Below are 461373 nucleotides of genomic sequence, written 5' to 3' on the forward strand. Positions count from 1 at the left end.
TACTACTGTTAATTAAAATATTAGGATTATTTCCAGTCAGTATAGTTAAATTAACCTGACTTTCAATATTTGAATTAATTGAAGCTATTCCAAATGTGTCGTTTCTTAAAATGTTTCCTATAAAACCACTTACACTACATGCAATATTGATATAATCATCTTTTACTGCATTAGTTATAGGCGTATTGGTACAAGTAGGACAGGTCGGATTGGGCGCACAGGTTGTACAAGGTGTAGGATCAGAAGACGCCCCTGTAACGATAGGACCAGTTGGGGGATTTCCAGAAGCGGTTGCTAAATTGGCAACCATTCCCGCATTGATATCCGCTTGGGTTATAGTATGAACGGCTGTAAAAGCGGAGCTGTTGGACGCCCCTGGTGCAAGAGATGCCAAAGGCCCTCCGGTTACTGTGGCGTTATTATCCGTTACAGTGATGTTTGTCAGGGTTGTATTTCCCGTATTGGTAACCACAAAAGCATAAGAGATGGTATCGCCAACATTGGTCGTTCCCATTGGAGCCAAATCAGTAAAAGTACCTTCTTTGGTTAGGGCGATGGAATTTGATTGAGCAATAGGCGTATTGGTACAAGTAGGACAGGTCGGATTGGGCGCACAGGTTGTACAAGGTGTAGGATCAGAAGACGCCCCTGTAACGATAGGACCAGTTGGGGGATTTCCAGAAGCGGTTGCTAAATTGGCAACCATTCCCGCATTGATATCCGCTTGGGTTATAGTATGAACGGCTGTAAAAGCGGAGCTGTTGGACGCCCCTGGTGCAAGAGATGCCAAAGGCCCTCCGGTTACTGTGGCGTTATTATCCGTTACAGTGATGTTTGTCAGGGTTGTATTTCCCGTATTGGTAACCACAAAAGCATAAGAGATGGTATCGCCAACATTGGTCGTTCCCATTGGAGCCAAATCAGTAAAAGTACCTTCTTTGGTTAGGGCGATGGAATTTGATTGAGCAATAGGCGTATTGGTACAAGTAGGACAGGTCGGATTGGGCGCACAGGTTGTACAAGGTGTAGGATCAGAAGACGCCCCTGTAACGATAGGACCAGTTGGGGGATTTCCAGAAGCGGTTGCTAAATTGGCAACCATTCCCGCATTGATATCCGCTTGGGTTATAGTATGAACGGCTGTAAAAGCGGAGCTGTTGGACGCCCCTGGTGCAAGAGATGCCAAAGGCCCTCCGGTTACTGTGGCGTTATTATCCGTTACAGTGATGTTTGTCAGGGTTGTATTTCCCGTATTGGTAACCACAAAAGCATAAGAGATGGTATCGCCAACATTGGTCGTTCCCATTGGAGCCAAATCAGTAAAAGTACCTTCTTTGGTTAGGGCGATGGAATTTGATTGAGCAATAGGCGTATTGGTACAAGTAGGACAGGTCGGATTGGGCGCACAGGTTGTACAAGGTGTAGGATCAGAAGACGCCCCTGTAACGATAGGACCAGTTGGGGGATTTCCAGAAGCGGTTGCTAAATTGGCAACCATTCCCGCATTGATATCCGCTTGGGTTATAGTATGAACGGCTGTAAAAGCGGAGCTGTTGGACGCCCCTGGTGCAAGAGATGCCAAAGGCCCTCCGGTTACTGTGGCGTTATTATCCGTTACAGTGATGTTTGTCAGGGTTGTATTTCCCGTATTGGTAACCACAAAAGCATAAGAGATGGTATCGCCAACATTGGTCGTTCCCATTGGAGCCAAATCAGTAAAAGTACCTTCTTTGGTTAGGGCGATGGAATTTGATTGAGCAATAGGCGTATTGGTACAAGTAGGACAGGTCGGATTGGGCGCACAGGTTGTACAAGGTGTAGGATCAGAAGACGCCCCTGTAACGATAGGACCAGTTGGGGGATTTCCAGAAGCGGTTGCTAAATTGGCAACCATTCCCGCATTGATATCCGCTTGGGTTATAGTATGAACGGCTGTAAAAGCGGAGCTGTTGGACGCCCCTGGTGCAAGAGATGCCAAAGGCCCTCCGGTTACTGTGGCGTTATTATCCGTTACAGTGATGTTTGTCAGGGTTGTATTTCCCGTATTGGTAACCACAAAAGCATAAGAGATGGTATCGCCAACATTGGTCGTTCCCATTGGAGCCAAATCAGTAAAAGTACCTTCTTTGGTTAGGGCGATGGAATTTGATTGAGCAATAGGCGTATTGGTACAAGTAGGACAGGTCGGATTGGGCGCACAGGTTGTACAAGGTGTAGGATCAGAAGACGCCCCTGTAACGATAGGACCAGTTGGGGGATTTCCAGAAGCGGTTGCTAAATTGGCAACCATTCCCGCATTGATATCCGCTTGGGTTATAGTATGAACGGCTGTAAAAGCGGAGCTGTTGGACGCCCCTGGTGCAAGAGATGCCAAAGGCCCTCCGGTTACTGTGGCGTTATTATCCGTTACAGTGATGTTTGTCAGGGTTGTATTTCCCGTATTGGTAACCACAAAAGCATAAGAGATGGTATCGCCAACATTGGTCGTTCCCATTGGAGCCAAATCAGTAAAAGTACCTTCTTTGGTTAGGGCGATGGAATTTGATTGAGCAATAGGCGTATTGGTACAAGTAGGACAGGTCGGATTGGGCGCACAGGTTGTACAAGGTGTAGGATCAGAAGACGCCCCTGTAACGATAGGACCAGTTGGGGGATTTCCAGAAGCGGTTGCTAAATTGGCAACCATTCCCGCATTGATATCCGCTTGGGTTATAGTATGAACGGCTGTAAAAGCGGAGCTGTTGGACGCCCCTGGTGCAAGAGATGCCAAAGGCCCTCCGGTTACTGTGGCGTTATTATCCGTTACAGTGATGTTTGTCAGGGTTGTATTTCCCGTATTGGTAACCACAAAAGCATAAGAGATGGTATCGCCAACATTGGTCGTTCCCATTGGAGCCAAATCAGTAAAAGTACCTTCTTTGGTTAGGGCGATGGAATTTGATTGAGCAATAGGCGTATTGGTACAAGTAGGACAGGTCGGATTGGGCGCACAGGTTGTACAAGGTGTAGGATCAGAAGACGCCCCTGTAACGATAGGACCAGTTGGGGGATTTCCAGAAGCGGTTGCTAAATTGGCAACCATTCCCGCATTGATATCCGCTTGGGTTATAGTATGAACGGCTGTAAAAGCGGAGCTGTTGGACGCCCCTGGTGCAAGAGATGCCAAAGGCCCTCCGGTTACTGTGGCGTTATTATCCGTTACAGTGATGTTTGTCAGGGTTGTATTTCCCGTATTGGTAACCACAAAAGCATAAGAGATGGTATCGCCAACATTGGTCGTTCCCATTGGAGCCAAATCAGTAAAAGTACCTTCTTTGGTTAGGGCGATGGAATTTGATTGAGCAATAGGCGTATTGGTACAAGTAGGACAGGTCGGATTGGGCGCACAGGTTGTACAAGGTGTAGGATCAGAAGACGCCCCTGTAACGATAGGACCAGTTGGGGGATTTCCAGAAGCGGTTGCTAAATTGGCAACCATTCCCGCATTGATATCCGCTTGGGTTATAGTATGAACGGCTGTAAAAGCGGAGCTGTTGGACGCCCCTGGTGCAAGAGATGCCAAAGGCCCTCCGGTTACTGTGGCGTTATTATCCGTTACAGTGATGTTTGTCAGGGTTGTATTTCCCGTATTGGTAACCACAAAAGCATAAGAGATGGTATCGCCAACATTGGTCGTTCCCATTGGAGCCAAATCAGTAAAAGTACCTTCTTTGGTTAGGGCGATGGAATTTGATTGAGCAATAGGCGTATTGGTACAAGTAGGACAGGTCGGATTGGGCGCACAGGTTGTACAAGGTGTAGGATCAGAAGACGCCCCTGTAACGATAGGACCAGTTGGGGGATTTCCAGAAGCGGTTGCTAAATTGGCAACCATTCCCGCATTGATATCCGCTTGGGTTATAGTATGAACGGCTGTAAAAGCGGAGCTGTTGGACGCCCCTGGTGCAAGAGATGCCAAAGGCCCTCCGGTTACTGTGGCGTTATTATCCGTTACAGTGATGTTTGTCAGGGTTGTATTTCCCGTATTGGTAACCACAAAAGCATAAGAGATGGTATCGCCAACATTGGTCGTTCCCATTGGAGCCAAATCAGTAAAAGTACCTTCTTTGGTTAGGGCGATGGAATTTGATTGAGCAATAGGCGTATTGGTACAAGTAGGACAGGTCGGATTGGGCGCACAGGTTGTACAAGGTGTAGGATCAGAAGACGCCCCTGTAACGATAGGACCAGTTGGGGGATTTCCAGAAGCGGTTGCTAAATTGGCAACCATTCCCGCATTGATATCCGCTTGGGTTATAGTATGAACGGCTGTAAAAGCGGAGCTGTTGGACGCCCCTGGTGCAAGAGATGCCAAAGGCCCTCCGGTTACTGTGGCGTTATTATCCGTTACAGTGATGTTTGTCAGGGTTGTATTTCCCGTATTGGTAACCACAAAAGCATAAGAGATGGTATCGCCAACATTGGTCGTTCCCATTGGAGCCAAATCAGTAAAAGTACCTTCTTTGGTTAGGGCGATGGAATTTGATTGAGCAATAGGCGTATTGGTACAAGTAGGACAGGTCGGATTGGGCGCACAGGTTGTACAAGGTGTAGGATCAGAAGACGCCCCTGTAACGATAGGACCAGTTGGGGGATTTCCAGAAGCGGTTGCTAAATTGGCAACCATTCCCGCATTGATATCCGCTTGGGTTATAGTATGAACGGCTGTAAAAGCGGAGCTGTTGGACGCCCCTGGTGCAAGAGATGCCAAAGGCCCTCCGGTTACTGTGGCGTTATTATCCGTTACAGTGATGTTTGTCAGGGTTGTATTTCCCGTATTGGTAACCACAAAAGCATAAGAGATGGTATCGCCAACATTGGTCGTTCCCATTGGAGCCAAATCAGTAAAAGTACCTTCTTTGGTTAGGGCGATGGAATTTGATTGAGCAATAGGCGTATTGGTACAAGTAGGACAGGTCGGATTGGGCGCACAGGTTGTACAAGGTGTAGGATCAGAAGACGCCCCTGTAACGATAGGACCAGTTGGGGGATTTCCAGAAGCGGTTGCTAAATTGGCAACCATTCCCGCATTGATATCCGCTTGGGTTATAGTATGAACGGCTGTAAAAGCGGAGCTGTTGGACGCCCCTGGTGCAAGAGATGCCAAAGGCCCTCCGGTTACTGTGGCGTTATTATCCGTTACAGTGATGTTTGTCAGGGTTGTATTTCCCGTATTGGTAACCACAAAAGCATAAGAGATGGTATCGCCAACATTGGTCGTTCCCATTGGAGCCAAATCAGTAAAAGTACCTTCTTTGGTTAGGGCGATGGAATTTGATTGAGCAATAGGCGTATTGGTACAAGTAGGACAGGTCGGATTGGGCGCACAGGTTGTACAAGGTGTAGGATCAGAAGACGCCCCTGTAACGATAGGACCAGTTGGGGGATTTCCAGAAGCGGTTGCTAAATTGGCAACCATTCCCGCATTGATATCCGCTTGGGTTATAGTATGAACGGCTGTAAAAGCGGAGCTGTTGGACGCCCCTGGTGCAAGAGATGCCAAAGGCCCTCCGGTTACTGTGGCGTTATTATCCGTTACAGTGATGTTTGTCAGGGTTGTATTTCCCGTATTGGTAACCACAAAAGCATAAGAGATGGTATCGCCAACATTGGTCGTTCCCATTGGAGCCAAATCAGTAAAAGTACCTTCTTTGGTTAGGGCGATGGAATTTGATTGAGCAATAGGCGTATTGGTACAAGTAGGACAGGTCGGATTGGGCGCACAGGTTGTACAAGGTGTAGGATCAGAAGACGCCCCTGTAACGATAGGACCAGTTGGGGGATTTCCAGAAGCGGTTGCTAAATTGGCAACCATTCCCGCATTGATATCCGCTTGGGTTATAGTATGAACGGCTGTAAAAGCGGAGCTGTTGGACGCCCCTGGTGCAAGAGATGCCAAAGGCCCTCCGGTTACTGTGGCGTTATTATCCGTTACAGTGATGTTTGTCAGGGTTGTATTTCCCGTATTGGTAACCACAAAAGCATAAGAGATGGTATCGCCAACATTGGTCGTTCCCATTGGAGCCAAATCAGTAAAAGTACCTTCTTTGGTTAGGGCGATGGAATTTGATTGAGCAATAGGCGTATTGGTACAAGTAGGACAGGTCGGATTGGGCGCACAGGTTGTACAAGGTGTAGGATCAGAAGACGCCCCTGTAACGATAGGACCAGTTGGGGGATTTCCAGAAGCGGTTGCTAAATTGGCAACCATTCCCGCATTGATATCCGCTTGGGTTATAGTATGAACGGCTGTAAAAGCGGAGCTGTTGGACGCCCCTGGTGCAAGAGATGCCAAAGGCCCTCCGGTTACTGTGGCGTTATTATCCGTTACAGTGATGTTTGTCAGGGTTGTATTTCCCGTATTGGTAACCACAAAAGCATAAGAGATGGTATCGCCAACATTGGTCGTTCCCATTGGAGCCAAATCAGTAAAAGTACCTTCTTTGGTTAGGGCGATGGAATTTGATTGAGCAATAGGCGTATTGGTACAAGTAGGACAGGTCGGATTGGGCGCACAGGTTGTACAAGGTGTAGGATCAGAAGACGCCCCTGTAACGATAGGACCAGTTGGGGGATTTCCAGAAGCGGTTGCTAAATTGGCAACCATTCCCGCATTGATATCCGCTTGGGTTATAGTATGAACGGCTGTAAAAGCGGAGCTGTTGGACGCCCCTGGTGCAAGAGATGCCAAAGGCCCTCCGGTTACTGTGGCGTTATTATCCGTTACAGTGATGTTTGTCAGGGTTGTATTTCCCGTATTGGTAACCACAAAAGCATAAGAGATGGTATCGCCAACATTGGTCGTTCCCATTGGAGCCAAATCAGTAAAAGTACCTTCTTTGGTTAGGGCGATGGAATTTGATTGAGCAATAGGCGTATTGGTACAAGTAGGACAGGTCGGATTGGGCGCACAGGTTGTACAAGGTGTAGGATCAGAAGACGCCCCTGTAACGATAGGACCAGTTGGGGGATTTCCAGAAGCGGTTGCTAAATTGGCAACCATTCCCGCATTGATATCCGCTTGGGTTATAGTATGAACGGCTGTAAAAGCGGAGCTGTTGGACGCCCCTGGTGCAAGAGATGCCAAAGGCCCTCCGGTTACTGTGGCGTTATTATCCGTTACAGTGATGTTTGTCAGGGTTGTATTTCCCGTATTGGTAACCACAAAAGCATAAGAGATGGTATCGCCAACATTGGTCGTTCCCATTGGAGCCAAATCAGTAAAAGTACCTTCTTTGGTTAGGGCGATGGAATTTGATTGAGCAATAGGCGTATTGGTACAAGTAGGACAGGTCGGATTGGGCGCACAGGTTGTACAAGGTGTAGGATCAGAAGACGCCCCTGTAACGATAGGACCAGTTGGGGGATTTCCAGAAGCGGTTGCTAAATTGGCAACCATTCCCGCATTGATATCCGCTTGGGTTATAGTATGAACGGCTGTAAAAGCGGAGCTGTTGGACGCCCCTGGTGCAAGAGATGCCAAAGGCCCTCCGGTTACTGTGGCGTTATTATCCGTTACAGTGATGTTTGTCAGGGTTGTATTTCCCGTATTGGTAACCACAAAAGCATAAGAGATGGTATCGCCAACATTGGTCGTTCCCATTGGAGCCAAATCAGTAAAAGTACCTTCTTTGGTTAGGGCGATGGAATTTGATTGAGCAATAGGCGTATTGGTACAAGTAGGACAGGTCGGATTGGGCGCACAGGTTGTACAAGGTGTAGGATCAGAAGACGCCCCTGTAACGATAGGACCAGTTGGGGGATTTCCAGAAGCGGTTGCTAAATTGGCAACCATTCCCGCATTGATATCCGCTTGGGTTATAGTATGAACGGCTGTAAAAGCGGAGCTGTTGGACGCCCCTGGTGCAAGAGATGCCAAAGGCCCTCCGGTTACTGTGGCGTTATTATCCGTTACAGTGATGTTTGTCAGGGTTGTATTTCCCGTATTGGTAACCACAAAAGCATAAGAGATGGTATCGCCAACATTGGTCGTTCCCATTGGAGCCAAATCAGTAAAAGTACCTTCTTTGGTTAGGGCGATGGAATTTGATTGAGCAATAGGCGTATTGGTACAAGTAGGACAGGTCGGATTGGGCGCACAGGTTGTACAAGGTGTAGGATCAGAAGACGCCCCTGTAACGATAGGACCAGTTGGGGGATTTCCAGAAGCGGTTGCTAAATTGGCAACCATTCCCGCATTGATATCCGCTTGGGTTATAGTATGAACGGCTGTAAAAGCGGAGCTGTTGGACGCCCCTGGTGCAAGAGATGCCAAAGGCCCTCCGGTTACTGTGGCGTTATTATCCGTTACAGTGATGTTTGTCAGGGTTGTATTTCCCGTATTGGTAACCACAAAAGCATAAGAGATGGTATCGCCAACATTGGTCGTTCCCATTGGAGCCAAATCAGTAAAAGTACCTTCTTTGGTTAGGGCGATGGAATTTGATTGAGCAATAGGCGTATTGGTACAAGTAGGACAGGTCGGATTGGGCGCACAGGTTGTACAAGGTGTAGGATCAGAAGACGCCCCTGTAACGATAGGACCAGTTGGGGGATTTCCAGAAGCGGTTGCTAAATTGGCAACCATTCCCGCATTGATATCCGCTTGGGTTATAGTATGAACGGCTGTAAAAGCGGAGCTGTTGGACGCCCCTGGTGCAAGAGATGCCAAAGGCCCTCCGGTTACTGTGGCGTTATTATCCGTTACAGTGATGTTTGTCAGGGTTGTATTTCCCGTATTGGTAACCACAAAAGCATAAGAGATGGTATCGCCAACATTGGTCGTTCCCATTGGAGCCAAATCAGTAAAAGTACCTTCTTTGGTTAGGGCGATGGAATTTGATTGAGCAATAGGCGTATTGGTACAAGTAGGACAGGTCGGATTGGGCGCACAGGTTGTACAAGGTGTAGGATCAGAAGACGCCCCTGTAACGATAGGACCAGTTGGGGGATTTCCAGAAGCGGTTGCTAAATTGGCAACCATTCCCGCATTGATATCCGCTTGGGTTATAGTATGAACGGCTGTAAAAGCGGAGCTGTTGGACGCCCCTGGTGCAAGAGATGCCAAAGGCCCTCCGGTTACTGTGGCGTTATTATCCGTTACAGTGATGTTTGTCAGGGTTGTATTTCCCGTATTGGTAACCACAAAAGCATAAGAGATGGTATCGCCAACATTGGTCGTTCCCATTGGAGCCAAATCAGTAAAAGTACCTTCTTTGGTTAGGGCGATGGAATTTGATTGAGCAATAGGCGTATTGGTACAAGTAGGACAGGTCGGATTGGGCGCACAGGTTGTACAAGGTGTAGGATCAGAAGACGCCCCTGTAACGATAGGACCAGTTGGGGGATTTCCAGAAGCGGTTGCTAAATTGGCAACCATTCCCGCATTGATATCCGCTTGGGTTATAGTATGAACGGCTGTAAAAGCGGAGCTGTTGGACGCCCCTGGTGCAAGAGATGCCAAAGGCCCTCCGGTTACTGTGGCGTTATTATCCGTTACAGTGATGTTTGTCAGGGTTGTATTTCCCGTATTGGTAACCACAAAAGCATAAGAGATGGTATCGCCAACATTGGTCGTTCCCATTGGAGCCAAATCAGTAAAAGTACCTTCTTTGGTTAGGGCGATGGAATTTGATTGAGCAATAGGCGTATTGGTACAAGTAGGACAGGTCGGATTGGGCGCACAGGTTGTACAAGGTGTAGGATCAGAAGACGCCCCTGTAACGATAGGACCAGTTGGGGGATTTCCAGAAGCGGTTGCTAAATTGGCAACCATTCCCGCATTGATATCCGCTTGGGTTATAGTATGAACGGCTGTAAAAGCGGAGCTGTTGGACGCCCCTGGTGCAAGAGATGCCAAAGGCCCTCCGGTTACTGTGGCGTTATTATCCGTTACAGTGATGTTTGTCAGGGTTGTATTTCCCGTATTGGTAACCACAAAAGCATAAGAGATGGTATCGCCAACATTGGTCGTTCCCATTGGAGCCAAATCAGTAAAAGTACCTTCTTTGGTTAGGGCGATGGAATTTGATTGAGCAATAGGCGTATTGGTACAAGTAGGACAGGTCGGATTGGGCGCACAGGTTGTACAAGGTGTAGGATCAGAAGACGCCCCTGTAACGATAGGACCAGTTGGGGGATTTCCAGAAGCGGTTGCTAAATTGGCAACCATTCCCGCATTGATATCCGCTTGGGTTATAGTATGAACGGCTGTAAAAGCGGAGCTGTTGGACGCCCCTGGTGCAAGAGATGCCAAAGGCCCTCCGGTTACTGTGGCGTTATTATCCGTTACAGTGATGTTTGTCAGGGTTGTATTTCCCGTATTGGTAACCACAAAAGCATAAGAGATGGTATCGCCAACATTGGTCGTTCCCATTGGAGCCAAATCAGTAAAAGTACCTTCTTTGGTTAGGGCGATGGAAGGGTTTGGAGTCGGTTCGAAGCAAAGCGTGTTATTATAAATTACGCCTGTGCTGAAACCAATTGCTCCGCCAGTAGAAAGCATTCTACCTTCAAGATTTCCATTAGCTCCCATCGTGTTGGCACCATTATTCGCAATAAGAGTACCTTTCATAAACGTAAATGTACCCATTGAAATAGCTCCTTCGGCAATCCAAAATACATTACAACGGCGTACACCATTAGTCAAAACAACTTTAGACTGCGCTGCTGTTGTAAACGCTCCAGCAAATTTAAATATAAATAAGGCATTGGGATTTCCCTCTCCATTTAAAGTAATCGTTCCTGCCAATGATCCAGCTCCTCCTATAGAATAAACTCCAGCGGTTAACGTTTCTCCGCTTCCAAAAGCAGGCGTATGTGAAGGATGTGTTGTAGTAGTTGCATAAAGATGATCATATGCGGCTTGTACATCTATTTTTGCTTGTGCAGTTACTGCATTGGTATCATGAAATGAACCAATTACAGTAGAACTTGCAAAACCACTAATCGCTCCACCATTCGTTCCTATATCGCCAATTATTCCAGAAGTCGCTGTGTTAGCTACGGCCCCATCACTAGTAAATAAAGCAAAGTTAGCAGCAGTTCCTAAAATAGTATTGTTACAAGTATTAACGCAAGTTATAGGAATCGTAATAGGTCCAGTAGGTAGGGTTTCCGCACCAGGTCCAAAAGTAATTGCTCCATCACTAGAAAGCATTCTTCCTTCCAAGTCTCCTCCAGATCCAAATGATATGGCACCAGGGTGCGCTATAAGTGTTCCTTTGATAATTGCTGATGTTCCAATAGAAATAGCACCTTCGGCAATCCAAAACACATTACATGCACGGGTTCCATTAGACAAAATGATTTTTGAACCTGCAGCCGGAGTAAATGCGCCTTCAAATTTAATAACAAATGCCGCATCCGAATTTCCTTGGCCGTCTAACGTTACCGTTCCAGCTAACGATCCTGCTCCTCCAATTGAATAGACTCCAGGTGTAATGGTTTCTCCATTTCCAAACGCTGGAAGATGGGTAGTGTTAGTTAGAGGAAGATCACTGAGATGAATATAAACACGAAGTAAATCAATTTGAGCTTGCGCGGCTGTAGCATTACCATTGTGAATTGTACCAGCTGTAGTTGGCATGCCAAAACCACTGATAGCACCTGCATTCGTTCCAATATCACCTGTAAAAGAAGAAGGACCTGTATTAGAAACTGCTCCAGAAACGGTGTAGGCTGCAAATTTGTCAAGCGTTCCTAAATTAAGTGTTTGACTAAAACCTATATTTGAAAATGATAATAATGTGAGTATTAGTATGCTGTAAAGTAGTTTTTTTTTCATTTGATTTGGGTTCTAAAATTCATTTTAGAGATTTGAACTAAACGCATAACCCATTTGATAATTTCCGTAATTTTTTTGCAAAATACGATTTTTTTTATTAAAGAAATGGGTTTTGTTTATCTATTTAAAAATCAGTTTTTTAAAATGCTATTTCTCTGGGTTTATGATTCTTAAATTAATTATTTAAGCCTTATTAATCTTACTTTTTATAAAAGGTGTATTTTAATTATTATAAAATTCTTAAACTGATAAAAGTATTAGTGCTAATGAAATTTAAAATTAAATTTTATCAAAAACTCAATATTTTCATTAGAGCTGAATTTACGAACCATTTCTTATTATCTACGATTTAAATAAATGTTTAGTTTTTAAAACAATTTATTAGTTAACCTTTAATATTAATGTTTACTTATTTGTTTTTTAGTGTGCTACAGTAAAACAAATCGATTTACTCCCGAAAAAAATTATTTACAAGAAAAATATTTTGTAATTTATTCTTATAATTTTATAATTTATTGTAGGATGCTATTTTAATTAAACAAATTAGTATATAAAACTAGGTACATATAAATCCTACATACTATTTAATCTACGAATAACATAAAAAACTGTTGAAATGGAGCGAGTTGTTAAAAAAAGCTTGAAAAAGTGCGCTATCCTGAATTTTATAATGGGTGTTTCTCATAATGTTGAAAAATATATACTGTTGTATTCAGTTAATTGTTTCCCTATTATTAGATTTACATTGTCTTGTCACTGCCTAATTATGTCTTAATAAAAAGTTTTTAAATGAATATTGTAAAAATTAACTAATAATTTCATTGTTAAAAAATTTTGATTTAAAAATTATTTACATGGGACTAATTACTTTTATATGCATAAAAGTGCTATTAAAAAAAAGAATTATTTAATTATTAAACTCTAGATTTATAATACAATTGCTTCCTCAATTTATTGTAAAAAATGTACTTTTCATATTAAATAGGAATGTAAAGTTTAAGACTCTTTAGAAGGTTGTTTATATTAATTTTATCAAAAAAGGGTAATGATAACATTTATAGAGGTTATATGCGTTTTTGTTTTGTAAATTGTTACTAATTATTTTTTGCTAATTAATCACAAAATTATTTTCATAAATGAAAAACTTACTATTGGTTCGCCATGCAAAATCAAGTTGGGAAGCTCCAATGCATGATAAGGAACGGGGGCTGACTTGTCAAGGCGTAAAGGATGCTAATCTTGTTTCTACTCATGTAAAAGATTTAATTCCTAAAACATACATAATTTGGAGTAGTTCTGCCATAAGAGCAGCCAATACAGCTTTAATTTTTGCTCAAAATATTTTATATCCCATTGAAAATATTGTTTACAAAGACGATCTTTATACTTTTGATGAAAATGAACTAGAGAAAGTTATCAAATCATGTAATAATGTTTTTGAAAGTGTTATTATTTTCGGTCATAACGCAGCAATTACAGATTTTGTTAATAAATTTGGAGATATTTATATTGAAAATGTTCCTACAGCTGGTTTTGTTTCATTAAAATTTGATATTGATAATTGGAAAGATTTAAAGAAAGGTAAGATTAAAAAAATAATATTCCCCAAAGATTTAAGATGAATAAAGTATTAGAATATAAATATATTGACAGAGAAAAAAGTTGGTTGGCTTTCAACGCTAGAGTTCTTCAAGAAGCTGGTGATCACTCAGTCCCATTGCTAGACAGATTGCGTTTTTTAGGTATTTTTTCAAATAACTTAGATGAGTTTTTTAGAGTTCGTTTTGCGGCCATTAGACGATTAAGTTTGACTGGTATAACAGGGGAAAAATATCTAGGTGGTATATCAGCTCAACAATTAGTCAAAGATATTACAGAGATCGTTATTCAGCAACAATCAGAAAGTTTACGAATCTTAAATATTATTGAAAGTGAGTTAGAGACTAAAAATATCTTCATTATAACGGAAACCGATATTACTATTGAACAAGAAATTTTTCTAAAAGATTTTTTTATTCAAAAAGTAAGCCCGGAATTAGTAACCATTATCTTAAATGATTTGGCAGAGTTTCCAGTATTAAAAGATACTTCTGGATATTTAGCGATCAAATTGGTTATGAATAAAAATTCAGAAGTACGATATGCTGTAATTGAAATTCCTAAAACCATCAACCGCTTTGTTGTTTTACCGTCCAATAATGAAAAACAATATATCATCCTTTTGGATGATGTAATCAGGCATAACTTGAGCAATATTTTTAATATTTTTGATTATCAGAGTGTTTCGGCTCACATGATAAAAATCACTAGAGATGCTCAACTTGACATTGATAGTGATTTAAGTAAAAGTATGATTGAAAAAATATCATTAAGTGTAAAAGACAGAAGAATTGGTGAGCCGGTGCGTTTTATTTACGACCAGTTAATTGAAGAAGATACATTACAATTTTTTCTAGACAAAATGAAAATTGTATCAACAGATAGTATTATTCCTGGTGGACGATACCATAACAGAAGGGATTATATGAATTTTCCAAATCTTGGAAGATATGATTTATTATATCAAACGAATGATCCACTGCCAATTCCAGGATTAAGTCTAGAAGGGAGCATGCTGGAGAAAATAAGTAAAAAGGATTATTTATTAAACGCTCCTTATCAATCCTTCTCGTATCTCACCAAGTTTTTGCGCGAAGCGGCCTTGGATCCTAAAGTAATTTCTATAAAAATTACATTGTATCGATTGGCAAAAAATTCTCAAATCATCAGTTCCCTCATAAATGCTGCTAAGAATGGAAAAAAAGTAACTGTCCAAATCGAATTACAAGCTCGTTTTGATGAAGCTTCAAATATTTCTTATGCGGAACAAATGCAATTAGAAGGAATTGAACTTATTTTTGGAATAAAGGGTCTTAAAGTGCACAGTAAAATATGTGTCATAGAAAGAAATGAAAATGATAAAATAAAACGATATGGGTTTATTTCAACCGGTAACTTCAATGAATCTACCGCTAAAGTATATACTGATGTTACTCTTTTTACAAGTCATCAGCAGATTTTAAAAGACATTATGAGGATATTTGAGTTTTTTGATATTAATTACAGGGTGCATCGCTATAAACATCTCATTGTTTCGCCACATTATACCAGATTGCGATTTGTAAAGTTAATTGATAGAGAAATTATCCATGCACTCGCAGGAAGAAAGACGCATATAAAGTTAAAGATGAATAGTTTGTCTGACTTTGCAATGATAGATAAATTATATGAAGCCAGTAGTGCAGGTGTAAAAGTCCAACTTGAAGTGAGAGGAATATGCTCTTTGATTCCTGGAATCCCTGGAATGAGCGAAAATATAGAGGCAATAAGTATTGTAGATAATTATTTAGAGCATTCCAGGATTTATATTTTTGGAAATGCAGGGCAAACGGAGGTTTACATCTCATCGGCTGATTTCATGACTAGAAATCTCGATGGAAGGGTTGAAGTTACCTGTCCAATTTATGATCAGGAAATAAAAAATGAGCTTATTGATAATTTTGATATCGGTTGGAAAGGAAATGTAAAAGCCCGTTTTCATTCGTATAAATTAGATAATAAATACCGTCCTAGAAATCATAATTCTGTTTTTAGAGCACAATTAGAAACATATAAGTACTATCAAAATAAGCTGACAGTAGTATTGCAAAAAGAAGAAGATGTATAATTATTTATTCAAAATGGAGTGTAATGTGTTTCATTAATTTTATAGTTAATGATTGAATAAAATAATTAGTAAAGAAATAAACGAATTGAAACGAAGATGATTAAAATAAAAAGATATGCTGCAATTGATATAGGTTCTAATGCCATGCGTTTACTGATTGCTAATATTGTGGAGCAGGAGGGAAAAGAACCTCAGTTTAATAAAAGTTCCTTGGTTCGTGTTCCCATTCGTCTTGGTCAGGATGCTTTTACAGTTGGGGAAATTTCAGAAGAGAATATTGAAAGGATGTGTGATGCTATGAAAGCTTTTAATCTTTTAATGAAAGTTCATAAGGTGGAACGGTATATGGCATTTGCTACTTCAGCCATGCGAGAAGCATATAATGGAAAAGAAGTTGTAGCAATAATTAAGAAAAAAGCAGATATAAAAATAGAGATTATCGATGGAAAAAAAGAAGCAGCCATAATAGCTTCAACTGATTTGCATCATTTGTTAAAAACAGATGAAACGTACCTATTTGTAGATGTTGGAGGTGGTAGTACTGAATTTACCCTTTTTGCTAACGGAAGAATGATAAATTCTAGATCTTTCAAAGCAGGGACTGTACGGCTATTAAACAATATGGTTTGCGATGTAGTCTGGGATGAAATTGAAAAATGGATTAAAGTAAATACACAAGAATACGATGATGTTACTTTGATAGGATCTGGAGGAAATATTAATAAGTTATTTAAGATGTCAGGCAAAATACAAGAAAAACCCTTGTCTTACATATACATGAATTCTCAATATGCTTTCTTGAATTCTCTTTCTTACGAGCAAAGAATATCTGAACTAGGGTTAAATCCTGATCGTGCCGATGTTATTGTTCCCGCGATTAGAATTTATCTGAACGCCATGAAGTGGAGTGGAGCACGAAATATTTACGTGCCAAAAATTGGGCTATCAGATGGTATTGTAAAAGCGATGTATTATAATAAAATTTAATTTTTAATAATTAGATTATGCGTCTAAATCTAATCCAAATGTTGTTCGTAATAGTTCAATATTTGGATTTATTTCATGTAGCCTGTTGTATCTGTCCTGGTCGTTGAAGCTTCGTTTGTTTTCATAACTTTCATTTACAACAACAGCTATGGTAATATCATGATTGTGTAAATGACCTTTTAAATATCCTAATAGTCCGTTCAATTCTTTTTCAAAATCTAATTTTGAACCTTCATTAGGTAATTCAATTGTGATAGCATTTCCATTTAATTTAGGGTCGTTGATGAGTAATAACGATTCCATAATTTTATAACCCTTGTCTCCTAAACGTTGCGCATATTTGTTCCATTGTAATAACATTTCCGTCTCTGTAAAAGATTCAGTAGGCAAATGCAGCACTTCTTTTACAATTCCTTTATTGCTTTCTTCTAATGCTTTTTTGGCACGAATACTTGACAGCGAAAATGCAGATACCTTGGGTTCATTTGAAAACGGAAGATCAATTTTTACTAAAGGAATTAAAACTTCAATAGTAGGTACAATAATTGGAATTGTAGACTCTTTTTCTGTAACTGAAATCTTGATGTTACTTTCTACCTTAGCCTTTGGACTCTCCACAATAGAGTAATCGTTTTTTCTAAAATAAGTAGGCGGAATTATAAATTGGTCAACTTTTTTTTTTCTCCATCAAAAGTGATAGAGGCAAGTTGCATTAAACATAATTCAACTAGAAGACGTTGATTTTGGCTCAGTTTGTATTTTAAATCACAGTCATTTGCTATTTCGATACCTTTTAATAAAAAGTCCTGACTACATTTTTGTGCTTGAACACCGTACATGTGTTGCGCTTGTTCTCCCACTTCTAATAACGATAAAGTAACAGGGGTTTTAGAAACCAGTAAGTCTCTAAAATGCGATGCCAATCCAGATACAAAATGATGCGCATCAAAACCTTTGGCAAGAATATCGTTGAAAGCCATCAATAATTCCGGAATTTTGTTTTCCAGAACTAAATCAGTAATATTAATATAGGTTTCATAATCTAACACATTCAAGTTTTCCGTAACGGCCAGGCGTGTTAGGTCTTTACCACAAAATGAAACTACTCGGTCAAAAATAGACAAAGCATCACGCATGGCGCCATCTGCTTTTTGAGCAATGATGTGTAAAGCATCATCTTCAAAATTCACACCTTGACTGGTAGCCACTTCGGCAAGATGTTCTTTCGCATCTTTTACCGTAATTCTTTTAAAATCAAATATCTGACAACGAGAAAGTATTGTTGGAATGATTTTATGTTTTTCGGTCGTAGCCAAAATAAAAATGGCATGTTTTGGAGGCTCCTCTAATGTTTTCAAAAATGCATTGAAAGCTGCAGAGGACAACATGTGAACCTCATCAATAATATATACTTTGTATTGTCCTGTTTGTGGCGGAATACGAACCTGATCAATTAGATTTCGGATGTCATCAACAGAGTTGTTGGAGGCAGCATCTAATTCGAAAACATTAAAGGCAAAATCTTCATTCGGATCATCATAACCCGGTTGATTGATTTTTCGCGCTAAAATACGAGCACAAGTTGTTTTGCCAACACCACGTGGTCCTGTGAATAAAAGTGCAGAAGCAAGATGGTTGCTTTCTATGGCATTTAGCAGAGTATTAGTAATGGCTTTTTGTCCTACAACATCTTTAAATGTTTGAGGTCGATATTTACGTGCCGATACAACAAATTGTTCCATAGAAATTAATTCGACCACAAATATAGGTTTTGGTAAGTCAAATAACAAGTTCCCAATAACAAAAAATGTAATCTGAATTAAATGATTGAACATCAAAAATTAAAAATAGATTTTATAAAATTTAATCTTAGACTTACGCAATTATTTCTTTATCAAGTAGTTTGAGTAGCGCGTATTCTTCTGGTAGGAATTTAACATTAATTTTTTTGGATTTGTATTGCCAAATAGATCCTTTTTCGAATGCAGCAATAACTGTTGGATGAACATAATATTTTTTACAAACCGATCTTGTATTGCCCAGTTTTAATGCAACTTCATCAATTACTTCGATTATTTTGCGTTTAGATTCTATTTGATTTACAGGTGGTTTTAATTGTTGGAACGTACTTAATGCGTTTACGCTTCCGGACCAAACTCGAAAATCTTTGGCCGTAAAATCTTGGTTTGTGATACTTTTTAAGTAGTTATTTACATCTGCCGAACCAATTGTATGATGCTTTCCTTGCAGGTCATAGTATTGGAATAAATCTTGTCCGGGAATATCTTTACATTTTTGGACTAATGTTGCTAATTTTTTACTTATTAAATTGATTTTGTGCTTGACACCTTTTTTGCCTGTAAATTCAAATCTAATTTTTGAATTTTGAAAGCCGACATGTCTGTCTTGTAAAGTAGTTAGTCCAAAGGACCCGTATAATTTTTTGTATGTTTCATTTCCAATACGAATATTAGTAATCTCTATTAATTTTATTACCAGCGCAATAACCTTTTCGTAAGTTAAATTTTTATTTTTTAAATCTTGTTCCACCTGTTTCCGAATCAAAGGTAAGGCTACAGCAAAACTTTGAATGCGATAAAATTTAGACTGATTTCTAATTTTGTTCCATTGGTTATGATACCGATACTGTTTTCTTCCTTTAGAGTCAATGCCTGTAGCTTGTAAATGGCCGTTTTCATAAGGTGAAATCCATACGTTTTCCCATGCGGGCGGAAGTACTAATTTTGAAATTCGGGTTAAGATTTCAGGATCATTAATTGAATTTTTATTTTGATCAATATAATGATAGGTATTTTTATTTTTAATTCTAAAATACCCTTTACTATAATTTACACAATAGCGCAGGCTTACTGCTTTTGCTGTAATTATGGGATCCCTTCCTATTTTTTCTAGCTTAGATTGTAAGCGGTTCATTGTACTATTGTACTATTATTCAGGACGATTTTCTCTTCCTTTAATTGTCAGTTCATTTAAAACCATTGCGGCACTATTATCAGCAAATGAAGACAGTCCTGCTACAAAAACACCTTTTTCTCCAGTACTGGATTTTATGCCAAAAACGGTAGCTTCATCTCCAGGATCACTTTCTCCTTCATACCGATACAGATGCACAATTTCAAAATCATCTGGACTGTCAATTATCCTTTTTTCTTGAACGTTAAAATCGATTGTAAATCCCTTTTCTTTTAATTCTTCTAATGCTTTAGAAACAGTCGCATAATGATACATTCGCTTGTCCATGATATTTTTTTTAGGAGTTTATTTTATTTAATTAAAGATAAAGTGAGATTAGGTATAAATATTTATATAATTATAGGTAAGTATTGTAAAATTTTTTAGTTTTATTTTTTGGTTTTGTCATAATTAATTATGCGCTGTGAGAATGTTTATTTCATCATTCTCAATTGTAGAGGGTTGTTGATGAATTTAAAAACTTCAATCCAGATAAAGTGTGTTTCTGTACTTTTTTTTGTTGAATCAAAACTTTAAATTTTATCCCCATATCAACCAATAATCTGTAATTCATAAGTGCTTCATGGGCTGCTAACTGTAAATTATTTTGATGTTTCATTAAAGTAATATTTTGATACTCTTTGATGGCTAAACCTAATAAAAATTGTGCTTGATCTACTATTCCGCAACACTCAATTCCATATTCTAAACCCCATTGGGATAAAGCAGAAAAATTGACATGTGTAGTTATGTCTTGTTGTCCAATAAATTGATAGGGATTGTCGTTTTTTTGATGTTTGTGATAACACAATAATGTACCGCAACTTCGACGACTAGTGTATAATTCAGAGGATAGAGATCCATAATCGATGGTAATAATGTATCCTTTTTGTAAGCAACGAGAAACTTCTTTTATCCAAGATACGGCTTGTAAATTGACTTCTGCCCGAAAACCTTTAGGTAATTCTACCTTTAATGTTTCAAAATAATCAATTAGTTCTTTACTGGCAGGTTTTAAAACTTCAACAAAATCTTCTTTGTAATCTACAAATATTTCTTTAAGTTCTTCTTCCATAATAACCTGATGCACAGAAAAATTATCAATTAATTCATTTGATAAAATACAGCCGTTAATTGTAGGAATATCTTGAATAGAGTTGTACCAAATGACTTTTTCTTTCAAATGTCGCTTTTCAATTTCGCGCATGCTAACACTTTTTTCAATAATACAATAGCTTAATGAATTATATAAAGCATTATTATTTTTGAGATAATCTAAAATATCATGACACAACAAACCGGTACCAGCACCATATTCAATAATCTTAAATGGTCCTTTACCTAAATTATTCCACATCTCTTCAATTTGGCGCCCGATCATGGCTCCAAAATCAGCTGAAATATATGGGCTCGTGTAAAAATCTCCATCGGCTCCAATTTTATTTTGTGGGGCACTGTAATAGCCTAATTCTGGATAATACAATGCCATTTCCATAAAATTTTTAAAAGACAGTGGTCCTTCTTTTTTGATTCGCTGTATTATTATTTCGGATAAGTGCATCGCGCTAAAATAATTTATAAGAATTCAAAATAAATTTATGCTTAAAGAATTGATGTTGTATACATTAAAGTTTGCATTGTCCTGCTCCATCGATACATAATTTTTCTAAAAAAAGTGCTGCATCATTATCTGAATTAGCTGAAAATCCCGCTACAAAAACCCCTTTTATACCTGCATTTGAAGTTATTCCATAGACCACAGATTCTTCTGCTGGATCAGTATCACCTTCATAGCGGTATACATGATTTACTTCATAATTGTGTGGATTTGTTTTAATGTCTTCTTGATGAATATTAAAATCATAGGTAAAACCTTTTTCTTTTAAATCCTCTAAAGCTTCCAAAACGGTGGTGTAATGATAAGTTGGTTTCATAAAAAACGATAGATTAATTGTTCTATATAAAGGTAACTAATTTATTATTAAGTCATTATAAAAAGGTCGTTAAACTAAATAGCCTTAAATAGTGTTACACAAAAAAATAGTGTAATTTCGCAGCGCAGACCGCCTTATCGCCGTTTTGAGTAATCAAAAAGGAGGAAAGTCCGGACACCAAAGGGAAGCATAGCGGGTAATACCCGTCGGTACCGATTTATCGGGATTAGGACAAGTGCAACAGAAAGTATGTACAGGTAATGCTGTAGTGAAACCAGGTAAACTCTATGCGGTGAAATATCAAGTATATCAGCATTTAAGGGCTTCTCGTCCGTTGTTGAAGGGTAGGTAGCTTGAGTCTCGCAGTAATGCGGGATCTAGATAAATGATGAGGCTCTAATTTATTGGAGACAGAATCCGGCTTATAGGTCTGCATTTTTTTATTTAAATCCAAATCAAATTTTATTGGAATAAAAGGCTAATTTTTAAAATATTAAAATTAATCTATTGTCATTGATTTAAGTTTCGATCGATACGCTTCAAGTGCAATAGATTTGGATATAAACCCATAATACGTATCATTTTTGAGTACCGGAAGAAATGCAACTTTGGATTTTTCAAACTTATCCATGACGGTTTCCATACTGTCATCTGGAGTGACAATTTCGATAGGCTTCATCATAATTTCTTTTACCAGAGTGTATTTAACCCTATAAGTGTTAAATATTATTTCCCGAATGGTATTAAAATGTACAATTCCTAGAAGTTTATTTTCGTCATCGACAACTGCAAATATGACTTGATTGGAATGGGAAATTAAATCCACTAATTTTTCTAAATTCTCATCGGGAGCAATAGTCAAAAAATCAGTTTGAATGATGGAATTTGTCTCTAATGTAGAGAGGACATTGGTATCTTTATTACTGGTGAATGCATGTCCTTTTTGTGCCAGATTTTTTACATCCATTGAATGTTTCTCAAAACGTTTAGAAATAGCAAAACTGATTGAAGAAACAATCATAAGGGGGATCATTAAGTTATAGCCGCCCGTAATTTCAGCAATAAGAAAAATCGCTGTTAAAGGCGCATGAAACAATCCACTTAAAATCCCTGCCATCCCTACCAATGTAAAATTACTTACGGGTAATTTTGTAAGCCCCGTTAGATTTAAAAGTTTAGAAAAGAAAAAACCAACATACGAACCCAGAAAAAGCGAAGGAGCAAAATTACCACCATTACCGCCACTGCCTAATGTAATTCCTGTCGCAAAAACCTTTATCATCATTGTGCAACCCACAAAAAGTAAAAGGGCCCAACTGTTATTTCTAAAACTGCTGAATAATGTATTCTCCAATAATTGGCCCGGATCATTATCAGATAATGTTTTAATACTTTCATATCCTTCCCCAAAAAGTGTTGGAAAAATAAAAATAAGGATGGCTAAAATTGAAGAACCAAATAACGCTTTTTTATAGGGAGAGAGCTTAAGTCGGGCAAAAAAATGTTCTACTCTTTGAAAATTACGGGAATAATAAACTGAAATGAATCCAGTGAGCAGACCTAATACGATATAGAAAATAATATTGTGATAATCAAAATTTTGCTGTTGTTTGAAGGATAAAAGAATTGCTTCATCCAATGCAATGACAGAAACTAAAGCACCGGTTGCTGCTGCAATCATAATGGGTGTAAAGGCAGCAATACTTACATCAACCAATAACACTTCTATAGCAAACAATACTCCTGCAATTGGTGCATTAAAAGCAGCGGCAATTCCTGCTGCCACTCCACAACCTATCAGTAAAGTTCGGTCTTTGTAACTCAATTTATATTTTTGGGCATAATTAGATCCAAATGCGGCACCAGTAATAACAATAGGACTTTCTAAACCTGCTGAACCTCCCAAACCAACAGTTAATGAGCTTGTGATGATCTGGGCATACATTTGCTTTTTTGGAATAATACTCGCTTTTTTGGCTACGGCATATAAAATCTGTGAAGTTCCTTTTTGTATCGTGCCACCCAAAACTCTTTTGATAACAAAAACGGTAAGTAAAATTCCTATTATTGGTAAAATACTATTGATGAAACCTAATTTCAAAATACTACTTATGTAAGTAGCAAAAGAAAAAACCCAATGGGCAAAAGTCTTTAAAACGATTACGGCAAATGCAGATGAAATACCAACTAAAACGGCGGATAAAAATATAAACTGTTTTGGAGTTAATAAGGATTGCGCTACGGCGATTATTACTTCTAATTTGGATATATATTTTTTGAACATTATAATTTTTTAAAAGGGGTGCAAAACTACTATTATTTTAGTCCTAACAAATGTTTTTTAAAGCTTCTTTTGTGCTTAATGGTTTTAAATTATTTCTGAAAACAAATAGTTTCACAACTTCAGGATTGGTTTTTGCATATTCCCGTAATGCCCAGCCAATTGCTTTTTGGATAAAAAATTCTTTCGAATGTGCTTGTTTTAAGCATGCATAAAAGAGAAGAGCACCATCCGTTTTTTGTTTATACCCTAATTGAAATAAAATAGCACTTCGGTTCAACCACATATTCTCTGAATTTGAAAATCGTTCCATTACGTTTTTTGTCTCCAATGGAAATTCCAATAAATACTCTCCTAAAATGTATTTCGCAATGGTATCCACACTGTCCCACCATGAATTTTTCACAATCAGTTTTTCTATCAGTTGAATATCTTCTTTCTTATAATTTCCTTTGCGTTCTTTTATCAAAATTTCAATGGCACAATAATGAAATTCCCGTTCGTTTTTTGAATATAAAGTTACTGCAATTTCTGCCGTATTTGTTGCAACCTCTAGTTTGTTTTCTTTCCAAATTGCTATAAAAAGACGTCTTCGTTCTTCCGTTTTTATTCCAAAAAAAGAAAAATTATTCTTCATGTATTTTGCCATGGCAAAAGCATTTTCCGGATTCTTATTTTGTTTAAAAGCGTTTTCTAATGCTGTAATAAAATTCATAAATTTTAATTTCAATTCTTTTAAAAACCCATCGCTTTATCATCTCCTCTAAAATCAGCACCACCTTCGAGTTTTTGATTTGGTAAAACTAATATTGCATCTACTTTTCCTATAACAGGTGTCGTTTTTTCATTAATGAGATATCCTTTTGCTTTTAAGGTTTCTAAGGTTGTAGTATCAAATGTATTGGGTTCAAAAGTAATTAAATCCGGTAGCCATTGGTGGTGAAAACGAGGTGCGTTTACTGCTTGTTGCATGCTGAAACGATGCTCATAAACATTTAATATGGTTTGCAATACTGATGTGATAATGGTTGAACCGCCCGGCGAACCCACAACCATAAATAATTTTCCGTTTTTCTCCACAATAGTCGGCGTCATGGAACTCAACATTCGTTTTTGAGGTGCAATACTATTGGCTTCATTTCCGACCAATCCAAACATATTGGGTTCACTTGGTTTGGCACTGAAATCATCCATTTCATTGTTGAGAAAAAATCCCAATTCATCACAATAATATTTGGACCCGTACCCATCATTTAATGTTGTAGTTGACGAAACTGCATTACCAAACTGATCGACAATCGAGTAATGAGTAGTCTCTGTACTTTCATTATAAGTAACTTTTCCTTCTTTTATATCCGACGATAAAGTGGCTTTGTCAAAACTAAAATCCGACATTCTTTGTTTTAAATAATCATCTGCCATTAATGCTTTCAAAGGAATTTTTACAAAATCAGGATCACCCAGATAATAACTTCGGTCTGCATAGGCTCTTCTTTCCGCTTCTACAATAACTTGAATGGCTTCTGTTGAATTATGTCCCATTTTAGCCAAATCATAAGGTGCTATCATTTTGAATAATTCAGCCAGACATATTCCGCCACTGCTAGGTGGAGGCATAGAAATCACCTTTAGATCTTTATAATCAAAAGTGAGTGGCGTTCTCCATTTGGCTTCGTATTGAGCCAAATCTTCCAAAGTGATTATGGCTCCTTTTTCTTGCAGGTATTTAACTAATGTTTTAGCGGTTTCCCCTTTGTAAAATTCAGCTCTGCCATTTTTTGAAATCCTTTTCAACGTAGCAGCCAGCGCAGGATATTGTATAACATCATTTTCTTTAAAAGCAGTTGCAAATAGCGTTTTGTCACCATTTACTTTTATAATTTTATCTCGATAAGTAGCCAATCGGTCTTCTTGTTTTTTGGTAACAACAACACCTCTTTCGGCTAATGCAATCACCGGTTTGAGGATTTCTTCAATAGGCAATGAACCTAGTTTTTCATGAACAGCAAAAACGCCGGCTATGGTTCCGGGAACTCCTATAGCTAGGGGAGATTCAGTACTTTTTCCTTTTATGACGTTTCCTTTTTCGTCAAGAAACATATCTTTTGTAGCTGCCAATGGTGCTTTTTCTCGGTAATCTAATGACCCAATTTCTCCGTTAGCTTTTCGATACACCATAAAACCGCCACCGCCAAGATTTCCAGCAAAAGGGTACGCTACTGCAAGAGCCAATTCGGTTGCCACCATCGCATCAAAAGCATTGCCTCCTTTTCTCATAATTTCAACTCCAATTTTTGAAGCTTCTTCACGTGCCGAAACTACCATTGCTTTATCGGCAACCAATCCTGTGGGCTTAACCATAACGTTTTGGGTTTTACAACCAATAGTAAGAACACTCAATAGAATAATAATTTTTTTCATTCGAATATTATAAATTTAAAAACCAACGGCTTTATTATCTCCTCTTTTATCAGCACCACCTTCGAGTTTGCCATCCTGTAAAACTAATATTGCATCAACTTCACCAATAATTTCTTTGTTTTTTTCATTAATTAGGTATCCTTTTTTCTTCAAATTATTTAATAATTGTTTATCGAAGGAATTGGGTTCAAACGTAATTTCATCGGGTAACCATTGATGGTGAAAACGTGGAGCATTTACTGCTTCTTGCATGCTCATATTAAATTCATATACATTTAATATTGTCTGTAAAACCGATGTAATTATAGTTGAACCTCCCGGAGTGCCCAAAACCATGAACAGTTTATCATTTTTTTCGACAATGGTTGGTGTCATGGAACTCAACATTCTTTTTCCCGGTATAATACTGTTAGCGGTACTTCCTGTCAATCCATATAAGTTCGGCACTCCTGGTTTGGCACTGAAATCATCCATTTGATTATTCAAAAAGAACCCTAATTCGTCGCAATATATTTTAGAACCATAATTGTCATTCAAAGTAGTAGTTACTGATACTGCATTACCTTTTGAATCTACAATAGAATAATGTGTGGTTTGTTTGCTTTCGTAACCTTTAATTTCTCCATGGGCAATATCCGAAGATCTAGAAGCTTTATCGAATGAAAAATCACTCATTCTTTGTTCTAAATACGATGGACTTAGTAATTCTTTTATAGGAAGTTTTACAAAATCTGGATCACCCAAAAAATAATTCCTGTCGGCATAGGCTCTTCGTTCTGCTTCTGTAATTACCTGAATCGTTTTTAAGCTGTTGTGGCCCATTTGTGATAGGTTGAAAGGCTCAATCATTTTCATGATTTGATTCAAACAAATTCCGCCACTACTGGGTGGCGACATCGAGGTGATTTTTAAATTTTTATACTGAAAAGTAATTGGAGTTCTCCATTTTGCATCATAACTATTTAAATCCTCTAACGTAGCATTTCCGCCCTTTTTAACGAGAAAAGCTACTAACCTTTGAGCAGTTTCCCCTTTGTAAAATTCATCCCGACCGTTTTTGGCAATTCTTTTTAATGTTGCCGCTAAAGCGACGTATTTTATAGTGTCATTTTCTTTATATACTTTAGAAAATAAACTGTTTTTACCATTGCTTTTTATAAAGGAAGCTCTATAATATGCCAAGCTTTCGGCTTGAAATTTAGTGACAACAACGCCTCTTTCAGCCAAGGCAATTACGGGTTTTAGGATTTCACTTATCGGTAAAGAACCGTGTTTTTTGTGTACTTCGAAAATTCCTGCAACAGTACCCGGAATTCCGGATGCCAAAGCGGTTTCTCTGCTTTTTCCCTCGATTACATTTCCTTTTTCGTCCAGAAACATATCTTTTGACGCTGCCAAAGTTGCTTTTTCTCTATAGTCAATTGCACCGGTTTCACCATTTGCTTTTCTAAAAACCATGAAACCACCTCCGCCAATATTTCCCGCCTGTGGATGTGAAACCGCCAAAGCTAGTTCAGTGGCAACCATAGCATCAAAAGCATTCCCGCCTTTTTTCATGATTTCAAGCCCAATTTGCGAAGCTTCTTCTCGAGCGGAGACCACCATCGCTTTTGAGGCTACTAAACCAGTTGGTTCAACAGTTTTGTCATTCGATTTGCAACCCAAAACGGCAAAGGCAAGTAGAAAAAGTATTTTTTTCATAAAGTCATTATTTTAGTATTCGAAAATTGGATTAATTCTTGGAAGAAATTAGTAAACTCTTTTTCGAATTCTATATAAAATTCAGAAAGTTCATTGGTCGCAAATCGCATTTTCGATTCGTTTTTAGTGCGTTGGTCCATTTGTGTCAAAATTCGATTAATTCCGTCTACCGTTTGATAGCTCACTAACCAATTGTGTTCAATCATATAGGGCAACATTCCTTTAGTTCTTTCGGATAAATTGATATGGTTATCTTGTAAAGATCGGTAAAAACGTTGTACAAAATGGTCTAGTTTTTCATCAGAATAAATACTCCAGTTTTTAGCCAAAAAATGATCGTAAAAAACATCTACAATTACACCGGCATAATGGTGGTAATTTTCATGTAACCTTTTGGTACTTTGTCTAAAAACGGGATGCGCATCAGTAAAAGTATCAATGGCGCGATGCAGGATAATTCCTTTTTGAATTTCTAAAGGGTAACTTTCAAAATGTTTTCCACGAATTCCGTCAGCCATGAAATTGCCAATTTTGATTAAATCATTATCACCGGAAAGATAGATGTGTGCTAGAAAATTCATTCGCCTAATTTAGGTATTTAAATGATGAATTTTGAATTCTAAATGACTTTTATAAAGTGTCAATTATTATATTTGTAAGCAATTTATACTTTATAATACAAAATTTAAAACAAGAATCAATGACTTTAATAAAATCAATATCAGGAATTCGGGGAACAATAGGAGGAAAAGTTGGGGATAACCTGACGCCTGTTGACGCGGTAAAATTTGCTTCAGCGTACGGAACTTGGCTAAAAAAGTATATCGGAAAAGAAAAAATTACGGTTGTTGTAGGTCGTGATGCCCGGATTTCAGGACCAATGATTCACAACTTGGTGGTGAATACTTTAATTGGTTTAGGAATTGATGTGATTGATTTAGGTCTGTCTACTACACCTACGGTTGAAGTGGCAGTGCCTTTAGAAAAAGCCGAGGGTGGAATTATCCTTACTGCTTCGCACAATCCTAAACAATGGAATGCCTTGAAATTATTGAATGAAAAAGGAGAATTCCTGAATGGAGAAGAAGGGCTTAAAATTCTTGAAATTGCAGAAGCGGAAGCTTTTCATTTTTCGGATGTGGATGATTTAGGAGTCATTATGATTAACGATGCCTATATGGATATACATATTGATGAAGTCTTGAATTTACCATTAGTGGATGTGGATGCAGTAAAAGCAGCTAAATTCAAAGTAGTGGTTGATGGTGTAAATTCTTCAGGGGGAATTATTATTCCAAGATTACTGGAATTAATGGGCGTTGAAGTAGTAGAATTATACTGTGAACCTAACGGTCATTTCCCGCACAATCCGGAACCTTTAAAAGAACATTTGACGGATATTTCAGAATTAGTAGTTAAAGAAAAAGCCGATTTAGGTATCGTGGTAGATCCCGATGTGGATCGTTTGGCTTTCATTTGTGAAGACGGTGAAATGTTTGGAGAGGAATATACTTTGGTGGCTTGTGCTGATTATGTTTTGAGTAAAACACCAGGAAACACCGTTTCAAATATGTCTTCTTCTCGTGCCTTGCGTGATGTTACCAACTTACATAACGGAAGCTATGAAGCCAGTGCGGTAGGTGAGGTGAATGTAGTAGAATTGATGAAAAAAAATAATGCCGTAATCGGTGGTGAAGGAAACGGCGGTATCATTTATCCAGAATTGCATTACGGACGTGATAGTTTGGTAGGTGTAGCCTTATTTTTGACGCATTTGGCCAACAAAAAAATGACAGTTTCTGCTTTGCGAGCTTCGTATCCTGAATATTATATGAGCAAAAATAAAATTGAATTGACACCACAAATTGATGTTGATGCGATTCTTGTTGCCATGACAGAGAAATATAAAAATGAAGACATAACCACTGTTGACGGCGTAAAAATTGATTTTGCTGAAAATTGGGTTCACCTAAGAAAATCGAATACAGAACCAATAATTCGTATTTACACCGAAGCGGCTTCTCAAGAAAAAGCAGATACTTTAGCACTAAGAATTATAGACGAAATAAGAGCTGTGGCAGGTATATAATATCTCTTTTCTTTCAAGAACTAAACCCTTTCAAATTCCTTTTTGAAAGGGTTTTTTATAAAAACATAAGCTTTAGAATTAAAAATTAACTCTAAAGCTTATGTTTGGCGTTAAGCCCAGCGATTTGTTATTTACTTGAATAGCATCATTAGTATTATTTGGATTGACTTTGTAATACCTATTGATACTATTATCTTGATTGGTACTATTAATTACACCAGCAGTAACCGAAGCTTTAATAGATTCCGAAAGGTTAAAATTATAATTTAAAGAAGTATCTAAACGCATGAAATTATCAAGATTTTCATTGTTTGGAGCACCATAGTTTACCAGTGTAGTGTTGCCGCTTTGTATGGTTTCGTTTCCATCAATTGGTTTTGTATACGGCTGACCATTTCTCCACATACCACCAACCGCTATTTTTAGATTTTTAAGGATATTGTAATAAAATCCAATTGATACAGAATGTCGTATGTCTACATTATTTGGAAAAGCTGAGGGTGTAAAAGTATCAAATTCATAGTCGTTTGTACTAAACGTATAACTTACCCAAACGCTATAGTGACGCGCTGTTTTATTGGCTAAAAATTCAAAACCTTTTGCGGTGTAACTTCCATTCGCATTAGAAAACTGAAAGTTGTTATAAAAACCTTGATTAGAAGCTGTTATTCCATCTACTGTTTTATAAAATCCTGTAGCTTCAATATTGAGTTTGTTTTTATTAAATTCGACTCCAAAAGAACCTTGTTTACTGATTGCAATTGGAATGTCTTTATCGTTAACTAAAACCCAACGCCTTTTTTCGACTCCTAAAAAATCGTCTTCAAAGTCTACAATTTGTGTAGTTGTTTGATTTTTGAATTCGCCTTCTAATTTTAAAGCAAATTGATTTGATATTTGCTGTCTAATATTTATTCTAGGTTCTACTATAAATTTTTCAAATTTTTGAAAATAATTCAAACGCATTCCAACGCGTAAATACGTATTGTTCTTTTTGTATTCGGCTTCCGAAAATAAAGCATGATTCAGTAAAACATCTTTAATCGTACTGGAATAGAGTGGAGTACTAACAGTAGTTTGATTTAACATTCCCGTTTCATTAAATTGGTAGCCGAACAAGAAATTTAAATGGGCGTTTGTTTTGTAAATGGCATTTAATTTAACTCCAGTTTCCAGTACCTCATTAGCGTCTGTTAAAAGCTGATCCCTTTCAAGCCGGTAATCACTAGCGTTAATATTGTATCTGGAAAAGTAAGTAATAAAGTCTGTACTCCATTTTGAATTCCATATGGCTCTCCAATTTCCTCCGTAACCAATGTTTTTCTGGGATAAATTACTGATTTTAGATTCGGTTTGGTTTGAATTTGTAATGCGGCTTTCTGAATAATCCAACGCGTTATTGATACCAATAATATTTGCTCTAAATTGATGTTTTTCACTCCAGTCAAAAAGTAATTTAGCCGTATAATCATAAAAATAAAAATCAGAAGCCGTATTATTTTGATCACTATCCACATTGATTTCAGTATCTTGAAAACTACGATCAAAATATTTAGTGTAAGTTGGTGATTTAAACAAATCAGTAATGGAACGACGTCCCGAAATATGTAATTCTAATTTTTTAGTTATCGGAATTTCTAAAAAAGCATCAGTACTTATTAGGTTTATTCCTCCGCCACCTGAAAAAACAGTTGTAACATCGTCTTTGGTTTGCATGTTTATAGTGCTGGAAACCCCATCGCTATATGCTGCACTTGTTCCGTTTTTACTAACAATAACTTTACTGGTAAGATTGGGGTTGTAAGCGGATATTAACCCGAAGAAATGACCGGAATGATACATTTTAATATTATCCCAAAGCACTAAATTCTGGTCATTAGTTCCGCCGCGCACGTTGATATTTGCAATGCTTTCATTGGTGCTTTCAATCCCGGGAAGCGCTTGTATGGATTGCAAAATATCAGGTTCTATTAATCCAGGAAGAATTCCGAATTTTTTAGTGTTTAAAACGGTGCTTCCATCCAGGTATTTTTGTAATCCGGAGGTTAAATAAACAGGTATTAAAACTTGATTTAACTCTTCGTTTTTTGTGGAAAGAACAATTTCTTTGCAATTATTTTGTGTTGAAAATAACTCATTTGCTGAAAACTGTCTGGATTCAAAACCCAAATAGGATATGGTTAGCGTTGCATTGATAGGAATATTTTGTAAAATGAATTTCCCATTTTCATCGCTTATCTCTCTCTTTCCAATATTGTTTACAAGGATGGAAGCGCCACTTAAGCGCGATTTTTTTTCGTTGGTTACAACTATAGCGCAAATGGATATTGTTTTATTTATGATTGATACGGTAACATATCGATTGTCTAAAGCTTTGAAATTTAAAAGAGTTTTCGAGTTTAGGTAATCAATAGTTTCTTGTAATGTAAAAGAAGCATTTGGTTTGTCAATTTTAATGGTGGCAACATCTTCAACGGCGTAGGAGAACTTAATATTAAATTGTTTTTCGAGGGAAATAATAATGGCAGTCAAAGGTATTTTTTTAGCGGTATTTTGTCCGTGACAAATACTGCAAATGCAAATTAACAGTGAAATTAGCCATTTATTGAACACCATAGTTGTAAAATATAATAGTTTTTCCTTCAATTCTGTAACTTAATTTAAGTGGAATTGTGACCGCCTGAAGCGCTATTTCTTTGTCAGTATGTGTAAAACTTCCCGTAAAGAGTTTTGCAGTATCCACACCTTTCACTTTAATTTTTACATCATATTGACGCTCCAGTTCTGCAATAACCTGATCTAAAGGAATCTTATTAAAACTTGATTCTTGTTGAATCCACGAAGGGTTTTGGGTATTAAAATCTTCAACATTTTCAATAATACCATTTATAACCCGGAAGGTTTTTCCAGGAGGTAACGTAATAGTTTCGTTATTATACGTTACACTCACCAAACCTTCGTAACAATTTACTTCAAAATAGTTTTTGCGTTCTTTTACGTTAAATTGTGTCCCTAAAACGGTAACAACTCCCACAGGTGTGTTTACACTAAAAGTTTGCCCTTTCTCCACTTTAAAAAATGCTTCTCCTTCTAACGTTAAAGCTCTTTTTTCAGCCCAATTTTTTTCGTTAAAACTTAATTTTGAATCGGCATTTATTATCACTTCAGAATTATCCGGTAACGTTACTGATTTTGTTTGCGCAATTTTGGTCTTAAAAGAGGTAATGTTATTAAAAAACAAGAAATAAGAAGAGGTTAATAGAATAACTAGAACAGCGGCTACTTTGTAAAATGTTTTGAAATTTAAGGTTCGTACTTTTGTTTTCTTTTTAGAATGGTTTCTAATCTTAAAAGCTTCCAAAGCAGCGTGGGCATCTACTTTTGGAATTTCTAATTGTGATGCATAATGAGCAATCTTTTCAAGTGTTTTCAAATCTTCTGATTGTTTCAAATCTTCAATTTCTTCGCTTGAAAGCTCATTATTTAACCATTTTAATATCTCTTTCTCGTTTTTCATTTTATATCTCTATGTTTATAAGACAACTAACTTTTAAATTACCCTATAACTAAATAACTAATTATATATTCTCTATTTGGGTTCTTAATAGTTGTAGCGCTCCAGACATTCTTTTTTCTACTGTTTTTTGAGAAACACCGAGTAACTCCGCTATTTCTCGGTATTTTTTTCCGTCTATTCGATTTAATAAAAATACTTCCCGCTGTGCTTCACTTAATGATGCGATAGCTTTTGTGAGTTTAAGTTTGAATTCGTCTTCTTCGAATAGATATTCGGGACTTTGATTATTGGTGTCTAAGTTAGGCGCATCTTTAGCATACTTCAATACTACTTTTTGATGTTTTATGTTATTTAGAAATAAATTATTAATGCTGGTAAACAAGTAGGTTTTGACTTTACTAAAGTCGATTTTGGAACAATTCTCCCAAATTTTAGTAAACGCATCTTGTACTAAATCTAATGCAGCTTCATTATCACCACATTTGTAATATGCAAAATTATTTGCTGATTGTACGTGCTTTAGGTAAAAGTCTCTAAAATGATTTTCGTCGCAAAGGGTACTTTTTTCGTCGCTCATTGAGTATTAATTCTTTTTTTTAGGTTGTAAATGTAAATTATTTTTTCAAAAAGCAGTTGGGTTAATTATAATTGCTTTTTCCTGAAAAATATTTTAATTTTTAAGTTATTGATTTGTAGTATTTTATGATTTTATTTGTAAAATTTTTAATTTTTTTTTTAATTTTTTATAGGGTAAAAATAACCGTAGTTGTCTTACTAACAGAAAGGCGTAGAAAACATCGCTTGTGAATATAAAAATATATTAAATTTGAAAATTATGAAAAAATTTAAATTGGTTACAGGAATTGCATTGATGGCGATCTTAGGCTTAACATCATGCCAAAGTGAAATTGATGACGTACAAGGAGAAAATCCAAATACGAATTCAGCTAATTCAACTACAACAACTAACCTGAAACGTACTTCGATGTATGATGGTTCGTTTGATGATTTCTTAGATGGAGCATCATGTTCCTCTATTGTATTGCCGGCTTCGGCTAAAGTAAATGGTATTCAGGTTTCTATTTTAAGTCAATTGGATTACCAACAAGTTATCTCTATTTTTGGCCAGTCTAATAACGATCAAGATAAAGTGGTATTGCAATTTCCTTTAAGAGTTAAATTAAGTAACTATACAGAGGCTACTGTAAATAACCAAACGGAATACAATGCGATTCTTAATGCGTGCTCATCAGCTGAAGCTTCGGGTCAAGATGCTATTTCTTCCGTAAATATTAGTTTCCCAATTACAATTTTAACGTATAATTTGAGTTTACAACAAACAGGAAGCGTTGTCATTACATCCGAACAACAATTATATACGTATATGTCTAATGTAAGTAGCACAGAATTATTTTCAGTAAACTACCCAATTTCAGTTACAATTGCTGATGGAACGAAATCAACTGTTTCAAGTGATGCTGAATTGCAAGCAGCTATTAATGCCTCTTTAAAAACAGAAGCCACGATGGCAGAAGCAGTTCAAAATTCAAAAAAACTAGAAACAATTTTAGTTAATGGAAAGTTTAAAGTAGAATCATTTGTTACTGCGGGTGTCAATTCAGCTAGTAGTTATAAAGATTTTTCAGTAGATTTTGCAAATGATTTATCCGTAACAGCTTCAAATTTATTAAGCACTACTGTGAATGGTACGTATGCAGTAAGTTCACAATTGGATGTTTTTCTAAAACTAAATTTTTCAGGTAATGCAACATTTAATTTATTGAATAATACTTGGAAAGTAACTAGTTTTAATGCTTCGACTATCACATTACAAAGCTCAACTAATGCGGCATCAACATTAGTATTGAAACAAATTTAGGCATAGTTTGAATTGGTTAGTTTGTTCAAAGAACAGCTACTAAATCTTCTTGTAGCTGTTCTTTAAAATAAAACGTATAAATAAACAATAATAATGAAAAAAGTAAGTATTGCACTGATAATAGGTTTGTTTCTATTTATATCCTGTTCAAAAGAGGATGATCCAATTGATACTCCCGTAACTATAAATCCCAATACTAATAAGCAGCAAACTGGAAGTTCTTCTAACGATTTATTATCTGATAGAAAATTTAAAAGTATGGTTGTTGAGGTGGTTTATGTAGTTGGTTTTGAGCCAAGTAATACTGCAATCAATAATTTTGTAGCTTTTCTGGAAGCACGAACCTACAAACCAAATGGTATTAGTGTTATAAAACGATCGATTCCCGCTCCAGGGAATTCTCCTTACACAGATCAGGAAATTGTAGCTATTGAGGATGCAAACAGAACAAAATACAATACGTCGGATCAAATAGCAGTTTGGGCATTTTTTGCAGATGGTAAATCTTCTAAAGATACTGATACAGGAGTTATTTTAGGAACGGCGTATAGAAACACATCGTTTGTTATTTTTGAACAAACTATTCAAGGCTTAAGCGATAGTCCCTTTGAACCCAACAGAAGTTTGTTAGAAACCACTGTGATTACCCATGAGTTTGGACACATACTGGGATTAACTAATTTTGGTGCTCCTTTACAAAGTAATCATGAAGATGCAGCACATCCTAAGCATTGCAATATAAAAACCTGTTTAATGTATTGGTCTTCTGAAACAGGAAGTGGGATTGAGAACATGGTCTCAGGAGGAACAGCACCCCAACTGGATGCACAATGTATTGCAGACCTAAGAGCTAATGGAGGGAAATAAAAGTAGAATTTGCATAATTAAAAACAAAAAAGATGAAAGTAAAGTATATAACAATAGCTTTATTCTTTGGTGTCATAACATCAATGACTGCACAGGACAATACTATTCCTAAATCAAATGGAGGAATAAAAGGAGGTTATAATTTAGCAGCTGTAAGTTTTGACGGGGATGGCGAAACAGAACAACGACACGGTTTTCACATAGGAGTGTATGGCGAGTCATTTATTAGCGAAAGCTTTTCTATTCAACCAGAATTGATGTACTCGCAGCAAGGATACGAAATAACAAATAGTAGTGGGACTTTTACCCAAAAATTAGATTACATAAATCTACCCTTAATGCTTAAAGCATATCCATCTCAAAATTTCTTTTTGGAAGCTGGTCCACAAATTGGTTTGGCAATTTCACATAAGGAAGAATACGATGGACTTTTTAGTGGCACACAAGAATATGATCCCAGTAATTTTGATTGGGGTGTGAATTTTGGAGGTGGTTTTAAAACGGATTCAGGGATTAGTTTGGGAGTACGTTATCATTTAGGTTTAGGAGATTTATATGATGAAGGAAAGGCACAAAACCGAGTACTACAATTTTCATTAGGATTCGATTTATAATCGTAATCCGCTTTAAAATAAAATGCCCAAGAAGTTTTCTTGGGCATTTTTATATGATTTAGAGAGTAAAATATTTTAATTCACATTCTAAAAAGATACTTTATAAACAATACCTGCAGTAAATTTACGAGTTAATCCGTCAGGGCGAACTTCTCGAACTACAAACGGTGTGGCTAGAGATAATTCAATACTGTTTTTAGTATTAATGGCATACGCACCAATTATATTTCCGTTGATTGTTAATCCATCAGAATTTTTTATCGTTTCTCTTTTTCCAAAAGCATTTTCAAAACGATCTTCTCCTAAATGATAAATGAATAATACATTGGGCTTAAAAGTAAATTTTTTATTAGCAGTTTGAAACGTATATGTTGTTCGAAACAGAGCATCTGATTTTCTTTCAAATAAATTAGTGGAAGGAAAATCATTCGTATTAGAAAACTCCTTGAAATACGAATTTTTATTGTTGTTGAAGACGGGAATTTGGACAGCCGTATTAAAATCCCATTTTTTATAATTAAAATTCAATCCTGCAATCAAATCAAAAGTTCCCAAACTCGATTGATAGTCTAAAGGTAGAGAAAACTCATTTATTTTAAGATTTGAACTCGTAAACGGTATTTTAAAACCCAAAAGGGAACTCCATTGTGTATTTGTTTTTGGTTTCCAATTGTAATTCCCGATCAAGTAGGCATCGCCAAAAGCGCCTCGTTCACCAAAGCTTCCACTTGCAACAGAGTACGTGATTTTTGAACTTAATGCCCATTGGTCATTAATACTTCTTGTATAGGTTAAATACGGTGAAAAATAAGTTAGATCAGCTTCGCCGGCACCAAAAATCGCTCCTACTTCAATTCCGTTTTTTAATTCTTTATCTGCTGTCTGAAAACCGTTTCCGATAGAACAAATTCCGGCATCGCTACAGCCTTGAGCAAAGGAGTTAGAAAATATCCCCAGAACGATGATTAACAGTGTTTTTTTCATAATAAGATTTAATTTTGAGATAATTGCGCTACTGCAAAAAGATGGTTGTATTGTTGGCAGTGAATTAATACATATTTATATGTTGAAAGATTCACTTGAGATGGAATTGTGTATACCGTAGCAGATGTTACATTCCCTAAATTTACGAAATCTGTGGGTGTGGCATTTTTTGATAGGTATACTTTCAAATCCGGGCCACTGGAAACACTGAAATTTTCCAATCGGACTTCGTTTTGATTTCCATTCAGGTAAATTTTAGCAGATCCAGTCACTTTAATTCCTGAAGTAGGCATGAAATTTCCAGTAGCTATAGAAGGGGTGTTTTCAGGTATTGGTGTGCTTAAGTCAGGGTCACGTGTTAAATTACCTTCTACTTCACAGGAGAATAATAGTAAGGCGAGAGGTAGTATAAAAACAATTTTTTTCATGGTAAAACATTTTTTTAAATCAATAATCAAATATAAAACGAATCAAAATTACAGTTTGTCAGCTAGTTTACATTTGGATCAAGTTTATTCATTGATGCAAAAACAGTATTAACTAAATTTGAAAAACACTATTTAGTAAAAATTAATATCTTTGAACTCAAATTAATTAACAATGATTACTAAAGAAGCATCAACAGAATTAGAGCAATACTTTCAACAGTTTCGCGACAACATCATTGGTATAGATCAAGCGTTTGAATCTCCATACGGACCAAAACAAATTATTTATACGGACTGGACAGCGAGTGGTCGTTTGTATCGTCCGATTGAAGAGAAATTAATGAATCAATTTGGTCCTTTCGTGGCCAATACCCATACTGAAACTACCGTTTCTGGAACTGCCATGACCAAAGCGTATCATCAGGCAAGACATATTATTAAGCACCATGTGCATGCAACTGCTGATGATGTTTTGATTACTGATGGAACAGGGATGACAGGTGTAGTCAATAAATTTCAACGAATCCTGGGTTTAAAAGTACCCGAAAACTTAAAAAATTTCATCACTATTCCTGCAGAAAAAAAACCAATTGTTTTTATTTCGCACATGGAGCACCATTCGAATCAAACGTCTTGGCTAGAAACTATTGCCGATGTTGAAGTTATTCCTTCTTCGGAAGATGGATTGTTCAGCGTTGAAAATTTGGAAGTTTTATTAGAAAAATATAAAGAGCGACCTTTTAAAATAGCTTCGATTACCTCTTGTTCGAATGTTACGGGAATTAGAACTCCGTATCATGAAGTGGCCAAAATGATGCATCAACACAACGGACTTTGTTTCGTAGATTTTGCTTGCTCAGGTCCTTATGTACAAATTGATATGCATCCCGAAGATACTGAAAGTTATTTAGATGCTATTTTCTTTTCGCCGCATAAATTCCTTGGAGGCCCCGGAACTAGTGGTGTTTTGGTTTTTAATAAAAAATTATATCAAAATGTAGTTCCTGATAATCCGGGTGGCGGAACGGTAAGTTGGACGAATCCTTGGGGTGAGCACAAATACATCGATAATATTGAAGATAGGGAAGATGGTGGTACGCCTGGATTTCTTCAAGTGATAAAAACTGCATTGGCTATCCAGTTGAAAGAGCAAATGGGAATTGAAAATATCTTAAAAAGAGAGCACGAAATAGTAGATTATATTTTCTCGGAATTAGGAACTGTTTCCAATATTAAAATTCTTGCAGGGCAGCATCAAGATAGGTTAGGAGTGGTTTCTTTCTTTGTAGAAGATTTACATTTTAACTTAGGAGTGAAATTATTGAATGATAAATTCGGGATTCAAACCCGTGGTGGTTGCAGTTGTGCTGGAACCTACGGGCATTTTTTATTGCATGTTGATCAAGAAACATCCCATAAATTAATTGACGAAATTACTCTTGGCGATTTAATCAGAAAGCCGGGTTGGATCAGAATGTCAATTCATCCTACAACTACAAATGCAGAAATTGAATTTGTATGTAACGGCATCAAAGCATTGGCAGCAAATCATAAAATATGGGCTTTGGATTATGATTATAATGCTACAACCAATGAGTTTTTAAATAAAAATGCACAACCTGTAGAAGACGCATTAGTAAAAAACTGGTTTTCTTTATAAGACTGGGTATTTATATTATTATTTCAGATTATATTACTTATAATATTATAAAACTAAATTTCTATTATTAAGTTATATAAGGCCTTTTTATTCAATGTGTTGCGTACTTATCTTTGAATTATAAAATTCTATTTTAAGTTTATAAAACGAGTAGGAGTATTAACTGATATAAAAAGGTCTAATTTTGTAATTGCAATTTTTGTAGTCAATAAACTGAAATCGATACTAATTAATGATACTCTTTCGAAAACGATATGAATTATTTGGAAAAATCATTTTTGAGAAAGTGATTATTGAAGCCCCTTTTAAAATACCAAATCCAATGCCGGAGGAAGCCTGTTTTATCTATATGGTAGAAGGCAAAATTAAGTATGAAATTGAAAATGAAAGCATTACTATACCCGTTAATGATGCTGTAATGTTAAAGTGTGGTAATTATTTTAGCCAAATTAGAAATAGCGAATCATCAAAAAATCATCAGATTGTTATTGTTCATTTTCACCCTGAAATCCTAAAAAAAATTTACGATACTGATTTACCAAAGATTTTTCAACAGCCTGTAAAAAGAGATTTAAGTTTGAATTTAGGAAAAATCAATAATGATTTTCTTATTCAAAAATACATTGAAGGCATGTTGTTTTATTTTGACAATCCAACGCTTGTAAATGACGATATTCTGGTCATAAAGTTAAAAGAGATCGTTTTGTTATTGTGTCAGACAAAAAATGCTCCTGTGATTCAGCAAATTTTATCCCAACTTTTTTCTCCTACAAGTTATTCTTTCAAACAAGTTATTGAGAACAATTTATATTCTCATTTTACCACCGATGAATTTGCTCTAATGACAAATCTTAGTCTTTCCTCTTTTAAAAGAGAGTTCAAAAAAAATTATAACGATAGTCCCGCTAATTATATTCGAAATAAAAAGTTAGAAAAAGCAGCAGAATTATTATTGATTTCTGAAGAGAGAATTACGGATATTGCTTTTGATTGCGGTTTTAATGATCTAGCTAATTTTTCCACTCTATTTCATGATAAATTTAATTGTGCTCCTTCAACTTATAGATTGAACCAAATAGGCAAATTGTTGAACTAATTACAAAAGTTTTTTCGACTTATTAAAGCCAACTTTGTAATGTTAGATAACACAACAGTTATTTAGCTTAAACAAATAAAAAATGGCACATTTAAAATTAGAAAATAATTCAATTTCTCCAATCTCACAGGAAATTTTTGCTAAAACACAAAAAGGGTTAGGTTTTATTCCTAATATGTATACAAAAATGGGACAAAATCCTGCTTTATTGGATTCCTATATTTATGCTTACAATAGTTTTAGAGCTAATTCCGGTTTTAATGCTGTGGAACAAGAAGTTATTTTTTTATCAGTAGCCTTCGAGAATAATTGTGAGTATTGTGTTGCAGCTCATAGTTTTATTGCAGATAAAATGTCAAAAGTTCCAACGGAAATAACGGATGCTATTCGTGATGGAAAACAAGTTCCGGATGCAAAATTAGCAGCATTGTCTACATTAACACGAATTCTTACTTCAACGCGTGGTAACGCTGCACAATCCGACGTAGATTCTTTTTTAGCAGCTGGATATGACGAAGTGCATGTGTTGGGTATTATTGCAGGAATTGCAGTAAAATTAATGAGTAATTACTCCAATCACATTACTAATGCTGAGGTTGATGCAACATTTGCAGATAGAGTTTGGAAAAAATAAATAAAGTAATTTTATATTTTTGCAACTATTAAAACCAATAAAGATAAATTTCTTTATTGGTCTTTTTAGTGGCAGTAGTCTTAGCCTAAAACAGATCAATGAAAGTTATACATATAAAAGCATCATTACTTACAACTTTTATAGTTACCAGTTATATTTCATTTACCTTAGTCGCTGTAAATGTTGGTTTTACTGATGGTTTTGTTTTTATTTGGTTGCGTAGTTGGTTAATAGCTTTCTTTTTAGCTACACCTTCGTTACTTATTGTTGCTCCTTTTATTAGAAAAAAACTAAATTGTGAAAATTAAATAGGATTATCTTATTAATAGGGTTAATTGTAGGTTTCCTTTTTAATGCAAAATGAAAAACGAACTATATCATAGAAGCAATTAGGAATGGATTGAGTTATTCTAATTAAATAATTAAACTTTAAATGTATGCTACAAATAAATGTCAAACCAGTCATTCTCTTCGATGTAAACGAAACATTGCTGGATATGACACCGCTAAAAAAAAAGGTCAATATTTTACTTAATGATGAACAAGGATTCCGAATTTGGTTTGGGATGCTTTTGCATTATTCCCTAGTTGATAATTGTACTAATCAGTATCATGATTTTACAACTATTGCAAAGGCAACATTGCAAATGGCGGGACAATCTTTAAAAATAATACTTAATGAGGAAGAAATAAACAAAACGCTCAGTATAATTAAGGAATTAAGAACTTATCCAGACGTTGCGGTAGGTCTAAACTTATTGAAAGAGAACGGTTTTAGATTAGCTACTTTAACGAACACACCTGAAAGTACCTTAATTCAGCAATTAAAAAATTCTAATTTAATTCATTATTTTGAACAGACCCTGAGTATTGATGCAATAAAAAAGTATAAGCCAGCTCCAGAAGCGTATCTATGGGCTTCAAAACAATTGCAAGTTGATCCTGAAAATATAGTTATGATTGCTGCACATGGATGGGATTTAACTGGTGCAATGTTAGCTGGATTGCAAACTGGTTTTGTTGCAAGAGCTGGACAATCGGTGTATTTATTATCTGATTTACCTAATTATGAGGCTCTAGATATTTATCAAATGGCCAAAGTACTTGTAGCCCAATATTCGTAGGATATTACAAGGACAGAGTTTTGAATTAAAGTGCATCCTAGTGTGATCTAATCATTCATGGTAGTGGTTTTCTATATTCTCAGTATTGCTTCATTTCTAAGTGATTTATTTTTGATGGGTATGCATAATCCCAATTGAAGTGGCTGAAATGAATGATAATACATGGGTTTACTTTACAAAATTATAAACGTTTTTTAATGAAAATGAAATACGAGTTCGGTTATGTGTTCTTAGAAGAAGAAAAAGTGATCAACATAGTTTTCTAGAACTCTTAAACCGTATCAGTCAATAAAAAATCTTCTAATTGCTGTGTTGGCTTGCCATCGAGTAAAAGGTTTTTCAATCAGATCTCATTATACATATGGTTTCGTAAATGATTATTTTATAGGTAATTAAAGGTAAAAATAAGTGATGAAAACGTTGCTTAATGATTTCATGACAGTCTGGATTAATTTATATTTAATAATAGGACTGTTAGTAAATCCTGATTCAGCAAAAATAACTGCGAAAACCCTTTAAAAGCCTGCATTTGATTTTCCTCCATTCATTTTGTAATAAAAAAGACTGTCCAGAAAATTATTTTGGGACAGCCTTTTTTAGGTTAGGAGGTTGCTGACTTGGCTATTTGTTTTGCCAAATTCGATTGTTCTATTCCAAAATAAAACTTACACTTACAGTTGCTGTAATATTAATTTCTCCTATCGCTAAAGTTTCTCTAGGAACATTGGTATCACTCATTTCCATTGTTTTCATTGCTGCATACATCGGCTGTGGATAATGGGTTTGTGAAGTATCTGAAATTGTTATTGCGCGTCCCACTTTTTGTCCCAAAACCGATACGTAATCCTCAGCCTTTAATTTAGCTTCTTTCATCGCTAGTTTTCTAGCTTCGGATTGGTACTGTACTAATTTTGAAGATTGAAAAGTCACGGCATCAATTCTGTTAATACCTTCATCTACTAGTCCTTCCATCAATTCATCGTATTTAGATAAATCTTTCAATAGAATTTCTATGGTTTGCGTTGCATTATAGCTGTGTTTCTTTTTTTCATAATCATACTGTGGATTAAGTGAAACACGTTGCGTTTTATAATCTGCCGGAGCTAAATTCATTTTCTTAATAAATTTTAAAACAGCTTCAATTTTTTCGTCATTTTGCTTTTTAACATCTTTGGCATTATTTCCTTTTGTTTCAACGGTCACTGCTATAGTAACTTGGTCAGGAATAACTTTTACTTTACCTTCACCGTTTACGGTTATTTGAGGAATTTGTTTCATTTCTTGTCCATAGGACATTGTAATAAATAAAACCGATAGAAATAATAGTGCTTTTTTCATTTTATTTAATTTAAATATTTGTAATAATTCCTTTTCAAAAGTTGTGCCATTATAATTTACCCATCTTTTCCATTACAAAAAGTATAATAATTGGAATGGCTAATAAAACTACCATTAAAGTGTGGTCAATGAATAAACTGGGTTGCATTATTAATGTAATTAAATATCCACCCATTGCTCCACCAAAATGAGCGGTGTGGCCAATAGAATCATTTTTAGCTTTCATACCGTAAATGGAATACAATAAATAAAGGATTCCAAAAATATAAGCAGGCATTGGGATGATAAAAAAGATGCCTAACATCATATCCGGCTGTAATAAAATAGCAGAATATAATACTCCCGTTACGGCACCAGATGCACCAACGGCTCTATATCCATAGTCCTCTTTATGAAAAACCATTGTCAACAAACTCCCAAAAATTAAACTGCCAAAATAGATTAGAACAAAAGAAAAATTTCCTAAAAGGGCACTCACTACAGGAGCAAAAAACCAAAGAGTCAACATATTAAAAATCAAGTGGGTCATGTCAACATGAAGAAATCCGGAGGATAACATTCTAAGTTGTTCTCCAGCACGAATGCTCCCCACGTGGAATTCGTATTTTCTAAAGAAGGAAAGGTCATTGAATCCCTTGTAACTAATTAAAACATTTAAAACAATTATTGCTATTAAAACGATATTCATACGATCTGTTAATTTTGAATTGTAAATATAGTGATTCTCAAATACAGTCACAGGAACACCTGTAAATTATATCACTCTACATTTTTGACTTATATTTGCAAGAAAAAAGACTGCATGCAATTCCTTATTTTTATAGTAACCTTCCCTTTTTTATGGATTATTTCCATTTTACCCTTTAGGATTTTCTATTGGTTTTCTGATTTCATTTATTTAATAGTTTATTATCTCATTGGGTACCGTAAAAAAATAGTTAAGGAGAATTTAGCACTGGCCTTGCCTCATCTTACTGACCAAGAACGTCTTGTGATTGAAAAAAAATCGTATCACCATTTATGTGATATGTTTTTAGAAATGATAAAAACGATGACTATTTCGTCTGATGAAATGAACAGAAGATTCGTAGTTACCAATATAGAATTGGTAAAAGAATATGAAAGTAAAGGTAGAAGTACCATTTTGTTGGCCTCTCATTATGCGAGTTGGGAGTGGTTATTGTCTATCAACGAAAAAATAAAATTTAAAGGAATTGGGGTTTATAAAAAAATTGCCAATAGATATTTTGATAAATTAATTCGAGATATTCGCTCTAAATATGATGCACAATTAGTAGAGACAAAAAATGTAATTCCATTGATCGCCAAAAATCAAAAAAACGGAATTATCTGTATGTATGGATTAGCCAGTGATCAATCTCCAAAATTGGATCGGGCATTTCATTGGGATAAATTTATGGGTGAAGAAGTTCCAGTGCACACTGGTGCTGAAATGCTCGCGAAAAAGTACGATTTAACGGTGCTTTTTGTTAAAGTGATCAAAGTCAAAAGAGGGTTTTATGAAGCTACTTTTATTCCAATAACAGATCAGCCCAAATCAATTCCTGATTTTGGAATCACCGATATGTATTTAAAAGAAGTTGAAAAACAAATTCTGGAAGCTCCAGAATATTATTTTTGGACCCATAAACGTTGGAAACACAAGCGTTAGAAATAATGACCAATTTATTTATAAAAAAAGCTATTCAGAATAAATGGCTTTTTTTGTAATATGTTAGATTCTCTATACAAATCATATACAGATGTTTGTATTAACAAAAAGTACTCTGTATTTGTTACAGAGCGCTTTATGTTAATTTTATAAGAGTGATTTATAAAAATTCACCATGTTGTGAGATGTCTAAGCCTAGTTCTTCTTTTTCTTCACTTACTCTTAGCGGAGTTATTTTATTTACAATATAGAAAAGGAAATAAGAAGCAGAAAAGGCAAATATTGAAACGATAATCATGGCAGAAAGCTGGGTTATAAATAAAGTTGCATCACCAAAGATAAGTCCTTGATTGTCCCCAACAACAGGATTAATAGATTTTGAAGCAAATACGCCTGTTAAAAGCATACCCACCATCCCGCCTACACCGTGACAAGCAAAAACATCTAACGCATCATCAATTTTCCCTTTAGGAAATTTACTGACCACAATATTGCTTACCATACTTGCAAAAACACCAATGAACATTGCATGAGGAATACTAACAAAACCTGCGGCTGGAGTAATGGCTACTAAACCAACTACGACACCAATACAGGCTCCCATTGCAGATAATTTGTGCCCAAGAATTTTATCAAGAAAAACCCATGCCATTCCTGCTGCAGCAGCAGCAATTGTTGTAGTACCGAGCGCCTGTACAGCCAAGCCATTAGATCCTAATGCTGATCCAGCATTAAAACCAAACCATCCGAACCATAGTAAACCAGTACCTAATAATACATACGTTATACGTGCAGGATTTCCTTTTTGTGTTTTTCTTTTGCCAAGGAAAATAGCCCCTGCTAGTGCTGCCCATCCGGCACTCATATGAACGACTGTTCCTCCTGCAAAATCTAACACTCCCATTTTAAAGAAAATACCATCTGGATGCCAAGTCATGTGTGCTAGTGGTGTATAGACTAATAATATGAACAATACCATAAATAATAAATAAGCCCAAAAACGTATTCTTTCTGCAAAAGCTCCTGTTATTAATGCAGGTGTAATTATAGCAAATTTTGCTTGAAACAAAGCAAACAGCATAAAAGGGATTGTAGGAGCAAGGCTCCAAGCGGTATTTGTACCAACGCCTTGAAAAAATAAATTTGGAAGAGGATTACCTATTATACCGCCTATTGTAGGACCAAACGATAATCCGAAAGCGATAACAATCCATAATACGGTAACAATTATCATAGCCATAAAACTTTGTAACATTGTACTGATAACATTTTTTTTACCTACCATTCCTCCGTAAAAAAAACCTAAACCAGGAGTCATGATTAGTACAAGTGCAGTTGCCACAATCATCCAAGCTGTGTCGCCGGTGTCAAATTTGACAACATTAGTTGGAGCAGGGCTATCAATAAAGAAATAATTTGAAAAAAGAGTTAATATCAAAATTGAGATTAATAGTACACTTAAAATGATTTTTCGCATTGTTTTTAGTTTTAAATTTTGATAAAAATATAAAATTGATTCACAAACCCCTTTATAAAAACGATTCAATGTTTAATTTTTATCATTTTTCTAATCTTACCCCTATTTTTTTACGGGTATACTATAATTTAAAGTTAAAAATTGCAATTTGTTAATTCGGATTGTGTTGCAGTGGCATTTTAACGCATTAGTGGGTTTATATTTCTAAAGATCAATTTCATGGAACTTAATTTAAATTGCAAAACGAAGAATTAAAGTTTAGTTTAAAAAAAAACACCAACTGTAATTAATACAATTGGTGTCGTTATTTATAATCTGTTAGTTAATGTACCTATTTTAAAGTATGTTGGCCTAAAATTTTATAGACTTCATTGATATTATTCCCGCCTTTTCCGAATTGCTTTATAATTGGATTATTGTCATGATTCAACCAGATTTTTAATTCGGCATCCATATCTAATATTCCTGCACTTTCTTTAGAAAATTTTTTGATGCTCGAATAAGGAATTGACATGTACTCTACTTTGGTACCCACTAATTGTTTTTCAACTAGAATAAGTCTTCTGTTTGTAAAAATAAACATATCTCGGATAAGTTTATATGCTTTTTCGATAATTTCCCCATCAATTAAGATGGGCTCAAATTCATTCGAAACATTTTCAATGTTAACCTCTGACGCATTGCCTAAAATGGCATTAAATAGTCCCATTATGTAAATTTATTTTTGATTGTATTTGGCTTTATATCTTTCATTCAGCTTGGTTTGATGTGTTTCCAGACTGATCATTCTACCTTGAATAAAAGCATTAGTCAGTTTGTTTGTTCGCATATCCAATGCATCTCCTTCAGAAATAAATAGAGTAGCATCTTTTCCTTGCTCTAAGGTACCACATTGAGCATCAATTCCTAATATTTTAGCCGTATTTGATGTAATCAGTTGTAAAGCCTGTTCTTTGTCCAGTCCATAAGCAGCACATGTTCCTGCTAAAAAAGGTAAGTTTCTGGTATTCATTCTTTCGTGGGAGCCGCTATTTTCTAAGCCTACCAGTACACCTTTGTCTGTTAGTAATTTGGCTGATTTATAAGGCAAATCAATATCGTGATCATCGTTTTCTGGCATGTCGTGGACACGTCTCAGTAATACGGCAACATTATTTTTTTGTAATAATTCAGCTGTTTTATAGGCCTCATATCCGCCTACGAGCACCATTTTCTGAATACCGTTTTCTTTTGCAAATTGTACTGCATCAATAATTTGTTTTTCTTCATTGGCATGAATAAATAAGGTTTGATTTCCATCGAATATTCCTTTAGTAGATTCTAGAACTAAATTTCTTTCTTTAGAGCGATCTCCTATATAGGCTTTTGCACTCGATAAAAAAGCGGATAATTCTAAAATTTGTTTTGAGTAATCCTTATTAGTCTCAACATTTCCAGGTTCAAACCTAGAGCCACTTCTTCTAAAAGTAGTTGGAAAGTTAACATGGATTCCATCATTTTCTTTAATCAGCGCATCTTTCCAATTCCATGCATCGAGTTGTACAATTGAAGACGAGCCAGAAATTGTACCACCACGTGGTGTGATCTGAGCCATCAAAATTCCATTAGGTCTCACAGTTTCAATTACTTTAGAGTCCGCAGTGTAAGCGATAATACTTCTTACATGGGGTTTCATAGCTCCAATTTCGTCTTCATCATCAGAGGATTTTACGGCATCAATTTCTACAAGACCTAATGTGGAATTCGGTGCAATAAATCCAGGATAAACGTGTTTTCCACTGGCATCTATTGTAACATCATACGCGCCTTCAGCTAAGCGTATAGTTCTGGCATCGGCAACCAAGGTGATTTTCCCGTCTACAAAGCCTATAGCGCTGTTCTCAATTATTTCACCAGTACCCAAGTGTGCTGTAGCATTAAGGATCAAGACAGACTTTGTTTGCATGGCAACGGGTGTTTGTTGTGCTTTTGTATGTAGTGATAAACTAAACACAAGTATTAGAAGATATATTTTAGTATTCATCCTGTTTTTTGATTTGATTTTCGTTAAAGGTCGGGTCTAGGTATATTAAATCATTTTATTATTCCTCTAGAGTATCACAATGATCTTCTTTCTTTTCCGTTTTTTTTGCTTCTTGAGTTATCATGCCTTTATTTTTTTCTTGTAACAATTGACCAATAAGTTCACTTCGCTCTCTAGCAATTGCTATTCTGCTGTCTTCATCTTTCTTGCTGTCAAAATAAACGACACCTTCAATCAACGTTTTTTCAGCTTTTGCATAAATAGATAAAGGATTGGCAGTCCATAATACCATATCGGCATCTTTACCTACTTTGATGCTTCCTACTTTATCATCAATATGCAATAGTTTGGCTGGATTTAGTGTTACAAATTTCCAAGCTTCTTCTTCAGAAATATTTCCATATTTCACTGCTTTAGCTGCTTCTTGGTTCAATCGTCTTGACATTTCAGCATCATCAGAGTTGTAGGCTACTACAAGTCCAGCATTGTGCATAATTGGTCCATTAAAAGGAATGGCATCATTTACTTCAAATTTATAAGCCCACCAATCTGAGAAAGTGGAAGCTCCAACTCCGTGTTCTTTCATTTTATCGGCGACTTTATAGCCTTCAAGAATATGGGTAAACGTATTCACTTTAAAATTAAATTTTTCGGCTACATTCATCAACATCAAAATTTCAGATTGCACATAGGAGTGACAGGAAATGAAACGTTTATTATTTAATATCTCGGCTAATGTTTGTAATTCTAAATCTACTCTTGGTGCGTTTTCTTTATTTTTTTTACCTTTAGCCTTGTAATTTTTCCAAGCTAAGTCATATTCTTTAGCTCTTTGGAAATAATCCGTAAAAACTTGTTCTACACCCATTCTGGTTTGTGGAAAACGAGTTGGGTTTGTAATTCCCCAATTGGCTTGTTTTACATTTTCGCCCAAAGCAAACTTGATAAATTCTGGTTGGTCTTTATAAAGCATCTCTTCGGCAGAAGCGCCCCATTTCCATTTCACAATCGCAGATCGACCGCCTATAGGATTTGCGGACCCGTGTAATAATTGAGAGGTGGTTACCCCACCGGCTAAGTCTCTATAGATATTTATATCCTCCGAATTTACTACGTCCTGTATGGTTACCTCTGCACTGGAGTTGTGTCCACCCTCATTCACCCCGTTTGATATGGCTATGTGTGAATGTTCATCAATAATTCCGCTGGTTAAATGCTTTCCTTTAGCATCAATTGCTGTTGCTGAAGCGTCCGAAATATTTTTTCCAATGGATACAATTTTTCCATTTTTAACCAATACGTCAGTTTCTTCTAAAATACCTTCTTTTTCATTAGTCCAAACGGTAGCATTTTTAAAAAGTACCGTTTGCGCGGTAGGTTTCTTTAAATTACCGAAAGCAACATTTGGAAATGTTGTTGGGATAATGATGTTGTTTTTTTCGATTTTGGATGAATCAACTGCTTGTACAAAAGGAGATGTTTTTACAGCGGACCATTTTACTTCAGTTCCATTGAACAAAACAGCTTTGCCAGATAAGTTTTGCGTGTCTTCGATGTATCCAATTAATCTTGTAAAACTGGTTTTAGTAGAGTCATTAGGTTTAATAACTGTAGAAATCCAGTTATTAGTCATGGTAAGCTTGGATTTTATTTTTTTTGTATCAACAGTTGTTATTTCTGATTTTGGGGCAGTTATTTCACCATCAATTTTCCATTTATAGTTTTCGCTATTAATGGTTAAATCATAATTTCCACGGATATCCTTAATTGTTATGTCATTGACAACATATTTATTGCCTTGAACCCAGTTTTCATAAAGAATTGTTTTCTCTTCGAAAATAGCTCCGGATGTAATCACAAAATTTGCCAAACTTCCTGTTTTCAAAGTTCCCATTTCGTTACTTTTCCCCAAGATAGCAGCAGGAATAGTAGTTAATGCTTCTAAAGCCTTTGTTTGATCGAAACCATATTTAATGGCTCTTAAAAGATTGGTTCTGAAATCTTCTATTTTCTTTAATTTGTCCGTGGTCAGTGCAAAAACAATTCCATTATCGGACAAAACTTTAAGATTGGTAGGTGCTTGATTCCAAAAACGCAAGTCTTTCAATTCCATTTGATTGGCTTGATTTGGATCGGATACATCATACGCTTCTGGAAAATTGATTGGAATAATAAATTTAGAATTGGTTTTTTTGATTTCTTCCAATCTTTCAAATTCATTTCCGTTTCCTTTTAATACATAATTTAGTCCAAATTCTTTACCTATTTTGGCCGCTCTTAAACTGTTTAATTTATCTTCTGAAGCAAATATTTGGATCAGTTTTTCATTATTTTCTAAGGCTTCCAATGATAAATCTTTAGTTGCTGAATTTCCTTTTTTGTACCAATCCAGATCGAAATACATTTGACGTAATAATGCCATCATTCCCATTAGTGAACTTGGATAGGATTGATTAGTAGTGGCACTTTTTGTAAAGGCAAAGTGATTGGTTACTTTATCCGATAGCAATTGATTCTTTTTTTCAAAATTATTCAAAGCGATTAAGGTTCCAGATCCACGAGCAATTCCGTCAGGAACATGAGTTCCAACTACACCAAATCCAGCTTTCAATAATTCTTCCGCTTTGGCTTGGTCGTATTTGAAAGTTTCGTAAGCATTTACTTCTGAACGAATACTTTCATTCCAATAAAAACCAGTTCTTTTGGTATCATACAACGGATTTCTCTCGGTGCTTCCTTTCGGCTTTTCGATTCCAAAACTGGTATAGATGTCTATAAAAGAGGGATAAATTGATCTTCCCTCCAGATTGATTGTTGTACAGTTTTTGGGAATAGCAATGTTAGTTCCGGTACCAACCACTTTTCCGTTTTGAATCAGTAAAGTACCTTTTTCAATAACTTGTGTAGGAGTAACATAAATTTTGGCGTTTGTAAAAGCGGTAAAATTAGTGTTGGTATTGTGAACACTTTCATTATTAGGAAAGTATTCCTGTGCGTAGGTTTTTGGTAATAAAACGCATAAATAGAGTAGAAGTAGGATTTTTTTCATAGTATAGTTTATAATTATTTTCTAAAAGTAAAAAAATGAATATGGTAAGCCTTCCGTTTTTTAAATTTTAACATATGTTTTTTGCTAAATTAATTGAATTGTAAACTTAATTTAACCTGTTTAGGGTTCTTTTGACCTAATTATTGAGATTTTGTATCATTCTTTAAATATTGAACGATAAATACTAATAATTAAAAATGTTTATCTAATTTTAGATTCAAATAAACAAACATGCTAGTTAAAGTTTTTGGAAGTGCTGTTTTTGGAGTAGAAGCTACAACAATAACCGTAGAGGTAAATATTGATAAAGGAATTGGTTATCATTTAGTTGGTTTACCTGATAATGCTATTAAAGAGAGCAGTTATCGTATTGCTGCTGCACTTAAAAATAATGGGTATGCCATGCCCGGCAAAAAAATAACGATTAATATGGCTCCTGCCGATTTACGAAAAGAAGGATCAGCCTATGATTTGACGTTAACAATTGGGATTTTGGTAGCTTCAGGACAAATAAAAGCTGCGGATGTTGATAAATATATTATCATGGGAGAGCTTTCTCTTGACGGGAGCCTTCAACCCATACGAGGTGCATTACCTATTGCGATTAAAGCTAAAGAGGAAGGTTTTAAAGGTTTTTTTCTGCCAAAGCAAAATGTAAAAGAAGCCGCTATTGTGGCTGGTTTAGATGTGTATGGTATCGAAAATGTACAGGAAGTGATTGATTTTCTTGAAGGAAAAGGAACGCTGGAACCAACTACAATTGATACTAGGGCCGAGTTTTATAAAACCTTAGATTTTCCAGAGTTTGATTTTAGTGATGTGAAAGGACAAGAAAGTATCAAGCGGTGCATGGAAATTGCTGCTGCAGGAGGACATAATATTATTTTGATTGGTCCACCGGGAGCCGGGAAAACGATGTTAGCGAAACGATTACCCAGTATTTTACCGCCCATGACGTTGCGAGAAGCCTTAGAAACTACTAAAATTCATAGTGTTGCTGGAAAATTAAAGGAAGTAGGGTTGATGAATCAACGTCCGTTTAGAAGTCCGCATCACACGATTTCAAATGTGGCATTAGTCGGAGGAGGAAGTTATCCACAGCCCGGTGAAATTTCTATGGCACATAATGGCGTTTTGTTTCTGGATGAGTTGCCGGAATTCAAGCGGGATGTTTTGGAAGTGATGCGCCAACCACTGGAAGATAGAGAAGTGACAATTTCTAGAGCTAAATTTACGGTGACGTATCCATCGTCATTTATGCTGGTGGCCAGTATGAATCCGAGTCCAAGCGGTTTTTTTAATGATCCCGATTCGCCACAAACTTCTTCGCCACACGAAATGCAACGGTATTTGAGTAAAATATCAGGTCCTTTATTAGACCGAATAGACATTCATATCGAAGTTACTCCAGTTCCTTTCGAAAAATTATCGGATGACAGGAAAGCCGAAAGCAGCGTCGATATTCGCAAAAGAGTTACTGCTGCGCGAGAAATCCAAACCGAACGCTTTGAGCAAATGGAAAACATCCATTACAATGCACAAATGAATACCAAACATATTAGAGAATATTGTGCACTTGATGATGTTTCAAAACAATTACTAAAAACCGCAATGGAACGACTGAATCTTTCGGCTCGAGCCTACGATCGTATTTTGAAAGTAGCACGCACAATCGCTGATCTTGATGCCGCTCCAAAGGTTGTTTCTGGACATATCGCTGAAGCGATTCAATATAGAAGTTTGGATCGTGATGGTTGGTTGGGTTGAGATTTCAGATTTTTGATTAATGATTTTTGATTGCAGATATTTAACCTCTGCAAAATTAATGCGATTGCTAGCGCGAGCGTTCCGCTCGTACCTATTAAAAATTATAGTGATTTACTTTTGTTACTGTTCACGAGCGGGGAAAAAAGAAAAGTATAGAAATAAATAAGTCAAAAAAGAGATTTCGATAGAAATCTCTTTTATTTTTGCCAAATGTTAGAAATTCTGTACCAAGACGAATATATTATTGCCATTAATAAACCAAGTGGCTTATTAGTTCACAAATCATTTTATGCGCGCGATGCGAAAGTTTATGCGATTCAAGAATTGAGAAATCAAATAGGAGGGCAACACGTTTATCCTATTCATCGGTTAGATCGCAAAACATCAGGTGTCTTGTTATTTGCGTTGGACAAGGAGGTTTTGAAAATTATGAATGATCGTTTTGCCACACGCGAAGTCGAAAAAAAGTATTTAGCCATTTTACGTGGTTGGTCACCCGAAGAACTAACGATTGATTATGATTTAACCAATGATGATGGCATTATACAAAATGCAATAACCTATTTTCATCGATTGCAAACTACCGAAATTGAGTTAGAATTTAACAATAAACCTACGTCACGATATTGTTTGGTAGAAGCGATTCCTGAAACTGGACGGATGCATCAATTACGAAAACATTTCAAACATATTTTTCATCCCATTTTAGGAAGTCGGCCGCATGGTTGTAACAAACAAAATAAATTATGGTTGGAGAATTTCGAACTGAAAGGGATGATGCTTCATGCACATCAGTTAATTTTTAATCATCCAATAACAAATGAACAACTTATTGTGAATGCAAAGATTAACGAAGAGTTTAGCAGAGTAGGTACTATTCTTAAGCTAGATTTGAATACCTATGAATAAAATACTAGTTTGTAAAGTAATGCTTTAGATTATTGTTGTATTTGGAAAGAACAGTATTCAGTATTAAGGGGAGTAGATTTGAGATTTTTGATTGCAGATATTTAACCCCTACAAAATCGATAATGCGATTGCTAGCGCGAGCGTCCCGCTCATGCTTATTACAAATTTATAGTGATTTACTTTTGTTAGTGTTCACGAGCGGGACGCTCGCGCTAGCGGGGATTATGAATCTTTTATTTGTCTAGAAATAATAATTGATTTTTAAATTGAAATAAAGCATTGTGCTGCGTATCAATCATATTTTGAAAAGAGGCAATATTACTTAAGGTATATTCTTTATTATTTTTTAAGTCTTGATAAATTTTATCAGATAATCCTTTTTCATATTCGACTTTAGCAACATTCAGATATTGTTGAAAAGTTATATTAGGATATAGTAAATGTTCTGCTCCATTATTATCATCGATATACTTTTGAATTATGGATTGCACTTCTAAATGTAGTCTTTGAGTGGTTATAAAAACCGCTAATAAATTATTCCTTTCTTCAGTAGTATTAGGAATAGAATTGAAAGTTTTGTGATATGTTAACCACGCTATAAATAAACCTGCTATGCCTATTAAGATTTTCATTGAATTTCTTTTATAGACAAATATAAGTAAAAACTAAAGCCTTATAATTGAGGCTTTAGTTTTTATAATAGTATATTTTTAGCTTGAACATTATTAGGAGAAACATTTAGATATTCACTCTGATTTTACTAAACACATGGTGTTGGATAGCGCAGTTTTACAAACTGTATCCATAAACGAAAATGTCTTTGTTTTCCAAAGATTTGAAAAGAAATGTCTTTAGAAAGAAATTCGTAAATTATTGCCCCGATAGAAATGAAAAACCTAGTGAGAGCTGGTGTTCAGCTCTTACTAGGTTTGTAATGTATAGCGGGAAATACTTTCTAAAAAAACGAACTCATACTACTCCTAAAAAACAATAAAAATTAATTATCTATTAGAACGTCGGTCATTATTTTGTTGTGGACGTCTTGGACCAAAGCTATTGTTGCTGGTACGGTTTGTAGTTTCTGTTTTTGGTTGCTTTGGAGTCGAATTGCGTTGTTGTCTTCCTTGACCTTGTTTAATTGGTTCCGTTGAAGCGTTAGGATCTGGTTCAAAACCTCTAATGTTTTCTTTCGGCAATTTCAAACCCACCAATTTTTCTATATCGCGTAAAAAGACAGTTTCGTCTGGACTAAATAACGAAATAGCTTCTCCACTTGCTCCGGCTCTACCAGTTCTACCAATGCGGTGAACGTAATCTTCAGGAATATTAGGCAATTCAAAATTGACCACATGCGGTAATAACGGGATGTCTAAACCACGCGCTGCAATATCTGTAGCCACTAAAGCAGTCAAGCTTCCGTCTTTGAAACCAGCTAAGGCTTTGGTACGTGCGCCCTGCCCTTTATTGCCGTGAATGGCAGCTGCTTTGATTCCGGCACTAATCATGCTTTCCGTCAATTTATTGGCACCTTGTTTGGTACGGGTAAACACCAAAATCTGTTTCCAGTTCCCTTCCGTAATCAATTTAATAATCAATTCTGTTTTTTTCTCTTTGGCAACAGGATATACTTTTTGAATGATAGCATCCACGGTTGTATTTTCCGGAGTAGCTTCTACATGAACGGGATGGTGCAAAATGCCCATGGCCAATTTCTTGATGTCTGTTGAAAAGGTTGCCGAAAACATCAAATTTTGCCTTTTTGCAGGTAATACTTTTATAATGCGCTCAATGTCTCGTACGAAACCCATGTCCAGCATACGGTCTGCTTCATCTAAAACCAAAATTTCAACTTTTGCAAGCGATATTAATCCTTGGTTTTGCAAATCGATTAATCGACCTGGAGTCGCTACTAAAATATCGATTCCCTGACGCAATTGAGTCACTTGCGGATTCTGGTTTACGCCCCCAAAAATAACAGTACTTTTTAGGTCTAAAAATTCACTATACTCTTTTATATTAGCCAATATTTGTGCTGCTAATTCTCTGGTTGGAGTCAATATTAAGGCACGAATAGGTCGTTGTCGCAAGTGTTGACCTTGTGATAATATTTGTAAAATAGGTAATGTAAAACCAGCTGTTTTGCCTGTTCCTGTTTGTGCAGATGCTAACACATCTTTACCTTCTAAAATGGGTGGAATTGCTTTTTGTTGTATTGGAGAAGGTGTTGAATATCCTTTTTTGCTGATCGCTTTTAGTAAAGCATCAGATAAGCCTAATGAGTTGAATGACATAAATGGTGTTTATGAAGTAAGCACTATTTTTAGTGTACTTCTTTAAGTGGGCGCAAAGGTACTGCTAATTTTTTCGTTGTGCTTTTTATTGCTTCATTTTGTTCAAATAAATAGACTAGTTTATTTTAATCCGTATTAATAACAACGCTCAAATAGTAATAGCATCTATATTGAAAAAGGGGAATAGAAATACTTTTAGTTAATTTCTGCAAATGTATCTCCTTGTTTGATATCACCTGTTTTATACCCTTTCATAAACCAAGCTTTGCGTTGCGCAGAAGTACCGTGTGTAAAAGACTCTGGAACAATATGTCCTTGTATTTTAGCTTGAATAGCATCATCTCCTACCGCATGTGCAGCACTTAAAGCCTCATCAATGTCTCCTGCTTCTAAGAAATTATTCATTTTTTGATTGTAATGCGTCCAAACACCTGCATAGAAATCAGCTTGTAATTCAAGTGCTACAGATAATTTATTGGCGTCCGCCTGACTTTTCCCTTCTTGCATTTGTCTCATTTTATTGGAAGTTCCCAATAAGGTTTGCACATGGTGCCCTATTTCATGTGCAATAACATAAGCGGTGGCAAAATCGCCTCCTTGAGCGCCAAATCTTGTTTTCAACTCTTCAAAGAAAGCCAAGTCCATGTATACAATTTGATCAGCTGGACAATAGAAAGGTCCTGAGGCAGACGTTACATTACCACAAGCGGTTTCTACACCACCTGTAAACAATACTAATTTAGGATTTTGAAATTGCATATTATTTTCCTGAAATATTTTTGACCAGACATCTTCATTATCTGCAAGAATGGTTTTTATAAATTGTTGCTCTTCAATTTCTTGTGCGGTTAAGGCTCTTTGTTCAGTGGGAGCACTATTTCCTTGATTCATTTGTTCTAGTATTGGCGTAAGCATTTGCGCATTTTCGCCTCCAAAAAGATTCAGTAGTAAGATTATCACACCAATAATTCCACCTCCAACAATAGTTTTTCCTCCCGAAGACATTCCTCTTCGGTCTTCCATATTATCACTTTGACGTCTTCCTAACCATTTCATAATCAGTATTTTTTAGATTATAGATTAATTTAATATTATAAAATTACATAATTTAAAAGAATAATTATTGTTTTTTCTGAAGATGTTATTTTATCCATTTTATAAATGTTTCTTCAATAATTCCTTTAATTATGGGTTTTGAAATGTAATCACTCATGCCCGCTTTAAGACACTTTTCTTTTTCTTCTCTTTCTGTACCTGCTGTTATTGCAATTATTGGTACATTTTGCCCAGATTTTAAATTCCGAATAAGTTCAGTAGCTTCATAGCCATTCATGATTGGCATTTGGATATCCATAAAAATAATATCTGGATTTATTGCTTCAAACTGTTCTACGGCCTGCTTTCCATTTACAACTTCAAAAATAGTTGGATGTATGGGTAGGTGTTTAATAATGGTTTTGAGCAATAACATATTTACTTTGTTATCTTCAACAATCAAAACCGTAATTTTTTTAGTAGAAATATTCATTTTAGCCTTACGATCGTCAATAGAATCAAAATCAGTTATAGCCTGATTAACATTAATCGAAGCTTCATTGCTGGTTTTTAACTTCAAATCAAAATAGAAAGTACTGCCTAATTCGATGGTGGTATCCAGTTGTAAATGACTGTTCATCAAACCTAATAATTGGTTTGAAATAGTTAAGCCTAGACCTGTGCCTCCAAATTTTCTTGTGGTTGAGCTGTCTTCTTGAGAAAAAGCCCTAAATATTTTCTTTTTATTCTCTTCTAATATTCCAATTCCCGTATCAATTACAGCAAAGCGAATTATAGCATGCGAATCATTTATTTTTTTAATTACCGAAACATTTAATTTGATGGAACCCTTTTCTGTGAATTTTACAGCATTCGCTAATAGATTAATCAAAATTTGTTTTAATCGAACACTGTCTAGCCAAAAATATTTTGGAATATCGGATGCAATATTTAGTTCTAGATTTAATTTTTTTTGATTGGATTCATATAAAATTAAATCGATGACTTGTTTAAGCATTTCATGAATATCATATTTTTCAATATACAAGTCTAATTTTCCTGCTTCAATTTTTGAGAAATCAAGAATATCATTGATAATGTCAAGTAAGGAATGGGCGGATTGACTAATGGTCGTCATGTATTTTTCCTGAGTAGTACCAAGATTAGTTTTCATTAATAAATCAGTAAAGCCAATAATCCCATTTAGCGGGGTTCTGATTTCGTGACTCATATTTGCCAGAAATTCTGATTTGGCTTTATTGGCGGCTTCTGCTAATTCCTTTTCTTGAACTACGGTTTCCGACTGTTTTCTTTCTGTTATGTCAATAAAAATGCCCTCTAAGAATGCAATTTTTCCATCTTTGTATATGGTGTCACCAAATTCTTCCACCCATACAACCGTTTTGTCTTTGTGTATAATCCTGTAAATAATATGAATCGGAATTTTAGAGTCGATTGCCTTTTTTTGAGTAGCTATGGTTTTTAATTTATCTTCGGGATGAATTAAATCAATGAATGATAATTGATTCGTTAGAAAATCATTTTTTGGATATCCGGTAAGCTTTTCAATCTCATCATTAATATAAATTTTTGTATTGTTTTCATCATAATTTGATAAATAAACAGTTCCGGGAATATTATTGGCTAATAATCTAAATTTTTCTTCACTTTCATATATAGCCGTCTCGTTTGTAATACGTTCTATTGATGAGGCTATATTCCTGGCTAGTGTTTGTAAAATATTAACTTCATCCTCGGACCAGTGTCTTTCATTTTGAGTATCATCAAATCCTAAAAAACCATGAAACTTATTTTTCACGAAAATTGGAAAAAGGATTATGGAGACAACATCAAGATTTTCTAATTTATTTCGAACAGAAGCATTCTCAATTTTTGGAACTATTGCTTCATAAATTTTGTTATTTAAAAGCGGTGTCAATAACTCTTCAAAAAATTCATGTGGTAGATTTTGAAGTTTAATATTGTTTTCCGTAATTTTAATATTGTTAATTACCCATCTGTATTTTTGACTTATTAACCCTGTATTACTGTCATTTTCGTAGTAATATGCCCTGTGGGATTTGGTGGTTTTACCCATAATAATGAGCACATCCGAGAAAATATCGTTTATGTCACTGCTGCTCAAAAATTTCTCTGTACAAATTGCCATTGCAGATAAAAGGTCACTTTTGTATTCTAATTTTTTTTCAGTTTCATAGCGGCTGTGAGAAATCATAGTCAATGATAAAATATCCGAAATGGTTCTGGCAAAAATTATATCCTCATTGTCCCAGTTTCGTTGCGTTTTTGCAGTTTCAAAACTGATGGTTCCGGATAACTCTCCATTTATAAAAATGGGAATGTCAAGTTGTGACTTAATATCGTTTTTTAAGAAATAGTCTTTAACAAATTCAGATATTTCCCATTTATTAAAAACGTCAGGAGCACTAATCTGTGTTTTGTTTTTTATCGACTCAAAATAGATGGGGTAATTTTTCTTTTCTAAGATGTATCCTTTAGAATATGAATTATGGTCTAAGTCATATAAATTTTCACAGGTAATTGTATCTTCGGTGTATTTCCAATAACTTACTCGATTGCATTTAGATACTTTAGCTGCTAATTCAATGATTTGCATTACACTAACGTCTAAATTTTTATAATTGCTAAAGTTGGTTGTTGATAGTATTTTTATAGCTTCGTTATATTCTTCTACTTTTACTTGGCGTGTTTTGCTTTCAGTTTCGATATCTTTAAACTTAGTGATATCTCTAGCAATACCTGAATAGGCTATTACTTCTCCAAGTTCATTTCTCCGGATAATCACTTTTTGGGAAACCCACAATTCTTCTCCATTTTTTTTTATTAATGGAAATTCAATGGTAGGAAAATAATTTTCATTAAGCAATAAATTTTGATATAAATCTTTGATACTGACAAGGTAATCCTCCCGTACAAATTCGGAATAATTCCGATTTATGATTTCCTCGGATTTATAGCCCAAGCATTTAATAGTAAAGTCATTGACGAATATAAAATCACCGTCATTATTGACTTCGAAAATTAAATCAATAGCATTTTCAATTAAATTTTTATATTGATTTTGTATTTTAATTTCGTTGGTTACGTCTTGTCCAATGCCAATTATTAAATCATCTGAAAATTTCTTATCATTCCATTGAATGTGTTTGTATGTACCATTTTTACATTTAAGCTTACGGACAAAAACTCGATCATCTTTAAATTCAGTTCCATAATCTTGACTAAAAAACTCGGTATCTTCTGTTACCTTCCAATAGCCTAATCCCATGACCTGATCAACGGTATATCCTAAAATTGATTCTACATTTTCGCCACAAAACACAATTTCTCCTTTAGGGTTTGTTGCAATAATCAATGAGTTTCCTTTATTTACAATTTCATTAGCAAATCTAATTTTATCTTTAATGTTTACTAAAGACATGTGTCTTATGTGATTAATAATTAGAACTATTAACGAATAATTGAATAGTATAATATTAGATTTTAAGGGCACTAATTTAAAAATAAAAAGAATGCTCAAAAAAATAAAAATTAGAGAAACAAAAATCCAGTATAACTTGATAGGTTTAATAATATTAAAAGAAAAGAAAAAATAGGCTATAAAGGCAACTAGAGGTATAGTGTCTAAGGGAAATAAAATTACATTACGAGAGATTACACCAAAATAGAGTACGAATATGACAATAAATATATTTTGAATATTTCGATATATAAATTTTATCTTTTTACTTATAAAATACAAACACCAGATTGAAAAACCAATGCTACAATTTAAAATTAATAGGCTTTTAGATCTGATCTTAAATATCTCAAAACTAATTTCAAGAAAAGGCACTAAAATCCCTAAGAATAACAGATACAGTTGGTATTCTTTTTGAATAGCATCTAATTTATTGTAATTAGCCGTAATGTTTTTGTTTATAATAGTTTTAATTTTAAGAAAATTATAAACTAATACAGCACCTAAAGCGATCAAAAAGGATACTAATAGCCAAGTGGAGGAGGTAATGTTTATTCGGGAAGAGCTAAGCAGCAATAATTTATTTAAAATCAAAATAATTTGTATCCAAGAAAAAGTAAAATTCTGGAGTATTACAGCTGATAAGCTATAGTATAATACCATAGTCGATTTTTAGGAGGTTTTGTAAAGAGTAGATTTGGGATGCTATCTTTTGAGGGTCAATGTAGGAAAAAAAATTAAATAAAAACCAAAAGAGATTAGTATTTCTATCATGGTTTTTATTTAAAAAAAATTTGTTTTTTTTATGTGTTTTCTTCAAATTCAGGCTCATTTTCAAATCCAAGTATTTCACTGTAGATGGAATAATACAAAGAATACATAAAGGGTAAGGTAAAAAATATTCCGATGCAACATCCTATTAATCCGACTAATGTGCCAACTGATCCCACAACAATTAATCCTAGAAGTACCAGCGGTTGTTTTGAAACAATCAAGATACTAGTTTCTATAGCTTCAACAGCTTTTAAATTTCCAAAAATAATTAGGGGTATCATCAAAACACTAAATAGTGTGATTGTTATTGTAACAACAAATTCAATAAGGGGTATCTGGGTGTAATTAATTATTGCACTAAGTATGGAGCTAGTTACAGTAACGATAAAGGTTGCTATGAAAAGTTCTTTGAAATAAGGTGACCTATAGTACCCAAACATAGTCGATACATGAAATTCTTGATCTCTTTCAGCACAATACGCCATTTTTATTAGTCCCGCCGGAAAAGGACTTAACAAACAAGAAGTTAAAACAGATATTCCTGAGAAAATTAATAAGGTATTTAAGCCGAAATTTTCAGGTTTCAAATTTTCAGGTTTTAAAAAATCTAAAATTGCAGGACCTCCAAAAATTGCAATCAGTACTCCAAATGCTAAAATACTGAGTAGAACAAAAAACACAAAAATCACTAAACCACCATAGAGTGCAATCTTTTTATAATTTTCGAAGGCATGGTTGAAAACATCGCCGAAATCTAAGATATATCCATTTTTTTTTATTTCGTCAATTCGGTCTTGTGTATTTTTTTTCATTGGTTTGTAAATTGGTTCATTATTTTTTAAAATAAATTTCTTCAAACGGTATACGGAATCGTTCTCCATAAATACCAGTATCGTCTCTAATTCCACAACCTAAAATCATGTTTATTGCTGCAGAAGGAGGCAAATGTAATATTTTTTTAATTCTCAGCGAATCAAAACCTTCCATTGGACAGGTATCGTACTCTATGGCTGCCATACTAATCATAAAATTCTGAGCAGCAAGTCCCGCGCTTTTGTGAGCAACAATGCGCATGTCGCTTTGTCTGGCTTGTCTATAGATGGGTTTGAATAAACCAATGACTTGAAATACAAAAAATTTTAGCATTCCAATACTTCCTAAGAAATCAAAATAAAGAGCTGGAATAATTTTTTGATAATAATTCAACGCAAATTTTTCTCTTTTCGAATAGTCAGCATTTGGCTTATTACCATATTGCGTTTTTAAGTAAGTGATATTCGATTGTACTCTTTTACGCCACAAATCTTTCCTTACTACAACGACTACAATTTGTTGTGCTGTTTTTGCTGCATTTTGATTAAAACTGGCTTTAGCAATTTGTTGGATCAAGTCATGGGAAACGATGTGATAAAATTCCCAAAGTTGCATGTTGCTGCTTGTAGGTGCCAGAGTTGCTAACTCGATACATTCCTTAACTTTTTGTTCCTCAATATTTATGTTTTTAAAAACCCTAACGGAACGTCTGTATTTTATGGCTTCGCTTACCGTTTTTTCATTGGTTACAACCATTTTAATATTTTTTGAATGGTTTTTAATTTGTTTTTATAGGGAGCATAACGCAAAGGCAAATCAAGCCAAGTCCCTTTTTTTACGATGGCTTTTTTATGGGAAAAAATATCAAAACTTAATTTTCCGTGATATGCTCCCATTCCTGAATTTCCAACACCGCCAAAAGGCAGGCGATTGTTGACCAAATGGATCACCGTATCATTAATGCAACCGCCACCAAATGAATATTTTTGCAACACTTCATCGATAAAGGATTTATTTTGAGAAAATAAGTAGAAGGACAATGGTTTTTCGAAGCTTGAAATTATTTTTTCAATATCCGTTTTTGATTTATATGAAAGTATGGGCAGAATTGGTCCAAAAATTTCCTCTTTCATTACTAAGCTATCCATATTTGGTTCATCTAATAAAGTAGGGGCGAGGTATAGTGATTCGCTATTGGATTGTCCTCCAAAAAGGATTTTCTGATTTTCTAACAAGCGCAATTGTCGTTGCCAGTTTTTAAGGTTGATGATTCGGGCATAATCTGGAGATTCTTCTGGATTAATCCCAAGTGCTTTTTCAATTTCCTGAATTAAAAATTTCACGAAAGTATCCTTTATTTTATGGTGTACCATAATATAATCAGGTGCAACACAGGTTTGTCCGGCATTTATGATTTTCCCCCATACAATGCGTCGGGCACTTAATTCTAAATTGGCAGTTTCATCAACAATACATGGACTTTTTCCGCCCAACTCTAATGTAACTGGGGTTAGATTTTCAGCAGCTGCTTTAGCGACTATTTTTCCAACGGCAACACTTCCTGTAAAAAAAATATAATCCCAACGTTTTTTTAATAATTCCTGGGCAATAGTTGCATCTCCTGTAATGACCACAACATCTTTTACAGGGAAAGTTTCATTTATAATTTTAGCTATAATATTCGAAGTATTTGGGGTAAGCTCGGATGGCTTTAGAGTTACTTTATTGCCGGCAGCAACAGCAGCAATAAGCGGACATAAGGCCAGTTGAAAAGGATAATTCCAAGGCGACAGTATTAATACATTTCCATAGGGTTCACTGTAAATGAAATCAGATGACGGGAAATTTAAAAAAGAGGCAAAAACTCTTTTTGGCTTGGCCCATGAATCGATATTTTTTATGGTTTCTTTTAAATCACTGATGACATAATTAGTTTCGGTTAAAACAGCTTCAAAAGCCGGTTTTTTAAAATCATCATACAAAGCCTTAATAATTGCTTCTTCATATTTGGTGATGACGTGCAATAATTTTTTTAAGGATTCTTTTCGGTACTTTATATTGGTTCTATAATTCATTGGATGATTTTAAATTTAAAATTACATAATTATTATTGAATCCAACTTTCTGTGCCAAATAAAATTAATAAAAAAACAGGAAAAAAATTCTCCTGTTTTATAGGGTAAATGTATGGGTAAACGATATTTTTAGATGTTCTTTTTGTAAAAATGTACATTTGGGTTATACCGCATTCCATATCACATCATCTGGTGTAGGTGCGATGATTTCTATATTTTCTTTAGAAACAGGATGGATAAAAACTAATTTTCGGGCATGTAAATGAATCCCTCCATCCGGATTGCTTCGGTCAAAACCATATTTTAAATCGCCTTTTATGGGTGAACCAATAACTGAAAGTTGTGCTCGAATCTGATGGTGTCTGCCGGTATGAAGATTGATCTCCAACGCAAAATAATTATTGAGTTCTTTGATTATTGTATACTCTAAGCTAGCTAATTTGCTATCAGGAACTTCTTTTACATGTGCTTTTGAAGTATTGTTTTTTTCGTTTCTTTTAAGGAAATGAACTAATTTATCAGTAGTATTCAAAGGTTTATTTTTGACAATTGCCCAATACGTTTTTTGAGTTTCACGGTTGCTGAATAGTTCATTCATTCTTGTCAACGCTTTACTGGTGCGAGCAAAAACGACTATTCCGGTTGTAGGACGGTCCAAACGATGCACTACTCCTAAAAACACCTCTCCGGGTTTGTTGTATTTATCTTTGATGTATTCTTTAACCACATCCGAAAGTGGTTTATCACCTGTTTTATCCCCCTGAACAATATCACCTACTCGCTTGTTTACAACAATAATGTGGTTGTCTTCGTGAAGAACTTGAAGGTTATTTTTAGTAGAAACTATTTTCATTTTGGTTTTTAGATGGTTTGGTTTCTAGACTAGTTAATGATTTAGGTATTGGCTCTAAGAATCTTACTAATATAAAAAGCTAAGAAGTCTAATTTAGTATTGTTCGCTGGTATTAGGAAAATCACTTGATTTTACATCAGCAACATATTGACCAATAGCAGTTGTCATTTCGTCGTATAAATTCATATATCTTCTCAAGAAACGCGGACTAAATTCATTATTCATTCCTAACATGTCATGAATTACTAAAACTTGACCATCAACACCGCCACCTGCACCGATACCAATTACTGGAATTGAAATACTTTGAGCTACTTTCTCTGCTAAATGAGCGGGAATTTTTTCTAATACTAATGCGAAACAACCCAATCTCTCCAGTAATTTAGCATCTTCGATTAATTTATGTGCTTCTTCTTCTTCTTTGGCACGAACGGTATAGGTTCCAAATTTATATATTGATTGTGGTGTTAAACCTAAATGTCCCATAACTGGAATTCCTGCATTTAATATTTTCTTGATAGAATCTTTAATCTCTTTACCACCTTCCAGTTTTACGGCATGACCACCACTCTCTTTCATAATTCTGATAGCGGAACGCAAGGCTTCTTTAGGATCCGATTGGTAACTTCCAAAAGGCAAATCAACAACTACCAACGCTCTTTCTATAGCTCTTACCACCGAGGAAGCGTGATATATCATTTGATCTAAAGTAATAGGCAAAGTGGTTTCATGACCAGCCATCACATTCGAAGCGGAATCGCCCACTAAGATTACATCAATTCCGGCTGTATCAACAATTTTAGCCATAGTGTAATCATAAGCGGTAAGCATGGAAATTTTCTCTCCATTGGCTTTCATCTCAATCAGTGATTTTGTAGTAATCCTTTTATAATCTTTTTTTGCGACAGACATATTTGTTGTTTTAAGATTGTAAAGGTAACAAAATGTATATTTTTATCTTAAAAATGTAACAGTAAAGTTACTTGTTGTACCAATTAATTAAACTAGCAAATCATGAAGAATTTTTAATAATTTTAGGATTATTTATATCCGCTAATTCTCAAGCTCAACACCAAGAAATTCAAAAAGTAATTGAAACTTTTTTCGAGGCTTTTCATGCCAAAGACACTCTGAAACTGCATAATCTTTGTGATGACCAGATAATTTTACAATCGATTGCTGATAATGCCAAAGGCATTACATTATCCAATGAAAAACCTCAAGTTTTTTTTAAATCAATAGCTTCGATTCCTGTCGAAATAAAATTTCAGGAAAAAATACTGAGCTATTCCATTCAAGTCGATGGAAGTATGGCCCACGCTTGGACGCCTTATGAGTTTTATGTGAATGGAAAGCTTAGTCATAAAGGGGTGAATTCTTTTACACTTTTAAATAAAAATTGTTCCAAAACTTCAGAATGGAAAATTGTACATCTTATCGATACCCGAAGAAAGTAAAACCAATTATTTTTTATTTGCCAACATTAAAAAAGGTAATTTTGTGCTTTAATTGATACAAATGCTATTTTGAAAAACATACTCATTATTGACGATGAAGAAAAACTTCGTGGACTTCTGACACGAATAGTAAAGTCAGAAGGTTTTGAAGTTTTTGAAGCCTGTGATTTAAAATCAGGTTTCAAGAAATTAGAACACAATGATATTGATGTGGTACTTTGTGATGTCAAACTTCCTGATGGTAGTGGATTAGATTTTCTTGAAAAAATAAAAACTGTTTTTCCGCTTACAGAGGTTATCTTATTAACGGCCTACGGCAAAATTTCCGATGGGGTTCAAGCCATGAAAAACGGAGCTTTTGATTATATCGTGAAAGGGGATGATAATGATAAAATAATTCCGCTATTATACAAAGCACTTGAAAAAGTACAACTGCTGAAAAAAGTGCAACAACTCGAGAAACGAATTTCAGATAAATATTCCTTTGATACTATTATTGGAAAATCTAAAGGATTAGAACAAGTCATTGATTTAGCCCGAAAAGTAGCCAAAACAGATTCAACGGTACTTTTAACTGGCGAAACCGGAACGGGAAAAGAAGTTTTTGCACAATCGATTCACGAGAACAGCCATCGGGTTGGAAAATCATTCGTAGCACTGAATTGCAGTACTTTTAGTGTAGCAATTCTTGAAAGTGAGTTGTTCGGACACAAACAAGGGGCCTTTACTGGAGCGATAAAAGATAAAAAAGGATTTATTGAAGAGGCCAATGGTGGAACTTTATTTCTAGATGAAATTGGCGAAATGCCATTAGAATTACAAGCTAAATTATTGCGGGTTTTAGAAACCAACGAGTACATTCAAATAGGTGATACTACTCCAAAAAAATCTAATTTTCGACTGATTGCGGCAACGAACCGCAATTTGAAAACGGAAAGTGAAGCACATCGTTTTCGTTCTGATTTGTATTTTAGGTTGAACATTTTTGAGATTACAATTCCGTCATTACGCGAAAGAATAAAAGATATTGCTCCTTTGGCCTATTATTTTGTAGAACAATTTTCTGCTAAAACAAACAAGCAAAAGTTGACTATCGATGCTGAATTTCTACAAAAATTAGAGTTGTATCATTGGCCCGGTAATGTAAGGGAATTAAAGAATATTATTGAGCGATCCGTAATTTTGGTAAATGGGGAATCGCTCACTGCAGATCTTTTGCCTTATGAAATGCAACATCCAATTGAAAAAAATACTAAAATAATATCTGCTTTTTCTATGCAAAGTATTGAAAAACTCCACATTCAAAAAGTATTGAATTACTCCAAAGGTAATAAAGCAGAGACTGCACGCTTATTAGAAATAGGAATTGCAACACTTTATAGAAAACTAGAAGAATACAGCATTCAGTAATTTTAAAGCATAGCCATTAATGGTTTGAATCCTTAAGAGGGTATCAAAACGATAAAAGCCTATCATTATGATAGGCTTTTTTTATGGCAAATTTTAACTAAAAAAACATAAGTTATTAATTTACGGTGTTTTAGGATGAGTTGAGATTTCTTGGAATACATTTTGGCATAAGCGATGAAGAACATAAAAATTATTCTTATGAAAAATCAAGTCACCACGATTTACAAACAAGCAGAACGCTTTGCCGAAATAACTAAAAGAGCTATAATTTCAGGCAACATTGCCAGAGCTAAAAAGTGTCTTGCTTTGGCGGAGCGTCTATTTGCAACGGGAAGCAATGAAACAAAAAATGCGATCTCCAACGTATATGTTTTTTCGGTATCCTCTTTTATGGAATTGCGTCACTGCAACATTTCAAATTTGTTTCCAAAATCGTTGAAAGCGGAATACATCAAACAAATCAATGCTTCAGGAGTGTAATTGTAATATGGTTTTTGTGAAATGTAAAAACTAAACAACACCAGATTAAAACATTTTTCACTTCCTATATTTTACTTCTTAATATTTAAACCTTAACATTTTTGACTATGATCACTATTCTATTACTCGCATTAGCTGTTTTATTGTTTGCGATTTGCTTTAAATCCGTCGAATTTTTTGAAAAAATCTAAATTATGACTGCACTATTTATTGTCGCGCTTGCCGTTTTTGGCTATTTGGTTTATGTATTAATCAAACCCGAAAAATTTTAACTCAATTAAACTAATTTTTATGAACACAGAATTATTTGGCGTCATTAGTATTTTTATTGTTTCCATAGTTTTGGCTATTCCTTTAGGAAAGTATATTGCCAAAATATATTCAGGCGATAAAACATTACTTGATCCGATTTTCAATCCAATTGAAAATTTTATTTTCAAAATCAGCGGGATCAATGCCACGGAAGAAATGAACTGGAAACAACATTTAAAAGCGCTTTTGAGCGTGAATATGGTTTGGTTTTTTCTTTGCTTTTTTATTTTACTGTTTCAAGGTTCAATGCCTTTAAATCCGGATAACAATCCAAATATGTCACCTGATCTGGCATTTAATACTGCTATTTCATTTGTGGTAAACTGTAATTTGCAGCATTATTCAGGGGAAACAGGAGTTTCATATTTATCTCAATTGTTTCTAATGTTCTTGCAATTTGTTTCAGCTGGTGTTGGGATGGCAGCAGCAGCAATGGTTTTCACTGCAATGAAAGAGAGATCTACGGATACATTAGGGAATTTTTATACTTATTTTATCAAAAGTTGTACGCGTATTTTACTGCCTCTTTCAGCAATTGTAGCGATTGTTTTATTGTTTAGTGGTACACCCATGACTTTTGAAGGAAAAGATGCCATTACTACGTTGCAAGGCGATGCAGTAGAAGTTTCTCGTGGGCCAGCGGCAGCATTTATTGCCATCAAACATATTGGAACCAATGGTGGAGGGTTTTTTGGAGCCAATTCGGCGCATCCGCTAGAGAATCCTACTTATTTTACGAATGCGGTTGAATTGTGGGCACAATTAATAATTCCGTTTGCGATGATTTTTGCTTTGGGCTTTTATTTAAAGAAAAGAAAATTATCCTACGTAGTTTTTGGGGTAATGACCATTGGTTTTTTACTTTTAGTAATACCAACAGTGATTAGTGAACTCAATGGAAACCCAGCCATAGAAAAAATGGGAATTATGCAGGCTACAGGAGCTATGGAAGGCAAGGAAGTCCGTTTTGGCCCTGCCATTTCAGGTTTTTGGAGTATCGCCACAACAGTGATTTCTACAGGTTCAGTCAATAGCATGCATGACAGCTCGATGCCTATTTCAGGCTCGATGCAATTACTGGCAATGATGGTCAACGCCTTTTATGGAGGTTGTGGTGTTGGTTTTTTGAACTTTTATATTTTTATTATCCTCGCTGTTTTTATTTCAGGATTAATGGTGGGTCGAACCCCAGAATTTTTAGGGAAGAAAATCGAAGCTCGTGAAGTCAAAATTGCTGCTTTCATCGCAATTCTACATCCATTATTAATATTGTCAGGAACGGCTTTGGCATCTTATTTTGCTGCAAATGACACCGCAATGGGCTATTGGTTTAGCGGCAACGCTTCAGGCTGGCTCAACAATCCTGGGCATCATGGTTTTTCTGAAATGTTATACGAATATACTTCGAGTGCTGCTAACAACGGTTCCGGATTTGAAGGTTTAGGAGACAACAATCCGTTTTGGAACATCACCACTGGAATTGTGTTGTTATTGAGTCGTTTCCTTCCTATAATTGGTCCTTTGGCCATTGCAGGATTATTAGCGAATAAAAAATACATTCCGGAAAGTGCAGGAACATTAAAAACAGATACAACTATTTTTGGAATAATGGTTTTTGCCGTAATCGCCATTATTGCAGCGTTATCTTTCTTTCCAGCATTAGCTTTAGGACCATTGGCAGAATATTTTACATTAAAATAATATAAAAAATGACTCAAAATAAATCCAATTCATTGTTTGAGAGCAAGCAGGTAAAAGATGCTTTAGTGCAGTCTTTTGTTAAGCTTAATCCTAAAATAATGTTCAAAAACCCGGTAATGTTTACCGTAGAAATCGGAACGGCTATTATGCTTGCCGTTTGTATTGCCATATTATTTGGTGCGCAGGATCAAGGGAGTTTTGCTTATAATTTTATTGTGTTTTTAATTTTATTAGCGACACTTTTGTTTGCCAATTTTGCGGAGGCAATTGCCGAAGCCAGAGGAAAAGCTCAAGCAGACAGTTTAAGAAAAACAAGGGAAGAAACACCAGCGAGACAAGTTTTACCAAATGGTGAAATTAAAAATATCAGCTCATCTGAATTGAAAAAAGGAGATGTTTTTATCTGTGAATCAGGGGATTTAATAGCCACCGATGGTGAAATTATTGAAGGTTTAGCCACGATAGACGAAAGTGCGATTACGGGAGAAAGTGCTCCTGTAATTCGGGAAGCGGGCGGTGATAAATCATCCGTAACTGGAGGAACAAAGGTATTGTCTGATAAGATAAAAGTAATTGTTACAAATGAACCGGGCGAAAGTTTTCTGGACAAAATGATTGCTTTGGTGGAAGGAGCAAGCCGTCAGAAAACCCCAAATGAAATTGCCTTGACCATTTTATTGGCAGCCTTTACCTTAATCTTCGTGATTGTTTGTGTTACCTTGAAGCCCTTTGCTGATTATGCCAATGCGCCAATAACTATAGCTGCTTTTATTTCTCTTTTTGTGTGTTTGATTCCGACTACGATTGGTGGTTTACTATCCGCTATAGGAATTGCAGGAATGGACCGAGCTTTGCGTGCTAATGTCATTACCAAATCAGGGAAAGCAGTGGAAACTGCCGGTGATATTGATGTATTGCTTTTGGATAAAACTGGTACAATCACAATTGGAAACCGAAAAGCAACCCATTTTTATCCTGCAAAAGGTGTTTCGGAAGATGATTTCATTAAATCGGCAGTTTTAAGTTCACTTGCAGATGATACTCCTGAAGGAAAAAGTATTGTGGAATTAGCCGGAAATGAAGTGGCCAACAAACTGTCTATTGAAGGAGCCACTTTAATCAAATTTACTGCAGAAACAAGAACAAGTGGTGTTGTTTTACGAGACGGTACCAATATTAGAAAAGGCGCTCAAGATGCCGCAAAAAACATTACGCTCCAAGCTGGGAACATTTTCCCTGAAGATACCGCTCAAAAAGTAATTGACATTTCCTCTAAAGGAGGAACGCCATTGGTAGTCGTTAAAAATAATCAGGTGCAAGGCGTTATTGAATTGCAGGATATTATCAAAACGGGAATGAAAGAACGTTTTGACCGTTTGCGAAAAATGGGTGTGAAAACGGTTATGGTTACCGGAGACAATCCTTTGACCGCTAAATTCATTGCCGAAGCAGCTGGTGTAGATGATTTCATTGCCGAAGCCAAGCCAGAGGACAAAATGAACTACATCAAAAATGAACAACAAATGGGTAAACTTGTCGCCATGATGGGTGATGGAACAAATGATGCTCCTGCTCTTGCACAAGCCGATGTAGGTGTGGCGATGAACAGCGGAACGCAAGCAGCGAAAGAAGCTGGAAATATGGTTGATCTTGACAATGACCCAACCAAGCTAATTGAAATTATAGAGATAGGAAAACAGCTGTTGATGACTAGAGGAACACTGACTACGTTTTCGATTGCAAATGATGTTGCTAAATATTTTGCTATTGTTCCGGCACTTTTTATCACCGCAATTCCGGCTTTAGAAGGTTTGAATATCATGCGTTTACACAGTCCGGAAACGGCCATTTTATCGGCAGTGATTTTCAATGCGATTATCATTCCAATATTGATTCCGCTAGCCTTGAAAGGGGTTGATTATAAACCAATTGGTGCCAGTGCTATCTTACAAAGAAATCTTTTGATTTATGGACTTGGTGGATTGATTGTACCTTTTATTGGAATTAAATTAATTGATTTAGTTGTAGCATTATTTATTTAAAAAGTAAGAAGTGAAATGTGCGAAGTAAAAAGAGAATCTCATAATGTCAATTCAACATACTTCCACATTTCACATTTTTAAAATAACATTTAACAATAAAAAAATGAAAAATATATTTTCAATATTAAAATTTACACTCTTTATAGTAATATTGTTTGCAATCATTTATCCAATGGCAATTTTCGGAATAGCACAACTTGCTCCAAACAACGGAAAAGGAGAAACGGTTATGGTAAACGGAAAAGTTGTGGGGTATCAAAAAATTGGACAGAAATTCGATAAATCAAACTACTTTTGGGGAAGGCCTTCTGCTGTGGATTACAATGCAGCGGGAAGTGCGGGAAGTAACAAAGGGCCAAGCAATGCGGAATATTTAGCTTTAGTTCAAAAAAGAATTGATACTTTTCTAATCGTTCATCCGTATTTGAAAAAAGGAGAAATTCCATCGGATATGGTGACGGCTTCCGGGAGTGGTTTAGATCCAAATATTTCACCGGAAGGGGCTTTAATTCAGGTAAAAAGAGTAGCAAAAGAAAGAAAATTATCAGTGGTGAAAGTAAAAGCTTTAGTCGAAACTAAAATCAACACACCTGCAATGATGGGGACTTCAACAGTCAATGTTTTAGAGTTGAATGTCGCTTTGGATGCATTGAAATAAATAGAATTCTAATTTAAACAGTTTAGATTTTAATCCTTAAAGGGTTCTAAGGAGTTGATTAAAAATAGATTTTTTAATTATTGAATAATGCTTTTTAGCCCTGATAGCAGTGAAAATCCTTATATTTTTTTGTTTAAAAATATAAGATTGCAACGAATAGCGGGATTAGCTCTAAATAATAAATAATAAAAATGAAAAAATTAATAGGTATAGCATTGCTAGTTTTTGGTGGTACAACGATAAATGCTCAGGAAGTGGAGAAAGAAAAAAGTCCTTTCACGTTTTCGGGTTATATAGAAACATATTACAGTTATGATTTTGGCAAACCCGACAATCATGTCAGACCCGGTTTTTTTTACAGTCACAACAAACACAATGAAGTCAATTTGAATTTAGGAATGGCAAAAGTAAATTATGCCAAGGACAATATTCGGGGAAATTTTGCACTTATGGCTGGAACGTATGCCCAATACAATCTGGCTGCCGAACCGGATTTGTTGAAAAATGTGTATGAAGCCAATATAGGCGTGAAGATATCGGCAACACATAATCTTTGGGTTGATGCAGGAATTATGCCTTCACACATTGGGTTTGAAAGTGCCATTGGTAAAGATTGTATGGCTGTGACCAGAAGTATTTTAGCTGATAATTCACCGTATTACGAAACGGGAGTAAAAATTGGGTATACTTCAAAAAGCGAGAAATGGTATTTGGCGGCGATGTATCTGAACGGATGGCAACGCATCCAGAAAATTGACGGCAATCAAACCCCGGCTTTTGGCACGCAAGTGACTTTCAAACCTTCGTCTTCAGTGGCTTTGAACTGGAGTACGTATGTGGGGAATGAACAACCGGACACGGATAAAAAATGGCGGTATTTCAACAACTTTTATGCCTTGCTTAAAGTGTCTGAAAAAGTAAATATTCATACCGGTTTTGATATCGGAGCGCAACAAACGGCGGTGAAAAGTGATCGCTATGATGTTTGGTTTTCACCAGTTTTAATTGCACAATACAAACCGACCGCTAAAATTCAATTGGCAGCAAGAGGTGAATATTATGCGGATGAAAAAGGGGTAATCATTGCCACAGGAACACCAAACGGATTTAAAACCTATGGTTTCTCGGCTAACTTTGACTATTTAGTGGCTGAAAATTTAATTTTTAGAGTAGAAGCCAGAAATTTAAAAAGTAAAGATGAGGTGTTTTTGAAAGATAATTTGCCCAACAATCAAAACGTATTTTTAACAACTTCAGTAGCGATTTCATTTTAATTTTTTTTCTAAAATATAACTCTAATTGGACAACGAAAAAGAAAATAATGTAAAACACTTTCTTGATTTAATTCAGAAATCACGTAAAGGAAAGTTTAAAGTCTACATCGGGATGAGTGCCGGTGTAGGCAAAACTTTTCGGATGCTACAGGAAGCGCATACGTTGTTGAAAAACGGAATTGATGTTAAAATTGGGTATATCGAAACGCACAATCGCAAAGAAACCCATGAATTGTTAAACGGTTTGCCCGTCATTCCTAGACGTACTCTTTTCTATAAAGGAAAGCAACTCGATGAAATGGATGTTCAGGCGATTATCAATCTGCGACCTGAAGTGGTAATAATAGATGAACTAGCGCATACTAATATTGAGGGCAGCAAAAATGAAAAACGGTGGCAGGATGTTCTGGAGATTTTAGATGCGGGAATTAATGTGATTTCGGCAGTAAATATTCAGCATATTGAAAGTTTGAATGAAGATGTGAAACGCATTACTAATGTTGATGTTCAGGAACGAATTCCGGATAATGTACTGCGATTGGCTGATGAGGTGGTGAATATTGATTTGACATCAGAGGATTTAATTGCACGCTTAAGAGAAGGGAAAATTTACACTGCGGATAAAATTCAGACGGCTTTAAATAATTTTTTTAAATCAGATCAAATTTTACAATTGCGAGAATTGGCCTTAAAAGAAGTTGCGGGCCAAGTACTTAGAAAAGTAGAGAATGAAGTGCCTAAAAATAGTGCTTTAAGGCATGAAAAACTCTTGGCTTGCATTAGCAGCAACGACAAGACAGCTAAAATTGTAATTAGAAAAGCGGCTCGTTTAGCCAGTTATTATAATTGTAATTGGTATGTTTTGTACGTAGTTACACCAAAAGAAAGTAGTGACAAAATTGCATTGGACAAACAACGCCATTTGATAAATAATTTCAAATTAGCCATACAGCTTGGTGCGGAAGTAATCAAGATGGAGAATTCTAATATCACGGATACCATGTTGAAAATTGTGGAACAAAAAAACATCACAACGGTTTGCATAGGAAAACCACACTTCAATTTATTTAAAGTAATTTTATCAACAACGATTTTCAGACGCTTATTGAATAGTCTATCGTTATCAAATGTTGATCTAGTTATATTGTCTTAAAAAGTGTTGAAGACAAATTCATACGGGTGAAAAATAATAACTAATTAAATAAAGAGGATAAGATTGCTTCGCTCCTCGCAATGACAAAATGAGAATTAAAACCAAATTAAATTTAGGCGTTGGCCTACTTTTTCTAATGATAATTATTTTGTCATTAGTAGCTGCATTTTATATTTTTTCTATAAAAAAAGACACTGAAAATATTCTAAAAGCAAATTATAATACTCTAGAGTATTCTAGAAATATGCTTCTTTCACTGGATGAAATTAATATAGATGAAGAAAAAGCAATTGTTGTATTCGAAACGAATCTCAGAAAGCAAATTGCCAATATAACGGAGATTGGAGAGGATAAAGTAACATATAATTTGCAAAAAAGTTTTGATTTTTTGAAAAAAAATAGGACGGATGAAGCTGCGAAAAGCCAAATTCGTCAGGATATTTTCGAGATCATGAAATTGAATATGGTTGCGATTAAAGTGAAAAGTGACATTGCCAAACACACTGCAGAAACAGCTAATTTATGGATTGCCGTTACGGGTACACTTTGCTTCTTAATTGCTTTTAATTTATTGGTCAACTTGCCTAATAATATTGCTAATCCAATAAAAGAGCTTACGGGAAGTATTAAAGAAATTGCCAATAAAAATTACACGGAACGAGTACATTTCATGAATCATAATGAGTACGGTGATTTGGCCAAATCGTTCAATACAATGGCACAAAAACTGGAGGAATACAGCAATAGTAATTTGCATAAACTATCTTTTGAAAAGAAACGATTGGAAACGTTGATTAATAATATGCATGACCCGATTATTGGATTGGATAATGATGGTATTGTATTATTTGCGAATGATGAGGCATTGAAAATCATGGCGTTAAAAGCAGAGGAAGTGATTGGGAAACTGGCTTCTTCGTTGGCATTGACAAATGATTTGATGCGTTCTTTGATTATAAAAGAATTGGAAAACGACGCTAAAAATGCTGGACAAAAATCACTTCCAATGAAAATTTTTGCCGATGGAAAAGAAAGTTATTTCGAAAAAGAAACGGTGACCATTACTATACAGCCAACTGGTGAGGATCAAACGATTACTATTGGTGATGTCATAATTTTAAGGAATATTACTGTTTTTAAAGAATTGGATTTTGCCAAAACTAATTTTATTGCGACCGTTTCGCATGAGTTGAAAACCCCTATTGCTTCTATAAAAATGAGCCTGCAATTACTTGAAAAATCAGAAACTGGAATAATCAATAGCGACCAAAAACAACTCATACAAGGGATCAAAGAAGACAGCCAACGATTGCTTAAAATCACTGGAGAATTATTGGAATTATCCCAATTGGAAACAGGAAATATTCAGTTGAACATGGCAAAAACTAATCCCTACGAGATTGTAAATTATGCTGTTGAAGCAATAAAATTACAAGCTGAACAAAAGCAAATCGAATTGCGGATTGAGGCGGAACCTAATTTATCCGAAGTGAAGGCTGACAGTGAGAAAACAGCTTGGGTTTTAATCAATTTTCTAACCAATGCGATACGCTATTCTTCTGAAAACAGTAGCATTACGGTACAATTGAAAAAAGAAAATAATGAGGTTGTTTTTCAAATAATTGATACCGGAAAAGGAATTGACAGCCGGTATAAAACTAAAATTTTTGATAAATATTTTCAGGTTCCCGGCAGCCATAAATCAGGGACAGGATTGGGTTTAGCCATTAGCAAGGAATTCATAGAAGCGCAAGGAGGGACTATTGGTATTGTAAGTGAATTGGGACTAGGAAGTACTTTTTATTTTAAATTGAGCATGGTTTGATTTTAAATACTTAGGTCTAATTATGGATTGTTTTGATAATTTTTTATCCAACATGACTGTTCACTTTACATGAAATTAATTACGATATTTAATTTCATGTAAAGTGAAATAATTATTACCCCTTTTTTTAAAGTCTAGTAATACAAATTAATAGGTGTCGTCATTCATGTCAGACTCTTCTTCTTTAGCTTTTTTGAAATCATTGTTCAAGAAATGAATATACTTTTTTTTATCGTTTTGATTTTTTCTAATTAGAAATACAATCAAAATAACCAAACAAATAATTACAATACCGATTATTACCCAGTTGATTTCCATTTTATTATAATTTAACAGTTAGATTAAATGTACTGTAAATAATTTAATTTTTGATTATCAGTATTTTAAATTTAGGGTATTTACAAGGAGAACCTTTTTAGTAAAGTTATTGATAAGAAGAAATCATTCAATCGAATTAACAATCAGCCATATTTACGGCAATGGCTAATCCGCCTTCCGAAGTTTCTTTGTATTTGTTGTTCATGTCTTTGGCGGTTTGCCACATGGTATCCACCACTTTATCTAGTGGTACTTTTGCGTTTTTGGGGTCAGTTTCCAGCGCTAATTCAGCCGCATTAATTGCTTTTATGGCACCCATCGTATTTCTTTCGATACAAGGAATCTGAACTAAGCCACCAATAGGATCACACGTCAATCCCAAGTGATGTTCCATAGCAATTTCGGCAGCCATTAAAACTTGTTCTGGGGTACCGCCCATTAACTCGCATAAAGCGGCAGCAGCCATTGAGGAAGAAACGCCTATTTCGGCCTGACAACCACCCATTGCGGCTGATATTGTAGAACCTTTCTTGAAAATGCTGCCTATTTCTCCGGCAACCATTAAGAATTGTTTGATTTCCTTTTCTCCGGCATTATGGTTTTCAATTACTAAATAATACATTAAAACAGATGGAATGACACCTGCACTTCCGTTTGTTGGAGCTGTAACTACACGACCTAAAGCGGCGTTTACTTCATTAACCGAAAGAGCAAAACAAGAAACCCATTTCAGTATTTGTCGAAATTTCACTTCTGTTTTTCTGATTTCTTCAAGCCAGGTTTGTGGCGAATCATAATTGGCTAAGCCAATGAGGTTTTGGTGCATATCAAAAGCACGGCGACGCACATTTAATCCGCCTGGAAGAATGCCCTCTGAATGGCAGCCAATGTACATGCATTCGAGCATCGTATTCCAAATGCGCATTAATTCATGATCGATAGCTGCTTCGGTGCGCATCGATTTCTCATTTTCATAGACAATTTCCGATATGGATTTGTTCTCTTTTTTGCAATAATCCAATAATTCTGCTGCTTTCTCAATTGGATACGGAAAAGCACATTTTATGGCAATTTTCTTCTTGGCGTTGATGCGTTCTTCTTTGACCACAAATCCGCCACCAATTGAATAAAAAGTGGAAACGTATTCGCTATCATCAGTCATATAGGCTGTAAAAGTCATTCCATTGGCATGAAAAGGAAGAAAGTTTTTATTGAAAATAATGTCTTGGAGGAAATAAAAAGGGATCGATTTTTCGTTTCCTAAATTGATTTCGTTTTTTGATTCAATGGATTTAATAATTACATCAATATTTTCTACGGGAATGTATTCAGGATCTTGTCCGCTTAAACCCAGCATTACGGCTAAATCTGTCGCGTGTCCTTTTCCGGTCAAGGATAGAGAACCGTATAAATCTATTTTTACCCTATGTACTGTATGAAGTAAATTTTCGGTTCTTAATTCGCTAAGAAAGCGTTCGGCAGCTCTCCAAGGTCCAAGTGTGTGTGAACTCGAAGGTCCAACACCAATTTTTAACATGTCAAAAACGGAGATACATTCTTCCATCTGTAGTGTGAATTTTGTTGTCTGCAAATATAATAGAATGTAGCAAGGGTACTATTCAAAATTAGAATAATATTGTTTATTTAATAATGAATATTACTGTATTGTTGTTATTCTTCAACAAATATGAATTAATAAAAGCTAGAGGTTTGGTAAAATCAATATTTAATTATTCCAAAATTTACCTTGTGCAATACTTCCTAAATGGCTATTTTTGAAGTATAACTAACCCGTAAAACATGAAAAAGACCGTTTTTCCTTTTTTTTTAATACTACTTTGTGTGCTAAGTGTTCATTCACAAGTACAGAGTCCTTCAGAATTTTTACCCAATTATGGAAAACAAATAACCTACTACCATCAAGTTGAAAATTACTTCAAACAGCTTACTGAAAAGTCTACTTTTATCAAACAGCAGAAGTATGGCGTAACACCGGAACAAAGAGATCTGAACGTGTATTTTATTTCAAGTCCGGAGAATTTAGCTAATTTGGAACAAATACGAAATAATAATTTAGCAGCCATTGGCTTATCCGAAACTAAATCCCAGCTGATTGGTGATAAGCTAATCGTATGGTTGAGTTTCAATGTTCACGGAAATGAATTTGCAGGAACGGAAAGCGCCATGACAGTAGCTTATGAATTGATAAATCCTTCGAATCTAGCAACCAAAAAGTGGTTAGAGAATACAATTGTAATCCTTGATCCGTGTATCAATCCTGATGGATATTCAAGATACGGAAATTGGTTAAGGGAAATTTCAGGAAAAAAAATGCATCCGGAATTATCAGACAGAGAACACATGGAAGCATGGCCAGGAGGTAGGTACAATCATTATATGTTTGATTTAAATAGAGATTGGGCGTGGCAAACCCAGCCTGAAACCCAACAGCGTATTATATTGTACAATCAATGGATGCCACAAGTGCATACAGATGTGCATGAAATGGGATACGATTCTCCGTATTTTTTTCCACCATCTGCGGAACCTTTGCACGAGTACATTGAGAAGTACCAAAAAGATTTTCATTACACTTTAGGTAAAAATATTTCAAAAAAGTTTGATGCTCAAAACTGGATGTACAATACTGGAGAACGCTTTGATTTGTTTTATCCAAGTTATGGTGATACATATCCTACTTACAATGGAGCGGTAGGAATGACATTAGAACAAGGAGGAATAGGCGCTGGGAGAGCAGTTACGATGAGTAATGGTATCAATTTGACGATACAGGATCGATTAACCCATCACGCAACGGCAGTTTTGACGGTTGTAGAATCGGCATCAGCTCAAGCAGAGGTTTTACTCAAAGGATTCAGAGGTTTTATGAATAATTCCCGAAAAACAGTGAAGGGAAAGTATAAAATGTATGTAATGAAAAGCAATCCGAAGTTAGTTCAAATGGCGGATTTGTTGAAAAAAAATAATGTAGCGTTCAGTTATGCCGATGCCAGTCAAAAAGCATCGGGATTCAATTACAACACAAAGGCAGAAAATGGTTTTACGATTGAACCGAATGATTTGATTGTAAAAGTAGACCAACAAAAAGCCGTTTTTGCCCAAGTGCTTTTTGAACCGAATCAAAAACTAAATGATAGTTTATCGTATGACATTACTTCATGGGCTTTGCCTTTAGCGTATGGCGTAGAAGGATATGCATTGAAGAATAGTTTAGACATCAAAACAAAAGCATCAATCGAAGCGAAAGAAAAAGTAATTCCTCAAAATGTATATGCATTTCATATTCCGTGGAATAACAGAATTTCAGCCCAGGTTTTGTCTTTGTTGCATCAAAATAATATAAAGGTGCGATCAGCAATGAAGAAAGCTGTTTTTGGGGATGTAACTGTTGAACCTGGTGGTTTGTTAGTGACCAAAGCAGATAATCCTAAAGTGGTGGATTTTGAAAAAACGATTAGTGAACTGGTAAAAGTAAAAACTGATTACAGTTATATAGCTACAGGTTTTTCTTCTAATTCTAAAGATGTTGGCGGTGAAAATTTCAGTTTATTGAAAGCACCTAAGGTCGTTTTGTTATCTGGAAAAGGTGTTGGTTCTACAGAGTTTGGTGCCGCTTGGTATTTCATGGAAGAAACTATAGGATACCCCATAAGCGTAGTCGAAGTGAATAATTTTAATAGACTAAACCTATTCAATTACAACACGATTATTTTAGCGGATGGGTATTATGATTTAAATGAAGACCAGCAAAAGAAAATAGGAGAATGGATTAAGAATGGAGGAAAAGTGATTGCAATGAATAGTGCGCTTACTCTTTTTGAAGCTAAAGAGGGCTACGCACTGAGTCCTTTTGCTACTGAGGAAGATAAAATTAGTTCTGAAAAAGAAGCTGAAGAAGAGGAATTGAAAGAGCGCTTCTTAGATTTTCAAGATTCAGAGCGTAGGTATATCTCTAAATCGATTCCGGGAGCTATTATTGAAAATCTTCTTAATAAAACCCACCCAATGTCTTTTGGTTTAGGCGATAAATATTTTAGCCTAAAAACGGATGACAGGCATTATTCGCTATTGAAGAAAGCCACGAATGTTGTATATGTTCCTAAAGATTATAAGAGTTATGGTTTTGTGGGTAATGAAATCAAAAAGAAACTGAATAACACAGTAAGTTTTGCAGTAGAAAAAAAAGGGAATGGTTCTGTAATTTACATGGTTGATAATCCTTTATTTAGAGGTTTCTGGGAAAACGGAAATTTGTTATTTAGTAATGCTTTGTTCTTAGTAAACTAAAGAGTGAACTACTTAATACAAAAGAGCACGATATTGATCGTGCTCTTTTGTATTAAAATTGTATTATGATTAAAAAGGATATCCAATAGCTAAATTAAAAATTAAATTTTCTCTGCGCCAAGGTCCGCTTCCAAAATCAATTTTATCCAAAACCCAACGATTACCCTCCGGCAAATATGGTTTGCGTAATGGGAAGGCCAGATCCGTCCTTAAGATTAAAAAAGAGAAATCGAAACGCAATCCGGCTCCAGCACCAACAGCAATTTCGTTTAGGAATTTTTTAGTTAATTTTGCACCTGGTTTTTCGGCATTTTCTTTCATCAACCAGATGTTTCCAGCATCTATAAACAAAGCGCCTTTGACTAATCCGTAAATTTTTGCTCGGTACTCCGTATTGAATTCTAATTTAAAATCACCGGATTGATCAGGCAAAAAAGAGCTCGTATTAGTAGCAGCACCATCAAAACTTCCTGGACCTAATGATCGCGCTCTAAAGGCCCGTAAACTATTGGTTCCACCTATAAAAAACTGCTTAATAAAGGGCAACTCTGCTGAATTGCCATAAGCAAATCCAGCGCCTACGATTATGCGACTGGCCAGCTGGGAATCAGGGCTTAATTTTAAATAATGCCTAAAATCATTTTCTATTTTGACAAATTGGCTAAAGGGAACATCAAAAAATTTAATAGTATCTCCTTTTTGGATATTTGCCCCTGAAACTAATCCTGCAATATTTCCTGCTAAATCAATTGTACCTTTATAGTAAAAGGTGTTTTTCTTTCTTAGTTGTAAAGTATTGGTATACGTATAGGAATAAGTTGGTCCGAAAATCAATTGTTTTTCAATTACTTTTCCTAAAGACTCATTTGCTAGAATTTGTTCTTGGTATAATGGAGTGACATTTTGTGGACTAGCATACGTAATCTCAGTAACATTCAATAAATGTTCCTTTCGCTCATTTTCTTTCCATAAATAGCCAAAAGACCCTTTAAAGGTTTGCAAGGAATACAATTTGGTTCTGTTTTGAAATTCATATCCCAATGTTGCTTTCGTTTTGGGCACAAAGCCACTAGGAGAATTTAGCTTAAAAGGGGCAAGAAATCGCGGCCAAACTAAATTAGCTTCGGTACCAAATCTATAAACATTAAATCCATTGTTTTGTCCGGAAACTTGTACTTCAACACCCCCAAAAGCAGAGATAGTAAGCAATTCAGCACCTCTAAAAGTATTTCTGTTACTCCAGTTTAAATTGAGTTCAGTTCCTGTATAATTAGCTGAATTTGTTTTGGCCAATACCTCCAATCGAATTGATTTTTTTGGTAATGGAGTTAGGTAATAATAAGCATCGAGGTAATTTCCGGTAGTATCCGAAACTCTAAATTGATTTTTTACGAATTTGAAAGTTCCAAGATTTACTAATCTATTTAAGGATAGATTATGATTAGTACGGTTGTATAAATCTTCTTTTTTGAAATACAATGCCCGATCAAAAATCCGGGGCTTAAATAAGTTTTCCTGATCGATGATGGTTAAATCATTGTATTTTTTGATAGAATCCATATTGTTTTTCACACTATCGATACCAACGGAGTAGTTGGGATACACAATAATTTTATTGATTTTGAATGGGGTCTCTGCTAATTGTGGGGTTTCGTCTTTTACTTTTACAATAAGATCTACTTGATGATCAGCAACAGTTGTATCTACTTGAACTTTAAGATAATCAGGGTTGAAATAGAAAAAACCTTTTTCTTTTAATCTGGAATCAATACGAACTCTTTCTTCTTTAATGACATCAAGGCTATACCCTTCGTCTTTCTTTAACAGAGTTCTGCGTCTGGTATTGCGAACAGCTGTAGCGATCACCGAAGAATCCTTGGGGAACTTCACTTCTCTAATTTTATATTGTTTTGCGGGGTTTACCAGATATGTAGCGCTCGCTTTTTTACCTTTTCGTGTTGAGTCAGCTGCTGTTTTAGCGTTGAAGTAGCCACTGTTTTCTGAAAAATTTTGTAAAACACTTTTGTTGTATTCTAAGTCAACTTGACTATATAAAACGGGAGGTTCACCTACTTTGTTTTTCAACCAGTAGCGCCATCCTTTATCTTTTTTTGGTGTTCCCGCTAAATTATAAATATACAATTTTGGTTTCAACCCCAAAAAAGAGGAGTTGGGTTTGGGCCTCACAATATCTTCCAACTTATTTTTTAATGCTTTATTTTCTTTCTTGGTGGTTTTTTTTCCTTCTACTTTTATTTTTGCACCTGTATATAGTAGCTCCCCTTCGGGCAAAAATCGGGTATTACTGCACGAGGAAACAAACATTCCTAAAAAAAGAAAATAGAGTGCAAGAGTCTTAGTCATCAATTTTAGTATTTATTAAAAATTAGACTATTGAGAAATTATGGCTCATTAGAAAAAATTAATTCCTAAATTTTCTTAAATGCTCAACAGTTCAAAAACTTTTATTTATTTATCACAAAAATAGTTAAAACTATGCACTTTGATACATTTCGTTAGAAGCTTCTAAAGTGAATATTTCAAATATGGATTTCTAAAGTGAAAATGGACTTACAGAATCAAGATTGGTCTTTACCATAGTTTGGGTTACAATATATAAATGTGTATTTTTAAGCAATGATATTAAAATTCAACACAAAGTTATTTTTATGTAAATATTAGAAGTGTAATTGACTAAAATATTAACCGAGTATTCCAAAAAGACTATGTCTACCTTAATTATCTTCAAATTTTTATTATAATATATATTGCAGTGAAAATAAATATCATTTATAGGAATTAGATATTCGTTAATAGTTTATCAATCCTCAATGATTATATTTTCTATTTTTCGTGTGATTTGTCTTAAACAAAGGTTATTTTTTTATAAGTTTTAACCACTTCAGTAGTGCTGTTCGTTTCTTCATCGGGAAAGGCTTCGAGGCATAAAATAAATTAATCATAATTCATTAAATTTATTTTTTATAAAGGTATTACAAATAAATGATTTTTTATTGAGATAAAAATTTAGAAATGGAGGCACTTCGCGCAGCGGGGATTTTATGGTATTTTAGTTTTAATGGTAAGTTTATAAAATTGTACAAATTTCTCTGACTTCGTGCAATTTTTAGTAGCTGTTTTAAATTATTTGCGTCATAAAAGTCTCTGACTTTTGAATACTTTTTTAGAAGAACACTTTGCAGAGCGGGGGCGGGAACCTTATAGCACTGGATATAATTTTTTAATAATACAATCTGAAATCGAGTAGTTTACAAAGCGCATAATGTTTTTTATATAATTCTTCTACAATTTCGACGAGATCATCTTGTTCTTGACACAAGCTAAAGAAAGCTTTATCGATGGGACCACTGGTTAAGTTATGAAATGCCGCTCCATAACCCGAAATAGCACGCGCTCCTGTAATATCTAAAAAATACTGCGCTTCATCCGGACTTAAATCTAAAACTTTTGAATTGGCAAAATGCAAAATTTTTCCAGTCATTTTCCCTTCAAAGAGTTCGGCAATTTCTTCTAAGCTATAATAATACTCATTGAGGCAAATATTGTTTCCTTCACCTTGCATGACTAAGTAGATGATTTCATAATCCTTAAAATTATGGTCTTCATAGAGCAAGGCATTTAAACTTTCGTCTAATCCTTCTATAGTATCACACGTTTTATAAATGCTTGTAATACCTTGTTCAAAGGCTAAATTTTCTAAGTTTCTGACCACTTCAGTAGTGGTGTTCGTTTCTACATCGGTAACGGCTTCGAGGCAGAAAATAAATTGATCATAATCCATGAAATTTACTTTTTATAGAGTTATTACAAATAAATGATTTTTTATTGAAAAAAAATCGGAAATGGCGACATTACGGGGAGTTGGCACGAATGCGTAACACGATAACGTTTGTACTCTTCTAAGATCTTAAAAGATTTTCGAGCAATTAAATTCGATATTAAATTATTGAATAATAGACATATAGTATTAATGAAAAAATTGAAAGAATTAGAAGAATAAAGGTTATTATTTCGAATATTTTTAAATTTCCTGGGTCTAAATGGCTAATTTGAACATCCTCTTTTTTATCTGAATCTAAATATTCATTTAATTGTTTTTGGCGAACCTTAATTTCTTCACGATATTTTTTAGTCTCATAAAATAAACATATTGACAAGAAAAGTATTCCAAAAGCAATTAAGGTTATTGTTACCAAGAAAAAGACTTTTGAGTTCTGATTTGGTAGAGTTTCGGGTTTCAAACCAATTAATAAACCTAAAAAGCCAATTGAAATTGTCGCTAAATGTCTTAAAAATGAAAAATAGGATTCAGTTTCTTTTTTTTCGGTATTTATAATATTATTTAAATGATTTTTTATATTTTCATCAATCATAGTTTTCGCTTTATTATAAAGTAAACAACAACTTGTATAACCTAACAATAAAATGACTTCAATCCAACCAATATAAGGTGTCTTTGTGAGATAAAATGGCTTTTTGTTATTTTATAAATATAAATAAATTATTGCAAATAATTTAATGTTTTTATAAAGTGTAACCAAAAAAAACGGCGTTTAAATGGATTTTAAACGCCGTTTTGATATTATATGAAAGAAGTAGTTTATCGAATCGCTTTTACAAACTCTTCAATTTTCCCAGTACCATTTTCGGTTAAATGCTGAATGAAGGCACTCCCTATAATCGCTCCTTTGGCAAATTGCACAGCTTGGTTAAACGTTTCCTTGTTGTTGATTCCAAAACCAATTACTTGCGGATTTTTTAAATTCATGTCGGCAATGCGTTTGAAATATTCCTCTTGAGCACTTCCAAAACCAGTTTGTGATCCTGTAACACTTGCTGAACTTACCATATAAATAAATCCATCAGATACGCTGTCAATAAAATGGATGCGCTCGTCAGACGTTTGTGGCGTAATCAAGAATATATTTTTCAATCCGTATTTCTCGAAAGTTTCCTTGTATTCATCGGCATAGACAGCAACGGGAAGATCAGGAATGATTAATCCGTCGATGCCTATTTCGGCACATTTTTGGCAGAAATTCTCTATTCCATATTGTAACATTGGGTTGAAATAGCCCATAATCACTAGAGGAATAGAAACCGTTTTGCGAATGTCTTTTAATTGGTCAAACAACACTTGTGTTGTCATACCGTTGTGCAAGGCTTGAGTTGAACTCGCTTGAATGGTTGGTCCATCCGCTAATGGATCGCTAAACGGCAAACCTATTTCAATCATATCTACGCCGCTTTTCTCTAAATCCTGAATGATTTGAACTGTGTCGGTTAAATTAGGGTATCCTGCCGAAAAATAGATAGAAAGTATCTTTTTAGTTTCTTGTAATTTTTGATTTATTCTGTTCATTGTTTTATTTTTTGTCTTAACAGATTTTTAAAAGCTGTTAGGTGTATGTTTTTATATTTACAATTATTAATTTTCCATATAAATCCATGCCACAATTCCGGAGTTCAATGTTATTTGAACTCTTTTATACGCATTAGATTCGAATTGATCTGCTTTAGTCAGATCTTCACTGGAAACAGTAAAAACAATACCATTTATTTGATCCGAAGGATTTTCGCTTGGTGTTGCTACAAAATAATCTGCCATTCCAAATTCTTCTTCTATTTTTAGATCTTTTAGTTTATAGCCTTTGAGTTGGTCTAGTGTTCCAGTCAATAGCTTCTTAAAAACCTGTATTTGAATTTTTTTAGACTGTAATGTTCCGTAAGAGAATATATGTTCCATAATACTATTTTTTCTCGTTATTTATTGCGTTAGGGATAGGAACGGCATCCTTTTTTGTGGTTTTTTCTACCACAAAAAAGATATAGTGTACAGCCCGACCCGATTTTTTTTGGGGAGGGTAACGCCCAAATTATTCTTCTGTTATAATTTAAAATAATCGATATACGTATTCAAATCTTTGTCACCACGACCAGAAAGATTAATGACTACAATATCCTCTGGTTTGAATTTCATTTCGTCTAAAACGGCAAAGGCATGTGCACTTTCGATAGCAGGAATCAGTCCTTCCATTTGGGATAATTTTAATCCCCATTGCATGGCTTGATCATCCGTAATGGAGATGAATTGCGCTCTACCAGTAGCGAATAAATTAGCGTGCATAGGGCCTACGCCCGGATAATCCAGTCCTGCCGAAATAGAATAGGGCTCGGTGATTTGTCCATCAGGAGTTTGCATCAATAAGGTTTTACTACCGTGAATAACGCCTACTTTTCCCAAGGCTGATGTAGCGGCACTTTCGCCTGAATTGACTCCTAAACCTGCTGCTTCGACTGCAATAATATGTACGTCTTCGTTGTCCAGAAAATGATAATAGGTACCAGCAGCATTACTACCACCACCCACACAAGCAATCAGATAATCAGGGTTTTCGCGACCTTCTTTTTCTAATAATTGTTCTTTGATTTCTTTAGAAATAACACTTTGGAAACGCGCCACCATATCCGGATAAGGATGTGGTCCCACGACAGAGCCAATGATATAATAGGTATCTACAGGATTGTTAATCCAGTCGCGAATGGCTTCGTTTGTGGCATCTTTTAATGTTTTTGATCCGGAGAGCGCAGGACGTACTTCGGCACCAAGCATTTTCATTCGAGCCACATTTGGCGCTTGACGTTTTATATCAATTTCACCCATGTAGACAATACATTCCAATCCCATTAATGCGCACACAGTTGCGGTTGCTACGCCATGTTGTCCAGCGCCGGTTTCGGCAATGATTCGTTTTTTACCCAAACGCTGAGCCAGTAAAATTTGTCCGATTGTGTTGTTAATCTTGTGTGCACCAGTATGACATAAATCTTCTCTTTTTAAGTAGATTTTTGTATTGTATTGTTCGGATAGCCGTTTGGCAAAATAAAGTGGCGTAGGGCGACCTACATATTCTTTGAGCAAAGCGTCAAATTCAGCTTGAAATTCGGGCTCCGCTGTAATTTTTAAATAATTTTGACGTAATTCTTCCACATTTGGATATAGCATTTCAGGAATGAAGGCGCCTCCAAATTCTCCGTAATAGCCTTTTTCGTTGACGTTGTATGACATAATTTTATTTTTTTATTTTGTTATCTGTAGAGACGCACATTGTAGAGACGCACTGGAGTGCGTCTCTACATAATTGTATGTTTTTTAAACCAGGTTCTATCTCAAATTTACTATTTACATCAATAGCGTAAAGCGGTAAATTGGTTTTTAAAATTTCATTTACAGCACCCATTTCATTAATTCCGATTCCGCCACTTAGGAAAAACGGTTTGCTAGAAGGATACTTTTCTAATACTTTCCAATCGAATGCAATTCCGTTTCCACCTGGTAATTTTCCTTTGGTATCAAAAAGAAAATAATCACAAACTGTTTCAAAGGGTTTCAGTACTTCAAAATCAAAAGAATCATCAACAGAAAATACTTTTATAATTTCAATCTGAACTTGTTTCCCATTCTCATCTTTCAAAACTTGCTTTAAATCCTGACAAAATTCAACTGATTCCTGTCCGTGCAATTGAACGGCTTGCAAATCGTATTTTTGAACTTTCGCCAAAATAACGTCGGTACTTTCATTAACAAAAACCCCTACTTTCTTGATTGATTTTGGTAAATCTGGAATGCTATCTTCAAAATATCGAGCTGATTTTCCCCAAAAAATAAAGCCCATATAATCGGGTAGGAGCGAACCTACTTCGAGTATATTATCGGGATATTTCATACCGCAGATTTTTATCCCAACCCTATCCCTTACCGAAGGAGAGGGAGCCGAAGTGTCTTGATTATCTGTTTTTTTTTTCATTTCCAGGTTTTTTTAAGTTCAATCTTTTTAAGGTTTTGAATCCTAAAAGAGTCATTTTACAGTTGACTGATAAATTCGGTTGCAGCTTTACCGGCATTGTCGGTTTTCATGAAGTTTTCTCCAATTAAAAACCCTTTATATCCGTAAGGCTTTAATTCATTTATCGCTTCAATAGAGGATATCCCACTTTCGGAAATTTTCACAAAATCATTTGGTATTTGCGCTGCCAATTGCTTGCTGAAATCTAAACTCACTTCGAATGTTTTTAGGTTTCTATTGTTCACACCAATCATATCTAAGGTAGGCATAATTGATTTTTCCAGTTCTTCTTGGTTGTGCACTTCCAGTAAAACTTCCAATTCTAAACTTTTAGCAAATTCGGATAAGGATTTAATTTCCTCTCTCGTTAAAACCGCAGCAATAAGCAAAATTAAATCGGCTCCGTAAGCTTTGGCTTCCAAGATTTGGTATTCATCAACGATAAATTCTTTTCGTAATAATGGAATGTTGACTGTGGCTCTTGCCAAAAGTAAATCGTCTAAGGAGCCACCAAAGTATTTCCCATCCGTTAATACCGAAATTCCACAAGCACCTGCATTTTCATATCCTTTAGTTACTTCTTCCACCGTAAAACTGTAATTTATCTCTGCTTTGGAAGGCGAACGACGTTTGTGTTCCGCAATAATTCCGGAGGTGCTGTTTCTTAAATTATCGCTCAAAGAAATAGTTTTTTTTCCAAAGAAAACGGAAGCCTCCAATTGCGAAACGGGAATGATGGTTTTCTTGAGAATGACTTCTCTTTTTTTGTCAACTATTATTTTATTTAAAATATTCATTATTAGCTGTTTAGTATTTTATTTGTTTGACGTTTAAAGTTGCTCATCGTTTGTAATAATCCATTTGCACAACTTTAAACCTTAACCTTTAAACTATTTTATTTACTCAATTCTTGTAATTTTTTCAAAGCTACAAGTCCTTTACCAGATAATAAACTTTCTTTTGCTATTTGAAACCCTTCTAAAGGAGAACATTTTGTAACGGTTGCAATAGCCATGGCCGCATTGGCACAAACCACATTGTTTTGCGCTTCGGTTCCTTTTCCAGAAATGATATCCGTAAATAGTTGCGCTGATTCTTCGATGGTGTTGCCACCTTGAATTTCGCTTTGCAACAAAAGACGAACACCAAAATCTTCTGGGGTTAAAATTCCTTCCATTGTAGGAGTAATCGTTTTTGTAGGCCCGGTTAATGAAACTTCGTCATACCCGTCAAGCGAATGTAAAATGGTAAAATTGACATCAGTATTCTGATATAGGTAAGCATACATTCGGGCTAGTTCCAAATTAAACACTCCTACTAATTGATTTTTAGGAAACGATGGATTTACCATGGGACCCAGCATATTGAAGAATGTTTTAACCGCCAATTCTTTTCGAATAGGTCCTACGTTTTTCATCGCTGGATGAAATAATGGAGCGTGTAGGATACAAATTCCTGCTTTATCAATACTTTTTTCTAAGAAATCAGAATCATTACTGAATTTAATGCCTAATTTCTCCATTACGTTACTTGAACCTGAAATAGACGAAACACCATAATTCCCATGTTTTGCCACTTTAATTCCTGCACCCGCTGCCACAAAAGAAGCCAAGGTTGAAATATTAAACGTGTCTTTTCCGTCACCACCTGTACCGCACAAATCGATGGTATCATAAGCAGATAAATCTACACGAATACACAGTTGTAACAAAGCTTCCCGAAAGCCGGCAAGTTCATCAATACTTACACTTCGCATCATGTAAACGGTCAGAAAAGAAGCAATCTGACTGGTGTTATAACTCCCGTGAGAGATATTTACCAATACGTTTTTAGCTTCTTCTTGCGAAAGTATTTCGTGATTTATCAGTCTGTTTAATATGTTTTTCATTTTTATATATGTCTTAAAGTTGAAAGTCTTAAAGTCTTAAAGTCTTTCGACATTATGACATTTGACATTATGACTAATTTTTCACCCAATTCTCTAATATCTTTTTCCCATTAGGAGTCAAAACACTTTCCGGATGAAATTGTACACCGCGTACATCATACATTTTGTGACGCAAGGACATTACTTGTCCATTTTCGTCAAATGAAGTGGCTTCCAGCACATCTGGTAAATTAGTGTCCACCACCCAAGAATGGTACCGTCCTACTTCAAATTCGTTTCCTAATCCTTCGAATAAAAGTTCATCATCAACCACAGTTTTTACCATAGTTGCAACGCCATGGTATACTTTGTCCAAGTTGGATAGCGTTCCCCCGTAAACTTCGCCTATTGCTTGCTGGCCTAAGCAAACGCCAAAGATACTTTTTGTAGGTCCGTATTTTTTAATGACTTCTTTCAACAATCCTGCTTCATCAGGAATTCCAGGCCCTGGAGACAGAAGGATTTTATCAAAAACTGCAATTTCATCAATATCAAATTCATCGTTTCGATACACGGTTACTTCGCAATCTAAATCTTCGAGATAATGCACCAAATTATAAGTGAAACTATCGTAATTGTCTATGACTAGTATTTTTTTCATGTTTTATTATTGAAAAATTGAAAGATTTAAAGGTTGAAAAATTCTTGTGTTTTAGCAATCTTTAAATTCTTAAATTATTGAATCTTTAAATTATTTTATATTGTTTCGGCTAAATCTAATGCTTTATTCAGCGCTAATAATTTATTGTATACCTCCTGCATTTCGCTTTCTTCGTCTGAACTGGCTACGATGCCGGCTCCGGCTTGGGAATGCAATTGATGATTTTTACTTAGGAACGTCCGAATCATAATAGCATGGTTAAAATTGCCTTCAAAATCCATGAAACCAATAGCTCCACCATAAAAATTTCGATTGGTTTTTTCGTATTCTTCAATTAATTGCATGGCTCTGTGTTTGGGAGCACCACTCAAGGTACCTGCAGGGAAAGTATCCGCTACTACTTGCATGGTTGTAGCATTCTCATGTAAATGCCCCGTTACTTTTGAGACTAAGTGAATGACATGGGAGAAAAATTGTACTTCACGGTACTTTTCTACCTTGACGTTGTGACCGTTTCTGCTTAAATCATTTCGAGCTAAGTCTACTAGCATTACATGCTCACTGTTTTCTTTTTTATCTTCGGATAATTGTTTGGCGAGAACGGCATCTTTCTCGTCATCACCAGTTCTTTTAAAAGTTCCAGCAATAGGATGAATTTCTGCTTTACGGTCTTTCACAATGATTTGAGCTTCCGGTGAAGAACCAAATATTTTGAAATCACCATAATCAAAAAAGAATAAATAGGGAGAAGGATTAATGCTTCGCAATGCTCTGTATACATTAAACTCATCGCCTTTAAAACCTTGGGTAAATCGTCGGGACAAAACTAATTGGAACACATCACCTCTAAAGCAATGTTTTTTTGCTAAAGTCACATTGTGTTTGAATTCCTCGTCGGTTAGATTTGAAAATCCGGCTCCTTCTTTCGAAAATTTATAAGAAGTAATATTTCTAGATTGTAATAATTGTTCGATTTCTGAAATGTTGTTCCTTCCGTCTAAGCTATGGCAAAAAATATAGGCTTCATTCTTGAAATGATTGATAGCAATTATGTTTTGATACACTGCATAATACACATCGGGAATGGTATTGCTATTTTCTTTTTTGGCAATAACCACTTTTTCAAAATAACGTACGGCATCGTAAGCTATATATCCAAAAAGCCCATTATTAATGAATTTAAAATTATTTTTCTCGGATTTAAACTGACCCGAAAATTCTTGAATTACTTCTGGAATATTGGTATTGGCATCGATTAATATTTTTTCAAAACCCCCATCAGGAAAGGTCTTGTAGATAATTTCATTTTCTATTTTTATAGAGGCAATTGGATTACAACAGATGTACGAAAAACTATTATCATTGCCGTGATAATCACTACTTTCTAATAATAAGCTATTGGGGAATTTATCACGAATTTTGAGATAGACACTTACTGGAGTAATAGTATCTGCGAGGATTTGCTTGTAATTTGTATTTAGTATAAAAGGTTTCAATTTATATGTTTTTAGTGTTGTGTGATAGAGATAAAACAGGCATAAAAAAAAGGCCTGTCGTGATGACAAGCCTTTCAAATTTATAGTTTAATAATACTATAGGAAGCTTAGTTCACGACGACTGACGTAAATTGTTCCACCACCAAGTATTGTTTATTTTTGATTTCATGATTTATTTTATTGCAACAAATATATAAATGTAATTTGATTATTCAATATCATTGTGCGTTAAAAAACATTAAAATTCAATAATTTTTGTTAAATAAATTTTAGTCGTGATTTTTATTAAAAAAACAAAACCCTAACGATATGTTAGGGTTTAATTATGGGATTTTAAATGAAATTTAGAATTTCAATGCAACCGCTAATTCAAATTCATCAGAAATAGCTTTGTCTCCTAAGTTGTCAAAGAAACTTCCAGAACCATATTTAATATCGTACTTTGTTCTGTCTATTTTTAATTTAGTTGCTGCGGTAGTTGCAGTTGTAGCAAGATCAAAAGTAATAGGATTTGTTTTTCCTTTAATAGTTAAATCTCCGGTTACAGTATAAATATTTGCAGATTTTAAAATTGCTTTTTTGAAAATCAAAGTAGCTGTTGAAAATTTATCTGTTCCAAAAAAATCATCAGCCTTCAAGTGGCCCTCCAATTTTTCTTTACCTTGACCAGCTTTTAAGTCTGTAACGATTATAGAAGTCATGTCTACATTAAATGTACCACCTACTAATTTTTTTCCTTTAAAAACTAAGGCACCATCTTTTAGGTTGATTGTTCCTTCATGTTGTCCCGTTACTTTTTTCCCAGTCCAGTTGATAGTACTTTTTGCAGTATCTACTTTTTTTGTTTGAGCGGTTACTGATAAGGTAGATAAAACCACTACTAATGCGAATGCGATTGATTTAAAATTTTTCATGTTTTTGAGTGTTTGAATTTGATTAATAATTAAAGAGTGATGAATAATTCTTCGTTTGATTTCCTAACTTTTTTGTAATGTTGCGTTGCATCCTCATCGTGTCTGTATCCCAGAGTTGCGATTAATGTTGCGTTCAATCCTAACTTATCCAGACCCAATATTTCATTTACTTGAGCAGGGACAAATCCCTCCATTGGTGTAGCGTCAATTTTTAGATCAGCGGCAGCATTTAATAAATTTCCTAAAGCCAAGTAAGTTTGTTTTGCTGTCCAGATATTTCTAGCTTCTTCAGGAAGAGATGTTATGTTTGTTGTCATAAAATCTTTGTATCCTTGCATGCTTTCTAAAGAAATTTGTCTGGTTTGGCTTGTATTGATAAAATAATTATCGATTCCATTTTTACCAAAGTCTATTTCATTTGCAAAAACAATTAGGTGTGAAGCTTCTATAATTTGTGATTGTCCCCAGGCAGAAGGTTGAATTTTAGCTCTTAATTCGGGGTTTTCAACTATAATAACTTTATAAGGTTGTAATCCAAAGGAGGACGAACTCAAACGAATCGCTTCCTTTAATATGTTTAAATCTTCAGCTGTTATTTTTTTAGTGATATCAAACTTTTTTGTTGCATATCTCCAATTTTGATTTTCTAAGAAAGTATTCATGTTGTATTTACTATTTATTGGTTTCTGTATTTTTCTAATAATTGATTTAATTGAACTATTTCCTCTGCACTCAAATTTTTTGAAAAGAATTCCTCATGCGATATAACCTTTGGGTCTAATTCTTTCAAAACATTCAATCCTTTAGGCGTTATCGATACTTCAATTTTACGACGGTTATCAGGACAAACTTTACGAGTGACTAGTTCTTTTAATAATAACTTATCTACTAATCGAGTCGTATTGCTCGTTCTGGCTAACATTCGTTCTTGAATTACGGACATGTTTGCCGGATTTCCTTTTTGGCCTCGTAATATTCTAAGTACATTATATTGTTCTCCAGATATTTCATGAGGTTTTAATAATTCATTAAAATTTTCTGTAATTACATTTTGTGTATACAAAACATTTAGAATAATTTTTTTAGAATTATCCATTGTTACAGTTGATTTTAAAATGTCTTCAATTTTCATATTTGTATATATGTAATTTGTTGGTACAAATGTAACGTTTTTTATAGTTGTATATACAAGTGTAGGTTATTTTTTTGTTAAAATAATTTTAAGATACTGTAAAATGATTTGATTTTGTTTTTTTATGTGTTTTAACTCTTGTAAATCAAATGTTTGACTAATTTTGAATCTCAAAATTAAATTATTGTGAGGGTTGCTCGTGTTGGTTTAAAAATTTATTTATTTTTAAAGTATACTCAAAACTTGTACCAAAACACGATGAAGCAAAAAGTGTATGTATGGCGAGTGTCTGATTTTGTTAAATTGTATGGCTTTCCACAAATGGTTTAATCTGATTGCAGTAATTAGAGTTCAAGTGTTTAAATATTTTAAAAAGTAAATTATCAAGAGTTGGAATCTGTTTTTACCATCAAGTAAGCGTTGGTAGAGTCTGATAAGTTTAGGATTTAGACTAACTACCCATTGCTCTTATTTCATAAGTAATTTAGTTTTAATCATCAACTACTTTTTTTAACTTTTATTCAAAACTTATGGATTATATTCAAATACTCGGTTTGATAGCAGCTACATTAACAACTGGTGCTAATTTCCCACAGACCTACAAAATTATAAAAACAAAATCAACAAAAGACATTTCTAAAGTTACTTATGTGATGCTTTTTTGTGGAGGAATGATGTGGCTTATATATGGGATTTTACAAAATGACATTCCTATTATCATTGCAAATGGCATTTCAGGCGCAATATGTGGAATTATTCTTATCCTTAAATTTTCTTCAAAAAAAGTACTCGAAAATTTGGATAAAAAAATCTAGTGTTCTGTAATACAGTGTAGTGTGGTTTGTTTAAATCGTGATTTTATAAATTTTAAATAAGATTATGTAAAAATTTTATCTTTAAAAGTGTAAATTTATAATGATTTAAAAAAGTGTTACAAAAACTAATAAATTATTACAATGAAAAACACGAAAACAAAATTAAATGATTCTGAAAATCAGAAACTACAGGATTTAGCTATTGACAAGTCCGATGCAGCGAATCAGTTTATGACCACTGATCAAGGACTTAAAATTAACGATGATACTAATTCTCTAAAAGCTGGCGAACGTGGTCCATCATTACTGGAGGATTTTATTTTAAGAGAAAAAATCACCCATTTTGACCACGAAAGAATTCCAGAAAGAATTGTACATGCGCGTGGTTCTGCCGCGCATGGTTATTTTCAGGTTTATGAATCTATGGAAAAATATACCAAAGCAGGATTCTTGCAGAATCCACATATTAAAACGCCTGTATTTACACGGTTTTCTACTGTTGCTGGATCAAGAGGATCAACGGATCTGGCACGAGATATTAGAGGATTCTCAGTAAAATTTTATACCGAGGAAGGAAATTATGATTTAGTGGGGAATAACGTGCCAGTTTTTTTTATTCAAGATGCGATTAAATTTCCAGATTTGATTCATGCAGTAAAGCCTGAGCCCAATAATGAAATGCCACAAGCAGCATCGGCACACGATACTTTTTGGGATTTTATTTCCTTAATGCCAGAAACGATGCATACTATAATGTGGGTTATGTCAGACAGGGCCATTCCTAGAAGTTTAAGAATGATGGAAGGTTTTGGAGTTCATACTTTTCGGTTTGTAAATGCTAAAAATGAATCTCATTTTGTGAAGTTCCACTGGAAACCAAAACTAGGAACACATGCTGTAGTTTGGGATGAAGCACAAAAAATATCAGGAAAAAATTCTGATTTTCACCGTCAGGATTTATGGGAAGCCATTGAGAACGGGCAATTTCCGGAATGGGAGTTAGGAGTGCAAATTATTCCAGAAGCAGATGAACACAAATATGAATTTGATTTATTAGATCCTACTAAAATTGTTCCTGAGGAATTAGTTCCTGTAACATTAATAGGAAAAATGATCTTAAACCGAAATCCAGATAATTTTTTTGCTGAAACAGAGCAAGTTGCTTTTCATCCAGGCCATATTGTTCCAGGAATTGATTTTACTAATGATCCCTTATTGCAAGGACGATTATTCTCTTACACTGATACACAATTATCCCGTTTAGGAAGCCCAAATTTTCATGAAATACCAATCAATAGAACCATTGCACCAATGTATAATAATCAGCGTGATGGACACATGCGTCAGGAAATCAATGTAGGTAGGGTTAGTTATCACCCAAATTCTCTTGGTGGAGGCTGTCCTTTTCAAGCAAAAATTGAAGAAGGTGGATTTACCAGTTTTAACGAAAGGATTGATGCTCAAAAAGTGCGTGACCGAAGCGAAAGTTTTTCAGATCATTTTAGTCAAGCTACATTATTCTTTAATAGTCAAACCCAAACTGAAAAAAATCATATTATAAATGCTTTACGTTTTGAATTAGGGAAATTAGAAACTGTAGCAATTCAAATCCGTATGTTGGGATTATTATCTCAAATAGATTTAGGATTAGCGACAAAAGTAGCTGAAGGTCTAGGAATGAAAGTACCCAAAAGTCCAGAAAAGCCAATGAATCATGGCGTTGGTGCTAATGCCGATAAACAGAAGTATGAACCTAAAAAAGTAATTCAAAGTGTGGCAGCTTCGGATGCATTGAGTATGCTTAAAAACAAAACAGTATCCAAAACGATTGTGACACGACAGGTGGCATTTTTATGTTCAGAAGGAACTGATAGGGCTTCGATCAATGCCTTGAAAGCTGCTTTAGAGAAAGAAGGTGCAAGCATGAAAATTATAGCGCCACATTTAGGAACGATAAAAGCAAATGACGGAAGCGAAATAAAAGTAGATCAAAGTTTTCTAATTGCTTCATCTGTTTTGTTTGATGCTGTATATATTCCTGGAGGAAAAAACACTGCTTTCCTGAGTTCAAAGCCTGAAGCAATTGAGTTTATTAATGAAGCCTATAAACATTGTAAAGTTATTGGTGCTGATGAAGCCGAGATATTTACTAAAACGAATGTTAAAGATGTGTTAGATACTAAAGATAGTAAAGATGGAATTATTTTGAATGGAAGTAAAGAAGATAAAAATTTCACAAAATCTTTTATAAACGCTATGGAGCAACATCGTTTTTGGGATCGAGAAGCAGCACTTTAGTGGCACGGGTTTTATTTTAAAAAAACTCCCATAAACATTAAAAATCGAAATTTTAATTTCAATTTTTAATATTTATGGGAGTTTAAATATGTACTTATTCAAAACTGGTTTTGCTCCTGTTTAATTATGAATTTTTACTATTTAATATTTTTAACAGTATTTAATTTATCGAAATGATAATACAGCCAAATTTTACCTATAAACGGAACTAATTAAAAGTAACCGATTGTCAAATATTAAATTTTTAAAATGATTGTAGAACATTGTTTTTAGAAATAAACGGAATGATATTATGGTTATTCGATAGTAAGACTTTTTCAGATTTTATAAGTATAAATTGTTATATTTAAAAATAATTTGAATTTAACGAATATGCACAAATCAAAACCATCCTATGACGATCTACTAAGTATCCTAAAAGATCGTGAGATAGAAATTAATAGATTATTAAAAAAAGAACAGTCTATTAATAATTTTGAATTTTACTTAAATGAATCTCAAGATTTAGTGTGCACGATTGGAAGTGATGGCTTTTTAAAAGAACTTAATTCTGCGTTTTGTACAATATTAGGTTACACAAAAGAAGAATTACTATCTAATCCTGTTTTGTCCTTTATTCATCCTGATGACAAGGATAAAACAAGTAAAGAATTAGAATTATTATCTCTTGGCGGTTCTATAATAAATTTTGAAAATAGATTTATAAAAAAAAATATAGCAATTGCTACTATTCAGTGGACTATAACAGCATCTCCGTCAAGAGAAGTTGTCTATGCCATTGGTAGAGATCTTACTGAAAAGAGAGACATTGAAAAAAAAGTCAAAGCTCAGGAAATAGTTGAAACTAATTATAAGATGAAGCTTATACAAGAGGAAAGTAATTTGAAATTTAAAAATTATATCAAAAATGCTCCTGATGGGGTTTTTGTTATGGATCAGGATAGGAATTACATAGAAGTAAACGAGGCAGCGATTAGATTAACAGGATATTCTGAACAAGAACTTTTAGGGATGAAATTTGGAGATTTATCCTTAAAAGATAAAGTAGCTGATGCTTTAAATTTTTTTGAGGTATTAATAGCTACAGGAGTAATTCGGGGCGAAATAAAAATCAGGAATAAAAGCGGAGCCGAAATACATTGCTTTATAGATGTGGTAAAACTTTCTGAAAATAGATTTCTGGGTTTCGTGAAAGATATTACCCAACGTAAAAATGCAGAAGCAAAAATTGAAAAAAGCGAAAAACAATTTCGTGCCTTAGTCGAAAACAATGATGGTGTAATAACTGTTGTTGATAAGGATTTAAATGTAATATTTCGAAGTCCTTCTTCGGCTCGAGTTACTGGATATACTGATGATGAGTATGATGAAATTATGGATGTAGATTATTTTCATCCAGACCATTTAGAGTATGTTAGACAAATGGTACAAAAAGCATTAGATAATCCAGGCTTGCCAATAGCGGTTATTTTTCAGGTTAAACATAAAGAAGGAAATTATATATGGTTGCAAGGAATGCTCAATAACATGATTCATGACGATAGTGTTGGAGGTATAATTGCCAATTTAAAAGATGTAACAGAAAATAGAAAAGTAAATGAAACGCTTTTAAATGAAAAGAATAAGTTTGCTAAAATTGCAGCTACCGCACCGGGATTAATTTATTCGATGCGTCAGAATAAAGATGGTTCTTTATGCTATCCTTATGCGAGTAATGCTATTGAGGGAATTTATGGATTTTCTTTTAGCGAAATAGAATACAATCCCAATGCCATTTTTTCGCTCATTCATCCAGATGATTTAGATTTTGTAACACAAAGTATAATTGCAACTAAAACACGATTAGTGCCTCTAGTGTGTGAATACAGATATTTTCATCCTACTAAAGGCTTAGTATGGCACAATGTAAATTCGTTACCAGTTGTGGAACCGGAAGGAACTGTAATTTGTCATGGAATTGTAACGGATATTACTGAACGTATTAAAGCGGATCAAAAACTCATTAAAGCGAACAGACTGCATCTATTTATAAGTCAAATTAATCAGATGATTGTTCGAACCACTGATGAAAAAAACCTTTTTTATGAGGCTTGTAAAATAGCCGTAAAATTAGGTAAGTTTGAAATGGCTTGGATAGGAATGATTGATGAAAATACTAAAAAAATAATTCCTGTAACTATTGCTGGAGAAAATAGCGATTATTTAACTTTTATCAAAAGCATTTCAGTTGCGGATATTCAAGAGAACCGTGATTCAGTTGGTGTTGCAATTATAAAGGGTAAATATTTTATTTGCAATGATATTGAGAATGATTTAACGATGCAGCCTTGGAAAGAGGAAGCTTTATGTAAAGGATATCTGTCTGGGATGGTATTACCTATAAAAAAATTCGGAAAAGTAATTGGAAGCTTTTCCTTTTATGCTAAAGAAAAAAACTTTTTTGATGCTGAAGAAATCGCTTTATTAGAAGAGGCTACAGGCGATGTCGCTTTTGCGCTAGAGGTTTTTGAGAAAGAGACTTTGCGGAAGAAAGCCGAAGAAGCAGTTATTGAAAGTGAATCACGCTACCACATGCTTACTGAAGTATCACCTGTGGGTATTTTTCGAACAGATGCAAATGGATTTACTACTTATGTTAACCCGTTTTGGTGTCAAATTTCAGGCTTGTCATTTCAAGAGGCAATAGGAAATGGCTGGTTAAGAGGTGTTCATGAAGAAGATAAAAGCTCACTATTCAGAGGGTGGGAGAATGCTACAAATAATGAACAGAATTCGTTATCTGAATATCGATTTGTGCGTAAGGACGGTTCTATTGCATGGGTGATGGGACAAGCTTTGCCTGAGAAAAACATAAAAAATGAAATTGTAGGGTATATAGGTACCATAACTGATATTACACAACGCAAAAATGCTGAAACAATAATTCTGAGAGAAAAAAAACTTTCGGAATCCTTAATTAATAATCTTCCTGGTATTTTTTATCTGTACGACGAAAAGGGGAAATTTTTGAAATGGAATAAGAATTTTGAAGATGTCACGGGGTACAGTAAAACGGAAATTGCAAAAATGAATCCTATTGATTTTTATTTATCAGATGGTGAAGAAGGTTTAGGTGAAAAAATAAAAAAAGTATTAGATAAAAACACATCAGGTGTTGAGGTAGAGTTGGTTATAAAAAACAAAACTAAAGTTTCTTATTACATTAACTCTCACGTAATTGAGTATGAAGGAAAAATGTGTTTGTTGGGAATGGGAATAAATCTTACTGAAATAAAGAAGGCAGAAGAAAAAATAAAAATCGCAAATGAACGCTATGAAATGATTTCGATGGCTACTAATGACGCTGTTTTTGAAGTCGATTTATTGACAGGACAAAGCTGGAATAATAAAGCATTTATTGATCTATTTGATTTTGGGAGTAGCGAGCCAAACGGAATTGAAAATACTACAATATGGCGATCAAAACTTCATCCGGATGACAAGGAAAGAGTAATAAAAAAATTAGAGGATTCGTATGTAGGATCTACAAATTTATGGTCCGATGAGTTTCGTTTTCAAAAGAGTGACGGAAGCTACGGTATCTTTTATGATAGGGGTTTTATAACAAGAGATGAATCTGGCAAGGCAATACGATTAAACGGAGCATTAACTGAAATCACGGAACTAAAGAATGTTAAGGAGCAACTAATTAATACTGAAGAAAAGTATCGCAGCCTCATAGAACAAGCATCCGATGCTATTTTTATCAATAACGCTAATGGAGATTTACTAGAAGTAAATGAAAGCGCTTGTGAAATGCTTGGCTATACTAAAGAGGAGCTTTGTACAAAAAATTTAATGGATTTATATACCAATGATAGGCTTAAATCGAGCCCAATTATTATTAAAGAATTACTTAGTGGCAAGCAAACATTAATTGAACGCAGCATGCTGCATCGCAATGGGACTTTGATTTCAGTTGAAATCACGGCTAAAATGATTACTGATGGGCGTATTGTTGCGATTGTTAGAGATGTAAGCAAACGAAAAAAATCCGAGGATGACTTCAAGAAAATGAATAAAAAACTAGAAGCTATACTCGGAGCCATACCAGACTTATTGTTTGAAGTTGATATTCAAGGTAGAATTTTTAACTACCATTCTCGTAGGGATGATTTATTAGCCCTACCTCCAGAAGTGTTTTTGGGAAAAACATTTACTGAAGTGCTACCTACTGATGTAGGAAATTTATGCCTATCCGCCATTCGAGAAGCTTCGGAAAAAGGATATTCAACTGGTAGACAATATTCATTACAGTTGGCAAGTGGTTTGCATTGGTTTGAACTTTCAATAGCACCAATGAAAGAAAGCGATGAGCATGAAATACATTTTATTTGCCTTTCAAGGGATATTACAGCAGCTAAACAATCGGACAATGCACTATTGAAAAGCGAGGAAAGATATCGCGGACTGTTAAACAATTTGGATGCAGGGATTATCGTCTATGCTCCGGATAAATCCATTATCGTAAATAATATTAAAGCGGGAGAATTATTGGGGCTAAGTGAAGAACAAATGAAAGGGAATGCATCCATTCATCCGGATTGGAATTTTTTAAATGAAGATAATTCCGTGATGTCTATTACTGAATATCCTGTAAACCAAATTTTTGCCCGTAAAGAACCTCTCAAAAATTTCACAATTGGTGTTAGTAGACCAATAACTGATGATATTGTTTGGCTCTTAATTAATGGTTTTCCAGAAATTGATTCTTCTGGAGAAATATATGAAATTGTAATTAGTTTTTTTGATATTACAGAACAAAAAGAGATGGAAATGGAGCTGGTTAAGGCCAAAGAGTTGGCTGAGGCAGCAAATAAAGCTAAAACTGATTTCCTTGCCAATATGAGTCATGAGATTAGAACACCACTCAATGGGATAATTGGTTTCACCCATTTGTTGATGAAATCAAATTTAAAAAAGGATCAATCCGCATATATGAAAACCGTCAATGAATCTGCAATGTCATTAATTGAAATTGTAAATGATGTGTTGGATTTCTCTAAAATTGAATCTGGAAAATTAGAGTTGAATATTGAAGAGACCAATCTCTTTAAATTAACGAATCAGGTTATTAATTTATTTAAACACCAAGCTAACCAGAAAGAAATAAACTTAATATTAGATATTGATACGAACACCCCACAATATGTTTTAGCGGATTCGGTTCGATTAAAACAAATATTAGTCAATCTATTGAGTAATGCGGTAAAGTTCACCAATTTTGGAGAAATTCGTCTCGATATCAACGAAATTAAATCGTTAGATAAAAAATGGGTAACCATTAAATTTTCAGTTAAAGATACTGGAATTGGAATAAAAACGGGTAATAATGAAAAAATATTCAATTCATTTGTTCAAGAAGATAATTCAACCAACCGAAAATTTGGTGGTACAGGATTAGGTTTGGCAATATCGAATCAGCTGTTGGATTTAATGGGAACCAAATTGCAATTAATAAGTAAATATGGAGATGGAAGTGATTTTTATTTTGTCATTAAATTTAAGAAAGCAAAACATAAAAAGAACAAAGATCTGTTGTCTTTAGAAATAGTTTCTGAAAATTCATTAATTCAGGATACTATTTTAATAAATAAGAAGGTTCTGATTGTAGAAGATAATAAAATCAATATGCTTTTAGCCAAAACGTTAGTCAAGAGAATTATATCGAATTGTACAATTATTGAAGCTATTGATGGAAATGAAGCAGTAGCACTTTATAAAAAAGAATTACCAGACATTATTTTAATGGATATTCAAATGCCAAATAAGAATGGTTATGAAGCCACAAACGAAATAAGGAAATGTAAGAATGCGGAACATATTCCTATAATTGCAATCACTGCCGGAATCATGGTTGGTGATAAAGAAAAATGTATCGAAGCAGGGATGAGTGATTATTTACCGAAACCCATTATTCAAAAAGATTTAGAAATGATGTTGCATAAGTGGTTGAATAAAGAGTGATTCCTCTAGTATTAACAAGTGTTTATTGATTTAAACACTTTTTTTATGCAAATTTTTGAAGGAGGTTACATATAATAGTTCTGTTTTTATGTGTTTTAGAAGTTGTTACACTTGTAATAATGTGTTTTTTTTATTAAATTTAACATGCGTTAATCTGTAATTTAGTTAAATATTTTGTTTTTCATAACATATTAGTCTTTTTGGACCTGAGAGTCTTTTTTTTTGCTTGTTAAATTTAACTTTTTAATAAAAATGATAAACAAGTGTTAAAATAATAGATATTTTGGTAATAGAGTAATCTTTTATTTAATCCATAAAAAAAGGATTAGACAATTTAAACATATTAAATTAGCCATTTATTAATTGTCAAATTTAAAAAACAATACTTAATTGTAGAATACTACTCAACAAAAAATAGTTAAATGAAAATCTAGCTTTATAATGATAAAATATAATCAAGTCAGTCTTGAAGAAGGCGAAATTTTAGATTTGAAACCAAATTTAAGTTTATCTCTATCCGATATTAAAGACTTTCCAATTATTGGTATTGGAGCTTCTGCGGGTGGGCTAGAGGCTTTAAAATTATTTTTTGAAAAGATGCCCATATCCACTGGTATGGGATTTATAGTAATACAGCATCTAGATCCAACACATCCTGGAATAATGCCTGAACTACTGCAAAGAATGACAGAGATGAAAGTTTATCAGGTAACAGATATGCTTCCGGTAAGACCTAATTCTGTTTACGTAATTCCACCAAATAAAAGCTTATCAATTTTGAACGGTAGATTGCACGTATTTGATCCCAAAGAGCCTCGAGGGTTGCGATTACCAATTGACATTTTTTTTAGATCATTAGCATCGGATCGAATGGAAAAAAGTATTGGAGTTGTTCTTTCTGGAATGGGATCTGATGGTAGTTTAGGACTAAAAGCCATCAAAGAAAAAAACGGAATAGTAGTGGTACAAGACCCTACCTCTGCAAAATTTGACAGCATGCCACGTAATGCAGTTGCATCTGTTACAGCTGATATTGTAGCGCCTGTTCAAGAATTACCTGACAGGATAATTGCATTGCTCCAATATTTTCCAAAAATCAATAGCGTATCTGATTTTTACATTAAAACTAAAAGTAGTCTTGATAAAATTATAATCTTGTTACGGGAACAAACAGGGCATGATTTTTCGATGTATAAAAAAAGTACTTTACTGCGTCGTATTGAAAGACGAAAAGGAATACATCATATTGACAAAATAGAAACGTATGTACGTTTTTTAAAAGAAAATCCCCAAGAAACGGAATTGCTTTTCAAAGAATTACTAATTGGTGTAACGAGTTTCTTTAGAGATCCTCCTGTTTGGAATAAACTGAAAGAGGAAATTATTCCAAAAATGTTACAAGGAATGTCTCCTGAACATATTGTACGAGTATGGATTCCTGCCTGTTCGACGGGTGAAGAAGCGTATTCTTTAGCAATGATTTTTGAAGAGGAAAACTATAAAAGGGAAAAAGATAAAAGAATAAAATTACAAATTTTTGCAACTGATTTAGATGTTTTATCTATTGAGAAAGCAAGGAAAGGTTTTTTTTATTCTAACATAACAAAGGATGTATCACAAGAACGTATCAATAAGTTTTTCACACCCGAAAAAGAAGGGTATCGGGTAAACACTTCCATACGAGAAATGATTGTTTTTGCGCCTCACAATGTTATCAAAGACCCTCCATTTACAAAGTTGGACTTATTAACTTGTCGGAACATGTTGATATACATGGAACCTCAATTACAAAATAAATTAATAATGCTGTTTAATTATAGCTTAAACCATGGTGGTATAATGATGCTTGGAACTGCAGAAACAATTGCAAGCAGTATTACAGGATTTGAAGTAGTGGATTCAAAATTGAAGTTTTTTAAGCGAATTTCAAAATCAATTTCCCCTAAATTCTCAAATTTTCCAAGTTCTTTTTCCCAAATTAAAAGAGAAACTATTGATATTATGAAAGAAAATAAGGCCGTTGAAAACATACAGACTCTTACGGATCAAATTTTACTACAACGTTTTTTACCTGCAAGCATACTGGTTAATAATAAAGGGGATATACTCTATATTACTGGGAGAACTGGGAAATATTTAGAACCAGTAGCTGGTAAAGCAAACTGGAACATTCATGCTATGGCTCGGGAAGGTCTAAGAAATGAATTGCCAAAAGCGTTCCGTAAAGCGATGCAAAATTTCGATCCAGTGCATGTTGATTCCATAAAAGTAAATGAAAATGGAACCAATCATCTAATAAACTTGACAGTCCAGCAATTAGAAAGTCCGGACGCTTTAAAAGGGATGATAATGGTGGTATTCACGGATGTTATCAATACTAATAGTAGCAAGGAACCCGGTTTAGGTACTTCTAAATTAATAAAATTGAATGCTACTAGTAAAGAGAATGAACTAGAAGCGGAACTCATTCGTAGTAATGAAGATTTAAACAGTGTTCGTGAAGAGATGCAAGCTTCTCAAGAGGAACTTAAATCAACAAATGAAGAGCTTCAATCAACAAATGAAGAGCTTCAATCAACAAATGAAGAATTAACAACTTCAAAGGAAGAGCTTCAAAGTTTAAACGAAGAATTACAAACAGTTAATACGGAGTTACAGAGTAAGTTAATTGATTTTGAGCAGGCAAATAATGACATGAAAAACCTGCTTAATAGTACGGAAATTGCAACTCTTTTTTTAGATAATGAACTAAATATACGACGATTTACAGATCCCGTAACTAAAATATTTAAATTGCGTGCTACGGATACTGGAAGACCTTTTACAGATTTAGTTTGCGATTTGAAATATCCTGAAATGGTTGATAATGCGCTAGAAGTAATACGAACACTTACACCCATCCAGAAAGAAGTGCCAACAAATGATAACAGGTTTTATTATGTTCGTATAATGCCATATCGTACTTTGGATGATCGCATAGATGGACTTGTAATCACATTTACTGATATTACAGCAGCAAAACAAGCTGAGGAATCTCTTAAACTAGAAAATCAATACCGTCGTCTTTTTGAATCTGCCAAAGATGGGATTCTAATTCTTAATTTTGAGTCTGGAAAAATAATAGATGTAAATCCATTTTTGGTAGGTATGTTGGGTTTTTCATATGATCAGTTTATTGAGAAATCGATTTGGGAAATAGGTTCTCTAAAAGATATTGTTGCTAACAAGGATAAATTTTTAGAGTTACAAAAAAAAGAATTTGTTCGGTATGAAAATTTGCCCTTAGAAACTGCAAAAGGAAGAAAAATACATGTTGAGTTTGTAAGTAATGTTTATCTGGTAAATAATAAAAAAGTGATTCAGTGTATCATACGCGATATTTCTGATCGTGTCTTTGTTCAGGAAGCATTAGTTAATGCTGAAACGCGTTACAAGCACCTTTTCGATTCTGTAAAAGACGGAATTGTATTTGTGGATGGAGCATCAGGAAAGATAAATGCTGTAAACCCTTTTTTTATAGATTTAACGGGTATTCCCAAGGAAAAATTTATTGGAAAAGAAATTTGGACTGTTGAATTTCTAAAAAACATCATAATAAATAAAGAAACTTTTAAGGAATTGAGTCACAACGAATCATTTCGATCAATTTATAAAGAAATTGAAACAGGGCATAAAAAAAGAATTAATATTGAATTTATCAGCACAGTTTATTTTATTGGTAGTCAAAAAAACATTCAATTTTTTATGCATGAAATAGTATTATAAGAGGAATTTTTGGTCAAAGATAAAAGGCTTTATAATTTCCAATTCTAGGCAATTAAAATAGTAGTATTTAAAAATGTAGTACTCATGGGAAATATTGAAAATAAAACTGAAGCTCGCTTCATCATTAGACAAAAAGCAGAGGAATTACAAAGGATAAAAGAGTCAAAAAGTAATTCCAAACTTTCAGAAGTGGAAACATTAAAACTGATTCATGAATTAGAGGTACATCAGTTAGAGTTGGAAATGCAAAAAGACGAACTCATGCTTGCTGTAAATGAGGCCGAAAAGGCAAAGCAAAAATACACTGAATTGTATGATTTTGCGCCCACAGGCTATTTTACGCTTACAAATTCAGGTAAAGTGACTCATCTTAATATAGCTGGGTCTCAACTTTTAAAAAAAGACAGATCAAAATTGATAAATAGTCAATTTGGATTTTTTGTTTGTGATGGTTATAAGCCTGTTTTCAATGAATTTATAGAGCGTATATTTGAAGTTGAAAAAAAGGAATGTTGTGAGGTTAAATTAGTTTTAGAGGATCAAACAACCATAAATATATATCTTACCGGAATTCTTTCTGAAAATAAAAAAGAAGCACTGATCACAGTTGTAGACATTACAAAACATAAATTAACGGAATCAGCACTTAGAGAAAGTGAAGAACGGTATCGGGATTTATTGAATAATCTTGATGTTGGTATAATTGTGCATGATAAGAATTCTGCTATTCTTTTTTCAAATCCTAAAGCCTCTGTGTTAATAGGTTTGAGTAAGGAAAAAATAAAAGAAAAACACAGTCATAATCCACTATGGAAATTTATAAAAGAGGATTATAAATCGTTGTCCATAGAAAATTATCCCGTTAACCAAATTATTAGTTCTCGAAAATCAATTAAAAATTTTATTATTGGAATAAAAAAACCCTATATCACATCTATTAAATGGCTTTTGTTTAATGGTTTTCCTGTTTTTAATAGTAATGGAGAAATTGATAAAGTGATCATTAGCTTTGTTGAAATAACGGAGTTTAAAAAATTAGAAATTGCGCTAACAAAAGCTAAAGAACAAGCTGAAGCGGCCAATAAAGCCAAATCTAGTTTTCTGACAAATATGAGCCATGAAATTCGCACTCCCTTAAACGGAATTATTGGATTTACGGATTTATTAATGCGGACTAGTTTAGATGGAAACCAGAAGGAATACATGAATACGGTTAATGAATCTGCTACTATTTTAATTGAAATAATTAATAATATTTTAGACTTTTCCAAAATTGAATCGGGAAAATTAGAATTGAACGTCGAAGAAATTAATCTTATAGAACTTACGCATCATGTAGTTGATATATTTAAATATCATGCAGATTTAAAAAAAATAGATTTAATTCTAAATATAGAAGACACTGTTCCCAATTTTGTTTTTGCAGATTCCATACGTTTGAAACAAATTTTAGTGAATTTAATAGGTAACGCATTAAAATTCACAAAAATAGGGCATGTTCAGTTAGATATTAGTTGTGAAACTAATTCTGAAGATGAAAATCGATGCCACTTAACGTTTTGTGTAAAAGATACAGGTATTGGAATAAAACAAGAAAATCAAGAGAAAGTATTTCAATCTTTTATGCAGGAAGATTGCTCTATAACACGCAAATTTGGTGGAACAGGACTTGGATTAGCTATTTCAAATCAGCTTTTATCCTTGATGAACAGTGATTTAAAATTAAAAAGTAAATTTGGACAAGGAAGTGAGTTTTATTTTAATATTGAATTAGAAAAATCTAATCATGAAACTATTTCCATAGGCCAAGAGGAAAAAATTACGAGAAATAACGAAGCCAATTATTCAATGGATTTTTCTGGGAAAAATATATTGATAGTTGAGGATAATAGAATTAATATGCTCTTAGTAAAAACGTTACTGAAATCGATTCTACCAGGTAGCACTATTTTAGAAGCATCAGATGGTGAAAAAGCAATTAAAATGTACAAAAAAGAGAAACTGGATTTGATTTTAATGGACATCCAAATGCCTCATAAAAACGGATATCAAACTACTGCGGAAATAAAACATTTAAAAAAATACAATAACATTCCAATAATTGCCTTGACTGCAGGCATAATGTTAGGTGAAAAAGAAAAGTGTTTAGAATCAGGAATGGATGATTATGTTTCCAAACCTATTATTAGATGTAAATTGGAAGAAGTTTTATATAAATGGTTGCAAAAGGGATCGTTAAATGAAAATAATTAAATTTAAAAAAAGATCTTCAAATTTATAAGTAAGTCTGGTTATATTAATTGTCAATCAAGGAATGCTTTTATTTTGTTCTTTTTAAACCAAATTTTTTGATAGCATGTTTTTTGAGGTGTTCTATGACCTCCTCTACAGAGTCAGTTACAAAAAGGAGCTTCATGTCTTCAGGACTGATACTCTCATAGTCTACCATTTTTTTGATATGATAGGTTAATTCTTTGTGATAAACAGAATCAAAAATTACAACTGGGAAATTGCTGATTATTTTATTTTGAATTAAAGTCAAAGCTTCAAATAGTTCGTCTAATGTTCCTATTCCTCCTGGCATTACTACAAAAGCATAGGAATATTTTATTAAAATTACTTTTCTTACAAAAAAATAAGGAATGTAAACCCACTTGTGTAAATAAGAATTTTGTTTTTGCTCTACAGGAAGCACAATATTGCATCCTACGGAATATCCGCCTGCTTGATAAGCTCCCTTATTTGCGGCTTCCATTAATCCAGGTCCACCTCCTGTCATTACTGTAAATCCTAATTTTGCTATTTCGGAACCAATTTTTTCGGCGCTTTTATAATGAGCAGTTTCCGGACCAAAACGGGCTGATCCAAAAATCGTTACACAAGGACTTATAGCATGCATTTTTTGAAACGCTCTTATAAAATTATATAGGACCTTAAAAATGAAAGTTAAGTTTTTTATCCGCGTCATCGGTCCTCGTACAAATAAAGATTCGGATCTTGAAAGTTTGTATCTACGAGGCTTTTTCATAATGATTGTAAAAAAATAGAAATTAATACAGAGTTTTTATGAAGTTTTAAATAAATTTTCGAGTAAAATAAATAATGAATTTTTCAAAAAATAAAAGTTCATCAGTTTGTAACGTAATTACAGTAAATTTAATTTTAGAATTAATACTGACAGTTAAAAATTATTTATTACTTTTTTCCAAAATGATTTTAATAATTTCCTCTTTACTCAACACCCCTGATTGTCTCCACAACTGTTTGCCATGTTGAAATAAAATCATTGTAGGAACCCCACGAACCTGATATTGATTTGAAATTTGCTGGTTTTTGTCCACGTCAATTTTAATGATGGAAATGGTCTCTCCCAAATGGTCTTTTACTGCTTTTAAAATTGGAAAGAGCGTTTTACATGGTCCACACCATGTAGCAAAAAAATCTATTAATACCGGTTTTTCGGATTTGATAATCGTATCGAAATTACTCATCTCTATTGTATTTGTAGTTAAGAAATAGTGCTATTTTAAAAAAAAATAAAATCAACTTACTAAAAGAAACAGCCCATAGCCAATTAAATATTTATATTTTAAAAAGCGATTCAAGCAAAAATTATTAAGGTAACTATTAGAAAAATCTAAAACTTAAGGTGTTATTTTATAAATAAAGAAACTTCCATTATTTTGAAAAAAAACTGGTATTATTGTTTCAATTTTTCAATTCTATACTTTTCATCATATGAAATCACATCCTGTAATTCCTTGAGGATGATTTCATTTTTACTGACAATTAAAACTTCAGCAAAATTACTACTGATATTTACATTTAAGATAGTATCTATTGCTGCTAATTTTTGTGAGATAGTTTTCATACAGTCACTACAAGTAATACCATCAAATTTATAAAGAGTAACAGCTATTGGATTGTTTTTTTTTAGTTCGATAAACAATTCTGAATTGGCTCTTGCTTTTATGGATTTTTTAGACAAATTCATGCTCAAAAAGTCAAAAGCACCTGCAAAAAGCATTCCATATTCTTGTTTACTTCCGCCAAAAGGAGGGCTGGTTTCAAAAGTTCGGTTGAATAATACTCCAGCCAAAATTCCTTCATCAGCTAAAAGATGATGCATTTTCCAAACGTACTTTTGCCGCAATACAGGTGGTAAAGCGCAGAAAAAGGTTTGCTCAATTATCAAATCATATTTTCCTTCGTGTTCAAAGAAATCACCTAATATAATTTGAATATTAGAATTGTTTTTAAACTTTTCTTTTAAATCCGCAACAGGAGTGGGTGCAATATCTATAACAGTTATGTTTGTAAATCCTTGCTCGAAAAGATAGTCTGCTTCATAACTATTTCCACAGCCGGGAATTAAAACACGAATGTTCTTGTTTTTTAAGGTGTCCACATACGCTTGTATGGGAGGAGATACTTTACCTAAATCCCAATGGGTTGTCTTAGCTTTGTATTGGGCTTCCCAATAGGTTGCGTCAAGCGTTGACTCACAAGAAACTAGACAACATTTTAACTCTGACATTTTATTTTATTTTTTAAATTGTGAACATAATGTACAAAGACGTTCAAAAGAGGGACGGGTAAAATACTTTTATAATTGATATAAAAAACACCAATAATTTTGATACTCAGCTTCCTTAATTTTTGTGTCAATTATTTTAAAACTTTGCTTTGACAAACGAAATCAGTTTTTGGTATATTTGTTTTTGCAATTGCATTAAATCCACCTTCAATTTCTGTAAAATTTCTAAAACCACGAGCTTCTAATATTGAAGCGGCAATCATACTGCGGTATCCCCCCGCACAATGTAGGTAAAAATGTTCTTTCGGATTTATATCCTTCACCCATTCATTAATAGCTGCTAATGGTTTATTGTAGGCTTCTTGTACATGTTCAGCTGAATATTCATTTTCTTTGCGAATATCAATTATAGTGCTTTCACCTATTTTTACTTTTTCTACAAATTGTTTGGCTGTAATTCTATTTACCGTATCAATTTCTTTTCCGGATTTTGCCCAGGCATCAAAACCGCCATCTAGATGACCTATTAAATTATCAAACCCTACACGACTCAAACGCGTTACAGTTTCTTCCTCTTGTCCTACTTCACAAACAATTAGAATGGGTTGTTTTACATTGCCAATTAAAGCGCCCACCCAGGGAGCAAAGTCCCCGTCAATTCCTATATTTATAGCTTGCGGAATAAATCCTCTAGCAAAATCTCCATTTTTTCTCGTATCTAAAATCAAGGCACTGGTTTCTTCAGCAGTTATTTCAAATTCGACCACCGATAGGGCACGCATTCCCAAATGCAATACCTTTTCAAAACTCTCATATCCTTTTTTATTCAGGGCTACATTCATGCCAAAATAAGCCGGTGGAGGCAATAAACCTTCGGTTACTTCTTGTACAAATTCGGCTTCAGTCATATTTGCTCGCAATGCATAATTTGATATTTTTTGATTGCCGATAGTAGATATTGTTTCTTTGCTCATATTTTTTCCACAGGCACTTCCTGCACCATGAGCTGGATATACAATAACATCATCTGCCAAGGGCATCACCTTATCTCTTAAGGAATGATATAAGAGCGCAGCTAAGTCTTCCTGTGTCATCGAAGCTGCTTTTTGGGCTAAATCCGGTCTTCCTACATCTCCAATAAATAAAGTATCTCCAGAGAAGATTGCGTGATCTTTTCCGGTTTCATCAATCAGTAAATAAGTAGCGCTTTCCATAGTGTGGCCAGGAGTATGCAAAACTTTTATTTTGATGTTTCCAATAGTGAATTCTTGTCCGTCTTTAGCAGAAATACATTCAAATTCACAGGTTGCATTTGGACCATAAACAATAGGAGCGCCAGTTTCTTTACTCAAATCAACATGGCCAGATACAAAATCAGCATGAAAATGGGTTTCAAAAATATATTTTAATGTAACGTTATCTCTTTCTAATCGGTCTAAATACGGTTGGGTTTCACGTAATGGGTCAATTATAGCTGCTTCGCCATTAGAGGTAATATAATAAGCACCTTGGGCTAAACATCCTGTATATATTTGTTCAATTTGCATGATTGCGTCTTTTAATTTCATGGTACAAATGTAGTTCTGTTTTTTAGGATAAACAGTGATAATTGTTACATTGATTTTTTATTTCAGTAAAGATTCTTTGATTATAATATAAATACCCATGCTTAGTACAAACCATCCAAAAGCGGGTTTTAATCTTGCTCCATCAATTTTTTTAGATAAATAAGTACCAATAAACATTCCAATTATGGCAATTGATGAAATAGTAAAAAGCAGTTTGTAATTGATTGGGTTACCATTACATACATCCCCGCCAAATCCAATTAATGAATTAATAAAGATAATCAATAATGAAGTGCCAATAGCCTGTTTTATAGGTAAGTTTGCAAAAAAAAGCAATGCTGGAATGATTAAAAACCCACCACCGGCCCCTAAAAATCCTGTGATGAACCCCACCAGAAGACCTATGTAGGCAATACGAAAAAAGTTATCTTGTTTCACATTCTTTTTTTGACTAGTTTTTTTAATCATTGATATTGACGTAATAATCATTAGTATAGCAAAGATTATCATTATCAAAAGGTTTTTTGATACTTCAAAAGCATTTAATGTAAAAAGAACGGAAGGGATTGTGGGCAATATAATATCCCGAACAAAAAGTAAAGAAAGGACAGAAGGTATTGCGAAAATTAGTGCTGGTTTTAACTTTAAATTTCCAAGTCTGTAGTGACTGTAACTACCAATCATGGCTGTTATTCCTACTATAAATAAGGAATAACTTGTTGCCTGTTCTGGATTGATATTAAAAAGGTATACTAAAATAGGAACAGCAAGAATTGATCCTCCGCCACCTATTAGACCTAAAGAAAGTCCAATGATAATTGAAGCAAAATAACCTAAATATTCCATTTGAATTTTTTTTAATACAAAGGTTGTCTGTAAATCATTTGTAAACGGTAACATTTGTCACATTAGTGATGTTTTATTTTAAAATTTCAATGTTGTTACGGTGCAGGGATACCAAGCCCCTTTGTTCCATCTTTTTTAAAAGACGAGAAATCACTTCTCTGGAGGTATTTAATTCGGAGGCAATTTCCTGATGAGAAAGTTTCAATTCTTTACAGTGGCAAGCCTCGGCATGGCGTTTTAAATAAAATTCTAAACGTTCATCCATTGCTCTAAATGCAATGCTGTCAATGACTTCTAGGACTTCCTCAAAACGAGTGCGATAGGAATTAATTACAAATTCAGACCAACTGCGGTGTTGCATCATCCATTTGTCCATGAATAGAAGAGGAATTAACACGATGTCAACATCTTCAACAACCTTGGCCATTATTTGACTTTTTTCATTTTTGGTAGCACAAATCATAGAAATAGCACAGGCTTGACCGGGTTGTAAATAATACATGAAAAATTCACCTCCATTTTCATCTTCGCGATAAATTTTTATTTTTCCACTGATCACTAATACAGTGTTTTTTATATATTGGCCGGTTCGTATTATTATATCACCGTTTTGGTAGGAATGTAAAGTGGCGTTTGTTGCGATTTCTATACCTAATTCTCTTGAAAATGAAGGAAATATATTCTTGATTGATTCTAACATTTTAGTATAATTACTATCGTTTATAATGTAAAAGTAATCTAAAAAAAATAAAAAGAGGAGGCTGTTTTTAATTAGGAAATTATGGGCAAGTGGTTGATTTATTGCATCTTATTTTATTTATTGCCCATGGATTTAATAGGCTTTTTCAGCAAAATAGATGGCTGATTTATAATTCTTTGATACAAACTGTTTTGCGAAAACGTTTTCTTATAAATATTATCTAATTTACAATTCATCCGTTTATTATTAGTTAAAAACGTTGTATTTTTACAAAAAACATCATTATGAATTTAACACAAGAAGATTGGATTTCTCAATTTGAAGCTGATGAAAATGCAGTGATTTTAGATGTGAGAACTGAAGCAGAATTCAATGAAGGTATTATCACTAATGCCATCAATATTGATATTCACCGAGGTCAGAATTTTGTAACTGAAATAGAAACATTAGACAAGAGTAAAAATTATTATGTGTATTGCCGTTCCGGTATGCGAAGTGCAAAAGCATGTGAAATTATGAATCAACTGGGTTTTGAAAATGCTTATAATCTGGTAGGAGGTATTACAGAATGGGATGGCGAAGTAGTTACTCCCTAATAAATAAAGAGGCAATTGCCTCTTTATTTATTTTAAAATAAAAATAAAATTTAATATACTTTAGTATGAATGTAATACCAGAAGAATTTAAGATCACCACATTATTGAATCAAGATACATATTTAATAGATGGTGAGTTAAAAAAATGGGAAGGTCAAACTACCGCGGTTTTCTCGACAATCTCATCCTCGGAGGAATACGGACCAACTATATTAGGATCTATTCCCTTTATGGGAGAAACAGAAGCTAATGAAGCAGTAAATGCGGCTAGCATAGCTTACAATAATGGTCAAGGTTTGTGGCCTACCATGAAAGTTTCGGACCGTATCAAATGCATGGCAAATTTTGTTACGCAGATGAAAGCGACTCGAACAGAAGTTGTTAAACTTTTGATGTGGGAAATTGGAAAATCATTGGGTGATTCTGAAAAGGAATTTGACAGAACGGTAGAGTACATCTACGATACTATTGAAGATTACAAACTGTTAGACAGAGACAGTTCCCGTTTTACTAAGAGCCAAGGGGTTAATGCCATGGTACGTCGCGGTCCACTTGGTGTTGTACTGTGTCTTGGGCCATACAATTATCCTTTGAATGAAACTTTTTCTTTATTGATTCCCGCTTTGATTATGGGTAATACTGTAATTTTCAAACCTGCTAAGCATGGTGTTTTGTTAATTTCTCCTCTATTGGAGGCATTTAGGAACAGTTTTCCAAAAGGAGTTATTAATATTGTTTATGGAAGAGGACGTGAAGTAGCTTCGCCAATAATGAAATCTGGAAAAGTAGATATTCTGGCTTTGATTGGTAATAGTAAATCAGCTATTGCGTTGCAGGATCAACATCCTAACAAAAACAGATTACGGTTGATACTAGGCTTAGAGGCTAAAAATCCAGCGATTATTTTACCTGATGCCGATTTAGATTTGGCTATTCAAGAATGTATTGCAGGTACCTTATCATTTAATGGTCAACGTTGTACGGCCTTAAAAATTTTATATGTTCATGAGACGATTGCCGATGAATTTAATCGTCGTTTTGCTGCCAAAGTAGATGCGCTGGTTTTTGGAAATCCATGGGATCAATCAGTACAGTTAACTCCGTTGCCCGAAAAAGACAAGCCTGCCTACATCCAGGAATTAATTGATGATGCGACTCACAAGGGAGCGAAAATAATTAATGCTAAAGGAGGGGAGCACTCTCCTAATTATATCTTTCCTGCAGTTTTATTTCCAATAAACAAAGAAATGAGAGTGTATCATGAAGAGCAGTTTGGTCCTGTTGTACCCATTATGACTTTCAAAGACATTCAAGAACCATTGAATGATATGGCGGAGTCAAATTACGGACAACAAGTAAGTTTGTTTGGAAAAGACATCAAAACTATTGCGCCACTTATTGATACTTTAGTGAATCTAGTGTGTAGAGTAAACCTAAATAGTTCTTGTCAAAGAGGTCCTGATGTATACCCATTTACAGGCAGGAAAGACTCTGCTGTGGGAACGTTAAGCATTCATGATGCCTTGCGTTCGTTCTCTATCAGAACTTTTGTAGCATCAAAAGACAATGATTATAACAATAGTATTTTGCAGGAATTATTAAATAGCAAAGAATCTAATTTTGTCAATACAAATTATACATTGTAATCTATATGGATTAAAAAAGTACAGCCGTCTCGTTTTTTATGAGTCGGCTTTTTTTATGTTTTTTTTTATTTGAGACAAGTGTCGCATCTATTTGAAAATTAAGTGTTTAAAATATATATATTATGAAAAATCGTAAAATAATAGAAAAGTATTATGCTATATTTGTAAAAGAAAGATCTTTTTTCCTACATGAAATGATTTTGAACGTGGTTAATTTAAAATCCAGCTATGAAACACTATTACAAAATTATTTTCCTTTTTATTTTAATATTTTTAATTAATAATTTAAATGCAAAAAATAATAATCTACATTCAGGAATAGATACGATAAGTGTAAAAAAAGATGCTAAAAACGTAGTATTACCCATAGCAACAATAACAACGAATGTAACGGCGGTTTGTATTAATGGGATTCAGCCTGTAGTAACTTTTACTGGTGGTGGAGGGGTTGCTCCTTATACATTTATTTATAAAATTAATGGTGGTGCAGATATTGTAAGTGCTCAATCAATAGGGGATATTCTAAAAATTAACATACCTACTACAGTAACCGGAAATTTTGAATATACATTGGTTAGTATCAAAGATGATTCTAATGCTTCACAAGGGCAAACTGGTACAGTAGGAATAAAGGTAAATGATTTGCCAGTTGTTGATTTTTCATTTGCCAATGATAATAATTGTTCAGGGACTACTGTTCCGTTTATTTCTAATGCAGTAGGATCCGGGACATATACTTATACTTGGGATTTTGGAGATGGTTTTATTTCCACAAGTAAAGATCCAAACCATTCATTTATAGCATTGGGTTGTAGTACACAAACATTTATAGTAAAATTAATTGTTACGGATACTAGCGGAGGATGTTCAGTTTCTACAACCCGCAATGTAACTGTAAAACAAAAGCCCGATATAAATTTTAAAGATAATAACAGTTCATTCGCTGCCTTTAGTAACTGTCAGAATGCTTCAGCATTAATTCCTAGCTATAGTATATCTGTAGGAAATAATTCTGTTTCTACTTGTATTACTTCTTATACAATAGATTGGGGCGATGGTAGTTCGGCGTCAAATTTTACTACTTTTCCACAAACGCATACTTACATTAAATTAGGAGCCTATAATATGATTATTACAGCTCTAGGCGATAACGGATGTAGTAACTCTAAGACGTATGTTGTTAAAAATGTTACCAATCCTTCTGGTGGAATTGTAAGTCCGGGTAGTACCACTAATTTATGTGCTCCAACTGCAAATATAGATTTTGCAATTTCAGCTTGGGGAAATAATTCTATAGGGACCGTTTATGACATTGATTATGGTGATAATTCAACAATTGTGCATCTTACACAAAGTGAATTAGAAACTTCTTTGCAATATAATGCTGCAAATCCTTCCGCATCAGCCAATTATTTGATTCCACATTTATATACAACTTCAAACTGTCCCAAAAGTGAATTTATAGTTAAATTATCGGTAACAAATGCTTGTGGTTTTACTACAGCTACAGTTTCTAATATTAGTGTATTTTTAAAACCAGTCGCAAATTTTACAGTTCCAGCTAACGTTTGTTCGAATACAAATGTCTTATTTACAAATACTACGGTATCAGGGTTTAATCAGAATTGTAATCAGGATTCTATTTATACATGGAATTTTGGCGATGGTTCTCCTGAACAGCAATCAGTTAAAAATAGTAATCATATTTATACAACTCCGGGGAATTATACAGTAACCCTAACGGCGGAAGGTTACTGCGGTAAATCCACCAAAACCCAACAGATTTGTATTGAAAGTCCTTTAGTTCCACAATTTACAATAAATACAAATTCAGGTTGCTCACCTTTAGTAGTAACGACTACCAATACTACCAATATTACTAATGCCTGTGTTCCCCCAACCTATTTATGGAGTGTTACTTACACCGCAGCAAATTGTGGTATAGTTTCATCTTATACATATACTGGTGGAACAACTGCAACGTCAGCTAGTCCATCTTTTAATTTTGTAAATCCAGGAACCTATACTTTAAAATTAACTGTAACTAATTCTTGTGGAAGTACTAGTGTTAATCAAAATATAACTATAAAAACCCCACCAATAGTAATCCTAAATACGATTCCAAATGCTTGTGGGACAGCAATTATTTCACCAACGGCTGTAGTACAAGGATGCGCACCTGTTTCTAGTGTATTATCTTATGCTTGGAGTTTTCCTGGTGGTACTCCAGCAACTGCAACCGCTGCTATTCCTGAACCTATTACTTATAATACTTCGGGAAATTATACGGTTTCATTAACAGTAACTAATGAATGTGGTGTTTCTACAACCGCTACTAAAATGTTTTCAGTAAGTACAGCCCCGGCTTTAACGAATACAGCCCTAACTGAAACTATTTGCTCAGGTTCTCAAACGACTTTAGTAAATTTAACTGCTGATATTGTTGGGACTACTTTTTCTTGGACGGCAACAGCAACTGCAGGAATCACCGGTTTTATGGCTTCCGGTACAACGAATACAATTCCTGTACAAACTATTTCAACAACAAATACTACAGTAGGGACCGTTACTTATGCCATTACTCCCATATTAAACGGATGCTCAGGAGCAGTAGTAAATTATGTTGTTACTGTAAACCCAGCTCCCAATATCACAACCCAGCCGTCTTCAAGTACTATTTGCCAAAATGGAACACTTAATGTATTATCGGTTGTTTTAAATACTTCATCAGGGACACCAACGTACCAATGGTATTCAAATCTAAACAATAATACAATTACCGGAAATCCAATTTCAGGAGAAACTAATGCTTCTTTTCAGCCATCGAATGCATCAATTGGAACAATTTATTATTACTGCATTATTACGTTAGGCGTTTCAGGAGGCTGCTCTAGCATCACTTCTACTATTGCAAATATTACAATTACAGCTGGTGCAACAATTACTTTACAGCCAACTACATCGCAAAATCTATGTGTAGGAAGTACAATAAGTACTCCATTAAAAATAAGTTATTCTGGTGGTACAGGAATTCCAAATTACCAATGGTTTTCAAACACAACCAATGGAAATAGTGGAGGGACCCTAATTCCGGGTGCTACGAATTCAAGTTACATTCCGGCAGTTTTAACTTTTTCAGGAATAAATTACTTCTATGTTGTCATAACATTATCAGGAAGTGGATGTGGTCCAATAACAAGTAATCCAGCAGAAGTAAAAATTGTTTCAGCCCCCATTATTACTTCACAACCATTGCCAATGCAAACGTTATGTCAAAATGTTATCCCAGCAGATTTATCAGTGATCGCCTCTGGAGACGTTAGTGTTGGTATTGTAAATTACCAATGGTTTTCGAATGTGACAAATTCAAATACCGGCGGGACTTTATTAGTTGGAGCAACAAATGCTGCTTTTACACCACCTACAACAGTATTAGGGACACTATATTATTATTGTGAAATTTCGCAAAGTAGTTTGGGCTGTAATACTTCAAGTAATGTTGGAACCATAATTATAAATCGTGCACCCACAATTACTTTGCAACCCTCCTCCAGTATATTATGTTTAGGAGGCACACCAACACTTTTAAAAGTAGCTTACAGTAATGGAGTTGGTCCGCCACAATACCAATGGTATTCTAATACTACTAACTCTACAATAGGGAGTTCTGCAATTTCAGGAGCAACAAATGATAGTTTCAATCCACCCGCTATAGCAGTTGGAACAACGTATTATTATTGTATTATTACTTTGTCTACTGGGGGATGTTCTGTTTTAGGCTCTGCTATTGTTGAGGTTAAAATTAATCAAAATATTGTAATTGCTAACAAAAGTGCAGTAATATGCAGCAATAAAGCCTTTACAATTACGCCAGATAATTTAAACGGAGATACCGTGCCAAGTGGAACCACGTATACTTGGTCAGCTCCATTAATTAATCCTTCTAATGCAGTTAGTGGAGCTCTTGCAATGACCATACCTCAAAACAATATCAGCCAAACATTAATTAATACTACAACTAATCCGGCAACAGTCACTTACACTATTACACCCACTTCAGGTACTTGTGTTGGCACTGATTTTATTATTATTGTAACCGTAAACCCATTGGTAAGCCTTAATAGTAACATCACAAATAGTAGTTGTTTTGGTATTAATAATGGTTCAATTAAAATTGATTTAACTGGAGGAGTTCCTTTTAACATTGGTGACCCTTACTTAATTTCCTGGATAGGGCCAAACGGATTTACAGCTAATACAGCAAGTATTTCTAACCTGCAGGCAGGAGATTATATTCTTTCTGTTAACGATGATGGGGGTTGTACTTTTTCAAAAAATTATAAAATTATAGCGCCAGATGCCATCGTTATTACTACCGATTTAGAAAAAGACATTACCTGTTTTGGTAATGCCAATGGAGCAATAGCAATTACAATAACGGGAGGAACTGTAAATTATAAGTATATTTGGACTAAAGATAATTTACCATTTGCTAACACTGAAGATTTATCGAGTTTAAGTCCGGGCGTATATGCTGTTTCCGTTTCTGATAGTAATAATTGTGGGCCAGTAATAGCTACTTTTACCATTACTGAGCCACCTATTTTAGTTTTAAATTTAGTAAGTCAGACTAATGTTTTATGTTTTGGAGCTGCGACTGGAGCTGTTGATATTGATGTAGTTGGAGGGTCACCAATCCAGATTTCTGCGGGTGTTTTTGATTATAATTATGCTTGGACAGGACCAAACGGATTTACAAGTACCAATAAAAATCTAAGAGCTGTTTTCGCAGGGACTTATGTCTTAACAGTAACGGATAATTCAAGTTGCACCAAAAAGCTATTGGTTAACGTAAAAGAATCTTCAGAAATCATAATAAGGGCAACAACTACCCCAATTAAGTGTTATGGTGATAATAATGCATCAATTAAAATTGATGTGTCTGGAGGTAATACCCCTTATAAAATTGAATGGAGTAACTTAGCAACCAGTCTATTTCAAGACAACCTTTCGGCGGGGGATTATCAAGTGACAGTTACTGATGCTTTGAATTGTGTTACTACATTAAATGTAAACATAGCCGAAGTGCCCATTTTTACCATCAATCCAATAGTGAAACAAATTTCTTGTTTTGGAACGAATGACGGCAGTATAAATCTAAATTTAGTAGGAGGGATTACTCCACTAAAACTGGTATGGAATGATGGAAGTACGGCTGGTTTGACTAGAAATAATCTGGGCCCCGGTTCTTATACTGTAACCATAACCGACAGTAAGCCTTGTATCATAACTCGAACATTTGTAATAATGGAGCCACAAAAATTAGCTCTTTCTGCAAATGTTACTCAAGCATTTGATTGCGATAACGCTAATAGTGGTGCAATCAATTTGGTGGTTGCTGGTGGGACCCCACCATTTACTTATTCATGGTCAAATGGAACTACAACCGAAGATTTATTTGCAATTACAGCAGGAAATTATTTGATCACGGTGACTGATAACAGGGGCTGTTCAAAAACTGCCGAGTATGTTATTAACAGGCAACTACCAATTACGATTGGAGTAGAAACAAAAACTGATTTTAATTGTGAAGCAAAATCGGTAAAACAGATCTTTAAAGCACAAGTTTCAGGCGGAGTACCTCCATATCAATTACTATGGTCAAGCGGAATAGTAAGCGGACTCAATAATGAAATGATGAATACGAATCAAAATGGAACTGTTATTCTGGGCGTTACGGATAGTTTAGGTTGTAGGGCAAATTATACGTTAAATGTTGCTATTCCAGTACTAGGATCAACTTCTTATATAACAAGTTCTTATGCCTATTCAACATTTGGAGTTTTCTCTATTATTGATCCGATTCAATTTACTAATACAGCTAGTGTTAATCATATTAATATAACTTGGGATTTTGGAGATGGAAGCTTTTCCAGCGAGGAAAATCCACTTCATACTTTCGTTAAAGAAGGAAATTATGTAGTTAAACAAATGATTACAGATAAGTTTGGATGTATTCATACCTATATAGTAACATTAATAATTGACAAAGGTTATAAGTTACAAGTTCCCAATGGTTTTACTCCAAATGGAGATGGAATAAATGAAACTTTCAAGCCTGTTTTTGAAGGGTTGAAATCACTTCATCTAGATGTATACGATACTTGGGGAGAATTGATTTATTCAGAAAAAGGGGAAACTTTATACGGCTGGGACGGTAGAATAAAAGAAAAGAATTCGGAGAATGGGAATTATTATTTCAAAGTAAAAGCAATTACCTTTTATGGAACTGCGGTAAACGATGATGGTGCTTTTATACTAATTAAATAAGGATGTTGTAATGAAAATAAAAACAGTAATGGTAGTCATTTTCTTGATTTTTTCTTTGAATGTAAAAGCACAGGATCCCATTTTTACCCAATATTTCATGGTCCCAGAAACTTTGAATCCAGGATTTACCGGATTTTTAGAAACCACTAAAGCAGGAATATTACACAGAACACAATGGCCAGATTTGAATTTTAGAGTAGATACGGATTACGGTTTTATAAACACATGGTTGGAAAATGCAAATAGCGGGATTGGAATAAGTGTTTTAAATCACAGAGAGAAATTTACAGATTATAACTTCACTCAAGTCAATCTCGATTATGCGTATCGGGTACAGTTGTCAGATGAATGGTTTTTTAGACCCGCAATTGAAATTGGTTTTGGAAATAAATCGTTTGGTTTTCAGAATATTATTTTAGAGGACCAAATTAATATAGGTTTAGGAACTATAAATTCTTCCAGTGTAGATCCATTAGTTTTAAATGAAAAAGTAACTTTCTTTGACTTTTCGGCAGGAATGCTTTTCAATAATGAAAACACTTGGTTTGGCCTTTCTCTAAAACATCTTAATAAGCCTAATATTTCATTTTCTACCTTTGGTAATGTCCCACTGGAACTCTTTTTCTCTGCAAATGCAGGATATGAATTTAAACTCGGGGATTATATTGACATTACAGCTTTGCCTTATGAAACAAAAATGCTTCTTACGTCTAATTATATGACTCAAGGGGAGTATAGTAGATTTGATTTAGGTACAGGCCTAGTTTTTGAAAAGTTTTTCTTTGGAGCCAGTTTTGCAACAAATCCTGGAAAAAAAGTCAATAACAGTCACTTTTTAACCTCTATAAATGCTTTTGGAGGTTTGCAATATGAACATTTTAAATTTGGGTATTCCTATGATTTTAATACTTCTAAAATAGGAAAAACAGGTGGAATTTTTGAATTATCAGTTATATATCAATTTGATTTGGTGATTAAATGTTTTGGGTGTCCCAACTATTATTAATTTTAATGTTTTTCGATTGTATAAAAAACACTTTTTTAAATTTTACTAACGATTTGTAGCTTTTAAGAGACAGTACAGCCTTTAAGATTTAGCTTTGTAGAATTTATGATTACTTTGATATTAATTTTTTTGATATCATTATTCTAAGACATGATAATTTTAAAAATAAAAAGGAGATCTGTTGCCAGATCTCCTTTCTTAACAAATTATAAAATCTAAAATTAAACTAAGTCAAATCGGTCAAGGTTCATCACCTTAGTCCACGCAGCAATAAAGTCTTTAACAAACTTTTCTTGTGAATCTACACAACCATAAACCTCAGCAATGGCTCTTAACTCTGAGTTAGAGCCAAAAATAAGATCTACTCGAGTTCCAACCCATTTAATTGCACCAGTTTTGCGATCTGTACCTACAAATGCATCGTCAGATTCTGAAACTGCTTTCCAAGTTGTACCTAAATCAAGTAAGTTTACAAAGAAATCATTCGTTAAAGCCTCTGGGCGTTTTGTAAAAACTCCAGTTTGGGAGTGATCAAAATTTGTGTTTAACACACGCATACCACCAACAAGAGCTGTCATTTCAGGTACTGTTAATGTTAACAATTGTGCTTTATCGATAAGTAGTTCTTCTGCTGAAACCGTATATTTTGTCTTAACATAATTACGGAAACCATCTGCTTGTGGCTCAAGAACTGCAAATGATGCTACATCAGTTTGTTCTTGTAAAGCATCAGTTCTACCCGGAGTGAATGGTACTCTAACATCATAATCAGCATTTTTTGCTGCTTGTTCTATTCCTGCACTTCCACCTAAAACTATTAAATCAGCAATTGAAACTTGCTTACCGCCAAAATTAGCACTGTTGAAATCCTTTTGAATTTTATCAAGTGTATTTAATACTTTTTCTAATTGAGAAGGATTATTTACTTTCCAATCTTTTTGAGGTTCTAAACGAATACGTGCACCATTAGCACCACCACGTTTATCGGAACCACGGAAAGTTGATGCAGAAGCCCAAGCAGCTGATACCAGTTGAGAAACTGATAATCCTGAGGCCAAAATAGTTGCTTTTAAAGAAGCAATATCTTGATCATTTATCAATTCATGTGTTACTACTGGAATAGGATCTTGCCAAATTAATTCTTCAGCAGGAACTTCAGGTCCTAAATAACGAGTTTTTGGACCCATATCTCGGTGTGTAAGTTTGAACCATGCTCTAGCAAATGCATCATTAAATTCTGATGGATTGGCTAAAAAACGTCTTGAAATTTTTTCATAAGCAGGATCAAATCGTAGGGAAAGATCTGTAGTTAACATAAACGGCTGATGACTTTTTGAAGCATCATGTGCATCTGGTACTAAACCTGCACCTGCGCCATCTTTGGGTCTCCACTGATGAGCACCTGCTGGACTTTTAGTTAATTCCCACTCAAATCCAAATAAATTTTCAAAATAATTATTACTCCATTTATTCGGAGTAGTAGTCCATGCACCTTCTAAACCACTAGTAATTGTATCTCCACCATTACCAGTCCCGTAACTGTTTTTCCAACCTTGACTCTGTTCTTCGATAGTTGCTCCTGCAGGTTCAGCACTAACATATTTCTCTGGATCTGCTGCGCCATGAGTTTTACCTAGAGTGTGACCACCCGCACTTAATGCAACCGTTTCTTCATCATTCATTGCCATACGGGCAAAAGTTTCACGAATATCATGAGCTGCTAATACAGGATCTGGGTTTCCATTAGGTCCTTCCGGATTTACATATATTAATCCCATTTGAACTGCAGCAAGAGGTTGTTCTAATTCACGTTCTCCATTGTAACGATTGTCTCCTAACCATTCACGCTCTGAACCCCAATATATATCCTCATTTGGTTCCCACACATCTTCACGTCCGCCAGCGAAACCAAAAGTTTCAAAACCAGCTGACTCTAGAGCACAGTTACCTGTTAAAATAAATAAATCAGCCCAAGAAATTTTTCTGCCATATTTTTGTTTAATTGGCCAAAGCAACAAACGTGCTTTATCTAAATTAGCATTATCTGGCCAACTGTTTAATGGTGCAAAACGTTGTGTTCCAGCACCTGATCCTCCGCGTCCGTCAGCGATGCGATAGGTTCCTGCACTGTGCCATGCCATTCTAATGAATAATCCTCCATAAAATCCATAATCTGCTGGCCACCAATCTTGCGAAGTTGTCATTAAATCTAAGATATCTTGCTTCAAAGCAGCAAAATCTAAAGATTTGAACTCTTCCGCATAATTGAAAGTTTCTCCCATTGGGTTTGATAGTGCAGAGTGTTGGCGTAAGATGTTTAATTTTAATTCATTTGGCCACCAATCACGATTTGCGGGAGCAGAACCAGCGCTTTGCTTTGCAGGAGTACCAGCACTTGCACCATGATTAAATGGACATTTACTTTCACTGTTCACATTGTAGGACGTTGTACCTGCATTTGTGTTATTTTCCATATTATACTTAATTTTAGTTTTCTTGACAGCGAAATTACATATAAAGATCCGTATCTAAATTATTTTTTAATAGATAAAAACTATACAGATAGTTGACGTTAGCTAAGCGATGAACAATCGAAAACTATAATTAAGGATATTAAAGTTCTATAAATCAAATATTGAGCATTAATAGGAATAAGTTGGTAATTAGTTTGATATTGATAAATTTTTTAAATTCAATTTCAACAACGGCTTATCGAATTATTTTTATGTTTGAGATACTATTAATATATAATGGTTTGATTTTCAATAGTTTTTTTAAAATTTAGTACCTTTAAATTTTTTAATTATCTCCAAAGAAGTAAGTATTTATAAAAAGACTTACTTCTTTACATTCTGGATATGATTAATACAATAGTAAATCAAGCTTAAGTATTATAAAAATCTATTTACTGCTGGAAGCAATAATAAAAATTTTTATAAAGGGAATATCGTGTTATTAGTTAATTGAGCAACTCAAAATAAAGCAGAGTGGATAGTAAAGGTCATACAACAATCAGTAAATTGTATTACATTGGGAGAATAGACAGTAGATATAGCGATGATTGTAAATAGAGTTCTACTATTAGATAAATATACTATAGATTTTACAGGAGCATTCGAATTAATCCAAATGATAGCAGCGTTTAGCGAAACGGATTGAGAATTGATTATTTAGTAACATAAAGCACTAAAAATTGCATTACTGATTTATATGTATGGTACGCTTTAAAAATAACTATTTGCCCCATCAATAGCTTAGCAGAATTAAGGGTTTAGGTTGTGTTAGTTTAATACTTATAAAATTATTTAGTAATTTTTTATATTTTATTGTAACAAATTAAAGACGAGGTGTCTAATCAATAATTTAGGAATATTTATACCCTTTTTAAAATTAATTTTATGAAAAAATATAACTTAATTATTTTACTTTATCTATTACTTCCCATATCAATACTTGCCCAAAATAAATCCATACATGAAGAAAAATTTATTACGATTGGTGGCATTGAACAATGGATTACAATTAATGGGGATGACCATTCAAAACCCGTTATTTTATTTCTTCATGGTGGTCCAGGTAGCACGATGAGTCCATATGATAATACGATATATGGCGGTTGGGAAAAAAACTTTATACTAGTGCAGTGGGATCAAAGAGGTAGTGGGAGGACTTTTGGACGAAATGCGCCTGTGGAAATTAATGAAGACTATTGGGTAGAAAATCCATTGTCAGTCGAGCAAATGACGGATGATGGGATTGCACTTTCAAAATATCTCATCCAGTATCTTGGAACAAAAAAAATCATAATTTTAGGAACATCATGGGGTTCCGTTTTAGGAACTAAAATGGCTTTGAAAAATCCAGCTCTTTTCCATGCATACGTGGGGCACTCTCAAATTGTTAATCCAAGCGAAAACTTACTGGTTAGTTATGATAAAATATATAAAATGGCTCAAAAGGCTTATGACCAAGAGTCCATTGATACGCTTCGATCTATTGGAATCCCTCCTTATACTAATGCTAAAAACGCAGGCCAACTTTTTCGAATTATAAAAAAATACGAAAGAAAAAATTCAATTCCAGTTCCTAATTCTTGGTGGAAAATTGCCTCAAAATATGATAATGCAATGGATAGTAAGGATAGGGAAGATGGGGATGATTATTCCTTTATAAATTATATTGGCCATAAACAAATCGGGATTAAAGGAATTATTGGTTCTATAAATTTTTTAGAAAGTGGTTTAAATTTTAAAATTCCAATATATTTGATTCAGGGAGAGGAAGATATTTTAACTCCAAAGGAAATCACCATATCTTATTTTGATAAAATAAAAGCTCCAAAAAAAGAATTCTTTTTAGTCCCAGGAGCTGCACATGGCTGCAACCAGTCGATTATTGACACTCAATATAAAATTATAAAAGAGCACATTGTTTCCTTAATAGATAAATAGTAATATTCTTGTCATGAATTTTTAATGAATTTAGTTAATTGTAAATCATAATTTATTACTAAATTCAATGTTCCTTGGGGATGTTAGCTGTAACTTTAAAAAAAAATAAAAACATGAGCTCATTTCAAAATATTAATAATAGTGAACATAATCCTGTAATCTCAGAGTTTGAAGCTTGGGTTGGCATTTTATATTCTTGTATTTCTGCTGACAATCAAATAACAGATTCGGAAACAGCAACATTATCAAGAGTGTTACATTCCAAAGAAAAATTTATTAAAGTAGACATCGCGCCTCTTTGCGCTAAAGCATTCAATTTAAGAGCAGAATTAGGGCAATTAAAATATATTTCTGCGTGTTGTGAATTAATTGAGGATGGTGATAAAGAAACGGTGTTTGCTCTTGCACTTGAAGTATTACTTGCTGACGGTACACTAGAGAAAGAAGAAAAAAATGTAATTGAAGTTTTATCTAAACAACTAAAATTAGATGCTGGAATGACTAGTAAAATAATTGAAGTCATTTTCTTGAAGAATAAAGGGAATATTAGAGGAATTTAAACAATTACCTCAAATTAAGGATATAATTATTAACAATAATAATTTTAATAAATTAAAAGAGTATTTCAATTCGAAATGCTCTTTTTTTATTTTAGAATCTATTTATATTGAATTTATTATGTAATTTAGAATCACATTAGAAAAGAGAAGAAATATTTACTAACCTTTTTCTTTAAATCATAATAGGCTATCAAAAAGAAAATCAAAAAAGTAAAGGAAAATATCTACGAAAGACTACATCGGGAGCCATTAATCACACATCCTCGCTTGAAGTTTATTCCTAATATTTTATTAAACCTGATAAGTTGTATTGTTACACTTGCTGTAGTAGGAACGTTATTGTATTTACTTCTGAATTATTTGATAATTAAATTTTATCACTTGGAATAAAGTAGGTTTTCATTAACTAAAAAAATGTAAAATATTAATTTATAAAGAGTTATAATTTTTTTAATTGCACTAAATAAAAAGAATATTTTTTATTTTGTTTTTTTAAATGATTTTTTTTTGTTTTTAAATTTCACTTGCACTGAATTAGTAGCTTTATATTTGCGCATTCAAGCTATACATCGTTACTGGATATGCAAATAAAAATCACACGTTAAGTCAAGCTACTTTTTTATAATTAATTTTTTCCCTTTCTGTGAAGTGATCAGTCTCATAACCCAATTTAACAACTTTACTTTAAAAGCTAAGCCATAAATTTCACATGCTTTTTTATAATTTAAAATTAAGATTTTGTTCTTAACTTTTTACATCGATAAAATTAGCACATTCATATTTAGTCGAATATGATCTTACTTGTTTGAAGATAATACTACCATTTTTCGACATACTATCATTGATTACTTATAGCAGCCTGATCGGTCAAAAACAACAATTTTCCATCAATAGGTTTAATTAATTGCATCGGGTATTTTTCGGGATTGTAATCTCCATATAAAACTTGGTTTAAGGCATGCGCTTTATTTTCTCCAAAAGTTACAACCACAATTTCCTTCGCTTTATTGATGATAGACGCCGTTAGCGTTATTCGATACATACTTTGCGACTCAAGATAATAGGCCGATACCCATTTGTCATTTTCTTGTAATACGGCTTCACCCGGAAAAAGTGAAGCGGTATGGCCATCATCGCCCATTCCTAATAAAATAAGGTCAAATTGCCCTTCTTCTCCTGTAAGACTTTTAATTAATTTTTCATATTCTAAAGCATATTCCTCAGGTGAAAAACCTTCCTTATACATAGGAAATACGTTGCTTTTTGGTATACCAACATGACTGAGCAGGTAATCGTAGGACATTTTTGCGTTACTGCGTGAATCATCAAGCGCCACCCAACGCTCGTCACCCCAAAAAACAAAAACATTATCCCAATCTATTTTTGTTTTGTATTGGGGTGTTGCCAAAAGCTTGTACATGGATACAGGAGAAGAACCGCCAGTAAGCACCACTAAAAAGCGTCCCCGATTCTGTATTGCCTTTTGTGCAGCAGCTATAAATATATTGGCTGCGTAGGGTGCTATTTCTTCTTTATTATTAAAAATACTTACCATTTGTTACTTTTTTTTCTTCTTGTTCTATGTCATTAAGTGTGTTTGATGCCCAAGCATGACCCTGTCGGGCTAGTAATTCATTTGCTGCCTCAGGTCCCCAGCCGCCGGCTTCATATTTATATAAACTTGAAAATTTATCATTTTCCCAGGCTTCCTGAATGGTTGTTACTACATCCCAAGCTTCTTCAACCTGATCCGAACGCATAAATAATGTGGGGTCTCCCTGCAAAGCATCCAGTAATAGTGTTTCATAAGCTTCAGGTGATTGTGTAGAGCATGAAAAATAATCAAACACCATCTCAGCAGGTTTTAGCGAAAGAGACAGGCCCGGTTTTTTTGTCATAAACTGCAACCGAATATCCATAGCTGGCTGAATGTTTATAATTAAGCGGTTTGGCATCATATTTTCTTTTCCAAAAGAAAAGGTAGAATGGGTTACCGGATTGAACTGTATGACGATAGAGGATTGTTTTTCTTTCATTCTTTTGCCCGTTCGAACATAAAACGGAACACCCTGCCAGCGCCAGTTATCTAGGTAAAATTTCATCGCTACAAATGTTTCTGTATTAGAATTGGATGCAACTCCTTTTTCTTGCAAATATCCAGGTACAGATTTGTCTTTTATTAATCCCTTATCATACTGACCCCTTACTGTGTAATGTTTTACTTCCTCAGGAGTTATGCGACGTATCGCTTTTAAAACGTCAGCTTTGCGGTTTCTGATTTCATCTGCTTGCAATGAATTGGGGGCTTCCATCGCTACCATGGTTAAAATTTGCATCAGATGGTTTTGTATCATATCCCTTAATGCTCCGGCACCTTCATAAAAACCGCCACGGTCTTCAACCCCAACTTCTTCTGCAACAGTAATCTGTATAGAATCAATAAAATTACGGTTCCAGAGTGGCTCAAACATTGAATTTCCAAAGCGGAAAGCCAGAATATTCTGCACAGTTTCTTTGCCCAGATAGTGATCTATTCTGTAAATCTGTTTTTCTTCAAAGGTTTCTGACAATAGCTTATTTAGTAACTCTGCAGAACTTTTATTGTAACCAAAAGGTTTTTCAATAATGATGCGATCCTGTTCCGGATTAGCGGCAAGGTCTAATTTTTTAATATTGTTAGAGATCGTTGCAATTAAAGAGGGTGCTATTGACAGGTAAAAAAGCCTGTTACCACGTTCTCCAAAAGACAAATCTATGGCATCCAACCTTAATTTCAGTATCTGAAATGATTCTTCTTGGTCGATATCATTTTGTAAATAAGTGATATGAGAAGCAAATTTCTGATAGGCTTTATCAGAGGTTATTTTATTTCTGGAAAACGCTGTTAGGTTATTACTCACATCGCTTCTATAGGTCTCATCGTCTTTTTTTGCTCTTCCAAGCGCAATGATCTCAAACTTTTCTGGCATTCGACCATCAAGATAAAGATTATAAAAGGCAGGGAAAAGCTTTCTTTTTGCTAAATCGCCTGTTGCCCCAAAAACAAGAATGATGGTTGGCCTTATAGTATCGAGATTATTCATTTTATTCCATTTAAAATTTAGTCATTCCACTCTGTGTGAAATATACCGTTAGTGTCAATGCGCTCATACGTATGTGCTCCGAAATAGTCACGCTGCGCTTGTATAAGGTTAGTAGGAAGTGTTTCAGATCGATAAGCATCAAAATAAGCTAAGGAATTCATTAAACCCGCAATAGGGATCCCTTTTTGAACTGCGAATTGTACCGTAGCTCTAATGCTGGATTGTTTCTCATTTATGGCCTTAGCAATAGTATCATCGAGCAGTATATTTTTTAGTTCTCCGTTCTTGGCATAAGCCTGTCTGAAATCTTCAAGTACTACCGAACGAATAATACAGCCACCACGCCAAATTTTAGCTATGGTCTCCAGGTTTAGATTGTAATTGTACTCTTGAGAAGCTTTGGTTAACAATGCTAATCCTTGAGCATAGGTTATTAATATAGAAAAATGTAACGCTCCTTTAAGCGCTTCTATAACCAAAGGCAGGTCAGTGTTACTTTGTTCCGTATTCCAAACCAATTTTGTTGAAGCTTGAATTCTTTCTGGTTTGTTTTTAGACATATTACGCAGGGTTACTGCGGCGTCTATAGTAGGAAGCGGCACTTCTAAATCCATCCCATTTTGGGAGGTCCATTTTCCGGTTCCTTTAGATTTTGCCCAATCCGATATTACATTTATAAGCTTTTGGCCGTCGGCATCTGTTTTCTTTAAAATATGTCCTGTAATTTCAATCAAGTAGGATTGAAGTTCGGTGTCATTCCAGTCTTCAAATACTTTTTGAATTGTAGTATCGTCAAGACCATACCCTCGTTTCATAAGATCATATACCTCAGAAATAAGTTGCATGATACCGTATTCGATTCCGTTATGAGCCATTTTTACGTAGTTTCCTGCAGATCCGTTGCCTAAATATGCTACACAAGGTTCTCCATCCACTTGGGCTGCTATGGATTCAAAAATAGGACGTAGTCTTTCATAGGCTTCTTTATTTCCGCCGGGCATAAGGCTTGGACCAAATCGGGCTCCTTTTTCACCACCAGAAATACCCATTCCAAAAAAGTGGATTCCTTTGGCTGATAATTCTGTAAATCTACGGTCGGTATCTGTAAAATAAGTATTGCCTCCGTCGATAAGAATGTCTCCTTTATCTAAGTAGGGCAGTAGGCTTTGAATAACTGTATCCACAGGTTTTCCTGCGGGTACTAATAGCATAATTGCTCTTGGTTGTTTAAGAAGTTCGAGAAACTCTTTTACTTCAGTTGTGGCCTTAATTTGGTGTTGGGGATTAGCTTCCTGTGTCAGGGATAAAACTTTTTCCGTATCCAAATCCAAGCCTGCTACTGCATGTTTCTGGTCCGCCATATTTAAGAGAAGATTCCGACCCATTACCCCTAAGCCCACTATACCAAAATCAAATGTTTTCATAATTAATTATCTAAATTTATTATACAAAAAAAAAGGCTGGAATTTATTTGTAAATTCCAGCCTTAATCCAATAATTACGCTACAGTTACACTGTTTATAGCTTCTTTTAATGCTTTAGCAGCAGCAGCGGGATCTTCAGCACCATATATGGCACCACCTGCAACAGCTACATCTGCACCTGCAGCTACAACATCTTTAATTGTATCGATGTTTACACCACCTGCAACAGAAAACGGAACTTTTGCTAGTTTTCCTTCGCTAATAAGTGTTTGTACTGAGTATCCGGCTAATGTTTGTTCGTCAAGACCAGCATGTAACTCTACAAAAGCAACTCCAAAAGCAGTAACCTCTTGCGCTCTTTCTACTCTATTTTTAACTCCAATAGTATCAACTACTACCTTTTTACCGTGTTTTTTTGCAGCTTCTACCGCTCCTTTTATCGTAGCATTATCTACAGCACCCATAACTGTAACTAAATCTGCACCTGCTAAAAATGCGATTTCTGCTTCTAGGAAACCAGTATCGGCAATTTTCATGTCTGCAAAAATTAATTTGTCAGGGAAAGCGGCTTTCATTGCTGTTACAACTTTAAGGCCTTCTGATTTAATTAGTGGTGTGCCTAATTCTATAATGTCCACGTACGGAGCTACTTTGTGTGCCAATTCTAATGCTGCTTCTGTAGTAAGTAAATCAATTGCGACTTGTAATTTTGTCATGTCTAAATGTATAAAAAAAATTAATAATAAATAATATAAAAAATCGTTATTCCAGGTTGGCGTGTTTGGGCCATAAATCTTCTTTGGTCAAACCAGATTCTTGCCATAAGGTCATAAAAACACTTTCTAGGACAAATAAGGTAAACTGTTCAAAAAGGCTACCCGCATATTGCTTAGAGACAGAAACACCGAAGTCAGTTTTTGTAGCAGCGTTAACCAATATAATAGTGTCTGCCAATACGGCTAATTTGCTTTTTGCATCGGCAGTAATAGCAATAATTGTTGCTTGTTGACTCTTCGCTTTCTCTGCAGATGATAGCACTGACGATGTAGTTCCTGAGCCCGATGCCAGAAGTAGTAAATCTCCTTTTAGAATAGCAGGTGTATTGGTTTCTCCTACAATAAATACTGTATAGCCTAAATGCATAAAACGCATGGCCGCCATTTTTAATGCAAGTCCGCTCCTGCCAGCTGCCATAACAAAAATTCGTTTGGCTGCTTTAATTTCGTGAATCAAAACCTTTATCTGTTGGGGATTTATCTGATTTGCTAATTGTCTGTTTTCCTCTAAAATAGCAAGCAGATTATTGTTTGTAAAAGTATCCGTGTTCATTTTTGTTTATTTAAGTAAAGTCATGCGTTCCTTTAACCATTCCCATTCATACTACTACGATTGGGTAATTGTGCATGCTGTTCACGAGTGTTAGTCTCTGGATATTGTGCAATTAAATTACAATACTCTTTTATTTCCTCCACAACAGCATTAAACTAAACAATAAAGCTGAAATCGCGTTTTAGCAACAGCATTGGGTCTTTATTTTAATAGTATTAATTGCTGATACAAAGATATTGTAGCAGTGAGGGTAAGATGTTATATAAACAAGACTATGCGGTATAAATTTGTGCCAGTTCGTTTTGTAGATCTGTTGGCGTTTCCTTTAGTTTAGCTTTTACAAATTTATTAAGTGCAGATGGGGAACTGAACCCAAGGTCAAATGCGATTTGTTTGTGTGAGAGATCACTAAACAGTAATTGTCGTTTAATTTCTGTAAGGATTCGGTTGTGGATAGCATTTATAGCCGTTTCGCCTGAATATTTTTTATTTAGCGCATTGAGTTTTTTAGTACTGATAGCCAGTTTTGAGGCATAGTATTGTACAGTACGCTCACTTTTATAGTGATGGTTCAAAAGTTTTTTAAAGTCAATATAAGTTTGCTGGTCTGGTCCTTGCGCATCAGGATGTAGGACTGGATGTTGACCATGTATGGATTCTATAAGTCCTAAAAGAAAAATCTTAATATAAAAACGAGCTTGTTCCTTTTTAACAAGGCTGGGAGTGTTGTAGATATCTTGTATGTTCTTTATAATTGGAAGCACCTGTTCAAATTCAAGGTTAGAAAGTGCGGTACAATTCAGGTGTGCCGATAGGTTAACATTATAAGCACTTAGCTCATTCTTTAATATATCCGAACAAAACAGCACTTCTTCAAATAATATAATTTTACCAGTCAGATCTGTACTCTGATTTAACAAAAAATGAATTTGATCCGGAAATATAACGGCTATTTTTCCTGAATTTAATAAATATATTTTGTCTTCGATATGTATTTTAATAGTTCCAGACTCCACTAAAATAATACAAAAATGATCTTTTTTATGTGGTTTCAAATAATCTTGAATACTTTGTGTCCCGAGGTCAAAAACGCGGAAAGACAAATTTTTATCATCCGTTTTTTGAATATTTTTCTTAATCTCAAACCTTTTTAAGTCCATGTGATATTTTATATTTAACTGCATAGCGCGCTCCAATTACCAACTTTAAGCAAACGATAATACTTGTAACTATAATTTATTAAATTCAATTAGCTTATTGGACACAAGTGTTTTTCTAGTTATAATATGTTAATAGATTTATAATCGATGTATAGTATAAAAAAACGCAGTAGAAGAAAATTTATTTAAAAAAGATAGATGTCAAATATACGCTTTTCTCAATTTATGAGAATGATTTAGCTTAAAATTAGGCTTAAATTAGATTCAATACAATTATTGAATCAGTAGTAAGAATTTTTATTTTACCTTTTTAATGAAAAATGGTTAAACTCAGCAAGCTATTCAAGTGCAACTGGGGTACTATTGGTTTTTGTCTTCAGGGATTTTTTTGTCATTACCCTACTGAATTGAATTGAGCAGATACAACTTTTTTATATAATAAGATAATTCTAAAAAGAAAGAATTATTAAGACTTAAATATTAAGTAAAACCATTGAATTAAAATAAAAATAGCCTGTATGTTTATTGATTACAGGCTATTTCGTGGAGTCGCCGAGAATCGAACTCGGGTCCAAACAAGCAACTAAAAAGCTTTCTACGCGTTTATTTTCTGATTGAGTTTTCGATATTGTGCTAGGCCAGAAACAGCCACACGATACGTATCTTCTTAATTTTGAAATCCACCCGAAGCTCATGGAAATCTAGGTTTATTTTTACGGTTCCCCTGAACTGAACGCCACAAACCAAGGCTTTCAAGGGGAATCCAGCTTTCCTATCTGATAGGAACGTGGCTTAATCGTACTATAATTCGGATTATGCAGCTAAAGCGTAGTTATTTTCGCCGTGTAAAATTGTAAGATCTTATATTTACGAGCAAGGTCTCAATGCTCGACGTGCTTACTTATCAATTCGACTTGCTGTCAAAACCAGTCGACCCCTTTTTTATTTCAAAATACGGATTTGAATTTTGAGTTTGCAAATGTACACTTTTAAACTTGAATTTGGATCGCTAAATATGCAAGTCAATTATAAAAAGGATTTTTATTTTAATTATCTCTTAATTTGAATGGGTAGTCACCAAATAAAACAGCTAATTTCCTTACGTCATAGGTTTTTCTAGTAAATTTATTAGATAGTGCTATTATGGTAACGCCTTCTTTTCTTAAAGTAATATAAGCTGATGTGTTTCCATGCCACCAACCGTTGTGAAAATAAAAATTTTGTCCCGTCTCCCAGTTTATCATTCGAATCCCAAGACCATAATTTTTAGTTCCTTTGCGTTCATTACTATACCCTTTGTATACTTGACTTTGTAGTTCAGGGGTTAAAAAAGTAGAACTGTTTCTCGCTCTATCAAATTTCAATAAATCCCGTGGTGTTGAATAGATATTCTTATCTCCATAAACCGCATCCAAGTAATCTTTACCAATTTCCACTTTGTTCCCTTTATAAGAAGTAACAGCAGTGTCCTTATCTTTTTCATAATCAAATACATAGGTGTTTTTCATCCCAAGGGGCTTGAAAATGATTTGTTTCATGGCTTCTTTATAGGAGAGTTTTGTTATTTTTTCAATGATTAGTGCCAACATCGCATAATTAGTATTGCAATAACTAAAACGGGTGTCGGTCTTGAACTCTAAACCAATTTCTTTAGTAGCCATAATTGTCAAGATATCCTGATTACTGAGGATGTTGTTTCTATCCCAAATTGTTTTGTCTCGATCTGTAAAATAGGCGTAATTACGCATACCACTTCTGTGATTCAATAAGGTCTTTATTGTAACATCTGGATAAGGAAATTCCTTTAGAATTGTATTTACTTTTTGATCTAATTCGATTCTTTTGGCATTTACTAATTTCAAAATTGCAGTTGCAGTAATTACCTTACTGACAGATGCGATGTGAAGAGGCGTAAAGGGCGTAATTAATGTTTTGTCCCTGAAATTAGAGTTTCCTTCGTATTTTTCATAAATAATTTGGCCGTTTTTTGCTACCAGAAAACTGCCGTTGGCACTATTATTTGGCCAGTTTTTTTTATAAAAAGAGTCGATTTGAAGTTTTTTTGCATTGATGTATTCCGCCGTTAATTTGGGCTCAGCTTTTGTTAACGGCTTCATCTTCGGGAGTGTACTCTTTGGAAGTTCAGCATCTTTTAATTCAACTTTCTTTTTCTCTTTGTCACAAGAGCTTAAAACCAAAAAGAGGATAAATATATGTAGTATCTTTGTTTTTTTTATAAAGTTCATTTCAGTAGTGCTAGTGAGGCAAATATATAGAATCAATGTGTTTTGATACCTTGTTTTTTTAAACCTTAACACTATTTTATTAATGGTTAATTATCAAAAATTTTGTATCATTTTGTGCATCAGTCAATAGTAGTTTTCAAACTATTAAATTTAATAAAAAAAATAAATTGAATTTAGTTTAAATTGTTATATTTGTAACAAATAAACTTAATAAAGTTATATTAATATAAATCATAAGCATTCTTTACACATGAAATTTGGAATTTTAAAAGAAAGAAAAAGCCCGCCAGACAGAAGAGTTGTTTTCTCTCCTAATGAATTAATAAAGTTAAAACAACAGTATCAAAATGTCTCAGTACACGTGGAGCGCTCTGATATTAGGGTTTTTACAGATAAGCAGTATGAAAATCTCGCGATTGAATTGATTGACGATTGTAGTGATTGCGATATTTTGTTTGGAGTAAAAGAAGTACCCGTAGAAAATTTGATTGCTAACAAAACATATTTCTTTTTTTCTCATACTATAAAAAAACAGCCATACAATAGAAAGTTGTTACAAGCAATTTTGGAAAAAAATATTGATTTGTACGATTACGAAACTATTGTAGACGAACAAAACCGCAGGTTAATTGGTTTTGGAAGATACGCTGGAATTGTGGGAGCTTACAATAGTATTCGTGCTTTTGGTGTCAAATTTGAATTGTTTAAATTACCAAAAGCGGAAACGCTTGAGGGTAAAGAAGCACTGATTACGCATTTGAAAAGAGTGGTATTGCCGCCTTTAAAATTGGTTATTACTGGAACAGGTAAAGTGGGGAACGGTGCTAAAGAAATTCTGGATGCTATAAAAATAAAGGAAGTTTCAGTAGAAAATTATTTAACCAAAAACTATTCACAGCCCGTTTATACTCAAATAGATGTTTTAGAATATAACAAGCGCAAAGATGGGCAAATTTTGGATTTCACGGATTTTTATCAGAATCCAACAGAATACGTTTCTGATTTTGAAAAATTTACAAGAGTATCTGATATTTACATTACGGGACATTTTCATGCAAATGAGGCTCCGGTGATTCTTACTCGGGAAATGCTACAATCGAACGATTGCAAGATCAAAGTAGTTGCTGATGTTTCCTGTGATGTTAATGGCCCGATAGCCTGCACGCTCCGGTCATCTACAATTGCAGAACCATTGTACGGGTATTTACCAAACGATCATAAAGAAGTAGACGTTTTTCATCCTGCAGCAATTGTGGTTATGGCAGTCGATAATTTACCCTGTGAATTGCCTAAAGATTCTAGTGAAGGTTTTGGAGAAATGTTTATGGAACATGTTATTCCTGCTTTTTTTAACGAAGATAAGGACGGTATTTTAGTAAGAGCAAAAATTACTGAAAACGGAAAGCTAACCCCAAGATTTAGTTATTTACAAGATTATGTGGATGGTAAATAAATCCTATTCGTTTAAATAGATTCTAAACCTGTACTGTAAATTACAGGTTTTTTTATGGATTTTTGAATGCTAAATGAATACGCGCTTTGTCAAACATTATAATTCAATTAACACCACATAATTTTTGGCTCAAAGGGAAATGACTAATTTTGAGCAAAACTTGACCTTGATAATGAAAAAAAACATTCCAATTTCTATATTAGAATTAGCTATAATTACACAAGATAGTGATGCAAAAGAAACATTCCAAAAAACAACAGCACTTGCTCAACAGGCAGATAGTTTAGGGTACAATAGATTTTGGTTAGCGGAACATCATAATATGGCACATGTAGCCAGTACTGCAACGGTAGTCCTTATTGGCTATATCGCTAGTCAAACTCAAAATATTAAGGTAGGTTCCGGCGGAATAATGTTACCCAATCATGCTCCGTTAATTGTAGCAGAACAATTTGGAACTCTTGAAATTCTATATCCAAACCGTATTGATTTAGGATTGGGTAGGGCACCTGGAACGGATGGATTAACCGCACAAGCTATTCGAAAAGATTTCTTCGAGCAATCGCAGCGCTTTCCTCAAAATGTTGCAGCACTTCAAGAATTTTTCTCAGAGGAAAATGCTACTGCAAAAGTTCGCGCCTTTCCAGCAGAAGGAACGAATGTTCCCATTTGGATTTTAGGTTCTAGTATGGATAGTGCTGCTTTGGCTGCTTCTAATGGATTACCGTATGCTTTTGCAGGACATTTTGCTCCAAAACAAATGTATCAGGCTTTTGAGTTTTATCGAGAAAATTTTAAGCCTTCTAAATTTTTAGAACAGGCTAAAACGATGGCATGTGTCAATGCAATAGCGGCTGATACAGACGAGGAAGCCGAGAAATTAGCAACTAGTTTGACTCTAATGTTTCTGAATTTGATTCGGAATGACAGAAAGCCATTGCAGCCTCCTTTAGATTCTATGGATGGAATTATGAGTGAAGAAGAACATTTTCATGTAAACCAAATGACTTCTTGTTCGTTTGTGGGTAGTAAAAAGAATTTAGAAACTGAATTGAAGCAATTTATTGATTACACACGTATTGATGAATTGATGATTACCAGCCCCATTTTTAACCAGAATGATAAATTAAAGAGTGTACAACTAATGAAGGAAGTTATTGATAAAATCAATATTACATAGCATTTGTACTTTTTTTTAAACTTAAATAACGTATATTTTGAGAAATTTAAACCGTACAAGTCTTGTAGGTGGATCTAAGAAGCTCAATTCTAGATTTTGTTATGAAATAAATTAAACAATAAACCCTGCAATGTAAGTTGCAGGGTTTATTGTTTATAACGCATTAAAAATTAAGTATTAATAATTAATTATTTATTTATTTAAGGCTTCCAACCATATCTTCTGGTTTTACCCAAGCATCAAAATCTTCTGGTGTGACATACCCTAGACGTACCGCTTCTTCTTTGAGCGTTGTTCCGTTTTTATGGGCTGTTTGAGCAATTTCAGCTGATTTGTAGTACCCGATTTTCGTATTTAAAGCAGTAACTAACATCAATGAATTGTCAACTAATTCTTTAATTCGCTTGTAGTTTGGTGCAATTCCTTGAGCGCAATGTTCATCAAACGACAAACAAGCATCACCTAGTAAACGGGCTGATTGTAAAAAGTTTGCAGCCATTAATGGTTTGAAAACATTCAATTCATAATGTCCTTGCATTCCACCAACAGAAATGGCAACATCATTGCCCATTACTTGTGCGCAAACCATAGTCAAGGCTTCACATTGTGTTGGATTTACTTTTCCTGGCATGATAGAAGAACCTGGCTCATTTTCAGGAATAATGATTTCTCCAATTCCTGAACGAGGTCCAGAAGCTAGCATACGTATATCATTGGCAATTTTATTCAATGAAACGGCCAGTTGTTTTAAGGCACCATGTGTTTCTACGATGGCATCGTGTGCTGCTAAAGCTTCAAATTTGTTTTCGGCAGTAACAAACGGATGTCCAGTAAATTCAGCGATATATGCGGCTACTTTTACGTCATATCCTTCTGGAGTATTTAATCCAGTTCCTACTGCAGTTCCTCCTAAAGCTACTTCTGATAAGTGTGCCAACGTATTTTTAACTGCTTTTAGACCATAGTTTAGCTGAGCTACATATCCTGAAATTTCTTGACCTAAGGTTAGTGGTGTTGCATCCATTAAATGGGTACGACCAATTTTTACCACAGTATTAAATTCAACTGCTTTGGCATGAAGCGTATCTCTTAATTTCTCAACACCAGGAATTGTAACTTCAACAACTGCTTTATAAGCAGCAATGTGCATTCCTGTTGGGAAGGTGTCATTTGAAGATTGTGATTTATTTACATCGTCATTGGCTTTAATAAATTGTTCGCCTTCGCCAATGTTGAACCCTTTTAAAACTTGTGCACGATTCGCAACTACCTCGTTCACGTTCATATTACTTTGCGTTCCGGAGCCGGTTTGCCAAATGACCAAAGGAAATTCAGTGTCCAGTTTTCCGGCTAAAATTTCGTCACATACAGCAGCGATAGCATCTCTTTTTTCGATTGGCAATACTCCTAAATCGCAATTGGCGTAAGCCGCAGCTTTTTTAAGATAAGCGAAACCTTCGATAATTTCTTTTGGCATCGAAGCTGATGAACCTATTTTAAAGTTATTGCGAGAACGTTCTGTTTGCGCGCCCCAATACTTGTCAGCAGGAACTTGAACTTCACCCATGGTGTCTTTTTCTATTCTAAATTTCATTTTGTGTATATTTGAGTAAGTGATTATTGGCTTTTTAACTTGTAAGTTCGTTTATAATAATTTTTATGAGCCCCGATACTAATGAAAATCCTTTTCTTTTTGTTACCAAAAACAAAAGATGAAGTAAATAGCAGGAAATAACTCCAAATTACGAGTTCAAAACTACGGATAATTCCTTTTTTATAAAAATTGATTGGTAGTTTTTATGTTTTTTTATTGGTAAGAAAAGGAATTAAACTTACATTTGTGGCTACATTCAAAAATTCCGGAAAACATGTTTGAATTTTCACAGTATTTAGGCTTTTTACTTTTCTTAACCATTCTTACTATAGGATTTTGGTTAATGTTTTTTCTTGTAGGTTTCGTTCAATATTGGATTGGCGGTGCTTTATGGGAAATGTATAAAGAAAGAAAAGCAAAGAAAGAACAATCAGTTTAATCTGTTTGTTAAATAAAAAAAGGACTCATGAAAATGAGTCCTTTTTTTATGCATATTTTTTTAATGATCTAAGGGTGAGTAAAAAAGACCCATTTTCAGGAGTCTTTACATTATTATCCTTGGTAATCCCCTTCATTATCATTTTGCGTTTTTCTAGGCTGTTTTTCTTTTTCGTTTTTTGGTTTGTTAAAACGATATGTAAAGGATAAACTAAATTGTCTTTCTCTCCACTGCATTTCACTGTAAGAACTTGCAAATCCTGGAAGGAATGTTTCCATCATTCTTTTTCTTGAATTGAACACATCACTAATATTGAATGAAAGGGTTCCTTTGTCTTTCAGTATGTCTTTGCTAAAGGCTAAGTTTGCACTAAATATACCTAAACTTCTGCCTTGAGCATTGTTTTGAGGGCCATTATAAGTAGCATTTGTTTGCCAGTCAATTTTATATGGTAAGGTAACTTTTGAAGTGATCCTAGTAAACCATGAGGTTGCGATGTTGTCAAAATTTTGTGTAATTACGTTATTGTTAAAATCAGTATAGACAAAATCTCCTTGTGTTTCGTTTCTGAAGAAATTGAAATTTCCGTTTAATTTCCACCATTTATATGGGGAATAATTTAAGGTAAATTCAAACCCTGCTCTGAATTCTGTAGCTAGATTAATTGGGGAACTAATTGTTACGGGAATTCCATTGACAAAATCTCCCGATTCTCTTCTGGCAAATTGAAAAACATCTGTTGTTTTATTTACATACAAGGAAGTATTAAAGGTTAATTTTTCCCATCTTTTGATATAACCAAAGTCAATAGCATCTGAAAATGCCGGATCTAAATCTGGATTTCCAACAAAAATATTGATGTTACTGGATAAGTTGCTGAAGGGGTTTAACATTCGGCCTCTTGGTCTTTGTATTCTTCGGCTGTAGCTTACAGAAGCACTGCTTTTATCTGAAATCTCATAAGTGAAGAAGGCACTTGGAAAGAAGTTGTTGTATTTTTTAGTATTAAAATCATTCGTAGCCAATTGATTGATGTCAATGTTTGAATCTTCAAAACGCAATCCGAATAATGCTGAGAATTTATTTATTTTCATACCATATTGTGTGTATACAGCATTTATTTTTTCATTGTATTCTAATGTATTTGTGAAATTAGTATTAATGACTCCGTCATTTTTAACTTGGTAATCCGTTAATAATTTTGAAAAGTCACCACGATAACCTGCTTCAAACTGACTTCCTTTTCCAAAAGGCAAGACATAATCCATTTGTAGTAAATTTCTGCTTTGATTTTGGTTATTGATGGTGTTATCAAATTTTACCACATTAGTATTGGTGGCTCTATCTGTAATCACGGCATTATTAATATCATCACTTGTAGAAAACGAACCGTCAATAGTTAATTTATGGCCATCTTTTTTAAACTTTTTAGTGAAATTAGTGGCAAACTCTACATTTTCACTATCACTACTTTCTAAATTGATTCGATTGCGGCTGTAATCAAAAGTATTGTCTCCTTCAAAATAGTCTTGAAAAACGTTATCACGATTATCCCCTATACTTTTTCGATAATTGAAGGTATTTGTCCAAGCAGTTGATTCGTTTAAATACCATTCCATTCCAAAATTTCCGTTATAGCCTTTATTGTATCGATCATTTACTCTGCTTTCATCTACAGAATTATTAATCGAGTTATCAGAATTTAAGTAATCGGTATTAGTAATTGCATTACCAGGACTGTTGCGTTTATTATATCCTTGTGTTGTGAAAAGATTAAAGTTTTTTGATTTGTAGTTTAATGTTCCGCTCAAACCATTATTTTCAGGGTATCCTGTTGAAGCAATAAAAGTTCCATTTAGCCCTAAATTTTTTCCTTTTTTCAAAATAATATTCAATAAACCTCCTCCGCCTTCAGCATCATATCTTGCAGAAGGATTTGTGATTACTTCTACTTTTTCAATTGCATCCGCAGGAATTAATCGCAATGCTTCAGCAATATTGATGGCATTTGAAGGTCTGCCGTCAATTAAGACCCTAACATTTTCATTGCCACGAAGGCTTATATTTCCTTCAACATCTACTGAAACAGACGGAATGTTGTCTAAAACGTCACTCACGGTTCCACCTTTTACCATAAGGTCATTCCCTACGTTATATACTTTTTTATCTAATTTTATTTCAACTGTGGTTTTTTCGGAACGAATAATAACCTCATTCAATTGATTGGCATCTTCTTCCAAGCTAATTAAACCTAAACTTAAACTTGACTGAAGATTTTTTTGTTTAATTTCATTTACTTTAAAAGATATAAATTCAATTTTTATATCATAAACACCGGGTTTAATTTCAATGTCAAATTCTCCCTTTGGGTTTGTAATACCACCGGCAACTGGTTTAGGATTGTTGGGAGTTAAAAAAGTTATGGTAGCATATTCAAGCGGTTGTTTGCTTATTTTTTCGATTACCTTTCCTGTAATTTTAATTTTTGGTACAATTGGACCTTCTTGGGCAAAACTGAATAGGGTTGTAAAAAAGAGAACAAGAATTAAAACGGGATTTATTTTTTTCATTTTTAAAAAAACTATGGTTACAGGTATTAGAATATAAAAAAAGGATTTGGTTTAATCTTACAAATCACAAATAAATGTTAATTTGAGAAAAATAGATCTAAGATATGAAAACAGCCACTTTTTCTAAATCTCTTCCTATTATTGCTTTATTCCCACGGAGAACAATAGGTCTTTCTATTAGAATAGGATGAGAAATCATCGCTTGAATAATTTGTTCACTACTCATTTTTTGGTCTTTAAAATTTTCTATCCAAATTTTTTCTTTTCGGCGTACCAATTCCCCAGGTGCGATATTTAGTTTTTGAAGGATATTGGATAACTCTTCAAATGAAGGTGGGGTTGTCAAATAATTTATAACTTCAAATTCTTTTTTTGTTTTCTCTACAAGTGCTAAGCAACTTCTAGATTTTCCGCAGCGTGAATTATGGTATATTTGTATCATCTTTTATTGTATTTATATTAATACTAATTAAAATTGTAGGGTTGTTTCAAGTGTAACAAAAATAACATTTGTTAAACTAATCAGGTATAAAATTAAACTAAAAATTCATGTTTATAGAACAAGGTTTTAAATCAGAAAATAAATTTTGGAAATATATTTTAGGATCAGTACTCCTGATTTTTGCGTCATTTATTGGTCAGATGCCAATATTGATTGCTATTATGTACGAAACATTTTTCAATGGCAAACCGTATCCTACAAATGATAAAGCAGTAATGCAATTTTTCGAGCCCAATTTAACTTTATTTTTGATACTGATTTCATTCGTTGTTACTATGCTTGGAATTTTTTTAGTAATGCGTTATCTTCACCATCAGACGCTTCTTTCTGTAACGACATCAAGAAATAAAGTAGATTGGAAAAGAATTGTATTTTCATTTTCGATTTGGGCTGTATTTACAATTGTAACCACAATGTTATTCTATTTTTATAATCCAAGTGATTTTATAATCAACTTTAAACCCATCCCATTTGCTATTTTGGCTGTAATAGGAATCCTTCTCATTCCTATTCAAACCAGTTCTGAGGAGTACATTTTTAGAGGATATTTAATGCAAGGATTTGCTAATTTGGCTAAAAACAAATGGTTTCCCTTGCTAATGACTTCCCTTATTTTTGGTGGAATGCATTTTTTTAATCCTGAGGTAGCTAAGATTGGTCCTATTGTTTTGGTTTATTATATAGGGACGGGTTTGTTTTTGGGTATTCTTACTCTGATGGATGAGGGAATGGAACTCGCTTTGGGATTTCATGCCGCTAATAATTTAGTGGGGGCTTTGCTTGTAACTTCGGATTGGTCTGCTTTTCAAACACATTCAATATTAAAAGATATTTCAGATCCATCAGCAGGATTGGATGTTATTTTTCCGGTTGTAATAATTTACCCAATTCTTTTATTTATCTTTAGTAAAAAATACAACTGGACCAACTGGAAAGAAAAGTTAACTGGTAAAATCTAAGGATTATAACTTTAGATAATTTTAAAAACACACACCATCATGACCAATACCATCACCTATCATAATGTGCATAATCTATTTAAATTGAATGGATTTCATTTAGATCGAAATGATTTATGCCGAGTAGCTTATAGTTTTATTAAAGAAGGAGAAGAATATGAAAAATCCGTTGGCGATTTTATACTGGATTGGTTTGACAATAAATCTTTTCTTGAATTGAATACTTCAGGGACAACAGGAAAACCTAAACTAATACGAATTGAAAAACAAGCTATGGTTAATTCTGCAATTGCCACGGGCGATTTTTTTGATTTACAACCGGGTGATAAAGCATTACATTGTTTACCAACCAAATACATAGCTGGAAAAATGATGTTTGTGAGAAGCTTCATTCTGGGACTTGATATTGATTTTGTAGCGCCAAGTTCACATCCTATGTTACACAATGATAGTAAGTATGATTTTGTAGCCATGGTACCATTGCAAGCCCAAAACTCGTTAGAAGTACTAAACAATGTAAAAAAGATGATCATTGGAGGTGCAAAGTTGAGTAATGGATTGGCGAAGGGACTTTCTAATCTAAAAACAAAGGTTTATGAAACCTATGGAATGACTGAAACGATTACTCATATTGCTGCAAAGCAAATAGGAGAGGAAGCTTTCTCTGTCTTACCGGATATAAAAATCACTAAAGACGATCGAAATTGTTTGGTTATTGATGCTGCTAAAATTTCAAATGAATCTATTATAACCAATGATTTAGTAGAATTAGTAGGCGAGAACCAGTTTGTTTTTTTAGGCAGAATGGATAACATAATTAATAGTGGAGGCATTAAACTAATACCAGAAAAAATTGAGGATAAATTGTCTCATAAAATTAATTCCAGATTTTTTGTAACGGGAATTGAGGATGTTGATTTAGGCGAAAAATTAGTTTTAGTAATAGAGGGTCAGAATCAAACGTTAGATGAAAATATTTTTGATTGTTTGGATAAATATGAAAAACCAAGACACGTATTTTATGTAGCAAATTTTGCCGAAACCGAAAACGGAAAAATAAAAAGGAAAGAAATTTTAGAAAGCATTTAATGGTTGTTAAAAATAGAAATGGATTATAATTTAGCTATCTCTAAGTTTATCATTGCTCCATTTTAAAATAATAATCAGCAGAATTTTTGCCACTTCCATAAAATAAAAAAGCAATACATATCCCTAACGTGAGAACTGCCAGCAGTAAATTGGGCAAATTTTCTCCCAGAAAATTTACAATTATAGCTCCTATTAATATAGGCAATTGTGCTAGTATTGCCCAGCGTGTAAGTAAACCAAATCCGATCATAATTCCTCCTACCAAATGTGCCGGAGCTATGTAATGAATAAGGAACATTCCTCCCCCAATAGTATCTATTGGGGATATTAAATCATGTAAATATTTAATGTTTGTTATAAAATAAATACCTTTCATAAATAAAAAGATGCCAAGTGCTATTCGGGCTAAATCTACTGTTAAATACGTATGGCCATTAGCCCACTTATTTAAGTTTTTCACATTGTTCATGATTTTGAAGTTTTAGATATTTAACACTAAGTTACTGATTTTTAATTAAATGGATTTATTTTTTTTAATAATTATAAGCCATTATTTTTCTAATTTAAGAAGCGATAATTGATTTTCAGACCAAGGCTATTTTCTGCATGACCATGAGCTAAAAATTGAGTTAGATTCATTGACAACCCTAATTTATTCTTATTGGGATTAATCATAAAATACCTCCCCAAATATAAGCCTGAACACCATCCAAATTGCTGGTCACTGGCGTATTCTGATACAAACCCCAGCCCAATCTTACTGTCTTCATCAGATAGTGCATATCCAATCCCGGTTTCGGCACCCCAAAACCATTTTGAATTCATGTTAAACTGGACATTAGGCTTAAGGCAAAAGAGACTAAAGTTGTTGTGACTGGCTCTTTCTTGTAATGTGCTTTCAGAGGTAAGTATTCGAGTATTTTTCCGGATAAAACGGTAATCATAATCCAATCGAATTCCCAGTTCTAATTTTCTAGAAATTATTTTCCCTATTCGTGTATTGAAGCCTATTCCCAGCCTATGGGTACGATACATTTCTATATGAACCGGCAAAGAGGCATTGATTCCTGCTTCAAAATAAACTGGTTTAGCTTCCTTTGAAGTAATGGGGTTTTCAGGTTTAATTTGTGCACATATAGACTGACCTATAAATATTACAATACTTAGTAGTGGAACCAAAATCTTTTTCATTTGTATCAATTTTAGATTAGTAAAATGAATTAAGTGAAGATTTTTAGGTGTTAAATAATAAATAAGGCTGTTTTACAACTACTATAAATGTAGTTGTAAAACAGCCATAAATTTACAAAATATTATTTTAAATACTTGATAACGAGTGTTAAACCTGTATTACGCCTAAGTTGAATTTTTTTTCAATAGGCGAGTGGTTAGCTGCTTCAATTCCCATAGAAATCCAAGTTCTGGTGTCTAAAGGATCAATTATAGCATCTGTCCACAATCTAGAGGCAGCATAGTAAGGTGAAACTTGTTCATCATATCTAGCTTTTATCTTATCAAATAATTCTTTTTCTTTTACTTCATCTACCTCTTCTCCTTTTGCTTTGAGTGAAGATGCTTCAATCTGTGCCAATACTTTAGCGGCTTGGGTTCCGCCCATAACAGCTAATTCTGCACTTGGCCAGGCAAAAATTAATCTAGGATCATACGCTTTTCCACACATGGCATAATTTCCAGCTCCATAGGAATTCCCTACAATCACCGTAAATTTAGGTACAACTGAATTTGATACTGCGTTCACCATTTTTGCACCATCTTTTATAATTCCGCCATGTTCTGATTTAGATCCCACCATAAACCCAGTTACATCTTGTATAAAAACTAAAGGAATTTTTTTCTGGTTGCAATTAGCGATGAAACGGGTGGCTTTGTCTGCACTATCCGAATAGATCACGCCTCCAAACTGCATTTCGCCATTTTTAGTTTTTACTACTTTTCGTTGGTTGGCAATGATTCCCACTGCCCAACCTTCAATTCTGGCATAACCGGTAATAATAGTTTGACCGTAACCCTCTTTATACGCTTCAAACTCGGAATTGTCAACTAAACGATTGATGATTTCCATCATGTCATATTGTTCATTTCGAGCTTTTGGTAAAATACCATACATTTCCTTTTCGTCTAATGCTGGCTTTTCTGCTTTAATTCGGCTGTAACCGGCTTTATCAAAGTCTCCTATTTTGTCAACTATGTTTTTTATTTTATCTAACGCATCTTTGTCATCTTTGGCTTTGTAATCCGTAACTCCTGAAATTTCACAATGCGTTGTTGCTCCGCCTAATGTTTCATTATCGATGCTTTCGCCAATAGCTGCTTTGACTAAGTAGCTTCCTGCTAAGAAAATACTACCCGTTTTTTCAACAATTAAAGCTTCATCACTCATGATTGGCAAATAGGCACCTCCGGCAACGCAACTTCCCATTACGGCAGCAATTTGGGTAATTCCCATGCTGCTCATTTGGGCATTGTTTCTAAAAATACGTCCAAAATGTTCTTTGTCCGGGAAAATTTCATCTTGCAAAGGCAAATAAACGCCAGCACTATCCACTAAATAGATAATTGGTAATCTATTTTCCATAGCAATTTCTTGAGCGCGCAGGTTTTTTTTAGCAGTGATTGGGAACCAAGCACCTGCTTTTACAGTAGCATCATTAGCAACAACGATGCATTGCTTACCTCTAATATATCCAATTTTAACTACAACACCACCTGAGGGACAACCACCATGTTCGGCATACATTCCTTCCCCAACAAATGCCCCAATTTCAATACTTTTCGCTTTTGGATCCAATAAATAATCGATTCGTTCGCGTGCGGTCATTTTGCCTTCGCCGTGTAATTTTTGGATGCGTTTTTCACCGCCGCCCAATTTAACAATGCTTAGTTTTTGACGTAAAGCGGATAGTAAAAGTTTATTGTGGTCTTCGTTTTTGTTGAAGTTCAAATCCATGATGAAATAATATTAAGAAAGTTTGCGCTAAAATACAAAATCCAACTAAATATTTTTTATTAATTTAAACTGTAAACGACGAAAATCGATTTATGTTTACTATTAAAACAAAAAAACAGAAGCGAACTCCTGTTTTTTTATGAATTTAATAAAAAAGACACGTTTATTTTTTAGATTCATTGACGAGTCTTTTTAAAATTGCCCATTGTTTCAATGCATCACGTGCCTCGACAGCAGGGTATCCTAACATGGTTTTTCCAGCAGGAATATCTCCTGTTACACCAGATCCAGCACCTACAATGGCACCGTCACCTATAGTTGTGTGGTCTTTTATTGAAGCACTTCCACCAATTATAACACCGTTACCCAACGTTACTGAACCTGCCAATCCACTATTTCCAGCCATGATGCAAAACTTTCCGAGTTTACTGTTATGACCAATTTGGACTAAATTATCAATTTTACAACCGTCACCTAAAACGGTAGAGCTAAATTTCCCTCTATCAACGCAAGTATTAGCGCCAATTTCAACACTATTGCCAATAATCACGTTTCCAATTTGCGGTATTTTCACCAAACCTCTTTGCGGATCAGGGCGAAAGCCAAAACCATCGGCACCAATAGTAGCATTGGGATGTACTATGCAATCATTACCTATATGGCAACGTTCTCTAATAACGGTTCCAGACCAAATAACCGTGTTTTTTCCTATGGTACATTCATCAAGAATAGTCACATTGGGATAAATTGTAGTGTTGTCGCCAATTACAACTTTAGGACCAATATAAGAACCTGCACCAATTCGGGCTCCATTGCAAATAGTGGCAGTTTGATCTATTGTTGCGGTGGGATGAATGTCAATGTGAAATAGAGGAGTAGGAGGCGCAAAAAGCTCCAATACCTGTGACATGGCTAAATCAGCATTTTTTACCTTTATAAAAGCCTTGTTTTCTCCCGGTTCGATACTGATATCTTCATTAACAACCGCTACGCAAGCATTTGATGTAGTCCATAATTTTTCATATTTTTTGTTTCCAATAAATGAAATTTCGGTGGTATTGGCCATTTCTAATTGTTCTGGAGCTGTAATTTTTTGGGTTGTGTTCCCTATAATTACTCCATTAAGAATCGTGTTGATTTCTTGAATTGTGTAGGATTTCATTACGTATTTATTGGATTTGGATTTGTTATCGTTTCCAAATAAAATCATTTAACGTTGAAATTGCAAATGTTTTTTTGCGTTGGGAAAAAATCATTCTTTAATACCATTAAAAAATCCCCACAAACCTTTCCATAAAGGAATGCTGAGGGGACTTTAATTATTTTTAAAAGTAGTACTGCCTACATTGCTATTCTTCTTCTTTCTGCCCCATCATCATCAAATAGGCTTTCAAGAACTCATCAATCTCCCCATTCATCACGCCGTCAACATTACTGGTTTCATAACCGGTTCGTACATCTTTGACTAGCTTGTAAGGTTGCATTACATAATTCCTGATTTGGGATCCCCATTCTATTTTCATTTTTCCTGCTTCGATATCCGCGCGTTGTGCTTGTTTCTTTTTTAACTCAATTTCGTATAATTGAGACCGTAACATTTGCATGGCGCGTTGTCTGTTGTCTTGTTGCGATCGGGTTTCGGAACATTGTATTTGAATTCCGGTTGGTTTATGAAACAATTGTACTTTAGTTTCTACTTTATTTACATTTTGTCCTCCAGCACCACTGGATCGCGACGTTGTAATTTCAATATCAGCAGGATTAATATCAATTTCGATACTATCATCTACCAGCGGATACACATAAACGGAGGCAAATGACGTGTGTCGCTTGGCATTACTGTCAAATGGTGAAATACGCACCAATCGGTGTACGCCATTTTCTCCTTTTAAATAACCAAAGGAATAATCGCCTTCAAATTCGAGTGTTACGGTTTTTATACCGGCAGCTTCTCCTTTTTGGAAATTCAGTTCTTTTATTTTGTAATTGTATTTTTCACCCCACATCATGTACATGCGCATGAGCATTTCGGCCCAATCACAACTTTCAGTTCCACCGGCACCAGCAGTTATTTGTACAACAGCACTCAAAGTATCGCCTTCATCCGAAAGCATATTTTTGAATTCTATTGCTTCAATGTGCGCTTGAGTAGCAATGTAATGTTCGTCTAATTCTTCTCCGGTAAGTTCTCCTTCTTTATAAAAATCATAGGCAAGTTGCAATTCGTCCGTCATTTCGACTGCTTTATTGTAATCTTCAATCCATTTTTTTTTATTCCGAAGATTCTTTACAATGATTTCAGCATCTTTTGCGTTATTCCAAAAGTCTGGAGCAAAAGTTTTTTCTTCTTCGTTTGAAATTTCAATTAATTTGGCATCAACGTCAAAGATACCTCCTCAACGCACCAAGGCGCTCTACAATACCTTTAATTTGTTCGGTAGTTGTCATAAATTATGTAATTTTGTCGGACAAAAATAAACAAATTTAGCTAAGAGACAAATTGCAACTAGTTTCTGGCACAAATAAAATAGCACAAATAAAAAATAAAATGGAAATAAATTTAATTAGCGATACAATCACAAAGCCTTCAAATGAAATGTTACAGTATATGTTCAAAGCCAAAGTTGGAGATGATGTATACAAACAAGATCCGACCGTTATTGAACTTGAGGCCAAAGTTGCAGCAATGTTTGGAATGGAAGCCGGACTTTTCTTCCCATCGGGAACAATGGCAAATCAAACGGCTATAAAATTGCATACGCAACCTGGAGAACAGTTAATTGCGGATAAATATGCGCATGTATATCATTACGAAGGTGGAGGCGTTTCTTTTAACAGTGGTGTTTCCTGTTGTTTGTTAGACGGAAATCGCGGAATGATAACTGCAGCACAAGTGGCTGGAGCAATTAATGATCCGGAGTTTTATCACAGCCCATTAACGAGTTTGGTTTGTGTAGAAAATACGACTAACAAAGGCGGTGGTGCTTGTTATGAATTAGAGGATTTACAAAAAATAAAGCAGGTTTGTGATGCAAATAACTTGAAATTTCACTTGGATGGTGCTCGAATTTGGAATGCATTAGTAGCCAAAAATCAAAATCCAAAAGACTTTGGGAAATTATTTGATACCATTTCGGTTTGTTTGTCTAAAGGTTTAGGGGCGCCAATTGGTTCGGTGTTATTGGCAGACAAAGCTACTATTCACAGGGCATTGCGAATCCGAAAAATATTAGGTGGAGGCATGCGTCAAGTAGGGTATTTGGCCGCAGCAGGAATTTATGCTTTGGATAATAATATAGAACGTCTTGCTGAAGATCATAGAAGAGCCAAAGAAATTGCCCAAGTATTGAAAAAGGTGAACTGGGTAGCTTCAGTAGAACCAGTAGAAACTAATATTTTAATTTTTTCATTAGTTCCACATTATGACGAAAAGAATTTAATTGAATTATTGAAACAAAAAAATATCTCAATTAGTTCTATGGGGCACGGAAAACTCAGAATAGTGACGCATCTGGATTACAGAGAGGTAATGCATACCTATGTTTTAGAAACGTTGCAAAAAATGGTACTATAGTTTAAAAAATTTGTTTAGGGTTTAACGGTTTAGGATTGTCAAAAACGTTAAACCCTATACTTTATTTATTTAAACAAATCATCCATTCCAGGAATCATTGGCATATCCATTTTTGCAACAGCATCAAGTTCAGCTTGATTAAGGTCCGTTGCTTTTTCAATTGCTTTGTTCAACACTAAAATTAAATAGTCTTCCAATTGATCTTTATCTTCTAATAAAGTATCATCTATAGTAATTGACTTAATTTTTCTATTGGCAGTTAACGTTACTTTTAATAAGGTGTCGTTACTTTGTTCTTCTACAAGAACGGTATCCAAACGTTTTTTTGTTTCTTCTATCTTTTGTTGGGTCTCTCTAAGTTTTCCCATCATTCCCATTAAATCCATGTCTAATTTTTTTAAATTAAATTAATATACAAAATTACTATATTGCATAGTCAAAATCAAAAAAATATACATGAAAAATAAACTGATGATAAGTTGTCTTTGTATTATTTTTGCAGCATCAATTACTAATATCAAAGCACAACAAATGTCAAAAAATAGTCCTACACCAATAGCTAAAATCATTCCTAAAACTTTAGAGAAACACAACGAAAAAAGAATAGACAATTATTTCTGGTTAAACGACAGAGAAAATCCGGAAGTAATAGAGTATTTAAATCAGGAAAATACCTACTACGATACTATGACTGCGGATACTAAAGGTTTCCAAAAGGAACTGTATGAAGAAATGAAGGGGCGTATTAAGGAAGACGATCAATCAGTTCCTTATTTATACAATGGTTATTATTATATTACCCGTTTTGAAACTGGAAAAGATTATCCTATTTATTCTCGAAAAAAAGGTAGCCTTTTTGCCAATGAAGAAATTTTATTCAATTGCAATGACTTGGCAAAAGACCATTCTTACTTTCAATTAGGTGGTTTAAGTGTGAGTCCAGATAATAAATTTGCGAGTTTTGGTGTGGATGCAGTTGGCAGACGTATTTATACAATACAAATAAAAAACTTGGAAACAGGAGAAATCCTTTCGGATAAAATTGAAAACGCTACTGGAAGCTCTGTTTGGGCCAATGATAATAAGACGCTATTTTATACCAGACAGGATAAAATTACATTGCGATCAGATAAAGTTTTCAAGCATAAATTAGGGACTGATACGGCAGAAGATGTATTAGTTTTTGATGAAAAAGATGAAACTTTTAATGTTTCAGTGGGTAAAGAGAAATCAAAAAAATACATCGTAATTGGATCTGGGAGTACCTTAACAACAGAGTACAGGATATTAAATTCAGACACTCCGGATGGAGAATTTGTAATTTTTCAGCCCAGAGTTAGAGGCTTAGAATATAGTATTTCCCATTTTGGAGATTCCTTTTACATCTTGACCAATAAAGATAAGGCAACTAATTTCAAGATGATGAAAACGCCGGAGAGCGCTACTGCAAAAGAAAATTGGAAAGATGTCATTCCACACAGAAAAGAAGTCTTATTAGAAGATATAGAAATTTTTAGAAATTTTTTAGTTGTAGAGGAACGCTCTAATGGATTGAATCACATTCGGATTATGCCTTGGAATGGTGATGAGGAATACTATTTGCCTTTTGGTAGCGAAACCTATAGTGCGTATACTACAACTAATGTCGATTTCGAAACGGACATTTTGCGTTACAGTTACCAATCATTAGCAACGCCATCTTCAGTTATTGATTTTAATATGAAAACCAAAGAGAAAGAAATCAAGAAGGAGCAACAAGTGCTTGGCGGCAAATTTGATAAAAATAATTATATCGAAGAACGCATTTGGGCTACAGCTACTGATGGAACTAAAGTGCCAATTTCGATGGTATATAGAAAAGGATTAAAAAAAGATGGAAAAAATCCATTACTGCTTTATGCCTATGGTTCGTATGGAGTTACAATGGATGCTTATTTTTCATCGACCCGCTTGTCTATTTTGGATAGAGGTTTTGTTTTTGCAATAGCACACATACGCGGAGGTGAGGATTTGGGAAGACAATGGTATGAAGACGGTAAATTATTAAAAAAGAAAAATACGTTTACTGATTTTATTGACTGCTCTAAGTTTTTAATTCAAGAAAAATATACTTCTCCTCAACACTTGTATGCTGAAGGTGGCTCTGCGGGTGGGTTGTTGATGGGAGCGGTTGTCAATATGGCTCCAGAATTATACAATGGTGTAATTGCTCAAGTCCCATTTGTCGATGTGATTACTACAATGCTGGATGATACTATTCCGCTTACCACAGGAGAGTATGATGAGTGGGGAAATCCAAACCAGAAAAAATATTATGATTATATGTTGTCGTACTCCCCTTATGATAATGTAGATGCTAAAAGGTATCCTAATATGTTTGTTTCTACTGGACTTCATGATTCACAAGTACAATATTGGGAGCCTGCAAAATGGGTTGCAAAGTTAAGAACAAAAAAAACTAATGATACTGTTTTATACTTGAATACTAATATGGATGCTGGTCATGGTGGCGCTTCAGGACGGTTTGAAGCACTGAAAGAGCTAGCTAAAGAATATAGTTTTTTATTAGATTTAGAAGAAATAAAAAACTAATTAGATTATTTTTGTTAAATTTGCAACGTTCGTGGTTTAATTAAAAATTGCTGCGACTAACTATTTTTTTATGAAAAAAGAAATAACTGCTTATAATAATGTCTTAGAATTAATAGGTAATACTCCACTTATTAAGCTCAATAAAGTCACTGAAGACCTAGAAGGAAATTTCTACGCAAAGGTTGAGGCTTTTAATCCAGGACATTCCTCCAAAGATAGAATCGCATTATATATAATTGAAGAAGCTGAAAAAAGAGGTATTCTAGCACCGGGTGATACCATAATAGAAACCACTTCTGGGAATACGGGTTTTAGTCTGGCAATGGTCAGTATTATTAAAGGATATAACTGTATTCTTGCGGTTAGTTCTAAATCCTCTAAAGATAAAATTGACATGTTACGCAGTTTGGGAGCTAAAGTTTATGTATGTCCCGCACACGTATCTGCTGATGATGAACGATCCTATTATAATGTTGCTAAACGGTTGCATGAAGAAACGAAGGGGTCGGTTTATATCAATCAGTATTTTAATCAATTGAATGTTGATGCGCATTATAAATCAACAGGTCCGGAAATTTGGAAACAGACGAACGGTAACATTACCCACCTGATTGCATGCAGCGGAACAGGAGGAACAATTTCAGGAACAGCGAAGTATTTAAAAGAACAAAATCCAGGTATTAAAATTCTAGGTGTTGATGCTTTTGGTTCAGTGTTAAAAAAATACCATGAAACACGAGAATTCGATAACGATGAAATTTATCCTTACCGAATTGAAGGATTAGGTAAAAATTTAATTCCATCTGCAACGGATTTTGATATTATTGACAAATTCATGAAAGTAACTGATGAAGAAAGTGCACATGCAGCCAGAGAAATTGTCAAGAAAGAAGGGCTTTTTGTAGGTTATACGTCCGGAGCTGTTATGCAAGCTATCAGGCAATATGCTGAAGAAGGGGAGTTTGATAAAAATAGTAATGTAATTGCCATTTTTCCAGACCACGGTTCTCGTTACATGAGTAAAGTGTTCAGTGATGACTGGATGAACGAACAAGGTTTCTTTGACAGTATTAACGAAGAAGAGGTTCAGAAAATTGAATTCATAAAATAGATCTTTTAATTTCTTAGATTGTTAAACTTTAAAAATTTATCAAAAACTCCAAATTTTTTTTGGAGTTTTTTTGTTTTAATAAATAGCAATAGCAAAAAAAAGACTCCAAAGTATCACTTTGAAGTCTTTATTCTTATTTTCTCTTTTGGAAGAAGTCTAAGCTTCTTCCATTGTATGGTATACATTCATCACATCGTCATCTTCTTCTATTTTTTCAATTAACTTCTCTACATCAGCTACTTGTGCTGCTGTAAGTTTCTTTGTTATTTGAGGGATTCTTTCAAAACCGGAAGAAAGAATTTCTAGACTTCTATTTTCTAATTCTTTTTGGATGGTTCCAAAACTTCCAAAAGGGGCATAGATTAAAATACCGTCTTCATCTTCAAAAACTTCTTCAGCACCAAAATCGATTAGTTCTAATTCTAGTTCTTCAGGATCAATTCCATTTGCCGGAATTCTAAAATTACATGTATGGTCAAACATGAATTCAACCGAACCTTGTGTTCCCATAGTGCCATTGCATTTATTAAAATAACTACGAATGTTTGCAACCGTTCTATTGTTGTTGTCAGTTGCAGTTTCTACAAGAATTGCTATTCCATGAGGTGCATATCCTTCAAATAAAACTTCTTTATAGTTCGCTGTATCTTTGTCAGTAGCTTTTTTAATCGCTCGCTCAACGTTCTCTTTTGGCATATTCACTGCCTTGGAGTTTTGAATAACAGCTCTTAATCTGGAATTGGCATCAGGATTGGGACCGCCTTCCTTTACTGCCATTACAATATCTTTACCAATTCTGGTAAATGCTTTGGCCATTGCAGACCAACGTTTCATTTTTCTTCCTTTTCTAAACTCAAACGCTCTTCCCATTTCTAATTTATTATTTTGAACTGCAAAAATACAGTTATTAGTTATTTTTTCAAATGTTTTTACTATTCAATTGGAACATGTTTTGAAATAAAATTGGTAGCTGTTGTGTTCCAGCTAGTGATGAGATTGGTGCGTTCTGTATTAAACTTTGTATTGAGTTTATTATAGGTACCAACTTCTTTGTTCAATTCGTTTACCAGCTTATTAAAAGTATCAATTTCTTCTTTTGATCTGGCGTTTGGGGATTTGTTATCCATTGTTTTTTTACTTTCCTGAAACTTTTGATTCAACATCATAAAAGAAACTACACCGGGAGCAAATTCTAATGCTTCTTTTTTATTGAATTCCAATATTTTTTTAGTAGCATTTACCAATATCAAATCGTTTTTGTATGCCTGGAATGTTTTTAGTTTATCCAATCCTTCTCTCGAATATTGGTCTAATGCATTGCTGTTTTGTTGTATGGCATTCAAATTTTTATCGGTAATGGCTTTCATTAAAACAGATTCTGTAAAATTCACTTTAAAAAAGATCAGGAATAATTGGGTGTGGTTTTCAAAAACTTCATTGGAGATTTTCATCTTTTTACCCAGTTCACTTTTGTCTTCGCCAATTTGGATACCATATTTATTAGCAAATATTTTTTGGTTGGCATTCAATTTATTAACTTCCTCATTGATTTTGTTGTTGACTAAATCCCTCGCTAGGATAAAAGCTTCCATAAAATCATAGGATTGTTCTGCTACTTCTTGCATGTTTATAATTTTCTCATATTCCTGATTGATTTGTTTTTCAGAAATGGATAAATATGCGAGCAATTGATTTTTATATTCCACATCGCCTTTATATCCATCTTTTAAAAGTTCAATTTTTTTAGCCGTATTTTGAATGCTTTTCACCAAGTTTTTTCGGGTAACATCAATTTTTCTAGCATTTCTGCTGTGTGCAACCGCTGAGGTGTATTTCCAGGTAGTTCTTGAAATAACATCTGTTTCTTTGCCTATGAAATTTAAATAATCCACGGGTGTTTTAAATTCTTGGGCTGAACAAATGGTTATAGAAAGCAAAAACAGGAGTACAGTAAAGTTTGGTTTCATATTTTTTGGGTTATTTAGTTAAAGTATTATAATCAGTCAGTATTGCAATTGCTTCTTCTAAATAAGGACTGTTTTTTAGATTCTTAATTTTATACGAATTTAGATCTTGCTGGAAAGGATCAAATTTTAATTTTTCTAAATCATAGGAAGTATTAGATAGGGTAAAATTACTTTCACGATCCACTATTTTTTTAATCTTTTTCCAAAGAGGGTCAATTTCGTGAACATCCTCAAATACATCTTTGAATGCTAATCGAGTCGGTTTTTTAGGATTGTTATACAGCGCATTTATTTGTTTATTAAGCAAACTTATTTCATTAAAACGAGAAGTGTTTTTTAACCGGGAAGTACTTAATTGAATGACTTCAGAGAAATGGGTTTTAGGCAATGGATTAAATCGGGCTTTGGTACTGATGACGTCATTTTTGAAAGCTGTTTTATAGCTGATTTCACGGTTAATGATACTGTCAAATAAAACTGGGAGTACAATATCCGGTATAATTCCCTTTATTTGATGGCTCTTACCAGTAATTCTATAAAATTTTTCAATCGTAATTTTTACGAAATCTTGTTGGTTTTTTTCATCCAAAGGTAAAATAGACTGCATCGTAGCTTTTCCTAATGAGGAACTTCCAATGATAATTCCTCGGTTGTAATCCTGAATAGTAGCCGCAAAAAACTCGCTTGCCGATGCTGAATTGCCATTAATTAATAATACCATAGGTCCAGTATAAACAGTACCTCGATTGTAATCTTTTAGGATAGTTTGATTGTCTTTGCTGTCTACTAAAACGGATAAGGGACCAATATCTATAAACATCCCCGCTAATTTAATCGCTTCTTCAATGGAGCCACCTCCATTATTTTGAAGATCAATTACTAAACCTTTAATATTTTCTTTTTGAAGTTTTGCAATTTCTTTTGCAACGTCGTCCGCACAACCTTGAACGGTATGTCCATCAAAATTAGAGTAAAAACTTGGGATGTTGATGTAACCAATTTTCGTTTCTTTTTCGGCAATATAACTGTAAACGGCATTTTCAGTTGCTTTCATCAATTGTTTTCGAAGAAAAACATTTAAAATTGTCCCATTTTTTTTTTGAATGGTCAGTTCAATCTCAGTATTCGAATCTAAAAAAATCAATTCTCCAATTTTTTCAATTGAAGCACAGGAAACGGTATATTCTGTTCCTTTGGCATTGGAAACTTTCAGAATTAGATCTTCTTTGTCAAATTTATTTGTTTTTGCTGCAGGACCGCCAGGAACAATTTCTTGTACTACAAGTTCCTCTTTATCATTAAAACCAACATTCAATCCTAACGAGAGTGTACTGGTTGACAAACCGGACATGAAGCTCGATTTAGCAGCTAATGAAAAATAATTAGAATGTGGGTCAAAATAGGTGCAAAATAAATTTAGAAAACTATTTTGAAGATCGTCTTCTATTCGATTTTTGGTTTCTAAAATGCTGTTAACTTGACATAAATTAGAATCAAAGAGTTTTTCTTTGGTTGTTTTTTCGAGTGCTGTAAAATTTTGGGTCAATGAATCTAAATTAGTGCTTAACTTTGAAATATCTTCCAGAATATCATACCGAATTCTCTTTTTCCAAACGCGTTCTAAATCAGTTACCACTAAATCAAAAGGAAAGTTTTTCTTTGAGAATTTTACAGAGTCATTCGTAGAATAATCAAAAGATTCTTTTTGAATTTTCTCTAAAACTTTTTTCTTTCTGGTTAGCGCTAATTTATAAACAGAAACAAAATCATTCATAAAGGAACAATTGTTTTGTAAAATAGAATTATCCAGTAGAAGTCTATGCTCACATAGTTTTTGATATTCTATTTTCGTAAATAAATTTCGATTAGAATCCAAAACATCCATAAAGCTATCAAATACAAAAACCGATAAACTATCGTCTATCGGTTTTGGTTGATAATGCTCCCGCTGGAGTAACGTATTTATTTTAGAAACCAATTCACACGTTTTTGCATCATTTTGACTCAAAAGTGAAAATGTAGTCAATAAAAAGACGAGTAAAAGTTTCTTCATTTATTTTTATTTCTTATAAAAAGGTAATTTTACTACTTTGGCAGGAACGTCATTTTTACGAATTCTGATAAAGATATCACTCTCCAAAGCACTGTTTTCAATCGTTACATAACCTAAACCAATTCCTATATTCATCGATGGCGACATAGTTCCTGAGGTTACAATTCCAATTGTATTTCCAGCTGCATTGACAATTTCGTAATCGTGTCTTGGCACTGCACGTTCTTGCATTTCAAAAGCAACTAATTTTTTAGTAACACCCACTTCTTTTTGCTTTTTTAGGTTTTCTGAATTGGTAAATTCTTTTGTAAACTTAGTAATCCATCCTAAACCCGCTTCAAGAGGAGAAGTAGTGTCGTTGATGTCATTTCCGTACAAACAAAAACCCATTTCTAATCGTAACGTATCACGAGCTGCAAGACCAATTGGTTTAATTCCAAATGGCGCACCTGCATCAAATACTTTATTCCATATTTGTTCTACTTCTGAATTTTTACAATAGATTTCAAAACCTCCAGAACCGGTATATCCTGTTGCCGAAATAATTACATTTTCGATACCTGCAAAATCGCCTACCTCAAAATGGTAGTAAGGAATAGCAGATAAATCTTTTGATGTAAGGGATTGCATCGCTTCAACCGCTTTAGGGCCTTGAATTGCTAGTAAGGAATACTCTTCGGAGATGTTTTTCATCTCCACGCCCATATCATTATGAGCTGAAATCCAATTCCAATCTTTCTCAATATTTGAAGCATTTACGACCAATAAATACTGATCATCCTTCATTTTATAAACAATCAAATCATCTACAATTCCACCGTCATTGTTGGGTAAACAAGAATATTGTGCTTTGCCAATGGTCAAAGTTGAAGCATCATTCGAAGTCACTTTCTGAATCAAAGCCAAGGCATCTGGACCCGTAAGCAAGAATTCGCCCATGTGGGACACGTCAAAAACACCCACGGCATTGCGCACGGTTTCATGTTCCGCATTTACTCCTTCATATAAAATGGGCATGTTGTATCCGGCAAACGGAAGCATTTTTGCTCCCAAACTCTCGTGTATGTGCGTAAGTGCAGTATTTTTCATTATATTTTTGTCTAAAATTTGAAGTGGCTAATTTATTGATTTTATTTTGGGTAACAAAGTCTTAGTCAAGCAAAGTTTAAAGATTCAAACGTTTTCGGAACAATTCGGGATCTAGTATTTATTGCCTTTTTTAGGAGCTATTTCCTGCTATTCGCTCTATCTTTATCTAAAGCTTACAGCCTTATTAAGTCTGGAAGCTTTAGATAAAGGATGTCGCTTTATCAGAGCTAGGGAATTTCGGTTCCATTAACGAATTTGTTTCCTATTAAATTCGTAATTTTAAATAAACAAATTTCCATGACGAATTTCATTTACATCGACCAAAACGAAATCCTGAAACGGTACAAACGACCAGACAAGCAAACGCACAAAGGAATTCAGGGACACGCTTTAATCATAGGCGGAACTTATGGAAAAATAGGAGCAATCAGTTTGTCTTCGAAGGCTTGTTTGAAAACGGGTTGTGGGCTTGTCTCCGTTTTTATTCCAAAATGTGGATATAACATTCTTCAAACAGCTATTCCAGAAGTAATGGTTTTGACGGACAGTCAGGAAAAATTAATCTCCGATATTACTTTTGATATTATTCCACAAGCCATTGGAATTGGTCCCGGTTTAGGTCAGGCAGTTGAAACTCAAAACGCCTTGTATCAATTTTTAAAAATAAATGTGTCTCCATTAGTGATCGATGCCGATGCATTAAATTGTATCTCTAAAAATAAAAAACTACTCGCTTTGATACAGCCTAAAACAATCTTAACACCACACCCAAAAGAACTGGAACGGTTGATAGGAAAATGGAATACTGAAGAGGAGAAAATGACTAAAACAGTTTCTTTTTCAAAACAATACCGTATTATCATCATAATGAAAGGTGCACCCACTCGTATCATTGATGGTGATACTGTCTATGAAAATACAACAGGAAATCCGGCTCTTGCAACCGCTGGAACAGGCGATGTTCTAACGGGAATGGTTACCAGTTTATTGGCACAATCGTATGAACCCATTAATGCTGCAATTCTTGGAGTTTACCTTCACGGTCTGACGGCTGATATTGCGCTACCCGAAACAGGTTATCAGTCTTTTATTGCGTCAGATGTTATCGCGAATATTGGAAAAGCGTTTTTGAGTTTAGAAAATATAAAGTAGCTGTTGTTTCTAATTCTCCTTTTTTAACTATCTCTTTCTAGCTCCATTTCTCATTGTGATTAAGTACAAATATCTTTATTGTTAATGATATTCAATTCATTGTTAAACTGGCATTTTATTTTATGATACGGATAATATCCAGTAGGGTATAAAAATAGTTGAATGTGATTCCTCTTACATTGGAACAACAAACTGAGAGTAATTATTCTTTAAAATTGTATTTAAATTCATCTCACTTAGTTGTAAGTTTGTGTCCAAGCAAATTCAGATTATGAAAACCAGTCTCAACCTTAGAACCGTAAATGTTACGCGATACATCACTCCTTTGCGGGAAGGTGGTTCCTTGCCTGCGCTCGCTGAAGCCGATGATGATTTTAAATATGTTTTGAAATTCAAAGGTGCCGGACACGGTGTAAAAGCCTTAATTGCCGAATTAATTGGCGGAGAAATTGCCCATGTTTTAAACCTAAAAATGCCAGAACTCGTTTTTGCAAATCTTGATGAAGCTTTTGGGCGTTCAGAAGGCGATGAAGAAATTCAAGATTTACTTCAAGGCAGTCAGGGGCTTAATTTAGCACTTCATTATTTATCTGGGGCCATTAATTTTGATCCAGTTGTAACGGTGGTTGACCCAAAATCAGCTTCTCAAATTGTTTGGCTAGATGCTTTTATTACTAATGTAGACCGAACATTTAGAAATACCAACATGCTGATTTGGCACAAAGAGTTATGGTTAATTGATCACGGTGCTTCACTTTATTTTCATCATTCGTGGACCAATTGGCGAACACATGCACAGAGTCCTTTCGCACTAATTAAGGACCATGTTTTATTGCCTCAAGCTTCTATGCTATCGGAGACAGATGCAATATTTAAAAAAATATTGACTAACGATGTATTACATGATATTGTGAACCTAATACCAGAGGATTGGTTACAATGGGAAGATATTGATGCAACTCCTGAAGCACTTCGAGAAGTCTATTTTCAGTTTTTATCCATACGTCTAAACCATTCCGAAATTTTTATAAACGAAGCACAAAATGCAAGAGAAGCACTTATATGAATATGCCGTAATCCGGGTTGTACCAAGGGTAGAACGCGAAGAATTCCTTAACGTGGGCATTATTGTCTTTTGTAAGAAAGCGAAGTTTATAAAAGTCCTTTATTCGATGAACGAAGCCAAACTGCAACTTTTTTTAGCCGATTTAGATTTAGAACAATTACACCTAAACTTACAGGCATTTGAAAACGTGGCGCATGGCGAAAAATCAGGTGGGCCAATAGGAGAATTTGATATTCCATCGCGTTTTCGTTGGTTGACAGCACTTCGCAGCTCCGCCATTCAAACCTCAAGACCGCATCCGGGATTGTGTGATGATTTGGAGCAAACCACACAACGCTTATTTGAAGAAATGGTATTGTAAATAAATTTTAAAACTGTTTATAAGTCAGTTAGATCAATAAAAATACTTTTACAAAAATTATAATTAAGGAAGAGTATTTAGGTGACGCGCAAGATGCATGCCCATACTAAAGCAAGCCTGCAGCAGATAACCGCCAGTGGGCGCATCCCAATCCAGCATTTCGCCAATACAATAATTGTGTTTTTTATTTTTCAATTGAAAATTTTCATCCACGGCAATTAGTTGAACACCGCCTGTGGTAGATATTGCGTCGTTTAAAAATGCAGAACCGGTTATTTCGAGACTTAATTTTTTAATGTTTTGGGCTAATAATTCCGGATTTAGGTAGGTTTCTTTCGAAAGGTATTTTTTCAAAAGACCAATCTGGGCAGGACTCAATTTAACTTCTTTTTGTAGTGTTTCGCTCGTCTTTTTAAAAGTTGATTTTTTGATCTTTTGAAGCAAATCATCACACCGCAACGTTGGTTTCATATCCAGAAATACAGTTGCCTTTTGTTGCCTCTGCAATTCCTCTCTGATTTGTGGACTAAGGGCATAAATAGCATTCCCTTCTAAACCGAAACGCGTGATAACCGCTTCACCTTTTTGCTTTTTATTCAAACAGCTAATCGCAATATTTTTGAGCGGACTGCCTTCATGTTCCAAAATAAAATCTTCCGGCCAGTTCACACGATACGCACAATTCGAAGATTGAAAAGGAACGATAGGAATACTTTGCTTTTCGAATAAGCTAAGCCAAGTGCCATCAGAACCGGTTACTTTCCAGCTCCCACCGCCTAGTGCAAAAATAGTGTAATCTGATTTTATTTCGGTATCTGCATTGAAAACGATAGCATCGTTACTTGTCCAACTTTTCCAAGTATGTTGGTATTGTATAATAACCCCTTGTTTTTCGAGAACATTCAGTATTGCGTTGAACACCGTTATGGGTTTGATACCACAGTCAGGATACACGCGTTTGCTGCTGCCGATGTATGTTGCAATACCGATGGAATCAATCCACTTTCGAAAATCGTTGTTATCAAAATCAAGGAGTGCTTTTTCCAGAAAATGAGGTGGTGTATAACGCGCGATCATTTCAGCAATGGGTTCTGAATGGGTAAGGTTAAATCCTCCTTTTCCGGCCACCAGAAATTTTCTCCCCAGCGTTTTGTTTTTCTCGTAAATGGTCACGGTAAATTTCTCACAATCCAAAAAAGCTGCGAGTAAAAGTGCTGCTGGTCCTCCTCCAATAATTGAAACTGATTTCTTCACACCACAAAAATAGGTTTTGTTTTACCTATTATCCCTGATATGGGGTTTTATATTAGTTATTGTATTTGTATAAAAAAAGCTGTTTAAAATCATTAAGAACAGCCTTTTTTATAAAAGTACTACCGAACCTAATATTTTGCCGATTCTCCGGCTTTAGGTAAAGATTGTTTTATGAATTGTCTGATATCTTCGTTAGCAGTTTCTAAATCTACTTTTCTTAAGTACATCATGTGGCCGCTTCTATAGCCTTTCCAGGACATTCTGTCTTTTAGTCTTCCGCTTGGGTCCATTTGCCACATGTTGTATTTCGAGTTAAAATAATCACAGGCTCCGTCATAATAACCGGACTGAACCATTACATGCAAATATGGATTTTGTGCCATGGCTTGACGCAGATTTTCTCCGGTTTTATCATTGGAATCGTCCCAAGGTCTAACAGAACCAAACATGTTGTATTTGAAATCGGTTTTGTAGTTTAAATTATTACGCAAGTACATATTGATGGCAGGAGTAAAGGAGTGGAGCCAAGAAGTAAGTTCCGCATTAAAATCAGGTCCGTCACCAGCCGCTTTGCGGTCAATTCCTTTGTAGCGGGAATCTAATCTTCCTACCGTAAACCCTTGATCGCGTAACAATTCTTTCCAGAAATAATCATACGGAACATCTAAATTATTTTGCAAAACTACTTTTTCCGAAAGTCCGGAATAGCGCGCAATTTTAGCAGCCATTTCTTTTCTTTTTTGATCGTCTAATGCGCCTCCTTTGCTCATTGCGGGTAGCAATTCATTTATTGTAAAGTCTTCCACTTCCGGTAACATGGCTGTTAAATCTTTGTTCTGTAAATCAGTAGGTAACATTTTATGATACCAAGCCGTAGCAGCAAAATAAGGTAATTTCAGTGCCGCTTCCGAAGCAACTCCGCGAGCGATTCCCAACTCAGTTGGCGATACCAGAATAACACCGTTCAGATACATCCATTCGCTGTTTTGTAATTCTAGTGCTAGTCCGGAAACGCGGGTTGTACCATAACTTTCACCGATCAAATATTTAGGCGAAGCCCAGCGATTGGTTCGGGATACAAATCCATTAATCCAATCGGCAAGGTATTTAATGTCGGCATTTACTCCAAAGAATTTTGTAGTTGGTATTTCTTTGCTCGTTGCTCTTGAATACGCGGTATTGACCGGATTTACAAAAACAATATCGGCAACATCCAAAATTGAATACGGATTTTCCTTGATTCCATAAGGCTGTAATGGGTAGCCTTCATCATCAATATTAATCAAACTTGGACCCGTATACGCAATTTGCATCCACACCGAAGCCGAACCCGGACCACCATTAAAAGAAATAACCAAAGGGCGGGCGGCACGATCTTTTACATCGGAACGTTCGTAATACGTGTAAAATAAACCGGCAATTGCTTTTCCGTCTTCGTCCCAAACCGGCATCGTCCCAGTGGTGGCTTTGTAGGACACTTTCTGACCTTTGATGGTCGTACTATGTTCCGTCACCACTTGCGAATCTGGATTGAAAGTAAGATTTGCGGCTGAACTTTCTTCTTTTGGAGCGGCAGGAGTTGTAGGTGGTTTTGAAGGTTGGGCATGCAAAGCGGTAAAAAATCCAACGAAGAGCAAGGATAGTACTGTTTTTTTCATAAAGAGATTAGTTTGATATATTTCAATGCTGTTTTTTTTGGAAGCAATTGTAACAGCACTAATGTATTGCTTTTTTAATAGAGTGACAAAAAGCAGAAAGCAGAATTGTAATTACCCAACCATGAAACGGTATTTGGGCGTAACCCCAAAGCAGAAATTTCCCTTTTCCATTCCAATATCTGCAGCTCTGGGGTCGGGCTTTTGGCTCTATCTTTATTCTTTTAAAGAAAAAAAATAAAGGATGCCGCCGCAATCCCTTACGCCAGCCACCCGTAAATAAATAGAAATTTTGGAAATCGTTAGATTTTATTTTCTTGAAATAACGTTTCTAATTGCTCCAGACAAGCGGTAATGCCCTGTTCAAAGCCCATTTCAATCATGGTTTCAATCTCTTTTTCATTAGAATAAAACATCTTGAATTCTATCAAAGTTCCCGATGCTGTTTTAGTAAAAGTAATAGTTCCTGAAGAAACTGGTAGGGAAGGGTTGATATTTCCGTCTTCATCACAAAAGCTGTCTTTAATTTCAAAACTTATTTGTGGTGTTATAGCTGTATAATCCATTCGCCCCCAATGTTTTTCATTATCAGGTCCAACCATAGCGTATAGCCAATAATTGCCAACCGAAAAATTCATTATTTTGGTTTCGGCTTTCCAAGGTTTCGGCGCCCACCATTGTTCCAATAACTCACTTTCAGTGTACGCACGCCAAACTTTATCGAGTGGAGCCGTGAATGTTCTGGATACAAGAATTGATTTCTCTTTTAAATCTTTTACAACAAGTGTTTTGGGATTAGCTGCCATTTTATTTTGATTTAACATTGATTAAATTGATTGTCATTTTACTCGTTTTATTTTTGAAAAAATAAACTATTAAAGGTAGTTATTTTTCTCAAATTCATCAAAATTAAATTCTTCAAAACGATCCAATACTTTTTTCTAATACAATAAATTCTAAGAGTTGTTTTGTTATAGGAATATGAACGTTGCTTGTTGGGAAGGGTTCTCTTACCCCGGTATCTGCATAGCCATTGCGTTTGTACCATGCGATTAATTCTTCCCGAACAGATATGACAGTCATTACAATTTTAGATAAGCCCAATATCGAAGCATGAATTTCAGCCTGTTCTAATAATTTTTTGCCAATGCCACTATTCTGCAATTCTGGGCAAACCGTAAGCATCCCTAAATACAATTGATTCTCTTTTTCTATCAACAGTACACAACCTATAATGTGTTCATTCTTTGTAAATTTTAGGATAGTGTTTTTAGGGTCAACAAGAGTTTCGGTTAGTTCTAGTTCAGTAGTTCGGAGTCCTTCTAACAGATTGGCTTCAGTGGTCCATCCTTTTTTAGAGGATTCACCGCGATAGGCTGAATTTATTAAAATATTTAATAAGGAAACATCTGTATGTGTAGCTTTTGTAATCATGAATAATAGGGTATTCGGATGTTATTATTTATTTCAAAGGTAGAAAAAAGGATATTAAAACAGGATTTTATTTTTGTTCGTATTCGTGTTTTTCCATTGTTACCACCACTCATTTCACAATATAAAATACATCTTCTTATCCATAATAAATCAATTAAAAAAAACGTATAACATTGATAATCATGTAGTTTTTATTATTGTATAATATTTTTTTTTATCTTTGAGTAAAGAAATTATTTAATAATTAAATACATATTAGGATGAAAAATTTAAATATTATTTGGGTACTAATTATGGCTTGTGTGTTGAATATAGCACCTGTTTTTGGACAGTCTTCTGTTAAAAAAAATAAAATTATTGCTGACAGCCAAACAGCAAAGTCAGAGTTCATAAAGAGTGATGGTCTCATGAAAGGGATTTTTGATAAAGCATATGGCTATGCTATATTTCCCAATGTAGGTAAGGGAGGATTTGGTATTGGGGGTGCGGCTGGTAATGGAGTCGTTTATGAACAGAACAAGCTTGTTGGTATGGCAAAATTATCGCAAGTGAGTATAGGATTCCAGGCAGGGGGCCAAGCGTATCGTGAAGTGATATTTTTTGAGTCAAAAAACGATTTGGAGCGCTTTAAAAATAGTCGCTTCGAGTTTTCTGCACAAGCTTCTGCAGTAGCCGTAACCGCAGGTGCATCAACTAACGTAAAATATACGGATGGCGTTATGGTGTTTACTATGCAGAAGGGCGGGCTTATGTACGAGGCTTCGATTGGCGGGCAGAAATTTAAGTTTAATAAATTGTAGTCGTTTATTGTAGTAAAAATTGAGGGGTTTGAGTTCGGTTATTTTCAAGAGTAATACTTACCATTTTATTGAGCATTTTTATCTAATATAATTCGATGTGACGGATTTATTTGTGAAATTTATAAAAAATAAGCATTTTAGATCTTTATTTATAGTTTGTTTTTTAGTCGAAGTTCAAATATGATTTGATATTTTTTTTGGTTTTATCGAGAAAGGCTAAAGCTTTATAGTTTTTTTATGTAGATTTATATTAAAAAATAGCTATTACGCTACAAAAAAAACAATATTTTTTAATTCTATTTTTTTATAAATTAAAAAAATGCATAATTACTTTTATGTTTAGTAGCTTTTAAATTACAAATAGTTTGATATTAATTACATGAAATAGGTATATTTGATAAACATTAAAAAATAGTTTATGGATTATTTTGAAGAAACTAAGGCATTATTAGATAAATCTGTTTTGTTTTATGCAATTACCACCAGTATGGATGGAACGTACTCTTATGTTAATGAGTACTATGCCAAAAATTTTTCACATATAGAAAATAATCTGGTAGGCCAACCATATTACATTACAATGCATCCTGATGATAGGAATACTTGTATGGAAGTTTCTACTAAATGCTTTGAAAATCCTGGTGAGTTATTTCCTGCAACAATTAGAAAACATGATGGGCAAGGAGGATATATTTATACTCAATGGGAATATAAAGCAATATTTGATGAACAAAAAAATCCAGTAGGAGTTTTTTGTCTAGGATATAATATAACGAAGTATGTTGCTGAGGAATTACAACTGCAAAGTGTCCAACAAGAGAATGAAAAAAAATCAGCGATTATTAAAAAAATCATATTTCAGCAATCGCATCTTATTCGAGCACCTTTGAGCAATATAATTGGGCTTAGTAGTATTATAGATAAAACATTACTGGATAGCAATACAAGTAATATTTGCGATATGATTCTGGAAAGTTCAAACCAACTGGACGAAGTAATTAAAGGGATAGTAAAAACGGCCACAACGTAGTTTTATAAATTGAGAAATACTATTTATGAATTGTATTTTCTTTACCTAAACTAAAATTTATTTTGCACACTTAAATAGGTTATCTACTTAACGCTAGAATATTTTACTATTAAAATATAAATTTTCAATTTAATAAAGGTTTAAATAATACATTTAATCGGTCTTTATTTTTATATGAAAATTAAAAAAAAATTATGCTGTTTCGGTTTACTATAAACGCTATTGCAAAAAAACGATTTTGGATTCATCCAGTTTAATTTTTCGATCGATTAGCTTGAACGATCAGTACTTTGATTTTGCTAGATTTCAAACAGCAAATCACATTTTTATAAAAACAAATGTAGAATTTTACCAGCTATTTTGTATTTTAAAATATTTGTACAAATAATATCCTTAAATAGCATCAATTCCTTCTAAATCTTAATTTGTTCACTCTCATTTTCTTCAGACTAAATAGTATGGATTATTACCATTAAATACTATTGATTTTTAGAATTGGTTCAAAAAAAGCACTAAAAATAATCGTTTTCTTTGGTACTTTCTTGGTTGTTTTTAGTATTTTGGCACCAGAATCATTTATAATTAACTGATTAGTATGAAATATAGAGTCACTTCCCCGTCATCAAATCTCAGAGATTTACCGGCAACGCAAAATAATTCCAAAATTTTAATACAAATACCTTTTAGGCATACCGTAAAATTAATTGAGAAAACGACACCAGATTGGTGGAAAGTAAAACTTTTAAATACTGAAAAAGAGGGTTTTGTGTTTTATAAAGATATTGAAGCCGTTGTTGAAACCAACGTAAAAAGTATAGATATTGAAATTCCTAATTTTGAACTAAGTGCTAAAGCAAGTCTAAACAATAAAGAAGAAACGTACAAACCTATTGATGATCCGTCCATCCCTTTTAGGGATATAACAAGTACGGAATCTAAATTGATTTCAATTGGAAACATAATAAAGGCGCTGGATGTTTCAAATAGTTTCAGGTATCAGAAAGATGCTTCGGATACCTATTGTAATATTTACACATTTGACTATTGTTTTTTTGCAAAGGTATATATCCCCAGACTCAGATGGACTGATAAGGCAATTGCGCAGCTTGAGAAAGGGAACGAAGTTGCATTGGTTTTTGATGATACTGTAAAGCCTTTTTATTCAAATTACATTTATGATTGGTTTATACAATCTGGGAATGAGTTTGGATGGGTAAGGATTGAGGATGTAGACGAACTTCAAAAGAAAGTAAATGCTAACGGTGGAGTAGGTATTATTTGCGCCAAAAGACTAATTTTGAATAAATCGGGACATATTGTAGTGGTAGTGCCAGAAACTGATACAGACAAGGCCTACAGGAAAGACGGCAAGGTGATTTATCCATTACAGTCCCAAGCAGGCGCTGATAATTATAATTATTTTTCAGAAATAAGAAAAGATTGGTGGAACAATAAAGAGCAGGAAAAAGGATATGCCTCTGCTATTTTTTATTATCATGACTAGTAAAAAACCTTTAAATAGTATACTTCTTGCTGTCATAGGGCAACAAGAAGTATAGTGTTTGTCACTTATTTTTTAATTAACAAAGAGCTGCAAAAACCTTCTTTGTAATAGGTATCATGTAAGCTGCTGTATATTTGTTCGTAAATTAGTATAGGATCATTAGATTCTATTTTAATAGACAACATGTCTTCTAAAAGGAGAATAAGGTTTGATGGTACACAGGTTTCTTTGCCATGTATTATAGATTCATAGACAAAGTTATTCCACTCCAAATCACAAATTGGATTTTCGATTTCGTTCAATAAGGCATGATCCATTATAAAAACAAGAAAATTCAAAACTTCTTGTAAGTATTTTTCGTTGAAATAATCAAATATTCTAAACTCAATGCCATGATTTTTGTGCTTGTGGAAATTGATATCAAGCCCAATTTTATCAATTTTTTCGTAATCTGATATTTCAGAATAGCGGTTCACCCACCACATTGGATTCTCATGCATGGGGTGTTCATTAAAATTCATCTGAACAATTTTCCCGGTTTTCATTACATTGGTATCATATGTACCCACCCCAATGTATCTTGACATTGCACATCTTTGAGATGCTTTAGTTAAATTGACACTGCTGTCATGATGGGATAAATAATCGGATGAACCAAATTTTATCATAAACAAGGGGCTCAACCATTGAAATAATCGAATAGCTCTCTGATGTTTTTTTATAAAATCTATTTTGTCTTTAATTTCACCTTCCTTATTTAACTCAGTTGGAATAGTTAAATTGAAATGATAGGTCATATTATTAAAAACAGAATAATTAGTGTTGTTTGAAATAAATATAGCAAAGGGATGGTTTTCAGAACATATTTTTATAGCGCCATATTCCGTAAAGATTTTATCTTTTTGAAAGGCATTTTGTAAATTATTTATAAAGCCTTGTTTAATTGTAGCAAGTTCAGTAATAACGGAATCAACATCTGTTTTGTAAAATTTTTGCGTAACAAACTCGACAGTATCACCATCAAAAATGAATTCTTTTTGAAGTTCATCTATAAAATAAGGATTGCTTTTTTGTAGTATTTCAAAGATACTTTCCCCTGAATATTCTGGATTTGGTTCGTTATCAATGGGGTCAAAAGTTTTATGATGATTATTGATGTCCGTTTTTGTAAACGAATGGGAGTTCATTAGCACTGGTAAATAGTATTCTTTATCGGATAATATTTTTTGTAATGAAGTATTGAATATGTTTTCTTTGTAATTGTTAAAATGATTTACACTATATTTTTCACGAAGTCCTCTGTTTAGCAAAAAATGTTTGTCCACCACGCGATGATTTTCAAACTCTAAGTAACATTCGTTTTCGATTCCTACGCCCCAATACAAATCATTTGATTTATATTGATTCCTATAATCTTTGTGCTTATCCAATAATTCAATTTCAAAACTAACAGCATTCATGCTATGATCCGTCATAAACTTTTTTCTCCTTCTTTTAATAAATTATGTTGATATGGGAAGCTACTTTATCAGGTAGTTTTTTGAAGTATTTTTAATTCATTGAATTTTATAGATAAGATTCAAATAAGGTATTAAATACTTAGTCATTTTTTTGTGTGGTTTGTATTTTTGTATTCATACAAGACCTAAAGATATACCACTTAATTTTCGTGCAAAACTAGGTATAATATAAATCATATTCAAAGAATATTTTCAGATCTGGAATTTTATTTTTTTGCCTCGAAATTTATTGTTTTTGTTACCCCTAAATTACTCATAATTATATATTTAAAATTGGAGACTAAAATGGGCAAGATTACTATTTGTTATTCTAAAACTCATTCTTATGGTCACTCTATTAATAGGTTTATTTAAGTATAAACAAACAGTTGAAATGGATTTTGTCATTTTTTCAGTAGACAAAAATTACAATTCTTAAAAATGGCTTTAAATACTAAAATTTCGTGTCAGCTTTCTGAATTATTTGTTTCGTTTGGAAGAATTTAATTTTTAAATCTGCGGTTTAATTTTTAGTCTTATTTTGACCTTGTTACTTTAAAATTTATCAAATCATACTAGTGTTAATTTAGGAGAATTTTTACGCCAAAAAAGCTTTTAGTTCCTGATAATTTTTAATTTTCACGCTTACTTTTCTCTTTCCTAAAACACTTTTAATTTGCGAAGGAATCGGCAATTTTACGTTTAAGATTGGTTCTACCGTATCCAAAAACTTAATAGGGTGCGCAGTTTCTAAGAAAATACCAATTGCATTCGGATGGTTTTGTAATTCTTTTTGTAATCCCAAATAACCTATTGCTCCGTGGGGTTCTGTGATGTAACCGTCGATATCGTATATGGTTTTCATTGCATTAATAGTTTCCTCATCAGAGAACGTAAATGAAGAAAAATCTTTTTTGAACTGTTTTACATCATTTTGATACATTTCCTGAATTCGGATAAAATTACTTGGATTTCCCACATCCATCGCATTCGAAATAGTGGCAATAGAAGGCTTAGGGTCGTAAATTCCGTTTTCTAGAAATCGTGGTACGGTATCATTTACATTTGTAGCGGCTACAATATGTTCAATAGGCAATCCCATTTTTTTAGCAATGATTCCCGCACAAACATTTCCAAAATTACCACTTGGGCAAGAGAATACAAATGTTTTGTTTTGCTTTTTTAAAGCCTTATAGGCAAAGAAAAAATAAAACATCTGAGGCAACCAGCGCGCAATATTAATTGAATTTGCCGAAGTTAGATTTCTATGTGTTAAACTTTCGTCAAGAAAAGCTTTTTTCACCATATCCTGACAATCATCAAAAACACCATCTACTTCAAGTGCTTTAATATTTTGACCTAATGTGGTCAATTGCCGTTCTTGAATATCACTTACTTTTCCTGAAGGATACAGGATAATTACTTCAACGCCTTTTACGCCAAGGAAACCGCTGGCTACCGCACCACCTGTATCTCCAGAGGTAGCTACGAGAACTGTGTTTTTACTATCTTTATTATCTTTATTGAAATAACCCAGACAACGTGACATGAATCGTGCGCCTACATCTTTGAAAGCCATGGTCGGACCATGAAACAATTCTAAGGAATACATATCTTTTTCGACTTCGATTAAAGGGAAATCAAAGCATAATGTTTCGGCAATGATTAGTTTTAAAGTGTCTGCTGGGATTTCGTTACCCACAAATTGTTTGATTGCCTCAAAAGCGATTTCTTCATGACTTAAATTTTCGATAGTGTCAAAAAAAACAGAAGTTAAAGGGGTAATTGTTTCTGGAAAATATAATCCTTTATCAGTTGCTAATCCCTGGATTACGGCTTCTCGGAAAGAAACTTTGGGTGCGTTATGGTTTAAACTGTAATATTTCATTAGTTATATTAATTTTAGAATCCCCAACCTAACCCTTCCCAAAGGGAAGGGAGACGAAACTGGATTTAGAACGTGTTTATTGTAATTTTAAAATTACTATTTTTATTTCTTTTTATTTCCCCTTCTCTGATCAAGGAATTATATTATTTTCATTCCTTCATCATTTACCTTAGAAACGTGAATTTCGTATGGTAAATTCATTGCATCGTATACTACACTCATAGCTTTTGCGATCTTATCAGCAGTTTCTTTTCCTTTGCTTAGCGCAAAAATTGAAGGGCCTGAACCCGAAATCCCGGAACCTAAGGCTCCGTTTGCTAATGCCGTATGCTTGATTAAATCAAATCCGGGAATCAAGACACTGCGCAACGGTTCGACAATTTCGTCATGCAACGAGCGCCCGATTAATTCGTAATCTTTAGTATAAAGACCAGCAATTAATCCTCCCACATTTCCCCATTGCACAATCGCACTTTTCAAGGAAACAGTTTGCTTTAATACGGAACGAGCATCCGAGGTTTTCAACTCAATTTGAGGATGTACTACAGTAGCATACAATTCAGATGGACTTTCAATTTTGATAATATCCAAAGGATTATAACTTCTTACCAACGTAAATCCGCCTAAAAGGGCTGGAGCCACGTTATCAGCATGTGCATTTCCGCTGGCTAGTTTTTCACCTTGCATTGCAAATTGTACTAATTCTTTTCTTGTAAATGGGCGTCCCAGTAATTCATTGATTCCAAAAACAGCACCAGCTGAACTTGCGGCACTGCTACCAATTCCGCTACCTGCTTTGATGTGTTTGTAAATTTCAATTTCGAACCCAAAGTCGGTTTCTATCGCTTCTAGCATTGCCAAAGCAGATACGCCAGCTACATTTTTTTCAGTTTCTAAGGGCAAGTCAGCACCTACAATTTTAGTGATGCGAATCCCTTTTTTATCTGATTTTCGGATAATCATTTCGTCACCCGCAGTTTCTAAGCACAGTCCAAGGACATCAAATCCACAGGAAAGATTAGCGATTGTGGCTGGGCAAAATATTTTTATTTCATTCATAATACGAGTCTTAAAGTCTAAAGTCATAGAGTGGTAAAGTCTTTGGAATGAATATAAAATCAAGAGGCTCCTTTTAGACTTTACAACATTCGACTTTACTACTTATTTATATGTTTCCAATTCTAATCACATCAGCAAATATACCCGATGCGGTAACTGCAGCTCCTGCACCGGCTCCTTTTATAATTAATGGTTGGTCTAGATAACGATCTGTAAAGAATAGTACGATATTATCTTTTCCTTCCAGATTGTAAAAAGGATGGTCTTTCGGGATGAATCGTAGACCAACATTTGCTTTTCCGTTTTCGAATTGCGCTACATATTTTAATCGAGAATCGTTACTTGATGCTTCGTTATAAATAGTTTCAAAATGGGGCTCATGCTTCAATAAGGATTCAAAAAAAGCTTCATTTGAGGTCGTATTTAAACATTCTGCTGGTAAGAACGATTCGTTAGTTATTTCGTCAATTTCCATTTTGTAACCGCTTTCTCGTATCAGAATTAATATCTTTTTTGCTACATCAATTCCACTCAAATCAATCTTAGGGTCCGGCTCTGTAAATCCTTGTACACCAGCTTCTTTAACAACGTCATGAAAAATAGTGTTTTTATCAAAATTATTAAAAATAAAATTTAGGCTTCCAGATAAAACAGCTTGTATTTTATTGACCTTGTCTCCTGAGGCAACAAGATTTTTTAACGTATCTATTATTGGTAACCCAGCTCCAACATTAGTTTCAAAAAGAAAAGGTGCATTGAATTGTCTGGATAATTTTTTAAGGTTTTTATAATTGTCGTACTCGGAGGCGCAAGCGATTTTGTTGCAAGTTACTACGGCAATGTTTCGTTTTAAGTACTGCTCGTACGTTTTCGATACGCTTTCATTTGCAGTGATATCGACAAAAATACTATTGCGAAGATTGAGTTCTTTTACATTAGAAATAAATTTTTCTTTATCTGCGGGTTCCCCAGTTTCTAATGCAAATTGCCAATCTTTAAGAGAAATTCCATCTTCGTCGAAATACATTTTCCTAGAGTTTGACAAAGCAATGACACGTAGGTTTATTTTTAGATTGTCTTTTAGGAATTTTTTTTGTTGGTGAATTTGTTCAATGAATTTCTCCCCCACGTTTCCAACGCCCATCACAAATAGATTCAATTGTTTGGTGTTTTCTTCGAAAAAGTTTTCATGTAATGAATTCAATGCTTTCTTTACATCTCTTTCATTGATTACTGCCGAAATATTTCTTTCGGAAGCTCCCTGAGCAATCGCACGGATGTTCACGTTATTTTTGCCCAAAGTACTAAACATTCGACCGCTTAAACCTTGATGATTTTTCATATTTTCGCCAACCAAAGCAATGATACAAAGGTTTTTTTCAACAATACAAAGTTCTATTTTATTTTGTGAAATTTCCACTTCAAAAGCTTTGTTAATTGCATCTTCGGCTACATTTGCATCTGAATTTAGAATTCCGATACAAATTGAATGTTCAGATGAGGCTTGAGTAATAAAAATCACATTAATATTTTTATGTGATAATACCTCAAAAAGCCTTTTAGATGAACCGGAAACTCCAATCATTCCTGATCCTTCAAGTGTAATCAATGTAATGTGATCAATATGGCTAATTCCTTTTATAGGATTAGATTGGACTATTTCTTGATTTGAAATATATGTTCCTACGGCTCCAGGTTCGAAAGTGTTTTTGATTAAGATTGGAATATTTTTTTTCAAAACCGGTTGAATCGTTGGCGGATATAAAACCTTGGCACCAAAATGGGATAACTCCATCGCTTCCTGATAGGAAATAAACGCAATGGGTTGCGCTTGTTTTACAATTTTTGGATTGGCTGTAAACATTCCATTGACGTCTGTCCATATTTCCAAGTCATTTGCATGCATTGCTCCAGCAATAATGGCTGAAGTATAATCGGATCCACCGCGACCTAAAGTGGTATTAATACCGTCCAAGGAGGCAGCAATAAATCCGGGCATGACCACTACCTGATTTTCATTTGAAGCAAAAAAATCAACGATTAATTTATTAGAAATGTCAAAATTAACCACAGCTTTTCCAAAACGATTGTTGGTTTTTATCAGTTCGCGACTGTCTTTATAACTACAGTTTTTTAGATTTTGTTTTAACGCCTCGGCAATAATATAGGACGACAATAATTCGCCAAAACTTAAAATTGTATCGGAAGTTCTGGTTGATAACTCTCCTAAAAGATAACATCCATCCAATAAGGTTTCCAAATGATTGATAATTCTTTTGATATGGCTCAAAAGGCTACTTTGTTGGTTTATGGGAATAAGTTCTTTGAGAGCGTCTAAATGTTTTTTCTCTATATCGGCAAGAATATCTTTAAAGCCTTCGTCTCCAGCTGCTGCTTTTTGGGATGCAATTTGGAGTAAATCAGTAACTTTACTGAAAGCAGAAACCACAACTATTAATTTTTCTTCTTGTGCTTTATGGCTAATAATAGCTAAAACTAGTTTTATGTTTTGTGCATTGGCAACCGAAGTTCCGCCAAATTTTAATACTTTCATACGAAGTTATTTATTTTTTATGTAATAGGGAATCGCCATTTTTTATTTGTAACAGGCTGACAATTTAATTGTATGTGTTGTTTTTCTGAAAAAACAATCGTTTGTTATACACCCAAGAACTTTCTTTCTTCAGAAAAAATAGATAATTAGGATTATATGTGAAAGGTTTACCCCAATGGGGTAGTAGAAGTAGTAGTAGACTTAACAGCAGTATCAACCCAAATTTGAGTTGTTATCGAAGTGTGATATGTTGTTTTCTTGTTTACCATTTTGATAATCCAAAAGTACAGTTTTTCGCAAAAAACTAGAGGTTTAATTGTGTTTTTGCGAATATTTTAAAATTATAAGTGCTATTTGCGGATAATTAAATATTGAGTGATTTATGATGTGCGTAATGGAGTTATTCGTATAATTTAGTTCTTTTTACAAAGGTTGAATATAATTCAAATATAGTTTTATTTTAGTCAATTGATTCAATTGATGCTTGTGTTGCATTCAAATTAGGCTGAACTTGTCTATATTTAAAAGGTGAAGGTTTGTATAATATTTTAAAGAAGAAAAAAGGGAGCAATTAAAATTATAGCTATTCTAGGTCCCATGTGAATATTTACATGAAATTTATTATTAGGTTTTGTTTAACTGTAAAGTTTAAATTATTATCAATAAATGTTGCGTATTTATAAAGATTTATTCATTTTTACTTTTTAAACACGATCAAAATGGATAACATACATTATATTAGTACTGAATTACTTAGCCTTGAAGCATTAGAAGAAATTGTTTCGCATCATAAATCTTTGGCACTGTCTGAAGAAGCAAAAATTAATATTGAGAAATGTCGTGATTATTTAAACAAAAAATTGGCTTCGCATTCGGATCCCATTTATGGTATAAATACAGGTTTTGGATCGCTTTGTAATGTTAAGATATCTAGCGAAAATTTATCAAAATTACAGGAAAATTTAGTAAAATCGCATTCGTGCGGAACAGGTGATGAAGTACCTGTCCAGATTGTGAAACTGATGTTATTGCTAAAAATTCAATCATTAAGTTATGGTTATTCCGGAATTCAATTACAAACGGTAGAGCGCTTGATTGCGTTTTATAATAATGATATTCTGCCCGTAGTTTATACACAAGGTTCGCTTGGGGCTTCAGGAGATCTAGCGCCTTTGGCTCATTTATCGTTACCATTATTAGGGGAAGGAGAGGTTTATTTTGAAGGAAAGAAAGTGCATTCTAGTGACGTTTTAAAGCATTTTGATTGGGAACCAATAGTGTTACAATCTAAGGAAGGATTGGCCTTATTAAACGGAACACAGTTTATGAGTGCCTATGGAGTACATATCTTAATTAAAGTCAGCAAATTTTCTTATTTGGCTGATTTAATAGGAACAATTTCCCTTGAAGGGTTTGATGGAAGAATAGAGCCTTTTAATGAATTAATACATTTTATTAGACCTCATAAAGGTCAAATTGTAACTGCAAACCGCATTAAAGGCTTTCTGGACGGTAGCGAAATTATTGAACAGCCCAAAACGCACGTTCAAGATCCTTATTCTTTCCGATGTATGCCACAAGTGCATGGTGCTTCAAAAGATGCAATCGAATATGTAAGAAAAGTGTTTAAGACAGAAATCAATTCAGTTACCGACAATCCCAATATATTTATTGAAAGTGATCAAATCATTTCAGGAGGAAATTTTCACGGACAGCCTTTGGCTTTAGCCTTAGATTTTATGGCAATTGCTTTGGCAGAATTAGGGAGTATTTCCGAAAGAAGGACCTATCAGCTGATTTCGGGCTCCAGAAGTCTTCCGGCTTTCTTGGTAGATAATCCAGGATTGAATTCCGGGTTGATGATTCCGCAATATACAGCAGCTAGTATTGCAAGTCAAAACAAACAATTAGCAACTCCTGCGAGCATTGATAGCATTGTATCTAGTAACGGACAAGAAGATCATGTGAGCATGGGAGCAAATGCCGCAACAAAAGCTTTGCGAGTTTTAGATAATTTAGAGCGAATTTTAGCGATTGAGTTGATGAACGCCTCACAAGCAATCGAATACAGAAAACCATTATTATCCAGTGATTTTATTGAAATGTTTTTAGGAGCGTATCGCAAAGATGTTCCATTAATCAAAGAAGATCGGATTTTGCATTATGATATTGAGAAGACGGTTTTGTTTTTAAATACTTTTCAAATAGAGAGTGATTTGTTAATATTAGCTTAACATTAGCCGTTAATAATCAAGTAATTTTGCCTAACTAAATTTTAATGAAATGAACATAAATAATTTTTTCCAATTTTTGGTTCCTAAAGATAAAAAGTTTTTTCCACTTTTTGAACAAGCATCTAGCAATTTAATTGAAATAGCGACAAACCTGCACGAAGCTGTAAATCTTCCTTTGAAGGAACGTGAGGATCTTTTTCAAAAAATTGATACCCTAGAGCAAAAAGGAGAGGATATAACTCGTCAAACGAGTCTTGAATTGAGTAGAAATTTTATTACTCCATTTGATAGAGAAGATATACATTCTTTAATTACTTCTATTGATAATGTGGCGGATAATCTTCATGGTGCAGCAAGCAGAATGAGATTGTATCAAGTTGATAAAATTACAAAATCAATACGTAAATTAACCGAAATCAATCTTGAAGCCTGTCAAAATATTGATGTTGCTGTGAAAGAATTAAGGGATTTGAAAAAAATAAAAAATATCACCGACGCATGTGTCAGAATCAACAAATTAGAAAATAAATCAGATAATGTTTATGATAAAGCAGTTCTGGATCTATTTGAAAATGAAACGGATGCTAAAAACATTATAAAGTACAAAGAAGTATTGTCAGTTTTAGAAACTGCTGCGGATAAATGTAAAAGTGTAGCGAGTGTTTTAGAATCAATTGCTGTTAAACATTCTTAATTCAATCGGTTTTATTCTGAAATTATAATTATGGAATTTACTTTACTTATTGTTATTATAGTCCTGGCCTTAATTTTTGATTACATTAATGGTTTTCATGATGCGGCTAATGCTATTGCAACCGTTGTTGCCACAAAAGTTTTAAGTCCTTTTCAAGCAGTGGTTTGGGCTGCTTTTTTTAACTTTTTGGCCTATTGGGTTTTTGGTTTTGGTGTAGCAGATACAGTTGCAAAAACGGCTAACACCATGGATATCAACTTGGTTGTTATTCTGGCTGGTGTAATTGCGGCTATTATTTGGAATTTATTTACATGGTGGCAAGGAATACCTTCCAGTTCTTCTCATACACTCATAGGCGGTTTTGCTGGTGCAGCGATAGCTCACGCTGGTTTTGGTGTAGTTTCTTGGTACAAAGTAGGAAGTGATGGAGGAATGCCAACAGGTGTTTTAATCATTATTGCTTTTATTATATTGGCTCCATTGTTAGGTGCTTTGATGTCTTATTTGATTTCGATTTGGCTGCTTAATGCGTCCAAAAAGAGTATTTATCCAAAAATTTTCACAGCTTCTTTAATGATTTTAACGATTTGGTTCGTAGAAAGTCAAATGGTTTATTACAATGAAATTGTGAAACCTCGTTTTGATTCTCATTTCTGGAGCGTTGCTTTTGAAGCACACAATATTAAATGGTTTTTGGTTGCCTTTATTATTCTTTCAATAAGCTTTTTTTGTTTGATTTTTAGTAGTTTAAATTTAACTCAAGCTACTGCGTGGTTAAAAAAAATGCAACTATTATCGTCTGCAGCCTTTAGTTTAGGTCATGGTGGGAACGATTCTCAAAAAGTAATGGGTATTATTGCAGCAGCAGTAGCGGTATACATTCATACCAGCGGGGTAGCGCAAGAAAGTTTACCTAGTTGGCTAGACGTTGTTCTTCCAAATGATGAGGGTGCTTTTAAAATGCCTACGTGGATTCCTTTGGCTTGCTATTCTGCTATTGCCGCAGGAACATTAAGTGGTGGTTGGAAGATCGTCAAAACAATGGGATCTAAAATTACAAAAGTGACTTCTTTTGAAGGGGTTGCCGCAGAAACTGCCGGCGCATTGACACTATATTTTACAGAACATTTTAAAGTGCCCGTAAGTACAACACATACTATTACAGGATCTATAATTGGAGTAGGACTTACTAAAAGAGTATCTGCAGTTCGATGGGGGATGACCGTAAGTTTATTATGGGCTTGGGTTTTAACAATTCCAATATCGGCAATTTTGGCAGCAATAATTTATTATATCTTTAGTATTTTTATTTAGAAGTTATAGAGAAGCATAAAAAAACCATTCTTAAATAGAATGGTTTTTTTATGATCTAAAAAATTGATTTTTTTTAAAACTGTAGAGCTTTTATATCTTTAGATTCAGCAAATACGCTTTTAGAAAAGTATAGTAGGATACAATTTCAAGATTGTTTTTCTGTACTTCCTACACTGTTTTTATTGCTATTTTTTGCTTACACTTTGTTCTGAATATAAGACTAGCTTTCAAACAAATGAGTCAGGGCAGAAAGTCTTATTTGTGGTTGTGATGGAGTGTCTAAATTTTTATAATTACTAATACCTATTGGTTTCATGTGTTTAACGAATGTAAAGGGAACCATTATTTTTTAGAAAGGGCAATCAATCGCCCAACTGCAAAGTTGCTATTGCTTGAATGTTAATTTGTTATGATTTTATTTTAGAGATTTTTTCTCTATAAATTTGAGCGTATTACTCTTCCAAGTATCCAAATTTACCGGTATTCACATCTTCAAATGCTTGTCTGATTTCGGCCTGAGTATTCATTACAAAAGGACCGTGTGCGGCAATAGGTTCCTGAATTGGTTCACCACTTAAAATTAAAACAATTGTGTTTTCAATTGCTTCAATTGTAAATTCTTCTCCTTCATTTTCAAATAATACAAAATGGTCTCCAGAAATATGTTCCGTATTGTTGACTTTTAGACTTCCTTCAATGACCAATAAGCAGGTGTTGTAAGTGGCTGGAAAATGAAAAGAGGCTTTTGCTCCTTTATTTAATTTTGCATTTAGTAAATGCACTGGTGTAAAAGTTGAGGCTGTACCTTTAACATTTTCGTATTGTCCTGCTATAACCTCAATTACGCCTCCATTTTCAGGAAGCTTAAATTTGTTGATTTGGTCGTTAGTAATTCCCTGGTATTTTGGTGTAGACATTTTGTCTTTTGCGGGAAGATTGATCCAAAGCTGTACCATTTGAAAATCACCCCCATTTTTACTGAACTCTTCTTCATGGTATTCTTTATGTAATATTCCCGAAGCAGCAGTCATCCATTGTACATCACCTTCGCAAATGATACCACTATTTCCGGAACTATCATGATGTGCTACTTTTCCTTTGTAGGCAATTGTAACGGTTTCAAAACCTCTGTGAGGATGAACACTAACGCCTCTGGGTTGGTCCGTTGGCGGAAAGTAAAATTTAGAATTATAATCCATCATAATAAATGGACTCATTCTTTTCATGTCTAAACCAGGACCACTTGGGATAAAATTGTGTACTCTAAATCCGTCACCGACCATGTGTGGTGGAGGTGGAGCCAATACTAATTCAATGTTTTTTGTTTTCATTTGGATGTCTTCTATTAATATCAATACAAATTTATTATAAATTAAATTCAAGTGCCTTGATGTAGGATAAGAAATGAATTTGGAAAACTAATAAGGCTTAAAATTTCTCTTCGCCAATTCCTTGCGCACCCTACTCAATGTTTCGGGTGTAATTCCTAAATAGGAGGCAATCATCCATTGTGGTATGCGTACTGTTAGACTTGGGTAAATAGTTATAAAATCCATATAGCGTTGCTCAGCTGTTGCTCCTAGTAAAAGATTTACTCTTTTTTGAAGTTGGCGAATGTGATTGTGTAAAGCAATATTATCCTGTTCTCGAAAGGAAATACTGATTTCAGCTGCGGCATTAATGAATTTTTTGTCGATAAATACAATTTCAGTATCTTCAATGGCATCAATAAACAATTCAGAAGGCTCATTGAAATATGAACTGCTTCTATCGGAAATAATCCAATTCTCAGGTGCAAATTGAATGATATGCTCTTTTCCGGTTTCGTCAATGGTGTACGAACGCAATAATCCTTTGGATACAAAAAACGAATGATGACAAATAGCGCTCTGATGCAGTAGGATGGACCCTTTTTCTACTTTTTTGGATTCCAATGTACCAGTAATTGAAAGAAATTGTTCGTCTGTTATATTAGTTTTGGATTGAAAATAGGTTTTGAAAGAATCGAGCATAATTATTTAACGGTTGGATTGATACTATACTTAATCTTTTTATAGTGACTTTATCTAGTTTATTCCGTCTAAATTTTTGTGATTGTGTCTGCGCTTGTAATGGGTTTGACGAAGACTATTGTCACCGGATATAATACTGATATTTCCATCTATTTCTAACATTGCTAATTTCACATCTTTAAAATATTCAATGCCATGTTCCCGCATAGCTTCTTTTAATTCATCCGAAGAAATATTTAATTTGCTTAATACTTTAAAATCCAATGTGCCATTATGAATTAGAATCTCTGGTTTTTCTTGCATAAAAGCACCAAATTTATTGTATTTGTACATCAATTTTTTTAAAATAAAATTGATGGTAAACAATACAGTTGCCGCAGCTATACCTCCATAAAGACTGGTATTATTGCCTACCATTGCATTTTGAACAGAATTGCTTATCAGCAATATCAGTATTACGTCAGCTGTGTTCAGTTGAGATAGTTCTTTTTTGCCAAAAATACGTAAGGCGATAACCATAAAAAAATAAACAGCAGTACTTCGAAGAATTATATCAAGATATTCGTTCACTTTTTTTCTGAATAAAGTTTAAAGTACAAATTTTTCCCACTAACAAAAAATAGGAGTGATCACTGGTCATTATTTTAGTTTAAAATTCTTCTCAATGGCTTTTATCATTTCTCCAGCAATATCTTTATTGGTGGCGCCTTCAATCCCTTCTAAGCCGGGTGAAGAATTTACTTCTAATAATAATGGTCCTTTAGCAGAACGGATAATGTCAACTCCTGCGACTTTAAGATCCATTGCTTTGGTCGCTTTTATGGCAATACGCTTTTCTTCGGGAGTTACTTTTATAATAGATGCCGTTCCTCCAAGATGGATGTTAGCTCTAAATTCTCCGGGCATTGCTTCACGCTGAATGGCTGCAACTACTTTTCCATCAATTACAAAACAACGAATGTCTTTGCCATTCGCTTCTTTTATGAATTCTTGTACTAATATGTTGGCATTCAAGCTTTTGAATGCATTTATAACGCTTTCCGCAGCTTTTTTTGTTTCCGCCAGTACTACTCCTTTTCCTTGGGTTCCTTCCAGTAATTTTACAATCAAAGGAGAGCCCCCAACCATTTTTATCAAGTCATCAGTGTCCAATGGAGAATTTGCAAAGCCCGTAGTAGGGATATCGATGCCGCTATGCAAAAGCAATTGTAAGGAATATAATTTGTCTCGAGATTGTGTAATTGAGGTAGATGAATTTAAACAAAATACATTTAATGCTTCAAATTGTCTGGTCAAAGCACAACCGTAAAAAGTAATACTAGGTCTTATTCTTGGTATAATGGCATCAAATTGATTTAGTATTTTACCGCCACGATAATGTATTTCTGGTGTCTTTGCATCCAGTTTCATGTAGCATTCCTTAATATTTAAAAAATGCATTTCGTGACCCCGCATTTCTCCCGCCTCCATAATACGCTTGTTGCTGTACAATTCAGGATTGCTGGCTAAAAGACCAATACGTAAACCAGAGCTCGCTTTTTCTGAATTCTTATACAGCTCTTTTAAAATATCAGAAGTGGGTTGTCCCAAGAGATATTTTTGTTCTGGATCTACAAGTACTCTTCCGCTCATGGCTTCGCGGCCTAAAAGCATTCGAAACCCCATAGAATCTCGATTGGTCAACGTCATTTCAATAGGCCACTTGGAGCTTCCTATTTGTAGGTTAGTTTGAATAACATAACGTTGTTCTCTGAAACCACTGGAACTTTTAACAATGCGTTTGTCGATTAAAGGCGCTTCACAATGAATTACCGTTTTTAAATTATTTTGTATTGGGTTAATGTCAAATTTCACCCAGTTGCTTTCATTTTTAATAAATGGAGCAATGTTTATAGCATGTAAAGCAGATGTTTTTGCACCGGAATCCACTCGGGCTTTGATAGTAGGAATTCCTAATTCTGGAAAAGAACACCATTCTTCACTACCTAAAATAACTTTGTTATCTGACATAAATTAATTTTAATTAACCTTTTTTATAAAGACCAAATGTAAATATTTGTTTTCAAAAAAAGTGTGTTTACTGTAAAGAATAAACCCGTTATGTTATAAAAACGTAACGGGTTTATTTTACTATAGTTGCTTATAAATTTATGGATTTGTAGGTTCTCCAGCCTTATGAATTTCTACCGTTAACTCTTGTGAGCCTTCTTCAATATCCATAAAAATTTCGTCACCCATAGTAATTTTCGAAGTGATAATCTCTTCGGCAAGGGCGTCTTCTACATATTTCTGAATCGCTCTTTTTAATGGTCTTGCGCCAAATTGTCTATCAAAACCTTTCTCAGCAATAAATGCTTTTGCTTTGTCAGAAAGATTCAACTGATAGCCTAATTCAGCAACACGTGCGAATAATTTTTTCAATTCGATTTCAATAATCAAATCAATATCATGTTTTTCTAAAGCATTAAACACAATGACATCATCAATTCGGTTAAGGAATTCAGGAGCAAAAGTTTTTTTCAATGCGTTTTCAATAATGCTTTTTGAATTGTCATCTGCTTGAGCCACTTTGGCAGCAGTTCCAAAACCTACTCCTTGTCCAAAATCTTTTAATTGTCTGGCTCCAACATTAGAAGTCATAATAATTATTGTGTTTTTGAAATCAATTTTTCGACCTAAACTGTCCGTTAAATAACCGTCATCTAAAACTTGTAAAAGCATATTGAAAACATCAGGATGCGCTTTTTCAATTTCATCTAGTAGGACTACACAATAGGGTTTTCTTCTCACTTTCTCAGTTAATTGGCCACCTTCTTCATATCCTACATATCCTGGAGGTGCTCCAACTAATCGAGAGATTGCAAATTTTTCCATGTATTCACTCATGTCAATGCGAATTAATGCATCTTCAGAATCGAATAATTCTTTAGCCAATACTTTAGCTAATTGGGTTTTACCAACTCCGGTTTGTCCTAAGAAAATAAAAGAACCAATTGGACGATTCGGATCTTTCAACCCAGCACGATTTCTTTGTATCGAACGCGCTATTTTCATTACGGCTTCTCTTTGTCCAATTACTTTTCCTTCAATCAGTTCTGGTAATTTAGCGAGCTTATTACTTTCGGTTTGAGCGATACGATTTACAGGTATTCCACTCATCATAGAAACTACATCAGCAACATTGTCTTCCGTAACTTCAATTCGGTTATTTTTTGCATCCTCTTCCCATTGTTCTTGGGCAATTGCTAAATCTTTTTCAATGCGTTTTTCGTCATCACGAAGTTTAGCGGCCTCTTCGTATTTTTGTTTTTTTACCACAACATTTTTCAGTTCTCGAACATCTTCTAATTGACGTTCTAAATCTAGAATTTGTTTTGGAACTTCAATATTGGTGATGTGAACTCTAGAACCTGCTTCGTCTAAAGCATCAATAGCTTTATCCGGTAAAAAACGTTCCGACATATATCTATCTGTTAATTTTACACACGCTTCGATTGCTTCTTGTGTATAGGTAACATTGTGATGGTCTTCGTATTTGTTTTTGATATTATTCAAAATAGTAATTGTTTCAGATACGGATGTAGGTTCCACAATTATCTTTTGAAAACGTCTCTCTAATGCTCCATCTTTTTCTATGTATTGTCTATACTCGTCTAATGTGGTTGCACCAATACATTGAATCTCTCCTCGGGCCAATGCAGGTTTGAACATATTAGAAGCGTCTAGTGATCCTGTAGCACCACCAGCACCTACTATAGTATGAATTTCATCGATAAAAAGAATGATATCATCATTTTTTTCTAGTTCGTTCATAACTGCTTTCATGCGCTCTTCAAATTGTCCTCGGTATTTTGTTCCGGCAACAAGACTGGCTAAATCTAAAGTCACTACACGTTTATTGAATAAAGTACGAGATACTTTTTTCTGAATAATTCGCAAAGCTAAGCCTTCAGCAATTGCTGATTTTCCCACTCCAGGTTCCCCTATAAGTAATGGGTTATTCTTTTTACGACGACTCAAAATTTGAGAAACGCGTTCAATTTCTTTTTCACGTCCCACAACGGGGTCTAGTTTTCCTTCTTCAGCCATTTCTGTTAAATCCCTTCCAAAATTATCTAAAACAGGTGTTTTAGATTTTTTGTTGGATTTATTAGCAGGATTATTAAAAGTACCTTCTTTTAGACTGTCATCTTGTCCTGAATCGTCATTGTACGATTCATTTCGTGGCAAATTCTCTATAAAATCTTCTTCGTTTGGAGTCATGTTTAGGTATTGTTCTTTAGCTACGTCATAATCAATTTTCAATTTATTCAATAGCTTGGTTGTAGGATCGTTTTCGTTTCGTAAAATGCACAACAATAAGTGTGCAGTGCTAATGGATGTACTTTGAAATACTTTAGCTTCAAGAAAAGTTGTTTTTAAGGCTCGTTCCGCTTGTCGGGTCAAGTGTAAGTTTTTCTTTTCAACATTTACTTCCAGGCTTGGGCTTGCCGGACTTAAAATTTCCACTTTTCTGCGTAAGTGGTCTAGGTCAACAGCGAGGTTGTTCAATATTTGAATAGCCTTTCCGTTACCGTCTCTTAAAATGCCCAGCATTAAGTGTTCTGTTCCTATAAAGTCATGACCTAACCGCAAAGCTTCTTCTTTGCTGTAAGTGATAACGTCTTTTACTCTTGGTGAAAAATTATCATCCATAATATATATTTGATATCGTAAATTTAGTGAATTAGTAATTTAAAAACAAAAACCATTCCTATAAGTAGTAGTGTCAGCTAATAGACAAAAATAATAGTAATAATGAAGTTAAATTTTACTTAAATTATTAACTAAAAGAGCGGTAAAATTTGTTAATAAATCGTTGAAATAACTAGAGTCAAATAGATAAAAAAAAATCAAAAAATCGTATATTGGCACGTTTTGAAACTAATATAATTATTTAATATAACAACTTATGTCTGAAGGAGAAAAGTTAATTCCCATTAACATAGAAGATGAAATGAAAACAGCTTACATCGATTATTCGATGTCGGTAATTGTATCAAGAGCACTTCCAGATGTTAGAGATGGCTTGAAACCAGTACATCGAAGAGTACTATTTGGTATGCATGATTTGGGTGTTAACTCAAGATCAGCCCACAAAAAATCAGCAAGAATTGTCGGAGAAGTTCTTGGTAAATACCATCCTCATGGTGATACTTCCGTTTATGATGCCATGGTTCGTATGGCTCAAGAATGGAGCATGCGTTATTTATTGATTGATGGTCAGGGTAATTTTGGATCGGTAGATGGAGATAGTCCTGCAGCGATGCGTTATACAGAGGCTAGAATGCGAAAGATTTCGGAAGAAATTTTGGCAGATATCGATAAAGAGACAGTTGATTTTAAATTAAATTTTGATGACACGCTCGAAGAGCCAACTGTCATGCCGACTCGTGTTCCTACCTTATTAATAAATGGGGCAACAGGAATTGCAGTAGGTATGGCAACCAATATGCCTCCTCACAATTTAACTGAGGTGATTAACGGTACATTGGCTTTCATGGATAATAATGACATAGAGATTGATGAGTTAATGAACCATATCAAAGCCCCAGATTTTCCTACTGGAGGTATAATATATGGATATGAAGGGGTTCGGGAAGCATTCAAAACTGGTAGAGGGCGCATTGTAATGCGTGCTAAAGTTGGTTTTGAAGAAGTGGATGGTCGCGAGTGTATCATCGTTACTGAAATTCCGTATCAAGTCAATAAGGCAGACATGATTAAACGTACTGCTGATTTGGTAAATGATAAAAAAATAGAGGGTATTGCTAATATCCGAGATGAATCGGATAGAAACGGGATGCGTATCGTTTATATATTGAAACGTGATGCTACGCCAAATGTAGTTTTAAATACACTCTATAAATTTACGCAATTACAATCTTCATTTAGTGTAAACAATATTGCCATTGTAAAAGGGCGTCCGCAAATGTTGAATCTAAAAGATCTGATTCACTATTTTATTGAACACCGTCATGATGTAGTGACTCGCAGAACGCAATTTGAATTAAAAAAAGCGGAAGCAAGAGCACATATTTTGGAAGGTTTAATTATTGCCTCGGACAATATTGACGAAGTAATTGCTTTAATTAAAGCTTCAAAAAGTACCGAAGAAGCCAGAGAAAGATTAATTGAAAGATTCAAATTATCTGATATTCAATCTCGTGCCATTGTAGAAATGCGTTTAAGACAATTGACAGGTCTGGAACAAGACAAGTTAAGAACTGAATACGATGAAATCATGAAGTTAATCGAGCATTTGAAAGCTTTACTAGCGGATGTAAACCTGAGAATTGCTTTGATTAAAGAAGAACTGACTGAAATTCGAGATAAATATGGAGATGAGCGTCGTTCTGTAATTGAATATTCAGGAGGAGATGTAAGTATTGAAGATTTAATTGCCGATGAGAATGTGGTGATTACCATTTCTCATGCGGGTTATATAAAACGTACTAATCTTACCGAATACAAAACTCAGAATAGAGGTGGAGTTGGACAAAAAAGTGCTGGAACAAGAGACCAAGATTTCTTAGAACACATGTTTGTGGCAACGAATCACCAATACATGATGTTCTTTACCCAAAAAGGTAAATGTTTCTGGATGCGTGTTTATGAAATACCAGAAGGAAGTAAAACGGCTAAAGGTAGAGCAATTCAGAATCTTGTTAACATTGAAAGTGACGATAAAGTAAAAGCATTTATTTGTACTCAGGATTTAAAAGACAAAGAGTACATCAACAGCCATAACCTTATTATGGTGACTAAAAAAGGTCAGGTTAAGAAAACGTCTTTAGAGAAATATTCTAAACCCAGAGTAAATGGTGTAGCAGCAATAACAATCAAAGAAGGAGATGAATTATTGGAAGCAAAATTAACTAACGGAGAAAGCCAAATTATTTTGGCTGTAAAATCTGGTAAATTAGTTCGTTTTGAAGAAACAAAAACGCGCCCCATGGGAAGAACAGCCTCTGGAGTTCGTGGGATTACCCTTAAGGATGATACGGATGAAGTTATTGGCATGGTTACTGTAAATGATATGAGCAGCGAAATTTTAGTTGTTGCCGAAAACGGTTACGGAAAACGTTCAAGCCTTGATGAATATAGAATTACAAATCGTGGTGGTAAAGGAGTAAAAACCTTAAATATTACGGAAAAAACGGGTAAGTTGATTTCTATAAATTCAGTTACAGATGCAGATGATTTGATGATTATCAATAAATCTGGATTGACTATCAGAATGGCAGTCGAAGATTTGAGAGTTATGGGTCGTGCAACACAAGGAGTTAAACTGATCAATATCAAAGGGAATGATTCTATTGCTGCAGTTACAAAAGTAATGAAAGACGATGTGGCAGAAGTGGTGGTTGATGAAGAAGGAAATATTGTTGAATCTGAAGCTATCGAAAGAGTGAAGCCTGTTCTAGAAATTCTAGAAGATGAAGGAATTGAAGATGATGACGATGACGACGATTCTGAAGAAGCAGAAGACCTTGATGAGGAGACTGAAGAAGATGATTCAGATGAAGAAGCTTAAAATTAGAAATATAAAAAGAAGAATAATTATTAAACTAAAATAGAATATATGAAAAGTAAATATGTATTACTAGCATCAGCGTTATTGATATCAGTTGCTACTTTTGCTCAAAAAGATCAAATTAAAGCAGCGGAGAAAGCATTGAAAGGTGGTAAGTCACAAGAAGCTGTTACCATTTTAATGGGTGCAGAATCTTTGATAGTAAATGCAACTGAGGCTGAAAAAGCGCAATTTTTCTTTGTAAAAGGCAATGCTTTACTAGATTTAGCTAACAAGAATATTGATGCTAATTCAAATCTTTCACTGGCAGCAAAAGCGTATCAAGATTTAATTGCTATAGAAAAAACTTCTGGGAAAGTAAAATTCTCAACTCAGGCAGCAACTTCAATTACCGACATAAAATTTAAATTAATTAATGCTGCCATTGCTGATTCAAAAGTAGATAAGCAAGCTGATAGTGCTAAAAAATTATATGATGCGTATTTGTTAGATAAAAAAGATACTATAAATTTATATTACGCTGCTTCTACTTATGTAAATGCAAAAGAATATGATACGGCTCTCAAATTGTATGATGATTTGAAAATACTAAACTATTCTGGTATTGGTACGAGTTATTTTGCAGTTAATAAATTAACGAACGAAGAAGATCTTTTTACAACAGCTCAAGAAAGAGACAGAATGGTAAAATTAGGTACTCATGAAAAACCTAGAACAGAAGTAATTCCATCAAAAAGAGGAGAAATCTATAAGAATATAGCTTTGATTTTAGTTGAAAAAGGTAAAACTGAAGAAGCTAAAAAAGCAATTTCAGAAGCTAGAAGAGCAAATCCTGAAGATACTTCCTTGACTTTAACTGAAGCTAATCTTTATTTGGAGACAAAAGATTTTGACATGTATAAAAAATTAATTGCTGAAGTATTGGAAAAAAATCCCAATGATGCTGATTTAATTTTTAACTTGGGTGTCTTAAGTGCAAATGCTAAAAATGTAGCAGATGCTGAAAAATATTATAAAAAAGTTATAGAAATTAATCCAAAATATATTAATGGATATATTAATTTAGCAGCCTTAAAATTAGAAAATGAAAAGGCCATTATTGACGAAATGAATAAGTTGGGTACTTCTGCTAAAGATATGAAGCGTTATGATGAACTGAAAAAGAAAAGAGAGGATTTATTCAGAAGTGCAATTCCTTTTCTCCAAAAAGCGGTTGAGTTAGATCCTAAGAACACGGATGTTTCAAAAACTCTTTTAGGCGTTTATAGTGCTTTAGAAATGACAGCAGAGTATAAAGCGTTGAAAGCAAAGTTGTAATAATTTTAGTTTTTATAAAAAAACCTATCAAGAGTATACTTCTTGATAGGTTTTTTTTATATAATTTTTTTAATAACTCTTAACTTGTGCGTGTGCTTATTAGTCTCGGCATTGAATATTCCTAAATGGTCCAGTCGGTCAATACGTACTTTTCCACTAGCATGAATGATGTAATTATCATCCATTATTATTCCTACGTGGATGATTTTACCTTCGTCGTTGTCAAAAAAGGCCAAGTCTCCTGGTTCGCTTTCTTCAATAAAGCTTAGGGCTTCTCCTAGTTTTGATTGCTGTGATGCATCGCGGAGTAATTGGTATCCATTTAATTTATACACCATTTGAGTAAAACCAGAACAATCAATACCAAAAGGTGTTTTTCCTCCCCAAAGATAAGGGGCGTTCAAATACATAAAAGCGGTATTAATTAAATTTGACTTATTCTTTATACCACTGATTTTAGTTCCTTCAAAATCAAAATTTGAAGTGTTTATATCAGTATGATGGATAAATGATATCGAAGACCCAAGAGGAATAGGTATTAACAGATTGTTTGGCCCTGTTATATATTCTAATAAATCAGCATTAAGAATGATGGCTTCGGTAGATAAATAATTAAAACTAGATTCAGAAATCAGTTGTAATTGTTTGGTGTCAATCCAGCCTTCATAATCGTCATATTGCATACGGATCCTAGACCATTGTTTTAATTGTTCTAAAATTTCAAAATGTTCACCAAATAAAACTTGAGAAACAATTTCGCTTCGATCACTGGGTTCAAAGCGGAGTGGGATTATGGCTAGATTACAAATTCCGAACATTCAGGTTCATTTTTTGAGTTAAGAACTATGAGTCATACGTTTTTAAACCTATAACTCATAGCTTATAATTATTTAGGCTCTTTCAATAACAATTGCTGAAGCACCTCCACCACCGTTACAAATTGCAGCGGCACCAATTTTTCCGTTGTTTTGTTCTAAAACATTTAATAAAGTAACAATTATTCTTGCACCGGAACAACCTAAAGGATGTCCTAAAGAAACAGCGCCACCATTTACATTTACATTAGTATCCTTTAGCCCAAGAATTTTTGAATTTGCTAGACCTACTACTGCAAATGCCTCGTTGAATTCAAAATAATCAACATCATTTATTGCTATTCCTGCTTTTTCTAATGCTTTAGGAACTGCTTTAGATGGAGTAGTTGTGAACCATTTTGGTTCTTGAGCTGCATCAGCATATCCTTTAATATAAGCAAGAGGCTTAAGGCCTAAAGCAAGTGCTTTTTCTTCACTCATTAGTATTAGAGCTGCGGCACCGTCATTTATTGTTGATGCATTGGCTGCGGTTACCGTTCCGTCTTTTGTAAAAACAGGATTTAATGTAGGGATCTTATCTAGTTTTACGTTTGTAAATTCTTCGTCTTTAGAAACGATGATTGGATCTCCTTTTCTTTGGGGAACTGCTACCGGAACTATTTCGTTATCAAATTTACCGGCCGTCCATGCTTTTGCACTTCTCTCATAAGACTGAATTGCGAAATTATCTTGGTCTTCACGTGTAAATTCATATTCTGAAGCACATAAATCAGCACACACTCCCATAGCGCTGTTATCGTAAGCATCTGTAAGTCCATCTTTCTGCATTCCGTCAATCATGGTTGCAGGACCAAATTTAGTTCCATTTCTCAAATGCATGTAATGTGGAATTAAACTCATGTTTTCCATTCCTCCAGCTACTACGATTTCAGCATCACCACATTGAATGGCTTGTGCGCCTAACATCACCGCTTTCATTCCAGAGGCACATACTTTATTTATAGTGGTACAAGCAACAGTGTTTGGTAAACCGGCATAAATAGCAGCTTGTCGGGCAGGAGCTTGTCCTACACCAGCCTGCACTACATTGCCCATAAATACTTCATCAATTAAATTTGGGTCTAATTTTATTTTGTCTAAAGCACCTTTAATGGCTATTGCGCCTAATCTTGGAGCAGTAACTGTAGATAATCCCCCCATAAAACTTCCGATAGGTGTTCTAACGGCAGAAACGATAACAACTCTTTTGTTCATGACTTTCATAATGTTAGTTTATCTAGCAAATTTAATCTTTTTTAAACAATTTCATATTTTGATATTGAGATTATCTTTTTTAAATTTATTTTAATTCTATATGTTTGATTGTGAAGTGTTTTTATAAAAATGATAAAAAATATTAAAAAAAAGCCTTTAAATAGTTGTGAGAAACGTAAAGATGTCTTAAATTTGCAACCGCAAAACAGGACACGTTTCTTGAGCTTGGAGGGGTGCCAGAGTGGTAATGGAGCAGTTTGCTAAACTGTCACCGAGTAATCGGTGCCAGGGTTCGAGTCCCTGTCCCTCCGCTTTATAATTTTGTTTTTTCGGGGTGTAGCGTAGCTCGGTTATCGCGCCTGCTTTGGGAGCAGGAGGCCGCAGGTTCGAATCCTGCCACCCCGACTAGATTTTTTACACGAGCAATGGAGGCATAGCTCAGCTGGATAGAGCACCTGCCTTCTAAGCAGGCGGTCGAAGGTTCGAATCCTTCTGCCTTCACTTAAATTCCCCTTATAAGTTACTGATTATCAGTGTTTTAAGGGGTTTTTTTATTATTTTTATTTTTAAAAAGCACAACTTTTATATTGTTTTACTTATAAAAAATAGCTGTTTTTATATCTTTTGACACAAATTTGACACGATAAAATTTTGCGTGTCCAAAAAATTCAAACAACAGCTAGTGGGAAGCACTTATTTATAGACTACTCACATCACTATATAATATTTTAAGGTGGTTTAAAGACATATCGATCAATGGTTCATACATGAACGCATTTATGTGGATATTTTCCGGTGTCATTAACACTACCCTGTCAAGTACTTCAACCTTATTTCCTGTCTTTCTTAGTCTAAATTCATTAAATAGACCTCGAGTCTGATTTGTTTTAATTCTTGCTAAATCAAAACCCTGCAATTCGTTAATCATGAATCTTTCTGCTTTAAGGCGAATTGAAATTGCCAATACAATTTTGTTTTCAAGTAAAATATCGCTTACATTGATTTCTTTGTTAATAGATTCGGCAATTTCATGTATAAATTCTATAATGTTTTTAGAACCAAAAGTGATAGAGTTATTTTCGCATTTAGATATCCTGGCTTTATAAATTGTGAAGACATCATCTGCTTTAATGTTTTTGGAATTCTCTTTTAAGTGAAGACATTCTGTCAATGTTTCATAGTCTTTACATTTATTATCGTCACAATACTCTATAAGATTTCTAACAAATGCAATCAAGCTGATAAATTGTTTTGGTTCTTCAACCTTCGATCGAAATTGCTTAAATACATCTTGTGTTGTATATAACCCCTCTAAAAGCTCAATTTCTCCAGATTCATTTTTTGTAGCCATTAGAACTGCTTTTTTTAAATTAAGTCTGGAAGATAATGTTCGATAAAAATCAAAATTATGTGTAAGAACAATCATTTTGAAATTTTGCAAAGGTAATCTTAGTAAATCTCTTATGTATTCGATGATTGCATATTTATTTTTATAATCAAAAGAATCTGCAACATCGTCAAAAATTATAAGATTGGAAACATTTGCTTTTCGGGATTCAATATCGAATAATAATTGGAGTATGTAGTAAGCCCTTTGTTCGCCTTTACTTAGAATGTGAAGAAGACTTTCTTTATTTTGACTAATAGGTTTATCTTTTCTATCGGTATAATGAAATTCTAAATTTGCTGTTTTCTGTTTTAAAACAATATCATCTTGATTTGATATAGATACTTTAAAGGGAACATAAAATCGTGAATTAAAAGTTATAACAATATCTTTCCAAATTTGAGTCTCTTTTTTTGCTTCTTCAATTATCTTTTCTAAAGCATTTTTTTTCGTTTGAAATAATTTTACTAATTCGTCTGTTTCAGTTTTTAATTGTACTAAGTATGACAACCAAACTTTCTCTTTAAAACTTTCGTATTTGTCGAGTTCTATTAGAATCAGGTTATCTTTTTCTATTACATTTTTGAACGCTCTTAATTCTGCATTTGCTCCAATTGCTTTATCAACTTTATCAAACGTTTCTTTTAGTTTTACATCATTTAAAATTTTAGAGATTTCTTGTTCAACTAAATTTTTTAATTTTTCAGTAGAATCAATTTGTAATTTCCCATCAATAAGAAATTTGTGTCCTGCTTCAAAAAAAGAATTGTCCTCAGTTGATTTTAAAAGTTCGTTTGCTTGCGAAGTTCCAAACGAATTTCCTGATTTTTTAAAAAAAGATGACTTAGTTAATAGATTTTGATATTTATCAACGTATGTGTCTAATAAAGTTTTATTCTTTTGTAGAAATCTGTCTACGTTTCCCTTTTTATCAAAAACATCATTATACTTGAAATTATATTTTGGAAAGTCATTTTCAAGTTGATTATTTATTAATTCTAATGATTCGTAAAAAGAATAATTGTTTGTTGAAAACGTATTAATAAATTCACTTTCGCAGTCTGAACTTGATGAAACAATTTTAAGTTTTTTAATGAAATCTATTTTTTGAGAATCTAACTCATTGTAAATTTTATCATATTGCTCTTTAAGTTCTTTACTAGCTATAAAGTTTGTGATTTTATGGGACGCATCAAAATTTGAATCTTCGGCATCTACGACCAAAATTGCATTTGGACTAATTGGAGCGCCATCAACAAGGATCTCAAAATGAGTTTTTCTCTCTTTATATATTCTATCACAAGGGATAACTTTCTTGTCATTTTTTGATATATCATTGAACGTTCTTGCAAGAGAACTTTTCATAGTTCCATTTGGAGCATAAACTAAATAACATAAATTATTAGTAAAGTCAAAAGAGTGATTGAGTTTTCCAATTCCATAACAATTTTCTAAATCAAGATTAAGTTCCTTCATATTATGATTACTTGTAGAGTTGGCATTAACTTGAATATTTATTTATCACAAGATTCAGTTAGTATTATATTTCAAATATATAAATAAATTATTACAAGAAATGACTTAAAGTTTTATTATTATTTATGTCACAACCTTCATATATTTGTCGTGAAATTAATAAAAACAACACCTAAAAATCAATAAAAATAGCCTCCATTTGGCACGATTTTGCCACGGAGAAATAAATAATTCAATAATAGCGTGCGCTTCGGGTGGTTTAAGTAATCCTTCTGCCTTCACTTTAAACCGATACTTTCACTAGTATCGGTTTTTTTGTTTTAAGAACTGTTGTAAATTCTAAAATAATCTTATTTTTATAAAAAATAGTTTTATGACTCCATCGTTTAAATCCCTTGTATTGCTTTTTTTTGTTTTTTCCTGTAAGTCACAGACTATGATTTCTATAGCTCAGGAAAAAGATAGTTCACATATCAGTGATACTACTTTTGTGAATTTAAAAGATTACAGCCAAGATTTTGTCTTTGATATGAAGTATGCCACAGACGATAATTTTTTAAAGGAAAAAGTGTACGATTGTGCCGAATGTTTTTTGCGTTTAAAAACGGTAAAAGCACTTGTTGTAGCAAATAAAAAGTTTATTAAAAAAGGGTATAAGATTAAAATTTTTGATTGTTATCGCCCTTTAGATATTCAGAAAAAAATGTGGAAAATTGTATCAAATCCGGAATATGTTGCCAATCCTGCAAAGGGTTCCATCCACAACAGAGGAGGAGCAATAGATATTACTCTGGTTGATGGTATTGGGAAAGAATTGGATATGGGAACTTCTTTCGATTTTTTTGGTAAAGAAGCAAGCCATAGTTACCTAAATGTTTCGAAAGAAGTAAAAAAGAACAGAGCCTTGTTGAAAACAATTATGACAGGTAGCGGTTTTAATTCTTTTGATTCTGAGTGGTGGCACTACAATTTGAAGTCAAGTCAGAAGGATGCAATATCTAATGCTAAATGGGATTGTAAATAGACTCACTCAATACATTGTAAGGTATTGATAAAGTAGGTTTCAGGATTATAAATCTCATTGTTTAATTCGGATTTAAACTCTTTTTTGAAGATGTAGTCTTCCGTATCGGTTAAATATTTAATACGCATCATAGATACTGGAGAATTTTTTAAGTCTTCAAAACTGTCTTTAATGAACATGAAAATACCAGAATTAACTCTGTTGTCAAACCCTTTTTCATCACGTAACATCGTACCACAATTTTCTTGATCGATATGTATTAATGTGATTATTTTTCCATTATTAAGCTGTAAGTATAATTTGGAATTTTTATCAAAGCAATTTGCTTTCAAAAAATCTTTACTTTTTTGAATAAATTGCACACTTAGTGTTGGTAAGCCATCCGTTAATGCCAGGGAATAAAAGATATAACTAGAATTGCCACCAAAATGTTTCTCACTAATCATGTATTCTTTGGTTGCTTTATAGGTTCCAATAGAGTCAGTTACATTGGAGCTGTACTCGCAAGGTTTCTGAGCAAATAAAATACTAGTAAAAAGAAATAAAGAGAGTGCAAAGCAGTGTTTCATCGTTATGATATTTTGGTGCAAATTAAAACTATTTTATGATTATTTTCATTAGTTGTAAAAAAACAATAGATATTACCACCGTCTTTTATTTTCCATTTTTTTCGAATATTTTCTACACTATCTGGGAAATTTCGAGTTGTAATATTGGCTTGGGTATTTTCTAAAAAAGATTTCATTTCTGTTTTGTTGTACCCAAAACAATTTTGTATTTCAAAACAACGTCCTGGAAAAGATATTAAATCAACAGAAGTGTATAAATGGGAATGCTTGTGTAATTTGTCTAAATTGAAAAAAGCTCCAACTTGATCAAAACCACCTGATTTCATTATGGCGCTATTAGGCTCGTAAAGGTATTTTTGTGGTAAACCAATTGAAGTAGTTGTAATCTCCTCATTCAGAATAAAATCAAATGTTTCAACTTTATCCTTTACTATATTAATTGTTTTTATTGTTACAGGTCCAGAATAAGTTGCATGTAATTCCCATACTAATTCTTTTACTTCACTCTCAATAGCAACGATATGTATTGTTTTTACGTGTTGCAATTCAGATAATCCAGCTGATAGATCAAGTAAAGGTGCTGTTTTAATTAAAATGTGTTTGGAATGATTAAAATAAAAAGTAAGATTTTCAGGGACATTAGGTAAACAATCGTTAAGCATAAAAACTTTTCCTTTGGCATCATTTCGTCTGGAAGGATCTATGTAAATCCAGTCCCATTTTGAATTTAAAGTGTTCAATGTGTCAAAACTATCTCCTGTATAACATGAAATATTTTGAATATTTAATTGTTTAAAATTATGTTGAACGATAGTAGATAATGCTGGATTTATTTCGCAATGGGATACTTTTTCTATCTTTTTCGCAAAATAAGAATCGTCTACTCCAAAACCTCCAGTTAAATCAATTAGAGATTTTCCCGATACAATTGAGGCTTTATAGGAAGCAGTTGTTTCAGATGATGTTTGTTCTATCGAAATTTTACTTGGATAAATTATATTTTTGGTTGCAAACCAAGTCGGTAGTTTGTTTTTTGCTTTTGTCTTTGCTTCTATTTGGCTCAAAACAGTAATCCAATTGGACTCTGGAAATGGATTTTTTTGAAGTGCTAACTTTGATATGTTTACACCAATATTATCATCTATAAAAGTTTGTATTGCTGGATTTAATAGTGCTGTGTCCACAATTAAATATCTTTAGTCAACAACATGATTATTTTGTTTTCAGGGAAGAATTCTTTACCAATGACCTTTATTATTGTATAAAGAGGAACTGCTACCACCATTCCAAGAATTCCAAAAAGGAAACCTGCAATAAGAATTACTAGGAAAATTTCTAAGGGGTGTGAACTTACACTTTTAGAAAAAATGATGGGCTGAGAAAAATTATTGTCAATTATTTGTACCATCCAAAAACCGATTAAAACGTATATTGTTGTTGGTAAAATTTCAGATTGAAAATCACTGCCCAAATTACTTAGCATTGTCAAAATTGCGGCTAAGACCGAAGCAATTAACGGGCCGATATAGGGAATAATGTTTAACACAGCACATAGAAAAGCAATAACAAGCGCATTAGGTACTCCAAAAATAAACAGTACAATCATATATAATATAAATACGATGAACAATTGAAGTAATAAGCCAATAAAATAGCGCGACAATAAGTGGTTTATTTTATCTAAAGAATGTAAGATTTGATCCTCATGGCTATTTGGAATTAATTTTTTGGCACCAACAACAAACATCAACCGGTCTTTTAGAAAGAAGAAGGTTATGAATAGAATCGATCCTAATGCTACTCCTAAGCTGCTAATGGTATTCAGGATTGTGTTTAAAAAATTAGGAATAAAATTAAAGTTTACCTTAGAGGTTACGTTAGCCTCCTTTAAAAGTTGTGCAGAATCAATTTGATGGCTTTCAAGGAACACACTTATTTGCTCCATTAATTGAACAATATTTTTTTCAATTTCTACCGTATTTAGTAAGGAAAGATTTTGTCCCTGTGATAAAACCAACGGAACAAACATCATTATAAAACCGAAGATAATTAATATAAAAATGAATAAAACTAGTATTGTAGCAAAGATATGATTGAATTTTAGTCGTCTTTTAAAAAAGTCTAAAATGGGATTTCCAATCAACGTCATTATAAATGATATTACCAGATATATTAAGACCGATTGAATTTGGTAAAAAAATAATAAAATTAAACCGCAGAAAGCTAAAGTCAATAGCGCTCTCAAAATACCGTTGGAAATCGTCTGTGATGTAATCATCTTTTATTTTTAGTCGGTAAATATAAAAAAAAACTCGCTAACAAGTAGCGAGTTTTGAATTCTTAAAAAACTAAAAAACTACAATCTGAAACTTGCTCTTGATCCACCAGAAACAAAAACGGCAGCCATTCTTGATTTTTGACCGTTAGAGAACATATACATTCCTCTATCATCAGTATAATCCATATAGTTCATTGTCATTTCAACTGGGTTACCAGAACAAGTACTGTAATGTGGATATGCTGGAACTCCAGAATTTGCTGCATTGTGAGTAGGTGTATCAGATACTAAATCACTACCACAAGTTGCATCACCCCAAATATGGCGTAAGTTCATCCAGTGTCCTACTTCATGAGTTGCTGTTCTTCCTAAGTTAAAAGGGTAAACGGCTGTGCCAGTATTTCCTAAATATTTTGAATCAATTACAACACCATCAGTAGAAGAAGACCCACCAGGAAATTGAGCATAACCTAAGATTCCACCGCCAATAGTACAAGCCCAAAGGTTCATCCTAGTAGTTGGAGTAGTTGGAGCAATTCCACCTTGAGAAGCAATTTTCATAGCGTCGTTAGTACCCCAAGAAGTTTTTGTAGTAGCTTTTCTATAAACAGCTTCTAGTACAAAAGAGATTTCTACGTTCGCTTTAACACCGGCAAATAAAGAAGGAACTTGATTAAAATCCGAATTTGCTGCGTTAAAATCTTTATTTAAAACATCAATCTGGGATTGAATTTGTGCTAAGGAAATATTTTCAGCAGTGGTTCTGTAAAGAACATTCACTACAACCGGAATTTCAATTTTTCCATTTACTAAACGACCTGTCAAAATTGATTTTTGTGTGAATGCTTCAATTTCATTCATTTTTAACGCTAAAGAAGGATCTGCCTTCATTTGGGCTGCTAGGACTTCTTGAGATGCGCAACCACGTTTAGCAATAGCATCTGCTGATGGAGTAATTTCTGTTGTGTCATTTTGACAAGAAAAAAGCATTAATAATGCCACAGCAGATAAGAGAATTTTTTTCATAATAAGGTTGATATAAATTAATAGATTTGGTTAATTATTTAAAAATAAATTTAGAAAATTTGTTACAATTGTAACTTTGTGATGCTAATTGTAAATACAACAGCTCAGGAATAAATAACTGCTGAACTGCTACTGAAATAAGATTTACATAATTTGAGATACTTTATAATTATGTAAAAACGAAAGGAGCTTATTGATCAATAAAAAGAGGTGACTATTGATGACACCTCTTTTTGTAATATAGGAAAGAAAATTATATTCCGAAACTAGCTCTTGCTCCACCGGAAACAAATAAAGCATCCATTCTTGATTTTTGACCGTTAGAGAACATGTACATTCCAGCATCATCAGTATAATCCATATAGTTCATTGTCATTTCTACCGGAGTTCCTGAACAAGTACTGTAATGTGGATAAGCAGGTATACCGTAATTAGCAGTGTTGTGTGTAGGTGTATCAGATACCAAGTCACTTCCACAAGTTGCATCACCCCAAATGTGACGTAAATTCATCCAGTGACCTACTTCATGAGTAGCAGTTCTTCCTAAATTAAATGGAGCTGCAGCAGTACCATTAGTTCCAAAAGCATTATTGTCAATTACAACCCCATCAGTTGCAGATGCTCCTCCAGGAAATTGAGCATACCCAAGGATACCACCACCCATATTACATGACCACATGTTTAAAACAGTTGTAGGAGTTGTAGGAGTGATCCCTTTTGGTGCTTTTTTCATAGCATCATTGGTAGACCATGAAGTTGTAGTAGTAGACTTTCTAACAACACTTTGTAATACAAAAGTAATTCCAACATTCGCTTTATCACCTGAAAATAATGCAGGAACAGAAGAATAATCAGAGTTTAAAGCATTAAAATCTTTATTCAATACATCAATTTGCGATTGAATTTGTGTCAAAGAAATATTTTCAGCGGCGGTTCTGTAAAGCACGTTTACTACAACTGGGATTTCTACTTTACCATTTACTAAACGATTTGTTAACATTGCTTTTTGTGTAAAAGCTTCAATTTGATTCATTCGAATTGCTAATGTAGGATCTGCTTTCATTTGTGCCGCAAGAACTTCTTGTGAGGCACAACCCCTTTGAGATACTGCACTTGCTTGTGGAGTATTGTCTGTTACATCATTTTGACATGAGAAAAGCATTAAAAATGCTGCAGCAGATAAAAGAATTTTTTTCATAATAAATTTGTTATAAATTAATAGATTTGGTTAATTATTTCACAATTTTATAACAATTTATTTAAAAAAAAAATTTTTTTTAATTTTTTTTTTAATAAAAAATACTACTTATTAGATTTTGTTGATGTTACGGGATTATTATTTATTTTGATAAACAAGTAGATTCATACAAATTTTTTAAGTTAAAGAGTTTAAAACTAAAACTTATATATTAGTAAGTTATTTAATATTTTTAATATCAAAAAAATATTAATTATCACAATTTTATAATAATTATTAAAATTATTGATTTTAACCTCTTTTTTAAAATAAAACAAATTTTCGGTAATTGGTTCTATTGAAGTAATTTATAATTTTTTTTAGGAGTATGTTCTGAAAATCTAGTCTTAAAAAAACGACTAAACACAGTTTTTAAATAGGATATAGACATATACGCTTATAAGTTTGGTGTCGCTTTAATAAATATACCTTATTAGATTGAATTATTAACCTAGAAGTAGTTTGCCCGAGAATTATTTGGCCTTGATAAATTTAGTAAAATAGAGGTTCTTTACTTTTATTTTTTTCGAAAATTAAAATGGTTTCTAAGGGAAACAGGTATACTGATTTTAATTAAGGAAGCGGTTTTAGCAAAGCTAATATTAATTATTAAAGAGATAATTAATGATATTAGCACCCATTTTCAATGCTTTTTCACGAACTTCTTTTGGATCATTGTTAACTTCAGGATCTTCCCATCCGTCACCTAAATCGCATTCATAGGTATAAAGTAAAACTAATTTAGTTTTTACAAATATTCCAAAGGCCTGAGGTCGTTTTCCATCATGCTCATGTATTTTGGGTAATCCATTTGGGAAAGAGTTTGGTCTTTGAAATATGGCATGACTTGCCGGGATTTCAACTAAATCAGTGTTTGGGAATATTTTTTTAATTTCTTTTTTAATGTATTGATCCATCCCGTAATTATCATCAATATGAAGAAATCCGCCAGCAAGGAGATAATTTTTAAGGTTACTTACATCAGCATTACTAAAAACGACATTTCCATGGCCGGTCATGTGAACATAAGGATACGAAAATAAATCAGGGCTACTAGGTTCTACAGTTGCTACTTTGGATTTAATTCGGGTGTTAATGGTAGTATTGCAATATTTAATTAAATTAGGAAGCGAAGTAGGGTTTGCATACCAATCACCACCACCGCTGTACTTTACCAAAGCAATTTCTTGTGCATACGATGGGATAGAAAGTAGGAACAGCAGATAAAATATTTTTTTCATAGGTAATAAATAAGACATCCTTATTCTTCATTGAAGAAAACAACACTGTGACAGGCAACAATTGCAGCTGTTTCTGTTCGTAGTCTAGTGTTTCCTAACGAAACAGGTGTAAAATTATTTTCTAGTGCCAGAGCAATTTCTTTTTCGGAAAAATCGCCTTCTGGGCCTATAAGCATGGTAATATCCTCGTTAGGTTTTAAAACTGATTTTAAAGTTCTTTTATCTGTTTCTTCACAATGGGCGATTAATTTTAAACCTCCATTTTTAAGTTTAATGAATTCTTTGAATGTAATGGCATTGTTTAATTTTGGAAGATACAATTCATTAGATTGCTTCATTGCAGTTAATAGAATTTTATCAAATCGTTCCGCATTAACAACTTTTCGTTCGGAGTGGTCACAAATAATGGGCGTAATTTCATGTACTCCTATTTCTGTTGCTTTCTCCAGGAACCACTCAAAGCGATCATTCATTTTAGTAGGAGCTACAGCCAGATGCAATCGGTATTTTGAAGGCGCCTTTTTTTCAAATGAAAGTATTTTTACAGTACATTTACTGTCAGAAGCCAAGGTGATTTCCGTCTTGAATAAATCTCCTAAACCATTAGTGACATATAATATATCAGTATCTTTTTTTCGTAAGACTTTGATAATGTGTTTGCTTTCTTCTTTGTCAAAAGAAAAATTTTGCGTAGAATCTGTAATATTTGGATTGTAAAATAATTGCATAATTTAGAATTGTATTCTTGCTTTAGAAACTACTGCTGAAGTTTCAAATGTTTGTGTTAAAAATTTTTGATAACCCACAATTCCAATCATTGCAGCATTATCAGTCGTGTATTCAAATTTAGGAATAAAGGTCTTCCAACCGTATTTATGCTCTGTTTCTTTTAGTGTATTTCGAATTCCAGAATTTGCGGAAACCCCACCTCCAATGGCAATTTGTTTTATTCCGGTTTCTTTTACCGCTAATTTTAATTTGTCCATTAAAATTTCAATAATTGTATGTTGTATCGATGCGCAAATATCATTTAAATTTTCATCAACAAAATTTGGATTTTCTAATTTTCTCTTTTGAATAAAATATAGAATCGCCGTTTTTAATCCCGAAAAACTAAAATCCAATCCAGGAACTTTTGGTTTGGTAAATACAAAAGCTTTTGGATTTCCCAACTGTGCATATTTATCGATCAAAGGACCTCCTGGATAGGGAAGACCTAAGATTTTAGCACTTTTATCAAAAGCTTCGCCAACTGCGTCATCTGTGGTTTCGCCAATTACTGTCATATCAAAAAAGTCAGCTACTTTAATTATTTGAGTGTGTCCCCCGCTTATAGTCAAGGCCAAAAATGGAAAACTAGGTTTCTCAAAACCATCTTCTTTAATAAAATGAGCTAATACATGTGCTTGCATGTGGTTTACCGCAATCAGAGGAATTTGTAACGCCAGTGCCAATGATTTAGCAAAAGAACTTCCTACTAAAAGGGAACCCATAAGCCCCGGCCCTTGTGTAAAAGCAATTGCAGATAATTGTTCTTTTTGTATATTTGCATTTCTCAGTGCTGCAGCTACCACAGGAACAATATTTTGTTGGTGCGCACGAGAAGCTAATTCAGGAACTACACCACCATATTGATTGTGAATTAGCTGATTTGCCACAACATTTGACAACACTTTATCGTTTTGTAAAATGGCAGCTGCAGTATCGTCACAGGAACTTTCGATGGCAAGAATAAAAACCTCAGGATTTTGCATAAAAAGGCACAAATTTTGAATTATATTTGACAGATAAATTATGTAAATAACTTTTTGTAAACAGGCAAAATTAGATAATTTTTATCAAAGGCACCTTGTTTCTAAAGGCAAAATAAAATATTAGAAAATTTAAAGAGTAAATAGGTATCAAAAAAATTATTAAAATAGCATTTCGTTTACTTTTGGGGCTGATCCTACTATTATTAGTGCTTGGTATTGCACTAACTATTCCGGTAGTGCAAACTAGAATTGCTCAGTATTTTACCAATAGTATCAATAAAGATTTTGGAACTAATATTACCATAGATGGAGTTGCTATTTCAGTTTTTGGTGGAATAAAATTCAAAAAAGTATTAATTCTGGATCATCATAAAGATACTTTGATTTATTCGGAACGGATTGCCACCACAATTTTAGAAGGTAAAAAATTACTCGACGGGGATTTGATCTTTGATGACTTAGATGTGCATGGATTAGTTTTAAACTTGAAAACATATAAAAATGAAAAGGAATCTAATCTTGACAAATTCATAAAAGCTTTTGAAACAGGAAAACCCTCAAGTAGAAAATTTTTGCTTAAAGCAAATAAATTACAAATCTACAATGGACGTTTTATTGTAATGGATTTCAATAGAGAGAATCCAAAGGATCTTGATTTTACTAAACTGAATGCCTCTGTAGATGATTTTTTAATATTTGGGCCAGATGTAACCACCCAGATCAACAAAATGTCTTTTCTTGACTTTCGTGGATTGTATGTTAAAAATTTGAAATCTAAATTCACCTATTCAAAGAAAAATATAAAGCTTGAAAATCTGGATTTATTAACCAAGGAATCCACTTTGAATGGAACAGTTTTATTGAATTATAAAATAGAAGATTTCTCCAACTTTACGGATAAAGTGCTGTTTGATATCCAACTGAATTCGGCTTCCATAGCCTCGAATGATATTCGCTATTTTTATAAAGAAATTGGTAAAAACCAACATTTTTATACAAAAGCAAGTATCAAAGGGACTCTTAATGATTTAAAGTTTAAAAATTTGGAATTAGTTGATGATCGAAAAACACAAATTATTGGCGATATCAATTTTAAAAATTTATTTGCCAAAAAAGGACAGAAATTTTCGATGTATGCAAAGTTTGACAAGTTGACTTCTAGTTATGAAGATTTGGTCGTCATTCTACCTAATATTTTGGGAAACAAGTTGCCTACATCGTTAAAAAAATTCGGAAGATTTTCAGCTTCAGGAACTTCTAATGTTTCTACGACTGCCGTTAAAGCTGATTTTTCAATGATAACCGCATTAGGAAGAGTAACTTCTAATTTAGAGATACAAAATATAAATGTAATTGATAAGGCGTCTTATTTAGGAAATGTAGTTTTAGAAAACTTTGATATTGGGACTTTATTGGATCAAAAAGAGTTAGGAAGAGTTAGTTTGAATATTGATGTGGATGGCAAAGGTTTTAAACAAAAATATTTAAACACTGCGATCAAAGGCGCTATTAGTCAAATTGACTATAAAAATTATAAGTACACCAATATTGTTGTCAATGGTACTCTAAAAAGTCCGAATTATAAAGGTCAGATTTCAATTAATGATCCAAATTTGGTAATGACTTTTGACGGTTTATTAGATCTTAGTCAAAAAGACAATCGATATGATTTTCATATTAATGTTGAAAATGCTGATTTGAATAAATTAAAATTAGTTAAAGATTCTGTTTCTGTATTTAAAGGTGATGTTGTGGTTCAGGCAACAGGAAATAACATAGAAAATTTTCAAGGAAATGTATATATCAATAAAACGTCTTTTAAAAACGCGAAGGATACTTATAATTTTGATGATTTTACAATAATTTCTTCTTTTGACCCAAATAGGGTACGAACTATAACGGTGAATTCTCCTGATATCGTTGAGGGTGAGATTATAGGTAAATATGAATTCAATCAATTAGAAAATTTAGTAAAGAATTCTTTGGGAAGTTTGTACACCAATTTCAAACCCAGCAAGGTAAAGAAAGGCCAGTTTCTTAAATTCAATTTTTCAATTTACAACAAAATAATCGAAATATTTTATCCCGAAATTTCAATCGGGGCTAATACGATTGTTAAAGGAAATATCAATTCTGACAATCAGGAATTTAAACTCAATTTTAATTCACCACAAATTATAGCTTCTAATACTACATTTGATAATATTAGGGTTTCAGTTGATAATAAAAACCCGCTTTATAATGCCTATGTTGAATTAGATAGCATCAAAACAAAATACTATAAAATACGCGATTTTAGTCTTATAAATGTTACGATGAAAGATACATTGTATTTTCGTTCGGAATTCAAAGGAGGACCAAATGCAGAGGATTATTATAATCTAAACTTATACCACACGATAAATAAGGACAATAATAATGTTGTGGGAATTAGTAAATCAGAAGTTAAATTCAAGGACTATCTTTGGTTTTTGAATGAAAAAGAAACACCGGATAATCAAATCGTTTTTGATAAGTCATTTAAAAATTTCAATATTGATAATATAATTTTATCTCATGAAGATCAGTCCATTTCATTAGGTGGAGTATTTAAGGATACCACTATTAAGGATTTGAAGTTGAGTTTTAAAGATGTTGATTTAAACCAAATTACGCCTACCAATGAAAAGTTTATTGTGCATGGAAACATAAATGGAGCAGTAAATTTTAAGCAGAATAAGGATGTTTACCAACCTACTTCCTCTATAGTAATTGATAATTTAAATGTAAATAAAACGGATTTAGGTACTTTAAATTTTGATATTGAAGGTGATGAAAGCCTTAGGAAATTTACTATAAATTCGAATTTAGAAAATGATAATCTAGAATCATTTAATGCTGACGGAAGTTTTGAAATTGTTAATAAAGAGACTATTCTTGATTTAAAATTAAATTTCGAAAAATTTAATATCGCCACTTTAAACTCACTCGGCGGAGAAGTGTTATCTAACATTAGAGGCTCAATAGCAGGAAACGCTACAATTGAGGGGAATCTCAAAAAGCCGAATATCAATGGACGTTTATTTTTGGATGATGCTGGAATAACAGTGCCGTATTTGAATGTAGATTATGCCTTAAGTAACAACACAATTATTGACTTAACAGATGAGCGATTCTTGTTTAGAAATAATACTCTAACGGATACTAAATACGGGACTAAAGGGAATTTAAATGGAAGTATTCAGCATAGTAATTTTACAGACTGGAAATTAGATTTAGCAATTAGTTCAAAAAGACTAGTAGCGCTAGATACTAAAGATAGTGAAGATGCCGCTTATTATGGGACAGCATTTATTGATGGTACAGCAACTATAAAAGGGCCTACCAATTCCTTGTTTATAAAAGTAAATGCAAAATCTGAAAAAGGGACTGCTGTCAAAATACCGATTAACAATGCAGAGAGTGTCAGTGACAATATCTTTATTCATTTTGTAAGTGCCCAAGAGAAATATAATTTAGAAAAAGGAATTGTTGATAATACCAGGAATTATAATGGACTTGAATTAGAATTTGATTTTGATATTACTCCAGACGCAGAAGTAGAAGTTATTCTAGACCGGAATACTGGTCATGGTATGAAAGGTAAAGGGTTTGGATCGTTATTGTTTAAGATTAATACTTTAGGAAGATTCAATATGTGGGGGGATTTTCAGGCTTATGAAGGAACGTATAATTTCAAATATGGGGGACTTATCGATAAGAAATTTGCAGTTAAAAAAGGTGGCTCTATTTCCTGGGAAGGCAACCCGATGAAAGCCCAATTAAATCTTGAAGCGGTATATAAAACCTCTGCAAATCCTGCAGTTTTATTGGATAATTCTTCGTTTAATACTAAAGTTCCCGTAGAAGTGGTAATAGGACTTCGTGGCGATTTAACAAGTCCAGAACCTGATTTCAATATTGAATTCCCAACGGTTAGTAATGTATTAAAGTCAGAAATTCAATATAAATTAAATGATAAAGATGTACGACAAACACAAGCCTTGTATTTGTTGTCTTCTGGAGGGTTTTTAAGCCCCGAAGGAGTAAGTCAATCTGATTTTTCTGGAAGCTTATTTGAAACAGCATCTAGTATTTTAGGCGGTATCATTCAATCGGACGATGAAAAATTTAAAGTTGGGCTCAACTTTATTGGTGCTGACAGAAGAATAGGGAAAGAAACTGATGGACGATTTGTTGCTACAATTTCATCTAAAATTAATGAAAGGGTTACTATTAATGGTAAATTGGGAGTGCCTTTTGGAGGAATAAACGAATCGGCAATTGTTGGGGACGTTGAAGTACTTTATAGAGTAAACGAGGATGGGAGCCTTAATTTAAGGCTTTTTAATAAAGAGAATGATATTAATTATATTGGTCAAGGGATAGGTTATACACAAGGTTTAGGAGTTTCTTATGAAGTAGACTTTGATACTTTTAAAGAATTTGTCAATAAGATTTTTAAAAACCTTAAATTTGATAAGGTCACTACTCCAGCTTCTGAAGATCAAGATTCTAATTTATCTCCAGATTACATTAATTTTTCTAAATCCAAGAAAACGAATACTGTAAGAATTAAAAAAAATCAAGAAGGTTTAATTCCGGAGGAAAATTAATTTTTTAATTTTAAGTATTAATTTTAATTTACGATAATCACAAACTAAGATTAAATTAAATACCACTTCCAGCGCTGGTCCTATTTTAAGTTTTTTGTTAAAATGTAAAAGCAAAATTTCCTAAGATTTGGTATCCATAAATAATGCAGTGTTTGCCCTGTTTTTACAATTAAAAAACAGATCAATTGTTAATTGTTAAATAAAAGTAGACTATTTTTTAATTTTGTTAAATAAAATTTAATTTATTTTGATTTTTCAAAAACTTATTAACGAAAACGTTTGAATTCATCATGCTTTACTAATTTATTAAAAACACAGCCTTGAAAGTGGTTAATGTTTGCTAGTTTTACACTTTAATACTTAAATAATGCCAAAAACAATAAAAAAAGTTGGTGTTCTAACCTCGGGAGGTGACTCACCAGGAATGAATGCTGCTATTCGATCGGTTGTTCGAACTTGTGCTTATCATAACATAGAATGTATAGGAATTTATAGAGGGTATCAAGGAATGATTGAAGGTGACTTCAAAGAAATGGGACCTCGAAGTGTAAACAACATTGTCAATAAAGGAGGGACGATTTTAAAATCGGCTCGATCTTTAGAATTTATAACTCCCGAAGGAAGAAAAAAAGCTCACGAAAACCTTACCAAAGCAGGAATCGACGCTCTAGTAGTAATAGGTGGTGACGGCACTTTTACAGGAGGTTTATTATTCAATACTGAATTTAATTTTCCAGTGATGGGAATTCCAGGAACTATAGATAATGATATTTTTGGAACGAGTCATACCTTAGGATATGATACGGCATTGAATACTGTAGTAGATGTAATTGATAAAATTAGAGATACAGCAAGTTCACACAACCGTTTATTCTTTGTAGAGGTAATGGGGAGAGATGCAGGACATATTGCTTTGAATGCAGGTATTGGTGCAGGAGCAGAGGAAATTCTTATTCCTGAAGAAGATTTAGGTTTGGATCGATTACTAGAATCGCTGCAAAAGAGTAAGGCATCAGGAAAATCTTCGAGCATAGTTGTTATTGCAGAAGGCGATAAAATAGGTAAAAACGTATTCGAATTAAAAGATTATGTGGAAGCTAATTTACCGGAATATGATGTTAGAGTTTCTGTATTAGGTCACATGCAGCGTGGTGGATCACCGTCTTGTTTTGATAGAGTTTTAGCAAGTAGATTAGGTGTGAAAGCAGTAGAATCATTGTTAGAAGGGAAATCAAATTACATGGTTGGATTGCAGAATGATAAAGTTACCTTGACACCTCTGGAGCAAGCAATTAAAGGGAAAACTGAAATTGATAGAGAATTATTAAGAGTTTCAGACATTATGTCTACATAAGTGGTTAAAGTTTATTGTGAGGAAATTAGACTTTATATTGAGTTAATAAAAATGAACAAAAAAATTAAAGTAAAATGTCAAAAGTAAAATTAGGAATAAACGGTTTTGGAAGAATTGGAAGAATTGTTTTCAGAGAATCTTACAACAGAGATAATGTAGAAGTAGTAGCAATTAATGATTTATTAGACGTTGATCATTTAGCTTATTTGTTAAAATACGATTCAGTTCACGGACGTTTTGCAGGAAAAGTAGAAGTTAAAGACGGGAAACTTTTTGTAAACGATAAACATATCAGAATTACTGCAGAAAGAGAGCCTGCAAATTTAAAATGGGATGAAGTAGGAGTAGATGTTGTTGCTGAATGTACCGGTTTCTTTACCACTATTGAAACTGCAAGCGAGCACATCAAAGGTGGTGCTAAAAAAGTAATTATTTCAGCGCCTTCAACTGATGCTCCAATGTTTGTAATGGGAGTAAATCACGATAAAGCTTTAGCAACTGATACTGTTGTTTCAAATGCATCTTGTACTACAAACTGTTTAGCTCCATTAGCTAAAGTAATAAATGATAACTTTGGAATTGTTGAAGCGTTAATGACTACTGTTCACGCAACAACTTCAACACAAATGACTACAGATGGTCCTTCTAGAAAAGACTGGAGAGGTGGTCGTGCAGCTTCATGTAACATCATTCCATCTTCTACAGGTGCTGCTAAAGCAGTAGGAAAAGTGATTCCTTCATTGAACGGAAAATTAACAGGGATGTCAATGCGTGTTCCTACAACGGATGTTTCTGTAGTTGATTTAACTGTAAAAGTTGAAAAAGAAACTACCTACGAAGAAATTATGGCTGTGTTAAAAAATGCTTCTGAAACGACAATGAAAGGTATCTTAGGATATACGGAAGATTTAGTTGTTTCTCAGGATTTTGTTTCTGATTCAAGAACATCTATCATTGATGCTAATGCTGGAATTGGATTGAACTCTACTTTCTTCAAAATCATCTCTTGGTATGATAATGAATATGGATACTCTAGCAAATTAATTGATTTATCTGTGCATATTGCAGGGTTAAAATAATTCTCTATATTTACAAATCCCGTTAACTTTGTTTTACGGGATTTTATTTTTTGTTGCTTTTCTTAATTAAATAATTTTTAAAGAGGCAACCCCAAAACCCAAAAAACCATAAAAATGAGATTAATAGTTGATAGTGGTTCTACCAAAGCCGATTGGATTGCGATAGATGACAATGGAAAAGTATTATTTACAACTCAAACATTAGGATTAAACCCTGAAGTGTTAGAAGCCGATGAAATTATTGAACGTTTAAACGATCGTTTCGATATTTTACAGAACAAGAAAAATGCAACCCATTTATTTTTTTACGGAGCAGGTTGTGGTACCGATAAAATGAAAATTACACTTTCGCAAGTTTTTCAAACGTATTTTGCTAATGCTATTATAGATGTTAAAGAGGATACGTATGCTGCTGTTTATGCAACCACTCCCAAAGGAGAAAAAGCAATAGTTTCTATTTTAGGTACGGGGTCAAACTGTAGTTATTTTGATGGAAAAGAATTGCATCAAAAAGTACAATCTTTAGGTTACATCGCCATGGATGATTGTAGTGGAAACGTTTTTGGAAAAGAATTAATTCGAAAGTATTATTTTAATAAAATGCCAAAAGAATTGGCTGTTGAATTTGAAAAAGAATACGATTTGGATCCGGACGCTATAAAAAGCAAGTTGTATAAAGAACCCAATCCAAATGCTTATTTAGCCACTTTTGCCAAGTTTTTAATTCAGCATAAAGAAACAGAATTTTGTAGAAAAATTATCTTTAAAGGGATGAAGTCTTTTGTAAAAAATTACATTAAACAGTATGACAATTGCAAAGAGGTACCTGTACATTTTGTAGGATCAATTGCTTTTTATCTAAAGGAAGAATTAAAAGAAACTTTTGATAAATACGAACTACAACTAGGAAATGTTTTAAGAAGACCTATTGATGGACTAATAGCCTATCATATTGCTAATAAATAGTTTTACGAAGACCTTCGCCTAATCAAAAAATCACTAGTCATTTACTTTTAAAAAGGAAAATGACTAGTGATTTTTTAAATATATATAATAAAGCAGATGTTCAAATAGCATCAAACGGATTGCTTACTGGTATGCGTGAATACAGAGACCGATTTTAAAGTATAGCTATCATCGAAATTTCAACATTTACATTTTTTGGCAAACAAGCCACTTGAACCGTTTCACGGGCTGGAGCGGTTTTTTCATTGAAATAAGATCCATAAATACTATTGATTTTTGTAAAATCATTCATATCCATAATAAAAATGGTTGTTTTTACAACATCATCAAATGACATTCCTGCAGCTTCTAATACTGCTTTCATGTTTTGCATGACTTGTTCGGTTTCGGTTTCAATGGTGCCCGTAATTAATTCCCCGTTTGCAGGGTTTATCGCAATTTGTCCCGAAGTGAAGAGTGTATTTCCTTTAAGGATTGCTTGGCTGTAAGGTCCAATTGGAGCTGGAGCTTTCTCTGTAAAAATTATTTTTTTCATATAGTGGCGGTATTTTTTAATTCAAGAAGGTAATGCTAAGTATTATTTAACCTAAAATCGAATTATCGATTGATCGTACTTCGTTTATCCCATTTGATATCACTAAGCACACCGGATTTTATTCCGATGAAGAAACCCCAGTTTGCATTAGTACCAAATGGAGACCAGTTAAAATCCATTCTCCAGCTTAACAAATCTCTTTCAAAACGAAGCTGTGTAAAAGTAACTCCTTTTTGAACAAAATCATAACCAGTAGAAACACCTGCTTTCCATTTTGGGGTTATATCGGCATTTGCTGAAATCATTATGGAATTCCCTATAATTTTATTTTCTCGGTTGTTATTACCGTATGTTAAAGAATAGGCGAAAGTCATGTCCCATGGTAATTTAGAGTTAAAAAATTCTGAAATTTTATCTTCACCATCATCTTCGTCCTCATCCTCAAACTGACTTCTCCTGTTGTCGCCTAGGTCTGTATTAGTACCAAATAAATCATCTCCGCGTCCGCCGTTTCGTTGACTTTGAACGTTTTTATCTTTTTTGGTATCTTCTTTACCTTTACTTGAAATAGAATAATTTAGAGTCATATTGGAACTGGTCATTCTAAAAAGGCTACCACCGTTATCAATATTAAAAACATTAATTCGGTTTCCAGAATTGTCAATGGCATACGGATCTAATGTAGCTCCAAAATTGACATTCATTTTATTATTCAATAATTGAGTACCTCCACTAAGTCTAATAGGCGAGAAGGCAAGTGACGTAACACCATCGGCATCAATATTATAACTAGTAGAAAGGTTTAAGTTGTTAAGTAACATTATCTTTTTTGGTTCTACTTTTGTGCTGTCTTTATCAGTAACTTTTGCTTCAAAAGTGTTACTCAAATCAAAGCCTAACGTATTAGAATTGTTTAAACCTGGTGCACCAAAAATCCCACTTTCAAATCTAGAATATTGTTTGATCATTGTTCCGGTGGCATCTGACGCATAGGTGTCATAATATTTTTCAAAACTAGGCGTATATCCGTAGGATACTGAGGGTCTCATGACGTGTCTTATTGATTTAATTTTTTTGTCATTTCCAAAATTAAAAGTTCCATAAATTGTAGTTCCTACGCTAGAGGAGAATGAGTAGGTTCTAAAAGCATCAAAACCATTGATAGTTTTATCAACAACTCTGCTTTGGTCTTGATCATATCTTCTTTCAATTGTTTTGGTATACCAGATTTCTTCGTAATTCATAGATGTACTAGCACTAAAATATTTGAACAATTTAAAATTAGTACTTAATGGAATGCTGTGCTGAAACCCAATTTTCGCATCGCGGAACATTTGGGGTTTAAAAAATAACGAATCTGTAGTAACGATGCTGTTGCGGCCGTTTAAATTATACTGTAAATTTATATTTTTGAAAAAACCTTTCTTCATACCATCTTTTCCCACAAAAGGATAGATTCGATCTACACTCAATTGTAATGTTGGCAATGTCATGTTTATCTCTTGAGTCTGGGTGTTTTGCGAATGTGTTGCTGTTAGTGACATCCTAACTTGAGGAACTGTGGTGAAATTTTTAGAATACGATATCGAAGAACTCAATGTATTATTGAGGTTTGATCCAATATTGACTTGATTGATGGATTGCTGAAAATACCTACTGCTTCCAAGATTGACAGAAGCTGAAAAACTGGAGTTAGGATTGGATTTTGAATCTTTAGAATGGGACCATTGGATGTTATAAATATTTTGTTTTGAATAATCCGGATACCCCCTTTCACTGTTTATTAAATTTTCAAATCGAATGTTTAAATTACCTCTATAATTGTATCTTTTTGCATAACTAGATTCAAAACGCATTCCGTAACTGCCATTGGTATAATAGTCCCCTAATACGGTTAAATCATAATTATCGCTAAGTGCAAAATAGTACCCTAAATTTTGAAGTGAAAATCCTCGGTTATTAGAGTCGTTATAACTGGGTAATATTAATCCCGAAATACTAGTCTCTTTGCTCATTGGAAAAAAAGCAAAAGGCAAAGCAATAGGGGTAGGAACATTGGCAATAACCATATTGGTCAATCCAGTCACCACTTTTTTGCCAGGGATAAACTTTACTTTATCAGTTTGAAAATAATATTCTGGATTGTCTATATCTTTTGAAGTTGTAAATCGGGCTCCTTTTAAAAAATAAACGGAATCATTTTCTTTTTTGGTTATTGTAGCTTTTATTTTAAATTCTCCTTGATCGGATCTTGAATTCCAAATTAGCGCTTTTTTAGTTTTAAAATTAAAGCGTATCGAATCGGGTTCGATTACATTAGCACCTTGTTTGAAATTTGGAAATTGAGTATAGGCACCAGTAGAATCTTTGATACGTCCTGCATATACCTCGTTTTTTTCATAATCCATAATGATTATTCCAGACTTCAATTCAACGTCTTGATAATACAATTCGGCTTTATCGTAAAGCGTAATGATTTTTTTCTTCTGATCTATTTTAGCATACTGATTCGCTTTGTATTTTACTTTACCGTCAAGGAAAGCCTTTTTAGGTTTAAGGGTGTCCGTTTTTATCGTATCGCTTTCTTTTTCAAGAGTTAAAACAGGTCTTGGATCTTTAGTGTCACTTTTTTTAGTGCTATCTATTTGTCTGTTAGAGGGTATAGCTGTCTTTTTTTTGGGTATGTCTTGAGAATATAATTTACCAGAACCTAATGATAGGAAAAATGATAATAAAACGATATTAAATAAGTTTGTATACAAAGGTTTAAATGCTATTTTTGTAAAAGTATGGCCTGTTTTTTGACATGTCAAACTTACATATAATTTTTTGTCAAAAATAGTCAAATAAAAAATTTTATGACAGTAGTGTTTTAATTAAATTAACTTTTGGATTTATGCATATTACATATAAAATAAAAACAATATTAACTTTTTTTTTGACGATACTTTCTCTAACAAGCTTTAGTCAATCCAATATCTTCAAAGTAACTTTAGATGCGGGTCATGGAGCACATGATTTTGGAGCTGTTTATGAAGGTCGTGTTGAAAAGAACATTGCTTTGGCAGTAGTTTTGAAGGTGGGCAAAATACTAGAGTCTACAAAAGAAATAGATGTCAATTATACCCGAAAAACTGATGTTTTTATTGATTTGATTGAAAGAGCAAATATTGCAAATAGATTCAATGCCACTATTTTTGTATCTATACATTGTAATGCCAATAGAAATACTGCTGCAGATGGTACGGAGACTTACGTAATGGGTTTGAGTAAAGTGGCATCAAATCTTGAAGCTGCAAAAAAAGAGAACTCTGTAATTACATTAGAAAAAGATTACAAGCAAAAATATGAAGGATTTGATCCTAACTCTCCTGAAACCATGATAGGTATGACCTTGATGCAGGAGGAATATTTAGACAATAGCATTTCTCTGGCAAGTAAGATTGAAGATTCTTTTGGAGATTTAGGAAAGAAAATACGTGGAGGTGGAGTCAAGCAAGCCCCTTTTATGGTGCTTCATAAAGCATATATGCCAAGAGTTTTAATAGAAATGGGTTTTATTTCGAATACAATTGAAGGGAATAAGTTGAATTCAGAAGATGGACAGGAAGAAGTAGCACGAGCAATAGCAGATGCAATTATCAGCTATAAAAAAGAATATTTTGGTAATGGAGAGGTTGAAATTTTTGAAGAAAAACCGTCACAAAAAATAAATGCAAAACCAATTAAAGACTCAGTTGCACCTGCTAAACCAAAAATGATTTCTCAAACAGCTGGATCCTTCCAAGCAAAAAATTCTGTTGATACTTCTAAAACGTTATTTAAAGTACAGCTTTCTGCCAGCAGTAAAAAATTAGAATTAAATCCGAAAAATTTTAATGGTTTAAAGAATATTTCTGTAACACGTGAAGACAGAATGTATAAGTACATGTATGGAGAAACATCTAACTATGAAGAGGCTAAAAAACAACTAAATGAGGCCAAAGAAAAAGGATATATTTCGGCATTTTTGATAGCGTTTAAAAATGGAGAAAAAATCAATATTCAAGATGCTATTAGATAAAAGTATTTCTATTTTAGAGTGTTTTTTCTGCCAAACATCCCTTTATTTCTCAATATGACAAGAGAACTCAGACCCTTAATTTTAATAATCATTCTATTTTTTAGTTTGAATATTTTCCCTCAATCTAATTCTAAGTTTACAGTTATTTTAGATGCTGGTCACGGAGGTAAAGATCCGGGTAATTCCTATCATGGTTTTGTTGAAAAGGAAATTGCGCTTAAAACTACCCTAAAACTTGAAAAATATCTAAAAAAAGAGACTGATATTCAGGTTGTTCATACCAGAAAATCGGATGTTTTTATTGAATTAAAAGATAGACCTAAAAAAGCGAACAGTATCGACGCTAATTTATTTGTCTCGATCCATTGTAACTCTGTTAAAAACCCAATTCCGTATGGCACAGAAACATTTGTTATGGGTTTGGCTAGAAGTAAAGGAAATTTAGAAATTGCAAAACAAGAAAATTCCGTTATTTTACTTGAAAAAGATTACAAACAAACGTATAAAGGTTTTGATCCTAAGAACCCAGAAACATTAATTGGATTAAAGATTTTGCAAGAAGATTATTTAGACCGAAGTATACGTTTAGCTTCTAAAATCGAAAATAATTTTAAAAACAAACTAAATCGAAAATCAAGAGGAATAAAACAGACTCCCTTATGGGTTTTAGACGCGGCTTATATGCCAAGTGTATTGATTGAATTAGGTTTTTTATCCAATAACGAAGAGGGGCTTTATTTAAACTCTGAAGAAGGACAAAATAATATGGCAGAAGCAATTGCCTCGGCTATTATTGCTTACAAAAAAGAATATTTTGGAACGCAACCCAATGAAAAGAATCATGAACTTTTGTCTGAAAAAATAAGTGAAAAAAGAATAAAAGATACTTCGAAGAGTACTAAATTTAAGCAAATTACAGAAAAACAAGTTTTTAACAAACAAGAACAAAAAACACAAAATTCTGAAGTGGTTTTTAAAGTTCAATTTGCCGCTGGTTACACAAATATTAAATTAGATTCATCCAATTTTAAAGGATTAAAAAAGGTTTCAGTAAGAACAAACAATGGTTTTTTTTATAAATACGCCTATGGCTCCACAACGGATTATAATTTAGCTAAAGAAGATTTAAAAAAAGTCAAATCCAAAGGGTATTCTTCCGCGTATATAATTGCATTTAGGGATGGAAAAAACATTAGTGTCGAAGAAGCGCTTAAATAATAACAACAAGTCAAATATTTTATATTAAATTTGTAAAAAATACTTAAATTTTGAAAATAACACGAGAAATTAAAACTGCAATTTTAGTCATTGCATCTATTTTATTATTTATTTGGGGCTACAGTTTTTTGAAAGGAAGAGACCTTTTTACCAATTACAAAACTTTTTTTGTAGAATATAAAAGTGTAGAGGGTTTAGCCACTTCTGCTCCTGTGACGCTGAACGGTTTAGTCATAGGTAAAGTTAGCCGCATTACCATAAATGAGAACACAGGCGTATTATTGGTTGAATTACAATTAAAAACGGATTTTCCAATTTCTAGATCCAGCATCGCTTCTATTTATGAGCCAGGATTTATTGGGGGTAAACAAATTGCAATTGTTCCTAATTTTAATGATAAGAACTTAGCCGTTGATGGTCAAAAATTATTAGGTGGCATAAAATTAGGTCTTACAGATAAAGTGGGGGATCAATTAGCTCCTCTTCAGGAAAAATTAGAAAAGCTGTTGGGCAGTACTGATAAATTAATATCGGGGTTGAATAACGTTTTGGACCAAAAAGGGCAACAGGATTTAAAGCTGACTTTGGCTGAGTTAAGTAAGACTATTGAGCAATTTCACAAAGTTTCTTTAAATGTCAATACCTTATTAGATACTAATAGAAATCAAATAAATGGTGTTGTTACCAATTTCAATAAAATATCCGGAAATTTTTCTAAAATTTCAGATTCATTAAATAAGGCTGATTTAGGTAAAACTGTTAAAAATTTGAATGCAACATTAGGAAGAGTAGATGTTATAATGAGTGGTTTGGAAACTGGAAAAGGTTCAATGGGTAAATTGTTAAACGATGATGCTTTCTACCAAAACATTAGAACTTCAACAAAAGAATTAGAATTATTATTACAAGATATACGACTTTATCCAACTAGGTATGTGAATATTTCTGTGTTTGGAAAGAAAAATAAGCCTTATGTAGGTCCTGTAAATGATTCAACCGCTACTGTAAAAAATTAGTCACCATGAGCTACTTAGACAATATTTTATTTGCCATACTTTTAGTAATTGGTTTCGGTTATTTTGTCATTAATGTTAAAAAAATTAGACGAAATATTAATCTTGGAACTGATGTGTATCGTTTTGATAATCCTAAAGCTCGCTGGACCAATATGGCCATGATTGCTCTTGGACAATCTAAAATGATAAAAAGACCGATTGCTGGGGCACTTCATGTAGTCGTCTATGTAGGATTTATAATTATTAATATTGAATTATTAGAAATAATTATTGATGGTATTTTTGGAACACACCGTGTTTTTGCTTTTTTAGGAACAACCTACGATATTCTAATAGCTTCTTTTGAAATTTTAGCATTTTTAGTTTTAATTGCTGTCATGGCTTTTTGGATTAGGCGTAATGCTATAAAATTAAAAAGATTTATGAGTTCGGATTTAAAAGGCTGGCCGAAAAATGATGCGAATTATATCTTGTATTTTGAAGTCGTTTTAATGACTTTATTTTTATTAATGAATGCTTCGGATTTGCACTTGCAGAATGTACCCGGTGGTTTTTCTCATTTTATAAAAGCAGGTTCGTTTCCTATCAGTCAATTTATTGAGCCTATTTTCAATGGAATGTCAAATGAATTAGTAATGCTTCTTTCTGAAATATTCTGGTGGTTACATATTACTGGGATTTTAATTTTCATGAATTATCTTTATTTTTCTAAGCATTTACACATTCTGCTAGCGTTTCCAAATACGTATTTTGCAAATCTAAATCCTCAGGGACAATTTGATAATTTAGAATCCGTTACTAAGGAAGTAAAACTAATGATGGATCCTAATGCCGATCCATTTGCAGCTTCACCGGTTGATGAAAGTGTAGTGCCAAGTAAGTTTGGAGCCAGTGATATTCAGGATTTAAATTGGGTTCAATTGCTGAATGCCTATACCTGTACAGAATGCGGTCGCTGTACTTCATCTTGTCCTGCGAATATAACAGGTAAAAAATTGTCTCCACGTAAAATCATGATGGATACAAGAGACAGGATGGAAGAAGTAGGCAGAAATATTGATGCCAACAAAGGGATTTTTATACCGGATAACAAAACATTATTGAACGATTATATTACTCCTGAAGAACTTTGGGCTTGTACATCATGTAATGCTTGTGTTGAGGAATGTCCGGTAAATATTAGTCCGCTTTCAATTATTATGGATATGCGTCGTTATTTAGTTATGGAACAAAGTGCTGCTCCAATGCCTATAAATGCAATGATGACTAATATAGAAAATAATGGGGCACCTTGGCAATACAATCAGCAAGATCGATTGAATTGGAAAAACGAATAGTTAACCGATTGACTGTTTAATGGATTATTAGTGATACTAAATAACCGATTTATAAATTAAGAATTTGTGATTAACCGAATCAACAAAATAGTATGTCAGAGAAATTAATAGTGCCAACTATGGCCGAAATGTTAGCCCAAGGGAAACAACCAGAAGTTTTATTTTGGGTAGGTTGTGCAGGAAGTTTTGACGACAGGGCTAAAAAAATAACCAAGGCATTTGTACAAATATTAAATCGTTCAAATGTCTCTTTTGCCGTTTTAGGTACTGAAGAAAGTTGTACTGGGGATCCTGCAAAAAGAGCGGGTAATGAGTTTTTGTTTCAAATGCAGGCCATGATGAATATAGAGGTTTTAAACGCATATGAGGCTAAAAAAATTGTCACAGCTTGTCCCCATTGTTTCAATACGATCAAAAACGAATATCCTGAATTAGGTGGAAAATACGAAGTTGTTCACCATACGGAATTTTTAAAATCACTCTTGGATGATGGAAGACTAACTATTGAAGGAGGACAATTCAAAGGAAAACGGATTACTTTTCATGACCCTTGCTATTTAGGAAGAGCTAATAATGTGTATGAAGCACCAAGAGATTTGATTCTTAAATTGGATGCTGAATTAGTTGAAATGAAGCGTTCTAAAGCTAACGGTTTATGTTGTGGTGCAGGTGGTGCTCAAATGTTTAAAGATGCTGAGCCTGGAAATAAGGAAGTCAACGTTGAAAGAACCGAGGATGCATTAGAAACAAAACCAGAAATAATCGCTGCGGGTTGTCCTTTTTGTAATACGATGATGACAGATGGTATTAAGAATAAAGAGAAAGAAGGGGAAATAAAAGTCATGGATATTGCTGAATTAATAGCCAACGCACAGGATTTATAAATAAATTTAATATTACGAATTTTGATTTCTAATTCAAAATTCATAACTCATAACTCATAATTAAGATGTTTATTCCTTTTGAAGACTTACCTGAAGATTCCAAAATCTGGATTTATCAATCGAATAGAAAATTTTCGGATACTGAATTTTCTGAAATAGAAACTGCTTTGCAATCATTTCTTAACAGTTGGGCTGCGCATGGTACTAGTTTAGAATCCGCTTATCAATTGAAATACAACCGATTCATTATTATCGCCGTAAACCAAGATGTACAAGCAGCTACGGGTTGTTCTATTGACTCTTCAGTAGAATTTATTCAAAGTTTGGAACAAAAATATACAGTTGATTTATTGGATAAAATGAATGTTACGTTCAAACTTGGAGAGCATATTGCGCACAAGCCCTTGATAGACTTTAAAAAAATGGTAAAAGACAAGGCAGTTACTGAGAACACTATAGTTTTTAATAATTTAGTTAACTCTATAGAAGAATATAATGAATCTTGGGAAGTACCAGCCATCGACAGCTGGCATAGTCGCTTTTTTTAATAAAATAGTTAAATGAAAAAGATAAGCATCAAAAACGGTTTTTTTTATGTCTTATTTCTTTTTGTTGCTGCTGGTTGTGTTGGTACAAAAGTAAATAAGAATAAAGTAATTCTAACCAACAGTCCGTCCAAAACAGAAAATTTGGACAGTATAAATCGGAGTAATACACCAACTCTTTTTGATTTACTTCCTGATGGAAATAAATGGGTTGACAGTGTTTACAATGTTATGACTTTAGAGGAGAAATTTGGGCAATTATTTATGGTAGCCGCTTATTCTAATAAAGATTCCGTACATATCAAAGCCATTGATAAACTCATCCAAGAAAGCAAAATTGGAGGACTGATTTTTTTTCAAGGTAGCCCTGTTCGTCAAGTAAAGTTAACCAATCGTTTTCAATCGAAATCAAAAATCCCTTTGTTTATAGGTGCCGATGCTGAATGGGGTTTAGGCATGCGACTGGATTCGACCTACAGTTATCCCTGGAATATGACACTTGGAGCCATCCAAGATATGAAATTATTAGAGAAAGTTGGTGTTCAAATTGGGCAACAAAGCAAACGATTAGGATTGCAATTTAACTTTGCTCCAGTTCTCGATATCAATACAAATCCAAGAAATCCCATAATAGGTTTTCGTTCTTTTGGTGAAGATAAATTCAAAGTTACGGAACGTGCCATTGCTTTGATGAAAGGTGTTCAGGGTCAAGGAATTTTTTCTACAGGTAAACATTTTCCGGGTCATGGTGATACCGAAACGGATTCTCATAAAGGATTACCAACGATTGGTTTTTCAAAAGAAAGACTTGAAGCGGTTGAGTTATATCCCTATAAAAAAATGTTTCATGAAGGACTTTCTTCGGTCATGGTAGCTCATTTAAACGTGCCCAGTTTAGAGCCAAGACCTAATTACCCATCTTCGATTTCCTATAATGTGGTCACTACTATTCTTCAAAATGAGCTAGGTTTCAAAGGGCTTATTTTTACCGACGCTTTGAATATGAAAAGTGTGAGTGCCTTTAAATTACCAAGCGAAATCAACTTTGAAGCTTTTATGGCTGGAAATGATGTATTGTTATTTCCTGAAGATGTTCCTGCTGCTATTGAGAAATTTAAGCTTGCCTATTCCTTAAATTTATTTACTGATGAACGATTGGCTTTTTCGGTAAAGAAAATTCTAAAATTTAAGTACAAAGCAGGTTTAAACAACTTCAAACCTATTTTAACGGATAATTTATACACTGATTTAAATGCAGTTGAAAATGATGCTTTACACTATGAATTGTATGAAAATGCCATTACGGTTCTAAAAAATACGGCTGCTATTCTGCCTATTAAAAATTTAGAAAAGCAAAAAATTGCGTATGTTAAAATTGGAGACGACACGAATAATTCGTTTGTTGCAACACTTAAAAAATATGCTGAAGTCACAGTAATTGAAGACACTATTATAGATAGTTTACAAATAAAGTTAACGCCATTTACGACTGTTATCATTGGGTACCACAAATCAGATGTTGCTTTTAGAAACGATGATTTACGAACGGACGAGTTGGCTAAAATTAAATTTTTAGCCCAAAATAATAATGTGATTTTAGATGTTTTTGCGAAACCCTATTCCTTGTTGCCCATTACGGATTTTACAGATATCGAAGGATTGATAGTTTCCTATCAAAACAACGCTATTGCTCAAATAGTTTCTGCACAACTAATTTTTGGGGCTATAGAAGCCAAAGGGAAATTACCGGTTTCTATAAATACAAGCTTTAAAGTAAACGATGGATTAGGCACGGAGAGACTGAATAGATTAGGGTTTACAACTCCAGAAAATGTTGGTATGAATTCAACTATTTTGTCAAAAATTGATGCGATAGCCAATAAAGCGATTAATACTAAAATGACACCTGGAATTCAAGTTTTGGTAGCCAGAAAAGGTAAAGTTATTTATCAAAAATCATTTGGGCACCATACCTATGATAAAATGATTAAAGTTCAAGATTCAGATATTTATGATGTTGCTTCCTTGACAAAAATTTTGGCTACGTTGCCCAATGTAATGTTGCAATACGATCAGCAAAAGATAAATTTGGAAACTACATTAGGAACAATGTCACCCATTTTTAAAGATTCCAATAAAGCAAATATTAATTTTAAGGATTTATTGTCACATTACGCAGGGCTTGCTGCAGGAATTCCATTTTATAAAGCAACAATGGATAAATCTAAATTTCCTTCCGAAGTCTATTTTAGAAAAACATCTGAAGAGCAGTTTTCTAAACGATTGGCAGACAGTCTTTTTATAAGAAATGATTTTAGTGATACGATTATGAAAATGATTGTAAAAAGTAAGGTGTCACTAAAAAAGGAATATAAATACAGTGATCTTACTTTTATGATACTAAAAGATTATTTAGAGAAAACAACGGGTAAAAGCTTAGATGTTTTGATTCAAGAGAATTTCTATCGTTCCATTGGAATGAATAATTCCAGTTTTAATCCTTTAGAAAAATTTGATAACAATAGAATTCCACCAACAGAAACAGATTCCTATTTTCGCCATCAACTTTTACAAGGATATGTTAACGATTTATCAGCAGGTTTAGAAGGCGGGGTTTCCGGTCATGCCGGTGTTTTTTCGAACGCTATGGATGTGGCTAAAATAATGGAGCTTTATCTGCAAAAAGGAAATTATGGCAATCAACAGTATTTTTCTGAAAAGACATTTGAAGATTTTAATACGTGTTATTTTTGTGCGGCAGGAAATAGGAGAGGTGTAGGTTTTGATAAGCCTCAACTAGGTACTCAAGGACCTACATGCGGTTGTGCTTCGATGACTAGTTTTGGTCATACTGGTTATACCGGAACAATGGCTTGGGCTGATCCCGAAACACAAATTGTCTATGTGTTTTTATCTAACAGAACTTTTCCAATAGCAGCTGAAAATCGATTATCAAAAGAAAACATTAGAGAAGATATTCAAAAGGTGATTTATGAAGCAATTATAAATTAACCAAGTTTTATAAAAATGGTTTTTTAATATTTTTAGTAACACTATTTCAGTACAAATTTCGACTTGTATTATAGTATATTTAGATAAAAAGAGGTTAATGAGAAATAAGAATACCGTTTCTGCAAAAGTCTATTTAATTGGATTGTTTTTTTGCATGACCTTTGTAAATGCTCAAAATAGTGATATAAATATTCTGCGGGATATCAATGTTCATAGAAATAAGAATTTAGATCCTACTTTTAAATTAGTAACAAATAGTGCTGTTCCAGTCAGTGTTGCAACTCCCATTATTCTATATTCTGTTGCTTTAATAAAGAAAGACAGTACCATCAAGCAACAGGCAATTTTTATAGGAGAAGCATTCTTAGTAAATGCATTTATTACCACTGCATTGAAACATACTATAAAAAGAAACAGACCATTTGAAACCTATCCGAATATTGATCAAGCAGCATCTTCTGTAGGCAATTCATTTCCATCAGGACATACTTCTTTAGCTTTTGCAACAGCAACATCACTAAGTATGGCTTATCCCAAATGGTATATTATTGCCCCATCATTTGTTTGGGCAGGGGCTGTTGGATATTCTAGAATGCATTTAGGGGTTCATTATCCAAGTGATGTATTTGCAGGAGCAATTATTGGTAGCGGTTCAGCATATTTAAGCTATAAAATGAATAAATGGATTAATAAGGAGAAATTAAAAAAAGAGAAGCACTATTCTAAATAATTTACTAATTGCTTGAATAATGGTATGCCTTCATTGATGATTTTGATTAGAAAAAGAATTCTGTACATTAAGTTTTACGACACCTTGTATTTAATTTAAATTTCCACAAAAGACATTCCTATTTTTATTAATTTCGTTTTACAAAAATAGATACATGAAAATCGCAATAGTTTGTTATCCTACCTTTGGTGGTAGTGGTGTTGTCGCCACAGAATTAGGTCTTGAATTAGCTCGTCGTGGGCATGAAATACATTTTATAACTTATAGCCAGCCTGTTCGTTTGGCGCTTTTAAGTCCAAACGTGCATTACCATGAAGTGAATGTTCCAGAATATGCATTGTTCCATTATCAACCGTATGAATTGGCTTTGTCAAGTAAATTGGTAGATATGGTAAAGTTGCATAAAATAGAATTGCTTCATGTACATTATGCCATTCCTCATGCTTACGCCGGTTATATGGCAAAGCAAATGTTGAAAGATGAAGGGATTAACATTCCAATGGTAACTACGTTGCATGGAACCGATATAACTTTAGTAGGGAACCATCCATTTTATAAACCTGCTGTTACCTTTAGCATCAATAAATCTGATTTTGTTACTTCTGTTTCCCAAAGTTTGAAAGAGAATACTTTAAAATTATTCAATATAAAAAATGAAATTGAAGTTATTCCAAACTTTATCGAATTAGATAAAAACGTTAATGAACTTAATACTCCTTGTCAACGTTCAGTAATGGCAAAGGATGATGAACGGATTATTACACACATAAGTAATTTTAGAAAAGTAAAACGTATTCCGGATGTAATTAAAATTTTCTATAAAATTCAACAAGAAATTCCGGCGAAGTTGATGATGGTAGGAGACGGTCCTGAAAAAGAAAAAGCAGAATATTTATGTCAGGAATTGGGTATTGAGGACAAAGTTATTTTTTTTGGTAACAGCAATGAGATCGATAAAATTTTATGTTTGACAGATTTGTTTTTGCTTCCCTCAGAAACGGAGAGTTTTGGTCTAGCCGCTTTAGAAGCGATGGCGTGTAAAGTTCCTGTTATTTCAAGTAATTCTGGTGGCTTGCCAGAAGTAAATTTTGAAGGTGTTTCAGGTTATTTAAGTGATGTTGGGAATACGGATGAAATGGCTCAAAATGCCTTAAAAATTTTAAAAGACGATGTGGTTCTTAATAAGTTTAAAGAAAATGCATTAACTGTTGCTAAACAATTTGATATAAAAAATATACTTCCGCTTTATGAGGAATTGTACAAAAAAGCGATTAATAAATATTTATAAATCACTAAACAGAAAGGTTCTTTAAACGGATCAATTTAATACGATAAAAATGAAGAAAATAATTATATCATTATTTATTATGACTCTTGCTTCATGTAGTGTTACTAGTTTAAAAAGTTCAGATACATCCAAATTGTATGAAGTATTGACCCAGCAAACTTATGGTGGAGCAAGTATTCGTTTTTTTGAGATTCTTTCTGAACCAAATGAAATAAAGATGCTACAAAATGACGAAAATTTAAAAAATAAGATTAGTTCTGCAGATATTCAAAATTCTAATTTTATTGTTTTAAATATGGGTGAGAAAACAACTGGAGGATACAATATTGGAGTTGATAATGTTGTTGAAACAGATAAAAATATTATCATAACAATTAAAGAAACGAATCCTGAGCCTGGAAGTATGGTAACACAGTCGTTTACTTATCCGTTTTGCGTTATTAAAATAAATTCAAAAAAAGAGATTATAATCAAATAGAAAAAGGCCACTAAATAGTGGCCTTTTTTTATATTATAAAGAAATACTAAAATTGATATCTAAGCGCTAAAGCTACATCAGATCCATAATTATTTTCATAATATCCATTTCCACCAAATTCAGGTCTAAAATCTAAAGATATTAACAAAGGGAAATCAAAGTTATATTCAATACCAATATCTCCAGCAGCAAATGCAAAAACATCATTGTTATAGTTTCTGTTGTCATAATAATCTCTATTATAACTTCCTACACCACCTCCAACACCTGCATACCAGTTAAGACCACCATCAATATTCCAAACCCATTGGTACAAACCTGTTAATTTGATCGCATTATCGTCATAACTGTCGTTTTTATAATTATTTCTGTTTCTCCATCCTAAATCTAATTCTAAACGATTGTTGTTAGATAAGCCTCTTTGGTATGTGATTTCAGTACCAAAACCACCGCTATCTCCAAAACGAAGACCTAATGCATTTTTTGAAATATCTTGAGCTTGTGCTGTAAATGCTAACCCAATTAGCATAATTGCTGATAAAATAATCTTTTTCATAAGTGTGTTTTTATTGGTACAAATATAATACTATGTTAAATTAGCATGTTTATAGAATTTGATTGAAAAGTTATATAATTTACATATTTCAGAATCTCAAAATTTTAAAAAAGTGAATTACAATAAAATATTTTGTTTAGAAAAAAGTACTGAAGCTACGATTTGGTTGCTCAAAATATCTTCCATCTCAAAAAGATTTTCTTCTTCAATATAATTCATTTCAGAATATCTAAATATTTTCCAACGTTTTTTATTGTATTCTAGCGCAGTTAGATTTTCTACCCAATCACCTGAATTTAAATAAAGTGTGCCTCCGTTTTTAGTTTCTTTATGAATCATTTTTGGTTCATGAATGTGACCACATATTACATAATCGTAGTTGTTCTCTATTGCCAATTCAGTAGCCGTTTTTTCAAAATCAGAAATATGTTTTATAGCTTTTTTTACACTTGCTTTAATTCTTTTAGAAAAAGAATACGGTTCTCTTCCTACTTTTAACAAACACCAATTGACCAACCGATTGGACAGAATCAGATAATCATATCCTAATCCGCCTAGTTTTGCTATCCATTTTGAATGCTGAACCGAAGCATCAAAAACATCACCATGAAATATCCACGCTTTTTTATCATCCAGATTCAATACTAATTTATCAACTAATGCAAAATTACCCATATTCATATCGCTAAATTTTCGAAGCATTTCGTCATGATTTCCGGTAATGTAATAGACTTTAGTACCCTTTGAAGCAAAACTGATTATTTTTTGGATTACTTTTAAATGGGCTTTTGGGAAATAGGATTTTCTAAATTGCCACACATCGATAATGTCACCGTTTAATACTAAAATTTTAGGTTTTATGGAAGATAAATAATTATAAAGTTCTTTAGCGTGGCTTCCAAAAGTTCCCAGATGTACATCTGAAATGACTACCAACTCGACTTTTCTTTTTTTCAAGGTATTAGAATTTTAATTGATTCAAATTAAATAAATTAGGATGAAATAAAAGGGTATGAAAGGTTAAGAAATGACATTTAATATTAATTAAAAGTCAATAAATACGTAATGCCATTCAAAACTTTAAGGGTTAAACTTTTGAACTTTAAACTAAAATATTACATTTGTTCAAAACTAATCAGTATGGCAGGAAATAGCTACGGAACACTATTTAAAATAACAACTTTCGGAGAATCTCATGGTGACGCTTTAGGCGGAATAATAGACGGTTGTCCTCCTGGTATAACAATAGATTTTGAAGCAATTCAATTTGAAATGTCGCGCAGAAAGCCTGGTCAATCGGCGATAGTTACTCAAAGAAAGGAGCCTGATGCTGTTCAATTTCTTTCTGGAATTTTTGAAGGGAAAACAACAGGAACACCTATTGGTTACATCATTCCTAATACCAATCAAAAATCAGACGACTATTCTCATATAAAAGACAATTATAGGCCCAGTCATGCAGATTATGTGTATGAAAAAAAATATGGAGTTCGCGATTATCGTGGTGGCGGGCGAAGTTCTGCTCGTGAAACTGCAAGTAGAGTAGTGGCTGGAGCTATTGCAAAACAAATCTTGCCCGAAATAAAAATTAATGCTTATGTTTCTTCAGTTGGACCTATTTTTTTAGAAAAACCATACCAAGATTTAGACTTTACAAAAACGGAAAATAACCCAGTACGCTGTCCTGATGAAGAATTAGCAATAGTTATGGAGGACTACATCCGCGATATCCGCAAACAAGGTGATACGGTAGGTGGAACGGTAACGTGCGTGATTCAAAATGTACCTATTGGTTTAGGAGAGCCTGTTTTTGATAAATTACATGCTGAACTTGGTAAAGCCATGCTTTCTATAAATGCCGTAAAAGGATTTGAATTTGGAAGTGGGTTTTGCGGTGCTAAAATGAAAGGAAGCGAACATAACGATCTCTATTATCCTGATGGAACTACTAAAACTAATCTTTCTGGCGGTATTCAAGGGGGTATTAGTAACGGAATGGATATTTATTTTCGAGTAGCTTTTAAACCTGTAGCTACCATTATGCAAAAACAAGAGTCTTTAGATAATAAAGGGAATATTACTGAAATGACGGGTAAGGGACGTCATGATCCTTGTGTAGTTCCCCGTGCAGTTCCTATTGTTGAAGCAATGGCCGCTATAGTGCTAGCAGATTTTTATTTGATTAACAAAACGTATTAATACTAATTTTTAGATCTTATTCCTTTTTATACAGTTTCCTTTTTTGATTTGTAAATAAGAAAAATGGCTATTGTTATACTTTGAAATATTCCTAAAACCAAATAATCTATTTAATGAATACCGATACAACAAAAAAACCATCTTTTTTCTCAGGATTAACAGGTCAAATATTAATTGCGATGGTTTTGGGTGCCATTCTAGGAATAATTATACACAATTCGATTTCTGCGGAAGCAGCTCAAGGATTTAGTAATAAAATTAAAATACTGGCGACTATTTTTATTAGATTGGTTCAAATGATTATTTCTCCATTGGTTTTTACCACTTTGGTGGTAGGAATTGCAAAACTCGGTGATATTAAGGCAGTAGGAAGAATAGGTGGCAAAGCAATGGGTTGGTTTTTTACAGCCTCATTTATCTCGTTATTGTTAGGAATGTTTTTTGTAAACATACTTGAACCGGGAGTAGGTCTTAATTTATCAAATGTTGATTTAGGCGCTGTTTCTGAAGTAACGGCTAAAACTCAAAATATTTCTTTTGAAAATTTTATTGAGCATATAGTGCCTAAAAGTATTTTTGAAGCAATGGCAACTAATGAGATTTTGCAAATAGTAATTTTCTCTATATTCTTTGGTTTAGCTGCAGCTGCTTTGGGAGATTATGTTAAGCCGGTTACAAATGCTTTTGATAAAATATCTCACATAGTGCTTAAAATGGTAAACTACGTAATGAAATTTGCACCGATAGGCGTATTTGGAGCTATTGCGGGAGTATTTGCAGTTAGAGATTTTCAAGAATTAGCAATTACCTATTTTAAGTTTTTTGGATCGTTCCTGATTGGAATTTCATCACTTTGGGTAGTATTGATTGTAGTAGGTTATATTTTTTTAAAAAGCAGAATGACTGTTTTACTTAAAAGAATTGTTAGTCCATTAATTATTGCTTTTGGGACAACAAGTAGTGAAGCTGTTTTTCCAAAATTGACAGAAGAATTAGAGCGTTTTGGGGTAAAAGACAGGATAGTATCCTTTATGTTGCCGCTTGGATATTCTTTTAATCTGGATGGTAGCATGATGTATATGACTTTCGCTAGTATTTTTATTGCTCAAGCTTATGGCATAGATTTAGATTTAGGTACGCAAATGACAATGTTATTGGTTTTAATGCTTACCAGTAAAGGTATTGCAGGTGTTCCAAGAGCCAGTTTAGTAGTTGTTGCGGCAACATGTGGGATGTTTGATATTCCTATTGAAGGAATTGCATTAATATTACCAATTGACCATTTTTGTGATATGTTCCGTAGTGCAACGAATGTTTTAGGAAATGCTTTAGCGACATCAGTTGTAGGACAATGGGAAGAAGGCGATGAGGAAATTGATACAGTCAGTATTAATTAAGATAAAAATCAATGGTAGGATTACCTCTATAACCTGTTCAATTTAATGAACAGGTTTTTTTATTTAAAGGTTATAGAGTATCATATTTTAAAGTATAGTTTATATCTATTTAATTTTAAGACAAAATAGATGCTTTTCTTCTTTTTTTTAGTAATAAAATGTATATTTGATAAAATCTAATTGTTTATGTATCAGATGCGTATTGTCTTGTTGGTATTGCTAGCGTTAAATTTTTTTAACAATAATTCATTCGCACAAACAAAGCTCTTATCTGAAAAAGAAATTATAAAATTAACGAATCAAGCTTCTCACTACTTAAAAGCCGCTAATTTTGAAAAATCACTTGAAATTTCTAAAGTAGCGCTACTAAGATCCATAGCTGTTAATAACATTTCTTCAATAACGATTTCCTATATTATAATCGCTGCAAATTATGCTGAATTGGCTGAATTTGATAAAGCTATTTTTTTTTATCATAAAGGACTTTCATACGCTAATAGAACGAACAATGACACTTTAAAAAACAGGATAAACAATAATTTAGGAAACATCTATTGTTTTGAAAAAAAACAATATTTAAAAGGCATAAATTTCTACGAAAATTCTCTAAAGTATAGCCAGAAAATAGCGGATACCAGTCAGATTTTTATGACTAATCTTAATATGGCTTGGGCATATTTTGATGTTGGTCATTTTGAAAGCGGATATCCAAACTTGAACTTCATCAATAAGCACAATCTAAAATTCGGAAGTAAATCAACTGTGGGAGCCATAAATATGCTCAACGGAATGTATTATGCGCATCAAGGTAAAGATATAAAAGCCAACGCTTCTTTTATCAGTGCTATAAAACTTGGAAAGGAAACAAATGAAAAATCAGATTTATCCTTTGCACATCTGGAATATTCTAAATTTCTATTAAACAAGGGCAATTATAAAAAAGCTTATGAGAATCTTTCTAAATATCATGAAATTAAGGAAGAATTATATAATAAAGAAAAACTGGAAAAAGCAAGTATAGTAGGATTAAATGTTGAATTAGATGAATACAAAAGAGAAGTTGACAAATTTGAAATTGAAAAGGAAACCCAACTTCAGATTTTAGAAAAATCCAAAATTATTGTTTTTTTATTTACGGTAATTTCACTTGTATTGTTGTTATTGCTCTATACGTTATTAAAAAATAATAATTTTAGAAAAAAATTAAATGCTGAACTTTCTAAAACTAATAAGCAACTGATACTTGCAAAAGAAAAAGCAGAGGAAGCTTCTGTATTAAAATCACAATTTGTTTCTACGATAAGCCATGAATTACGAACTCCTTTATATGGCGTAGTAGGAATCACTAATATGTTGTTAGATGAACATAAAGAGTTAGCTAATAGCCCGCATTTAAGTTCACTCAAATTTTCAGCCAGGTATTTACTCTCTCTGGTAAATGATATTCTTCAAATCAATAAGATTGAGGATAATAGAATGATATTAGAGCACTTAACATTTAATATTTCGGATGAGATTAATATGGTTAAAAGTTCACTTGCGTTTTTAGCTAAAAGCAATAATAATTGTATTTCAGTAAAAATGGATTCTAATATTCCAGAATATTTAATTGGAGACAAATTAAGACTTTCTCAAATTATAATGAATTTAGCTAGTAACGCATTGAAATTCACAACTAATGGCGAAGTAAAGATTATTGTGAATTTAGAAAAAGTAGAAGGAAAATCGTATTTTATAGAATTTAAAATTCAAGATAACGGAATAGGAATTGCGCTGGATGATCAGGAAAAGATTTTTGATAAATTTGTTCAAGTAGGCAGGAAAGAAACGGATTATCAAGGAACTGGTCTTGGGCTTTCCATAGTAAAACAATTGTTGGGACTATTCAATAGTACGATAACTTTACAAAGTGCCATTGGTGAAGGCACTGAATTCAAATTCACAATTGCATTCGAATACAATCCAGAGAAAACAATTGAGATTATCAATAATATTCAAGTTGATATTGTCTCTCCGCAACCCATAAACGTCTTAGTAGTTGAGGATAATCACATTAATCAATTAATTACGAAAAAAACCATAGAAAAGAACAATTATAAGTGCAGTGTGGTTGATAACGGCTATGCAGCGCTAGAAATACTCAATAAGGAAACTTTTGATATAATATTGATGGATATCAATATGCCGTTGATAAATGGCTTTGAAACTACAAGAAAAATTCGTTCTTTGGGAATAGAGACACCAATAGTTGCATTAACAGCATTTGATAAAGCTGAAATTACTGAAGAGGCACTTTCATCCGGAATCAATGATATCATTATAAAACCATTTGACTCTGTTAAATTGTTTAAAATAATAACGATTTTGATTTCTAAAAACTAGAAATAAAGAACGAGTTATTTAGTTTTAGTGCATATTTAAAATCGTTAAACCTTCAAAGCCTATAACTAGCTTGAATGATTTAACGATTTTTATGTATACTATAATAATGCAGTAAAAAATTTCTATTTAATGGCTATCGTTTTGTATGCTTTTTTTTTGCCGTTTTCTTTTTTAGCAATGGCTATATGCAAAATTCCATCTTTATAACTGGCTTCAACTTTACTTTCATCAATGTATTCAGGTAACGTAAAAGTTCTGCAAAATGATTGATAATTAAATTCTTTTCTAACGTAATTATCTTTTTTTCTTGTTTCCTCTTTTTCTTCCTTTTTTTCTGATGAAATCATGAGCATGTTGTTATCGATCTCAACCTTAAAATCTTCTTTTTTCATTCCCGGAACTGCTAATTCAACCTGTAATTTATCGTCTGTTTCTTTTAAGTTTACTGAGGGTAAATTACTACCAATAGCAGTAAAATTTTTGTCATTCCAATCGAAAAGATCTCTTGAAATAAAATCATCAAAAAATGTATTTACTGTGGGAAATAAGCCGTTTCTTTTAACTAAGGTTTCCATAATTGTGTATTTAAAGTTGTTTATAATATCTTAAATCAAATTTAATATTATAATTTATTGTACAAACAATATTTAACTTTTAAAACGTTGAAAAACAATATATTAACGGTAAAAAGTTATTTTTTTATTAGTCTAAAAAGATATTTCTTACAGCTTAAAGAGATAGTTAAATCAGCATTAGTACCAGCGTTTTTTATTTTGTTTAGAAGCATCTGATTTTCTTGATTTATGAGCACCACCACTTCTATTAGAATTTTTTTGTGCAGCGGATGCAGGAGCTGTTTCAGGGCTGCCTGAATGCCATGGATAAGGGTGATCATTCACGATCTTAACCTCTACTTTGATCAATTTTTGAATTTCTTTCCAGTAGGTATGTTCGTCTTTACTACAAAAAGAAATAGCAATTCCTCCATTTCCTGCACGACCGGTTCTACCTATTCTGTGGACATAAGTTTCTGGGATATTTGGTAAATCAAAATTAATTACAAATGGTAATTGGTCAATATCAATACCTCTTGCTGCGATATCAGTCGCTACGAGAACACCAACTTCTTTATTTTTGAATGCATCTAAAACGCGTTGTCTCGCATTTTGTGATTTATCACCGTGGATGGCTTCTGCGGCGATATTATTTTTTCGTAATGCTTTGACAACATTGTCAGCACCGTGTTTCGTTCTCGAAAAAACCAAAACATCGGATAAATTTTCATTCTTTATCAAATGATACAATAAATTCCTTTTCTCAGTTTTTTCAACAAAATAAACGCGTTGTTCTACATTTTCAGCAGTAGAAGAAACAGGCGATACGGTTACTGTTGCAGGATCTGTCAGAAACATTTCTGCTAATTCTCTAATGGCCATTGGCATTGTAGCAGAGAAAAACAATGTTTGTCTGTTCTTTGGTGTAAGCTTTACAATTTTTTTCACATCGTTTACAAATCCCATGTCCAGCATTTGATCTGCTTCGTCCAGAACCAATGAGTGTAAATGATCAAGATCTATAAAACCTTGTTTGTGTAAATCAAGAAGCCTTCCTGGTGTTGCAATCAGAATGTCTACACCGTTTTTTAAGGCATCAACTTGAGGATTTTGAGATACTCCACCGAAAAGTGTCAGTTGAGTCAAATTAGTGTATTTAGCATAAGTATCAAAACTTTGGCCTATTTGTACCGCTAATTCTCGAGTGGGTGTTACAATTAAAGACCGAATGACTTTGGCTTTTTTGGAAGAACCTACAATTCGGTGTAATTGATGTATAATTGGTATTGCAAATGCTGCTGTTTTTCCAGTTCCAGTCTGAGCACAACCGATTAAATCACGTCCAGCTAATACCAGAGGAATGGATTGTTCTTGTATGGGGGTAGGGTTGGTATAGCCTTGTTCAAATACGGCTTTTTGTATACTTTTTGAAAGCGATAAATCTTCGAATAACATATATTGGATATTAAATATCTTGTATTAGGTACATAGATAGTGTCGCAAAGATAGTATTAATATTTTTGATGATTAATTATATGGGATTACAGGATTCTAAATTAGGGTATTTTTACTTAAGAAATTCACTGCTTCAACGGGTTGAATAGTATTAGACTTAATAAAATCAGTTATTAGATAACCGATCAGTTTACCTATTAGATGATTGTTTTTTTCTTCTCCTAAATCGGGAGCACCCTCACAAATATGTAAATAGGAGGCATTTCTATATTTCCCAAAAAACGAAATAAATTGACGAAGTTGTTCTACTGAAAAGCCACTCATTGTCATTGCGCTACAGGCAATATTAGGAATGGCATCTAAATCAATTTCAATTCCAAAAAAGTCATCATTTATAAATTCTAAAGCCAGCGCCATTTCTGACTCAAATGCTTTTTCTTTCCTTATACTAATACTGTCATAAGTGGTATATCGTACTCGATCTTCAATTTTTTTGATGATGTCTAAAACACTTTTTGAGGTATAATTCTCATGCAGACCAAAGATGAAATATTTTTTCAAAAAACCTTCTTCAAAAGCATATGAAAAGCCATTGCCACTGTGGCGTCCTTCCAAAATTCTAAAATCAGAATGGGCATCAAAATTTATTGCATTTATAGGTTTGCCTTTAGCTAGAGCGGTTCCTTTTATGTTACCATAGGAATTATTATGTCCACCTCCAATAATTATTGGAATTTTACCTAATTTTATGATGTTAAAAATAATGTGTGAAACATCTTTATCTATTTTATTGACTAGCTGACTTAATTTTGAACGGTCATCAATATCATGAAAATCTAAAAGTTCTACGTTTTTCATGAGCTCACTCACATCTAGTTGTCCTAAAACTATTAATTGACTGCCTTTGCAAAAACGATTGTGTTGGATATTTGCTATACTTTTTATTGCACTTTCCCATGCAGATGCAGCACCTGGTCTACCATAGTTTGCTCTCACACCGATATCTTCAGGAATTCCAAATAGGACGTATTTAGCGTCACAAATTTTTATAAATTCAATAGGATCAGTGTCTTTGGGAATAGTTATCATTTTTTCTCCAAACTTTATTTCTCCACTTCTGTGGTTCGTTATTTTCGCAAGATCGTTGATTGTGAACGGGATAATTTTTTCCATTAAAAAAATATTTTTATTCAAAAATAATATAATTGTGTTAACTTACGTTAATAGGTGGTTATATATTGTTAAATTTGTAAATAAATAAAAAAATTAAATCGAGATGGAAAATCAAAAAAGCAGTTCAAGTCTTAAGGCGGTAATAGCAGTATTAGCTATTTTATTAGTAGGTAGTTTGATATACATTTTTAAAATGACTTCTGACGCAGATACCGTTAAAACAGAATTGAAAACTACATTGACCGAAAAAGAATTGGTAATGAAAGATCTACAGGAATTAAAATCGACTTATGATGCTGCCATTGGTGAAAATACGTCTATGTCTGATGAGTTAATTCAAGAAAGAGATAAAGTAGTAAACTTAATGTCTGATCTAAGTAAGTCTAAAGGGGATGTTGCTTCTATGTCGAAATATAGAACTCAATTTATATCTTTACAGGGAAACATGAAAGTTTTAATGGCAGAAAATGAAGGCTTGAAAAAACAAAATACGACTTTAACAACACAACGTGACAGTACAGTGGTTGTTTTGGGAGAATCGAAGAAATACAATGAAGTTTTAGTGGGTCAGAATGAAGAATTATCGAAAGCGGTTGAAATAGGTTCTAAATTAACAGTTTTAAACACAAGAGGATCGGCTTTTAAATTAAGAAGTTCAGGAAAGCAAATTGAAACCGATAAAGCAAGTAAAGCTGATGTTCTAAGGGTTAACTTTACAATTGCTGAAAATGCTATTGCTAAATCAGGTGATAAAACGTACTATGTACAAGTAATTGATAGTAAAAATAATGTTCTGGGCGATAAGAAAACAGAAAATTTTGGAGAAAACACGTTGACTTATAGTTTTTTAACGAATGTTAAATATGAAAATAAAACCATTCAAATTTCAGAAGATTTAAGAGGAAAAGATTTTGCTAAGGGAACGTATTTTATCAATATTTTTGATAGAGATATTTTAGTTTCTAAAACAAGTTTTGTTTTGAAATAGTCTATTAAAATAATTTGCATAAAAAAAGAGGAACATTTTGTTCCTCTTTTTTTATGCAAAAATTCTACCTTCTATAATTACTGTGTCAATTAAGTTACTACCAAAAGCATACGGTAATTGATAGAAGGAAGGTATTCGTTTTGTAATGATAAGATTTGCTTTTTTACCCACAGTGATACTTCCGTGGGTATTAGAGATTCCCATTGCATAGGCTCCGTTTATGGTGGCCGCATTTATGGCTTCTTCGGGAGTCATTTTCATTTTGATACATGCCGTAGCCACTACAAAGTTCATATTTCCGGATGGAGTAGAGCCAGGATTGTAATCAGTTGCGAGAGCCAGAGGGAGCCCTGCAGCGATCATTTCTCGAGCAGGAGTATAAGGAATACTCAAGAAATAAGAACACGAAGGTAAAGCAACCGGCATTGTTTCAGTATTTTTTAAAGCTTCAATATCTTCTGGTTTCATGATTTCTAAATGGTCTACAGATAGTGCATTGCATTTTACTCCTATTTGAACTCCTCCAATAGAATTAAATTGATTGACATGTATTTTTGGCTTTAAGCCAAAACGGATTCCAGCTTCTATAATTACTTTTGTTTCTTCGACAGTAAAATAACCGGTTTCACAAAATACATCAATGAAGTCTGCTAGTTTATTTTCAGCAATTTCAGGAAGCATTTTATTGATTATTAAATCAATATAGCCTTTGTGGTTGTTTGTATGATCTAATGGAAATGCATGTGCTCCCAGAAAAGTAGCTTTTATGGTGATTGGATAATTTTGAGCCAATCGCTGGATCACGCGCAGCATTTTTAATTCGCCCTCTAAAGTCAATCCGTATCCTGATTTGATTTCAATGGCACCAGTTCCTAAACGCATGACTTCTTCCAATCTAACTTTTGATTGATTAAAGATTTCGTCTTCAGTAGATTCGTTGAGTTTTTTAGCCGAATTTAAAATTCCGCCACCACGATTGGCAATTTCTTCGTAGGTCAAACCGTTAATACGATCTACAAATTCTTGTTCTCGATTTCCTGCATATACTATATGTGTATGACTGTCACACCAAGAGGGTAAAATTATTTTTCCAGTGACATCAATGGTTAAATCAGCATTTGTTTCGGGTAGATTGTCCATAGTACCAAAAGCAGCAATTAAGTTGTCTTTAATTACTAAATAGGCATTTTTGATGGTTGGAAGAATCGCCATTTCAGCACCGGAAACTTTAGCAACAGCTGTTTCCCGAACCTGGAGTAATTCCTTTATATTAATAAGTAGCGTTGTCATTTTATACGATAATTACTCTGAAACTTTAATTTCAAACATTTTGTTCCAGTTTTTACCGGTTACAAAAATGGTTTTAGTTTTTGGGTTGTAGGCAATTCCGTTTAACACCTCAGCAGTACTGTTTGTTACAAATTTTCGTAAACCAGATAAGTCTAGAATGCCCTCTACAGCACCAGTTAATGGGTTTACAACAGCAATAGCGTCTTTTTGCCAAACGTTAGTATAAATCTTACCATTAATCCATTCTAATTCATTTATGCTAGGTATTTTTGAACTCCCTGAGTACACATTGATGTAATCAATCATTTTTTGGGTTTCGGGATCCATTTTCCAAATTTTTTCTGTTTTGTCTGTTTGATAGATATATTTTCCATCATTTGTCATACCCCAACCCTCAATGTCTTTATCATAGGTAAAAGTTTTTTCTAATTTCAAAGTGGTGGCATTGTAGATAAAACCTGTTTTTTCTTGCCAAGTCAATTGATACATTTTATTATTCACAAATGTAATTCCTTCTCCAAAATATTTCGAATCAAGATCAACTTGCTGGAATATTTCTCCTGTTTTGTAATCGTATTTTCTAAAATAAGAAGCTCCTTTTTGTCCTGTACTTTCGTATAAAGTATCATTGTAAAATTCTAATCCTTCAGTGAAAGATAGTGTGTCGTGTGGAAAAGTATTGATAATGGTGTAATTCAATAATTTAGGTTTAATATTTGAAACTAGTTCTATTCTAGTAGTAGCTTCTGAGTTTTGGCCTTCATAATACACTAAGGCTTTCAGGTTTTGATAGCCCAATTTTTGATCTTTTAATTCAAAGGTTAATTTCTCTGCTCCTTTTTTTGAACCAATTTTCACATCATTTACATAGTAAATAATGCTGTCGATAGTTTTTGAATTGGAGTTCAAAATTCCCAAAGAAAGGGCTTCTTGTGGTTGATATTGTTCTTTATATTTAGAATTATCAAAGGTAAATAAAGAATTTTCACCTTTTTTTGTATCACCACAATTAATAAATAGGGCTGCTAATAAAATGATAGATAGTATGTTATAATTTTTCATAGTATGAATTTTGAATGCCCCAATATACAACGTTATTTTATAGGTGCAAAGGACTTGCAAAAATATAAAAAGTTTGTATATTTGCACCGGCAAGTCCTACACGACCAGCTCCTGCAGACTCCCCCAGGATGGGAACATAGCAAGGGTACGTGGTTGAGCGGTGCGATGTAGGTCGCTTGCCATTTTTTAATTCTCAATTATTTCAGCTTTTTTCAAAATTTACGCAAATAAGTAGTCTTCCTTCGGGAGGATTTTTTTATTTTTGGACGTTTCATATCCTAAATATTAATAACCATGAATAAAGTAGTCTTAATCACAGGTGGATCCTCAGGAATAGGCAAATCTATCGGAGAGTTTTTGCATCATAAAGGTTTCGTTGTTTATGGTACCAGTAGAAATCCGGAACGGGTTTTAAATTCGGTTTTTCCTTTAGTTACTTTAGATGTTCGAGATACTAATTCGATTCATGCGGCTGTAACCAAAGTAATTGCTGCATCTGGAAGATTAGATGTTGTAATTAATAATGCAGGTGTTGGAATTACAGGGCCTCTGGAAGAAATTCCAATGCTTGAGATTAAGAATAATTTTGAAACTAATTTCTTTGGACCAATTGAAGTGATGAAAGCGGTGTTGCCACAAATGCGTTCCCAACAATCGGGTTTAATCATTAATATTACTTCAATTGCTGGGTATATGGGTTTGCCTTATCGAAGTGTTTATTCGGCTTCTAAAGGAGCTTTAGAACTCATCACGGAAGGCTTGCGCATGGAAGTAAAGTCTTTTGGTATTCATATTACGAATGTAGCCCCGGGCGATTTTGCCACAAATATTGCTTCAGGACGTTTTCATGCTCCGGTTATTAAAGATTCTGCGTATGAAATCCCGTATGGGAATACGTTAAAAACTATGGATAATCACGTGGAAAGCGGTAGTAATCCAAATGAAATGGCCGAAGCGGTGTACCGGATTATCCAAACTCCGAAGCCAAAAATTCATTATAAAGAGGGTGTTTTTATGCAAAAGTTCTCAATTGTTTTGAAAAGAATACTTCCTGATAAAGTGTATGAAAAAATGCTTATGAAGCATTATAAATTGTAATTTTGCACCAAATTTTTGGTTTTATCCTTGCGTAAGATTTTAGATTTAGGAGCGATCAGCCAGCAGTTGTAAGGTATTTTAGGTTGCTTGATGGATTATTTCACTTAACTCTTATTTTATTGGAGTTCAGTGAATTTCATTTGTAAAGAAAATCCTTTTATTTTTTTTTAAAATAAAATATTGTAACACAAAGCCCGACCCTTAGGTCGCGCCCAAAGAATTAGAAACACACAATTAAATTATATAATATGAAATTTTTTATTGACACGGCTAATTTAGCTCAGATTAAGGAAGCACAAGCATTAGGCGTTTTGGATGGGGTTACAACGAATCCATCATTGATGGCTAAAGAGGGTATTACGGGTAAAAACAGCATTCTGAAGCATTATGTTGATATTTGTAATCTTGTAGATGGTGATGTAAGTGCCGAAGTAAATGCTTTGGATTATGACGGAATGATCAAGGAAGGGGAAGAATTAGCGGACTTACATGAGCAAATAGTAGTAAAATTGCCTATGACTAAAGAAGGCGTTATGGCAGCTAAATACTTTTCGGATAAAGGAATTAAAACCAATGTAACTTTAGTATTCTCTGCGGGACAGGCTTTATTGGCTGCTAAAGCAGGTGCTACTTATGTTTCACCGTTCATTGGTCGTTTAGATGATATCTCTACAGACGGTTTGGCTTTGATTGAAGAAATCAGATTGATTTATGATAACTATGGGTATGAGACTCAAATCCTTGCTGCTTCAGTGCGACACACAATGCACATTGTAAACTGTGCAAAAATTGGTGCTGATGTCATGACTGGACCACTTTCTGCTATTTATGGATTGTTGAAACACCCATTGACTGATAGTGGATTGGCACAGTTTGTTGCTGATTTCGAGAAAGGGAATAAATAATATTGTAATACCTCTTTTTATATTTATAATTCTGAAAAAATATAGAATTAATAAAAATAAGAGTATAATTTTGGACAGTAGTAAGCAACCGTTTACTACTGTTTTTTTTATAAATTAACCTGTTTTCGTTCTTTATTTAGTGTGATTCTGTAATGTGATCTGTTTCATTTTCAAACAGGTATATTGGCAGAACACCTTATATACTTACAAGCCCATTCTAGGGATTGTTGCATTCTAGCCTAATGGCCTTACACCCATCCATTCTTATAACTTAAAGGTTTTATTTGCCTCGGGGTCAGGTTGGGTTTATGCTCTAATTCACTTTATATATTTACTCACTTTATAAAAGATAATTTTTATAACTAGTACTTAGCTCCCACTAGTACCGCGCTACTAACAATTCATTAACAATATCGTGTCGATTTGATGGTATTGAAAACTAGGGGTATTTCTCTTATTTTGACTCCTATAAGCAAAGCGAACTATTTATGTTGAATGTTAGTCAGAAGGAAAAAAAATGTGTGCGGTATCTTGCCTATGAAATGTCAAAAGCAGAGCGATCCGTATTTGAAATTGAATTATCTCTGGATGATGATCTCCTTGCTGTTTTTGAAAATTTTAAAAGTATTTGGATTAGTTATCCCAATAGTGCATTACCAAAAAAAACTATTTCTTTTGAAGAAATCCTTACTACACATAACAAACCAGCAAAGGTAAAATCTGTAAAAGTTTCCATAAAAAAGAAGGCGATTTTTTCTATGGCTTTCCTTATGGTTATTTGTATGAGTTTTTATTTTACAGGAATGACAGAATCCGAATATACCAATCATAAAATTGCACCTAAAGGCCAACGGCTTACTTTCATTTTACCGGATAGCAGTACTGTCATTTTAAATTCGGGCAGTGAAGTAAAATATTCCAGCGATTTTGGAAAGCGAAGAGATATTTGGTTACACGGAGAAGCTTTCTTTAAAGTCACAAAGAATATTAATTTTCCTTTTATCGTCCATACCAATGATTTTAATGTGAAAGTTTTAGGAACGGAGTTTAATATTAACAGCAATGTCGTTAATCAAACTGTTTCTCTAGCAAAAGGAAAGGTAAATGTATGGCTTAAAGAAAATAATGATGAAATTAACCTAATCCCAAATGAAGAGTTAGTATGGAATTCTAAAACCAAATTAATGATCAAAAGAAATTTTGATTTTAATAAAGTTTGTGCTTGGAAAGATAATATACTCCTTTTAAATGATGAGAAATTCAAAGACGCACTTCCAAAAATCAATCAATTCTATGGAGTAAATTTTATTATTAAGGATTCGGCTATTGCAAATCAACATATAAAAGGAGCTTTTAAAAACCAGACAATTGATGAATTTATATCTTCTTTAGAATTTATTTCAGATGTGAATATAAAAAAAACCATTCAAAACAACATTGAAATAACCAAGTACAATGAAAATTAATCAAACAAAAATGGGTAGCAGTGATTGTTTTTCAGACGATTATTTATTTCAGCAAATTCGTAATGGTCAATACGAAGCGATGAACCTTTTTTTTAATAGGTATTATACCCCGCTGTGTCGTTTTGGAATGAGTTATGAATCGGACTCTTGTCTCGTTGAAGAAAAAGTGGCTGATATTTTTATTCAGTTGTGGACCAATAGAAATATTCTTGATACCATTAAAAATCCTAAATCCTATATCTATGTAATAGTAAAAAACAGTTTAAAAACAGTACGAAAATCAGAACCGTTTCACCAACAAATCGATGAAGAAAAAACTATAAATTTTATGTTTTCGCCAAGTAGGGAACAGGAGATTATTGAAAATGAACAAAAAGAAATAAATACCAACTTAATTCGTAAAATATTAGATGTTATTCCTAAAAAATCGCGTCAGGCCTTTGAACTCAGTAGAATTGATGGTCTTAAATACAAAGAAATTGCTGAAATTTTGAACATTACTCCAAAAACAGTTGAAAATCACATCGCTATTGCACTTAAGTACATAAGCAAAACCTTAGAATCCTATAAAAAAAGAGGGGCTTTACATCTCTCTAAATAATTATAAAAAATCAGCCTTTTTTAAAGCCGTTAATTATTTAAAACAATAAATAATCACACAAAAATGAAACAAAAAATTATACTAACCTTATCCTTATCGCTACTGTTGTGTATCGGGGTCATGTATTCGAATACTTTAAAAACAAGTATTATCAAAGAGAATATAACTATAAAAGACAAAATCAATTTAAACCTAAAAGACGCCTCTATAAAACAAATTTTTACTCTTATTGAACAGCAAATAAACAATAAGTTTATTTATATGTCAGACCAAAAATTTCTTCAAAAGAAAATTTCTATTACCATAAATAACCAGGAATTAAATCAAGTATTAGCGGTTTTGAAAACAAAAGTGAGTATTGATTTTAAGATTACTAAAAATGGTGTTTTAGTAAAAGAAATAATCGAAATTGCTCCAAAAAACATTCTAAAAAAGAATCAGGAAAATCGAAAAATTACAGGAGTGGTTTTGGATGAAGCTACTTTGCCTATTCCTGGAGCTTCTGTTTTTATAGCAGGCACTACTATCGCTACGACGACAGACTTTGAAGGAAAATTCACGATTAATGTCCCTGGAAATACAACGATTTTGTCTGTTAGTTATATTGGATTTGTGACTAAACTAATTAACATAGAAAACCAGACCGAAATTAAAGTAATGCTTTCGGAATCAGCTTCTGAATTAAATGAAGTTGTAGTTATGGGATATGGTACAGAACAAAGACGAAATGTTACTGGTTCCGTATCGTCTGTAAAAATGAAAGAAATCGTATCACAACCTAAAGCGAATGTAACTGAAATGCTAGAAGGCCGTTTGCCTGGTGTTCAAATTATGAGTGATAACAGCCCAGGCGGAGGCTCTTCTATTCGGGTACGCGGATTTAGTACTATTAACAATAATGATCCTTTAGTAATTATAGATGGCGTTCCAGCTTCCAATGGTTTAAATGGGATCAATCCATCCGACATAGAAACTCTTCAAGTATTAAAAGATGCTGCCTCGTCTTCTATCTATGGTTCTCGTGCGGCTAATGGAGTTGTTGTTATAACCACAAAAAAAGGAGGGAAAAGTGGTAAAACTGAAATGCAATTTGATGGGTATTCAGGTGTTCAATCTGCCTTTAATCTACCTATTATGTTAAATGCACAACAGTATGGAGACTTACTATGGCAAGCGACTAAAAATGATGGAAAAGTACCTGCAAGCGGCATTTATGGCAATAATCCTAACTCCCCAACTATTCCAGCGTTTTTGAATGCAGCCAATACGATTCCGAGTGGTGTTGTTAAATGGATTAATGAAATCATGAGGCCTGCTGCGGTTCATTCCTATAATTTATCTCTGTCAAAAGGAGATGAAAAAAGTCAACACGCTTTTACACTTGGTTATTTTAATCAGGAAGGAATTATAAAGCACACGGGATTTGAGCGATTTTCTGCACGATTTAATTCTAGTTACAAAGTAAAAGATTTTCTGACTATTGGCGAAAACTTTACGGCTTCGTATTCAGAGCAAGTTGCAACAGGTACTAATAGCTCTTTGGGAAGTATTGTTTACAATGCTTTACAATTTCCTTCCATTGTTCCGGTATATGATATAAACGGAAATTTTGCCGGAAACCCAATCAATGATATTTCGAATCCATTAGGTAGTTTAACAAGGGCCAAAGACAATATACAAAAGAGAATTCAGGCTTTAGGAAATGTATTTGCCAGTGTAAAAATTAGTGATTTTACTTTTAAAACTTCTCTAGGATTGGACTTTCAAAGTTTTAATTCCAGAGATTTTTCACCTGTTTTTAATGAGATTCTTTCGCAAAATGTAAAAAATGCGTTAACGACTAGTAACAATTTTAATTATCAACTTACAATATCCAATACATTAAATTACCAAAAACAGTTTGGTCAACACAATCTGGATGTTCTTCTAGGACAAGAAGCAATTAAATATTATTATGAAGGTTTTGGTGCTTTCCGTCAAAATTTTCTTTATGAAGATCCAAATTTCAGATATTTAAGTTATGGCACAGAAAATCAATTGAACACGGGAACTGCAAATGAATGGGCTTTAAACTCCTATTTTGGTAGAGTGAATTACAATTTTAATCAAAAATATATTTTAAGTGCTACCGTTAGAAGGGATGGAACTTCAAGATTAGCCAATAATAACTGGGGTACTTTTCCGGCGGTTTCTGGTGGATGGAGATTGGACAAGGAAGAATTTTTTGATTTTGGAAATACGTTTACTTCGTTTTTACTTCGTGCCAGTTGGGGACAAACCGGGAATCAACAATTACCTTCTTATTCTACGGTTGATAGTTATTCCAATAACAATAATTATTCTGATTATGCCATTGGAGGTCAAAATGTAATTTCAACGGGATTAACACAAACGCGAGTTTCGAATGCGAATTTATCTTGGGAAACTACGACTCAAAAAACAATTGGATTGGATCTTGGTTTTTTTAATAATAAATTAAATGTTACTGCAGAATATTACAACAAAGAGACCAATGATATTCTGGTCTATAATGTAATTCCTTTAACTTACGGAGGTACAAATGACGGGCAATGGATAAATGACGGGCAAATGAAAAACCGCGGTTTTGAATTGGATTTAAGCTATGCCGATAAAATTAATGATTTCTCCTATGATCTTGCTTTGAATTTAACGGGATACAAAAATGAGTTGACCACTTTAAATAGTGTTGCTTATTTGGGAATTCCTAGTTCTTCTTTACATACAGTAAATTTTGGTCAAGAAATATCTAGAAGTGCCGTTGGACAACCTATTGGATCTTTTTATGGATTTGTTGCCGAAGGCTTGTTTCGTAATCAACAAGAAGTTTCGGATTACAGAATGCAACCTAATGCACAAGCAGGAGATATTAAATTTAAAGATGTTAACGGTGATGGAGTAATTAACAGTAACGACAGAGCTTTCATCGGTTCTCCACATCCGGATATCATGCTAGGTTTTAATATTAATCTTAAATACAAACAGTTTGATTTAGGAATGTTTTTTAACGGAAGTTTTGGGAATGATATTTATAATCTAACAAAATACAAAACCAATTTTTTTAATCAGGCTGCTTACAATAAAGACAGTGCATTATTAGGAGCTTGGACGGTTGATAATCCTAATTCTTCTATTCCTAGATTGTCACTAGATGATAGAAATAATAATATTCGACCTTCATCCTATTATATTGAAGATGGTTCGTATTTTAAATTAAACAATTTACAATTGGGCTATACTTTTGCTCCTGAAGTTCTAACTGGAATGAAATTACGTTTGTATGGACAAGCGAGTAATGTATTTACTATTACTAAATATAGTGGTTTGACACCACAAATTGGGTTGCAAAGTTATTCTTCAAGCAACCGAAATCTAGATATCGGTATCGATAGAGGAATTTATCCCACTTCAAGAACATTTACTTTTGGTTGTAATTTAAACTTTTAAATTTAAAAATGATGCGAATAAAAAACACAATAAAAATAGTAGCTATTCTGGCTTTAGGATTTCAAATGAGTTCTTGTTCTGATACATTTCTAGAAGAAGTTACTTATGGTGAAGTCGATCCTTCCGAAATGACGAAGCCGGCTAATGTAGAACGCGCTGTTATATCTGCGTACAGCGTTTTAAACGGACAAATTGACGGAGCCACGAATGCACTTAACTCACCGAGTTCCAATTGGAGTTTTGGCGATGTCACTTCGGATGACAGTTATAAAGGCGGGGGAGGAACTGGAGATCAGAACAATATTCACCAAATGGAGATTTACAACGAAAACTCTACCACGCTGGATATAGAACGTAAGTGGGTCGCGCTTTACGAAGGGGTGAAACGGGCTAATGAAGCCATGCGTTTATTAAATGCATCGTCTGATTTTGAAGCCAGTTTGAAAGTCAAACGTATGGCAGAATTGCGATTCTTGAGAGGTCATTTTTATTTTGAGTTGAAAAAAATATACAATCGAATCCCGTATATTGATGAAACGGCAGCTACTGTGGCTGATTACGCCAAATCCAATACAACTTTTAGCTCAGATGAATTATGGACTAAAATAGAAACCGATTTTCAAATGGCCTATGCTGATCTACCCGTTACACAAACAGAGTTAGGACGACCAACCAAGATCGCAGCTAAATCGTATCTGGCTAAATGTTATGTTTTTCAAAAAAAATGGCAACTGGCTTATGATGCTACGACTGAAATAACGAATAGTAATTATGGCTTATTGGCTGATTTTCAGCAAATATTTTTACCAGAAAATGACAATAACAAGGAAGTTATTTTTGCAATACAGCATTCGGTAAAAGATGGACAACCTAGCTCCTATAACGGAAGTATCGGGGATCGTTTATCAGCACCCGGAGGGCCATTTTATTCTCAATATGGTTTTCACCGTCCTACGCAGAATCTTGTAAATGCCTTTAAAACGGATGCTAACGGTTTACCATTGGAAAACAACATCAACGTTGTATCCAGTGACAATGTAGATCCACGTATCGATGTCACAATAGGACGTCCAGGAATTCCGTATAAAGATTTAGGTATTTTGTACCAAGACAGCTGGGCGAGAGATTTGGCAACCTATGGTGCCTTTGCTCCTAAAAAGAGAATTGTTTCAGCTAAATCTGCTTTTCATGTAACCGTTTGGCCTTATGTAAATGCTTTGAATTATTATATAATTCGATATGCTGAGGTTGTTTTATGGCGAGCAGAGGCCGCTATAGAAATTGGAAAAATAGATGAGGCGCGAATTCTAGTGAATCAAATTCGGAATCGTGCTGCTACCTCAACTTATGTAAAGACTTTAGATGGAAGTGCAAACGCCGCAAACTACAATATTAAACCTTATAACGCCATTTGGACAGATAAAATTACTGCTAGAGCAGCAGTACATTTGGAAACCCGTTTAGAATTGGCAATGGAAGGTCACCGTTTCTTTAATTTAGTTCGATGGGGAGAAGCAGATACTGTTCTTAATGCTTATTTATCAGTCGAAAAAACGAGAAGAACACATTTGGTCAATGCCGTATTTACAAAAGGTAAAAATGAATATTTCCCTATACCACAACGCTATATTGATGCCTTGCCAACAGGTACGGTAACCCAAAACAGCGGTTTTTAAAAAAATAAAATAAATTGGGCAGTTGAAACGATTGCCCAATTTTAATAGAAAAAGATGAAAAAAATAATTTTTACTGTACTTGTGCTGGTTTCTATTTCAGGTTACTGCCAAAAAGAAAAAGGATTCGAATTAGGGTATTCTCCGTCTAAATCAGAATCCATGATTCAGGATAAGAATTTTTATTTGTTGACAGCCATTCAAAATAATAAAGCCGTTAGCCAGCTTCTAGAAAACAATGTTGTTTTGAAAACGATTTTTAAGAGTCATCAACAAGAAATTGGTTCCAAACTAAAGTCTTGTAAAGACAGTCTTTCCTGTCTGATTACAGGTTATCTGTTTAAAGACAAAGAACTCAAAAGTATTGATGAAGAACTTCGAATTTTGATGAAAGACGAAAAGGTTCTGCAAGATTTTGTAAAAAATAATTTGCGCCTCTCCGGAAAATACGAGAATTTTAAAAATAGTACGGATACCGAATTATTGCTTAAAGCCTGGCAGGTTTGTGCTAAAGGAATGAACCGCATTATGAAGGTGTATGGTCTTGGCGAAGCCGCCCAATATGCTAAAATGGATTCTGTTTCCTATGATGTACGGTTAAAATTTTATAAAGGCTCTGTTTTTATGTGGTCCGATTTTCTTCACAATAAAAAAGTGATAACAAAAAAATTATTTTTTCAGGAAAGTATGGATTTCAGTTTGTCGCTTTTATACCTGAACCATCGGGATGAGGTGGCGCGGTACGAACCTTTGGAGGAAAAGGAGAACAAAAAGGCTATTGCGCATTTAAAGCAAGTTAATTTTGATGCTTTTGATTATGCTTCTATTTTAATTTTGGGTAACGGGCCAGAAAATTATCAAGACCGTTTGTCTGCTATTGGAAAACTAAATTTACAATTGGGAGTATTGGAATATCAAGCAAAGAAAGCTCCTATAATTATTGTTTCGGGAGGTCATGCCCATCCTTTTCGAGCAGCTTATTGTGAGGCGATTGAAATGAAAAAAGAATTGATGGATGTGTATCATATCCCTGAAGATAATATCATTATTGATCCTTTTGCCAGACATACCACCACTAATTTGCGCAATGCCACTAGGTTGATGATTGCGTATCAAATGCCTCTTGACAAGAAAAGTATTGTAGTAACGAATGCGAATCATAGCGATTATGTTGGAAATCCAAACTTTAATGTGCGTTGTATGGAGGAATTGGGTTATTTGCCTGCAATTATTTTAAAAAGACTAAATTCGACTGCGCTAGAATTCCTACCCAATATAGAATCCTTGCATCAAAATCCAATTGATCCCTTAGATCCGTAAATGTATAGCATGAAAAAAATTCTTCTTTTAGGACTTACTTTGTTGATAGTAGCCTGCCAGTCTTTGAAAAATAATAGTATCCAAGAGGAATCCTCAGTAGAAAAAGTAAATGTTTTTTTGGGCAGTTCAGGAGATCATGGACAAATGTCTCCATCTGCTTCTTCTCCCTTCAATATGATGAGTATAGGCCCGCAAACCTATCCTCATATTCATTCGGGTTACGAGCACCTGGCCAAAGAATTTTTGGGATTTACCCATAGCCGTATGGAAGGAGTGGGTTGTTTGGGAAGTGGAGGAAATTTATTAATCAAACCAATTTTGAATCATGATGCCCGCACTTTATTACTAAAGAAAGAAGAATCAGCTTCTCCGGGTTTTTATCAGGTAGCATTCGAAAATGGAATCCAGGCCCAAATGAGTGTTAAACATAATTTTGGAATTCATCGTTATGAATTTCCGAGAAAGGGAGCAGGACTTCATATTGATTTATCGCACGCTTTTGTCAATCGATTTGTAGCTGAAGAGCATGAAATAGGAAATAATAACATCAGTGGCTGGATTGACACCCAAACCACTTGTGATAAAGGAATATATCGTATTTATTATGTGTTGGAATTCTCTAATTTGGGAACGATAACAAAAACTGCCAACCATCAATATCATATTTCTGCCCTTGCGGATGCTACAGAAATGGAAGTTCGTGTTGGTTTTTCTTCAATAAGTACGGCTTACGCCAAAGCAAAAATAGAAGCTATGTCTCTGGAAGATTTGGTTGCGCAAACAACAGCAGCATGGAATCATCATTTAAACCGAATAGTAGTTAGTGGCGAAAAAGATCGGGAAGATTTATTCTATTCGCTTTTATACCGAGGATTACAAGCGCCGTTTTTAGTTTCGGAAACTGATGGTACCTATAAAGCTATTGACGGTTCCATTCAAAAATCCAGTAGTCTTACATACAACGGTTGGGCTATTTGGGATAATTATCGAGAGCAATTGCCTATGCTTTCGCTGGCTTATCCGGAACGTTTTGGCCCCATTGTGCGCTCTATTGCTAATTTGTATCCGTATGGGAAAAATAATTGGGCAACAAAGCACGAATCCTCACCAACAGTCCGCACAGAACATGCAATTGTTGTTTTATTGGATGGCTATAAAAAAGGATATCCAATCGATTTTAATGCCATTAAAGATTCCTTAATTGCGGAAGTAGATCGATTAGAATACAATACGCCAGATAAGGCTTTGGAATCTTCTTATGATAGTTGGGCGCTTTCTGAAATCCTGAAAATCACCAAAGACCCTTTGTTGAGTGCCAAGTATTTGAATAAAGCGTTAGAATACAAACACTATTGGGAAAAAGATTTCGCTGATTTATCCCAGAAAGATATTGATAAAATGCCCGCTCGCGGAATGTATCAGGGCACTGTATGGCAGTATCGGTGGTTTGTTCCTTTTGATGTGTTGGGTCTAAAAAAATTAATAGGAGGCGAAACTCCTTTTTTAAGGCAATTGGATCAATTTTTTGCAGAGGACAATTACAATCATGCAAATCAACCGGACTTGCAAGTTCCGGGACTCTATAATGCGAGTTCCCAACCCTGGAAATCACAAAAATTGTTTCGGAATATTCTGTTGGATACGGTCGTTCAAGCTTATTTTAATGATAATAGTAAAGGGATTGATTCCTATATTGGAAGAATTTATAAGAATGAACCCAAAGCCTATTTGCGCACCATGGATGATGATGCTGGTACAATGTCCTCCTGGTTTGTGATGCGAAGTATAGGGCTCTCTCCTGCAAATATTGGAAGCCCCATTTACTATTTAACGGCTCCAATCTTTGAGTCTGTAAAATTGAATTGGGAAAACGGAAAATCATTTCATATTAAAGTTCGTAATTATGATAAAGATCACTTTTATATTCAATCGGCTCGTTTAAACGGTCAGTCTTTATTTAGAAATTGGTTGACACAGGAAGAGATTAGCAATGGTGGTACCCTAATCATTGAAACTGGGGAATTCCCTAATAAAAACTGGGGAATTGAGAATCAGTGGATTTCAAAAACAGGAAATATAATTGATTAATAAATTACCCTAATCCTCTGCTAAATCTTATTTTCTAGTATTTGTTGCTGCTGCTTTTGGCATAATTTTTTTTATTTAAATAATGCGGTTTGAAAGTAATCATCGTTTAATATTTTGTTCCTTTCTATCATATATACTATCAATTCAGTAAGTAATTTGAAAGATTTAACTATAGCTGTCTCCATATCAGAATCTTTTAAATTTGAACGATGAACAACCTTAGAGCGTAATCCATATGATTTTTTAATCTCCTTGATTTTTTTAATTTTCTAAACTCCTCTTTCATATAAGATTGCTATTGCCCTTTTAACATCTACACAGTATCTCCAATAGTTGATTACTTGAAGTACATACCTGAATTTTTCAAATTCAAAAGCTAAAGTATTTGCATTTTCATACTAGTCTTTTATCCATTTGATATCTTCTTTGTCAACATTTAATTCATTCAGACTTTCAATTTTTTACATTTTAACATGGTAGCTTTTACATCATCAACGTTCTTTAATTTGTTCCAAGATTGGTCGAGAAGAGTAATAGAACTGATGCTAGTTTTTTTTCTTAGAACTAATAATGTATTTAATAGCTAAGTCTATTTAAAATATCATACCCAAAACTTGATTCGTTATCAGAACTTACAATGTAAAAATTGTTTTTTAGATGATAAAATGGTTCAATTAGTGAACACTGATTAAAACCTTTCGCCCCCAAAGCTGCTAGGTCAAAAACGGACAATTTGTTAACCTTTCTAATTTTTAAATATGACAATATTTCAATTTCATTACCCTTGAAAGTAATTCCATTTCCTAATATGTACTATGTTTTCTTGATTATCACTTTTGAGGTATTTAGTATTTGCATTTAACTTTTTTATACAACTATAAAATGGTTTCAGTCCGCTCAGATAAAGTTGTGTTGTGCCATAATAGCCTTTTTGTAGTTTAGCTATCATATAGTCAATATACTACAAATTTTTAAAATAGTTTTTCATTTAGAAATGATTGATTAAAGATTTAATTCTTTATCAAAGCACTTTTTTTGAAAACTTTATTCTGGAAAAAACTCGTTGTCAAATAGCCCTGATGGGAGGAAGTATCCTTTTTTATAAATGTAACCCGACAGGGTTGCGCTTATAAAAAGATACTGCGGACAGCGGGACAACTCGTCTTGAAAAATTATAAATGTTCTGCTCCTAAAAAGTCATAAAAAAACACCAGTCTTTCGACTGATGTTCTCCTAGTTTTTAAATTATACAGCTAAAGTGTATTCAATTACGGCTTATTTTTTGCCAATGATCTTTTTGAACAGGGTTACAATTCCCAAAACAATTCCCCCGAATACAAGGCCGATTATAAATTCAGTTATAATGGATGGTATTTGTGGTAGTATATCGTGTAGGAACGGAATTTCATGAACGAATATTCCACCAGCCACTAATAATAAAGCGATAGTTCCTATTACGGATAAACTTTTGATGACCTTTGGCAGTGCTTGCACTAGAATAGTACCGATCGTTTTTGTAAAACTATGCTCTTTGGAACTCAGTTGAATCAGTTTTAAACCTGCTTCATCCATTCGGACGATTAAAGCTACAATGCCGTAAACACCAACTGTTGCGATTATTGCAATGATAGATACAACAAGTATTTGTGATGTAATGGGTTTTCCAATAACGGTACCTAGCGCAATAATTACGATCTCTACGGATAAAATAAAATCAGTGACGATGGCTGATTTTATTTTTCCCTTTTCGAAAGTTAAAATTTGTTCTTCGGTCATCGGTTCCAACGATATTTCGTGCTTTGCATGTTCATGCGGAAAGAAGTACTCGTATATTTTTTCGGCACCTTCGTAAGCTAAATAAAGCCCGCCAAGCACTAAGATTATGATTACAGCTACAGGAAAAAAAGCACTCAGCAGAAAGGCGATGGGTAATATGATTACTTTATTAAGGAAAGAACCTTTTGCGATTGCCCATAATACGGGGAGCTCTCTTGAAGAGATAAATCCAGAAGCTTTCTCGGCATTTACGGCTAAATCATCGCCTAAAATACCAGCCGTTTTTTTAGCTGCAATTTTACTCATTACTGCAACATCATCCATAATTGCTGCTATATCATCTAATAGTGCGAAAAAACCTGATGCCATTTTGATTGTTTTAGAAACTGCGTTGCTTTTGGAATTGCTTTGCCAAAATTTGATTAACGCGTTTTGTTTGTTTATTGTTGCGAAGCTACTACTTTTTGATTTACTCTATTTATAAAACGAGTGAATTTTTAGTTACTTTTTACCCAAAACCTTTCGGTAATAGCAGTACTGTTTTTAATTACTTTTGAAAAAAAATAATATGGGATTCAAACATGTATTTAAAGCTAAATTAGATTGGCTTTTTTCTAAAAAGGAAGCAGCGACGTATACTAAAAGTCATACCATAACGATTGACGGTAAGGCCGTTTTAAATGTTTCGGCTGCTAAAGCTTTCAAAGGGAATCCTGCTTTGTATAATCCTGAAGACCTTTTATTAAGTAGTGTAGTTTCCTGTCACATGATGTCGTATTTATATGTTTGTAAACAAAATGGTATCGACGTGGTATCCTATACAGATGAAGCGGAGGCAACTCTGGAGGTTTTGGCAGATGGTAGCGGCCGTTTTATTGCAATTAAACTAAATCCTAAAGTTCGGATCAGCAACAACGAAAAAATTGCTGAGGCGCTTAGCTTGCATAAAAAAGCAAACCAACTCTGTTTTATAGCCAATTCGTGTAATTTTCCAATTATTCACGTTTCAACTTGTGAAATTGCAGCTATAAACTAAAGGGATTACGCATTTTACTTTTTTGGAGAATAATTATAAAATAGCAATTAAATCAGCCGGTTGGTTTAATACATGTTTTGCTCCATTTGAAAGTAATTCTGCTTCGGGTCTATAGCCCCATGAAACCCCTACGGCATGCATCTTGGCATTCGTTGCCGTTTGCATATCAATACCGGAATCGCCTATGAAAATAATTTCTTCGGCTTTTAGTCCAAAGTGCTTACTTATTTCTACTGTTTTAAACGGATTTGGTTTTTTTAGTGATTCTGTGGTCAAACCCAATATTGGATTAAAATAATCAGGAAATAGGGCTGCCATAATTTCCTTTGTCAGGTCATCTGCTTTATTCGAGAACACACTTAGTTTTATATTGCGTGATTTTAATTCGTCTAATAATTCGAAAATCCCATCATAGGCTTTTGTTTTATGCGTACAATTATCACGATATACTCCAAACATTAACTGGTAACACTGATCAATTTGTGTTACATTATTATGGGTTGCCGGCAAGGCTTTACTGACCAAATTTCTTAGACCGCTGCCAATAAAATATTGATAAGCATCATAACTGTGAGTAGGGAATTTGAGGCCTTGAAGGACACTATTCATAGCATCTGCAATATCTTCCAATGAATTCACTAATGTTCCGTCTAAATCAAAAATAATTCCTTTAAATTTCATTTTTTTATTTTTATAAGAATCGAAAAATTCAGCATTTCGATTCTTGTTTGGATATCATATCCAAAGATAGGGATATTGTTTTTTTAATGTAGTAGTGGGTATGAAATTGGGAGACTTGGTATAGCGGGTCATATCAAATGTTCAAAAATATACCTTTCATCAAACGGCACTTCAAACTTTTCTAAAAACGCCAAATATTCCTCTTTGAAGGTTTGTTTCTTATGATGCTCTTCTTGATTGGCAATGTATTTATAAACAGTACCAACTTGGGAATGGCTATACGAAAAAACTCCGTAACCTTCCTGCCATTCAAATCGTGATTTTGTCAGTTGATGGTCATTGATATATTTGGATGATTTTGCTTTAACGGTTTTCATCAATTCTGAAATAGAAACTACTGGTTTCAATCCCAAGAAACAATGTACGTGATCTTCAACACTATTAATAATAATGGTTTTGCACCCAGTTTCATTAATCAAATTACCAATTACGCCCATTAAAATAGATTTCCATTCCTTACTAATTACGGCTTCTCGATACTTTACTGCAAAAACTACTTGAATGTAAACTTGATGATAGGTATTTGCCATTTTTATATTTTAGATGAATCTGTGTTCGTTTTTATTTAGATCAACGGATTAAAATCCGTTGCTACAATAGGTGCCGTTCCTATGGAACTTTTGTATGCGTTTTTTTTTAACATTAACGGATTAAAATTCGTTGCTAGAATATGTACCGTTCCTATAGAACTTTTATATACGTCTGAGAGCCATCGGCTCGATCTATTTTGTAAGGCTGGACTTTAGTCCAGTTGACATAGGAAGTCCAGCATCACAAAGAGCCATCGGCTCGGCACATATCATTACTACACCATAAATTAGCTTTTTTATAGTTCTGCTAATATATAAACAATATACTACAAATATTAATCACTGTCGTCATTTGGAAAGAGGTGATAAAAGATTTAATCTTTACCGAAGCAGTTTGTTTATCAAAATTTTATTCTAGAAAAAGGTTGTTGTCACTTAGTCCCGATGGAAGCAAGTATCCTTTTTTATAAACGCTTTTAACCTTATTAAAGTTTTGAACTGGGTTAGGGTTGCGTTTAAAAAAAGATACTGCGGACAGCGGGAGAACACGTGATGAAAAACAAAATCGTCTGCTCCTAAAAAAAATAAGATGACATAAAAAAAACACCAGTCTTTCAACTGATGCTTTTCATTATTTTTAAATTATTCTGATTAAGAAGCTAACTCGCTTTGATTTCTAAAAACGAGTTTCCCATCAAATGCATCAATCAAAACAATGCTGTCTGTAGTTATTTTCCCAGATAGAATTTCTTTGGATAATTCATTGAGAACGTCTCTTTGAATCACTCTTTTTACGGGTCTCGCTCCAAATTGTGGATCATATCCCTTTTCGGATAAATAAGCAATGGCTTCCGGAGTTGCGTCCATCGTAATGCCTTGTTGCGCCAGCATTTTGGTCACATTTTTCAGTTGCAACCCTACAATTTGAGCAATATTTTCATTAGTCAATGGCGTGAACATTACGATTTCATCAATACGATTGATGAATTCAGGACGAACTGTTTGTTTCAATAATCCCAGCACTTCGACTTTTGCCAATTCGGTGGCGGCTTCCACACTTCCTTTTAGATTTTCGAATTTCTCCTGAATAATCTGGCTTCCCATATTAGAAGTCATGATGATAATTGTGTTTTTAAAATCGGCAAGACGTCCTTTGTTATCGGTTAAACGTCCTTCATCCAAAACTTGTAGTAAGATATTAAAGGTGTCAGGATGCGCTTTTTCAATCTCATCCAATAAAATAACGGAATAGGGTTTTCTACGAACGGCTTCGGTCAATTGTCCTCCTTCATCATAACCCACATATCCCGGAGGCGCACCCACCAAACGGCTCACACTGTGGCGTTCTTGGTACTCGCTCATGTCAATACGCGTCATCGCATTTTCATCATCAAACAGGTATTCGGCCAAGGCTTTTGCCAATTCGGTTTTACCAACACCTGTTGTGCCAAGGAAAAGAAAGGTTCCCACCGGTTTTTTCATATCCTGTAATCCGGCGCGGCTTCGGCGTACGGCATCACTTACCGCCTGAATGGCTTCTTCCTGTCCTACGACTCTGTGATGCAATTCATCTTCCAATTTTAGTAGTTTTTCTCGTTCGCCCTGAAGCATTTTCATAACCGGAATTCCAGTCCATTTGGCTACGACTTCGGCAATGTCTTCCCGCGTAACTTCTTCTTTTATCAACGAAGTTCCAGATTGGTTTTCTTGCAATTCCTGGAGTAAAATTGCCAAACGTTCTTGTGCTTCCTTGATTTTACCGTACCGAATTTCGGCTACTTTTCCATAATCACCATCACGTTCGGCACGTTCGGCTTCGTATTTGAAGTCTTCAATTTCCGTTTTTACGCTTTGAATGTTATCGACTACATCTTTCTCTGATTTCCATTTGGCGTAGATTTCGTTGCGATCTTCTTTGAGATTCGCCAAATCCATACCCAAAACTTTGAGTTTGCTTTCGTCTTTTTCTCGTTTAATGGCTTCAATTTCAATTTCCAATTGCATGATTTTTCGATCCAAAACATCCAGTTCCTCCGGTTTCGAATTGATTTCCATTCGCAGTTTCGAAGCTGCTTCATCCATTAAATCAATCGCTTTGTCCGGAAGAAAACGATTGGTAATATATCGTTGCGATAGTTCGACAGCGGCAATAATAGCGTCGTCTTTGATTTGGACTTTATGATGGGTTTCGTATTTTTCTTTAATTCCACGTAAAATAGAAATAGCACTTTCGGTATCCGGTTCTTCGACCACTATTTTTTGGAAACGTCTTTCGAGTGCTTTGTCTTTTTCAAAATATTTTTGATATTCGTCCAATGTTGTGGCTCCAATGGCGCGAAGTTCTCCACGAGCCAACGCCGGTTTCAGAATATTAGCCGCATCCATAGCGCCTTCGCCTCCACCGGCTCCCACGAGTGTATGGATTTCGTCAATGAATAAAACAATATCACCTTCGGCAGAAGTCACTTCTTTCACCACGGATTTTAATCGTTCTTCAAATTCCCCTTTGTATTTAGCGCCGGCAATCAACGCTCCCATATCAAGGGAATACACGATTTTATCTTTCAGATTATCAGGAACATCTCCATCTACAATTCGATGTGCTAATCCTTCGGCAATGGCGGTTTTTCCCACTCCTGGTTCTCCCACGAGCATTGGGTTGTTTTTAGTTCTTCGGGTTAGAATTTGTAATACGCGTCGAATTTCCTCATCACGACCAATAACGGGATCTAGTTTTCCGGCACGGGCTAATTCGTTTAGGTTTTTGGCGTATTTATTTAAAGAATTATAGGTTTCTTCGGCAGATGCCGAAGTCACTCGTTCTCCTTTTCGCAATTCTTCTATGGCGGCTTTTAATCCTTTTCCAGTTACTCCCTGATCTTTTAATATTTGAGCAGCCTTTGTTTTAGAATCAAAAATGGCTAAAATTAAATGCTCCACAGAAACAAATTCATCATTCATTTTTTTGGCAATAATCTCGGCCTCGTTTAGTGTTGTGTTAGCAGTTCTAGAAAGCATAATTTCGCCACCGGAAACTTTCGGAAAACTCTGAATTGTACTGTCTAATATTTGAAGAAACAAGGGCACATTTACATTCAGTTTTTTCAAAATAAAAGGAGCCACATTTTCATCGACTTCAAAAATAGCCTTGAAAATATGTTCGTTCTCTATTTGTTGCTGCCCGTGGCTTTGCGCCAATTGTTGAGAAAGCTGAATGGCTTCCTGGGATTTGATAGTAAATTTATTTATGTTCATGATGGGATATTATTTTTGGGTTATTTGACTAACTTTGTAAATTAATATTCAATAGATATTCCAATACAATAATACAGACAAATTGACGGAAATTTCATGATTGTTATCATATTTTAAAGTCAAATTGTCTTAAAATAAGACAATTATGAGTTTTTTTAAAAATATTTTTAATAGTTCAGACGATAAGGATTTAAAAGAAACCAAAATCAACTGGAATGAACTAACCGATTTAGGGCAACTGAATGAAATTATTGCTATTTCGAATGAAAAACCGGTAGCCATTTTTAAACACAGTACCCGATGCAGTGTAAGTAGGATGGCACTGAAACAGTTTGAAAATGAGTTTAATAGCTCAGATAAAGTTACGCCTTATTTTTTAGATTTAATAGCATATAGAGCTATTTCTAATGCTATTGCGGATCAATTTGGTGTAATGCATCAGTCCCCGCAATTGATTTTAATTAAAGACGGAAAAGCCATTTACAATGTTTCGCATAGCGATATTGATGCGGAAGAATTAAGTACAAAGGTATAAGAAACAACAGTTTAAATTTGGTATATAAAAAAATCCATCAGTCGCGGCTGATGGATTTTTGTGTAACAATTATTTTGGTTTTGAATTAATAAGAATCGTTCATTTTCTTTTTTATGGCATCCAAACAAAGGTTGTTAATACTTCCTTCATGCGTATGTTTTGTCTCTTTTGGCGATTGAAATGTGCCGTTTTCTAATTGCTCAGCAACGATTTTATACGCATCTCTAAAAGGCATTCCTGCTACCACCATTTCGTTTAAGGAATCTACCGTAAATAAATAATTATATTTTTTATCGTCTAAAATATGTTCTTTTACCTTAATGTCTTTAATGGCAAAAATGGCAATGTCCAAGCAGGCCTTCAGGCTTTGAATCGCTGGAAATAATCCTTCTTTCAGCAATTGTAAATCCCTGTGATATCCGCTTGGTAGGTTGTTGGTGATTAAAGTGATTTCATAAGGCAATGCTTGAATTTTGTTGCATTTTCCACGAATCAATTCAAAAACATCCGGGTTTTTCTTGTGTGGCATTATGCTCGAACCTGTTGTAAGATGCGAAGGTAAAGTGATAAAATCAAAATTCTGACTCATATACAAACAAACATCCATCGAGAATTTTGCCAAAGTTGCCGCCACGCTGCTCATAGCAAATGCAACCGTTTTTTCTGATTTTCCACGGCTCATTTGTGCCGCAACCGAATTGAATTTTAAGGTTTCAAAACCCAATTCGGCTGTAGTGAATGTTCTGTTGATAGGGAAGGAACTTCCATAACCTGCAGCCGAACCCAAAGGGTTTTGGTCTACTATTTTCAAAGCCGCATTCAACATCGTTATATCATCAATTAAAGTTTCGGCGTAAGCGGAAAACCACATTCCAAAAGAAGACGGCATTGCAATTTGAAGGTGTGTGTAGCCTGGTAATAAAATATTTTGGTGTTTTTCGGCTGATTCCATAAGCAAATCGAACAATGCTTTTACTTGCTCTTTAAATGCTCCAACGACATCTTTCAGGTATAAATTAACGTCTACTAAAACTTGGTCGTTACGGGAACGGGCAGTATGGATTTTTTTTCCGGCATCGCCTAATTTTACCGTTAACAGATACTCGATTTTAGAATGTACGTCTTCAAAACTATCTTCGATTTCGAAATGCCCTTTTTCGGCATCAATAATAATATCTTCTAAGGCCAGCACTAAAGAATCCGTTTCAGAAGTTGTCAAAAGCCCGATTTGGTGCAACATTTTGGCATGAGCAATAGAGCCTAAAGCATCGTATTTGGCCAGCACTAAATCCAGTTCTCTGTCGTTTCCAACAGTGAAATGTTCGATTTGTTTATCGGTTGGTATTCCTTTTTCCCAAAGTTTCATATATGGATAATTAGATTTTTAGACTGTTAGATTAGCCCCGATAGCAGTGGAAATCCTTTTATTTTTTTTCTTTAAAAAAATAAAAGATTGCAACGAATAGCGGGATTAGCTCCAAATTATTTTATTGTTTGAAAAAATCAGTTAGTATTTTGATATACAATTGAATTCCTTCTTCTATTTCGTTTATAAATATAAATTCATCTGCTGAATGAGACCGCAGGGTTTCTCCAGGTCCTAATTTTAACGATTTACAACTCAAAACCGATTGATCCGAGAGGGTAGGCGAGCCGTACGTGATTCTACCCAGTGCGATTCCGGCTTGTACTAATTCGTGTGCAACAGGAATCGATGACGCATTCAAATGCATGGAACGCGGATTGACTTCGGCGGTCAAATGTCTTTTTACAGTTTCTAAAATTTCGGGATTGCTGTAACAATCATTAACGCGAATATCGACAACCAAATGACATTCCGCAGGAACTACATTGTGTTGTTTTCCAGCAGATACTTGTGTTACGGTCATTTTTACGGGACCTAAAACCGCCGATATTTTTTCGAATTGATAGCTGTTAAACCATTCAATAACGGGTATCGCATTGTAAATAGGATTGTCAGGATTGTTGTGTGCTGCATGACTGGCAGTACCTTTTACGATGACATCCAATACCAATAACCCTTTTTCGGCTACGGCCAATTGCATCAAAGTAGGTTCTCCCACAATGGCACATTCCAGTTCCGGTAAATGTTTCAATACGCTGTTTAATCCATTTTTTCCGCTGCTTTCTTCCTCGGCTGAAGCTACCATTACAATATTGTAAGGCAGATTTTCATTCGAATAAAAATGTACAAAAGTGGCTAAAAGTGAAACCAAACAACCACCCGCATCATTACTTCCCAATCCAAATAACTTCCCGTCTTTTACTATAGCTTCAAAAGGATCGTTGGTATAGCCTTGGTTTGGTTTTACGGTATCGTGATGCGAATTGAGTAAAAGTGTTGGCTTGGTTTTATCAAAATTCTTATTGAAAGCCCAAATATTATTATTCTCTCTTTCGAAAGGGATATTATTTTGTCTAAACCAATTTTCGATTAAAAGTGCTGTTTGGTCTTCTTCACTTGAAAATGAAGGCGTTACAATCATTGCTTTTAATAACGAAATGGCTTCTTGTGTAAGGATTTCTATACTCTTCATAGTGTAATTGTAGTGTACAACGCCGTTTTATCTTGCAACATCCTGTGATGACCAATTTTTATTTTTTGAACTCCTTTGGATAAACTATTGAAACAGTTGTCTAATTTAGGAATCATACCAGAATGTATGGCGCCTTCAGCTTTTAAATTGGAATATAATTCTTGATTTATGTTCTCAATTACGGATGCATCATCTTCGGCATTATATAAAACGCCGGGTTTTTCGAAACAATAATTCAAAGTGACATCAAAAAATTCTGATAAAGCAATTGCTAATTCGCTAGCAATGGTATCGGCATTCGTGTTTAATAATTGTCCTTTTCCATCGTGTGTTATCGCGCAAAATACAGGAACTATACTCGTTGAAAGCAACGTTTCCAATAATTGTGTGTTTACTTTTTTCACATCGCCCACAAAACCGTAATTGATAGTAGGATGGTTTCTTTTATCCGATAGAATTAAATTTCCATCCGCACCGGAAAATCCCATCGCATTGTTGGAATTGGCTTGTAATTGAGCAACAATATTTTTATTGATTTGACCTGCATAAATCATCACAACTACATCAAGCATAGCGGCATCGGTAATGCGTCTTCCATCAATCATTTGAGGAACTAAACCAATACTTTCGGCCATTTTGCTAGCTGATTTTCCACCGCCATGAACGAGTACTTTATAGCCTTCAATCTGAGAAAAATCAGATAAAAATTGTTTTAATTCCGTTGGGTTGTCAATAATGTTTCCTCCAATTTTTATTAGAGTTACGGGTTTTTTATTTTCCATTTTCCAATATTTTTTGCAACACTAATTGTGCGGCATAGGTTCTATTATTGGCTTGTTCGATAACAATGGAATTTTCACTGTCGATCACTTCATCCGTTACAACTACGTTACGTCTTACTGGCAAACAGTGCATGAATTTAGCATTATTAGTCAGTTTCATTTTGTCGGCAGTTACAGTCCAATTTGGATCTGAATTTGTAATCTGACCATACTCGTTATAATTGCTCCAGTTTTTGGCATAAATAAAATCGGCGTTTTCGAAAGCTTTGTCTTGGTCGTATTCAATCTTGGAATCTTTTGTGATTTCAGGATTCAATTCGTACCCTTTCGGATGCGTAATTACAAAGTCCGCATCTTGTAACTGCATCATTTGCACAAAGGAATTAGCAACTGCCTGAGGTAACGCTTTAGGATGTGGAGCCCAAGTCAAAACTACTTTTGGACGGTGTTCTGTTTTGTGTTCGGCCATTGTAATTGCATCGGCTAGCGATTGTAACGGATGTCCTGTGGCACTTTCCATATTAACAATTGGCACCGTGGCATATTTTAAGAAACCTGAAAGTACGGTTTCGGCATTGTCTTTTTCTTTGTCTACCAATCCGGCAAAGGCCCTGATAGCAATAATATCGCAATATTGAGAAACAACTGCTGCCGCTTCTTTAATATGTTCCGAAGCACCGGAGTTCATGATGGCTCCATCTTCAAATTCTAATGTCCAACCTTCGCTGGTAAAATTCATTACCATCACGTTCATTCCTAAATTCAAAGCTGCTTTTTGTGTACTCAAACGTGTTCTCAAACTGGAATTAAAAAACAACAATCCTAAGGTTTTGTTCTTACCCAGTTTTTTATTTTTAAGTGGTTTTTTCTTGATTTTCAATGCTTGTTTCACCCATTTATCGAGTGAATCTATGTTTTGTATGGAGATATAGTTCATTGTAGTTGTGAATTATGAAGTATGAATTATGAATTGTCCAAAAATCTAACAATCTAAAAATCCAATATTCGAATTAAATTATTTTAGTAAATGATATTTCGTTTTTTAAAGCTTTCAAAATAAAATTGTCTTCCAAGCCATTGACAATCCAGGTTTCGATATTGGCGGCTTTGGCAATTGCCGAAGCTTCTATTTTAGATTGCATTCCACCTGTTCCATGAGAAGATTTAGAATCGCCAATTTCTTTTTCCAATAGTTGCAAATCGGTTACCAAAGAAATGGTTTCAGGAACGGCATCATAAATGGATGATTTGGTGTAAATCCCGTTCGTATTGGTAGCAATAATCAGAAGGTCAACATTTAATAAAACGGCAGTTAAAGCAGCTAATTTATCGTTATCACCAAACTGAATCTCATCCGTAGCCACAGTATCGTTTTCATTGATAATCGGAATGTAATTATTTTTGACCAACACATTGATGGTGTTCACGATATTTACTTTGGATTGTTCTTTTTCGAAATCAGAATACGAAAGCAAACACTGCGAAATCAGTAATCCTAAATCGCTGAAGTTTTCATGATAAATCCGCATTAAATGGGGCTGACCAATAGAAGCCAATGCTTGTTTCACAAAAACATCTTTGTCTTGATTTTCCAGTTTTACAAATTGTTTAGCTGCGGCAATCGCACCTGAACTTACAATGATGAACTCGTAATCGTCTTGTAAAGCGGCTATTTGCATCCCAATATCTTCAATCTTTCCTCTCGAAATGTGATTGGTTTCTTTGGTTAACGTATTGCTGCCTAACTTTAATAAAATTCTTTTTTTACCTGATTTGTCCATTTCCGTAAATATACCACTTATTAGTAACTAAATGTTGCAAACCAATTGGTCCACGTTGGTGTAATTTGTCTGTGCTAATCGCCAATTCTCCTCCTAAACCAAATTGTCCTCCATCAGTGAATCGGGTAGAGGCGTTTTGATAAACGGCTGCCGTATCCACGTTTTCCATGAATTCCTGAGCAATTGCATCATTCTTTGTGATTATCGAAGCGGAATGTCCGCCACAATATTTATTTATTTTGTCAATCGCTTCTTGATCTGAATTGGTTGTTCCAATAACAATTTTATAATCTAAAAACTCTTCGTACCAAATTAAATCCGATTCAATCTGAGGAATATTTGTTGCTTTTGAAATGCTTTCATCACCCAAAACCATAACGTTTCTTTGTTGTAATTCGGAAATCATTTTCTTTGCAAAAGCTTCCCAATTGTCAAGATTTGTATCAATTAAAATTTTATCTAAAGCATTACAAACTGATATGTTTGAGGTTTTTCCGTTAATAATAATGGCAAGTGCTTGGTCTAAATCAGCTTCCTTATTTACATATACAAAATTATTTCCTCGTCCACTTATAATCACTGGACAAGTGGCGTGTTTTTTTACAAAAGCAATCAATTTCTCACCACCACGAGGGACGATTAGATCCACTTTTTGCATTGGTTTCTCTAGAAATGCCTGAGTTTCTTCTCTATTATAATTCAAATATTCAACCCATTCTGTAGAAACATTATTTTCTTTCAAAGCTTGATGCCACAATTCCACAATTTTCAAGTTGGATTGCAAAGATTCTTTTCCACCTTTCAATAGAATTTTATTTCCGGATTTAAAAGCGATTCCGCCTGCTTCAATAGTAACATCGGGTCTGGATTCATAAATAATCATTATGGTTCCAAAAGCTGCTGTTTTATTGATGACTTTCATTCCGTTTTCATGGTCGAAATTAAAACGTTTTACACCAATAGGATCTTCTAGACTTGCTAATTGTTGCAGGGATACAATCATTCCGTCAATTTTGGAATCATTAACCAATAAACGTTTTTTCATTGCCAAGTCATTTCCAGAATAATGATACAAATCTTGTTGATTTATAGTCTTAAGATTGGCTCTTTCTTTTTCAAGTAGCTCGGCCATGCAGCTTAAAACTGCGTTTCGTTTTTCTATTGACAACAGCGTATTCATAATTAAGACTGTATTTCTTTCAATGTTTCTTTTAAAGCTATAATAAAGATATCAATTGCTTCCTTATTGATTGTCAATGGAGGAAGAATTCTTAATAAGTTTTTATTGTTCGCATTTCCTGTAAAAATATGTTTGTCAAGAATCATTTTTTTACGAAGATCACTTACGTCAAAATCAAATTCTACACCGAGCATTAATCCTCGTCCTTTTACTTGAATCACTTCAGGAACTTGTTTGATTGCTTCTAAAAAATAGGCGTAAACGTCATTTACGTTATCCATTAATTTTTGACTTTCAATCACATCTAAAACAGTAATTCCAGCGGCACAAGCCAAATGGTTTCCACCAAAAGTAGTTCCCAATAGTCCATAACTGGCTGTGAATTTTGGCGAAATCAAGATTCCACCAATAGGAAATCCGTTACCCATTCCTTTCGCCAGACAAATAATATCCGCTTTGATGTTATGATGTTGGTGTGCAAAAAACTTTCCGCTTCTTCCGTATCCTGATTGTACTTCGTCCAAAATCAAAACGGCATCGTATGCTGCGCATAGTTTTTCTAATGCCTGAAAAAATTCAGTTGTACCTTGGTCTAAACCGCCAACGCCTTGAATTCCTTCAATTATAACAGAAGAAACATCTCCTTTTTTTAGTTCGTTTTCTACCAATTCGATGTTATTCAAGGGTAAAAAAGTAACGATTTGTTGTGCATTGATTGGCGCAACAATTTTTTTGTTATCTGTAACTGCAACTGCTGCCGAAGTTCTTCCGTGAAAGGAATTATCAAAAGCAATAACTCTCGTTTTATTGTTGTGAAAAGAGGCTAATTTCAAGGCGTTTTCATTGGCTTCAGCTCCAGAACTGCACAAGAATAAAGTATAGTCTTCCAATCCGGAAAGTTTCCCTAGTTTTTCTGCTAATTCTACTTGCAATGGATTCTGAATCGCATTGGAATAAAAACCAATATTATCCAATTGATTTTTTAATTTGGCGACATAATCAGGTTGTGTGTGTCCAATGGAAATTACTCCATGACCACCATATAAATCTAAATATTCTATTCCTTTTTCATCTGTAATAGTACAATCCAGTGCTTTTACAGGAGTGATGTTGTATAATGGGTAAACGTCAAATAAGTTCATTTTTTAAAGTTTAATCGGTTAATGGGTTATTTGTTTAATCGATTAACCGAATTAACGATTAACCAAATAAACATCTAGAACCCGCTTGGTTTCAAATGCAATCCCGTACTTTCATCCAATCCAAACATTAAATTCATGTTTTGAATGGCTTGACCAGAAGCTCCCTTTGTTAAATTGTCAATTACTGAAGTAATCAATAGCCGGTTTCCTTTTTTCATTAAACTAATAATACACTTGTTCGTTTGAACCACTTGTTTCATATTGATTCCAGTTGTTGTAATAGTTACGAAAGGTTGATCTTTATAAAAAGCCTCATATTTTGCCACCACATCTTCCAAGTTTTCTTCGATTGTTGTGTATAGTGTTGCGAAAATTCCTCTGGCAAAATCCCCTCTGTTGGGTACAAAAATCAATTCATTTTTATAATCCGCCTGCAATTGACTGACGCTTTGGTTTATTTCTCCCAAATGTTGGTGTTCAAAAGCTTTGTAATGCGACATATTGTTCGATCTCCAGCTAAAATGCGTCGTTTCCGAAGGGAAAACTCCAGCTCCCGTGCTTCCGGTTGTGGCATTAATATGAACATCGGTCGTAAGCATTTCGTTTTTGACCAATGGTAATAATGCTAGTTGAATCGCTGTCGCAAAACAACCTGGATTAGCAATAAATTGAGCGTTTTTGATATCCGCTTTGTTCAATTCGGGCAAACCGTAAACGAAAGATTTATTATCGAAGTCTTTGTCTTTTGTCAATCTGAAATCATTTCCTAAATCGATGATTTTGGTATGGCTCGCAAATTGATTGTGTTCTAAAAACGATTTTGATTTACCATGACCTAAACACAAGAAAACTACATTCACATTTGGATTTACAGTATCGGTAAAATTCATTTCGATATCGCCCATCAAATCGTGATGCGCAATCGAAAGTGGTTTTCCGGCGTTTGTTGTGCTGTAAACAAAATCAAGAGTAGCACTAGGATGGAACATCAATATTCTGATAAGTTCCCCCGCTGTGTAACCCGAACCACCAATTATTCCAATATTAATCATGTGTTAGTTTGTTTACAGATGAAAATATGTTTTGGGCATTTCCCAGAATTTTGATAAATCCTTTGGCATCGTCAGAGGTCCAAGCGTTGTTCATTTCTCCATATTGACCAAAAGAGGTATTCATTAAATCATTTTCAGATTCAATTCCGTCCAATGTGAAGTGATATGGTTTTAGCGAAACGATAACGGTGCCGTTTACAGTCGTTTGAGTGTCTTCCAGGAAAGCCTCAATGTTTCTCATTACAGGGTCCAAGAATTGTCCTTCATGAAATAACATTCCGTACCAGTTCCCCAGTTGTTCTTTCCAGTATTGTTGCCATTTACCCAGCGTATGTTTCTCTAATAAATGGTGTGCTTTGATGATGATTAAAGGCGCAGCAGCTTCAAAACCTACTCTTCCTTTAATTCCGATGATGGTATCGCCCACGTGTGTATCTCTACCAATTGCATACGCACTGGCTAATTTTTCTAATGCAACGATGTTTTTTGTCGGTATGTCCAATGTCCCGTTGATACCTACTAATTGTCCTTTTTCAAATTGTAGCGTTACTTTCTCTTCACCCTTTTTTTGCAATTGTGAAGGGTACGCCTCACTTGGTAACGATTGATTTGAGGTCAATGTTTCTTTACCGCCTACGCTTGTTCCCCACAATCCTTTATTAATGGAATATTGTGCTTTCTCCCAAGAATAATGAACTCCATTTTTAGATAAATAATCCACTTCTTCCTGTCTGGATAATTTTAAATCTCTGATTGGAGTAATGATTTCAATTTCGGGAGCAATGGTTTGGAAAATTAAATCAAAACGAATTTGGTCATTTCCTGCACCGGTACTTCCGTGAGCAATTGCTTCGGCACCAACAGATTTTGCATATTTAATTGCTTCGATAGCTTGAAAAACACGCTCTGCGCTTACGGATAACGGATAGGTATTATTTTTTAATACATTTCCATAAATCAAATATTTAATGGCTTTGTCATAATATTTATCTACAATGGTAAGATTTGCATGTTGTGCGCTTCCTAATTCGTAGGCTCTTTCTTCAATAGCGGCTAGTTCCTCTTCATCAAATCCGCCTGTATTTATAAGAACGGTATGAACTTCATATCCTTTTTCGTTTTTTAAATATTTTAGGCAATAGGACGTATCTAATCCTCCACTATAAGCTAATACAACTTTTTTCATGATATTATTTTTTTAAGAACAAGGCTTCTTTAATTGATTTTAATCGGTTTAACACTCTAACGTTAAATGGGTGTTTAGGTTGTGCTTTGGGTGTTTCTTTTGGATCATAAAGCATTCCGGTGCACAAGCACATCTTGTTGTCTTTGCTTTTTAGGATTTCATAATTGGTACAGGTTTGACATCCTTTCCAAAAACTCGGATCATTGGTTAATTCTGAAAAAGGGACAGGTTTGTAACCCAAATCTGAATTAATTTTCATTACCGCTAAGCCAGTTGTTATTCCAAATACTTTAGCATCCGGATATTTTTCCAATGAATAGTCAAAAACAAATGATTTGATTTTTTTAGCTAAACCTAAATTTCTGTAATCAGGATGTACAATCAAACCAGAATGTGCTACAAATTTCCCGTGTTGCCAACTTTCGATATAACAAAAACCAGCAAATTTTCCATTGTCTAATGCAATGACGGCATCTTTGCTTTCCATTTTTTTCTGAATGTATTCAGGAGTTCTTTTAGCAATTCCCGTACCTCTCAAAAGGGCGGATAATTCTATAGTTTCGCATATTTCCTGCGAATACTTATAATGTTCTTTCTGAGTTGTTAGGATAGCAATATTCATTTCAAAAGCTGAATTTTTGAGTTATAAAATGATTTGTATATTTGTTTATGAAATGTATTTTCACCAAATTCAAATATAATACTAAAACAGTCCAATGTTGTGCAATAAATTGAACTACAGTATGATAGTAGTAAATAGGTATTGATTTTTAGATGTGTTAATCCAATAAAAGATAGCGGTAATTTCAAAACGGAAAAAATGAAGAATGAATAAAGATACGAAACAGCTTTTGGGTACTATAGAGATAGCATCCGTACTTCGGGAGAAGTAGTAGGTCTGTTTGTCCGTGACAAAGAAGTTATATGTAAACTTGTTTTATTCATTGGTACAAAAGTACACATATTTTTAAAATACAACACTAATTTTGTATTTTGTAACAAAATTTTAATCGATTGTTGATTTTTTAAATCGAAAAAATAATTTATAATCTTAATTATCAAGAAGTTATATGTAATAGTATTAATTTAAAATATTAGTTTCTAAACCTGTTACTGCTGATTACATCTTTTATTTTGGCTTTTAAATCGTCTCCGGTATCATAAACCATTTGTTCATTGCTTGGAAAAGCTACCGCTCTTTTGTCAAAATAAGAGTAATAATTATCATCTGAGGCGCGTCGATCTCCTTTGTAAGTGGCATAAATATTTTCGAAAATAAACTCACTAGTTATTGGGAAAGATTGCAATAATTGATTGCTCTTAAAATTGATGTAGTCAACTTTAGCGGTAATTTGACAGGATTTAAACTGTTTGAATTCATAAATGCGTACTGTAGCATTTCTCATATTATCCACCATCACGACTTTGCCTTTTTCGTCCAAAACTTCTTTTCCGTTAGCATCAATTAGTTTTTTGACACCATCTTTTATGATGCGATCTTTTACAAACTCTCTTTCTTTTATTTGCTCAGGCGAAATATAAATATGTCTAAAATTGATTACCATTCCATAATCATAATCAATTCCTTTCTGTTTGTTACTGTGGTAAACGGTCCATTTATCATTTAAACCATAAGTACTGAAATCCAATAAGTCATTTTGCAGGCGAGAAGGAATAATCATATTTGTTTCGTTTTTGGTGTAAATCAAAACATAATCAGAACCTTTAAATTTAGTTTCATCCATGAGTTGTAAAACGTTTTTATAATTTGGAGTTATTTGGTTTAAATATTCCATATCATCATACGCTTTTCGATAATTCATTTTATCTGAAGTTTCCATTAATTTTTTGGCATTAGCATACAAATAAGCTGATAATGCATTTTTACTAGCAATGATTTTGTCGTTATAATTGTCAAATGGAAAAATCGCATTTCTTTCTTCTATAAGTAGTTTCAAAGGAAGTAACGGTTTGATTTTTTCCTGACGGGAATTCAGTTGTAAATACGTATGATACATTTTCTCTAATTGAGCTGGATTTGCCTCTTTTTCCAATACGTTTACCGTATTCAAATCGCGTTCTTTAGCTTTGGCGAAAGCCTCTTCCAGTAAATAAATGTATTGTTGCTTCCCTTTTTTGTTTTTATTAGTTCGTAAATTAGAGATGGCATTGTCAATTGCTGGGTCGTAATTTCCAGAACTTAATAAATTTTGAGTTTGTTTTACCCCGCAGGACGAAACAAGAATAAACAACGATATTAAAAGAATGATTTTTTTCATAAGCAAAAAAAGTAAGGAGTGTTTTTTTGAAGCTGTAATCTTGTTTTATGAATTCAAATTTAAAAAATAATCCCATAAAAAAAACCTAACAAAAATAGAATAGATGTTAGGTTTTGAAAAGTATAGGTTTAATTTTTTATTTTCTCACGAATGGAGGGAGTAGTTTACTGGAAACTTCACCAAAACCAATCCTTACATGCCCGTTTTGACAAAATCCTTTCATGATCACAGTATCGTTATCATTTATAAATTTACGTTCCGTACCGTCTTTTAATTTTATTGGAGTTTTTCCGCCCCAAGTTAATTCAAGCATAGAACCATAACTATCGGGAGTTGGTCCTGAAATAGTACCTGAGCCCATCATGTCTCCAGAATTTACGCGACAACCATTAGAGGTGTGATGCGCTAATTGTTGGCACATTGACCAGTATAAATATTTGAAATTCGAATGAGAAATCACAGTCGCTTCTGAGTTTTCAGGTTGAATGGCGACTTCTAAATTGATATCGAAAGAATGTTTTCCTTTTTGTTGCAAATAGGGAAGTGGTGTTGGTTCTTGTTTTGGCCCTTTCGTTCTAAAAGGTTCCAAAGCATCCATTGTAACAATCCAAGGTGAAATTGAAGTCGCAAAGTTTTTTGCTAAAAATGGTCCTAGGGGCACATATTCCCATTTTTGAATGTCACGGGCACTCCAGTCATTCAATAAAACCATTCCGAAAATATAATCTTCAGCTTCGGTTACGGCAATGTTTTCTCCCATTATATTTACATCGGTCGTAATAAACGCGGTTTCTAGTTCAAAATCAACTGAACGAGAAGGACCAAAAACTGGCGTAGATTCTCCATTTGGCAGCATTTGTCCCATTGGTCTGTGTACTGGAATCCCAGAAGGGACAATGGTAGAACTTCTTCCATGGTAACCCACAGGTATGTGAAGCCAGTTGGGTAATAATGCATTTTCAGGATCACGGAACATTTTTCCTACATTAGTTGCGTGCTCTTTACTGGAATAAAAGTCCGTGTAATCACCAATTAGTACTGGTAATTGCATTTCTACATCTTCCATCTTGAAAATTATAATGTCTCTATCTTTAGCATTATCTTGTAATTTTGAATTTTTCACATCAAAAAGTTCAGCTATTCGGTTTCGAACCAAACGCCATGTTTTTTGACCATCAGATATAAAATCATTCAAAGTATCCTGCATGAACATATCATCGGTCAGTTCAATGCCTTCAAAATAACTTAATTGTTGTAAAGCTCCTAAATCGATTGCAAAATCTCCTATTCTAGTGCCTACAGTCACTATGTTTTCTTTAGTAAGAAAAACACCAAAAGGAATATTTTGTATGGGGAAATCACTATTGGCAGGTACTTCTAGCCATGATTTTCTATTGGTATCGTTAGCTGTTATTGGCATATTTTGTTAATTATTTTAATAAAAAATTACTCATCAAATATATTATAATCTAACTATTAACCAAACGTTTTTTTGTATTTTTGCATCAAATTAACGAAAATCAAAAAAATGCAACGCGACGAACAAATTTTTGACCTTATTCTAGAAGAACAAGAAAGACAAATTCACGGATTAGAACTTATTGCTTCAGAGAACTTCGTAAGTGACGAAGTAATGGAAGCAGCCGGTTCTGTTTTAACCAATAAATATGCTGAAGGATATCCTGGCAAAAGATACTACGGCGGTTGTGAAGTAGTTGATGTTATTGAGCAAATTGCTATAGATAGAGCCAAAGAGCTCTTTGGAGCTGCTTATGCAAATGTGCAGCCACACTCTGGCTCACAAGCTAATACAGCGGTTTACCACGCTTGTATCAAGCCTGGAGATAAAATTTTAGGTTTTGATTTGTCACATGGAGGGCACTTAACTCACGGTTCTCCAGTTAACTTTTCAGGACGTTTGTACACACCTTCCTTTTATGGTGTGGATAAGGAAACAGGACTTTTAAATTATGATAAAATTCAAGAAATAGCAACTAGAGAACAACCAAAATTAATCATTGCAGGAGCCTCGGCTTATTCCCGTGATATGGATTTTGAGCGTTTTAGAGTAATTGCGGACAGTGTTGGTGCTATTTTATTGGCTGATGTTTCTCATCCTGCAGGTCTTATTGCCAAAGGTTTGATGAATGATCCATTGCCTCATTGTCATATAGTTACTACAACAACCCACAAAACGTTACGTGGTCCTCGTGGAGGATTAATTTTGATGGGTAAAGATTTTGAAAATCCGTTTGGTTTAACTACACCAAAAGGAGAAATAAGAATGATGTCATCATTATTAGACTTAGCAGTTTTTCCTGGAAATCAAGGTGGCCCCTTAATGCACATTATTGCTGCAAAAGCAGTAGCATTTGGCGAAGCGTTAAAAGATGAATTTTTCACATATGCGTTACAATTGCAAAAAAATGCTAATGCTATGGCGGATGCTTTTGTAAAAAGAGGATATGAAATTATTTCTGGCGGAACAGATAATCACATGATGTTAATTGATTTAAGAAATAAAAATATTTCTGGAAAAGATGCTGAAAATGCATTAGTCAAAGCAGAAATTACCGTAAATAAGAACATGGTTCCATTTGATGATAAATCACCATTTGTAACTTCAGGAATTCGTGTAGGAACTCCGGCTATTACCACTCGTGGTCTTGTTGAAGAAGATATGGAAACGATTGTCGCTTTAATTGATCGAGTATTAATGGATCACACGAATGAAGATGTTATCGAGGCAGTAGCAAATGAAGTAAACGAAATGATGAGCGAAAGAGCTATTTTCGTATACTAATAAATCGTATTAAAGTTTTTAAAGTCGAAAGTCGAAAGTCTTGGAATAGAATTTAATATTCTGTCTTAGTTTTGGCTTTCGACTTTATGGCTTTCTAACTTTAAGACTAAAATTATGTCTGTACTAAGATTAAAATTACCAACGGACCCAAGATGGGTGAATATTGTAGAAAAAAACATTGAAGAAATCCTAACCGATCATGCTTGGTGTGAACAAAAAGCTGCTACAAATGCAATTACAATTATCACTAATAATTCAGAACATCAGGATTTAGTAAAGGATTTATTGGCTTTGGCCAAAGAGGAAATTGATCATTTTGAACAAGTACACAACATTATCATTAAACGCGGCTTGAAGTTGGGGCGCGAACGAAAAGATGATTATGTCAATGAATTATACTTGTACATGAAAAAAAATGGAAATGGAAGCAGAGTTTCAAGCTTAGTGGAACGTTTGTTGTTTTCTGCGATGATAGAAGCGAGAAGCTGTGAACGTTTCAAAGTACTTTCGGAGAATATAAATGATGAAGAATTATCAGTTTTTTACAGAGATTTGATGGAGAGTGAAGCAGGACATTACACCACTTTTATCACCTATGCTCGGAAATACGGAATTGGGATTGATGTTGAAAAAAGGTGGCGAGAATGGCTTGAATTTGAAGAGGCTGTTATTGCTAATTATGGTAAAAACGAAACCATTCACGGATAAATATAAGCTAGTTTTACTAAAGCATTTTTCTTTATCCATAGATTTTGAAGTTAGTTATAAAAGAAGTTATTGGATTAAATCATAGCTAAAAAACAGTACCTTTTACTTGTAAAAAACTAAATCTTCGAATGTTTGAAACTTAAATTTTTATATATTTTTCAAGTGATTTGCTTCACCTGAGTAAAATAAATAATTACTTCATGTGTCTTTAATGATTCGCTTCTCTAACGCATTTAGTAATAAATGGTTTGTAAATACCGTGTCCTCAGACGAGGAATCTTTAGTTAAAATAGACACCGCGATGCATTTTAAATTATAGTAGCCATTCCTTTGGTAGTATTCTATTTTAGTCATTAGGCTATAGGATACTCCTGTAATTTTACAGTTAAATGTTCCGGTTGTTAAAAATTGTGTTTCAGGTTTAATTGTTGATACTTCGCTATTTGCCAGCATTTTATAATAGTTGCGTTACTCCAATTCTCTTAGGAATCCTTCTAGCTGCAAATAGATTTGAACCATTCGTTTTTCGATTTTTTAATTTCGTCAGGTTTTTTGTATTGCATATTGTGAATCCTTGATTCTGGATCAATTATTATACTGTTAGACTTATTAATTTGTTGAAAACAGGTACTGTTTGTGTAGTAATGTGTATTGAACTAATCATTTGACTATTAAATCATGCTTAGCCAAAAGACCATTCAATCCATTTAAAGAAAAAATAGCTTTCTTTAATTTTGTCGAGGTAGGATCAATAGTATAATTATAACTTGTCTTGAAATCCGCCTTATTGGCAATTGCTTTAGCAAATTCAGAACGGTATAAATCACAATTGTCAAAAACCACAGCGGTCAAATCAGTATTCATGAAATCTACTGCGATAATACTACAATTGGTAAACGATGTTCCTTTGATTTTTAACGTGTAGAATTTAGAAAAATCCAGATTACAATTGGTAAAAGCGATTTCGAAAATTAATTTATCGCACATGGCAAAATTGACTTCTTTGATTTCGCACCGATTAAAAATTACAGTTCTAAAAGCGACATAATTTATTTTCGCGCCGCTAAAGGTGCAATCATTGAAAATACAGTCAATGAAAGTAACCGCAAGAAATACACATTTTGAGAAATTACAGTTCGTAAAAGTGCAACATTCAAATTCCTTAAAATTAACTTCTTCTTCGTTATAAGAGATGCTATCGTATTCGACATCGAGGAAATATTCTGGCATTTAGGGGTTTTAAATTCGGATTAAGTGTAAAGTTTACCACAACAAAGAAACGAAATTCTGAATCACAATAAGTTTGAAAGAGAAGTAATATTTTATGAATTTTTAAACTCTTTCATAATCACCTTTCCAATTGATAATCGCTTTTTTGATTGCTTTTCCTGAAAGGTTTTCATTTAGTGTTCGTTCAATTAGCATTGGAAGCTCTTCATCCGGTGCAAACCGTAAGGCAAATAATTGATCATCAGTTAACGTATGTTCGAAACTCTCGAATCTTTTTCCAGTTATTGTAAAATAACGGTAGCGTAATTCTATACGTACAATGCGGTTTTGTAAAGTTAAGGCATAATGTTGGCGCAACATAAATGCTAAGGAAAATAGTGCTGTAAAGAGAATACTAATAAAAACCCAAATTAATTGATCAGCAGTTGTAAAACTAAAATACACACTAATGCTCAGGAATGTCATTATAATTGGATAAAAGATAAAATGGTGGGGTGTGTAAAAGCGAATATGGTTTTTGTAGGATTGTGTTTTCATCACTTTGTATTTTTATATTTTTTTAAAGATAGTTAAAACTGTCTATTTCAAAGTCAGTATAATTTTTAATTATCAGAAAATCAAAACAGTATAAATTTGTATGCTGGTTGCATAAATATGAATTCCTCTTTTTTACAGATTAAAGGATAAACAGTGCGAAATTTTGTGAAAACCTTTGGTTTTTATATGGCAAGTAAATGGTATTAATTCCATAATTTTATAAAAAAATAAAAAATATGATACCTACTAAAGGATACGCAGTACAGGATTCAAAAACAGATTTAGCCCCTTGGAATTTTGAAAGACGAGAAGTTGGGCCACATGATGTACAATTCGATATTCAATTTTGTGGCGTTTGCCATAGTGATCTTCACCAAATAAAAGATGATTGGGGAGGAGCAATATTCCCAATGGTTCCCGGACATGAGATTGTAGGGAAAGTGATAAAAGTAGGAAGTCATGTCAAAAAGTTTAAAGTAGGAGATTTGGCAGGTACAGGATGTTTGGTAGATTCTTGTAGAACTTGTGAGAACTGTCAAGAGGGATTAGAGCAGTTTTGTTTAAACGGAAGTACTGAAACGTACAATGCTTTAGGACAAGACGGGAAAACGCCCACTTATGGTGGATATTCCAATACTATAGTGGTTCATGAAGATTTTGTTTTGCAAGTTTCTGATAAATTAGATTTAGCGGCTGTTGCGCCATTGCTTTGTGCTGGAATTACTACTTACTCTCCATTAAAACATTGGAAAGTAGGGAAAGGACACAAGTTAGCTGTTTTGGGTTTAGGCGGTTTGGGACATATGGCCGTTAAATTTGGTGTTGCTTTTGGAGCAGAGGTTACTGTATTAAGTACTTCTCCGGATAAGGAAGCTGATGCTAAAAAACTAGGAGCTCATAAATTTATTGTTACCAAAGATGCAGAACAACTAAAAAGTGTAACTGGATATTTTGATTTTATTCTGGATACTGTTTCAGCTCCACATGATTTGAATGTGTACATGTCTTTATTAAGAGTAAATGGAGTGCATATTTGTGTTGGAGTACCGCCAACGCCTTATGAGGTTCGTGCCTTTAGCTTAATAGGTGGCAGAAAAAGCTTAGCAGGTTCGTTGATTGGTGGTTTGCCAGAAACTCAAGAAATGCTTGATTACTGTGCTGAACATGGTATTGTTTCTGAAATTGAAATGATTGATATCAAAAACATTAATGATGCATACGACAGAATGATTAAAGGCGATGTACGTTACCGTTTTGTAATTGATATGGCAACTTTATAAAAAGTAGTTTTAAGATTGGTAAAAGCCCTAAACATTCTAAATGCTTAGGGCTTTTTTATTTCCTAAATTTAAAGTTTATTTGAAAACTGTAATTAATAGTTGTGATATGATTGCGAAAGCAAGGTAGAATATGGAGCTAATAATCTTTGATTATTTCTTTTTTTAATTTACTAATTACAAATTGGTTGTTTGTAAAAAAAAACTCTTCAATTGCTTGAAGAGTTTTAGTGGGGAGAGCAGGATTCGAACCTGCGAAGTTTACACAGCAGATTTACAGTCTGCCCTCGTTGGCCGCTTGAGTATCTCCCCAAGACTCAATAAGCATTGCTTATTGTGCTAACTGGGTGCAAATATAAAAACTGTTTTGATGTTTCCAAACTAAATTTACACTTAATTTCAGTATTATTTTTAATACATTGGTATTGAATAAAATATAAAAATCTCCACTAGGGAGATTTTTATATTTGTACTAAAGCAAGCTGCCTATTTAGCTAAAAGTTCTAATATTTTTGCTCTAAGAGCATCGCCTCGCAAATCTCTTGCTACTACATTACCTGATGCATCAAGTATAAAAGTTGCGGGAATAGACTCTACTTTATACTGTGCTGCAATTGGCTCATCCCAAAATTTTAAATTCGAAACCTGATTCCAGGTTAATTTATCTTTAGCTATGGCTTCTTTCCAGGCTTTGGCGTCTTTATCTAAAGACACGCCAATAATATTTAGGCCTTTACCATGTAATTCTTTGTAAAGAGCTACGACATTTGGATTTTCCTGACGACATGGGCCACACCATGAAGCCCAAAAATCGACTATCGTTACTTTACCTAAACTTTCTTTTAAGGAAATTATTTTCCCTTGAGGATTAGGACCTGAAAAATCTGCTCTTCATTTAGCTTCACCAGCTGGTGCAGCTGGAGCTGCTCCTACAGCAGCAGGCGCTTTCATTTCAGCAAGTTTAGTTTTGATGGCTAATCCTGGCTTTGTTTTTTTTAATGACTCTTCTAAACTGTTGTAAAGTTTTTCTGATTTTGTAATATCGGCTGTAGGATCATTTAGCATACCTTGGATTATTAAGGCAGTGATAAATGATTTAGGATGAGTCTCTGCATAAGTAACGTATTTTGCTTTTGAAGCGACACCAACTTCTTCCTGTATTTTTGAAAATTCTTTCATCAAACTATTAATAACTACTGTATCTTTAGATTGTTGAGCAGCATTCATTGCTTGCATGTTTTTGTTTTGGAAATCCATTAGTTTCTTTTGAACTTTAGTGATTTCCTCATTGAAAGTTACGTACTCATCATTATTGTAAGTTCCTGAAACTTTAGATTTTTGAATACTATCTTTATTAATGGCGATGGTTACTTCTCCATTTTCTAATATAAAAGGTATTTTTGCTTGCGCTCCTTCTAATTGAATCGTGTAGAAAGCAGGTTCTGTTATAGTTCCTTTCATTTCAAACTTACCATTTTCAACTTTTACAGTGTCTTTTGGTAACATCATTCCAGTTGCATCTTGTGTTTCCAAGATTATTGTTTTTCCATTATCAATTCCTGTAGCAGTTCCAGAAATGATATATTCATCTTTGCCAACTTTGCTGCAAGAAATTAAAAAAACACCTGCCGAAAGTAATAAAATTATTTTTTTCATTATTAATTAGTTAATTGAGTTAAGTGTGCAAAAGTATTTAAAAAATCTAAAATACAAATAATTTTAGAACCTAAATTTTTGTTATAATTTGTTATTAATTATGTATGTTTCATGTTGATTTAGAAACGAGTGCTTTTACTATTTTGGGCTGTCGATAATAATGGTAAAGATTGCAGTATTAAAAAGTTAGGTGTTTTTTTAATTCTACTCTTTAATTAGAAAAGATTAAAACATTTTAGGAGTTAAAAATAGTTTTGTTTGAATTTGTAAATAATATATTTTTCCTAAAATTCTTTTTTTAAGAAATTCGATCCTTAGATGTATTGATGATAATTTTTCTAAAATAAATTGGATTTAATTAAAACTTAAAATCAATTTCATTATTCGAATTCTTATATGAATGGGTTGAAATAAAAAAAGCATCCGTGTAAGGGATGCTTGAGTATTTTTAACGATGAGAAATTAATCTTGATTGATCGTTTTTCTCCAAGTAAATGAATTGAGAATGTGTCTTTTAGCAAATCTTCCAGGAGAATCAGCATTGACCATTTTTACATATGTTGCTTTAGGAACACTAATATATTCGTAAACGCTACCATTTGAAAAATTGATAATTAATCTGCCTTCCACAAATTTGTAATCTGAAATTGTAGCTGTTGCAATTGTTTCAGTATATTCTGGTAAGTTTTGTTTTAAAGTTTCAGGATTGATGCTGACCAAAAAATGATATGCTTCAATAATTTTTTTACTGTTTTCTTCTGCAGCCTTTAATCCATCTTCATCTCCCTGAAATTTGTCAGGATGCGCTTCTTTCATCGCATTACGATAAATCGTTTTTAAATCTTTCAGCTCTGCAGTTTTATCTACATTTAGCAGTTTGCGGTATTCAACTATTTTTTTCATAAATATGGTAACTACTTGTCTTTTATTATAGAATCAATATAATTTGATTTCAAAATCGACAAATTTTTTGCAAAGGTACACTTTTTTTTATTTTTTTGGATTATGACCCAAAAATTTTAAGAAAAAAGTATTTTTATAAAAAATTCTTTAAAGTATAAAACATTAAATAGTTCTATTGCTGCGGTTTGTTATTTGCTTTGTCAAAGTTTTTTGACTTTTTTTGGTATTTATTATAGCTTATATCACTGGGATTTTCTATAATTGATTTTATAGTTATCCAATCTCCAACATTATGTTTTTGAGCCATTTTATAATCTAAAAGATATTCGCCACAGAAAAAGTTGTTGTTTTCGTCTTTTTCCATAACTCCGGTGAAAACACCTTTTTGTAACATTCTTTCTTCGGAAGCTTTAGTCATAATCAATTTATTTAAAATAATTCTACCGTGCAAAGTTAATCAAATATAATTTCTCTTGCTACGATTTGGGCTTTCTGATTACCTTTGTGTTATGGAAAATATTTTTCGACCAAACCCAAATTCCTTTAAAAACACTTTCTGCGTATTTAATGAGGTATCTATTGAAGCCATAAATAAATTAAAAATACAATATGACAGTAAATCGGGTAGTAAATATTATTATACTAAAATAGGGATGTTTCGTTTGTCGAATCATTGGGGCCGCTTAGCCAATAGCAAATGGCGTTTAGAGCCTTTAGAACCTGAAACGAGGTCTAAAATTAAATTGGGTTTTGCCTCTTGGGATAGTTTCTACCCGGATAATGCTTTGGAGGAACTGTATTATTTAGAAGTTAATTTCCTAAACAACACAATCAATTATCAACATAGAGATACTCCAAGGTATGATAAAAAAGTACTATTAAGAACGAGTAGCGAAACTACTAAAAGGATTAAGCAAGCTCGAAACATATTAAACTTGACGTCATGGGCTAAATATTTTGAGAGTGACGATATTGAGCTTCTGAGACGAAAAATCATCAATGCACTTATTTATACCAATAAAACTTTAGAAGAAATAAAAAAAGAAATCATTTAATATTACTCAAGCAATAATTTTTAAACTCTTTTAATCATTTGAAGCAATTAATAATAAATCGTTTACTGTAACTGGTTTTGATAAATAGCCTAAAATATTTTCATAAGATTTGGATCTGTTTTTATCTTCAATGGCAATTGATGAACTAACAATATACACAATAATTTCTTTATCAAATTGAGGTTTTAACAATCCCATTGCTTCCATAAATTCCCAACCGTCCATAACGGGCATGTTAATATCTAATAATATTATATCGGGAAGGGTTGTGTTGTTTTCTAAGGCATCAAGTGCCTCTTTTCCATTCTTGAAAGAGGAAATAGCAGAGAACATTTCGGATTTATGAATTATTTTATTTACGATTATTTGGTAAATAGCATCATCGTCTACTATCCAGATTGCTTTTTTTATCATTGAATATAGATTTTAAAAGTAGTTCCTATATTGGGTTCGCTTTCCACGGTAATAGTACCTCCCATTGCATCAATTTGATTTTTTGTAATAAATAATCCTATTCCTTTTGAGTCAGAATTATTTGTAAATGTCTTGTACATTCCGAAAATTTTGTCAGCATTTCTAACCAGATCAATTCCTATACCATTATCAGAAATTTGAAGGACTTTCATCTCGTTTTCTATAGCCAAATTAATTTTTATAATAGGTTTTCGAGCAGGATGCCTGTAGCGTATAGAATTTGAAATAATATTATAAAGGATACTTTCGAGGTAAGCAGGATTATAATTAATCATTGTTTCATCAGGTATTTCTGTAAAAATTGTAACTTCATGGGATACAATTTGTTCCGTAAGGACATTTTTAACGGTTGTAATATATCGTTCTAAGTTTAACGGCTCTGATACCAAGCCGATGTTTGTTCGTATGTTAATGACTTCGTTCAAATGAAGCATCGTTTCGTTTAGGGAACTAGAAACAGTTTTTAAAAGTTCCATCATTTGTTCTCTTTCTTCTTCAGATTCAGAGGATTCAATCAAAGCAACAATAGAAGCAATATTGCTCGTATGTGATCTTAAATTATGTGAAACGATATAGGAAAAATTCAGCAGTCTTTTATTTTGTTCAGTAACGAGATTAAAGGATGTATTTAAATCTTTTTCGGCTTCTTTTGCTTTAGTAATATCAATCATAATACCACGTAAACTCGTGACTTTACCATTTTCCAAAACTACATTTACAATATCTCTTAACCAAACAATGGACCCATTTTTAGCCACCATTCTATATTCAAAATCATGGTCTAAACTTTCATTTGTTTTTACTTTACAATAATTCTGAACCCATTCTTTGTCTTCGGAGTAAATGTGGTCACGCCAGAAAGAAGAGTTTCCTAACCATTCCTCTTGAGTGTACCCTAATATGTTCTCTACTTTTTGGCTAATAAAATTAAAAGAAAAACTGGATGCATCACATTCCCAAACAATTCCATCAATTGTATTTATTAATGATTCAATTCTTCTTTGCGAATTAAGAATTGTTTTTTCTGATGATTTTCTATCTGTAATATCTTCGGTAGAAACTATGATTCGTTCTAATGTTTTCTCATAACCACGAATTACATTCCATCTTAAGTTTACATTGCGATATTCACCTGCAGTATTTTTTATTTTAGTGTCAATAATTAATTGTTTTTCTCCTTGTGTTATAGCAATCAATTGTTTGGTAAAATCAGAAATTGAATCATTATCGATGATTTGTGAAAGCCCTAGAATTAATTCTTTTTTTGTTTTAACCTTATGTAGGTTTAAACACATCTTATTTACATTAATAATTTTTACTAAAGAAACACATTTATGAATGACGTCAGGATGCATTTTTAAATAAAGCGAAACTGTTTCGGGACTTTCATTAAGAAGATTTAATTTGTGAAGATAACTTTTTACTTTAGAGAAATCTTCTTCCCACAAAGGTATCGGAGAATCTTCAAATAAACTTTTAAATCGAATTTCACTTTTTTTAATTAATTTCTCTGCTGCTTTTTTAGCAGATATATCTTCAACAATTGAGATGTGTGTAGTGACTTTTTTGTCCTTTTTTAATAAGGGCGAGACCGTTAGATTTACCCAAACAATATCTCCGGATTTAGTAAAGTACCGTTTTTCCATAGAATACTCTCTGATTTTTCCATCTCTGAGTTTTTCAAGATTCAATAAATCTTCTTCTAAATCTTCCGGGTGTGTTATGGACTGAAAATTTCTCTCTTTCATTTCTTGTTGTGTGTACCCTAGTAACTGGCAATATTGGTTGTTAATTTCAATAAAATTACCAGTAAATGAATCGATATGAGCAATTCCTACTGCTGCCTGATCAAAAATAGCTTCAAATTTTATTTCTGAATTTAATAGTTTAGTGGCTTGGATATTAACCAATGATTGTAATTCCTTGGGTATTTTTAGTAGTGTAAATATTAAAACGCCAAAAAGTGCCGCTAGAATAATTCCAATAATTCCAGGAATTAAAATTTGTAAATAAAGATAATTTTGATGTTTTGATATCAGGTATAGTTTCCAGTCTCCATCTGGAATAGTGGTAGAGATATTGTAGTTTTTTGAAAAATCTCTTTTATTTGGTAAATAAAAAATTTCTTTTTGGTCCTCAATATTGTATTTTGAAAACTGAAAATAATATTTTGAATCATCTACGTTTTCTATTCCCGAAGCTTTTAAAAAAGCATCTAATTTAATAATTACAGCAGAAAATCCCCAAAAACGATTATTTCTAAAAATAGGAAACCTACCTACAATTCCTACCCCGCCTTGTTTTAACTTCAAGGGTCCTGCGAAATACATTTTCTGGTTAGTAATTGATTTTAAGGCTTCTTTTTTAAGACTAGGCGTTGTTAGAATATTTAAATTTAAAGCTGCTTCATTGCCCGCCAATGGATATATATACTTAATTATCCCTTGAGGAACCAATTGCACAGCGCTAATATTGGTATTTGATTCTATTAGTTTTTGACTAACGTAATCAAAATTTTCAGGAATACCTTTATCATTAATAGTTAGGGCTAGGGTTAATGTGGTGGTATAACAATTTTTTAGTGATTGTTCAATGTTTTGATTGACAACATTAAGGATACTATTCATTTCCCGTTGTTCATCTTCTTTTATTAGTTTGTATTGTTGAGAAACAATAAAACCAGCAATGTAACTTAAAAAGAGAAATGTTAATAAACCAGTTGTTTTCGGTCTGTCCAAGAACCATTTAATGAATTTAGTATTCTTTTTTTGAGGCTTCATGTATTGTAATAAGTAGGTTTTTGGGCAATATAGTTCAAAAAAATAAATATATAAAAAAATAATAGATGTGCACACTAATTTTTTGGATTATAGTTCTCTCTATTTTTTTTATAAATATATGGCTAGAAGAGATTAGACTTATTAGCGTTTTGTACCTACTAAAAAAAAGCAATTATCAAATGGGAAAATTATAATTCTGAAATTTTAATCTAATTATGGAATGTTGTTATGCAATTGTGTACGTGATTTTATCCTATGAAATAAATTATTTGAAACTAAAAACAATTTTAATTTCAATAATTAAGCCGAACTTTGCAGTATATTTTCAATCAATTAACTAATTGGTATTTAAAGAAAACAGATGAGTAGAAATAACGAAAGGAATATTAAGAAACATAACGATAAATTACACAAAGCTCAGGACAAAGTGAAACAGGCTGAAATTCTTCGTAAAGAAAAACTTAAGCAAATAGCTAAAAAATTTAACGAAGATCAGGCTTCACAAAAATAGTTTACAATATTGACAAATGGAAAACGATAAATTTATTGAATTAAAAAATGGAGTTCAGGAAATAATAGACTTTATAGCGATTAAAAATGCTAATGCAGCTAATAATAAACTAGTAGCGGTCAGTGCTGATCTAGATGAATTATTAGATTTTGCTGAGGAAGATGAAGACCTCATGGAAATAAGTCGTTATCAAGTATTGCTGAATCAATTACAGCAAAAAATAGTTGGGCTCAACGGTCAGGCATCAAGTTCAGTTTAAAAGTTTCTTCAATATTCAAATGACTGAAAATAAATGTTATTGTGGTTCTGATATAACTTTCCCCAATTGTTGTGAACCTTTTATTAAAGGCGATGCAAATGCATCAACTGCTGAAACTTTAATGCGTTCCAGATATTCAGCTTATGTAAGTCATAAAGCAGTTTATTTATGGGCTACAACTCATATTTCAGAAAGGGAAAAATATACTCAAGAAGAAATTTTAAATTGGGCAATAAATAACCATTGGTTGCAATTAGAAATTATAAATACTACAGAAAATACAGTAGAGTTTAAAGCTTATTTTTTAGACACTAATCTTCAAAAACATATTCATCATGAACTTTCTACTTTTAAATTTGAAAATGGTAGTTGGTTTTATGTTAATGGAAAATTCTTTAATTAGTTTTTAGGGTTAATAATAGGACTTGATTTATTGAGGAGTGTTTTTAACTAAAAATTAATAAACGTTTGTCCAGAGTACATTTTAAATTGATGTAATTTTAAAGTCTATGAAAAATAACATTAAAAAAGGTTTTTATTTCAAGCAATATGAAACGCCATTTCAGTCTCCGTTTGATAAGCTCTTTGGTATTTTCAAAGAATTAATTACACACACTTCTGGAGATTTTGATGAGGCTATCGATTGGTTACGGGAATTGGACAAAGAATATAAACTCACCGATGAACACTACAGCATCGATGATTTTATTGAAGATTTAAAGAAAAAAGGATACATTAGAGATGAACTCAAAGAAGATGGGACTTCAGGAATTGGGATTACTGCCAAAACAGAACGTGCCATCCGACAACAGGCTTTAGACAATATTTTTGGTAACTTAAAGCGTTCAGGAAGCGGAAATCATAAAACGAAACATTCCGGAAACGGAGACGAACACACAGGTGAATTTCGAGAATTTCATTTTGGTGATGGATTGGAGCGCATTTCTTTGACCGAGAGTTTGCGCAATGCCCAAATAAATAATGGTGTAGCAGATTTTATGTTGACCGAAAATGATCTGGTTGTTGAAGAAACACAGTACAAATCACAGATGAGTACGGTTCTGATGATTGATATCAGTCACAGCATGATTTTGTATGGTGAAGATAGAATTACGCCCGCCAAAAAAGTTGCGATGGCTCTTGCTGAGTTAATTACGACTCGTTATCCAAAAGACACCTTAGACATTCTTGTTTTTGGGAATGATGCCTGGACGATTGCAATCCGTGATCTACCTTATTTAAAAGTCGGGCCGTTTCACACCAATACGGTGGCGGGTTTACAACTTGCTATGGATTTACTCCGTAGAAAACGAAATACCAATAAGCAAATTTTCATGATTACCGATGGAAAACCTAGTTGTGTTCGCGAAAAAGACGGTTCTTATTATATGAACAGCAATGGACTCGATGAATATATTGTTGACAAATGTTACAATCAGGCACAACAAGCTCGAAAATTACATATTCCGATAACTACTTTTATGATTGCGAATGATCCTTATTTACAGCAATTTGTCAATCGTTTCACTGAAGCCAATCAAGGGAAAGCTTTTTACACTGGTTTAAAAGGACTTGGTGAAATGATTTTTGAAGATTATGAAACCAATCGCAAAAAGAGAATAAAGTAGTCGTCAATTGTCAGTTAGAGCGCAGTCAAGAACAAATGTAAAAGTAATAACATGAACACTTTCAAAAATAATATGAAAATAGAAAATATAAATACACTCGGAGAATTAAAAAAATCAGGTTACGAAAGCAAAAGCATCAAAGAAGAGTTGCGTTCCAACTTAAGAGAAAAAATAAAATCTGGAAAACCGACTTTTGAAGGCGTTCATGGTTTTGAAAATACTGTAATTCCAGAATTGGAAAGAGCCATTTTATCGCGACATAATATTAATTTATTAGGGCTTCGAGGTCAAGCGAAAACACGATTGGCTCGTAAAATGATTGAATTACTAGACGAATACATTCCGTTTGTGACAGGGTCAGAAATTAATGATGATCCTTTGCAGCCTATTTCGCGTTTTGCTAAAGACATAATAGAAGCCAAAGGAGATGAAACTCCTATCTCATGGTTGCACCGAAGCGATCGTTTTTTTGAGAAATTAGCTACTCCAGATGTAACTGTTGCAGATTTAATCGGGGATGTGGATCCGATAAAAGCCGCTAATTTAAAATTGTCCTATGCAGATGACCGTGTGATCCATTTTGGTATGATTCCGCGAGCAAACCGCTGTATTTTTGTCATTAATGAATTGCCCGATTTACAGGCAAGAATCCAAGTAGCATTGTTTAATATTCTACAAGAAGGTGATATTCAAATTCGGGGTTTTAAGTTGCGTATGCCACTCGATATGCAGTTTGTTTTTACGGCAAACCCGGAGGATTATACGAATCGTGGAAGTATTGTAACACCCTTAAAAGATAGAATTGGTTCTCAAATCTTGACGCATTATCCTGAAAGTATTAAAATTGCAAGAACCATTACTGAACAAGAAGCAAAACTGGATGCAACGCAAAATGAGATGGTTTATGTGCCTTCATTAGCCAGGGATTTGTTAGAACAAATTAGTTTTGAAGCAAGGGAAAGTGAATACATTGATAATAAAAGTGGCGTAAGTGCTCGATTAAGTATTACGGCTTTAGAAAATCTATTAAGTACTGCCGAAAGAAGAGCATTGAAATCTGGAAGTGAAAAAACTACGTTACGTCTGTCTGATTTTATGGGAATTATTCCTGCTATTACCGGAAAAGTAGAGTTGGTTTACGAAGGAGAGCAGGAGGGAGCTGCAGCAGTAGCGCAGCATTTATTGGGCGATGCGATTCATACTTTTTTCCCAGCTTATTTTCCAAAAATTGAAAAACTAGAGAAAGAAGGCGTCAAAAACGCCTATACGGATATTATTGAATGGTTTTTTGCCGAAAGCGGTTTTGAATTATTAGATGATTGTTCTGATGAAGACTACGAAAGAATCTTGGGAAGTATTGTACCGCTTGAAATTTTGATCAAAAAATACCAACCCCAATTGGAAAATGAAGATAAGTTTTTTATGAAAGAATTTATTCTTTGGGGATTAGTAGAATACAAAAAACTGAGTAAAGATCGCTTTTCAGAAGGCTATCAGTTCAAGGATATTTATGGAAGTTTTATCAGTAAATTATAACTAATAAAAAAGGGTTTGGATTCATTTCTAAACCCTTTTTTATTATCTCTTATTGCAATATAAAAACAAATTAGTAATAAATAATTTTATTTATTACATAATGAGTCCCTAGCGGGTTTTATTAGTCTACCTTGTCCCGTTGGTAGTAAATACAGTCAATTAAAACAAATATGGAAAATAGTTTCGAGGCCTTGATTGCTACTTATATTAAGAATAAAGTAGGGATATCCGAAGATTTTTTGAGTACCCATTTAGCCAATAATCTAAAGCAAAACTTACTTGTTTTGAATCAGAAAAGCCTATTGATGGAAGCTGGAATTGGGAATTCAGAGAAGGTTTCTTATGATGGTGCGATACGAAGCGATTCCATTTATTGGCTTGACAAAAAACACAATAACGCATTCGAAAATGAATTCTTTACTCAAATAGAAGCCTTTATTGTTTATTTAAATCAAAGCTGTTATGCAGGAATAACGGGCTATGAGTTTCATTATTCGTTGTATGAAGCAGGGGATTTTTATCTGAAGCATTTGGATCAATTTAAGAATAATCCCAGTCGAAAATATTCGATGATTAGTTACTTAAATAGTAATTGGCAAGAAAGTGACGGTGGTGAATTGCTGATACATCAAGCTGACAACAATCAAAAAATTGCTCCTACTCAGGGTAAAACAGTTTTTTTTAAAAGTGATGAATTGGTTCATGAAGTTTTAGTGACTCAAAATACTAGAATGAGCATTACTGGATGGCTTAAGAGTGATTAAAATTCTATTTAAAAACGAAATAAAGTAAGTATATTTTTAAGTACTTGTTTATCGGAGGTATATTTCAAACACTCAGAACTCAGTTTTAAATAATTTATTAGATGGTAGTATTTTTTACCACACGTACATTTTCTAACTTATAATTATTAAAAGTCAACGGAAGATTTATACAGTTTATAAAATTCGTCTGACTTCTGAAAATTCTATACGGAGTGAAGACGAATTTAAATTAAATATAAACTATCTTGTAAGATCATAAATAAAACTAGTTATGTATAAAATTCATACTATTGATTTACACTTTCAATCTGAAAAACACTCCATAGGCGCTTTTTTAATTGAAACCGAAAAAGGTCCGATACTTATCGAAACCGGACCAGAATCTACTTGGGAATATCTTGAAAAAGGGATTCAGAAAATAGGATACCAGATTATAGATATTCAACATGTATTTCTGACCCACATCCATTTTGATCATGCGGGAGCTGCATGGAAGTTTGCACGAAATGGAGCTAAAATATACGTACATCCAATTGGAATTCCGCATCTAGCCAATCCCGAGAAATTATGGAATTCAGCCAAGATGATATACACAGATGCGATGGAGCTTCTTTGGGGAAAGATGGAATCCATACCTGAACAACAATTAATCGGGGTAACTGATGGAGATAGTGTAGACTTTGGAGATGTACGAATAAGAGTATGGTATACTCCGGGACATGCCGTACATCATAATGCCTACCAAATTGGTGACGCGATATTTACAGGTGATGTGGCTGGTGTAAAAATAGGAGAGGGTCCAGTAGTACCACCTTGTCCGCCACCTGATATTAATATTGAATTATGGAAAGAATCCCTAAAAAAACTTAAAGATTTAAAGCCAAAAGCCTTGTATTTAACTCATTTTGATTTACAAACAAATCCCGATGAATTATTGTCAGAACTAGAATTAGTTCTCGATGAATGGGCAAATTTCATAAAACCATTTTATGATAATCAAACTCCACCTGAAATAATAGTACCACAATTTATAGAATACACTAGAAAACAGTTTGTGAATAAAGGATTAAAGGCGGAAGAGATCCAAACTTATGAGTTTGCTAATCCAAGCTGGATGTCCGTAAATGGTTTATTGCGCTATTGGAAACTAAAAGAACAAGGAAGAATTTAAGATTTTATAATTTTTACTGTTTTTATTTTAACCACTGAAACCCTATTAATACTTTTTTTGAATTGTTGCTTTCTTTAACTTTATAAAAGAGTAATATAAAAGAAAATAAATGGTAATTTTGAACGCTAAAATTCATTATGTTATTTCTGATTTTAAGTGTTATTTGCAGTGTTACCGTAGGAGCGTTATTTAAAGTGGCTCGCGGGTACGCAATCAGCGCTATTCAAATCGTTGCTTGGAATTATGTATTTGCTTTAATTCTTTGTTATTTGTCCTTTAGTCCAGCTTTTAATAATATAGGATATTCGGCACCATGGAGCATTTATGTATCGATCGGGATCTTGTTACCGACTGTTTTTCTTTTTTTGGCAGCTTCGATAAAACAAGTAGGTATCGTTAAAACAGATGCAGCCCAAAGACTTTCTTTGTTTATTCCCATTATGGCTGCTTGGCTGCTCTTCAAGGAAGATTTCAATATGTTAAAAATCACTGCACTTTTGGTAGGATTTCCTGCATTGTTGCTTATTCTGGCTAAGCCTTCCCAAAACACGAATAATAATTGGATTTATCCAGCAGTAGTTTTGCTAGGATTTGGAATTATAGACATTCTTTTTAAACAAATTGCATTGTATACAACTCTGCCCCATACAACATCATTAGTTATAGTTTTTGCAATAGCTCTGCTTATTATGATTGGTGCTGTCGTTTATGAGGTGATTGTGATTAAAATACCGTTTAATTTAAAGAATATTATTTTTGGAGGTTTAGTGGGTATTTTTAATTTTGGAAATATTCTTTTCTATTTAAAAGCACATAAAGTCTTCGCAGAAAATCCTTCAACAGTTTTTGCTGGGATGAATATGGGAGTCATTGTAATAGGTAGCCTTGTTGGCATCTTTGTTTTTAAAGAAAAACTAACCAAAATGAATTTTACAGGTCTTTTTTTGGCTCTGATAGCAATTATTTTAATCGTGATCTCACAGATCATTTAATAAACTAAAATGTTACAACCTCATTAAAGAAGTCAATTAATTACTAAACTTTGTAGAAAATTTGCCGTCATATTATACGTAATTGTGGTTTGTTTTATAATTGTCCGTAAACACGTATTATATAATTTCCATTCAAAAATTGTATTGGATCTATTTGGCTTTGCAGGACAACTCCGTGATGAGGGTTTTCTAGTAATAGTTGGGCTGCTTGAGCCAAGGGCGCTGCCGTGGTTGTTTGAATGGCTCTCAATTGATGTTTCCCTACTTTTTGAGGATCTATGAGTTTAGCAATTTCTCGTCTGCGCAAAATTCCAGATGCGTCCATACCTTCTACTGCTGCATACAAAACGATTTGGTCATCTTCAACATGAGGCACTAATGCTTCCATTTTTTCTTGCAATCCTTTAATTGCGTCTGGAGCATTTTCTAAATCAATAAGTTGTTCCTGTATCCAACCATAATGTCCTGGATGACGTAAGGTCTTATAATCGAGCGAGCGTACTTTTTCTGATAATGCATCTGGTAAATCAGCAGCACCTCCAGAAGTAAGGTCTTCCTCATAAGTGATTCCATCAATAATAATAGTTGCTCTTTCGGATAATGCTGGTAGGTTAGTTTTTTTAAAATCCCGAAGTACAACAGTATCTTTTATGTACTCAGTAGCAACACCCACCGGACTCCATGTAAAACCATAATAATGAGGGGCAACTGCATGATTGGTTAGAGCTCCAACTTTAAACTCTAATTTGTCGGCTTTATCTACTTCATAATCCTTACAAAACTGTTGAAAAAGCCCATTGGCAAGTAAATCAATATAACCAGGTGCTAAACCAGTTTGAAGTAGAAAACCAGTTTGAGCATCTTTTGCTAAAGCTATTATTTCTTCGGTTTCTGCAACATATTCTGTGAGATTAGCGTAATGCAACTTATAATCCTTTGCAAACTGGGCGATTCTCGTTGCTTGACTACCCGGTAGGCAGTCTAGAATAATATCTCCTTGAAGCAAGATTCTTTTCATATCATCTGTTAAGCCCTTTTCAGCAAGATAAAAGTCCTGAACAAATTCGGATTTTGTTGTTCCTTCTTGAATCCACTGTGCTACTTTTTTTGCTTTTGAATGGGTTCTGTCACCAATAAAAAGAGTAGGTGTTACTTCGCTCCATTCCATCAATAACAAACCAACAGCTTCTGCAATTCCTCCTGCTCCTGCAATAATTATAGTGTGATGCTTTTTCATATCTTAAAGATACTATTTTTTATTGGTTAAGCATTTAGGGTTCTAAGTTAAAAGAGGTTTGATCCCCTGATTAAATGGTACTAGTTCAGATTATTGCATTCAAGGGGCTAATATCAGTAGTCAATTTTAGTGCTACTGGGATAGTTTTTTTAATATCAATCAGTAAATATTTAATATAGCCGATAATTTGATATTACTAATTTTCTATTTTTAAAATCAAATTATTTTATATTTAAGATAGTTTATTTGGTATACCTGCTACTTTCCGATACAGAAATTAGCAAATATATTTCCTAACAATTCATCATTCGTAACCTGACCGGTGATCATCCCAAATTGGTACAGCGCTTCCTTGATATCCAAAGCCATCAAGTCGCTTGATAGGTTGGTTTCCAGTCCGTATTTTACTTTTTTTATTTCGTCTAGTGCTTTTAGTAAAGAATCGTAATGTCTTGTATTAGTGACGATTGTTTCATTATTTCGTAATGCGCCAGTATTAACAAATGAAAGTAACTGATCTTTTAAATCTTCAACGCCTAATTTTTCTTTAGCAGAAACAAGTAAAATTTCGGGTATTTCAGATTTTAAATTTAGGATTTCATTTTCTTCTAATTTATCGGCTTTGTTACCAATAATTACTAACGGCTTCAATGGAAACTGATTCTTAATTTTTTCTAATTCCACTTTCAACTTTAAACCGGAAACTTTAAACTCAGAACTATCAAAAAGAAAAACAACTACTTGTGCCTGTTCAATTTTTTCGAATGTTTTTCGGATTCCAATGCTTTCCACCACATCTTCAGTTTCGCGAATCCCAGCAGTGTCTATAAATCGAAATCCGATGCCACCAATGACCAATTCATCTTCAATTGTATCTCTTGTTGTTCCCGCAATTTCCGAAACAATGGCACGCTCTTCATTTAATAATGCATTCAATAGCGTTGATTTCCCCACATTTGGTTCTCCCACAATGGCTACAGGAATTCCGTTTTTAATTACATTTCCTACTGAAAAGGAATCGATTAAACGTTTAAGTACAAATTCAATTCTATTTAATAATTCATAAAACTGCGTTCTATCTGCAAATGCTACATCTTCCTCAGCAAAGTCGAGTTCAAGTTCGATCAATGAAGCAAAATTTAACAATTCTTCTCTAAGTTTGGCAATTTCATTAGAGAAACCTCCACGCATTTGCTGCATGGCAATTTGATGTGATGCTTCATTATCTGATGAAATTAGATCGGCAACAGCTTCTGCTTGGGATAAGTCTAGTTTTCCGTTTAAGAAAGCTCGTAATGTAAATTCACCAGGATTAGCCATTCGACAGCCTTTTCTTAGCAATAACTGAATAATCTGCTGTTGTATGTAAGTTGAACCGTGACAGGAAATTTCAATCGTATTTTCTCCGGTGTACGAGTTTGGACCTTTGAAGATCGATACTAGGACTTCATCCAAAGTTTTCAAGTCATCCTTAATGTGCCCTAAATGCAAAGTATGCGTTCTTTGTGTTCTTAAGTCTTTGTTTTTGATAGATTTAAAAACAGTATTTCCAATAGTAATGGCATCTTCGCCGGAAATTCGAATTACTGCTATTGCTCCAGCTCCGGAAGGAGTTGCAAGAGCCACAATGGAATCGTGAGGTATCATATATATGTAGTCAATTTTATGCAAAAGTAAGTAAAATTGACAATGGGACAAGACTTGGATAATAAAGCATTGCCTTTAGTTTTGTTAAAAATCAGTAAAACTGATAAATATCATACTACTTTGTTTTTTGTTTTGTAAATTTATAGTATGAATTGATTTGCAACTAATGAACTATGCTATGAAAAAAATTCTATTTCCTACCGACTTTTCTATGGTGTCCAAAAATGCTTTTATATATGCATTGAAATTGGCAGAATCCATCAATGCTGAAATAGTTACAATGCATGTTTACCAATTTCCTCAAACCAATTATATTAATGTTTCAGAATATTTACATGAAATATATGATGTCACGGAACTTAGTAATTTTGAAAATTATAAAGATGAGGTTCCTATTTTAAGAAATATTGCTGATGAGAATAATTTGAATCATATCAAGATTAGTCATGTTTTAATCTCAGGGAATCTCGTTGCTGAAATAAAAAAAATCACTGAGAATGAAAATTATGATTTTGTGGTTATGGGCACAAAAGGAGCGACTAGTGTTAAAGAAACTTTTTTTGGCACAACAGCTACAAAAGTGATGAATGATATCAAAGCATTAGTTTTAGCAATACCGGAACACTGTCAATACCATACAATCAAAAAAATACTTTTTATTACGCAGTATAGACCAGAAGATACTGAATCCTTTTTACGGGTTATGTCTTTAGCCAGAATCTTTCAAGCTCACATAGATTGTTTGCGTATAGAGTCGCCGCATCATGAAGTAAAAAATGACTGTATGGAAGAATGGAATGGATTGATTGATAATCAAGAAGTATTATTTCACTCGATTATAGAAGAAGATGTGGAAGGAACTATTTTAAAATTTATAGATCTATATGAAATTAATTTGATTGCGATGCATGTGTATCATCGAAATTTTTTTGAAAAACTATTCGAAATAAGTCTTTCAAAAAAATTGACTTTCCATATTAATGTCCCCATTCTTGCTATCCACGGATAAAAAAAATCGGATGTGATGTTGTTTACCAAACGATTTTAACACCTAATAAAATGAAAAAAATTCTATTTCCTACAGATTTTTCCGAAGTGGCGACAAATGCTTTTGTCCATGCTTTAGAATTTGCAAAAATAGTTCATGGTGAACTCATTTTATTACACACCTTTGAATTGCCAATATATGACAATCAGTTTTTTCCAGAAAATTATGCCGTCATTTATGATTCTTTGCAGTTGGCTAACCTTAATATGTTTAAGGATGAAATTCCAAAACTTCGCGCTATAGCTCAATCACATAATCTGGATAAAATTAAGATTTCTCATAGGCTTATGGATGGTGATTTACTTTATAATATTAAGAAATCTATAAAAGAAGACGCAATAGATTTTGTGATAATGGGTACATCGGGAGCCAGTGGTTGGGAAGCGTTTTTTATAGGTACTAATACAGGATCTGTTATTTCAGGAATTCAAGTTCCTATGTTGTGTGTCCCAGTGGAGGCTAAATTTAAAAAAATTGAAGTCATAGGCTTTACAACCCGCTTCCGCGAAAAAGATAAAATAGCGCTGAAAATGGTTTTAAAAATTGCAAAAAAAACAAATGCAAAAGTAAAGTGCCTTTATGTAAAAACAAATGAATCAGATGTAACCAAAGAAACTATTACGAATTGGGAAGAAGAGTATTCCTTGGAACCTATCGAGTTCTTTGTTATCAATAGTAATGAGGTGAAAGAAACAATTATTGATTTTATTATGTACAAAGAGATTGATATTTTGACAATGCTTACCTATAAAAGAGGCTTTTTCGAAGGGATATTTAACCCTAGTTTAACTAAAAAAATAGCCACTAAATTTGATATTCCAATTTTAGCTATTCCCATTGATTGATACAGTTTGAATTTTGAATTCTATTTAGTACGGCATTGCCATTGCCTTTTAATTTAGACTTCTTAGCGCAATCTATTTTGTTATATTTGCATTTCATTAATTGAATTATGGAAATATACAAAGCAAAAAAAATACGCTTTTCAACAGCTTTACATGCAATCAATAAAAAGTACAATAGTATAAGTATTCTAAGACTTTTTACTATTGTACTTTTTTTAGTTTCTATTTATTATTACATTAAAACTAGTGCGATCATCTTGATCGCCGTATCCATTTTTATTTTTGGAGTATTTGTAGTATTGATGAGCATTCATTCTAAATTAGTTTTTCAGAAACAAGTCAATCAAGCCTTATTCGATATTAATGAAAATGAAATTTCTTATCTGGAAAGAAACAAAGTGCCTTTCGAAAACGGACAGGAATTTAATGATTTTCATCATCCGTATGCGTATGATTTAGATATCTTTGGGGAGCATTCCTTGTTTCAAAACTTGAATAGGACGGCAACTTATATTGGTAAAAAAACATTCGCAAACCAACTGCTAACAATACTGCCAAATGATGAGATTGCCAGAAATCATCAAGCGATAATAGAATTATCAGAAAAATTAGATTGGCGTCAAGAATTTTTGGCTAACGCCAAAATAAGCGATGACAATCAATTGAATTATGAGACTTTGCTTAAATGGAGTACGTTCAATAGTACACCTTTGTCCAAACTGAGTGTTTTTATTTCTTATTTTTTACCATTTCTTTTTCTGGGAGTTTTGATCACCTATTTAGGGACTTCAAATACTATTTATGCAACTGTTTTATCATATTTATTTGTTGTCAATTTAATCATTTTAGGTCGTTTTATAAAACGAATTCAAATCGAAATTGCTAATTCTACTAACATTGATAAAACCATTCATCAGTATAGTTTGTTATTGCAAAAAATTGAAGAAGAATCTTTTCAGTCTAAAAAGTTAATCGATCTGCAGCAAAGACTAATGTTTAAAAAAGAAAATGCCAGCATTCATTTTAAAAAATTGGCCTCGTTGTTTTCTAATATGGATACCATCGGAAATTTTGTGACAGCACTATTATTCAACGGAACTTTTCTATTTAATCTTCATGTTTTAAAGGCGTTGATTCAATGGAAAAAGGATCATTCCGAAGCCTTAGAAAATTGGTTAGAAGTTATAGGAGAATTCGAGATGCTAAACAGTTTGGCCAATTTATCGTATAATAATCCAGAATTCGTTTTTCCTACATTAAATAAAAATTTCCAAATTGATTTCACAGATTTAAGCCATCCTTTATTGAATAAAAAAACAAGAGTAGGGAATACCGTAAGTTTTTATCCCGAATCCTTTATGATTTTAACTGGTTCTAATATGTCAGGAAAAAGTACTTTTCTGAGAAGTTTGGGAATCAACATGGTTTTATCAGGAATGGGTTCGCCGGTTTGTGCCAGTAAGGCAAATGTGCATCCGTTACCGGTTTTGGTTTCCATGCGATTGTCGGATTCATTGTCGGATAGTGAATCGTATTTTTTTGCTGAGATTAAACGCTTAAAGCAAATTATGGACGAATTGGAAGACAGACCGGCTTTTGTTTTATTGGACGAAATATTACGTGGAACTAATTCTGATGATAAGCGAAACGGAACAATAGAAGTGGTCAAAAAAGTGATTGGTAAAAAAGCAATTGGAGCCATTGCAACTCATGATATTGAGGTTTGCTTGACCACCAATGACTATCCAAATATATTAACCAACAAATGTTTTGAAGTACAAATTATCAATGACGAACTCCATTTTGACTACAAACTTCGGGATGGAATTTGTAAAAACAGAAGTGCTACATTCCTGATGAAAAAAATGGGGGTGATTTAGAAATTCGTTTTTATAAAAAAATATTAAAATAAATAATAAACATTAATTTAAATTACTACTTTCATAATTCAAAATAATGATAAAATTTATGAAAAAAAATATATTTGTATTTTTGTTATTTGCTTTCACCTCGGCGATTTTTTCTCAGCATAAACAATTTACTTCGCATAGTAAAGTTATTTACATGGAATACAAAAATTATAAAGCATTGAAAAAAAGTGGTAATAAAGCTATAGATTCAATTGGATTTAATATTATTAAGAGTGATACTTTAATAATTATTACTGGATACGAAGAAAAAGGAGTAAAAGTTCTGTATGAAGAAAAAGATTCCATATTTTTAGAACGCTATAAACAATTGGTTTTCAATAAAAAACATCAAAAAAAAGAAGAGAGATTAAAACCAAGAATGAAAATTTGGAAAGAGGAAGTGAAAATTTATTTTGACAAATCCGTCAGCAAATATAATAGTAAAAAGCTTAGTGAATTTATTAATTATCTCGATAAAGAAATTGATTCATTACATATTACTGTCGTAAAAGATAAAGATAAGTCAAACTATTTTATTTATTCCATAGACGATAGGAATGATGTAAATTTAGATACAAGAATACGAGGAAATGACGGTTATTATCTTTTATGGAACAACAAACAAAATATTTATAGTTGTTCCTTAAAAATTAATGCGAAAAACAATTTAAATGAAAAACAGATATTAACTAATTTGAAGGTTAATTTTATACGATCGTTGGGTTATTTTTATCAAGAAGTTGATTATTCAGATTGCAATAGTTATTTTTCATTTTGTAAATCAGATAAAAAAGAATTCGGAAAGAAAGATCTTGAAATTTTAAAATATCATTATTCCTATGGAATTTGCAAAGGAACTAATATAGAAACATTTGAAAAGAATCATAAAGATGCCAAAGAATCAATAAAAAAAGGAAATACAAAGTTTTATTTTAGTCATAGTGAATAAACAAAAAACCGTCCCGATTTATAGGGACGGTTTTTTAAATATAAAAATGGTTTGGTTAATAGCGTATTTTTAAACCGAACTAGCTGTTCAGCATTACTGGCATTACAAGCATTGTAACGGTTTCGCCTTCTTCTAATCCATCAACAGGAGTAAGGATACCGGCTCTGTTGGGCAATGACATTTCAAGCATAATCATATCCGATTGCAAGTTGGTCAACATTTCAGTTAAGAAACGAGAATTGTACCCTATTTGCATATCGTCGCCTTGATAATCACAGGTCAATCTTTCTTCAGCTTTGTTTGAATAGTCAATATCTTCGGCAGAAACATTTAATTCAGCACCAGCAATTTTCAAACGGATTTGGTGTGTCGTTTTATTCGAAAAGATGGCAACACGACGTACAGAACTCAAAAACTGAGAACGGTCAATCATTAATTTATTTGGGTTTTCTTTTGGAATTACAGCTTCGTAATTTGGGTATTTTCCATCAATTAAGCGACACATCAAAACATAATTGTCAAAAGAAAAAGTAGCATTCGAGTCGTTGTATTCAATTTTTACTTCAGCATCCGAAGTGCCTAAAATATTTTTTAAGATGTTTAGAGGTTTCTTTGGCATAATAAAATCAGCCACTTGAGAAGCCGTTACATCAGTACGGGCATATTTTACTAATTTGTGTGCATCCGTTGCCACAAATGTCAAACCCTGTGGTGAAAACTGAAAAAATACACCAGACATTACCGGACGCAAATCATCGTTTCCTGCAGCAAAAATAGTTTTGCTAATAGCAGTTGCCAACACATCAGAAGGAACAAGTGTTACGGATGGATCGTCTAAATTTACTGATTTAGGGAATTCATCCCCAGGGGCATAAGCCAAAGCATATTTACCAGAATTAGAACTGATTTCAATCGTACTGTTTTCTTCAACTGTGAACGTTAAGGGCTGCTCTGGAAATGTTTTAAGGATTTCCAAAAGCAATTTTGCAGGGACAGCAACACTTCCTTTACTTTCAGAATCAATTCCTAAAGTAGCAGACATTGTGGTCTCTAAATCAGAAGCAGAAACCGTAAGTACATTATGGTCTAAATCAAATAAAAAATTATCTAAAATAGGTAAAGTATTACTGCTGTTGATTACGTTTCCTAAAACTTGTAATTGCTTTAATAAGTATGAACTCGATACTATAAATTTCATCTGTCTTGTTTTATTTTTTAAAGTATTTCTTTAAATCCGAAATACGATACATTTTACAAATATATCGTAAACTATTCTAGTTTGGAAACTTTTTTATTAACATCTATTTGCTGTATTTTCTTTTTCGAAGGAAAGTAAATACGACACCAAAAAGCACTAAAATAAGAATTGGTAGTCCGATAGTTAGGATTTGTGTTCGGGTGTAGTTTTGATAAACTTTTTCTTTATCCAATAAAGGTAAATCAAGATCTTTGCTTCGAATGTTAATAAGTCCAGTATCATCCAATAAGTAATTGACACAATTTATTAGAAAATCTTTATTATCATACAAATTTCCAGACCTTTGGTCGTAACCCAATTCTATCGGTTGGAAGTTTTTATCCAATTGATTTTTAATTAAATCTCCATCAGCAATCACAATCATTTTATTGTTTTTTCCTACAGCTTGAAATGTTTTTTGATCAAATGGCAATACCCGATTTTCGAACATAGAATGAAACGAGCCTTCTAATAGAACCGCTAATGGAATATTCCCTTTATTCAAGTAATCATTTGGCGAAGTTTCTTCGGCAACAATGTTTAAATTTATCTCTGTTGGAGTTCCTATTTTTTTCGAATAGGGAGACGATTGCAACAAAATAGTTTTTTTTATTCCGTTTTTCAAGGTATCAATAGGATTCGCAAAATCAAATTTGATTCCGCCTAAATTTTTAACAATTGGATGTAAACTATTTGGATACACCTGAGGCGCAAATTTCCAGTTGAATTCTTGAAATTGGGTAGCACTTCCTTGTTCTCCAGTAGCTAATTTTATGGGACTTCCTTGTTCGTCTTTTACTACATCAGGATTGATTCGGATGCCGTATTTGAAGAGCATATCATTCAAATTTAAATCTCTTGGATAGACCAAAGTGGAGCCTGAAGTATTATATAAACTGTCCATTTCAGCAGAAACTTGGTCAATCAGCCACAATGTTTTTCCACCGTTGATGATAAATTGATCCAAAACTTGTTTCTCCACATCTGTAAATGTTTCGGTAGGTTTTGCAATAACTGCCAAGTCATATTTCTCTAATGCTTCCAGACTTCCAATCTGATCTTTGGCAACTGAATCTAAAGTAAAAGGGCCGATATGGTAGCTCTCCCGTACTTGTAGCAGAAATTTAGCCATCAAAATATCTTGCAGTTCTCCATTTCCCTTGATAACAGCGATTTTCTTTTGTTTGGCTTTGGTAATTTTATTCAACCCTTCGGCAATAGAATATTCCAGATGCTGAACAGAACCAATCACTTTTTGGGTTGTTGAAGCTCCCATAATATTTTTTAATAATGGAATATTAACTTCCTTATTGTCATAAATGGCAATTGCCCAAGGAAAAACCATCGCTTGGGATTGCTTTCCTTTGTCGTCAACGGTTATGTTTATTGGCGTAAGTCCTTTTCGATACAAGTCTTTAATATTATCCATACTGGCCTCTTGGTTCTCCAATGGATCTACGAATTCAAAAATAATATTGGTGTTATACGCCTGAAATTCTTCTAATAATTGCTTTGTTTCTTGTTGTAAACGTTTGAATTCAGGCGGTAAATCCCCTTGCATGTATACCTTTATAAACAGCGGATTTTTTACCTGGGTAATGATATTTAAAGAAGTAGGGGAAAGGGTGTACCTGTTGTCTTTTGTTAAATCAAACCGATGGAAAAAGAAACTTCCAATTACATTCAGAAGCACTAGAAATGCAAGGATAATCAAAACTGATTTAAGGTTATTTTTCTTAGAAGTTGTCATTACGATTGGAATGATTTTAGATTGTAAACAGTAAATAAAAGAAAGCCAACGGTTATGCTTGTAAAATAAAGGATATCCCTTGTGTCTAATACGCCTCTGCTCATACTTTTGAAATGCTCTTGCATTCCTAATGACGCAATTACAGCTGATACATTTGGAATAACCCCAGCTAATCCTTCAAATCCAAAATAGAAGAAGAAACTTAGAAATACGGCAACAATAAAAGCTACAATTTGATTATCAGACAACGTTGAAGTGAATATTCCAATGGCTGTATATCCAGCAATCAGGAATAATAATCCAAAATAAGATCCTATCGTGCTTCCCATATCGATATTTCCCTCCGGCATTCCTAAACTGGAAATAACAGCTACATAGCTGAATGTTGGGATAATCGCCATTACAATCAACAGTAACGCTCCAAGAAATTTTCCATTTACAATTTGCCAAATACTTAACGGCTTCGTCAGTAATAATTCTATTGTTCCTTGTTTTTTTTCATCCGAAAAACTGCGCATGGTTACCGCGGGAATCAAGAATATTAAAATCCAAGGAGCCAAGGTGAAAAACGGAGTCAAATCGGCAAAACCGGTATTCAAAATATTATAATCTCCTTCGAAAACCCAAAGAAATAATCCATTAATAATTAAAAAAATGGCAATAACTAAGTAGCCTATGGGCGAACCGAAAAAGGATTTTATCTCTCGTAGTACTATTGATTTCATGTTTTTTATTTGTTTAAAGGTTAACGTTTTTTAGTTCAAAGTTGCTCAACTTTAAACCAAAGTAACTAACTTATCAACGCTCCACGCTTCCGGTTTGTCATTGAATAATTTCTTGGTGAATGTCCAAACATCATAAAAAAGTTCAGAATTCCTGTAATTTTCTAAATCTGCTTCGGTTTCCCAATAGCTATATGTAAAGAAAATGCTTTTGTTATTTTTGTCTTGATACAATTCTAAGAAACGATTTCCAGGTGCATTTCGTATTTTATCTTTCATTAACTCAAAGTTCTCTAAAAAAGCAGGAATATGCTCCTCGTGAAAACTCAATTTTACAATTCGTACAAACATTTAAATTTATGATTTAAGATTAACGATTTAAGATTTCAGATTTTTAACTAATTACTAAATACAATTAATTAAACACTACATTAATAACATCTCTATAATTCAATCCCAATAAACTAGTAGCAGATCCAACTTTGGAAGGATTGCTTCTAAAAATGGCAATTTCAAGAAAGCCAGCTTCGTTGAAAATAGCTAATTTTTCGCCTTCGTACGATTTGATTGGGTATTTACTAGAACTGGCAATCGCAGAATAATTAGGTAAAATTGTTTTTATATTTTTGGTTTTCAATACAATTTCATACGGTCTTCCTTTGGACACTTCTATAAAATATTTTTTAGAAATATTAGTTACTACATTCCCAAAATGATCAATGTATATTACATGACCTACTAATGTATTTCCATCAACAGTCATAATTGGATTCAAGTCAGTTATTTCTTTGATAGTGTTAATTTCTTTACCGATTACGTTCATCAAACCACCTTTAGCTAAATGGCACGCCACTTTTACAAACACGTCAAGGTCAGCAGCATCACTAGGCAAACGGTCATGTATAGTAATCATGACTACTTTTTGCGGAACAATTTTTTGCGAAAGCATGCTTAAAATACCATTATCTGAGGCAATAAAATAGTGATCGTTCCATTGCATAACAATATGTTGATTCTCTTTATTGGATTCCATATCGACTCCAATAAGGTGTACAGTTCCTTTAGGGAAGCTTGCATAAGATGCGCTAATTATGTAACTTGCTTCTAAAGTATTGAATGGGTCGATATCATGAGAAATATCAATAATTTTAGCCTCTGAATACTCTGATATAATTTTACCTTTCAACGCACCCACAAAGTGGTCTTTCAAGCCATAATCGGTAGTAAGGGTAATTATTGACATAAATTTGTTTATAACTATTGGTGTTATGTAAACCTAATTTTATTAAATTTGAGAAGTGCAAAGCTAATAATAGTAATCTCAAAAACCGAGAAACAAAAAACAAATTCTATTTAAAAACTATAAATATACCCGACAACCAATTGATTTATCAAAAAATTAATTCTAATTTAAAACTACCTCATTTGAACGAAAGAATAATCGAGCTCATAGACATCGCTCCAAAAGACTTTTGGGGCGCTCAAGACACTCATCTTGAAACAATTAAAAAGTATTATCCGAAATTGAAAATTGTCGCTCGGGGAACAACATTAAAAGCTTTTGGAGAAAAAGAGGTTTTAGACGAGTTTGAAAAACGATTTCAACGGTTGATGCTCCATTTTAATAGGTATAATAATATTGATAATAATGTAATCGAGCGCGTCATACTGGGAGATATTCAGGAAGAAAGAAAATTTCAAGGTTTAGACAAGATTTTGGTACATGGAGTGGGTGGAAAGATCATTAAGGCCATGACTCCAAATCAACAATTGTTGGTGGATACGATGGAAAAAAACGATATGCTTTTTGCCGTTGGGCCTGCTGGAACAGGAAAAACGTATACCGGTGTTGCAATGGCTGTTAAGGCATTAAAAGAGAAAAAGGTAAAAAAAATAATTCTTACAAGACCAGCAGTAGAAGCAGGTGAAAATCTAGGGTTTCTTCCAGGAGACATGAAAGAAAAATTGGATCCCTACATGCAACCTCTTTATGACGCTTTACGCGATATGTTGCCTAATGAGAAATTAGAAGATTATATTTTGAAGGGAATTATCCAGATTGCTCCATTAGCATTTATGCGCGGAAGGACTTTAGATGATGCTTTTGTAATTTTGGATGAAGCACAAAACACTACTCATTCTCAAATGAAAATGTTTCTTACCCGTATGGGGAAAAGTGCTAAGTTTATGATCACGGGAGATCCAGGTCAGGTCGATTTACCCAGACGTACTATTTCAGGACTTAAAGAAGCAATATTGGTTCTAAAAGACGTTGAAGGAATTGGTATTGTTTATTTGGATGACAAAGATATTGTACGCCACCGATTAGTCAAAAAAGTGATTGATGCCTACAAACAAATTGAGAACAATGATTAAATAAAAAAGGTGTCCCTAATGGGGCGCAACTAAAAGTGAAAATAAATTTATAATTAATTTTAAGGAGAATGAACTCGATACTATATAGAACTCATTTTCTTTAAAATTAATTGTAAATTTATATTTATTAGACCTTCAATACCCTCTATCAGGAATAAACCCGCTAATTAATAAAGTATTAACTTAAATAGATCTACTTAAGAATCTATCTTTATCTTAAATTTTTGAGAAAATAAAAATAGCTTTTTTTGATTGATCTTATATTCTAATGAAGGTTATGAATTTCATAAAAAAATAGTTATAAAATAATATTCTGTATCAATATATAAAATCAGCAAATAGACATAATTTAATTGCTTTTAAATCAGATATTTTCATGGACTCTAATTCATAACTGCTTAAACTTTAATTAATTTTCATACACATATAAATATTGTTTGTTTACATATTTTCAAAGTCAATATTTGAAATTAAACTTCAGTGAATCGTACGATTTTAAAAAAGTTAGTTGCAATGGTATCAAATATTTACACTTATTTTATGATTTTTTTGTAATTTTGAGATAATCACTTAATCAAAAGTTACGCTTACAAAATTCATAATATATTAAAGTGATTTGTTTTGAAACAGTTTGGGAATTCAAATTTCAACATAATGATTTAAAAAGCAACAATTTTTTTGCTTAAACTGTTCAATTATTTAGTTTCTTCATCCAATACTTGTTTTATAAAATCAATATTCTTTGTAAAAGGTTATAGGTAGAAATAATTCGGAGTACGAATAGATAATTTTCAATCAAATATACTAAAGTTGATTCTTTTAAACAGGATCTAACATCAAAGGAGCATGCTTCAAAATCTTCTTATACTTCATGAAAAAGCGTACTTATTTATTATAATTTAAAAATAAAGCTATGAGAGTTCCTGTTATCCGAAAAAACATAACATTTACCCCTGATTCCAGAAGGGTAGTAGCCCGGTATTTTATGAATGGTGAGCAACGGACTCAAAAAATGGTGAGTCACATAATGATGTTAGATGAAAAACAAGTAGTAGAAACCTTGGAACATACACTTCGAGAGTTTGCTAGAAGACACAGAAATATTTCAAGTATCTTTTTTAGACATTGCGAAAAAATTAGAGGCATTATTGAAGGCATGCAAATCAACTATGACGCACTATCACAAGAACGAAAAATGCTTATTGGTTCTTATTGTACAATGGAATATGCTATAGAATCGGCAGCAATTTTTAACCCTTCCATTGTTGAAGATTTTGATCAATCAGGTCTCGAAAAGGGCGAAAAGCGTGTCATTATTTCTTTCCGTGCTACAGGCGAAGGTCATATTTCCTCAATTGTTTTTAGAAGAGGAATTCTGGATAAGAATAACAATCTTCAGGTAATGAAAATTGGTAGTAACATTGACAAAGCAGAGATTGTTCATAAAACGCTTTATAATAAAGAACGCTTTTTGATTAAATTGGCAGAAATGCATACTTCAGATAAATACTCAACACGCATTATGCAGGATCTTCCAGATGAATTTGAGTATGCGGTATTAAAAAGTTTGGTAAATAGAGCATTAAGCGATCCCTTGATTCGGCAGGAGCGGAGAATTGCACTCGAAGAAGTGATCTGGTTAGCTGATTCATTTTATGATTTACAATTCAAACATGATTCCGATATCACTGAACGTGTTATATTTCCGATATCAGATTCTGAAAGCCGTGGTATTGAAGATGCTCGTTTTGTGCGTTTTGTGGACGATGATGCCTCAGAGCGTGTTATGGCTACCTATACGGCTTATAATGGTCATGTGATTCTTCCTAAACTTATTTCTACTGAAGATTTTTATACGTTCCGTGTAATGCCTTTATATGGAACTGGTGCTCAAAATAAAAATCTAGCATTATTCCCAAGAAAAATCAAAGGAAAGTATGCTATGCTATCTAGAATTGATGGTGTGAATAATTACCTCATGTATTCCGATAGGCCTACGCAATGGAATAATCCTGTTATTATTCAAGAGCCTCGTTACACTTGGGAATTTACACAAATAGGAAATTGTGGATCGCCGCTTTGGACTGAAGAGGGATGGTTGGTTATTACGCATGGTGTTGGAGCTATGAGGCGGTATTGCATAGGAGCTTCGCTGTTTGATTTAGACGATCCTTCAAAAGAAATAGGAAGATTAAAAGAACCCTTACTCTCACCGCTCGAGGATGAACGGGAAGGCTATGTTCCTAATGTTGTGTATTCATGCGGTTCTATTATTCACAACTGCAGTCTAATATTACCTTATGCGGTATCGGACTATTCATCTACTTATGGCGTAGTCGATTTAATAGAATTAATCGAGGCCTTGAAGAAAAGTAAATAATACTTTAATGATCCTCAATTTTATCATTATAAAATGGTGTAATAACGGTGAGACTTTTGATCTTTGTATCTAAAATTTATAGTTGTAACCCAATCGAATTACTTGTGTTTCGTAATAATCAGAACTAGTGTAGCTAAATTGCTGTCCTTGAATTTGTTTTTTGATTACCAAAGTATTAAAAAGGTCAGTGGCATTCAAGAAGAATTCTCCTTTACCCTTTTGAACTGTTTTTTTTATTCCTAAATCAATTGAAAAACGTGATCTTATTTTGCCTTGCGGAATAATATCCGGTGCTAAATAAATTCCGGTTACTTGAGCATCTACTTTTTTAGATAAATGCAATGTATTGTTCCACTTTATATTTCCAGAGAAAACATCTTGTTTCCCAGCTGAAAATGTATTGGGTTTTGGATATAAATTTTGAACAGTAAAGGCATCAATCTGATTGTAATACGCATTAAAGTTCAGATTGAACGAATACCATTTTGCAATATTTTGTGAAAGAACCATTTCGGCTCCTGTATTGGAACTTTTATTTAGGTTTTGAAAAATGGCATAAATGAGATTGCTATCAGGAATTGTAGACGCAATGCGTGTAATAGTTGCATTGGCAAAACGATGGTAAAAAGCCGTATAAAAAGATCCTTTTTCTAAATTCCTTCTGAAACCTAACTCTAATAAATTAGTAAATTGTGGTCTCAAAGCGGGATTACCAACTTTTATAATTTCTGCATCGTCATACTTTGGAAATATTCGAATATCCACTTCGTTTGGTCTGTCAATTCGGCGGTTGTAAAATAGAGATATTTTGTTGTCTGCATTAATTTTGTAGGCAAAACGAAAATTTGGGAACGGTTCAAAATAGGAATAACCATTAGTTTTGTATGTGGGATGATTTGAGTTTACCTCATAGACCAAATCTAAATATTCCATTCGAACCCCAATTTCTGCCTCAATGGTACTAGTTTCATAAATATAGTTAGTATACAACGCCGGAATAATTTCTTTATACGTTGCTTTTCCTCCAGCATCGGCATCCAAAGGAGAATTTGTTCCTGGGAAGAATTGCATATTGGTTGGGATAATTCGATTACGCAATTTAAAACCAGTTTCAATTCGTCCATATTTTAAAGGTTTACTATAATCAATATTAAAATCCATTACTTTTTCATCCGACAAAAGTTTGAAAGCGTCTTTACTGGAATATGTTGGTAAAATATTATCAAAAAAATATTTTTCATCCTCTCTATGAAAAGTATAATTAAAGCCCATATTTAGTAAATGTCCCGCTTCTTTGAATTTATGTTGATAGGCAACAGTACCCATAAACGTTGTTTTTAATTCATCTTCCAAAAATTGCCACAGTCGTAATCTTTCACTAAAGTCAGCATTAAAGAAAGGTTGATCACCATTGTCTATAATTTTTTCTGTCCCAAATAAACCTGAAACAGTCAGTGTGTTTTGGTCATTAATATTCCAGTCGATTCCAGATTTTATAGTAGTAAAATGGGTGTTTCTATTTCTTTTTAATTGTTGGTTTATACGAGTCCCATCCTCATATGTACGTGTTACAAACTCATTTTTATTTAGTGTTTCGGTATACAAATAATCGCCTTGAAAAAAAGCATTAATTTTGTTTTTACGATAGTTTAGGGACAGTGTAGGATTTATTTTTGGCGTTACCGCATATTGAGGTCGTATTGTAGGTAAATTTTGTTTTCGTTCCCATAAAGCTCCTATTCCTGAGGTAAAACCAGCTTTTCCATTAAATCCTTCTTTTTTGTTTTTCTTATAAATGATATTAATTATTCCAGCGTTTCCGTTAGCATCATATCTTGCGGATGGATTATTTATAATTTCAATTTTTTCTATAGCTGAAGCCGGAATGTTATCTAAACCAGATTGATTCCCAAAGCCTGTTAATGCAGTTTGTTTTCCTTCGATCAATACCGTAACTTTATCATTGCCTCTAATTTGTACTTTTCCGTCTTGAACTGTAACTCCGGGTAAATTTTGCATGGTTTGTAATACAGATCCACCACTTTGACTGATATTATCCGCCACAGAAAATGTTTTTTTATCCATTTTTTCACTAATTCCATTTCGATTAGCAACAACTACGACCTCGTCTAATGTTGTGGAATCTTCCTCTAATTCTATAATTCCTTGATCTAAAAATTCAGAAAGAGAACCAATATATACTGATTGTACCTTTGTTTTGTATCCAATGTATGAAAATTCCAAAATATACGTATCCGATTTTATATTGGATAACGAAAACCGACCTTCTTCATTAGTTATTGTGCCCATAATTAAAGTATTACTTTCGACTGTCTTTAAGGCAACGTTTACAAATGGTAAAGCTGATTTTGTTATTTTATCTTTAGTAATTCCAGAGAGTGTAACTGTTTTATTTTGTCCTAATAGACTTGTTACGCTCAACAGTAGAATAGAGGTTATCAGATTGATTTTAATTCGCATTGCAAGTATCTTTTTTAATTTAATAGTACAAACGTCTAAATAGAATTTGAAGAAATGTTGAATTTTAAAACTGAATTTCAAAAATATGAAGATTGTCTTTGAAGTGATAAGAAACTTTCCAAGTATTATTTTCTGCAATTTTCTTAATTATTGATAATCCCAAGCCATTTCCCTTTGAAGAGGGATTGACTTTAGAAAAACGCTCAAATAATGTATCCGTTTCCAATGATTTTGGTATTCCTGTATTAGAGAAAATTAAGGAGTTTTCATCTAGAAATACTTTTATACTGCCATTTATAATGTTATGATTAATAGCATTTAAGAATAAATTTTTAATCATTATTTCAGATAAAAAAGCATTAGTATTTAATAGAACATCGGATTCTAAATGTGTAGTTATAGCAATGTTTTTTGCAATCGCTTGTTCTTTAAAAAAGTCTAATTGACTGGTAATAGTGTTTTTTATAGCAACCACCTCGGGAATGTTATACATTTTACTTTCAATTTTAGACAGTAACAAAAGATTTTTATTTAATCGGTTTATTCGTGTAATAGTTTGATTTAGTGCATCTAGTATTTCAAATTGTCCTTTAGTTACGTCTGATCTTTGCAACAATACTTCTATTTTACCCTTAAAGATCGCAATAGGTGTTTGTAATTCGTGTGCGGCATTCTCGATAAACTCCTTTTGACTTTTATAGATTAAAGTATTTTTTTCAATCCATTTATTTAAAACTGTATTTAAACGATTAAATTCCTCAATAGTATTTAGAGCTAATTGAGGATTGAAATTTCTGTCAATTTCAAATTTTTCAATTTGTTGTAACGTTTCGTAAAAAGGTTTCCATAGGGTTGTGGATATTCTTTTAGTAATACTAAATAACCCCAACAGGAGAATTAAAATTATTAGAGTAAAGACGCACAAAATACTAATTATTAAATCTGAATTATCTATGAGATTAATTTTTGCAGAAAAAACATAGGGTTTATTGTTTATGAACACGGGAGTTTTCAATACACGATAAGGCTCGTTTTCCTTTTTTAAAATGTTATAAAAACTTTTCTTGTAGAATGTATCTTTTGAAATCTTTGTTTGTTCTTTTTCTATTTTTAAATCCCTGTTTAAAGTATTAAAAGCATAAATTTCATTGTCTTTAATTTGAGTAGCATAGAACAATATAAACTCTTTTTTTTGAACAATCAGGGCTTCATCTGTTTCGTGAAGGTATAATAATTGAATTATAAAAAAGAATAAGGGAATACCCAATAGCATTACCATCAAAGAAAATGTAATGTAATAATTAAGTGTTTTATGTAATAATTTTTTAGTCATTTTCCCATTTGTACCCCAATCCATAAACGGATTTTATATAATCATAACTTCCTGATTCGTTCAGTTTTTTCTTTAAATTTTTAATATGAGCGTAAACAAAATCGTGATTGTCTAACATATCCGCCATGTCTCCAGAAAGATGTTCTGCAATAGCACTTTTAGACAATATTTTCTTATTGTTGCCGATCAAAAATAACAACAAATCGATTTCTTTTTTAGTACAATCGATTTTTTTCTCTTTAATTTTGACTGTTTTAGCTAAAGTATCAATCTCAATTTCATTGAATACGATGATATTATTCCCATTGAATTTTTTTCTTCGTATTAAAGATTGAATTCTTACGAGTAACTCCGAAAGATGAAACGGTTTGGTCAAATAATCATCTGCTCCTAAATTGAATCCTTCTATTTTTGTTTCTAAGGTTTCTTTTGCTGAAATAATAATTACGCCATCCGATTTCTTTAATGCTTTTAGCTCTTTCAATATACCAAAACCATCTCCGTCGGGAAGCATTAAATCTAATAAAATACAATCATAATCGTAGCTAGTAATTTTGTTTAAAGCACTCTGATAATTACAGGCTGTTTCACAATGAATATCATTTGTTTTTAAATAACTTTTTATGCTTGATGCAATTTCTATTTCGTCTTCGATAATTAAAATTTTCATTCTGCAAATTAAGAAATGAATTTTGAATGAAAATTGAATTTTAGGATTTAAATTCTTTAAAGCATAAAAATCCACATGTTCCTAAATTTGCAAAAAATAGAAGTTTTAAGATTTATACCATATTTCGTTTCTAAATGTGTTATCCACTATCAGATACTTTTGAGCTTTTGTGCTATAGATTTGCATGCAAAAATTGCACATTAGATTGCGTTGCATTTTCACAATATTTTTTTTTTATTAATTAATAACTAATGATAATGAATCAAATCCTTTAATAGGACGCAACCCGTTCATAATATGACATAAAATAGGTACTATTGGATAATAAATTCATTTTCAATTAAAATTAATTAAGTTTTATTAATGTACATAGGTTCAGAATTTAAGCCAAAATGCCAAACTTTATACTTTTATTTGAGGACTTATTCTTAAATAATTTTCATACTTTTGAACCTCATAAAAAAACAAACACAATGGCTTCAATAACATTAGGAGGAAATCCAATACACACTTCAGGGGAATTACCAAAGGTAGGTTCTAAAATGATTGATTTTAAATTAATTAAAACGGATCTTTCTGTAGCATCGCTAAATGATTTTGCTGGTAAAAAACTAGTTTTAAATATCTTTCCAAGTATTGATACTGGAACTTGTGCAGCATCAGTAAGAAAGTTTAACGAAAATGCCAGTAATTTGCAAAATACTAATGTACTATGCATTTCAAGAGATTTACCCTTTGCACAAAAACGTTTTTGTGGTGCTGAAGGGCTAGAGAATGTTGTGAATTTATCGGATTTTCAAGGTGGTGATTTTGGTAAAACAAATGGTTTAGAAATGACTGATGGTCCTCTGGCAGGATTGCACTCAAGAGCTATTATTGTTGTTGATGAAAACGGGATCATTATCCATACAGAACAAGTTTCTGAAATTGCTAATGAGCCAAATTATGAAGCTGCATTAGCAGTACTTTAATAATTTCTTGATGGAATTTCAAAAAGACAATACTTTCTTTACCGGTAGATTAAAAAGTGTCTCTTATGCTTTTAAGGGGGCTTTAAAATTAATCACAACTGAACACAGCGTTATGGTTCAATTCTCAATAGGAATTTTTATTTCTATTGCAGGTTTTTATTTTGAGATATCTAAAACAGAATGGCTTTTTCAAACATTAGCTATTGGACTTGTCATGAGTGTTGAAGGTTTAAATACTGCTGTTGAAAAAATAGCCGACTTTATTCATCCTAATTATCATGAAAGAATTGGTTTTATCAAAGACATTGCTGCAGGAGCGGTATTTTTTGCTGCTTTGACGGCAATAGCAATTGGTTTAATCATATATTTACCCTTATTTTTTTAGGTATTATTACAATTAAGAATGGCAAAAATAACAAAAACAGTACCTTCAACTAAAAAAAACGAAACTACTGGAGAGACAAAAACTACAGCAAAAATAACTAAGCAGCACAAAGTTGTTTTTGGTTCTTTGCTTGTGTTGTTTTCCATTGCGTTGTTGTTAGCGTTTGTATCCTTCTATATATACGGACAACAGGATCAAAGTGCAGTTCAGGAATTAACAAATCGGTCTGAAACTGTTCAAAACTGGTTAGGGAAATTCGGCGCTTTCTTAGCTGATTTATTAGTTTATAAAGGCTTTGGTGTTGCCTCATTTATATTTATACGCCTATTTTTCCTTTCTGGAATTTATTTAGTACTTGGTATTCCGTTACATAAATTGAAAAATATTTGGTTTTGGGATCTATTTGTAATTATTATTTTATCCATTTTATTTGGATTTTTTGCTACTTCTGCTCCTGAACTAGGTGGGACAATAGGGTATGAGCTTAATTTATTTTTGCAAGATTACCTAGGAAAACCGGGTACGTTATTGGTTTTATTATTTGGATTAATCATATATGTTATTTTCAAAATTAAACTTTCACCAGAAAATATTCAGTCCTTTTTTGACAATACCAAAAAAGAACTCAAAGCAGTTTCAATCACTAATCCTTTAAAGAATACTGAAAATAATTATAATCTGGAAGAATTTGCTGTTTTAGAAGAAGCAGACGAAGTAGATCAAATCCATTTAAAAACGAATGGCTCTCAATTTGAAATTAATAAAGAGGCTTTAAAACCAACAATTAATAACGCATCTGATATTAATAGAGATCCAATAGCAAAGACACTTGCAATGGAAATAACACCCGTAGTTGCTCCAGAAACTATTTCAAATACAATTGATACTTTTGTAATTGAAACGGCTCCAGAAGAAGATATTCTTGAAGAAAACTTAGCTTCTAGACTGGTTGCTGATTTTGGATTATTTGATCCAACTTTAGATTTGTCAAATTATAAGTTTCCTACAATTGATTTACTGAAAGAATATTCAACAGGAGGTATTACCATCAATCAGGAAGAATTAGAAGAAAATAAAAATAGAATTGTTGATACATTGCGCAATTACAAAATTGAGATTGCTCAGATAAAAGCTACCGTAGGCCCATCAGTTACCTTATATGAAATTGTGCCAGAAGCCGGAATTCGTATTTCAAAAATCAAAAGTTTAGAGGATGATATAGCCTTATCACTTTCGGCATTAGGAATTCGTATTATTGCTCCAATTCCAGGAAAAGGAACTATAGGAATTGAAGTTCCTAACAAAAATCCAACAATGGTTTCCATGAAAAGTGTAATAGGTTCAGCCAAATTTCAAGAAGCTGAAATGGAACTACCTATAGCGCTGGGAAAAACAATTTCAAATGAAACTTTTGTTGTCGATCTAGCCAAAATGCCACACTTATTGATGGCAGGTGCTACTGGTCAAGGAAAATCAGTTGGTTTGAATGCCGTTTTGACGTCACTTTTATATAAAAAACATCCTGCAGAAGTTAAATTTGTTTTAGTGGATCCAAAAAAGGTAGAGTTAACCCTTTTTAATAAAATTGAGAGGCATTATTTAGCTAAACTTCCTGATATGGATGATGCTATTATTACTGATAATGCTAAAGTAGTGAATACATTAAATTCGCTTTGTGTAGAAATGGATAACCGTTATTCTTTACTTAAGGATGCGATGGTTCGTAATATTAAAGAATACAACGATAAATTTAAGGCTAGAAAATTAAATCCAGAAAATGGACACCGATTTTTGCCGTACATAGTTCTGGTTGTAGATGAGTTTGCTGATTTGATAATGACAGCGGGTAAAGAAGTAGAAGTGCCAATTGCGAGATTGGCTCAGTTAGCAAGAGCTATAGGAATTCACTTGATTATAGCCACACAAAGACCTTCTGTAAATGTAATTACAGGATTGATAAAAGCCAATTTTCCAGCCAGAATTGCTTTTAGAGTTACTTCAAAAATTGATTCAAGAACCATCCTTGATACTCAGGGCGCAGATCAGTTGATAGGACGCGGAGATATGCTTTATACAAACGGAAATGATGTTGTGCGGGTGCAGTGCGCCTTTATTGATACTCCCGAAGTAGAAAAAATTACAGAATTTATTGGTTCTCAAAAAGCGTATGCAACTGCTTATTTACTTCCCGAGTTCGTTGGAGAGGAAACTGGCATTAATCTTGATATGAATATTTCCGACAGAGATACCTTATTTAAAGAAGCTGCAGAAATTATAGTAAATGCGCAACAAGGGTCGGCCTCCCTATTACAAAGAAAACTGAAGCTCGGGTACAACAGAGCAGGTCGATTGATTGATCAACTAGAAGCTGCTGGTATAGTAGGCCCTTTTGAAGGAAGTAAAGCACGTAGTGTAAACATTTTGGATATGAGTTCTCTTGATCAATTTTTCAACAATGAACAAAATAATTAATACCATGAAATCAAAAAATCAAGCATTTAAAAAAAAGAATTCACAACGAATGGGCAAAACACTCCTTTTAATAACCGCATTATTTCTTTTTAGTTTTTCAATCCAAGCACAAGATAAAAAAGCAAAAGATCTTTTAGATCAAGTTACTGCTAAGGTTAAAAGTTATAATAACATAGCCATTGATTTTAAATATTCTTTGAATAATACTAAAGAAAATATCAATCAAGACAGTAAAGGAAATGTAACAATGAAAGGAAATCAATATGTTTTGAATTTTATGGGAGTTACTAAAATTTTTGATGGAAAAAAAACATATACTATTGTTCCTGAGGATGAAGAAATTACTATTTCTACTGTAAATGAAAAGGATGATAATGCAATTACACCTTCTAAAATGTTAACTTTTTTCAATTCTGGTTATAAATATACTATGGATATTCTACAAAATGTAAAAGGTAGAAAAATTCAATACATTAAATTAATTCCTTTGAACACAAAAGACCAAAGAAAAGAAGTGTTATTGGGAATTGATGTTCAAACAAAACACATTTATAACTTGATAGAAATGGGGAAAAAAGGAACAAAAACTACATTAACGGTTAATTCTTTTAAAACCAATCAACCTTTGTCAAAAAATCAATTTACATTTGCGGGGAGTAAATATCCAAATTACTACATCAACAAATTAGATTAAGGTATTAGGTGAAAATTCTTGACAAATACTTATTAAAAACATTTTTGACTACATTTACTACCGTATTTGTAATCCTATTTTTTATATTTATACTTCAAACAGTTTGGTTATTCATATCCGAATTGGCAGGTAAAGATTTGGATTTATTAATGATTATTAAATTTTTGGCCTTTTCCATGCCAAGAATTGTTCCTTTGGTATTGCCACTTTCGATACTGTTATCCTCCATAATGACTTTTGGTAATTTAGCTGAAAACTATGAATTTGCAGCAATGAAATCTTCTGGAATTTCACTGCAAAGAGCGATGAGAAGCTTAACTGTATTTATAATATTATTAAGTATAGTAGCCTTTTTCTTTTCAAATAACGTCATCCCTTATGCTGAGTACAAGTTTATCAATTTTAGAAAAAATATTGCACAGGTTAAACCTGCTTTGGCCATAGCAGAAGGACAATTCAATGATGTTGGGTTTTATAATATTAAAGTCAATAAAAAAAGTGGAACCGAGGGAAACACTCTTACCGGAATTACTATTCATAAAAAATCAAAAATTGGCGATGGAAGTAAAACGGTAATTAAAGCAAAAAATGGAGAGTTAATCAGCAGTGAAGAATCGAGTATCCTACAATTAGTATTAAATAACGGGTATTATTATGAAGATATTGTCCCAAAAAAATATGAAGACCGGAGTAAATTGCCTTTTGCAAAAAGTTCTTTCAAAAAGCAAATTATTAATATTGATTTATCTGAACTCAATAATGTTGACGTAAATGATGAATCTGTTGCTAATACCAATACAATGCTTACCGTTAATGAACTCAATTATACATTAGATTCATTAAATAAAAGTATGAAAACTGATATCATTTCGTTTACAGAAAACAGCAACAGTAGAATTGGATTCCCTGTAAAAAAGATAGTGACTCAAGCCAAGAATAAAAAAACACTTCCAAAAGATATTTTATCATTGTATACCAATGAACAAAAATCAGATATTTTAAAAATTGCAATAAGTAATGTAACCAGTACTTCTTATTCAATTGATACATCTAAAACGGAATTGTTAAATAAGCAAAAAAATATTAATAGACACTTACTTGCTTTCTATGATAAATTTGTAATTGTATTTGCTTGTTTTTTGATGTTTTTCATTGGAGCACCTTTAGGGGCAATTATTCGAAAAGGTGGATTAGGCCTTCCAATTGTTTTTGCAATTTTAATATTCATCACCTTTCACTTTATAAATACCTTTGGAAAAAGAATTGCACAAGAGGATGGAATGACACCATTTATGGGTGCTTGGCTATCGTCCTTTATTTTAACCCCTCTGGCTATTTTATTGACATACCGAGCTACAAACGATATTGGATTAATTAACATGGATGTTATTTTAGCTCCATTCCAAAAAGTAATAAAAAAACTATTCCCATCACAAAACTAATACCCTAAATGGACTTAAATAAAATACAACTCAACACAATTGAAGAAGCAATAGAAGATATACGCCAAGGAAAAATTATTATTGTTGTTGATGATGAAGATCGAGAAAATGAAGGGGATTTTTTAGCCGCTGCTGAGAAAGTGACTCCTGAGATGATTAATTTCATGGCCACACATGGTAGAGGATTAATTTGTGCTCCACTTACAGAGAGTAGATGTAAAGAATTAGGATTGCACGTAATGGTGACTAATAATACAGATCCAATGGAGACTGCTTTTACTGTTTCGGTAGATTTAAGAGGTAATGGAGTAACAACAGGAATATCTGCAGCAGATAGAGCAAAAACGGTTTTAGCACTGGTAAGTTCAGAAACAAAACCGCACGATTTAGCCAGACCAGGGCATATCTTTCCTTTAATTGCTAAACAAGGAGGAGTTTTAAGAAGGACTGGACATACTGAGGCAGCAATTGATTTTGCTCGTTTAGCTGGGTTTAAATCAGCAGGGGTAATCGTTGAAATAATGAATGAAGATGGATCAATGGCACGTCTTCCTCAATTAGTAGAAGTAGCAAAAAAATTTAATTTAAAACTAGTTTCCATAGAAGCTTTAGTTGCGTATAGAATGCAACACGACAGTTTAATTGTTAAAAAAGAAGATTCTGATATTGAGACCCGTTTTGGCACTTTTAGACTCCGAGCGTACCAACAAACAACCAATAAGCAAATACACATTGCTTTGACTAAGGGAACATGGAATTTGGGGGAATCTATTTTAACCCGAATCAATTCATCACAGGTCAATAATGATTTATTAGGTACTTTGACAAACAATGCCGACCAGCAACTTGATGATATGTTCCAAGTGATTAATGAAGAAGGCAGAGGTGCTGTTATTTTTATTAATCAGGACATGCAATCGGTTAATTTACTGAATCGTATAGCTGAACTCAAATTGTTACAAAGTGAAGGTGTAATGAAGGCTCCAAAAATTATCATTGACAGCAAAGATTTTGGTATTGGTGCTCAGATATTGCATGATATTGATATCTCAAAAATAAGATTAGTATCCAATACTGAGGGTACAAAACGAGTAGGAATGATTGGATACGGGTTAGAAATAACAGAATATGTAAAGTATTAAATTTATTTTTTAAAATACTTTATATCTAAAGTAAAGAAAATGAAACCTTTAAAGAGCAACGCTAAAAATAGATGCTTTTTTTATAAAAATAGATTTGAATAACCAAAAAAGGTTCTTATATTTGCACTCGCAATCAGATAATGAAAGCGACATATTGGAGAAATGGCAGAGCGGTCGAATGCGGCAGTCTTGAAAACTGTTGACTGTTACAGGTCCGGGGGTTCGAATCCCTCTTTCTCCGCGAAATTAAAACCCTAAACACTGTTAATCAGTAAGTTAGGGTTTTTTGTTTTTAGTCTTAGCCCACATTCATTATATATACTATCAAAACTTGTTTACAATAGAATACAATCCTTTTAAGTCGATTTTAGCTTGTAAATTCCATTCTTGATACATTGGAAGTATTTCATGAAAAAGCCTCCTAGTTGGCTTTGCATACCTTGGAAAGGTTAATAAAAGCAGCAGGCATAATTAAGCTTCATTTTGTATTTAATTTGATAGTTAAAATCTTCAATAGTTTCATAATTCAAAGTGAAAGCAGAAAATCTACTTTATCTATTCTAGTAAATTATAATGTATTCAAAGATTTCTAGTTTTTTGTACTTTTGGAAATAGTTTGGCTCACTTAAATTAATTGCTTCGCCGCTTTGAACGGAATGCTCTGGTTAATATAAAAAATGAACAAAATTTTTGTTATCGTAATACTCAAGCAATTTTATTAAGGACTATATTTGGAATTGTTTATTCATAGGAATCAAGAACATTTACAAAATTTATGGTAAAATATTATGTAAAAACTTCTCTCAAAATAAAAATCAAATATTCTCCTACATTTCGATTTTTAATTACGATTTTAAAAATCTGAGCGTAATTTGCTTCACCTCTTCGCTATCGCTAGAGTCATGTTTACTTATTGCTTTATTAAACTCAAGCTGAAATTATAGGAGGTATTATCACATAATTGTGATAAAAAATACAGATATATCTTAAATTACAATCTAAATAATATTAAAAGCCGAAGTTTTCAAAGGAATTTATACAACAAACGCCTTGTTTAATATGTTTTTGACGATTAAATAAATATAATTAGAGAGTTATGTTCTTTTAATATTACGATTTAATCTACTTCATAATCTTACTACTTTATATATTTTAAGATATTTTAATAAGTTAAAATTAAGTTGCATTATCATATCCTGGATCTAAAACACTCAATTATAGTATTTTATCAGTACAATCACTATCTTTTCTTTTAAAATATATTTACAATAAACTGTTTTTTAATGTATTATATTCTATTTGTAATTCCGTGCAGGCTTGTAAACAGATTTTTTCTAACTCGACTACTAATTCAAAGATTTCGTTTGTTTTTTCTTGTCCAATTGCAAATTCCTGAATTTTTTTAGCCATATTTTCAAATTTTGTACTCATACCCATTATAGCAAATGAAGGAATGATTTTGTGTGCAGCAGCTCCCAATAAGGACCAATTTTTTTCGGACAAACTTTGTTTAATAGTATCAATTAAAGGAGGGATTTGTACTAAATAAAGCGATATCATTTCCATCATTAAAGTAGGATTTGATTTAGTCCTTTGGTTTAAATACAGTAAGTCAATACATTTTATTCGAGTAGTACTCGTTTCTTTTTTTTCAAGATTTTCATAAAGTTTTGTAGGTTTTGTTTTTTTCAATACACTTATAATTTTACTGTAAAGAAGTCTTTCATCGACAGGTTTTGCCAAATAATCATTCATTCCCAGTGTTTTACATTTGGCGAAATCTGCCGTAGTCACATCAGCTGTTAAAGCAATAATAGGAATTTTTAAATTCATTGTATTCCTAATGTATTCCGTAGCTTCAAAACCATTCATTTCGGGCATTTGCAAGTCCATCAGAATAATATCATATTCTTTCTCTTTTAATTTTTCAATCGCTACTTTACCATTCTCGGCAATATCCCGATCAAATCCAAAATCATCTAAAAGAGTCTTCATAAGTAATTGATTCAAAGGAATATCTTCAACTACTAGAACTTTCACATTTTTTATTTCAGTATCCAATTCAATAATCTCATTTTCAAATTCCGCATTGGCATTTGTTTTTTTAAAAGGTAATGTAAAACTAAATATGGAACCCTTATTAATAGTGCTGCATACACGTATCGTTCCACCCTGTGGTTCTATTAATTGTTTTGCAATGGCAAGACCTAGTCCTGTTCCGCCATATAATCTTGAAGTTTCACTAGTTGCCTGTTGAAAATTTTCAAATATTGTTTTTATTTTTTCTTCTGGTATTCCAATTCCAGTATCTGAGATGGCAAATTCAATAATTACTTTATCTCTATCTTCATGTACTAAAGTAACACTTACAGTAATTTTTCCTTTGAATGTAAATTTGACAGCATTACTGACTAAATTTAAAATGATTTGATGCAAACGAACCGGATCACCTATAAGTACATCAGGAATCTTACTGTCGTATTCCTTTACTAATTTTAAATTTTTTTCTTGAATTTTCGTTTCAAATAAATGAAGCATAGCGGATACGGACGATTTTATTTTGAAAGGTGTTTTCTCAAAAGTCATCTTACCTGAATCTACTTTTGCTAAATCTAGAATATCATTGATAAGAACAATTAATGAATCACCACTTAATTTTATGGCATTTAAATATTCTTTTTGTTTTGGAGTTAAATCGGTTCTTAAGACTACTTTTGTAAAACCGATTATAGCATTCATCGGTGTACGAATTTCATGACTCATATTCGACAAGAATTGCTGTTTTGCTTTAACGGCATTTTCAGCAATAGTAGTTGCGTTTTCAGCATTTATTTTTTCTTCCTCGGCAATTTCAGTTGCTAATTCTGCAAAAACTTTAGCTTCTATTAATTCAGTTTCAATTCTTTTTTGATCGGTTACATCTCTTGCTACAATTGCTACTCCCAGAACATTTCCTTTATCATCTTTGTACACTGATCCATTAAATAGGACATGAACTAATTTGCCTTTTTTATGCCGAAGGATTAGTGGAGAATCAGCAACAAATCCTTTTTCAAACACTTTTTGGTATACTTGACTTGCTTTGTGTGGTTCAGTAAAATAATCAAAAAAATTGGTTCCTATTAATTTTTTACGTGCTATACCCGTTACTTTTACAGATGCATTATTCATATCGGTTATTTTCCCTTCAGGGCTAATGGCAAATAATGGATCATGACTTGCTTCAATAAGACTAAGAGAATATTCAGAAAGTAATTTTTGGGCTGTAAGATCGGTATTGAGTTTTTTCAGTTGTTCTGCTTGAACTAATAATTCTTGATTTTTTGTATGTAAATCCACAAAAACTGCCACTTTTGCTTTTAATATTTCAGGTGATAGCGGTTTTATCATATAATCTACGGCACCTGCTTGATATCCTTTGAAAATTTGGAGCGAATTATCCATGCTCGCCGTTAAAAAAATGATTGGAACATGTTTGAGTTTTTCAATTTGGCGAATTAATTCTACGGTTTCAAATCCATCCATCATTGGCATTTGAACGTCAATTAATATGATGGCAAAATCTTGTTGGTGCAGAAGAATTTTTAAGGCTTCATTACCAGAATTTGCTTTTACACATAAATAATTTTCGTTGGAAAGTATTACTTCTAAGGCAAACAAGTTTTCAGGTAGATCATCAACCAATAAAATTTTAACGGGGCTATTTATTTTCATTTTTAATTCTAAAATAAAAGTTTGAATGTTGAGTATCCATTATCGAATATTAAATACCAACAAGAAATTTAATTTAATCATAAAGATGGTATGTCCACCTTTATTATATTGTTTAAATACTTACTTACTTAACCACACGCGCATCAATGATAGCAGGCGTTCAACATCAATAGGTTTAGTGATGTAATCATTTGCACCAGCATCAATACATTTTTGTTTGTCGTCTTTCATTGCTTTTGCAGTAAGGGCAATTATAGGTAAGTTTCTAAATTTAATCTGAGATCTTATCCGTATCATTGCTTCGTAGCCATCCATTTCCGGCATCATAATATCCATTAATACCAGATCTATATCACTATGTAAATCCAGCATATTTAATGCATTTTTTCCGTTTTCTGATTTTATGACGTCCATTCCTCGTTCTTGTAATATTTTAGATAATGCAAACACATTTCTCATGTCATCATCTACTAATAATATTTTTTTGGAATGAAATATGGCTTCTTTGTCATGCAAGTTATTAATAATCATTTGTTTTGATTTTGGTAAATTGCTTATTGTTCGGTGAAGAAAAAGGGCAGTTTCATCTAGCAATCGTTCTTCGGATTTTATACCTTTTATAATTATGCTCTCCGCATATTTGTGAAGCAGATTATTTTCCTCTTTTGTAAGTTCTTTTCCCGTATAAACAATAATAGGAGGTAGGTAATGGCCTCTAATATCCTCCAGTTTATGAATAAGTTCAAAACCGGTCATATCAGGCAATCCAAGATCCAATATAATACAATCGATATGATTTTGCTCAAATAAGTCTAATGCTTCTTTTCCCGTAGCTGCTTCATAGCATTTTACATCACCATTACCAATGAGTACTTTCATTGCTTTTCTAGAATTCTCACTGTCTTCAATTATCAAAAGGTTTTTTATTTTCCTATTGACAAAATTTTCAATTCTATTAAAAGCTTCTTCAAGTCCATCTTTAGATATTGGTTTCATCAAATATTCCACTGCACCTTCTCTAATTGGTTCTAGTGAGCGATCGTTTGCCGAGATAATATGTACTGGTATATGCCTTACTGAAGGGTTTACTTTTAATTCATGCAATACTTGTTTCCCTTTAATTCCTGGTAAACCCATGTCGAGAATGATTGCTTGTGGTTTGTATTTTGAAGCAAGCAATAAACCATCTTCTCCAGAAGCAGCTGACAAACATTTGAATCCTTTTATATTGGCTTGTTTTAAAAGAATCATTGCAAAATTTTGATCATCTTCAATGATGAGCACTATTTTATCTTCGGCCTTTATTGTATCTCTATCGTCTTTTATAGTTGGATAATTTAGATAATCACTCTCATTTTCAGAGCGTGGTGCATACGAAATAGGTTTTAACGGAATTTCACTAACAGCGTCTTGTGTTGGATGTATTTCTATTGGAATAATGAGCGAGAAAGTAGAACCTTTATCTAAATTACTGTTTACTTTTATTTCTCCTTCCAGTAATTTTGCAAGTTCTCTAGAAATAGAAAGGCCTAGTCCCGTACCTCCATATTTTCTGGAAGTACCACCCTCTGCCTGCTGAAAAGCTTCAAATATAGCCGTTTGTTTGTCTTTTGAAATTCCAATACCTGTATCAGTAACAGAAATATTCAAAGTAGTATCAGTATTTGGGTCAATACGTATAGTTACACTTCCTTTTTCTGTAAATTTTATAGCATTGGATATAAGGTTTTTTAAGATTTGGTTCAAACGTTGTGAATCAGTTTGAATAAATTCTGGTAAAGCTGATGACAAAAGATAAGTTATATTTAATCCTTTTTGTTCCGCTTGATGTTTAAAATCGCGTAGGAGGTTAGCTGTGAAATTTTTAAGTGATACTTTTTCAATATTGATAGCCATTTTTCCTGCTTCAATCTTAGAAAGGTCTAGTACTTCATTAATTAACACAAGCAGATCATGGCCACTTTTATAAATTATTTCAGCACTTTCAACCTGAATATCATCTAGATTTTTTTTCCTGTTTTCTGATAAATCTTTGGATAAAATAAGCAAACTATTAAGTGGAGTTCTTAATTCATGAGACATATTTGCAAGAAATTCTGATTTATACTTACTACTTATTTCCAGTTGTTTTGTTTTTCGTTCAATATCATTTTTTGAAGCTTCAACTTCTTTATTTTTCTCCTCTAATGATTGGGTCTGCTCTTCCAATTCCTCATTCGTCATTTGCAGTTCTTCTTGCTGTTGTTTAAGATTTTGCGCTTGTTGTTCTAATTCTTCATTGAGCTGTCTAAGTTCTTCCTGTTGTATTTGAAGTTCTTCTGCTTGATTGGACAGCTCTTTGTTGGCAAAACTTAATTCTACAGCCCGCTTCTCTTTTTCGTCATTTTGATACGCAAGTTCTTTGTTGGCAATTCCTAATTCTGCTGCTCTTTTTTCTTTTTCGTCATTTTGATACGCCAGTTCTTTATTGGCAATTCCTAATTCTGCTGCTCTTTTTTCTTTTTCATCATTTTGATAGGCCAGTTCTTTGTTTGCAATTCCTAATTCTGCAGCTCTTTTCTCTTTTTCGTCATTTTGATACGCTAATTCTTTGTTAGCAATTCCTAATTCTGCTGCCCTTTTTTCTTTTTCATCATTTTGGTAGGCAAGTTCTTTATTGGCAATTCCTAACTCTGCTGCCCGTTTTTCTTTCTCATCATTTTGATAGGCGAGTTCTTTATTGGCAATGACTAATTCTGCAGCTCTTTTTTCTTTTTCTTCCGCTTGTTGAACCGTATTAACGCTAATAGCAATACTGTTCATAGAAACATTGATAAATTCTTTTTCGGTTTCATTAAAATCAGTAAGCTTTCCTATTTCAATTACCCCTATTGTTTTACCTTCAAGTAAAAAAGGAGTGATGAGCAAATTTTTTGGTTTTGCATCCAGAACAGATGAAGTAATACGGATTTGATTTTCAGATATATCAGTTAAAGAAATCTGTTTTTGTTCCCAAGCGGCTTGACCAATCAATCCCTCATTTAATTTAAAATTTTCTTTACTATCCTTTACTGACGAGAAAGCAAATTTTCCACTAAGTATTAAGATCTTCTCTTTTTCATTAAATAGGTAAACGGCCCCTATATTTGCCTTCAGATAGGTACATAAAAAACTGATAGTACTATTGGCCAATTGTGCTATACTTTGGTCTCCAATTAATTTTTTATTAAGTTCTGAGTTACCTGTAAGTAACCAGTTTTTACTTGCCGTTTCTAATTCAGAATTTTTTAGCGCTCTTAGATTTGTAACAACTATAGAATATACAACAATTAGGATAAGAACGATGACTAACAATAAAACACCAAAAACAATATTAAATTTACTGGCATCATCAGCACTGTCCTGTATTCTTTGAACGAGTAATGTCCGTTCTAATTCCTGTGCTTTATCAATTATTTTTCTTATTTCATCTTGTATTTGTTTGCCCTCTCCTGAAGCAATAAACATTCTTGCTTCTTCAAAATCTTTTTTACGAAGGCTAATGCAAGTGTTTAAATTTTCAAAACGCATTTTAAGTTCTTTCGCAAGTTCCTCAATATTGTTTTGCTGATTGGGATTTTCTTTTGTTAATTCCTTTATTTTTTCAAGTTTATCAATTGCTTTTCTATTGGCAGTTTTGAAATGTTTCAAAAAATCATCATTTCCTGTAATAACATAACCTCGTACGCCCGTTTCAGCATCAACGGAAAACTGGAGTATTTGTTCAAATTCATACAATACCTGATTTGAAATATTTACCAAAGTATTTGAAGCGACAAATTTCTCACTATTTTTAAAAGAGAAAACAGCAACTCCTAAGAGTACTAAAGCACACGCTATAAATCCTATTACTATTTTTCTTCCTAGAGTTATTTTCATGTTGTTATTTGTGAAATTTATGCTGATTATCCTTTTTCTAGATCAATTTTTATTAATATCTCGATTATATCCTCCAGCGATAAAATATAATCAGGTTCAATAGCAGCAATTGCTGACCTAGGCATGTAATCAGAGTCTGCCGTTTTTGGATCTTGAATAATTGCTAGACCTCCAGATTCCTTTATTTTTTTAATTCCTTGGGTACCGTCACTATTGGATCCTGTAAGCACAATTCCTATTAATTTATTTTTATAAGCTTCAGCAGCCGTTTCAAATAATACATCGATTGATGGTCTTGCAAAATTTACGCGTTCATCTATAGTAAGAGAAAATGTTTTATTCTTTTCAATCAGCAAATGATAATTAGGAGGGGCAATATAAATGTAGCCTTTTTCAATTTTCTCTTTTTCATCTGCTTCTTTTATATTCAGGTGACTTTTTTCATTCAATAGTTTTATCCAATGACTATCAGAATGAGCACTCAAATGCTGTACAATAATAATTGGGATAGTAAAATAGATCGGTAAGGCTGAGGATATAATTTTTAAAGCACTCATGCCTCCTGCGGAAACTCCTATTACAATTGCTTCGTAATGCATTTTCAATATTTCTTTTTGAATATTCGTTGTTTGCTGTCTAACTCTATATATTGTTCATACAAATCACAAAAACGTAAACTTTCCTTAGAACCTAAGCATAAAATACCACCATTTATTAGGCTGTTATAAAAAAGAGTCTGAACTTTATTTTGTAAATTTTTATCAAAATAGATCAGTACATTTCTACATAATATCAAGTGTACTTCTGCAAAAACACTATCAGTAACTAAATTATGATTAGCCCAAACTATATTTTTTTTCAACGATTGATTCATAATCACATTATCATAATTAGAAGTATAATAATTCGAAAAGGATTCTTTTCCTCCTGCTAATTGATAATTAGAAGTGTACTCTTTTATCATTTTGTTTGAAAAAATTCCTTCTTTTGCACGGTTTAAAGCCATCTGGTTAAAATCAGTTGCATAAATCGTTGTTCGGTCATACAAACCTTCTTCTTGTAAAATAATAGCTACAGAATACGCTTCTTCACCTGTAGCGCAACCCGCATGCCATATTTTTATAAATGGATATGTCTTCAAAATAGGAATAACATTTTCCCGCAATGACTTATAAAAAACAGGGTCACGAAACATTTCAGTCACTGTTATTGATAGATCTTGTAAGAGTTCTGATGCAAATGTTCCATCATTCAAAACCTTAGATTGCATTTGAGAAACATCTTCAAAACCCGATACTGCCATTCTATGCATAATCCTGCGCCTGATATGGGCTTGAGAATATTCTCTGAAATCATAACCGTATTTCCGATAAATAGCTTCTAATAATAATGAAATTTCTAAATCTGATGTGTCTTTGTACCGCATTTCTTTGATAATTTTGGTCTTAATTTTGACCATATCAGGGGAATTAATTAAATAAAATATAGATTACATGCGATCCATGTACCAATTTAATTCCTTTTCCATTTTTTGGTACTTAAAAATAGCAGTAATTATTTTTTGCAAACGAACAAAAGCAGTTTCACTTTTTACTACATAATCAAACGCCTTGTGATGCATGCAGTTTATGGCTACTTCAATTTTATCTTGAGATGATAGCATCACCACTGGAATTTCGGAATTAAAAGCTTTTACTTTATCCAAAGTTTCAAGACCGTTCATCGCATTTTCTACAATGCCATCAAGTTGATAGTCTAATATTACTACATCCGGATTATGGGATAAATTTGCAATACACAGTTCACCAGTAGGATAGGTTTCAACTATGAAATCAGCATTGTCTAAAAATTCAATTTCCAATGATTTTAGAAATAAGGCATCATCATCTACCAGAAATATTTTTATTTTATTGTCGTTGTTCATTATATGGTATTTTTAATTATGTTAAATTCTTCTTCTAATTCAGTACAGGCTTGTAAACAAATTTTTTCTAATTCAAATACAAGTTCAGATATCCCTTCTGTTTTTTCTTGACCAGTTGCAAAATTTTGGATTCTTTTTGCCATATTTTCAAAATCGGTACTTATACCCATTATGGCAAATGAAGGAATCATTTTGTGTGCAGCTGCGCCTAATAATGACCAATTTTTTTCAGCTAAACTTTGTTTAAGAGAAATAATTAAAGGGGGCGTTTGCACTAAATAAAGTGATATCATCTCCATCATTAATGCTGGATTTGATTTTGTTCTTTGGTTTAAATACACCAAGTCAATACATTTTATTTTTTTAGTACTATTGTCTTTTTCCTCAAAGTTATCATTGAGTTTGGCACTACGTTCTGCGAGTTTTGGTTTTTTTAAAATCCCTACAATTTTACTGTATAAAAGTTTTTCATCAACAGGTTTTGCAAGATAGTCATTCATTCCCACAGCCTTACATTTTGTTAAATCTGCCGTAGTTACATCGGCAGTTAAAGCAATTATGGGTATTTTTGAGTTCATTGTTTTTCTTATGTATTCTGTAGCTTCAAACCCATTCATCTCTGGCATTTGTAAATCCATTAGAATTATATCATATTCTTTTTCTTTTAATTTTTCAATCGCTACTTTACCATTCTCGGCGATATCACGATCAAATCCAAATTCATCTAAAAGTGTTTTCATAAGCAATTGATTCAAAGGAATATCTTCTACTACCAGCACTTTTATATTTTTTATTTCAGTATCCAATTCGACAAGTTCATTTTCAAATTCTGCATCAGAATTTGTTTTTTGAAAACTTAATGCAAAACTGAAAGTAGAACCGATACCTATTGTACTTTTTACACGAATTGTGCCGCCCTGAGGCTCTATTAATTGTTTTACTATGGCAAGTCCGAGTCCTGTTCCACCATACAATCTTGAAGTTCCGCTAGATGCCTGTTGGAAATTTTCAAATATTTTTCCTAATTTTTCTTCAGGTATTCCAATTCCAGTATCAGTTACGGCAAATTCAATAATTACTTTGTCTTCATCTTCATGTACTAAATGAACGCTAACAGTTATTTTTCCTTTTAATGTAAATTTAACGGCATTACTGACTAAATTTAAAATGATTTGATGCAAACGAACTGGATCACCTACAAGTAGATCGGGTATTTTAGTGTCATATTCTTTGATTAATTCTAAATTTTTCTCTTGAATTTTAGTTTCAAATAAATGAAGCATTGCGGATATAGACGATTTCATTTTGAAAGGAGTTTTTTCAAAAGACATCTTACCAGAATCTACTTTTGCCAAATCTAAAATATCGTTTATAAGGACAATTAATGCATCTCCACTCATTTTGATAGCATCTAAATATTCTTTTTGTTTAGGAGTTAACTCTGTTTTTAGAACCACTTTAGTAAAACCAATTATTGCATTCATTGGAGTACGAATTTCATGGCTCATATTCGACAAAAATTGTTGCTTAGCTTTTACAGCATTTTCAGCTATTATTGTAGCACTTTCAGCGCATCTTTTGGCCTCTTCTGCGATTTCAGTAGCTAACTCTGCAAAAACTCTTGCCTCAATCAATTCGGTTGCAATTTTTTTTTGTTCAGTCACATCTCTTGCAACGATTACAACACCCTGAACATTTCCTTTATCGTCTTTATAAACAGAACCATTAAACAAAACATCCGTTAATTTACCTTCTTTGTGACGGAGTGTGAGTGGTGAATCACAAACAAATCCTCTTTCAAACACCTGTTGATAGACTTCTCTGGCTTTTTGCTGCTGGGTAAAATAATCAAAAAAATCAGAATCCGTAAGATCCTGCCTAGTCATACCCGTAATATTTACTAAAGCCTCATTCATATCAGTAATTTTCCCCTTGGTATTAATGGTAACCAGAGGATCTTGACTTGCTTCAATTAAACTGCGGGAATACTGAGAAGCTAGTTTTGTAGTATAGTTAAGCGCTATTAGCTCTTTATTTACAATTTCACGTTTTTGTTTTTCGTAGTTTTGTATAATTAACTCTTTATTAGCAATGATTAATTCATTCGCACGTTTCTCTTTTTCGTCATTTTGAAAAGCAAGTTCTTTATTTGCAATAACTAGTTCAGCTGCTCTTTTTTCTTTTTCATCATTTTGAAAAGCAAGTTCCTTATTGGCAATAATTAATTCATTAGCTCGTTTTTCTTTTTCATCGTTTTGAAAAGCAAGCTCTTTATTGGCATTTTTTAAATTTACAGCCCATTTTTGCTCTGCAGTATCCCTTGCCACAATGACTATTCCTAATATATTTCCGTGATCATCTTTATAGATAGAACCATTAAAAAGCAGATCAGTTAGTCTACCTTCTTTATGACGAAGTGTAAGGGGAGAATTAGTAACTGACCCATTGGCAAAAACTTCTAAATAAACTTCTTTGGCTTTTTGTGGTTCAGTAAAATAATCGAAGAAATCAGAAGCAATTAAATCAACGCGATCTACACCAGTAATATTGACAGTTGCATGATTCATATCCGTAATTTTTCCAGCAATATTGATCGTAATTAATGGATCTAGACTTGCCTCAATAAGACTTCTAGCATATTTTGATACTTGATTATTTATGATTTCTATTTTTTATTAAATTTTTTTGAAAGCATCGATTAAATTATAGGCTGTGAATTGCCTATTTCTTCAATCGGATTACGTCTTTTATCTTTTAATTTTTTGAAATGTGAAGGGGAGAGACCCGTTACTTTCTTAAACTGACTTGATAAATGCGCAACACTACTGTAATTCATTTTCCATGCAATTTCAGTGATATTCAATTCCCCATAAATTATTAATTCTTTTATACGTTCCGTTTTGTGGGAAATTATAAATTGTTCAATTGTAGTTCCTTGTACTTCTGAAAATAAGTTGGACAAATAAGTATAATCGTGATTTAATTGTTGACTCAAATGATCCGAAAAATTAATTTTGATAGGTTCAGTTGAATGATGGACCATTTGAATAATTACATTCTTAATTTTTTCGATTAACATGGATTTTTTATCGTCCATCAATTCTAGCCCTGAATCTAAAAGTGCCGTTTTTAAAAGTTGACGTTGCTCCATAGAAATATTTTCCATAATTTCAACTTCTCCTAAATCAACAACCATAAAGTGAAGCTTAAGCTTTTTCAATTCTTCTTTAACCGCCATTTTACAGCGATTGCTTACCATGTATTTTATGTATAGTTTCAAATATTTTTATATTATAGTTTTACACAAATGTAGCTTTTCGCAATAAAGGTACATTATAAAATTTTACAAATAAGTTATAAAATACACTGTTATTAAGTGCCATGGGTTATGAGATTAAGCCAATAAATTAAATTATATTTCATTTGATCTGCTTTTTTAAGTACTGAAGTAAATGGAAACTCTAATTTTATTCGATTTATATATAACTTTAATCTGAAGAAAATACATTTTTAAACCTATTAAAAAAGCTCCTTTACAGATTATTTTAACGAATTTTAAAAATTAAGAAGAAGAATTTTAAAAGATCAAATTGTTATTCTGATTCAATCAAATCAAGATATCTTAAGAAAATCTATTTTATAAATTGTAACGTATAGTTTAATCCTCGTATCCGTTTTTTATAGTTGTTGAAATCATTTTGAATTGTACATTCGCATTAAAAGAGTGTGTTGAATGGGCGGGTATGATAATTCCGTTACCTAATTTAAGAGAGTGTTTAATTCCTCCAATAAATATTTCTGCGGAACCATCTATTATTTGTACATAATTATCAAATGGGGAGGTTCTTTCTGCTAATTCTTCTCCAGCATCAAAAGAGGAGGCAGTAATATTACCCGTTGTTTTTTTTATTATAGTTCGACTTAAAACAGCATTGGGTACATATTGAATAATTTCAACAATAATGTGAGATTGTGATTTTTTTAGTTCACTATTATCTACAGATTTAAATTTGAAAGACATATTTGGTTTATTTACTTTTTAGGTTTAAAATGGCGTTTTTTTATAATTAAAATAGAGGACTAAAATTAATTCATAGGAAAAGAGTTGACCCAATCTAATGATTTTATAGAAGACACCTTATTTTCTTGATTCATTGTAACACGAAGTTCTTTATTGGCTACTTTTTTTGAATAGGAAGCTTTATATCGAAAAACAGTAGTTTTGTCAAAATTATTTCTATACGCTTCCACTAATTGTAGATCAATAAAAGTCCCATAATATTGGCGAAATCGAGTACATGTTTTTGTCAATCTTTCCTCAGTAGTATTTTTAATTACTGAAGGAGTTGCTTCATTTAGTGTGAAAGGTTTAAATTTAGATGTATTACAGGTCATCAAAACTCTTTTGCCTAATTCATACGCTTTACTCTTTTGGATCTCACTTATTTCAGATATACCAAGCCTTTCGGTTTTAATTACTTCAGGCTCTGGTGTGGTTACAACATTTTTTGATTTACATCCAATAAGTAAAAAAATACTAAAAAAAAGAATTATTTTATTCATGATTTATTTTATTTTTAATAAAAGATTAGGATCTGGACAGTTTTCTAAATAATATTTTAGATCATTTTCACTACAAACACCAGGATAATCACCAAACGTATTTGAAATTTCTTTTATAATTTGAAAATGCAAATGCGGAGCATAATCGCCATTTACGGTTGCATCGCCTAAAGTAGCTAATTGTTGCCCTTTTTCGAACACATCACCAATTTTGATGTCGCTGATACTATCCAAGGATAAATGTCCATATAAAGTATAAAATTTTTGATTCTCTATTTTATGTTCTAGAATAATAGTAGGGCCATAATCACCCACGCCAGTATTGTAATTAAAACTATGAACAAAACCATCAACTGCTGCTAAAACTTTAGTTCCTGCTTTAATCCATAAATCTAAACCTATATGAATATTGCGCTCTTCAGTTTTAGAATCGTTAAATATTTGACTTCTTTTGTATAAGTTTCTAATTTCATTGTAACCACCATAAGCTACTTTTGCATTTTTTTCAACTAGATAATGCTCAATATAATCTTCAAAATCAATTGCATTATCGATATTTAAACCGCTAAAAGCTTTATTTGTAATAGATAAATTCAAAGGAATATACTGGTTGTAATCAATTTTTGCTTCTATCACTTTTACGTTTTGGATGTCGTATAAGATCGTTTCTAGTGCTGTCATTTAGTATAAATTTTAATATCTTCTAAAATTAAATAAAAAATCCCAACATAAAAATTTTACGCAATCATTATAACTTTTAATTTTGATTCTTACACCCAATTTTTAATATAAAAAAGCTGATGAAAAATTTTATCTCTGATTTTTTATTTTTTTTTACAATTAAATTATTCTGATGTTTCTGATTTTAGTATGCAAGTATAGATTCTTTAAAAAAAGTTACTGTGTTTAATAATGAAAGATCTGTCATTTTTCCAGTAGATTAATCCTTACATTCTTCTTCTCTTTCGAAAATAGTAAAGATTAAAAATACATATTAATTAATTGTTACTAAAAAGGTAATGCTCAATATTTTTTCTATAACTATAATGTTTTTTTGGTTTAATGTCAAGAATTATAAGAGAAGGCTTGCTTTTAAAACAGAAAAAGTGAATCATTATAATGGAACGGGATTAGCGATAGTTAGACTTAAACTGGGAGGTTTTTTTTAGAATTATCTTTTGTAAAAATGTTATTTATTTTAATAATTATTATCAAAATAAAAAACAATACATCTGAAAGATGAAAATTAAAAGATCCCAATCTTAGGATTGGGATCTTAATTTATAGATGACTTTATTTTAGTATAAACTGGGGTATTTGGATGGATTTACTTCATTCATCATTCCGTAAACTTTCTCAAAGATATCTTCAGTAGAGGGTTTTGAAAAATAATCACCGTCCGTACCATAAGCAGGTCTATGTGCTTTTGCTGTTAGCGTTTGTGGTTTGCTGTCTAAATAATTATAACCATCTTGATGCTCAATAATTTGTTGTAAAATATATGCCGAAGCACCACCAGGAACATCCTCATCAATTACCAGAAGACGATTTGTTTTAGCAATACTTTTTACTACATCTTTATTTATGTCAAATGGGAGTAAAGATTGCAAATCGATAATCTCGCAATCAATACCTACTTCAAGTAGTTCTTTAGCGGCTTGTTGTACTAATCGTAAAGTTGAACCATAAGAAACCAATGTAATATCTGTTCCCGTTTTAAGGGTTTCAATAACTCCAATCGGAGTTTTGAATTCGCCGTAATTCAAAGGCATTTTTTCTTTTAATCGGTAGCCATTCAAACATTCAATAACTAAAGCAGGTTCGTCACATTCTAACAAACTGTTGTAAAAACCAGCTGCTTGGGTCATATTTCTAGGAACCAAAACGTGAATTCCTCGAATCGCATTTATGATCATTCCCATAGGAGAACCAGAATGCCAGATCCCTTCTAAACGATGCCCACGAGTACGGATAATTAATGGTGCTTTTTGTTTGCCTACGGTTCTGTATCGCAACGTAGCCAGATCATCACTCATAATTTGGATAGCATACAATAAATAATCTAAATATTGAATTTCGGCAATAGGACGAAGGCCTCTTAGAGCCATTCCTATTCCTTGACCTAAAATAGTTGCTTCCCGAATTCCTACATCTGCAACGCGGAGTTCTCCGTATTTTTCCTGCATTCCTTCTAAACCTTGATTGACATCTCCAATAGCTCCAGCATCCTCACCAAAAATTAATGTTTCTGGATATTTGGTGAAAATTGCATCAAAATTATCACGAAGAATCATTCGTCCATCAGTATCTTCTTTGGCATCTTCAGCATAAATAGGCAGAACTTTTTCAACAGAAAACACATTTAAATCCGTTTCTGAAAATAAGTTACTACTAAAATTCTTTTGAGTTTTAGCAGTATAAGATGATATCCATTGTGAAAGCTCTTGTTTCCCATTTTCATTAAGAATTAAACGCAATACTTTACGTGCAGTAACCAGAATTTCTTTTTTCAAAGGAGATTTGATTTCACTTAAATCAGCAATATATTTTAATAGTACTTGTTTGTTATTACTTGTATCTGCTATTTTTTGCAGTAAAGTGACGAGTTCTTTTTGTTCTTCAATAATTGGTTCTATAAAGGCATTCCAAGCAGCTTTTTTACCCTCTAAAACATCTTTTTTAGCTTGATTATCAATAGCGTCGATTTCGTCAGGAGAAGCAATGTTAATAGCAATCATCCATAATTTCATTTGACGAATGCAATCAAATTCTCTTTCCCAGGCCAATCGATCAGCGTTTTTGTATCTTTCATGAGAACCTGAACTGGAATGTCCTTGTGGTTGCGTCAATTCATTTACGTGAATCAAAACAGGAACATGATTTTCTCGGGCAATAGCCGCGGCTTTCTCATAAGTGGCAATTAAGTCTGCGTAATCCCAACCTTTCACTCTAAGGATTTCAAAACCATTCGTGTTGTGTTCTCTTTGATAGCCTTTTAATATTTCAGATATATTTTCTTTTGTTGTTTGGTGTCTTGCATGTACTGAAATTCCATATTCATCATCCCAAACACTCATTACCATAGGTACTTGTAAAACACCTGCGGCATTTATGGTTTCAAAAAATAATCCTTCGGATGTACTTGCGTTTCCAATAGTACCCCAAGCAATTTCATTGCCTTCAGTAGAAAAATTAGATGCATTTGGTATTCCTGAAACTTGTCTGTATATTTTAGATGCTTGCGCCAGACCTAATAATCTTGGCATTTGTCCTGCTGTTGGAGAAATATCAGCACTTGAATTTTTTTGTTTGGTTAAATCTTTCCAAGAACCATCTTCATTCAAACTATGCGTAGCAAAGTGACCACCCATTTGTCTTCCTGCTGACATTGGATCTTGATTAATATCAGTATGACCATATAATCCGGCAAAAAATTGTTGAATAGTAAGTTCACCAATAGCCATCATAAAGGTTTGATCACGATAATAGCCAGAACGGAAATCGCCATTTTGAAAAGCTTTTGCCATAGCTAGTTGTGGTACTTCTTTTCCATCTCCAAAAATGCCAAATTTGGCTTTTCCTGTCAATACTTCTTTACGTCCTAACAGGCTGCATTCTCGGCTTATTATGGCTGTTGTATAGTCATTCAGAACTTCGATTTTGAAATCTTCAAATGTCAATGTAGTATTGGTTTTTTCTTTTATCATAATTGAAAAGTATAACTTTATGAAGCAAATTTACTTAAAAACTAGCTATTTTCATAATTCATTGAAAAAAATAGAATTTAATTATTGCAATTAATTCTAATAAAAAGAACTTTATTTTTTCACTATATGTAATTTTATATTTGATTTAATAAGAATAGTTTAATAAATAATGATAATAATATTGGATTAGAACCATTTTCGATTAAAAAGATTGATTAATGTTTTAGGTGAAAAAGTTACTATAAAACGTATTTTTTCATTATAATTATCTTGAGAAACTTCCCATCCGTTGTTAGAGTAGACCGGAAAATACAATTCAAAATAGTCTGTAACCAGATTTAAACGAATTCCACTGTCATAAACAAATCGTTCTTTTAGCCCTTTATTTTTTATAAAACCAACATCGCCATACACTTCAATCCAATTCCATATGCTATAACTTGCATTCAAGCTAGTGATCCATCGATTGGCATAAGGCGTAGTAATTTTTGATTTAAAACCGCCTTCGGCTACTACATATTGTTGGCTAAAAAGTCCTGTACTTTCGGATCTACCAAAATAATTATAATCAAAAAGATAGTCTGTAGGCCGGTCTAATGCAAAGCTAAAGAAATCCGATTGCGTTTTATTGTATAAAAAATTTCCTGCATATAAGCGTAAATTAATTTGACGATTGTTTTCAAAGAGTTTTCGATACTCTATTTCACTAGTAATTTTTCCGAATTTCCCAGAAATTTGTAAATCCGTAGTAAAATTAAAATGATTCGTTACCTCTGTTTTTGTATTTACATATCTCGCATCAAAAACCGAATAATTTTCAGGAGAATTGTCGAGCACCAAGGCGCTTTTTTCCTTATTGACAATAACTTGTCGGAATAAAAACAGTTGTTTTCTGTTGTCTCTGAAATTGGGTTCACGAATGCGCAATTGTAGTGCCGGATTTAGTCTAAAATAAGCAGCATCCTCAGCATAATGAAAATAGGATCCACTTACTGAATAACGGGCATTGTAAAGGGTTGTGTTTCTAAAATTTTGGTTGACTACAAAAACGGCTGAACCTGATAAATTATTTGATTTAGTAGAGTAAGAAGGATTAACATCAAAAATAAAAGGCTTTTCCAAAATGGTTTTATTATGCAATCTAATTCCTGGAGTTAAACCATCATATAAATTGTAATATATTGATGGAACATACAGTACTTGGTTGTAATAAGGATCCTCTAAATCTTTCATGAAAACAAACTTTACAGGGCGATTATTAGGAAAAAAACCTTCTAATTTCTTCCAGTTATTTCTTAAATTATATTCTGGAACTTCATTTTTTAAATTTAAAATAATTTTGTCAGCATTATTTCTGGGTATCTTGAAAGTAGTGTCGGTTTCATTAATATCAAGCCATTGTTTAAAAACAATTTGACCTTTTTTAGTACCATAAACTGGAATGGGAATAAGAGTTCCAGTTCTGTTTTTAATTGAAAAAGTGATGCTGTCTTGAGTTTTTAATACCCTTGAAAATTTATAATCAATGATGTCTCTTGAATTAATAATTGTATTAAAAAACCAACTGATATCTTTAGTTGTATTTGATTTTAATAAAGTTTCAAAATCGGATCTTGACACTTGTTGCAACTGATTTTTTTTATATAATTGTTGAATGCTGGTCTTTACAGTATTATTTAACAAATAATCATCCAGAAACCGCATGCTTAATCCCGCACGGTATTTACTGGCAATTTGTTCATTGAATTTTATTAAAGTGTTCTTTGAATCGCCTAACGGCTGATCTAGATTTTTACGAGCCATCAACATATAGAAATAACTGTATTGTCCATTAAAGTCAATATTAGTCAAATTGTAACTTTTTAGCAATCTAATGTTTGATGCGCTACCCATCATTTTAGCTTTGGGATGATTTTCATCCATATATTTCATCATCGCATAAACTTGAATCCCATCATAAATCCAATTGTCTTTTCTAGGATCCAGATGTAAACTCTTTTTTAAATATTCGTTTAAATAGGTTTTCAAAAATTTAATTTCGAAAATAAATTCATCAGAAAAAGGACTTATAAATGAGGGAAGCTGATTCAATCCATAAAAAGGATTTTTTTCATAATCCGTTTGGGAAACCACAATTTTTTGATAAGGATATTTCCCAATCAAATCACTTGCAAAATTAACAATTCGGTCAATTACAATTGCTTTTTGAATGTTATTTAATTTGTTGTTTTTCATATCCGTCAGTACTTCAACGAAACTATTTTTGTAACTCTCAAAATTCAATTTAGGCTCAATGATCAAACTAAAATCAGTTCTGTTATTTCCCCATAATTTGTAGTTTGAGAAGCCATTATTATCAGTTGTTTTCTCAGTGTTTAAATCGGATGTTGCCTTTAAAGTATTGGGTAGTTTAAGATCAATTTCAAAGTCAGATACAGCATTGGCAATATCATCCAAGTTATTATTACTATTATTTATGAAACTATGGTTTTCATAACGGGCAGGAGTAATATACCAATTTTTGAGGCTTAAAGTCCCATTGTTGTGGTACCCATATTTGGTAAATTTTTCGCTAGGAATTTTAGTGATGTACGAAAGATGCAAAGCTACTTTCTGATTTGGAAGTAACGGATTTTTAAGTTTAACAACAATATAATCAGGGTTTTTTTCGGTCCTTTGCCAAGACAAAAACTGCTCTGAATCATCAATCATAATTAAATTTATTGTGCTTCCACGCTCTTCTTCTTTGGCTAAATGAAATCCTCTATAAAATTCATCCGAAAATCGTTTGGCTAAAGGTGTGTTTTTGTTGGAGAAAGCGTGATTCCAGTCATTAAGAACAATCGATGTCAACGTATCTTCTGATTGGTTTGTAAAAATAATTTCCTGCTTGATATCTAATGTCTTTTTTTCAGTATTAAGCACCGCCGAGATAGTAGAATGCTGTTGTGCGTATTGATTTACTGAAGCTAATAAAACAAGAATATAAAAGATTATTTTAAGGTATGATTTCAAATTTTGGTATGTTTATTAAAAAAATAAATATACCTCATAATTAGATATAATTCTTACTATGAACCTTAAAAATTAAACAAAAAAAAAGCTGCTTTGCGGCAGCTTCTTTTTTTGTTTAAAAATTTGGAGACAAATCGTATTTCTTATAAAAGGCATTTAGTACTTCAACTACTTCATCTTCGGTGTCTACAATTTTAAATAAATTCAAATCTTCGGCATGGACAGTACCTTCTTTTTCAACTAGAACAGTTTTTATCCACTCAATTAATCCTGCCCAAAAGCTAGAACCAACAAGTATAATTGGGAATCTAGCAATTTTTTTAGTTTGTATTAAAGTCATCGCTTCAAACAATTCATCCATCGTTCCAAAACCGCCCGGCATCACTACAAAACCTTGAGAATATTTGACAAACATCACTTTTCGAACAAAGAAATAATCAAAATTAAGGTTTTTATCACTATCAATATATGGGTTGAAATGTTGCTCAAAAGGCAGTTCAATATTCAATCCCACTGAGGTTCCACCGCCCAGATGTGCGCCTTTGTTTCCTGCCTCCATAATTCCTGGACCACCGCCAGTAATCACCCCATAACCAGCTTTACTGATTTTATATGCAATTTTTTCGGCAAGTAAATAATAGGCATCTTCAGGCTTTGTTCTGGCAGAACCAAAAATGGTTACACACGGACCTATGCGTCCCATACTTTCGTAACCATTAACAAATTCGGCCATAATTTTAAAAATCGCCCAACTATCATTCGTTCTTATTTCGTTCCAGGTTTTTCTTTTTAGACGATCTTGTATTACTTTATCTTCGTCATTATCAAAATCTTCTAATCTCATAATCAAAAATATAATTTAATTGCTTTTTTTTTTTCGGAGCTATTTCCTGCTATCCTTTTCAATCTTTATTGTAAAGAAAACAATAACGGATTTTCATTACTATCAGGGCTACGTATATCTAATATGTTTGTTCTTCAATTGATTTTGTTATTTTGGATATAACTTTACCAGTGTGTTCAGTAGTTTTTGATTCGATAAGCAGTATTAAACATTCGTCGGTTGACGAAACTCTATGGTTTATACCTTTTTTTACTACAAATAAATCTCCTTTTTTCATAAAGAATTTGGGCTCGTTTTCAATTTCCATTAAAAGTTCTCCTTCTACAATGTAAAACAATTCATCTTCATTTTCATGATTATGCCATGGTAGATCTTGGCCTTTAATTTTAGCCAGTTTGATAAATTGATCATTAACTTCGCCAATTATTTTAGGTGAAAAGTAGTTTTCAATACTACTGAAGGCTTCTTTTAAATTCATAATTTTCACAAATTATTTTTTTATTTTTTATTGATACTAAAGTAATTCTTTTTTCAAAAACTGGGCCGTATAGCTTTTCTTATTTTTTATAACTTCTTCAGGCGTTCCTTTGGCAATCAGTTGTCCGCCACCTTTTCCGCCTTCGGGACCAATGTCTATAATATAATCGGCCAGTTTAATTACATCCATATTATGTTCGATAATCAAAATCGTATTTCCTTTATCAACGAGTTTATTAATGACTTCCATCAATACTCTTATGTCTTCAAAATGCAAACCAGTTGTGGGTTCATCCAGTATATAAAATGTGTTTCCAGTATCTTTCTTGGATAATTCTCCCGCCAGTTTAATGCGTTGTGCTTCACCGCCGGAGAGTGTGGTACTTTGCTGTCCAAGGGTAATATAGCCCAATCCAACATCCTGAATGGTTTTTACTTTTCTATAGATCTTCGGAATCATTTCAAAGAACGGAACCGCTTCGTCTACGGTCATATTCAACACATCCGAAATGGATTTTCCTTTGTATCGAATTTCTAATGTTTCTCGGTTAAAACGCTTTCCTTGACAGGTTTCACATTCTACATACACATCAGGCAGGAAGTTCATTTCAATCGTTCGCACACCGGAACCTTCGCAGGTTTCGCAGCGTCCGCCTTTTACATTAAAACTAAATCGTCCCGCTTTATATCCCCGAATCATACTTTCAGAAGTCATTGTAAACAGATTTCTAATTTCTGTGAAAACTTCGGTATAAGTTGCAGGATTCGAGCGTGGCGTTCTACCAATCGGGCTTTGGTCAATATCAATTACTTTATCAATATGTTCTAATCCTTCAATTTTTTTATATGGTTTTGGTTTTTTGACACCATTGAAATAATAGGCGTTCAAAATAGGGTAGAGCGTTTCATTAATCAGTGTCGATTTTCCACTTCCGGAAACTCCAGTCACGCAAATCATTTTGCCCAAAGGCAATTCTATCGAAACGTTTTTCAAGTTATTTCCTGTAGCTCCGGTTAGTTTTAGGAATTTTCCATTTCCTTCGCGACGTTTTGCTGGAACCTCAATTTTCATCTCCCCATTCATGTACATCGCCGTTATGGTATGATGTTTCAAGATTTCGGCTGGTGTGCCTTTACTGATGATTTCACCGCCATATTTTCCTGCTTTTGGACCAATATCAATCACATAATCGGCACGTTCTATCATGTCTTTATCATGTTCCACCACAATTACCGAATTCCCAATATCGCGTAATTGTTCGAGAGAATGAATCAATTTATCATTGTCTCTTTGGTGTAAACCAATACTGGGTTCATCCAGAATGTACAAAACACCAACGAGTTGAGAACCAATTTGAGTGGCCAATCGAATGCGTTGTGCTTCACCACCCGAAAGTGATTTTGAGCTTCGGCTTAAAGCCAAATAATCCAAACCTACATTCATTAGGAAGTTCAATCGATCCTTAATCTCTTTGATTACTTCAGTGGCGATACGTTTTTGTTTGTCAGATAAATAGCTATCTAAATCATAAAACCAAGCAGTCAAATCCGAAATGTCCATATCGCACAATTCGGTAATATTCTTTTCATTGATTTTAAAGAATAGTGCTTCTTTTTTTAAACGGGAACCGTCACAAACAGGACATTTTATTTCGTCCATAAACTCCTTTGCCCAACGCTTGATAGTTGTAGAACCACTTTCGTCATGCTGATTTTTTATGAAATGTGAAATCCCTTCAAAATCAATTTTATATTCTCTTGCAACCCCTAGGTCTTTGGAGTTAATAGTGAATTTTTCTTTTCCGCCATTCAAAATCATTTCCATTGCTTCCTCTGGAATGGTTTCTATGGAATCCGTCAATTTAAAACCATATTTTTCGCCTATGATTTCCAATTGCTTAAAAATCCAGGATGATTTATATTCGCCCAAAGGAGCAAAACCACCATTTTTTATGGATAATTTCGGGTTTGGAATAATCTTTTTAGTATTGATTTCGTTTACCGTTCCCAAACCGTTGCAATGATCACAAGCGCCTTTCGGGGAATTAAAAGAGAATAAATTCGGTTCGGGATTTTGATACGAAATTCCAGTACTTGGACACATCAAATTCCTGCTAAAAAAACGTATTTCATTAGAATCTTGGTCCAAAACCATCAATACATTTTCTCCGTGATGCATCGCCGTATTGATACTTTCAGTCAAACGTTTTTCATTTTCTGGAGTATCATCAATAACCATTCGGTCCACAACTATTTCTATATCATGGGTTTTGTAACGGTCTAATTTCATTCCTAGAGTAATGTCCAGGATATCACCATTCACTCTAACTTTAAGAAATCCTTGTTTGGCTATTTGTTGAAAAAGCTCGGCATAATGCCCTTTTCTAGCCCGAATAACCGGAGCTAAAATATTGATTCGTTTTCCGGTAAAATCCTGGATGATCAAATCTTTAATTTGTTCATCATTATAACTCACCATTTTTTCGCCAGTATTATAGCTGTAGGCATCGGCACCACGAGCGTAGAGTAAGCGTAGGAAATCATAAATCTCCGTAATGGTTCCTACGGTTGAACGCGGACTTTTACTGGTCGTTTTTTGTTCAATGGCAATTACAGGAGAAAGGCCGTCAATTTTATCGACATCAGGCCGTTCTAAGCCACCGAGAAACTGTCTTGCATAAGCAGAAAATGTTTCCACATAACGGCGTTGCCCTTCGGCATAAATGGTATCAAAAGCTAACGAGGATTTCCCAGAACCTGAAAGACCAGTTATTACCACCAGTTTTTCACGAGGAATAGAAACATCTATATTTTTTAAGTTATGAACGCGAGCGCCTTGAACTTCAATGGTATTGTCTTTGTCTAACATAATTTTTGCAAAAAGCAAAGTTACTATTTTGATTTATTCTTTCGATACAACAGTTTAGAAGATTGTGTTAAAGATTTTGGTACTTTTGATGAAAATATGAGTACGATTAGAATAACTAAAATGCAGTATTAAATTTATTTTATGAAAACAAGAATAGGGATTTTAGGATTGGGTGGAGTAGGTGGTTATTTTGGAGGATTATTGGCTAAAGCTTATTTTGATTCGGATGCAATAGAAATCGTATTTATTGCTCGTGGTGAAACCCAAAATGCAATAGCTCAAAATGGACTAAAAATTATTTCTGATACGAATGAAGCAATTGTATTTCCTAGTTTGGTTTCGAATAATCCAGATGAAATCGGGAATCTCGATTACCTAATTTGCGCGACTAAAACCTATGATATCGAATCTAGTTTTGAATCTATAAAAAACTGTATTAACAACAAAACGATAATCCTCCCTTTATATAATGGTGTAGATGCCACGGAACGTATTCAGACTTTATTTCCTAAAAACACTATTTTACAAGGTTGTGTGTATATTGTTGCAATGATTGTTTCTCCGGGAATTATAAAGAAAATTGGTCCTTACGAAAAATTGTTTTTTGGTTCTAAAACGGCACCAATTTCAAAATTAAATGAGCTACAATCCATTTTCGAAAAAGCTGCTGTCGAAAGTTATCTCGTAGAAAATATTGAAGAAACGGTTTGGGAAAAGTTCATTTTTATTTCCGCTTTAGCTTCAGCAACTTCCTATTTGAACCAAAACATTGGTGGAATTCTAAACCATCCTGAAAATAAAGCAGTTTATATCTCATTGCTAAACGAGATTACTACTGTTGCTTTCGCAAAAGGGTTAGTTCTACCAGCTGACATTGTTGCTCAAACTATTGCTAAATTAGAGAAATCACCACAAGACAATACATCATCTATGCACAGAGATTTACTTGCTGGACATAAAACAGAAGTGGTTTCCTTGACGGAATATGTGGTAAATGAAGGTCTAAAATATGGTGTTACAACTCCTGCCTATCAGAGGATATTAGAAAAATTATCAAAATAATATTAAATTCAGATTATTCTTCTTCACCATCGTTTTGGTCAGATTCGTTTTCAGAATTTTCAACTTCATTACTGGAGCCTATTTCAAAGAAACTAAAGATAGAACCTCCATAACTTTTCTGAAATGAAAAGTGAATCATGTGATCAAGTTTGGTATATTTTGAATGCTCGATGACCATCATTCCGTCTTCATTAAGTAATTCTTTTTCGAAAACTAATAAGATGATTTTTTCGAAAGTTTTTTGGTCCAAAGCATAGGGTGGATCTGCAAAAATGATATCGTACGAGGTTTTACATCTTTCTAAATACGTGAAAACATCACTTTTAGTAGCTGCAATATTAAAATCATATTCGGCAGCCACTTGCTTAATGAATTTTACACATCCAAAATCGCCATCAACAGAAGTAATTGGTGTGCTTCCGCGAGAAGCAAATTCATAACTGATATTTCCGGTTCCTGCGAATAAATCTAATATTTTAAGTCCTTCAAAACTGAAATGGTTATTTAAAACATTGAATAATGCTTCTTTAGACATATCGGTAGTGGGGCGAACGGGCAATCCTTTTGGTGGGAAAATGCGTCTTCCTTTGTATTTTCCTGAAATGATTCTCATGAGTTAAAAAGTATAAAATGATTTCTGTTTTCGGCCTCAGAAAAATAATTGTTCCATCGTAAATCTTCCACATCAATAAGGGACACGTTGCGAATGTATTTGTAAGCGATTTTAAAATAATCACTTTCAATATCAATATTTCCGATTAGTTCCAATGGGAAGTTTTCGGGGTTTAAATTCAATTGTTCAGCCGTGAATAATATGTAATATAAGAAATCTTCGGGCGTATTGTAATCAAATGAATTGAAAAGGAGTAATTTTTGGTTTTGAACCACAATGATTTCAAAATGGTCGGTGTTTATATGTACAAACATCTTTTTATCATCCTTATTTTTGGAGGCGACCAGAAGTTTGGTAACCAAAATACTGTTGGCATGCTTGTATTCAAAAGTACCAAATTGGTCAATAAAAAAATTATTAATATTCATATACGGAATATAAACTGCATTCATTTGATAGTTTGGAACTTCATCAAATGCAAAAAAATCAGTTTCAAAAACCTTCGTATTGTATTGTAAATAACTGCCTAAAAAGTTCTCATCAAAAAAAGCTGTAGGAACAAAAGTAGAAAGGTTATTATTGTGAATTAACAAAACTTCATCATACGAGTCCTTTAATTCCGGATGATTACGAAAAGCATCGGCAAACAAATCTTCAATTTTTGCGTTCTGGTGTAAGTTCTCAAAATGTACATCGTTAAATGAAATTACCGTGTTGTTTAGCGTATCAAAACAACAAAAAGAAAGTCCGGTCAAGGAAACTTGAATGGAAAGTTTTTTATAATCTTTTTCAGTAATGTTCGTATTTTGTAGTGACATAATTTGATTTTCAATCCATTTCGACATTAGAATCAGTAATGAATTAAATGCGATGACAAACTTACAATTTTTTTTGATTCTAATGCCAATTTATACGATTCCCTCGATTATCATACTTATATTTGAGGTTTATTTATAGCAATCAACTCCACATGAATTCCTCCTTGTTTTACAGTCTTTTACAGAAAAAATTTCCTTTTCAGCCCACCTATAAACAAGATATTTTTTTTCAAAAAATTGCTATTTTTTTAACCGAAGCAGATAATAATACCATTTTTGTGCTAAAAGGATATGCAGGAACGGGAAAAACGACTGTAATTTCTACAATTGTAAACAGTTTATTGGATATCAATAAAAAATATGTTTTGTTAGCACCAACAGGTCGTGCGGCAAAAGTAATTGCCAATTATTCGAATAAACCGGCTTTTACGATTCATAAAAAAATCTACTTTCCCAAGAAATCTTCTGGGGGAGGTGTTTCATTTACCTTGCAACAAAACAAACACAAGAACACCATATTTATAGTCGATGAAGCTTCGATGATTTCGGATACGAACTCGGATTCTAAGTTATATGAAAACGGTTCCTTGCTTGATGATTTGATTTCGTATGTATATTCGGGAACTAATTGTAAGATGATATTGTTGGGTGATACCGCTCAGTTGCCTCCGGTGAATTTAGATATTAGCCCCGCTTTAGACATTCGTACTTTAGGAATGAATTATGATAAGGAAGTAGAACATATTGAGCTAGACGAAGTCATGCGTCAGGAAGAAAATTCCGGAATTTTGCATAATGCAACTGAACTTCGGGAGTTATTGAAAGATTCCTTTATCGATGAATTCAAATTTGATGTGAAGAAATTTAAAGATATTGTTCGCTTGACCGATGGTTATGATATTCAGGATGCCATCAATTCTGCCTACAGTAATTACAGTATTGAAGACACCGCTTTTATTGTTCGTTCCAATAAAAGGGCGAATCAATATAATGAGCAAATCAGAACCAAAATCCTGGATAAAGAAAGTGAACTTTCCACAGGCGACTTTCTGATGGTGGTAAAGAATAATTATTTTTGGTTGAAAGATTCGGATGAAGCCGGATTTATTGCCAATGGTGATATTATCGAAATATTAGAAATTTTCAATATCAAGGAATTGTACGGATTTAAGTTTGCCAAAGTCAAAATTCGGATGATTGATTACCCCAATCAGATTCCGTTTGAAACGGTTTTACTTATGGACACTATAAAAAGTGAATCGCCATCGTTAACCTATGAAGAATCCAACCGATTGTATCAGGAAGTGTTGAAAGATTACGAAGGCGAAACCAAATTCAAGCAATTCCAAAAAGTAAAAGCTAACGAATATTTCAATGGTTTACAGGTTAAATTCTCGTATGCAATAACGTGTCATAAATCACAAGGAGGGCAATGGAACACCGTTTTTATAGAACAACCGTATTTACCGGATGGTATCAATAGAGATTATATTCGCTGGTTGTACACCGCAATGACCCGGGCCAAAAATAAATTATATTTGATAGGTTTTAAAGATGAGAATTTTGTGGAATAATTTTTTTAAAAATAGAAATGAACACATTAAACGACTTACATAAAATTTTAAGTTCTTTCTCAAATACCGAAAAAATGCCGGTTTTGTTTTTGGGACATGGAAGTCCGATGAACGCGATTGAAGAAAATCAGTTTGTGACTGGTTTTAGAAACTTGGCTAAAACCTTACCACAACCGAATGCCATTTTGTGTATTTCGGCGCATTGGTTTACCAAAGGGACAAAGGTAACCGCAATGGAAATGCCTCGAACGATTCACGACTTTGGAGGTTTTCCACAAGAATTATTTGAGGTGCAATATCCAGCGAAAGGAAGTCCGGAATTAGCATTGGAAACAAAAAAATTATTGATACCATTAGAAGTAGAACTGGACGAACATTGGGGTTTGGATCACGGTGCTTGGAGTGTTATTAAACATTTATATCCCGAAGCGAATGTTCCCGTGATTCAGTTGAGTATTGATTACACAAAATCTGGGCAATACCATTTTGAGTTGGCTCAGAAACTAAGTGCCTTGCGAACCAAAGGAATCCTGATTGTAGGTAGCGGCAATATTGTGCATAATTTGAGATTGGTCGATTATTACAATTTTGATAAAGACAATTACGGGTACGATTGGGCAATTGAAGCAAGGGAAACGATAAATAATTATTTATTGGAAGGGAATTTTCAACCGCTGATTGATTTTGAGAAACAAAGTAAAGCGTTTCAATTAGCGATTCCTACGCCGGAACATTATTTACCTTTACTATATACCTTGGGATTAAAAGGTAAATCAGAAGAACTGAGTTTGTTTAATGATAAGTTATTGGCGGGTTCGTTGAGCATGACTTCAGTTAAGATTATGTAGATTTATTTATTGGTTTTTTGTAAAACAAATTTAAGCGTATCTACAAAAGCTCCATCAACACCATTATCGATCTCAAAAGTCTGGTAGGAGGAATCTGCCATCATCTGTAAATTTTTTAATTGCAATGCATCTATTTTTGCAACATATTGCCCAGATTTTAAACCCAAGAAACTAAAATAACCATCTGGTTCCGAAAGAATACTGGTGATTAATGTATCGTGCAGATCATAAATAGAGACTTTTAAACCTCCAGTTCCCAGGAGTTGCTTCTTTTCTTTTTGATACACCATTCCGGAGACTTCTCCCATAACGACAACCGGAATTTCAATTATTCTTAATTGGTTGGGATTTAGGGTACAATTTAAAGTTTTGTTTTTTATGCGCCAAGCAATAGAATTAACTTGGTTGGTATTAAGCTCCATATAATTTTTAATATAGGGTTCTAATCCGGTTATAATGGTGGTTCCATCGGGATTGACAAGCTGACGGTCACCGCCCATAAATACAATATTTACTCCTTTTACCAAAGGTTCTTTAGTATCTCTTTTTCCATTTCCATTGATATCTAAAAACGGAATAAATTTTACACTTGCTCTTCCCACACTTATTCGGTTATTAAAACGTACAAAATCAGATTGGGGTTCGAAGATTAAGCTTCCGCTGGCAGATTGCGAAAAAGAAGCACTATTTTTATAAAAAATACTGGAAAATCCGGTATTGATATGATCAAAATTATGCGTGAAACTAATTTGAAAACTACTATTTTGATTTTTAAAATTATAATCTAATGAGGCCTGAATATAGCCTTTTTTAAAAATTGGTTTTCTCAATTGTGTTTGCAATGTTGTCATGGCATCATCATCATATCCATACCGCAACTGTGGAACAAGGACGAATCTTTTAGGAAGTTGGAATGATGTTGAAAAAGTACTGAATGCCAATGTTTTATGGTTTGTTGTAAAAAAGGCATTGGTCGTAAAATTAAAATTAAAACCAAATGAATTTCCCGAGAGTAAAAATTCGGAAGTGGTGAATTTAGTTGTGCTAAATAGGTTTTGTTGAATGGTAAATCGGGAATTTCCTGAAAAAAAAGAATTGCGAATCGGCATTGAAATACTTGCTTTCCGAATTTCGGAATAATTGAATCGAAAGGCTTGTTGTTTCCTGTCGTATTTGCTATAATCAAAGTCAAATCGAAGGTTTTTGGGAGTAGTATAGTTCAAATTTAGCTCATAAAGCACTTTAGCATAATAACTCCCCGTAAGAAACAATTGGGAAGCCAATCGAATGGAAGAATTCAAAAACGGAATAATTTTATTAGATTGAATAGAGGAAACATATTCTGCTCCTGCGCCCAAAGTAACATGATTAGAAAGACCATAGTTTACAATAGCATTACTAAAGACACTCCCTTTTCCATCCTCAATAATCCCGGAACTAATAGTGTATTCTATTTCTTTTTTCGGAAGGAAAAGAGCTGGAACTACAAGTTGATTGCTAAAAAACTGCTCTTCGCCCCAAGGTCCATAATACCTTAGTGTAACTTCGGTTCGTCCATACAGCAAAGGAACATTAAACGAAAAAAAACCGTTTGTATCTGCCTGGAGATAATCGATTAACACATTGTTGATGTAGAGTTCAACCGTCCAATTGGCTTGGGTATGATTGCTCAAAATATAGGTGCCAAACGATTTTCGGATTCGAGTAGAGGCATTTGTTATCTGTGCTCCGATAATGGGAAATAAAATTGTCGCTTTAGAAGGAGCTGAAATTTTCCCTAAGGTAAGCTGCTTAATATATTTGTTTTCATTATTCACATACCGCCATCGATAAAACTGGTTTTTAGTTGCAATGGCTTGGTTGCTGGTGTAATTTAGGGAAGTGGTCAATTCGCCACCAGCTATAATTCCGCCTAAATTGAGGAGCATCCTTTCCGAATGACTTCCTTCTGATTGCTGAATTGTAGTAACGGCCCAATTTGCTGTTCCCAAATGAAGTAATGGTTTGTCTCGTACTACTGTCGTATCTGCTATAAATTCCAACTTCATTTTGTTTAAATTATCCCGCATACCTTGCAAACGGGCTTCTCTAATGGCGGGAAGTTCTAGTTTTGAAGACATGTTAACTGATAAACTTCTAATGCTGAAACTATTTTCCAGATCAAATACTTCATTAAAATAGGTAGCTTTCAAGAATAAATTGGTGCTGGTACAAATTAAATCATCTGATTTTAGACTAAAAATTTGTTCCTTGTAGGTAATTGTGTTGGTACTTTGATCAATTTTGAAGGGATGCTTTTGATTGATAAAAAAACCGTCAATAACATTAAAATTAGAATTCGGTGTATTTTTTATTTTTATAAAATCGAAGACTTCGGGTATCGAAAAATAGACTTCGGATCTGCATATTATAGAAGAAATTTCGATGTCTCCCATATATTTTACCTTGAGGAGTACTAAAACTTCGTCACACTCTTCCTCTTGTGCCACACCAGAAAAAGGGATCGTGCAGAACAGTAAAAGGTACAGGATAGAAGACAATTTAGTCATAAAGAGCGAAGAGAAAGGAAGTCCTTGTGTTAAAGGAAATTAATTTTTAAGTACGGGTTGCGGTTCGGCACAGTTGGAGATTTTAATCAAAAAATATTGATACTAAGCACTTGGTTGCCGCTTTAGCTAAATAGCTGTTAGGTATTAGGGCTTTTGTCCGCCTGCTTGTAAATCATTGTCCTTAATGAGCTCTCGCGTATATATTATTAATTAGAATCTGCTTGTACATAAGAATTTTCAATTCGAATCTTAACTAAAAAATCGGTCAAAGTTCTTGTGAAGGTGTCAAGTTCAGTGACTGAATCTTTTAAATAAATACTTATATTTTCTAACTCTTCTTTAGATATATTTTGAGAATCCACATGATTAATCAAACCTTGAATTCTACATATAGGACTTCGAACTTGATGGGATACTTTAAAGAGCACCTCAGTAATGGAATTTAGGTATTTCTCTTTTTCTCTATCTTTTTGTATCCTTATGTCTTTGTATCGAAGAATTATAAAGTAAGATATCCAGATCGTAAGAATTGATAAGGCTCTGTTAGCAAAAACACTATAGTGTACCTCGGTATTATAATAAATGGCTATGTCAATTATTGTTAAAAAAGTAGATATTATAGCAAATGTAATTATTTTATTTTTGCTTAGTGTATAGGAAATAACTAGAGGAATTATATACAAAACTGCAATTGCTATACCTAGAGGAACTATCAAGTCTATTACGCATATAAGTAAAATTATACTTATTATCAGCAATTTTGTTATTTTTAATTTTTTAATATTATTCAATAGTTATTAATTTAAAGGTTGTAAATTTTGCGATCTTTTCCGCAGGCAACCTAATTCTTCGGCTTGCTATATTTTATGAAATGTAAATGGAGTAATCTTTTTAAGTCCGTTTTAGAAAAAAAGTAGTTTTATTATTTGTTTCCTGTTGGATACAATTATTCAAAACGTCAGCTCGAGTTTTTTTGGACTACAACGGAACAAATAATGTATCGATAACCCTTTTTAATAATATTTCCCAAGTTCTAGGTGCAATTATTTTTCAAAAATTTACTCTATCCCACAAAATTAGCATCAAAAAATAATTAGACCTAATGGATTTTAGATTGCTAATTTTAACCGTTACTTTATAAAAATCGAGAGAAAATTATAAAAAAAAAGATTCTTATTTGGATCCATTAAGAACCGTATCAAGTACATAATCTTTTTTAGCTGACAAATCCAAAAAAGACTCGGCGTAAACAGCCACTTGATTTAATGTAAAATAAAGCACCTGTAGTTTTCCCTTGGAAAAATCAATATTTGGAATAGTATTGAGTTTAATTTTGGTTTTGCGTATATTTCCCGGAGCATATATTGCAAAGCCTTTTATTAGTCCTACATTAGTGCTGCCTCCCTCTGGAGAAATATAATTGACATTCAGTTCCCCATATGCCGATTGATTGCCTGTGCGGTTAATATCCAAGCATAGATCCTGGGATTCAATCAATACTAAATTAGATAAAGACACTACCGTGTTTGCAGTTCCTATCGTAATAATATTTGCAATTGAAATCCCATAAACAGGCGTTAATTGAATATCTAAACTCTTTGGTTTGAGTGTATCTGTTGCGGTTTTTTCGATTTCTAAAAGTTTTGTTTTAGGAACAGCACGGAAATAAAGATGGGAACGGTATTCACCTTCTTTTAATTCGCTAGTTTTAATGAGTTGAATTTTTACTACCTGTGATTCATTGGGCGCCAATGTTATAGTGCGCGGATAATAACGAAGATAGGGTGAGGCGAAATTTTGATTTTCTTCTGGTTCTTCAATCGTATTGAATTTACCAGTTTCATCCATTTGAATCTGATTGTATGATAATCTATACGTTGTAGTATCCTTACCGGTATTGGATAAATTAACATTTTGAACCCGGCTTTGAATTCCGTCAAAGACAATACGTTTTGGGAATACCATTAAATCGCCTTGTGCCAGTAATGGAAACGTAAAATTTAATAATAGGACAAGAATAAGAACCCATTTTTTAGTCATGAGAGTATTTTATTTTATAATATTTTGCTTTTTTATTCAACAGAATAAGCAACCTTAAATAATATAAAAAAGGGTGCTTATTTCTAAGCACCCTTTTTATTTATTTTAGTTATAATTTACTGTAACAGTAAAACCGGTAGCGTTCTCATATAAGCCAACAGCTTGATCAGTTCCAACATTTAGCGTAGCTCCAACAGTGAAGTTTTGGGTACCACTAGCCAAAGCACCTATACCATTGGCAAGTGAGCTTGTAAAAGTATCAACTAACATAGTTTTGGTTGTTCCTGTACCTGTAGCTGCAGTTGTAAGTGTAAGAGAAGTTGGTAACGTAATAGTATAACCATAAGATCCTTCACCTGTTACTGTAAATGCAGCAGCGGTAGGAGATCCAGTAGATGTAGTTAATTTAACTCCGCCAGTTGGAGTTCTAACAGCTAAAGGACTCATAACTAATGTACCTGCAGTACCTGTTGCAAAAGAACCGAAAGCCATAGCGGCTGTTTTACTAATTGCAATTGGCGCAACAATAGTTGTACTTGCAGAAGAAGTGGCAGAAGCACTTTGTTGTGCCAAAACGCTTGAACTAAACACAGTAGACATAGCCACAATAGATAAAAGTAATGTAATTTTTTTCATCGTAAAAGAATTTGGGGTTGAGATTAAGAAGCAAATACAGGTTTTGTCCAGATCCTTAATCAGTTTAAATAATTTGTTTTGTACTGGATAAAACACCAATTACGTTGCAAATGTATTTAGTCAATTGATATCTGTAAAACGAGAAGTAACAAGTGATCTCTACTACGGTATAAGTGAAAAATAAGAAAGAAAAAGACTTTCGATATACATTAAGAAAAGCTTTATTTTTTTGGAGTACTTGTTTTTTAACGCTAAAAAAACGTTAAAAATTTAAATTTAACTAAAATTATTTGAATATTCAATAATTTAAAGTTTTTATAAAAAAGTGTTTTTTATGACTTTTTTAATTTTCTGTTTTAAAAAAGTTTAAATTGAATTTACTTTCATTTTTAAAATTAGAAAAAGAATATTAATCGGGTATAATTCGATCCAGAAATTCTTTTGTAATGGGTTTTTGATGAAAAGAAACCACATTTGGAGTTCTACAAACCCTGGCAATATCGAGATCATCAATTGTGTTTGAAATAATAAATACTTTAGACTTATTTTTCACATTCGACGGCAGTTTGTCATAAGCTTCTAGGAATTCAAAACCCGAAAAATGGGGCATGTATAAATCTATAAAAATTATCTGAGGTATCTGGTTCGTGTTTTCCTGATTTTCTTCTAAATAAGCTAATGCTTCGCTTGCAAGTGAAAACTCGATGACTTTTTTTCCAAAATTATTATTGAGAATTATTCGAGAAGAACAGTAGCGTTCGATGGGATTATCATCAACAATTATTACTTTTTCGAATTTTGGTTTTAATTCCTTTTTCATAGTTTTTGTTTGTAAGTGCAATCATAAAGGGAATATTCATCGTTTTAAAACAAATAAATCTCCATTATTTTAGTATGAAATTGTTATTCTTTTAGCTTAATAAATTTATTAAAATCCTCTTGACGTCTTTTGGCAACGGCTAAAAGCACGCCATTAGGAAATTCGCAAAAATAGCCTTCTTTTTTAGAAATTTTCACAATATGACGCAAATTAATAATATACGAGTGGTGAATTCTAAAAAAATAGTTAGGATCTAGAATCGCACTGTATTCTCCTAAATTTTTACTGGACATAATCTTCTTCCCATTCTGGAGAAAAAAAGTAGTATATCTTCCTTCGGCCTGGCAGTAAATAATTTCTGCTTTAGTAATGAGTTCAATTTTATCTAAAGAGGATACAGCAACATAATCGTTTGGCTGGTTTAAAGAGTTTAACAGCTCAATGGCCTTAATTTTCTGATTTTGATAAGATCGCTCCATTTTAATTCTTTTAATTACTTTGTATAAAGCTAAAATTAGAGAATTAAAATCGACGGGTTTTAAAATAAAATCAATCGCGTTTTGCTTAAATGCTTTTACAGCATCTTGTTTATTGGCGGAAATGAATACCAGTTTAGGAATACTCAGTTCTAATTCATTGAGCATATCAAAAAAAATATCATCTTTAAAGGAAATATCTAATAATACGAGATCTGGTTTTTGTAATTGTATACTATTGATTCCTTCGATTATAGAGGTAGTTTCGTTTACTATTTTAAGAATCATAAAGTTTTCTTTTTCAAATTTTTTAATGATTTGTAAAGTGTCTTTCTCTTTCGTAATAATTACGGCATTAATGGGGATCATAGGTGTGTACTTAAGGGATAATTTATCTTTAAAACCGACGAATATCATTAATTTTAATGTAGAGTATTCATTTTGAGTTTAGTAGGAAAAAGATAAAATGATAATTTTGTGTTTCGAAAATAAAACAATAAACAGCAATATTATGAAGTAGTTCTTTTAAAAAAAATAAAAGTAATAATCGTTATGTTTCCTGTATTAAGTGTTATTAAAAAGGTTGTTTTGCTAAAACAGTAATAATTTTTTTAATTTAATTTTGGTGTTTGTATTAAAGCAATGAGATTTACATTTCTTTATTTTTTATTTGAGCTCATAAAGGATTAAGAATTCACAATTAAGTACTAGTCTTTTGATCCGTTTGAAATAAATTTTAGAATTCATCCATTTTAATGCTTTTAAGCAAGATAGCATTGATTCTTGATAAAAAGAACTGTTTATGAAACTATGTTTTTTATTTTGCATTCTCACAACGGATTGTGAGTTTATTATTGGTGATGCTACCTTAGTAATTTTAGAAAGTTAAGAAATTCAGAGTAACAACCAATTCAAAACATAATTATTCAATTTTTAGGAATACATTAAAAAAAGCCTTTAATGTAATATTGCGTTCAAAAGCTTGGTTTTCGGTTGCATAAGAGTACCTAATTTTTCGGAAGAGCACACCTTTAAAATTATCTTACAATGATAGTTAACACATTTTAAAAAAAAATAACAGCAATATAAATTATAAAGAAATTCGAATGTTTAGAATAATATTGCTTTTACCATTGATCTCGATAATAATTCCTTGTATTTGCTAAAAAAAAACTACTTTAGAAAATTAATTTCAATAAAATATTCTCAACTAAATAATTCAGTCAATGAAAAGAAGATCTTTTTTAACCACAGCTACACTTGCTTCAGCAGGACTAACCACGCTTTTGATTACAGGCTGTACTTCGAGCACAAAAAAAAATGATAAAGAATCAGCAACTGTTGGAAACGCAACTGTAGCCTTTGAACTGGATGAAGAAACAATAGGCAGTTTAAGAGAAAAATTAGCATCCGGAAAATACACTTCAGAACAATTAGTCCAGTTGTATTTAAAACGTATTGAAACTATTGATAAAAATGGACCACAGTTGAATTCGGTTATTGAAGTCAATCCCGATGCTGTTTCCATTGCTCAAGAAATTGATAAAGAAATAAAAGCGGGTAAGTCTAGAGGCCCTTTACATGGTATCCCAGTTTTGATAAAAGACAACATTGATACCGGAGATAAAATGCAAACAACTGCAGGATCTTTGGCCATGGAGGGAAACATTGCTTCAAAAGATGCTTTTGTAGTTAAACAACTCAGAGCTGCTGGAGCTGTAATTATAGGAAAAACAAATTTAAGCGAATGGGCAAATTTTCGTTCTACTCAATCGTGCTCTGGATGGAGTAGCAGAGGCGGTCAAACAAAGAATGCCTATATTTTGGATCATAATCCCTGCGGATCTAGTGCGGGTTCAGGAGCTGCGGTGTCAGCGAATCTTTGTGTAGTTGCTGTTGGCACTGAAACTGATGGTTCAATTGTTTGTCCTGCATCTGTAAATGGTGTTGTAGGGATCAAACCTACAGTAGGTTTAGTTAGCAGATCTGGAATTATTCCTATTTCAAAAACGCAAGATACGGCCGGTCCAATGGCAAGAACTGTAACGGATGCCGCGATTTTACTGGGCGTTATGGCTGCTATCGATAGTGAAGATTCAGTAACGCTTGAAAGCAAAGGAAAAACTCAAAAGGATTACACAACGTTTTTAGATGTAAATGCTTTGAAAGGCAAACGCATCGGAATTGAGAAAAAACCGCAAGGAAATAATAAATACATGAATCAACTTTTAGATGACGCTAAAGAGCTATTAATAACGAAGGGAGCGACTATTATCGAAATCGACTATTTGGATAAAATTAATGCATTGGGTCAAGCTGAATTTGAAGTTTTGCAGTACGAATTTAAAGACGGATTGAATAAATATTTAGCTACAGCTAATGCAAAAGTAAAAACATTAAAAGAGGTAATTGATTTTAATAACGCTAATGAAGACAAGGCAATGCCTTATTTTAAACAAGAAACATTGGAGAGTTCTAATGCCAAAAAAGGATTAGAAGATAAAACATATAAGGAGGCTTTAACAGTAAGTTTTGCAGGAACCAAGGGTGTTTTAAATGCTGTTTTTGAAAAAAATAAGTTAGATGCTATATGTGGGATTACCATGGGGCCGGCTTGTAGTATTGATATGATTTACGGTGATCGTTGGGGAGGATATTCTTTGACTTCTCCCGCTGCTGCTAGTGGTTATCCACATATTACAGTTCCTTGTGGAATGGTTTATGATTTACCTGTTGGATTATCTTTTTTTGGAACTTCCTATACGGAGGGGAAATTAATAGGATTGGGTTACGCATATGAACAAGCATCTAAAAAGCGAGTTACAGCCACATTAAAAGCTTCTTTTTTATAAAATAATAATTTTAAAAAAAATAAAAGGGCAAAAGTAAATCGCTTTTACCCTTTTATTTTTTTATAATAGGCACATATTTCAGTAATACAACATTCGTGACATTTAGGTTGTGGTCTACAAATTTCTCTTCCTAAGAATGAAATAGCCATTCCAATTTCATCCCAAATTTCCCTAGGTAATACTTCCATGAGTTGTTTTTCAGCTTTAATTCCATCTTTGGTTTCGGGTATTAATCCAACTCTGGGGGCCACTCTAATAACATGTAAATCGGCAATAATTCCTTTCGTTGGAACTTTTGCTTCCCGCATAATCACATTAGCTGATTTTCTTCCAATGCCTTTTAGTGCAACTAAACTTTCCATAGTAAGCGGAATGTTTTCATCTTTTTGGATGGTCTGCGCTATTTCTATAAGCCAGTTGGCTTTGATACTAAAATTCCTGACTTTAGAAATATGAGGAATCAATACCTGGATATCAGTAGTAGCTAAACGCTCTATATTTGGATACGATTTAAATAGATTAGGGGCAATTTTATTAATATTTGTATCGGAATCTTGTGCAGATAAAACAACCATTACGACAAGTTGGTATAAATTATGGTATTCTAACGGGTGTTTTCTCCCTTGATATTTTGTTAGAATAGGTTTTAATTTTTCAGCCCAGTCAATAGTATTTCCAAATAGATCCATGGTATTATTCTTTAAAATCCACAGATAAAGAATTTACACAATAGCGCTGTCCGGTTTTGGTTGGTCCGTCATCAAACACATGTCCGAGGTGACTACCACAATTGGCACACAAGATTTCAGTACGTTTCATTCCGTGTGTTACATCTGAAATATATTCAACTTTTCCAGGAATAGATTCATCAAAGGAAGGCCAACCGCAATGTGCATCAAACTTGGAGTTGCTTTCAAACAAAGGCTCACCGCAAGCTCCACAGCAATAGGTTCCCTTTTCATAGTGCAAATTGTATGTTCCGGTATGCGGATATTCAGTTCCTTTTTGTCGAAGAATTTTGTAGCGTTCCTCTCCCAATTGCTCTTTCCATTCTTGTACTGTTTTTTCTAAAGGGTATTTCATGATTTTAAGTTTTTTATAGTATATAACGTTACTTATCAGTTATTTGTTTTGGATAAATTGAACCGTTCTTTCAATTACATTAGTGTTACCTAGAATTTTTCGATGTCCTAATCCGTTAGTGAGCAGTAAAGCGCCGTTTTTCAAATATTTATGAATGTGTATTCCTGCTTTTACCGGAACTTCAGTGTCATCATTATCATGGATAACCAATACAGGAATTCTAATTTCTTTTGCAGCCAGAGAAGCAGAATAGCTGTTCATTTTTTCGCCGTATTTTTTTTCAAAATGCAAACGCAGAAGGGTACTTATATTTGGTTTCAATTCTAATTTAGCCACAAAATCATCCATAATATCTTCAACAATATCGCCACTGCCAATAAGTACAGCATGCTCTACTTTTAACCCTTTTTTTACAGCATTCAAAACAGACATTCCTCCCAATGAATGGCCAATCGCAGCTTCAAAAGGTCCAAATTGTTTGTCTATTTCTAAAATTGAAGCAATAAAGTCGACCATAATAGTGGTTTTTCCAGGTGATTTACCATGTGCTGGTGCATCAAAACTAATAGTTGAATATCCCACTTTAAGTAATTCATCCGCTATTTTGAATAGTTGTGTGCCTCGGCCAGACCAACCATGAACCAGTAAAATTTTCTTTTCACTTTTCCCATACTCATATAAGATAACCTCTTTATTAATTGTAGGAATCTTAATTAGTTTTTGGATACTATTTAGCTCCATTTCTAATTCTCTTTTTGGAATTTTGTGTTTTATAGGTGTAGTAAATAATTTGGCAGCAAATAGGGTTATTAGTTTTGGCGAAATAAAAGAGATTAATTTACTCGTTAATAAGATAATCTTAGGAATTTTCAATGATTTCGTATGAATAGAAGTTTTTTTTGTCATTTCAATAAATTTTCATGCGAGTAATATTGTTAATTTTTTTTTACTAAATTTAGAAAACATAAAAGTAGTATTTTTTATAAAGTTTTTATTGGTATTTACATAAAAGGCGAAAATAATAGATACTTTACGGTATTCAAATTAACTGAAAACAACAAAATTTCATATATGGAAATATTTCATATCAGTGCAGAGTGTTATCCTGTAGCAAAAGTAGGTGGTTTAGCTGATGTGGTGGGAGCATTACCAAAATATCAAAATAATGCGGGACATTCAGTGCGAGTCATCGTGCCTTGCCATGATACAAAATTCAAGAAAGACCATGATTTTGAATGTGTACATTGGGGTCATGTAAAATTGGGAGACTTTAATTTTGCTTTTAATATTCTAAAAGAAAAAACTGATATACTTGGATTTGAGTTGTATTTAGTTGAAATTCCGGAATTATTTGACCGAAAAGATGTTTATGGTTACGAAGATGATATAGAGCGTTTTTTATCTTTTCAAATTGCCGCATTAGATTGGATATCAGGTAGAAATGAAGTTCCGGATGTTATCAATTGTCATGATCATCATTCCGGATTAATTCCTTTTATGATGTTGTATTCACATAAATATGAAAAACTACGCAACACGCCTTCCATGATTACCATTCATAATGGTTTGTATCAAGGACAGTTTGGGTTTGATAAATTGCATTATATACCGGAATTTGATTTGTCTCATGTGAAAGTCTTAGAATGGGATAAGTGCATTAATTCATTGGCTGTAGCGATCAAATGTGCTTGGGCGGTTACGACAGTCTCACCAAATTATCTAAATGAAATTAACTATTCAGCCAATGGATTAGAATCATTATTTAATCTGGTACGTTATAAATCCAAAGGAATTTTGAACGGAATTGATATCGAAGTTTGGGATCCGGAGCAAGATGCAATGTTGGAAAAAAATTATTCAATTAAAAATTTCGAAAACGGCAAACAGGAAAACAAAGAAAAATTGTGTAATCTTTTTAATTTAGATCCAACTAAACCACTTTTTAGTTTTATTGGAAGATTATTAGAAGAAAAGGGAGGCGATTTATTGCCACAGGCTGCAGCTCTTTCATTATCCGAGAACTATCAGCAAATTAATATTTTGATTTTAGGTTCCGGAAATACTTTGATTGAAAATCAATTGAATTGTTTGTTGAAAGATTACAAAGGGAATTATAATACGTTTATTGGCTATAATGAAGAATTAGCACACTTGATTTATGCGGGTTCTGATTTTCTATTAATGCCTTCCAGAGTAGAACCTTGCGGGTTGAACCAAATGTATTCTCTACGTTATGGAACTATTCCTATTGTGCGACGAACGGGAGGGTTGAAAGATACTGTAGTCGATTTTGGTGATAATGGAAATGGGATTTGTCACGATCAGGCTACTGTTGGAGATATTTGTTATTCAATCCAAAGAGCTATAAACGTTTACGATGACAAGGCACATCTCAATAAAATCAGAAAAATAGGAATGAACACAGACCATTCTTGGGAGCGTGTTTGTCTGGAATATATAGAAATGTACAATCTAATAATTAACAAGAAATGAAAGCTAAAAAGAAAAATGTTATTGCAATTATTTTAGGCGGAGGACAAGGATCCAGATTATATCCATTGACAGAAACAAGATCTAAACCTGCAGTACCAATAGGAGGTAAATATAGATTGGTTGATATTCCTATTTCAAATTGTATGAATTCAGATATTTATAGAATGTTTGTATTGACACAATTTAACTCAGCTTCTCTAAATGCACACATTAAAAATACCTATAATTTTAGTATTTTTAGCCATGCTTTTGTTGATATTCTAGCTGCGGAACAAACTCCTGATAATCCAACGTGGTTTCAAGGTACTGCGGATGCTGTCAGACAATGTATGCCACATTTTTTGAATCATGATTTTGATTACGCTTTGATACTTTCCGGAGATCAATTGTATCAGATGGATTTTGATGCAATGTTAGAAGAACATATCAAAAGAGAAGCTGATATCACAATTGCTACTTTACCGGTGAATGCTAAAGATGCGCCTGAATTTGGAATATTAAAGACAAATTCTGAAAATTGTATTGAGTCTTTTATTGAAAAACCAGCTAAAGAGCTTTTGCCGAATTGGGAATCCGATGTGAGTGAACAAATGAAAAACGAAGGCAAGCATTATTTAGCCTCGATGGGAATCTACATCTTCAATAAAAAATTGTTGGTAGACATCATGTCTAATACAGAAACCAAAGATTTTGGTAAAGAAATTATTCCACAAGCTGTAGGGAATAAAAAAATATTAAGCTATCAATACGAAGGATATTGGACTGATATTGGTAATATTGATTCCTTTTTTGAGGCTAATATAGGATTAACAGAAGACTTGCCTAAATTTAATTTATTCGATAACGACAACAAAATTTATACAAGACCTAGATTATTGCCTCCTTCTAAATTCCAAAAAACAATGGTTGATAAATCATTAATTTCTGAAGGTTGTATATTGAATGCTAAAGAAATCAATCATTCCGTGATTGGTATTAGATCCAGAATAGGTGAGGGAACTATAATTCAAAATTGTTATGTAATGGGAAATGATTTCTATCAGAATATTTGTGATATGAATGAAGATCTCCAAAACAACAAACAGTTAATAGGTATTGGCGAAAGATGTTTTATAAACAATGCCCTTGTGGACAAAAATTGCCGCATTGGTAATGATGTTTACATCAATGGAGGCAATCATTTAGAAGACTTTTCTAATGAATTGTACGCTATAAAAGATGGAATTGTTGTCATTAAAAAAGGAGCAGTTATACCAGATAATTACATCATAAAGTAAATTTACAAACTGTTTTTTCTTAAACTAATATTCTATTCTTTTTAGAAAAATAGAATTATATAATTGTTATATGAGCAAAGTTATTTCGCATTCTCTTTTTACAGATTTTGATATCGATTTATTTAAAGCAGGCAAACATTTTCGGCTCTACGAAAAATTGGGAGCACATCTCATTTCAGTTGATGGGGTCGAGGGTGTTTACTTTGCGGTTTGGGCTCCCACAGCTCATACAGTTTCAGTTGTTGGGGATTTCAATTTCTGGACTCAAGGAGAACATCCGTTAGCAGTTCGTTGGGATTCTTCCGGTATTTGGGAAGGGTTTATTCCTAATGTTCAAAAAGGAACAACTTATAAATATAAAATTGAATCCAATAATAATGGAATTGTCACGGAGAAAGCAGATCCATTTGCTTTTTACTGTGAAAAACCACCACATACTGCTTCTGTAGTTTGGGATTTGGATTATAAATGGAAAGACAATAACTGGATGGAAACACGTCAAAATCATAATGGTTTGGACAAACCCTATTCCGTATATGAAATACATTTAGGATCTTGGAAGCGACATACCGAAGAAAATCGATTTTTGACCTATTTAGAATTTGCCGAAGACTTAGTAAACTATGTAAAAGAAACAGGCTTTACTCATGTAGAATTTATGCCTATAATGGAATATCCGTACGATCCTTCTTGGGGGTACCAGTTAGTGGGATATTTTGCGCCAACTTCCCGTTTCGGGAATCCGCAAGAATTCATGTATCTGGTAGATAAATTACATGAAGCGGAAATTGGAGTTATTCTGGACTGGGTTCCATCGCATTTTCCAGATGACGCACATGGTTTAGGTTATTTTGATGGTTCAAATCTTTTTGAGCATCCTGATCGTAGAAAAGGGTATCATCCGGATTGGAAAAGTTTAGTATTTAATTATGGACGGAATGAAGTGCGTTCCTTCTTAATCAGTAATGCTTTATTTTGGTTGCATCATTATCATGCCGATGCGTTGCGTGTAGATGCCGTTGCTTCGATGCTATACTTAGATTATTCTAGAAAGGAAGGTGAATGGGAACCAAATATTTATGGTGGCAGAGAAAATCTAGATACAATTAGTTTTCTCAAGGAATTTAATGAAGCAGTGTACTCTAATTTTGAAGGAGTACAAACCATTGCTGAGGAAAGTACTTCTTTTCCTATGGTTTCAAGACCTACATCCGTTGGTGGTTTAGGTTTTGGTATGAAATGGATGATGGGCTGGATGCACGATACTTTAGAGTATTTTCAAAAGGATACCGTGTATAGAAAATACCATCAAAACGATTTGACTTTTTCGATGACCTATACTTTTTCAGAAAATTTTATGTTGCCGCTTTCGCATGACGAAGTGGTATATGGAAAGAAATCTATCGCGGGGAGAATGCCCGGCGATGAATGGCAGAAATTTGCAAATTTAAGATTGTTGTATGGTTATATGTTCATGCATCCCGGAACTAAATTATTGTTTATGGGAAGTGAATTTGGACAAAGTAGTGAATGGAATTTTGAAGGAAGTTTAGATTGGCATTTACTGCAATATCCGTTTCATGCGGGTGTCAAAAAATTGATTACTGATTTGAATAAATTGTACAAAACAGAACCTGCTTTGCATGAAAAACAATTTAGTCCGGAAGGTTTTGAATGGATTAACTACTCTGATCATCAAAATGCTGTGATGTCTTTCATTCGAAAAGGAAATGACGCAAAGGATAATGTAATAGTAGTTTGTAATTTCACACAAGTGGTGCGCTCTAATTATAGAATTGGTTTACCTAAAAAAGGTAAATTGACAGAAATTTTTAATAGTGATGCTTCAAATTATGGAGGAAGCGGAGTTTCTAACGCTAAAAAAATAGCCATTGAGGCCATGCCTTATGATGGAAGAGATTATTCTATAGCGTTGCTTTTGCCTCCTTTGAGCGTTACTGTTTTTAAAATTTCATAGGTATAAAATAGTTAAATTTTGAATTATGTATAACTAATGGTTTTCATTTATAATGGAAACCATTAGTACATATAGTTGATTGTTATATTAAAATATACTATATCGTTTTCGAGAATAAAACCCATATATATAACTGTTTACAAAGTAATTTTGTAAGTTTGAGTTCTAGAAAAAGATTAAAATTAATACCATATAAAATGATTACAAATACAGAATTAGAATATAAAGGTGATTTATATCCCACAAAAATAACTTCTTTTGAGCATGAAGTAGATTCAATATTTTTTCATACTGATAATAGTGTCATCTTAAAAGTAACCGTATTAAGAGATAGTTTAATCCGGTTTCGATTTACGACAAAAGGGTATTTCAGCAACGATTTTTCTTATGCAGTTGATAAAAATCATTCACATGGATATAATTTTCTTGAGGTTTCAGAAGAGCAGGATTATTACCAGATACAAACCAGTAAAGTAAAATGTAGAATTCAAAAAACGGATATGAGATTGTCTATTTTTGATTTAGAAGACAATATTATTTTAGAGGATGAATTGGGTTTTCATTGGGAAGAGAGCTATGAATACGGTGGGAATATCGTAAAAATGAGCAAGGCATCAAAAGATGGGGAATGTTTTTACGGACTTGGCGATAAAGCAACTCAACTAAATTTGAAAGGAAAGAGACTGGAGAATTTTGCGACAGATCAATATGCTTTTCAAAAAGATCAGGAACCGTTGTATAAAGTAGTTCCGTTTTATATTGGGTTACAAAACAAGCAATCATACGGTATTTTCTTTGATAATACGTTCAGAACCTATTTTGATTTTTGCCACGAAAGAAGAAATGTAACCAGTTATTGGGCAGAAGGTGGAGAAATGAATTACTATTTTATTTACGGGCCAGAAATGCAGGATGTTGTTACCACCTATACACATTTGACTGGAAAACCTGAATTACCGCCACTTTGGGCACTTGGATACCATCAATGTAAATGGAGTTATTATCCGGAAAGTAATTTAAAAGAAGTTGCTGCCAAATTCAGAGAGTTAAAGATTCCGTGCGATGCGTTGTATTTGGATATTGATTACATGGAAGGTTTTCGATGTTTTACTTGGAACAAAGAATATTTTCCAGATCCAAAAAGAATGGTGGCTGAATTAGCAGAAGATGGTTTTAAAACTGTTGTAATTATTGATCCAGGAATTAAAATTGACAAAGAATACGCCATTTATAAAGAAGCCTTAGAAAAAGATTATTTCTGTAAAAGAGCTGACGGTCCATACATGAAAGGAAAAGTTTGGCCAGGAGAATGTAACTTTCCGGATTATACAAATCCTGCAGTACGAGAATGGTGGGCTGGTTTGTTTAAAGAATTAATTTCGGAAATTGGTGTAAAAGGAGTGTGGAATGATATGAATGAACCCGCAGTAATGGAGGTTCCTAATAAAACATTTCCTATGGATGTGCGTCACGATTACGATGGGAACCCTTGCAGTCATAGGAAAGCACATAATATTTATGGTACCCAAATGGCTAGAGCTACCTATCACGGTGTGAAACGATTTGCTTATCCAAAAAGACCTTTTGTAATCACAAGATCCGCATACGCTGGAGCACAACGCTACACGTCTTCTTGGACTGGTGATAATGTTGCCACTTGGGAACATTTATGGATTGCCAATATTCAGGTACAACGTATGTCTATTTCGGGCATGGGTTTCACTGGTTCTGACATCGGAGGATTTGCAGAACAACCTTCGGGTGAGTTGTACGCCCGTTGGATTCAATTAGGTGTTTTTCATCCTTTTTGCAGAACGCATTCGTCAGGAGATCACGGAGATCAGGAACCTTGGGCTTTTGATGAAGAAGTGATAGATATTACTAGAAAATTTGTAAATTTAAGGTACCAATTATTGCCTTATTTATATACCATGTTCTGGCAATATATAGAAGAAGGAATTCCAATGTTGAAGCCTTTGGTGTATTATGATCAGGAAGATATTCAAACACATTATAGAAATGATGAATTTGTTTTTGGAAATCAAATATTAGTTTGCCCCATTTTAGAGCCAAATTCGTTAGGAAGAAGAATGTATATTCCAAGAGGACAATGGTATAATTATTGGACCAATGAAGTAGTAAAAGGCGGAAAAGAAATTTGGGTTGATACTAAGTTTGATCAAATTCCAATTTTTGTAAAAGCAGGTGCAATCATTCCTAAATATCCTGTTCAACAGTATGTTGGGGAATTAGAATTTGATGAGTTAACTTTAGATATTTATTATAAAGAAGGGAAAGAGAAGTCAGTGGTTTATGAAGATGCTCAGGATGGGTATGATTATAAAAAAGGGCGGTATAGTTTTTTATCGTTTCAAGCCACGGGTAAAGAAAAAGAACTAATTATACAGCTTCATAAAGAAGGAAAATTTGACACTACTTATTCTAAGTATAAAATAAATCTTATCGGATTACCGTTTAAAGTTAGTACAATCGAAATTGACAACGTAGAAGTTTCATTTGATAGCAGTACTTTAGAAAAGGACGGCTATTTAATTGTTGATAAAGAGTTTACAGCTTTACATATTATTGGTGAATAACAATAATGTTGATACTTTTATATTTAATTATATAAATATAAAAGTATATAATACTTGTATTTTTGTGTAATATTTAAAATCTAAAATTATGAAAAAGCAATTATTAATAGGAGTTTTTGCAGTAGGATTAATCTATTCGTGTGCTACAAATCCTCTTACAGGGAAGAAAAGTCTAAATTTTGTTTCTAATAGCGAACTGTTTCCAACATCTTTTCAACAATATGGTACTTTTTTAAAGGAAAATAAAGTAATTACTGGAACTGCAGAGGCTAGAAAAGTGGAAGCAGTTGGGATGCGAATTAAAGCGGCAGCAGAAAAATATTTAACCTATTTAGGCCAAACACAATATCTGCAGGATTACCGTTGGGAATATAAATTAATTGACAATAAAGAAGTTAATGCTTGGTGTATGCCGGGAGGGAAAATTGTTGTTTATTCAGGGATTTTGCCAGTAACATTGAATGATTCTGGTTTGGCTACCGTAATGGGACACGAAGTATCTCACGCATTAGCTAATCATGGTGCTCAACGTATGAGTGCTTCTCAATTGCAACAATTAGGAGCGGTAGGTGTTGCAGTAGCGACTGGAGGTAAAAGTGAACAAACACAACAAATATGGGGTCAAGCATATGGATTAGGATCTCAGTTTGGTGTAATGCTTCCTTTTAGTAGAAATCATGAAACGGAAGCAGATAAAATTGGTTTGACTTTAATGGCAATTGCAGGTTATAATCCGGAGGAATCTATTACTTTCTGGTCTAGAATGGCTGCAAAATCTTCAGGTCAAGCACCACCAGAATTTATGAGTACGCACCCATCTGATGCCACAAGAATTGCTAATTTAAAAGCATTAATTCCTGAAGCTAAAGCTTTAGCAGGTAAAGTTGGTATCATTTACAAATAAGAATTTGAAAATATAAGATTAAACATTTAATAGGCTATTCTCACTTGAGGATAGCCTATTTTTTAATTTTATATTTAAGTTCAATACAATAAGATTGACATTAAAGAGCAATTTGTTAATATCTAAATTTTTTATTTTTAATAGTTAATCAACAAAAAATAAATAAATTCGCATTACAAAAATTTAATATGGCAGATTTACCAAAAGGCAATAAGAAATTGCTAAACGCTTGGGCATTTTATGATTGGGCAAATTCAGTTTATACCTTAACCATTGCATCAGCAGTATTTCCAATTTTTTATGAAGCTTTATTTTCGGAGCGTGACCATTATATAACTATTTTTGGTTTATCTCTAAAAAATTCAGCTTTAATAAGCTTTGTAACTGCCTTAGCCTTTTTAGTAGTAGCTTTTATTTCCCCTTTATTGTCTGGTATTGCTGATTATGTAGGGAATAAAAAATCATTCATGAAATTTTTCTGTTATTTGGGTGCGCTCTCCTGTATGGGACTATATTGGTTTAATCTTGAAAATATATACATTGGATTAGCTTTTTATTTTCTTGGATTGATTGGATATTGGGGGAGTTTGGTTTTTTATAATTCCTATTTACCAGACATTGCTTACGTAGCTCAACAAGATAAAATTAGTGCCAAAGGATATTCATTCGGTTATATCGGGAGTGTTCTTTTATTGATTATCAATTTAACGATGATTATGAAACCAAAACTTTTTGCAATTACAGGAACAGATGGGGAAGCTGCCATGAAAGCCATGCGATATTCATTTATTATGGTAGGAGTTTGGTGGATATTATTCAGTCAGTATACCTATTATTTTTTGCCAAAAGGGAATAAGAATGCTAATAGTAAAGTAACACACCATATTGTGTTTAATGGTTTTAAAGAGTTAAAAAAAGTTTGGATTTTATTGAAAGACAATGTACCGTTAAGACGGTATTTAGGAAGTTTTTTTGTTTCCAGTATGGCCGTACAAACGGTGATGCTTGTTGCCACTTATTTTGGCGCACAAGAAATCACTTGGTCTTCAAAAGCTGAAAGTACCACAGGTTTAATTATTTGCATTTTAATTATACAATTAATAGCTGTTGTTGGTGCGGTGCTAACTTCAAATGCTTCTAAGAAATTTGGAAATATTCCAACTTTAATTGTAATTAATTGTATTTGGGTGGTATTTTGTGCCCTTGCATTTTTTATAACCTTACCAATACATTTTTATGTTATGGCAGGGATGGCGGGGCTTGTAATGGGAGGAATTCAAGCTTTATCGCGTTCAACGTATTCAAAATTATTGCCAAAGACCCAAGACACAGCTTCTTTTTTTAGTTTTTATGATGTTGCTGAAAAAATCGGAATTGTTATTGGAATGATTATTTATGGAGTAATAGATCAAATCACCGGAAGTCCAAGATTAGCAATTGTATTCCTTGGTACATTCTTTGTTTTGGCAGTTTTATTATTAAGAAGAGTTCCAAAAAAAGGTGTTTTAAATTTATAAAACACCTTATATAATTTACTTTTTGGAGAATTAAGTTCTTGATATAGCACCTGAGCCATTCACTTTGGTGTCTTTTTTCTTTGGATCACCTGTGTATTCAATATCTCCTGAACCAGAGACTCTGGCGTGTAGGCTTTCGCTGCAGAAAACTTTACTGTCTCCCGAACCATAAACTGTAATCTTTGCGTTTTTAGCTTTCAAATCACTTGCATCAATGTCACCAGAACCATTTAAATCACTATTGAAATTTTCCGTTTTCCCGGTTAGAACAATATCTCCTGAACCACTTAAATTAACATTAAAGTCATTAGTTTCAACATCTAATTTCATATCACCTGAACCGGTTAATTTAGCTGAAAATGATTTCGATTTAATACTGTTTTTAGTTAGGACATCACCTGAGCCAATCAAAGAAACTTGATTAATGTTTTCGAAAGGGACAGTTATGATAATTTGGCTTCCTTTGCTGGTACTGATATATTTGTTCTTTTCTGTAGAGATTTTTAATACTTCATCAACAACTTCAACTTTAATGTAAGGCAATAAATTATCTTCTCCTTTTATAGTAATGTTTCCTTCCTTTCCAGAAACTAATTCGACATCAAAAAAACCTATTATTGAAATTCCATCATAAGAAGCCGTTGTTCTTTTTTCAGAAATTACTTTACCATTTCCTTTTATTTTTTGATTAGACGGCCCTTGCGCATAAGTCATTGTCGTTAGTAATAGTGAACAACTAACAAATAATTTGATTGAAATTTTCATAAGTTAAGATTTAAGATTATTGTTTTTTCAGTAGTATTACATTTCCGTATTCTGAAAGTATAGATACATTATTGACTCCTTTTTTCTTATAAAAACCACTGTATTTTTTTAAGTTATTTGAGTCTTCTTTAGAATTTAATTCTAAATCATTGTCATATTTAAAATTGGCATATTTTACGGTCACATAAAAGTCAAAAGCATAATTAGCATCAAATCCAATGTTCAATCCGGTGTACCCCGCCGCAATAGTTACAGTATTGGCTTTTGCATTTATAGTTCCAATAGTAACATTGCTGTATTTTGTGGACAGTTTTAAAGTATTGGATAATTCACCTATTTTGAGTGTTAGATAATTTCCGGTTGCGTCTAATGATTTTACATTCTGAATTTTAATATTTCCATATTTACTGATGTATTTAATAATATCACTTTCTTGAATGTCTACATCCGTATAATCAGAAGCCAAATCGAGTTTTGTTACTTCTCCAATTTTTAAATTCGAATACTTTGCCGTAATAGTTGCATTTTTTAAAAATGAAATACTTGAGTTAGAACAATATTCTACTAGGATGTTACTGGAGTTTCCAGTTAATCTGCCTAGAGCTATTTTACCATATTTACATTTAATTTCTGCTTCAGCGAACAAATCCGATGTAGTGATATTTCCATATTTATTATGGAGTTTTACACTTCCATTTTTTGGTATTTTGAGCGTATAATTGATCTGAAAACTATTGTTTTTACCATTACTCTTATAACTGGAGTTTCCTAAAATAGTTTTTGCAGTAATCATCCCTTTCAGCGGAATTATAGCAACATCAATATCGTTGATGCGTTGGTTGACCCAGTTTTCGTTGTCACCACTCACTTTTATGATAATATCCAATTCGGTTTTATCTTCATCCCAAGTTGTTACTGAAATAGTACCGTATGAGTTATCGATATAAAGACCCGCATCCGAATTTACGAAATAGGTTTTTTTAATGGTTTTTTGTTGAGTATGGATGTAATCCGGATCATTTGAAAATCCTACAAATGGAATTAAGACTAATAATAGGAGTAGTTTAAACTGTTTTTTCATCAAATATGTTTTTTAATTTTTCATTGTTTTCAATGTGTAACAATACATTTTGTAAAAAAGAAATTCGTGTTTGAAGATTGCTGATCATCGCATAAATAATTTGTTTACTTTCTCCATTTGTTTCTAATTCCTTAATTATTTTTTCATAATCACTATCTAATTTTCTCATTTGTATGAGCGCATCTGAAATTATTTTTTCATTTTCAGGAGATTTTTTCGCTCTTATTTTCTCTAATTCATTTTCAATTAAAACGGTAAAAATAGAATCTGTTTGTTTAGTTTCTTTCGACGCAAATTGCAATTCTTCTGTTTTCTCAGGAGTAGTATTAAAGATTGAAAGTCCTAACATAACTACAATAGATGCAGCGATTCCAATAGAAACGAAACTTTTCCAATGCGATTTTTCGGATTTTAATTTTTTTACAAATCGTTCCTCATGATTGCTTTCAAGAGTCTCGATATCCCATTGATTCTCAAATTTGTCAAATAATTTGTCTAGTTTTTTATTTTCCTTTTTCATATTTCCTCTAGTTTTTTTCTTAAACAATCCCTGGCTCTGCTCAGTGTAGTTCTGCAATTAACATAACTGATATTAAGTATTTCGCTGATTTCTTCCTGATCATAACCTTCGATAAAAAAAAGAGTCAGTACCATTCTGTAATTGTATTTTAGGGAGTTTATGACCTCTAAAATTTGTTTTACTTTTAGCTCATTGAAATTTATAATTTCAGTTAAAGCGCATTCCTTTTCTTCAATATTATAAAGTATAGTATTAAAGTCTTCTGGTTTGAATTGATTGTTTTTTTTGTAAAAATCGATACTACAGTTCACCACTATTCTTTTTAACCAAGCCCCAAAAGCAACTTCTTGTTTATAGTCATTAATCTTAGTGAATGCTTTTAAAAAACCTTCCTGCATTACATCTTCAGCAAAATGAACATCTTTGACAATCCTAAAGGACACATTATACATCGCTTTTGCATAGCGATTGTAAACTTCACACTGTGCTTTTTGATTTTTTTGCCTGCAAAGCAAGATTAATTCTTCGATATTATAGTTGGTTAAACTCAAACAGCTGATTTTAGTTTATTACAAAGACTCTATGTTTTTACGTTTGTTACACTTTTATAAAATTAAACTATATTTTTTCTTTTGATGTGTTCTGAACTGTTTTATTAGGCTATTGTTTGTTGTTTCTTAAATATCACTTTCTAAAGGGAAATAGGATGAAAATATTATATTTTGGCACAGAGATTGACTTATTTATGGTTATTCAAATATTGAGGATTAAAGATAGATTTTATATAAAAAGACTACTTTGAAACCATATATTTGCTTAAATAATGAAATTTTTAATGACAAAAAGACTCAAATAATTATATGTCAAATCATAAAATACTTACTATTGACAATCTGTCACTTCAAGAATTTGATTCGGAAGCAGATTTAATTCCCCTTTTGACTCCTGAAGACGAGGAGGAAATGAACAATGAAGCATTACCGGAATTATTAGCTATTTTACCACTTCGAAATATGGTTTTATTTCCCGGAGTTGTGATACCCATTACTGCAGGAAGGGATAAATCAATCAAATTAATCAATGATGCTAATGCCGCTGGCAAAATTATTGGTGTTGTTGCTCAAATAAATGAGGAAGATGAAGATCCAACTAAAGATGATATTCATAAAATAGGTACTGTAGCCCGTATTTTGCGTGTGCTTAAAATGCCTGATGGAAATGTAACCGTAATTCTTCAAGGAAAAAAACGGTTTGAGATTGATTCTGTTATTGGAGAAACACCTTATATCACTGCTAAAATTAAGGAAGTCCCTGAAAAAAGACCTAAGAAAAACGATACTGAATTTGTTGCCATCCTTGACTCAATTAAAGAATTAGCGATTCAAATTATTAAAGAGAGCCCAAATATTCCTAGCGAAGCAACTTTTGCAATAAAAAATATTGAAAGTCAATCGTTTCTGGTCAATTTTGTGACATCAAATATGAATTTGTCTGTTAAAGAAAAACAAGACTTATTAGCAATTAATGAGTTGAAAGAAAGGGCTCTAGAGACGCTTCGATATATGAATATTGAGCTGCAAAAGCTCGAATTAAAAAACGATATTCAATCAAAAGTTCGATTCGATTTAGACCAGCAACAACGCGAATATTTCCTTCATCAACAAATGAAAACTATCCAGGAAGAATTGGGTGGCGTTTCTCAGGAAGAGGAAATGGATGAAATGGTGCAAAAATCTTTAACCAAAAAATGGGACGAGAAAACCAAGAAACATTTTGACAAAGAACTGTCTAAAATGCGTCGCATGAATCCACAAGCACCTGATTTTGGGATTCAAAGAAACTATTTAGAGTTGTTTTTAGAACTGCCTTGGGACGAGTACTCCAAAGATAATTTTGATTTAAAGAGAGCACAAAAAATTCTGGACAGAGATCATTTTGGTCTTGAAGATGTTAAGAAAAGAATGATAGAACATTTAGCGGTTTTAAAATTGCGAAATGATATGAAGTCTCCCATTATTTGTTTGACAGGACCTCCGGGAGTAGGAAAAACCTCCATTGGTCGATCTATCGCAGAAGCATTGGGTCGAAAATATGTTAGAATTTCCCTTGGTGGTTTGCGGGACGAAGCGGAGATTCGCGGACACAGAAAAACATACATTGGTGCTATGCCGGGTCGAATCATTCAAAGTTTGAAAAAAGCGGGAACCTCAAACCCAGTTTTTGTTTTGGATGAAATCGATAAACTATCAAATAGTAATCAAGGCGATCCATCATCAGCATTACTGGAAGTTTTAGATCCGGAACAGAATAATTCTTTTTATGATAATTTCCTTGAAATGGGGTATGATTTGTCAAAAGTGATGTTTATTGCTACGTCTAATAATATGGCTGCCATTCAACCTGCGTTGAAAGACAGAATGGAAATCATCAAAATGTCAGGGTATACAATTGAAGAAAAAGTAGAAATTGCGCGTCAGCATTTGTTTCCAAGACAATTGAAAGAACATGGTATGACTACAAAAGATTTGACTATTGGAAAAAAACAACTAGAAAAAATTGTTGAAGGATACACGCGTGAATCTGGGGTACGAGGTTTAGAAGCTAAGATTGCTCAAGTGATTCGTAATGCGGCTAAATCTGTTGCGATGGAAGAAGAATATAACAAAAAAGTAACAGACGCAGACATCATAAAAACATTGGGTGTCCCAAGGTTAGAGAGAGATAAATACGAGAATAATGATGTTGCCGGAGTAGTAACTGGTTTGGCTTGGACCTCTGTTGGAGGTGACATTCTTTTTATAGAATCGTTGCTTTCGCCAGGAAAAGGAACCATGACCATAACTGGAAATTTAGGTACGGTTATGAAAGAATCTGCAACCATTGCTTTAGAATATATCAAAGCTAATGCGAAATTTTTAGGGTTGGATTCAGAGATATTATCAAAATATAACATTCACTTACACGTTCCAGAAGGAGCTACTCCTAAAGACGGGCCAAGTGCGGGAATTGCAATGTTAACTTCATTAGTATCATTGTTTACACAAAAAAGAGTGAAGAAAAACCTTGCCATGACAGGAGAAATTACCTTGCGTGGGAAAGTGTTGCCAGTAGGCGGAATCAAAGAAAAAATTCTGGCAGCTAAAAGAGCTAATATTAAGGAAATTATTCTGTGTCAGGAGAATAAAAGTGATATTGATGAAATAAAACCAGAATACCTTGAGGGGCTTTCCTTTCATTATGTGAAAGAAATGAGTGAAGTCTTGAAATTTGCTTTGACTGATCAGAAAGTCAAAAATGCTAAGGATTTGTAATAGAAACAAGTTCTGAATTTAAAAATCCAACTTCCAAAACTTGATATTCAAGAAAAGGGATTTGGATTTTTTTATTTGTAATTATAAGTTTCAAAGTTGCAATTTATTTTATTTATAATTTTATCTTCGCCTTTGCGTTTTACCATTCGTAAACTGCACTACAAAGCATGCTCAAAAAACTTTTATTATATTCGTTTCTTTTAGTCTTTGCTGTGTCTTACAGCCAAATAGGAGGGAAGTATGCCTATCAGTTTTTGAACTTAGTGACTTCGCCAAGACAAGCAGCATTGGGTGGAAAAGTGATTACAATTTATGATGATGACGTTAATCAAGCTCATTTTAATCCAGCAACCATAAATGCAGAAATGGACAATCATTTGGCTTTAAATTATGGAAGTTATTATAAAGAAGTCACATATGGTACCGCATCCTATGCTTACACATACGATCGTCATTTACAAACCTTTCAGGCGGGAGTAAATTATGTTAACTATGGTAATTTTGAAGGATATGATGAAAATGGACAGCCTACAGCATCATTTACCGGGAGCGAAATAGCGCTTTCTGTTGGGTATGCCTATAACATTCCTTACACCGACATTCATATTGGTGCCAGTGCAAAATTGATATCTTCCAGCTTAGAAACCTATCATTCATTTGGAGGAGCTTTAGATATAGGAGCTTTATTTATAGATGAAAAAAATGATGTAAACTGGGCATTAGCCATTCGAAATATTGGAACTCAATTTTCTACATACAATGGTACCAATGAAAAACTGCCGCTAGAAATTATTGCTGGAGTATCTCAGGAATTAGAGAATGTACCCATTCGCTGGCATCTTACGGTAGAGAATTTGCAACAATGGAATATTGCTTTTTCGAATCCTGCCAGATCAGAATCGTCCTTTAATGGAGAATCAACTGAAGAGAACGTTTCATTTGTAAATAATGCGTTGCGACATGTAATTGTTGGGGTAGAACTCTTTCCTAAGAAAGCATTTAACTTGCGAGTGGGATATAATTTTCGACGAGCCGAGGAACTACGATTACTGGAACAACGCAATTTTTCAGGCGTTTCATTGGGATTTGGTCTTAAATTAAATAAATTAAAATTCAATTATTCGTATTCCAGATATACATTAGCTGGAAATACAAGCCTATTTGGATTAACGGTTAATTTTCAATAATGATTTTGATATAACACAGAACTTTAAATTTTATATTTTGAATAAAAAAATTACTATCGCCATTGACGGTTTTTCATCCACAGGAAAAAGTACTTTAGCCAAACAACTAGCAAATCATTTAGGATACGTCTTTGTAGATACCGGAGCGATGTATCGTGCCGTAACATTTTTTGCGATGCAAAACGGATACATCAGTACTGAATTCTTTGATAAACAAGCCTTAGTTAGTACTCTTTCAAATATAAAAGTGCAATTCAAATTCAATATGGATTTGGGTTGTGCCGAAATGTATTTGAATGATGCAAATGTTGAAGCTGAAATCAGAAGGATAGAAGTTTCTAATTTTGTTAGTAAAGTAGCCGAAGTCTCTGAAGTTAGAGCCAAACTGGTGGAACAACAAAAACAAATGGGGAAAGACAAGGGAATTGTAATGGACGGAAGAGATATTGGTACTGTAGTTTTTCCCGAGGCGGAACTTAAAATATTTATGACGGCCAGTGCAACTACAAGAGCAAGAAGGCGTTATGATGAGTTGGTAAAAAAAGGAGATTGTGTCACTTTTGAAGAAATATTGACTAATGTAGTAGAGCGTGATTACATTGATACCCATCGAGAAGATTCGCCTTTAGTAAAGGCAGAAGATGCGGTAGAAATAGATAATTCACATTTGTCGCGTGAGGAACAATTTGAGCTCGTTTTAGAATTAGTAAACGGAATTACTAAAACGATATAATTAGTTGCCAATCTCATTTTTAATAGTAGATTTACGCCCTGTTAATTTTTAAAAAATAAAACAATTCATCTCATGGGAATTAAGAATAGATTGATAATAATGAACTTCCTTCAATTTTTTATTTGGGGATCATGGTTACTCACTATTGGAGCTTATTGGTTTAATAATAAAAACTGGTCAGGAACTGAGTTTGGAATCATTTTTTCAACTATGGGAATTTCATCTGTTTTTATGCCTGCACTAACAGGAATTATTTCAGATCGATTTATAAATGCTGAAAAATTGTATGGTTTGCTTCATTTTCTAGGCGCATGTGCTTTGTTTTACTTGCCGCAAGTTGATAATCCTACTACCTTTTTTTGGGTAATGTTAGTCAATATGTTTTTCTATATGCCAACGATTTCTTTATCTATTACAGTTGCTTACAATGCCTTAATTGCTAAAGACAGGGATGTGGTGAAAGATTATCCACCAATTCGGATTTGGGGAACAATAGGTTTTATTGTTGCACTTTGGGTAGTTAGTTTGACCCACAATGAGACTTCAGCGAATCAATTTTATATTGCTGGAATAGTTTCATTTTTATTAGGAATTTATGCTTTTACACTGCCTAAATGTCCGCCGATGTGCAAAGGGGAGAAAACAACATCATTTGTAAATGCTTTAGGATTGAATGCTTTTGAACTGTTTAAACAACAAAAATTTGCTATTTTCTTTATCTTTTCGATGTTATTAGGAGCTGCTTTACAATTGACAAACGCCTATGGAGATACTTATATTCATGACTTTGCTACTGTTGATGCGTATAAAAATACTATTGCAGTTAAGTATCCTGCTATAATCATGTCGATTTCACAAGTTTCAGAAACCTTATTTATATTAGCGATTCCATTTTTTCTTAGAAAATTTGGTATTAAATATGTGATGTTGTTCAGTATGTTGGCTTGGGTGTTGCGTTTTGGACTCTTTGCTTTTGGGAACCCTTCAGATGGATTGTGGATGATTATAATGTCTTGCATTGTTTACGGAATGGCTTTTGATTTCTTTAATATTTCTGGATCTTTATTTGTAGAAACACAAACCGATTCGAAAATTAGAGGCAGTGCGCAAGGGTTATTTATGATGATGGTGAATGGTTTTGGTGCCTTGATAGGCAGTTTTGCCAGCGGATATATTATACAGAAATATTTTACTTTAGCAGATGGAAGTAAAGAATGGCAGAGTATATGGCTAACATTTGCTGGATATGCATTGGTGCTGGCTTTAGTTTTTCCTTTTGTTTTTAAATACAAACACGATCCAAAAATAGTTGAAAAATTAAATCACTAAACATTTTTTTTAAATAATTCTTACCCGATACCAATCCCAAGCTATCGGGTTTTTTAGCTAAAAATTATTGTAAAATTTGAATAATACCTTTAAATTATATGTGATCATAGTAGTGTGAGGAGATTATTACATAAGGGATAGCGATACTATAAAAGTGATGTAAAGCTTTGTTGCTGGAAGTCAATTGTTTATTGTTTTTTAATTATTTGTTTTCTTGTTTAAAAAGCTTGACAAGTAAATAAAGATATAGTATCTTTGCAGACCTTTTGGTGAATAGGAGTTTCCTTCAGGGTTCAATTAATTATACAAACAACTTCTGTTGTTTTCTATCACAGTAAGAAACTCGAGAGAATACAGAATACAAATTTTAATCAGCATGTCTGAACAAGTAAAATCACAAGAAGAGTTTTTAGCAAATTTTAACTGGCACAATTTCGAAGAAGGTATTGATGCAGTTGATCAAAAAAACTTAAAAGAATTCGAAGAACTAGTTTCAAAAACATTTATCGCTACAGATCAAGAAGAAGTAGTTGATGGAACAGTTGTTAGAATTACTGATAGAGACGTTATCGTTGATATCAACGCAAAATCGGAAGGTGTTATCTCATTGAATGAATTCCGTTACAACCCAAACTTAAAAGTAGGTGATACTGTAGAAGTATTGATTGACATCCGTGAGGATAAAACAGGTCAATTAGTATTATCTCATAGAAAAGCACGTACTATCAAATCATGGGATAGAGTTATTTCGGCTAACGAAACAGGAGAAATCGTTAATGGTTTTGTAAAATGCAGAACTAAAGGGGGTATGATTGTTGATGTTTTCGGAATTGAAGCTTTCTTACCAGGATCTCAAATTGACGTTAAGCCAATTAGAGATTATGATGTATACGTGAACAAAATGATGGAATTCAAAGTAGTGAAAATCAACCACGAATTCAAAAATGTTGTTGTATCTCATAAAGCGCTTATTGAAGCAGATATTGAAATCCAGAAAAAAGAAATCATCGGTCAATTACAAAAAGGACAAGTATTAGAAGGTGTTGTTAAAAACATTACTTCTTATGGTGTCTTTATTGATTTAGGTGGAGTTGATGGATTGATTCACATTACTGACCTTTCTTGGTCAAGAATCAACCACCCATCTGAAGTATTAGAATTAGACCAAAAATTAAATGTTGTAATCCTTGATTTCGATGACGAAAAAACAAGAATACAATTAGGATTGAAACAATTAAACGCACACCCTTGGGATGCTCTTGATGCTAAATTAGCAATTGGAGACAAAGTAAAAGGAAAAGTAGTTGTAATCGCTGATTACGGTGCTTTCATCGAAGTTGCTGAAGGTGTTGAAGGTTTAATTCACGTTTCTGAAATGTCTTGGTCTACTCATTTACGTTCTGCTCAAGATTTCGTAAAAGTAGGTGATGTTGTTGAAGCTGTTATCTTAACATTAGATAGAGATGATCGTAAAATGTCATTAGGTATCAAACAATTGTCTCAAGATCCTTGGACTGATATCATTTCTAAATACCCTGTAGGTTCTAAGCATTCAGGTATTGTTAGAAACTTTACAAACTTTGGAATTTTCGTAGAACTAGAAGAAGGAATTGATGGATTAATTTACATCTCTGACTTATCTTGGACTAAGAAAATCAAGCATCCATCAGAATTTGTAAATGTTGGTGAAAAACTTGATGTAGTTGTATTAGAATTAGATGTTGATGGTCGTAAATTATCTTTAGGTCACAAACAAACTACTGCTAATCCTTGGGATCAATATGAAGATTCTTTCGCTGTAGGAACGATCCACAACGGTGAAATTTCTGAAATTGTTGACAAAGGAGCTACTGTAGAATTCGGAGATGATATCGTTGCTTTCATTCCTACTCGTCACCTTGAAAAAGAAGACGGAAAGAAATTAAAAAAAGGTGATTCAGCTGATTTCAAAGTAATCGAATTCAACAAGGAATTCAAAAGAGTAGTTGCATCTCACACTGCTATCTTCCGTGAAGAAGAAGAGAAAAATGTGAAAGCAGTTTCTGAAAACACTTCATCGAACTCATCTAATAATGCACCAGCTGCAACTTTAGGAGATAACAATGATATGTTAGCTGCATTGAAAGCTAAAATGGAAAAATCAGAGAAAAAATAATTTCTTCAAATTTTTTTAATATAGAAAGCTCCGCAAATTGCGGAGTTTTTTTTTGCTTTATTTTTAGGAGCTGAACATTTCAATTTTCCATTCCGAATCTTCCGGCTATTTGCAGTATCTTTTTATTGTGTACAAATTCTATTTTAAGAATCAACCTTTGAGTAATACAATAAAAAGGACACTAGCTGTCATCGGGGCTAATCATAACTAATATCTATTTCATCTCATTCAAAAAAATTAAATTTTAAAAATAACATCATTTTTTAAAACCAAACGTAATTAAACACCGTAAATGAAATATATAACTTAAAAAATAGATTTTATGAAAACTAGAAAATTATTATCAATTGCATTATTTACAGTAGTTTTAGGAGCAACCTCATTCGCTCAAAAAAGTGTTATGGTAGGTGGAGCAGCAATGTATCCCTCTAAAAACATTGTTGAAAATGCGGTAAATTCTAAAGATCACACAACTTTAGTTGCGGCAGTAACTGCAGCCGGTTTAGTTGAAACATTACAAAGTAAAGGACCATTCACCGTTTTTGCCCCAACAAATGCCGCGTTTGACAAATTACCAAAAGGTACAGTTGAAACATTATTGAAACCTGAAAATATTAAAATGTTGCAAACAATACTAACATACCATGTTGTTGCAGGAAAAATGAATGCTTCAGATATTGCAAAAGCTATTAAAATGGGAAAAGGAAAAGCGACTTTAAAAACAGTTAGTGGTGGAACTTTAACGGCTTGGATGAAAGGTAAAGATTTGTATATTACTGATGAGAACATGAACAAAGCTAAAGTAACAATTGCCGATGTAAACCAATCTAATGGTGTAATTCACGTTATTGATGCAGTTGTTTTACCAAAAAAATAATTTTTGATTAGAGGTTGCTATTTTGTTAATCGAAAAAGCCTTGCAAAATGCAAGGCTTTTTTGTGTTTCAAACGAAAATTTGAAAATTATTCTGCTTATTTTCTTCCAAAAATCTTGCTGATAATAAAAACGATTATGGCAATAACTGCTACAACTATAAATATACCAACACCTACGCCGGCTTTAAATATTCCTTCTATTAGGGAACAACTTGAAAATGCTATTAATACTATTAGAAGCATCAATAGACGGGTTATTTTTTTTTGCATAATTATTAAATTTAGGTTAGAATGTAAAATTAATATTTTAAGTAAGTTATTTGTTACACAATTATTTGATTTTATTATGAAATTTAGACCTTAAAAATTTTGAATTTTTTTTAAATGCAATAATTAAAAATAAAAGTAATACAAAAAAAATATATTTTTTAATTTACTTGTTTTTATTTAATTCAAAATTTTGAATATGATTGCCGTACTTTTAATTTGAAAAAAAAACTATTAAAATAGCTTAAGGCTTTTTTAGAAAGTCGGAGCACTTTTTGGTTATTGATGGGATTTACACTGTAACTATGCAATCTTGATTCTGTAAATAGTGGCTTAAAGAACCATAAGCAACTGCCTTTAAAATAAATTTGCGTAAACTGACGGTCATTTCATTGAGTAAATACTAAATGGTGCTATTTTGTCATGTTATAATTATAAAATCATAAATTGGAATTTGTATATTTGCCAAACCAAACCACATAATTACTATGAGTCAAAAAGTATTACTTACTGCAAAAGAAGTTACTATCATATTACATCGTTTGGCCTGTCAATTAATCGAAAAACACTTAAATTTTTCAGATACAATATTAGTTGGAATTCAACCCAGAGGTGTATTTTTGGCGGAACGCTTGAAACAAATTTTAGAAAAAGAATACCAAACTCCTGAAATCCAATTAGGGTATCTTGATATCACCTTTTTTAGAGATGATTTTCGAAGAACCGATAAACCATTGGAGGCAAATAAAACCAAAATTAATTTTATTGTTGAAAATAAAAAAGTAATTTTCATTGATGATGTTTTGTTCACGGGACGCAGCATTCGATCCGCTTTGACTGCAATTCAATCATTCGGAAGACCTTCTGAGATCGAACTTTTGGTTTTAATAGACAGACGTTTCAGTCGTAATTTACCAATTCAACCAGATTATAGAGGAAGACAAGTAGATGCAATAAACAATGAGAAAGTGAAAGTGAGCTGGAAAGAAAATGATGGCGAAGATGGCGTGTATTTAATTACAAGTTAGATTGAATTAAAAAGCCAACTATTAAAAATTATAATCGTAAATAAAAATGAAAGAATTAAGCGTAAATCATTTATTGGGGATAAAATACATTAATGCGAATGATATTGACCTGATTTTTGAAACTGCCGATCATTTTAAAGAAGTCATCAATCGACCAATTAAGAAAGTACCTTCGTTACGAGATATTACCATTGCTAACATTTTTTTCGAAAATAGTACTCGAACAAAACTTTCTTTTGAATTAGCCCAAAAACGGTTATCTGCTGATGTAATAAGCTTTTCTGCGGCACAATCTTCTGTCAAAAAAGGAGAAACATTAATCGATACTGTAAATAATATTCTTTCGATGAAAGTAGATATGGTAGTTATGCGGCATGCAAATCCCGGAGCTGCCTATTTTTTATCCAAAAACGTAAAAGCTAGTATTGTAAACGCAGGCGATGGTGCACATGAGCATCCAACACAAGCCTTATTAGACAGTTATTCCATTAGGGAAAAGCTAGGTGAAGTGAGGGGTAAGAAAGTAGTTATAGTAGGTGATGTTTTGCATTCTAGAGTAGCTTTATCTAATATTTATGCTTTACAAATGCAAGGTGCCGAAGTTAAAGTTTGCGGACCTAAAACACTTATCCCAAGGTACATAGAATCACTTGGTGTTACTGTAGAACCTGATTTAAGAAAAGCACTCGAATGGTGTGATGTTGCAAACATGTTGCGGGTACAAAATGAGAGAATGGATGTTAATTATTTCCCGTCTACAAGAGAGTATGCACAACAATATGGAGTGGATAAGACCCTTTTAGACTCTCTTAATAAAGAAATTACAATCATGCATCCCGGACCAATTAATCGTGGCGTTGAGATTACTAGTGAAGTAGCTGATTCACACCAATCGGTAATTTTAAATCAAGTAGAAAATGGTGTAGCAATTAGAATGGCAGTTATTTATCTTTTAGCATCAAAAATTCAATAAATTAATATAAAACTTTGTAAATTAGCTATTTATAAATTAATCTGTTGCAGTACAGATTTTGAAATCTAATCCAATGAAAGTAGATCAAAAAGGACACACAATAACTATAAGGGATACACAGGGTGATTTTACTTCTTTTTTAATGAAGGTTACCCATCAATATAAAACATTTGAAAAGCACAATATCATGATAGATCTTTTGTTGCATAAAGACTTATCGGCAAATGATATTAAGCTATTTATGCCTTTATCTAAACAGCATAAAAAATCTAAAAAGTCATTTGTTATTATTACTTCAGATTTTGATTATAACGCCGTTCCTTCTAAATTAACAGTTGTTCCTTCTTTATTGGAAGCCCGTGATATTATTGAAATGGAAGAGATTGAAAGAGATTTAGGTTTTTAAATTGCTGTAAACCCTTCAATTAATTCATCTAATTAATTACCCAATAACCGATCAAGCGGTGAAACAAATAACCGAATATTTAAAAATTGAAACTAACAATCCTTGGTTGCTATGCCGCAACGCCCCGAACATTTACTAATCCTACTTCCCAGGTTTTAGAAATAAAAAATAGACTTTTTCTAATTGATTGTGGAGAAGGAACTCAAGTGCAATTGCGGAAGAATAAAATTAGATTCTCTAAAATAAATCATATTTTTATTTCTCATTTGCATGGTGATCACTTTTTTGGATTAGTAGGACTGGTTTCTACATTTACTTTATTAAATAGAACTACTGATTTGCATATTTATGGACCAAAGGGAATCAAAGAAATCATTAAGCTTCAATTGCGATTGTCTAATTCCTGGACGAATTACGGTTTATTTTTCCATGAATTAGAATCTCTAGAAAGCGAAATTATTTTTGAAGATGAAAAAGTTTTAGTAAAAACGATTCCATTAAAACATCGTGTCTACACCAATGGTTTTTTATTTCAAGAAAAAATTGGCGATCGAAAACTTAATTTAGATGCAGTTCAAAATTATGAAATCGATACCTGTTACTATCAAAAAATAAAAAATGGAAAAGACATCACGCTAGAAGATGGAAGAATTATTCAAAATGCGGACCTAACATTTGATCCCATCCCAGCCAAAAATTATGCTTTTTGTTCTGATACGGTTTTTAATGAAGCCATGCTAAAACATATAGAGGATATAGATGTTTTGTATCATGAATCTACTTTTCTACAATCTGAGGAGAATCTCGCAAAAAAAACATTACACTCTACTGCTAAAGATGCGGCAACGATTGCTTTGAAAGCGAATGTAAAGCAATTAATTCTAGGACATTATTCCACTCGATATGAAAGTATTGAATTGTTTAAGGAAGAAGCTGAAACTATTTTTCCACAGGTTCTTTTAGCTGATGATGGAAAAAGTTTTGAGTTTTAAACAAAGAAGCCAACTTTCAGCGTGTAAAATTTAAAATTAGATCTTATATTATTTAAAATCAAATATTAATTTTAAATTTTCTGCTGTTGTCTAGTTATCTATTGTGTGATAAATAATAAATTAATGAAGAAACAATTTTACAAATGGATATTTTTCAGGCTGATGGGTTGGAAAATAGTTGGTTCTATTGATGAAGGCATCAAAAAATGTGTGATGATGGTAATGCCTCACAGTAGTGCACATGATTTTTATTTGGGAATTTTTACCCGTGGAATAACCGGATTAGAAATGAATTGGGTTGGAAAAAAAGAATTGTTTCGTTTTCCATTTGGATTTTATTTCAAATATATGGGTGGAGAACCATTGGATCGATCTGGGGGATTGAATAAGGTAGAGTCTATTGCAGCTATTTTTCAAAGAAGAGAAATTTTTCGCTTGGCTGTTGCTCCTGAAGGAACTCGTAAAAAAGTAAAGGAACTTAAAACGGGATTTTATTACATTGCCTTGAAAGCAAATGTTCCAATAGTTCCAGTAGCTTTTGATTTTGGTAAAAAGGAAGTTAATCTAGGAAGCCCAGTACATCCCACAGGAAACTTAGAAATGGATTTAATGGTTTTAAAAAAGCATTTTAAAACAGTTATTGGAAAAATCCCTGAAAACGGATACTCATTTTAAAAAAGTCTATAAGGAGTAAAAAAATAAAACTAAAAGCATTCTTTTTTCGGAAGTATAATTAAATCTCTAGAGCGTATACTGTAAAGAATTTATTTATTTTCTTTGCTTTTTTGATACTCTTTTTTACTTGCTGCCATAATAATGATACTGATAGCGCTCCTTCATAAGCTTCTTTAGTAACATCAAGTAACTCATCAGGAAAAATAACATATTTAAATCAATTGGCTACTACACCAATGGTTAAATCGTTTACAGTAGGATCCCTCGATGCAGAGGGAATTTCGTATGATAGTCAGAAAGATGCTGCTACTTTAGCTTCAAGAACGAACAATCGACTAGAAACGTTTACTGGCTTAAAAACAGCACTTACTGCTAGTACCGATAATTTGATGTTATCATTAAGTAGTCTAATGGGCGAATTTACAAACGCACGTGAAACTGCTTTATCAGGCGATATAGTAGTAGTAGGCCAGGATCAATTAGCTTCTAATGAATTAATAAATAAACTTTTTTTTGTAAAAAAAGTACTGCATAATATTCATTACTAAAAACATTCACAACTGATTTTAAACTTTGGGGCATTCACATGGATGGGAGTGATTTGTATGCTGTAACTGATTTAACAGGTGATATTATTCAATTTAAGAACTTTATGTCTAATGTGTCAGGTTCTATTTCAGCAACAAAACGCGTAACTGTTGCAAGTTTGACTCGTACACATGGAATTACATATTCAAATTCAGATGATGTTATGATTATAACAGATGTTGCAAGCGCAACTTCAGCAACCGATTGAGGGTTAGTAATTATAAAGAATTTCTCTAGCGTTTTTGCTTCAACTCTAGCAGCTGGAACAATTGGATTAACTAATCAAATTAAAGTTTACGGATTAAATTCACTTTTGGGGAATTCAGTAGATGTTGCTTATAATAGTGTTACAAAATATATTTACGTAGCGGAAAGGCTTAATGCTGGTGACCAAGTATTTACGTTAGCTATCCAATGGCATCGGGCGATTTTGCACTGCTAAATGTTAGAGCTGAAGCAGGTGTGACTTCAGTTTTTATTCTTATAAAATAAAAATAGACTACGCCTATAAAAACCCTCAATTTGAAAATCTGAATTGGGGTATTTTTATTCTGGAATGTAACTTTTAAAAGTCCCATCTTTATAAAAGATCACAATTTTATCAATCGCTTTAGAGGTAGATTCTTTTATTATATTTTGGCTTTCAATCTTTTTATTTTCAAAAGAGGGAATTTTAATGCTATTTTCTATTTTTGAGAATAAATTTTGAGAAACATTTTCAGTATTTAATGAATCAGGAATATTTCCTATTGTAGATTCCTCAATTTTTTTTTCTTTTATATCAAACTCTTCCTGATTTTTTGGAAAGGTCCCTTTTCCATTTAAAATCCAATACAAATCTACATCAGGAAAAACATCTAAAATTTTAAGAATGAAATCCAGACTGGGCTTATTTCTTCCAGATAGGAGGTGAGACAAACTGGAACGTTGTACGCCTATTTTATCCGCAAAAGAAGAAGCATTTAAACTGTAATAATCCAGTATAATTTCTAATCTTATTATGAAATCTTCTATGTTTACCATTGTAAATTAATGTTAAAGGTGTTCTATTTACAAATGTAATCATAATACTTCGTATTAGCAAAATTACAAGTGTAAATCGTATTTAAATTATTAAAAAATATAAAGTAATATAGTATGTAATAATACTTAAGTTTCTGATATATAATTTAATAAACTACAATTTTAATATGTATAACAATTGTCAATTGGGAGGGTGTGTTTAAAGTGGTAGGGCGGTAGTTAGGTGTTTACATCGTTAAATAATTTAAATAACTGTCGATTTACAAATGTAATTATAAAGATGTTTACTTTTGTAAATCAAATAAAACATCATGAATTTAGAACAAGTATTTAAGCAATATAAAGAAGAATCAATTTATGGTCGTTACATTACTTTAGATTCGATTGAACCATTATTACAAAAGCTAAATTCTAATAATCAACTTAGAATTGTTGGAAGATCGGTTTTGGGAAAACCTATCTATTCGTACGTGATTGGTGAAGGTAAAACTAAAATTTTACTATGGTCACAAATGCATGGAAATGAAAGTACTACTACCAAAGCATTAATTGACTTTCTGAATGTATTGAATAGCGGTTCAGAAATAGCCAGGCAATTTTTAAATGCTTTTACTTTTTGTATTATCCCAATGCTAAATCCTGATGGCGCAATTTTATATACTAGAGAAAATGCCAATAAAGTAGATTTAAACAGGGATTCTCAAGATCTTACACAGCCTGAGAGCAAGGTGCTACGAGAAGTTTTTGAAACTTTCAAACCCGATTATTGTTTTAATCTTCATGATCAACGTACTATTTTTGGTGTGGGTGATACAGGTAAATCTGCTACTTTATCTTTTTTAGCGCCTTCCTACAACCAAGAAAGGGAGATAAATGAATCTAGATTGAAAGCGATTGATCTCATTGCTGGAATTAATGAAAAAGTACAAGAGTACTTGCCGAATCAAATAGGGCGTTTTGATGATTCGTTCAATATAAATTGTATTGGAGATACCTTTCAATATTTAGGAGTTCCTACATTATTGTTTGAAGCAGGGCATTTTGCACATGATTATGAAAGAGAACATACACGTAAATACGTTTTCATGGCATTGGTTTCTAGTTTTACTTTACTTTGCGAAAACGTTATAGTTAGCAATGGAATTAATAAATATTTGAGTATTCCTCAAAATAAAGTCGTTTTTTGTGATTTTATGTATAAAAACATCAAAATAAATTATGATGGTATCGAAATTATCACCAATTTTGCGGTGCAATACAAAGAAGAGCTAATTGATAATCAGATTGTTTTCAATGCCTATGTTACACAAATAGGAGATTTGGATAATTATTTTGGTCATTTTGAATATGATGCGAAAGGAGCTTTATACAAAGATGGCCGAGATGACATTCCCAAATTGAATCAAAAAGCTGATTTTTATTTAGATAATGACATAAAAATTGTTAATGGGATGATAAAAATATAATATTTTTGTCTTTTTGTTGTTTTTATGTATATTTTTATACTTTGTTTTAGTGATTAATAATATTAATTTAAGAATTATGAGTAAGTTTCGTTTAGATGAAGTAGATCACCAGATTTTAGATATGCTGATAGACAATACAAGAGTTCCATTTACGGATATTGCTAAGAAATTATTAATTTCAGCAGGAACCGTACATGTTAGAGTAAAAAAAATGGAGGATGCGGGAATAATTATGGGATCTTCATTAGTACTTGACTATGACAAATTAGGATATTCTTTTATTGCTTACGTAGGTGTTTTTCTAAACAATACGTCTCAAACAAAATTTGTTTTAGAACGAATTAACGAAATTCCGTTTGTAACAGTGGCTTCTGTGACAACTGGAAAATTCAATATATTTTGTAAAATTAGAGCGAAAGACACTAAACACGCCAAAGATGTTATCTTTATGATTGATGATATTGATGGGGTTTATAGAACAGAAACTATGATTTCACTTGAAGAGAGTATAAATGACAAGAAGCGTTTGATGCATACTATTTTTAAAAATATGTAATTAATCTTGAATGCGCTATATTTTAAATATAACCTCAAGTTAATTCTTGGGGTTTTTTTATGACAAATTAACTAAACCAACTACAACCAAATTATTATGTATACATTACCTAAAATAGAACGTTTTAATCAAGATGTTCTCTCTAAATACCATATTTATAATAGTGTCTTTATTACATTGCCTTTTGATTCTATAGATAACACTGGAGTTCTACTTCCATTGTTTACAGATGTTTGTGAAATGGGTTTTAAAAAGCAAGAAACGCCTAAAGAAATTGTAAATTTCTTTGCTCAAAGATACTTGCAAAGTGCCTCTGAAACAGAAAAAATAGATTTGATGTTTCGGTTTATTCAATATATCGAACGTCAAATTGTCCTGTTTGATGCGATTGAAGATGCGGCTTTTCCAGTAGTTAATAATATGGAAGGAAGAGGTTCGCTTAGAGATATTAAAGAAAAGTCAGATGCTAAAGATAAAGAAGAGGAGTTAATTGATTTTCTGGAGGGTTTCAATGTAAGAACGGTTTTAACGGCTCATCCTACTCAGTTTTATCCAGGGGCTGTTTTAGGTATTATAAATGATTTAACGGATGCTATCCGTAAAAACAACCTGCTTGATATTAAGCAATTATTAGCTCAATTAGGTAAAACCCCTTTTATTCAAAATGAGAAACCAAATCCGTATGATGAAGCAGTAAGCTTAATCTGGTATCTTGAAAATGTGTTTTACCATACTTCTGGAGAAATGGTACATTACCTTCAGAAAAATATTTTTAATGGAAATTCTATAAAAAACCCATTGATAAAACTTGGATTTTGGCCAGGGGGTGACCGTGATGGGAACCCATTTGTAACAACGGAGATAACTTTGAAAGTAGCAGAACGTTTGCGAACGTCTATTTTAAAGTGTTATTATATAGAAATGAGAAGTCTAAAAAGAAAGTTAACTTTCTATGGTGTAGACACTTTGGTAACAGAGTTAGAACAAAAACTTTACAGGTCTGTTTTTTATTCTAAAGGTGAAATTTTCATCACTTTGGATGAATTTAAATCACAGTTGAATAAAATTAAACAAATAATAATTGATCAACATCAATCGTTATATTTAGATGAAATCGAAGGACTTCTTATAAAAGTTAATCTGTTTGGATTTCATTTTGCGTCTTTAGATATTCGACAAAATAGTAAAATCCACGACGCTGTGTTTAGCGATGTTGTTGCATTTTATTTAAAAAATAATACTACTGTTTTTCCTGAAAATTACTTTGAGTTGACGGAAGAAGAAAAATTCACTGTTTTATCTCAAGTAAGTGGGAATCTCGATTCAAATATTTTTGAAAATGAAATGACCCGTTTGACAATTGAATCCATTCAGGCTATTAAAACTATTCAGGGAAACAATGGTGAGTTTGGGGCGAACCGCTACATTATAAGCAATAATGAAAGTGCGCTTAATGTAATGGAAACCTTTGCGTTATTTCGTTTGAGCAGTTGGGAAGATCCATCGGTAGATATTATTCCGCTTTTTGAATCTGTTGATGATTTACAAAATGCGCATGAAATCATGGAGAAATTATATACGAATCAATCATACGCAAAGCATTTAATCAATAGAAATAATAAGCAAACAATCATGCTTGGTTTTTCTGATGGCACAAAAGATGGGGGGTATTTAATGGCTAACTGGAGTATTTACAAAGCAAAAGAAGCGCTTACTGCAATTTCTAGAAAATATGGTATAAAAGCAATTTTCTTTGATGGTCGTGGCGGACCGCCTGCACGTGGTGGTGGTAAAACACATAAATTCTATGCTTCGTTGGGTCCAAATATTGAAAACAATGAGATTCAGGTTACCGTACAAGGACAAACGATTAGTTCTAATTTTGGAACTTTGGATTCTTGTCGCTATAATTTAGAGAATTTATTAAGTGCTGGTGTAACCAATCAAGTATTTAGTAAGGGACAAAATGAATTGACTGCTGACGAAAAAGATATTTTAGATCAATTGGCAGGTTTGGGTTACGAGAAGTATTTGAGTTTCAAAAATCATCCTAAATTCATTCCTTATTTGGAGCAAATGAGTACTTTAAAGTACTATGCTAAAACAAATATAGGAAGCCGCCCTTCTAAAAGAAGCAAATCAGAACATTTAGATTTTGCGGATTTAAGAGCGATTCCTTTTGTAGGCTCTTGGAGTCAATTGAAACAAAATGTACCAGGATTTTTTGGAGTCGGTACGGCGCTAAAATATTTTGAAGATACCAATCAGTGGAGTAAGGTTCAAGATTTATACGATGATTCGTTGTTCTTTAAAACCTTACTGGAAAACAGTATGATGTCATTGGCAAAATCATTTTTCCCATTAACAGCCTATATGAAAAAGGACCCTCAATTTGGAGAATTTTGGCAAATTATTTATGATGAATTTTTAGAAACGAAACGATTGCTTTTAAAAATTGCAGGTCATAAAGAGCTTATGGAGAATTATCCTGATGGTAAAGCATCGATACAAATAAGAGAGCGTATTGTATTGCCATTGTTGACTATACAGCAATATGCTTTGTTGCGTATAAATGAAATAAACAAAGAAGAACAACCGGATGAAGCATTAATAAAAGTGTATGAGAAAATTGTTACCCGTTCTTTGTTTGGAAACACAAATGCTAGTAGAAATTCAGCTTAAAAAATAAAAAATGATATCAACACAACTACCAATAAATGAATATGCTGCTTTTTATTCTCCATATATAGAAGCTTTGGGAGAAGTGCAATTGATGGAAGAATTAGAAATTTCTTTACATGATTTTATCCGTTTTGTACAAAATATACCAATGGATAAATTTGATTACCGATATGCTGAAAGCAAGTGGACAATCAAGGATATTATTCAACATATAATTGATACAGAACGAATATTTGCTTATCGTGCGTTGCGTATATCTAGGAATGATACAACACCATTACCTGGTTTTGATGAAAATCATTATGCAATAAATACGGATGCCAATACTAGAAATATTCAAGAGTTATTAACCGAATTTTCAGCAGTTCGCCATGCGACTTTATATCTCTTTAAAAGTTTTTCGGAGGAACAATTTAAGAGAATGGGTATAGCCTCAAATGCAAGTGTGTCAGTAAGAGCTATTGGGTTTATTATGATTGGACATCAAAAACATCATCAAAAGATTTTTGAAGAAAGATATTTGTAATTTATTTAAAACAAGTTGACCAGATTTTTAGCTTGTTTTCAAAAGGCATTGTATTAGCAGGGCTAGTAGAAGGCATCACATAATACGTGATGCCTTTTAATTGTCCAAATTTTTTTAGAAAATATTTATGACTTTCTTTTCCGTTAAAAATGATGGTAGTAATTCCGGGGAATTTTTTAAACAATGTTTCAAAATCATTTTCTTTTTGATTTTTAATATGAATATCCAGACTTCCTTTTCGTTCACAATTTTTTAGAACATCCCAAAGTCCAATATTATTTGCCTGGAGGAATTGTATTTTTTCTTCGAAAACTTCTGCAATTGGTAAGTTATCTAATAGCGCATACATTATTTTCCAAAAATGATTTCTTTGGTGCGCATAATATTCCTGTTTTTCCAGTGATGCGATGCCAGGAATTGTTCCTAAAATCAAAATTTCGGTTTGAGAATTTACGAAAGGTGGAAATGAACTAATCATATAATATTTTTAAAATACTGCATTTTCTTTTTCTAATATCGCCAATGCTAACCGGATTTTTCCATAATCTATTTTTTCTTCAAAATAATCAAAATAGGGCTTTAAGGTATTGGGTGATTCCAGTTTTACTTGCGCTTCGGCAACTTGCACAACTTCTTCTTTAGAGACAAATGAATCCAAATCTATTTCGGCTCCATCAACATAGAGTTTTGCTAAATGAGACATGATCGTACTTAATCCTAATTTTCTTTTTTGCGCAATTTCATCGACTGACAGTCCGTTTTTGTAAAGTTCTAATGTTTCTTTGTAAGTAGTGGCTTCTTTCTTTTTTCTGACAACTTTAGAGGTATTAAAATCAATAATCGCTTTGATAAAAACAGTCCCATATTTTTCCATTTTTGCTTTTCCAACACCATCAATTGCGAGTAATTCGGTATCGCTCATAGGTCTTTCAGTTTCCATTTGACGTAAAGCAGCATCACTAAAAATTACATATGCAGGAACCGATTCGTCTTTAGAAATTTCGTAGCGCAATTTCCGTAAGGTTTCAAAAAGTGAATTTGTTACTGATTTACTTTTCGTTTCTTTAACTTCTTGTTTCTGAATATTGATTTTTTGAACCGTGGTTAGTTGTACTTTTTCACCTTCAAATAAAACTTTTTTCGCAAAGGCTGTTAATCTGATTTTGTTTTGTTGATGAAAAGCGATTTCACAATAGCCTAAATTGATCAATTGTATCAAATATTGATTCCAATCATACCAAGAAAGATCAACTCCAACGCCATACGTTTTTAGGTTTTGGTATTCTTTTTCGTAAATGTATGCATTTTTGGATCCACGTAAAAAGTCAATAATTACAGGAAGTGGTTCTGTTTCCTGTAAACGTATCACTGCAGATAATGCTTTTTGAGCAATCACAGTTCCGTCAAAAAATAATGGCGGATTCTTGCAAATATCGCAATTCCCACAGTTTTCTGTAACGAGTTCTCCAAAATAGGAAAGCAGTATCTTTCTGCGACAACTCAAGGCATCGGCGTATTGTTTCATTCGCTCCAGCTTGGCCAATTGTACTTCGGCATTCAAACCTTGAGAAGCAAATTTTTGCAATTGAATTACATCTCCATAACTTTCAAATAATACCGTTTCTGATGGCAGACCATCGCGACCGGCACGACCAATCTCTTGATAATATCCTTCAATGTTTTTAGGTAAGTTATAATGAATTACCCAACGTACATTTGATTTGTCAATTCCCATACCAAAAGCAATTGTGGCACAGACTACTTTACAATCGTCGTTGATGAACTGATCTTGGGTATTGGACCTTATTTTAGTATCTAAACCTGCATGATACGCTTTAGCACTAATTCCCGATTTTTGAAGTTTATCAGCGAGTTCTTCAGTGGTTTTTCTGCTTAAGCAGTACACTATTCCAGATTCATTTGGCTTTTCTTGGATAAAATCTATTATTTGTTTTACACGGTCTAAAGCAGGACGTACTTCTAAACTGAGATTTTTTCTATCAAACGAAGCTACAAATACCTTAGGATTTTTTAAATTTAATTGTTGGCTAATATCCTTACGCGTAGCTTTATCAGCTGTAGCAGTTAAAGCTAATATTGGAGTAGAAGGGAAGCGGTTTTTGAGATACCCTAAATTAGTGTACGCGGGACGAAAATCATGTCCCCAAGTCGAAATACAATGTGCTTCGTCTATAGCAATCAGACTTATTGTTAAGCTATTGAAAAGATTGTCCAGAAAGGACAAGCTTTCCGGGGCAATGTAAACTAACTTAATTATATTGGATTTTAGATTTTCAATATAAAATTGTCGTTCTTCTTCGGTTTGACTGCTGTTGATATAACAAGCTTCTATTCCATTTGCTTTTAAACCATCAACTTGATCTTTCATCAAAGCAATTAGAGGTGAAATTACGATTGTAATTCCTGGAAAAATAAGTGCAGGCAATTGAAAGCAGATTGATTTACCGCCACCAGTTGGCATTATTGCTAAAGTATCGTGCCCGGAAAGCACACAATTAATTATATCTTTTTGGTTGGGTCTAAATTTTTCAAAACCAAAGTTTTCTTTTAGTTTGGCGTGTAAACTTTGATTTGTCATTTTGGCGTATATTTAAATCTTAAAGTAAAAAAAAAGGAACTCGTTTTTGGAGTTCCTTTTGATCATTTATTTAAAAATTGGATTAATTAATCCTCATCCTCGTCGTCATCTTCTGAAAAGTCTTTTTCCTCAGCATCCTCGTCCTCGTCATCGTCTCCTAAATCAGAATCGGGTTTATCAATGGCATCATCCTCTTCGTCATCATCCATATCGTCGTCTAAATCCAGACCTTTGATAGGTTCAACAACTTCATCAATGATTATTTCATCATCCTCATCATAATTTTCAATTCTATCAGCCAGTTTTGTACTCACTTTCACTAAATAAATAGTATCCTCAGTTCGTACTTCAACAGCTTCAACCAATTCATTTTTAGCGTTTCTAAAACTAATAATGTTTGAATCATCATACCCATCTGGAAATTTATCCACTAACAGGTTTAAAATTTCATTGGTAAGTTTTGCGTAATCAACAATTACTCTTTTCATAAATATGCTATAAATCTAATAAATAAGCGAAAATTAAAGGTGCTACAATAGTAGCATCTGACTCAATAATAAACTTGGGTGTTTTAATGTCTAATTTTCCCCAAGTAATTTTTTCATTTGGAACTGCTCCTGAATAAGATCCGTAACTAGTTGTTGAGTCTGAAATTTGACAGAAATAACTCCAAAAAGGAATATCATGCATTTCCATGTCCTGATACAACATTGGGACCACACATATTGGAAAATCGCCTGCAATACCTCCTCCAATTTGAAAGAAACCTACGCCATTAGTACTGTTTTTTGGATACCAATCGGATAAGAAAACCATATACTCAATACCCGATTTCATTGTTGAAGCTTTCAGTTCTCCTTTGATTACATAGGAAGCGAATATATTTCCCATAGTACTGTCTTCCCAACCCGGTACAATAATAGGTAAATTTTTCTCAGCAGCTGCATACATCCAGCTGTCTTTTAAATCAATTTCATAATATTCTTCTAGGACGCCAGAAAGTAGCATCTTGTACATAAATTCATGTGGAAAATAGCGCTCCCCTTTGTCATCTGCATCTTTCCATATTTTGTAGATGTGCTTTTGCAAACGACGGAATGCTTCGTGCTCCGGTATACAAGTATCGGTAACGCGATTTAAACCTCTCTCTAATAAATCCCATTCGTCCTGAGGTGTCAAATCACGATAATTTGGTACTCTTTCATAATGAGAATGAGCTACTAAATTCATGATGTCTTCTTCTAGATTTGCACCAGTACAAGAAATAATATGAACTTTGTCCTGACGAATTATTTCGGAAAAAATCTTTCCAATCTCTGCTGTACTCATTGCACCAGCCATGCTCACCATCATTTTTGCACCATTGGCTAATTGTTGTTCGTAAGCCTTAGCTGCGTCAACTAAAGATGCAGAATTAAAATGCAAATAATGCTTTTCAATAAACTGACTGATTGGTCCTTTGCTCATTTTTGTTTTAATTTAAAGATCTAAAAAACATTAATTTAAAAATCATATTTCAAATTTAACGAATTTTTAAATTGACTTATTTAATAATTGTGAATTTATTTTTTCTTGTCGTAACCTAATATTTTCAACACGTCTTCAGAGGTTTGTTGTTCTGAGAAAACCTCAGTAGCTAAAATACCGTTCTCATCTCTGTCAATCAGTATGTGTTTAGGTTGTGGAATCAAACAATGGTGTAAACCGCCATACCCACCAATGGTTTCCTGATAGGCTCCCGTATTGAAAAATCCAATATATAAGGGCTTTTCTTTGTTGTACTTTGGTAAGTAAATCGCATTCATGTTCTGCTCTGAATTGTAATAATCATCGCTGTCACAAGTCATTCCGCCTAATAAAACCCGCTCGTATGTATCATTCCAGCGATTAATCGCTAACATGATAAAACGTTTGTTAATTGCCCAAGTATCCGGTAAAGTAGTGATAAAAGAGGAATCGATCATATTCCATTTCTCTCTGTCATTTTGTTGTTTTTGATACAAAATCTGGTAAATAGCGCCGCCACTTTCTCCTACTGTATACGAACCAAATTCAGTAAAAATATTCGGTACAGCAACTTCGGCTTCATCACAGGCAATTTTTATTTGATTGATAATTTCGTCAATCATATATTGATAATCGTACTCAAAAGCTAATGAGTTTTTTATCGGGAAACCACCACCTATATTTAACCCATCTAGAGTAGGACATTCTTTTTTTAATGCTACATATACTTTGATACATTTTACCAATTCGTTCCAATAGTATGCATTATCATTGATTCCAGTATTGATAAAAAAATGCAACATTTTAAGTTCCAATTTCTTATTTTCTTTAATCTCCTTTTTGTAAAACGGAACAATGTTTTTGTAACCGATTCCCAATCTTGACGTATAAAACTCAAATTTTGGTTCTTCTTCTGCAGCGATTCTAATTCCTATCTTGAACTTGTTTTTAATCTGACCTTGAAGTAAATCGAGCTCTTCATAATTATCAATAATTGGAATCGTATTTTTATGACCATTATTAATAAGTCGTGCTATATTCTCGATATATTGGTCTCTCTTAAAACCATTACAGATTACATAAGTACTTTTATTAATTTTACCATTGGCTAATAAATTTTCTACAATATTAATATCAAAGGCAGATGAAGTTTCGATATGAATGTTATTTTTGAACGCTTCATTCATAATGTATTCAAAATGAGAACTTTTAGTGCAATAACAATAAAAATATTTTGCCTCATATTTATTTTTTTCCATCGACTTACGAAACCAACTTTTGGCTTTATTGATGTTGTTGGAAATTTGCGGTAAATAAGTAAATTTTAATGGGGTGCCATATTTTTCTACCAGTTTCATCAAATCGATATTGTGAAACTGAAGATTGTCTTTGTTTAAAGTAAATTCTTCTTGCGGGAAGTAGTACGTTTGATTTATTAAATCAGAATATTTTGTGTTCATTAGGTTTTAGTATTATAGATTAGAATAGGGTAAATAAAATAATCTAAAATTCAAACCCGGATATTTGCATAAATGATCTGAAGCTTTTCGTAGTCCGCCTTCATGTATTGGAAAACGTCAAAACTAAAGTTGCCTTTAATAGAATAAAAACGTTTCAATATTCTTAAAAAAGACATATTGTTACTGGTTTTTTTAGAGCTATAAATTCGTTTGTTTTGACTTTTTTTCATCGATACAAATGTAAAAAATATTATATACGGAATGCAATCCTTTTTATAAAAAAAGAATTAAGATTTATAATCTTGAAACGCTTCAAGAATTAATTCATTTTCAACTGATTGATTGATTTTTATTTTTCCGATACCATCTATTAAAGCAAACTGAATAGTCCCGTACTCATTTTTCTTGTCATGAATAAGTAATTCTAGTATGGGTTCAATATCATTTTTGTTAAAAATAATATCTTCATAAATAGACTTTATACTTGATTTTATTTGAAAATATTCGTCTTTAGTGATGAGTTTTTTATTCCAAGAAATATAACTTTCTAATATCATCCCAACAGCAATTGCTTCTCCATGCAATAAAGTAGTTTTATTTTTATTCTCCAGAAAATAACTTTCAATAGCATGACCCAATGTATGACCGAAATTTAATGCTTTTCGGATGTTTTTTTCAGTTGGATCCTGTAGCACAATTTCATTTTTTATTTCAACTGAACGGTAAATTAATGCATCAAAATCTGCAAAATCTATAACTTTCAAATCTAAAAATTGCTCCCAATATTTTTTATCATATATCAAACCGTGTTTCAACATTTCGGCAAGACCGGAACGCATTTCTTTTTGGGCCAGCGTTTCTAGATATTGTGTATCGATAAGAACCATTTTAGGCACATTGATAACACCTATCTGATTTTTTAAATTTCCTAAATCTATGCCGTTTTTTCCACCTACAGAAGCATCGACCATCGAAAGTAGCGTAGTTGGAACGTGAATAAAATCAACTCCGCGTTTGAAGGTCGAGGCTACGAAACCACCTAAATCAGTAACAACGCCACCTCCCAGATTGATTATAAGACTTTTTCTGTCAGCTCCAAGTTCCGTGAGTACATTCCAGATTTGAATGCAGGTTTCAATATTTTTATTTTCTTCACCGGCATCAAATTCAATAATTTCAATTGTTAAGTCTGTTTCCAGATAAGGAAGGAAATTAGGCAAGCAAAACTCGTTTGTAATATTATCTAAAATAATAAATAGGTTTGAATATTTATTTTCTTTTAAATGAAGGTTTAACGCTTCGTATGCTTTTTCGTTGAAATGTATTGGGTAACTGTTGGCTTGAATTGACTGCATCGTTGTTGATTAATTGGAACCGCAAAATAAGGTAATTTTTGCTAAATAATATTCAAAACTCTGTCTATATTTGTACAAAAATTTAACAAATAATGAAAAAAATATTCAATAATACACAAGTTGCCTTTTCATTAAAAAGTGATACCGAACTCGATAGAGCTTATTTTCTTTTCAAAATGATTGCTAATCAGCCTCTAGTTCGTATTGGAACTGCAGTTACTAATTTTGCTTTGAAAGCTAATCTACCTGTTGAAGGTTTGATTCGTGCTACAGTTTTTGACCATTTTTGTGGCGGAGTAAATGAAGTGGATTGTCTTTCTGTAGTTGATAAAATGTATACCAAGGGTGTTTCATCCGTTTTGGATTATTCTGTAGAAGGTAAAGAGGAAGAAGAACAGTTTGATGCTGCGCTTGAAATGACTTTAAAAACCATAGACTTTGCCAAAAAACGTCAAGCGATTCCTTTTGCTGTTTTTAAACCAACCGGTTTTGGTCGTTTTGAATTGTATGAAAAAATAGGAGAAAAACAAGTGTTAACTCCAGAAGAACAAGCAGAATGGAATAGGGTAGTGGCCCGTTTTGATTTGGTTTGTAAAGATGCTCATTCAAAAAATGTTGCACTGCTGATTGATGGTGAAGAAAGTTGGATGCAAGATGCAGCGGATGATTTAGTGACCGAAATGATGCGTAAATATAATACAGAAAAAGCGATTGTTTTCAATACGTTGCAAATGTATCGTTGGGATCGTTTGGATTACTTGAAAAAATTACACGAAGAAGCCAAAAAAGATGGATTCTTCATCGGAATGAAATTGGTTCGTGGTGCTTATATGGAAAAAGAAATTGCACGTGCCGAAGAAAAAGGATATCCATCGCCAATGTGCGTTTCAAAAGAAGCAACTGATGAAAATTATGATGCTGCAGTTCGCTACATGATTGAGCACTTAGATAAGATGTCAATTTTTGCAGGAACCCACAATGAGTTAAGTACATATACTTTAATGGAATTGATGCAAGAAAAAGGAATTAAAACGAACGATGATAGAATTTGGTTTGGTCAATTGTATGGAATGAGCGATAATATCAGTTACAATCTGGCTGCTCATGGATACAATGTTGCTAAATACTTGCCTTTTGGTCCTGTAAAAGATGTTATGCCGTACTTGATTCGTCGTGCTGAAGAAAATACTTCAGTTGCCGGACAAACCAGTCGCGAATTAGAAATGATAAAAGCGGAACGCAACAGAAGAAAAGGGAAATAGAAATCAGTGTTTGGTTTCTGGTATTCAGTTGCATTTAAATCTATAAAAAAACTCCATTCAGCATACAGAATGGAGTTTTTTTATGTCAAAATTAGTACTGAAATTTAAGAGTTGCTAAACTGCAGATTACTTAAATTTTTATAAATTCCGTTTTCCAATGCTATTAATTCCTGATGTGTTCCTTGTTCTGTGATTTTTCCTTTATCCAGAACCAAAATTTGATCAGCACTGCGAATGGTTGAAAGACGGTGCGCTATAATAATGCTGGTTCTTCCTTGCATCAATATTTCTAAAGCTTCCTGAACCAGTTTTTCACTTTCGCTGTCTAATGATGACGTAGCTTCATCTAGAATCAAAATACTTGGATTTTTCAATAATGCTCTGGCAATGGCAATACGTTGTCTTTGTCCTCCGGAAAGTTTAATTCCTCTTTCACCCACGATCGTTTCAAATTTTTCAGGAAAACTTTCGATGAAATTATAGGCATTGGCTTGTTTTGAAGCGGTAACAATTTCTTCTTCGGTAGCATTTGGTTTTCCATAAGCAATATTTTCTCTGATGGTTCCTCCAAATAATATGACATCCTGAGGTACAATACTCATGTTTCCGCGAAGGTTTTCTAAATCAAAATCATAAATATTTTTCCCATCTACCAATATTTCTCCTTCATCAATATTATAAAAGCGTAATAAAAGGGAAGCAATAGTCGATTTTCCGGTTCCACTTGGACCTACAATAGCTATTTTTTGTCCAAAATTAGCAGTAAAACTGACGTCTTTCAAAACTTTTATTTCTTTTCTCGAATGATAACTGAAGGCTACATTCTTGAACGTAACGTTTCCTTTTATTTTCTGATTTTCAGCAATATCTTGAACTGAATTAATTTTTTCAGGAGTTTCATCCAATAATTCAAAAACTCTTTCTGTTGCGCCAATCGCTTTTTGGATTTGAGCATAAAGTTCTGCAATACCACCAAAAGAAGCGCCAACGAATGTGGAATACAATACAAACGAAATCAATTGGCCAACACTCATTTCCCCGCTGATACTCAATCGAACACCAAACCAAACAACTGCTACAATGGCTCCAAAAAGACAAAAAATAATAAATGAGGCAAAATAACCTCGGTATTTCCCCCCTTTGATGGCGATTTTAACGACTTCCTTTATTTTTCCGTCATAACGGGCAATTTCGTACCATTCATTGGCGAAAGCCTTAACAATACTAATGCCTTGCATGGTTTCTTCAACAATCACTTGACTTTCAGCAACTTTATCTTGAACATTTTTTGAGTATTTCCTAATGAATCGTCCAAAAATAACTGCGGCCACTGCAACAAGCGGAACTACGGATAACATCAATAAAGTCAATTTAATACTTTCATTCGCCAATAAAAGAACACCACCAATAATTAAAATGAATTGCCTTAAAAATTCAGCTATTGTGGATGTTAGGGTGTCTTGAATTTGGGTTATATCAGAACTGATTCGGCTGTTTAATTCGCCAACACGCTTTTGCGAGAAGAAAGACATGGGGAGTTTTACCAAATTGCTGTAAAGCGATAATCGAAGATTAGCTAAGGTATTTTCTGTAAAATTTACAAATAAATACAATCTAAAAAATGAAAAAATAGATTGAAGAAATAAGATTACAATTAGTCCTCCAGCAATCATGTTAGCCTGGGAGTTGTCTTTGTTTTTCACACAATCGATAAGCATTCCCATTAATTTTGGAAAAGCCAAAGCGGTTGCTCCAGTAAATAATAAAAAAATTAAACCTACGTAAAATTTCCAACGGTGATTTCCTGCATATTGAAATATTACAATTGCTTTTTGGAGTGAACTTGCAGTAATTTTTGATTTTGGTAAATCGTTTTCTTTGAACCTGGCCATTATCTATTGTTTATGTCGCAAATGTAAGACTATAACGAATCAATACAAAAAAATAGTAGCGTTTCATGTTTAACATAAAGTGCTATTATAGAGCTTAAAAGCAAATAGAGTCAATATTTTATTAATTTTTTTTACTGTTTTGCTTGTAGATACAATTTCTAACTGTATATTTGCACTCGCAATAAGGAAATGAAAATATCTAAATTGTACAAGGGCGATTAGCTCAGCTGGTTCAGAGCACCTCGTTTACACCGAGGGGGTCGGGGGTTCGAACCCCTCATCGCCCACAAAAATTACAAACCTCCAAAGTCATTTGATTTTGGAGGTTTTTTATTAGAAAATCATTTTTTTTCGCGCTTTTTCGTATGCGTTTTATTGTAGTTTCCCTTTTAAATATTAAAATTGTTGCCATAATAAGCACAACCAACTATTGTCAAGTTTAAGAACCTTTTTTCTTTATACACCGTCCTCTAGGCTCATCTGCTTCATGAAGCACAATTTCAGAATGAAGGAACTTTGCGGCTTCTGCTGAATCGTTCACTTTGGTAGCACTACGATCTAACATTTCTGCTTCAAAATCAGTTAATACACTTTCCCTTATTCCAGCTTTTCTCCATTGAGATAAAGGTCTGCATCCTCTTGAAATTCCGCGGGCTAGTGCGAGTGCATCCAACAATGCTTGATTTGCTCCCTGTCCTTTGAAAGGACTCATGGGGTGAGCCGCATCGCCAATTAGAGTTACTTTTGCTGCTTTCGCTAGTAATTCTGAACGGAGTAATTCTCGGTCATAAACGGGATAACCAGAAATTTGAGCTTTTTGGGTTGCCTTTAAAATCTGAGGAATGGGATTGTGCCACTGAGTTCTTCGGCATGCTTCTTCTTTGAGTGCTTGAGGACCTTGAGCACTTAATGCCATAGCTTGTTCTTCTGACATTGGGAAACTCAATTGCCACATTACGGAGTCTGAAGTATAAGGCATGATATAAATCCGCTCATTCCCATTGGCGGTTTGAAATACAGTAGCCGAGTCCAATAAAGGATTATTAAGATCTTCTAGAGCATTTAAAGGGCAAATACCCAATATTACTATACAATCTAGGTACCGTAAAGGGTTGATATCGGCACCAATCAACAACCTTCGCACTGAACTGCGAATACCATCGGCTCCAACTACTAGATCCGCTTTGCTATGCTTGATCTTTCCATTCACTTGAAAGCTTAGATCAACACTGTTGTCCTCACATTCTTTATAATCTAATAACTGATGTCCCCACTGTACAGCATCCCGTCCGCCAAGCTGCTTAAGTAGCGCTAAGCGCAAAGATTGCCTTGCAATATGCACATTTGTACGTCTCTGAGTGGTTTTCGCATCTGACTGCGTCCATTTTCTGACTCCCCATTCCCCAATAACTTTTCCATCTGTAGTATGAACTACATGTCTTGTTGAAATCACCCCTTCTTCCAGCGAGAAAATACCCAATCCTTCGATCGCTTTACTAGCTTGCTGTAGAGTGAGTCCGTAGCCCTGAGACCTGGCTTCGAAATTATTATCGCGCTCATATAAGGTAAAAGGAATTCCACGGTGTAAACACGCCACAGCAAGAGCCACACCTCCAATACCGCCACCAATAATGGCAATGTGTGGATAGTTTGCTGCATCCGCTATAGTAGGACTCAAAGAACGAAACAGCCCAGATCCGGAACATTTCGGGCAGGAGTGAAGGTGACCTTTAGGCGGAACTGGAGCTGTCCCTTCGCCATTCGTCTTTTTAAATTGGTCTAAAGCTTGCTGGTATTTTAGTCGTGCTTTCTTGGTTAGTCCTCGACTTTTCTTGCCTCTTCCTTGACATTCTACGCACATAGTCCAGCTTACTTCTTCATTTTCTACTTTTTTCACTTCATTATTAAATTAACTAATGCTGGTCCTAATTATTAACTTCTATATACTGTAACGGCATAAACTTACATTTTTCAGGGTTTTACACCTTGTAGCAGTTGCGTAACTTTAGGATAAAATATTTGCAGCACAAAACTACTTTTTCAAATTGAAATAGAAAGGATTTCACAGTGCTATTTTCTTTAAATCCTGCAAAAAAAGGTTTATAAACAGGTTCGGAAGTAAGGATAAGACAAACTTCATTAGAAACAATGGAGTTATTTATTTCTTAGAGTTTGGGAAATATAAGTATTAAAAAAAGCATCATAAAAATTAAAGGTTTCTTAAATTGATTTGAATGCATTTTTACTTATCGTAAATTAGCAATACGATAACCTAAATATGGAAACCATGAAAAGGAAAATCACCTTAGTCGCATTTATACTGGGTTTTGTATTATCGGCGAGCGCTCAAAAGAGAATCGAAATAACTGAATTACCAATAGCAGCAAAGGATTTCCTTCAAAAATATTTTAACCACACCTCTGTTAAGATCGTAAAGAAAGATGCTGAATACGGTGAAAAAGGTTACGAAGTCAAGCTTAAAGATGGTACTGAAGTAGAATTTTGGAAAGACGGTTCCTACCGAGAGGTTGATGGACGGAACAAACTCATTCCAACCACTTTTATTCCCGCATCAGTCATAGATTATGTGGCAAAAAATTACCCGAATGAAAAAATCACACACATTGATTATGGGCATAAAAACCTTCACGTTGATTTAACAAACAATATTGATTTAGAATTTACAAAAGAAGGAAAAATTTTAAAAGGAAAAAAACGAAACTAAAAAAAGGGTTTATAATTAACCATTTTTAAATATATAAAACTCCATTTGAAATAACGAAGTTTTCCATTTCTTAATAGTCTATGATTTAAGCTAATTATTCTAAATCCATCATCAATAGTTCTATTTTATTGAACAATTCACCCACGCCTAACGCCGCCCAAATGATAAAAAGACCCAATAAAATCTTTATTACAAGCGGAATTGAAAAACCTGTTATTTTCTTAAAAATTATATTTGTAGGTGGAAAATAAACGACAGAAAGTAAAATGAGGAAAACTCCAAAACCCAGATCATTTCCCCAAAAAGTATTTATAAGTCCGATTGCCAAAACAACTATTCCAAATAGCCAACTCATTATATTCCAAACATTTGATTTAGTATCCATGATTCTTAAATTATTAATGTTTAAATTTTTTTTCGTTTTTTTAAATTACTTGTTTAATGCTATGTTATAAAAGTACTTTGTATTTCAAAGTTAAATAAAATATTTTCTTTATTTAACTTTTTTAAAAATATTATTTTGTGTTGGTAATATTACATAGTAAAAACAGGATATAGATCATATTACAAGATTTTACAAATAATATTTTTTATTTAAAAAAATACATTTAAGACTATTTTAAATGCCTAACTTTTAAATAGTCTTAAATGTATTTAAATAGTTCTGTTTTAACTTTAAAAACGCGTCATTTATTGGAGGATTTTTTTAATTTTTTTGAAGTGTTATTAATCCAATGTCAAGGCACCTAAAATTTCTTCAGACATGAAAGGTCCTCCAGGATATTTAGCCGTATAATCTAGATTCATCCAGATTTGACCACGCTCATCAACGTGATAATGAAGTTTTTTTTCATCGCTCTCACTGACAAATAATACATTTTTAATCAGAAAATTTACTTTCTCTAAATCGGTTAGAGAGCCTATCAATATTTCGGGATAAATATGTCCCGTGGTATGAATTAATCTGGGTGTTCCACCAATAGACTTGATACTGGCAGCCATTAATATCGAATGATCATCACAATCCCCAGAAAAATAGAGTAGTGATTCCGTAGCTGTAGCAATATAATCACGTGCTTTTGGGTCACTTACATAGTTCCACCGGCTATTTATTTCCTTAAAAACGGCAAAACATTGAATTATGGTTCTGTAATCAGAATACCCTTTTACATCTTTGAAATGTTTAGACGTTGCCATAATAGCAAAATTTCGAATTTTCGGATTTTGATATTCTATGGCATTGATGATTTTTGATTTATTGGGAAAGGGAAGTAATTTTGCAATGATAATGTCTTGAGGATATGGATTATCAGACATAGTATACATTATTGAATTATAATCCTCATAAACGCTGTTAAATCCATAATTTCCAATAGTAGAACCATACACTAAAATCAATAAATATAGAATGATACAAAAGAGAATAATAGTTCTCAAGTATCTAAGGATAATTTGAATTAGAACAATCATTAACAAAAATAAAACTACTCGGTCAATATTTAGAAACCAATTTGGGTTAATTAAATTCTGATGTAAAATAATAAAGAGTGGAATAGCAATTAATATATTCAGAATGAAAATAATAACGTCATCCCAAGGTTTTTTGACCTGAAATCGCTGTTTTATACCCTGAAAATTAATTTCTTTTATTTTTATCATAGTAAAAATAAAAACAGTAATCTAGACTGTTTTTACAATATCCTCAAAAGTACCTTTTTTATCTATAATTTTAAGTTGAAAAAGTTGATTTTGAATTATGTTTAACATTTCTGCTGATAATGTTTTTTGGGACCATTTTGTTAAGGACAACCAATCCTGGATATCTTCAATTTTTTGACAGTAATGGGAAGCCAAAGTTTTGTCAATACTTGGAATGTTTTTAAAATCTCCTGTAGTTTGATTAATGATCGCCAGAATTTTTGAAATAATAGCTGGATTTTTTTCTAAAACCTCCTCACGAACAGCAATTACAAAACAAGGCCATGGAGTAGGACAATCAGCAACTCTACGAAAAATACCTTTGTCTACAAGTGGTTTGGTCATGAAACGCTCCCACATGAAATAATCGGCAGTTCCATTAGTCAAAGCTTCAACAGCGCCATCAATGGTATTTACAATTTCAAACTGAAGATTATCTGTTCTCCAACCTTGATTATCAGCATTGACATACGCCATTAATTGCGAACCTGATCCTAATCTGGAAATAGCCACTTTAGTGTTTTCTAAGTCAGCTAATGTCCTATAATTTGAGTTTGTCGCTACGTGAATCCCCCAAATTAATGGGCTTTCTATATAAACCTGAACTATTTTACTCGGGTTTCCGGCTACGATATCTTTTACGATTCCTTCGGTTAGGAGTACGGCAATATCCGTTTCACCATCACGAAGCATTTGACACATTTTTCCAGTTCCTTCGGGAACGTCAGTCCATTGCAAATCGATGTTTTCTTTTTCAAAATCTCCGTTTTCTATTGACAAATGCCAGGGAAGATTGAAATGTTCCGGAACTCCAGCTATTTTTATTGTTTTCATTATAGGTTAGGATTTTTTAATTCGTACCAATTCCAAGAAACGCCGTCCTCCAAATATTGTTCGGTTATTTCCAGTCCAATTTTTTGTAATATTCTGTTTGATGCGATATTGGCAGTATGCGCTGCGGCTTCCATAATTTGAATATTCATCACATTAAAACCATAATCTAGCCAAGCAAAACTGGCTTCACTTGCATATCCTTTGCCCCAGAATTTTTCGTTTAACCGATATCCAATGTCGTAGAAATGAATTTTGTTATTCACCATTTCGGTGTTGTATTTTAATCCGGCCCAACCAATTAATTCATTTGTTGCTTTCAAAACAACTACAAATCGTCCAATATTATTTTGGATGTATTGTTCTCTAACAAGCCTGATATACGCATGTACTTCGCTAATATCTGTCAATGGTTTGTTCCAAAGATATTGATGTACATTAGGATTGCTGTCCATTTCAAATAATGCTTCGGCATCTGAAACTAGCATTTCTCTTAAAATTAATCGGTCGGTTTCTAAAATAAGATTCATGTTTTACTAAAATTTGATGGTTCCCGATTTAGCCCTGATAGCAGTGAAAATCCTTTTCCTTTTTTCTTTAAAAAGGAAAATATTGCAACGTATAACAGGAAATAGCTCCTGAAATCACACATTAATATCTTTAAAATTATTCAATCTCGCATACCGAATCATGTTAGTGAAGGCTTCCTGATCCAGTTTTGGTATTTCAAGAATAGAATTTAATAAAGTGGTATCATATTCGTTGGCAGCTGTTGTAAAATAAGGGTTTAAATGTTTGCCAATACTTTCATAATACAATTTTTCGATTGTGTTTTTGTATTTGAAGTCTAACGAATTTTGTATTAATGTAAAATTGGTATAACCAACTTCCTTCATAATTAACTGCAATCCATTTACCATATTAAAACTTTTATGATGTACAATATTAAGTTGCTCAATATCGTCTCTTTCAAATGTATTTACAATCACTTTAGCGACATAATCAACAGGGATAATGTTCAAAACAGTGTCTTCATTGACAATAAAACGCACATTTTCTTGTTCTCCTTTTCGTTGAGAAGTAAAGTGAAAAAACTTTGCTAAAAGATAAAAAACCATATATTTAGAAATAAAATACTGATTTTCAATTCCTAACATTTTACCACCAATCACACTAGGACGCAGAATTTGAAAAGGCAAACCTATTTTTTTACATTCTAGTGCTATAAAATTTTCCGAATGAAATTTAGCATTTTCATATGAATTGCGATGCTCGGGTTTGAATCCTAAACTATGAAAATCATTATCAATTAATCCTTTTCGGTTTCCAGAAGAAAAAGCAGTTCCGATGTAGATAAACTTTTTTATAAAAGGATGAAATAGATTAAAAAGTGTCTTTGTGATTTTTGTGTTTTCATCAAAAATTCTTTCCCGTTGTTCTTCATCGGTAGACAAATTTACGAATCCAGCCGAATGGATAAAATAAGCATCTTTTATTTGACTTGAAAAAGTATCTTGAATTACTGCCAAATCAGTATCGATGATTTCAATGTATTCGTGCAATTTTGTGATGCCTTTGTCTTTTATGACTTTAGGCGTATAACTGCTAGATAAAAGTTCGTTTATTCGATCTAAAGCGGAGTTTTTACCTTTATTTCGGGCAATAATAAAGAGTTTCCCATCAATTTTAGTGTTGATAAAAAGCTCCAGAATTTCATACATAATATGAGATCCCAGAACTCCTGTAGCACCTGTAAGTATTATTTTCATTATCGTTTTGTTCTAAAAAACAAATGTAGTTTTAAAAAAATTAAAGAGCACTTTTTTAAAACTACAAATGGGTATGGTTTTCAAAATTATTTTGGTTATCCCAAAGCAATTTTTTCTAATGTATACGCAATCAATTCATCAACGGCTTTGTATGGATCTTCACTGAATGTTCCCGAAGCACGATTGGCAATAATTGCGTTTAATGACAATGCTTGATGTCCTAAAAGCGATGAAAGTCCATAAATTGCTGCCGTTTCCATTTCTAAGTTGGTGATTTGGCTGTCACCAAATTTAAAATTGTCCATTTTAGAATTCAACGCTTCGTCTTGAATATTCAAACGCAACACGCGACCTTGCGGACCATAAAAACCACCGGCAGTTGCGGTAATTCCTTTGTGCATTTTATTGCTTTCTATCATTTTTTCTAATTTTTCAGAACAAGCAATCACGTATGGTTTTCCTTTTCGTAAATCCCAATTGGTGTGTTTTACAAAAGCATCCTCCATTTCAAGATTCGAAACTTCGTCAATTAAATAGGAGCGGAGCATATTGTCTAAGCCTAATCCAAATTTTGACATCACAAAACTATCCACAGGAATATCAGCTTGTAAAGAGCCTGAAGTTCCAATACGGATGATGTTCAATGAAGTCAGTTTTTCTTTTGGCTGACGGGTTTTTAAATCAATATTTACTAAAGCATCCAGTTCATTGATGACAATATCAATGTTGTCAGGACCAATTCCAGTTGACATTACTGTAATTCGCTTGCCTTTGAAAATACCGGTTTGGGTTTTGAATTCTCTTTTTTGAGTTGAAAATTCGATGCTTTCAAAAAAATGCGTGATTTTCTCCACGCGATTTTGATCTCCTACAAAAATAATATCGTGTGCAATATGTTCTGGTTTTAAATTCAAATGGTACACGCTACCGTCTGGATTTAATATTAATTCTGATGATTGTATCATTATTTTTTTGTTTGATGTTTAAGGCTTAAAGTTGCTCAACCAAAGACGAATAGCGAAATACTTTTATCCTCCAACACGTTTTACTTTAAATCCTTTTTCTTTTAAAATAATCATTATTTTATCACGATAATCACCTTGTATGATAATGGAATCATCTTTGAAAGTTCCCCCAACACTCAATTTAGTTTTGATTTCCTTGGCAAGAATTTTAAAATCCTCGTCGGTTCCTTCATAACACTCAATTATAGTAGTCGCTTTTCCTTTTCGTTTTTCGAATTTACAAATCATTGGTTCTTTTTGAACGTATAATTCGTGAGCCACTTCTTCAATTGCTTCTTCAGGAGATGGTTCGTGATCTGGAAAAAGGTTTTTTAATTGGTCTTGTAAGTCCATAACTTTATATATTTTGAACGCAGATAATGCTGATTTAAATTGGTAAAAAACAAAAGACATTAAGCATAAACTTAATGTCTTTTAGTATTTGACGTAAATTAAGTTTATTTTTTAATAAGCCCTAAATCTACTAAACGCTCGTATAAATAAGCTCCCGCAGTAATATCTTCGAATTTTTTTGGATGTTCTGCATCAATACAGTTTTCCAAACAATCCAATTTCATGTCGCTCACCGGATGCATAAAAAACGGAATAGAATAACGGGAAGTACCCCATAATTCTCTTGGTGGGTTTACCACTTGATGAATGGTCGATTTCAATTTGTTATTGGTATGACGCGATAACATATCGCCCACATTAATGACTAATTCATCTGATTCAGCAATAGCATCAATCCATTCTCCATCGTGATTTTGTACTTGCAACCCTTTTCCTTGCGCACCCATCAACAAAGTAATCAAGTTAATATCACCGTGAGCAGCAGCTCTAATAGCGTTTGCTGGCTCAGAGGTAATCGGTGGGTAATGAATAGGTCGTAAGATTGAATTTCCGTCTTTGGCGTACTGATCAAAATAAAATTCATCTAAACCAAGGTGTAAAGCCAAAGCTCTTAAAACATAAACTCCTGTTTTCTCTAGCATTTGGTAGGCTTCTTTACCCACTACATTAAAGCGAGGAAGTTCTTTAACTTCAACATTTTCAGGATACTCTGAAGCATATTTTGAATCTTCGGACACGTATTGTCCAAAGTGCCAAAACTCCTTCAAATCACCTTCTTTTCTGCCTTTGGCATGTTCTGTTCCAAAAGAAACATAACCTCTTTGTCCGCCAATACCAGGGATTTCGTAACTGTGCTTTGTTTCTAAAGGCAAAGCGAAAAAGTTTCTGATTTCACCATACAATTCATCAACCAGTTGGTCGTTTAAAAAATGCCCTTTGAGTGCTACGAAGCCAATATCTTCAAATGCACTTCCGATTTCATTTACAAATTTTTGTTTACGTTTCGGGTCGTCCGAAAGGAAATCACGCAAGTCAACACTAGGAATGTTTTGCATACTTTTAAATATTTTTTAATAACTTGAAGGCCTAAAACCTTGCAGATACAAATGTAAAGAATAATTTTATATCTTAATTTTAAACTTTGGAGTAAAATAAAAATATATAACAAAATATAGCTAAACTGTTATATTTTTTTATCTTTGAACCACATAATAAAACTGAAAAAATGACTTTTGACAGAAAAAATCTTACTGACAATCAATTATTAGATTTATACAAACGGATACTAAAACCAAGGCTTATAGAAGAAAAGATGTTGATTCTTATTCGTCAGGGAAAAGTATCAAAATGGTTCTCTGGAATTGGTCAAGAGGCAATTTCTGTTGGAGTTACGGCAGTTTTAGACTCGGATGAGTATATTTTACCAATGCATCGAAATTTGGGGGTTTTCACAGGAAGAGACATTCCGTTGTACCGCCTTTTTTCGCAATGGCAAGGTAAAGCCAATGGTTTTACTAAAGGTCGTGATCGCAGTTTTCACTTTGGAACACAACAATACAAGATTATAGGTATGATTTCCCATCTGGGGCCTCAATTAGGAGTTGCAGACGGAATCGCTTTGGCAAATAAACTAAAGAAAAACGGAAAAGTTACCGCAGTTTTTACTGGTGAAGGCGCTACAAGTGAAGGCGATTTTCATGAAGCGTTAAACATTGCTGCTGTATGGGAATTACCGGTGCTGTTTGTGATTGAGAATAATGGCTATGGGCTTTCGACACCTACAAATGAACAATACCGTTGTGAAAACCTGGCCGATAAGGGTAAAGGTTACGGAATGGAAAGTCATATTGTTGATGGAAATAATATTCTGGAAGTGTTTAATTTGCTATCTGAATTGAAAACTTCGATGAAAGAAAATCCACGTCCTGTTTTATTGGAATTCAAAACCTTCAGAATGCGTGGGCACGAAGAGGCGAGTGGGACCAAATATGTTCCGCAAGAGTTGATAGACATGTGGGCGATTAAAGATCCTGTAGAAAATTATAGGAAGTATTTGGCAGAAAATGGTATTCTTACAGCTGATTTTGATGCGGCTTTGCATGCTGAAATAAAGAAGGATATTGACGAAAGTCTGGCTATTGCTAATGCCGAACCAGAAATTGAAGCTTCATTAAGTGAAGAGCTAAATGATGTTTACAAATCGTATGTATTTAAACAAGTTAACCCTTCAGAAAAAAAAGAAAATATTCGTTTTATAGATGCTATTTCCGCTAGTTTGAAACAATCGATGGAGCGTCATGAAAACTCAGTAATCATGGGTCAGGATATTGCTGAATATGGCGGGGCTTTTAAAATTACTGATGGTTTTGTAGCACAGTTTGGTAAAGAGCGGGTCATCAATACGCCAATTTGTGAAAGCGCAATAGTTTCGGCAGGAATGGGATTATCGATAAATGGTTATAAAGCGATTGTGGAAATGCAGTTTGCCGATTTTGTTTCGACAGGATTTAATCCAATTGTCAATTTATTAGCCAAATCACATTACCGTTGGTTAGAAAAAGCTGATGTTGTGGTACGAATGCCTTGTGGCGGAGGAACGCAAGCGGGACCTTTTCACTCGCAAACTAATGAAGCTTGGTTTACCAAAACACCAGGTTTAAAAGTAGTTTACCCTGCCTTTCCCTATGATGCCAAAGGATTGTTGAATATGTCCATAAATGACCCGAATCCAGTATTGTTTTTTGAGCACAAACAATTGTATCGGAGTATTTACCAAGATGTTCCTACTGATTATTATACCATTCCACTAGGAAAAGCGGCTTTATTGAAAGAAGGGACTGATGTTACTATTATTTCGTTTGGAGCGGCGGTGCATTGGTCTTTGGATACTTTAACAAAAAATCCTGATATTTCTGCTGATTTGTTGGATTTGAGAACGTTACAGCCTTTGGATACTGAAGCTATTTTTGCTTCGGTAAAAAAAACGGGAAGAGTGATTATTTATCAGGAAGACAGCATGTTTGGAGGTATTGCCAGTGATATTTCGGCAATGATAATGGAAAATTGTTTCAAATATCTTGATGCACCAGTAAAACGAGTGGCAAGTTTAGACACGCCAATTCCGTTTACAAAAGCATTAGAAGATCAATATTTGCCGAAAGGCAGGTTTGAATCGGATCTTAAACAACTTTTAGCGTACTAATAATTGAACATATAATTGGGTTGTTTTTAGTGTTTTGATTCTAAAAATAACCTAATATCCAATAGATAATTATAAATAGTATAATTGTTCCAATACAACCTCCGCCTAATTTTTTGGCTCCGTAACCTGCTAGTAGTGTTTTGAAAAATCCGTTCATGATTTTATGTTTTAATTACATATAAATTTAAACTTTATTTTTATATCGGCAAACTTTATTTTAACTTAACAAAACCAGATGTGACTTATGATCAAGTATTTAAGCTAATTATTGATGATTTAAAATGTGACATGGAATTCAGTAAATTTGATAATTAATTATTTTTATAAGCCAAATAGTTATACGATCTTATTTAAAAGATAAGTTTATAAATATGAAATATTTGTAAATAATTAGTTACTAGAAACTACAGTTTATAATAAGGTACACCATTTAATTAAAAAAGGTAAAGTGTGTAACTTATTGTAAATATTACTAATCCTTAAAATCTTATCGATTGATCAATTTAGCTTTTTCCTTAATTATATCACTGATTTTTCGGTTTTCAATTTTGCTTTCGAGCCAAGAAATAATATCTAAATAAAGGAAAGCCCTTTTCTCATAAGTATTTTTTTCCAATTCAATAAATCGAGCTCTCATTTTTATAAACTCCTTTTTGATATCTGTCGGATAAATAGAGTTTAAGTTTTTCAAAAATCGAATAATTTCTTTTTGCACTTCATGTAAATCATTCATTTTGATGAGGAATTTATAAGTATTTTTCAACTGATTTTCCAGATAATAATCCTTACCTAATTCATAATGAGCAATTAAACACAAAATTCGGGCAAAACACATCAAATCTTCCCGCATCGAAAGATTTTTGTTATTTATAATTTTCTCTAAATAAAAGATACATTCCGCATATTTTTCATTTCCAAAATAAATAGAGGCAAATTTATAATAGAACAACATTTCGTGATGCTCATCAAGATGATCCGTGTGAATTTTTAATTTATTTAATACTTCAGGAATTAAGTATTCACTTTCGGCAAACGTTCCTTCGAGAATATGGTAATTCAATTTATTATTATAAACATACAAGAATGATAACGATGCAATATTATCATTTACAGGAAAACGAGTGTCTTTAATGGTTTCTTCCAGTAATAGTAAATACTTCTTAAATTTTGATTTGTATTTTAACATGAATAAAGATTCTAATAAATAATGGTTTCCTTTTAGGAAAAACACAGGATTCAAATAAATCATACTGGGATTGTCATAAAATAGGGTTACCCATTTTAAAGAATATTTATAGCACGATAGAAAATCTTGGACTAAAAAACTCCTCCAAAGATTGGCGTTGTAAAACCAATATTTTTCTCGGAAACCAAATTTTGTCTCATCAAATTTAGAAATATGTTTTTTGAAATAATCATCAATATAGGTGTATTCCTGGTCACTTTTTACATAACCTGTTTTTAGCATGATCCCATATAACTGTAGGGATAAATTAGACAATTTACTGGAAATAGTATTGCGATAATTTAGTTCTTTAGCTTGAACAACTAATTCATCTGCACGTCCTTGAATACTTCGAGTGATATACTGAGATTCGATTAATTTTTCGAATTCTACAATTTCATAAGCCATCAATTTCTCGTCATTTTCTAAAGCGAGAATCTTTGTTTTATCCAAGATTTTTAAGCTCTGCTTATACAACCCTTTATTATAAAGAATCGCTGCAAAATCAATTTGTTCCCTCAACTGATATCTAATATTCTGGCTCGGAATATTCAATCGAATGCTCACTAAAATTTGTTTGTATAAATACGATTTAAGATTTGATAATTGTACTTTTTTTATGACACCACTTTTTAAAATAAGTTTCTCATCATAGATTTCTGTTTTATCTAAAATATTGAATAATTCGATAAATTTTGTATTGGAACTAGTTTCTAATCGGCTCGCAAAAATCTTAAATTGTCTTTTTTCAGATTTTGAAAGGGATTTAATTAATACAAACAGGAAATCTTTTTGATGGTTAGCCATTGTAAAATATAGTAGCGTAATGTTTTGTAAATCAGTAGTTTATAAACTTTTTAATTACTTTATAAGCAGTATATTTCATTAAATTGAGTTTTAGAATAAAGTAATGAAAGATATTTTTGTTATCAAGATGTGAAATTACATTAAATAAATGAAAATGAATAGAGAGAAAGTTCAAATTTTTGATACCACTTTGCGAGATGGAGAACAAGTCCCGGGATGTAAATTAGATACCAACCAAAAACTAGTTATAGCAAATCGATTAGACGAAATGGGCGTTGACATTATTGAAGCTGGTTTTCCTGTTTCAAGTCCAGGTGATTTTTTATCTGTTTCAGAAATAAGCAAAATTGTCAAAAATGCTATTGTTTGCGGATTGACAAGAGCGGTAAAAAACGATATTGATGTTGCGGCTCAAGCTTTAAAACATGCCAAAAGACCTCGTATTCATACAGGAATTGGTACTTCAGAATCCCATATTATACACAAGCTAAATACAACTAGAGAAGATATTATTGCCCGAGCAAAATATGCAGTTTCACATGCTAAATCCTACGTTGAGGATGTAGAATTTTATGCCGAAGATGCAGGAAGAACTGATAATGAATTTTTGGCGCGAGTCTGTGAGGAAGCAATTAAATCGGGTGCCACTGTGCTTAATATTCCAGATACAACAGGATATTGTTTACCGGAAGAATACGGTGCAAAAATTAAGTATTTAAAAGAAAACGTCAAAGGGATTGATAATGTAATTCTGTCCTGTCATTGTCATAATGATTTGGGAATGGCAACAGCTAATTCAATTGCAGGAGCGGTAAATGGAGCCAGACAAATTGAATGTACCATAAACGGAATAGGAGAGAGAGCTGGAAATACAGCACTGGAAGAGGTGGTAATGATTTTTAAACAACATCCCTATTTGAATTTGGACACTAACATTAATACCCGTCAGCTAAATGAAATGAGCCGATTGGTTTCTGAAAGTATGGGAATGATTGTGCAACCCAATAAAGCAATTGTTGGTGCGAACGCTTTTGCGCACAGCTCTGGGATTCATCAAGATGGGGTGATAAAAAATAGAGCCACTTATGAAATTATGGATCCATTAGAAGTTGGGGTCAATGAATCCTCTATTGTTCTTACAGCCAGAAGTGGAAGAGCAGCATTGGCCTACAGAGCTAAAAAAGTAGGATACGAACTTACAAAAGTTCAATTAGACATTGTTTATGTTGAATTTTTAAGGTTTGCTGATATTAAAAAAGAAGTTTTGGATGATGACATTCATCAAATAATTGAAGCCTGTAAAATGAATAAGGAATTAATCCTTAATTAAAACATTTTGATTTTTACTTAAATCTAAATCCTATTATTATGAACTTAAAAATAGCAGTACTTTCCGGAGATGGCATTGGCCCGGAGGTAATTTTACAAGCAAAAAAAGCATTATATGCAATTGGTGTGGTTTTCGATCATGAATTTGTATTTGAGGACGCGCTTGTTGGCGGGGATGCTATTGAAAAAACAGGAAATCCCTTACCGGAGCAAACACTGAATCTTTGTTTGAATACAGATGCAGTATTGTTTGGAACAGTTGGTGATCCAAAATACGATAGCAACTCTGATCCTAAATTAAGACCATTAAGCGGATTGCTAAAATTGAGACAAGCTTTAGGATTGTATGCAAACATAAGGCCTATCAAACCCTATCATGACTTGTTAGATTTATCTCCTTTAAAAAGAAAAATAATCGAGGATACTGATTTCATTATTTTTAGAGAAATTTCTGGAGGTTCTTATTTTAGTAAAAAAAAGACCAATGAAACAGGAACTTTAGCTTCTGATCTATGTGAGTACTCTGAAGAAGAAATCATTAGAATTGCTCATTTGGCTTTCAGATCTGCACAAAAAAGACGAAAAAAAATCACTCTCGTAGACAAAGCCAGTATTCTTGAAACCTCAAGATTGTGGAGAAAAATTGTGTTAGAAATCGCTGAAATTTATCCAGACGTAGTATTAGAATTTCTTTTAGTTGATGCTGCTGCCATGCAAATTATTATTAATCCAAGACAATTTGATGTCATTCTGACGGAAAATTTATTTGGTGATATTTTATCTGATGAAGCTAGTGTAATTACAGGAGCCATTGGTTTGCTTCCATCGGCATCATTAGGAAATTCGAATGCGCTTTTTAGGCCTATCCACGGCTCTTATCCTGAAGCAAAAAGGAAAAACATCGCTAATCCTATTGCGTCAATAGTATCGGCAGCGATGCTTTTGGAACATTTTGGTCTTTTTATTGAATCTAAAAGAGTATACGAAGCCGTTCAAAAAGCCATTGAATTGAATGTCATTACGGCAGATTTAAATCCCTATTCAAAATTTGGAACAAATGAAGTGGGAGACTTTATCTCAAATTATATTTTAAGCAAAGATGATTTGTATTTCAAAAGTGATAATGTATACATAGGGCAGTCAACAATTGTTTAAAATTTTAATAAAATAATTTACATACAAATACATACATAATGGAATTAAATAAATACAGCAAAACTATAACACAGGATGAAACACAACCTGCAGCGCAAGCCATGTTGTACGGAATTGGTTTAACTGAAGACGATTTAAAAAAAGCACAGGTAGGAATCGTAAGTATGGGTTACGAAGGAAATACGTGTAACATGCACTTAAATGATCTTGCAAAAGAGGTTAAACAAGGTGTTTGGAATGCTGATTTAGTCGGTTTGATTTTTAATACTATTGGTGTCAGTGACGGTATTTCGAATGGAACAGAGGGTATGCGATTTTCATTGGTTTCTCGTGATATAATTGCGGATTCTATTGAGACAGTAATGGGAGCACAATGGTATGATAGTTTAATAGCAATTCCTGGTTGTGATAAAAATATGCCAGGAGCCTTGATTGCTATGGGAAGAGTAAATCGCCCAGCCATTATGGTGTATGGAGGATCAATTCATTCTGGAAAATGGAAGGGAGAATCTTTGAATATTGTGTCGGCTTTTGAAGCATTAGGGAAGAAATTCCAAAATACTATTTCCGATGAAGATTTTAAAGGAGTCATTCAAAATGCATGTCCAGGTGCAGGTGCTTGCGGTGGTATGTACACTGCGAACACAATGTCATCAGCCATTGAAGCTTTAGGAATGAGTTTGCCTTATAGTTCCTCATATCCTGCTTTGAGTAAGGAAAAAAGACAAGAATGTCATGAAGCTGGAAAAGCGATCAGAATACTTTTAGAAAAAGATATTAAGCCAAGAGATATTATGACTCGTAAAGCTTTCGAGAATGCGATTACACTGGTAGCCGTTTTAGGAGGTTCTACAAATGCGGTAATGCACTTAATTGCAATGGCACATTCTGTTGATGTTGAAATTACCTTGGAAGATTTTCAAGCAATAAGTGATAAAACTCCTGTTCTTGCTGATTTGAAACCGAGTGGTAAATATATGATGGAGGATTTACATGATGTTGGAGGTGTTCCAGCGGTGATGAAGTATTTGTTAAAAGAAGGATTCATTCATGGAGACTGTTTAACAGTAACAGGAAAAACAGTTGCCGAAAATTTAGCTTCAGTTCCTGATTTGAATGATGGACAAAAAGTAATTTATGAAATCCAAAAAGCATTAAAACCAACAGGGAATATTCAAATATTGTATGGGAATCTTGCTTCTGAAGGAGCTGTTGCAAAAATAAGCGGAAAAGAAGGGGAATATTTTGAAGGGACTGCTGTTGTTTTTGAAAGCGAATTCGATGTAATTCCGGGTATTCAAGCTGGAATGGTAAAACCAGGAGATGTAGTCGTGATTAGATATTGTGGGCCAAAAGGTGGGCCTGGTATGCCTGAAATGCTAAAGCCTACTTCAGCAATTATTGGAGCCGGATTAGGTAATAGTGTTGCTTTGATTACAGATGGTAGATTCTCGGGAGGTTCACATGGATTTGTGGTAGGGCACATAACACCCGAAGCGTATGATGGAGGTGGTATTGCACTAGTTGAAAATGGTGATTTGATTACTATTGATGCGATAAAAAATACGATAAATCTAAAAATATCTGACACCGAATTTGCCAAAAGAAAAGCTAATTGGGTTCAACCAGCTTTGAAAGCGACAAAAGGAGTCTTATTAAAATATGCCAGATCTGTTTCAAGTGCATCTACAGGATGCGTAACAGATAAATAAAAGCCTAAATGAATATCAAAAATCTGTCACAATTGTATTGAAACAGTTGCAACAGCTAAAAAATAAATGATGGAAAATAATAAAATATCCGGCGCCGAAGCCGTTATTAGATGCTTATTAGAAGAAGGAGTAAATTTAGTTTATGGTTATCCTGGAGGTGCCATAATGCCTGTTTATGACGAATTATATAAATTTAAAGATCAATTACACCACGTTTTAGTGCGTCATGAACAAGGCGCAACGCATGCTGCGCAAGGATTTGCAAGAGCAACAGGAAAAGTGGGAGTCGCGATTGCAACTTCGGGTCCGGGAGCAACAAATTTAGTGACAGGAATTGCTGATGCGCAGATTGATTCCACTCCTATGGTATGCATCACAGGACAAGTAGGAAAACATTTGCTAGGCTCCGATGCCTTTCAAGAAACAGATATTATTGGAATTTCGACTCCGGTAACCAAATGGAATTACCAAATTACTGAAGCTTCAGAAATTCCTGAAATCATGGCTAAAGCTTTTTATATTGCTAGGTCAGGCCGTCCAGGTCCCGTATTAATTGACATTACAAAAAATGCTCAGTTTGACAAAATTGAATTTAGCTATAAAAAATGTACCAGTATTAGAAGTTACAATCCCAAGCCAGTTTTAAACCTTAAAAAAGTTCAGGAAGCGGCACAAATAATCAATACAGCTAAAAAACCGTTTATCATATTTGGACAAGGAATTATTCTTAGCCAAGCGGAAACAGAGTTAAGAGCTTTAGTAGAAAAATCAGGAATTCCGGCTGCTTGGACTATTTTAGGACTTTCGGCTTTACCAACAGATCATCCATTGAATGTAGGAATGGTAGGCATGCATGGTAATTACGGACCTAATGTTTTAACGAATGAATGTGATGTTTTAATTGCGCTTGGAATGCGTTTTGACGACCGGGTTACTGGAAATTTAGCTACTTATGCAAAACAAGCCAAAGTTATTCATCTAGAAATTGACCCTTCTGAGATCGACAAGAATGTGAAAACTACTGTGGCAGTTTTGGCAGACTTAAAAGAGTCGTTAACAGCTTTGCTTCCTTTAATCGAAAGCAACTCTCATGAATCTTGGCACAATGAGTTCAAAGAGAAATATGAAATTGAATTGGAAGCCGTAATTAATGATGAGTTAAAACCAAAGAAAGAAGGCATTTCTATGGGAGAAACGATTGAAATGATCAACAAACATTCTAAAGGAGATGCGATTATGGTTTCGGATGTTGGACAACACCAAATGTTTGCGTGTCGTTATGCCAAATTTAATTCGACTAAAAGTAATGTGACCTCTGGCGGTTTAGGAACTATGGGATTTGCATTGCCTGCTGCGATTGGTGCCAAAATGGGAATGCCAGATCGTGAAGTTGTGGCTATCATTGGTGATGGAGGTTTTCAAATGACCATTCAGGAATTAGGAACTATTTTTCAAACCAAAGTTCCTGTAAAAATTGTAGTGCTAAACAATGAATTTTTAGGAATGGTACGACAATGGCAACAATTGTTTTTTGACAAAAGATATGCTTCAACGGAGATGACCAATCCTAATTTTATAGCCATTGCCGAAGGCTATTACATCAAAGCAAAAAAAGTAACCAAAAGAGACGATTTAGATGCTGCCGTTGCTGAAATGATGGCTTCAAAAGAATCCTATTTTCTTGAAGTTATGGTAGAGAAAGAAAATAACGTATTCCCAATGATTCCTACAGGAGCATCGGTTTCTGATATCCGATTAAGTTAATATTATGGAAAATAAAACATTTACTATTTCTGTTTATTCAGAAAACAACGTTGGCTTATTAAACAGAATATCTGGAATATTCTTGAAACGCCATATTAATATTTTGAGTTTAAATGTATCCGAATCTGAAATTGAAAATGTTTCCAGATTTATCATTGTAGTTAATACAACTGAAAAATGGGTGCAAAATATAGTTGGACAAATCGAAAAACAAATAGAAGTTATCAAAGCCTTTTATCATATTGACGAAGAAACTATTTTCTTAGAAAATGCATTATTCAAAATTCAGTCGAGCTTACTCTTTGATGAAAAACAAATTCAGAATATAATTAAAGAAAGCCATGCTGAAATCGTTACGGTTGCAAGAGACTTTTTTGTGATTTCAAAATCAGGACAACGTGCTGAAATAGAATCATTATACGAAAAATTAAAACCTTTTGGAATCATGCAATTTGTTCGCTCTGGAAGAATATCGGTCTCCAAAGCAAAAATGGAGATTTCAACCTTATTAGAAGAGCTTAAACAGGAATCTGTTTAATTTTCAATAAGTAACCCTATCAATTATTAAATTTTACAATCATTAAATAATAAAAAATGGCAAATTATTTCAATTCATTACCACTTAGATTACAATTAGAACAATTAGGCGTATGCGAATTCATGGATCAATCTGAATTTGTAGACGGAATTAAAGCTTTAGCAGGAAAAAAAGTAGTCATTGTAGGGTGTGGAGCACAAGGTTTGAACCAAGGTTTGAATATGAGAGATTCTGGTTTAGATATTTCTTATGCATTGCGCGCAGATGCAATTTTAGAACAAAGAGCTTCGTTTAAAAATGCTTCTGATAATGGATTCAAAGTGGGAACGTATGAAGAATTAATTCCAACGGCTGATTTGGTATGTAACCTTACGCCAGATAAGCAACATACTGCTGTAGTTACAGCGATTATGCCTTTGATGAAAAACGGATCAACTTTGGCTTATTCTCACGGTTTTAATATTGTAGAGGAAGGAATGCAAATTCGTAAAGACATCACTGTAATTATGTGTGCACCAAAATGTCCAGGATCTGAGGTACGTGAAGAGTATAAAAGAGGTTTTGGTGTGCCAACTTTAATCGCCGTTCACCCAGAAAACAATCCAAACGGAGCAGGTTTCGAACAAGCAAAAGCGTATGCAGTTGCTACTGGGGGTCACAAAGCTGGAGTGTTGAACTCTTCATTTGTAGCCGAAGTAAAATCGGATTTAATGGGAGAACAAACCATTCTTTGTGGGATGTTACAAACAGGTTCCATTTTATGTTTCGACAAAATGGTTGAAAAAGGAATCGAGCCGGCGTATGCTTCTAAATTAATTCAATACGGTTGGGAAACAGTAACGGAAGCTTTGAAACACGGTGGGATTACAAACATGATGGATCGTTTGTCAAATCCTGCAAAAATTGAAGCGTATGAATTAGCAGATGAATTAAAAGAGATCATGCGTCCGTTGTTTCAAAAACACATGGATGATATTATTTCTGGTGAATTTTCAAGAAATATGATGATTGACTGGGCTAATGATGATATTAATTTATTGACTTGGAGGGCTGCAACTGCAGAAACTAAATTCGAGAAAACTGCGCCAACAGCAGCACATATTTCAGAGCAAGAGTATTTTGATAATGGTGTTTTGATGATTGCTATGGTAAAAGCGGGCGTAGAATTGGCTTTTGAAACAATGACTCAAACAGGAATTATTGAAGAATCAGCGTATTACGAATCGTTACATGAATTGCCATTGATTGCAAATACGGTAGCCCGAAAAAAATTATATGAAATGAACAGAATCATTTCGGATACTGCGGAATATGGTTGTTATTTATTTGACCATGCATGTAAGCCGTTATTAACTGAATTCATGAAAACTGTAAATACGAATGTGATAGGTAAACCTTTCTCAACTTCAAACGGAGTAGATAATGCGGTTCTTATTGCCGTAAATAAAAGCATTCGTCAACATCCCATTGAAGAAGTAGGGGAATGGTTGAGAGAATCAATGACAGCTATGAAAAAAATAGGATAATAAAACCGTAATTACCACACAAGGGTGGGTTGGGATTAGCACTATATCATTTGATTTTATAATATTTTGAATTAGTTAAAATTTATTAAAAAGGAGAAATGCATATAATTGCTTATACATTCACTTAACTTTATACAAGCTTAAAGTTGAGTGAGGTAATCCCTAAGAAGCAGAAAAGGAATAATAGATCCTTTTTTAATAAATCATGTTTAAAAAATTTAGTAATTATACCGTGATTGAACTAAATAGTTTTGGTTGATTATTGTTCAAAAAATCATAGTTTGTAGGACTAAAATAATTGTAGTTAAATTTTGTTGGTACCAAAGGCGAGAAGGATAGCAATCTTTTTGCCTTTTTTTATTCCGCATTTTTGTCAAAAACCACAAATACAAAACAAATTAGCACTAAAAAGGCATTTTCATTTGAGAATCTATTTTTTTTAGGAGTATTAATAATTTAAATAACTTTAAGAATAGCGCGAGATTTAATACTTTTATAAAAAATTATAACATGAGCTACTACAAAATTGAAAATTTAGAACAATATTTTAAACATTACAATAAATCAGTTCGTGAACCTAGAAAATTTTGGGGTAAAATAGCAGAAGAAAATTTCACTTGGTACCAACAATGGGATAAAGTTGTTGAGTTTAACATGGCTGATGCCGATATAAAATGGTTTACTGAAGCAAAAGTAAATATTGTAAAAAACTGTGTCGATAGACATCTTGCTAAAAGAGGCGAAAAGACAGCAATTATTTTTGAACCGAATAATCCTTCAGAAGCAGCATTGCATATTACTTATAATGAGTTACACCAGCGGGTATGTAAAATGGCAAATGTATTGCGTGAGCAAGGCATAAAAAAAGGAGATCGAGTTTGTATTTATTTGCCCATGATTCCGGAACTGGCAGTCTCAGTATTAGCTTGTGCCAGGATTGGAGCGATACATTCAGTTGTTTTTGCTGGGTTTTCATCTACGGCTGTAGCCACACGTATTAATGACAGTGAATGTAAAATGGTTATTACCTCAGATGGAGGTTACCGTGGTAGCAAAACTATTGATTTAAAAGAAATTGTAGATGAAGCATTAGAAAAATGTACTTGTGTTGAAAAAGTTTTAGTGGCTAAAAGAATTCACTCTGATATTAAGATGAAAGAAGGGCGTGACCAATGGTTGCAACCCCTCTTAGATCAAGCATCAGATAATAATGTTGCAGAAATAATGGATGCTGAAGACCCATTGTTTATTCTATATACTTCTGGTTCAACTGGTAAGCCAAAAGGAATGGTACACACTACAGCAGGATATATGGTGTACACAGCCTATACCTTCAAGAATGTATTTAATTATGAAGAAAACGATGTTTTTTGGTGTACTGCCGATATAGGCTGGATTACAGGACATTCTTATATTCTTTATGGACCATTATTGAACGGTGCAACAACAGTAATTTTTGAAGGAGTTCCTTCGTATCCTGATTTTAGTCGTTTTTGGGAAGTAATCGAAAAACACAAAGTAACACAGTTTTATACGGCGCCAACAGCCATACGCGCTTTGGCAAAAGAGAATATTGAATTTGTACAAAAATATCCACTGAAATCACTTAAAGTAATTGGATCCGTTGGTGAACCTATCAATGAAGAAGCGTGGCATTGGTACAATGATCACGTGGGAGATAAAAGATGTCCTGTCGTAGACACTTGGTGGCAAACAGAAACGGGTGGTATTATGATTTCGCCTTTGGCATTTGTAACACCAACAAAACCAACGTATGCTACGTTGCCATTACCTGGAATCCAACCCGTATTAATGGACGACAAGCGAAATGAAATAGAAGGAAATCAAGTCGTTGGAAGTTTATGTATTAAATTTCCCTGGCCAGGTATTGCCAGAACCATTTGGGGCGATCATCAACGCTATAAAGACACTTATTTCTCTGCTTTTCCAGGTAAATTTTTTACAGGTGATGGAGCTTTGCGTGACGAAGTAGGCTATTATAGAATAACTGGTAGAGTAGATGATGTGGTAATTGTTTCAGGCCATAACCTAGGAACGGCCCCCATTGAGGATGCCATAAATGAACATCCAGCAGTTGCAGAATCAGCGATTGTAGGTTTTCCGCATGATATCAAAGGAAATGCCTTGTATGGCTTTGTTATTCTAAAAGAGACAGGCGAAACCCGAAATAAAGAAAATTTAGCTAAAGAAATTAATCAGCATATATCAGATCATATTGGTCCCATTGCAAAATTGAATAAAATTCAGTTTGTTTCCGGTTTGCCCAAAACACGTTCCGGTAAAATCATGCGTAGGATTCTTCGAAAAATTGCGGAAGGAGATTATTCTAATTTTGGAGATATTTCAACACTATTAAATCCTGAAATTGTAGAAGAAATAAAAGAAGGGAAATTGTAAATCAAACCTTTGGTGATTTTGTTTCATTTTTTAAAAAATGAAACAAAATCATATATGAATCAACTTCCAAAGCTAAAAATATAAATAATAGACACGTTTTTTTATTAATATAATTGTAATAATGCTAAACAAATCCATAAATTTACTTCAACATGAAAAATAAAGAAGTAATAATTATTGGTGGTGGTTTGGCAGGATTGACATCGGCTATACATTTATCTAAATTAGGTCTTGAAGTCACAGTAATAGAAAAGAATAGCTATCCGAAACATAAAGTTTGTGGCGAATACATCTCTAATGAAGTACTGCCATATCTCAATTGGTTGGGTTTAAATATTAATGAATTACAACCTACTAATATAACTAAACTTGAATTTTCTACAGTAAAAGGAAAAATAATAAAAAGCGCTTTGCCTCTGGGAGGTTTTGGAATTAGCCGTTATACATTAGACCACTACTTGTACAATAACGCGTTATCCTATGGTTGCACAATACTTCAAAAAAGTGTTGGAGATGTTAGTTTTAAGGATAATGAATTTACAATAACTACAGAAGACAATACGATTTTAAAATCAGAAATAGTTATTGGTGCATTTGGAAAACGTTCTACTATTGACCAAAAATTAAATAGGGATTTCATTCAAAAAAAATCATATTGGTTGGCTGTTAAGGCGCATTATTCGGGAGATTTCCCAAATGACAGTGTTGGTCTTCATAATTTTAAAGGAGGATATTGCGGTGTTTCTAAAGTCGAAAACGACATGATTAACATTTGTTATTTAACAGATTATGAGACTTTTAAGCAGTTTAAAAATATTGATGAATATCAAAAAAGTGTAGTTTCTGAAAACCCTCATTTAAGAGTAATTTTCGAAAAAAGTAGCTTGCTTTTTGAAAAACCTTTGACCATCAGTCAAATTTCCTTTGAAAAAAAACAAGCTGTTGAAAATCATATTTTAATGATTGGCGATACAGCGGGATTAATTCATCCGCTTTGCGGAAATGGAATGGCTATGGCTATCCATAGTGCTAAAATTGTTTCGGAATTAGTAGTTAAATACTATACGGATAAAATTAAATCCCGAGATGAATTAGAAAAGCAATACATTCTCGAGTGGAATTTTAATTTCAAAGCAAGACTTAAAATGGGACGACTTTTATCCAATATTTTGCAAAAGCAAAAACTTTCAGCAGCATTACTGCATTTATTAATTATATTTCCGTTTTTAATGCCTCATATTATTAAAAAAACGCATGGAAATCCCCTAATTCTTAACTCTTAAATGGCCCTAAATACCACATATCGAACAGATAGACCAGAAATAATGGATGATTTTTCCATGGAAGGGGAAATCTTACGTGATGCATTAGACAAAATTGCTAGAATAAATCAGCTTTTAGGAGGAAACCAACTAACTTTACATGGGGTTCAAGAATTGTTACCGTCTTTATCTGAAACTAAAGAAATTGTAATCGTTGATGTGGGTTGTGGTAATGGTGATATGTTGCGAACCTTAGCTGAATATGGAATAAAAAAAAATCTAAAATTTAAATTAATAGGTATAGACGCAAATAATTTTACAGTTTCTCATGCGCAAAAATTATCTGATAATTATTCCAATATTAATTATCAATGTCAGGATATTTTTGATGAATCATTTAAGGAATTAAAGTATGATATTCTTTTATGTACCTTGACGTTACATCATTTTAAAGAAGATGAAATTAGTAAGTTACTAGGTGTTTTTTATACTAATGCAGCAATTGGAATTATCATAAACGATTTACACAGAAGCGCAGTAGCCTATCGTTTATTTCAGGTATTGTGCATTGTATTTCAATTAAATGAGATGTCTCGAGAAGATGGTTTAACTTCCATTTTAAGAGGATTTAAAAAAGAAGAATTAGTTCAATTCTCCAAAAAATTAAACTTTAATAACTATAAAATTCATTGGAAATGGGCTTTTCGTTACCAATGGATAATTTCTAAAATATGAGTGTAAAAATTAAAACCGTAACCAAACAGTTACCCAAATATTCTAGAAACACTGATGAAATTATTCCTTTTTTGGATGCTTGGCTCATCGGCCAAGACGAACGCTTCATTAGAAAAGTAAAGAAAATATTCGAAGGAGCAGCAGTTGATAAGCGGTATTCTATTATGGATCCAATTGAAGTATTTACAAAAACTTCATTTGAAGAAAGAAACGATATTTATGTTCGCGAAGTGATCGATTTAGGTGAAAAAGTTTTAGAAAAAGCGTTAAAAAAAGCCAATTGGAATCCTGAAGATTTAGATTACATCATAACGGTAAGTTGTACTGGGATTATGATTCCTTCCTTAGACGCTTATTTGATTAACAAACTCAAATTGCGTCAGGATATTGTTCGTCTTCCAGTAACTGAAATGGGGTGTGCTGCTGGAATCTCAGGAATTATTTATGCTAAAAATTTCCTCCAGGCAAATCCAGGAAAACGAGCAGCAGTAATTGCTGTTGAAAGCCCTACTGCAACATTTCAATTAGATGATTTTTCCATGTCAAATATTGTAAGTGCGGCAATTTTTGGGGATGGTGCGGCTTGTGTTTTACTAACTTCCCATGAAAACGACGAAGGACCGGAAATTTTATCGGAAGAAATGTACCATTTTTACGACAACATTCACATGATGGGCTTTAAATTGACGAATTCTGGTTTACAAATGGTACTTGATATAGAAGTTCCAGAAACGATTGCTTCTCATTTTCCGGATATTATTCATCCTTTTTTGAAAAAAAATAATTTAAAAATGGAAGATATTGATCATTTAATTTTTCATCCAGGAGGAAAAAAAATTGTGCAAACGGTTGAAGCATTGTTTTCGGGTTTAGGGAAGAATATTGATGATACGAAAGAAGTTTTACGTTTGTACGGCAATATGTCCAGTGCAACGGTTTTATATGTTTTAGAACGTATTATGGACAGTAATCCCAAAAAAGGAGACAAAGGATTAATGTTGAGTTTTGGTCCTGGGTTTTCAGCACAGCGAGTTCTCTTACAGTTTTAAATAAGTTAAAAACTGTTTTCACCGATTTTGTGAAATCTCATTATTGTAGTGGTAATAATTTGCTAAATCTACTTTCAAAAAAAATGACTAACCGAGAGATTATATCTAAATTACCGTATTCAAAGCCGTTTCTATTTGTGGACGAAATAGTCCAAATCAATGAAAATGAAGTGGAAGGGACTTACACTTTTGATGAAAACCTTGATTTTTATAAAGGGCATTTTAAAGAAAATCCAATTACTCCTGGAGTAATTTTAACGGAAGTTATGGCGCAAATTGGTTTAGTCTGTTTAGGGATTTTTTTATTAGACAATTTATTTAACACAACTACTTCAATTGCTTTAACATCAACTGAAATAGAATTTTTAAAACCTGTTTTTCCAAATGAAAAAGTAACTGTGATTTCTGAAAAAATATACTTCCGGTTTGGAAAATTAAAATGTAAAGTAAAAATGAAAAATGAAAAAGGTGAACAGGTTTGTACAGGAATAATCGCAGGAATGGTAATTTCTAAATAAATGAAAAAACGTGTGGTAATTACTGGTCTTGGTGTAGTTGCTCCAAATGGAGTAGGACTTGATGCGTTTACACATGCAATCAAAAATGGAATTTCGGGAATAAAGCATGATCCCGAATTAGAACGGTTACAATTCTCTTGCCAGATAGCAGGAAAACCGGAAGTTTCTACTGAGCTAGCATTAAAATATTTTTCAGAATTAGAGTTGCGCAATTTCAATTCAACTGGAATTTTATATGGTGTAATTGCTGGAATGGATGCCTGGAAAGATGCAGGATTGTCGTTAAATAGTAATGAAGATCCGGATTGGGACAGCGGTACTATTTTTGGCACTGGAACCTCTGGAATTGAAAAATTTCGCGAAAGTATCTATAAAATAGATGATTTTCAAACTCGTAGATTAGGAAGTACAGCAGTTGCTCAAACCATGAATAGCGGCGTAAGTGCTTATTTAGGTGGTAAATTGGGTTTAGGAAATCAGGTTTCAACAAATTCGTCGGCATGTACTACAGGAACGGAGAGTATTTTGATGGCTTTTGAAAGGATAAAATCAGGTCAGGCGAAACGTATATTGGCCGGAAGTACCAGTGATTCGGGTCCGTACATTTGGGGTGGATTTGATGCTATGAAAGTTTGCACGTTTAAGCATAATGATTCACCGGAACAAGGGTCAAGACCTATGAGTTCAAGCGCATCAGGATTTGTTCCGGGAAGTGGGGCAGGAGCTTTGGTTTTGGAAGATTTAGAAAGTGCAATGAAGCGTGGGACTACAATTTATGCCGAAGTTTTGGGAGGAAATGTAAATTCCGGCGGACAACGCGGGCTGGGTACTATGACAGCTCCCAATCCAATTGCAGTACAAAAATGCATCCAAAATGCATTGATCAATGCAGGAATCTCTGCTAATGAAATTGATGCAATCAACGGGCATTTGACAGCCACATCAAAAGATAGTTTGGAGGTGCATAATTGGAGCGAAGCATTGCAAAGAAGGGGAATTAATTTTCCATATATTAACTCTTTAAAATCAATGATTGGACATTGTTTATCTGCTGCGGGAAGTATCGAAAGTGTGGCCTCCGTATTGCAGTTGCATCAGGGATTTATATTTCCAAATATCAATTGTGACGATTTACATCCTGAAATTGTTGCCCTCATTGATGGATCTAGAATTCCACAACAACTCATTAATAAAGATTTAAATATAATTGCTAAAGCCAGTTTTGGTTTTGGGGATGTGAATGGTTGTGTACTTTTTAAAAAATATAAAGTTTAAAAAAATTAAAATTTAAAGATTAAAATATGAACAAACAGGAAAGTATTCAAGAGTTAAAAAACATTGTAAAACCATACGTCTTAAATCAAGAAGCCTTTGATACATTGACAGAAGAAACCGATTTTATTACTGATTTGAAAATTAATTCGGCCAATTTAGTTGACGTTATTTTAGATATTGAAGAGAAATATAACATTGTTATTGACAATGAATCAATGGAGCGAATGATAAATGTAAAATCTGCGATGGAAATTATTGAAACTAAATTATCAGAAAAATAGTAATCTCAAATTGCTATTTTTTACAAGAATTAGTATGGATAGACACCTTTTAATTTTTATTAATTTATTTAATTGATTATAGTCAATTACTAATTACCGATTAGTCTAAAATCCAACACCCTAAAAATGATAGGTAATGATATAATTGATTTGGCTTTGGCTAAAAAAGAAAGTAACTGGAGACGCAAAGGATATTTAGATAAAATATTTACTCCCACGGAACAATGGCTTATTTTGGGCTCCTCAAAACCTGATACTATGGTTTGGAACTTATGGTCGAGAAAGGAAGCTGCTTACAAGATTTACAATAGAGAAACAGGAATCAGAGGGTATTTTCCATTGCAATTAGAATGTTTTTATGAAAGCCAAACTATAGGAAGTGTTTCTATACAAGGAAAAACATATTTTACTAAAACTAAAATTTCAAATACTAAAATACACACAATAGCAGTGGCAAATCCGGTGTATTTTGATGAAATAACGACATTGAATACAAGAGTTAAAATCAGTAAAATAAATGGAATTCCTTTTATACTAGATCAAACTACTAAAAAAATAAAACCGGTATCAATAAGCCATCATGGAAAATTGTGGGTTGGAATAACGTTATTAGATCAAAATTTTAGATATAATAATTTACTTAATCCCCAGTCTTGATTTTAATTTCAAAAATAACAAAGCAGTTTTATAAGCATCTTCCGCAGCAGAATTACGTTCACTCTTGTTTATATTGTAAATAGTACACAATTCGTCCAAAGAAAACTGCTTCTCATTAATATCATTCAGTTTGCGATGCATAACATCTACATCTAAAGCCTCATTTTTTAATCTTCCACAATCTAACCTATCTAAGGCTGCGTTGATCATTTCAACATCAAAATCAATGTGATGGCCTACTAAAATAGAGTTCCCGATAAATTCGATTAATGATTTTATAGCATCAGGTTCTCCTAATTTCTTCATCTTACTTTCTACCAAAAATTCATTTGAAAGTCCGTTATCATGAAAAAATTTATATTGTAATAAAACGGCTTCGAAGCTATCCCCAATAATAATGCTGTCATCAATTACTGCAAAAGAACCAACTGACAATATTACATCCTTGATAGGATTTAATCCTGAGGTTTCTGTAGACAGTACAACAAAACGAGTTGATTTTTTATCAAATTTAGAAAGATATGTCTTCCAAAATTCAGGATACTCTTTGTTAATGTGTTTTAGCCAGTCTAACATAATTATGAAAATTGAGTAAGTTGAAATTTACTTTTAATTAATTCTTCCAATTCTCTCATAGGGGATAATGCATTTTTTAATTTCTCTTTATCAATTTTAGACAATTCTTCTAAATTTATAAATTGCCCTGTATTATCATTTTTCAAACCTTCTAAAGTTCTAAATTTTGATAATGTTATAAAGGCTTCCGCACAATTCAGATAGATTTCGGTATGTTTAGGATCTACTATCGCTAACTGCTTAAAGCGTTGGCTGGTATTATTGATTCCTCTAATATCAAAATTTAATGTAAATAAACGTGCACCATCAATTAATGGCATCAATGCACGAGTTTTAATATCAAATTTATCTTTATTTGGGCCTTCTTCCTCAACATTGAATTTTTTGAAAAAACTTAGTGGAGAATTTTTTCTCAAAGCATCGTTTCCTAAAAAGTCAAAGAATAAAGTATTGTTTTTGGCATTTTTGAAAACTACATTTCCTATAGCATCTTCAATTTTTTGTTCACCAAAAGTAATTTCGTAATCAAAGAAAATACTACTCAAATCATTACTATTTTCTCCGGGAGTGTTCATCCAACTGTCGTATTGTTTTGTCCAGTCTGTCAGTGATTTACACCAAAGCATGTTGCTTCCCATATGTCCGTTTGGGCATAGTTCGTACCCAATTTTTTCGAGTGTCAATGTGGTTCTTTTTCCAAGTTTAAGAAAATAATCTTTTACTTCCCGATATTTATCAGCAGACACATCTTCAAAAATTAAAATACTGTCTTGATCTGTCAGTAACAATTGTTCTTTTCTACCCTGACTACCTATGCTCAACCATGCAAATCGGGCTGGAGGAGAGCCTAATTCTAAAATTGATAATTCGACCGAACGTTTAATAATAGCTAAGTTGATTTCACTGGCAATATTAAAAACGTGTGAAAGGGGTATGTTTTTAGAAATTGATGTCTGTATCAAATCAGTCAGACGATCCCGAATTTGTTTTAACTCTTTTGGTGCTTGACACCGTTTAATTTCTTTAATTAAAACTCCTGGATTACTTGCTTGAGCAACAATTAAATCGTGTTCAGATATAATTCCTTTGACCATTGATTTATCAGTACCATCTTGTGTAACACACAAATGAGTTACATTATACTTTAACATTAATAATTGAGCTTCAGCTAAGGAAACATTTTCTAAAACTGTAATCACTGGAGATGACATTATTTTATCTACTGTAACTGAAACCGGAAAACGGCCTGTGGCAATTTTAGAACGCATGTCTGTATCAGTAATAATTCCTAAAGGGAAATTATTATCACATATCACAATGTTGTTCTTTAAGGCTTCTGTCATTAATTGTGCTACATCTTTTACAATAGCATTAGTTGTTGCTATTAAAGGAGTGTTATTATACGATAATGATTGAAAATACTGCATTTCCGATTGTTGATCTGAATAAAATACATTATCAGATATCAATTTGCCTATTGAATTTTCTTTATCCTTTGGGTTTCGGGTGTTTACTGCAAAACTTTCTAACAAGAAATTTAATACATCCGAATTATTGGCTACAAAAGGTCGAAAAGTAGCTATTGGAATAGCGTAAACAACACTTTCTTCTCTAGCTTTAGCCGTCATCATATAATTATTTTTGGCAAAAAAGGGACGCAAGCCAAAAATATCTCCCTCGTTACACTTGTTTAACAACGTTTCCTCAGCATCTGCTATAACAGATAAATTGATGACTCCGGAAGCTACTACATAAAAACTATCGTGTAAAAGATCATTTATTTGAAATAATGTTTTGTGCTTTTCTAGGTTTACAACACGAATACTTGTCGCTATTTCAGATAATTCATGAAATGTCAAGTGATTAAAGGGTGGATATTCTTTTAAAAAATCAGCAATGTATTCCGCAATTGTATTCATAATTAGTGTGTAAAAAATCTATATGTTGTAAAAATAACAAATTTTAAAATTATAACACAGTCATTATTGAGGCAAAATAATTAATTTATAGATTACTTAATCTTTTCATAAATAAATCAATAATGTTATTAAGTTATAGGAAGTTATTTTACTTTTATATTTAAAACTAAACATATTAAATCATGAAATTATTTAGAAAAATACTTTTTCCGTTTATTGCATTATTGATTGTGAATTTTATTAATGCTCAAGAAAAACCGACTACAAGTAAAGAAGTTGCTACAGGCAAAATTAATGGTGCAACAATTACTATTAATTATGACAGTCCTGCAGTTAAAGGAAGAGAAATTTGGGGAAAATTAGTTCCCTTTAATGAAGTTTGGCGTGCAGGTGCAAATGAAGCAACTACATTTGAAACGGACAAAGATCTTTTAATTGAGGGGTCAAAGTTGCCAGCGGGTAAATATTCCTTTTTTGTTGTTCCTAAAGAAAAAGAAAGTGTTATTATTTTCAATAAAGAAGCTAAACAATGGGGTGCTTATAAATATAAAGTAAAAGAAGATCAAATTAGAGTTGTTGTGAAACAACAAGTTGCAAAGACAATAGCTGAAAAATTAATTTATAATATAAATACAAATAATATTGTGTTAAGCTGGGAAAAATGGAACATCCCATTTTCTATTAAATAAAAAGGAATCATATTTACTGTTTAGCATCACCACTTGGTGATGTTTTTTTTTGAATAATAAAGAAACCTTTTTAATATTAAATAAATTCTATTTTACATAATATAAATTATAGTGCAAATTTATACATTATAAATCGTCTTGTTAAATTAATTAATACAAACTATAATTTCTTTAAATCAGATAAGATTAAATGTGTTGTAGGTTCACCATATACTAGTAGTCGATCTATAAATTGTTGCAAATGCAATTGATCAATTAAAACAACTTTCATAAAAATATTATGTGTTCCCGTAATTCTATAGATTTCATAAATTTCAGGAAATTCATCTAAATGATCACTAAACACTATAAGTTTTCCACTAAACAATTTGAACATGATAAATACTTCTAAACCAAAACCAAGTTTTCTGTTATCAAGTTGAAGATTATATCCTTTAATAACTTCTGTATCTTCTAATTTTTGGACGCGTTCTCTTACTGATGATGGTGAAAGCCCTATATTTTTTCCAATTTCAACAAATGAAATTCGGGAATTAACTTTAAGATTTTCAATAATTTTTAAATCTATAGTATCTACCATTTATAAAGTTTTATAATGGCTAATTTACATTTTTATTATGGAATAATAGCCCTAAATCAATTGATTAAATTTTAATTTATTTACCACTTGATTTAATTTTGTCGGATGGATATGATGTTATTATTGCTTACTATTGGAATTTTCATTGGCTTTTTTGTTCAAACTATTACCGGTTTTGCAGGTGCTCTGATTGCTTTACCTTTTTTACTATTAGTTATGCCATTATCAGAAGCTATTGCTTATCTATCAATATTTTATTTTATATCAACTCCAATTTATGTTTATAAAGAATGGAAATATATCGATAAACCACTTCTTAAAAAAATAGCATTGTCGTCATTTATTGGTCTTATTGCAGGAATAGTAGTTTTAAGTTATGGAAAACCGATGATTCTAAAAAAAGCCTTGGGTATATTTATTATTTTGTTTGTACTAAACAGTTTAAGAACTAAAAAAGAAATACAATTATTCTCCAAAATGAAATTTATATTAGGTTTTTTAGGAGGATTTTTTTCTGGTGTTTTTTCAACTGGAGGTCCTTTATATGTTGTTCTTGTGAATAACGAAACCTCAGATGTAAAGACATTACGAGCTACAATGTTTGGAATTTTGGGTTTAGTAACTATAATGAGAATTCCCGTATTAGCATTTGAAGGTATTTTAACTTTGAATCAATTGTACAACGCTCTTTATGTTCTGCCTTTTTTTATATTAGCACTCGTATTGGGTAAAAAAGTGTATCTCAAATTAAATGATGTTCTTTTAAAGAAAATTATGTTGGGGCTGCTTTTTATGTCAGGAATCATGTTATTGCTAAAAAATTAGCAGTAAATTAAATTACCTTTGCAAAAAATTAAAAAATTCCAATTTTCATGATTGATACCGAGATGACAAGAACAAAATACATCAAATTAATTCTAATTTTAGGTTCATTAACGGCACTGGGACCATTTTCAATTGATATGTATTTACCTGGTTTTGCTGGAATTGCTAAAGACCTAAACACAACAGTAGCGAATGTTTCCATGACATTATCGAGTTATTTCATTGGAATTTCAGCGGGACAATTGCTTTACGGACCTTTATTAGATCGTTTTGGTCGAAAAAAACCACTTTTTATAGGATTATTAGTGTATATATTAGCTTCATTGGGCTGTGTTTTTGTTACGGATATTGATACTTTTATCGGACTGCGATTTATTCAGGCTGTTGGGAGTTGCGCTGCAACTGTCGCTTCGGTATCTATGGTTCGCGATCTTTTTCCAGTAAAAGATATTCCTAAAGTATTCTCTTTATTAATGCTAGTTGTGGGGCTTTCGCCAATGTTAGCACCTACAGTTGGAGGTTATGTTACTGAAGATTATGGTTGGCATACCGTTTTTTTTATATTGATGTGCATGGGAATTGTTATTCTTGTTGCCGCTCAAATTATTTTGCCTAATACATTTAAACCAGACACTTCAATCTCCTTAAAACCGAAGCCAATTATTACAAATTTTATAAGTATTGTAAAAGAACCTCAGTTTTACACCTATGCTTTTACAGGGGCGGTGGCTTTTTCAGGATTATTTACTTACGTAGCGGCTTCTCCAATTTTATTTATGGATGTTTTCAAAGTAGATCCCAAAACATACGGTTGGATATTTGCCTTTATGTCTTTAAGTTTTATAGGAGCGAGTCAACTAAATTCGTTGTTACTACGGAAATTTACAAGTGAGCAAATGATTTTGGGTGCTTTGATAACGCAGTCAATAATCAGTGTTTTATTTTTAGTATTAGCTATGAATACTCTTTTAGGCTTGTATGAAACTATCACGATGTTATTTTTATTCCTAGCATGTTTAGGGATTTCTAATCCAAATACGGCGGGACTTACCCTTGCTCCTTTCTCTAGAAACGCAGGAAGTGCATCGGCTTTAATGGGCGCAATTCAACTAGGATTGGGTGCTTTGGCTTCTTTTGCAGTGGGTATTTTTGTAAAAGACTCTATGTTACCAATGGTACTAATTATGGCTGTTTCAACCATTCTGGCTTTAACGATTTTAGTTATTGGAAAACGAAATATAAAAAAAACTATTACTTCTCCTGATAAGGAAATTGTAATAGTTCATTAATATCTAATTAAAAGAGGACGACTTAATTACGTTCTCTTTTGTTTTTTAATTGGTTGTTCCGTTTTGGATAGGGCATCATTTTTTGTTTGCAACAAATGATTTGCCAATAGTTTTTCTATCAGTTCCTCTTTAGTCAAATGATGAAAAACCGTTTTTATTTTTTCTTTGAATTCTGGTGCAACATCATGATTGGGCTTGGTCTTAAAGATTTGCTTGGCCCACAATAATGTATTGTTTTCTTCGATGCTGGCAACGGTTGGTTTTTTAAATTCAACAAATTTTATTCCTAATTCCTTTTCAAAGTCAACTATTTCTACTACTTCTTCTGGTTGTAATACCGTTAAAGAAAGTCCCTTTGCTCCTGCTCTGGCCGTTCTTCCGCTACGATGCACATAGGCTTCATAAACATCCGGTAAATGATAATTAACAACATAAGAAATTTCTTTTACATCAATTCCTCTCGCTGCTAAATCAGTGGCTACTAGAATATTGATGTGTCCTTCACGGAATTGTTCCATGATTCTGTCCCGAATTCCTTGAGATAAGCTTCCGTGCAATGCGCCTGATGAAAAACGATTAATGGCCAAGTTTTTTGCTAATTTATTGACAGCAGCTTTTGTTTTGCAAAAAATAATACCGCGTTCGCCTTCCTTAGAATTCAAAAAATGCATCAAAACATCTAGTTTTTCAATAGGATCTACTACAATATACTGATGATCAATTCCTTGATTTCCTAGTGTTTCCATATTAGCACTAACATGTACTACATTTTTATTCAAGTAGTTTTGGACTAGCTGTTTTACAGTTCCTGGCATGGTTGCCGAGAATAAAAAAGTTTTATGGTTAGGCAGCTCAGCAATAATTTCGTCTAAACTTTCTTTTAATATTGTCACCATTTCATCGGCTTCATCCAGCACGAGGAATTTAGTTTCTTTTAAATTTATAGCTTTACGCTGAATCAAATCGATTAATCTTCCTGGAGTAGCCACAACAATATGTGTAGGTGATGACAATCTTTCGATTTGTGGCTTAATTGGAATACCTCCACACGTTGCTGCAATAGAAACTTCGGGTAGGAATTTAGCAAAAAATTCTAAATTTTTAAATATTTGTTGGCCTAATTCCCTTGTTGGTACAAGAATTATTGCTTGAACGACAGGAGAATTAATATCTATTAATTGTAAAATTGGTAATCCAAATGCGGCTGTTTTTCCAGTTCCAGTTTTAGCAAGCCCAACTAAATCCGTTGTATTGGATAGTAATAACGGAATTGTTTTTAGCTGAATTTCTGTTGGCACAACAATTTTTAATTCGGCTATCGCTTTGAGTATGGGTGCTGAAATTCCTAAATCAGAGAATTGTTTTGGCATTTTTTAGATTTTATAATTGTATAAAAAAAGTTGTTTTGTAAACGTAATATTTAGCCCCAATGGTCGCGACATCCTTTTCTTTTTTTCTTTAAGAAAAGAAAAGATACAGCAGACAGCGGGAAATGGCTCCTGAAAATAATTAATCGGCTTCGTTCATGATTTTCTCACGATATTTCTTTCCTATTAATAAGGTCATTTTTAGTTTGTAATCGTCTACCAACCACTCTCTGTAATTTTTACTGCATTGACTCAAACATTTAGAGTAGCGCTTGATGCGGCACTCAATATCATCTTCTAATTCACGCATCAATGCTTTTGCCTGTTGCAATTCTTCGGTATTATCTACGCACATGGCAGCATGCTGCTCTAAGGATTTTTCCAAAACTACTTTAGAACGTAAATTTTGCTTGATAATTAGTTTGTGTTCTTCATCGACATCAAAAGTTACTACAGCTGTTTTACTGAATTTAGCACGTAATTCAGGTGACATATTGTATTTAAAATACAATTCGATCTCTGTATCATCCCGTAAATTTTCTAGATAGAATTCAGGGGATTTAAAGATGTGTTGCCAGTTTACGGGCTCACTCCACAATCCAAACCGCGCTGCATTATTTCCTAAATCAATGACGTTAAAAGTATCTTTATTCGGTAATTTCCTTGAACCACGACCAATCATTTGATAATATAGTGTCAACGATTTTGTAGCTCTGTTTAAAATTATTGTTTCTACGGTAGGTTCGTCAAAACCGGTAGTAAGAATCCCAACTGATGTTAGTATCGCATCAGGAGTATGCTTAAACCAATGTAAAATATCTTTTCTTTCCTCGTTATTGCTGGTGTTATCCAAATGACGTACTGCATAACCAGCCTCTCGAAACGTTTCATAAACGTACAAAGACGTATTGATACCATTGTTGAAGATCAAGGTTTTCTTGCCTAACGATTTCTCAGTATACGCATGCAATAATTTTTCTTGCATGGCCATATTAGTGTATAAATCATCGGAAGATTTTACGGTGTAATCGCCATTTATACCTACTTTTAATGAAGTCAACCCCACATCATAGCTGTAAGTGACTGCTTTTGCTAAAAAACCATTTTCAATTAAGGAACTAATAGTATCCCCTACGATTAATTCATCGTAGCTTTCGTGCATTGGTAGTTTTATATTTGAACTTAAAGGGGTTGCAGTAACTCCTAATATAAATGCATTTTTAAAAGAACTTAATAATTTTCTAAATGAATTGTAGTGGGCCTCATCAATGATTACCAATCCTACATTATCCAAATGCAATTTTTCGTCATTGATACGATTTTTCAAGGTTTCAACCATGGCCACAAAGCAAGAATAGTCATTTTGGTCCGGAAGCTCTTTTACTTTACTGTTGATGATTTTGTTTTTCACATCAAAGCCCTTCAACATTTTTGAAGTTTGTTTACACAACTCAATCCTGTGTGTTAAAACAACCACTTTTTTATCGTGTTGCGATAAATAACGACGGACTATTTCTGAAAAGACTACTGTTTTACCACCGCCTGTAGGCAATTGATATAATAAATGGTGCTGCGGAGGTGCATTATCAATGCGCTCAAAGATGGCATCTATGTCGCCTTTTTGGTACGCATAAAGTTCTTTTTTGTCTTCGATTTCTATTTCTAAAGTGTTTTGGGACATTGCTTATTGTTGGATTTTTGCAAAAATACGCCTAAAAAACAGTTTATCTGTCAATTTTAATAAAAAAAAATAGGATTGAATAAATAAAATTGAATTATGTAACTATTCAATATTCAAACCGCTCTACAATTGCATTGAATTCGGGCTCATTGTACCATTTTTGTATAATAGTTTCTTGATGAACTGCAATTATTCGGGTTTTAAAATCGCTTACAATTCCATTTGCAATCAGGAAAACTACTGCCTGCTCAAAGGAGTTGAACATACTTTTAAAAAACAGTTCTTGTTTGATGGTGTTTTCGGATGAAAATGTTTGTGCGATTTCAATGTTATAGAGCATCACATCAGCTATTACAAAGGGATCTACTCCCAAAATAGTAAAATGCTTGATGTATTTTTGAGCAACTGAACGACGCATTTTTGGCTTACTACGCCTCCCCGATTTTTTCAGAGGATAATATTCGTTTGAAATCTTAAGCTTGCACTCCTTCAAAAGTGTTTCTTCCTTTGGATTAAAAACAAAATCATAATACACCTTTACCGGACTGAATTTTTCGTACAATTCGATAATTTGTTCCTCGAGTTGCTCTTTATTTAATTCTGCCAAGTATTTTTTTAAATCGCGTTTACTCATTATCAAAGTTTAAGAATACAAAAGTAATTTACTTTAGCAATCAATACCCCGTAAATCAATGATAATACTTAATTTTGACACAAATATATCAGCAAGCTCGCTTTTTCAAAACCTAATTTTTTACTTTTATCATCAAATTTAATTTCTATGCTTAAAATTTTCAAAATTGTTGCCATACTTGAAGGAGTTTCCTATTTGGCTTTATTTTCAAATATGCTTTTTATAAAACCTAGTAATTTACCTCTATATAAAACGTTACTTTACCCAATAGGAATGTCACATGGCGTTTTATTTGTGGCCTATGTTGCTTTAGCCATAGTGTTGAAATTTAAACAAAATTGGGATCTTAAAAAATTTGGAATCATCAGTATTGCTTCTATACTTCCTTTTGGAACTTTTTACGTAGAAAAGAAATACTTACAAAATGTATAAGTTTATAGAAAAAATATTCAATTTTTTATATCCCGTATTGCGGAAATGGGGGTTTGGAAGCAGTTTAGCTTCTTATTGCAGCTTGGTGATTAACATTGTTATTTTATGTATTCTAGCCTATGTAATTTATGTTATTTTTCGGCTTGTTTTGGTAACTATTATGGCGGTTATTGCTCAAAAAACCAAAACTAAATTTGATGATTTACTGGTCACAAACAAAACTGCAAAATACATTGCTCACTTAATTCCGTTATTATTCATTTATAAATCGGTTCCTATAATTCTGGAAAAATATGAATATTGGGAAGGTGTTTTTGGAAAACTAGTAGGCATTTATATTGTAATGCTAGTTTTATGGATTATTAGAACCATATTCAATGCCTTAAGAGATTATCTAAAGCTCAAGCCTCGTTACAGTGATAAACCTATAGATAGTTTTATTCAAGTTATCATGATTGTCCTCTGGGCTGTAGGAATTACAGTGATTATCTCTAAATTGTTTGATATAGATGAAAAAGAACTTCTAACTATATTAGGAGCTGTATCTGCTGTGATTATTTTGATTTTTAGAGATACCATTTTAGGTTTTGTATCGAGTGTACAGGTCTCTATCAATGATATGGTACGAATTGGCGACTGGATCACAATGGATAAGTTTGGTGCTGATGGAGATGTAATTGAAATCAATCTAGCTACCGTAAAAGTTCGAAATTTTGATAATACTACGACTACGATACCAACTTACAGCTTAAGTTCTGATTCATTTCAAAACTGGCGCGGTATGCTCAATTCTGATGGACGACGAATAAAAAGACACATTCTTATTAAAACGAGTAGTATTCGCTTTGTGGAAGAAACGGAATTAATGGAATTAAAGAAAATCCATCTTATATCGGATTATATTGATACTCGAAAATCAGAAATTGATGAATACAATAGTAGTCATAAAGTTGATAAATCCATTGCTATAAACGGTCGAAACCTCACAAATTTAGGATTGTTCCGAAAGTATATTACAGAATATTTATTTAATTATCCTGGGTTAAATAAAGACATGTTGATGCTTTGTCGTCAATTACAATCTACATCACATGGCGTCCCGCTTGAAGTTTATGCTTTTTCACATGACAAACGATTTGAAAATTATGAATACATCATGTCAGACATATTTGATCATATAATTGCTTCGGTAGGTTATTTTGATTTGGAAATTTTTGAAACGATTTCCGAAAATGAGTTACAGGTTTAATAGCAAGGTTAAAGTATTAATTAGAGAAATTTAATAGTATAGTGTTTTCAACCTCTTATAATGACAGTTATATTTTTTTTAAAAAAGATTATAGTTTTACAGGTATTACAGGTATAATTTTTTTAATTTTAAAGAAAAAATCATGAACGAACGCGATACTTTTTTAAAAGAATTCAGAGGCCAGAAAATTGGTACAGTTACCACTCAATCTACAACTGAAGAATCATTTCAAAATGAAGTACTTCGACCAATTTTAAAACTACAAAACGATTTATTTGTAGCTTCTTTTAAGAATTATATTAGTAAAAATAAACTTGATTTTTACAGCCACAGTGTTGATAAAAAATTATCTGTTGTAGAAAACACTATTCAAAAAGACATCAAATTTAGAAATACTTTAAAAGGAATGATTATTGGTTTATTTACAACTGATGAATATACTATTTATATAAAAAACTCTTCCAGCATCAATAAAAGAATGATGAGCATGCTCATTGAACGATTAAAAAGTCAAATTCAAATTTTTGAAATTTAAAAAATAGCTAAACCTATTTGTCTACCCTTTCTAAAAACAATCATTTAATAAACGATTAACGCTAAATTTTTAACCAACAATCTTATATTTATAAATTTAGAGATGTTAAAACATGCTTTTTTGTTGTTTATAATTTAAAAAAGACAGCCTTATTTATCAAATTTATGTCAATTAATATAAATTTAAGATTCGTATTATTTTTTATAATAAATTTTGTTTGAGTCCCACTATTTATGTTTTTTGTGCGACTTTTTTCACTATAATTGTTAAAAATAAGATTATGAAGGAAGAATATTTCAAATGGCATTCACCCAATCTAAATAGAGAAATTGAAATGTTGGTTTTTGGTCATGCAGGATATCCTGTGATTTTATTTCCTACTTCAATGGGTAGTTATCATGAAAATAAAGATATGGGATTGATTGACGCTGCAAAATGGTATTTGGAGCAAGGTTTAATCCAAATATTTTGTCCTGATAGTATTGACAAAGATAGTTTTTACAACAAACACATCCATCCGGTACATCGCATAGAAAATCACATTAGATATGACAAGATGATTTGTCATGAAATCGTTGAAAAAGTAAAGAATAATACCCCTTCACAAAAAGTCGTTATGGCGGGTTGTAGTTTTGGAGGCTACCATGCAGCAAATTTTTCTTTTAGACATCCGGGCTATGTAAGTCATCTGTTCTCGATGAGCGGTGCCTTTAATATTAAAAGTTTTATGGATGGTTTTCATAATGACGATGTATTTTACAACAGTCCCGAAGATTTTTTATATGGTCTAAATGATTCTGAATTATGGAACATGGATATTGTTTTGGGAACTTCTAATTGGGATATTTGTTTTGATGCCAATTTAAAATTAAGTAAAGTTCTGAGCGAAAGAAATGTACATCATTGGCTTGATATTCGTCAGGAACGAAAACACGATTGGCCGGTTTGGCAAGAAATGTTTCCTCATTATTTATCAAGAATTAAATTTTTTTAAAATTATAAACGAATCAGGATGAAAAAAATTGGAATTTTATTTGGAATGGAAGATACCTTTCCCCAAGCTTTTATTGACAGAGTTAATTCAAAAAATGAAAAAGGAATTAGTGCCGAAGCTGTTGCAGTAGACAAAGTAGTTCAAAATAAAGATGGTGAATATGCCGTGATTATCGACCGAATTTCACAAGATGTTCCTTTTTACCGTGCTTATTTAAAAAATGCTGCTTTGACAGGAACTAATGTAATTAACAACCCTTTTTGGTGGAGTGCTGATGATAAATTTTTTAATAATGCACTAGCAGATACCTTGGGAGTTCCGTTGCCTAACACGGTACTACTTCCTTCAGCAGAACATCCTACGGATACATCTGGAAAATCTTTTCGGAATTTAAAATACCCAATGGACTGGGAAGGAATCTTTGATTATATTGGATTTCCAGCCTATATGAAACCGTATGCCGGTGGTGGTTGGAAAAACGTTTATCGATTGGAAAACAAAGAAGAGTTTTGGGAAAAACATCAGGAAACTGGACAACTAGTAATGATGTTACAAGAAGAAATTATTTTTACGGAATATTTCAGAGTGTATTGTTTGGGCTGCAAAGCGGTTCGAATTATGCAATATGAACCAAGAAATCCACATCATTTACGTTATGTGATTGATGGGCCCCCGGTTGATAAAAAATTATTAGCCACTATAAAGGACTATACTTTGAGACTTTGTAAAGGATTGGGATATGACTTTAATACGGTTGAATTTGCTGTTCGAGACGGCATTCCATATGCTATAGATTTTGGAAACCCTGCACCAGATGCTGAATTGACCTCGGTAGGAGCTGAGAATTTTGAATGGGTGGTTGAGGAGGCTGCAAAAATGGCTATCGCTGCTGCAAAAAAACAAAAACCAGGTAAACTTAACTTGACTTGGGGAACTTTTATCAAAGATGCTGTAGCTGCAAAATAAAGAGTTAATTATAAATTGCCCTTACTTGGAATACTTTACTTAATTTTTATCGGGGTTCCATGAACGTCGTATGTGTAGAAAACCCTTTACAGCTCTGATTTTTTCAAGGTTTAGGAAAATTGAAACGAAAAGCAGGACACGAGCGAAACGAATTGACAAAGTAAATAGCTCATAAAAAAATAAATTAATGAAAAAACTACCTGTTTTTACACTTGGTGTTGAAGAAGAATATCAAATAATAGATCCTGAAACAAGAGATTTACGATCCCATTTATCAAAAATTGTAGATGGTGCCAAAATCATTTTGAATGAGCAAGTAAAAGCTGAAATGCACCAATCGGTGGTGGAAGTAGGAACCAATATTTGTAATAATGTAAGTGATGCTAAAAATGAGATTCGTTTTTTGCGTTCTAAAATTGTAGAATTAGCCGATAAACAAGATCTTATTGTAGGTGGTGCGGGAACGCATCCTTTTTCGAAATGGCAAGATCAACCTATAACGGACGACCCCAGATACCACGATATTGTGAATGAACTTCAGGATGCAGCACGTTCAAATCTAATTTTTGGGATGCATTGCCATGTCGGAATTGAAAACCGTGAAATTGGTTTGCAATTGATGAACCAAGCCACATATTTTCTTCCGCATATTTTTGCCCTTTCAACGAACTCTCCTTTTTGGGAAGGCAGAAAAACGGGTTATAAGTCCTTCAGAACTAAAGTTTTTGACAAGTTTCCACGAACAGGATTACCGGAATATTTTGATTCAGTGAGTTCATATGAGAATTATTTGGATACATTGGTAAAGACTAATTGTATCGATAATCCAAAGAAAATTTGGTGGGATTTACGTTTACATCCTTTTTATAATACTATCGAATTCAGAATTTGTGATATGTGTTTAACCGTTGATGAAACCATTTGTATAGTAGCAATTATTCAAGGAATTGTAGCTAAACTCTACAAATTGAATATGAATAATACCAGTTTCAATATTTACAGGTTGGCGCTGATAAAAGAAAATAAATTCCGCGCAGCACGTTATGGAATTGAAAATAATATGATTGATTTTGGATTACAAAAAGAAGTAGAAACCAAGATGCTTATTTTAGAATTACTCGATTTTATTGATGATGTAGTGGATGAATTGGGAAGTCGAGAAGACATAAACTATGTTCATGAAATTTTAAAAAATGGAACCGGAGCGGACAAACAATTAATCGTTTTTGAAGAGACAGGCGATCTTTCCAGAGTAGTAGACTTTATAACTGAGGAATTTACAAAGGGATTATAAAAATATAAATTATCTTTGTACATTGTTTTTTAAATATAGTTATGCCAAATAAAATTATAAAGATTGCACTTTTAGATATGTATAAAGGTGAACCCAATCAAGGGATGCGTTGTATAATAGATATTGTTAATCGATTTAGTCCACTGGTAAGTTTTGAAATATTTGATGTTCGGGTAAAGTGTGAACTGCCAGACATTAACAATTTTGATATTTACATTTCTACTGGTGGACCTGGAAATCCATTAATTGGTGATGGAAATTGGGATGTGAAATATTATGCATTTATTGATTCATTGAATAAATGGAATACGGAAAATACAATTAAAAAGCATGTTTTGTTTATTTGTCATTCTTTTCAAATGGCGTGTCTGCATTTTGGTTTAGCCACAGTGACTAAAAGAAATGATACTTCTTTTGGTGTAATGACTATTCATAAAACCAAAGAAGGCCTTACGGATCCTTTATTTGAAGGATTAGCTGATCCTTTTTATGGAATCGATTCGAGAGATTATCAAGTGGTACAGCCTAAACTCAGTATTTTTGCTAAAAAAGGAGCTACAATTATTTCTTTAGAAAAAATCAGGGATAATGTACAATACGAACGTGCAATTATGGCGGTTCGATTTACGGATTATTTTGTAGGGACCCAATTTCATCCAGAAGCTGATCCGATAAGCTTTGTTTCATATTTGAGAAACAAAGACGCCAAAGAGAAAATCAAAAATATGAAAGGGAAAAAAAAGTTTCGGAATATGCTGGAAGATTTATTGGATGATGATAAAATATATAAAACAAATGAAACTTTGATTCCAAATTTCCTGAGAATAGCAATTAATGACTTGATGAAAACTAAAAGAGTGCTTTCTAATTAATAAATTTATTTCGAGATGATGTCAAAATATCGGGAGTTGTTTAATACTCAATTTACAGAAAAAAAATATCAAGAATTCAAGGATGATATTGCTTCCGATTTTAATTATATGCCTACGTTTAGATTATGTGAAACACCCTTTTTTATTTCGAATGAATTAAAAGAACAATTGGTTGAAGGCTGTAATGAAGTTATAGCTTTTATTCAAAAAAAAGAATTTAAAGCACTTACAAATAAATCATTAGAGCTAAATTATAAAGTTCCAAATGAGGACGAACACACTACTTTTCTAGCAATAGATTTTGGAATTTGTGAGGAAGATGGAGCAATTATCCCAAAACTAATCGAAGTACAAGGATTCCCATCATTGTATAACTATCAGATTAATTTGTATGAAAAATTTAAAAATCAGTATCCTTTTCTCACTAACTTAACACCGTTTATTAATAATATGGAACCTCAGGAATATTTAGATATTCTGGAAGAAGCAATCTGCAATAAGCATGCAAAAGAAAATGTTATTCTACTCGAAATAGAACCCGAAAAACAAAATACCAAAATCGATTTTTATTACTGTAAACGAGATATTGGCATACCAATAGTTTGCGTTACAGAACTCACAAAGAAAGGCAAACAACTGTTTTATAAAAACGACAAAGGCGATGAAATCTTAGTAAAAAGAATTTATAACCGAGTTATTTTTGATGAACTGGATTTGCGAACCGATTTAAAGTTAAATTTTCATTTTTCTGATGATTTAGATGTAGAATGGGCTGGACATCCCAATTGGTTTTTTCGCATCAGTAAATTTATATTGCCTTTTCTTAAAGGTAAATATTGTATCGAAACTACTTTAGTGAGCGATTTAAAAGAAATTCCTAATGATTTAGAAAATTATGTGTTAAAACCCTTATTTTCTTTTTCAGGAACTGGTGTTGTTTTTCATGTTACCAAAGACGATATCGAATCTGTAGTTGATAAAGAACTTTATATCCTTCAAAAAAAGGTACATTATAAGCCTATTGTACAATCACCAGAGGGTAAAGTAAAAGCCGAAGTACGTGTTTTGTGCGTTTGGAAAAAAGAGGATGAAGCTCCTACTCTACTTTGTAATTTAGTCCGTTTAAGCCGAGGGGAAATGATTGGGGTAAAATTTAATAAAGACAAAGATTGGGTTGGCGGTACATTGGGATTATTTGAACGGTAAATACTTATTAGCGTAAATATTCCATAATAGAGCCATTCTTTAAATGCTTTAGAAACAAAATTTTGTTTCAATACTTTTTAGGTTTTATCAACCACAATTTTTTTTAGATTTTTCACCATACCTTTTGTTTTTTTTAATACCTATTTGCTTCATTTTTAGCTTCAACATTTATAAATGTTATTTGTAATTCATTTTTGAATAAATATTTAGGTATTATGTCATTTTAACGCATTGATAATATTACAAAAGGCTCTAAAAAATAAATTTGTAAGTAAAGTAGTGGCTAATTAGTATAAAAAACGTAGCTTT

The 461373-nt window shown here is 33.4% G+C and carries 359 protein-coding genes, 6 tRNA genes, 3 other RNA genes and 1 pseudogene; 171 read left to right on the forward strand and 198 right to left on the reverse strand.

The window, feature by feature from the left end:
- The coding region (locus AC0608_RS06515; protein ID WP_478288515.1) for a CLIPPER-2 domain-containing protein at positions 1–11824 on the reverse strand (11824 nt) is incomplete at its 3' end.
- 1136 nt (positions 11825–12960) lie between these two features.
- On the opposite strand from AC0608_RS06515, the gene AC0608_RS06520 reads away from it, so the two are divergent.
- From AC0608_RS06520 to AC0608_RS06530, 3 genes are all read left to right on the forward strand, one after another.
- The gene (locus tag AC0608_RS06520) at positions 12961–13446 is read left to right on the forward strand and encodes a SixA phosphatase family protein (RefSeq protein ID WP_417961711.1); all 486 of its coding nucleotides are present in this window, start codon (positions 12961–12963) and stop codon (positions 13444–13446) included.
- Positions 13443–15530, forward strand: coding sequence for a polyphosphate kinase 1 (ppk1, locus tag AC0608_RS06525; protein ID WP_478288516.1), 2088 nt, complete (start codon positions 13443–13445; stop codon positions 15528–15530). Before AC0608_RS06520 ends, ppk1 begins: the two co-directional genes overlap by 4 nt.
- 96 nt (positions 15531–15626) lie before the next feature.
- Positions 15627–16517, forward strand: coding sequence for a Ppx/GppA phosphatase family protein (locus AC0608_RS06530; protein ID WP_417961707.1), 891 nt, complete (start codon positions 15627–15629; stop codon positions 16515–16517).
- Between the two features lie 15 nt (positions 16518–16532).
- On the opposite strand, the gene AC0608_RS06535 is transcribed toward AC0608_RS06530, so the two are convergent.
- From AC0608_RS06535 to AC0608_RS06560, 6 genes are all read right to left on the reverse strand, one after another.
- Positions 16533–17135: a DUF8439 domain-containing protein gene (locus tag AC0608_RS06535; protein ID WP_478288517.1), complete on the reverse strand. Its 603-nt coding sequence runs from the start codon at positions 17133–17135 to the stop codon at positions 16533–16535.
- 38 nt (positions 17136–17173) lie between these two features.
- Positions 17174–18259: a DNA polymerase III subunit gamma/tau gene (gene dnaX, locus AC0608_RS06540; RefSeq protein WP_478288878.1), complete on the reverse strand. Its 1086-nt coding sequence runs from the start codon at positions 18257–18259 to the stop codon at positions 17174–17176.
- A gap of 133 nt (positions 18260–18392) precedes the next feature.
- A complete protein-coding gene (locus AC0608_RS06545; RefSeq protein ID WP_478288518.1) occupies positions 18393–19451 on the reverse strand; it encodes a DNA topoisomerase IB in 1059 nt (352 codons plus the stop codon).
- 15 nt (positions 19452–19466) lie between these two features.
- Entirely contained in the window at positions 19467–19778 is a 312-nt protein-coding gene (locus AC0608_RS06550) for a hypothetical protein (protein WP_417961699.1), read from the reverse strand.
- 160 nt (positions 19779–19938) lie between these two features.
- The gene (locus tag AC0608_RS06555; protein ID WP_478288519.1) at positions 19939–20979 is read right to left on the reverse strand and encodes a class I SAM-dependent methyltransferase; all 1041 of its coding nucleotides are present in this window, start codon (positions 20977–20979) and stop codon (positions 19939–19941) included.
- Between the two features lie 136 nt (positions 20980–21115).
- Positions 21116–21424: a hypothetical protein gene (locus tag AC0608_RS06560; protein ID WP_417990470.1), complete on the reverse strand. Its 309-nt coding sequence runs from the start codon at positions 21422–21424 to the stop codon at positions 21116–21118.
- Between the two features lie 121 nt (positions 21425–21545).
- Here AC0608_RS06560 and rnpB point away from each other — a divergent pair.
- Positions 21546–21865: RNase P RNA component class A (gene rnpB, locus AC0608_RS06565), an RNA gene on the forward strand.
- 58 nt (positions 21866–21923) lie between these two features.
- On the opposite strand, the gene AC0608_RS06570 is transcribed toward rnpB, so the two are convergent.
- From AC0608_RS06570 to AC0608_RS06590, 5 genes are read right to left on the reverse strand one after another with little or no spacing between them, the layout of a single operon-like run.
- Positions 21924–23708: a chloride channel protein gene (locus AC0608_RS06570; RefSeq protein WP_478288520.1), complete on the reverse strand. Its 1785-nt coding sequence runs from the start codon at positions 23706–23708 to the stop codon at positions 21924–21926.
- 43 nt (positions 23709–23751) lie between these two features.
- A complete protein-coding gene (locus tag AC0608_RS06575; RefSeq protein WP_478288521.1) occupies positions 23752–24420 on the reverse strand; it encodes a DNA alkylation repair protein in 669 nt (222 codons plus the stop codon).
- 20 nt (positions 24421–24440) lie between these two features.
- The gene (ggt, locus tag AC0608_RS06580) at positions 24441–26126 is read right to left on the reverse strand and encodes a gamma-glutamyltransferase (RefSeq protein ID WP_478288522.1); all 1686 of its coding nucleotides are present in this window, start codon (positions 26124–26126) and stop codon (positions 24441–24443) included.
- Positions 26127–26141: 15 nt separating this feature from the next.
- Positions 26142–27827: a gamma-glutamyltransferase gene (gene ggt, locus AC0608_RS06585; RefSeq protein WP_478288523.1), complete on the reverse strand. Its 1686-nt coding sequence runs from the start codon at positions 27825–27827 to the stop codon at positions 26142–26144.
- The gene (locus AC0608_RS06590) at positions 27824–28408 is read right to left on the reverse strand and encodes an acyl carrier protein phosphodiesterase (protein WP_417961685.1); all 585 of its coding nucleotides are present in this window, start codon (positions 28406–28408) and stop codon (positions 27824–27826) included. Before AC0608_RS06590 ends, ggt (AC0608_RS06585) begins: the two co-directional genes overlap by 4 nt.
- A gap of 119 nt (positions 28409–28527) precedes the next feature.
- On the opposite strand from AC0608_RS06590, the gene glmM reads away from it, so the two are divergent.
- The gene (gene glmM, locus AC0608_RS06595) at positions 28528–29916 is read left to right on the forward strand and encodes a phosphoglucosamine mutase (RefSeq protein ID WP_478288524.1); all 1389 of its coding nucleotides are present in this window, start codon (positions 28528–28530) and stop codon (positions 29914–29916) included.
- A gap of 78 nt (positions 29917–29994) precedes the next feature.
- On the opposite strand, the gene AC0608_RS06600 is transcribed toward glmM, so the two are convergent.
- The 3 genes from AC0608_RS06600 to AC0608_RS06610 form a co-directional block, all read right to left on the reverse strand.
- Positions 29995–32448, reverse strand: a complete 2454-nt coding sequence (locus tag AC0608_RS06600; RefSeq protein WP_478288525.1) for a TonB-dependent receptor — start codon at positions 32446–32448, stop codon at positions 29995–29997.
- A gap of 70 nt (positions 32449–32518) precedes the next feature.
- A complete protein-coding gene (locus AC0608_RS06605; protein ID WP_478288526.1) occupies positions 32519–33433 on the reverse strand; it encodes a FecR family protein in 915 nt (304 codons plus the stop codon).
- A 61-nt stretch (positions 33434–33494) separates the two neighbouring features.
- Positions 33495–34010 carry an RNA polymerase sigma factor gene (locus AC0608_RS06610; protein WP_478288527.1) on the reverse strand — a complete coding sequence of 172 codons (516 nt, stop codon included), beginning with the start codon at positions 34008–34010 and terminating at the stop codon, positions 33495–33497.
- Between the two features lie 258 nt (positions 34011–34268).
- On the opposite strand from AC0608_RS06610, the gene AC0608_RS06615 reads away from it, so the two are divergent.
- From AC0608_RS06615 to AC0608_RS06625, 3 genes are all read left to right on the forward strand, one after another.
- The gene (locus AC0608_RS06615) at positions 34269–35312 is read left to right on the forward strand and encodes a hypothetical protein (RefSeq protein WP_417961675.1); all 1044 of its coding nucleotides are present in this window, start codon (positions 34269–34271) and stop codon (positions 35310–35312) included.
- Positions 35313–35405: 93 nt separating this feature from the next.
- On the forward strand, positions 35406–36179 hold the full coding sequence (locus tag AC0608_RS06620) for a zinc metalloprotease (protein WP_478288528.1): 774 nt from the start codon (positions 35406–35408) through the stop codon (positions 36177–36179).
- Positions 36180–36211: 32 nt separating this feature from the next.
- Positions 36212–36793 carry a porin family protein gene (locus tag AC0608_RS06625; protein ID WP_478288529.1) on the forward strand — a complete coding sequence of 194 codons (582 nt, stop codon included), beginning with the start codon at positions 36212–36214 and terminating at the stop codon, positions 36791–36793.
- 87 nt (positions 36794–36880) lie between these two features.
- On the opposite strand, the gene AC0608_RS06630 is transcribed toward AC0608_RS06625, so the two are convergent.
- Both AC0608_RS06630 and AC0608_RS06635 read right to left on the reverse strand, forming a co-directional pair.
- The gene (locus AC0608_RS06630) at positions 36881–37777 is read right to left on the reverse strand and encodes a hypothetical protein (RefSeq protein ID WP_478288530.1); all 897 of its coding nucleotides are present in this window, start codon (positions 37775–37777) and stop codon (positions 36881–36883) included.
- An 8-nt stretch (positions 37778–37785) separates the two neighbouring features.
- Positions 37786–38205 carry a DM13 domain-containing protein gene (locus tag AC0608_RS06635; protein WP_417961668.1) on the reverse strand — a complete coding sequence of 140 codons (420 nt, stop codon included), beginning with the start codon at positions 38203–38205 and terminating at the stop codon, positions 37786–37788.
- Positions 38206–38377: 172 nt separating this feature from the next.
- On the opposite strand from AC0608_RS06635, the gene AC0608_RS06640 reads away from it, so the two are divergent.
- The 5 genes from AC0608_RS06640 (at position 38378) to AC0608_RS06660 (ending at position 42719) form a co-directional block, all read left to right on the forward strand.
- Complete coding sequence (locus AC0608_RS06640) at positions 38378–39865, forward strand: aminotransferase class V-fold PLP-dependent enzyme (RefSeq protein ID WP_478288531.1); 1488 nt, start codon at positions 38378–38380, stop codon at positions 39863–39865.
- Positions 39866–40097: 232 nt separating this feature from the next.
- On the forward strand, positions 40098–40961 hold the full coding sequence (locus AC0608_RS06645; RefSeq protein ID WP_478288532.1) for a helix-turn-helix domain-containing protein: 864 nt from the start codon (positions 40098–40100) through the stop codon (positions 40959–40961).
- Positions 40962–41043: 82 nt separating this feature from the next.
- Complete coding sequence (locus AC0608_RS06650) at positions 41044–41595, forward strand: carboxymuconolactone decarboxylase family protein (protein WP_417961662.1); 552 nt, start codon at positions 41044–41046, stop codon at positions 41593–41595.
- A gap of 98 nt (positions 41596–41693) precedes the next feature.
- Positions 41694–41903, forward strand: coding sequence for a DUF2798 domain-containing protein (locus AC0608_RS06655; protein ID WP_478288533.1), 210 nt, complete (start codon positions 41694–41696; stop codon positions 41901–41903).
- A gap of 129 nt (positions 41904–42032) precedes the next feature.
- On the forward strand, positions 42033–42719 hold the full coding sequence (locus AC0608_RS06660; RefSeq protein ID WP_417961658.1) for a haloacid dehalogenase type II: 687 nt from the start codon (positions 42033–42035) through the stop codon (positions 42717–42719).
- A gap of 648 nt (positions 42720–43367) precedes the next feature.
- On the opposite strand, the gene AC0608_RS06665 is transcribed toward AC0608_RS06660, so the two are convergent.
- Together AC0608_RS06665 and AC0608_RS06670 are read right to left on the reverse strand one after the other, a co-directional pair.
- Complete coding sequence (locus AC0608_RS06665) at positions 43368–44057, reverse strand: SIMPL domain-containing protein (RefSeq protein ID WP_478288534.1); 690 nt, start codon at positions 44055–44057, stop codon at positions 43368–43370.
- Between the two features lie 49 nt (positions 44058–44106).
- The gene (locus AC0608_RS06670; protein ID WP_417961654.1) at positions 44107–44745 is read right to left on the reverse strand and encodes a rhomboid family intramembrane serine protease; all 639 of its coding nucleotides are present in this window, start codon (positions 44743–44745) and stop codon (positions 44107–44109) included.
- Positions 44746–44859: 114 nt separating this feature from the next.
- On the opposite strand from AC0608_RS06670, the gene AC0608_RS06675 reads away from it, so the two are divergent.
- Positions 44860–45729 (forward strand): lysophospholipid acyltransferase family protein, encoded by an 870-nt coding sequence (locus AC0608_RS06675; RefSeq protein WP_478288535.1) that lies wholly within the window; start codon positions 44860–44862, stop codon positions 45727–45729.
- 160 nt (positions 45730–45889) lie between these two features.
- Here AC0608_RS06675 and AC0608_RS06680 read toward each other — a convergent pair whose 3' ends face one another.
- The 4 genes from AC0608_RS06680 to AC0608_RS06695 all read right to left on the reverse strand — a co-directional run bounded on the left by AC0608_RS06680 (position 45890) and on the right by AC0608_RS06695 (position 52278).
- Positions 45890–47206, reverse strand: coding sequence for an ammonium transporter (locus AC0608_RS06680; protein ID WP_417961650.1), 1317 nt, complete (start codon positions 47204–47206; stop codon positions 45890–45892).
- 331 nt (positions 47207–47537) lie between these two features.
- Positions 47538–47915: a PH domain-containing protein gene (locus AC0608_RS06685; RefSeq protein WP_417961648.1), complete on the reverse strand. Its 378-nt coding sequence runs from the start codon at positions 47913–47915 to the stop codon at positions 47538–47540.
- A gap of 9 nt (positions 47916–47924) precedes the next feature.
- The gene (locus AC0608_RS06690; protein WP_478288536.1) at positions 47925–49229 is read right to left on the reverse strand and encodes an amidohydrolase family protein; all 1305 of its coding nucleotides are present in this window, start codon (positions 49227–49229) and stop codon (positions 47925–47927) included.
- Between the two features lie 58 nt (positions 49230–49287).
- The gene (locus tag AC0608_RS06695; RefSeq protein ID WP_478288537.1) at positions 49288–52278 is read right to left on the reverse strand and encodes an amidohydrolase family protein; all 2991 of its coding nucleotides are present in this window, start codon (positions 52276–52278) and stop codon (positions 49288–49290) included.
- A gap of 231 nt (positions 52279–52509) precedes the next feature.
- Here AC0608_RS06695 and AC0608_RS06700 point away from each other — a divergent pair, with 231 nt between their 5' ends.
- Entirely contained in the window at positions 52510–54045 is a 1536-nt protein-coding gene (locus AC0608_RS06700; RefSeq protein ID WP_417961642.1) for a YifB family Mg chelatase-like AAA ATPase, read from the forward strand.
- A gap of 210 nt (positions 54046–54255) precedes the next feature.
- Positions 54256–54954 carry a pseudouridine synthase gene (locus AC0608_RS06705; protein ID WP_478288538.1) on the forward strand — a complete coding sequence of 233 codons (699 nt, stop codon included), beginning with the start codon at positions 54256–54258 and terminating at the stop codon, positions 54952–54954.
- 233 nt (positions 54955–55187) lie between these two features.
- Here AC0608_RS06705 and AC0608_RS06710 read toward each other — a convergent pair whose 3' ends face one another.
- From AC0608_RS06710 to panB, 9 genes are all read right to left on the reverse strand, one after another.
- Positions 55188–55586 (reverse strand): hypothetical protein, encoded by a 399-nt coding sequence (locus AC0608_RS06710; protein ID WP_478288539.1) that lies wholly within the window; start codon positions 55584–55586, stop codon positions 55188–55190.
- Between the two features lie 369 nt (positions 55587–55955).
- Complete coding sequence (locus AC0608_RS06715) at positions 55956–57245, reverse strand: DEAD/DEAH box helicase (protein ID WP_478288540.1); 1290 nt, start codon at positions 57243–57245, stop codon at positions 55956–55958.
- Positions 57246–57440: 195 nt separating this feature from the next.
- Positions 57441–58301, reverse strand: a complete 861-nt coding sequence (gene ypfJ / locus AC0608_RS06720) for a KPN_02809 family neutral zinc metallopeptidase (protein ID WP_478288541.1) — start codon at positions 58299–58301, stop codon at positions 57441–57443.
- 85 nt (positions 58302–58386) lie between these two features.
- Positions 58387–61743, reverse strand: coding sequence for a PAS domain S-box protein (locus AC0608_RS06725; RefSeq protein ID WP_478288542.1), 3357 nt, complete (start codon positions 61741–61743; stop codon positions 58387–58389).
- Between the two features lie 842 nt (positions 61744–62585).
- Positions 62586–63368: a DUF2189 domain-containing protein gene (locus AC0608_RS06730; RefSeq protein ID WP_417961628.1), complete on the reverse strand. Its 783-nt coding sequence runs from the start codon at positions 63366–63368 to the stop codon at positions 62586–62588.
- A 19-nt stretch (positions 63369–63387) separates the two neighbouring features.
- Positions 63388–64125: a nitroreductase family protein gene (locus AC0608_RS06735; protein ID WP_478288543.1), complete on the reverse strand. Its 738-nt coding sequence runs from the start codon at positions 64123–64125 to the stop codon at positions 63388–63390.
- Positions 64116–65444 (reverse strand): aldehyde dehydrogenase, encoded by a 1329-nt coding sequence (locus AC0608_RS06740; RefSeq protein WP_478288544.1) that lies wholly within the window; start codon positions 65442–65444, stop codon positions 64116–64118. Before AC0608_RS06740 ends, AC0608_RS06735 begins: the two co-directional genes overlap by 10 nt.
- 163 nt (positions 65445–65607) lie before the next feature.
- Positions 65608–66297 carry an RluA family pseudouridine synthase gene (locus tag AC0608_RS06745; RefSeq protein WP_417961622.1) on the reverse strand — a complete coding sequence of 230 codons (690 nt, stop codon included), beginning with the start codon at positions 66295–66297 and terminating at the stop codon, positions 65608–65610.
- A 93-nt stretch (positions 66298–66390) separates the two neighbouring features.
- Positions 66391–67209, reverse strand: coding sequence for a 3-methyl-2-oxobutanoate hydroxymethyltransferase (gene panB / locus AC0608_RS06750; protein ID WP_417961621.1), 819 nt, complete (start codon positions 67207–67209; stop codon positions 66391–66393).
- A 71-nt stretch (positions 67210–67280) separates the two neighbouring features.
- On the opposite strand from panB, the gene AC0608_RS06755 reads away from it, so the two are divergent.
- The 10 genes from AC0608_RS06755 (at position 67281) to AC0608_RS06800 (ending at position 78609) form a co-directional block, all read left to right on the forward strand.
- Positions 67281–67754 carry a nuclear transport factor 2 family protein gene (locus AC0608_RS06755; RefSeq protein ID WP_478288545.1) on the forward strand — a complete coding sequence of 158 codons (474 nt, stop codon included), beginning with the start codon at positions 67281–67283 and terminating at the stop codon, positions 67752–67754.
- A gap of 66 nt (positions 67755–67820) precedes the next feature.
- A complete protein-coding gene (locus AC0608_RS06760) occupies positions 67821–69164 on the forward strand; it encodes a sigma-54-dependent transcriptional regulator (RefSeq protein ID WP_478288879.1) in 1344 nt (447 codons plus the stop codon).
- 198 nt (positions 69165–69362) lie between these two features.
- Entirely contained in the window at positions 69363–69644 is a 282-nt protein-coding gene (locus tag AC0608_RS06765; RefSeq protein WP_417961617.1) for a DUF7674 family protein, read from the forward strand.
- Between the two features lie 194 nt (positions 69645–69838).
- Positions 69839–69916, forward strand: coding sequence for a K(+)-transporting ATPase subunit F (gene kdpF / locus AC0608_RS06770; protein WP_111410498.1), 78 nt, complete (start codon positions 69839–69841; stop codon positions 69914–69916).
- A gap of 19 nt (positions 69917–69935) precedes the next feature.
- Positions 69936–71657 (forward strand): potassium-transporting ATPase subunit KdpA, encoded by a 1722-nt coding sequence (kdpA, locus tag AC0608_RS06775; protein WP_478288546.1) that lies wholly within the window; start codon positions 69936–69938, stop codon positions 71655–71657.
- Between the two features lie 8 nt (positions 71658–71665).
- A complete protein-coding gene (gene kdpB, locus AC0608_RS06780) occupies positions 71666–73699 on the forward strand; it encodes a potassium-transporting ATPase subunit KdpB (RefSeq protein WP_478288547.1) in 2034 nt (677 codons plus the stop codon).
- Positions 73700–73802: 103 nt separating this feature from the next.
- Positions 73803–74357: a K(+)-transporting ATPase subunit C gene (locus tag AC0608_RS06785; RefSeq protein WP_478288548.1), complete on the forward strand. Its 555-nt coding sequence runs from the start codon at positions 73803–73805 to the stop codon at positions 74355–74357.
- 191 nt (positions 74358–74548) lie between these two features.
- Positions 74549–75631, forward strand: coding sequence for a porin (locus AC0608_RS06790; RefSeq protein ID WP_478288549.1), 1083 nt, complete (start codon positions 74549–74551; stop codon positions 75629–75631).
- Positions 75632–75656: 25 nt separating this feature from the next.
- The gene (locus AC0608_RS06795; RefSeq protein ID WP_417961606.1) at positions 75657–76784 is read left to right on the forward strand and encodes a sensor protein KdpD; all 1128 of its coding nucleotides are present in this window, start codon (positions 75657–75659) and stop codon (positions 76782–76784) included.
- Positions 76785–76872: 88 nt separating this feature from the next.
- Positions 76873–78609, forward strand: a complete 1737-nt coding sequence (locus AC0608_RS06800) for an ATP-binding protein (protein ID WP_478288550.1) — start codon at positions 76873–76875, stop codon at positions 78607–78609.
- A gap of 147 nt (positions 78610–78756) precedes the next feature.
- On the opposite strand, the gene AC0608_RS06805 is transcribed toward AC0608_RS06800, so the two are convergent.
- Positions 78757–78927 carry a hypothetical protein gene (locus tag AC0608_RS06805; protein WP_417961602.1) on the reverse strand — a complete coding sequence of 57 codons (171 nt, stop codon included), beginning with the start codon at positions 78925–78927 and terminating at the stop codon, positions 78757–78759.
- A 136-nt stretch (positions 78928–79063) separates the two neighbouring features.
- Complete coding sequence (locus AC0608_RS06810) at positions 79064–80491, reverse strand: L-serine ammonia-lyase (RefSeq protein WP_478288551.1); 1428 nt, start codon at positions 80489–80491, stop codon at positions 79064–79066.
- 236 nt (positions 80492–80727) lie between these two features.
- Here AC0608_RS06810 and AC0608_RS06815 point away from each other — a divergent pair, with 236 nt between their 5' ends.
- Positions 80728–83235 carry a M14 family zinc carboxypeptidase gene (locus tag AC0608_RS06815; protein WP_478288552.1) on the forward strand — a complete coding sequence of 836 codons (2508 nt, stop codon included), beginning with the start codon at positions 80728–80730 and terminating at the stop codon, positions 83233–83235.
- 69 nt (positions 83236–83304) lie between these two features.
- On the opposite strand, the gene tamL is transcribed toward AC0608_RS06815, so the two are convergent.
- The 14 genes from tamL to AC0608_RS06885 all read right to left on the reverse strand — a co-directional run bounded on the left by tamL (position 83305) and on the right by AC0608_RS06885 (position 97173).
- Positions 83305–85599, reverse strand: a complete 2295-nt coding sequence (gene tamL / locus AC0608_RS06820) for a translocation and assembly module lipoprotein TamL (protein WP_478288553.1) — start codon at positions 85597–85599, stop codon at positions 83305–83307.
- Between the two features lie 877 nt (positions 85600–86476).
- Positions 86477–87037, reverse strand: coding sequence for a DUF6642 family protein (locus AC0608_RS06825; RefSeq protein WP_478288554.1), 561 nt, complete (start codon positions 87035–87037; stop codon positions 86477–86479).
- 157 nt (positions 87038–87194) lie between these two features.
- On the reverse strand, positions 87195–87629 hold the full coding sequence (locus AC0608_RS06830; protein WP_478288555.1) for a hypothetical protein: 435 nt from the start codon (positions 87627–87629) through the stop codon (positions 87195–87197).
- Positions 87630–87856: 227 nt separating this feature from the next.
- Positions 87857–88618, reverse strand: coding sequence for a tryptophan synthase subunit alpha (gene trpA / locus AC0608_RS06835; RefSeq protein WP_478288556.1), 762 nt, complete (start codon positions 88616–88618; stop codon positions 87857–87859).
- 66 nt (positions 88619–88684) lie between these two features.
- Positions 88685–89002 carry a gamma-glutamylcyclotransferase family protein gene (locus AC0608_RS06840; RefSeq protein ID WP_417959635.1) on the reverse strand — a complete coding sequence of 106 codons (318 nt, stop codon included), beginning with the start codon at positions 89000–89002 and terminating at the stop codon, positions 88685–88687.
- A gap of 141 nt (positions 89003–89143) precedes the next feature.
- Positions 89144–90325 carry a tryptophan synthase subunit beta gene (gene trpB, locus AC0608_RS06845; RefSeq protein WP_417959636.1) on the reverse strand — a complete coding sequence of 394 codons (1182 nt, stop codon included), beginning with the start codon at positions 90323–90325 and terminating at the stop codon, positions 89144–89146.
- Positions 90326–90329: 4 nt separating this feature from the next.
- On the reverse strand, positions 90330–90983 hold the full coding sequence (locus AC0608_RS06850) for a phosphoribosylanthranilate isomerase (RefSeq protein ID WP_478288880.1): 654 nt from the start codon (positions 90981–90983) through the stop codon (positions 90330–90332).
- 137 nt (positions 90984–91120) lie between these two features.
- The gene (trpC, locus tag AC0608_RS06855; protein WP_478288557.1) at positions 91121–91900 is read right to left on the reverse strand and encodes an indole-3-glycerol phosphate synthase TrpC; all 780 of its coding nucleotides are present in this window, start codon (positions 91898–91900) and stop codon (positions 91121–91123) included.
- Positions 91901–91998: 98 nt separating this feature from the next.
- Complete coding sequence (gene trpD, locus AC0608_RS06860) at positions 91999–92991, reverse strand: anthranilate phosphoribosyltransferase (protein ID WP_417959638.1); 993 nt, start codon at positions 92989–92991, stop codon at positions 91999–92001.
- A gap of 73 nt (positions 92992–93064) precedes the next feature.
- Entirely contained in the window at positions 93065–93631 is a 567-nt protein-coding gene (locus AC0608_RS06865; RefSeq protein WP_417959639.1) for an anthranilate synthase component II, read from the reverse strand.
- Positions 93632–93726: 95 nt separating this feature from the next.
- Entirely contained in the window at positions 93727–95127 is a 1401-nt protein-coding gene (locus tag AC0608_RS06870; RefSeq protein ID WP_417959640.1) for an anthranilate synthase component I family protein, read from the reverse strand.
- A 344-nt stretch (positions 95128–95471) separates the two neighbouring features.
- Entirely contained in the window at positions 95472–96041 is a 570-nt protein-coding gene (locus AC0608_RS06875) for a YceI family protein (RefSeq protein WP_478288558.1), read from the reverse strand.
- Between the two features lie 29 nt (positions 96042–96070).
- Positions 96071–96703, reverse strand: a complete 633-nt coding sequence (locus tag AC0608_RS06880) for an NAD(P)H-dependent oxidoreductase (RefSeq protein WP_417959642.1) — start codon at positions 96701–96703, stop codon at positions 96071–96073.
- A gap of 14 nt (positions 96704–96717) precedes the next feature.
- The gene (locus tag AC0608_RS06885) at positions 96718–97173 is read right to left on the reverse strand and encodes a MarR family winged helix-turn-helix transcriptional regulator (protein ID WP_417959643.1); all 456 of its coding nucleotides are present in this window, start codon (positions 97171–97173) and stop codon (positions 96718–96720) included.
- A 530-nt stretch (positions 97174–97703) separates the two neighbouring features.
- Here AC0608_RS06885 and AC0608_RS06890 point away from each other — a divergent pair.
- The 5 genes from AC0608_RS06890 to AC0608_RS06910 all read left to right on the forward strand — a co-directional run bounded on the left by AC0608_RS06890 (position 97704) and on the right by AC0608_RS06910 (position 112310).
- The gene (locus tag AC0608_RS06890; RefSeq protein WP_417959644.1) at positions 97704–97988 is read left to right on the forward strand and encodes a SemiSWEET family sugar transporter; all 285 of its coding nucleotides are present in this window, start codon (positions 97704–97706) and stop codon (positions 97986–97988) included.
- Positions 97989–98129: 141 nt separating this feature from the next.
- Positions 98130–100286 carry a catalase gene (locus AC0608_RS06895; RefSeq protein ID WP_478288559.1) on the forward strand — a complete coding sequence of 719 codons (2157 nt, stop codon included), beginning with the start codon at positions 98130–98132 and terminating at the stop codon, positions 100284–100286.
- 372 nt (positions 100287–100658) lie between these two features.
- Positions 100659–106292, forward strand: a complete 5634-nt coding sequence (locus AC0608_RS06900) for a PAS domain S-box protein (protein ID WP_478288560.1) — start codon at positions 100659–100661, stop codon at positions 106290–106292.
- 441 nt (positions 106293–106733) lie between these two features.
- Positions 106734–110057 carry a chemotaxis protein CheB gene (locus tag AC0608_RS06905; RefSeq protein ID WP_478288561.1) on the forward strand — a complete coding sequence of 1108 codons (3324 nt, stop codon included), beginning with the start codon at positions 106734–106736 and terminating at the stop codon, positions 110055–110057.
- A gap of 84 nt (positions 110058–110141) precedes the next feature.
- A complete protein-coding gene (locus AC0608_RS06910) occupies positions 110142–112310 on the forward strand; it encodes an ATP-binding protein (RefSeq protein ID WP_478288562.1) in 2169 nt (722 codons plus the stop codon).
- 67 nt (positions 112311–112377) lie between these two features.
- Here the strand turns inward: AC0608_RS06910 and AC0608_RS06915 are convergent, their stop codons facing one another.
- From AC0608_RS06915 to AC0608_RS06940, 6 genes are all read right to left on the reverse strand, one after another.
- Positions 112378–112956, reverse strand: a complete 579-nt coding sequence (locus AC0608_RS06915) for an LOG family protein (protein WP_478288563.1) — start codon at positions 112954–112956, stop codon at positions 112378–112380.
- A gap of 289 nt (positions 112957–113245) precedes the next feature.
- Positions 113246–113548, reverse strand: a complete 303-nt coding sequence (gene trxA, locus AC0608_RS06920) for a thioredoxin (RefSeq protein WP_478288564.1) — start codon at positions 113546–113548, stop codon at positions 113246–113248.
- A 209-nt stretch (positions 113549–113757) separates the two neighbouring features.
- Entirely contained in the window at positions 113758–114594 is an 837-nt protein-coding gene (locus AC0608_RS06925) for a methyltransferase (protein WP_478288565.1), read from the reverse strand.
- Between the two features lie 131 nt (positions 114595–114725).
- Positions 114726–116141 carry an MBL fold metallo-hydrolase gene (locus AC0608_RS06930; protein WP_478288881.1) on the reverse strand — a complete coding sequence of 472 codons (1416 nt, stop codon included), beginning with the start codon at positions 116139–116141 and terminating at the stop codon, positions 114726–114728.
- A 78-nt stretch (positions 116142–116219) separates the two neighbouring features.
- On the reverse strand, positions 116220–117008 hold the full coding sequence (locus AC0608_RS06935; protein ID WP_478288566.1) for a sulfite exporter TauE/SafE family protein: 789 nt from the start codon (positions 117006–117008) through the stop codon (positions 116220–116222).
- 73 nt (positions 117009–117081) lie between these two features.
- Positions 117082–117708: a Crp/Fnr family transcriptional regulator gene (locus AC0608_RS06940; protein ID WP_417959653.1), complete on the reverse strand. Its 627-nt coding sequence runs from the start codon at positions 117706–117708 to the stop codon at positions 117082–117084.
- Positions 117709–117992: 284 nt separating this feature from the next.
- On the opposite strand from AC0608_RS06940, the gene AC0608_RS06945 reads away from it, so the two are divergent.
- The 4 genes from AC0608_RS06945 (at position 117993) to AC0608_RS06960 (ending at position 127286) form a co-directional block, all read left to right on the forward strand.
- The gene (locus AC0608_RS06945) at positions 117993–118304 is read left to right on the forward strand and encodes a rhodanese-like domain-containing protein (protein WP_478288567.1); all 312 of its coding nucleotides are present in this window, start codon (positions 117993–117995) and stop codon (positions 118302–118304) included.
- 65 nt (positions 118305–118369) lie between these two features.
- Positions 118370–119950 (forward strand): NADP-dependent glyceraldehyde-3-phosphate dehydrogenase, encoded by a 1581-nt coding sequence (locus AC0608_RS06950; protein WP_478288568.1) that lies wholly within the window; start codon positions 118370–118372, stop codon positions 119948–119950.
- 228 nt (positions 119951–120178) lie between these two features.
- Entirely contained in the window at positions 120179–126280 is a 6102-nt protein-coding gene (locus tag AC0608_RS06955) for a PKD domain-containing protein (RefSeq protein WP_478288569.1), read from the forward strand.
- A gap of 10 nt (positions 126281–126290) precedes the next feature.
- Positions 126291–127286, forward strand: a complete 996-nt coding sequence (locus tag AC0608_RS06960; RefSeq protein ID WP_478288570.1) for a PorP/SprF family type IX secretion system membrane protein — start codon at positions 126291–126293, stop codon at positions 127284–127286.
- A gap of 221 nt (positions 127287–127507) precedes the next feature.
- Here the strand turns inward: AC0608_RS06960 and katG are convergent, their stop codons facing one another.
- A complete protein-coding gene (gene katG / locus AC0608_RS06965; protein ID WP_478288571.1) occupies positions 127508–129760 on the reverse strand; it encodes a catalase/peroxidase HPI in 2253 nt (750 codons plus the stop codon).
- 924 nt (positions 129761–130684) lie between these two features.
- Here katG and AC0608_RS06970 point away from each other — a divergent pair.
- The gene (locus AC0608_RS06970) at positions 130685–131737 is read left to right on the forward strand and encodes an alpha/beta hydrolase family protein (RefSeq protein ID WP_478288572.1); all 1053 of its coding nucleotides are present in this window, start codon (positions 130685–130687) and stop codon (positions 131735–131737) included.
- Positions 131738–131850: 113 nt separating this feature from the next.
- Entirely contained in the window at positions 131851–132297 is a 447-nt protein-coding gene (locus tag AC0608_RS06975; RefSeq protein ID WP_417961475.1) for a tellurite resistance TerB family protein, read from the forward strand.
- Positions 132298–133135: 838 nt separating this feature from the next.
- On the opposite strand, the gene pgl is transcribed toward AC0608_RS06975, so the two are convergent.
- The 8 genes from pgl to AC0608_RS07015 all read right to left on the reverse strand — a co-directional run bounded on the left by pgl (position 133136) and on the right by AC0608_RS07015 (position 141539).
- Positions 133136–133852, reverse strand: a complete 717-nt coding sequence (gene pgl, locus AC0608_RS06980) for a 6-phosphogluconolactonase (protein WP_478288573.1) — start codon at positions 133850–133852, stop codon at positions 133136–133138.
- Positions 133836–135380 carry a glucose-6-phosphate dehydrogenase gene (gene zwf / locus AC0608_RS06985; protein WP_478288574.1) on the reverse strand — a complete coding sequence of 515 codons (1545 nt, stop codon included), beginning with the start codon at positions 135378–135380 and terminating at the stop codon, positions 133836–133838. The genes pgl and zwf overlap by 17 nt, the downstream gene beginning before the upstream one ends.
- A 17-nt stretch (positions 135381–135397) precedes the next feature.
- Entirely contained in the window at positions 135398–136804 is a 1407-nt protein-coding gene (gene gnd, locus AC0608_RS06990) for an NADP-dependent phosphogluconate dehydrogenase (RefSeq protein ID WP_478288575.1), read from the reverse strand.
- Positions 136805–136878: 74 nt separating this feature from the next.
- A complete protein-coding gene (gene hxlA, locus AC0608_RS06995; protein WP_132002728.1) occupies positions 136879–137520 on the reverse strand; it encodes a 3-hexulose-6-phosphate synthase in 642 nt (213 codons plus the stop codon).
- Positions 137521–137566: 46 nt separating this feature from the next.
- Positions 137567–138133 (reverse strand): 6-phospho-3-hexuloisomerase, encoded by a 567-nt coding sequence (gene hxlB, locus AC0608_RS07000; protein WP_417959808.1) that lies wholly within the window; start codon positions 138131–138133, stop codon positions 137567–137569.
- Between the two features lie 272 nt (positions 138134–138405).
- Positions 138406–139293 (reverse strand): AraC family transcriptional regulator, encoded by an 888-nt coding sequence (locus AC0608_RS07005; RefSeq protein ID WP_478288576.1) that lies wholly within the window; start codon positions 139291–139293, stop codon positions 138406–138408.
- Between the two features lie 541 nt (positions 139294–139834).
- Positions 139835–140231, reverse strand: a transfer-messenger RNA (tmRNA) gene (gene ssrA / locus AC0608_RS07010).
- Positions 140232–140339: 108 nt separating this feature from the next.
- Positions 140340–141539, reverse strand: coding sequence for a serine hydrolase domain-containing protein (locus AC0608_RS07015; RefSeq protein WP_478288577.1), 1200 nt, complete (start codon positions 141537–141539; stop codon positions 140340–140342).
- Between the two features lie 250 nt (positions 141540–141789).
- On the opposite strand from AC0608_RS07015, the gene AC0608_RS07020 reads away from it, so the two are divergent.
- Both AC0608_RS07020 and AC0608_RS07025 read left to right on the forward strand, forming a co-directional pair.
- Positions 141790–142992, forward strand: coding sequence for an NAD(P)-dependent oxidoreductase (locus AC0608_RS07020; protein WP_417959944.1), 1203 nt, complete (start codon positions 141790–141792; stop codon positions 142990–142992).
- A gap of 172 nt (positions 142993–143164) precedes the next feature.
- Complete coding sequence (locus AC0608_RS07025) at positions 143165–144172, forward strand: LLM class flavin-dependent oxidoreductase (RefSeq protein WP_478288578.1); 1008 nt, start codon at positions 143165–143167, stop codon at positions 144170–144172.
- A 196-nt stretch (positions 144173–144368) separates the two neighbouring features.
- On the opposite strand, the gene fumC is transcribed toward AC0608_RS07025, so the two are convergent.
- A complete protein-coding gene (fumC, locus tag AC0608_RS07030) occupies positions 144369–145766 on the reverse strand; it encodes a class II fumarate hydratase (protein ID WP_478288579.1) in 1398 nt (465 codons plus the stop codon).
- Between the two features lie 274 nt (positions 145767–146040).
- Between fumC and AC0608_RS07035 the strand changes: the two genes are divergently transcribed.
- On the forward strand, positions 146041–146205 hold the full coding sequence (locus AC0608_RS07035; protein WP_091170588.1) for a hypothetical protein: 165 nt from the start codon (positions 146041–146043) through the stop codon (positions 146203–146205).
- 113 nt (positions 146206–146318) lie between these two features.
- Here AC0608_RS07035 and AC0608_RS07040 read toward each other — a convergent pair whose 3' ends face one another.
- Positions 146319–148775, reverse strand: a complete 2457-nt coding sequence (locus AC0608_RS07040) for a TonB-dependent receptor (RefSeq protein WP_478288580.1) — start codon at positions 148773–148775, stop codon at positions 146319–146321.
- Between the two features lie 97 nt (positions 148776–148872).
- Positions 148873–149217, reverse strand: a complete 345-nt coding sequence (arsC, locus tag AC0608_RS07045; RefSeq protein ID WP_478288581.1) for an arsenate reductase (glutaredoxin) — start codon at positions 149215–149217, stop codon at positions 148873–148875.
- A 107-nt stretch (positions 149218–149324) separates the two neighbouring features.
- Between arsC and AC0608_RS07050 the strand changes: the two genes are divergently transcribed.
- Complete coding sequence (locus AC0608_RS07050) at positions 149325–150236, forward strand: CPBP family intramembrane glutamic endopeptidase (protein WP_417959949.1); 912 nt, start codon at positions 149325–149327, stop codon at positions 150234–150236.
- A gap of 39 nt (positions 150237–150275) precedes the next feature.
- On the forward strand, positions 150276–151325 hold the full coding sequence (locus tag AC0608_RS07055; protein ID WP_478288582.1) for an AMP-binding protein: 1050 nt from the start codon (positions 150276–150278) through the stop codon (positions 151323–151325).
- A gap of 49 nt (positions 151326–151374) precedes the next feature.
- Here the strand turns inward: AC0608_RS07055 and AC0608_RS07060 are convergent, their stop codons facing one another.
- From AC0608_RS07060 to prfB, 5 genes are all read right to left on the reverse strand, one after another.
- Entirely contained in the window at positions 151375–151794 is a 420-nt protein-coding gene (locus AC0608_RS07060; RefSeq protein ID WP_417959951.1) for a DoxX family protein, read from the reverse strand.
- An 89-nt stretch (positions 151795–151883) separates the two neighbouring features.
- Positions 151884–152516: a hypothetical protein gene (locus tag AC0608_RS07065; protein WP_417959952.1), complete on the reverse strand. Its 633-nt coding sequence runs from the start codon at positions 152514–152516 to the stop codon at positions 151884–151886.
- 148 nt (positions 152517–152664) lie between these two features.
- Complete coding sequence (locus AC0608_RS07070; protein ID WP_417959953.1) at positions 152665–154293, reverse strand: acyl-CoA carboxylase subunit beta; 1629 nt, start codon at positions 154291–154293, stop codon at positions 152665–152667.
- Between the two features lie 163 nt (positions 154294–154456).
- Entirely contained in the window at positions 154457–155455 is a 999-nt protein-coding gene (lpxD, locus tag AC0608_RS07075) for a UDP-3-O-(3-hydroxymyristoyl)glucosamine N-acyltransferase (RefSeq protein WP_417959954.1), read from the reverse strand.
- Positions 155456–155642: 187 nt separating this feature from the next.
- A protein-coding gene (gene prfB / locus AC0608_RS07080; protein WP_417959955.1) for a peptide chain release factor 2 occupies positions 155643–156741 on the reverse strand; the annotation gives its coding sequence in 2 pieces (ribosomal slippage) (positions 155643–156677 and positions 156679–156741; 1098 coding nt in all).
- A 100-nt stretch (positions 156742–156841) separates the two neighbouring features.
- Between prfB and AC0608_RS07085 the strand changes: the two genes are divergently transcribed.
- Positions 156842–157867: a threonine aldolase family protein gene (locus AC0608_RS07085; protein ID WP_417959956.1), complete on the forward strand. Its 1026-nt coding sequence runs from the start codon at positions 156842–156844 to the stop codon at positions 157865–157867.
- Between the two features lie 65 nt (positions 157868–157932).
- Here the strand turns inward: AC0608_RS07085 and AC0608_RS07090 are convergent, their stop codons facing one another.
- On the reverse strand, positions 157933–158253 hold the full coding sequence (locus tag AC0608_RS07090; protein WP_417959957.1) for a YbaB/EbfC family nucleoid-associated protein: 321 nt from the start codon (positions 158251–158253) through the stop codon (positions 157933–157935).
- 70 nt (positions 158254–158323) lie between these two features.
- On the opposite strand from AC0608_RS07090, the gene AC0608_RS07095 reads away from it, so the two are divergent.
- Positions 158324–160459, forward strand: coding sequence for a S9 family peptidase (locus tag AC0608_RS07095; protein ID WP_478288583.1), 2136 nt, complete (start codon positions 158324–158326; stop codon positions 160457–160459).
- 70 nt (positions 160460–160529) lie between these two features.
- Entirely contained in the window at positions 160530–161570 is a 1041-nt protein-coding gene (gene capA, locus AC0608_RS07100) for a cysteate synthase (protein WP_478288584.1), read from the forward strand.
- 156 nt (positions 161571–161726) lie between these two features.
- Here capA and AC0608_RS07105 read toward each other — a convergent pair whose 3' ends face one another.
- The 4 genes from AC0608_RS07105 to gcvT all read right to left on the reverse strand — a co-directional run bounded on the left by AC0608_RS07105 (position 161727) and on the right by gcvT (position 166679).
- On the reverse strand, positions 161727–162440 hold the full coding sequence (locus AC0608_RS07105) for a YebC/PmpR family DNA-binding transcriptional regulator (RefSeq protein ID WP_417959960.1): 714 nt from the start codon (positions 162438–162440) through the stop codon (positions 161727–161729).
- Between the two features lie 62 nt (positions 162441–162502).
- The gene (locus tag AC0608_RS07110) at positions 162503–163537 is read right to left on the reverse strand and encodes a hypothetical protein (protein WP_478288585.1); all 1035 of its coding nucleotides are present in this window, start codon (positions 163535–163537) and stop codon (positions 162503–162505) included.
- Between the two features lie 10 nt (positions 163538–163547).
- Positions 163548–165590, reverse strand: a complete 2043-nt coding sequence (locus AC0608_RS07115) for a S41 family peptidase (RefSeq protein WP_478288586.1) — start codon at positions 165588–165590, stop codon at positions 163548–163550.
- A 6-nt stretch (positions 165591–165596) separates the two neighbouring features.
- A complete protein-coding gene (gene gcvT / locus AC0608_RS07120; protein WP_478288587.1) occupies positions 165597–166679 on the reverse strand; it encodes a glycine cleavage system aminomethyltransferase GcvT in 1083 nt (360 codons plus the stop codon).
- 297 nt (positions 166680–166976) lie between these two features.
- On the opposite strand from gcvT, the gene AC0608_RS07125 reads away from it, so the two are divergent.
- The 3 genes from AC0608_RS07125 to AC0608_RS07135 all read left to right on the forward strand — a co-directional run bounded on the left by AC0608_RS07125 (position 166977) and on the right by AC0608_RS07135 (position 169258).
- Positions 166977–167831: an NAD(P)H-hydrate dehydratase gene (locus tag AC0608_RS07125; RefSeq protein WP_478288588.1), complete on the forward strand. Its 855-nt coding sequence runs from the start codon at positions 166977–166979 to the stop codon at positions 167829–167831.
- A 271-nt stretch (positions 167832–168102) separates the two neighbouring features.
- The gene (locus tag AC0608_RS07130) at positions 168103–168897 is read left to right on the forward strand and encodes a HipA family kinase (protein ID WP_478288589.1); all 795 of its coding nucleotides are present in this window, start codon (positions 168103–168105) and stop codon (positions 168895–168897) included.
- Positions 168875–169258 carry a DUF3037 domain-containing protein gene (locus AC0608_RS07135; RefSeq protein ID WP_478288590.1) on the forward strand — a complete coding sequence of 128 codons (384 nt, stop codon included), beginning with the start codon at positions 168875–168877 and terminating at the stop codon, positions 169256–169258. Before AC0608_RS07130 ends, AC0608_RS07135 begins: the two co-directional genes overlap by 23 nt.
- A gap of 63 nt (positions 169259–169321) precedes the next feature.
- Here AC0608_RS07135 and AC0608_RS07140 read toward each other — a convergent pair whose 3' ends face one another.
- The 4 genes from AC0608_RS07140 to AC0608_RS07155 form a co-directional block, all read right to left on the reverse strand.
- Positions 169322–170512 carry a BaiN/RdsA family NAD(P)/FAD-dependent oxidoreductase gene (locus tag AC0608_RS07140; protein WP_478288591.1) on the reverse strand — a complete coding sequence of 397 codons (1191 nt, stop codon included), beginning with the start codon at positions 170510–170512 and terminating at the stop codon, positions 169322–169324.
- A 128-nt stretch (positions 170513–170640) separates the two neighbouring features.
- Positions 170641–172170, reverse strand: coding sequence for a S10 family peptidase (locus AC0608_RS07145; protein ID WP_478288592.1), 1530 nt, complete (start codon positions 172168–172170; stop codon positions 170641–170643).
- 299 nt (positions 172171–172469) lie between these two features.
- Positions 172470–172973, reverse strand: coding sequence for an SRPBCC family protein (locus AC0608_RS07150; protein ID WP_478288593.1), 504 nt, complete (start codon positions 172971–172973; stop codon positions 172470–172472).
- A 112-nt stretch (positions 172974–173085) separates the two neighbouring features.
- Positions 173086–173601, reverse strand: coding sequence for a GNAT family N-acetyltransferase (locus tag AC0608_RS07155; protein ID WP_478288594.1), 516 nt, complete (start codon positions 173599–173601; stop codon positions 173086–173088).
- A 260-nt stretch (positions 173602–173861) separates the two neighbouring features.
- Between AC0608_RS07155 and AC0608_RS07160 the strand changes: the two genes are divergently transcribed.
- The 3 genes from AC0608_RS07160 to AC0608_RS07170 all read left to right on the forward strand — a co-directional run bounded on the left by AC0608_RS07160 (position 173862) and on the right by AC0608_RS07170 (position 176935).
- On the forward strand, positions 173862–174401 hold the full coding sequence (locus tag AC0608_RS07160) for a lipid-binding SYLF domain-containing protein (RefSeq protein WP_478288595.1): 540 nt from the start codon (positions 173862–173864) through the stop codon (positions 174399–174401).
- A 418-nt stretch (positions 174402–174819) separates the two neighbouring features.
- Positions 174820–175431 carry a hypothetical protein gene (locus AC0608_RS07165; RefSeq protein WP_478288596.1) on the forward strand — a complete coding sequence of 204 codons (612 nt, stop codon included), beginning with the start codon at positions 174820–174822 and terminating at the stop codon, positions 175429–175431.
- 595 nt (positions 175432–176026) lie between these two features.
- Positions 176027–176935: an SH3 domain-containing protein gene (locus AC0608_RS07170; RefSeq protein ID WP_478288597.1), complete on the forward strand. Its 909-nt coding sequence runs from the start codon at positions 176027–176029 to the stop codon at positions 176933–176935.
- 65 nt (positions 176936–177000) lie between these two features.
- On the opposite strand, the gene AC0608_RS07175 is transcribed toward AC0608_RS07170, so the two are convergent.
- From AC0608_RS07175 to thrA, 4 genes are all read right to left on the reverse strand, one after another.
- Positions 177001–178410, reverse strand: coding sequence for a hypothetical protein (locus tag AC0608_RS07175; RefSeq protein WP_478288598.1), 1410 nt, complete (start codon positions 178408–178410; stop codon positions 177001–177003).
- 622 nt (positions 178411–179032) lie between these two features.
- On the reverse strand, positions 179033–180322 hold the full coding sequence (gene thrC / locus AC0608_RS07180; protein WP_478288599.1) for a threonine synthase: 1290 nt from the start codon (positions 180320–180322) through the stop codon (positions 179033–179035).
- 138 nt (positions 180323–180460) lie between these two features.
- The gene (locus AC0608_RS07185) at positions 180461–181381 is read right to left on the reverse strand and encodes a homoserine kinase (protein WP_478288600.1); all 921 of its coding nucleotides are present in this window, start codon (positions 181379–181381) and stop codon (positions 180461–180463) included.
- A gap of 106 nt (positions 181382–181487) precedes the next feature.
- A complete protein-coding gene (gene thrA / locus AC0608_RS07190) occupies positions 181488–183935 on the reverse strand; it encodes a bifunctional aspartate kinase/homoserine dehydrogenase I (RefSeq protein WP_478288601.1) in 2448 nt (815 codons plus the stop codon).
- 719 nt (positions 183936–184654) lie between these two features.
- Between thrA and hutH the strand changes: the two genes are divergently transcribed.
- From hutH to AC0608_RS07205, 3 genes are read left to right on the forward strand one after another with little or no spacing between them, the layout of a single operon-like run.
- On the forward strand, positions 184655–186169 hold the full coding sequence (hutH, locus tag AC0608_RS07195; RefSeq protein ID WP_478288602.1) for a histidine ammonia-lyase: 1515 nt from the start codon (positions 184655–184657) through the stop codon (positions 186167–186169).
- A gap of 49 nt (positions 186170–186218) precedes the next feature.
- Positions 186219–186863, forward strand: a complete 645-nt coding sequence (locus AC0608_RS07200) for a DUF47 domain-containing protein (RefSeq protein ID WP_417960296.1) — start codon at positions 186219–186221, stop codon at positions 186861–186863.
- Positions 186864–186893: 30 nt separating this feature from the next.
- Positions 186894–188177, forward strand: coding sequence for an inorganic phosphate transporter (locus AC0608_RS07205; protein ID WP_417960295.1), 1284 nt, complete (start codon positions 186894–186896; stop codon positions 188175–188177).
- A gap of 452 nt (positions 188178–188629) precedes the next feature.
- On the opposite strand, the gene AC0608_RS07210 is transcribed toward AC0608_RS07205, so the two are convergent.
- The 5 genes from AC0608_RS07210 to AC0608_RS07230 form a co-directional block, all read right to left on the reverse strand.
- Positions 188630–189508 (reverse strand): pirin family protein, encoded by an 879-nt coding sequence (locus tag AC0608_RS07210; RefSeq protein ID WP_478288603.1) that lies wholly within the window; start codon positions 189506–189508, stop codon positions 188630–188632.
- An 87-nt stretch (positions 189509–189595) separates the two neighbouring features.
- Positions 189596–190192 (reverse strand): Crp/Fnr family transcriptional regulator, encoded by a 597-nt coding sequence (locus AC0608_RS07215; protein WP_417960433.1) that lies wholly within the window; start codon positions 190190–190192, stop codon positions 189596–189598.
- A gap of 51 nt (positions 190193–190243) precedes the next feature.
- Positions 190244–190708: a DUF421 domain-containing protein gene (locus AC0608_RS07220; RefSeq protein ID WP_478288882.1), complete on the reverse strand. Its 465-nt coding sequence runs from the start codon at positions 190706–190708 to the stop codon at positions 190244–190246.
- 120 nt (positions 190709–190828) lie between these two features.
- Positions 190829–192199 carry a 30S ribosomal protein S6--L-glutamate ligase gene (rimK, locus tag AC0608_RS07225; RefSeq protein ID WP_417960293.1) on the reverse strand — a complete coding sequence of 457 codons (1371 nt, stop codon included), beginning with the start codon at positions 192197–192199 and terminating at the stop codon, positions 190829–190831.
- Positions 192200–192337: 138 nt separating this feature from the next.
- Entirely contained in the window at positions 192338–194884 is a 2547-nt protein-coding gene (locus tag AC0608_RS07230) for an ATP-dependent Clp protease ATP-binding subunit (RefSeq protein ID WP_478288604.1), read from the reverse strand.
- 256 nt (positions 194885–195140) lie between these two features.
- Between AC0608_RS07230 and gyrA the strand changes: the two genes are divergently transcribed.
- The gene (gene gyrA / locus AC0608_RS07235) at positions 195141–197765 is read left to right on the forward strand and encodes a DNA gyrase subunit A (RefSeq protein WP_417960291.1); all 2625 of its coding nucleotides are present in this window, start codon (positions 195141–195143) and stop codon (positions 197763–197765) included.
- Positions 197766–197813: 48 nt separating this feature from the next.
- A complete protein-coding gene (locus AC0608_RS07240) occupies positions 197814–199082 on the forward strand; it encodes a tetratricopeptide repeat protein (RefSeq protein WP_417989894.1) in 1269 nt (422 codons plus the stop codon).
- 56 nt (positions 199083–199138) lie between these two features.
- On the opposite strand, the gene AC0608_RS07245 is transcribed toward AC0608_RS07240, so the two are convergent.
- On the reverse strand, positions 199139–199900 hold the full coding sequence (locus AC0608_RS07245; protein WP_417960289.1) for a C40 family peptidase: 762 nt from the start codon (positions 199898–199900) through the stop codon (positions 199139–199141).
- A 72-nt stretch (positions 199901–199972) separates the two neighbouring features.
- Positions 199973–201151: an acetyl-CoA C-acyltransferase gene (locus tag AC0608_RS07250; protein ID WP_417960288.1), complete on the reverse strand. Its 1179-nt coding sequence runs from the start codon at positions 201149–201151 to the stop codon at positions 199973–199975.
- A gap of 227 nt (positions 201152–201378) precedes the next feature.
- On the opposite strand from AC0608_RS07250, the gene AC0608_RS07255 reads away from it, so the two are divergent.
- The 3 genes from AC0608_RS07255 to AC0608_RS07265 all read left to right on the forward strand — a co-directional run bounded on the left by AC0608_RS07255 (position 201379) and on the right by AC0608_RS07265 (position 201652).
- Positions 201379–201462 (forward strand) — tRNA-Ser (locus AC0608_RS07255).
- A gap of 19 nt (positions 201463–201481) precedes the next feature.
- A tRNA-Pro gene (locus AC0608_RS07260) sits at positions 201482–201556 on the forward strand.
- Positions 201557–201578: 22 nt separating this feature from the next.
- A tRNA-Arg gene (locus AC0608_RS07265) sits at positions 201579–201652 on the forward strand.
- Positions 201653–201848: 196 nt separating this feature from the next.
- On the opposite strand, the gene AC0608_RS07270 is transcribed toward AC0608_RS07265, so the two are convergent.
- Positions 201849–204014 (reverse strand): AAA family ATPase, encoded by a 2166-nt coding sequence (locus AC0608_RS07270; protein WP_478288605.1) that lies wholly within the window; start codon positions 204012–204014, stop codon positions 201849–201851.
- Between the two features lie 373 nt (positions 204015–204387).
- Between AC0608_RS07270 and AC0608_RS07275 the strand changes: the two genes are divergently transcribed.
- The gene (locus tag AC0608_RS07275) at positions 204388–205038 is read left to right on the forward strand and encodes a M15 family metallopeptidase (RefSeq protein ID WP_478288606.1); all 651 of its coding nucleotides are present in this window, start codon (positions 204388–204390) and stop codon (positions 205036–205038) included.
- Between the two features lie 2 nt (positions 205039–205040).
- Here the strand turns inward: AC0608_RS07275 and AC0608_RS07280 are convergent, their stop codons facing one another.
- From AC0608_RS07280 to tsaD, 8 genes are all read right to left on the reverse strand, one after another.
- On the reverse strand, positions 205041–205607 hold the full coding sequence (locus AC0608_RS07280) for a hypothetical protein (protein ID WP_417960272.1): 567 nt from the start codon (positions 205605–205607) through the stop codon (positions 205041–205043).
- Between the two features lie 2 nt (positions 205608–205609).
- Positions 205610–206791 carry a THUMP-like domain-containing protein gene (locus AC0608_RS07285; RefSeq protein ID WP_478288607.1) on the reverse strand — a complete coding sequence of 394 codons (1182 nt, stop codon included), beginning with the start codon at positions 206789–206791 and terminating at the stop codon, positions 205610–205612.
- Between the two features lie 2 nt (positions 206792–206793).
- The gene (locus AC0608_RS07290; RefSeq protein WP_478288608.1) at positions 206794–207885 is read right to left on the reverse strand and encodes an AI-2E family transporter; all 1092 of its coding nucleotides are present in this window, start codon (positions 207883–207885) and stop codon (positions 206794–206796) included.
- Between the two features lie 78 nt (positions 207886–207963).
- Positions 207964–208911 carry a zinc metalloprotease gene (locus tag AC0608_RS07295; protein ID WP_417960269.1) on the reverse strand — a complete coding sequence of 316 codons (948 nt, stop codon included), beginning with the start codon at positions 208909–208911 and terminating at the stop codon, positions 207964–207966.
- 253 nt (positions 208912–209164) lie between these two features.
- Positions 209165–210109 carry a zinc metalloprotease gene (locus AC0608_RS07300; RefSeq protein WP_417960268.1) on the reverse strand — a complete coding sequence of 315 codons (945 nt, stop codon included), beginning with the start codon at positions 210107–210109 and terminating at the stop codon, positions 209165–209167.
- 641 nt (positions 210110–210750) lie between these two features.
- Positions 210751–211389 (reverse strand): DUF4159 domain-containing protein, encoded by a 639-nt coding sequence (locus AC0608_RS07305; RefSeq protein WP_478288609.1) that lies wholly within the window; start codon positions 211387–211389, stop codon positions 210751–210753.
- Between the two features lie 20 nt (positions 211390–211409).
- On the reverse strand, positions 211410–212117 hold the full coding sequence (locus AC0608_RS07310; protein WP_478288610.1) for a 16S rRNA (uracil(1498)-N(3))-methyltransferase: 708 nt from the start codon (positions 212115–212117) through the stop codon (positions 211410–211412).
- A 3-nt stretch (positions 212118–212120) separates the two neighbouring features.
- Positions 212121–213143, reverse strand: a complete 1023-nt coding sequence (gene tsaD / locus AC0608_RS07315; RefSeq protein ID WP_417960265.1) for a tRNA (adenosine(37)-N6)-threonylcarbamoyltransferase complex transferase subunit TsaD — start codon at positions 213141–213143, stop codon at positions 212121–212123.
- 236 nt (positions 213144–213379) lie between these two features.
- Between tsaD and AC0608_RS07320 the strand changes: the two genes are divergently transcribed.
- The 4 genes from AC0608_RS07320 to AC0608_RS07335 all read left to right on the forward strand — a co-directional run bounded on the left by AC0608_RS07320 (position 213380) and on the right by AC0608_RS07335 (position 221176).
- Entirely contained in the window at positions 213380–217777 is a 4398-nt protein-coding gene (locus AC0608_RS07320; protein WP_478288611.1) for a translocation/assembly module TamB domain-containing protein, read from the forward strand.
- Between the two features lie 367 nt (positions 217778–218144).
- A complete protein-coding gene (pfkA, locus tag AC0608_RS07325) occupies positions 218145–219131 on the forward strand; it encodes a 6-phosphofructokinase (RefSeq protein ID WP_417960263.1) in 987 nt (328 codons plus the stop codon).
- 74 nt (positions 219132–219205) lie between these two features.
- On the forward strand, positions 219206–220210 hold the full coding sequence (gap, locus tag AC0608_RS07330) for a type I glyceraldehyde-3-phosphate dehydrogenase (RefSeq protein WP_478288612.1): 1005 nt from the start codon (positions 219206–219208) through the stop codon (positions 220208–220210).
- A 114-nt stretch (positions 220211–220324) separates the two neighbouring features.
- Positions 220325–221176, forward strand: coding sequence for an N-acetylglucosamine kinase (locus AC0608_RS07335; protein ID WP_417960261.1), 852 nt, complete (start codon positions 220325–220327; stop codon positions 221174–221176).
- Positions 221177–221330: 154 nt separating this feature from the next.
- Here AC0608_RS07335 and AC0608_RS07340 read toward each other — a convergent pair whose 3' ends face one another.
- Both AC0608_RS07340 and AC0608_RS07345 read right to left on the reverse strand, forming a co-directional pair.
- Positions 221331–221711, reverse strand: a complete 381-nt coding sequence (locus AC0608_RS07340) for a RidA family protein (protein WP_478288613.1) — start codon at positions 221709–221711, stop codon at positions 221331–221333.
- A gap of 62 nt (positions 221712–221773) precedes the next feature.
- A complete protein-coding gene (locus tag AC0608_RS07345) occupies positions 221774–224524 on the reverse strand; it encodes a putative LPS assembly protein LptD (RefSeq protein ID WP_478288883.1) in 2751 nt (916 codons plus the stop codon).
- A gap of 83 nt (positions 224525–224607) precedes the next feature.
- Here AC0608_RS07345 and AC0608_RS07350 point away from each other — a divergent pair, with 83 nt between their 5' ends.
- The 10 genes from AC0608_RS07350 to AC0608_RS07395 all read left to right on the forward strand — a co-directional run bounded on the left by AC0608_RS07350 (position 224608) and on the right by AC0608_RS07395 (position 236282).
- A complete protein-coding gene (locus AC0608_RS07350) occupies positions 224608–225774 on the forward strand; it encodes an N-acetylmuramoyl-L-alanine amidase (protein WP_478288614.1) in 1167 nt (388 codons plus the stop codon).
- 54 nt (positions 225775–225828) lie between these two features.
- Entirely contained in the window at positions 225829–226992 is a 1164-nt protein-coding gene (locus AC0608_RS07355) for an N-acetylmuramoyl-L-alanine amidase family protein (protein WP_478288615.1), read from the forward strand.
- 50 nt (positions 226993–227042) lie between these two features.
- Positions 227043–228008, forward strand: coding sequence for an MlaD family protein (locus tag AC0608_RS07360; protein WP_417960257.1), 966 nt, complete (start codon positions 227043–227045; stop codon positions 228006–228008).
- A 5-nt stretch (positions 228009–228013) separates the two neighbouring features.
- Positions 228014–229345, forward strand: coding sequence for a 4Fe-4S dicluster domain-containing protein (locus AC0608_RS07365; protein WP_478288616.1), 1332 nt, complete (start codon positions 228014–228016; stop codon positions 229343–229345).
- A gap of 92 nt (positions 229346–229437) precedes the next feature.
- The gene (locus AC0608_RS07370) at positions 229438–230229 is read left to right on the forward strand and encodes a (Fe-S)-binding protein (protein WP_417960255.1); all 792 of its coding nucleotides are present in this window, start codon (positions 229438–229440) and stop codon (positions 230227–230229) included.
- A 65-nt stretch (positions 230230–230294) separates the two neighbouring features.
- A complete protein-coding gene (locus tag AC0608_RS07375; protein WP_478288617.1) occupies positions 230295–230777 on the forward strand; it encodes an ABC transporter ATPase in 483 nt (160 codons plus the stop codon).
- A 12-nt stretch (positions 230778–230789) separates the two neighbouring features.
- Entirely contained in the window at positions 230790–233786 is a 2997-nt protein-coding gene (locus tag AC0608_RS07380; protein ID WP_478288618.1) for a serine hydrolase domain-containing protein, read from the forward strand.
- Between the two features lie 97 nt (positions 233787–233883).
- Positions 233884–234516: a phosphatase PAP2 family protein gene (locus tag AC0608_RS07385; RefSeq protein WP_478288619.1), complete on the forward strand. Its 633-nt coding sequence runs from the start codon at positions 233884–233886 to the stop codon at positions 234514–234516.
- A 154-nt stretch (positions 234517–234670) separates the two neighbouring features.
- Complete coding sequence (bshA, locus tag AC0608_RS07390) at positions 234671–235804, forward strand: N-acetyl-alpha-D-glucosaminyl L-malate synthase BshA (RefSeq protein WP_417960251.1); 1134 nt, start codon at positions 234671–234673, stop codon at positions 235802–235804.
- A 49-nt stretch (positions 235805–235853) separates the two neighbouring features.
- Positions 235854–236282 (forward strand): protease complex subunit PrcB family protein, encoded by a 429-nt coding sequence (locus tag AC0608_RS07395; protein WP_478288620.1) that lies wholly within the window; start codon positions 235854–235856, stop codon positions 236280–236282.
- A gap of 46 nt (positions 236283–236328) precedes the next feature.
- On the opposite strand, the gene AC0608_RS07400 is transcribed toward AC0608_RS07395, so the two are convergent.
- Positions 236329–236838 (reverse strand): hypothetical protein, encoded by a 510-nt coding sequence (locus tag AC0608_RS07400; protein ID WP_478288621.1) that lies wholly within the window; start codon positions 236836–236838, stop codon positions 236329–236331.
- 117 nt (positions 236839–236955) lie between these two features.
- Entirely contained in the window at positions 236956–237795 is an 840-nt protein-coding gene (locus tag AC0608_RS07405) for a UDP-2,3-diacylglucosamine diphosphatase (protein ID WP_417960248.1), read from the reverse strand.
- Positions 237796–237978: 183 nt separating this feature from the next.
- Between AC0608_RS07405 and aroC the strand changes: the two genes are divergently transcribed.
- From aroC to AC0608_RS07420, 3 genes are all read left to right on the forward strand, one after another.
- Positions 237979–239037: a chorismate synthase gene (aroC, locus tag AC0608_RS07410; RefSeq protein WP_417989906.1), complete on the forward strand. Its 1059-nt coding sequence runs from the start codon at positions 237979–237981 to the stop codon at positions 239035–239037.
- A gap of 113 nt (positions 239038–239150) precedes the next feature.
- Complete coding sequence (locus tag AC0608_RS07415; RefSeq protein ID WP_478288622.1) at positions 239151–240434, forward strand: dicarboxylate/amino acid:cation symporter; 1284 nt, start codon at positions 239151–239153, stop codon at positions 240432–240434.
- A gap of 186 nt (positions 240435–240620) precedes the next feature.
- Positions 240621–242816, forward strand: coding sequence for a response regulator (locus AC0608_RS07420; RefSeq protein WP_478288623.1), 2196 nt, complete (start codon positions 240621–240623; stop codon positions 242814–242816).
- 122 nt (positions 242817–242938) lie between these two features.
- On the opposite strand, the gene AC0608_RS07425 is transcribed toward AC0608_RS07420, so the two are convergent.
- The 3 genes from AC0608_RS07425 to AC0608_RS07435 form a co-directional block, all read right to left on the reverse strand.
- The gene (locus AC0608_RS07425) at positions 242939–243391 is read right to left on the reverse strand and encodes an Hsp20/alpha crystallin family protein (protein ID WP_478288624.1); all 453 of its coding nucleotides are present in this window, start codon (positions 243389–243391) and stop codon (positions 242939–242941) included.
- Positions 243392–243568: 177 nt separating this feature from the next.
- Positions 243569–244825 (reverse strand): DEAD/DEAH box helicase, encoded by a 1257-nt coding sequence (locus tag AC0608_RS07430; RefSeq protein ID WP_417989909.1) that lies wholly within the window; start codon positions 244823–244825, stop codon positions 243569–243571.
- Positions 244826–244921: 96 nt separating this feature from the next.
- Entirely contained in the window at positions 244922–245998 is a 1077-nt protein-coding gene (locus AC0608_RS07435) for a formimidoylglutamase (RefSeq protein WP_417989910.1), read from the reverse strand.
- A gap of 103 nt (positions 245999–246101) precedes the next feature.
- Here AC0608_RS07435 and AC0608_RS07440 point away from each other — a divergent pair, with 103 nt between their 5' ends.
- On the forward strand, positions 246102–246986 hold the full coding sequence (locus AC0608_RS07440) for a DUF8428 domain-containing protein (RefSeq protein WP_417960242.1): 885 nt from the start codon (positions 246102–246104) through the stop codon (positions 246984–246986).
- 51 nt (positions 246987–247037) lie between these two features.
- Here the strand turns inward: AC0608_RS07440 and hutI are convergent, their stop codons facing one another.
- The gene (hutI, locus tag AC0608_RS07445; RefSeq protein WP_478288625.1) at positions 247038–248276 is read right to left on the reverse strand and encodes an imidazolonepropionase; all 1239 of its coding nucleotides are present in this window, start codon (positions 248274–248276) and stop codon (positions 247038–247040) included.
- Positions 248277–248288: 12 nt separating this feature from the next.
- Positions 248289–249338 (reverse strand): glutaminyl-peptide cyclotransferase, encoded by a 1050-nt coding sequence (locus tag AC0608_RS07450; RefSeq protein ID WP_478288626.1) that lies wholly within the window; start codon positions 249336–249338, stop codon positions 248289–248291.
- Between the two features lie 87 nt (positions 249339–249425).
- Between AC0608_RS07450 and ffs the strand changes: the two genes are divergently transcribed.
- The 9 genes from ffs to AC0608_RS07495 all read left to right on the forward strand — a co-directional run bounded on the left by ffs (position 249426) and on the right by AC0608_RS07495 (position 261954).
- An RNA gene (gene ffs / locus AC0608_RS07455) (signal recognition particle sRNA small type) lies at positions 249426–249523 on the forward strand.
- Between the two features lie 109 nt (positions 249524–249632).
- Entirely contained in the window at positions 249633–250436 is an 804-nt protein-coding gene (locus tag AC0608_RS07460) for an SDR family oxidoreductase (RefSeq protein WP_478288627.1), read from the forward strand.
- A gap of 248 nt (positions 250437–250684) precedes the next feature.
- Entirely contained in the window at positions 250685–251341 is a 657-nt protein-coding gene (gene fsa, locus AC0608_RS07465; RefSeq protein ID WP_417960238.1) for a fructose-6-phosphate aldolase, read from the forward strand.
- A 488-nt stretch (positions 251342–251829) separates the two neighbouring features.
- On the forward strand, positions 251830–252807 hold the full coding sequence (locus tag AC0608_RS07470; protein ID WP_478288628.1) for a FecR family protein: 978 nt from the start codon (positions 251830–251832) through the stop codon (positions 252805–252807).
- Positions 252797–253408: a sigma-70 family RNA polymerase sigma factor gene (locus AC0608_RS07475; RefSeq protein ID WP_478288629.1), complete on the forward strand. Its 612-nt coding sequence runs from the start codon at positions 252797–252799 to the stop codon at positions 253406–253408. The genes AC0608_RS07470 and AC0608_RS07475 overlap by 11 nt, the downstream gene beginning before the upstream one ends.
- Positions 253409–253471: 63 nt before the next feature.
- Entirely contained in the window at positions 253472–256873 is a 3402-nt protein-coding gene (locus tag AC0608_RS07480) for a SusC/RagA family TonB-linked outer membrane protein (RefSeq protein WP_478288630.1), read from the forward strand.
- 11 nt (positions 256874–256884) lie between these two features.
- Entirely contained in the window at positions 256885–258549 is a 1665-nt protein-coding gene (locus AC0608_RS07485; RefSeq protein ID WP_478288884.1) for a RagB/SusD family nutrient uptake outer membrane protein, read from the forward strand.
- 54 nt (positions 258550–258603) lie between these two features.
- The gene (locus AC0608_RS07490) at positions 258604–259866 is read left to right on the forward strand and encodes a YdcF family protein (protein WP_478288631.1); all 1263 of its coding nucleotides are present in this window, start codon (positions 258604–258606) and stop codon (positions 259864–259866) included.
- A gap of 9 nt (positions 259867–259875) precedes the next feature.
- Positions 259876–261954, forward strand: coding sequence for a glycoside hydrolase domain-containing protein (locus AC0608_RS07495; protein ID WP_478288632.1), 2079 nt, complete (start codon positions 259876–259878; stop codon positions 261952–261954).
- Between the two features lie 1275 nt (positions 261955–263229).
- Here AC0608_RS07495 and AC0608_RS07500 read toward each other — a convergent pair.
- Entirely contained in the window at positions 263230–264099 is an 870-nt protein-coding gene (locus tag AC0608_RS07500; protein WP_478288633.1) for a DUF808 domain-containing protein, read from the reverse strand.
- A 199-nt stretch (positions 264100–264298) separates the two neighbouring features.
- Between AC0608_RS07500 and AC0608_RS07505 the strand changes: the two genes are divergently transcribed.
- A complete protein-coding gene (locus AC0608_RS07505; protein WP_478288634.1) occupies positions 264299–264766 on the forward strand; it encodes an OsmC family protein in 468 nt (155 codons plus the stop codon).
- A gap of 33 nt (positions 264767–264799) precedes the next feature.
- On the opposite strand, the gene AC0608_RS07510 is transcribed toward AC0608_RS07505, so the two are convergent.
- The 3 genes from AC0608_RS07510 to clpB form a co-directional block, all read right to left on the reverse strand.
- Positions 264800–265447 (reverse strand): HAD family hydrolase, encoded by a 648-nt coding sequence (locus tag AC0608_RS07510; protein WP_478288635.1) that lies wholly within the window; start codon positions 265445–265447, stop codon positions 264800–264802.
- A 128-nt stretch (positions 265448–265575) separates the two neighbouring features.
- Entirely contained in the window at positions 265576–266037 is a 462-nt protein-coding gene (gene tnpA / locus AC0608_RS07515; RefSeq protein WP_478288636.1) for an IS200/IS605 family transposase, read from the reverse strand.
- A 651-nt stretch (positions 266038–266688) separates the two neighbouring features.
- Positions 266689–269292 carry an ATP-dependent chaperone ClpB gene (gene clpB / locus AC0608_RS07520; RefSeq protein ID WP_478288637.1) on the reverse strand — a complete coding sequence of 868 codons (2604 nt, stop codon included), beginning with the start codon at positions 269290–269292 and terminating at the stop codon, positions 266689–266691.
- A gap of 145 nt (positions 269293–269437) precedes the next feature.
- On the opposite strand from clpB, the gene ytxJ reads away from it, so the two are divergent.
- Positions 269438–269827 (forward strand): bacillithiol system redox-active protein YtxJ, encoded by a 390-nt coding sequence (gene ytxJ / locus AC0608_RS07525; protein WP_478288638.1) that lies wholly within the window; start codon positions 269438–269440, stop codon positions 269825–269827.
- 85 nt (positions 269828–269912) lie between these two features.
- Here ytxJ and argH read toward each other — a convergent pair whose 3' ends face one another.
- The 12 genes from argH to fahA form a co-directional block, all read right to left on the reverse strand.
- Positions 269913–271193, reverse strand: a complete 1281-nt coding sequence (gene argH, locus AC0608_RS07530) for an argininosuccinate lyase (protein WP_478288639.1) — start codon at positions 271191–271193, stop codon at positions 269913–269915.
- A 121-nt stretch (positions 271194–271314) separates the two neighbouring features.
- Positions 271315–272385, reverse strand: a complete 1071-nt coding sequence (locus AC0608_RS07535; RefSeq protein ID WP_478288640.1) for a M20 family metallo-hydrolase — start codon at positions 272383–272385, stop codon at positions 271315–271317.
- Entirely contained in the window at positions 272382–273167 is a 786-nt protein-coding gene (argB, locus tag AC0608_RS07540; RefSeq protein WP_478288641.1) for an acetylglutamate kinase, read from the reverse strand. Before argB ends, AC0608_RS07535 begins: the two co-directional genes overlap by 4 nt.
- Complete coding sequence (locus AC0608_RS07545; protein ID WP_478288642.1) at positions 273157–274104, reverse strand: N-acetylornithine carbamoyltransferase; 948 nt, start codon at positions 274102–274104, stop codon at positions 273157–273159. The genes argB and AC0608_RS07545 overlap by 11 nt, the downstream gene beginning before the upstream one ends.
- Positions 274105–274177: 73 nt before the next feature.
- On the reverse strand, positions 274178–274948 hold the full coding sequence (gene proB, locus AC0608_RS07550) for a glutamate 5-kinase (protein ID WP_478288643.1): 771 nt from the start codon (positions 274946–274948) through the stop codon (positions 274178–274180).
- Positions 274932–276128, reverse strand: coding sequence for a glutamate-5-semialdehyde dehydrogenase (locus AC0608_RS07555; protein ID WP_478288644.1), 1197 nt, complete (start codon positions 276126–276128; stop codon positions 274932–274934). Before AC0608_RS07555 ends, proB begins: the two co-directional genes overlap by 17 nt.
- A gap of 2 nt (positions 276129–276130) precedes the next feature.
- Positions 276131–277270, reverse strand: coding sequence for an aspartate aminotransferase family protein (locus AC0608_RS07560; protein WP_478288645.1), 1140 nt, complete (start codon positions 277268–277270; stop codon positions 276131–276133).
- 74 nt (positions 277271–277344) lie between these two features.
- Entirely contained in the window at positions 277345–278322 is a 978-nt protein-coding gene (gene argC / locus AC0608_RS07565; protein WP_478288646.1) for an N-acetyl-gamma-glutamyl-phosphate reductase, read from the reverse strand.
- Complete coding sequence (locus AC0608_RS07570) at positions 278315–279508, reverse strand: argininosuccinate synthase (RefSeq protein WP_478288647.1); 1194 nt, start codon at positions 279506–279508, stop codon at positions 278315–278317. The genes argC and AC0608_RS07570 overlap by 8 nt, the downstream gene beginning before the upstream one ends.
- Positions 279509–279512: 4 nt before the next feature.
- Positions 279513–280130, reverse strand: coding sequence for a GNAT family N-acetyltransferase (locus AC0608_RS07575; protein ID WP_417960333.1), 618 nt, complete (start codon positions 280128–280130; stop codon positions 279513–279515).
- 472 nt (positions 280131–280602) lie between these two features.
- Positions 280603–281787 (reverse strand): hypothetical protein, encoded by a 1185-nt coding sequence (locus tag AC0608_RS07580; protein WP_478288648.1) that lies wholly within the window; start codon positions 281785–281787, stop codon positions 280603–280605.
- Between the two features lie 136 nt (positions 281788–281923).
- On the reverse strand, positions 281924–283207 hold the full coding sequence (fahA, locus tag AC0608_RS07585) for a fumarylacetoacetase (protein WP_478288649.1): 1284 nt from the start codon (positions 283205–283207) through the stop codon (positions 281924–281926).
- Positions 283208–283315: 108 nt separating this feature from the next.
- Between fahA and glyA the strand changes: the two genes are divergently transcribed.
- Positions 283316–284590 (forward strand): serine hydroxymethyltransferase, encoded by a 1275-nt coding sequence (gene glyA / locus AC0608_RS07590; protein WP_478288650.1) that lies wholly within the window; start codon positions 283316–283318, stop codon positions 284588–284590.
- 114 nt (positions 284591–284704) lie between these two features.
- Positions 284705–285298: a MiaE family protein gene (locus AC0608_RS07595; protein WP_417960329.1), complete on the forward strand. Its 594-nt coding sequence runs from the start codon at positions 284705–284707 to the stop codon at positions 285296–285298.
- Positions 285299–285958: 660 nt separating this feature from the next.
- On the opposite strand, the gene AC0608_RS07600 is transcribed toward AC0608_RS07595, so the two are convergent.
- Together AC0608_RS07600 and AC0608_RS07605 are read right to left on the reverse strand one after the other, a co-directional pair.
- Positions 285959–286528: a pentapeptide repeat-containing protein gene (locus AC0608_RS07600; RefSeq protein ID WP_478288651.1), complete on the reverse strand. Its 570-nt coding sequence runs from the start codon at positions 286526–286528 to the stop codon at positions 285959–285961.
- Between the two features lie 102 nt (positions 286529–286630).
- Positions 286631–287065 carry a DUF6526 family protein gene (locus AC0608_RS07605; protein WP_478288652.1) on the reverse strand — a complete coding sequence of 145 codons (435 nt, stop codon included), beginning with the start codon at positions 287063–287065 and terminating at the stop codon, positions 286631–286633.
- Between the two features lie 236 nt (positions 287066–287301).
- Between AC0608_RS07605 and AC0608_RS07610 the strand changes: the two genes are divergently transcribed.
- Entirely contained in the window at positions 287302–288345 is a 1044-nt protein-coding gene (locus AC0608_RS07610; protein WP_478288653.1) for an NAD(P)-dependent alcohol dehydrogenase, read from the forward strand.
- Positions 288346–288573: 228 nt separating this feature from the next.
- On the opposite strand, the gene AC0608_RS07615 is transcribed toward AC0608_RS07610, so the two are convergent.
- From AC0608_RS07615 to AC0608_RS07635, 5 genes and pseudogenes are all read right to left on the reverse strand, one after another.
- Positions 288574–288654: transfer RNA gene (locus AC0608_RS07615), tRNA-Tyr, on the reverse strand.
- A 174-nt stretch (positions 288655–288828) separates the two neighbouring features.
- Positions 288829–289215 (reverse strand): annotated as a pseudogene (locus AC0608_RS07620) (TlpA family protein disulfide reductase); the annotation flags it as partial.
- Positions 289216–289233: 18 nt separating this feature from the next.
- Positions 289234–289998, reverse strand: a complete 765-nt coding sequence (locus tag AC0608_RS07625; protein WP_478288654.1) for a DUF4369 domain-containing protein — start codon at positions 289996–289998, stop codon at positions 289234–289236.
- 462 nt (positions 289999–290460) lie between these two features.
- On the reverse strand, positions 290461–290901 hold the full coding sequence (locus AC0608_RS07630) for a KTSC domain-containing protein (RefSeq protein ID WP_417960163.1): 441 nt from the start codon (positions 290899–290901) through the stop codon (positions 290461–290463).
- A gap of 172 nt (positions 290902–291073) precedes the next feature.
- Positions 291074–291319: a hypothetical protein gene (locus AC0608_RS07635; RefSeq protein ID WP_417960162.1), complete on the reverse strand. Its 246-nt coding sequence runs from the start codon at positions 291317–291319 to the stop codon at positions 291074–291076.
- A gap of 91 nt (positions 291320–291410) precedes the next feature.
- Between AC0608_RS07635 and AC0608_RS07640 the strand changes: the two genes are divergently transcribed.
- Positions 291411–291956, forward strand: a complete 546-nt coding sequence (locus tag AC0608_RS07640) for a hypothetical protein (RefSeq protein ID WP_478288655.1) — start codon at positions 291411–291413, stop codon at positions 291954–291956.
- A 30-nt stretch (positions 291957–291986) separates the two neighbouring features.
- Here the strand turns inward: AC0608_RS07640 and AC0608_RS07645 are convergent, their stop codons facing one another.
- Both AC0608_RS07645 and AC0608_RS07650 read right to left on the reverse strand, forming a co-directional pair.
- Complete coding sequence (locus AC0608_RS07645; protein WP_417989953.1) at positions 291987–292370, reverse strand: response regulator; 384 nt, start codon at positions 292368–292370, stop codon at positions 291987–291989.
- Positions 292367–295210 (reverse strand): PAS domain S-box protein, encoded by a 2844-nt coding sequence (locus tag AC0608_RS07650; protein WP_478288656.1) that lies wholly within the window; start codon positions 295208–295210, stop codon positions 292367–292369. The genes AC0608_RS07645 and AC0608_RS07650 overlap by 4 nt, the downstream gene beginning before the upstream one ends.
- A 361-nt stretch (positions 295211–295571) precedes the next feature.
- Here AC0608_RS07650 and AC0608_RS07655 point away from each other — a divergent pair, with 361 nt between their 5' ends.
- The 8 genes from AC0608_RS07655 (at position 295572) to AC0608_RS07690 (ending at position 302071) form a co-directional block, all read left to right on the forward strand.
- Complete coding sequence (locus AC0608_RS07655) at positions 295572–295721, forward strand: hypothetical protein (protein ID WP_478288657.1); 150 nt, start codon at positions 295572–295574, stop codon at positions 295719–295721.
- 16 nt (positions 295722–295737) lie between these two features.
- Positions 295738–295980 carry a hypothetical protein gene (locus AC0608_RS07660; protein WP_478288658.1) on the forward strand — a complete coding sequence of 81 codons (243 nt, stop codon included), beginning with the start codon at positions 295738–295740 and terminating at the stop codon, positions 295978–295980.
- 19 nt (positions 295981–295999) lie between these two features.
- Complete coding sequence (locus AC0608_RS07665) at positions 296000–296383, forward strand: YchJ family protein (protein ID WP_478288659.1); 384 nt, start codon at positions 296000–296002, stop codon at positions 296381–296383.
- 106 nt (positions 296384–296489) lie between these two features.
- Complete coding sequence (locus tag AC0608_RS07670; protein ID WP_478288660.1) at positions 296490–297608, forward strand: vWA domain-containing protein; 1119 nt, start codon at positions 296490–296492, stop codon at positions 297606–297608.
- 72 nt (positions 297609–297680) lie between these two features.
- A complete protein-coding gene (locus AC0608_RS07675) occupies positions 297681–299144 on the forward strand; it encodes an AAA family ATPase (protein WP_478288885.1) in 1464 nt (487 codons plus the stop codon).
- 170 nt (positions 299145–299314) lie between these two features.
- Entirely contained in the window at positions 299315–299908 is a 594-nt protein-coding gene (locus tag AC0608_RS07680) for a 2OG-Fe(II) oxygenase (RefSeq protein WP_478288661.1), read from the forward strand.
- A 271-nt stretch (positions 299909–300179) separates the two neighbouring features.
- Positions 300180–301079 (forward strand): MBL fold metallo-hydrolase, encoded by a 900-nt coding sequence (locus AC0608_RS07685; protein WP_478288662.1) that lies wholly within the window; start codon positions 300180–300182, stop codon positions 301077–301079.
- A gap of 137 nt (positions 301080–301216) precedes the next feature.
- Positions 301217–302071, forward strand: a complete 855-nt coding sequence (locus tag AC0608_RS07690) for a DMT family transporter (RefSeq protein WP_478288663.1) — start codon at positions 301217–301219, stop codon at positions 302069–302071.
- Positions 302072–302165: 94 nt separating this feature from the next.
- On the opposite strand, the gene AC0608_RS07695 is transcribed toward AC0608_RS07690, so the two are convergent.
- Positions 302166–303308, reverse strand: a complete 1143-nt coding sequence (locus AC0608_RS07695; protein WP_478288664.1) for a saccharopine dehydrogenase family protein — start codon at positions 303306–303308, stop codon at positions 302166–302168.
- A gap of 258 nt (positions 303309–303566) precedes the next feature.
- Entirely contained in the window at positions 303567–304955 is a 1389-nt protein-coding gene (gene mnmE, locus AC0608_RS07700; protein ID WP_478288665.1) for a tRNA uridine-5-carboxymethylaminomethyl(34) synthesis GTPase MnmE, read from the reverse strand.
- Between the two features lie 178 nt (positions 304956–305133).
- Between mnmE and AC0608_RS07705 the strand changes: the two genes are divergently transcribed.
- The 4 genes from AC0608_RS07705 to AC0608_RS07720 all read left to right on the forward strand — a co-directional run bounded on the left by AC0608_RS07705 (position 305134) and on the right by AC0608_RS07720 (position 309707).
- Entirely contained in the window at positions 305134–305964 is an 831-nt protein-coding gene (locus AC0608_RS07705; protein ID WP_478288666.1) for a universal stress protein, read from the forward strand.
- 50 nt (positions 305965–306014) lie between these two features.
- A complete protein-coding gene (locus tag AC0608_RS07710; protein WP_478288667.1) occupies positions 306015–306848 on the forward strand; it encodes a universal stress protein in 834 nt (277 codons plus the stop codon).
- Positions 306849–306955: 107 nt separating this feature from the next.
- On the forward strand, positions 306956–308728 hold the full coding sequence (locus AC0608_RS07715) for a MutS-related protein (protein WP_478288668.1): 1773 nt from the start codon (positions 306956–306958) through the stop codon (positions 308726–308728).
- A gap of 88 nt (positions 308729–308816) precedes the next feature.
- A complete protein-coding gene (locus tag AC0608_RS07720; protein WP_478288669.1) occupies positions 308817–309707 on the forward strand; it encodes a hypothetical protein in 891 nt (296 codons plus the stop codon).
- Between the two features lie 79 nt (positions 309708–309786).
- Here AC0608_RS07720 and dnaN read toward each other — a convergent pair whose 3' ends face one another.
- From dnaN to AC0608_RS07745, 5 genes are all read right to left on the reverse strand, one after another.
- Entirely contained in the window at positions 309787–310905 is a 1119-nt protein-coding gene (gene dnaN / locus AC0608_RS07725) for a DNA polymerase III subunit beta (RefSeq protein ID WP_478288670.1), read from the reverse strand.
- A 103-nt stretch (positions 310906–311008) separates the two neighbouring features.
- Complete coding sequence (gene gldG / locus AC0608_RS07730; RefSeq protein ID WP_478288671.1) at positions 311009–312694, reverse strand: gliding motility-associated ABC transporter substrate-binding protein GldG; 1686 nt, start codon at positions 312692–312694, stop codon at positions 311009–311011.
- Positions 312694–313419 carry a gliding motility-associated ABC transporter permease subunit GldF gene (gene gldF / locus AC0608_RS07735; RefSeq protein WP_478288672.1) on the reverse strand — a complete coding sequence of 242 codons (726 nt, stop codon included), beginning with the start codon at positions 313417–313419 and terminating at the stop codon, positions 312694–312696. The genes gldG and gldF overlap by 1 nt, the downstream gene beginning before the upstream one ends.
- A gap of 51 nt (positions 313420–313470) precedes the next feature.
- Positions 313471–313767, reverse strand: a complete 297-nt coding sequence (locus tag AC0608_RS07740; RefSeq protein WP_417960219.1) for a putative quinol monooxygenase — start codon at positions 313765–313767, stop codon at positions 313471–313473.
- 64 nt (positions 313768–313831) lie between these two features.
- The gene (locus AC0608_RS07745; RefSeq protein WP_478288673.1) at positions 313832–314659 is read right to left on the reverse strand and encodes an SAM hydrolase/SAM-dependent halogenase family protein; all 828 of its coding nucleotides are present in this window, start codon (positions 314657–314659) and stop codon (positions 313832–313834) included.
- A gap of 182 nt (positions 314660–314841) precedes the next feature.
- Between AC0608_RS07745 and AC0608_RS07750 the strand changes: the two genes are divergently transcribed.
- A complete protein-coding gene (locus AC0608_RS07750; RefSeq protein WP_417960217.1) occupies positions 314842–315792 on the forward strand; it encodes a PhoH family protein in 951 nt (316 codons plus the stop codon).
- Positions 315793–316705: 913 nt separating this feature from the next.
- Complete coding sequence (locus AC0608_RS07755) at positions 316706–318172, forward strand: glycoside hydrolase family 130 protein (protein ID WP_478288674.1); 1467 nt, start codon at positions 316706–316708, stop codon at positions 318170–318172.
- Between the two features lie 69 nt (positions 318173–318241).
- Here the strand turns inward: AC0608_RS07755 and AC0608_RS07760 are convergent, their stop codons facing one another.
- The 3 genes from AC0608_RS07760 to AC0608_RS07770 all read right to left on the reverse strand — a co-directional run bounded on the left by AC0608_RS07760 (position 318242) and on the right by AC0608_RS07770 (position 322656).
- Entirely contained in the window at positions 318242–320653 is a 2412-nt protein-coding gene (locus tag AC0608_RS07760) for a TonB-dependent receptor (protein WP_478288675.1), read from the reverse strand.
- A 64-nt stretch (positions 320654–320717) separates the two neighbouring features.
- Positions 320718–322010, reverse strand: coding sequence for a sensor histidine kinase (locus AC0608_RS07765; RefSeq protein ID WP_478288676.1), 1293 nt, complete (start codon positions 322008–322010; stop codon positions 320718–320720).
- Positions 321979–322656 carry a response regulator transcription factor gene (locus tag AC0608_RS07770; protein ID WP_417960320.1) on the reverse strand — a complete coding sequence of 226 codons (678 nt, stop codon included), beginning with the start codon at positions 322654–322656 and terminating at the stop codon, positions 321979–321981. Before AC0608_RS07770 ends, AC0608_RS07765 begins: the two co-directional genes overlap by 32 nt.
- Before the next feature lie 473 nt (positions 322657–323129).
- On the opposite strand from AC0608_RS07770, the gene tpx reads away from it, so the two are divergent.
- The 7 genes from tpx to AC0608_RS07805 all read left to right on the forward strand — a co-directional run bounded on the left by tpx (position 323130) and on the right by AC0608_RS07805 (position 330003).
- A complete protein-coding gene (gene tpx / locus AC0608_RS07775) occupies positions 323130–323627 on the forward strand; it encodes a thiol peroxidase (RefSeq protein WP_417959978.1) in 498 nt (165 codons plus the stop codon).
- 10 nt (positions 323628–323637) lie between these two features.
- On the forward strand, positions 323638–324012 hold the full coding sequence (locus AC0608_RS07780) for a diacylglycerol kinase family protein (RefSeq protein ID WP_417959977.1): 375 nt from the start codon (positions 323638–323640) through the stop codon (positions 324010–324012).
- Positions 324013–324030: 18 nt separating this feature from the next.
- Positions 324031–326484, forward strand: a complete 2454-nt coding sequence (locus AC0608_RS07785; RefSeq protein WP_417959976.1) for a DNA translocase FtsK — start codon at positions 324031–324033, stop codon at positions 326482–326484.
- 49 nt (positions 326485–326533) lie between these two features.
- Positions 326534–327178, forward strand: coding sequence for an outer membrane lipoprotein periplasmic chaperone LolA1 (lolA1, locus tag AC0608_RS07790; RefSeq protein ID WP_417960404.1), 645 nt, complete (start codon positions 326534–326536; stop codon positions 327176–327178).
- 8 nt (positions 327179–327186) lie between these two features.
- Positions 327187–328620, forward strand: coding sequence for an LptF/LptG family permease (locus tag AC0608_RS07795; protein WP_417959975.1), 1434 nt, complete (start codon positions 327187–327189; stop codon positions 328618–328620).
- 8 nt (positions 328621–328628) lie between these two features.
- Positions 328629–329762: a 3,4-dihydroxy-2-butanone-4-phosphate synthase gene (gene ribB / locus AC0608_RS07800; RefSeq protein WP_417959974.1), complete on the forward strand. Its 1134-nt coding sequence runs from the start codon at positions 328629–328631 to the stop codon at positions 329760–329762.
- Positions 329763–329918: 156 nt separating this feature from the next.
- Positions 329919–330003: transfer RNA gene (locus AC0608_RS07805), tRNA-Ser, on the forward strand.
- Between the two features lie 1022 nt (positions 330004–331025).
- Here the strand turns inward: AC0608_RS07805 and AC0608_RS07810 are convergent.
- The 15 genes from AC0608_RS07810 to uvrA all read right to left on the reverse strand — a co-directional run bounded on the left by AC0608_RS07810 (position 331026) and on the right by uvrA (position 354772).
- Complete coding sequence (locus AC0608_RS07810; protein ID WP_478288677.1) at positions 331026–333476, reverse strand: response regulator; 2451 nt, start codon at positions 333474–333476, stop codon at positions 331026–331028.
- A gap of 120 nt (positions 333477–333596) precedes the next feature.
- Complete coding sequence (locus tag AC0608_RS07815; protein ID WP_478288678.1) at positions 333597–337373, reverse strand: response regulator; 3777 nt, start codon at positions 337371–337373, stop codon at positions 333597–333599.
- Positions 337374–337399: 26 nt separating this feature from the next.
- Complete coding sequence (locus tag AC0608_RS07820; protein ID WP_478288679.1) at positions 337400–337972, reverse strand: chemotaxis protein CheB; 573 nt, start codon at positions 337970–337972, stop codon at positions 337400–337402.
- A gap of 2 nt (positions 337973–337974) precedes the next feature.
- Entirely contained in the window at positions 337975–338832 is an 858-nt protein-coding gene (locus tag AC0608_RS07825) for a CheR family methyltransferase (RefSeq protein ID WP_478288680.1), read from the reverse strand.
- A 30-nt stretch (positions 338833–338862) separates the two neighbouring features.
- Positions 338863–339297 carry a response regulator gene (locus AC0608_RS07830; protein ID WP_417959983.1) on the reverse strand — a complete coding sequence of 145 codons (435 nt, stop codon included), beginning with the start codon at positions 339295–339297 and terminating at the stop codon, positions 338863–338865.
- Positions 339297–341966: an ATP-binding protein gene (locus tag AC0608_RS07835; RefSeq protein WP_478288886.1), complete on the reverse strand. Its 2670-nt coding sequence runs from the start codon at positions 341964–341966 to the stop codon at positions 339297–339299. Before AC0608_RS07835 ends, AC0608_RS07830 begins: the two co-directional genes overlap by 1 nt.
- A 29-nt stretch (positions 341967–341995) precedes the next feature.
- Positions 341996–342556, reverse strand: a complete 561-nt coding sequence (locus tag AC0608_RS07840) for a helix-turn-helix domain-containing protein (protein WP_417990216.1) — start codon at positions 342554–342556, stop codon at positions 341996–341998.
- 399 nt (positions 342557–342955) lie between these two features.
- Positions 342956–343318, reverse strand: a complete 363-nt coding sequence (locus tag AC0608_RS07845; RefSeq protein ID WP_417959984.1) for a cupin domain-containing protein — start codon at positions 343316–343318, stop codon at positions 342956–342958.
- Positions 343319–343383: 65 nt separating this feature from the next.
- Positions 343384–343860 carry a hypothetical protein gene (locus tag AC0608_RS07850; RefSeq protein WP_478288681.1) on the reverse strand — a complete coding sequence of 159 codons (477 nt, stop codon included), beginning with the start codon at positions 343858–343860 and terminating at the stop codon, positions 343384–343386.
- A 3-nt stretch (positions 343861–343863) separates the two neighbouring features.
- Positions 343864–344541: a peptidoglycan DD-metalloendopeptidase family protein gene (locus AC0608_RS07855; protein ID WP_478288682.1), complete on the reverse strand. Its 678-nt coding sequence runs from the start codon at positions 344539–344541 to the stop codon at positions 343864–343866.
- Between the two features lie 617 nt (positions 344542–345158).
- Entirely contained in the window at positions 345159–347567 is a 2409-nt protein-coding gene (locus tag AC0608_RS07860; RefSeq protein WP_478288683.1) for an alpha-ketoacid dehydrogenase subunit alpha/beta, read from the reverse strand.
- A 186-nt stretch (positions 347568–347753) separates the two neighbouring features.
- Positions 347754–350501, reverse strand: coding sequence for a gluzincin family metallopeptidase (locus AC0608_RS07865; RefSeq protein WP_478288887.1), 2748 nt, complete (start codon positions 350499–350501; stop codon positions 347754–347756).
- Between the two features lie 196 nt (positions 350502–350697).
- Positions 350698–351426: an LOG family protein gene (locus AC0608_RS07870; protein ID WP_417960216.1), complete on the reverse strand. Its 729-nt coding sequence runs from the start codon at positions 351424–351426 to the stop codon at positions 350698–350700.
- Positions 351427–351544: 118 nt separating this feature from the next.
- The gene (locus AC0608_RS07875) at positions 351545–351904 is read right to left on the reverse strand and encodes a cupin domain-containing protein (protein WP_478288684.1); all 360 of its coding nucleotides are present in this window, start codon (positions 351902–351904) and stop codon (positions 351545–351547) included.
- Between the two features lie 36 nt (positions 351905–351940).
- Positions 351941–354772 carry an excinuclease ABC subunit UvrA gene (gene uvrA, locus AC0608_RS07880; RefSeq protein ID WP_478288685.1) on the reverse strand — a complete coding sequence of 944 codons (2832 nt, stop codon included), beginning with the start codon at positions 354770–354772 and terminating at the stop codon, positions 351941–351943.
- A 141-nt stretch (positions 354773–354913) separates the two neighbouring features.
- Here uvrA and AC0608_RS07885 point away from each other — a divergent pair, with 141 nt between their 5' ends.
- A complete protein-coding gene (locus AC0608_RS07885; protein ID WP_478288686.1) occupies positions 354914–355834 on the forward strand; it encodes a ketopantoate reductase family protein in 921 nt (306 codons plus the stop codon).
- A gap of 13 nt (positions 355835–355847) precedes the next feature.
- On the opposite strand, the gene AC0608_RS07890 is transcribed toward AC0608_RS07885, so the two are convergent.
- Positions 355848–356447 (reverse strand): RsmD family RNA methyltransferase, encoded by a 600-nt coding sequence (locus AC0608_RS07890; protein ID WP_478288687.1) that lies wholly within the window; start codon positions 356445–356447, stop codon positions 355848–355850.
- A complete protein-coding gene (locus AC0608_RS07895) occupies positions 356444–357265 on the reverse strand; it encodes a DUF3822 family protein (RefSeq protein WP_478288688.1) in 822 nt (273 codons plus the stop codon). Before AC0608_RS07895 ends, AC0608_RS07890 begins: the two co-directional genes overlap by 4 nt.
- A gap of 152 nt (positions 357266–357417) precedes the next feature.
- Between AC0608_RS07895 and AC0608_RS07900 the strand changes: the two genes are divergently transcribed.
- A complete protein-coding gene (locus AC0608_RS07900; protein ID WP_478288689.1) occupies positions 357418–358839 on the forward strand; it encodes an ATP-dependent DNA helicase in 1422 nt (473 codons plus the stop codon).
- A 17-nt stretch (positions 358840–358856) separates the two neighbouring features.
- Entirely contained in the window at positions 358857–359687 is an 831-nt protein-coding gene (ygiD, locus tag AC0608_RS07905) for a 4,5-DOPA-extradiol-dioxygenase (protein ID WP_478288690.1), read from the forward strand.
- Positions 359688–359689: 2 nt separating this feature from the next.
- On the opposite strand, the gene AC0608_RS07910 is transcribed toward ygiD, so the two are convergent.
- The 6 genes from AC0608_RS07910 to AC0608_RS07935 all read right to left on the reverse strand — a co-directional run bounded on the left by AC0608_RS07910 (position 359690) and on the right by AC0608_RS07935 (position 366577).
- On the reverse strand, positions 359690–362236 hold the full coding sequence (locus AC0608_RS07910; RefSeq protein ID WP_478288691.1) for a fimbria/pilus outer membrane usher protein: 2547 nt from the start codon (positions 362234–362236) through the stop codon (positions 359690–359692).
- Between the two features lie 206 nt (positions 362237–362442).
- Complete coding sequence (locus AC0608_RS07915; protein WP_478288692.1) at positions 362443–363027, reverse strand: hypothetical protein; 585 nt, start codon at positions 363025–363027, stop codon at positions 362443–362445.
- Positions 363028–363409: 382 nt separating this feature from the next.
- Positions 363410–364276 (reverse strand): fimbrial biogenesis chaperone, encoded by an 867-nt coding sequence (locus AC0608_RS07920; protein WP_478288693.1) that lies wholly within the window; start codon positions 364274–364276, stop codon positions 363410–363412.
- Positions 364277–364381: 105 nt separating this feature from the next.
- Positions 364382–364912: a DUF4402 domain-containing protein gene (locus AC0608_RS07925; RefSeq protein ID WP_478288694.1), complete on the reverse strand. Its 531-nt coding sequence runs from the start codon at positions 364910–364912 to the stop codon at positions 364382–364384.
- A gap of 409 nt (positions 364913–365321) precedes the next feature.
- Positions 365322–365732 (reverse strand): response regulator, encoded by a 411-nt coding sequence (locus tag AC0608_RS07930; protein WP_478288695.1) that lies wholly within the window; start codon positions 365730–365732, stop codon positions 365322–365324.
- A gap of 83 nt (positions 365733–365815) precedes the next feature.
- Positions 365816–366577, reverse strand: a complete 762-nt coding sequence (locus tag AC0608_RS07935) for a LytR/AlgR family response regulator transcription factor (protein WP_478288696.1) — start codon at positions 366575–366577, stop codon at positions 365816–365818.
- An 857-nt stretch (positions 366578–367434) separates the two neighbouring features.
- On the opposite strand from AC0608_RS07935, the gene AC0608_RS07940 reads away from it, so the two are divergent.
- Complete coding sequence (locus tag AC0608_RS07940) at positions 367435–369060, forward strand: amidase (protein ID WP_478288697.1); 1626 nt, start codon at positions 367435–367437, stop codon at positions 369058–369060.
- A gap of 44 nt (positions 369061–369104) precedes the next feature.
- Here AC0608_RS07940 and AC0608_RS07945 read toward each other — a convergent pair whose 3' ends face one another.
- From AC0608_RS07945 to AC0608_RS07955, 3 genes are read right to left on the reverse strand one after another with little or no spacing between them, the layout of a single operon-like run.
- A complete protein-coding gene (locus tag AC0608_RS07945; RefSeq protein WP_478288698.1) occupies positions 369105–369749 on the reverse strand; it encodes an endonuclease III domain-containing protein in 645 nt (214 codons plus the stop codon).
- Between the two features lie 4 nt (positions 369750–369753).
- Positions 369754–370143 (reverse strand): peptide-methionine (R)-S-oxide reductase MsrB, encoded by a 390-nt coding sequence (gene msrB / locus AC0608_RS07950; RefSeq protein WP_478288699.1) that lies wholly within the window; start codon positions 370141–370143, stop codon positions 369754–369756.
- A 39-nt stretch (positions 370144–370182) separates the two neighbouring features.
- Entirely contained in the window at positions 370183–371049 is an 867-nt protein-coding gene (locus AC0608_RS07955; RefSeq protein WP_478288700.1) for an alpha/beta fold hydrolase, read from the reverse strand.
- A gap of 165 nt (positions 371050–371214) precedes the next feature.
- Between AC0608_RS07955 and AC0608_RS07960 the strand changes: the two genes are divergently transcribed.
- From AC0608_RS07960 to AC0608_RS07985, 6 genes are all read left to right on the forward strand, one after another.
- Positions 371215–372636: a glycogen synthase gene (locus AC0608_RS07960; protein WP_478288701.1), complete on the forward strand. Its 1422-nt coding sequence runs from the start codon at positions 371215–371217 to the stop codon at positions 372634–372636.
- On the forward strand, positions 372633–373913 hold the full coding sequence (locus AC0608_RS07965; RefSeq protein ID WP_478288702.1) for a glucose-1-phosphate adenylyltransferase: 1281 nt from the start codon (positions 372633–372635) through the stop codon (positions 373911–373913). Before AC0608_RS07960 ends, AC0608_RS07965 begins: the two co-directional genes overlap by 4 nt.
- 70 nt (positions 373914–373983) lie before the next feature.
- Positions 373984–375891, forward strand: coding sequence for a 1,4-alpha-glucan branching protein GlgB (gene glgB, locus AC0608_RS07970; RefSeq protein WP_478288703.1), 1908 nt, complete (start codon positions 373984–373986; stop codon positions 375889–375891).
- Between the two features lie 197 nt (positions 375892–376088).
- Entirely contained in the window at positions 376089–378488 is a 2400-nt protein-coding gene (locus AC0608_RS07975) for a glycoside hydrolase family 31 protein (RefSeq protein WP_478288704.1), read from the forward strand.
- Between the two features lie 88 nt (positions 378489–378576).
- The gene (locus tag AC0608_RS07980) at positions 378577–379392 is read left to right on the forward strand and encodes a M48 family metallopeptidase (protein WP_478288705.1); all 816 of its coding nucleotides are present in this window, start codon (positions 378577–378579) and stop codon (positions 379390–379392) included.
- Positions 379393–379580: 188 nt separating this feature from the next.
- Positions 379581–380909, forward strand: a complete 1329-nt coding sequence (locus tag AC0608_RS07985; protein ID WP_478288706.1) for an MFS transporter — start codon at positions 379581–379583, stop codon at positions 380907–380909.
- Positions 380910–380939: 30 nt separating this feature from the next.
- On the opposite strand, the gene AC0608_RS07990 is transcribed toward AC0608_RS07985, so the two are convergent.
- The 4 genes from AC0608_RS07990 to AC0608_RS08005 are packed head-to-tail and all read right to left on the reverse strand — an operon-like array spanning position 380940 to position 383826.
- A complete protein-coding gene (locus AC0608_RS07990) occupies positions 380940–381674 on the reverse strand; it encodes a head GIN domain-containing protein (RefSeq protein WP_478288707.1) in 735 nt (244 codons plus the stop codon).
- A gap of 16 nt (positions 381675–381690) precedes the next feature.
- Positions 381691–382755 carry a hypothetical protein gene (locus tag AC0608_RS07995; protein WP_417960191.1) on the reverse strand — a complete coding sequence of 355 codons (1065 nt, stop codon included), beginning with the start codon at positions 382753–382755 and terminating at the stop codon, positions 381691–381693.
- Complete coding sequence (locus AC0608_RS08000; RefSeq protein ID WP_417960190.1) at positions 382739–383275, reverse strand: anti-sigma factor; 537 nt, start codon at positions 383273–383275, stop codon at positions 382739–382741. The genes AC0608_RS07995 and AC0608_RS08000 overlap by 17 nt, the downstream gene beginning before the upstream one ends.
- Positions 383272–383826: an RNA polymerase sigma factor gene (locus AC0608_RS08005; protein ID WP_417960189.1), complete on the reverse strand. Its 555-nt coding sequence runs from the start codon at positions 383824–383826 to the stop codon at positions 383272–383274. The genes AC0608_RS08000 and AC0608_RS08005 overlap by 4 nt, the downstream gene beginning before the upstream one ends.
- A 309-nt stretch (positions 383827–384135) precedes the next feature.
- Here AC0608_RS08005 and lon point away from each other — a divergent pair, with 309 nt between their 5' ends.
- From lon to AC0608_RS08070, 13 genes are all read left to right on the forward strand, one after another.
- On the forward strand, positions 384136–386586 hold the full coding sequence (gene lon, locus AC0608_RS08010; RefSeq protein WP_478288708.1) for an endopeptidase La: 2451 nt from the start codon (positions 384136–384138) through the stop codon (positions 386584–386586).
- 167 nt (positions 386587–386753) lie between these two features.
- The gene (gene porQ / locus AC0608_RS08015; protein WP_478288709.1) at positions 386754–387773 is read left to right on the forward strand and encodes a type IX secretion system protein PorQ; all 1020 of its coding nucleotides are present in this window, start codon (positions 386754–386756) and stop codon (positions 387771–387773) included.
- A 37-nt stretch (positions 387774–387810) separates the two neighbouring features.
- A complete protein-coding gene (gene cmk / locus AC0608_RS08020; protein WP_478288710.1) occupies positions 387811–388506 on the forward strand; it encodes a (d)CMP kinase in 696 nt (231 codons plus the stop codon).
- A gap of 72 nt (positions 388507–388578) precedes the next feature.
- Positions 388579–389835: a nucleoside permease gene (locus AC0608_RS08025; protein ID WP_417960185.1), complete on the forward strand. Its 1257-nt coding sequence runs from the start codon at positions 388579–388581 to the stop codon at positions 389833–389835.
- A gap of 376 nt (positions 389836–390211) precedes the next feature.
- Positions 390212–391990, forward strand: coding sequence for a 30S ribosomal protein S1 (rpsA, locus tag AC0608_RS08030; protein ID WP_478288711.1), 1779 nt, complete (start codon positions 390212–390214; stop codon positions 391988–391990).
- Between the two features lie 322 nt (positions 391991–392312).
- Positions 392313–392867: a fasciclin domain-containing protein gene (locus AC0608_RS08035; protein ID WP_478288712.1), complete on the forward strand. Its 555-nt coding sequence runs from the start codon at positions 392313–392315 to the stop codon at positions 392865–392867.
- A 754-nt stretch (positions 392868–393621) separates the two neighbouring features.
- A complete protein-coding gene (pyrR, locus tag AC0608_RS08040) occupies positions 393622–394161 on the forward strand; it encodes a bifunctional pyr operon transcriptional regulator/uracil phosphoribosyltransferase PyrR (RefSeq protein ID WP_417959723.1) in 540 nt (179 codons plus the stop codon).
- 46 nt (positions 394162–394207) lie between these two features.
- Positions 394208–395134 carry an aspartate carbamoyltransferase catalytic subunit gene (locus AC0608_RS08045; RefSeq protein ID WP_417959724.1) on the forward strand — a complete coding sequence of 309 codons (927 nt, stop codon included), beginning with the start codon at positions 394208–394210 and terminating at the stop codon, positions 395132–395134.
- 73 nt (positions 395135–395207) lie between these two features.
- Positions 395208–395540, forward strand: a complete 333-nt coding sequence (locus tag AC0608_RS08050; RefSeq protein ID WP_417959725.1) for a ribonuclease Z — start codon at positions 395208–395210, stop codon at positions 395538–395540.
- Positions 395541–395626: 86 nt separating this feature from the next.
- Entirely contained in the window at positions 395627–396532 is a 906-nt protein-coding gene (locus AC0608_RS08055; protein WP_478288713.1) for a ribonuclease Z, read from the forward strand.
- Between the two features lie 123 nt (positions 396533–396655).
- Positions 396656–397207 (forward strand): 1-acyl-sn-glycerol-3-phosphate acyltransferase, encoded by a 552-nt coding sequence (locus AC0608_RS08060; RefSeq protein WP_478288714.1) that lies wholly within the window; start codon positions 396656–396658, stop codon positions 397205–397207.
- A gap of 221 nt (positions 397208–397428) precedes the next feature.
- Entirely contained in the window at positions 397429–397755 is a 327-nt protein-coding gene (locus tag AC0608_RS08065) for a hypothetical protein (protein ID WP_478288715.1), read from the forward strand.
- Positions 397756–397793: 38 nt separating this feature from the next.
- Positions 397794–398003: a hypothetical protein gene (locus AC0608_RS08070; RefSeq protein WP_478288716.1), complete on the forward strand. Its 210-nt coding sequence runs from the start codon at positions 397794–397796 to the stop codon at positions 398001–398003.
- A gap of 338 nt (positions 398004–398341) precedes the next feature.
- Here the strand turns inward: AC0608_RS08070 and AC0608_RS08075 are convergent, their stop codons facing one another.
- Positions 398342–398818 (reverse strand): helix-turn-helix domain-containing protein, encoded by a 477-nt coding sequence (locus AC0608_RS08075; protein WP_478288717.1) that lies wholly within the window; start codon positions 398816–398818, stop codon positions 398342–398344.
- Between the two features lie 311 nt (positions 398819–399129).
- Between AC0608_RS08075 and AC0608_RS08080 the strand changes: the two genes are divergently transcribed.
- The 4 genes from AC0608_RS08080 to AC0608_RS08095 all read left to right on the forward strand — a co-directional run bounded on the left by AC0608_RS08080 (position 399130) and on the right by AC0608_RS08095 (position 404048).
- Complete coding sequence (locus AC0608_RS08080) at positions 399130–400284, forward strand: M14 family metallopeptidase (protein ID WP_478288718.1); 1155 nt, start codon at positions 399130–399132, stop codon at positions 400282–400284.
- Between the two features lie 76 nt (positions 400285–400360).
- Entirely contained in the window at positions 400361–400840 is a 480-nt protein-coding gene (locus tag AC0608_RS08085) for an Lrp/AsnC family transcriptional regulator (RefSeq protein WP_072943262.1), read from the forward strand.
- Between the two features lie 96 nt (positions 400841–400936).
- Positions 400937–403522 (forward strand): phosphoenolpyruvate carboxylase, encoded by a 2586-nt coding sequence (locus AC0608_RS08090; protein WP_478288719.1) that lies wholly within the window; start codon positions 400937–400939, stop codon positions 403520–403522.
- Positions 403523–403532: 10 nt separating this feature from the next.
- Positions 403533–404048 (forward strand): DinB family protein, encoded by a 516-nt coding sequence (locus AC0608_RS08095; RefSeq protein ID WP_417959734.1) that lies wholly within the window; start codon positions 403533–403535, stop codon positions 404046–404048.
- A gap of 1 nt (position 404049) precedes the next feature.
- Here AC0608_RS08095 and AC0608_RS08100 read toward each other — a convergent pair whose 3' ends face one another.
- The 6 genes from AC0608_RS08100 to aroB all read right to left on the reverse strand — a co-directional run bounded on the left by AC0608_RS08100 (position 404050) and on the right by aroB (position 410968).
- Positions 404050–404526, reverse strand: a complete 477-nt coding sequence (locus AC0608_RS08100; RefSeq protein ID WP_417959736.1) for a DNA-deoxyinosine glycosylase — start codon at positions 404524–404526, stop codon at positions 404050–404052.
- 9 nt (positions 404527–404535) lie between these two features.
- Positions 404536–406647 carry a DNA helicase RecQ gene (gene recQ / locus AC0608_RS08105; RefSeq protein ID WP_478288720.1) on the reverse strand — a complete coding sequence of 704 codons (2112 nt, stop codon included), beginning with the start codon at positions 406645–406647 and terminating at the stop codon, positions 404536–404538.
- Positions 406648–406733: 86 nt separating this feature from the next.
- A complete protein-coding gene (locus AC0608_RS08110) occupies positions 406734–407135 on the reverse strand; it encodes a DNA primase (RefSeq protein ID WP_478288721.1) in 402 nt (133 codons plus the stop codon).
- Between the two features lie 7 nt (positions 407136–407142).
- Positions 407143–408114 (reverse strand): deoxyhypusine synthase family protein, encoded by a 972-nt coding sequence (locus tag AC0608_RS08115; protein ID WP_416850921.1) that lies wholly within the window; start codon positions 408112–408114, stop codon positions 407143–407145.
- 95 nt (positions 408115–408209) lie between these two features.
- Complete coding sequence (locus AC0608_RS08120) at positions 408210–409613, reverse strand: type III PLP-dependent enzyme domain-containing protein (protein ID WP_417959742.1); 1404 nt, start codon at positions 409611–409613, stop codon at positions 408210–408212.
- Between the two features lie 287 nt (positions 409614–409900).
- Entirely contained in the window at positions 409901–410968 is a 1068-nt protein-coding gene (gene aroB, locus AC0608_RS08125; protein WP_478288722.1) for a 3-dehydroquinate synthase, read from the reverse strand.
- 92 nt (positions 410969–411060) lie between these two features.
- On the opposite strand from aroB, the gene AC0608_RS08130 reads away from it, so the two are divergent.
- Complete coding sequence (locus AC0608_RS08130; protein WP_478288723.1) at positions 411061–412230, forward strand: proline dehydrogenase family protein; 1170 nt, start codon at positions 411061–411063, stop codon at positions 412228–412230.
- 104 nt (positions 412231–412334) lie between these two features.
- Here AC0608_RS08130 and AC0608_RS08135 read toward each other — a convergent pair whose 3' ends face one another.
- The gene (locus AC0608_RS08135; protein WP_478288724.1) at positions 412335–414122 is read right to left on the reverse strand and encodes an ABC transporter ATP-binding protein; all 1788 of its coding nucleotides are present in this window, start codon (positions 414120–414122) and stop codon (positions 412335–412337) included.
- A 212-nt stretch (positions 414123–414334) separates the two neighbouring features.
- Between AC0608_RS08135 and AC0608_RS08140 the strand changes: the two genes are divergently transcribed.
- Positions 414335–414409: transfer RNA gene (locus AC0608_RS08140), tRNA-Val, on the forward strand.
- 152 nt (positions 414410–414561) lie between these two features.
- Here AC0608_RS08140 and AC0608_RS08145 read toward each other — a convergent pair.
- Positions 414562–416019: an FAD-dependent oxidoreductase gene (locus AC0608_RS08145; RefSeq protein ID WP_478288725.1), complete on the reverse strand. Its 1458-nt coding sequence runs from the start codon at positions 416017–416019 to the stop codon at positions 414562–414564.
- Positions 416020–416409: 390 nt separating this feature from the next.
- Here AC0608_RS08145 and AC0608_RS08150 point away from each other — a divergent pair, with 390 nt between their 5' ends.
- Positions 416410–416847: a PepSY-like domain-containing protein gene (locus AC0608_RS08150; RefSeq protein ID WP_478288726.1), complete on the forward strand. Its 438-nt coding sequence runs from the start codon at positions 416410–416412 to the stop codon at positions 416845–416847.
- Between the two features lie 94 nt (positions 416848–416941).
- On the opposite strand, the gene AC0608_RS08155 is transcribed toward AC0608_RS08150, so the two are convergent.
- The 8 genes from AC0608_RS08155 to AC0608_RS08190 form a co-directional block, all read right to left on the reverse strand.
- On the reverse strand, positions 416942–417232 hold the full coding sequence (locus AC0608_RS08155) for a hypothetical protein (RefSeq protein ID WP_478288727.1): 291 nt from the start codon (positions 417230–417232) through the stop codon (positions 416942–416944).
- Between the two features lie 341 nt (positions 417233–417573).
- Positions 417574–418506 carry a transglutaminase gene (locus tag AC0608_RS08160; protein ID WP_478288728.1) on the reverse strand — a complete coding sequence of 311 codons (933 nt, stop codon included), beginning with the start codon at positions 418504–418506 and terminating at the stop codon, positions 417574–417576.
- Between the two features lie 21 nt (positions 418507–418527).
- Entirely contained in the window at positions 418528–419379 is an 852-nt protein-coding gene (locus AC0608_RS08165) for a substrate-binding domain-containing protein (protein ID WP_478288729.1), read from the reverse strand.
- On the reverse strand, positions 419379–419906 hold the full coding sequence (locus AC0608_RS08170) for a GNAT family N-acetyltransferase (protein ID WP_478288730.1): 528 nt from the start codon (positions 419904–419906) through the stop codon (positions 419379–419381). The genes AC0608_RS08165 and AC0608_RS08170 overlap by 1 nt, the downstream gene beginning before the upstream one ends.
- A gap of 114 nt (positions 419907–420020) precedes the next feature.
- Positions 420021–421145 carry an SDR family oxidoreductase gene (locus tag AC0608_RS08175; protein ID WP_478288731.1) on the reverse strand — a complete coding sequence of 375 codons (1125 nt, stop codon included), beginning with the start codon at positions 421143–421145 and terminating at the stop codon, positions 420021–420023.
- 95 nt (positions 421146–421240) lie between these two features.
- Positions 421241–422110, reverse strand: coding sequence for a nucleoside phosphorylase (locus tag AC0608_RS08180; protein ID WP_417959995.1), 870 nt, complete (start codon positions 422108–422110; stop codon positions 421241–421243).
- A 63-nt stretch (positions 422111–422173) separates the two neighbouring features.
- Positions 422174–422503, reverse strand: coding sequence for a translation initiation factor (locus tag AC0608_RS08185; RefSeq protein ID WP_478288732.1), 330 nt, complete (start codon positions 422501–422503; stop codon positions 422174–422176).
- A 104-nt stretch (positions 422504–422607) separates the two neighbouring features.
- Positions 422608–423558: an isopenicillin N synthase family dioxygenase gene (locus tag AC0608_RS08190; RefSeq protein ID WP_417959997.1), complete on the reverse strand. Its 951-nt coding sequence runs from the start codon at positions 423556–423558 to the stop codon at positions 422608–422610.
- Between the two features lie 170 nt (positions 423559–423728).
- Between AC0608_RS08190 and AC0608_RS08195 the strand changes: the two genes are divergently transcribed.
- A complete protein-coding gene (locus tag AC0608_RS08195) occupies positions 423729–425705 on the forward strand; it encodes an alpha-ketoacid dehydrogenase subunit alpha/beta (protein WP_478288733.1) in 1977 nt (658 codons plus the stop codon).
- Positions 425706–426192: 487 nt separating this feature from the next.
- On the opposite strand, the gene AC0608_RS08200 is transcribed toward AC0608_RS08195, so the two are convergent.
- The gene (locus AC0608_RS08200) at positions 426193–427737 is read right to left on the reverse strand and encodes a hypothetical protein (protein WP_478288734.1); all 1545 of its coding nucleotides are present in this window, start codon (positions 427735–427737) and stop codon (positions 426193–426195) included.
- 154 nt (positions 427738–427891) lie between these two features.
- Here AC0608_RS08200 and AC0608_RS08205 point away from each other — a divergent pair, with 154 nt between their 5' ends.
- The 14 genes from AC0608_RS08205 to AC0608_RS08270 all read left to right on the forward strand — a co-directional run bounded on the left by AC0608_RS08205 (position 427892) and on the right by AC0608_RS08270 (position 443956).
- Positions 427892–429067 (forward strand): 2-isopropylmalate synthase, encoded by a 1176-nt coding sequence (locus AC0608_RS08205; RefSeq protein WP_478288735.1) that lies wholly within the window; start codon positions 427892–427894, stop codon positions 429065–429067.
- A 38-nt stretch (positions 429068–429105) separates the two neighbouring features.
- Complete coding sequence (gene leuB, locus AC0608_RS08210) at positions 429106–430221, forward strand: 3-isopropylmalate dehydrogenase (RefSeq protein WP_478288736.1); 1116 nt, start codon at positions 429106–429108, stop codon at positions 430219–430221.
- Positions 430222–430259: 38 nt separating this feature from the next.
- On the forward strand, positions 430260–431933 hold the full coding sequence (ilvD, locus tag AC0608_RS08215) for a dihydroxy-acid dehydratase (protein ID WP_417960002.1): 1674 nt from the start codon (positions 430260–430262) through the stop codon (positions 431931–431933).
- A 69-nt stretch (positions 431934–432002) separates the two neighbouring features.
- Positions 432003–433697 (forward strand): biosynthetic-type acetolactate synthase large subunit, encoded by a 1695-nt coding sequence (ilvB, locus tag AC0608_RS08220; RefSeq protein ID WP_417960003.1) that lies wholly within the window; start codon positions 432003–432005, stop codon positions 433695–433697.
- Positions 433698–433701: 4 nt separating this feature from the next.
- Positions 433702–434235 carry an acetolactate synthase small subunit gene (ilvN, locus tag AC0608_RS08225; protein ID WP_417960004.1) on the forward strand — a complete coding sequence of 178 codons (534 nt, stop codon included), beginning with the start codon at positions 433702–433704 and terminating at the stop codon, positions 434233–434235.
- A gap of 56 nt (positions 434236–434291) precedes the next feature.
- Entirely contained in the window at positions 434292–435761 is a 1470-nt protein-coding gene (ilvC, locus tag AC0608_RS08230) for a ketol-acid reductoisomerase (protein ID WP_478288737.1), read from the forward strand.
- Positions 435762–436271: 510 nt separating this feature from the next.
- Positions 436272–438179, forward strand: a complete 1908-nt coding sequence (gene acs / locus AC0608_RS08235) for an acetate--CoA ligase (RefSeq protein ID WP_478288738.1) — start codon at positions 436272–436274, stop codon at positions 438177–438179.
- 152 nt (positions 438180–438331) lie between these two features.
- Entirely contained in the window at positions 438332–439462 is a 1131-nt protein-coding gene (locus tag AC0608_RS08240; protein WP_478288739.1) for an NAD(P)/FAD-dependent oxidoreductase, read from the forward strand.
- Positions 439463–440176: a methyltransferase domain-containing protein gene (locus AC0608_RS08245; RefSeq protein WP_478288740.1), complete on the forward strand. Its 714-nt coding sequence runs from the start codon at positions 439463–439465 to the stop codon at positions 440174–440176.
- The gene (locus AC0608_RS08250) at positions 440173–441225 is read left to right on the forward strand and encodes a type III polyketide synthase (RefSeq protein ID WP_417960009.1); all 1053 of its coding nucleotides are present in this window, start codon (positions 440173–440175) and stop codon (positions 441223–441225) included. The genes AC0608_RS08245 and AC0608_RS08250 overlap by 4 nt, the downstream gene beginning before the upstream one ends.
- An 83-nt stretch (positions 441226–441308) precedes the next feature.
- Positions 441309–441743, forward strand: coding sequence for a 3-hydroxyacyl-ACP dehydratase FabZ family protein (locus tag AC0608_RS08255; RefSeq protein ID WP_478288741.1), 435 nt, complete (start codon positions 441309–441311; stop codon positions 441741–441743).
- Positions 441744–443018 (forward strand): beta-ketoacyl-[acyl-carrier-protein] synthase family protein, encoded by a 1275-nt coding sequence (locus AC0608_RS08260; protein ID WP_478288742.1) that lies wholly within the window; start codon positions 441744–441746, stop codon positions 443016–443018. It abuts the gene before it with no gap.
- A gap of 26 nt (positions 443019–443044) precedes the next feature.
- Positions 443045–443299 (forward strand): acyl carrier protein, encoded by a 255-nt coding sequence (locus AC0608_RS08265; protein WP_417960012.1) that lies wholly within the window; start codon positions 443045–443047, stop codon positions 443297–443299.
- Between the two features lie 126 nt (positions 443300–443425).
- A complete protein-coding gene (locus tag AC0608_RS08270; protein WP_417960013.1) occupies positions 443426–443956 on the forward strand; it encodes a 4'-phosphopantetheinyl transferase family protein in 531 nt (176 codons plus the stop codon).
- Here AC0608_RS08270 and AC0608_RS08275 read toward each other — a convergent pair.
- Both AC0608_RS08275 and AC0608_RS08280 read right to left on the reverse strand, forming a co-directional pair.
- Entirely contained in the window at positions 443936–444532 is a 597-nt protein-coding gene (locus tag AC0608_RS08275; RefSeq protein WP_478288743.1) for a 3'-5' exonuclease, read from the reverse strand. The two genes, AC0608_RS08270 and AC0608_RS08275, sit on opposite strands and share 21 nt — an antisense overlap.
- Before the next feature lie 2 nt (positions 444533–444534).
- A complete protein-coding gene (locus AC0608_RS08280; protein WP_478288744.1) occupies positions 444535–446451 on the reverse strand; it encodes a DUF294 nucleotidyltransferase-like domain-containing protein in 1917 nt (638 codons plus the stop codon).
- Positions 446452–446633: 182 nt separating this feature from the next.
- On the opposite strand from AC0608_RS08280, the gene AC0608_RS08285 reads away from it, so the two are divergent.
- The gene (locus tag AC0608_RS08285; RefSeq protein WP_478288745.1) at positions 446634–447140 is read left to right on the forward strand and encodes a DUF2911 domain-containing protein; all 507 of its coding nucleotides are present in this window, start codon (positions 446634–446636) and stop codon (positions 447138–447140) included.
- A gap of 160 nt (positions 447141–447300) precedes the next feature.
- Here the strand turns inward: AC0608_RS08285 and AC0608_RS08290 are convergent, their stop codons facing one another.
- Positions 447301–447720 carry an Lrp/AsnC family transcriptional regulator gene (locus tag AC0608_RS08290; protein ID WP_417960017.1) on the reverse strand — a complete coding sequence of 140 codons (420 nt, stop codon included), beginning with the start codon at positions 447718–447720 and terminating at the stop codon, positions 447301–447303.
- Between the two features lie 105 nt (positions 447721–447825).
- Between AC0608_RS08290 and AC0608_RS08295 the strand changes: the two genes are divergently transcribed.
- Both AC0608_RS08295 and AC0608_RS08300 read left to right on the forward strand, forming a co-directional pair.
- Positions 447826–448545 (forward strand): sulfite exporter TauE/SafE family protein, encoded by a 720-nt coding sequence (locus tag AC0608_RS08295; RefSeq protein ID WP_417960018.1) that lies wholly within the window; start codon positions 447826–447828, stop codon positions 448543–448545.
- A gap of 62 nt (positions 448546–448607) precedes the next feature.
- Complete coding sequence (locus AC0608_RS08300; RefSeq protein ID WP_478288888.1) at positions 448608–449834, forward strand: multidrug effflux MFS transporter; 1227 nt, start codon at positions 448608–448610, stop codon at positions 449832–449834.
- 26 nt (positions 449835–449860) lie between these two features.
- On the opposite strand, the gene AC0608_RS08305 is transcribed toward AC0608_RS08300, so the two are convergent.
- The 3 genes from AC0608_RS08305 to AC0608_RS08315 form a co-directional block, all read right to left on the reverse strand.
- Complete coding sequence (locus AC0608_RS08305) at positions 449861–451204, reverse strand: DEAD/DEAH box helicase (protein ID WP_417960019.1); 1344 nt, start codon at positions 451202–451204, stop codon at positions 449861–449863.
- A gap of 139 nt (positions 451205–451343) precedes the next feature.
- Positions 451344–452882 (reverse strand): DEAD/DEAH box helicase, encoded by a 1539-nt coding sequence (locus AC0608_RS08310; RefSeq protein ID WP_478288746.1) that lies wholly within the window; start codon positions 452880–452882, stop codon positions 451344–451346.
- Positions 452883–452988: 106 nt separating this feature from the next.
- The gene (locus tag AC0608_RS08315; protein WP_478288747.1) at positions 452989–453516 is read right to left on the reverse strand and encodes a DUF6155 family protein; all 528 of its coding nucleotides are present in this window, start codon (positions 453514–453516) and stop codon (positions 452989–452991) included.
- A gap of 147 nt (positions 453517–453663) precedes the next feature.
- On the opposite strand from AC0608_RS08315, the gene AC0608_RS08320 reads away from it, so the two are divergent.
- The 8 genes from AC0608_RS08320 to AC0608_RS08355 all read left to right on the forward strand — a co-directional run bounded on the left by AC0608_RS08320 (position 453664) and on the right by AC0608_RS08355 (position 461064).
- Entirely contained in the window at positions 453664–453948 is a 285-nt protein-coding gene (locus AC0608_RS08320) for a DUF3817 domain-containing protein (protein ID WP_417960022.1), read from the forward strand.
- A complete protein-coding gene (locus AC0608_RS08325) occupies positions 453941–455197 on the forward strand; it encodes a mechanosensitive ion channel family protein (protein ID WP_417960023.1) in 1257 nt (418 codons plus the stop codon). The genes AC0608_RS08320 and AC0608_RS08325 overlap by 8 nt, the downstream gene beginning before the upstream one ends.
- A gap of 142 nt (positions 455198–455339) precedes the next feature.
- Positions 455340–455732, forward strand: a complete 393-nt coding sequence (locus AC0608_RS08330) for a glyoxalase (protein WP_478288748.1) — start codon at positions 455340–455342, stop codon at positions 455730–455732.
- Between the two features lie 280 nt (positions 455733–456012).
- Positions 456013–456726: an esterase family protein gene (locus tag AC0608_RS08335; protein ID WP_478288749.1), complete on the forward strand. Its 714-nt coding sequence runs from the start codon at positions 456013–456015 to the stop codon at positions 456724–456726.
- 18 nt (positions 456727–456744) lie between these two features.
- Positions 456745–457692, forward strand: coding sequence for an ATP-grasp domain-containing protein (locus tag AC0608_RS08340; protein WP_417960026.1), 948 nt, complete (start codon positions 456745–456747; stop codon positions 457690–457692).
- A 187-nt stretch (positions 457693–457879) separates the two neighbouring features.
- Entirely contained in the window at positions 457880–458986 is a 1107-nt protein-coding gene (locus AC0608_RS08345) for a carboxylate-amine ligase (protein WP_417960027.1), read from the forward strand.
- A 41-nt stretch (positions 458987–459027) separates the two neighbouring features.
- Positions 459028–459858 (forward strand): type 1 glutamine amidotransferase, encoded by an 831-nt coding sequence (locus AC0608_RS08350; protein ID WP_417960028.1) that lies wholly within the window; start codon positions 459028–459030, stop codon positions 459856–459858.
- Positions 459859–459873: 15 nt separating this feature from the next.
- Positions 459874–461064, forward strand: a complete 1191-nt coding sequence (locus tag AC0608_RS08355) for a hypothetical protein (protein WP_417960029.1) — start codon at positions 459874–459876, stop codon at positions 461062–461064.
- Positions 461065–461373 lie beyond the last annotated feature (309 nt).

The sequence above is a fragment of the Flavobacterium sp. GNP008 genome (assembly GCF_056428965.1).

Coding starts and splice junctions, on each gene's coding strand:
- AC0608_RS06610 (WP_478288527.1), bottom strand. CDS start 34,010: ATGAGCGACGAAAAAAGTACCCTTTGCGACGAAAATCATTTTAGAGAC.
- AC0608_RS08285 (WP_478288745.1), top strand. CDS start 446,634: ATGAAATTATTTAGAAAAATACTTTTTCCGTTTATTGCATTATTGATT.
- AC0608_RS08265 (WP_417960012.1), top strand. CDS start 443,045: ATGAACAAACAGGAAAGTATTCAAGAGTTAAAAAACATTGTAAAACCA.
- AC0608_RS08025 (WP_417960185.1), top strand. CDS start 388,579: ATGGGAATTAAGAATAGATTGATAATAATGAACTTCCTTCAATTTTTT.
- argC (WP_478288646.1), bottom strand. CDS start 278,322: ATGATTAATATTGGAATAATTGGTGGTTCGGGTTACACAGCGGGGGAA.
- AC0608_RS07535 (WP_478288640.1), bottom strand. CDS start 272,385: ATGAAGAGTATAGAAATCCTTACACAAGAAGCCATTTCGTTATTAAAA.
- AC0608_RS07770 (WP_417960320.1), bottom strand. CDS start 322,656: ATGAAAATTTTAATTATCGAAGACGAAATAGAAATTGCATCAAGCATA.
- hutI (WP_478288625.1), bottom strand. CDS start 248,276: ATGACAACGCTACTTATTAATATAAAGGAATTACTCCAGGTTCGGGAA.
- ggt (WP_478288522.1), bottom strand. CDS start 26,126: ATGAAAAAAATTATTATTCTATTGAGTGTTCTTACTATTGGTTGTAAA.
- fsa (WP_417960238.1), top strand. CDS start 250,685: ATGAAATTTTTTATTGACACGGCTAATTTAGCTCAGATTAAGGAAGCA.
- AC0608_RS07960 (WP_478288701.1), top strand. CDS start 371,215: ATGGAAATATTTCATATCAGTGCAGAGTGTTATCCTGTAGCAAAAGTA.
- tpx (WP_417959978.1), top strand. CDS start 323,130: ATGGCTTCAATAACATTAGGAGGAAATCCAATACACACTTCAGGGGAA.
- AC0608_RS07655 (WP_478288657.1), top strand. CDS start 295,572: ATGAGTAGAAATAACGAAAGGAATATTAAGAAACATAACGATAAATTA.
- AC0608_RS07035 (WP_091170588.1), top strand. CDS start 146,041: ATGTTTGAATTTTCACAGTATTTAGGCTTTTTACTTTTCTTAACCATT.
- AC0608_RS06875 (WP_478288558.1), bottom strand. CDS start 96,041: ATGAAAAATTTTAAATCAATCGCATTCGCATTAGTAGTGGTTTTATCT.
- lpxD (WP_417959954.1), bottom strand. CDS start 155,455: ATGAAATCCTACACAATTCAAGAAATCAACACGATTCTTAATGGAGTA.
- AC0608_RS07380 (WP_478288618.1), top strand. CDS start 230,790: ATGAAAAAGATAAGCATCAAAAACGGTTTTTTTTATGTCTTATTTCTT.
- AC0608_RS07070 (WP_417959953.1), bottom strand. CDS start 154,293: ATGGATTTGAACTTCAACAAAAACGAAGACCACAATAAACTTTTACTA.
- AC0608_RS08335 (WP_478288749.1), top strand. CDS start 456,013: ATGAAGGAAGAATATTTCAAATGGCATTCACCCAATCTAAATAGAGAA.
- AC0608_RS07385 (WP_478288619.1), top strand. CDS start 233,884: ATGAGAAATAAGAATACCGTTTCTGCAAAAGTCTATTTAATTGGATTG.
- kdpF (WP_111410498.1), top strand. CDS start 69,839: ATGACTGCACTATTTATTGTCGCGCTTGCCGTTTTTGGCTATTTGGTT.
- AC0608_RS07155 (WP_478288594.1), bottom strand. CDS start 173,601: ATGATTACAAAAGCTACACATACAGATGTTTCCTTATTAAATATTTTA.
- AC0608_RS07220 (WP_478288882.1), bottom strand. CDS start 190,708: ATGGTTATCGCCTTACGTATTTTTGGCAAAAAAGAACTATCTCAACTG.
- AC0608_RS08075 (WP_478288717.1), bottom strand. CDS start 398,818: ATGGTAAACATAGAAGATTTCATAATAAGATTAGAAATTATACTGGAT.
- AC0608_RS08340 (WP_417960026.1), top strand. CDS start 456,745: ATGAAAAAAATTGGAATTTTATTTGGAATGGAAGATACCTTTCCCCAA.
- AC0608_RS08150 (WP_478288726.1), top strand. CDS start 416,410: ATGAAAAGGAAAATCACCTTAGTCGCATTTATACTGGGTTTTGTATTA.
- AC0608_RS07875 (WP_478288684.1), bottom strand. CDS start 351,904: ATGAATTTAAAAGAAGCCTTCAGTAGTATTGAAAACTACTTTTCACCT.
- dnaX (WP_478288878.1), bottom strand. CDS start 18,259: ATGGAACAATTTGTTGTATCGGCACGTAAATATCGACCTCAAACATTT.
- thrA (WP_478288601.1), bottom strand. CDS start 183,935: ATGAAAGTATTAAAATTTGGCGGAACTTCGGTTGCCAATGCACAAAAC.
- AC0608_RS07610 (WP_478288653.1), top strand. CDS start 287,302: ATGATACCTACTAAAGGATACGCAGTACAGGATTCAAAAACAGATTTA.
- trpB (WP_417959636.1), bottom strand. CDS start 90,325: ATGTCATACAACGTCAACGAAAAAGGCTATTACGGAGAATTTGGAGGC.
- AC0608_RS07925 (WP_478288694.1), bottom strand. CDS start 364,912: ATGAAAAAAATTACATTACTTTTATCTATTGTGGCTATGTCTACTGTG.
- glmM (WP_478288524.1), top strand. CDS start 28,528: ATGACTTTAATAAAATCAATATCAGGAATTCGGGGAACAATAGGAGGA.
- AC0608_RS07005 (WP_478288576.1), bottom strand. CDS start 139,293: ATGGACTTAAAAAGGTTTGAGATTAAGAAAAATATTCAAAAAACGGAT.
- AC0608_RS08080 (WP_478288718.1), top strand. CDS start 399,130: ATGAATTTAGAACAAGTATTTAAGCAATATAAAGAAGAATCAATTTAT.
- AC0608_RS07175 (WP_478288598.1), bottom strand. CDS start 178,410: ATGACGGATCATAGCATGAATGCTGTTAGTTTTGAAATTGAATTATTG.
- AC0608_RS06605 (WP_478288526.1), bottom strand. CDS start 33,433: ATGAAAAACGAGAAAGAGATATTAAAATGGTTAAATAATGAGCTTTCA.
- AC0608_RS06740 (WP_478288544.1), bottom strand. CDS start 65,444: ATGAATTATAGAACCAATATAAAGTACCGAAAAGAATCCTTAAAAAAA.
- AC0608_RS06555 (WP_478288519.1), bottom strand. CDS start 20,979: ATGGCATTGTATTATCCAGAATTAGGCTATTACAGTGCCCCACAAAAT.
- AC0608_RS07425 (WP_478288624.1), bottom strand. CDS start 243,391: ATGGAAACCTTAGTTAAAAGAAACGGCTTATTTCCCACAGTAAATACA.
- AC0608_RS06570 (WP_478288520.1), bottom strand. CDS start 23,708: ATGTTCAAAAAATATATATCCAAATTAGAAGTAATAATCGCCGTAGCG.
- AC0608_RS07965 (WP_478288702.1), top strand. CDS start 372,633: ATGAAAGCTAAAAAGAAAAATGTTATTGCAATTATTTTAGGCGGAGGA.
- AC0608_RS07935 (WP_478288696.1), bottom strand. CDS start 366,577: ATGATCCCCATTAATGCCGTAATTATTACGAAAGAGAAAGACACTTTA.
- AC0608_RS08310 (WP_478288746.1), bottom strand. CDS start 452,882: ATGTCCCAAAACACTTTAGAAATAGAAATCGAAGACAAAAAAGAACTT.
- AC0608_RS08190 (WP_417959997.1), bottom strand. CDS start 423,558: ATGCAAAACATTCCTAGTGTTGACTTGCGTGATTTCCTTTCGGACGAC.
- AC0608_RS07475 (WP_478288629.1), top strand. CDS start 252,797: ATGAAAATTAATCAAACAAAAATGGGTAGCAGTGATTGTTTTTCAGAC.
- AC0608_RS07850 (WP_478288681.1), bottom strand. CDS start 343,860: ATGAATAAAATAATTCTTTTTTTTAGTATTTTTTTACTTATTGGATGT.
- argH (WP_478288639.1), bottom strand. CDS start 271,193: ATGAAACTTTGGGAAAAAGGAATACCAACCGATAAACAAATCGAACAT.
- capA (WP_478288584.1), top strand. CDS start 160,530: ATGAAAAAAGAAATAACTGCTTATAATAATGTCTTAGAATTAATAGGT.
- AC0608_RS07560 (WP_478288645.1), bottom strand. CDS start 277,270: ATGAACTTATTTGACGTTTACCCATTATACAACATCACTCCTGTAAAA.
- AC0608_RS07040 (WP_478288580.1), bottom strand. CDS start 148,775: ATGAAAAAAATAAATCCCGTTTTAATTCTTGTTCTCTTTTTTACAACC.
- gap (WP_478288612.1), top strand. CDS start 219,206: ATGTCAAAAGTAAAATTAGGAATAAACGGTTTTGGAAGAATTGGAAGA.
- ribB (WP_417959974.1), top strand. CDS start 328,629: ATGGACTTAAATAAAATACAACTCAACACAATTGAAGAAGCAATAGAA.
- AC0608_RS07900 (WP_478288689.1), top strand. CDS start 357,418: ATGAATTCCTCCTTGTTTTACAGTCTTTTACAGAAAAAATTTCCTTTT.
- AC0608_RS06520 (WP_417961711.1), top strand. CDS start 12,961: ATGAAAAACTTACTATTGGTTCGCCATGCAAAATCAAGTTGGGAAGCT.
- AC0608_RS07780 (WP_417959977.1), top strand. CDS start 323,638: ATGGAATTTCAAAAAGACAATACTTTCTTTACCGGTAGATTAAAAAGT.
- AC0608_RS06905 (WP_478288561.1), top strand. CDS start 106,734: ATGATAAAATATAATCAAGTCAGTCTTGAAGAAGGCGAAATTTTAGAT.
- tnpA (WP_478288636.1), bottom strand. CDS start 266,037: ATGGCAAATACCTATCATCAAGTTTACATTCAAGTAGTTTTTGCAGTA.
- AC0608_RS06960 (WP_478288570.1), top strand. CDS start 126,291: ATGAAAATAAAAACAGTAATGGTAGTCATTTTCTTGATTTTTTCTTTG.
- AC0608_RS07705 (WP_478288666.1), top strand. CDS start 305,134: ATGAAAAAAATTCTATTTCCTACCGACTTTTCTATGGTGTCCAAAAAT.
- AC0608_RS06765 (WP_417961617.1), top strand. CDS start 69,363: ATGAAAAATCAAGTCACCACGATTTACAAACAAGCAGAACGCTTTGCC.
- AC0608_RS08085 (WP_072943262.1), top strand. CDS start 400,361: ATGAGTAAGTTTCGTTTAGATGAAGTAGATCACCAGATTTTAGATATG.
- trpD (WP_417959638.1), bottom strand. CDS start 92,991: ATGAAAAACATATTAAACAGACTGATAAATCACGAAATACTTTCGCAA.
- AC0608_RS08130 (WP_478288723.1), top strand. CDS start 411,061: ATGAAAAAAATATTCAATAATACACAAGTTGCCTTTTCATTAAAAAGT.
- AC0608_RS07845 (WP_417959984.1), bottom strand. CDS start 343,318: ATGTCTTTCAAATTTAAATCTGTAGATAATAGTGAACTAAAAAAATCA.
- AC0608_RS07280 (WP_417960272.1), bottom strand. CDS start 205,607: ATGAAACACTGCTTTGCACTCTCTTTATTTCTTTTTACTAGTATTTTA.
- AC0608_RS06690 (WP_478288536.1), bottom strand. CDS start 49,229: ATGAATACTAAAATATATCTTCTAATACTTGTGTTTAGTTTATCACTA.
- AC0608_RS07310 (WP_478288610.1), bottom strand. CDS start 212,117: ATGCAATTATTTTACAATCCAAATATTACAGATTCTACGCAAAATTTT.
- AC0608_RS07210 (WP_478288603.1), bottom strand. CDS start 189,508: ATGAAAACAAAAAACATTGAATTAGTATTGGCTCCACCTCCACCACAC.
- AC0608_RS07680 (WP_478288661.1), top strand. CDS start 299,315: ATGGAAAATAGTTTCGAGGCCTTGATTGCTACTTATATTAAGAATAAA.
- AC0608_RS07270 (WP_478288605.1), bottom strand. CDS start 204,014: ATGAAGGAACTTAATCTTGATTTAGAAAATTGTTATGGAATTGGAAAA.
- AC0608_RS08165 (WP_478288729.1), bottom strand. CDS start 419,379: ATGAAAACAATAAAAATAGCTGGAGTTCCGGAACATTTCAATCTTCCC.
- AC0608_RS06925 (WP_478288565.1), bottom strand. CDS start 114,594: ATGTCAGAGTTAAAATGTTGTCTAGTTTCTTGTGAGTCAACGCTTGAC.
- AC0608_RS08115 (WP_416850921.1), bottom strand. CDS start 408,114: ATGAGCAAAGGACCAATCAGTCAGTTTATTGAAAAGCATTATTTGCAT.
- AC0608_RS06915 (WP_478288563.1), bottom strand. CDS start 112,956: ATGCATGCTATAAGTCCTTGTGTAACGATTTTTGGATCAGCCCGTTTT.
- AC0608_RS08355 (WP_417960029.1), top strand. CDS start 459,874: ATGATGTCAAAATATCGGGAGTTGTTTAATACTCAATTTACAGAAAAA.
- AC0608_RS07980 (WP_478288705.1), top strand. CDS start 378,577: ATGAAAAAGCAATTATTAATAGGAGTTTTTGCAGTAGGATTAATCTAT.
- AC0608_RS08240 (WP_478288739.1), top strand. CDS start 438,332: ATGAAAAATAAAGAAGTAATAATTATTGGTGGTGGTTTGGCAGGATTG.
- pfkA (WP_417960263.1), top strand. CDS start 218,145: ATGCCAAAAACAATAAAAAAAGTTGGTGTTCTAACCTCGGGAGGTGAC.
- AC0608_RS07945 (WP_478288698.1), bottom strand. CDS start 369,749: ATGGATCTATTTGGAAATACTATTGACTGGGCTGAAAAATTAAAACCT.
- AC0608_RS07675 (WP_478288885.1), top strand. CDS start 297,681: ATGAAAATAGAAAATATAAATACACTCGGAGAATTAAAAAAATCAGGT.
- AC0608_RS06805 (WP_417961602.1), bottom strand. CDS start 78,927: ATGGAAATCAACTGGGTAATAATCGGTATTGTAATTATTTGTTTGGTT.
- AC0608_RS07485 (WP_478288884.1), top strand. CDS start 256,885: ATGCGAATAAAAAACACAATAAAAATAGTAGCTATTCTGGCTTTAGGA.
- AC0608_RS07665 (WP_478288659.1), top strand. CDS start 296,000: ATGACTGAAAATAAATGTTATTGTGGTTCTGATATAACTTTCCCCAAT.
- AC0608_RS06930 (WP_478288881.1), bottom strand. CDS start 116,141: ATGCAAATTGAACAAATATATACAGGATGTTTAGCCCAAGGTGCTTAT.
- AC0608_RS08180 (WP_417959995.1), bottom strand. CDS start 422,110: ATGATACAATCATCAGAATTAATATTAAATCCAGACGGTAGCGTGTAC.
- AC0608_RS07350 (WP_478288614.1), top strand. CDS start 224,608: ATGCATATTACATATAAAATAAAAACAATATTAACTTTTTTTTTGACG.
- aroC (WP_417989906.1), top strand. CDS start 237,979: ATGGCAGGAAATAGCTACGGAACACTATTTAAAATAACAACTTTCGGA.
- bshA (WP_417960251.1), top strand. CDS start 234,671: ATGAAAATCGCAATAGTTTGTTATCCTACCTTTGGTGGTAGTGGTGTT.
- ilvN (WP_417960004.1), top strand. CDS start 433,702: ATGGAAAATAAAACATTTACTATTTCTGTTTATTCAGAAAACAACGTT.
- AC0608_RS06705 (WP_478288538.1), top strand. CDS start 54,256: ATGTTAGAAATTCTGTACCAAGACGAATATATTATTGCCATTAATAAA.
- AC0608_RS07185 (WP_478288600.1), bottom strand. CDS start 181,381: ATGAATGAAATAAAAATATTTTGCCCAGCCACAATCGCTAATCTTTCC.
- kdpA (WP_478288546.1), top strand. CDS start 69,936: ATGAACACAGAATTATTTGGCGTCATTAGTATTTTTATTGTTTCCATA.
- AC0608_RS07885 (WP_478288686.1), top strand. CDS start 354,914: ATGAAAACAAGAATAGGGATTTTAGGATTGGGTGGAGTAGGTGGTTAT.
- gnd (WP_478288575.1), bottom strand. CDS start 136,804: ATGAAAACATTTGATTTTGGTATAGTGGGCTTAGGGGTAATGGGTCGG.
- AC0608_RS07490 (WP_478288631.1), top strand. CDS start 258,604: ATGAAAAAAATAATTTTTACTGTACTTGTGCTGGTTTCTATTTCAGGT.
- AC0608_RS07165 (WP_478288596.1), top strand. CDS start 174,820: ATGGATTATTTTGAAGAAACTAAGGCATTATTAGATAAATCTGTTTTG.
- leuB (WP_478288736.1), top strand. CDS start 429,106: ATGAACTTAAAAATAGCAGTACTTTCCGGAGATGGCATTGGCCCGGAG.
- AC0608_RS07025 (WP_478288578.1), top strand. CDS start 143,165: ATGAAAAAAAACATTCCAATTTCTATATTAGAATTAGCTATAATTACA.
- AC0608_RS08200 (WP_478288734.1), bottom strand. CDS start 427,737: ATGGCTAACCATCAAAAAGATTTCCTGTTTGTATTAATTAAATCCCTT.
- AC0608_RS07470 (WP_478288628.1), top strand. CDS start 251,830: ATGTTGAATGTTAGTCAGAAGGAAAAAAAATGTGTGCGGTATCTTGCC.
- AC0608_RS07575 (WP_417960333.1), bottom strand. CDS start 280,130: ATGAATATTGCTATCCTAACAACTCAGAAAGAACATTATAAGTATTCG.
- AC0608_RS08045 (WP_417959724.1), top strand. CDS start 394,208: ATGAAAGAATTAAGCGTAAATCATTTATTGGGGATAAAATACATTAAT.
- AC0608_RS07170 (WP_478288597.1), top strand. CDS start 176,027: ATGAAATATAGAGTCACTTCCCCGTCATCAAATCTCAGAGATTTACCG.
- AC0608_RS07635 (WP_417960162.1), bottom strand. CDS start 291,319: ATGACTAAAGCTTCCGAAGAAAGAATGTTACAAAAAGGTGTTTTCACC.
- AC0608_RS07690 (WP_478288663.1), top strand. CDS start 301,217: ATGTTATTTCTGATTTTAAGTGTTATTTGCAGTGTTACCGTAGGAGCG.
- AC0608_RS07230 (WP_478288604.1), bottom strand. CDS start 194,884: ATGGATGATAATTTTTCACCAAGAGTAAAAGACGTTATCACTTACAGC.
- AC0608_RS07860 (WP_478288683.1), bottom strand. CDS start 347,567: ATGATAAAAGAAAAAACCAATACTACATTGACATTTGAAGATTTCAAA.
- AC0608_RS06900 (WP_478288560.1), top strand. CDS start 100,659: ATGCACAAATCAAAACCATCCTATGACGATCTACTAAGTATCCTAAAA.
- hxlB (WP_417959808.1), bottom strand. CDS start 138,133: ATGAACACGGATACTTTTACAAACAATAATCTGCTTGCTATTTTAGAG.
- AC0608_RS08350 (WP_417960028.1), top strand. CDS start 459,028: ATGCCAAATAAAATTATAAAGATTGCACTTTTAGATATGTATAAAGGT.
- AC0608_RS07625 (WP_478288654.1), bottom strand. CDS start 289,998: ATGAAAAAAATAATTTTATTACTTTCGGCAGGTGTTTTTTTAATTTCT.
- AC0608_RS07955 (WP_478288700.1), bottom strand. CDS start 371,049: ATGACAAAAAAAACTTCTATTCATACGAAATCATTGAAAATTCCTAAG.
- AC0608_RS06790 (WP_478288549.1), top strand. CDS start 74,549: ATGAAAAAATTAATAGGTATAGCATTGCTAGTTTTTGGTGGTACAACG.
- AC0608_RS06640 (WP_478288531.1), top strand. CDS start 38,378: ATGATTACTAAAGAAGCATCAACAGAATTAGAGCAATACTTTCAACAG.
- AC0608_RS06615 (WP_417961675.1), top strand. CDS start 34,269: ATGAAAAAATTTAAATTGGTTACAGGAATTGCATTGATGGCGATCTTA.
- fumC (WP_478288579.1), bottom strand. CDS start 145,766: ATGAAATTTAGAATAGAAAAAGACACCATGGGTGAAGTTCAAGTTCCT.
- zwf (WP_478288574.1), bottom strand. CDS start 135,380: ATGAATAATCTCGATACTATAAGGCCAACCATCATTCTTGTTTTTGGG.
- AC0608_RS07450 (WP_478288626.1), bottom strand. CDS start 249,338: ATGAAAAATTATAACATACTATCTATCATTTTATTAGCAGCCCTATTT.
- AC0608_RS08315 (WP_478288747.1), bottom strand. CDS start 453,516: ATGAGTAAACGCGATTTAAAAAAATACTTGGCAGAATTAAATAAAGAG.
- AC0608_RS08330 (WP_478288748.1), top strand. CDS start 455,340: ATGAACGAACGCGATACTTTTTTAAAAGAATTCAGAGGCCAGAAAATT.
- AC0608_RS06630 (WP_478288530.1), bottom strand. CDS start 37,777: ATGAAAAAAACACTGTTAATCATCGTTCTGGGGATATTTTCTAACTCC.
- AC0608_RS07510 (WP_478288635.1), bottom strand. CDS start 265,447: ATGAAATTTAAAGGAATTATTTTTGATTTAGACGGAACATTAGTGAAT.
- AC0608_RS07600 (WP_478288651.1), bottom strand. CDS start 286,528: ATGCCAGAATATTTCCTCGATGTCGAATACGATAGCATCTCTTATAAC.
- AC0608_RS06975 (WP_417961475.1), top strand. CDS start 131,851: ATGAGCTCATTTCAAAATATTAATAATAGTGAACATAATCCTGTAATC.
- ggt (WP_478288523.1), bottom strand. CDS start 27,827: ATGAAAAAAATACTTTTTCTACTTGCCTTTGCCGTTTTGGGTTGCAAA.
- ppk1 (WP_478288516.1), top strand. CDS start 13,443: ATGAATAAAGTATTAGAATATAAATATATTGACAGAGAAAAAAGTTGG.
- AC0608_RS06670 (WP_417961654.1), bottom strand. CDS start 44,745: ATGAATATCGTTTTAATAGCAATAATTGTTTTAAATGTTTTAATTAGT.
- AC0608_RS07505 (WP_478288634.1), top strand. CDS start 264,299: ATGGGATTCAAACATGTATTTAAAGCTAAATTAGATTGGCTTTTTTCT.
- AC0608_RS08175 (WP_478288731.1), bottom strand. CDS start 421,145: ATGAAAATAATACTTACAGGTGCTACAGGAGTTCTGGGATCTCATATT.
- AC0608_RS08345 (WP_417960027.1), top strand. CDS start 457,880: ATGAAAAAACTACCTGTTTTTACACTTGGTGTTGAAGAAGAATATCAA.
- AC0608_RS07630 (WP_417960163.1), bottom strand. CDS start 290,901: ATGAAAAAAATAGTTGAATACCGCAAACTGCTAAATGTAGATAAAACT.
- msrB (WP_478288699.1), bottom strand. CDS start 370,143: ATGAAATACCCTTTAGAAAAAACAGTACAAGAATGGAAAGAGCAATTG.
- AC0608_RS08070 (WP_478288716.1), top strand. CDS start 397,794: ATGGATGGGAGTGATTTGTATGCTGTAACTGATTTAACAGGTGATATT.
- AC0608_RS07695 (WP_478288664.1), bottom strand. CDS start 303,308: ATGAAAAAGCATCACACTATAATTATTGCAGGAGCAGGAGGAATTGCA.
- AC0608_RS07975 (WP_478288704.1), top strand. CDS start 376,089: ATGATTACAAATACAGAATTAGAATATAAAGGTGATTTATATCCCACA.
- AC0608_RS07125 (WP_478288588.1), top strand. CDS start 166,977: ATGACGAATTTCATTTACATCGACCAAAACGAAATCCTGAAACGGTAC.
- AC0608_RS07365 (WP_478288616.1), top strand. CDS start 228,014: ATGAGCTACTTAGACAATATTTTATTTGCCATACTTTTAGTAATTGGT.
- lolA1 (WP_417960404.1), top strand. CDS start 326,534: ATGGGCAAAACACTCCTTTTAATAACCGCATTATTTCTTTTTAGTTTT.
- AC0608_RS06880 (WP_417959642.1), bottom strand. CDS start 96,703: ATGAATACTTTCTTAGAAAATCAAAATTGGAGATATGCAACAAAAAAG.
- AC0608_RS07150 (WP_478288593.1), bottom strand. CDS start 172,973: ATGGCAGCTAATCCCAAAACACTTGTTGTAAAAGATTTAAAAGAGAAA.
- trpA (WP_478288556.1), bottom strand. CDS start 88,618: ATGAACAGAATAAATCAAAAATTACAAGAAACTAAAAAGATACTTTCT.
- argB (WP_478288641.1), bottom strand. CDS start 273,167: ATGGAAAATAAAAAACCCGTAACTCTAATAAAAATTGGAGGAAACATT.
- AC0608_RS07825 (WP_478288680.1), bottom strand. CDS start 338,832: ATGGTCAAAATTAAGACCAAAATTATCAAAGAAATGCGGTACAAAGAC.
- AC0608_RS07870 (WP_417960216.1), bottom strand. CDS start 351,426: ATGAGATTAGAAGATTTTGATAATGACGAAGATAAAGTAATACAAGAT.
- porQ (WP_478288709.1), top strand. CDS start 386,754: ATGCTCAAAAAACTTTTATTATATTCGTTTCTTTTAGTCTTTGCTGTG.
- AC0608_RS07435 (WP_417989910.1), bottom strand. CDS start 245,998: ATGGAAAAAATTATCCCGTTCACAATCAACGATCTTGCGAAAATAACG.
- AC0608_RS08275 (WP_478288743.1), bottom strand. CDS start 444,532: ATGTTAGACTGGCTAAAACACATTAACAAAGAGTATCCTGAATTTTGG.
- pgl (WP_478288573.1), bottom strand. CDS start 133,852: ATGGTAAGTATTTTTAATAATAAAGAAGAAATAGCACCCTACGCAGCC.
- AC0608_RS06730 (WP_417961628.1), bottom strand. CDS start 63,368: ATGAAAAAAAATACACAAGACCGAATTGACGAAATAAAAAAAAATGGA.
- AC0608_RS07020 (WP_417959944.1), top strand. CDS start 141,790: ATGAAATTTGGAATTTTAAAAGAAAGAAAAAGCCCGCCAGACAGAAGA.
- AC0608_RS06810 (WP_478288551.1), bottom strand. CDS start 80,491: ATGGAAGAATGTATCTCCGTTTTTGACATGTTAAAAATTGGTGTTGGA.
- AC0608_RS07995 (WP_417960191.1), bottom strand. CDS start 382,755: ATGAAAAAACAGTTTAAACTACTCCTATTATTAGTCTTAATTCCATTT.
- AC0608_RS07755 (WP_478288674.1), top strand. CDS start 316,706: ATGAGAGTTCCTGTTATCCGAAAAAACATAACATTTACCCCTGATTCC.
- AC0608_RS07090 (WP_417959957.1), bottom strand. CDS start 158,253: ATGGATTTAATGGGAATGATGGGAAAACTTAGAGAGACCCAACAAAAG.
- AC0608_RS06785 (WP_478288548.1), top strand. CDS start 73,803: ATGAAAAATATATTTTCAATATTAAAATTTACACTCTTTATAGTAATA.
- AC0608_RS06700 (WP_417961642.1), top strand. CDS start 52,510: ATGCTAGTTAAAGTTTTTGGAAGTGCTGTTTTTGGAGTAGAAGCTACA.
- AC0608_RS06560 (WP_417990470.1), bottom strand. CDS start 21,424: ATGAAACCAACTTATCATTACACCACCGTTTTGGAAGCTTTAGAGGAT.
- aroB (WP_478288722.1), bottom strand. CDS start 410,968: ATGCAGTCAATTCAAGCCAACAGTTACCCAATACATTTCAACGAAAAA.
- AC0608_RS07095 (WP_478288583.1), top strand. CDS start 158,324: ATGAAAAATAAACTGATGATAAGTTGTCTTTGTATTATTTTTGCAGCA.
- AC0608_RS06825 (WP_478288554.1), bottom strand. CDS start 87,037: ATGGATTATGATCAATTTATTTTCTGCCTCGAAGCCGTTACCGATGTA.
- gldG (WP_478288671.1), bottom strand. CDS start 312,694: ATGACAACTTCTAAGAAAAATAACCTTAAATCAGTTTTGATTATCCTT.
- AC0608_RS06725 (WP_478288542.1), bottom strand. CDS start 61,743: ATGTCTTTAGTAAACATTAAAGATAAAATTAGATTTGCTAATGAAATT.
- AC0608_RS08250 (WP_417960009.1), top strand. CDS start 440,173: ATGAGTGTAAAAATTAAAACCGTAACCAAACAGTTACCCAAATATTCT.
- AC0608_RS07130 (WP_478288589.1), top strand. CDS start 168,103: ATGAAAACCAGTCTCAACCTTAGAACCGTAAATGTTACGCGATACATC.
- AC0608_RS07500 (WP_478288633.1), bottom strand. CDS start 264,099: ATGGCATCAGGTTTTTTCGCACTATTAGATGATATAGCAGCAATTATG.
- kdpB (WP_478288547.1), top strand. CDS start 71,666: ATGACTCAAAATAAATCCAATTCATTGTTTGAGAGCAAGCAGGTAAAA.
- AC0608_RS08135 (WP_478288724.1), bottom strand. CDS start 414,122: ATGGCCAGGTTCAAAGAAAACGATTTACCAAAATCAAAAATTACTGCA.
- AC0608_RS07440 (WP_417960242.1), top strand. CDS start 246,102: ATGGAAAATCAAAAAAGCAGTTCAAGTCTTAAGGCGGTAATAGCAGTA.
- AC0608_RS06665 (WP_478288534.1), bottom strand. CDS start 44,057: ATGAAAAAAGCACTATTATTTCTATCGGTTTTATTTATTACAATGTCC.
- AC0608_RS08320 (WP_417960022.1), top strand. CDS start 453,664: ATGCTTAAAATTTTCAAAATTGTTGCCATACTTGAAGGAGTTTCCTAT.
- AC0608_RS08000 (WP_417960190.1), bottom strand. CDS start 383,275: ATGAAAAAGGAAAATAAAAAACTAGACAAATTATTTGACAAATTTGAG.
- AC0608_RS06625 (WP_478288529.1), top strand. CDS start 36,212: ATGAAAGTAAAGTATATAACAATAGCTTTATTCTTTGGTGTCATAACA.
- recQ (WP_478288720.1), bottom strand. CDS start 406,647: ATGACAAATCAAAGTTTACACGCCAAACTAAAAGAAAACTTTGGTTTT.
- AC0608_RS07050 (WP_417959949.1), top strand. CDS start 149,325: ATGTTTATAGAACAAGGTTTTAAATCAGAAAATAAATTTTGGAAATAT.
- arsC (WP_478288581.1), bottom strand. CDS start 149,217: ATGATACAAATATACCATAATTCACGCTGCGGAAAATCTAGAAGTTGC.
- glyA (WP_478288650.1), top strand. CDS start 283,316: ATGCAACGCGACGAACAAATTTTTGACCTTATTCTAGAAGAACAAGAA.
- AC0608_RS07760 (WP_478288675.1), bottom strand. CDS start 320,653: ATGCGAATTAAAATCAATCTGATAACCTCTATTCTACTGTTGAGCGTA.
- AC0608_RS07555 (WP_478288644.1), bottom strand. CDS start 276,128: ATGAATACGCTGTTGTCAATAGAAAAACGAAACGCAGTTTTAAGCTGC.
- AC0608_RS07250 (WP_417960288.1), bottom strand. CDS start 201,151: ATGAACAAAAGAGTTGTTATCGTTTCTGCCGTTAGAACACCTATCGGA.
- AC0608_RS06575 (WP_478288521.1), bottom strand. CDS start 24,420: ATGAATTTTATTACAGCATTAGAAAACGCTTTTAAACAAAATAAGAAT.
- AC0608_RS06675 (WP_478288535.1), top strand. CDS start 44,860: ATGCAATTCCTTATTTTTATAGTAACCTTCCCTTTTTTATGGATTATT.
- AC0608_RS07110 (WP_478288585.1), bottom strand. CDS start 163,537: ATGAAACCAAACTTTACTGTACTCCTGTTTTTGCTTTCTATAACCATT.
- AC0608_RS07940 (WP_478288697.1), top strand. CDS start 367,435: ATGAAAAGAAGATCTTTTTTAACCACAGCTACACTTGCTTCAGCAGGA.
- AC0608_RS07990 (WP_478288707.1), bottom strand. CDS start 381,674: ATGAAAATTTCAATCAAATTATTTGTTAGTTGTTCACTATTACTAACG.
- AC0608_RS07370 (WP_417960255.1), top strand. CDS start 229,438: ATGTCAGAGAAATTAATAGTGCCAACTATGGCCGAAATGTTAGCCCAA.
- AC0608_RS07645 (WP_417989953.1), bottom strand. CDS start 292,370: ATGATAAAAAAAGCAATCTGGATAGTAGACGATGATGCTATTTACCAA.
- AC0608_RS07660 (WP_478288658.1), top strand. CDS start 295,738: ATGGAAAACGATAAATTTATTGAATTAAAAAATGGAGTTCAGGAAATA.
- AC0608_RS07415 (WP_478288622.1), top strand. CDS start 239,151: ATGAATACCGATACAACAAAAAAACCATCTTTTTTCTCAGGATTAACA.
- AC0608_RS07060 (WP_417959951.1), bottom strand. CDS start 151,794: ATGAACAATGTGAAAAACTTAAATAAGTGGGCTAATGGCCATACGTAT.
- AC0608_RS07720 (WP_478288669.1), top strand. CDS start 308,817: ATGAAAAAAAATATATTTGTATTTTTGTTATTTGCTTTCACCTCGGCG.
- AC0608_RS08260 (WP_478288742.1), top strand. CDS start 441,744: ATGAAAAAACGTGTGGTAATTACTGGTCTTGGTGTAGTTGCTCCAAAT.
- thrC (WP_478288599.1), bottom strand. CDS start 180,322: ATGAAATATTACAGTTTAAACCATAACGCACCCAAAGTTTCTTTCCGA.
- AC0608_RS07160 (WP_478288595.1), top strand. CDS start 173,862: ATGAAAAATTTAAATATTATTTGGGTACTAATTATGGCTTGTGTGTTG.
- AC0608_RS08205 (WP_478288735.1), top strand. CDS start 427,892: ATGAATAGAGAGAAAGTTCAAATTTTTGATACCACTTTGCGAGATGGA.
- AC0608_RS07480 (WP_478288630.1), top strand. CDS start 253,472: ATGAAACAAAAAATTATACTAACCTTATCCTTATCGCTACTGTTGTGT.
- AC0608_RS07595 (WP_417960329.1), top strand. CDS start 284,705: ATGTCTGTACTAAGATTAAAATTACCAACGGACCCAAGATGGGTGAAT.
- ilvB (WP_417960003.1), top strand. CDS start 432,003: ATGGAAAATAATAAAATATCCGGCGCCGAAGCCGTTATTAGATGCTTA.
- AC0608_RS06890 (WP_417959644.1), top strand. CDS start 97,704: ATGGATTATATTCAAATACTCGGTTTGATAGCAGCTACATTAACAACT.
- AC0608_RS07810 (WP_478288677.1), bottom strand. CDS start 333,476: ATGAAAATAAATAGCCCCGTTAAAATTTTATTGGTTGATGATCTACCT.
- AC0608_RS08160 (WP_478288728.1), bottom strand. CDS start 418,506: ATGATAAAAATAAAAGAAATTAATTTTCAGGGTATAAAACAGCGATTT.
- AC0608_RS08295 (WP_417960018.1), top strand. CDS start 447,826: ATGGATATGATGTTATTATTGCTTACTATTGGAATTTTCATTGGCTTT.
- AC0608_RS08305 (WP_417960019.1), bottom strand. CDS start 451,204: ATGCCAAAACAATTCTCTGATTTAGGAATTTCAGCACCCATACTCAAA.
- AC0608_RS08245 (WP_478288740.1), top strand. CDS start 439,463: ATGGCCCTAAATACCACATATCGAACAGATAGACCAGAAATAATGGAT.
- AC0608_RS06685 (WP_417961648.1), bottom strand. CDS start 47,915: ATGGGACTATTTAATGCCATTTTAGGCAATGCGTCAGAGGTTAACATT.
- uvrA (WP_478288685.1), bottom strand. CDS start 354,772: ATGTTAGACAAAGACAATACCATTGAAGTTCAAGGCGCTCGCGTTCAT.
- tsaD (WP_417960265.1), bottom strand. CDS start 213,143: ATGCAAAATCCTGAGGTTTTTATTCTTGCCATCGAAAGTTCCTGTGAC.
- rimK (WP_417960293.1), bottom strand. CDS start 192,199: ATGTCAGATAACAAAGTTATTTTAGGTAGTGAAGAATGGTGTTCTTTT.
- AC0608_RS07650 (WP_478288656.1), bottom strand. CDS start 295,210: ATGAAGCCTCAAAAAAAGAATACTAAATTCATTAAATGGTTCTTGGAC.
- AC0608_RS07570 (WP_478288647.1), bottom strand. CDS start 279,508: ATGAAAAAAGTTGTATTAGCTTATAGTGGAGGATTAGATACGTCCTAT.
- AC0608_RS07420 (WP_478288623.1), top strand. CDS start 240,621: ATGTATCAGATGCGTATTGTCTTGTTGGTATTGCTAGCGTTAAATTTT.
- gyrA (WP_417960291.1), top strand. CDS start 195,141: ATGTCTGAAGGAGAAAAGTTAATTCCCATTAACATAGAAGATGAAATG.
- AC0608_RS08170 (WP_478288730.1), bottom strand. CDS start 419,906: ATGAATCTTATTTTAGAAACCGACCGATTAATTTTAAGAGAAATGCTA.
- AC0608_RS07335 (WP_417960261.1), top strand. CDS start 220,325: ATGAGATTAATAGTTGATAGTGGTTCTACCAAAGCCGATTGGATTGCG.
- AC0608_RS06530 (WP_417961707.1), top strand. CDS start 15,627: ATGATTAAAATAAAAAGATATGCTGCAATTGATATAGGTTCTAATGCC.
- gldF (WP_478288672.1), bottom strand. CDS start 313,419: ATGAAATCAATAGTACTACGAGAGATAAAATCCTTTTTCGGTTCGCCC.
- AC0608_RS07290 (WP_478288608.1), bottom strand. CDS start 207,885: ATGATTACATCACAGACGATTTCCAACGGTATTTTGAGAGCGCTATTG.
- AC0608_RS08120 (WP_417959742.1), bottom strand. CDS start 409,613: ATGAACACAAAATATTCTGATTTAATAAATCAAACGTACTACTTCCCG.
- gcvT (WP_478288587.1), bottom strand. CDS start 166,679: ATGAAAAATACTGCACTTACGCACATACACGAGAGTTTGGGAGCAAAA.
- AC0608_RS06840 (WP_417959635.1), bottom strand. CDS start 89,002: ATGGAACATATATTCTCTTACGGAACATTACAGTCTAAAAAAATTCAA.
- proB (WP_478288643.1), bottom strand. CDS start 274,948: ATGGACAAATCAGGTAAAAAAAGAATTTTATTAAAGTTAGGCAGCAAT.
- AC0608_RS08270 (WP_417960013.1), top strand. CDS start 443,426: ATGATAGGTAATGATATAATTGATTTGGCTTTGGCTAAAAAAGAAAGT.
- AC0608_RS08300 (WP_478288888.1), top strand. CDS start 448,608: ATGACAAGAACAAAATACATCAAATTAATTCTAATTTTAGGTTCATTA.
- fahA (WP_478288649.1), bottom strand. CDS start 283,207: ATGCCAATAACAGCTAACGATACCAATAGAAAATCATGGCTAGAAGTA.
- AC0608_RS06945 (WP_478288567.1), top strand. CDS start 117,993: ATGAATTTAACACAAGAAGATTGGATTTCTCAATTTGAAGCTGATGAA.
- AC0608_RS08195 (WP_478288733.1), top strand. CDS start 423,729: ATGACTTTTGACAGAAAAAATCTTACTGACAATCAATTATTAGATTTA.
- lon (WP_478288708.1), top strand. CDS start 384,136: ATGTCAAATCATAAAATACTTACTATTGACAATCTGTCACTTCAAGAA.
- AC0608_RS07055 (WP_478288582.1), top strand. CDS start 150,276: ATGACCAATACCATCACCTATCATAATGTGCATAATCTATTTAAATTG.
- AC0608_RS07815 (WP_478288678.1), bottom strand. CDS start 337,373: ATGAAAATAACTCTAGGAAGAAAAATAGTAATAGGATTTATAGCGTGT.
- ypfJ (WP_478288541.1), bottom strand. CDS start 58,301: ATGAAATGGTTAGGAAGACGTCAAAGTGATAATATGGAAGACCGAAGA.
- ilvD (WP_417960002.1), top strand. CDS start 430,260: ATGGAATTAAATAAATACAGCAAAACTATAACACAGGATGAAACACAA.
- AC0608_RS06830 (WP_478288555.1), bottom strand. CDS start 87,629: ATGATTGATGAAAATATAAAAAATCATTTAAATAATATTATAAATACC.
- AC0608_RS07605 (WP_478288652.1), bottom strand. CDS start 287,065: ATGAAAACACAATCCTACAAAAACCATATTCGCTTTTACACACCCCAC.
- AC0608_RS07495 (WP_478288632.1), top strand. CDS start 259,876: ATGAAAAAAATTCTTCTTTTAGGACTTACTTTGTTGATAGTAGCCTGC.
- rpsA (WP_478288711.1), top strand. CDS start 390,212: ATGTCTGAACAAGTAAAATCACAAGAAGAGTTTTTAGCAAATTTTAAC.
- AC0608_RS06650 (WP_417961662.1), top strand. CDS start 41,044: ATGGCACATTTAAAATTAGAAAATAATTCAATTTCTCCAATCTCACAG.
- AC0608_RS08090 (WP_478288719.1), top strand. CDS start 400,937: ATGTATACATTACCTAAAATAGAACGTTTTAATCAAGATGTTCTCTCT.
- AC0608_RS08155 (WP_478288727.1), bottom strand. CDS start 417,232: ATGGATACTAAATCAAATGTTTGGAATATAATGAGTTGGCTATTTGGA.
- AC0608_RS07240 (WP_417989894.1), top strand. CDS start 197,814: ATGAAAAGTAAATATGTATTACTAGCATCAGCGTTATTGATATCAGTT.
- AC0608_RS07245 (WP_417960289.1), bottom strand. CDS start 199,900: ATGTTCGGAATTTGTAATCTAGCCATAATCCCACTCCGCTTTGAACCC.
- AC0608_RS07920 (WP_478288693.1), bottom strand. CDS start 364,276: ATGACTAAAAAATGGGTTCTTATTCTTGTCCTATTATTAAATTTTACG.
- AC0608_RS07685 (WP_478288662.1), top strand. CDS start 300,180: ATGTATAAAATTCATACTATTGATTTACACTTTCAATCTGAAAAACAC.
- AC0608_RS06735 (WP_478288543.1), bottom strand. CDS start 64,125: ATGGTTGTAACCAATGAAAAAACGGTAAGCGAAGCCATAAAATACAGA.
- AC0608_RS07135 (WP_478288590.1), top strand. CDS start 168,875: ATGCAAGAGAAGCACTTATATGAATATGCCGTAATCCGGGTTGTACCA.
- AC0608_RS07205 (WP_417960295.1), top strand. CDS start 186,894: ATGGAATTTACTTTACTTATTGTTATTATAGTCCTGGCCTTAATTTTT.
- AC0608_RS06710 (WP_478288539.1), bottom strand. CDS start 55,586: ATGAAAATCTTAATAGGCATAGCAGGTTTATTTATAGCGTGGTTAACA.
- AC0608_RS07295 (WP_417960269.1), bottom strand. CDS start 208,911: ATGAAAAAAATTCTCTTATCTGCTGTGGCATTATTAATGCTTTTTTCT.
- AC0608_RS07930 (WP_478288695.1), bottom strand. CDS start 365,732: ATGAAAAAGGAATTAAAACCAAAATTCGAAAAAGTAATAATTGTTGAT.
- AC0608_RS08060 (WP_478288714.1), top strand. CDS start 396,656: ATGAAGAAACAATTTTACAAATGGATATTTTTCAGGCTGATGGGTTGG.
- ilvC (WP_478288737.1), top strand. CDS start 434,292: ATGGCAAATTATTTCAATTCATTACCACTTAGATTACAATTAGAACAA.
- AC0608_RS07460 (WP_478288627.1), top strand. CDS start 249,633: ATGAATAAAGTAGTCTTAATCACAGGTGGATCCTCAGGAATAGGCAAA.
- AC0608_RS07430 (WP_417989909.1), bottom strand. CDS start 244,825: ATGTTATTCGAAGATTTATCGCTTTCAAAAAGTATACAAAAAGCCGTA.
- AC0608_RS08325 (WP_417960023.1), top strand. CDS start 453,941: ATGTATAAGTTTATAGAAAAAATATTCAATTTTTTATATCCCGTATTG.
- trpC (WP_478288557.1), bottom strand. CDS start 91,900: ATGAATATTTTAAATAAAATAATAGTTGACAAAAAAAGAGAAGTCATT.
- hutH (WP_478288602.1), top strand. CDS start 184,655: ATGGATAACATACATTATATTAGTACTGAATTACTTAGCCTTGAAGCA.
- AC0608_RS07065 (WP_417959952.1), bottom strand. CDS start 152,516: ATGAAAAAGATTTTGGTTCCACTACTAAGTATTGTAATATTTATAGGT.
- AC0608_RS07395 (WP_478288620.1), top strand. CDS start 235,854: ATGAAGAAAATAATTATATCATTATTTATTATGACTCTTGCTTCATGT.
- AC0608_RS08095 (WP_417959734.1), top strand. CDS start 403,533: ATGATATCAACACAACTACCAATAAATGAATATGCTGCTTTTTATTCT.
- AC0608_RS06620 (WP_478288528.1), top strand. CDS start 35,406: ATGAAAAAAGTAAGTATTGCACTGATAATAGGTTTGTTTCTATTTATA.
- AC0608_RS07830 (WP_417959983.1), bottom strand. CDS start 339,297: ATGAACAACGACAATAAAATAAAAATATTTCTGGTAGATGATGATGCC.
- AC0608_RS06950 (WP_478288568.1), top strand. CDS start 118,370: ATGAATGTAATACCAGAAGAATTTAAGATCACCACATTATTGAATCAA.
- AC0608_RS07890 (WP_478288687.1), bottom strand. CDS start 356,447: ATGAGAATCATTTCAGGAAAATACAAAGGAAGACGCATTTTCCCACCA.
- AC0608_RS08050 (WP_417959725.1), top strand. CDS start 395,208: ATGAAAGTAGATCAAAAAGGACACACAATAACTATAAGGGATACACAG.
- AC0608_RS06745 (WP_417961622.1), bottom strand. CDS start 66,297: ATGAAAATAGTTTCTACTAAAAATAACCTTCAAGTTCTTCACGAAGAC.
- AC0608_RS08255 (WP_478288741.1), top strand. CDS start 441,309: ATGACTAACCGAGAGATTATATCTAAATTACCGTATTCAAAGCCGTTT.
- AC0608_RS06660 (WP_417961658.1), top strand. CDS start 42,033: ATGCTACAAATAAATGTCAAACCAGTCATTCTCTTCGATGTAAACGAA.
- AC0608_RS07300 (WP_417960268.1), bottom strand. CDS start 210,109: ATGAAAAAAATTCTTTTATCTGCTGCAGCATTTTTAATGCTTTTCTCA.
- AC0608_RS06695 (WP_478288537.1), bottom strand. CDS start 52,278: ATGAAAAAAATCCTACTTCTACTCTATTTATGCGTTTTATTACCAAAA.
- ygiD (WP_478288690.1), top strand. CDS start 358,857: ATGAACACATTAAACGACTTACATAAAATTTTAAGTTCTTTCTCAAAT.
- AC0608_RS06885 (WP_417959643.1), bottom strand. CDS start 97,173: ATGAAAATTGAAGACATTTTAAAATCAACTGTAACAATGGATAATTCT.
- AC0608_RS07400 (WP_478288621.1), bottom strand. CDS start 236,838: ATGAAAAAGATTATTTTATCAGCAATTATGCTAATTGGGTTAGCATTT.
- AC0608_RS08100 (WP_417959736.1), bottom strand. CDS start 404,526: ATGATTAGTTCATTTCCACCTTTCGTAAATTCTCAAACCGAAATTTTG.
- AC0608_RS07115 (WP_478288586.1), bottom strand. CDS start 165,590: ATGAAGAAACTTTTACTCGTCTTTTTATTGACTACATTTTCACTTTTG.
- AC0608_RS06645 (WP_478288532.1), top strand. CDS start 40,098: ATGATACTCTTTCGAAAACGATATGAATTATTTGGAAAAATCATTTTT.
- clpB (WP_478288637.1), bottom strand. CDS start 269,292: ATGAACATAAATAAATTTACTATCAAATCCCAGGAAGCCATTCAGCTT.
- AC0608_RS06680 (WP_417961650.1), bottom strand. CDS start 47,206: ATGCGAAAAATCATTTTAAGTGTACTATTAATCTCAATTTTGATATTA.
- AC0608_RS07745 (WP_478288673.1), bottom strand. CDS start 314,659: ATGTCAATAATTACCCTTACTACCGATTATGGCTTGAAAGACCACTTT.
- AC0608_RS07015 (WP_478288577.1), bottom strand. CDS start 141,539: ATGAACTTTATAAAAAAAACAAAGATACTACATATATTTATCCTCTTT.
- AC0608_RS07355 (WP_478288615.1), top strand. CDS start 225,829: ATGACAAGAGAACTCAGACCCTTAATTTTAATAATCATTCTATTTTTT.
- AC0608_RS07085 (WP_417959956.1), top strand. CDS start 156,842: ATGGAAATAAATTTAATTAGCGATACAATCACAAAGCCTTCAAATGAA.
- AC0608_RS07895 (WP_478288688.1), bottom strand. CDS start 357,265: ATGTCACTACAAAATACGAACATTACTGAAAAAGATTATAAAAAACTT.
- AC0608_RS07340 (WP_478288613.1), bottom strand. CDS start 221,711: ATGAAAAAAATAATTTTTACAGAGAAAGCTCCAGCTCCAATTGGACCT.
- AC0608_RS07785 (WP_417959976.1), top strand. CDS start 324,031: ATGGCAAAAATAACAAAAACAGTACCTTCAACTAAAAAAAACGAAACT.
- AC0608_RS06940 (WP_417959653.1), bottom strand. CDS start 117,708: ATGTTAGAATCAATCAAGAATATATTTCCTTCATTTTCAAGAGAATTA.
- AC0608_RS06955 (WP_478288569.1), top strand. CDS start 120,179: ATGAAACACTATTACAAAATTATTTTCCTTTTTATTTTAATATTTTTA.
- AC0608_RS07545 (WP_478288642.1), bottom strand. CDS start 274,104: ATGAACTATATCTCCATACAAAACATAGATTCACTCGATAAATGGGTG.
- panB (WP_417961621.1), bottom strand. CDS start 67,209: ATGTCTGTCGCAAAAAAAGATTATAAAAGGATTACTACAAAATCACTG.
- AC0608_RS07740 (WP_417960219.1), bottom strand. CDS start 313,767: ATGTTTGTACGAATTGTAAAATTGAGTTTTCACGAGGAGCATATTCCT.
- AC0608_RS06545 (WP_478288518.1), bottom strand. CDS start 19,451: ATGAACCGCTTACAATCTAAGCTAGAAAAAATAGGAAGGGATCCCATA.
- AC0608_RS06815 (WP_478288552.1), top strand. CDS start 80,728: ATGAAAAAGACCGTTTTTCCTTTTTTTTTAATACTACTTTGTGTGCTA.
- ytxJ (WP_478288638.1), top strand. CDS start 269,438: ATGAGTTTTTTTAAAAATATTTTTAATAGTTCAGACGATAAGGATTTA.
- AC0608_RS07715 (WP_478288668.1), top strand. CDS start 306,956: ATGGAAATATACAAAGCAAAAAAAATACGCTTTTCAACAGCTTTACAT.
- AC0608_RS06550 (WP_417961699.1), bottom strand. CDS start 19,778: ATGGACAAGCGAATGTATCATTATGCGACTGTTTCTAAAGCATTAGAA.
- AC0608_RS07640 (WP_478288655.1), top strand. CDS start 291,411: ATGGAAAATATTTTTCGACCAAACCCAAATTCCTTTAAAAACACTTTC.
- AC0608_RS07580 (WP_478288648.1), bottom strand. CDS start 281,787: ATGAAAAAAATCATTCTTTTAATATCGTTGTTTATTCTTGTTTCGTCC.
- AC0608_RS07105 (WP_417959960.1), bottom strand. CDS start 162,440: ATGGGAAGAGCGTTTGAGTTTAGAAAAGGAAGAAAAATGAAACGTTGG.
- tamL (WP_478288553.1), bottom strand. CDS start 85,599: ATGACTAAGACTCTTGCACTCTATTTTCTTTTTTTAGGAATGTTTGTT.
- pyrR (WP_417959723.1), top strand. CDS start 393,622: ATGAGTCAAAAAGTATTACTTACTGCAAAAGAAGTTACTATCATATTA.
- dnaN (WP_478288670.1), bottom strand. CDS start 310,905: ATGAAATTTATAGTATCGAGTTCATACTTATTAAAGCAATTACAAGTT.
- AC0608_RS08280 (WP_478288744.1), bottom strand. CDS start 446,451: ATGAATACAATTGCGGAATACATTGCTGATTTTTTAAAAGAATATCCA.
- AC0608_RS08185 (WP_478288732.1), bottom strand. CDS start 422,503: ATGGACTTACAAGACCAATTAAAAAACCTTTTTCCAGATCACGAACCA.
- AC0608_RS06970 (WP_478288572.1), top strand. CDS start 130,685: ATGAAAAAATATAACTTAATTATTTTACTTTATCTATTACTTCCCATA.
- hxlA (WP_132002728.1), bottom strand. CDS start 137,520: ATGACAAAATTACAAGTCGCAATTGATTTACTTACTACAGAAGCAGCA.
- AC0608_RS07985 (WP_478288706.1), top strand. CDS start 379,581: ATGGCAGATTTACCAAAAGGCAATAAGAAATTGCTAAACGCTTGGGCA.
- AC0608_RS07305 (WP_478288609.1), bottom strand. CDS start 211,389: ATGAAAAAAATATTTTATCTGCTGTTCCTACTTTCTATCCCATCGTAT.
- AC0608_RS07765 (WP_478288676.1), bottom strand. CDS start 322,010: ATGGATTGGGGTACAAATGGGAAAATGACTAAAAAATTATTACATAAA.
- AC0608_RS06590 (WP_417961685.1), bottom strand. CDS start 28,408: ATGAATTTTCTAGCACACATCTATCTTTCCGGTGATAATGATTTAATC.
- AC0608_RS06655 (WP_478288533.1), top strand. CDS start 41,694: ATGAAAGTTATACATATAAAAGCATCATTACTTACAACTTTTATAGTT.
- AC0608_RS06935 (WP_478288566.1), bottom strand. CDS start 117,008: ATGGAATATTTAGGTTATTTTGCTTCAATTATCATTGGACTTTCTTTA.
- AC0608_RS08290 (WP_417960017.1), bottom strand. CDS start 447,720: ATGGTAGATACTATAGATTTAAAAATTATTGAAAATCTTAAAGTTAAT.
- AC0608_RS08035 (WP_478288712.1), top strand. CDS start 392,313: ATGAAAACTAGAAAATTATTATCAATTGCATTATTTACAGTAGTTTTA.
- AC0608_RS07855 (WP_478288682.1), bottom strand. CDS start 344,541: ATGACAGCACTAGAAACGATCTTATACGACATCCAAAACGTAAAAGTG.
- AC0608_RS07275 (WP_478288606.1), top strand. CDS start 204,388: ATGACTCCATCGTTTAAATCCCTTGTATTGCTTTTTTTTGTTTTTTCC.
- katG (WP_478288571.1), bottom strand. CDS start 129,760: ATGGAAAATAACACAAATGCAGGTACAACGTCCTACAATGTGAACAGT.
- AC0608_RS08110 (WP_478288721.1), bottom strand. CDS start 407,135: ATGAAAAGAGTAATTGTTGATTACGCAAAACTTACCAATGAAATTTTA.
- AC0608_RS07670 (WP_478288660.1), top strand. CDS start 296,490: ATGAAAAATAACATTAAAAAAGGTTTTTATTTCAAGCAATATGAAACG.
- glgB (WP_478288703.1), top strand. CDS start 373,984: ATGAGCAAAGTTATTTCGCATTCTCTTTTTACAGATTTTGATATCGAT.
- AC0608_RS06635 (WP_417961668.1), bottom strand. CDS start 38,205: ATGAAAAAAATTGTTTTTATACTACCTCTCGCCTTACTATTATTCTCC.
- AC0608_RS07840 (WP_417990216.1), bottom strand. CDS start 342,556: ATGGTAAGCAATCGCTGTAAAATGGCGGTTAAAGAAGAATTGAAAAAG.
- AC0608_RS06850 (WP_478288880.1), bottom strand. CDS start 90,983: ATGAAATATCCCGATAATATACTCGAAGTAGGTTCGCTCCTACCCGAT.
- acs (WP_478288738.1), top strand. CDS start 436,272: ATGAGCTACTACAAAATTGAAAATTTAGAACAATATTTTAAACATTAC.
- AC0608_RS07145 (WP_478288592.1), bottom strand. CDS start 172,170: ATGAAAAAAACAGTACTATCCTTGCTCTTCGTTGGATTTTTTACCGCT.
- AC0608_RS07710 (WP_478288667.1), top strand. CDS start 306,015: ATGAAAAAAATTCTATTTCCTACAGATTTTTCCGAAGTGGCGACAAAT.
- AC0608_RS06910 (WP_478288562.1), top strand. CDS start 110,142: ATGGGAAATATTGAAAATAAAACTGAAGCTCGCTTCATCATTAGACAA.
- trxA (WP_478288564.1), bottom strand. CDS start 113,548: ATGAGTAATTTCGATACGATTATCAAATCCGAAAAACCGGTATTAATA.
- AC0608_RS07910 (WP_478288691.1), bottom strand. CDS start 362,236: ATGACTAAATTGTCTTCTATCCTGTACCTTTTACTGTTCTGCACGATC.
- mnmE (WP_478288665.1), bottom strand. CDS start 304,955: ATGATACCTCACGATTCCATTGTGGCTCTTGCAACTCCTTCCGGAGCT.
- AC0608_RS06800 (WP_478288550.1), top strand. CDS start 76,873: ATGAGAATTAAAACCAAATTAAATTTAGGCGTTGGCCTACTTTTTCTA.
- AC0608_RS06865 (WP_417959639.1), bottom strand. CDS start 93,631: ATGAAAAAAATACTAGTCATAGACAATTACGATAGTTTCACTTATAAT.
- AC0608_RS07375 (WP_478288617.1), top strand. CDS start 230,295: ATGTTTATTCCTTTTGAAGACTTACCTGAAGATTCCAAAATCTGGATT.
- AC0608_RS07200 (WP_417960296.1), top strand. CDS start 186,219: ATGAACATAAATAATTTTTTCCAATTTTTGGTTCCTAAAGATAAAAAG.
- AC0608_RS06895 (WP_478288559.1), top strand. CDS start 98,130: ATGAAAAACACGAAAACAAAATTAAATGATTCTGAAAATCAGAAACTA.
- AC0608_RS07820 (WP_478288679.1), bottom strand. CDS start 337,972: ATGCATTACGAAGCAATTGTAATAGGAGTTTCCGCAGGAGGCATGAGT.
- AC0608_RS06715 (WP_478288540.1), bottom strand. CDS start 57,245: ATGTCATTCAACTCATTAGGCTTATCTGATGCTTTACTAAAAGCGATC.